At 68.9% G+C, this 420,263-nt stretch carries 403 protein-coding genes, 4 tRNA genes, 2 pseudogenes and 2 riboswitches; of the genes and pseudogenes, 173 read left to right on the top strand and 236 right to left on the bottom strand.

Features of this window, described 5'->3' with window-relative positions; translation table 11 throughout:
• The first annotated feature begins 483 nt into the window (after positions 1 to 483).
• Entirely contained in the window at positions 484 to 1,872 is a 1,389-nt protein-coding gene (locus tag AB4070_RS13505; RefSeq protein ID WP_441980571.1) for a CoA transferase, read from the top strand.
• Here AB4070_RS13505 and AB4070_RS13510 read toward each other — a convergent pair.
• The 3 genes from AB4070_RS13510 to AB4070_RS13520 are packed head-to-tail and all read right to left on the bottom strand — an operon-like array spanning position 1,857 to position 4,957.
• Positions 1,857 to 2,651: a DUF4184 family protein gene (locus AB4070_RS13510; protein ID WP_441980572.1), complete on the bottom strand. Its 795-nt coding sequence runs from the start codon at positions 2,649 to 2,651 to the stop codon at positions 1,857 to 1,859. The genes AB4070_RS13505 and AB4070_RS13510 overlap by 16 nt on opposite strands.
• A 10-nt stretch (positions 2,652 to 2,661) precedes the next feature.
• The gene (tyrS, locus tag AB4070_RS13515; RefSeq protein ID WP_441980573.1) at positions 2,662 to 3,963 is read right to left on the bottom strand and encodes a tyrosine--tRNA ligase; all 1,302 of its coding nucleotides are present in this window, start codon (positions 3,961 to 3,963) and stop codon (positions 2,662 to 2,664) included.
• Positions 3,964 to 4,003: 40 nt separating this feature from the next.
• Positions 4,004 to 4,957 carry an aldo/keto reductase gene (locus tag AB4070_RS13520; RefSeq protein WP_441980574.1) on the bottom strand — a complete coding sequence of 318 codons (954 nt, stop codon included), beginning with the start codon at positions 4,955 to 4,957 and terminating at the stop codon, positions 4,004 to 4,006.
• Between the two features lie 53 nt (positions 4,958 to 5,010).
• Between AB4070_RS13520 and AB4070_RS13525 the strand changes: the two genes are divergently transcribed.
• The gene (locus AB4070_RS13525) at positions 5,011 to 5,367 is read left to right on the top strand and encodes a MerR family transcriptional regulator (RefSeq protein ID WP_441980575.1); all 357 of its coding nucleotides are present in this window, start codon (positions 5,011 to 5,013) and stop codon (positions 5,365 to 5,367) included.
• A gap of 6 nt (positions 5,368 to 5,373) precedes the next feature.
• Here the strand turns inward: AB4070_RS13525 and AB4070_RS13530 are convergent, their stop codons facing one another.
• Together AB4070_RS13530 and AB4070_RS13535 are read right to left on the bottom strand one after the other, a co-directional pair.
• On the bottom strand, positions 5,374 to 6,216 hold the full coding sequence (locus AB4070_RS13530) for a hypothetical protein (protein WP_441980576.1): 843 nt from the start codon (positions 6,214 to 6,216) through the stop codon (positions 5,374 to 5,376).
• Entirely contained in the window at positions 6,213 to 6,857 is a 645-nt protein-coding gene (locus tag AB4070_RS13535) for a SatD family protein (protein ID WP_441980577.1), read from the bottom strand. The genes AB4070_RS13530 and AB4070_RS13535 overlap by 4 nt, the downstream gene beginning before the upstream one ends.
• A 60-nt stretch (positions 6,858 to 6,917) precedes the next feature.
• Between AB4070_RS13535 and AB4070_RS13540 the strand changes: the two genes are divergently transcribed.
• A complete protein-coding gene (locus AB4070_RS13540; protein WP_441980578.1) occupies positions 6,918 to 7,514 on the top strand; it encodes a DUF1349 domain-containing protein in 597 nt (198 codons plus the stop codon).
• Between the two features lie 61 nt (positions 7,515 to 7,575).
• On the opposite strand, the gene argH is transcribed toward AB4070_RS13540, so the two are convergent.
• The 20 genes from argH to AB4070_RS13640 form a co-directional block, all read right to left on the bottom strand.
• Positions 7,576 to 9,006 carry an argininosuccinate lyase gene (gene argH / locus AB4070_RS13545; protein WP_441980579.1) on the bottom strand — a complete coding sequence of 477 codons (1,431 nt, stop codon included), beginning with the start codon at positions 9,004 to 9,006 and terminating at the stop codon, positions 7,576 to 7,578.
• On the bottom strand, positions 9,006 to 9,935 hold the full coding sequence (gene argF, locus AB4070_RS13550) for an ornithine carbamoyltransferase (RefSeq protein WP_058632223.1): 930 nt from the start codon (positions 9,933 to 9,935) through the stop codon (positions 9,006 to 9,008). The genes argH and argF overlap by 1 nt, the downstream gene beginning before the upstream one ends.
• Positions 9,932 to 11,137: an acetylornithine transaminase gene (locus AB4070_RS13555; protein ID WP_441980580.1), complete on the bottom strand. Its 1,206-nt coding sequence runs from the start codon at positions 11,135 to 11,137 to the stop codon at positions 9,932 to 9,934. Before AB4070_RS13555 ends, argF begins: the two co-directional genes overlap by 4 nt.
• Positions 11,134 to 12,051: an acetylglutamate kinase gene (argB, locus tag AB4070_RS13560; RefSeq protein WP_441980581.1), complete on the bottom strand. Its 918-nt coding sequence runs from the start codon at positions 12,049 to 12,051 to the stop codon at positions 11,134 to 11,136. The genes AB4070_RS13555 and argB overlap by 4 nt, the downstream gene beginning before the upstream one ends.
• Entirely contained in the window at positions 12,048 to 13,205 is a 1,158-nt protein-coding gene (gene argJ, locus AB4070_RS13565; protein ID WP_441980582.1) for a bifunctional glutamate N-acetyltransferase/amino-acid acetyltransferase ArgJ, read from the bottom strand. Before argJ ends, argB begins: the two co-directional genes overlap by 4 nt.
• Entirely contained in the window at positions 13,202 to 14,254 is a 1,053-nt protein-coding gene (argC, locus tag AB4070_RS13570; protein WP_441980583.1) for an N-acetyl-gamma-glutamyl-phosphate reductase, read from the bottom strand. Before argC ends, argJ begins: the two co-directional genes overlap by 4 nt.
• Positions 14,255 to 14,493: 239 nt before the next feature.
• Positions 14,494 to 16,644 (bottom strand): bifunctional hydroxymethylpyrimidine kinase/phosphomethylpyrimidine kinase, encoded by a 2,151-nt coding sequence (locus AB4070_RS13575; protein WP_441980584.1) that lies wholly within the window; start codon positions 16,642 to 16,644, stop codon positions 14,494 to 14,496.
• Positions 16,641 to 17,489, bottom strand: coding sequence for a hydroxyethylthiazole kinase (gene thiM / locus AB4070_RS13580; protein WP_441980585.1), 849 nt, complete (start codon positions 17,487 to 17,489; stop codon positions 16,641 to 16,643). The genes AB4070_RS13575 and thiM overlap by 4 nt, the downstream gene beginning before the upstream one ends.
• A riboswitch (TPP riboswitch) is annotated at positions 17,480 to 17,574 on the bottom strand. (Overlaps the previous gene by 10 nt.)
• A gap of 6 nt (positions 17,575 to 17,580) precedes the next feature.
• Entirely contained in the window at positions 17,581 to 18,543 is a 963-nt protein-coding gene (locus AB4070_RS13585; RefSeq protein WP_441980586.1) for an NAD-dependent epimerase/dehydratase family protein, read from the bottom strand.
• Complete coding sequence (locus AB4070_RS13590) at positions 18,540 to 19,262, bottom strand: DUF402 domain-containing protein (RefSeq protein WP_441980587.1); 723 nt, start codon at positions 19,260 to 19,262, stop codon at positions 18,540 to 18,542. The genes AB4070_RS13585 and AB4070_RS13590 overlap by 4 nt, the downstream gene beginning before the upstream one ends.
• A gap of 75 nt (positions 19,263 to 19,337) precedes the next feature.
• On the bottom strand, positions 19,338 to 21,857 hold the full coding sequence (pheT, locus tag AB4070_RS13595; protein WP_441980588.1) for a phenylalanine--tRNA ligase subunit beta: 2,520 nt from the start codon (positions 21,855 to 21,857) through the stop codon (positions 19,338 to 19,340).
• Entirely contained in the window at positions 21,857 to 22,897 is a 1,041-nt protein-coding gene (pheS, locus tag AB4070_RS13600) for a phenylalanine--tRNA ligase subunit alpha (protein ID WP_441980589.1), read from the bottom strand. Before pheS ends, pheT begins: the two co-directional genes overlap by 1 nt.
• 42 nt (positions 22,898 to 22,939) lie before the next feature.
• Positions 22,940 to 23,842, bottom strand: coding sequence for an amino acid ABC transporter permease (locus AB4070_RS13605; protein WP_441980590.1), 903 nt, complete (start codon positions 23,840 to 23,842; stop codon positions 22,940 to 22,942).
• Complete coding sequence (locus AB4070_RS13610; protein ID WP_282847856.1) at positions 23,839 to 24,486, bottom strand: amino acid ABC transporter permease; 648 nt, start codon at positions 24,484 to 24,486, stop codon at positions 23,839 to 23,841. The genes AB4070_RS13605 and AB4070_RS13610 overlap by 4 nt, the downstream gene beginning before the upstream one ends.
• Before the next feature lie 79 nt (positions 24,487 to 24,565).
• Positions 24,566 to 25,483, bottom strand: a complete 918-nt coding sequence (locus tag AB4070_RS13615) for a glutamate ABC transporter substrate-binding protein (RefSeq protein WP_441980591.1) — start codon at positions 25,481 to 25,483, stop codon at positions 24,566 to 24,568.
• A gap of 59 nt (positions 25,484 to 25,542) precedes the next feature.
• Positions 25,543 to 26,289, bottom strand: a complete 747-nt coding sequence (locus AB4070_RS13620; RefSeq protein ID WP_045263329.1) for an amino acid ABC transporter ATP-binding protein — start codon at positions 26,287 to 26,289, stop codon at positions 25,543 to 25,545.
• 254 nt (positions 26,290 to 26,543) lie between these two features.
• Positions 26,544 to 27,506, bottom strand: a complete 963-nt coding sequence (locus tag AB4070_RS13625; protein ID WP_441980592.1) for a TAXI family TRAP transporter solute-binding subunit — start codon at positions 27,504 to 27,506, stop codon at positions 26,544 to 26,546.
• Positions 27,503 to 28,879 carry an ATP-binding protein gene (locus AB4070_RS13630; RefSeq protein ID WP_441980593.1) on the bottom strand — a complete coding sequence of 459 codons (1,377 nt, stop codon included), beginning with the start codon at positions 28,877 to 28,879 and terminating at the stop codon, positions 27,503 to 27,505. Before AB4070_RS13630 ends, AB4070_RS13625 begins: the two co-directional genes overlap by 4 nt.
• Positions 28,880 to 28,882: 3 nt before the next feature.
• Positions 28,883 to 29,554, bottom strand: a complete 672-nt coding sequence (locus AB4070_RS13635) for a response regulator transcription factor (RefSeq protein ID WP_441980594.1) — start codon at positions 29,552 to 29,554, stop codon at positions 28,883 to 28,885.
• A gap of 36 nt (positions 29,555 to 29,590) precedes the next feature.
• A complete protein-coding gene (locus AB4070_RS13640; RefSeq protein WP_441980595.1) occupies positions 29,591 to 30,403 on the bottom strand; it encodes a TrmH family RNA methyltransferase in 813 nt (270 codons plus the stop codon).
• 57 nt (positions 30,404 to 30,460) lie between these two features.
• Here AB4070_RS13640 and AB4070_RS13645 point away from each other — a divergent pair, with 57 nt between their 5' ends.
• Entirely contained in the window at positions 30,461 to 30,913 is a 453-nt protein-coding gene (locus tag AB4070_RS13645) for a DUF2809 domain-containing protein (protein ID WP_441980596.1), read from the top strand.
• 8 nt (positions 30,914 to 30,921) lie between these two features.
• Here AB4070_RS13645 and rplT read toward each other — a convergent pair whose 3' ends face one another.
• The 3 genes from rplT to infC form a co-directional block, all read right to left on the bottom strand.
• A complete protein-coding gene (rplT, locus tag AB4070_RS13650; RefSeq protein WP_017202428.1) occupies positions 30,922 to 31,308 on the bottom strand; it encodes a 50S ribosomal protein L20 in 387 nt (128 codons plus the stop codon).
• Positions 31,309 to 31,342: 34 nt separating this feature from the next.
• Positions 31,343 to 31,537 carry a 50S ribosomal protein L35 gene (gene rpmI, locus AB4070_RS13655; RefSeq protein ID WP_017828564.1) on the bottom strand — a complete coding sequence of 65 codons (195 nt, stop codon included), beginning with the start codon at positions 31,535 to 31,537 and terminating at the stop codon, positions 31,343 to 31,345.
• Positions 31,538 to 31,609: 72 nt separating this feature from the next.
• Positions 31,610 to 32,251: a translation initiation factor IF-3 gene (gene infC, locus AB4070_RS13660; protein ID WP_082108707.1), complete on the bottom strand. Its 642-nt coding sequence runs from the start codon at positions 32,249 to 32,251 to the stop codon at positions 31,610 to 31,612.
• Between the two features lie 231 nt (positions 32,252 to 32,482).
• On the opposite strand from infC, the gene AB4070_RS13665 reads away from it, so the two are divergent.
• The gene (locus tag AB4070_RS13665; protein WP_441980597.1) at positions 32,483 to 32,881 is read left to right on the top strand and encodes a DUF1844 domain-containing protein; all 399 of its coding nucleotides are present in this window, start codon (positions 32,483 to 32,485) and stop codon (positions 32,879 to 32,881) included.
• Here AB4070_RS13665 and AB4070_RS13670 read toward each other — a convergent pair.
• The 7 genes from AB4070_RS13670 to AB4070_RS13700 all read right to left on the bottom strand — a co-directional run bounded on the left by AB4070_RS13670 (position 32,878) and on the right by AB4070_RS13700 (position 37,738).
• Complete coding sequence (locus AB4070_RS13670) at positions 32,878 to 33,303, bottom strand: hypothetical protein (RefSeq protein WP_441980598.1); 426 nt, start codon at positions 33,301 to 33,303, stop codon at positions 32,878 to 32,880. The two genes, AB4070_RS13665 and AB4070_RS13670, sit on opposite strands and share 4 nt — an antisense overlap.
• Positions 33,304 to 33,326: 23 nt before the next feature.
• A complete protein-coding gene (locus tag AB4070_RS13675; protein WP_441980599.1) occupies positions 33,327 to 34,124 on the bottom strand; it encodes an SseB family protein in 798 nt (265 codons plus the stop codon).
• Positions 34,108 to 34,854, bottom strand: coding sequence for a bifunctional 1-(5-phosphoribosyl)-5-((5-phosphoribosylamino)methylideneamino)imidazole-4-carboxamide isomerase/phosphoribosylanthranilate isomerase PriA (gene priA / locus AB4070_RS13680; RefSeq protein WP_441980600.1), 747 nt, complete (start codon positions 34,852 to 34,854; stop codon positions 34,108 to 34,110). Before priA ends, AB4070_RS13675 begins: the two co-directional genes overlap by 17 nt.
• A gap of 103 nt (positions 34,855 to 34,957) precedes the next feature.
• Positions 34,958 to 35,593: an imidazole glycerol phosphate synthase subunit HisH gene (hisH, locus tag AB4070_RS13685; protein WP_441980601.1), complete on the bottom strand. Its 636-nt coding sequence runs from the start codon at positions 35,591 to 35,593 to the stop codon at positions 34,958 to 34,960.
• Positions 35,590 to 36,207, bottom strand: a complete 618-nt coding sequence (hisB, locus tag AB4070_RS13690) for an imidazoleglycerol-phosphate dehydratase HisB (RefSeq protein WP_441980602.1) — start codon at positions 36,205 to 36,207, stop codon at positions 35,590 to 35,592. Before hisB ends, hisH begins: the two co-directional genes overlap by 4 nt.
• Entirely contained in the window at positions 36,204 to 37,289 is a 1,086-nt protein-coding gene (locus AB4070_RS13695; RefSeq protein WP_441980603.1) for a histidinol-phosphate transaminase, read from the bottom strand. Before AB4070_RS13695 ends, hisB begins: the two co-directional genes overlap by 4 nt.
• A gap of 80 nt (positions 37,290 to 37,369) precedes the next feature.
• Positions 37,370 to 37,738, bottom strand: coding sequence for a LysM peptidoglycan-binding domain-containing protein (locus AB4070_RS13700; protein WP_282847867.1), 369 nt, complete (start codon positions 37,736 to 37,738; stop codon positions 37,370 to 37,372).
• Positions 37,739 to 38,028: 290 nt separating this feature from the next.
• Between AB4070_RS13700 and lexA the strand changes: the two genes are divergently transcribed.
• Positions 38,029 to 38,715, top strand: a complete 687-nt coding sequence (gene lexA / locus AB4070_RS13705; protein WP_046749010.1) for a transcriptional repressor LexA — start codon at positions 38,029 to 38,031, stop codon at positions 38,713 to 38,715.
• Between the two features lie 99 nt (positions 38,716 to 38,814).
• Here the strand turns inward: lexA and AB4070_RS13710 are convergent, their stop codons facing one another.
• The 3 genes from AB4070_RS13710 to AB4070_RS13720 form a co-directional block, all read right to left on the bottom strand.
• Entirely contained in the window at positions 38,815 to 40,272 is a 1,458-nt protein-coding gene (locus AB4070_RS13710) for a benzaldehyde dehydrogenase (protein ID WP_441980604.1), read from the bottom strand.
• A 50-nt stretch (positions 40,273 to 40,322) separates the two neighbouring features.
• Positions 40,323 to 41,900, bottom strand: coding sequence for a benzoylformate decarboxylase (gene mdlC, locus AB4070_RS13715; protein ID WP_441980605.1), 1,578 nt, complete (start codon positions 41,898 to 41,900; stop codon positions 40,323 to 40,325).
• A gap of 93 nt (positions 41,901 to 41,993) precedes the next feature.
• Positions 41,994 to 43,244: an MFS transporter gene (locus AB4070_RS13720; protein ID WP_441980606.1), complete on the bottom strand. Its 1,251-nt coding sequence runs from the start codon at positions 43,242 to 43,244 to the stop codon at positions 41,994 to 41,996.
• A gap of 287 nt (positions 43,245 to 43,531) precedes the next feature.
• Here AB4070_RS13720 and AB4070_RS13725 point away from each other — a divergent pair, with 287 nt between their 5' ends.
• A complete protein-coding gene (locus tag AB4070_RS13725; protein WP_441980607.1) occupies positions 43,532 to 45,412 on the top strand; it encodes a S9 family peptidase in 1,881 nt (626 codons plus the stop codon).
• A 21-nt stretch (positions 45,413 to 45,433) separates the two neighbouring features.
• Here the strand turns inward: AB4070_RS13725 and smpB are convergent, their stop codons facing one another.
• From smpB to ftsE, 3 genes are all read right to left on the bottom strand, one after another.
• On the bottom strand, positions 45,434 to 45,910 hold the full coding sequence (smpB, locus tag AB4070_RS13730) for an SsrA-binding protein SmpB (protein ID WP_105726263.1): 477 nt from the start codon (positions 45,908 to 45,910) through the stop codon (positions 45,434 to 45,436).
• A 63-nt stretch (positions 45,911 to 45,973) separates the two neighbouring features.
• Positions 45,974 to 46,888, bottom strand: coding sequence for a permease-like cell division protein FtsX (ftsX, locus tag AB4070_RS13735; RefSeq protein WP_046749007.1), 915 nt, complete (start codon positions 46,886 to 46,888; stop codon positions 45,974 to 45,976).
• The gene (ftsE, locus tag AB4070_RS13740) at positions 46,885 to 48,033 is read right to left on the bottom strand and encodes a cell division ATP-binding protein FtsE (RefSeq protein WP_441980608.1); all 1,149 of its coding nucleotides are present in this window, start codon (positions 48,031 to 48,033) and stop codon (positions 46,885 to 46,887) included. The genes ftsX and ftsE overlap by 4 nt, the downstream gene beginning before the upstream one ends.
• 184 nt (positions 48,034 to 48,217) lie before the next feature.
• On the opposite strand from ftsE, the gene AB4070_RS13745 reads away from it, so the two are divergent.
• A complete protein-coding gene (locus tag AB4070_RS13745; protein WP_441980609.1) occupies positions 48,218 to 49,249 on the top strand; it encodes a DUF2510 domain-containing protein in 1,032 nt (343 codons plus the stop codon).
• A 198-nt stretch (positions 49,250 to 49,447) separates the two neighbouring features.
• Positions 49,448 to 50,506 (top strand): DUF2510 domain-containing protein, encoded by a 1,059-nt coding sequence (locus tag AB4070_RS13750; RefSeq protein WP_441980610.1) that lies wholly within the window; start codon positions 49,448 to 49,450, stop codon positions 50,504 to 50,506.
• A gap of 52 nt (positions 50,507 to 50,558) precedes the next feature.
• Here the strand turns inward: AB4070_RS13750 and prfB are convergent, their stop codons facing one another.
• Entirely contained in the window at positions 50,559 to 51,668 is a 1,110-nt protein-coding gene (gene prfB / locus AB4070_RS13755) for a peptide chain release factor 2 (RefSeq protein ID WP_046749003.1), read from the bottom strand.
• Positions 51,669 to 51,789: 121 nt separating this feature from the next.
• On the opposite strand from prfB, the gene AB4070_RS13760 reads away from it, so the two are divergent.
• Positions 51,790 to 53,049, top strand: coding sequence for an MFS transporter (locus tag AB4070_RS13760; RefSeq protein ID WP_441980885.1), 1,260 nt, complete (start codon positions 51,790 to 51,792; stop codon positions 53,047 to 53,049).
• Positions 53,046 to 53,606 carry an NUDIX hydrolase gene (locus tag AB4070_RS13765; RefSeq protein WP_441980611.1) on the top strand — a complete coding sequence of 187 codons (561 nt, stop codon included), beginning with the start codon at positions 53,046 to 53,048 and terminating at the stop codon, positions 53,604 to 53,606. Before AB4070_RS13760 ends, AB4070_RS13765 begins: the two co-directional genes overlap by 4 nt.
• A gap of 9 nt (positions 53,607 to 53,615) precedes the next feature.
• Here the strand turns inward: AB4070_RS13765 and AB4070_RS13770 are convergent, their stop codons facing one another.
• Genes AB4070_RS13770 through AB4070_RS13800 form a run of 7 tightly spaced genes read right to left on the bottom strand, consistent with a single transcriptional unit; the run spans position 53,616 to position 58,094 of the window.
• Positions 53,616 to 54,053: a pilus assembly protein TadG-related protein gene (locus AB4070_RS13770; RefSeq protein ID WP_441980612.1), complete on the bottom strand. Its 438-nt coding sequence runs from the start codon at positions 54,051 to 54,053 to the stop codon at positions 53,616 to 53,618.
• Positions 54,050 to 54,508 carry a TadE family protein gene (locus AB4070_RS13775; RefSeq protein WP_441980613.1) on the bottom strand — a complete coding sequence of 153 codons (459 nt, stop codon included), beginning with the start codon at positions 54,506 to 54,508 and terminating at the stop codon, positions 54,050 to 54,052. The genes AB4070_RS13770 and AB4070_RS13775 overlap by 4 nt, the downstream gene beginning before the upstream one ends.
• Positions 54,477 to 54,878: a TadE/TadG family type IV pilus assembly protein gene (locus AB4070_RS13780; protein ID WP_441980614.1), complete on the bottom strand. Its 402-nt coding sequence runs from the start codon at positions 54,876 to 54,878 to the stop codon at positions 54,477 to 54,479. Before AB4070_RS13780 ends, AB4070_RS13775 begins: the two co-directional genes overlap by 32 nt.
• A 1-nt stretch (position 54,879) precedes the next feature.
• Entirely contained in the window at positions 54,880 to 55,092 is a 213-nt protein-coding gene (locus tag AB4070_RS13785; RefSeq protein ID WP_441980615.1) for a hypothetical protein, read from the bottom strand.
• 22 nt (positions 55,093 to 55,114) lie between these two features.
• Positions 55,115 to 56,053, bottom strand: a complete 939-nt coding sequence (locus AB4070_RS13790; RefSeq protein ID WP_441980616.1) for a type II secretion system F family protein — start codon at positions 56,051 to 56,053, stop codon at positions 55,115 to 55,117.
• Positions 56,050 to 56,907, bottom strand: a complete 858-nt coding sequence (locus tag AB4070_RS13795; RefSeq protein WP_441980617.1) for a type II secretion system F family protein — start codon at positions 56,905 to 56,907, stop codon at positions 56,050 to 56,052. Before AB4070_RS13795 ends, AB4070_RS13790 begins: the two co-directional genes overlap by 4 nt.
• Positions 56,904 to 58,094, bottom strand: a complete 1,191-nt coding sequence (locus AB4070_RS13800; RefSeq protein WP_441980618.1) for a CpaF family protein — start codon at positions 58,092 to 58,094, stop codon at positions 56,904 to 56,906. The genes AB4070_RS13795 and AB4070_RS13800 overlap by 4 nt, the downstream gene beginning before the upstream one ends.
• Positions 58,095 to 58,251: 157 nt before the next feature.
• On the opposite strand from AB4070_RS13800, the gene AB4070_RS13805 reads away from it, so the two are divergent.
• Positions 58,252 to 58,333, top strand: a tRNA-Leu gene (locus tag AB4070_RS13805).
• 96 nt (positions 58,334 to 58,429) lie between these two features.
• Complete coding sequence (locus tag AB4070_RS13810) at positions 58,430 to 59,209, top strand: DedA family protein (RefSeq protein WP_282847911.1); 780 nt, start codon at positions 58,430 to 58,432, stop codon at positions 59,207 to 59,209.
• Positions 59,210 to 59,219: 10 nt separating this feature from the next.
• Here AB4070_RS13810 and ku read toward each other — a convergent pair whose 3' ends face one another.
• Positions 59,220 to 60,029 (bottom strand): non-homologous end joining protein Ku, encoded by an 810-nt coding sequence (ku, locus tag AB4070_RS13815; RefSeq protein ID WP_441980619.1) that lies wholly within the window; start codon positions 60,027 to 60,029, stop codon positions 59,220 to 59,222.
• A gap of 57 nt (positions 60,030 to 60,086) precedes the next feature.
• Here ku and ligD (AB4070_RS13820) point away from each other — a divergent pair, with 57 nt between their 5' ends.
• Positions 60,087 to 62,078 (top strand): non-homologous end-joining DNA ligase, encoded by a 1,992-nt coding sequence (ligD, locus tag AB4070_RS13820; protein ID WP_441980620.1) that lies wholly within the window; start codon positions 60,087 to 60,089, stop codon positions 62,076 to 62,078.
• Between the two features lie 20 nt (positions 62,079 to 62,098).
• Here ligD (AB4070_RS13820) and AB4070_RS13825 read toward each other — a convergent pair whose 3' ends face one another.
• The 4 genes from AB4070_RS13825 to murI form a co-directional block, all read right to left on the bottom strand.
• Positions 62,099 to 63,019, bottom strand: a complete 921-nt coding sequence (locus AB4070_RS13825; protein ID WP_441980621.1) for a cation diffusion facilitator family transporter — start codon at positions 63,017 to 63,019, stop codon at positions 62,099 to 62,101.
• A gap of 102 nt (positions 63,020 to 63,121) precedes the next feature.
• The gene (gene rdgB / locus AB4070_RS13830; RefSeq protein ID WP_441980886.1) at positions 63,122 to 63,715 is read right to left on the bottom strand and encodes an RdgB/HAM1 family non-canonical purine NTP pyrophosphatase; all 594 of its coding nucleotides are present in this window, start codon (positions 63,713 to 63,715) and stop codon (positions 63,122 to 63,124) included.
• 2 nt (positions 63,716 to 63,717) lie between these two features.
• On the bottom strand, positions 63,718 to 64,455 hold the full coding sequence (gene rph / locus AB4070_RS13835) for a ribonuclease PH (RefSeq protein WP_441980622.1): 738 nt from the start codon (positions 64,453 to 64,455) through the stop codon (positions 63,718 to 63,720).
• A gap of 52 nt (positions 64,456 to 64,507) precedes the next feature.
• Entirely contained in the window at positions 64,508 to 65,338 is an 831-nt protein-coding gene (gene murI, locus AB4070_RS13840) for a glutamate racemase (RefSeq protein ID WP_441980623.1), read from the bottom strand.
• Positions 65,339 to 65,401: 63 nt separating this feature from the next.
• Between murI and AB4070_RS13845 the strand changes: the two genes are divergently transcribed.
• The gene (locus AB4070_RS13845) at positions 65,402 to 66,727 is read left to right on the top strand and encodes a nicotinate phosphoribosyltransferase (protein WP_441980624.1); all 1,326 of its coding nucleotides are present in this window, start codon (positions 65,402 to 65,404) and stop codon (positions 66,725 to 66,727) included.
• Positions 66,728 to 66,729: 2 nt separating this feature from the next.
• Here the strand turns inward: AB4070_RS13845 and AB4070_RS13850 are convergent, their stop codons facing one another.
• From AB4070_RS13850 to AB4070_RS13860, 3 genes are read right to left on the bottom strand one after another with little or no spacing between them, the layout of a single operon-like run.
• Complete coding sequence (locus tag AB4070_RS13850) at positions 66,730 to 66,996, bottom strand: DUF3039 domain-containing protein (RefSeq protein ID WP_026049764.1); 267 nt, start codon at positions 66,994 to 66,996, stop codon at positions 66,730 to 66,732.
• A gap of 40 nt (positions 66,997 to 67,036) precedes the next feature.
• Positions 67,037 to 68,602 carry a hypothetical protein gene (locus AB4070_RS13855; protein ID WP_441980625.1) on the bottom strand — a complete coding sequence of 522 codons (1,566 nt, stop codon included), beginning with the start codon at positions 68,600 to 68,602 and terminating at the stop codon, positions 67,037 to 67,039.
• Complete coding sequence (locus tag AB4070_RS13860) at positions 68,578 to 69,702, bottom strand: ABC transporter ATP-binding protein (protein WP_441980626.1); 1,125 nt, start codon at positions 69,700 to 69,702, stop codon at positions 68,578 to 68,580. Before AB4070_RS13860 ends, AB4070_RS13855 begins: the two co-directional genes overlap by 25 nt.
• Here AB4070_RS13860 and AB4070_RS13865 point away from each other — a divergent pair.
• From AB4070_RS13865 to AB4070_RS13885, 5 genes are all read left to right on the top strand, one after another.
• Positions 69,692 to 70,693, top strand: coding sequence for a hypothetical protein (locus tag AB4070_RS13865; protein ID WP_441980627.1), 1,002 nt, complete (start codon positions 69,692 to 69,694; stop codon positions 70,691 to 70,693). The two genes, AB4070_RS13860 and AB4070_RS13865, sit on opposite strands and share 11 nt — an antisense overlap.
• Before the next feature lie 92 nt (positions 70,694 to 70,785).
• Positions 70,786 to 71,478 (top strand): NTP transferase domain-containing protein, encoded by a 693-nt coding sequence (locus tag AB4070_RS13870; RefSeq protein ID WP_441980628.1) that lies wholly within the window; start codon positions 70,786 to 70,788, stop codon positions 71,476 to 71,478.
• An 80-nt stretch (positions 71,479 to 71,558) separates the two neighbouring features.
• A complete protein-coding gene (locus tag AB4070_RS13875) occupies positions 71,559 to 72,542 on the top strand; it encodes a hypothetical protein (protein ID WP_441980629.1) in 984 nt (327 codons plus the stop codon).
• Between the two features lie 81 nt (positions 72,543 to 72,623).
• Positions 72,624 to 74,213 carry an acyl-CoA carboxylase subunit beta gene (locus AB4070_RS13880; RefSeq protein ID WP_374168968.1) on the top strand — a complete coding sequence of 530 codons (1,590 nt, stop codon included), beginning with the start codon at positions 72,624 to 72,626 and terminating at the stop codon, positions 74,211 to 74,213.
• Positions 74,210 to 74,449, top strand: a complete 240-nt coding sequence (locus tag AB4070_RS13885; protein WP_441980630.1) for an acyl-CoA carboxylase subunit epsilon — start codon at positions 74,210 to 74,212, stop codon at positions 74,447 to 74,449. Before AB4070_RS13880 ends, AB4070_RS13885 begins: the two co-directional genes overlap by 4 nt.
• 317 nt (positions 74,450 to 74,766) lie before the next feature.
• Here AB4070_RS13885 and AB4070_RS13890 read toward each other — a convergent pair whose 3' ends face one another.
• The 5 genes from AB4070_RS13890 to AB4070_RS13910 all read right to left on the bottom strand — a co-directional run bounded on the left by AB4070_RS13890 (position 74,767) and on the right by AB4070_RS13910 (position 80,448).
• Complete coding sequence (locus AB4070_RS13890) at positions 74,767 to 75,966, bottom strand: ROK family transcriptional regulator (RefSeq protein ID WP_441980887.1); 1,200 nt, start codon at positions 75,964 to 75,966, stop codon at positions 74,767 to 74,769.
• 319 nt (positions 75,967 to 76,285) lie between these two features.
• Positions 76,286 to 77,278 (bottom strand): hypothetical protein, encoded by a 993-nt coding sequence (locus AB4070_RS13895; protein WP_441980631.1) that lies wholly within the window; start codon positions 77,276 to 77,278, stop codon positions 76,286 to 76,288.
• The gene (locus tag AB4070_RS13900; RefSeq protein WP_441980632.1) at positions 77,275 to 78,510 is read right to left on the bottom strand and encodes an ATP-binding protein; all 1,236 of its coding nucleotides are present in this window, start codon (positions 78,508 to 78,510) and stop codon (positions 77,275 to 77,277) included. The genes AB4070_RS13895 and AB4070_RS13900 overlap by 4 nt, the downstream gene beginning before the upstream one ends.
• A complete protein-coding gene (locus tag AB4070_RS13905) occupies positions 78,500 to 79,159 on the bottom strand; it encodes a response regulator transcription factor (protein WP_282847893.1) in 660 nt (219 codons plus the stop codon). The genes AB4070_RS13900 and AB4070_RS13905 overlap by 11 nt, the downstream gene beginning before the upstream one ends.
• 41 nt (positions 79,160 to 79,200) lie before the next feature.
• The gene (locus AB4070_RS13910) at positions 79,201 to 80,448 is read right to left on the bottom strand and encodes a class I SAM-dependent RNA methyltransferase (protein WP_441980633.1); all 1,248 of its coding nucleotides are present in this window, start codon (positions 80,446 to 80,448) and stop codon (positions 79,201 to 79,203) included.
• Positions 80,449 to 80,471: 23 nt separating this feature from the next.
• Between AB4070_RS13910 and AB4070_RS13915 the strand changes: the two genes are divergently transcribed.
• Together AB4070_RS13915 and AB4070_RS13920 are read left to right on the top strand one after the other, a co-directional pair.
• The gene (locus tag AB4070_RS13915) at positions 80,472 to 81,110 is read left to right on the top strand and encodes a Maf family protein (RefSeq protein WP_441980888.1); all 639 of its coding nucleotides are present in this window, start codon (positions 80,472 to 80,474) and stop codon (positions 81,108 to 81,110) included.
• A 78-nt stretch (positions 81,111 to 81,188) separates the two neighbouring features.
• Positions 81,189 to 82,955, top strand: coding sequence for an acetyl/propionyl/methylcrotonyl-CoA carboxylase subunit alpha (locus tag AB4070_RS13920; protein WP_441980634.1), 1,767 nt, complete (start codon positions 81,189 to 81,191; stop codon positions 82,953 to 82,955).
• 64 nt (positions 82,956 to 83,019) lie between these two features.
• On the opposite strand, the gene AB4070_RS13925 is transcribed toward AB4070_RS13920, so the two are convergent.
• On the bottom strand, positions 83,020 to 84,468 hold the full coding sequence (locus AB4070_RS13925; protein WP_441980635.1) for an NAD(P)H-quinone dehydrogenase: 1,449 nt from the start codon (positions 84,466 to 84,468) through the stop codon (positions 83,020 to 83,022).
• A gap of 48 nt (positions 84,469 to 84,516) precedes the next feature.
• Here AB4070_RS13925 and AB4070_RS13930 point away from each other — a divergent pair, with 48 nt between their 5' ends.
• From AB4070_RS13930 to AB4070_RS13940, 3 genes are read left to right on the top strand one after another with little or no spacing between them, the layout of a single operon-like run.
• On the top strand, positions 84,517 to 85,350 hold the full coding sequence (locus AB4070_RS13930) for a purine-nucleoside phosphorylase (protein ID WP_441980636.1): 834 nt from the start codon (positions 84,517 to 84,519) through the stop codon (positions 85,348 to 85,350).
• Positions 85,347 to 87,032: a phospho-sugar mutase gene (locus tag AB4070_RS13935; RefSeq protein ID WP_441980637.1), complete on the top strand. Its 1,686-nt coding sequence runs from the start codon at positions 85,347 to 85,349 to the stop codon at positions 87,030 to 87,032. The genes AB4070_RS13930 and AB4070_RS13935 overlap by 4 nt, the downstream gene beginning before the upstream one ends.
• A gap of 2 nt (positions 87,033 to 87,034) precedes the next feature.
• On the top strand, positions 87,035 to 87,298 hold the full coding sequence (locus AB4070_RS13940; protein ID WP_378875997.1) for an HPr family phosphocarrier protein: 264 nt from the start codon (positions 87,035 to 87,037) through the stop codon (positions 87,296 to 87,298).
• 10 nt (positions 87,299 to 87,308) lie between these two features.
• Here AB4070_RS13940 and AB4070_RS13945 read toward each other — a convergent pair whose 3' ends face one another.
• Positions 87,309 to 89,231 carry a BglG family transcription antiterminator gene (locus AB4070_RS13945; RefSeq protein ID WP_441980638.1) on the bottom strand — a complete coding sequence of 641 codons (1,923 nt, stop codon included), beginning with the start codon at positions 89,229 to 89,231 and terminating at the stop codon, positions 87,309 to 87,311.
• A 168-nt stretch (positions 89,232 to 89,399) separates the two neighbouring features.
• Here AB4070_RS13945 and AB4070_RS13950 point away from each other — a divergent pair, with 168 nt between their 5' ends.
• From AB4070_RS13950 to AB4070_RS13985, 8 genes are all read left to right on the top strand, one after another.
• On the top strand, positions 89,400 to 89,714 hold the full coding sequence (locus tag AB4070_RS13950) for a PTS sugar transporter subunit IIB (RefSeq protein ID WP_113681213.1): 315 nt from the start codon (positions 89,400 to 89,402) through the stop codon (positions 89,712 to 89,714).
• Positions 89,711 to 89,992: an HPr family phosphocarrier protein gene (locus AB4070_RS13955; protein WP_046748954.1), complete on the top strand. Its 282-nt coding sequence runs from the start codon at positions 89,711 to 89,713 to the stop codon at positions 89,990 to 89,992. Before AB4070_RS13950 ends, AB4070_RS13955 begins: the two co-directional genes overlap by 4 nt.
• Positions 89,989 to 91,674, top strand: a complete 1,686-nt coding sequence (gene ptsP / locus AB4070_RS13960) for a phosphoenolpyruvate--protein phosphotransferase (protein ID WP_441980639.1) — start codon at positions 89,989 to 89,991, stop codon at positions 91,672 to 91,674. The genes AB4070_RS13955 and ptsP (AB4070_RS13960) overlap by 4 nt, the downstream gene beginning before the upstream one ends.
• Complete coding sequence (locus AB4070_RS13965; protein ID WP_441980640.1) at positions 91,671 to 93,302, top strand: PTS mannitol transporter subunit IICB; 1,632 nt, start codon at positions 91,671 to 91,673, stop codon at positions 93,300 to 93,302. The genes ptsP (AB4070_RS13960) and AB4070_RS13965 overlap by 4 nt, the downstream gene beginning before the upstream one ends.
• Positions 93,299 to 93,733: a PTS sugar transporter subunit IIA gene (locus tag AB4070_RS13970; protein WP_046748951.1), complete on the top strand. Its 435-nt coding sequence runs from the start codon at positions 93,299 to 93,301 to the stop codon at positions 93,731 to 93,733. The genes AB4070_RS13965 and AB4070_RS13970 overlap by 4 nt, the downstream gene beginning before the upstream one ends.
• On the top strand, positions 93,730 to 94,887 hold the full coding sequence (locus AB4070_RS13975) for a mannitol-1-phosphate 5-dehydrogenase (protein WP_441980641.1): 1,158 nt from the start codon (positions 93,730 to 93,732) through the stop codon (positions 94,885 to 94,887). Before AB4070_RS13970 ends, AB4070_RS13975 begins: the two co-directional genes overlap by 4 nt.
• Positions 94,888 to 94,987: 100 nt before the next feature.
• Positions 94,988 to 96,280: a flavin-containing monooxygenase gene (locus AB4070_RS13980; RefSeq protein ID WP_441980642.1), complete on the top strand. Its 1,293-nt coding sequence runs from the start codon at positions 94,988 to 94,990 to the stop codon at positions 96,278 to 96,280.
• 95 nt (positions 96,281 to 96,375) lie between these two features.
• Positions 96,376 to 97,119, top strand: coding sequence for an alpha/beta hydrolase (locus tag AB4070_RS13985; protein ID WP_441980643.1), 744 nt, complete (start codon positions 96,376 to 96,378; stop codon positions 97,117 to 97,119).
• Positions 97,120 to 97,122: 3 nt separating this feature from the next.
• On the opposite strand, the gene AB4070_RS13990 is transcribed toward AB4070_RS13985, so the two are convergent.
• From AB4070_RS13990 to AB4070_RS14035, 10 genes are all read right to left on the bottom strand, one after another.
• Entirely contained in the window at positions 97,123 to 98,028 is a 906-nt protein-coding gene (locus AB4070_RS13990; protein WP_441980644.1) for a carbohydrate kinase family protein, read from the bottom strand.
• A 27-nt stretch (positions 98,029 to 98,055) separates the two neighbouring features.
• Positions 98,056 to 99,165 carry a polysaccharide deacetylase family protein gene (locus AB4070_RS13995; protein ID WP_441980645.1) on the bottom strand — a complete coding sequence of 370 codons (1,110 nt, stop codon included), beginning with the start codon at positions 99,163 to 99,165 and terminating at the stop codon, positions 98,056 to 98,058.
• 2 nt (positions 99,166 to 99,167) lie between these two features.
• Complete coding sequence (locus tag AB4070_RS14000; protein ID WP_441980646.1) at positions 99,168 to 100,283, bottom strand: adenosine deaminase; 1,116 nt, start codon at positions 100,281 to 100,283, stop codon at positions 99,168 to 99,170.
• Between the two features lie 50 nt (positions 100,284 to 100,333).
• On the bottom strand, positions 100,334 to 101,647 hold the full coding sequence (locus AB4070_RS14005; protein ID WP_441980647.1) for a thymidine phosphorylase: 1,314 nt from the start codon (positions 101,645 to 101,647) through the stop codon (positions 100,334 to 100,336).
• The gene (locus AB4070_RS14010) at positions 101,644 to 102,042 is read right to left on the bottom strand and encodes a cytidine deaminase (protein WP_017828470.1); all 399 of its coding nucleotides are present in this window, start codon (positions 102,040 to 102,042) and stop codon (positions 101,644 to 101,646) included. Before AB4070_RS14010 ends, AB4070_RS14005 begins: the two co-directional genes overlap by 4 nt.
• 27 nt (positions 102,043 to 102,069) lie before the next feature.
• Entirely contained in the window at positions 102,070 to 103,353 is a 1,284-nt protein-coding gene (locus tag AB4070_RS14015; RefSeq protein WP_371861866.1) for an ABC transporter permease, read from the bottom strand.
• Positions 103,353 to 104,672 (bottom strand): ABC transporter permease, encoded by a 1,320-nt coding sequence (locus AB4070_RS14020; RefSeq protein WP_441980648.1) that lies wholly within the window; start codon positions 104,670 to 104,672, stop codon positions 103,353 to 103,355. The genes AB4070_RS14015 and AB4070_RS14020 overlap by 1 nt, the downstream gene beginning before the upstream one ends.
• Positions 104,669 to 106,183, bottom strand: coding sequence for an ABC transporter ATP-binding protein (locus AB4070_RS14025; protein ID WP_441980649.1), 1,515 nt, complete (start codon positions 106,181 to 106,183; stop codon positions 104,669 to 104,671). Before AB4070_RS14025 ends, AB4070_RS14020 begins: the two co-directional genes overlap by 4 nt.
• A gap of 144 nt (positions 106,184 to 106,327) precedes the next feature.
• Positions 106,328 to 107,449, bottom strand: coding sequence for a BMP family lipoprotein (locus tag AB4070_RS14030; RefSeq protein ID WP_058631796.1), 1,122 nt, complete (start codon positions 107,447 to 107,449; stop codon positions 106,328 to 106,330).
• A 160-nt stretch (positions 107,450 to 107,609) separates the two neighbouring features.
• Positions 107,610 to 108,725 (bottom strand): mannose-1-phosphate guanylyltransferase, encoded by a 1,116-nt coding sequence (locus AB4070_RS14035; RefSeq protein WP_441980650.1) that lies wholly within the window; start codon positions 108,723 to 108,725, stop codon positions 107,610 to 107,612.
• Positions 108,726 to 108,876: 151 nt separating this feature from the next.
• On the opposite strand from AB4070_RS14035, the gene sdhC reads away from it, so the two are divergent.
• From sdhC to AB4070_RS14065, 6 genes are all read left to right on the top strand, one after another.
• Positions 108,877 to 109,311, top strand: coding sequence for a succinate dehydrogenase, cytochrome b556 subunit (sdhC, locus tag AB4070_RS14040; protein WP_072591539.1), 435 nt, complete (start codon positions 108,877 to 108,879; stop codon positions 109,309 to 109,311).
• Entirely contained in the window at positions 109,311 to 109,760 is a 450-nt protein-coding gene (locus AB4070_RS14045; protein WP_046748938.1) for a succinate dehydrogenase hydrophobic membrane anchor subunit, read from the top strand. The genes sdhC and AB4070_RS14045 overlap by 1 nt, the downstream gene beginning before the upstream one ends.
• A 17-nt stretch (positions 109,761 to 109,777) precedes the next feature.
• Positions 109,778 to 111,604, top strand: coding sequence for a succinate dehydrogenase flavoprotein subunit (gene sdhA, locus AB4070_RS14050; RefSeq protein ID WP_282848787.1), 1,827 nt, complete (start codon positions 109,778 to 109,780; stop codon positions 111,602 to 111,604).
• Positions 111,605 to 111,606: 2 nt separating this feature from the next.
• On the top strand, positions 111,607 to 112,374 hold the full coding sequence (locus AB4070_RS14055; protein ID WP_441980651.1) for a succinate dehydrogenase iron-sulfur subunit: 768 nt from the start codon (positions 111,607 to 111,609) through the stop codon (positions 112,372 to 112,374).
• A 152-nt stretch (positions 112,375 to 112,526) separates the two neighbouring features.
• Positions 112,527 to 113,735: a YihY/virulence factor BrkB family protein gene (locus AB4070_RS14060; protein ID WP_441980652.1), complete on the top strand. Its 1,209-nt coding sequence runs from the start codon at positions 112,527 to 112,529 to the stop codon at positions 113,733 to 113,735.
• A gap of 10 nt (positions 113,736 to 113,745) precedes the next feature.
• On the top strand, positions 113,746 to 114,585 hold the full coding sequence (locus AB4070_RS14065; RefSeq protein ID WP_441980653.1) for an exodeoxyribonuclease III: 840 nt from the start codon (positions 113,746 to 113,748) through the stop codon (positions 114,583 to 114,585).
• Here the strand turns inward: AB4070_RS14065 and AB4070_RS14070 are convergent.
• From AB4070_RS14070 to AB4070_RS14080, 3 genes are read right to left on the bottom strand one after another with little or no spacing between them, the layout of a single operon-like run.
• Positions 114,579 to 115,262 carry a DUF4166 domain-containing protein gene (locus AB4070_RS14070; protein ID WP_441980654.1) on the bottom strand — a complete coding sequence of 228 codons (684 nt, stop codon included), beginning with the start codon at positions 115,260 to 115,262 and terminating at the stop codon, positions 114,579 to 114,581. The genes AB4070_RS14065 and AB4070_RS14070 overlap by 7 nt on opposite strands.
• Entirely contained in the window at positions 115,259 to 115,942 is a 684-nt protein-coding gene (locus tag AB4070_RS14075) for a DUF4166 domain-containing protein (RefSeq protein WP_441980655.1), read from the bottom strand. Before AB4070_RS14075 ends, AB4070_RS14070 begins: the two co-directional genes overlap by 4 nt.
• Positions 115,939 to 116,583 carry an SRPBCC family protein gene (locus AB4070_RS14080; protein WP_441980656.1) on the bottom strand — a complete coding sequence of 215 codons (645 nt, stop codon included), beginning with the start codon at positions 116,581 to 116,583 and terminating at the stop codon, positions 115,939 to 115,941. Before AB4070_RS14080 ends, AB4070_RS14075 begins: the two co-directional genes overlap by 4 nt.
• 45 nt (positions 116,584 to 116,628) lie before the next feature.
• Here AB4070_RS14080 and trpS point away from each other — a divergent pair, with 45 nt between their 5' ends.
• Together trpS and AB4070_RS14090 are read left to right on the top strand one after the other, a co-directional pair.
• Positions 116,629 to 117,633 carry a tryptophan--tRNA ligase gene (gene trpS / locus AB4070_RS14085; protein ID WP_441980657.1) on the top strand — a complete coding sequence of 335 codons (1,005 nt, stop codon included), beginning with the start codon at positions 116,629 to 116,631 and terminating at the stop codon, positions 117,631 to 117,633.
• A gap of 13 nt (positions 117,634 to 117,646) precedes the next feature.
• On the top strand, positions 117,647 to 118,354 hold the full coding sequence (locus tag AB4070_RS14090; protein WP_441980658.1) for a hypothetical protein: 708 nt from the start codon (positions 117,647 to 117,649) through the stop codon (positions 118,352 to 118,354).
• 27 nt (positions 118,355 to 118,381) lie between these two features.
• On the opposite strand, the gene pth is transcribed toward AB4070_RS14090, so the two are convergent.
• On the bottom strand, positions 118,382 to 118,963 hold the full coding sequence (pth, locus tag AB4070_RS14095; protein WP_441980659.1) for an aminoacyl-tRNA hydrolase: 582 nt from the start codon (positions 118,961 to 118,963) through the stop codon (positions 118,382 to 118,384).
• Positions 118,964 to 119,064: 101 nt separating this feature from the next.
• Positions 119,065 to 119,679 carry a 50S ribosomal protein L25/general stress protein Ctc gene (locus tag AB4070_RS14100; RefSeq protein ID WP_046748929.1) on the bottom strand — a complete coding sequence of 205 codons (615 nt, stop codon included), beginning with the start codon at positions 119,677 to 119,679 and terminating at the stop codon, positions 119,065 to 119,067.
• A gap of 222 nt (positions 119,680 to 119,901) precedes the next feature.
• Between AB4070_RS14100 and AB4070_RS14105 the strand changes: the two genes are divergently transcribed.
• Entirely contained in the window at positions 119,902 to 120,027 is a 126-nt protein-coding gene (locus AB4070_RS14105) for a hypothetical protein (protein WP_017828452.1), read from the top strand.
• A gap of 15 nt (positions 120,028 to 120,042) precedes the next feature.
• Here the strand turns inward: AB4070_RS14105 and AB4070_RS14110 are convergent, their stop codons facing one another.
• The 7 genes from AB4070_RS14110 to AB4070_RS14140 all read right to left on the bottom strand — a co-directional run bounded on the left by AB4070_RS14110 (position 120,043) and on the right by AB4070_RS14140 (position 126,563).
• Entirely contained in the window at positions 120,043 to 120,534 is a 492-nt protein-coding gene (locus tag AB4070_RS14110) for a gluconokinase (protein WP_441980660.1), read from the bottom strand.
• Positions 120,531 to 121,568 carry an alcohol dehydrogenase catalytic domain-containing protein gene (locus AB4070_RS14115; protein ID WP_441980661.1) on the bottom strand — a complete coding sequence of 346 codons (1,038 nt, stop codon included), beginning with the start codon at positions 121,566 to 121,568 and terminating at the stop codon, positions 120,531 to 120,533. The genes AB4070_RS14110 and AB4070_RS14115 overlap by 4 nt, the downstream gene beginning before the upstream one ends.
• Positions 121,569 to 121,584: 16 nt before the next feature.
• The gene (locus tag AB4070_RS14120; RefSeq protein ID WP_441980662.1) at positions 121,585 to 122,316 is read right to left on the bottom strand and encodes a fumarylacetoacetate hydrolase family protein; all 732 of its coding nucleotides are present in this window, start codon (positions 122,314 to 122,316) and stop codon (positions 121,585 to 121,587) included.
• Entirely contained in the window at positions 122,316 to 123,101 is a 786-nt protein-coding gene (locus AB4070_RS14125; RefSeq protein WP_441980663.1) for an SDR family oxidoreductase, read from the bottom strand. The genes AB4070_RS14120 and AB4070_RS14125 overlap by 1 nt, the downstream gene beginning before the upstream one ends.
• Positions 123,098 to 124,516 carry an MFS transporter gene (locus tag AB4070_RS14130; RefSeq protein WP_046748924.1) on the bottom strand — a complete coding sequence of 473 codons (1,419 nt, stop codon included), beginning with the start codon at positions 124,514 to 124,516 and terminating at the stop codon, positions 123,098 to 123,100. Before AB4070_RS14130 ends, AB4070_RS14125 begins: the two co-directional genes overlap by 4 nt.
• 146 nt (positions 124,517 to 124,662) lie before the next feature.
• The gene (locus AB4070_RS14135) at positions 124,663 to 125,451 is read right to left on the bottom strand and encodes an IclR family transcriptional regulator (protein ID WP_441980664.1); all 789 of its coding nucleotides are present in this window, start codon (positions 125,449 to 125,451) and stop codon (positions 124,663 to 124,665) included.
• A gap of 53 nt (positions 125,452 to 125,504) precedes the next feature.
• Positions 125,505 to 126,563: a D-2-hydroxyacid dehydrogenase gene (locus AB4070_RS14140; RefSeq protein ID WP_441980665.1), complete on the bottom strand. Its 1,059-nt coding sequence runs from the start codon at positions 126,561 to 126,563 to the stop codon at positions 125,505 to 125,507.
• Positions 126,564 to 126,661: 98 nt separating this feature from the next.
• On the opposite strand from AB4070_RS14140, the gene AB4070_RS14145 reads away from it, so the two are divergent.
• Together AB4070_RS14145 and gndA are read left to right on the top strand one after the other, a co-directional pair.
• Positions 126,662 to 127,597 (top strand): NAD(P)-dependent oxidoreductase, encoded by a 936-nt coding sequence (locus tag AB4070_RS14145; protein ID WP_441980666.1) that lies wholly within the window; start codon positions 126,662 to 126,664, stop codon positions 127,595 to 127,597.
• A gap of 58 nt (positions 127,598 to 127,655) precedes the next feature.
• Positions 127,656 to 129,110 (top strand): NADP-dependent phosphogluconate dehydrogenase, encoded by a 1,455-nt coding sequence (gene gndA / locus AB4070_RS14150; RefSeq protein WP_441980667.1) that lies wholly within the window; start codon positions 127,656 to 127,658, stop codon positions 129,108 to 129,110.
• 84 nt (positions 129,111 to 129,194) lie between these two features.
• On the opposite strand, the gene AB4070_RS14155 is transcribed toward gndA, so the two are convergent.
• The 4 genes from AB4070_RS14155 to AB4070_RS14170 form a co-directional block, all read right to left on the bottom strand.
• Complete coding sequence (locus AB4070_RS14155; protein ID WP_441980668.1) at positions 129,195 to 129,941, bottom strand: ABC transporter ATP-binding protein; 747 nt, start codon at positions 129,939 to 129,941, stop codon at positions 129,195 to 129,197.
• Between the two features lie 94 nt (positions 129,942 to 130,035).
• Positions 130,036 to 131,493 (bottom strand): ABC transporter permease, encoded by a 1,458-nt coding sequence (locus tag AB4070_RS14160; protein WP_441980669.1) that lies wholly within the window; start codon positions 131,491 to 131,493, stop codon positions 130,036 to 130,038.
• A gap of 101 nt (positions 131,494 to 131,594) precedes the next feature.
• Positions 131,595 to 132,239, bottom strand: a complete 645-nt coding sequence (locus tag AB4070_RS14165) for a bifunctional 4-hydroxy-2-oxoglutarate aldolase/2-dehydro-3-deoxy-phosphogluconate aldolase (RefSeq protein WP_441980670.1) — start codon at positions 132,237 to 132,239, stop codon at positions 131,595 to 131,597.
• Entirely contained in the window at positions 132,236 to 133,144 is a 909-nt protein-coding gene (locus AB4070_RS14170) for an SMP-30/gluconolactonase/LRE family protein (RefSeq protein ID WP_441980671.1), read from the bottom strand. The genes AB4070_RS14165 and AB4070_RS14170 overlap by 4 nt, the downstream gene beginning before the upstream one ends.
• A 137-nt stretch (positions 133,145 to 133,281) precedes the next feature.
• Here AB4070_RS14170 and AB4070_RS14175 point away from each other — a divergent pair, with 137 nt between their 5' ends.
• A complete protein-coding gene (locus tag AB4070_RS14175; protein ID WP_441980672.1) occupies positions 133,282 to 134,175 on the top strand; it encodes a dihydrodipicolinate synthase family protein in 894 nt (297 codons plus the stop codon).
• A complete protein-coding gene (locus tag AB4070_RS14180) occupies positions 134,172 to 134,891 on the top strand; it encodes an SDR family NAD(P)-dependent oxidoreductase (RefSeq protein ID WP_441980673.1) in 720 nt (239 codons plus the stop codon). Before AB4070_RS14175 ends, AB4070_RS14180 begins: the two co-directional genes overlap by 4 nt.
• Positions 134,892 to 135,022: 131 nt before the next feature.
• Here the strand turns inward: AB4070_RS14180 and AB4070_RS14185 are convergent, their stop codons facing one another.
• From AB4070_RS14185 to AB4070_RS14195, 3 genes are read right to left on the bottom strand one after another with little or no spacing between them, the layout of a single operon-like run.
• Positions 135,023 to 136,336 (bottom strand): ABC transporter substrate-binding protein, encoded by a 1,314-nt coding sequence (locus tag AB4070_RS14185; protein ID WP_441980674.1) that lies wholly within the window; start codon positions 136,334 to 136,336, stop codon positions 135,023 to 135,025.
• A gap of 50 nt (positions 136,337 to 136,386) precedes the next feature.
• Positions 136,387 to 137,244, bottom strand: coding sequence for a carbohydrate ABC transporter permease (locus AB4070_RS14190; protein WP_052674532.1), 858 nt, complete (start codon positions 137,242 to 137,244; stop codon positions 136,387 to 136,389).
• Positions 137,244 to 138,182: a carbohydrate ABC transporter permease gene (locus AB4070_RS14195; protein ID WP_045262209.1), complete on the bottom strand. Its 939-nt coding sequence runs from the start codon at positions 138,180 to 138,182 to the stop codon at positions 137,244 to 137,246. Before AB4070_RS14195 ends, AB4070_RS14190 begins: the two co-directional genes overlap by 1 nt.
• A gap of 228 nt (positions 138,183 to 138,410) precedes the next feature.
• Here AB4070_RS14195 and AB4070_RS14200 point away from each other — a divergent pair, with 228 nt between their 5' ends.
• Both AB4070_RS14200 and AB4070_RS14205 read left to right on the top strand, forming a co-directional pair.
• Complete coding sequence (locus AB4070_RS14200; RefSeq protein WP_045262208.1) at positions 138,411 to 139,214, top strand: IclR family transcriptional regulator; 804 nt, start codon at positions 138,411 to 138,413, stop codon at positions 139,212 to 139,214.
• Positions 139,215 to 139,294: 80 nt separating this feature from the next.
• Entirely contained in the window at positions 139,295 to 140,455 is a 1,161-nt protein-coding gene (locus AB4070_RS14205; RefSeq protein WP_441980675.1) for a mandelate racemase/muconate lactonizing enzyme family protein, read from the top strand.
• A gap of 81 nt (positions 140,456 to 140,536) precedes the next feature.
• Here AB4070_RS14205 and AB4070_RS14210 read toward each other — a convergent pair whose 3' ends face one another.
• Positions 140,537 to 144,547, bottom strand: a complete 4,011-nt coding sequence (locus AB4070_RS14210; protein ID WP_441980676.1) for a golvesin C-terminal-like domain-containing protein — start codon at positions 144,545 to 144,547, stop codon at positions 140,537 to 140,539.
• A 124-nt stretch (positions 144,548 to 144,671) separates the two neighbouring features.
• Here AB4070_RS14210 and AB4070_RS14215 point away from each other — a divergent pair, with 124 nt between their 5' ends.
• The 3 genes from AB4070_RS14215 (at position 144,672) to AB4070_RS14225 (ending at position 147,986) form a co-directional block, all read left to right on the top strand.
• Positions 144,672 to 145,649, top strand: coding sequence for an acetylxylan esterase (locus AB4070_RS14215; RefSeq protein WP_441980677.1), 978 nt, complete (start codon positions 144,672 to 144,674; stop codon positions 145,647 to 145,649).
• Positions 145,650 to 145,728: 79 nt separating this feature from the next.
• Positions 145,729 to 146,457, top strand: a complete 729-nt coding sequence (locus tag AB4070_RS14220) for a response regulator transcription factor (RefSeq protein WP_282846276.1) — start codon at positions 145,729 to 145,731, stop codon at positions 146,455 to 146,457.
• Positions 146,458 to 146,483: 26 nt separating this feature from the next.
• Entirely contained in the window at positions 146,484 to 147,986 is a 1,503-nt protein-coding gene (locus tag AB4070_RS14225; RefSeq protein WP_441980678.1) for a sensor histidine kinase, read from the top strand.
• A gap of 101 nt (positions 147,987 to 148,087) precedes the next feature.
• On the opposite strand, the gene AB4070_RS14230 is transcribed toward AB4070_RS14225, so the two are convergent.
• From AB4070_RS14230 to AB4070_RS14255, 6 genes are all read right to left on the bottom strand, one after another.
• Positions 148,088 to 149,662: a flavodoxin reductase gene (locus AB4070_RS14230; RefSeq protein ID WP_441980679.1), complete on the bottom strand. Its 1,575-nt coding sequence runs from the start codon at positions 149,660 to 149,662 to the stop codon at positions 148,088 to 148,090.
• Positions 149,659 to 150,537, bottom strand: coding sequence for an FAD:protein FMN transferase (locus AB4070_RS14235; RefSeq protein WP_441980680.1), 879 nt, complete (start codon positions 150,535 to 150,537; stop codon positions 149,659 to 149,661). The genes AB4070_RS14230 and AB4070_RS14235 overlap by 4 nt, the downstream gene beginning before the upstream one ends.
• Positions 150,538 to 150,552: 15 nt before the next feature.
• Positions 150,553 to 151,026 (bottom strand): FMN-binding protein, encoded by a 474-nt coding sequence (locus AB4070_RS14240; RefSeq protein ID WP_441980681.1) that lies wholly within the window; start codon positions 151,024 to 151,026, stop codon positions 150,553 to 150,555.
• Positions 151,027 to 151,114: 88 nt separating this feature from the next.
• Positions 151,115 to 152,149: a ribose-phosphate diphosphokinase gene (locus AB4070_RS14245; RefSeq protein ID WP_046748908.1), complete on the bottom strand. Its 1,035-nt coding sequence runs from the start codon at positions 152,147 to 152,149 to the stop codon at positions 151,115 to 151,117.
• A gap of 6 nt (positions 152,150 to 152,155) precedes the next feature.
• Complete coding sequence (glmU, locus tag AB4070_RS14250) at positions 152,156 to 153,586, bottom strand: bifunctional UDP-N-acetylglucosamine diphosphorylase/glucosamine-1-phosphate N-acetyltransferase GlmU (protein WP_441980682.1); 1,431 nt, start codon at positions 153,584 to 153,586, stop codon at positions 152,156 to 152,158.
• Between the two features lies 1 nt (position 153,587).
• Positions 153,588 to 153,659, bottom strand: a tRNA-Gln gene (locus tag AB4070_RS14255).
• A 112-nt stretch (positions 153,660 to 153,771) separates the two neighbouring features.
• On the opposite strand from AB4070_RS14255, the gene AB4070_RS14260 reads away from it, so the two are divergent.
• Genes AB4070_RS14260 through AB4070_RS14270 form a run of 3 tightly spaced genes read left to right on the top strand, consistent with a single transcriptional unit; the run spans position 153,772 to position 155,737 of the window.
• Positions 153,772 to 154,245 carry a GNAT family N-acetyltransferase gene (locus AB4070_RS14260; protein ID WP_441980683.1) on the top strand — a complete coding sequence of 158 codons (474 nt, stop codon included), beginning with the start codon at positions 153,772 to 153,774 and terminating at the stop codon, positions 154,243 to 154,245.
• Positions 154,246 to 154,275: 30 nt separating this feature from the next.
• A complete protein-coding gene (locus AB4070_RS14265; protein ID WP_029260528.1) occupies positions 154,276 to 154,770 on the top strand; it encodes a MarR family winged helix-turn-helix transcriptional regulator in 495 nt (164 codons plus the stop codon).
• 19 nt (positions 154,771 to 154,789) lie between these two features.
• Positions 154,790 to 155,737 (top strand): pseudouridine synthase, encoded by a 948-nt coding sequence (locus AB4070_RS14270; RefSeq protein ID WP_441980684.1) that lies wholly within the window; start codon positions 154,790 to 154,792, stop codon positions 155,735 to 155,737.
• On the opposite strand, the gene AB4070_RS14275 is transcribed toward AB4070_RS14270, so the two are convergent.
• The 6 genes from AB4070_RS14275 to AB4070_RS14300 form a co-directional block, all read right to left on the bottom strand.
• Complete coding sequence (locus tag AB4070_RS14275) at positions 155,724 to 156,383, bottom strand: methionine ABC transporter permease (protein WP_441980685.1); 660 nt, start codon at positions 156,381 to 156,383, stop codon at positions 155,724 to 155,726. The two genes, AB4070_RS14270 and AB4070_RS14275, sit on opposite strands and share 14 nt — an antisense overlap.
• Positions 156,383 to 157,426 (bottom strand): methionine ABC transporter ATP-binding protein, encoded by a 1,044-nt coding sequence (locus tag AB4070_RS14280; protein WP_441980686.1) that lies wholly within the window; start codon positions 157,424 to 157,426, stop codon positions 156,383 to 156,385. The genes AB4070_RS14275 and AB4070_RS14280 overlap by 1 nt, the downstream gene beginning before the upstream one ends.
• Positions 157,427 to 157,521: 95 nt before the next feature.
• Entirely contained in the window at positions 157,522 to 158,433 is a 912-nt protein-coding gene (locus tag AB4070_RS14285; RefSeq protein ID WP_441980687.1) for a MetQ/NlpA family ABC transporter substrate-binding protein, read from the bottom strand.
• A gap of 96 nt (positions 158,434 to 158,529) precedes the next feature.
• A complete protein-coding gene (locus AB4070_RS14290; RefSeq protein ID WP_441980688.1) occupies positions 158,530 to 159,495 on the bottom strand; it encodes a quinone oxidoreductase family protein in 966 nt (321 codons plus the stop codon).
• Between the two features lie 57 nt (positions 159,496 to 159,552).
• Positions 159,553 to 161,319 carry a Na+/H+ antiporter gene (locus AB4070_RS14295; RefSeq protein ID WP_441980689.1) on the bottom strand — a complete coding sequence of 589 codons (1,767 nt, stop codon included), beginning with the start codon at positions 161,317 to 161,319 and terminating at the stop codon, positions 159,553 to 159,555.
• Between the two features lie 40 nt (positions 161,320 to 161,359).
• Positions 161,360 to 163,183: an ABC-F family ATP-binding cassette domain-containing protein gene (locus tag AB4070_RS14300; RefSeq protein ID WP_441980690.1), complete on the bottom strand. Its 1,824-nt coding sequence runs from the start codon at positions 163,181 to 163,183 to the stop codon at positions 161,360 to 161,362.
• 117 nt (positions 163,184 to 163,300) lie between these two features.
• On the opposite strand from AB4070_RS14300, the gene AB4070_RS14305 reads away from it, so the two are divergent.
• Positions 163,301 to 164,287: a spermidine synthase gene (locus AB4070_RS14305; protein ID WP_441980691.1), complete on the top strand. Its 987-nt coding sequence runs from the start codon at positions 163,301 to 163,303 to the stop codon at positions 164,285 to 164,287.
• Here AB4070_RS14305 and AB4070_RS14310 read toward each other — a convergent pair.
• Positions 164,284 to 165,405: a DUF998 domain-containing protein gene (locus AB4070_RS14310; protein ID WP_441980692.1), complete on the bottom strand. Its 1,122-nt coding sequence runs from the start codon at positions 165,403 to 165,405 to the stop codon at positions 164,284 to 164,286. The two genes, AB4070_RS14305 and AB4070_RS14310, sit on opposite strands and share 4 nt — an antisense overlap.
• A gap of 116 nt (positions 165,406 to 165,521) precedes the next feature.
• Here AB4070_RS14310 and AB4070_RS14315 point away from each other — a divergent pair, with 116 nt between their 5' ends.
• The 8 genes from AB4070_RS14315 to AB4070_RS14350 all read left to right on the top strand — a co-directional run bounded on the left by AB4070_RS14315 (position 165,522) and on the right by AB4070_RS14350 (position 173,282).
• Positions 165,522 to 166,478 carry a helix-turn-helix domain-containing protein gene (locus tag AB4070_RS14315; RefSeq protein WP_046748897.1) on the top strand — a complete coding sequence of 319 codons (957 nt, stop codon included), beginning with the start codon at positions 165,522 to 165,524 and terminating at the stop codon, positions 166,476 to 166,478.
• Between the two features lie 220 nt (positions 166,479 to 166,698).
• Positions 166,699 to 167,487 carry a MoaF C-terminal domain-containing protein gene (locus AB4070_RS14320; RefSeq protein WP_441980693.1) on the top strand — a complete coding sequence of 263 codons (789 nt, stop codon included), beginning with the start codon at positions 166,699 to 166,701 and terminating at the stop codon, positions 167,485 to 167,487.
• 25 nt (positions 167,488 to 167,512) lie between these two features.
• On the top strand, positions 167,513 to 167,902 hold the full coding sequence (locus AB4070_RS14325) for a nuclear transport factor 2 family protein (protein ID WP_058632455.1): 390 nt from the start codon (positions 167,513 to 167,515) through the stop codon (positions 167,900 to 167,902).
• Between the two features lie 108 nt (positions 167,903 to 168,010).
• Positions 168,011 to 169,183, top strand: a complete 1,173-nt coding sequence (locus AB4070_RS14330) for an ABC transporter substrate-binding protein (protein ID WP_046748894.1) — start codon at positions 168,011 to 168,013, stop codon at positions 169,181 to 169,183.
• Between the two features lie 78 nt (positions 169,184 to 169,261).
• Complete coding sequence (locus AB4070_RS14335) at positions 169,262 to 170,122, top strand: branched-chain amino acid ABC transporter permease (RefSeq protein ID WP_282846244.1); 861 nt, start codon at positions 169,262 to 169,264, stop codon at positions 170,120 to 170,122.
• A complete protein-coding gene (locus AB4070_RS14340; RefSeq protein WP_441980694.1) occupies positions 170,109 to 171,881 on the top strand; it encodes a branched-chain amino acid ABC transporter ATP-binding protein/permease in 1,773 nt (590 codons plus the stop codon). Before AB4070_RS14335 ends, AB4070_RS14340 begins: the two co-directional genes overlap by 14 nt.
• Positions 171,878 to 172,570, top strand: a complete 693-nt coding sequence (locus AB4070_RS14345) for an ABC transporter ATP-binding protein (RefSeq protein ID WP_441980695.1) — start codon at positions 171,878 to 171,880, stop codon at positions 172,568 to 172,570. Before AB4070_RS14340 ends, AB4070_RS14345 begins: the two co-directional genes overlap by 4 nt.
• 61 nt (positions 172,571 to 172,631) lie before the next feature.
• Complete coding sequence (locus AB4070_RS14350) at positions 172,632 to 173,282, top strand: HAD-IA family hydrolase (protein WP_441980696.1); 651 nt, start codon at positions 172,632 to 172,634, stop codon at positions 173,280 to 173,282.
• A gap of 27 nt (positions 173,283 to 173,309) precedes the next feature.
• Here AB4070_RS14350 and AB4070_RS14355 read toward each other — a convergent pair whose 3' ends face one another.
• The gene (locus tag AB4070_RS14355) at positions 173,310 to 174,344 is read right to left on the bottom strand and encodes an aldo/keto reductase (RefSeq protein WP_441980697.1); all 1,035 of its coding nucleotides are present in this window, start codon (positions 174,342 to 174,344) and stop codon (positions 173,310 to 173,312) included.
• A 119-nt stretch (positions 174,345 to 174,463) separates the two neighbouring features.
• On the opposite strand from AB4070_RS14355, the gene AB4070_RS14360 reads away from it, so the two are divergent.
• Positions 174,464 to 175,021, top strand: coding sequence for a TetR/AcrR family transcriptional regulator (locus AB4070_RS14360; protein WP_441980698.1), 558 nt, complete (start codon positions 174,464 to 174,466; stop codon positions 175,019 to 175,021).
• Positions 175,022 to 175,036: 15 nt separating this feature from the next.
• On the opposite strand, the gene AB4070_RS14365 is transcribed toward AB4070_RS14360, so the two are convergent.
• Both AB4070_RS14365 and AB4070_RS14370 read right to left on the bottom strand, forming a co-directional pair.
• Entirely contained in the window at positions 175,037 to 175,852 is an 816-nt protein-coding gene (locus AB4070_RS14365; protein WP_441980699.1) for an SDR family NAD(P)-dependent oxidoreductase, read from the bottom strand.
• Positions 175,853 to 175,941: 89 nt separating this feature from the next.
• Positions 175,942 to 176,709, bottom strand: coding sequence for an SDR family NAD(P)-dependent oxidoreductase (locus tag AB4070_RS14370; protein ID WP_441980700.1), 768 nt, complete (start codon positions 176,707 to 176,709; stop codon positions 175,942 to 175,944).
• Positions 176,710 to 176,952: 243 nt separating this feature from the next.
• Between AB4070_RS14370 and AB4070_RS14375 the strand changes: the two genes are divergently transcribed.
• From AB4070_RS14375 to AB4070_RS14395, 5 genes are read left to right on the top strand one after another with little or no spacing between them, the layout of a single operon-like run.
• A complete protein-coding gene (locus AB4070_RS14375; protein WP_441980701.1) occupies positions 176,953 to 178,407 on the top strand; it encodes an APC family permease in 1,455 nt (484 codons plus the stop codon).
• A 33-nt stretch (positions 178,408 to 178,440) separates the two neighbouring features.
• On the top strand, positions 178,441 to 179,280 hold the full coding sequence (locus tag AB4070_RS14380; protein ID WP_441980702.1) for a molybdenum cofactor biosynthesis F family protein: 840 nt from the start codon (positions 178,441 to 178,443) through the stop codon (positions 179,278 to 179,280).
• 1 nt (position 179,281) lies between these two features.
• Positions 179,282 to 180,925, top strand: a complete 1,644-nt coding sequence (locus tag AB4070_RS14385) for an amidohydrolase (protein WP_441980703.1) — start codon at positions 179,282 to 179,284, stop codon at positions 180,923 to 180,925.
• A gap of 37 nt (positions 180,926 to 180,962) precedes the next feature.
• Positions 180,963 to 181,319, top strand: a complete 357-nt coding sequence (locus AB4070_RS14390; RefSeq protein ID WP_441980704.1) for a YidH family protein — start codon at positions 180,963 to 180,965, stop codon at positions 181,317 to 181,319.
• A gap of 13 nt (positions 181,320 to 181,332) precedes the next feature.
• Positions 181,333 to 181,704, top strand: a complete 372-nt coding sequence (locus AB4070_RS14395; protein WP_441980705.1) for a DUF202 domain-containing protein — start codon at positions 181,333 to 181,335, stop codon at positions 181,702 to 181,704.
• A gap of 142 nt (positions 181,705 to 181,846) precedes the next feature.
• Here AB4070_RS14395 and AB4070_RS14400 read toward each other — a convergent pair whose 3' ends face one another.
• Genes AB4070_RS14400 through AB4070_RS14420 form a run of 5 tightly spaced genes read right to left on the bottom strand, consistent with a single transcriptional unit; the run spans position 181,847 to position 187,573 of the window.
• Positions 181,847 to 184,162, bottom strand: coding sequence for an arylsulfatase (locus AB4070_RS14400; RefSeq protein WP_441980706.1), 2,316 nt, complete (start codon positions 184,160 to 184,162; stop codon positions 181,847 to 181,849).
• Positions 184,163 to 184,954, bottom strand: a complete 792-nt coding sequence (locus tag AB4070_RS14405) for an ABC transporter ATP-binding protein (RefSeq protein WP_441980707.1) — start codon at positions 184,952 to 184,954, stop codon at positions 184,163 to 184,165.
• The gene (locus tag AB4070_RS14410) at positions 184,951 to 185,787 is read right to left on the bottom strand and encodes an ABC transporter permease (RefSeq protein WP_441980708.1); all 837 of its coding nucleotides are present in this window, start codon (positions 185,785 to 185,787) and stop codon (positions 184,951 to 184,953) included. Before AB4070_RS14410 ends, AB4070_RS14405 begins: the two co-directional genes overlap by 4 nt.
• Positions 185,787 to 186,566, bottom strand: coding sequence for an ABC transporter permease (locus AB4070_RS14415; protein WP_441980709.1), 780 nt, complete (start codon positions 186,564 to 186,566; stop codon positions 185,787 to 185,789). The genes AB4070_RS14410 and AB4070_RS14415 overlap by 1 nt, the downstream gene beginning before the upstream one ends.
• A 5-nt stretch (positions 186,567 to 186,571) precedes the next feature.
• Positions 186,572 to 187,573: an ABC transporter substrate-binding protein gene (locus tag AB4070_RS14420; RefSeq protein ID WP_441980710.1), complete on the bottom strand. Its 1,002-nt coding sequence runs from the start codon at positions 187,571 to 187,573 to the stop codon at positions 186,572 to 186,574.
• Positions 187,574 to 187,738: 165 nt separating this feature from the next.
• Here AB4070_RS14420 and AB4070_RS14425 point away from each other — a divergent pair, with 165 nt between their 5' ends.
• Positions 187,739 to 188,350, top strand: a complete 612-nt coding sequence (locus AB4070_RS14425) for a TetR/AcrR family transcriptional regulator (protein WP_441980711.1) — start codon at positions 187,739 to 187,741, stop codon at positions 188,348 to 188,350.
• Between the two features lie 20 nt (positions 188,351 to 188,370).
• On the opposite strand, the gene AB4070_RS14430 is transcribed toward AB4070_RS14425, so the two are convergent.
• The 4 genes from AB4070_RS14430 to AB4070_RS14445 all read right to left on the bottom strand — a co-directional run bounded on the left by AB4070_RS14430 (position 188,371) and on the right by AB4070_RS14445 (position 193,658).
• Positions 188,371 to 189,837 carry a GMC family oxidoreductase gene (locus AB4070_RS14430; protein WP_441980889.1) on the bottom strand — a complete coding sequence of 489 codons (1,467 nt, stop codon included), beginning with the start codon at positions 189,835 to 189,837 and terminating at the stop codon, positions 188,371 to 188,373.
• A gap of 26 nt (positions 189,838 to 189,863) precedes the next feature.
• Complete coding sequence (locus AB4070_RS14435) at positions 189,864 to 191,303, bottom strand: aldehyde dehydrogenase family protein (RefSeq protein ID WP_441980712.1); 1,440 nt, start codon at positions 191,301 to 191,303, stop codon at positions 189,864 to 189,866.
• 59 nt (positions 191,304 to 191,362) lie between these two features.
• Positions 191,363 to 193,039 (bottom strand): DUF222 domain-containing protein, encoded by a 1,677-nt coding sequence (locus tag AB4070_RS14440; RefSeq protein ID WP_441980713.1) that lies wholly within the window; start codon positions 193,037 to 193,039, stop codon positions 191,363 to 191,365.
• A gap of 181 nt (positions 193,040 to 193,220) precedes the next feature.
• Positions 193,221 to 193,658, bottom strand: a complete 438-nt coding sequence (locus AB4070_RS14445) for an Lrp/AsnC family transcriptional regulator (protein WP_441980714.1) — start codon at positions 193,656 to 193,658, stop codon at positions 193,221 to 193,223.
• A 151-nt stretch (positions 193,659 to 193,809) separates the two neighbouring features.
• On the opposite strand from AB4070_RS14445, the gene AB4070_RS14450 reads away from it, so the two are divergent.
• The 3 genes from AB4070_RS14450 to AB4070_RS14460 are packed head-to-tail and all read left to right on the top strand — an operon-like array spanning position 193,810 to position 197,392.
• Entirely contained in the window at positions 193,810 to 194,928 is a 1,119-nt protein-coding gene (locus tag AB4070_RS14450; protein ID WP_441980715.1) for a thiamine pyrophosphate-dependent enzyme, read from the top strand.
• On the top strand, positions 194,925 to 195,953 hold the full coding sequence (locus tag AB4070_RS14455) for an alpha-ketoacid dehydrogenase subunit beta (RefSeq protein ID WP_441980716.1): 1,029 nt from the start codon (positions 194,925 to 194,927) through the stop codon (positions 195,951 to 195,953). The genes AB4070_RS14450 and AB4070_RS14455 overlap by 4 nt, the downstream gene beginning before the upstream one ends.
• Positions 195,950 to 197,392 carry a dihydrolipoamide acetyltransferase family protein gene (locus AB4070_RS14460; protein ID WP_441980717.1) on the top strand — a complete coding sequence of 481 codons (1,443 nt, stop codon included), beginning with the start codon at positions 195,950 to 195,952 and terminating at the stop codon, positions 197,390 to 197,392. The genes AB4070_RS14455 and AB4070_RS14460 overlap by 4 nt, the downstream gene beginning before the upstream one ends.
• Positions 197,393 to 197,425: 33 nt before the next feature.
• On the opposite strand, the gene AB4070_RS14465 is transcribed toward AB4070_RS14460, so the two are convergent.
• A complete protein-coding gene (locus AB4070_RS14465; protein ID WP_441980718.1) occupies positions 197,426 to 198,700 on the bottom strand; it encodes a sensor domain-containing protein in 1,275 nt (424 codons plus the stop codon).
• A 254-nt stretch (positions 198,701 to 198,954) separates the two neighbouring features.
• Between AB4070_RS14465 and AB4070_RS14470 the strand changes: the two genes are divergently transcribed.
• The 5 genes from AB4070_RS14470 to paaZ all read left to right on the top strand — a co-directional run bounded on the left by AB4070_RS14470 (position 198,955) and on the right by paaZ (position 205,326).
• Positions 198,955 to 200,274 carry an MFS transporter gene (locus AB4070_RS14470; protein ID WP_441980719.1) on the top strand — a complete coding sequence of 440 codons (1,320 nt, stop codon included), beginning with the start codon at positions 198,955 to 198,957 and terminating at the stop codon, positions 200,272 to 200,274.
• Positions 200,275 to 200,391: 117 nt separating this feature from the next.
• The gene (locus AB4070_RS14475) at positions 200,392 to 201,582 is read left to right on the top strand and encodes a thiolase family protein (protein WP_441980720.1); all 1,191 of its coding nucleotides are present in this window, start codon (positions 200,392 to 200,394) and stop codon (positions 201,580 to 201,582) included.
• Complete coding sequence (locus AB4070_RS14480) at positions 201,582 to 202,352, top strand: enoyl-CoA hydratase/isomerase family protein (RefSeq protein WP_441980721.1); 771 nt, start codon at positions 201,582 to 201,584, stop codon at positions 202,350 to 202,352. The genes AB4070_RS14475 and AB4070_RS14480 overlap by 1 nt, the downstream gene beginning before the upstream one ends.
• Positions 202,349 to 203,233, top strand: coding sequence for a 3-hydroxyacyl-CoA dehydrogenase family protein (locus AB4070_RS14485; RefSeq protein ID WP_441980722.1), 885 nt, complete (start codon positions 202,349 to 202,351; stop codon positions 203,231 to 203,233). The genes AB4070_RS14480 and AB4070_RS14485 overlap by 4 nt, the downstream gene beginning before the upstream one ends.
• 11 nt (positions 203,234 to 203,244) lie before the next feature.
• Entirely contained in the window at positions 203,245 to 205,326 is a 2,082-nt protein-coding gene (gene paaZ, locus AB4070_RS14490) for a phenylacetic acid degradation bifunctional protein PaaZ (RefSeq protein WP_441980723.1), read from the top strand.
• A 21-nt stretch (positions 205,327 to 205,347) separates the two neighbouring features.
• On the opposite strand, the gene AB4070_RS14495 is transcribed toward paaZ, so the two are convergent.
• The 8 genes and pseudogenes from AB4070_RS14495 to dhaK form a co-directional block, all read right to left on the bottom strand.
• Complete coding sequence (locus AB4070_RS14495; protein WP_441980724.1) at positions 205,348 to 205,986, bottom strand: TetR/AcrR family transcriptional regulator; 639 nt, start codon at positions 205,984 to 205,986, stop codon at positions 205,348 to 205,350.
• Positions 205,987 to 206,086: 100 nt separating this feature from the next.
• Positions 206,087 to 207,406 (bottom strand): phenylacetate--CoA ligase PaaK, encoded by a 1,320-nt coding sequence (paaK, locus tag AB4070_RS14500; protein WP_441980725.1) that lies wholly within the window; start codon positions 207,404 to 207,406, stop codon positions 206,087 to 206,089.
• A gap of 23 nt (positions 207,407 to 207,429) precedes the next feature.
• Positions 207,430 to 207,858: a hydroxyphenylacetyl-CoA thioesterase PaaI gene (gene paaI, locus AB4070_RS14505; protein ID WP_441980726.1), complete on the bottom strand. Its 429-nt coding sequence runs from the start codon at positions 207,856 to 207,858 to the stop codon at positions 207,430 to 207,432.
• Between the two features lie 136 nt (positions 207,859 to 207,994).
• Entirely contained in the window at positions 207,995 to 209,206 is a 1,212-nt protein-coding gene (locus AB4070_RS14510; RefSeq protein WP_441980727.1) for a hypothetical protein, read from the bottom strand.
• Positions 209,207 to 209,437: 231 nt separating this feature from the next.
• On the bottom strand, positions 209,438 to 211,084 hold the full coding sequence (gene ptsP, locus AB4070_RS14515; protein WP_441980890.1) for a phosphoenolpyruvate--protein phosphotransferase: 1,647 nt from the start codon (positions 211,082 to 211,084) through the stop codon (positions 209,438 to 209,440).
• Positions 211,085 to 211,258: 174 nt separating this feature from the next.
• Positions 211,259 to 211,957, bottom strand: a pseudogene (locus AB4070_RS14520) (HPr family phosphocarrier protein); the annotation flags it as partial.
• Complete coding sequence (gene dhaL / locus AB4070_RS14525) at positions 211,957 to 212,598, bottom strand: dihydroxyacetone kinase subunit DhaL (protein ID WP_441980728.1); 642 nt, start codon at positions 212,596 to 212,598, stop codon at positions 211,957 to 211,959. The pseudogene AB4070_RS14520 and the gene dhaL, both read right to left, overlap by 1 nt.
• On the bottom strand, positions 212,598 to 213,590 hold the full coding sequence (gene dhaK, locus AB4070_RS14530; RefSeq protein ID WP_441980729.1) for a dihydroxyacetone kinase subunit DhaK: 993 nt from the start codon (positions 213,588 to 213,590) through the stop codon (positions 212,598 to 212,600). The genes dhaL and dhaK overlap by 1 nt, the downstream gene beginning before the upstream one ends.
• 88 nt (positions 213,591 to 213,678) lie before the next feature.
• On the opposite strand from dhaK, the gene AB4070_RS14535 reads away from it, so the two are divergent.
• Positions 213,679 to 214,518: an IclR family transcriptional regulator gene (locus AB4070_RS14535; RefSeq protein WP_441980730.1), complete on the top strand. Its 840-nt coding sequence runs from the start codon at positions 213,679 to 213,681 to the stop codon at positions 214,516 to 214,518.
• 110 nt (positions 214,519 to 214,628) lie between these two features.
• Here the strand turns inward: AB4070_RS14535 and AB4070_RS14540 are convergent, their stop codons facing one another.
• A complete protein-coding gene (locus AB4070_RS14540; RefSeq protein WP_441980731.1) occupies positions 214,629 to 216,782 on the bottom strand; it encodes a RecQ family ATP-dependent DNA helicase in 2,154 nt (717 codons plus the stop codon).
• Positions 216,783 to 216,910: 128 nt separating this feature from the next.
• On the opposite strand from AB4070_RS14540, the gene AB4070_RS14545 reads away from it, so the two are divergent.
• From AB4070_RS14545 to AB4070_RS14580, 8 genes are all read left to right on the top strand, one after another.
• Complete coding sequence (locus AB4070_RS14545; protein ID WP_441980732.1) at positions 216,911 to 217,330, top strand: pilus assembly protein CpaE; 420 nt, start codon at positions 216,911 to 216,913, stop codon at positions 217,328 to 217,330.
• Between the two features lie 101 nt (positions 217,331 to 217,431).
• The gene (paaA, locus tag AB4070_RS14550) at positions 217,432 to 218,406 is read left to right on the top strand and encodes a 1,2-phenylacetyl-CoA epoxidase subunit PaaA (RefSeq protein WP_441980733.1); all 975 of its coding nucleotides are present in this window, start codon (positions 217,432 to 217,434) and stop codon (positions 218,404 to 218,406) included.
• Complete coding sequence (gene paaB, locus AB4070_RS14555) at positions 218,406 to 218,711, top strand: 1,2-phenylacetyl-CoA epoxidase subunit PaaB (RefSeq protein WP_017828375.1); 306 nt, start codon at positions 218,406 to 218,408, stop codon at positions 218,709 to 218,711. Before paaA ends, paaB begins: the two co-directional genes overlap by 1 nt.
• A 35-nt stretch (positions 218,712 to 218,746) precedes the next feature.
• Positions 218,747 to 219,574 (top strand): 1,2-phenylacetyl-CoA epoxidase subunit PaaC, encoded by an 828-nt coding sequence (paaC, locus tag AB4070_RS14560; RefSeq protein ID WP_441980891.1) that lies wholly within the window; start codon positions 218,747 to 218,749, stop codon positions 219,572 to 219,574.
• The gene (paaD, locus tag AB4070_RS14565) at positions 219,568 to 220,062 is read left to right on the top strand and encodes a 1,2-phenylacetyl-CoA epoxidase subunit PaaD (protein ID WP_282846174.1); all 495 of its coding nucleotides are present in this window, start codon (positions 219,568 to 219,570) and stop codon (positions 220,060 to 220,062) included. Before paaC ends, paaD begins: the two co-directional genes overlap by 7 nt.
• 1 nt (position 220,063) lies before the next feature.
• A complete protein-coding gene (paaE, locus tag AB4070_RS14570; RefSeq protein WP_441980734.1) occupies positions 220,064 to 221,227 on the top strand; it encodes a 1,2-phenylacetyl-CoA epoxidase subunit PaaE in 1,164 nt (387 codons plus the stop codon).
• Positions 221,228 to 221,239: 12 nt separating this feature from the next.
• Complete coding sequence (locus AB4070_RS14575; protein WP_441980735.1) at positions 221,240 to 222,010, top strand: enoyl-CoA hydratase/isomerase family protein; 771 nt, start codon at positions 221,240 to 221,242, stop codon at positions 222,008 to 222,010.
• A 183-nt stretch (positions 222,011 to 222,193) separates the two neighbouring features.
• Positions 222,194 to 223,717 carry an ATP-dependent DNA ligase gene (locus AB4070_RS14580; RefSeq protein WP_441980736.1) on the top strand — a complete coding sequence of 508 codons (1,524 nt, stop codon included), beginning with the start codon at positions 222,194 to 222,196 and terminating at the stop codon, positions 223,715 to 223,717.
• Positions 223,718 to 223,775: 58 nt separating this feature from the next.
• On the opposite strand, the gene AB4070_RS14585 is transcribed toward AB4070_RS14580, so the two are convergent.
• Positions 223,776 to 224,285, bottom strand: a complete 510-nt coding sequence (locus AB4070_RS14585; RefSeq protein ID WP_046748858.1) for a phosphoribosyltransferase — start codon at positions 224,283 to 224,285, stop codon at positions 223,776 to 223,778.
• Positions 224,286 to 224,448: 163 nt separating this feature from the next.
• Here AB4070_RS14585 and AB4070_RS14590 point away from each other — a divergent pair, with 163 nt between their 5' ends.
• Positions 224,449 to 226,098 carry a thiamine pyrophosphate-binding protein gene (locus AB4070_RS14590; protein ID WP_441980737.1) on the top strand — a complete coding sequence of 550 codons (1,650 nt, stop codon included), beginning with the start codon at positions 224,449 to 224,451 and terminating at the stop codon, positions 226,096 to 226,098.
• A gap of 41 nt (positions 226,099 to 226,139) precedes the next feature.
• On the opposite strand, the gene AB4070_RS14595 is transcribed toward AB4070_RS14590, so the two are convergent.
• Positions 226,140 to 228,119: an endonuclease/exonuclease/phosphatase family protein gene (locus AB4070_RS14595; protein WP_441980738.1), complete on the bottom strand. Its 1,980-nt coding sequence runs from the start codon at positions 228,117 to 228,119 to the stop codon at positions 226,140 to 226,142.
• A 93-nt stretch (positions 228,120 to 228,212) separates the two neighbouring features.
• Here AB4070_RS14595 and AB4070_RS14600 point away from each other — a divergent pair, with 93 nt between their 5' ends.
• On the top strand, positions 228,213 to 228,605 hold the full coding sequence (locus AB4070_RS14600; RefSeq protein WP_441980739.1) for a VOC family protein: 393 nt from the start codon (positions 228,213 to 228,215) through the stop codon (positions 228,603 to 228,605).
• 24 nt (positions 228,606 to 228,629) lie between these two features.
• Here AB4070_RS14600 and AB4070_RS14605 read toward each other — a convergent pair whose 3' ends face one another.
• The 6 genes from AB4070_RS14605 to AB4070_RS14630 form a co-directional block, all read right to left on the bottom strand.
• On the bottom strand, positions 228,630 to 229,004 hold the full coding sequence (locus AB4070_RS14605; protein WP_441980740.1) for a VOC family protein: 375 nt from the start codon (positions 229,002 to 229,004) through the stop codon (positions 228,630 to 228,632).
• Between the two features lie 111 nt (positions 229,005 to 229,115).
• A complete protein-coding gene (locus AB4070_RS14610) occupies positions 229,116 to 229,745 on the bottom strand; it encodes a response regulator (protein ID WP_441980741.1) in 630 nt (209 codons plus the stop codon).
• Complete coding sequence (locus tag AB4070_RS14615) at positions 229,739 to 230,860, bottom strand: sensor histidine kinase (protein WP_441980742.1); 1,122 nt, start codon at positions 230,858 to 230,860, stop codon at positions 229,739 to 229,741. The genes AB4070_RS14610 and AB4070_RS14615 overlap by 7 nt, the downstream gene beginning before the upstream one ends.
• Positions 230,861 to 230,888: 28 nt before the next feature.
• Positions 230,889 to 231,644, bottom strand: coding sequence for an ABC transporter permease (locus AB4070_RS14620; protein WP_441980743.1), 756 nt, complete (start codon positions 231,642 to 231,644; stop codon positions 230,889 to 230,891).
• A 1-nt stretch (position 231,645) separates the two neighbouring features.
• A complete protein-coding gene (locus AB4070_RS14625; protein WP_441980744.1) occupies positions 231,646 to 232,620 on the bottom strand; it encodes an ABC transporter ATP-binding protein in 975 nt (324 codons plus the stop codon).
• Positions 232,621 to 232,707: 87 nt separating this feature from the next.
• Complete coding sequence (locus AB4070_RS14630; protein WP_441980892.1) at positions 232,708 to 234,579, bottom strand: FAD-dependent monooxygenase; 1,872 nt, start codon at positions 234,577 to 234,579, stop codon at positions 232,708 to 232,710.
• A gap of 190 nt (positions 234,580 to 234,769) precedes the next feature.
• Here AB4070_RS14630 and AB4070_RS14635 point away from each other — a divergent pair, with 190 nt between their 5' ends.
• On the top strand, positions 234,770 to 235,477 hold the full coding sequence (locus AB4070_RS14635) for an IclR family transcriptional regulator (protein WP_282846156.1): 708 nt from the start codon (positions 234,770 to 234,772) through the stop codon (positions 235,475 to 235,477).
• Positions 235,478 to 235,592: 115 nt separating this feature from the next.
• Here the strand turns inward: AB4070_RS14635 and AB4070_RS14640 are convergent, their stop codons facing one another.
• A complete protein-coding gene (locus tag AB4070_RS14640; protein ID WP_441980745.1) occupies positions 235,593 to 236,972 on the bottom strand; it encodes an MFS transporter in 1,380 nt (459 codons plus the stop codon).
• A gap of 150 nt (positions 236,973 to 237,122) precedes the next feature.
• Here AB4070_RS14640 and AB4070_RS14645 point away from each other — a divergent pair, with 150 nt between their 5' ends.
• The 9 genes from AB4070_RS14645 (at position 237,123) to AB4070_RS14685 (ending at position 246,312) form a co-directional block, all read left to right on the top strand.
• Positions 237,123 to 238,592: a fumarylacetoacetate hydrolase family protein gene (locus tag AB4070_RS14645; RefSeq protein ID WP_441980746.1), complete on the top strand. Its 1,470-nt coding sequence runs from the start codon at positions 237,123 to 237,125 to the stop codon at positions 238,590 to 238,592.
• Positions 238,589 to 239,287, top strand: a complete 699-nt coding sequence (locus tag AB4070_RS14650; RefSeq protein WP_441980747.1) for a GntR family transcriptional regulator — start codon at positions 238,589 to 238,591, stop codon at positions 239,285 to 239,287. Before AB4070_RS14645 ends, AB4070_RS14650 begins: the two co-directional genes overlap by 4 nt.
• Positions 239,284 to 240,783, top strand: a complete 1,500-nt coding sequence (gene hpaE / locus AB4070_RS14655) for a 5-carboxymethyl-2-hydroxymuconate semialdehyde dehydrogenase (RefSeq protein WP_441980748.1) — start codon at positions 239,284 to 239,286, stop codon at positions 240,781 to 240,783. The genes AB4070_RS14650 and hpaE overlap by 4 nt, the downstream gene beginning before the upstream one ends.
• A 92-nt stretch (positions 240,784 to 240,875) precedes the next feature.
• The gene (hpaD, locus tag AB4070_RS14660; protein WP_441980749.1) at positions 240,876 to 242,039 is read left to right on the top strand and encodes a 3,4-dihydroxyphenylacetate 2,3-dioxygenase; all 1,164 of its coding nucleotides are present in this window, start codon (positions 240,876 to 240,878) and stop codon (positions 242,037 to 242,039) included.
• Between the two features lie 9 nt (positions 242,040 to 242,048).
• Positions 242,049 to 242,834 carry a fumarylacetoacetate hydrolase family protein gene (locus AB4070_RS14665; protein WP_441980750.1) on the top strand — a complete coding sequence of 262 codons (786 nt, stop codon included), beginning with the start codon at positions 242,049 to 242,051 and terminating at the stop codon, positions 242,832 to 242,834.
• Positions 242,819 to 243,619, top strand: a complete 801-nt coding sequence (locus tag AB4070_RS14670; RefSeq protein ID WP_441980751.1) for an HpcH/HpaI aldolase family protein — start codon at positions 242,819 to 242,821, stop codon at positions 243,617 to 243,619. The genes AB4070_RS14665 and AB4070_RS14670 overlap by 16 nt, the downstream gene beginning before the upstream one ends.
• A gap of 113 nt (positions 243,620 to 243,732) precedes the next feature.
• A complete protein-coding gene (locus tag AB4070_RS14675; RefSeq protein WP_441980752.1) occupies positions 243,733 to 244,962 on the top strand; it encodes an MFS transporter in 1,230 nt (409 codons plus the stop codon).
• Positions 244,959 to 245,723, top strand: a complete 765-nt coding sequence (locus tag AB4070_RS14680; RefSeq protein ID WP_441980753.1) for a DUF6882 domain-containing protein — start codon at positions 244,959 to 244,961, stop codon at positions 245,721 to 245,723. Before AB4070_RS14675 ends, AB4070_RS14680 begins: the two co-directional genes overlap by 4 nt.
• Positions 245,724 to 245,754: 31 nt before the next feature.
• Positions 245,755 to 246,312 (top strand): hypothetical protein, encoded by a 558-nt coding sequence (locus tag AB4070_RS14685; RefSeq protein WP_441980754.1) that lies wholly within the window; start codon positions 245,755 to 245,757, stop codon positions 246,310 to 246,312.
• Between the two features lie 79 nt (positions 246,313 to 246,391).
• On the opposite strand, the gene AB4070_RS14690 is transcribed toward AB4070_RS14685, so the two are convergent.
• Together AB4070_RS14690 and glyA are read right to left on the bottom strand one after the other, a co-directional pair.
• Entirely contained in the window at positions 246,392 to 247,270 is an 879-nt protein-coding gene (locus tag AB4070_RS14690; RefSeq protein ID WP_441980755.1) for a bifunctional methylenetetrahydrofolate dehydrogenase/methenyltetrahydrofolate cyclohydrolase, read from the bottom strand.
• 165 nt (positions 247,271 to 247,435) lie between these two features.
• Positions 247,436 to 248,710, bottom strand: coding sequence for a serine hydroxymethyltransferase (gene glyA, locus AB4070_RS14695; protein WP_441980756.1), 1,275 nt, complete (start codon positions 248,708 to 248,710; stop codon positions 247,436 to 247,438).
• Between the two features lie 38 nt (positions 248,711 to 248,748).
• Positions 248,749 to 248,833, bottom strand: a riboswitch (ZMP/ZTP riboswitch).
• Between the two features lie 108 nt (positions 248,834 to 248,941).
• Between glyA and AB4070_RS14700 the strand changes: the two genes are divergently transcribed.
• The 6 genes from AB4070_RS14700 to AB4070_RS14725 all read left to right on the top strand — a co-directional run bounded on the left by AB4070_RS14700 (position 248,942) and on the right by AB4070_RS14725 (position 256,624).
• Positions 248,942 to 250,453, top strand: coding sequence for a family 20 glycosylhydrolase (locus AB4070_RS14700; protein WP_441980757.1), 1,512 nt, complete (start codon positions 248,942 to 248,944; stop codon positions 250,451 to 250,453).
• Positions 250,450 to 251,622, top strand: coding sequence for an N-acetylglucosamine-6-phosphate deacetylase (gene nagA / locus AB4070_RS14705; protein WP_441980758.1), 1,173 nt, complete (start codon positions 250,450 to 250,452; stop codon positions 251,620 to 251,622). The genes AB4070_RS14700 and nagA overlap by 4 nt, the downstream gene beginning before the upstream one ends.
• Before the next feature lie 734 nt (positions 251,623 to 252,356).
• Complete coding sequence (locus AB4070_RS14710; RefSeq protein ID WP_441980759.1) at positions 252,357 to 254,468, top strand: sigma-70 family RNA polymerase sigma factor; 2,112 nt, start codon at positions 252,357 to 252,359, stop codon at positions 254,466 to 254,468.
• A 9-nt stretch (positions 254,469 to 254,477) separates the two neighbouring features.
• Positions 254,478 to 254,849: a YrdB family protein gene (locus AB4070_RS14715; protein WP_441980760.1), complete on the top strand. Its 372-nt coding sequence runs from the start codon at positions 254,478 to 254,480 to the stop codon at positions 254,847 to 254,849.
• 10 nt (positions 254,850 to 254,859) lie between these two features.
• Positions 254,860 to 256,224 carry an FAD-binding oxidoreductase gene (locus AB4070_RS14720; RefSeq protein WP_441980761.1) on the top strand — a complete coding sequence of 455 codons (1,365 nt, stop codon included), beginning with the start codon at positions 254,860 to 254,862 and terminating at the stop codon, positions 256,222 to 256,224.
• Complete coding sequence (locus AB4070_RS14725; protein WP_441980762.1) at positions 256,217 to 256,624, top strand: NUDIX hydrolase; 408 nt, start codon at positions 256,217 to 256,219, stop codon at positions 256,622 to 256,624. The genes AB4070_RS14720 and AB4070_RS14725 overlap by 8 nt, the downstream gene beginning before the upstream one ends.
• 28 nt (positions 256,625 to 256,652) lie before the next feature.
• Here the strand turns inward: AB4070_RS14725 and nagB are convergent, their stop codons facing one another.
• From nagB to AB4070_RS14750, 5 genes are all read right to left on the bottom strand, one after another.
• On the bottom strand, positions 256,653 to 257,432 hold the full coding sequence (gene nagB / locus AB4070_RS14730) for a glucosamine-6-phosphate deaminase (RefSeq protein ID WP_441980763.1): 780 nt from the start codon (positions 257,430 to 257,432) through the stop codon (positions 256,653 to 256,655).
• Positions 257,425 to 258,390, bottom strand: a complete 966-nt coding sequence (locus tag AB4070_RS14735) for an ROK family protein (RefSeq protein WP_282846126.1) — start codon at positions 258,388 to 258,390, stop codon at positions 257,425 to 257,427. Before AB4070_RS14735 ends, nagB begins: the two co-directional genes overlap by 8 nt.
• A gap of 43 nt (positions 258,391 to 258,433) precedes the next feature.
• Positions 258,434 to 259,621, bottom strand: a complete 1,188-nt coding sequence (locus AB4070_RS14740) for an ROK family transcriptional regulator (RefSeq protein ID WP_441980764.1) — start codon at positions 259,619 to 259,621, stop codon at positions 258,434 to 258,436.
• 79 nt (positions 259,622 to 259,700) lie between these two features.
• A complete protein-coding gene (locus AB4070_RS14745) occupies positions 259,701 to 262,973 on the bottom strand; it encodes a family 20 glycosylhydrolase (protein WP_441980765.1) in 3,273 nt (1,090 codons plus the stop codon).
• Positions 262,964 to 264,181: an amino acid deaminase gene (locus AB4070_RS14750; RefSeq protein ID WP_441980766.1), complete on the bottom strand. Its 1,218-nt coding sequence runs from the start codon at positions 264,179 to 264,181 to the stop codon at positions 262,964 to 262,966. The genes AB4070_RS14745 and AB4070_RS14750 overlap by 10 nt, the downstream gene beginning before the upstream one ends.
• A gap of 25 nt (positions 264,182 to 264,206) precedes the next feature.
• On the opposite strand from AB4070_RS14750, the gene AB4070_RS14755 reads away from it, so the two are divergent.
• Together AB4070_RS14755 and AB4070_RS14760 are read left to right on the top strand one after the other, a co-directional pair.
• Positions 264,207 to 264,611, top strand: coding sequence for a RidA family protein (locus AB4070_RS14755; RefSeq protein WP_045263788.1), 405 nt, complete (start codon positions 264,207 to 264,209; stop codon positions 264,609 to 264,611).
• Between the two features lie 108 nt (positions 264,612 to 264,719).
• Positions 264,720 to 266,210 carry a L,D-transpeptidase family protein gene (locus AB4070_RS14760; protein ID WP_441980767.1) on the top strand — a complete coding sequence of 497 codons (1,491 nt, stop codon included), beginning with the start codon at positions 264,720 to 264,722 and terminating at the stop codon, positions 266,208 to 266,210.
• Positions 266,211 to 266,294: 84 nt separating this feature from the next.
• Here AB4070_RS14760 and AB4070_RS14765 read toward each other — a convergent pair whose 3' ends face one another.
• On the bottom strand, positions 266,295 to 268,514 hold the full coding sequence (locus tag AB4070_RS14765; RefSeq protein WP_441980768.1) for an NADP-dependent isocitrate dehydrogenase: 2,220 nt from the start codon (positions 268,512 to 268,514) through the stop codon (positions 266,295 to 266,297).
• A gap of 175 nt (positions 268,515 to 268,689) precedes the next feature.
• Between AB4070_RS14765 and AB4070_RS14770 the strand changes: the two genes are divergently transcribed.
• The 7 genes from AB4070_RS14770 (at position 268,690) to AB4070_RS14800 (ending at position 277,384) form a co-directional block, all read left to right on the top strand.
• Complete coding sequence (locus AB4070_RS14770) at positions 268,690 to 269,148, top strand: GNAT family N-acetyltransferase (protein ID WP_046748828.1); 459 nt, start codon at positions 268,690 to 268,692, stop codon at positions 269,146 to 269,148.
• Positions 269,149 to 269,359: 211 nt separating this feature from the next.
• Positions 269,360 to 270,373: a LacI family DNA-binding transcriptional regulator gene (locus tag AB4070_RS14775; RefSeq protein ID WP_441980769.1), complete on the top strand. Its 1,014-nt coding sequence runs from the start codon at positions 269,360 to 269,362 to the stop codon at positions 270,371 to 270,373.
• 125 nt (positions 270,374 to 270,498) lie between these two features.
• The gene (locus tag AB4070_RS14780) at positions 270,499 to 271,806 is read left to right on the top strand and encodes an ABC transporter substrate-binding protein (protein WP_441980770.1); all 1,308 of its coding nucleotides are present in this window, start codon (positions 270,499 to 270,501) and stop codon (positions 271,804 to 271,806) included.
• 55 nt (positions 271,807 to 271,861) lie between these two features.
• Complete coding sequence (locus AB4070_RS14785) at positions 271,862 to 272,827, top strand: carbohydrate ABC transporter permease (protein WP_017204084.1); 966 nt, start codon at positions 271,862 to 271,864, stop codon at positions 272,825 to 272,827.
• Entirely contained in the window at positions 272,827 to 273,714 is an 888-nt protein-coding gene (locus AB4070_RS14790; RefSeq protein ID WP_288872691.1) for a carbohydrate ABC transporter permease, read from the top strand. Before AB4070_RS14785 ends, AB4070_RS14790 begins: the two co-directional genes overlap by 1 nt.
• On the top strand, positions 273,714 to 275,948 hold the full coding sequence (gene yicI / locus AB4070_RS14795) for an alpha-xylosidase (RefSeq protein ID WP_441980771.1): 2,235 nt from the start codon (positions 273,714 to 273,716) through the stop codon (positions 275,946 to 275,948). Before AB4070_RS14790 ends, yicI begins: the two co-directional genes overlap by 1 nt.
• Positions 275,945 to 277,384: a GH1 family beta-glucosidase gene (locus tag AB4070_RS14800; protein ID WP_441980772.1), complete on the top strand. Its 1,440-nt coding sequence runs from the start codon at positions 275,945 to 275,947 to the stop codon at positions 277,382 to 277,384. The genes yicI and AB4070_RS14800 overlap by 4 nt, the downstream gene beginning before the upstream one ends.
• Before the next feature lie 21 nt (positions 277,385 to 277,405).
• Here AB4070_RS14800 and AB4070_RS14805 read toward each other — a convergent pair whose 3' ends face one another.
• The 9 genes from AB4070_RS14805 to AB4070_RS14845 form a co-directional block, all read right to left on the bottom strand.
• Positions 277,406 to 278,218, bottom strand: a complete 813-nt coding sequence (locus tag AB4070_RS14805; protein WP_441980773.1) for a hypothetical protein — start codon at positions 278,216 to 278,218, stop codon at positions 277,406 to 277,408.
• Between the two features lie 100 nt (positions 278,219 to 278,318).
• Complete coding sequence (locus AB4070_RS14810) at positions 278,319 to 280,133, bottom strand: ABC transporter ATP-binding protein (RefSeq protein ID WP_046748826.1); 1,815 nt, start codon at positions 280,131 to 280,133, stop codon at positions 278,319 to 278,321.
• On the bottom strand, positions 280,130 to 282,061 hold the full coding sequence (locus tag AB4070_RS14815; RefSeq protein ID WP_441980774.1) for an ABC transporter ATP-binding protein: 1,932 nt from the start codon (positions 282,059 to 282,061) through the stop codon (positions 280,130 to 280,132). The genes AB4070_RS14810 and AB4070_RS14815 overlap by 4 nt, the downstream gene beginning before the upstream one ends.
• Before the next feature lie 354 nt (positions 282,062 to 282,415).
• A complete protein-coding gene (locus AB4070_RS14820; protein ID WP_441980775.1) occupies positions 282,416 to 283,459 on the bottom strand; it encodes a dipeptidase in 1,044 nt (347 codons plus the stop codon).
• Between the two features lie 79 nt (positions 283,460 to 283,538).
• The gene (locus AB4070_RS14825; protein ID WP_441980776.1) at positions 283,539 to 284,036 is read right to left on the bottom strand and encodes a methylated-DNA--[protein]-cysteine S-methyltransferase; all 498 of its coding nucleotides are present in this window, start codon (positions 284,034 to 284,036) and stop codon (positions 283,539 to 283,541) included.
• Complete coding sequence (locus AB4070_RS14830; RefSeq protein ID WP_441980777.1) at positions 284,033 to 285,544, bottom strand: DNA-3-methyladenine glycosylase 2 family protein; 1,512 nt, start codon at positions 285,542 to 285,544, stop codon at positions 284,033 to 284,035. Before AB4070_RS14830 ends, AB4070_RS14825 begins: the two co-directional genes overlap by 4 nt.
• Positions 285,545 to 285,712: 168 nt before the next feature.
• Positions 285,713 to 287,320 carry a bifunctional phosphoribosylaminoimidazolecarboxamide formyltransferase/IMP cyclohydrolase gene (gene purH, locus AB4070_RS14835; RefSeq protein WP_046748822.1) on the bottom strand — a complete coding sequence of 536 codons (1,608 nt, stop codon included), beginning with the start codon at positions 287,318 to 287,320 and terminating at the stop codon, positions 285,713 to 285,715.
• A 37-nt stretch (positions 287,321 to 287,357) separates the two neighbouring features.
• Positions 287,358 to 287,945 carry a phosphoribosylglycinamide formyltransferase gene (purN, locus tag AB4070_RS14840; RefSeq protein WP_058632670.1) on the bottom strand — a complete coding sequence of 196 codons (588 nt, stop codon included), beginning with the start codon at positions 287,943 to 287,945 and terminating at the stop codon, positions 287,358 to 287,360.
• Positions 287,946 to 288,007: 62 nt separating this feature from the next.
• A complete protein-coding gene (locus AB4070_RS14845) occupies positions 288,008 to 289,384 on the bottom strand; it encodes a cell division protein PerM (protein WP_441980778.1) in 1,377 nt (458 codons plus the stop codon).
• Between the two features lie 90 nt (positions 289,385 to 289,474).
• Here AB4070_RS14845 and AB4070_RS14850 point away from each other — a divergent pair, with 90 nt between their 5' ends.
• A complete protein-coding gene (locus AB4070_RS14850; protein WP_441980779.1) occupies positions 289,475 to 290,950 on the top strand; it encodes an NCS2 family permease in 1,476 nt (491 codons plus the stop codon).
• Positions 290,951 to 291,099: 149 nt separating this feature from the next.
• On the opposite strand, the gene AB4070_RS14855 is transcribed toward AB4070_RS14850, so the two are convergent.
• Positions 291,100 to 291,501: a VOC family protein gene (locus AB4070_RS14855; RefSeq protein WP_441980780.1), complete on the bottom strand. Its 402-nt coding sequence runs from the start codon at positions 291,499 to 291,501 to the stop codon at positions 291,100 to 291,102.
• Between the two features lie 77 nt (positions 291,502 to 291,578).
• Here AB4070_RS14855 and AB4070_RS14860 point away from each other — a divergent pair, with 77 nt between their 5' ends.
• Both AB4070_RS14860 and AB4070_RS14865 read left to right on the top strand, forming a co-directional pair.
• A complete protein-coding gene (locus AB4070_RS14860) occupies positions 291,579 to 292,157 on the top strand; it encodes a TetR/AcrR family transcriptional regulator (protein ID WP_441980781.1) in 579 nt (192 codons plus the stop codon).
• Positions 292,158 to 292,221: 64 nt separating this feature from the next.
• Complete coding sequence (locus tag AB4070_RS14865) at positions 292,222 to 292,719, top strand: mycothiol transferase (protein ID WP_441980782.1); 498 nt, start codon at positions 292,222 to 292,224, stop codon at positions 292,717 to 292,719.
• A 51-nt stretch (positions 292,720 to 292,770) separates the two neighbouring features.
• On the opposite strand, the gene sucD is transcribed toward AB4070_RS14865, so the two are convergent.
• The 3 genes from sucD to AB4070_RS14880 form a co-directional block, all read right to left on the bottom strand.
• The gene (gene sucD, locus AB4070_RS14870; protein ID WP_017204065.1) at positions 292,771 to 293,673 is read right to left on the bottom strand and encodes a succinate--CoA ligase subunit alpha; all 903 of its coding nucleotides are present in this window, start codon (positions 293,671 to 293,673) and stop codon (positions 292,771 to 292,773) included.
• A gap of 27 nt (positions 293,674 to 293,700) precedes the next feature.
• Positions 293,701 to 294,867 (bottom strand): ADP-forming succinate--CoA ligase subunit beta, encoded by a 1,167-nt coding sequence (gene sucC / locus AB4070_RS14875; RefSeq protein ID WP_045263776.1) that lies wholly within the window; start codon positions 294,865 to 294,867, stop codon positions 293,701 to 293,703.
• Positions 294,868 to 294,982: 115 nt separating this feature from the next.
• The gene (locus AB4070_RS14880) at positions 294,983 to 295,336 is read right to left on the bottom strand and encodes a DUF2510 domain-containing protein (protein ID WP_441980783.1); all 354 of its coding nucleotides are present in this window, start codon (positions 295,334 to 295,336) and stop codon (positions 294,983 to 294,985) included.
• 60 nt (positions 295,337 to 295,396) lie between these two features.
• Between AB4070_RS14880 and AB4070_RS14885 the strand changes: the two genes are divergently transcribed.
• Both AB4070_RS14885 and AB4070_RS14890 read left to right on the top strand, forming a co-directional pair.
• Positions 295,397 to 296,059, top strand: a complete 663-nt coding sequence (locus tag AB4070_RS14885; protein WP_046748814.1) for a TetR/AcrR family transcriptional regulator — start codon at positions 295,397 to 295,399, stop codon at positions 296,057 to 296,059.
• A gap of 61 nt (positions 296,060 to 296,120) precedes the next feature.
• Positions 296,121 to 297,356, top strand: a complete 1,236-nt coding sequence (locus AB4070_RS14890) for an acyl-CoA dehydrogenase family protein (RefSeq protein ID WP_441980784.1) — start codon at positions 296,121 to 296,123, stop codon at positions 297,354 to 297,356.
• A gap of 22 nt (positions 297,357 to 297,378) precedes the next feature.
• Here the strand turns inward: AB4070_RS14890 and AB4070_RS14895 are convergent, their stop codons facing one another.
• On the bottom strand, positions 297,379 to 298,668 hold the full coding sequence (locus tag AB4070_RS14895) for a CynX/NimT family MFS transporter (protein ID WP_441980785.1): 1,290 nt from the start codon (positions 298,666 to 298,668) through the stop codon (positions 297,379 to 297,381).
• 54 nt (positions 298,669 to 298,722) lie between these two features.
• Between AB4070_RS14895 and AB4070_RS14900 the strand changes: the two genes are divergently transcribed.
• Positions 298,723 to 299,523 carry a helix-turn-helix domain-containing protein gene (locus tag AB4070_RS14900; protein ID WP_441980786.1) on the top strand — a complete coding sequence of 267 codons (801 nt, stop codon included), beginning with the start codon at positions 298,723 to 298,725 and terminating at the stop codon, positions 299,521 to 299,523.
• On the opposite strand, the gene AB4070_RS14905 is transcribed toward AB4070_RS14900, so the two are convergent.
• Together AB4070_RS14905 and AB4070_RS14910 are read right to left on the bottom strand one after the other, a co-directional pair.
• Entirely contained in the window at positions 299,508 to 300,032 is a 525-nt protein-coding gene (locus AB4070_RS14905) for a GNAT family N-acetyltransferase (protein WP_441980787.1), read from the bottom strand. The two genes, AB4070_RS14900 and AB4070_RS14905, sit on opposite strands and share 16 nt — an antisense overlap.
• An 11-nt stretch (positions 300,033 to 300,043) precedes the next feature.
• Positions 300,044 to 300,532: a hypothetical protein gene (locus tag AB4070_RS14910; protein ID WP_441980788.1), complete on the bottom strand. Its 489-nt coding sequence runs from the start codon at positions 300,530 to 300,532 to the stop codon at positions 300,044 to 300,046.
• A 72-nt stretch (positions 300,533 to 300,604) separates the two neighbouring features.
• On the opposite strand from AB4070_RS14910, the gene AB4070_RS14915 reads away from it, so the two are divergent.
• On the top strand, positions 300,605 to 302,056 hold the full coding sequence (locus AB4070_RS14915) for a phytoene desaturase family protein (RefSeq protein WP_441980789.1): 1,452 nt from the start codon (positions 300,605 to 300,607) through the stop codon (positions 302,054 to 302,056).
• 44 nt (positions 302,057 to 302,100) lie between these two features.
• Complete coding sequence (locus tag AB4070_RS14920; RefSeq protein ID WP_441980790.1) at positions 302,101 to 303,144, top strand: ATP-dependent DNA ligase; 1,044 nt, start codon at positions 302,101 to 302,103, stop codon at positions 303,142 to 303,144.
• Positions 303,145 to 303,195: 51 nt separating this feature from the next.
• Here the strand turns inward: AB4070_RS14920 and ligD (AB4070_RS14925) are convergent, their stop codons facing one another.
• From ligD (AB4070_RS14925) to AB4070_RS14955, 7 genes are all read right to left on the bottom strand, one after another.
• Positions 303,196 to 304,269: a non-homologous end-joining DNA ligase gene (gene ligD, locus AB4070_RS14925; protein WP_441980791.1), complete on the bottom strand. Its 1,074-nt coding sequence runs from the start codon at positions 304,267 to 304,269 to the stop codon at positions 303,196 to 303,198.
• Positions 304,270 to 304,355: 86 nt separating this feature from the next.
• A complete protein-coding gene (locus AB4070_RS14930; protein ID WP_441980792.1) occupies positions 304,356 to 305,549 on the bottom strand; it encodes an SseB family protein in 1,194 nt (397 codons plus the stop codon).
• A gap of 76 nt (positions 305,550 to 305,625) precedes the next feature.
• Positions 305,626 to 308,097 (bottom strand): ATP-dependent helicase, encoded by a 2,472-nt coding sequence (locus AB4070_RS14935; protein WP_441980793.1) that lies wholly within the window; start codon positions 308,095 to 308,097, stop codon positions 305,626 to 305,628.
• 89 nt (positions 308,098 to 308,186) lie between these two features.
• The gene (locus AB4070_RS14940; protein WP_441980794.1) at positions 308,187 to 308,798 is read right to left on the bottom strand and encodes a LysE family translocator; all 612 of its coding nucleotides are present in this window, start codon (positions 308,796 to 308,798) and stop codon (positions 308,187 to 308,189) included.
• 128 nt (positions 308,799 to 308,926) lie between these two features.
• Positions 308,927 to 312,043 (bottom strand): lamin tail domain-containing protein, encoded by a 3,117-nt coding sequence (locus AB4070_RS14945; protein ID WP_441980795.1) that lies wholly within the window; start codon positions 312,041 to 312,043, stop codon positions 308,927 to 308,929.
• 154 nt (positions 312,044 to 312,197) lie between these two features.
• Positions 312,198 to 313,217: an ABC transporter permease gene (locus AB4070_RS14950; protein ID WP_441980796.1), complete on the bottom strand. Its 1,020-nt coding sequence runs from the start codon at positions 313,215 to 313,217 to the stop codon at positions 312,198 to 312,200.
• The gene (locus AB4070_RS14955) at positions 313,214 to 314,173 is read right to left on the bottom strand and encodes an ABC transporter ATP-binding protein (RefSeq protein WP_441980797.1); all 960 of its coding nucleotides are present in this window, start codon (positions 314,171 to 314,173) and stop codon (positions 313,214 to 313,216) included. Before AB4070_RS14955 ends, AB4070_RS14950 begins: the two co-directional genes overlap by 4 nt.
• 89 nt (positions 314,174 to 314,262) lie before the next feature.
• On the opposite strand from AB4070_RS14955, the gene AB4070_RS14960 reads away from it, so the two are divergent.
• Positions 314,263 to 314,661, top strand: coding sequence for a YccF domain-containing protein (locus tag AB4070_RS14960; protein WP_017828304.1), 399 nt, complete (start codon positions 314,263 to 314,265; stop codon positions 314,659 to 314,661).
• Between the two features lie 70 nt (positions 314,662 to 314,731).
• Positions 314,732 to 315,193, top strand: a complete 462-nt coding sequence (locus AB4070_RS14965; protein ID WP_282846066.1) for a hemerythrin domain-containing protein — start codon at positions 314,732 to 314,734, stop codon at positions 315,191 to 315,193.
• Between the two features lie 16 nt (positions 315,194 to 315,209).
• On the opposite strand, the gene AB4070_RS14970 is transcribed toward AB4070_RS14965, so the two are convergent.
• Positions 315,210 to 316,196: a glycerophosphodiester phosphodiesterase family protein gene (locus AB4070_RS14970; protein ID WP_441980798.1), complete on the bottom strand. Its 987-nt coding sequence runs from the start codon at positions 316,194 to 316,196 to the stop codon at positions 315,210 to 315,212.
• A 90-nt stretch (positions 316,197 to 316,286) separates the two neighbouring features.
• On the opposite strand from AB4070_RS14970, the gene AB4070_RS14975 reads away from it, so the two are divergent.
• Together AB4070_RS14975 and AB4070_RS14980 are read left to right on the top strand one after the other, a co-directional pair.
• Entirely contained in the window at positions 316,287 to 317,207 is a 921-nt protein-coding gene (locus tag AB4070_RS14975; protein WP_441980799.1) for a Bax inhibitor-1/YccA family protein, read from the top strand.
• Positions 317,208 to 317,375: 168 nt separating this feature from the next.
• Complete coding sequence (locus AB4070_RS14980) at positions 317,376 to 317,648, top strand: GlsB/YeaQ/YmgE family stress response membrane protein (protein ID WP_282846064.1); 273 nt, start codon at positions 317,376 to 317,378, stop codon at positions 317,646 to 317,648.
• 61 nt (positions 317,649 to 317,709) lie between these two features.
• Here the strand turns inward: AB4070_RS14980 and AB4070_RS14985 are convergent, their stop codons facing one another.
• The 5 genes from AB4070_RS14985 to AB4070_RS15005 form a co-directional block, all read right to left on the bottom strand.
• Positions 317,710 to 319,005, bottom strand: a complete 1,296-nt coding sequence (locus AB4070_RS14985; RefSeq protein ID WP_441980800.1) for an RNA polymerase sigma factor — start codon at positions 319,003 to 319,005, stop codon at positions 317,710 to 317,712.
• A gap of 46 nt (positions 319,006 to 319,051) precedes the next feature.
• Positions 319,052 to 319,477 (bottom strand): YciI family protein, encoded by a 426-nt coding sequence (locus AB4070_RS14990; protein ID WP_441980801.1) that lies wholly within the window; start codon positions 319,475 to 319,477, stop codon positions 319,052 to 319,054.
• A 141-nt stretch (positions 319,478 to 319,618) separates the two neighbouring features.
• Complete coding sequence (locus AB4070_RS14995; protein WP_441980802.1) at positions 319,619 to 321,007, bottom strand: glycosyltransferase; 1,389 nt, start codon at positions 321,005 to 321,007, stop codon at positions 319,619 to 319,621.
• 8 nt (positions 321,008 to 321,015) lie between these two features.
• Positions 321,016 to 322,602 (bottom strand): glutamine-hydrolyzing GMP synthase, encoded by a 1,587-nt coding sequence (guaA, locus tag AB4070_RS15000; RefSeq protein ID WP_441980803.1) that lies wholly within the window; start codon positions 322,600 to 322,602, stop codon positions 321,016 to 321,018.
• Entirely contained in the window at positions 322,599 to 323,111 is a 513-nt protein-coding gene (locus AB4070_RS15005) for a DUF3817 domain-containing protein (protein WP_021198891.1), read from the bottom strand. Before AB4070_RS15005 ends, guaA begins: the two co-directional genes overlap by 4 nt.
• 118 nt (positions 323,112 to 323,229) lie before the next feature.
• On the opposite strand from AB4070_RS15005, the gene AB4070_RS15010 reads away from it, so the two are divergent.
• A complete protein-coding gene (locus tag AB4070_RS15010; RefSeq protein WP_441980804.1) occupies positions 323,230 to 323,853 on the top strand; it encodes a glyoxalase in 624 nt (207 codons plus the stop codon).
• Between the two features lie 87 nt (positions 323,854 to 323,940).
• Here AB4070_RS15010 and AB4070_RS15015 read toward each other — a convergent pair whose 3' ends face one another.
• The 3 genes from AB4070_RS15015 to AB4070_RS15025 form a co-directional block, all read right to left on the bottom strand.
• Complete coding sequence (locus AB4070_RS15015) at positions 323,941 to 328,560, bottom strand: ExeM/NucH family extracellular endonuclease (protein ID WP_441980805.1); 4,620 nt, start codon at positions 328,558 to 328,560, stop codon at positions 323,941 to 323,943.
• A 236-nt stretch (positions 328,561 to 328,796) separates the two neighbouring features.
• A complete protein-coding gene (locus tag AB4070_RS15020) occupies positions 328,797 to 329,558 on the bottom strand; it encodes an SURF1 family protein (protein WP_441980893.1) in 762 nt (253 codons plus the stop codon).
• A 59-nt stretch (positions 329,559 to 329,617) separates the two neighbouring features.
• Positions 329,618 to 330,733: a GuaB3 family IMP dehydrogenase-related protein gene (locus AB4070_RS15025; RefSeq protein ID WP_282846282.1), complete on the bottom strand. Its 1,116-nt coding sequence runs from the start codon at positions 330,731 to 330,733 to the stop codon at positions 329,618 to 329,620.
• Between the two features lie 73 nt (positions 330,734 to 330,806).
• Here AB4070_RS15025 and AB4070_RS15030 point away from each other — a divergent pair, with 73 nt between their 5' ends.
• Entirely contained in the window at positions 330,807 to 331,892 is a 1,086-nt protein-coding gene (locus tag AB4070_RS15030) for an FAD-dependent oxidoreductase (RefSeq protein ID WP_441980806.1), read from the top strand.
• 38 nt (positions 331,893 to 331,930) lie between these two features.
• Here AB4070_RS15030 and AB4070_RS15035 read toward each other — a convergent pair whose 3' ends face one another.
• The 12 genes from AB4070_RS15035 to AB4070_RS15090 all read right to left on the bottom strand — a co-directional run bounded on the left by AB4070_RS15035 (position 331,931) and on the right by AB4070_RS15090 (position 342,018).
• On the bottom strand, positions 331,931 to 333,619 hold the full coding sequence (locus AB4070_RS15035) for an ABC-F family ATP-binding cassette domain-containing protein (RefSeq protein ID WP_441980807.1): 1,689 nt from the start codon (positions 333,617 to 333,619) through the stop codon (positions 331,931 to 331,933).
• Positions 333,620 to 333,739: 120 nt separating this feature from the next.
• Positions 333,740 to 334,291 (bottom strand): OsmC family protein, encoded by a 552-nt coding sequence (locus AB4070_RS15040; RefSeq protein ID WP_441980808.1) that lies wholly within the window; start codon positions 334,289 to 334,291, stop codon positions 333,740 to 333,742.
• 106 nt (positions 334,292 to 334,397) lie between these two features.
• Complete coding sequence (locus tag AB4070_RS15045) at positions 334,398 to 334,760, bottom strand: type II toxin-antitoxin system VapC family toxin (RefSeq protein WP_441980894.1); 363 nt, start codon at positions 334,758 to 334,760, stop codon at positions 334,398 to 334,400.
• Positions 334,760 to 335,008: an AbrB/MazE/SpoVT family DNA-binding domain-containing protein gene (locus AB4070_RS15050; RefSeq protein ID WP_441980809.1), complete on the bottom strand. Its 249-nt coding sequence runs from the start codon at positions 335,006 to 335,008 to the stop codon at positions 334,760 to 334,762. Before AB4070_RS15050 ends, AB4070_RS15045 begins: the two co-directional genes overlap by 1 nt.
• Before the next feature lie 36 nt (positions 335,009 to 335,044).
• Positions 335,045 to 336,850: an ATP-binding protein gene (locus AB4070_RS15055; RefSeq protein ID WP_441980810.1), complete on the bottom strand. Its 1,806-nt coding sequence runs from the start codon at positions 336,848 to 336,850 to the stop codon at positions 335,045 to 335,047.
• Positions 336,847 to 337,194: a response regulator transcription factor gene (locus AB4070_RS15060; RefSeq protein ID WP_441980811.1), complete on the bottom strand. Its 348-nt coding sequence runs from the start codon at positions 337,192 to 337,194 to the stop codon at positions 336,847 to 336,849. Before AB4070_RS15060 ends, AB4070_RS15055 begins: the two co-directional genes overlap by 4 nt.
• Positions 337,191 to 337,334, bottom strand: a complete 144-nt coding sequence (locus AB4070_RS15065) for a hypothetical protein (RefSeq protein ID WP_378875823.1) — start codon at positions 337,332 to 337,334, stop codon at positions 337,191 to 337,193. The genes AB4070_RS15060 and AB4070_RS15065 overlap by 4 nt, the downstream gene beginning before the upstream one ends.
• Complete coding sequence (locus AB4070_RS15070; RefSeq protein ID WP_441980812.1) at positions 337,331 to 338,818, bottom strand: glycosyltransferase family 2 protein; 1,488 nt, start codon at positions 338,816 to 338,818, stop codon at positions 337,331 to 337,333. The genes AB4070_RS15065 and AB4070_RS15070 overlap by 4 nt, the downstream gene beginning before the upstream one ends.
• Entirely contained in the window at positions 338,818 to 339,531 is a 714-nt protein-coding gene (locus AB4070_RS15075) for a PHP domain-containing protein (RefSeq protein ID WP_441980813.1), read from the bottom strand. The genes AB4070_RS15070 and AB4070_RS15075 overlap by 1 nt, the downstream gene beginning before the upstream one ends.
• Entirely contained in the window at positions 339,528 to 340,517 is a 990-nt protein-coding gene (locus AB4070_RS15080) for an ATP-grasp domain-containing protein (protein ID WP_441980814.1), read from the bottom strand. The genes AB4070_RS15075 and AB4070_RS15080 overlap by 4 nt, the downstream gene beginning before the upstream one ends.
• Positions 340,517 to 341,560: a response regulator gene (locus tag AB4070_RS15085; RefSeq protein WP_441980815.1), complete on the bottom strand. Its 1,044-nt coding sequence runs from the start codon at positions 341,558 to 341,560 to the stop codon at positions 340,517 to 340,519. Before AB4070_RS15085 ends, AB4070_RS15080 begins: the two co-directional genes overlap by 1 nt.
• A gap of 143 nt (positions 341,561 to 341,703) precedes the next feature.
• Complete coding sequence (locus AB4070_RS15090; protein WP_441980816.1) at positions 341,704 to 342,018, bottom strand: DUF2277 domain-containing protein; 315 nt, start codon at positions 342,016 to 342,018, stop codon at positions 341,704 to 341,706.
• 164 nt (positions 342,019 to 342,182) lie between these two features.
• Here AB4070_RS15090 and AB4070_RS15095 point away from each other — a divergent pair, with 164 nt between their 5' ends.
• Entirely contained in the window at positions 342,183 to 342,635 is a 453-nt protein-coding gene (locus AB4070_RS15095; RefSeq protein WP_441980817.1) for a DUF4190 domain-containing protein, read from the top strand.
• A 67-nt stretch (positions 342,636 to 342,702) separates the two neighbouring features.
• On the opposite strand, the gene guaB is transcribed toward AB4070_RS15095, so the two are convergent.
• Positions 342,703 to 344,205 carry an IMP dehydrogenase gene (gene guaB, locus AB4070_RS15100; RefSeq protein ID WP_441980818.1) on the bottom strand — a complete coding sequence of 501 codons (1,503 nt, stop codon included), beginning with the start codon at positions 344,203 to 344,205 and terminating at the stop codon, positions 342,703 to 342,705.
• A 252-nt stretch (positions 344,206 to 344,457) separates the two neighbouring features.
• Between guaB and AB4070_RS15105 the strand changes: the two genes are divergently transcribed.
• The 4 genes from AB4070_RS15105 (at position 344,458) to AB4070_RS15120 (ending at position 348,608) form a co-directional block, all read left to right on the top strand.
• Positions 344,458 to 345,807: an ABC transporter permease subunit gene (locus AB4070_RS15105; protein ID WP_441980819.1), complete on the top strand. Its 1,350-nt coding sequence runs from the start codon at positions 344,458 to 344,460 to the stop codon at positions 345,805 to 345,807.
• A gap of 5 nt (positions 345,808 to 345,812) precedes the next feature.
• Complete coding sequence (locus tag AB4070_RS15110; protein WP_441980820.1) at positions 345,813 to 346,790, top strand: branched-chain amino acid ABC transporter permease; 978 nt, start codon at positions 345,813 to 345,815, stop codon at positions 346,788 to 346,790.
• 67 nt (positions 346,791 to 346,857) lie between these two features.
• Positions 346,858 to 347,838 carry an ABC transporter ATP-binding protein gene (locus AB4070_RS15115; RefSeq protein ID WP_441980895.1) on the top strand — a complete coding sequence of 327 codons (981 nt, stop codon included), beginning with the start codon at positions 346,858 to 346,860 and terminating at the stop codon, positions 347,836 to 347,838.
• The gene (locus tag AB4070_RS15120; RefSeq protein WP_441980821.1) at positions 347,835 to 348,608 is read left to right on the top strand and encodes an ABC transporter ATP-binding protein; all 774 of its coding nucleotides are present in this window, start codon (positions 347,835 to 347,837) and stop codon (positions 348,606 to 348,608) included. Before AB4070_RS15115 ends, AB4070_RS15120 begins: the two co-directional genes overlap by 4 nt.
• A 93-nt stretch (positions 348,609 to 348,701) precedes the next feature.
• Here AB4070_RS15120 and AB4070_RS15125 read toward each other — a convergent pair whose 3' ends face one another.
• The 3 genes from AB4070_RS15125 to groES form a co-directional block, all read right to left on the bottom strand.
• Positions 348,702 to 349,958: an ABC transporter substrate-binding protein gene (locus AB4070_RS15125; protein ID WP_441980822.1), complete on the bottom strand. Its 1,257-nt coding sequence runs from the start codon at positions 349,956 to 349,958 to the stop codon at positions 348,702 to 348,704.
• 144 nt (positions 349,959 to 350,102) lie between these two features.
• Positions 350,103 to 351,032 carry an EamA family transporter RarD gene (gene rarD, locus AB4070_RS15130; RefSeq protein ID WP_441980823.1) on the bottom strand — a complete coding sequence of 310 codons (930 nt, stop codon included), beginning with the start codon at positions 351,030 to 351,032 and terminating at the stop codon, positions 350,103 to 350,105.
• A gap of 182 nt (positions 351,033 to 351,214) precedes the next feature.
• The gene (gene groES, locus AB4070_RS15135) at positions 351,215 to 351,511 is read right to left on the bottom strand and encodes a co-chaperone GroES (RefSeq protein WP_017203655.1); all 297 of its coding nucleotides are present in this window, start codon (positions 351,509 to 351,511) and stop codon (positions 351,215 to 351,217) included.
• Between the two features lie 158 nt (positions 351,512 to 351,669).
• On the opposite strand from groES, the gene AB4070_RS15140 reads away from it, so the two are divergent.
• The gene (locus AB4070_RS15140; RefSeq protein ID WP_441980824.1) at positions 351,670 to 352,875 is read left to right on the top strand and encodes a THUMP-like domain-containing protein; all 1,206 of its coding nucleotides are present in this window, start codon (positions 351,670 to 351,672) and stop codon (positions 352,873 to 352,875) included.
• 7 nt (positions 352,876 to 352,882) lie between these two features.
• Here the strand turns inward: AB4070_RS15140 and AB4070_RS15145 are convergent, their stop codons facing one another.
• Genes AB4070_RS15145 through flgN form a run of 10 tightly spaced genes read right to left on the bottom strand, consistent with a single transcriptional unit; the run spans position 352,883 to position 361,096 of the window.
• Positions 352,883 to 354,100 carry a hypothetical protein gene (locus AB4070_RS15145; protein WP_441980825.1) on the bottom strand — a complete coding sequence of 406 codons (1,218 nt, stop codon included), beginning with the start codon at positions 354,098 to 354,100 and terminating at the stop codon, positions 352,883 to 352,885.
• Positions 354,084 to 355,187 carry a hypothetical protein gene (locus tag AB4070_RS15150; protein ID WP_441980826.1) on the bottom strand — a complete coding sequence of 368 codons (1,104 nt, stop codon included), beginning with the start codon at positions 355,185 to 355,187 and terminating at the stop codon, positions 354,084 to 354,086. The genes AB4070_RS15145 and AB4070_RS15150 overlap by 17 nt, the downstream gene beginning before the upstream one ends.
• A 4-nt stretch (positions 355,188 to 355,191) precedes the next feature.
• Positions 355,192 to 355,683, bottom strand: coding sequence for a hypothetical protein (locus tag AB4070_RS15155; RefSeq protein WP_441980827.1), 492 nt, complete (start codon positions 355,681 to 355,683; stop codon positions 355,192 to 355,194).
• Complete coding sequence (gene tsaD, locus AB4070_RS15160; protein WP_378875808.1) at positions 355,680 to 356,747, bottom strand: tRNA (adenosine(37)-N6)-threonylcarbamoyltransferase complex transferase subunit TsaD; 1,068 nt, start codon at positions 356,745 to 356,747, stop codon at positions 355,680 to 355,682. The genes AB4070_RS15155 and tsaD overlap by 4 nt, the downstream gene beginning before the upstream one ends.
• Complete coding sequence (rimI, locus tag AB4070_RS15165; RefSeq protein WP_441980828.1) at positions 356,744 to 357,232, bottom strand: ribosomal protein S18-alanine N-acetyltransferase; 489 nt, start codon at positions 357,230 to 357,232, stop codon at positions 356,744 to 356,746. Before rimI ends, tsaD begins: the two co-directional genes overlap by 4 nt.
• On the bottom strand, positions 357,229 to 357,867 hold the full coding sequence (tsaB, locus tag AB4070_RS15170; RefSeq protein ID WP_441980829.1) for a tRNA (adenosine(37)-N6)-threonylcarbamoyltransferase complex dimerization subunit type 1 TsaB: 639 nt from the start codon (positions 357,865 to 357,867) through the stop codon (positions 357,229 to 357,231). Before tsaB ends, rimI begins: the two co-directional genes overlap by 4 nt.
• A gap of 60 nt (positions 357,868 to 357,927) precedes the next feature.
• Positions 357,928 to 358,299, bottom strand: a complete 372-nt coding sequence (locus AB4070_RS15175) for a flagellar assembly protein FliW (RefSeq protein WP_282847291.1) — start codon at positions 358,297 to 358,299, stop codon at positions 357,928 to 357,930.
• A complete protein-coding gene (flgL, locus tag AB4070_RS15180; RefSeq protein WP_058632719.1) occupies positions 358,296 to 359,177 on the bottom strand; it encodes a flagellar hook-associated protein FlgL in 882 nt (293 codons plus the stop codon). Before flgL ends, AB4070_RS15175 begins: the two co-directional genes overlap by 4 nt.
• Positions 359,178 to 359,190: 13 nt before the next feature.
• Positions 359,191 to 360,600, bottom strand: coding sequence for a flagellar hook-associated protein FlgK (flgK, locus tag AB4070_RS15185; RefSeq protein ID WP_046747405.1), 1,410 nt, complete (start codon positions 360,598 to 360,600; stop codon positions 359,191 to 359,193).
• A gap of 13 nt (positions 360,601 to 360,613) precedes the next feature.
• Positions 360,614 to 361,096, bottom strand: coding sequence for a flagellar export chaperone FlgN (gene flgN / locus AB4070_RS15190; protein WP_045263725.1), 483 nt, complete (start codon positions 361,094 to 361,096; stop codon positions 360,614 to 360,616).
• A gap of 196 nt (positions 361,097 to 361,292) precedes the next feature.
• On the opposite strand from flgN, the gene AB4070_RS15195 reads away from it, so the two are divergent.
• The 16 genes from AB4070_RS15195 (at position 361,293) to AB4070_RS15270 (ending at position 374,397) form a co-directional block, all read left to right on the top strand.
• On the top strand, positions 361,293 to 362,093 hold the full coding sequence (locus AB4070_RS15195) for a sigma-70 family RNA polymerase sigma factor (protein WP_441980830.1): 801 nt from the start codon (positions 361,293 to 361,295) through the stop codon (positions 362,091 to 362,093).
• A 109-nt stretch (positions 362,094 to 362,202) separates the two neighbouring features.
• Positions 362,203 to 363,033, top strand: coding sequence for a flagellin N-terminal helical domain-containing protein (locus tag AB4070_RS15200; protein ID WP_441980831.1), 831 nt, complete (start codon positions 362,203 to 362,205; stop codon positions 363,031 to 363,033).
• 69 nt (positions 363,034 to 363,102) lie between these two features.
• Positions 363,103 to 364,491 carry a flagellar filament capping protein FliD gene (gene fliD / locus AB4070_RS15205; protein WP_441980832.1) on the top strand — a complete coding sequence of 463 codons (1,389 nt, stop codon included), beginning with the start codon at positions 363,103 to 363,105 and terminating at the stop codon, positions 364,489 to 364,491.
• A 2-nt stretch (positions 364,492 to 364,493) separates the two neighbouring features.
• The gene (gene fliS / locus AB4070_RS15210; RefSeq protein WP_441980833.1) at positions 364,494 to 364,880 is read left to right on the top strand and encodes a flagellar export chaperone FliS; all 387 of its coding nucleotides are present in this window, start codon (positions 364,494 to 364,496) and stop codon (positions 364,878 to 364,880) included.
• Complete coding sequence (locus tag AB4070_RS15215; protein ID WP_061015743.1) at positions 364,877 to 365,173, top strand: hypothetical protein; 297 nt, start codon at positions 364,877 to 364,879, stop codon at positions 365,171 to 365,173. The genes fliS and AB4070_RS15215 overlap by 4 nt, the downstream gene beginning before the upstream one ends.
• A 113-nt stretch (positions 365,174 to 365,286) precedes the next feature.
• A complete protein-coding gene (locus tag AB4070_RS15220; protein WP_441980834.1) occupies positions 365,287 to 365,628 on the top strand; it encodes a flagellar basal body rod protein FlgB in 342 nt (113 codons plus the stop codon).
• Positions 365,625 to 366,017, top strand: coding sequence for a flagellar basal body rod protein FlgC (locus AB4070_RS15225; protein WP_021198933.1), 393 nt, complete (start codon positions 365,625 to 365,627; stop codon positions 366,015 to 366,017). Before AB4070_RS15220 ends, AB4070_RS15225 begins: the two co-directional genes overlap by 4 nt.
• Positions 366,017 to 366,322 carry a flagellar hook-basal body complex protein FliE gene (fliE, locus tag AB4070_RS15230; RefSeq protein ID WP_046747397.1) on the top strand — a complete coding sequence of 102 codons (306 nt, stop codon included), beginning with the start codon at positions 366,017 to 366,019 and terminating at the stop codon, positions 366,320 to 366,322. The genes AB4070_RS15225 and fliE overlap by 1 nt, the downstream gene beginning before the upstream one ends.
• On the top strand, positions 366,322 to 367,944 hold the full coding sequence (gene fliF, locus AB4070_RS15235) for a flagellar basal-body MS-ring/collar protein FliF (RefSeq protein ID WP_441980835.1): 1,623 nt from the start codon (positions 366,322 to 366,324) through the stop codon (positions 367,942 to 367,944). Before fliE ends, fliF begins: the two co-directional genes overlap by 1 nt.
• A complete protein-coding gene (gene fliG / locus AB4070_RS15240) occupies positions 367,941 to 368,945 on the top strand; it encodes a flagellar motor switch protein FliG (protein WP_441980836.1) in 1,005 nt (334 codons plus the stop codon). The genes fliF and fliG overlap by 4 nt, the downstream gene beginning before the upstream one ends.
• Entirely contained in the window at positions 368,935 to 369,540 is a 606-nt protein-coding gene (locus AB4070_RS15245; protein ID WP_441980837.1) for a FliH/SctL family protein, read from the top strand. Before fliG ends, AB4070_RS15245 begins: the two co-directional genes overlap by 11 nt.
• Positions 369,537 to 370,832, top strand: coding sequence for a FliI/YscN family ATPase (locus AB4070_RS15250; RefSeq protein ID WP_441980838.1), 1,296 nt, complete (start codon positions 369,537 to 369,539; stop codon positions 370,830 to 370,832). The genes AB4070_RS15245 and AB4070_RS15250 overlap by 4 nt, the downstream gene beginning before the upstream one ends.
• On the top strand, positions 370,829 to 371,266 hold the full coding sequence (locus AB4070_RS15255) for a hypothetical protein (protein WP_441980839.1): 438 nt from the start codon (positions 370,829 to 370,831) through the stop codon (positions 371,264 to 371,266). The genes AB4070_RS15250 and AB4070_RS15255 overlap by 4 nt, the downstream gene beginning before the upstream one ends.
• Entirely contained in the window at positions 371,263 to 372,753 is a 1,491-nt protein-coding gene (locus tag AB4070_RS15260; protein WP_441980840.1) for a flagellar hook-length control protein FliK, read from the top strand. The genes AB4070_RS15255 and AB4070_RS15260 overlap by 4 nt, the downstream gene beginning before the upstream one ends.
• 20 nt (positions 372,754 to 372,773) lie before the next feature.
• Positions 372,774 to 373,211, top strand: a complete 438-nt coding sequence (locus tag AB4070_RS15265; RefSeq protein WP_046747390.1) for a flagellar hook assembly protein FlgD — start codon at positions 372,774 to 372,776, stop codon at positions 373,209 to 373,211.
• A 25-nt stretch (positions 373,212 to 373,236) separates the two neighbouring features.
• Positions 373,237 to 374,397: a flagellar hook protein FlgE gene (locus tag AB4070_RS15270; protein ID WP_441980841.1), complete on the top strand. Its 1,161-nt coding sequence runs from the start codon at positions 373,237 to 373,239 to the stop codon at positions 374,395 to 374,397.
• A 62-nt stretch (positions 374,398 to 374,459) separates the two neighbouring features.
• Here the strand turns inward: AB4070_RS15270 and AB4070_RS15275 are convergent, their stop codons facing one another.
• Complete coding sequence (locus tag AB4070_RS15275; RefSeq protein ID WP_441980842.1) at positions 374,460 to 374,828, bottom strand: cupin domain-containing protein; 369 nt, start codon at positions 374,826 to 374,828, stop codon at positions 374,460 to 374,462.
• A 125-nt stretch (positions 374,829 to 374,953) separates the two neighbouring features.
• Between AB4070_RS15275 and AB4070_RS15280 the strand changes: the two genes are divergently transcribed.
• From AB4070_RS15280 to csrA, 15 genes are all read left to right on the top strand, one after another.
• Positions 374,954 to 375,157, top strand: coding sequence for a hypothetical protein (locus AB4070_RS15280; RefSeq protein WP_045263701.1), 204 nt, complete (start codon positions 374,954 to 374,956; stop codon positions 375,155 to 375,157).
• Positions 375,158 to 375,212: 55 nt separating this feature from the next.
• Complete coding sequence (locus tag AB4070_RS15285) at positions 375,213 to 375,611, top strand: hypothetical protein (RefSeq protein WP_282847271.1); 399 nt, start codon at positions 375,213 to 375,215, stop codon at positions 375,609 to 375,611.
• 43 nt (positions 375,612 to 375,654) lie between these two features.
• On the top strand, positions 375,655 to 377,355 hold the full coding sequence (locus AB4070_RS15290; RefSeq protein WP_441980843.1) for a long-chain-fatty-acid--CoA ligase: 1,701 nt from the start codon (positions 375,655 to 375,657) through the stop codon (positions 377,353 to 377,355).
• Positions 377,356 to 377,501: 146 nt separating this feature from the next.
• Positions 377,502 to 377,750 carry a flagellar FlbD family protein gene (locus AB4070_RS15295; protein ID WP_441980844.1) on the top strand — a complete coding sequence of 83 codons (249 nt, stop codon included), beginning with the start codon at positions 377,502 to 377,504 and terminating at the stop codon, positions 377,748 to 377,750.
• A complete protein-coding gene (locus tag AB4070_RS15300) occupies positions 377,750 to 378,559 on the top strand; it encodes a motility protein A (RefSeq protein WP_441980845.1) in 810 nt (269 codons plus the stop codon). Before AB4070_RS15295 ends, AB4070_RS15300 begins: the two co-directional genes overlap by 1 nt.
• Positions 378,556 to 379,365 (top strand): flagellar motor protein MotB, encoded by an 810-nt coding sequence (locus AB4070_RS15305; RefSeq protein WP_441980846.1) that lies wholly within the window; start codon positions 378,556 to 378,558, stop codon positions 379,363 to 379,365. Before AB4070_RS15300 ends, AB4070_RS15305 begins: the two co-directional genes overlap by 4 nt.
• Before the next feature lie 49 nt (positions 379,366 to 379,414).
• Positions 379,415 to 380,347: a flagellar motor switch protein FliM gene (locus tag AB4070_RS15310; protein WP_441980847.1), complete on the top strand. Its 933-nt coding sequence runs from the start codon at positions 379,415 to 379,417 to the stop codon at positions 380,345 to 380,347.
• The gene (gene fliN, locus AB4070_RS15315) at positions 380,344 to 381,003 is read left to right on the top strand and encodes a flagellar motor switch protein FliN (protein WP_441980848.1); all 660 of its coding nucleotides are present in this window, start codon (positions 380,344 to 380,346) and stop codon (positions 381,001 to 381,003) included. The genes AB4070_RS15310 and fliN overlap by 4 nt, the downstream gene beginning before the upstream one ends.
• A gap of 32 nt (positions 381,004 to 381,035) precedes the next feature.
• Positions 381,036 to 381,500, top strand: a complete 465-nt coding sequence (locus AB4070_RS15320; RefSeq protein ID WP_441980849.1) for a FliO/MopB family protein — start codon at positions 381,036 to 381,038, stop codon at positions 381,498 to 381,500.
• Positions 381,497 to 382,312, top strand: coding sequence for a flagellar type III secretion system pore protein FliP (fliP, locus tag AB4070_RS15325; RefSeq protein ID WP_441980850.1), 816 nt, complete (start codon positions 381,497 to 381,499; stop codon positions 382,310 to 382,312). The genes AB4070_RS15320 and fliP overlap by 4 nt, the downstream gene beginning before the upstream one ends.
• Positions 382,309 to 382,581, top strand: a complete 273-nt coding sequence (fliQ, locus tag AB4070_RS15330) for a flagellar biosynthesis protein FliQ (RefSeq protein ID WP_017828226.1) — start codon at positions 382,309 to 382,311, stop codon at positions 382,579 to 382,581. Before fliP ends, fliQ begins: the two co-directional genes overlap by 4 nt.
• A gap of 4 nt (positions 382,582 to 382,585) precedes the next feature.
• Entirely contained in the window at positions 382,586 to 383,347 is a 762-nt protein-coding gene (locus tag AB4070_RS15335; RefSeq protein ID WP_441980851.1) for a flagellar biosynthetic protein FliR, read from the top strand.
• Positions 383,344 to 384,435, top strand: coding sequence for an EscU/YscU/HrcU family type III secretion system export apparatus switch protein (locus AB4070_RS15340; protein WP_441980852.1), 1,092 nt, complete (start codon positions 383,344 to 383,346; stop codon positions 384,433 to 384,435). The genes AB4070_RS15335 and AB4070_RS15340 overlap by 4 nt, the downstream gene beginning before the upstream one ends.
• Complete coding sequence (locus tag AB4070_RS15345; RefSeq protein ID WP_441980853.1) at positions 384,432 to 386,492, top strand: flagellar biosynthesis protein FlhA; 2,061 nt, start codon at positions 384,432 to 384,434, stop codon at positions 386,490 to 386,492. The genes AB4070_RS15340 and AB4070_RS15345 overlap by 4 nt, the downstream gene beginning before the upstream one ends.
• Positions 386,493 to 386,496: 4 nt before the next feature.
• Positions 386,497 to 386,748 carry a carbon storage regulator CsrA gene (gene csrA, locus AB4070_RS15350; RefSeq protein WP_441980854.1) on the top strand — a complete coding sequence of 84 codons (252 nt, stop codon included), beginning with the start codon at positions 386,497 to 386,499 and terminating at the stop codon, positions 386,746 to 386,748.
• Here csrA and AB4070_RS15355 read toward each other — a convergent pair whose 3' ends face one another.
• From AB4070_RS15355 to coaA, 8 genes are all read right to left on the bottom strand, one after another.
• A complete protein-coding gene (locus tag AB4070_RS15355; RefSeq protein ID WP_441980855.1) occupies positions 386,749 to 387,903 on the bottom strand; it encodes a hypothetical protein in 1,155 nt (384 codons plus the stop codon).
• Positions 387,900 to 389,498 carry a sensor histidine kinase gene (locus AB4070_RS15360; protein WP_441980856.1) on the bottom strand — a complete coding sequence of 533 codons (1,599 nt, stop codon included), beginning with the start codon at positions 389,496 to 389,498 and terminating at the stop codon, positions 387,900 to 387,902. The genes AB4070_RS15355 and AB4070_RS15360 overlap by 4 nt, the downstream gene beginning before the upstream one ends.
• Before the next feature lie 208 nt (positions 389,499 to 389,706).
• Positions 389,707 to 390,510, bottom strand: coding sequence for a response regulator transcription factor (locus AB4070_RS15365; protein ID WP_441980857.1), 804 nt, complete (start codon positions 390,508 to 390,510; stop codon positions 389,707 to 389,709).
• Positions 390,507 to 390,989 carry a tRNA (adenosine(37)-N6)-threonylcarbamoyltransferase complex ATPase subunit type 1 TsaE gene (gene tsaE / locus AB4070_RS15370; RefSeq protein ID WP_441980858.1) on the bottom strand — a complete coding sequence of 161 codons (483 nt, stop codon included), beginning with the start codon at positions 390,987 to 390,989 and terminating at the stop codon, positions 390,507 to 390,509. Before tsaE ends, AB4070_RS15365 begins: the two co-directional genes overlap by 4 nt.
• The gene (alr, locus tag AB4070_RS15375; RefSeq protein WP_441980859.1) at positions 390,986 to 392,092 is read right to left on the bottom strand and encodes an alanine racemase; all 1,107 of its coding nucleotides are present in this window, start codon (positions 392,090 to 392,092) and stop codon (positions 390,986 to 390,988) included. The genes tsaE and alr overlap by 4 nt, the downstream gene beginning before the upstream one ends.
• Positions 392,089 to 392,448 (bottom strand): holo-ACP synthase, encoded by a 360-nt coding sequence (locus AB4070_RS15380; RefSeq protein ID WP_441980860.1) that lies wholly within the window; start codon positions 392,446 to 392,448, stop codon positions 392,089 to 392,091. Before AB4070_RS15380 ends, alr begins: the two co-directional genes overlap by 4 nt.
• Positions 392,449 to 392,544: 96 nt before the next feature.
• On the bottom strand, positions 392,545 to 394,392 hold the full coding sequence (gene glmS, locus AB4070_RS15385; RefSeq protein ID WP_441980861.1) for a glutamine--fructose-6-phosphate transaminase (isomerizing): 1,848 nt from the start codon (positions 394,390 to 394,392) through the stop codon (positions 392,545 to 392,547).
• Between the two features lie 62 nt (positions 394,393 to 394,454).
• The gene (coaA, locus tag AB4070_RS15390; protein ID WP_046747367.1) at positions 394,455 to 395,408 is read right to left on the bottom strand and encodes a type I pantothenate kinase; all 954 of its coding nucleotides are present in this window, start codon (positions 395,406 to 395,408) and stop codon (positions 394,455 to 394,457) included.
• Positions 395,409 to 395,458: 50 nt separating this feature from the next.
• Between coaA and AB4070_RS15395 the strand changes: the two genes are divergently transcribed.
• A complete protein-coding gene (locus AB4070_RS15395) occupies positions 395,459 to 396,403 on the top strand; it encodes a Ppx/GppA phosphatase family protein (protein ID WP_441980862.1) in 945 nt (314 codons plus the stop codon).
• 174 nt (positions 396,404 to 396,577) lie between these two features.
• Positions 396,578 to 397,510: a helix-turn-helix domain-containing protein gene (locus AB4070_RS15400; protein ID WP_441980863.1), complete on the top strand. Its 933-nt coding sequence runs from the start codon at positions 396,578 to 396,580 to the stop codon at positions 397,508 to 397,510.
• Positions 397,511 to 397,540: 30 nt separating this feature from the next.
• Here the strand turns inward: AB4070_RS15400 and glmM are convergent, their stop codons facing one another.
• The 8 genes from glmM to AB4070_RS15440 all read right to left on the bottom strand — a co-directional run bounded on the left by glmM (position 397,541) and on the right by AB4070_RS15440 (position 404,218).
• Positions 397,541 to 398,899 carry a phosphoglucosamine mutase gene (gene glmM / locus AB4070_RS15405; protein ID WP_441980864.1) on the bottom strand — a complete coding sequence of 453 codons (1,359 nt, stop codon included), beginning with the start codon at positions 398,897 to 398,899 and terminating at the stop codon, positions 397,541 to 397,543.
• A 14-nt stretch (positions 398,900 to 398,913) separates the two neighbouring features.
• Positions 398,914 to 399,399 carry a 30S ribosomal protein S9 gene (gene rpsI, locus AB4070_RS15410; protein ID WP_045263679.1) on the bottom strand — a complete coding sequence of 162 codons (486 nt, stop codon included), beginning with the start codon at positions 399,397 to 399,399 and terminating at the stop codon, positions 398,914 to 398,916.
• Positions 399,400 to 399,425: 26 nt separating this feature from the next.
• Positions 399,426 to 399,872, bottom strand: coding sequence for a 50S ribosomal protein L13 (gene rplM / locus AB4070_RS15415; protein ID WP_017828209.1), 447 nt, complete (start codon positions 399,870 to 399,872; stop codon positions 399,426 to 399,428).
• Between the two features lie 182 nt (positions 399,873 to 400,054).
• Positions 400,055 to 400,723: an endonuclease/exonuclease/phosphatase family protein gene (locus tag AB4070_RS15420; RefSeq protein ID WP_441980865.1), complete on the bottom strand. Its 669-nt coding sequence runs from the start codon at positions 400,721 to 400,723 to the stop codon at positions 400,055 to 400,057.
• Between the two features lie 131 nt (positions 400,724 to 400,854).
• Positions 400,855 to 401,697, bottom strand: a complete 843-nt coding sequence (truA, locus tag AB4070_RS15425; RefSeq protein ID WP_441980866.1) for a tRNA pseudouridine(38-40) synthase TruA — start codon at positions 401,695 to 401,697, stop codon at positions 400,855 to 400,857.
• 44 nt (positions 401,698 to 401,741) lie between these two features.
• Entirely contained in the window at positions 401,742 to 402,209 is a 468-nt protein-coding gene (gene rraA, locus AB4070_RS15430) for a ribonuclease E activity regulator RraA (RefSeq protein ID WP_441980867.1), read from the bottom strand.
• A gap of 2 nt (positions 402,210 to 402,211) precedes the next feature.
• The gene (locus AB4070_RS15435; RefSeq protein ID WP_441980868.1) at positions 402,212 to 403,753 is read right to left on the bottom strand and encodes an APC family permease; all 1,542 of its coding nucleotides are present in this window, start codon (positions 403,751 to 403,753) and stop codon (positions 402,212 to 402,214) included.
• A gap of 99 nt (positions 403,754 to 403,852) precedes the next feature.
• Positions 403,853 to 404,218 carry a winged helix-turn-helix transcriptional regulator gene (locus AB4070_RS15440; protein WP_045263673.1) on the bottom strand — a complete coding sequence of 122 codons (366 nt, stop codon included), beginning with the start codon at positions 404,216 to 404,218 and terminating at the stop codon, positions 403,853 to 403,855.
• Between the two features lie 93 nt (positions 404,219 to 404,311).
• On the opposite strand from AB4070_RS15440, the gene AB4070_RS15445 reads away from it, so the two are divergent.
• A complete protein-coding gene (locus AB4070_RS15445) occupies positions 404,312 to 405,160 on the top strand; it encodes an SDR family oxidoreductase (RefSeq protein WP_441980869.1) in 849 nt (282 codons plus the stop codon).
• Positions 405,161 to 405,223: 63 nt separating this feature from the next.
• Here AB4070_RS15445 and AB4070_RS15450 read toward each other — a convergent pair whose 3' ends face one another.
• The 5 genes from AB4070_RS15450 to AB4070_RS15470 all read right to left on the bottom strand — a co-directional run bounded on the left by AB4070_RS15450 (position 405,224) and on the right by AB4070_RS15470 (position 407,570).
• Complete coding sequence (locus tag AB4070_RS15450) at positions 405,224 to 405,607, bottom strand: hypothetical protein (protein ID WP_441980870.1); 384 nt, start codon at positions 405,605 to 405,607, stop codon at positions 405,224 to 405,226.
• Positions 405,604 to 406,209 carry a hypothetical protein gene (locus tag AB4070_RS15455; protein ID WP_441980871.1) on the bottom strand — a complete coding sequence of 202 codons (606 nt, stop codon included), beginning with the start codon at positions 406,207 to 406,209 and terminating at the stop codon, positions 405,604 to 405,606. The genes AB4070_RS15450 and AB4070_RS15455 overlap by 4 nt, the downstream gene beginning before the upstream one ends.
• Positions 406,206 to 406,772 carry an RNA polymerase sigma factor gene (locus AB4070_RS15460; protein ID WP_441980872.1) on the bottom strand — a complete coding sequence of 189 codons (567 nt, stop codon included), beginning with the start codon at positions 406,770 to 406,772 and terminating at the stop codon, positions 406,206 to 406,208. Before AB4070_RS15460 ends, AB4070_RS15455 begins: the two co-directional genes overlap by 4 nt.
• A 123-nt stretch (positions 406,773 to 406,895) precedes the next feature.
• Positions 406,896 to 407,069, bottom strand: coding sequence for a CsbD family protein (locus AB4070_RS15465; RefSeq protein WP_282847238.1), 174 nt, complete (start codon positions 407,067 to 407,069; stop codon positions 406,896 to 406,898).
• 57 nt (positions 407,070 to 407,126) lie between these two features.
• Positions 407,127 to 407,570 carry an Asp23/Gls24 family envelope stress response protein gene (locus AB4070_RS15470; RefSeq protein WP_441980873.1) on the bottom strand — a complete coding sequence of 148 codons (444 nt, stop codon included), beginning with the start codon at positions 407,568 to 407,570 and terminating at the stop codon, positions 407,127 to 407,129.
• Between the two features lie 174 nt (positions 407,571 to 407,744).
• On the opposite strand from AB4070_RS15470, the gene AB4070_RS15475 reads away from it, so the two are divergent.
• The 4 genes from AB4070_RS15475 to AB4070_RS15490 all read left to right on the top strand — a co-directional run bounded on the left by AB4070_RS15475 (position 407,745) and on the right by AB4070_RS15490 (position 411,389).
• A complete protein-coding gene (locus tag AB4070_RS15475) occupies positions 407,745 to 408,356 on the top strand; it encodes a TetR/AcrR family transcriptional regulator (protein ID WP_441980874.1) in 612 nt (203 codons plus the stop codon).
• Positions 408,357 to 410,027: an MDR family MFS transporter gene (locus AB4070_RS15480; protein ID WP_441980875.1), complete on the top strand. Its 1,671-nt coding sequence runs from the start codon at positions 408,357 to 408,359 to the stop codon at positions 410,025 to 410,027.
• 123 nt (positions 410,028 to 410,150) lie between these two features.
• Positions 410,151 to 410,459 carry a hypothetical protein gene (locus tag AB4070_RS15485; protein WP_282847234.1) on the top strand — a complete coding sequence of 103 codons (309 nt, stop codon included), beginning with the start codon at positions 410,151 to 410,153 and terminating at the stop codon, positions 410,457 to 410,459.
• A gap of 75 nt (positions 410,460 to 410,534) precedes the next feature.
• Complete coding sequence (locus AB4070_RS15490) at positions 410,535 to 411,389, top strand: CPBP family intramembrane glutamic endopeptidase (RefSeq protein WP_441980876.1); 855 nt, start codon at positions 410,535 to 410,537, stop codon at positions 411,387 to 411,389.
• Here AB4070_RS15490 and AB4070_RS15495 read toward each other — a convergent pair.
• A complete protein-coding gene (locus AB4070_RS15495; RefSeq protein ID WP_441980877.1) occupies positions 411,386 to 412,447 on the bottom strand; it encodes a zinc-binding alcohol dehydrogenase family protein in 1,062 nt (353 codons plus the stop codon). The two genes, AB4070_RS15490 and AB4070_RS15495, sit on opposite strands and share 4 nt — an antisense overlap.
• Positions 412,448 to 412,669: 222 nt before the next feature.
• Between AB4070_RS15495 and AB4070_RS15500 the strand changes: the two genes are divergently transcribed.
• Positions 412,670 to 413,386, top strand: coding sequence for an META domain-containing protein (locus AB4070_RS15500; protein ID WP_441980878.1), 717 nt, complete (start codon positions 412,670 to 412,672; stop codon positions 413,384 to 413,386).
• A 60-nt stretch (positions 413,387 to 413,446) separates the two neighbouring features.
• Here AB4070_RS15500 and AB4070_RS15505 read toward each other — a convergent pair.
• The 9 genes and pseudogenes from AB4070_RS15505 to AB4070_RS15545 form a co-directional block, all read right to left on the bottom strand.
• Positions 413,447 to 413,520, bottom strand: a tRNA-Met gene (locus AB4070_RS15505).
• Positions 413,521 to 413,555: 35 nt separating this feature from the next.
• Positions 413,556 to 413,627 (bottom strand) — tRNA-Thr (locus AB4070_RS15510).
• A gap of 68 nt (positions 413,628 to 413,695) precedes the next feature.
• Positions 413,696 to 414,715 carry a M23 family metallopeptidase gene (locus AB4070_RS15515; protein ID WP_441980879.1) on the bottom strand — a complete coding sequence of 340 codons (1,020 nt, stop codon included), beginning with the start codon at positions 414,713 to 414,715 and terminating at the stop codon, positions 413,696 to 413,698.
• Positions 414,716 to 415,031: 316 nt separating this feature from the next.
• Complete coding sequence (locus AB4070_RS15520; protein WP_441980880.1) at positions 415,032 to 415,823, bottom strand: inositol monophosphatase family protein; 792 nt, start codon at positions 415,821 to 415,823, stop codon at positions 415,032 to 415,034.
• Complete coding sequence (locus AB4070_RS15525) at positions 415,823 to 416,917, bottom strand: hypothetical protein (protein ID WP_441980881.1); 1,095 nt, start codon at positions 416,915 to 416,917, stop codon at positions 415,823 to 415,825. Before AB4070_RS15525 ends, AB4070_RS15520 begins: the two co-directional genes overlap by 1 nt.
• Positions 416,918 to 417,032: 115 nt before the next feature.
• Entirely contained in the window at positions 417,033 to 417,833 is an 801-nt protein-coding gene (locus AB4070_RS15530) for an enoyl-CoA hydratase/isomerase family protein (RefSeq protein ID WP_441980882.1), read from the bottom strand.
• Between the two features lie 46 nt (positions 417,834 to 417,879).
• Positions 417,880 to 418,371 carry an FBP domain-containing protein gene (locus AB4070_RS15535; protein WP_441980883.1) on the bottom strand — a complete coding sequence of 164 codons (492 nt, stop codon included), beginning with the start codon at positions 418,369 to 418,371 and terminating at the stop codon, positions 417,880 to 417,882.
• A 93-nt stretch (positions 418,372 to 418,464) separates the two neighbouring features.
• On the bottom strand, positions 418,465 to 419,997 hold the full coding sequence (locus tag AB4070_RS15540; RefSeq protein ID WP_441980884.1) for an amino acid permease: 1,533 nt from the start codon (positions 419,995 to 419,997) through the stop codon (positions 418,465 to 418,467).
• An 11-nt stretch (positions 419,998 to 420,008) separates the two neighbouring features.
• Positions 420,009 to 420,263, bottom strand: a pseudogene (locus AB4070_RS15545) (glutamate decarboxylase); the annotation flags it as partial.

Raw genomic sequence — 420,263 nt, forward strand, 5'->3', positions numbered from 1 at the left:
CTTTGATCCAAAGGAATTCTCACCCAGCCGAAGCTAGACGAGGATAATTTGGCATTTGACAAGTGCACGCTGTTGAGTTCTCAAGGATCGGATGCTCCCACGACCCAGCCATCACAGCCAGGCCCGCAGGGCAACTTCTCTATCTTACCCACCTTGTCCCGCTTGTCAAATCGGCGCGCTGTGCGAATCAGAGATCCGCAGCGCAGCTGATGACAGCCGCAGAAGAGGTGGAGTCCCTATCCTAGACGCAAGCGCCTGTTCTCTCAAGTGAGAGTGGATCGGGAGTGGTTCTCCGCTTGAGGGGGGTGAAGCTCTTGGCTCCTCCGCTTCCCTGTGGGGCGAACAAGTAATAAGTTACGCGGGTCCCGGGGATCTGGCAAATCGGGCCACCCCACCCGGGCGTGTCGCCTTGACTCCTCGAGTGGTTTCCTGCGGGTCAGGGGCGGTTTCGGCGTCGAAGCGCACCCGGAGTACGATCGCGCCATGCCGGATTCCGCGGATCGTCCCCCTGTCGCAGACGTGTTCGAGGGAGCTGCCGGCGGCCGGGCGCATGAGGGGCGGGCGGCAGCTCAGCTCCTCGCGCGCATCAGGCGAGAGCTCGGCCTCGGTGGCGACGACGACGCGGTCCGGCCGCTCCATGCTGTACCGCTCCCCTCCCGACTGGCCACCGCTGACCTCGCCTGGGCGAGCGCGAGCGCAGCCATGCTCGCGGCCGGCAGGCCCCCGGCTTCGCTCGATCCGGATCGGATCGCGGTGGCCTACCGCAGTGACCGTGTGCTGACGATCGACGGCGTCGCTCCCCCGGTCTGGTCCGAGTACTCAGGGTTCTGGCGGACTGCAGACGGGTGGATCCGCACCCACGGGAACTATCCCCATCACGCGGCGGCGCTGCGTGCGGCACTCGGTCTGCGAGAGGGAGCGAGTGGCGATATCGTCCGGGGTTCGCTCGCCGAACGGGAGTCTCTCGATGCCGTCCGCGAGATCACGGCTGCCGGCGGGCTCGCTGTCGTCGTCGCCGCGGAGGATCCCACCGTCGATCGTGCCGCCAGAGAGCGTCCGCTCCTGGAGATCAGCCGACCGGACGGGATGTCCGATGCGCTCGACCGCCCTGCCGGAGGACGTTCCGTGCGTGTGGGCCATCGCCCTCTTCAGGGCATGCGCGTCCTCGACCTGACAAGAGTCATCGCCGGCCCAGTGTGCACGAGGACACTCGCCCTGCTCGGTGCCGATGTGCTGCGCATCGATCCGCCGATGCTCCCAGAGCCGGAGTGGCAGCACCTCGATACGGGCCATGGCAAGCGTTCTGCTGTGCTGGACGCGCGGAGCGCTCGCTTCCATGATCTGCTCGCGCGCGCTGATGCCGTCGTGCTCGGATACCGTCCGGCATCACTCGACCGGCTGGGGCTGGACCCCGACCTGCTCGTGCGCCGATACCCGGGTCTGGTGGTCGCGCAACTGAGCGCCTGGGGCACGGAGCATCCGGAGCGTGCGGGTTTCGACAGCCTCGTGCAGGCGGAATCCGGCATCTCGCTCATCGAATCGGTCGACGGTGACCGTCCCGGTGCTCTTCCCGCGCAAGCTCTCGACCACAGCGCGGGCTATCTGCTCGCTGCCGCTGTGACCTCTCTGCTCGGGCGGTACGCGAGAGACGAGCGTTCGTTCGTGGTCCGCACATCGCTTCGTCGCGTCGCGGCGGAACTGCTCGGGATGCCGCGTCGGCGGGTCGCCGAAGCCGAGGTCGGGTTCGACGTGTGGCCGCATGTCGCTCGGTTCGATGTCGACGGGAGCGCCGTCGTGACGGCTCGACCCGCGCTGGCGGGACTCGAGTTCGCTGCCCCGCACGCCTGGGGATCCGATCAGCCCGTCTGGTGACGGCGTCCTCGCATCGACAGCGCGATGCAGACCGCCAAGGTGAGCGCCCCCCAGAGAGCACACGCCGGAGGGAGCACCCGATACGCGAGGTGCTGAACGGTGAAGTCCGCGTCGAGGGGGCCGAAGACGACGAGTCCCCCGACCCACGCGATGACGAGGAAGACGGGAAGCGAGATCCACCATGCCACGCGCACCCACGGCGGCGAAGACTGCGTGACGCCCTGACGCGGTGTCTGCCGACGGAGCCAGAGCAACGCCCAGATGCCGATGACCCCGAGGCCGATCACGCTCGAACCGTGTTGAAGCCACTTGAACCCGGGCAGCGGTCCCCACATGTCGTCGAGACCGGGGAGCAGGTGCACACCCCACCGTCCCTCATGTGTGAAGAGGTCCCACACGATGTGCGAGAGCACCCCGATCACGAACGACGCCGCGAGCAGGAACGGATACGCGCGCGGGCGCCCCACGCCGACTGCAGCTCCTGCCGCCGCGAGACCTCTGTCGTTCCATTCCTCGGGCAGCCTCCGAGCCAGCCGGAGCGGAGCGAGTTCGGGAACAGCCGGACGGAGCACGACCCGCCAGATCACGAACAGCACGAACGCGAGAAGCCCTGTCCACACGACGTTGCCGAACGTGTGCGTGAACGAATAGTTCAGCCCGACGCCACGCACGAACAACGGCAGGTCCGGCGTCATCGCACCGATCGCGATCGCAGCCGGCACCAGCGGCGTGCGGATGAACGGCAACGCCACCAGGGCGTGGCTGGGTGTGAACGGCATCGAGCTCGGCTCAGTCGACGAAGAGGCCGGCGAGAGTCTTCTTGCCACGGCGGAGCACGGAGACCCCGCCGGGGAGCGTGCCATGGACCGTCGCCGTCTCGTCGTCGACGCGTTCGCCGTCGAGCGTGACACCGCCCTGCGTGATCGCGCGCCTCGCCTCGGAGAGGCTCGACACGAGCCCCGTCGACACCAGTGCCTCGACCACCGGGGTGCCGACGCCGACGGTCGCGTTTGGCAGCTCTTCCAGAGCAGTGCGGAGCGTCTCGGCGTCGAGCGTGGTCAGGTCTCCCTGGCCGAAGAGAGCCTCGGAAGCCGCGATCACCGCAGCAGTCGCCTCGACACCGTGCACGGTCGCCACCACTTCGAGCGCCAGCCTCTTCTGGGCGGCTCGGCGGAACGGCTCCACTGCCACGAGCTCGGCGTACTCCTCGATCTCCGACCTGGTGAGGAACGTGAAGACCTTCAGGCGTTCGATCACGTCGGAGTCCGCGGTGCTCAGCCAGAACTGGTACATCCGGTACGGGCTGCACATGTCGGCGTCGAGCCAGATGGCGTTGCCCTCGCTCTTGCCGAACTTGGTGCCGTCGCTGTTCGTGATGAGCGGTGTGCCGATCGCGTGCACCGACGCCCCCTCGGCACGACGGATGAGCTCGGTGCCGCTGGTGAGGTTGCCCCACTGATCCGAGCCGCCGGTCTGCAGCACGCAGTCGTACTGCCGGTACAGCTCGAGGAAGTCCATACCCTGCAGGATCTGGTAGCTGAACTCGGTGTAGCTGATGCCCTCATCGGAGTTGAGTCGCGCCGCGACCGCGTCCTTCTTGAGCATCGTGCCCACACGGAAGTACTTGCCGATCTCGCGCAGGAAGTCGATCGCGCTCAGCGGCGCCGTCCAGTCGAGGTTGTTCACGATGCGGGCGGCGTTCTCACCCTCGAAGCTGAGGTAGCGCTCGACCTGGGCACGCAGGCGTCCGACCCAGTCCTCGACCGTCTCCCGGGTGTTCAGCGTGCGCTCGGCCGTAGGGCGAGGGTCGCCGATCAGACCGGTCGAGCCGCCGACGAGGCCGAGCGGCTTGTGCCCGGCGAGCTGGATGCGACGCAGCGTGAGCAGCTGCACGAGGTTGCCGAGATGCAGACTCGCCGCCGTCGGATCGAACCCGCAGTAGTACGTGATCGGGTCTCCCGCGAGCAGGGCGCGCAGCGCCTCCTGGTCGGTGGACACATGGACCAGGCCACGCCACACGAGTTCGTCCCACACGTTCTCGAACGCGGGATCGATCGCCTGGGGTGCGGTCGTCAGATCGGGAGTTGACACGCGCTCCAGGCTATCAGCGCGGTACAGCCTCGAATTCCGCTCAGACAGGCGTGTCAAGACGGTCGAACTCCTGCGTCGTCAGCGAGATCGATGCCGCATCCATCGCGACGTCCAGCTGCTCCACTCTGCTTCCTCCGACGATGGGACGGATCCCCCGTGTGAGCTGCCAGGCCAGCACGATCTGTCCTCTGCCGACTCCGCGAGCGGCGGCGATCTCCTCCAGCACCGCGAGCCGCCGCGTGGTCCCCGGGTGGTCGTACACCTCGGGAACCGGTTTGGTCGGGTTGTCGTACGCCCCCGAGAGCACCGGCGTATATGCCCACACCTCGATGCCGTTGTCTCGGGCGAAGTCCCGCTGCTCGTCGCTGAGCACGCCGAAGGGGTGCGCCACACCGGGTGGGAGGGTGCCCGGTCGGGTGCGCAGGTAGGTGCTGTTCAGCTGGAAGGCGTCGATGGGGACGCTGCCGATCGACCTCGCGTGAGCGCGAGCGCGTTCGATGCGCCAGGCAGGATGGTTGGAGGCGCCGACACGGGTCACCGTGCCTGCGGCCGTGAGCGCGGCCAGTGCGTCGACGGTGTCCTCGATCGCTACTGCGCGGTCCTCCTGGTGCAACCAGAGCAGGTCGATCCTGTCGATGCCGAGGCGGTCGAGGCTCCCCTCGACCGCCGCACCGATCGCGCGCGGCGAGAGCCCGGTCCGGTGCTCGGGCCATGAGCCGGGCCACAGCGGCTCCGCTCCCACCTTGGTGGAGATGCGCACCTGCTGCCGGGCACCTGGTCGTGCCGCGAGCCAGCGTCCGATGACTTCCTCCGACGCTCCCCCGTGTCCGCTGTCGCTCGCCCAGAAGCTGTAGCAGTCTGCGGTGTCGATCCAGGTGCCGCCCCGCTCGACGAAACGGTCGAGCAGAGCGAAGGAGGTGTCCTCATCGACGATCGTGCCGAAGGACATCGCGCCGAGGACGAGCGGGGATGCGGGTGTGTTCCGAGTGGTCATGACCTCACTGTGCAACCTGGAGCGCACTCCAGGTCAAGACCTATGCTCAGGAGATGACGACGTACACCCCGGCGGAGACCGCAGCGCGTTCCGGCTTCAGCATCGACACGCTCAGGTACTACGAACGGGAGGGCATCCTGCCCACGGTCACCCGCACCGCCGGTGGGCATCGCGCCTACACCGATGCCGACCTCGGACTGCTCGACTTCCTCAAGTGCCTTCGCGAGACGGGCATGCCGGTCGAACGCCTGCGCCGCTACGGGCAGCTCTGTCAGAGCGAGGAGACCATCCCCGAGCGGATCGCACTCCTCGAGGAGCATGCGGCGACGGTCGAACAGCAGCTCGCCGAGGTCCTCGCGCAGCAGCGACGCCTCGCAGAGAAGCTGGACTGGTACCGATCGCTGAGTTGAGGTCGCTCAGCTGTGCGCCGCCCACCACACCAGGAAAGCCGCACCCAGCGCGATCACCCAGCTCACGAGGCTGCCGACGAGGAAGTACTCGGCGCGGGCGCCGGTCTCGCCGTCGCGGGAGATCTCGGGGAAGCGAACGATGCCCTTCGCGGCGAGCATCGCGGCGAGGATCGGATACGCCGCGGCGAGGGTGAGGATCAGGACGAGGATGCGCTCCAGCGGTCCGATCAGTCGACCGCCCTTGAAACCACTGCGCGGATCGCGGGGTGCGGGTGCCGTCTCGGCGGTGTCCTCCTCGGCGGTGTCCTCCTCGGCGGTGTCCGCCTGGGCGGTGCCTGCTCCGGCGGTTCCTGCTTCGGTGGTTCCGGCCACGACGGGCGCCGCCTCCGCGGTCGGCATCGCCGGGTCACGGGGAAGCCACGTGTGCTCGCCGTCGAGTGCCGCACGCACCACGAGGTTCGACGACTCGAGGAGGAAGACCCCGGCGCCGAGCGCGAGCATGGCGAGATCGAACGGAACCTCCCCGAACGGCGACCGGAGATGCCAGATCGCACCGATGAGACCGGAGTCGGAACGGGCCCCGAGCCAGACGACGGCTCCGACGCTCAGGACCGCGAGCAGCACGGCCGGCCAGAACCCCAGGGGTGCCGGACGCTCCGTCGGCATGCACCACACCCAGAGCGCGCCGACGACGAGGGCGAGCACCATGGGGAGAAGCGCGTCGCCGACGCTGCCGAGCAGGAGCAGGATGACGGCGATCACGAGATAGCCGATCCACCGGCGGGGCGCGAACTGACGCACCAGGTCGGCGGCGCCGACCGCGAGGAGGAGGAACCCCGCGACGATCATGCGTGCGCCCCTCGAAGCGCGGCGACACCCTCGATGAGCGCAGCCGTTCCCGCACTGCGCAGCGACTTGGAGACACTGGGCTGGGTGATGCCCTCCTCCGCGGCGAGTTCCTGCTGGGATCGACCGAGCAGACGACCGTAGGCGAGCCGTCGTTCCCGCTCGCTCATCGCCCCCACCAGCTCATCACGGACGAGGAGATAGGCGTTCGATGCCGCGATCGTGCTCTCCATGACCTCATCCTGCCCGGAGGATCCGACAATCCACGACCGCGTGCGCGGCACGGCGCGACTCTCTCGCGCGTGCACGGTCTCGATCGCCGCTCGGGCCGCGTACCAGCCCGGTCCGTCGGCGAGCTCACCGTGCACGGACTCGACGGGCCGCACCTCGCCCACCCCGATGCCGAAGCGGAAGGCGACGCCGTCCGGCAGCCGCAGCTGGATCATCAGGAGCGACACCATCGCGTCGGCCAGATCGAGGTAGACGCCCTGCTGCTCGTCGCCCACGGTGGGCGTGAGCGGCTGCGCGGCCAACGGGAGGTCTGCTTCGACTTCGGCTATGGTGTCGTCGAGCACGCGTTGGGCGGCCGTGCGATCGTCGAGACGACGAGAACCCACGATGTCTGCGAGTACCGCGATGACCATGGCATAACCATATCACGAATAATCCTCGACTTATGCGTCAATTGGTTATATCTTGAGATCATGCCTGAATCGCACATGATCCCCTGGTCCGACGGAACCTGGACCAACGCCCCGGCCTCCCCCGACGCCCTGCCAGACGGCACAGCTCCCCTCGATGTCACCGCGGTGGAGAGCAGCGATGCCTGGCGGCACACCGCCTACGGCTTCGTGCACGACACCGAGCACGCTCTGCTCGCCCCGCTCGAGGTCGGCGAGGCGGTGGAGGTCTCCTTCCGCGCGCCGTGGGACGGCCAGTTCGACCAGGCAGGCGTCTTCGTGCGCATCGACGACGAGCACTGGGTGAAGACGGGCCTGGAATACGCCGACGGCCATCTGGGACTGGGCGCCGTGGTCACCGCCGGTGGCTCCGACTGGTCGGTCGGCCACGTCGACGAGTGGCTCGAGAGCGAGATCACCGTGCGCGTCAGCCGCTGGGCGGATTCCCTGATCGTTCGCGCCCGCGCCGACGACGGCCCCTGGCGACTCGTCAGGGTCGCCCCATTCGACGGACAGGCAGCCGCGGCAGCCGGTCCGTTCCTCGCGGCACCGAGCCGCGCCGGCCTCACCGTGCGTTTCACGCGCTGGGAACGGTCGGAGGCAGACGCCGACCTGCACTGAGCAGGCGGCCACGGCGACCGCCTGCACCTCCGGCCAGATACCTCAGGTCAGATACCTCCGCTCAGATGCCGAGGGCGTGGGCGGCCGCCTGCGCGCGGGCGACGAGTTCCGCGCGCTGCTCGGCGACCCGTTCCGGTGCGGTGCCGCCGATCCCGGTCCGCGACCCGACGGAGCCCTCGATCGTGAGCACCTCGCGCACCTCGGGTACGAGATGCGGCGACACCGAGAGCAGCAGCTCGTCGGAGGCATCCTCCAGCCCGATCCCCCGCTCCTCGCACGCCCGCACGAGCGCACCCGAGATCTCGTGCGCATCCCGGAACGGCACGCGGCGCTTCACGAGCCACTCGGCGACATCGGTCGCGAGAGAGAACCCCTGCGGCGCGAGCGCCGCCATCCGTTCGGTGTCGAAACGCAGCGTCGCGATCATCCCGGCGAACGCGGGAAGCACCACCTCGAGGGTCTGCACCGAGTCGAAGACCGGCTCCTTGTCCTCCTGCAGGTCGCGGTTGTACGCGAGCGGGAGGCCCTTGAGGGTGGCGAGCAGGCCGGACAGGTTTCCGATCAGACGCCCTGACTTGCCCCGAGCGAGCTCGGCGATGTCGGGGTTCTTCTTCTGCGGCATGATGCTCGAGCCGGTCGAGTAGCCGTCGTCGAGGGTGACGAAGCCGAACTCCCGGGTGTTCCAGAGGATGATCTCCTCGGACAGGCGCGAGATGTCGACGCCGGTCATCGCTGTGATGAAGGCGAACTCCGCCACGACATCGCGAGCCGCCGTGCCGTCGAGCGAGTTCTCCGCGGGCCGGTCGAGGCCCAGCTCGGTCGCCACGAGTGCGGGATCGAGCCCGAGGGTGGAACCTGCCAGCGCTCCGCCGCCGTACGGCGAGACACCGGCGCGACGACGCCAGTCCACGAGACGTTCGAGTTCACGCACCAGCGGCCACCCGTGCGCCTGCAGGTGGTGGGCGAGCAGCACCGGCTGTGCGTGCTGCAGATGCGTGCGGCCGGGAAGGATCGCCGCGGGATGAGCCTCGGCCTGGGCTACCAGGGCATCGATCACCCGGAGGATGTCACGGGCGATCACTCGCGCATGGTCGATCAGATACATGCGCACGAGCGTGGCGATCTGGTCGTTGCGGCTGCGACCGGCACGCAGCCGCCCGCCGAGCTCCGGCCCGAGCTCGACGATCAGCGCCTGCTCCAGCGCGCCGTGCACGTCCTCATCGGTCGGCACCGGGCGCAGAGTGCCGTCGGCGACCTTGCGCGCGACCGCGTCCAGCCCCTCGTGCATCCGTCGCGCCTCGTCCGGCTCCAGGTACCCCGCCGCTTCGAGCGCGGTGGCGTGCGCGTGGGAGCCCGCGATGTCGTACGGCGCGAGAATCCAGTCGAAGTGGGTGGAACGGCTCAGCTCCACCAGCTCGGGCGAGGGCCCCGTGGCGAAGCGGGCGCCCCAGAGCGCGCCCTCGTTGGTGCCTTCGTGCGTCGCGTCGCTCATCACGCGTCCTTCTTGCCGAGGAGCCAGACCAGCAGCGCCTTCTGCGCGTGCAGGCGGTTCTCGGCCTCGTCCCAGACCACGCTCTGCGGGCCGTCGATCACGCTGGAATCGACCTCGTAGCCGCGGTCGGCCGGGAGGCAGTGGATGAAGATCGCCTCAGGATCGGCCAGGGTCATCGTCTCCGGAGTGACCTTGTAGCCGCCGAGGTCGCGGATGCGTGCGAGCTTCTCCTCCTCCTTGCCCATCGACACCCAGGTGTCGGTCACGACGACGTCGGCACCGGCAGAGGCCTCGACCGGGTCGGTGAAGAGGGTGATCGACCCGCCGGTCTCGGCGGCGCGGCGATCGGCGGCCTCGATGACATCCGCACGAGGAGCGTAGTCCTCGGGCGACGCAATGCGCACGTGCATGCCCGCGGTCACACCCGCGAGCGCGTAGGAGTGCGCCATGTTGCTCTGCCCGTCTCCGAAGAACGTCAGCGTGAGCCCCTTCAGGTCGCCCTTGTGCTCGCGGATCGTGAGCAGGTCGGCGAGCAGCTGACACGGGTGGAAGTCATCCGACAGCGCATTGATGACCGGCACACGCGTACCTTCCGCCATCTCCTCGAGACCCGACTGCGCGTAGGTGCGCCACACGATGGCGGCGACCTGGCGCTCCAGGACGCGAGCGGTGTCGGACGGGGTCTCCTTGCCGCCGAGCTGGCTGCTCGCTGTCGAGATGATCAGCGGCGAACCGCCGAGGTCGGCGATCCCCACCGCGAACGAGACACGGGTGCGCGTGGAGGACTTGTCGAAGATGACCGCGACGGTCTGGGGGCCGGCCAGGCTCTTGTCGGCCCACCGGTCCTTCTTCAGCTCGATCGCGAGATCGAGGATCTCGGCCTGCTCGGCGGGGGTCAGATCGTCGTCACGCAGCAGGTGGCGGGTCATGCGGATACCTTTCCGGCAACAGAGGCCTGGACGTCGGCGAGCGAAGCCGTGAACAGCTCGCGGAACTCGGCGAGTTCGGCGTCGCCGATCGTGAGAGCCGGTGCGATGCGAACCGTCTCGGGGTTGGCGGCGTTGACGATGAGACCGCGCTCCTGGGCGGCCGCGACGACCGCACCGGCGACGGGTGCGGTCAGCGCCACGCCGACGAGCAGACCACGTCCGCGCACACCGTCGATCAGCGGCGAGTCGATGCCGAGCAGGATCTCGCGCAGCTCGGCACCACGACGGGCGGCGTTCTCGACCAGGCCGGCACTCTCGATCTCGGCCAGGACCGCATCGGCGACCGCGGTCGCGAGCGGGTTGCCGCCGAAGGTGGAACCGTGGGATCCCGGGGTGAAGAGCGCGCTGGCGGCACCGAAGGTGACCAGCGCGCCGATCGGGAAGCCGCCGCCGATGCCCTTGGCGAGGGTGATCGCATCGGGGGTGATGCCCTCGTGACTGAACCCGAACCACTCACCGGTACGACCGGCACCGGTCTGGATCTCATCCACGATCAGCAGGGCGCCGTGAGCGAGGGTCAGCGAGCGCGCTGCGGCGAGGTAGCCCTCCGGCAGCTCGACCACACCGGCCTCGCCCTGGATGGGCTCGACGATGATCGCGGCGACGCGGTCATCCATCGCGGCTTCGAGAGCCTCGATCGTGGCCGGGATGTGCTCGACGCCGGCGGGCATCGGCTCGAACGGCGCGCGCATCGACGCCTTGGCGGTGAGCGCGAGCGAGCCCATCGTGCGACCGTGGAAGCCGTTCTCGAGCGCGAGGATGCGCGGCCGCTCGGAGCCGCCGTGCAGGCGCGCCAGCTTGAACGCGGCCTCATTGGCCTCGGCGCCCGAGTTCGAGAAGAACACGCGACCGTCGATGCCGGCGCCCGCGAGACGCTTGAGCCGTGCGGCGAGCGCGAGCTGGGGTGGAGTGGCGAAGTAGTTCGACACGTGCGCGAGGGTGGCGGCCTGCGTCGAGACCGCCTCGACGAAAGCCGGGTGCGCGTGCCCGAGCGACGTGACCGCGATGCCCGCGAGGAAGTCGAGGTGGCGTCGGCCGTCGGCATCCCACAGGTACGAGCCCTCACCACGGACCAGCAGCGCGAGCCGCTCCCCCGCGTTGAGCACGAGATCGCGTGCCGCATCGTCCTGCCAGACGGTCATGCCGTCACCTCCGACTTTCCCAGGACCACTTCGGTCCCGATTCCCTTGCTGGTGAAAAGCTCGACGAGCACCGAGTGCGGCACCCGTCCATCGATGATCGCCGCCGCGTCGACGCCGCCCTCGACCGCATCGAGACATGCGCGCATCTTCGGGATCATCCCCGACTCGAGCGTCGGCAGCATCTCGATGAGCGCGTCCGATGTCAGATGGGAGACGAGCGAGTCGCGATTGGGCCAGTCGGCATACAAGCCCGGCACGTCGGTCAGGATGACGAGCTTGCGCGCGCGCAACGAGACCGCGAGAGCGGCTGCTGCGGCATCCGCATTGACGTTCAGCGACTGACCGGGGTGATCGAGATCGGGCGCGATGCTCGACACCACCGGGATGCGCCCTGCGGCGAGGTGGTCGAGCACGGGCGTCGGATCGACTTCGACGACGTCGCCGACCCGACCGAGGTCGACCTCTTCGCCGTCGATCACGACACCACGACGGCGCCCTCCGAAGAGTCCGGCATCCTCGCCGCTGAGACCTGTCGCGATCGGACCGTGCGAGTTGATCTTCGACACGAGCTGTGGATTGACCTGACCGGTGAGCACCATGCGCACGACGCTGATCGCCTCGGTGTTGGTGACGCGGTAGCCGCCCTTGAACTCGCTCGGGATCTCGAGCCGCTGCAGCATGTTGGAGATCTGCGGCCCTCCGCCATGCACCACGACCGGAAGCACCCCGACGTAGCGGAGGTACGCGATGTCCTGGGCGAAGGCGTCCTGCAGCTCCTCCGACACCATGGCGTTACCGCCGTACTTGATGACCACGATCTGGTCGCGGAACTTCTTCAGCCACGGCAGCGACTCGATGAGCGTCGTGGCCTTCTGCGCGGCGACGTCCGGTGTGGTGTCCTGAATGTCGGTCATGAGGCGTAGGCGCTGTTCTCGTGCACGTAGTCGTGGGTCAGGTCGTTCGTGAGCACCGTGGCCGTCGACTCCCCGACCTTGAGGTCGATCACGAGGTGCGTGGCGCGCGGGGTGAGGTCGACCTCTTCGCGGGGGCGGTCGGGGCCACCCTGACTGCAGACGCGCACGCCGTTCATCCAGACGTCGACGTCGTAGGGGTCGAACTGCGCACTCGTCGTACCGATCGCCGCGAGCACCCGCCCCCAGTTCGGATCGTTGCCGAAGATCGCCGCCTTGAAGAGGTTGTTGCGCGCGACGGACCGGCCGACCTCGACGGCGTCCTGCTCGGTCACGGCGTGCTGCACCTCGATCGTGATGTCATGGCTCGCGCCCTCGGCATCGCCCTGCAGCTTGACCGCGAGCTCCTGGGACAGCTCGATGAGCGCGGCGGTGAAGTCGTCGAGGTCCGGCACGACCTCGGATGCCCCGTTGGCGAGGAGCGTGACCTGGTCGTTCGTCGACATGCAGCCATCCGAATCGAGACGGTCGAACGTCTGCCCTGTCGCATGGCGCAGCGCCTCATCGGCCTGAAGCGGCTCGAGGACAGCATCCGTCGTGATCACCACGAGCATGGTGGCGAGGCCGGGGGCGAGCATGCCCGCACCCTTCGCCATACCGCCGATGGTCCAGCCGTCGCGGCTGATCACGGCGGTCTTCGCGACCGTGTCGGTGGTCATGATGGCCTGTGCCGCGTTCTCTCCGCCGTCGGCGCTGAGCTCGGCGATCGCCTGCTCGGTGCCGGCCAGCACGCGCGAGCGGAACGACTCGTCCCCGGTGCCGATGAGGCCGGTGGAGCAGATCAGCACATCCCCGGCGCTGACGCCGAGTAGTTCGGCCGCCTTCTCCGCTGTCTGGTGAGTGGTCTGGAACCCGAACGCCCCGGTGAAGCAGTTCGCTCCGCCGGAGTTGAGCACGACGGCCTCGACGACCCGGTCGGCGACCGCCTGCTGCGACCAGATGATCGGGTTCGCCTTGGCGCGGTTGCTGGTGAAGACCGCGGCGCCGACCTTGCGAGGTCCCCGGTTGACGACGACGGCGACATCGGGCTTCCCTGTCGACTTCAGCCCGGCGGCGACCCCGGCCGCTTCGAATCCTGCGGGTGCGGTGACGCTCACGGCGCTACTCCGTTCACTGAGAGGGCGCGGGCTTCGGGAAGGCCCAGCGCGATGTTCATGGATTGGACTGCAGCGCCGGCGGTGCCCTTGACGAGGTTGTCGACCGCGGTGACCACCGTGACCCGGTTCGCGGCCCGATCGATCGCGAGGCCGACCAGCGCGGTGTTGGCGCCGAGCACGTCGGCCGTGCGCGGGAAGCGTCCCTCCGGCAGCAGCTGCACGAAGGTCTCGTCCCCGTAGACGCTCTGCCAGGCGTCACGGATCTGCGCATCCGTCGCGCCGTCGACGATCGGTGCGGTGGATGTGGCGAGGATCCCGCGCGACATGGGCACCAGCACCGGTGTGAACGAGATCCTGATGCCGTCGGCCTCGACGCCTGACGCCGCGGCGAGCGCCTGGCGGATCTCCGGGATGTGTCGGTGGGTGCCGCCGACCGCATAGGGGTTGGCGGTGCCGAGGATCTCGCTGCCGAGCAGGTTCGTCTTGAGGCTCTTCCCTGCACCGGACGGACCGACGGCGAGCACGGAGACGATGTCGGACGGATCGATCACCCCGGCGGCCACACCGGGCGCGAGGCTGAGGCTCACGGTCGAGGCGTTGCATCCCGGCGCCGCGATGCGCGTGGCTCCACGGAGGTGCTCACGCTGCTTGACCCCGTCGATGAGGAGCTCGGGCACGCCGTAGGTCCACGGCTCGTGGAAGTCGCCGCCGTAGAACGCGTCCCACGCCGAGGCCGACGTGAGTCGGTGGTCCGCGCCGGCATCGATCACGAGCGGGACATCGCCCAGCGCATCGGTGTACTGCCCTGACTGCCCGTGCGGCAGGGCGAGGAAGACGATGTCGTGGCCGGCGAGGATCTCCGGCGTCGTGTCCTGCAGCGTGAGGTGGGCGAGCGAGCGCAGGTGCGGCTGGTGGTCGACGAGAGGCTGTCCGGCGTTCGAATGCGCCGTGACGGTGCGGATCTCCATGTCGGGATGGGCGGCCAGGAGGCGCAGGATCTCGCCGCCTGCGTAGCCGGATGCGCCGGAGACGGCGACGGAATACGTCATGCTTCTACCTTAACGGTCAGGCCCTCGACGAAATCGGGACCGTGGACGGGGCCGGAGGCGGCGACACCGGCACTCGACCCCCGTGCGCGCACGGGCAGAAGGGCGGGGTCGCCTACAGTCGGCGGCCGCGGCGTCGGCGCACAGCGATGACGCTCGGAGCGAGCGTCGGAGAAGCGGTGGCGGCCGAAGGCATGTCGCGACAGTAGCGCGGCCTCGGCGGCCACCGCAAATCCGGCTCGTCATCTGCGGGGTGAGGACTCCAGCGGCGCGGAGAAGAAGGCGAGCTCATGCGCGCTCGAGACCTCGAAGACGTGGCGCATCTTCGCACGGGTCGCGGCATCGGCCCGTGCCGCCGCTCCGGATGCGTAGGCGATCGCCGTCTCCGTCGCCTCTTCGAAGGCGGGGTCCGCGTAGGTCGCCAGCCACGAGGCGTAGGGGTGCTGGGGATCCCGCGCGTACTGACCGAAGGCTCCGGCTTGCAGGCGTCGGCCGAGGTCGGTGTAGAGCCAGAAGCACGGGAGGACGGCGGCGAGGATCTCGGCATAGTCCCCGCCGAACGCGACCGACCGCAGATGATCGAGGTAGGCGGTGGTCGCCGGACCCGGCTCGGCCGAGAACGTGTCCGCGCTCACCCCCTGCGCCGGAGTCAGCCACGATGCGTGCAGTTCGAGCTCGCCCACGATCGAACCGCGTGCGGACTCCGCCCAGAACGCCTGCTCATCGGACGTCGGCGCGAGTCGGGACGCCTCCGCGAGCACACGGGCGTAGTCGCGCAGGTACAGCGCGTCCTGCGCGAGATAGGACAGGAACGGTCCGCGCTCCAGCGTCCCATCGGCGAGCGCCCGGATGAAGGGCAGCTCGTCGATGCCCGCGCGGATCCCCATGATGCCGTGCCACCAGTCCGCCGCGATGTCGTCCGCCGCCGGCCGGGCCTCGGCTCCTGCCCGTTCCCGGAGTCCGGCGAAGTGGTCGATCGGCCCGTGTCCGCGACCGACGCGCAAAGCGTCCCCCGCGCGCAGGGCTTCGCGAAGCCAGACGCGCGCGGCGCCGACGGCCGCCTCTGCGTCGTGCCCCCGCGCGAGCAGGGTCGCGAGCGCGGACGACAGCGAGCAGCCGGTGCCATGGGTGTTTCCGGTCGTGATCCGTGGTCCTGGAAAGTCTCTGCGCAGACCGCACGCCGCGTCGACCAGCGCATCGGGGGCCTCATCGCCGACGAGATGGCCGCCCTTGACCAGGACGGCCGCATCGATCCGGGCGGACAGCTCGTGCGCCGCGGAGATGGCCTCCTCCCAGTCGGCGATCTCCCGACCGGCGAGCACCGCGAGTTCGGCGAGGTTCGGCGTGACCAGAGTCGCCCGCGCGAGGAGGCCGAGCAGTTCTCGCTCCACTTCCCCATCCAGCAACCGGTCACCGGAGGTCGCGACCATGACAGGATCGAGCACCACGATCGGAGGGCGCACGCGGTCCAGCCATGCCCCCACCGTGTGGATGACGGCGGCGTCGGCGAGCATCCCGATCTTCACGGCGTCGATCACGATGTCGTCCGACACGGCGTCGAGCTGCGCGCGCAGGAAGTCGACCGGCGGCACGTGCACAGCACGCACGCCCTGCGTGTTCTGCGCGGTCAGCGCCGTGAGCACAGCCATTCCGTACCCGCCGTTCGCGGCGATGGACTTGAGGTCGGCCTGGATACCCGCACCTCCGGACGGGTCGCTCCCGGCGATGCTGAGCACTCGCGGTACACCCCCGGACCGCCAGCGCCGCAGGAAGCGCGTCGCTGCAGCGGCCGGATCGTCGGCGGCACACAGCGCCGAGACCACGGCCACCCCCGCCGCACCGGCATCGCGAAGAGCCTCGGTGTCGTCGATGTGGACACCGCCGATCGCCACGCACGGGAGTGGGCTGCGCCTGGCGAAGTCGCGAAATCCCTCCACGCCCAGCGGGGTGGGGTGATCCGGCTTCGTGAGGGTGGGACGGATGACGCCGACCCCGAGGTAGTCGACCGTCCCGGCCGGGAGGGCCCGCACCGCGTCGAGGTGCGCGGCGGTGTTGGCGGTGAGGCCGATCAAGGCGTCGGGTCCGAGTGCCTCACGGGCGCGCAGCACCGAGGCGTCCCCCTGGCCGAGGTGCACGCCATCGACTCGGGCGCCACCCTCACGAGCCGCCAGGACCGCATCCAGCCGATCGTTGACCACGAGCAGAGCCCGGCCGTCGATCGCCTGCGACAGTGCCACCAGTTGCTCGACGGTCTCCTCGTCGGTCGCCTCCTTGTCGCGCAGCTGCACGATGCGCACTCCGCCGTCCACCGCGCGCCGGACGGTCTCGACGACACCCCGGTCTCCGCACAGCGCCGCATCCGTCACGAGGTAGAGCGAGAGGTCGGCGTTCACAGCGCACCGCCTTCGACGCGGGCGCGGACCCTGATGTCGGTGGAGTCCACGGCGGCGAGCGCATCCAGCAGCGCGACGGCGAAGCTCCCCGGTCCCGTGGACCGCTCTGCCGCCTGCTCCGCCGCGATCGTGTACACGAGGCTCGCCGACGCGACCGCCGTGAGCGCATCGTGCCCGGTCCCCCGTGCAACGCCGAGGAAGGCCGCCATCACGGCGCCGAGAGCGCACCCGCCGCCCGTGACCCTGGTCAGCAGCTCGTGCCCGTTGGACAGCCGCAGCACCCTCTCCCCGTCGGTGAGGAGATCGATCGGACCGGACACGGCGACCACGCCGTGCGTCGTGCGTGCCAGCGCCGATGCAGCCTCGGCCGCGGACTCGGTGCTGTCCGTGGAGTCCACACCCCGCCCGCCGGCGCTGAGCCCCGCGAGAGCCAGCACCTCGGAGGCGTTGCCGCGGATCGCGGTCGGCCGCTGCTCGACGAGCTGACGGGCGAGCGCGGTCCGCACAGGGAGCGCGCCGACCGCGACGGGGTCGAGCACCCAGGGAGTGCCTGCCGCCGCCGCGCCGGTCACGGCTTCCCGACTCGCCGCGCGCTGCTCGGGCGTCGGCGTGCCGAGGTTGATCAGCATGCCGGAGGCGACGCCGGCGAACATGCCCGTCTCCCCGACGATGTCGACCATGGCGGGAGCAGCTCCGAGCGCCAGCAGCACGTTGGCGGTGAAGCCGGTGACCACGGTGTTGGTGATGCAGTGCGTCAGCGGGGGCGCCTCGCGCACCACCCCCAGCAGAGCCGCAGCCGTCTCGGCGAGATCGTGGGTGGAATCAGGACGCAGAAGATCGCTCATCGCGACATCCCTTCGCTAGTACGAACTAGATCAGGTTCGACGGGTCTGTTCTCAGCCGCGGATCGCGGCACCCCGTGTCACTGGTCGCAGTCTAGCGATCGGCCAGCAGCGCCCGCTCCTGCGCGCGCGTGAGTCCGGCACGACGCTCGCGGTCGAGTCCGCGCTCCCGTTCGTCGGCGAGCACGCGATCGATCGTGTCGACGAGCGGACGGAGCGACCCACCGGTCTCCCGGAACGCCTCGTTCGAGCGGGTCATGAACCCCGTCATCTCGGACGGAAGCCACAGCGGCAGGGAACGCGGACCGGCCCAGTACTCGATGTCGTGCGCGACGAGCCAGTCCTCCTCTGCGACGACCGTATCGCCGGTGTGCCCTGCCTGCGCCCGAACCGCGTCAAGGAGGTCGGCGAGGAGATGCTGGTCGCCGACGGCGTTCACCGTTCCGCTGCCGGCCGTCGTGACGATGAAGGCCGCGAGATCGTCCACGTCGATGACCTGCGTCCTTCTCCCCTCGAGCGGCGGCAGCAGCACGGGCTCGGAACCGGCGCGAGCGAACGCCGCACCCCAGTACCCGAAGCGATCGCTGGGGTCGCCGTCGCCCACGATGAGGCCGGGTCGCACGACGAGGGCCCGCTCCCGGAGGTGCAGGACGGCGTCCTCCGCAGCCGCCTTCTGCGCACCGTACTCGTACTCGTCGCCGGAAACTGCTGGTGGATGACGCGGAGCAGACTCGTCGGCGCCGACCGTCGCATCGTCGGAGTAGACCGACACGGAGGACACATACGTCCAACGCGCGGTCCGATCGCCGAGCGCTTCCACCGCATGCTCGACGTGCGCCGCGTGAGACGAGATGTCGACGACATGATCCCAGTCCCGCACGGCCAGATCGGTGTACGCATCGGGAGCGTCGCGGTCAGCGACGACGAGCGCGGCACCCTCCGGCACCGGGCGCGTCCCGCGGGCGAGGCAGGTGACCGCAGCACCTTCATCGAGCCACCGCCGGGCGATGCGACCGGAAAGCCATCCTGTGCCACCCAGGATCAGAACATCCGTCATGGTGTGCCGTCACCCAAGCGGTCCAGGCCGGCCAGCACCGGAACCGTCCAGGCGGGGTCGGGCCGCCAGCGGGTCCACGCGGAGTCGAACGGCCAGTCGTCGGCCTCGAACGATGCGATGGCCGCGTCCGCGTGCCGCTCGATCTGCGCGGCCTGCTCGGAGCTGAGCCGTCCCTGGGCGATCGCGGCGACGAGCTCATCCTCGTCCTTGAGGTGGATGCCGCCCTCCGGATCGATCTCGACGTCGAGGATGTGGTCGGACGAGAAGGTGTCTCGGTCTGTCCGCAGATGCGCGTTCTCGAGATTCACGTACCACCCGGAGAACACCCAGTCCGGCCCGGTGGTGTCGCTCCAGAACAGCCAGATCGACCACGGCATCCCTGCAGGGGCGATGCACAGCACCCCGTTGCCGCGCCAACGCTCGACGATGCGCGTCCGCGGTTCGAGCCACCGCCGGTCGAGCGGCACCTCCCGCACGCGCTGACCGTCGCTGGATCCTGGCGCCTCCTGGAGCGTCCCCGGAGCGAGCCAGGCCACGAGACCGTGCTCATCATCACGGATCACGCGCATCGGCGAGATCCTGGACGGTTCTCCCGGCTGCCACCCCGGCTTCCGATAGTGCCAGTCGATCTGCGCGCCGGGCTCGAGGAACGGTCCCTCACCGAGCGGCCTCGCGTCGTCGGGGACGGCGGCCGGAGTGCCCTGGGGGAGGATTCTCATCCCGCCACGGTACTCCGGCGCCGGCCCGGATCGTCCGAGCGACGACACGGTCCGCCTCACACCGCGGATCGATCCTCAGTCGCGCAGCGTGGCTCCGAAGCGCTGCGCAGCGACCTCGACTCCGGCGAGCTTGGCCTCCGTGGCCTCCGCCGCGGTGAGGGTGCGGTCATCCGCCCGGAACCTCAGCGCGAAGGTCAGGCTCTTGGAACCCTCCGGAACGCCCTCTCCGCGGTAGTCGTCGACGAGGCGTACCGACTCCAGCAGCGTGCCCGCGCCTTCGGCGAGGGCGGCCTGCACGTCCGCGGCGGGGAGCCCGGCCGGAACCAGGAGCGACACGTCCTGCGTAGCGGCGGGGAACGTCGACAGCGATGCGGCGACGACCCGTCCTCCGGCAAGCGACAGGATGCGGTCGAGGTCGAGCTCGAACACGGTCGCGCGCCCTGGGAGGTCGGCGCCCTCGGCGACAGCGGGGTGCAGCTCGCCGACGTATCCGACCTCTTCGCCTGCCACCAGGAGCGACCCGGTGCGCCCCGGGTGGAGGGCAGCGCGTTCGGCCTGGAGCACGTCGATGTCGACCCCGGCGGCTGCCGCGACCACACGGACCGCGTCCAGAGCCTCCACGAGGCCGGCGGCCTCGGCGGGGCGACCGGGCTGGCGCGGTGCGACATGGCCGGTGAGCAGTCCGGAGACGAACCGGTGCTGCGGCGGGATCGAGGCGTTCAGCTCCGCGAGCGTCTCGTCAGACGGACGCTCCCCCAGCGGCGGCACCTCATCGGTGCCGTACTCCACACCCGGCTCAGGGAGGAAGACCACACCGGTCTCGAAGATCGCGAGGTCGGTGAGCCCGCGCGAGATGTTGCGGTGCGCGGTCTGCAGCAGACCGGGGATCAGCGACCGGCGCAGGTACGGTGCCTGCCCGTCGAGCGGATTCGCCAGACGGATGCTCGGCAGGTGCTCACCCGACGCAGAGCCGTGCAGATCGTTCTGCGCCTCCGTGGTGAACGGGAACGACGGCGTCTCGACCAGCCCCGCAGCGGCCAGCGCATCGGCCACGCGGCGACGGCCCTGCTGGTGCGCGGTGAGGCCGCGCCCGGAGGGGGGCGTCGGCAGCACCGAGGGGATGCGGTCGAGCCCGTGGATGCGGGCGACCTCCTCGGCGAGCGTCCACTTGTCGGTGAGGTCGGGGCGCCAGGTCGGCGGGATGACCGTCCACCCGCCGTGGGTCCCTGAGCCTGTCGAAGGGCTGACCTCCGCGCCGATGGTCGTCAGCGCGCCGGTGATCTCGTCGTCGGTGTAGTCGACGCCGATGAGTCCCTGCACGAAGCCGGCAGGCAGCTCGATCTCACCGACGAAGACCTCGGCGAACAGCGCGCCGCCCTCCTCCGTGAGCGTGCCTCCGGCGAACTCGACCATGAGGTCGGCCGCGCGCCGGGCCGCGACGAAGGGGATCAGCGGGTCGACGCCGCGCTCGAAACGCTTGGACGCCTCGCTGGGCAGCTTGTGACGACGAGCCGAACGGGCGATGGTGGTCGGGTCGAAGGTCGCTGCCTCAATGAGGACGTTCCGCGTCTCTTCGCTCATCTCCGTCGTGCCGCCGCCCATGACGCCGGCGAGGCCGATCGGGCCCGACTCGTCTGTGATGAGCAGGTCTTCGATGTGCAGCGTGCGCTCGACCCCGTCGAGCGTGGTCATCTTCTCGCCCTGGTGTGCGCGGCGAACCGTGATCCCACCGGTGAGCTTGTCGAGGTCGTAGCCATGCAGCGGCTGTCCGAGCTCGAGCATCACGTAGTTGGTGATGTCGATCAGCACACCCAGCGAACGCATGCCGGCGAGACTGAGCCGCGCCACCATCCACGGAGGCGTCGGACGCGAGGGGTCGACGCCGCGGACGACACGGGTCACGAACTCGCTCGCTCCGACGTTCCCGCGCACGGGAGCGACGTCGTCGACGATGGTCGTGTGGCCGGTGCCCGGCTGGAGTTCGGCGAAATCGCGCTCCGCCGGGTCGCGGAAGGCCGCTCCGGTCGCGTGCGCGTACTCACGGGCCACCCCGCGCAGGGAGAAGGCGTAACCGCGGTCGGGCGTGACGTTGATCTCCACAGCGACGTCGTCGAGACCGAGCAGGGCGATCGCGTCGGTGCCGACGGGCGCATCGATGCCGAGGTCGGACAGCACGACGATGCCGTTGTGCTCGTCACCGAGTCCCAGCTCACGCGCCGAGGCGATCATGCCGTCCGACACATGACCGTAGGTCTTGCGGGCCGCGATCGGGAACGGGCCGGGCAGCACCGCGCCGGGCAGGGTCACGACGACCTTGTCCCCGACGATGAAGTTGTGCGCACCGCAGACGATGCCACGGATGCCGCCGTTCGCCTCGCCGACGTCGACCTGGCACCAGTTGATGGTCTTGCCGTTGGACTGCGGCTCCGGCTCGAGCGAGACGACCTGGCCGACCACCACGGGACCCGTGATGTCGAAGCGGTGCACGTCCTCCTCTTCGAAGCCGACCGTCACCAGTGCCGCGAGCACGTCCTCGGGGGACGCATCCGCTGCCACATCGACGTACTCACGCAACCACGAAAGCGGGACGCGCATCACACCACCATCCCGTACTGCTCGCTGAAACGGACATCGCCTTCGGCCATGTCGCGCATGTCCTGGACGTCGCTGCGGAACATCAGGCCCCGCTCGATGCCCATGCCGAACGCGAAGCCGCTGTATTCCTCAGGGTCGATCCCGGCCGCGCGCAGCACGTTGGGGTTGACCATGCCGCAGCCGCCCCACTCGATCCAGCGCGCGCCGCCCTTGAAGGTGGGGTGCCACAGATCGAGCTCGGCGGAGGGCTCGGTGAAGGGGAAGTAGTTCGTGCGGAAGCGCATCTTGGCCTCGGGGCCGAACAGCTGCTTCGCGAAGTGGTCGAGCGTTCCCTTGAGATGTGCCATCGTGATGCCCTTGTCGATCACGAGGCCCTCGAACTGGGTGAAGACCGGCAGGTGCGTGGCGTCGAACTCGTCGGTGCGATACACCCGGCCGGGGCACAGCACGTAGATGGGCACCTCGCGGTCGAGCATCGAGCGCACCTGCACCGGGCTCGTGTGGGTGCGCATCACGAGGTGACGCGAGGGCGGGTCGACGTAGAACGTGTCCTGCTCCTGGCGTGCGGGGTGGTCCACGTCGAAGTTGAGCGCGTCGAAGTTGAACCACTCGTGTTCGAGCTCCGGTCCCTCCGCGATCTCCCATCCCATGCCGACGAAGATGTCGCACACCTGGTCCTGCAGGAGGGTGAGCGGGTGTCGGGCGCCGACACGCGTGCGCGAGGGCACGGCGGTGATGTCGACCCGCTCCGACTCGAGACGCGCGGCGACCTCGGCCTCGGCGAGCTCGGCCTCCTTCGCGGCGAGCGCCTGGGTCACCTGCCCTCTCCCCTGGCCCACGAGCTTGCCGAATGCGGCCTTGTTCTCGGGGGCGACCTGGCGCATCGAGGCGTTCAGGACCGCGAGCGGCGATCCGTCGGCGACGTGTGCGGCGCGGGCCGCTTTCAGCTCGGCGGTGTCGGTGGCTGCGGCGATCGCCGCGAGGGCGTCGGCAACAGCGGCTTCGACCGCTTCCGGGGTGATTTCAGGAGACTCTGACACGAGAATCGAGTCTACCGGGGGCGTGCGGGTCGCTTTCGCGGATCAGCGCGCCTTCTCGGATCCGTCTCCCTGCAGCACGATGAGCGAGGTGTTGGTCTCGCCTCCGTGCTGGCGGGGATCCGGCACCGCAGGCCCTGCCTTCGGTGAGCGCTTGGCACGCTTCTGCAGGCGGTAGGCGATGTAGGAGAGCAGGAGGCAGACGGCCACGTACATCGATCCGCCGACGATCGCCGCGGGGATCAGCGGGGAGCCGTAAGGCGCCTGGTTGCCGATCTGGTTGATGACGTAGAGGAGCTCCTGGTACGTGATGATGAACCCGAGAGCGGTGTCCTTGAGCGCCACGACGAGCTGCGCGATGATCACCGGCATCATGGCCCGCACGGCCTGCGGGATCAGGATGAAGTACATCACCCCGGTCTTGCGCAGTCCGATCGCATAGCCGGCTTCCTTCTGCCCGCGGGGCAGCGACTCGATGCCGGCTCGGAGCACCTCGGCGAGCACGGAGCCGTTGTAGACGATGAGGGCGATCACGACGGCCCAGTACGGCGGCATCTTCACGCCGATCACGGGAAGGCCGTAGTACAGCAGCATCATCAGGATGAGCACGGGCACCGCTCGGAGCACCTCGATGATCCACCGGACCGGTTCACGCACCCAGGCGTGCTCCGACAGGCGGCCGATGCCGAGCAGGAAACCGAGTGCGAGGGATCCGACCCCGGCGACGGCGAACGCGGCCAGCGTGGCCAGGAGTCCTTCACCGAAGCGGACCCAGACGGCGGAGAACGTGAAGATGTTCCACTTCTCGGCGGAGAACTGTCCGGTGGCGAACAATCTCCACACGACCCAGCCGAGCACGGCGAGGACCACGAGCACCGTGGCGACTCCGATGAGCCGGTTGCGGGCGACGGCACGGGGGCCGGGGACGTCGAAAAGGACGGAACTCATCGCGCGATCCTCCACTTGTTCTCGAGAACGCGCTGCACCCAGGCGAGCAGCAGCACCAGCACCACGAACAGGACCATGACCCACAGGAGCACGACGAGCGCGTTCTCACCGCGTTCGCTGAGCGCCGCGCGGATGGTGCCGAGGTTGACGACCGAGAAACCCGCGGCCACCGTGGTGTTCTTCATGAGGGCGATGAGCACGCTCATCATGGGCGGGACGACGGAGCGCGTCGCCTGCGGCAGCACCACGTAACGCATGACCTGGCCGAAGTTCAGACCGATCGCCCGTGCGGCCTCCGCCTGGCCGACCGGCACGGTGTTGATGCCGGCGCGCAGCGCCTCCGCCACATAGGTCGCGGTGTAGATGCCGAGCGCGATCACGGCCAGCAGCAGGGAGTTCACCCGCTCCCCCAACAGGATGGGAAGGCAGAAGGCGAAGAAGAACATGACCAGGGTCAGCGGTGTGTTGCGGATCCAGTTCACGTACACGCCGCCGACGGCGCGGGCGATCGGAACCGGCGAGACGCGCGCGGCCCCGACGATGAGTCCGAGGACCAGCGCGATGATGCCGCCGCCGAGGAACAGCACGATGGTTCCCCACAGTGCCTGTCCCCAGAGGTCGAGGTGGTCGGAGATGACGCCCACTGCTGCTCCTGTCGATTCGGGTTATCGATGGTGTCCTGCCGAAGCGGGGCGGTCGACCATGCCGACCGCCCCGCGGAGATCAACCGACCGGGTCGACCTCGGGCTGCGTAGCCTTCACGCCGGAGGCGCCGAGGTTGTTGTCGAAGATCTGCTGCCAGATCTCGCCACCGTCGGTCAGCTGCGTGTTGAAGTACTCCACGAGCGCGTCGTCGCCCTTGGCGACGCCGATGCCGTAGCGCTCCTCGCTGAAGGGCTCACCGACGACCTTGAGGTTGTCCGGGTCCTGAGCCGCGTACCCGATGAGGATCGCCTCGTCGGTGGTGACGGCGTCGACCTGGCCGTTCTTGAGGTCCTCGACACACTTCGAGTAGGTGTCGTATTCCTTCGTGGGCACGTCGGGGTAGTTCGTCTTGATGTTCTGGATCGGCGTCGAGCCAGTCGCGGAACAGACGGTCGTCTCGGCACTCAGGTCGTCGACGCTCTTGATGTCGCTGTCGGCTGCCACCAGAAGGCCCTGACCGGTGACGAAGTACGGACCGGCGAACGCGATCTGCTCCTTGCGCTTGTCGGTGATCGAGTAGGTGCCGACGTAGTAGTCGATGTCGCCGTTCACGATGGCCTGCTCGCGGTTCGCGGAGGCGATCGCCTGGAACTCGATCTTCTCCGGGTCGACGCCGAGCGATGCTGCCATCCAGCGCGCGATGTCCACGTCGAATCCGGTGCGGTCCCCCGTCACGGGGTCGAGGTAGCCGAGACCGGGCTGGTCCTCCTTGACACCGACCTTGATCTTTCCGGACGACTCGATCCGGTCGAACGTCGGGCTGCCGTCGATGCTGACGTCGGTCAGGACGGTCCACGGCGTGCTGCTGGAGGAGTCGCCCTCGTCGCCGCCCTCCGGGGCTCCCGTGCTGGACGGCGTTCCGCTGTTGCAGGCGGTGAGCGTCAGCAGCGCGGCTGCCGCGATCCCGATGCCTGCCAGTGTCCGTGTGCGTCGCATGTGCGTCTCCTTCGTGTGCTGTGTGTGCAGGGTCTGTGTGCGTGGGGGCTGCGGGTGCGTCAGTGCGTGAGGAGCTTCGAGAGGAAGTCCTTGGCGCGATCGCTCTTCGGGTTCGTGAAGAACTCCTCCGGCGTGGCCTCTTCGACGATGCGGCCATCCGCCATGAACACGACGCGGTCGGCGGCCTTGCGCGCGAAGCCCATCTCGTGCGTGACGACGATCATCGTCATGCCGTCCTGGGCGAGTTCGACCATGACGTCGAGCACCTCGTTGATCATCTCGGGGTCGAGGGCGCTGGTGGGCTCATCGAACAGCATCACCTTGGGCTGCATCGCGAGAGCGCGGGCGATGGCCACGCGCTGCTGCTGACCACCGGAGAGCTGGGCCGGGAGCTTCGATGCCTGCTGGGCCACGCCCACGCGCTCGAGCAGCATCATCGCCTCCTTCTCGGCGTCGGCCTTCTTGATGCCGCGAACCTTGATCGGTCCGAGAGTCACGTTCTCGAGGATCGTGAGGTGGGCGAAGAGGTTGAACGATTGGAAGACCATGCCCACGTCCGCACGCAGATGTGCCAGGCCCTTGCCCTCAGCCGGGAGCTCCTTGCCGTCGATGCGGATGCTCCCGCTGGTGATCGTCTCCAGGCGGTTGATCGTGCGGCACAGTGTCGACTTCCCGGAGCCGGACGGGCCGATCACGACGACGACCTCCCCCGAGTTCACGGTCAGATCGATGTCGGTGAGCGCCTGGAAGTCGCCGTAATGCTTCTGGACGTTCTCGACCACGACGAGCGGGGTATCAGAGGTCATCATTTCTCCAAACTAGCCACGTCGGGCGCGGGTCTCCAGGCACCTCGGTGAGATTTACACGTTCGTAATCACCTGATCGCGGCACCAATGCTGCTGTGCATGGGTACCCCGCGGCCCGCCCCCACGGGCCGCGGAATCGTCCTGCTGCGATGCCCCAACGACAGTTGTGCAGCAGGCGACGATCGTGCGCGATCGACCTCACAATGGCAGAGCGCCGGTCTCGCTGTCAGACTTCTTGAGGATTTCTTGAGCAGTCAACCGCGCAGGTCGCGGTAGTAGTCGATCGCACCGTCGTGCAGAGGGACCGGACCGGTGAAGATCGCCGAACGCCGATCCAGCTGCGCCGCGGTCGGCACCTCCCCCGCGATGCGCAGTCGTGCATCGAAGAGTCCGGCCAGAACATCGTGCACGACGGCATCCGGCGTGGATGCGGCGGTGACGAGGTAGTTGGGAACGGCCATCGTCGGTGCGGAGTCCGGTAGGCCGTATGTCCCCGCCGGGACATCAGCCTGCCGATAGGCATGCGAATACCGCTCGTTCACGGCGTTGACCCACTCCGGCTCGATCGGGAGCAGGCGGACCGGAGCGCGCGAGGACAGTTCGGCCACGCCGGGCGTAGGCAGGCCTCCCACCCAGAAGAAGCCGTCGATCTCGCCGCGCTCCATCGCACCGATCGACGCGCTGAGGTCGAGCTGGGGGTCGCGGACGGAATCGAGCGCGACGCCTGCTGCGTCGAGCACTCGGCCCGCGATCACGTTGACGCCGGAGTTCTCGGCACCGAGCGAGATGGTGCGGCCGGCGAGATCGCCGATGTCGTCGATGTCCGAATCCCCTCGCACCACGACCTGCACGTACTCGTCGTACAGGCGGGCGAGAGCCTCCACCTCCAACGGCCGCTCGAAGGCGCCGGTACCCGACACCGCGTCGGCGGCGGCATCGCCCTGCGCGAATCCGAGCAGGGCCTCGCCCGAACTCACCCGCAGCAGGTTGTCGACCGATCCCGCGGTCTCCTGCGCGACCACCCGGAGGTCCAGCCGGTCCGACAGCTCTCCCGCCAGGTGGCTTCCGTAGTCGTAGTACACACCGGTCGAGCCCCCGCTGGCGATCGCGTACTCGGTGTCGCTCCACTCGTCGGAGCGAGGGGCGCACGCGGTCAATGCGGTCAGCAGCACGAATGCGAGTCCTCCCGCGAGGAGTCTCCTGGCGGCCGACCTCATGGCGTGGTCCCGTCGTGCAGGACGAGCGCGACCTCGAGTCCGCCACCCTGTGCCGAAGCGACCGCCAGCTCTCCCCCGATCGTCTCCAGCAGATCGCTCGCGATCGCCAGCCCGAGTCCTGACCCCGGCGTGTCCCCGGTGTCGGCGTTGCGCCAGAACCGGTCGGTCGCCGCGGCCGCCTGCTCGTCGGTGAGGCCGGGACCATGGTCGCGGACCGTGATCCGACAGACCCTTCCTTCCCGTCTCGCCCCGATCTCGATGTGCGCCCCCTCGGGCGAGAACTTCACGGCGTTGTCGATCACGGCATCCAGAGCGCTCTCGACGATCGTGCGGTCGGTCACGCTCATCACCGATGACGCGCCGGTGGAGCGCAGCCCGACTCCGCGCTGAGCCGCGACATCGCGCCATGCTTCCCGACGACGAGCAGCCAGAGTCGCCAGATCCACGGCGGAGATGGTCGAGTCGCCACGGCCGCCGCGCGCGAGGCCGAGCAGAGTCTCGAGGATGCGGGTCATCCGCCGCCCCTCCTCCCTCGTCTCCTCGACGTCGCCCTGCCACTCGTCGCCGAGTCCCGTCGCCAGATGCTCCACTCTCAGGAGCAGAGCGTTGAGGGGGTTGCGCAGCTCGTGCGAGGCGTTGAGCGCGAACTCCTGCTGTCTCGTCATCACCCGTTCGATCTCGTCGGCCATGCCGTTGAACACCTGCGCCATGCGGCGGAGCTCCGGCGGACCGTCGTCCGCAGCAACGCGCGCGTCCATCTCGCCGCGCTCGATCGCGACCATGGCCTCGTCGAGTCGGCGCACCGGCGAGAGCACCCAACGCGCGAGTCGGAACACCAGGAGCACGCCGAGCGCGATGAGCACCCCCGCGATCGCGGAGATGAGCAGGAGCTGGTGCAGGATCGCGGCGCGCGGAGCCTCCACGTCTCCGGCGACGAGCACGGCTCCTATCACGTCACCGTCATCGAACACCGGCTCGGCCAGTGCGGAGTCCGAGACACTCCAGGGGAACACCACCGTCGGCTGCTCGGCTCGTCGACCGGAGAGCGCCAGCTTGACGCGCTCGGTATCGTCTTCCCGCAGCACCGCCGGGTCCTGATCCGCTGCGGCCCACACGGCGCCCCCGAGATCGAACACGGTCACCTCGATCCCGTAGACCTCGCGGAACCGCTCCACCTCCGCCTCGATCACGGCGGCGCTGCCGGAACGCAGAGCCTGGCGGGCACTCGTGACGAAGTAGCCGAGGTCGCCGATCTGCTGCGCATAGAAGGCCTGCTGCACGCTCTGGGCGGCACTCCACCCCGCGGCACCGCCGAGCCCGGCCAGGATCGCGACGAGCGGTATCAGGAACACGATGATCAGGCGGCGACGCACGGCTCAGGACCCTGCCAGCCGATAGCCGACCCCGCGGACCGTCTCGATGATCCCGCGGACCCCGGTCTTCTTCCTGATGGCCCCGACGTGCACCTCCAGAGAATGGCCGAATCCTCGCCAATCGGTGTTCCATACCTCGCGGATCAGCCGGTCCTTCGGCATCGCCACTCCCGGGTAGCGGGCGAGGACGGCGATGATGTCGAACTCCTTGCGCGTGAGGTCGATGGCCGCGCCGTCGACCAGCACCTGGCGAGCGATCAGGTCGACCTGCACGCCGCCCCCGTGGAGCAGCACGCGCGCATCCGCCTCGGGTCTCATCGGCCTGGATCTCCGTGTGACCGCTTCGATCCGCGCCAGGAGCTCGTGCACGTCGTAGGGCTTCACCACGAAATCATCGGCTCCGGCGCGGAGTCCTTTGATGCGCTCCGCGACCTGGCTGCGCGCCGTCACGATCACGATCGGGACCTCGGAGCGGCCCCTGATCCGACGACACAGGTCGACCCCGTCGATGTCCGGCAGACCGAGGTCGAGCAGCACCACCTCGGTGTCCGCTCCGACAAGAGCCAGTGCAGACGCCCCATCCGCTGCGCGGACGGTCGCATACCCGGACCGGGCGAGAAACGCCTCCAGTGCGCCTGCGACCCGGTCGTCGTCTTCGACGATCAGAATCCTCATCGACTCCGCTTCCCGCTTCCCCCGGCGTCCGTCACCTCAGTCGACGGACGTCGCCCGCTGAGCGAATGCGCTCTCATACAGGCAGACACTGGCGGCCGTCGCCAGATTGAGCGACTCGGCTCGCCCGAAGATCGGAAGCTTGAGCACACGATCAGCGAGACCCAGCGCCTCGTCTTCGAGTCCGCGCGCCTCGTTGCCGAAGAGCCATCCCGTCGGCTCGGCCAGCACGCCCTCTGCGCGCGCTTCCAGCAGGTCATCACCCTTCACGTCCGCCGCGAGGATGCGCAGCCCTGCGGCATGAGCACGCTTCACGACGTCGGCGAGGTCTCCCCCGACCGAGACGGGAAGGTGGAACAGGGACCCTGTGGTCGCGCGCACCACCTTCGGATTGTACGGATCGACCGTGCGACCGGTCAGCACGACGGCATCCGCACCCGCGGCATCTGCCGCCCGGATGATCGTGCCGAGGTTCCCTGGATCCCGCACCTCCTCGCAGATCGCCACCAGTCGCGGCGAGGCCTCGAAGATGTCGCGCACCGACGTCGGCGTCTGCTGCACGACGGCGACGAGACCTTGGGGTGTGACGGTGTCGGCCATCGCGTTGAGCACGTACTCGGTGACGTACTCGACCTCGATGTCCGCCTCTGCGGCCTTCGTGCGGATGTCGGGGTGCCGCTCCCAGCCGTTCGGCGTCGCGAAGAGCTCCACGATCGCCTCAGGACGGTAGGTGAGCGCCTCGCGCACGGACTGCGGGCCCTCCAGAAGGAACAGGCCTGTCTCGGTCCGCGCGCTGCGCTTGGTCAGCTTCGCGACAGCCCGGACTCGGGGCGAACGGGGGTTCTCCAGCACGATCACAGTCTAGGGAACGCACGGCCCGTTCCCGCACCATCGGGTTAGGGTGCCTGCATGACGATCGATACCGCGGTGACGAGCGCCCGTCGGCGGATCATCCTCGCAGTGCTCGCCGTCGCGACGGTCGTGATCGGACTCGTCATCCATCGCAGTACCGGTGGGGTCGTGGGCGACGTCATCGGCGATGCGCTGTACGCCGTGCTCATCTATCTGCTCGTCGCCCTGATCGCCGCGCGACGGCGACCCCTTGTACCCGCACTCGTCGCCTTCGTGTTCTGCGCTGGTGTCGAACTGTTCCAACTCACCGGTATCCCTCGTGAGTGGGCATCGGTGCTCCCCCCGATCCGTCTCGTCCTCGGCTCCGGATTCGATGGTCGGGACATCGCCGTGTACGCGGTTGCCATCGCCATGGCCGCCTTCGTCGACCTTGCGGTCAGCCGCGCGGCCGCCGGCGGCACGTCGGGAAACGCCACAGGGCGCCCTCCCGAAGGAGAGCGCCCTGTGTGAAGAGGTGCTTACGCAGCCGACTTCGGCGCGTTGACGTCGGAGGGCAGAGCCTTCTTCGCCGTCTCGACCAGCGTCGTGAACGTGGCAGCGTCGTTGACCGCGAGGTCGGCAAGCATGCGACGGTCGACCGTGACACCCGCGAGGCCGAGGCCCTGGATGAAGCGGTTGTACGTCATGCCGTTCTGGCGGGCCGCAGCGTTGATGCGCTGGATCCACAGACGACGGAAGTCGCCCTTGCGCTTGCGACGGTCACGGTACGAGTAGACCAGCGAGTGGATGACCTGCTCTTTGGCCTTGCGGTAGAGGCGCGAACGCTGTCCGCGGTAACCGGAGGCGCGCTCGAGGATGACCCGGCGCTTCTTGTGGGCGTTTACTGCCCGCTTGACTCTTGCCATTTTCCTGTGTTCCTATTCGTGCGTTCGGCGCGCGTCAGCGACCGAGAAGCTTCTTCGCGACCTTGGTGTCAGCCTTCGACAGGACCTGGTCCTGGTTCAGACGACGCGTGCGACGGCTCGACTTGTGCTCGAGGTTGTGGCGCATCCCGGCCTGCTGCTTCTTCAGCTTTCCGCTTCCGGTGATCTTGAAGCGCTTCTTAGCACCCGAGTGGGTCTTCTGCTTCGGCATCTTCTCTTCCTTCGTATGGCGCCTTCTCAGGCGACGGTGTCAACCCGCGGTGCGGGAGTTCTGGGGCGGGTGCTACTCCGCAGTGGTGGCGGCGGCCTCGTTCTTCGCCTCGCGCGCAGCCTGCTTCTTGTCCGCTCGCTGAGCATCGCGCACGGCGTTCTGCTCCTGCTTCGCCTCGGACTTGCTCTTGAGCGGAGCCACGACCATCACCATGTTGCGACCGTCGATGGTCGGGTTCGACTCGACGGTGCCGAACTCGGCGACGTCCTCGGCGAACTTGCGCAGCAGACGCACGCCCTGCTCGGGACGCGACTGCTCGCGACCGCGGAACAGGATCATGGCCTTGACCTTGTCGCCGGCCTTGAGGAAGCCCTCGGCACGCTTGAGCTTGGTCGTGTAGTCGTGAGCCTCGATCTTCAGACGGAAGCGCACTTCCTTGAGGATCGTGTTCGCCTGGTTGCGGCGAGCTTCCTTTTCCTTCTGGGCGGCCTCGTACTTGAACTTGCCGTAGTCCATGATCTTGACGACGGGCGGCTTCGAGTTGGGGGCGACCTCGACGAGGTCGAGATCGGCTTCCTGCGCGAGGCGCAGTGCTGCCTCGATGCGGACGACGCCGATCTGCTCACCCGCGGGGCCGACGAGGCGGACCTCGGGGACGCGGATGCGCTCATTGGTACGGGGATCGCTGATGCGGAACTCCTTAGACGATGTGATTCGGCCACCGCGACGCTGTCTGCATCACGGGCGAAATCGGAATCGTCCCCGCCCACCGGCATTCAGACGCCGGCTCCGCACCCTGTCTACCGGCTCCTTCTTTCGAACGGAGCCGGTGGAGTGCAAGACCCGGTAGCCTTGAACGGCAAGCGCGGGTGGGAAGTGAATCCTCTTTCGTTCCGGAGCATGACGCTCCGGAGCCCGCCAAAGTCTAACAGAAAGCAAGGCGAAGTGACGAACCAGGCACCGGACGAGGCTGCACACGAGCGCGAAGAGCGCTGGGCACGTCAGGAGGAGGCCGCATCGTCGGCCACCCGCGACATCGCCGACGTACCCGCAGTCGAGGTGATCACCACCGCCGCCGTGCACCTCATGAGTGCGGCAGCCGTCAAGCTCGGGCTCGCCGACGAGCCGGACGCCGCAGCGCAGATCGACCTCGACGAGGCGCGCAAGCTCATCAACGCGCTCGCCGGACTCATCACCGCCGGCGCTCCGGAGATCAGCGACATGCACGCACGCTCCCTGCGCGACGGACTCCGCTCCCTGCAGCTCGCCTTCCGCGAGGCATCCACGATCCCTGACCCGATCGGCAAGGGGCCGGGCGAGAAGTGGACAGGTCCGGTCAACTAGCTGCTGCGAGCCTCGACGACCAGGGGGTCGGCCGAGGCCGGGCCGGGGCACGACCCTTCGGTGCGGGTCCAGGAGATCTCCTCTTCCGACTCATGGATGAGGGCACCCTGCGCATCGAACAACCGGATGTCGACCAGGTCCGGCGTGGACATGTCGAAAGACATGCTCCACGTGCCGTCACCCGAGGGGGACGCCGAGAACAGGTTCGCGGACGAGCTCTCGTCCTCTCCCGGCGCCGGTGAGCACTGCCCGTCCGCGCAGAACTGGAGGTCGGTCGCCGCGGGGAAGGCGCTCACGTCGACGACGACCGTGCTGATGTAGGCGATCGCCGGGCACGCGTTGATCACGCAGCCGGAAGTGCCGGCGACGGCGCCTCCGAGCAGTACGACGGCGGCGAGGGCTCGCACCAGAGTCCGGGGCATGTTCCCGAGCGTAGCGAAGCGGTTCAGACGCTGCGGCGGAGCTTCACGGTGAGGGAGTCGACGAGCACGGCGATCCGGTCGTCCGATGCCCAGCGTTGCGCAAGACGCGAGAGCACGGCGTCGAGCACCTCACGTTCGAGTCCGTCGACCAGCTCCAGGACCACGATGAGCTCGGGGCCGCGCAGACGGGCGTCGGGGTCTCCGGGAGCCACCGCCACATCGATCACGGCCAGTTCGTGGGCCATGCTCTCCTGCAGCGCCGTGAACACCTCGGTCGAAAGGAAACTCGGCTCCCAGCGCTGCTCCTGAGCGATCGCCCACACGGCAGGACGCCGGATGACGAACTCGGTGTCGGACGTCGGGTCGAGCACGATCAGGTCGGTGTCCTCCGACGAGGCGGCCAACGCCGCGCGGATCGCCTCGACGGGGATGGGTCGCGCCGTCGGGTCCCACGCCTGCATCGCCTGGACCGACGAGAACACCGGCTGCACGCGCCGACCATCCGGAGCCGCGACCGTGACGATGGAGAGCTCCTGCGTCTTGTCAACGGTGAGACCGTTGGGGGCGATCCCCTCCTCCCCCTTCTCCGCGATGAGGGGCACCAGCACACGGGCGGCACGGAAGGCGTCGACGACTTCGGACTGGCTGCCCTCGCCGGCGCGGAAGCGCAACAGCGCCGCCAGCAGCGCGGGGTCGGCGGACCCGTCGTCCGCGGCGTGCGGGTTCGACTCGAAGCTGCGCCCCTCCCACGGGACACCTGCTGAATCGCCGTGGTTGTGCGGCTCGGGGCCGCACGCGTGCGCGTCAGTCTCCTGCGACATCCAGTGCCTCAGCCAGCGTGAACGCACCGGCGTAGAGTGCCTTGCCGACGATGGCGCCCTCGACGCCCAGCGGCACGAGGTCGCGGAGCGCGGCGATGTCGTCGAGGCTCGAGATGCCACCGGACGCGACCACCGGCTTCGGGGTGCGGGAGGTGACCTCGCGGAGAAGGTCGAGGTTCGGACCGCGGAGGGTTCCGTCCTTCGTGACGTCGGTGACCACGTAGCGGCTGCAGCCGGCGTCTTCGAGGCGGTCGAGAACCTCCCAGAGGTCCCCGCCCTCCTTGGTCCATCCGCGGGCGGCGAGCGTCGTTCCGCGCACATCGAGACCGACGGCGATCGCCTCGCCGTATCGGCCGATCACGTCGGCAGCCCACTCCGGATTCTCCAGTGCCGCCGTGCCGAGGTTGATCCGGGTCGCGCCGCTCTCCAGAGCGGCCTCCAGCGTCGCGTCGTCGCGGATACCGCCCGAGAGCTCGATGTTCACGCCCTTGAACTGCTTGATGACCTTGCGCAGGATCGGGGCGTTGCTGCCCCGGCCGAAGGCCGCGTCGAGGTCGACCAGGTGGATCCAGGAGGCGCCCTGCGCCACCCACTCCCCTGCAGCGTCCAACGGGTCGCCATAGCTGGTCTCGGTTCCGGCCTCGCCCTGAGTCAGTCGGACGGCCTTGCCCCCGGCGACATCGACCGCGGGAAGGAGCGTGAGCGAGGGGGACTGCGCGAAGTCGTTCATGGGGTCCTTGGATCGGGAAGCTCTTCGGCCCGGTGCGGGCACGAGAACCGAGGGTAGTCCGCCGGGCGGCGGGGAACAAAACGGGTGACGCCGGCGGGCGTCGTCAGAGACTCGTGACCCAGTTGCGCAGCAGCTGGATACCTGCTTCGCCGGACTTCTCCGGGTGGAACTGCGTCGCCGACAGCGGGCCGTTCTCGACGGCGGCGAGGAAGGGATCGCGGTAGGTCGTCCAGGTCAGGACGGGTTCGGGGAACGGCGGAATCACATCGAGCTGCCAGGACTGGGCAGCGTAGGAGTGCACGAAGTAGAAGCGCTCCTGCTCGATGCCGCGGAAGAGCACGCTGTCGGAACCGGGCGCGACGGTGTTCCAGCCCATGTGCGGAAGAACCGGCGCATTGAGCTCGGTGACGGCTCCCGGCCACTCTCCGAGACCCGCGGTATCACGTCCGCGTTCGACGCCGTGCTCGAACAGCACCTGCATCCCGACGCAGATGCCGAGGACCGGACGGCCACCGGCCAGACGGCGGTCGATGATCTCGTCTCCTCCGTGCGCGCGCAGGGCATCGCGAACCGCCTGGAACGCACCGACGCCGGGAACCACCAGGCCGTCTGCCTCGAGGGCGGTGGTGCGATCGCGCGTCAGCACGGCGTCGGCACCGGCAGCCACGAGAGCCTTGACAGCGGAGTGGACGTTGCCCGACTCGTAGTCGAACACCGCGACGCGAGGAGCCGACGTCACAGCGCGCCCTTGGTGGACGGAATACCGTCGACGAGCGGATCCAGCGCCTTGGCCTGACGGAACGCGCGGGCGAACGCCTTGTACTCCGCTTCCGCGATGTGATGCGGGTCACGGCCGCCGAGCACACGCACGTGCACCGTGAGAGCAGCGTTGAACGTGATGGCTTCGAAGGAGTGGCGGACGAGTGACCCGGTGAAGTGCCCGCCGATCAGGTGGTGCTCGAAGCCTGCGGGCTCCCCCGTGTGCACGAGGTACGGGCGGCCCGAGATGTCGACCACGGCCTGCGCGAGCGCCTCGTCGAGGGGGACGAGTGCGTCTCCGTACCGGGAGATGCCCGACTTGTCGCCCAGGGCTTCGAGGATCGCCTGTCCGAGCACGATCGAGACGTCTTCCACGGTGTGGTGTGCGTCGATGTGGGTGTCACCGGAAGCGCGCACGGTGAGGTCGGTCAACGAGTGCTTCGCGAACGCCGTGAGCATGTGGTCGAAGAACGGCACCGACGTGTCGATGTGGCTCACACCGGTACCGTCGAGGTTCAGCTCGAGCTCGACGGTGGACTCCGACGTGCGGCGCACACGGCTCGCAGTGCGCTGGGTCGGTGCGGAAGTGCTCATGAAGCCGATCCTATCGAGGCCAGCGCGTCGAGGAATGCGGTGGTCTCGGCCTCGGTGCCCGCGCTCACCCGCAGGTGCCCTGGAATGCCGACATCGCGCACCAGCACTCCCCGGTCATACAGCTGCTGCCAGGTGGCCTTCGGGTCGGAGACACCGCCGAACAGCACGAAGTTCGACCAGGACTCGTGCGGCTGGTACCCCAGCGCCTCGAGAGTCGCCGTGATGCGGTCGCGCTGCTCGACGATCTCCTCGACCATGCCGAGCATGACGTCGGCATTGCGCAGCGCGGCGATGGCCGCCGCCTGCGTGAGCGCACTGAGGTGGTACGGCAGACGCACCAGCCGCAGCGCGTCGATGAACGCGGGGTCGGCCGCGAGATACCCGACACGGGCCCCGGCGAACGCGAAGGCCTTGCTCATCGTGCGGGAGACGGCGAGACGCGGTCGCCCCTCGAGCAGTGTCAGTGCCGAGACCGCATCATGCGGGGCGAACTCCTGGTACGCCTCGTCGACGATCACGATGCCCCTGGCCGCGTCGTACACCGCTTCGATGACGTCGAGTCCGAGCGGCGTGCCGGTGGGGTTGTTGGGAGAGCAGAGGATGACCACGTCCGGGTCGGCAGCCCGCACCTGCTCGGCCGCCTCCTCGGGAGTGATGGTGTAGTCGGGCTGACGTGTTCCGGCGATCCACCGCGCACCGGTGCCCTGCGCGATGAGCGGGTACATCGAATAGGTCGGTGCGAACCCGAAAGCCGTGCGCCCCGGACCACCGAAGGCTTGCAGGATGTGCTGGAGCACCTCATTGGACCCGTTGCCCGCCCAGATCTGCTCGGGGACGAGACCGTGGCCCAGGTACTCTGCGAAAGACTCGCGAAGCGTGGTGAACTCACGATCCGGGTAGCGGTTGACATCACGGATCGCGACGGCGATGTCATCGAGGATGTCGCTCGCCACCGCATCGGGAATCGGATGCGTGTTCTCATTCACGTTGAGCGCGATGGGAAGCGGCGCCTGCGGAGCACCATATGGCTTCAATCCGCGGAGATCGTCACGTAGCGGGAGATCGTTGAGGGAGAGGGTCACCCTTCCCATGCTAGGCGGCGCCTGAGGTCGATGACGCAAAGTCGCCGCCCGCGCGCTCCTCGTCTGAGTCCTTCGCCGGATCAGTGCGCGTACTGAGCCGGGATCGCCAGAGTCTGCCCGATCTGCAGCTCGCCGCCGCGCAGCAGGTTCATGCGGCTGATGTCGCCGATCACATCGCGCGGGTCGGCGTCGGGCGCGACGCCGGTGGCGATGGACCAGAGCGTGTCACCGGGCATGACGGTCACGGTCTCGACGCCGACGGCTGCCGTGTCGGCACCCGATGCGACCGCACTGCCGCCGCTGAGCGCCGCGAACGCGATACCGGCGGCGAGGGGCACCGATGCCAGGGCGAGCAGCACAGCGCGACCACGCGTCGTCAGCCGAAGCCTCGTCGAAGGACGGGGCGACGCCGGGATGACTGCTGCGGTGCTGAAGCCGATGCTGCTCATGTGGTGCTCCTTAGCCTGTCCCGGAGCGGTGAGGCTGCCGGGGAAGTTGGCGTAGCGTTCGCATTCACGACTCGGCCGGGAGCCGGGAATGCGAAGCTACGTACCGAAGATATCTTCGAGTTCGAACATCTGTCAAGTATTCTTCGAAACCACACCGGGGAAAGAGGCCGACACGCTCGAACAGATCTTCCAGATCGGCCCGATTCTCGGATACGGTTTCGATAAGGACACCCCACCACGGGCCTCCGACATTCGAAGAGGGACGTCGGATCACGCACTGAAGGAGCACCATGAGCGAGAACTCTGCCGCCGAGTCGGAGGCACCGCGCACGCGCCGCCGGAAGAGCCTCAGCCCGAAGCAGATGGCGATCCTCGAGGTCATCCAGAACTCGATCGCGAACCACGGCTATCCGCCGAGCATGCGCGAGATCGGAGACGCCGTCGGTCTCAAGTCCCTCTCCAGCGTCACCCATCAGCTCGGACAGCTCGAGCTGAGCGGCTACCTCCGTCGCGACCCGGGGAAGACGAGGGCGATGGAGGTGCTCATCGACCTGCCGGGCGCCAGCACCGAGAACCCGGCCGACGTCGCGACCCCCGTGGGCGACGCCGCGCTCGTCCCTCTCGTGGGACGGATCGCCGCCGGCGTGCCGATCACCGCGGATCAGCAGGTCGAGGAGATCTTCCCGCTCCCGCGCCAGTTGGTGGGCAAGGGCGACCTGTTCATGCTCAAGGTCTCCGGCGAGTCGATGATCGACGCCGCCATCTGCGACGGCGACTGGGTCGTGGTCCGCTCCCAGAACAGCGCGGAGAACGGCGAGATCGTCGCGGCGATGCTCGATGGCGAGGCGACGGTCAAGGTGCTGCGCCGCCGCGACGGCCACACCTGGCTCCTCCCCCGCAACTCCGCCTTCGAACCCATCCTCGGCGACGAGTCCGTCGTCCTCGGCAAGGTCGTGGCGGTGCTCCGCGCCGTCTGACCCTCGATACGGTCACGCCGCACGATCAGGCGAGACGACGGCGCGACACGAAGGACCCCTCTTCTCGGAGGGGTCCTTCGTGTCGACAGGGTCGTCGTCTCAGAACGGATAGTCCGCGATCCGCGATCGCAGCGTGAGCCACTGCGTCTCGGTGAAGGCCTCGATGTTGACCGTGGCACCACCGATGCGGGTGCCGTTGCCGGAGCTCTTGGTGCCGCCGAAAGCTGCCATGGATTCGTCTGAGACCGTCTGCTCGTTGATGTGGATCTTCCCCGCATCCAGGCGGTCCGCGAGCTCCATCGCCACGGACACCTCACCGAGGATCCCGATCGAGAGTCCGAACTCGGAGTCGTTCGCCAGGTCGACGGCTTCATCGAGCGTCGTGAATCTCGCGACCGGTGCGACGGGGCCGAAGATCTCGTTCTTCCAGGCGGTGTTGTCGCGATCGAGACCCGTGATCACCGTGGGACGGAAGAAGCGCCCCTCATTGGTCCCGCCCGCCGCGATGCTCGCGCCCTCCGCGACAGCCGCGCTCACGATGTCGACGCAGTGCGCGGTCTGCCGGTCGTCGATGAGGGGACCCAGAGCGACGTCCTCGGTGTTCGGATCCCCGACTGTGAGCGCTTCGGCCTTCCTCACGAGGGCGGCGACGTAGTCGTCGTAGACGGATTCGTGCACGATGTGCCGGCCCGTCGTCATGCAGATCTGTCCCGAGTTCATCCACGAGCCGAACGCGGCAGCGGAGGCGGCCTTCTCGACGTCGACCCCTGGCAGCACGATGAGCGCGTTGTTGCCGCCCAGCTCCAGGTGCGCGCGCTTGAGCAGGCGGCCGCAGGTCTGCCCGATGGCCCGTCCAGCGCCGGTCGATCCCGTGAACGCGACGACGTCGACCTCTGGCGCGTCGACGACGGCGGCTCCCACCTCGGCGCCGCCGGGTAGCAGCTGCAGGACGCCGGCGGGCAGTCCCGCCTCCTCGAACACCCGCATGAGCGCGACGCCGCCGCACACCGCCGTGCGGGGATCCGGTTTGAGCAGAACGGCGTTGCCCAGCGCGAGAGCCGGGGCCACGGCACGGATCGAGAGGATCAGCGGAAAGTTGAAAGGTGCGATGACCGAGACGACTCCGGCCGGTGTGCGGCGAGCGACCGACCAGCGGCTCTCGTTCGATGCCAGCACCTCGCCCTGAGGCAGATGCGGGAGCGCGGCGGCGTCGAAGCACTCGTTCGCCGCGATGTGGGTCTCCAGCGCGGCCTTGGGCGGCGTCGAGCCGTCTTCGCGGATGATCCAGCGCTGGATCTCCTCCGCGTGCGTCTCGAAGAGGGTGCCGGCCCTGCGCAGGACGGCTGCTCGGTCCTCGGGGCGAGTCGCCGCCCACGCCTTCTGCACCCCGTCGGCACGGATCGCGGCGGCGTAGACGTCGTCCGCTGTGGCGACCCCCACCCGCCCGAGGACGGCATCGGTGGCCGGCTCGCGCACATCCTGTGTGCCACCCGAACCGACGACCCACGTGCCGGTGTTGATCTTGCCCTCCCACAGGGCCGGGTCCATTAGCGTCATGTCAGCTCCTTCGTTGACGGATGGATGTCTCGCGGGGTTCAGAACGATGCTCAGAGCACCACGTGCGCGTCGATGAGAACGGGGCCCTCCGCGCCGAGCGCCGCGCGGTAGGCCGATCGGAAGTCCTCCGGCGTCGACACCGACGACGCGGGCACGCCGTAGCCGGTGGCGAGGGCGACGAAGTCGATGCCCGGTACGTCCAGCCCCGGTGCGTCGAGGGCATCCAGGACGGTGGCGAAGCCGCGCAGCGCTCCGTACGTGCCGTTGTTGACGATCACGAACACCGTCCGCGTCTGCTGCTGTGCTGCCGTCCAGAGCGCGGACAAACCGTAATTGGCGCTGCCGTCCCCGACGGTCGCGACCACGACGTCATCGGGGCGCGCCAGCGCGACCCCGACGGCGGCTGGCAGGCCGAATCCCAGTCCGCCTGACGCGGGAAAGTGGTACATGTCGGGACGATCCATGTGGACGCGCTCGAGGAAGATGCCGTCGAGGGTCGTGGTCTCGTTCACGTAGGTCGTGCGATCGGTGACGTTCTCGTTGAGCACCTCGAGGATCTCCTCCCCCGTCAGAGCGCCGGGGACGCGCCGGACTGCCGGCGTCGGCATCGCGTCCAGGCGCCTGCCCCGATCCGTGACGGCCTGCGCCAGCGCAGCGAGAACAGGTCCCACCGGAGCGACGAGGCTGTCTCCGACCGGTGCGCGGCTGGCTTCGTGCGGATCCTGGGTCACGTGCAGCACCTGGGCGTCGTCCGGAAGATAGCGCCCCTCCTCGTACCGGTGGTAGCGGAACACGGGCGCACCGATCACGATGATGAGGTCGTGCCCCTCCAGCCTGCGGCGGAGCGCCTCCTTGCCCGTCGGCAGAAGCCCCCGGTAATGGGCATGCGTGGTCGGGAACGGGCATCGCGGAGCGGACGGCGCGACCCATACGGGTGCACCGAGCCGCTCGGCGAGCGCGACCGCATCCGTTTGCGCCCTCGCGATGTCCACATCCTGCCCAAGAACCAGCACAGGATCGGCAGCGGCGTCGAGCCGAGCAGCGAGCTCCTCGATGTCGCCCGCCGTCGGGCCGCCTCCGACGCGGATTCTTCGCGACGGCAGCGAGGCATCGTCTTCGCTGGCGGGGTGCGCCCAGTCATCGTAGGGAACGGAGAGGTACACCGGGCCCTGCGGGTGCGTCGTGGCCTCGAGGATGGCCTGGGTCACCGCGCGCGGAACATCCCTGGCGGACAACGGCTCATGGGAATGCTTGACGAGCGGCCGCGGAAGCGCTGCGGCGTCCACGTTGGAGAGCATGACCTCCTGGCCCACCGTGTCGCGGACCTGCTGGCCCGCGAGGACGACCAACGGCGAATGACCGTAGTGCGCATTGGTGAGGGCTCCCATCGCGTTCCCCGTCCCCGACGCCGCGTGCAGGTTGACGAAGGCGGGACCCCCGACGGCCTGCGCGTAGCCGTCGGCCATCCCCACCACCGCCCCCTCGTGCAGGCCCAGAATGTAGCGGAAGTCCTTCGGCATCCCCGCCAGGAACGGCAGTTCGTTCGAGCCGGGATTGCCGAACATCACCGTCATGCCGTGCGATCGCAGGATCTCGTAGGTGGTCGTCAAGACGGTCGGTGCACTCATGCAGTCATCATCGCTCGGGCTCTGAGACGTAAGCCAATACATTCCGTCTCTCATCTCTATAGACGCTGTCGATGGAGCTCGCCCCGGCACCGGTCATTCCACGGGGGCAGGGGCGGTTTCGCTCTCGCGTTCCCGCTCGGCCAAGGCGGCAGCAGTCGTCGCCTTCGGCTTGGGGATCGAGGCGACGGCGAGGAAGCCGATCACCGCGACGAGGGCGAACATGTAGAAGCCGAAGGGATAGGCCAGACCAGCCGCGACCAGTGATCCCGTCACCCACGGCCCGACGATGGCACCGAGTCGCCCCACACCCGACGTGAAACCCATCCCCGTCGCGACCATCGCCTTCGGGTACAGATACCCGACGAAGCCGTACACCAGCACCTGAGCACAGAAGACGAAGGCGCCCGTGACCAGGATCACCGTGTTCAGCACGAACACATCGGTCATCCTGATGCTCAGCAGCGCGAGCAGCACCGCCGCCGCTCCGAACCACACGAGCGTCGTGCCTTTGATCCCCCGGGCGTCGCCGAGGCGTCCACCGATCAGCAGACCGGCGATCGCGCCGACGTTCAGGACCAGGAGCATCACGAGCGAACTCGAGACGCTGTATCCGGCGCCCGCCATGATCTTCGGCATCCAGGTGTTCAGCCCGTAGACCAGCAGCAGCCCCATGAAAGCGGCGATCCACAGGCCGACGGTGATGCGGGCGCGTCCGTCGGTGAAGATGTCGCGGATGCCGTACCGCGGGCCCGAGACGATATGCCGTGGGAGGGCCGTGTGGGTCTCGGGGAGCTTGGCGATCACGAACGGAAGAGCGAGAAGCCCCAGCGCACCTCCGAGGTAGAAAAGCCAGGCCCAGTGCTCCTGAGCCCAGAGGGCCGCCAGAGACGCCAGCACCGCCCCGGCGTGATAGCCGGTCATCGTGATCGTCGAGGCGTGGGCCCGTCGGCCGCCGGGTGCCGATTCCTGCATGATCGTGACGACCACCGGCATGCACCCGCCCAGTCCCAGGCCTGCCAGGAATCGGACCAGACCCATCGTGGCGACGTCCGGCATGAGAGGGAACAGGATCGTGAAGATCGAGAAGCCCGCGATGCAGACGATCAGCGGGATCCTCCGGCCGAAGCGGTCTGCGAGCGGTCCGATCACCGAGGCCCCGACGCCGATGCCGACGAGAGAGATGGTGGAGACGAAGGTGAGGTCGGCGACCGTGACCCCGAGATGACCGTTCTCCGGGTCGGTGAGTATGGGGATCGTCGCGCCGAGGGCGACGATGTCGAAGCCCTCGAACATGACGGTCAACCAGCAGAGGGCGACGATCCAGGCACGGGATGCGGTCTTCATTTTCAGGGTCTCCAAAGGGGTCGGGCGCGCGACGGCGCGAGCCGCAGGCCAGCGGAGATCGCACGGCTTCGTGTGTTCTCCGACGTCGGAATCCCGATAGCTTTCGCGCTACCGGGTCATCGAGGAGGGCGTACCTCCTTGCCGTCCTGTGACGGCGCTCCGAACATAAGTCGCCGCGCGACACCCCGTCCAATAGAAGCACTCACTGCCGGGCATAGAGCCCTTCGATGTCGACCGATCGCGCCTCGTCGCCAGACACCGGGTTCAACGCCGCATAGGCTCGAGACATGTCGTCGTCCCCCTACGGTTCCTGGTCATCTCCCTTCTCCGCCGCCTCGGTCGCCGCGTCCTCACCGCGCATCGACGGTGCCCGTTTCGTCGGCTCGGAGATCTGGTGGGGCGAGTCGGTTCCGGCCGAGAAGGGCCGTGTGACGGTGCGGAGCTCCTCCGGAGCCGAGATCCTCCCCTCGCCCTGGAGCGCACGCTCACGTGTGCACGAGTACGGCGGGGGTGCGTGGACGGCGGACGAGCACGGCACGCTCTATTTCGTCGACGCGAAGGACCAGCGGGTTCATCGGCTGAGCGCGGGAGGCGAGCCCGTCGCTCTCACCCCTCCCGGTCCCTCCCACGGCGGCCTGCGCGTGCAGTCCGGTCGGCTGCTGGCCGTGCGCGAAGACCTCTCCCGCACGCCGCATCTCCGCGCGATCGTCGAGATCCCGCTCGACGGCTCCGCAGCCGAGGATGCGTCCGCGATCACGGTGATCGTGCAGGGCGATGGCTTCTTCGCCCACCCCGCGCTCTCCCCCGACGGCACCCGCGCCGCGTGGGTCGCCTGGGACAGCGGCCGCATGCCGTGGGAGGACGCGCACGTGCAGATCGCCGAGGTCGGTGAGGGCACTCCGCGCACGATCCCCTCGCGGGCGGCGCTGCAGCCTGAGTGGCTGAGCGACTCCGAGTTGCTCTTCGCCGATGATCCCGATGGGCGCTGGGGGCTGCAGCGCATCTCCCTGGACGGTGTGGTGCCGGTCGGCACCGCGCGGCAGCTCTCATCCTCGGACGCCGACACGGGCTATGGACTCTGGGTTCTCGGCAACCGCTGGTACCAGCTGCTCGACGACGGCCGCGTCGTCGCCGTCCGGACGAACGGGCGCGACGAGGTCGTGGTGTTCGGTACCGATGATGCTGCCGACGAACGCGTCGACGTGATCTCGTTCCCCGGAGACGGCCATGTGAGCGTCGACGATGTCGACGGCACCCGTGTGCTCCTCTCCGGCAACGGGTCACGGGCGAACGCCGGGCTGTGGTGCGTCGACGTCGAATCGGGTGACACCGTGGCAGTGCGCGGCGGCGACCCGGTCGATCCGCAGTGGATGCCCGCCGCGATGCCGATCGAGATCCAGGGTCCGCACGGAGAGGTGCACGCGTTCGCGTACCCGCCGGCGAATCCGCACACGACGGCTCCCGAGCACGACCTCCCGCCCTATGTCGTCCTCGTGCACGGGGGGCCGACGGCGCACGTCACCGGGGCGGCGTCCGAGGCGATCGCGTTCTACACGAGCCGCGGCATCGGCGTGCTCGACGTGAACTACGGAGGTTCCACCGGATACGGCCGCTCGTACCGTGAACGTCTCGACGGCCAGTGGGGCATCGTCGATGTCGACGACGTGATCGCTGCGGCCCGCGGTCTGGCGCACGCAGGCCTGGCCGACCCCGACCGGATCGCGATCCGCGGCGGATCGGCCGGCGGCTGGACCGTGCTGTCGGCGCTGGTGCGGGGCGGAGCCTTCGCTGCCGGGATCAGCCGCTACGGAGTCGCCGATCTGCGCATGCTCGTCGCGGAGACCCACGATTTCGAGGCGTCGTACATCGACGGTCTGGTCGGTCCCCTCCCCGAGCACGAGCACCTGTACGTGGAGCGTTCGCCGCTCACGCACGCCGACCGGATCGACGCGCCGGTGCTGCTGCTCCAGGGGGGCGAGGATCGCGTGGTCCCGCCCTCGCAGTCCGAGGCGATCCGAGACGCGCTCGCGGCACGCGGAGTCGACCACGAGTATGTGCTGTACCCCACCGAGGGGCACGGCTTCCGCAGCGCGGATACGATCGTCGACGCCCTCGAGCGCGAGCTGACGTTCCTCGGTCGCGTGTTCGGCTTCGAGCCGCGTCTGTAAGGGCGGCTTCCCCCGGGAGGGTTACTCCCCCACGCGGTTGCGTAGACGCATGGCACGGTCGGCTTCGCGGGTGTCCTGCCGCTCGCGCAGGGTCTGTCGCTTGTCGTACTCGCGCTTACCTTTGGCGAGGGCGATCTCGATCTTGGCGCGACCGTCGGAGAAGTAGAGCTTCAGCGGGATCAGGGTGTATCCCCCTGCCGAGACGGCGTGAGCGATCTTTGCGATCTCCTCACGGTGCAGCAGCAGCTTGCGGATGCGCTTGGCCGAATGGTTCGTCCAATGCCCCTGCGAGTACTCCGGGATGTGCACCGAGTCGAGGAAGACCTCGTTCCCCTTGACGAACGCGTAGCCGTCGCTGAGGTTGGCTCGTCCCTGACGCAGCGACTTGACCTCGGTGCCGGTGAGCACCATCCCCGCCTCGTACGACTTCTCGATGGTGTAGTCGTGACGTGCGCGACGATTGGTCGCGACGACCTTCTCTCCGCGTTCCCTGGGCATGATGCTCTCCTGTTGCCGTGATGAGCCCGATCGATCGATCCGACCGAGCAGCCTTTCAGGCTATCAGGTGCGCAGCCAGCGTCGGATCGCGAAGCCCGCGGACAGGGCGGCGAGGATCACTCCGATGCCGATCAGCACGGGGACCACCAGTGCCGCGTCCTGCATCGTGACCCACGTCGTGATGAACGGCACCCTTCCTCGCAGATAGCCGTTGACGCCGAAGTGCACACCGGCGACGACCGCGGCGCTGGCCAGTGCCGACCCCAGGAAGGCCGCGAACACGCCCTCCAGCACGAACGGGGTCTGGATGAAGCGGTTGGACGCTCCGACGAGGCGCATGATGCCGATCTCCTTGCGCCTCGCATACGCGGACAGGCGGATCGTCGTGCCGATCAGCAGAGTCGCGGCGATGAGCATGAGCACGGCGATCCCGACCGCGATGTAGGTCGCGACGGTCAACGCGGAGAACAGCGGCTCCAGATACTGCAGCTGGTCCTTCACCTGCTCGACCCCTGCCTGTCCGCTGAAGGCTTCGGCGAGCACCTGGGACTGGCCGGGATCCTTCATGGTCACGAAGAACACTTCGAAGGCCTGGTCGGGAGTGAGCACGCTCGCCTGGTCCGCGCCGAGCTGGTCGACGAGTTTGGCGTAGGTCTCTTCCTTGGTGTCGAAAGTCATCGAGCTGATGAGCGGTTTGAGCGCGTCACCCTCGAGCTGCGCACGCACGGCTGCGACCTGCTCCTCGCTCGCCGCACCGTCGAGACACGTCTCGGACTCCGACACGGCCGAGCACATGTACACAGCCACCTGAGCGCGCTCGGCCCAGTAGCCGCGCATGACGCCGATCTGCCCCTGCATGAGGATCGCCGCGCCCACGAAGGTCAGGGACACGAAGGTGACGAGCACGACGGAGATCACCATCGAGATGTTCCGCCGGAGTCCGACGAGGGCTTCGGTCAGGATGAGTCCGATTCTCATGAGGTCGGGCCCACTTCCTCGTCGTCTTCGTCGGAGAGACCGAGGCGATCCGCGACACCGAGCTCGGCGACGTCGACCGTCGGCAGGACGATCGGATGGGTTCGCGGGCGTGCGGCCGGAGCGGGTTCGACGGCCGAAGGCGGCTCGACCACCGCGGGAGGTTCGACGGCAGCGGGCGGCTCGACCACGGCGGGGGGCTCGACGACGTTCGCGGCCGCGCCCTCCTGTACCGCGCGCTGCGGCTCCGGCGCTTCGACCGTGCGCGGGGCGGGGGGAACCACCGTCTCGCCGTCGCGATCGACTGCTGCCGCAGCCTGACGCTGACTGGCGAGCTCCTCCGCGAGCGCGGCACGCACCACCGAGAGATCGGCGGTCTGCCGCTGCACCTCTTGGACGGCTGTCAGCGCGGCAGCGGCTGCCGCACCACGAACTTCCTCTGGCACGAGGCGCGGGATGTTGGACGTGTCGCCGTATCCGCCGTGCACCTCATCGCGGACCATCTCGCCGTCGCGCAGCTCGATCACGCGGCGCTGCATCTGATCGACGAAGCCGGCCTCGTGGGTGGCCATCAGCACCGTGGTGCCACCCGCGTTGATGCGGGCGAGCAGCTGCATGATGTCGACCGAGGTGGCGGGGTCGAGGTTTCCGGTCGGCTCATCGGCGAGCAGCACCTGGGGCCGATTGACGAGGGCGCGCGCGATGGCGACGCGCTGCTGCTCACCGCCCGACAGCTCGTGGGGCATGCGCTTCTGCTTGCCGTCGAGACCCACCAGAGCGAGAGCCTCAGGAACCGCCTGCTGGATGAAGCCGCGGGAGGCACCGGTCACCTGGAGCGTGAACGCGACGTTCTGATGGACGGTCTTCGATGGGAGCAGCCGGAAGTCCTGGAACACCGACCCGATATGGCGGCGGAAGTACGGCACCTTGCGGTTCGCGAGAGCGCGCAGGTCCCTCCCGAGCACCGCGACCCGTCCCGACGTGGGGACGTCCTCGCGCAGGATGAGGCGCAGGCAGGACGACTTGCCGGAACCCGAGGCCCCGACGAGGAAGACGAACTCCCCGCGTTGCACTTCGAAGTCGACACCGGAGAGGGCGGGCTTCGACGTCCCGCGGTAGCGTTTCGTGACGTTCTCGAACCGAATCATGGCGCTACGAGCCTAAGCGCGGGCTCTTCCCTGACGGCGAGCGACACCCCGCACTGGCACGTCCGTCCTCCGCCTGGATGGGGATTGCTCCCCATGCATACTCCCCTGCCGCGTCACCTGCCACTGCTATACATGAAGATGCCGACCGCACGCAGCGGTCGCCGAATTCTTTCGAGGGGGAGCCATGACAACACCTGCAGGTTGGTACGACGACGGATCCGGACGGCAGCGCTGGTGGGACGGCCAGCAGTGGACGGAGCACTTCGCCCCTGAGGCGACGGATGCCGGGTCGGCCTCTGAGGAGCAGATCGCCTCCGACACCACACCGATCGACGACACGCCGATCGACGACACGGTGATCCGTCCGTCCGAAGAGACGGTGATCATTCCCGAGGAGCACGACTCGTCTGCCCCCGCGGATCAGAGCGCTGTCGATGCGGCAGGCGCGACCGCCGCGACGACCCCGCTCGGCGACGACCTCGGCGCCTACTCCGCGCCGGCGGCCCCTCCCGCATACCCGGCAGCCGCCCCCGGACAGTCCACGGACGCCTACCCCGGCGTCGCACCCGCGTACCCCGGCACCACGACGGGCTATCCCGCCGCCGCCCCCTACGGGCAGCCAGTCTCCGAGGAGCCGAAGAAGCTCTCGGTCCTGGGGCTCGTGGGTCTCGGTGTCGCCGCGCTCGGCACGATCCTGGTCTTCATCCCGGTCGTCGGGTTCATCGGCTTCGTGCTGCTCGCGGCCGCCTTCGTCGTCTCGCTGATCTCGCTCTTCCTGAAGGGAAAGAAGTGGCCGGGCATCGCGGGCCTCGTTCTCGCGGTCGTCGGCACGATCATCGGCATCATCATGTCGTTCGTCTACCTCTTCGCCTTCGCGCAGGGCGTGAGCGAGGAGATCGACAAGCTGCCCACCTCCTCCCCCTCGATCGAGGCGACGGCACCGACCGAGACCGAAGTGCCCGATGCCGGCGTGCGTCCGACCTCCCCGGAAGTGGCACAGGGGCTGACAGCCATCCTCGCCTCGTCGGGCGCCGAGGGGTACACGGAGCCCCAGGTGACCTGCCTCGCCGATCTGCTCGTGGCCTCGGATCTCGACAACGCGACGTTGCGCACGATCGCGGACAGCGACGGCAATCTCACCGACACGGACGCTCTGCTCGGTGTCGCCGAGGTGCTCAGCGACACCGAGGCGATCACGCCCTGCCTCGTTCCCTGAGCGACGTCAGCTCGATTCAAGAAGGCCTCGAGGGCGGTGCTCTCGAGGCCTTCTTCGTGTGATCGAACCGGTATTCGACACAGGGGCGTTCCCGACGCTACCGTCATGTTTGACGGCCGCCCCTCACAGAACGGCCGGCGTCGCGAGGATGACCTCACCACGCAATCGCCGACCGAGAAAGACGCACGGGAACGCCTGATGACAACACCTGCCGGCTGGTACGACGACGGCTCCGGGAACCGACGGTGGTGGGATGGGCTGCGCTGGACGGAGCATGTCGTCACGGGCCACCCCGCTGCCGTCACGGAACCGGAGGTCACGACATCGACCGCCGAGGAGGCGCAGGTCGCTACCGACTCACCGGCGCCCGCGGCGGCGACGGACCTCGAACCGGCCCCCTTCGCCCCGCCGTACACGCTCGCGCACCAGATGCCTGCCACCCCTGCCTACCCCGCCGCCACTGCGGGGACGGCGTCCTCGAACGGTGCGATCTCCGCTCCATACGGCGGATATCCGGCAGCCTCGTGGCCGACGACTCCCACCCCGCAAGCCCGCCCCGGCGTCCCTGTCGTGGGCATCATCGGCCTCGCAGCCGCGGTCATCGGCGTCGTCTGCGCGTGCATCCCCGTGATCGCGATCGTCGGGTGGGCGCTCCTCGCCGTCGGGTTCGTGATGTCGCTCGTCTCCCTGTTCCTGCGCGGCCGCAAGTGGCCGGGCATCACCGGTCTCGCCGTCGCCGTGATCGGTGCCGTGCTCGCAGCCGCCGTGTCATTGCTGCTGCTCGCCGCGACATCGTCGGACGGCGCTCCGTCCGCGATCCCGAGCGAACGGCCGACGGATGGAGGCACGTCCACGGAGCATCCGGACCCGTCCTCGATCGAGGGCGCCGAGATGACGACCTTCGCCGATCTCGAAATCGGTGACTGTCTGCCCCTGGTCGTCTACGACGAAGACGAGCTCGTCTTCGAGCTGCCCGTCGTGCCCTGCGAGCAGCCGCACACCGACGAGGTCTTCTTCATCTACGACGTCGAAGACGGTGAGTTCCCGGGCGACGATGCCCTCACGGAGAGCTCGTGGAACGGCTGCTACGAGGCTTTCCAGGCGTACGTCGGCACCTCGTACGAGGCTTCCGAGCTCGACTTCTACAACTACCAGCCGACGAAGGGCACGTGGATCCGGGAGGGGGACCGCACCGTGCAGTGCATCCTCTTCAGCTATGAGGATGTGACCGGCACCCTGCGGGGTTCCGGCCGCTGACCACACCGACACGAAGAAGGCCCCAGATCGCTCCGGGGCCTTCTTCGTCGACTCAGTCCTCGGTCTTGCGCTTGCGCCAGCGGATACCCGCCGAGATGAAATCGTCGAGGTCGCCGTCGAAGACCGCAGCCGGGTTGCCGGATTCCTGGCCGGTGCGGAGGTCCTTGACCAGCTGCTGGCCGTAGAGGAAGTACGAGCGCATCTGATCGCCCCAGCTCGCGGTGATGTTGCCCGCGAGTTCCTTCTTCTTCGCAGCCTCCTGCTCCTTCTGCAGCAGCAGGAGTCGCGTCTGCAGCACGCGCATGGCGGCGGCGCGGTTCTGGATCTGCGACTTCTCGTTCTGCATCGACACGACGATGCCGGTCGGGAGGTGCGTGAGGCGCACGGCTGAGTCGGTCGTGTTGACCGACTGCCCTCCGGGGCCGGAGGAGCGGAACACGTCGACGCGGATGTCGCTCTCCGGGATGTCGACCTCCGTCGCCTCTTCCATCAGCGGGATGACCTCGACGGCGGCGAACGACGTCTGCCGCTTGTCGGCGGAGCCGAACGGACTGATCCGGGCGAGACGATGCGTTCCGGCCTCGACCGAGATGGTGCCGAAGGCGTAGGGGGCATCGATCTCGAAGGTCGCCGACTTGATGCCGGCGCCTTCCGCATAAGACGTGTCCATGACCTTGACGGGGTACTTGTGCCGCTCGGCCCAGCGCAGGTACATGCGCATCAGCATCTCGGCGAAGTCCGTGGCGTCGTCGCCGCCGGCCCCGGAGCGGATCGTGATGATCGCGGAGCGCTCGTCGTACTCGCCGTCGAGGAGCGTCTGCACCTCGAGCTGGTTGATCAGATCGGTGAGCGCGGCGAGCTCCGTGCGGGCCTCCTGCGCGGAGTCCTCGTCGCCCATCTCGTTCGCGAGACCGACCAACACTTCCAAGTCGTCGAGACGCTGGGCGATGCCGGTGATGCGGGCGAGCTCCGACTGGCGGTGGCTGAGGGCGCTGGTCACCTTCTGCGCGTTCTCGGTGTCGTCCCAGAGGTCGGGAGCGCCGGCCTCCTCGCTGAGACGCGCGATGTCGTCGCGGAGACGGGAGACATCGACGACCTCGCTGATGTCGCCGAAGGTGTGCCTGAGCGCCTGGATTTCGGCGGAGAGATCTAGTTCGAGCATGACACCTCAGCCTAACGTGCCGCCTGCCCGCGCGGGGACCCCGTCGTCCGGGAGCTCCGGACAACGGGAGTAGCGTGAAGTCGTGAGCAGCGCATCGACGGTCCTTCGACAGTTCGGACCGATGGTGTATCTGCCGACCATCCTCTTCTCGCTCGGCGAGGGTGCGGTGATCCCGCTGATCCCGGTGCTCGCGGCCTCCATGGGAGCGGATGTGGCGTTCGCCGCCCTCGTCGCCTCCTGCCTCGTCATCGGCCAGCTGTGCGGGAATCTCCCCGCCGGATGGGCGGTCGGCAGGATCGGCGAGCGCTACACCATGGTGATCGCCGGGGCGATCTCGATCGTCGCCGGCGTAGGAATGGTGTTCGCGCCGTCGCTCGGTGTGCTGGCGGCTTCGGTGTTCCTGCTCGGCATCTGCGCGGCGGCCTTCGGCCTCGCCCGGCACGCGTTCATGACCACGCGGGTTCCTGTCGCCTTCCGCGCGCGGTCGCTCTCGCTGCTGGGCGGCAGCTTCCGCCTCGGCATCTTCGTCGGCCCGTTCATCGCCGCCGGACTGCTGCAGCTCTTCGGCAGCGAGAGCGCAGCGATCTGGTTCTTCCTCGGCTGTCTCGTGGTGATGGTCGCGCTGGTCCTCTTCGGACCCGATCCGGAGAAGATGGTCCCGCCGGTCGCGACGACCACGCGCGAGCGCTATCCGGAGGATTCCGGCGAGGCCGTGAGCGGTTCGATCCCCACGGTCGAGCGCCTCGGCATCTTCCAGACGATGTGGCGCCAGCGTGCGGTGCTCGGACGCCTCGGCCTCGCCGCCGCTTCGCTCTCCGCCGTCCGTTCGGCCCGCCAGGTCGTGCTCCCCCTGTGGGGGCTGTCCCTGGGGTTGGACGCCTCGACCATCTCCCTCGTCGTCGGCGTCTCCGGGGCCATCGACTTCGCGCTCTTCTATGCGAGCGGCCAGGTGATGGACCGCTTCGGCCGGCTGTGGGCGGCGATGCCGGCGATGGTGCTCATGGGAGCGGGTTTCCTGGCGCTGTCGTTCACGCACGACGGGGATGCGGCTGTGCTGTGGTTCGGCATGTTCGCTGCGGTCCTGGGCGTCGGCAACGGACTGTCCAGCGGCATCCTGCTGACTCTGGGTGCGGATGTCGCGCCGAAGCGGGATCCCGCGGCCTTCCTAGGTTCGTGGCGCACGCTCACCGACGCAGGCGGGGCGATCGCCCCGCTGCTCGTCTCGGCGATCACAGCGGCGGCGTCGCTCCCGTTCGCCGCGGCCGCCATGGGCGTCATCGGCCTGGTGGGTGCTCTCGGCTTCCTGCGCTGGATCCCGCAGTTCGTCCCGCGGGCACGACCCGAGTCCCGCGAGGAGTCACCGGAAGGAGACCCGGAATGATCCCGAACCTCGAGATGGATGCTCATCGCCTCGTCTCGGCCTTCGTCCCCCGATCCGCACGAGACCGCGCAGCGCAGGCGGACTTCGCCTCGTTCTTCACCGCCGACGGTGGGCCTGTATACCGCCAGGCGGGCCCTGACCACCTCACGGCATCGTGCGTGGTGTTCGATGCCACGTTCCGGCACACGCTGCTGGTCTTCCACCGCAAGGGGCAGTTCTGGGTGCAGCCGGGAGGCCACGTCGAGGACGGCGACGCGTCGGTCGTGGCCGGCGCCCTGCGGGAGCTGCGTGAGGAGACCGGCATCGTGGTGGCCCCGGCTGACGCACCGCTCGCCTATGACCTCGACCACCACCGCCTGTCGTCGCGCTTCGGCGCGTGCGCCTCGCACCTCGACATCGGGATCGCCGTCGTGGTCGACCGAGAGTCCGCGCTCACCGTGAGTGAGGAGTCGGAGGACGTGCGGTGGTGGCCCGTCGATGCGCTGCCCGCGGAAGTGCCGCCCCAGCTCGTACCCCGTCTCTCCGGACTGCTCGCGCAGCTGCAGAGCCCGCGCTGAGCGGGGCTCTCACCGCAGCGCCGTGCGGCTGCTGGCCGTCGACTCGAGCGGGACTCCGTCCGCCACGAACAGGGATACCAACGGCGGATGCCATTCCGCGGCGACGGTGACGCGCGCCGTGACGCCGTCAGGCGTTCCGGCTGCCGTGAGCGAAGCCTCGCCCGGCAGCGACACCACGAGAGAAGCGGCCTGCTCTTCGACACCGGCGTCGGTCAACTCTGCTCGCGCGCCGCCGTCGCGAACCACCAGCGTGAACCCGTCAGCCCCGGCGAGCGCGGCGGAATCGGCGAGTGCATCCAACCGCTTCTGGGCGATGTAGAGGTCGGTGGCACAGACACACACGAAGATCACGGCCAGTGCGAGCAACACATACCCGAGCGTGAGGAGCAGCACACTCCCCTCGTCGTGCTCGATCCCGGCGCCGAGGGTGCGACGACCCGGAGTCATCCTTCCGTCCCCCACTGCCTGGACATCTTCTGCACGGCCTCGGCCTGAACGGCGACGGCGGTGGACCTGTCGAGACCGATCACCTCCGGCATCAGAGGCAGCCGTACCCGCGTGGAGACGGAGACGACGATCGTCGCGCCAGCCGCCGGGCACTCGAGAGACTGCGGCGTGCATGAGAGCGTCAGATCGAGCGTGTTCTCGTCCAGACCGTACTCCTCGACGATGCCGGCGAGCACAGCGTCGCTCCGTTGCGCGGCCGTCGTCGCGTCCGGAGCACGGGCGATCACACGGGCGATGTGCCGCGCCGCCGCCTCCGCTCCGAAGGTCTGCTCCTGGATGGTGCCGAGCGCGACCACGAGGTAGATGAGCGGGACTAGCAGGATCACCCCGGCTGCGATGAACTCGAGGGCAGCCGATCCCTCGTCATTCCTCCCCGAACGTCTCGGCAGGTGCATGCGCCTCCACCTCCATCGCGAGGGGAATGCCGATCAACCCCAGCAGGGGGAACGTCGTACGGACTCGGACGTCGACCGTCTGGTGCGGGGCGATACCGGAGACTCCGATGCGGACGTCATCGGCGTACTCCGACCCGACCGCACGCGAGATGACGTTCCGGGCGACGTCCATGCCCTCATCCGGGGTCGTGTCGGCGAGAGCAGCGTGATAGGCCCCCTCGACGGCGGCATCGTGGACCACGTTGCGCACGTACACCGCGAATGCGAGCTGCAGCACCGCGAGCGTGAGCGCGGTCAGGAGGGTTCCCACGAGCACGAACTCCACCGGAGCCGATCCGCGATCATCCGCGCACGCACGCCGGTCGTTCATCTCAGAGTCCCGACACTCTCTGGATGGCCTGCTCGAACAGCGACGTGAGCGCGGGGCCCGCGACGGCCCAGATGAGCACCACCAACCCGGCGGTCATCAGCGTGACGAGTACCCAGCCGGGCACGTCTCCGGTCTCATCGGAGAAGAATGCGCGGAGCCGAGCAGCGGTTCCAGTCCACGGGAGTCGCCCGCGGTCACGGGTGGGTGTCGTCATGGTGGGTCCTTTCGTTGAGGGGTCAGCCGATGCCGAGACGGAGGATGAAGAGCCCCGGATAGACGGCGAAGAGCACGGAGAGCGGAAGTATCAGGAAGACGAGCGGGAGGAGCATCAGGATCTCCTTGCGCCCCGCCTGCTCGATCAGCACGCGCTTCGCGTCTTCCCGTGCATCCGATGCCTGGGCATGCAGCACTGCGGCGAGCGGTGCACCGTGCTCGAGTGCGGCGATCACCTGATCGACGACACGTGACAGCCCGGGAAGCTGCAGACGTCGCGCCATCTCGTTCAGCGCGTCGGCCAGCGGCGACCCGGTGCCCACGGCGAGCACCACGTGACGCAGTTCGGCGGTCAGTTCCCCGGAGCCCACTTCGGAGACCCGGCGCAGCGAATCGAGGAAGCCCTCTCCCGCGGAAAGACAGAGGGCCAGGAACTCGAGTGTCGTCGGCAGCTCGTCTGTGAGCCGCACCCGCCGCGCCTTGGCCCGCGCGGAGAGCTGCAGATCGTAGGCGGCGGCCGCTGCAGCGCCGCACAGCAGAGGCATGACGCCCGTCGGCACGGAGAGGCGGCCCGTGAGCGCGAGCGCGGTCACCCCCACCGCCCCCACGCCTATCCCGGCGAGGCCCCACCCGAGCTGCCTGCCGCGGAACGCCGCAGGGTCGGTCCGCACGCCGGCTTGTGCCAGACGCCGTCGGAGGGGCTCTCCCCCGCCGAGCAGACTCTCGAACGCGTTTCGAGCGCGGTCCCACAACGTCCGCGAACTCGTGGGCAGCGCACCCGCGGCCGGGAGGACACCTCGTGGCAGACGATCATCGGCGACGACGTCGCGCACGTACGGGCCGATCCGTACGGCCAGCGATGCCGCCCTCCAGCGGGGAAGCGTGGAAAGCACGCTCAGCACCCCGGCGGCGAAGCCGCACCCGATCAGGACGGCGCTCGCGAGCACCGACATCCCGCTCATCCGAACCACCGCCGAGGCTCGGGGAGCCGACCGATGCGGACCATGATGTGGAAGGCGACCACAGAGACGGCCGCTCCCAGACAGATCACGAGCACGCCTTCGGGAGTGCCGTACGCCGTTGCCCCCTCCGGCCGGAGCACGAGCAGACCGAGGATCACCCACGGGGCGACGGCGCCGAGGACGGCGGCACCGCGGATCCAGGATTGCCGTGCCTCGACCTCCCCGCGGAGAGCCGCGTCCGCCCGCACCGAGCTGGAGAGCGCGCGCAGCACGCTGATGAGCTCGGTGCCGCCCACCTGACGGGCCATCCGCAGCGTCTCGGCGATGCGATCGCCGACGGGGTCGGACAGCGTTGTCTTGAGTCGATCAAGGCTGGTCTCGAACCGGCCGCTCGCCCGCAGGTCCCGCGCGAACACGATGAACGCCGGCCTCAGCATCTTCGGCGCGGACTCCGCCAGACCGGCCACCGCGTCGGGAAGCGACAAGCCCACGCGGATCGACGCGATCAGCAGATCGCACACGTCCGGCCAGAGCTGGCGGCGCAACCGTCGCAGGCGCATCCGTCGCCCTCGCAGGAACACGATCGGAGCAGCTGCGCCCGCGAGGCCCGCGAGCACGGAGAGCACGGCGATCCCCGTCAGCAGCCACACGCCCGACGCCGTCATCAACCCGGTCGCGACGACGATGGCGAGGAACCCACGTTGCGACACCCCGTCCATGCCCGCTTCCTCGATCAGACGGACGAGTCGCCCCTGCCTCGTCGTCGTCACGGCACCGTCGGAAGGCGGCCACATCCACGGGGAGACGCACAGCAGCACGCCCGCCGCGAGGAGGGCGCCGACGAAGACCGTCACGATGACGCTCCGACAGAGCGATTGGCGGTGCCTTCCACGACGGCATCCCCGCGGTCTTCCACCCGGTACACGTGCTCGGTCCGCACCCTGCCTTCGTCGACGTCACCGGTCGGCGCGATGACCTCTTGGACGTATCGCCGACCTGCCCGGTCTCGAACGCAGTGCACGACCAGGTCGATCGACGCGGCGAGCGCAGGCGCGATGAACGCGCGGTCGATGTTGCGCCCGGCCAGGAGCGGGAGGATCGTCAGCTTCTCGATCGCCTCCGCCGCGGAGTTCGCATGCACGGTGCAGGCGCCGGGAACCCCCGTGTTGAGGGCGAGCACGAGGTCCAGGGCTTCCGCATCCCGGACCTCGCCGACGACGAGACGGTCCGGTCGCATACGCAGCGCCTCCTTCACCAGCCGCCGCAACGTGATCTCCCCCGTGCCCTCCAGACTCGCCTGGCGTCCCTGGAGTGAGACGAGATCCGGTCCGTGAACGGCCAGCTCGAACGTCTCCTCGACCGTCACGATGCGCTGGGTGTCTGCGCAGGAAGCCAGCAGCGCGCCGAGCATCGTCGTCTTGCCTGCGTGCGTCGCTCCGGAGACGATCACGCTGCGGCCGTCATCCATCGCCACGCGCAGCCGCTCAGCGACACCGGGAGGCATCATGCCCTGATCCGTCAGCGCTGGGAGGGAACGGTACTTCGGGAGGAACTTGCGGATGTTCACAGCCCACGAGCCACGCACCACATCGGCGATCGCCACGTGCAGACGGGACCCGTCCGGCAACGAGGCGTCGACGAACGGCTGGCTGATGTCGACGCGCCGCCCCGTGGACTGGAGCATCCTCTCGACGAGGTCGCGCACCGACACCTCATCGAGCACGACGTCGGTCCGCTCTGCCGTCCCCTCTCGGGCGACGTGCACGTGTCCTGCCCCGTTCAGCCAGATCTCCTCGACCTCCGGATCGTCGAGCAGCGGCTGTAGCGCGCCGAATCCGCTCAAGGTCGCCAGGACCTCGCGCACGCACGCAGCCTCATCGTCGATCAGCGCCTCACCGCGGGCGAGGGCGAGATCGTCGTGTCGGCGGACCTCGGCGTGGGCGATGCGCCACGCACCGTCCGGATCGATCGACGGGTCGATGCCCTCGGCGCGCAGACGCGAACGCACACGCTCGGCGACGAGGGCGGACGGACGAATCACTCAGGCATCCTCGCAACATTCCACCCGCGGCCTCCGAAGTTATCCACAAGCCGACCTGGAGCCCGTCCCGCGATGCAGGATCCGGGCGCAGCTGCCACGGACTGCGGGCGGATCCCCAGACACGTGGTTTCGGCGATCAGTAGACTTGTCCCACCGCGCGGGAGTGGTGGAATTGGCAGACACGCAGGATTTAGGTTCCTGTGCCCCAGGGCGTGTGGGTTCAAGTCCCACCTTCCGCACGAGAGACGACGGCAGCCTTCTCAGGTCGCCACGACATCGCTCTGCTACACCGCCGACCATTCACGACCGACGGGACTCCCCCAGTGCTGGAAACCATGCTGCACGCACCGACCGCTCTCATCCCCTGGCTGGACCCCGCCACGATCATCGGGACCGCCGGGCCGTGGGCGCTGCTCGTGGTGTGCTTCATCATCTTCGCGGAGACCGGTCTGCTCGTGGGATTCCTGCTCCCCGGTGACACGCTGCTCGTGATCGCGGGCCTTCTCTCGCACCCGATCGCGGGGTCTGAGCACGGTGTCTTCGGCATCAACGTCTGGTGGGTCGCCCTGCTCATCGGCCTCGCGGCCTTCGTCGGCGGCGAGGTCGGCTACGTCATCGGGCACAAGGGCGGACCTGCCGTGTTCGAGCGCAAGGAGTCGGGACTCTTCAGCAAGAAGAACGTCGAGCGCACGAACGCGTTCTTCGAGCGCTTCGGCGGCATCACGGTGATCCTCGCGCGCTTCGTGCCGATCGTGCGCACCTTCGCCCCGGTCGCCGCCGGCGTCGGTCACATGCCGTGGCGGAAGTACACGCTCTACAACCTGATCGGTGCGGTCCTCTGGGGCTTCGGGCTCACCATGTTCGGCTACCTCATCGGGTTCATCCCCCCGGTCGCGGCGTTCGTGGAGAGCTACATCGACCTCATCCTGCTCGCGGCCGTCGGCGGCACGGCGCTGGTGACGCTGTGGCACTACCTGTCGGAGCGCCACAAGGCGAAGAAGGCCGCCGCCGCCGGGGAAGACGTCGTCACCGACGCCGAGGAGGCGCAGGAGCTCGTGCTCGACGCCGACGTGTTCGACCGCGCCCCCGACCTGGACGGCGACGGCAAGCACTGACCGCGGTCGGTCAGCCCGCGTTCTTGGCGCGCTCCTCCTTCGAGCGGGCGACACTCGCACGCAGGGCCTCCATGAGGTCGATGACCTCTCCGCCCTCAGCCGCCTTCTCGGCCTCGCCGAAGGTCTCCGCGACGTCGAACGTCTCGCCCGCCTCGATCTTCGCGTCGATCAGCGTGCGGAGTTCCTTCTGGTACTCGTCGACGAACTCCTCGGGATCGAAGTCCGCCGAGTAGCTGTCCACGAGCGACGCCGAGAGCTCCAGCTCCTTCTTCGAGATCCGCACATCCTCGTCCAGCGCGGGGAACTCCGCTTCGCGCACCTCGTCAGCCCAGAGCAGCGTCTGCAGCACGAGCACCTTCCCCCGCACGCGCAGCGCGGCGAGCCTCGTCTTCTGCCGCAGGGTGAACCGCACGATCGCGGTGCGGTCGGTCTGCTCGAGCGTCTTGCGCAGGAGGACGTACGCCTTCGGTGACTTGGAATCGGGTTCGAGGTAGTACGGCTTGTCGAGCGTGAGCAGATCGACCTGGTCGGAAGGCACGAACTCCACGACGTCGATCTCTCTGCTCTTCTCCGCGGGGAGCGCGGCGAGGTCGTCCTTCGTCAGCACGACGGTCTGGCCCTCCTCGACGTACGCGCGGTCGATGTCGGCGTAGGCGACGGTCTCTCCGCAGACCTCGCAGGTGCGCTGGTAGCGGATGCGACCGCCGTCTTTGTCATGCACCTGATGCAGCGCCACGTCGTGGTCCTCGGTCGCGGAGTACACCTTGACCGGGACGTTCACGAGCCCGAACGTCAGTGCGCCCTTCCAGATCGTCCTCATCACACCAGTAGACACCAGCCACAGCCGTCACGACCAGCCCTTGACTACGCTGGCTCCATGGTGGGAGATGCGCAGATCGTCCAGGTCGACGGCCGCCGCCTGCGCGTGACGAACCTCGACAAGGTCGTCTACCCGGAGACCGGCACCACCAAGGGCGAGGTCATCGCGTACTACACGGCCATCGCACCGCTGCTGCTCCCCCTCCTCGCCGGCCGCCCCGTCACCCGCAAACGATGGGTGGAAGGTGTCGGAACAGCGCAGGCGCCGGCTGACGCGTTCTTCACGAAGCAGCTCGAACCGGGGGCACCGTCGTGGATCCCGCGGCAGGCGATCCAGCACTCGGACGGGCCCAAGGAGTATCCGCTCGTCGAAGACGTCCCCACCCTCGTCTGGCTCGCGCAGGTCGCCGCGATCGAGCTGCACGTGCCGCAGTGGCGGTTCTCTCCCGAAGGCCTTCCCGGAAACCCCGACCGGCTCGTCCTCGACCTCGACCCCGGCGACGGAGTCGGGTTGCCGCAGTGCGCCGAGGTCGCTCGCATCGCCCGAGGAATCCTGTCGGACATGGGTCTCGATCCGTTGCCCGTCACCAGCGGCAGCAAGGGCATCCATCTCTATGCCTCGCTCCCCGGCGAGCAGACGAGCGACGAGGTCTCCGCCGTCGTGAAAGAGCTCGCCCGGATGATCGAGAACGATCACCCCGACCTTGCGACGAGTGTCATGGCGAAGGCGGTCAGGGGCGGCAAGGTCTTCCTCGACTGGAGCCAGAACAACGGCAAGAAGACCACCATCTCCCCCTACTCGCTCCGCGGCCGTGCGCAGCCGTGGGTCGCCGCTCCTCGCACCTGGGACGAGCTCGCCGATCCGCACCTCGCCCAGCTCGACCTCGACGAGGTGCTCGAGCGCGCCGCCGCAGGAATCGATCCACTCGCCACGCTCCGCCCGCCCGCGACGGCTCCGCTGCCGCAACCCGCGAAGACCCGGAGCTCCCATCGGTATCCTCGGAGCTCCGCCGCACCCTCCGCCCCGCCATCCGTGGCGGCCGTGGCATCGGTGGCGCCGATGCTCGCCGAGAACGGCACCCCCGGAACCGCTCGCGCACTGAGCGATCCCTCCTGGGTCGAGGTCAAATGGGACGGCATCCGCGCGGTGGGCACGTGGGCGGACGGACGGATGCTCCTGCACGCGCGTCGAGGCACTGACATCACCACCCGCTACCCCGAGCTCACCGCCGACGGCGCCCCCTTCCTCCCGGTGAAGGAGGCGGTGGTCGATGGGGAGATCGTGGCGTTCGATGCCAACGGCCGACCGAGCTTCTCGCTCCTCCAGAACCGGATGCACCTCACCCGCCCGCGCGAGATCGAACGCGAGGTGATCCGCACCCCCATCGTCTACATGCTGTTCGACCTGCTCCGCCTCGATGGGCACGACCTCACCGGCCTGCCGCTCCGGGAGAGACGGACACTTCTCGAGGACGTGATCGCCGGCCTCGACGCTCCTGTGCAGGTCCCTCCCGTGTTCGACGACGTCGATGCGGCACTCGTCGCGAGCCGGGAGTTCGGCCTCGAGGGCGTCGTCGTCAAGGACCCGCAATCGCGCTATCGCCCTGGGCAGCGCTCCCCCTCGTGGTTGAAGCTCAAGCACACCAGGATGCAGGAAGCCGTGATCGTGGGGATCCGACCGGGCAAGGGCGACAGGGAGAGCACGCTCGGATCGCTGCTTCTCGCCGTTCCGGAAACCTCGTCGGGACGGCGACGTCTCCGCTACGTCGGGCGTGTGGGTACCGGATTCACCGATCGGATCCTGCGTGATCTCCTCGCACGACTCACCCCGCTTCGCGTGGACGCTGCCCCCCTCGACGGCGTCCCCGCCCCTGATGCCTCCGACGCGCTCTGGGTCCGCCCCGAGATCGTCGGCGAGGTCGAGTTCGCGAACTGGACGCCCGACGGGGTGCTCCGCCATGCCCGTTGGCGAGGCCTCCGACCGGACAAGAGTCCTCTCGAGATCAGCGTCGAGACCTCCGTCGCGGTTCCTTCGCCTTCCGAAGCCTGAGCCGAGCTCGCGCCGAGGGATCAGGCGTGGTGCGGTTCGCAGTCCGACTGCTCTGCCGGCTCGATCTGGAAGGTCGAATGCTCGACATCGAAGTGATCGGCGAGACACGACTGCATCTCGGTCAGCAGCTGCGAGGAGCGTCCGTCGGCGAAGAGGGCAGGCTCCACGCTGACGTGGGCCGTGAACACGGGCGCTCCGCGAGTCAGCTGCCAGACGTGCACATCGTGCACACCGACGACGCCGTCGTATCCGAGCAGGTGCGTGCGGATCTCGCTCACCGCCGTGCCCTTCGGGGCCGACTCGGCGAGCACGGAGAACACCTCACGAAGCAGTGCGATGGCCCGGGGGATGATCATCGCCGCGATGAAGAGGGACGCGATCGCATCCGCGGGCATCCAGCCGGTGAGGAGGATGACGACCGCGGCCACGATCACGGCAGCCGACCCGATCAGATCGCCCATCACCTCGAGGTAGGCTCCGCGCACGTTGATGCTCGTGCGCTGCGCGCGGCTCAGCAGCCACATCGACACGGCGTTCGCCAGGAGACCCACGACCGCGACGACCAGCATGAGTCCACCGGCGACCTCGACCTCTCCCGGATTCATGAGACGCCCTATGCCCTCGATCGCGACCCAGGTCGCCAGGGCGATGAGGATGATCGCGTTGATCAGCGCACCGAAGACCTCGGCACGCTGGTACCCGAAGGTGCGCCGGTCGTCCGCCGGGCGCGCTGCCACGGTCGCGGCGATCAAGGCGATGACGAGGCCGGATGCATCCGTGAACATGTGCGCGGCATCTGCGAGGAGGGCGAGCGACCCTGACAACAGCGCCCCGACGACCTGCACGACCATCACCGTCGCCGTGAGGGACAGGGAGATCGCGAGCAGGCGTCTGCTGCTGGCCGAACGGATGCCGCCGGGCGCGGGTGCGTGATCGTGCATGCCACCAGGCTAGACCGGGAAACCGCCACGGAAGGCGGGTTGCGGCTAGTCGGGAAGGGTAACGATTCTCAGCTTCAGCAGCACTTTTCCGCGGCCGACGCGTCAGAGCGCTGCGAGGAGCGGAACGAGTTCGGCGAAGGCGCGTGCCCGGTGCGACTGCGCCTGCTTCTCCGCGGAGGAGAAATCGCCCACCGAGCGCTCCTCCCCTGCAGGCTGGCCGTCCGGCACGAAGATCGGGTCGTAGCCGAAGCCGCCCGTTCCCGACGCAGCGTGCGCCAGGCGTCCCGGCCAGCGCCCCTCCACGACCTCCTCGCGGCCATCCGGCAGCACGAGGGCGATGGTGGAGGTGAAGTGCGCGGTGCGGTGCGGGTCGGCGATGTCGCGCAGCTGGTCCAGGAGCAGCTCGAGGTTCGCGGCCGCATCCTTCTTCTGCCCGGCCCAGTAGGCGGAGAAGACCCCCGGAGAGCCGCCGAGGACGTCGACGCAGATGCCGGAGTCGTCGGCGAGGGCCGCGAGCCCCGTGTGCGCTGCGGCCGCCCGCGCCTTGATCAGCGCGTTCTCGGCGAATGTCACGCCGTCCTCGACAGGTTCGGGGCCGTCGTAGCCGATGATCTCGAGATCAGGACGCGTCTGAGCCACGATCTGCTGGAACTCCGCGACCTTGTGCGGATTGTGCGTGGCGAGCACGACCTGCATCGTCACTCCCCCGCCAGTGCGGCCAGCTGCGCGTCCTTCAGATCGGCGCATCCGGCCAGCCCCAGCTCGAGCAGCGCGTCGAGTTCGCGCTTGTCGAACGGCGCTCCCTCCGCGGTCCCCTGCACCTCGACGAACAGTCCACGGCCCGTGACCACGACGTTCATGTCGGTCTCCGCGCGCACATCCTCGACATATGCCAGATCGAGCATGGGCTCGCCGTCGATGATGCCCACGGACACCGCGGCGACCGAGTCGAGCAGCGGAGTGGAGTTCCTGCCGATGAACTTCTTCTCCCGCCCCCACTCGATCGCGTCCGCGAGCGCCACGTAGGCACCCGTGATGGCTGCCGTACGGGTGCCGCCATCCGCCTGGAGCACGTCGCAGTCGATGACGATGGTGTTCTCACCGAGAGCCTTCGTGTCGACAACCGCACGGAGCGCACGGCCGATCAGCCGGGAGATCTCATGCGTGCGTCCGCCGATGCGGCCCTTGACGCTCTCGCGGTCGTTCCTGCTGTTCGTGGCGCGCGGGAGCATGGAGTACTCGGCGGTGACCCACCCCTTGCCCTTCCCGGTCAGCCACCGCGGGACGCCGTTGGTGAAGGACGCGGTGCACAGCACCTTGGTGCCGCCGAAGCTGATCAATGCCGATCCCTCGGCGTGAGCACTCCAGCCGCGCTCGATGGTGATCTCTCGCAGCTGATCGGTGGAGCGGCCGTCGGCGCGGACGATTTCGGACATGTGCTTCTCTCAGGTCGGGATGGCAGATCGAATCGGAGCGATACGATCCGGATTACTCGAAAGCGGTGTCGGGCAGGGTGATGACGCCGGTCTGCACCAGCTGCACATCACGCACCTCGTGCCCCATCAGGCGGTTGGCCAGAGCGGTGAAGTCGTCGGTCGCGGCCCCCGTGGCCTCGTACACGTAACCGGCGGTCGCATCAGGCGGGGCGAGCAGGTCGCCGCGGACGAGCTGGCGATAGACGTCACCGGCGGTCTCGTCGTCGCTGGAGACGAGCGTGACGCCCTCACCCATGACGTAGCTGATGGCGCCGCGGAGGAACGGGTAGTGCGTGCAGCCGAGCACGAGCGTGTCGACGTCTGCCTCGCGAAGGGGGGCGAGGTACTCCTCGGCGACGGCGAGCACCTCGGGCGTGCCGGTGATCCCCGCCTCGACGAACTCGACGAAGCGCGGACATGCGGCGGTGAAGACCTGGAGTCGCTCGTTCACCTCGAGCATGTCCTGGTAGGCGCGAGAGCCGATCGTGCCGACGGTGCCGATCACGCCCACGCGACCGTTGCGCGTGGTGGAGACGGCACGGCGCACCGCGGGGCCGATCACCTCCACCACCGGGACGTCGTAGCGCTCCCGAGCGTCTCGCAGCATGGCGGCGGAGGCGGTGTTGCAGGCGATCACCAGCATCTTGACGCCCTGGTCCACGAGCGTGTCGAGCACTTCGAGCGAGTAGCGGCGCACGTCGGCAATGGGCTTCGGCCCGTACGGCGAGTGCGCGGTGTCGCCGATGTAGACGAACGACTCTCGGGGCAGCTGGGCGCGGATGGCCCGCGCCACCGTGAGCCCGCCGACACCGGAGTCGAAGATCCCGATCGGCGCGTCGTTCATGACTCCCCAGCCTACCTGCGCGTGGCCCGCCGCGCGCGTCGGGGCGCTCACTAAACTGAGCGCATGACCTCGTCGACGGCGCTGCTCACCGACCGCTATGAGCTGACGATGCTCGCTGCCTCTCTACGGGACGGCACTGCTTTGCGCCCCAGCGTGTTCGAGCTGTTCTCCCGGCGCCTCTCCGGTGGCCGCCGTTTCGGTGTGGTCGCCGGTACCGGCCGACTTCTCGGCCTCCTCCGCGACTTCCGCTTCGGCGAGGACGAGCTGCGCTTCCTGCGCGACGAGGCGGTCGTCGACCCGGCGTCACTGAAGCACCTCGAGGACTACCGGTTCACGGGCTCGATCCGGGGCTATCGCGAGGGCGAGCTGTACTTTCCCGGATCCCCGATACTCACCGTGGAGGGAACGTTCGCGGATGCGGTCGTGCTCGAGACGCTCGCGCTGAGCGTGCTGAACCACGACTCCGCCGTCGCCACCGCCGCGTCGCGCATGAGCATCGCCGCCGGCGAGCGTCCACTGGCCGAAATGGGCTCCCGTCGGGCCGCCGAGCGTTCCGCTGTCGCGGCAGCGCGCGCGGCCTACATCGCGGGTTTCGGCGCCACGAGCAATCTCGAAGCGGGACGAAGCTGGGGCATCCCCACCATGGGCACGGCCGCGCACTCCTGGACGCTGCTGCACGACACCGAGGAGGAGGCGTTCCGTTCCCAGGTCGAGAGTCTGGGCTCCGGCACGACCCTGCTCGTCGACACGTACGACATCCGCACCGGCGTCGAGACCGCCATCCGCGTCGCCGGAACGGAGCTCGGTGGTGTGCGGATCGACTCGGGCGACCTCCCGATCGTCGCCGCCGACGTCCGGGCGCAGCTGGACGAACTCGGTGCTACATCGACGCGCATCACGGTGACCAGCGATCTCGACGAGTATGCGATCGCCGCCCTCGCCGCTTCGCCGGTCGATGCCTACGGGGTGGGCACCTCGGTCGTGACCGGCTCCGGTTACCCGACAGCGAGCATGGTCTACAAGCTCGTGGCGCGACAGGATGCCGCCGGATCGTGGGTCGGCGTCGCCAAGGCATCGGCGGACAAGGCGTCACACGGCGGACGCAAGGCGGCGTTCCGCACCCTGGCGGATGGAGTCGCCACAGCGGAGACGGTCGTCGTCTCGGACGGATTCGAGCAGCTCGACACCGCGGCCGACCACCCCGACGGCCGACCGCTGCAGGTCACCTTCGTCGAGGCCGGCGACATCGATGCGTCGTACGAGGGGGTCGCGGGTACCGCGGCCGCGCGCGCTCATCACCTTCGGGTACGCGAAGAACTGCCGGTGCGGGCTCTCGCGCTGAGCAAATCCGACCCCGCGATCCCCACCGTGTACGTCGAAGCCGACTGAGATCAGCCGATCATCGACTCGTAGATCTCCTTGCACGTGGGGCAGATCGGGAACTTCTCCGGGTCGCGCCCCGGTGTCCATTTCTTGCCGCACAGCGCGCGCACCGGCTTGCCGGTGATCGCGGATTCGAGGATCTTGTCCTTCTTCACATAATGCGAGAAGCGCTCGTGGTCGCCCGGTTCGAGGTTCTCCTCGCGGAGGAGCTCTTCCAGTTCGCGATCAAGCGTTGCCACGCCGCCCTGATCGGGGCTGTCCAGCGGAGTACTCATCCCGAGAGTCTAGCCGCGTCGAAAGCGTCGCGGGTGGTCGTCATGCCGTCTCGACGAACTCCATGAGACGCTCTCCGCTGCGCTCGAAGATTCGGCCGCCGATGACGGCGCCCAGCACCAGCACCCCGAGGCCGACGAGGAGCCCGACCCAGAAGGTGGCCGGTGCATACGCCGACCCCTCGAGGATCGTGGCAGCGAACAGCCAGATGGTGGGCGCGCTCAGCACGATCGCCCCGAGGAACGTCGCGGCCGGTCCGTAGATTCCGCGGGATGTCGGCCGTTGCGGCTGCTGGAACGGGCTGTCTCCGGGCCGGGAGACCGCGTAGGGCGCCACGACCGAGACGATGCTCGAGATGCCGAGCGCACTGAAGAGCAGGCTGGCGGCCATACCGCCCATGGGCAGCAGGAGACTCCAGTTCCCCACCAGGAGCAGGCTCAACGGCACAGCGATCGCGAGCACCGGAATCGCGACGAGCAGCACGGGCACCAGGCGACCGAGACGATCGGGAAGCCCCCGGACTCCACTCGCCACATGCGTCCACAGCGCCGTCGAGTCATAGGCGACGTCGTTGTGCGGCAACCATCCGAAGAACAGTGCCATCACCGGAACCGGGACCAGCGCGGCGATCTCCACCGGGACACCGGCGACGATCAGCGGCAGCACGGTGAGCACACCGGCGACCGGGACCACGATGATGTTCATGATGTAGCGACGGTCGCGGAGCCAGTACACGAGGCTCCGGGAGGCGATCGCCCCGAAGGCGTTCGACGGCAGCAGCCCGAACCAGCCGAGCCCCGTGCGCTCCCGCGAGGCGACCGGGCGCTCCGTCGTCGTGAGGAGCCGCCGGACGAGCCATGCCCACGAGATCCAGAGGAGCACGACGGTGAGGACCGCGATGATCCCGGTGACCCAGGCCGAAGCGGTCGCCCCTGCCGCGGAGTCGAAGAGGAATGCCGGCGCTGCCGCGAACGGACTGAAGCCGAAGACGCTGGAAAGGGTCGCCAGAGAGGGGGGCACGAGGCCGTCCCAGCGAAGGGATCCGAAGAACACCGCGACCGGGAAAGCGATCACGATCAGGGCGAGCGCGAACAGCGCGGTGAGCTCCCGTGATCGGCGCTCGGGCAGGAGCAGGGCGTTGAGCGCCATTCCGATCCGCGAGACCAGCATCGTCGTGACGACGCCGATGACCGTCATCAGGATCGCGAGAGGCCATGGCGTCCCGGCACCGATCGCGACGATGCAGACGCTGATGTAGACGGCGAGGAGCGCGAGGCTGGGCACGCTCACGAACGCGGCCAGCGTGAGCACCCACGGCATCTGCCGCTCATCGACGCCGAAGACCGCGAAGCGGCGAGGATCGAGCTGATCGGCCGCCCCGACGAGGAGCGGTCCGACGAGGAAACCGACGAGGAGGGCGGCGCCGCCGAGCACGGTGACCGCACGGGCGACCGGCACCGGAGCGGACGAAAGACTGAAGACCGCGATGCACACCACGGACGTGATCGCGACGACGGCGACGAACGAGATGATCGAACGGACCCGACGGTCGCCGCGCAGAGTTCCGATCAGAAGCGCGAGCCTCAGTCGGAGAACGTGTGCAGCCACTCGAGCCCCTCCACCTCTCCGCTGGAGCCGGCGAGCTCGACGAAGCGCGCCTCGAGCGTCTGCCCTGCGCGCACGTCGTCGACGGTCCCCTCGGCCAGCACTTCCCCTCCGACGATGATGGCCACGCGGGAGCAGACGCGCTCCACCAGATCCATGCCGTGGCTGGAGAGGATCACCGTGCCACCGTGCGACACATACGCACGGAGGATGTCGAGGATCACCGCCGAGGAGACGGGATCGACCGACTCGAACGGCTCGTCGAGCACGAGCACGCGCGGGGAATGGATCATCGCCCCTGCCAGCATGATCTTCTTCGTCATGCCCGCCGAGTAGTCCGAGACGACGCGGCTGAGCGCATCGCCGAGATCGAACGCCCGAGCGAGATCTGCCGCGCGCTTCTCGATCACATCCGCGGCGAGGCCGCGCAGCAGTCCGTAGTAGTACAGCAGCTGACGACCGGTGAGGCGGTCGAACGTGCGCAACCTGTCCGGCAGCACGCCCATCAGTCTCTTCGCCGCCAGCGGCTGCTTCGCCTGATCGATGCCACAGATCACGACGCTGCCCTCGTCTGCGCGCAGGAGCCCGGCGACGATCGAGAGGGTCGTGGTCTTTCCCGCCCCGTTGGGGCCGACCACGCCATAGAAGGATCCAGCAGGCACGGTCAGGTCTATGCCGTCGACGGCGCGGTTGTCTCCGAACTGCTTGACGAGGCCGCGGATGGTGATCGCTTCGCCCCCGGAGAGCCCGTCCACGGGGTCCACGACCTCCGAAGCCGCATCGTCCGAGCCTCCTGCAGCTTCGACGACCTCAACCGAAGTGGACGTGCCCGACACGATCGGCGCCTCGACGATCGGCTCGGCCTCGACCGGTTCGGCGACCTCCGCCGCGAGGGCGGGAGCCGCGACGGGCTCGGCAATCGACGCGGGCTCGGGCTCACCAACCGGCTCGGGCTCGGGCTCGGGCTCGGGCTCGGGCTCGGGCTCGGGCTCGACGATCAGATCATGCTCCGTGGCGGGTTCGACCATGGGCTCCGGCGTCGAGGTGGCATCGACCGAACCCATCGACTCTGCGACTGCATCGGTGGCACGCGTGGAATCCACGGGAGCCGCTTCGGTGCTCGGAGACTCGGGGGCGTTCTTCGCCGCATCCGCCGCCGCCTTCTCCTCCTCGGCCGCCTTCTTCGCCGCCGCGTTCTTCGCTGCCGCTGCTTTCGCCGCCGCTGTCTTCGCTGCTGTGGACTTGGCGGCGGCCGCGCGAGCAGTGGACTTCGTGGCTGCAGCCTTGGACGCGGCCGCTTTCGCCGCGACAGTCTTCGCCGTAGAGGCCTTTGCCGCCGTGGACTTCGCCGCAGTGGACTTCGCCGCCGTCGCCTTCGCGGCGGTGGCCTTCGTGGCAGTCGCCTTCGCGGCAGCTGTCTTCGCTGCCGTCGTCTTCGCTGCCGTCGTCTTGGCCGGCGTCTTCATCGTCGCCTTCGCTGCCGTGTTCTTCGCTGCCGTGTTCTTCGCTGCCGTGTTCTTCGCGGCGGCGGTGCGAGTCGCTGCCGAGCTGCGCGCGGTAGCGGTGGACGTTCCGTTCTGGTCCGGCAACGCCTTGACCAAAGGCTCCACGACGATGTCGGCGGTCGGTGCGGCCTTCTCCGCCGCAGCCTTCGCTGTCGATGCCTTCGCCGCCGGCGTGGTCGCGGAGGACTTCGCTGCCGCCGTCTTCCCGGCAGTCGTGGCTCTACTCGTGGTCGGACGCTTCGCGGCGGGCCTCGTCGCCGCGGGCTTCTTCACGGCCGGCTTCTTCGCGGCAGGTCGCTTCGCCGTCGTTTCGGCCGTCGATGCCTCGTCGGGACTCGATTTCTTCACCGGCGGGCGCTTCGCCGACGCCTTCTCTTGCGCGGTCTCGGTTTGGTCCACCTGGGCGGTGCGGTCGTCAGGGGAGGCAGTCACCGTCCTACGGTATCAACGGGCGGCTGTGCGCCAAGGCCGCCGCGCAATAAACTGCCCTCGGATGCTGCGACTTCACAGCGATTGCAGGATGGTCGCAACCCTGTGCATCACGTGTGTAGTCGATCACGAAATGACAACGGGGCCCTCCTGGCCCTGAGGTTCCCAGGCGGAATCGATACCATGAACGCGGCACGACGAAGTGTCTGGTCGGTTAATCGACCGTGAACACAACTTCCTTTAGGAGCACTCGTGACTCTTCAGACCGTCATCCTCGCCGCCGGAATGGGCTCGCGCCTCGGCCGCGCGCTGCCGAAGCCGCTCACCGAACTGAGCGACGGCCGCACGATCATGGGCCAGCAGCACGACAACATCCGCGCCGCATTCGGCTCCGACGCCCGAATCACGACCGTGGTCGGCTACCGCGCCGAGACCATCATCGACGCCTTCCCGCACGTGAACTACGTCCACAACGAGCGTTACGACGAGACCAACACGTCCAAGAGCCTGCTGCGCGCCCTCGGTGCCACCGGTCGCGGCGGTGTGCTGTGGATGAACGGCGATGTCGTCTTCGACCCGATGATCCTCGGCCGCGCTCTCGAGTACATCGAGCGCGACCAGTCCTTCGTCACGGTGAACACCTCCAAGGTCAGCGATGAAGAGGTGAAGTACACGGTCACCGCCGAGGGCTTCATCAACGAACTGTCCAAGACCGTCAAGGGCGGCCTCGGCGAGGCTGTGGGCATCAACTACATCTCCTCCACGCAGAAGAAGGCCTTCATGCGCCAGCTGCAGCGGGTGGAGGACCAGGACTACTTCGAGCGCGGCCTCGAACTCGCGATCGCCGAGGACGGCCTGCTGCTCGAGCCGATGGACGTCTCCGACCTGTACGCGGTCGAGGTCGACTTCGCAGAAGACCTGGAGCGCGCGAACCTCTTCGTCTGATCGAACGACACGAAAGCCCGGTCCCCCTCGCGGGGCCGGGCTTTCGGCGTTTTCGCGGGCTGTCTCCATAGGATCTCTGCATGGCCCCCAAGGTGCACAAGATCCATTCGCTCCCGGACGACGCTCCGTGGGACAAGGGCGTGCCCCCCGCCGGCTCGGCGGAGCATCCGATGATGGTGCGTGGTCTCGATCGCGTCCTGGCGATCCAGCGCCCACTCGTCCTCGCGCACATCCGCAGCATCCGGCTGCGCAATCCCCAGGCATCACCCACGGAGATCATCCGCATCCTCGAGCGGCGCTACCTCGCGGCCGTGACGACCGGAGGGGCGGCGGTGGGAGCGACCGCCGTCGTTCCGGGCATCGGCACCGGAGTCACCCTCGCCCTCTCCGGGGTCGAGACCGTGGGTTTCGTGGAGTCCACCGCGCTGTTCGCGCAGTCGGTGGCCGAGGTGCACGGGATCGCCGTAGCGAACCCGGATCGCGCCCGCGCCCTGGTGATGACGCTGATGCTCGGCAAAGAGGGCGTCGACCTCGTCGGACAGCTCGCCGGCCAGGTCGCGGGGCGCGGCGGCAGCAGATCCTCGTACTGGGGTGAGCTCGTCACGAAATCCCTCCCCCGCGCCGCAGTCGGCCCCCTCGTCGACCAGCTCAAGAGCATGTTCGTGAAGCAGTTCGCAGCGAAGGGCGGAGCATCGGTCATCGGCAAGGCCCTCCCGTTCGGCATCGGCGCCGCGATCGGAGGGGCCGGGAACAACATCCTCGGCCGCCGCGTGCTGACCACTTCGCACAAGGCCTTCGGCGCTGCGCCGATCGACCTGCCCCTCGAGCTGGAGCCCGTCGCCGGGGCCGAGAAGCTCGAGCTGCGGATGCTCCGGGGGGCCCGCTACGCCGGGAACGCGGTGGTGGGTGCCGCCGGCACCGTAGCCCGAGGCGCAGAGTGGGTCGGGCACCGTGTCGGCGGACGCGCCGGCCGCCGACGAGAGAGCACGCCCGAAGAGCTCGAGGTCGGCACCGGCGACCACTCCCTGCCCTCGAACCCCGGCGAAGAGCGCGAAGAGCGCTGAGCGCACGTCGCCAAAGGATCGGCTGAGCCGTTGTGGCGAGCATCCAACAGCCGGGGCCGAGCCGACGATAGGGTGGAATCCGTGACGGACAAGCCCGACCTCTTTACCACCGCCGGCAAGATCGCGGACCTGCGCGCTCGCTACACGGAAGCCGTCGTCGACGCGGAAGCGAAGGCGAAGGAGAAGCAGCACGCGAAGGGCAAGATGACCGCCCGCGAGCGCGTCGAGCTGCTCGTGGATCCGGGAAGCTTCGTCGAGTTCGACGAGTATGTGCGCCACCGCACCACCGCCTTCGGAATGGATCGCTCCCGCCCCTACGGCGACTCCGTCGTCACCGGCGTCGGCACCATCAACGGGCGCACCGTCGCGGTGTACTCGCAGGACTTCTCCACCTTCGGCGGTTCGCTCGGAGAGGTCGCCGGCGAGAAGATCGTCAAGATCATGGAGTTCGCCCTGGCCGGCGGCATGCCGTGCATCGGGATCCTCGACTCCGGAGGCGCGCGCATCCAGGAGGGTGTCGTCGCTCTCGGCAAGTACGGTGAGATCTTCCGACTGAACACCCGCGCTTCCGGTGTCATCCCGCAGATCTCCATCATCATGGGCCCGGCCGCGGGCGGTGCGGTGTACTCCCCCGCGCTGACCGACTTCGTCATCATGGTCGACAAGACCAGCCAGATGTTCGTCACGGGTCCCGACGTGATCAAGACCGTCACGGGCGAAGACGTGGGGATGGAGGAGTTGGGCGGCGCCTACACGCACAACACCCGATCCGGTGTCGCGCACTACCTCGCGGAAGACGAGGACGACGCCATCGATTACGCGCGCACGCTCCTGAGCTTCCTCCCGGACAACAACATGGCGGAACTCCCGTCGTACGAGAGCGCGTTCGAGTTCGAGACGACCGACGCCGATCGCGTGCTCAACACGATCGTCCCCGACTCGACCAACCAGCCCTACGACATCCACACGGTCATCGAGCACGTCGTCGACGAGGGCGATTTCCTCGAAGTTCAGCCGCTGTTCGCGCCCAACATCGTGATCGGCTTCGGTCGGGTCGAGGGTCGCTCGGTCGGCATCATCGCCAACCAGCCGTCGCAGATGGCCGGCACCCTGAACATCGAGGCCGGTGAGAAGGCCAGCCGCTTCGTGCGATTCTGCGACGCCTTCTCGATCCCGATCGTCACGCTCGTCGACGTGCCCGGCTACCTTCCCGGCACGGACCAGGAGTGGACAGGCGTCATCCGCCGCGGTGCGAAGCTGCTCTACGCCTACGCGGAGGCCACCGTGCCCCTCGTCACCGTCATCCTGCGCAAGGCCTATGGGGGTGCGTACATCGTGATGGGCTCGAAGCAGCTCGGCGCGGATGTGAACCTCGCGTGGCCGACCGCCGAGATCGCCGTGATGGGTGGCCAGGGAGCCGTCAACATCCTCTACCGCGGTGAGATCAAGAAGGCGGAGGAGGCCGGCGAGGACGTCGCCGCCGTGCGCACGCGCCTCGCGAACGAGTACACCTACAACGTGGCCTCGCCGTTCCTGGCTGCCGAGCGCGGGGAGCTCGACGGCATCATCGAGCCGGCCAACACCCGCGTCTCGATCGCGAAGGCTCTGCGTGCCCTGCGCGGGAAGCGCGCGGAGCTGCCCCCGAAGAAGCACGGGAACATCCCCCTGTGATCGAGCAGAACCCGCAGGGCGGCCCCTCCTCGGATGCGCCGCTGCTCGACATCACCCGGGGCGCGGCCACCGAGGAGGAGCTCGCCGCTCTCATCGCGGTGATCAGCGAGGCGTACGCGACCGAGGAGGCTGCGGCCGTGGCCGACGAGCCCGCCGTCTCCGCCTGGGCCAGGACGCAGCGTCCGCTTCGTCGCCCGCTCCGTCGCGACATACCGTGGGGCCGCTTCTCCGGCTGACGCCGCCCCGAACGCGGATCAACGCCGTCGGCGTGGTCCGCGAACCCTCCGCCTCGCGAACCACGTCGACGATCGTGGCAGGACCCCCAGCGCCCTGCGCGGCCGCGTCCCCGTCGCAGCCTCGCCCGTCCCTGTTCAAGAGCCGGACGGATCCCCCCTCGTGAAGATCCGCGTGTTCCGCGACGTGCGACGGTGCCGTGCGCACAGCAGAAGGCGGACTCCGCTGATCTGTTCGAAGGACGAAACCCAAATACTATATCGATTCGACTTATGCTCGCAAAAAGGTGAACCCTCGAACATTCAGCTGTCGAACACTCTCAACTGTCGAGCAGGAGGTCGGAAGCACGAGGGCTCAGGACCGAGTCGAGGACGACGCACGCTGCGCCCACCGCACCGACGTCGTCGCCCACCACCGTGCCGTCGACGGGGAGGGTGCGTATCGCACGGGTGGCACTGGCCCGATCGAGCCTGTCGGGGATCTCCGCCAGGTACACATCAGCGAGCCGAGACCAGAACGGCCCGCCGAAGACGACCCGGTCGACGTCGAGCATGTTCGTGAGCACCGCCGTCAGCGCCGTGATGTGCACGGCGGAGCCCCGAAGCACCTCCGCCGCGGCTTCGTCCCCGGCAGCCGCTCGCTCGCACAGCTGCCCGAATCGCTGGTCTACGGCCGCGGCATCGCTCGTCTGATGCTCATCGTCGAACACCCCTGCCCTCTCCGCCTGCTCGATGATCGCCTGCGGGGTGCACACCACCTCGACGCATCCGCGGGCCCCGCACGCGCAGGACGGCCCGTCGGGGTCGACGATGATGTGGCCGATCTCGCCGATGTTGCGTGTGCTCCCGCGGACGGCCTCTCCATCGCGTGCGACGGCCGCGCCGATGCCGATCCCCAGATAGATGAAGACGAACGAGTCGTCAGCCGACTCCCGCCTCGTCCAGAGCTCGCCCACCGCGGCCGAGGTCGTGTCCTTCTCCACGACCACAGGCAGACCCGTCGCCTCCGCGAGCACGGCCCGCAACGGCACACGGTGCCAGCCTGCGAGCTTCGGCGGGTCGATCACCCTCCCCAGCTCCGCGTCGAGCGGGCCGGGGGCCGCGACCCCCACCCCGGCGATCCGCGAGCGGTCGACGCCCGAACCGGCGATCAACGTTTCGATCGTCGACGCCATGGCCTCGACGATGCGGTGGGGATCCTCGGCGGGTGTGCGCACGCTTAGACGACGGACCACCGCGCCGGCCAGATCCAACAGCACGAAAGTCATCAGCGCGGGATCCAGATGGACCCCCACAGCGAAGCGGCTGTCCGCGACGAGCCGCAGGGTGACCCGCGGCTTGCCTGGTCCGTTGATCGTTCGACCCGCTTCCCTGATGAAGCCGTCATCGAGGAGTCTGCGGGTGATGTTCGTGACCGTCTGCGCTGACAGGCGCGTCGCCGTCGACAGCTCGATCCTGCTGAGCCCCTCGCCGGACTGCCGGATCGCCTCCAGTATCACGGACTGATTGAAGTCGCCCATGCGCGGAAGGTTGGTGCCACGACGCGTTGCCATCGTCCAATGATGGCCTATCGGGGGTGAAATCGTGTCCCCCAAAATACCTACAGACAATGTTCGCGCGAACCATCAGACTGAGGGGGACGCTTCGCGTTCGGCTGGTCTCTCTGTCCCAGGGTAGACAGACGCTGATCGGCCACCAGCGGACGGTTTTCGGGTAACTGTCCGCACGGAGAGGGGCAGGCGGATTCGCCGCCCCTCTCCCACTCTCACCATCCTCGACTCCGGTCATCTCCCCAGGCCGGAGCCGAGGACGCACGCGTTCGTCCCCCGCGCCCGCCTGTCAGCGCGGAATCTCGTGCCAGAGGTCGACGGCATCATCGTCGCCGGACGCCCGGGAGCCGGCGCGGCCGACCACCGTGACGGCGACACGGGGATCGCGCGCCGAGCGGATGATCAGACGAGCGGTCTGTGCGCGACCGAGCACGACGGCCAGCTCGTCTCTGATCAGTTCCCGCCGCGTCTCATCGATCCCGTCGAAACCGCCCTCATCGAAGACCGTGACCACCACGCCCCGGCGTCGTGCCGCCTCGATCGCGTTGCGCACGGCGTCGTTGAGCAGATCGGCTCCGCGCAACTCATCCCGCAGCCTGCCCTCAGCGAGGCGGGCGTCCATCCGCTCCTGCTCGTCCAGCGCGCCCCGCGCGGCCACCACCCTGCTGAGGACGGGACCGGCGACGGCCAGCGCGAACTGCGTGCGCAGGCGCCGCTCCCGCTGACGCACCCGCTGCGTCGCATGCCACGCGGACACAGCCTGCTGGATCTCGGCGAGGCGCTCCGTGTCACGCACGGCGCGGTCCCAGAACATCACCAGGAGCCCAGCGACCACCACCCACATGATGGAGCCGACGAGTCCGAGGTTGAGGGCGACGACGAATCCCAGATAGGCCGACGCGGTGACGACGAGCACCGCGAGAACGAGCACGCCGATCAGAGCGCGCCTCCGGACGACGCAGACGACGCCGAGCAGTCCGAGCGCGCCGATGTACCACGTGGCGAAGGGAGCCGTCCGATCCGCCGGGTCGAGCGACGAGGTGACGAGGACGGGGATCAGCGCACTCGCCACCAGCGCCAGGATCGCCGACCACATCGGCATCCTGACGACAGCGCCGTGTCCGAGGATCGCGACGTTCACGACCACGAGGTACAACCCGATCGCGAGGACCATCACCAGCGGAGCGGTCGGCTGCTCGATCCACCAGATCCCCCTGGCGACGAAGTACAGCGCGAAGCCGACGGCGAGGGAGGTCGCGACACTGCGCACGGTGCGGTTCACGAGCGCTCCCATCCCAGGACGACAGTGGTCCCGTGCCCGTCGGAGAGGATGTCGGCGGTGCCGGCCACCCCTGCCATGCGCGCGAAGATCGACGCGCGGATCCCGAGTCGGTCGGCGCCGATCGACTCGACGTCGAATCCGGGTCCGGTGTCGGAGATGGTCACGCCGATGCCCTCGTCCCCGTGCCCTTCGACGATGATGTGGAGTCCGCGCCCGCCGGCGTGGGAGACCGCGTTGCCGATCGCCTGTCGTGCCGCGAGCACGAGCGCGCGGGCAGCACGTCCGGGAATGAGTCCGATGCCTCCGCGCTCCTCCACGATCGCGTCGGCGCCGAGCTCGGACAGCGCCCGACGCAGCTCGACCACGATCTGCACCGTTCCGACCGGCTCGTCGCTCCCCTCCTGCGCGACGGCGGCCTCGGTGTTCGCGAGGCGCGTGAGAGCCTCTCGCGCCATCGCCACGGCCAGTTCCCTGGCGCGATCGCCCTCGGCACGCTCCGCGGCGATCAGAGCGGCCAGCACGCTGTCGTGCATCAGGGCGGACATCGCAGCCCTCTCCTCCTCGGCCGCCGCCGCTGCCGCAGCAGTGGAGTACGACGCGACCGCCTGTCCCCTGGCCTCATCCACGCCGGCAGCGACCGAACGGAACATCCAGCCGAGCGAGACGATCACCACGCCGAGGATGAGGGTGAACGAGACGTCGAAGGCGGTCGTCACCCAGAAGTCACGCGAGAACTCCCCCTGGACGAGCCGGACATAGCCGTAGACGAACGGCACCCCCGCCGCCCAGACGAACTGCAGCGCCAGGGGGAAGGCGAGCATGGCCGCGACGACACCGACGTTGACGAGGAAGAAGATCCACGGCTGCTCTCCGGCCCCCTTGTCGGAGGGGTCGACGATCGTCGGCCACGCGGCGAGCACCAGCACGTACACCACGGCGAAGATGCCGGAGAAGGTGCGTACCCCTCGTCCGATCAGGCACGCCACCAGCATCGCGAGCAGGGGCACGAACACCACACATAGTGCGACGACATGCACGGGGTCCGCATTCGACAAGGATGCCATCGCGGAGACCAGCGCCTGTGCGCCGAGCACAGCCGAGCCGATCGCGACCACGATGGCGAGGATCCGCTCCATGCGCTTGCCGGTGAAACGCTCGTATGCTGTCTCCGTGCTGCCCGGAGACGGAATCTTGCTCCAGGCGTCGCGGATGCTCAGCGGCTCAGCGGCCACCGAGTGCCTCGTCGGCTGTGACGATCCCGTCTTCCATCGCTCGCCGGAGCAGGTCGACCTTCGTGGGCGCCGGGCGCCCGACCTCGACGTACTTCACGCGGATGCGTGTGATGTTCTCCTTGGCGGTCGAGTACGCGACGCCCAGCTTCTCGGCCACGGCCTTCAACGGCAGACCGGTCGCGTACAGGCGGAGGACCTCCCGTTCGCGGGTGGCGAGCTGCGCGTCGGCGAACGCGCGGTCTCCGTCGACAGCACTCGCCCACTCCACGTTGTTGAGGGCCTCGCCCTGTGCGACCGTGCGGATCGCGTCCAGCACGTCGTCGAGTGCTGACGACTTGCTCACCACTCCCGCCGCACCGGCGGAGAGCGCTTCCCGCACGGCTGCAGGACGATCCGCCACGCTGTGGATCACGACGCTGGCGCCGTCGTTCACGAGGGCGGTCACGTTCTCGGTAACAGTCGTGCCGTCGCCCAGCGTGAGGTCGAGCACGACGACATCGGCCGGTGCGGCCCCCGTCGCCTTCCGCCAGTCGATGTACGACACCACAGTGCTTCCCGAGAAGACCACGGTCTGCGAATCCCGCGCGCACGCGGCCTCGAGACCGAGGCGAACGGACTCGTGATCGTCGATGAGTGCGACCGTGCTCATCCCCTCAGCCTACTGAGTCCCCTCGAAAGGCCGTGGATCACTCATCGCGTGAGCAGTGCCACGACCTCGAAGTGGTGCGAGTGCGGGAACAGATCGAAGCCGCGAAGACGGTCGACGTTCCACCCGAGCGTGCGGAACGTGCCGAGATCGCGTGCGAGCGCCACCGGGTCGCAGGCGACGTAGGCGATGGCGTCGGGGGCGAGCCCGTGGATCGCCTCGACCACCTGACGACCCGCTCCGGCGCGCGGCGGATCGAGCACGACGGCCCCGGCCCGACCGCCACCCTTGCGCGTGGCGAGGAAGCGATCGACTCGGGCAGTCACCGCATCCACCTCGAGAGGGGCGAGGTTCGCCGCCGCATGCTGAGTGGCACGTGCGCTCGACTCGACCGTCACGATGTCCGTGCCCCCGAGGTCGGCCAGGGTCGCCGCGAACAGCCCGACCCCGCCGTACAGGTCGAAGTGGGTCTTCTGATCGTCGACGTGACCGTCGAGGATGCCGTAGACCGCGGCGTCGAGCACCGAGGCTGCGCGCGGATGCACCTGCCAGAAGCCCGTGGAATCGACGTCGAAGCGGCGGTCGTTGACCATCTCCTGGATCACCTCGGGCGCCGGGCGCTTGCGGAAGCCTCTCTGCACGCGCGGAGCCCGCTCGGTCTCCTCACGACGGATCACGCGCACGGTGCCGTCGGCGGGCTCCACGAGTTCGATGCGACCGGGAGCCTCCCCCTGCAGCGCGAGCGCCGCCTCGGCGATCGCCGGCCGCGCCAGCGGGTACGACGTCACCGGCACGACGCGGTGACTGCGTGAGGCATACGGCCCGACCACTCCCGCGTCGTCGACGTGCAGCGTCACCCGTGTGCGCCATCCTCGACCGTCTCCGGACTCCACGGCCTCGATCTCGGGCGCGACGAGACCCTTCCCTGCGAAGCGGTCGAGGGCCTCGGTCAGCACGCGCCGCTTGAGCTCACGCTGGTGATCGAGATCGATGTGCCCGAGATCAGCTCCTCCTGGACGATCCGCGGGATCGCGCGACACGTCGGCCTCCGCCCAGATGTGGGGACGGCGGTGCTCCGACGCTTCCAACACCTCGATCGTCTCGGCCCGCCAGAAACTGCGGGTGTCGGCGTCGGCCCCTTCCTGCGGAGCGATCAGTCGGGCACGGACGCGCTCACCGGGGATCGCGTCGGACACGAACACCACGCGTCCCTCGTGCCGCGCGATGAACGTGCCCCCGTGAGCGATGCCGGTGATGTCGAGTTCGAGCACGTCGGCTGGGGAGGAAGTCATCCTTCGAGGATACGGTGGTGGACATGCGCGTCTGCCTCGCCTCGACCTCTCCCGCCCGACTCATGCTGCTGCGCCAGGCGGGCATCGAGCCGCTCACGGTGTCGCCGGACGTCGACGAGGACGCCGTCGCCGCCGTTGCGGAGGCGGAACGGGGTGAGCCGCTCGCCCCCGAGGAGCTGGTGCTGCTGCTCGCCCGCGCGAAGGCTTCCGCCGTGGCACGAAGCCTCGTCGAGGACGGCGGGTTCGACGGCCTGGTCATCGGCGGCGACTCGATGTTCGCGCTCGACGGGCGCGTCTACGGCAAGCCGTACACTCCGGAGGAGGCGACCAGGCGCTGGCGGGAGATGCGCGGAGCCACAGGCATCCTGCACTCCGGCCACTCCGTCTTCCGGGTCGCCCCCGGCGCCGAGCCCACGGAAGCCACCGCCGTCGCCGAAGCCGCTGTGACGTTCGCCGCCGACGTGAGCGACGCCGAGATCGCCGCGTACGTCGCCTCCGGGGAACCGCTGCTCGTGGCGGGAGCCTTCACCGTCGACAGCCTGGGAGGAGCCTTCATCACCCGCGTGGAGGGCGACCCTTCCACGGTCGTCGGCATGTCCCTGTCCACCGTCCGCCGCCTCGCCGCCGAGCTCGGCGTTCGCTGGACCGACCTCTGGTCGTAGACTCCCATCCACGTTTTCCCGACTTTCTTGTGGGGAGTCGTCAAAGGGATCGCGGTCGTTCTCGCTAGGCTGGCAAGCATGCCTGCTATCGCCAAGGTGCTCATCGCCAACCGCGGCGAGATCGCCGTCCGCATCATCCGCGCCGCCCGAGACTCCGGGATCGCCTCCGTCGCCGTGTACGCCGACCAGGATCGTGATGCCCTGCACAGCCGCCTCGCCGACGAGGCCTACGCGCTCGGCGGCTCGACGAGCGCCGAGACCTACCTCCAGATCGAGAAGATCCTCTCGATCGCCCGCCGTGCCGGCGCCGACGCCGTGCACCCCGGCTATGGCTTCCTCGCCGAGAACGCCGAGTTCGCCCGCGCCATCATCGAAGCCGGCATGACCTGGATCGGCCCCTCCCCCGAAGCCATCGAAGCCCTCGGCGACAAGGTGACCGCGCGTCACGTGGCCGAGAAGGTCGGCGCACCCCTCGCCCCCGGCACGCCGGGACCCGTCGAAGGCGCAGACGAGGTCATCGCCTTCGCGAAGGAGTTCGGCCTGCCGATCGCCATCAAGGCGGCATACGGCGGAGGCGGACGCGGCCTCAAGGTCGCGCGTGAGCTGGACGAGGTGGCCGAGCTCTTCGAGTCCGCCACGCGCGAGGCCGTCGCCGCCTTCGGCCGCGGCGAGTGCTTCGTCGAGAAGTACCTCGACAAGCCGCGTCACGTCGAGACCCAGTGCCTGGCCGATGCCGAAGGCAACGTCGTCGTGATCTCGACACGCGACTGCTCGCTGCAGCGCCGCCATCAGAAGCTCGTCGAGGAGGCGCCGGCTCCGTTCCTCACGCAGAAGCAGAACGACCTCCTCTACGCCGCGTCCAAGGCCATCCTCAAGGAGGTCGGCTACGTCGGCGCCGGCACCTGCGAGTTCCTCATCGGAGCCGACGGGACGGTCTCCTTCCTCGAGGTGAACACGCGTCTGCAGGTCGAGCACCCGGTCTCCGAAGAGGTCACCGGCATCGACCTGGTGCGAGAGCAGTTCCGTATCGCGGCCGGCGGCACCATCGACTACGACGACCCGAAGCCGCAGGGCCACTCGATCGAGTTCCGCATCAACGGCGAGGACCCCGGTCGCGGATTCCTGCCCCAGCCGGGCCCGATCCACGTCTTCAAGACCTTCGGAGGCCCCGGCATCCGTCTGGATTCCGGTGTCACTGCGGGCGACTCGGTCTCCGGCGCCTTCGACTCGCTGCTGGCCAAGATCATCGTGACCGGCAAGGACAGGGCAGAGGCCCTCGAGCGCTCGCGCCGCGCCCTCGACGAGTTCGAGGTGGCCGGCCTTCCCACCGTCATCCCGTTCCACCGCAAGGTCGTGCGCGATCCTGCGTTCACGGCGGAGAACGGCGATTTCGGCATCTTCACCCGCTGGATCGAGACCGAGTTCGTCAACGACATCCCGGCATGGGACGGAGAGCTCGAGGCGCCGACTGCTTCCGAGGCCCGGCACACGGTCGTCGTCGAGGTCTCCGGCAAGCGCCTCGAGGTGAGCCTGCCGGACCGCGTCGCCGTCGCCGCAGGCACCGCCGGGCGCCCCGCCGCGGTTCCGCCGTCGCGCCGCAGTCACGCCACCACGGCCAACGCCGGGGCCTCGGGGGATGCCGTCAAGTCCCCCATGCAGGCCACGGTCGTCAAGATCGCGGTCGCCGACGGACAGCAGGTCGTCAAGGGCGATCTGGTCGTCGTGCTCGAGGCCATGAAGATGGAGCAGCCGCTGCAGGCGCACAAGGACGGCGTCGTCGGCAACATCAACGCCGATGCCGGCGCTACGGTCTCCGCGGGACACCAGCTGCTCACCATCAGCTGACCCTCCCGCTGATACGCGAAAGGCGCCCCACCGAGGTGGGGCGCCTTTGCTGTGCCTGCAGGGGTCAGGAGATGTTCACGAGATGCATCGCCCTGCTCGCGTCGGTGATGCTGCTCGACAGCGAGGGGTACGCGGCGAAGACCCGCGAGACCTGATCGACCGTGAGGCGACGCTCGACGGCGACCGCGATCGGGTAGATCAGCTCCGAGGCCTTCGGAGCGACGATCACACCGCCGATCACCGTGCCAGAGCCCTTCCGCGCGATGAGCTTCACGAAGCCGTCCTTGATACCCATCATCTTCGCGCGCGGGTTCGCCGCGAGAGGCAGCTTGTAGACCATGCCGTCCGCGACGCCGTCCTCGACGTCCTTGACGCCGTAGCCGACCGTGGCGATCTCGGGCGCGGTGAAGATGTTGGAGGTGATCTTGATGAGCTCCAACGGGATCACGATGTCGCCGAGGGCGTGGAACACCGCGGTGCGCCCCTGCATCGACGCGACGGAGGCCAACGGGAAGAAGTTCGTGCAGTCGCCGACGGCGTAGACGTTGGGGACCGAGGTACGCGCCACCTTGTTCACCCGGACATGCCCGGACTCGTCGAGCTCGACGCCGGCCTCCTCCAGACCGATGCCTGCGGTGTTCGGGATGGAGCCGACGGCCATGAGGCAGTGGCTGCCCTCGACCGTGCGCCCATCGGACAGCGTGACGGTGACACCGTCGTCCGTGACCTCCACCTTGTCGGCGCGCGACTTGGAGAGCACCTGCATTCCCCCGCGCTTGAAGACCTTCTCCAGCACGGCGGCCGCGTCCTTGTCCTCACCGGGGAGCACCTGCTCGCGGCTGGAGATCAGGGTCACCTTGGCGCCCAGGTTCATGTACGCGGAGGCGAACTCCGCTCCGGTGACACCGGATCCGACCACGATGAGGTGCTCGGGGAGCGCCTTCATGTCGTACAGCTGCGTCCACGTCAGGATGCGCTTGCCGTCGGGCTTGGCGGAGTCCAGCTCGCGCGGCGAGGCGCCGACGGCCACGACGATGGTGTCGGCCTCGACCCGGTCGAAGTCGGTGCCGCCCTGGCCCGTCGAGACGACGATCGCCGTGGGCCCCTCGAGGCGTCCGTGGCCGGACAGGATGCGCACGCCGGCCTCGAGGAGCGTCGCGCGCATGTCCTCGGACTGCTGTCCCGCGAGCGCGAGGAGGCGCTTGTTCACGGCGGCGAGGTTGATCGCGATCTCGGGCTTGAGGGGGCGGGAGTGGTCGCCCTTGGCATAGAAGTTCACTCCGAGGTCGCTGGCCTCGGAGATGGCGACGGCCGCATCGGCGGTGGCGATCAGGCTCTTCGAAGGCACGACGTCGGTGAGCACGGCTGATCCGCCGACTCCCACCCGTTCGACCAGAGTGACCTCGGCACCCAACTGGGCTGCCGCGAGGGCCGCCTCATAGCCGCCGGGACCGCCGCCGAGCACGGCGACGCGCTGAGTGCGCTCGAAAGTGGTGGAAGACATGGAATCCATTCTCGCGCAATCCTGGCACCCGAGCCTGCACCTTCCTAGAGTGGATCCATGCCCGAAACGCACAGCAACCCCCTCGACGACCCGACCGCGAACCCGTTCGAGGTGGCCGCGCAGGCCGCAGCCGACATCGCCCGTCTGACCGGCGTCGAGAACCACGACATCGCCCTCACCCTCGGCAGCGGCTGGGGCAAGGCAGCCGACATCATCGGCGAGACCGTCGCCACGATTCCCGCGACCGAGGTCACCGGCTTCTCGAAGCCCGCGCTCGAAGGGCACGTCGGCACGCTGCGCAGCATCCGCACCCCCGGCGGCAAGAACGTCCTCGTCATCGGCGCGCGCACCCACTACTACGAGGCCCACGGCGTGCGCCGCGTCGTACACAGCGTCCGCACCGCTGCCGCGACGGGCGCCAAGATCATGGTGCTGACCAACGGGGCCGGCGGCATCCGCGAGACCTGGACCCCTGGTCAGCCCGTGCTGATCAGCGATCACATCAACCTCACGGCCGACTCGCCGCTCGAGGGCGCCACGTTCGTCGACCTCACCGACCTCTACTCGAAGCGTCTTCGGGACATCGCCCGCTCGATCGACCCCGCACTCGACGAGGGCGTCTACACGCAGTTCCGCGGCCCTCACTACGAGACCCCGGCAGAGGTGCAGATGGCAAAGCACATCGGCGGCCACATCGTCGGGATGTCGACCGCGCTCGAGGCGATCGCCGCGCGCGAGGCCGGCATGGAGATCCTCGGATTCTCGCTGATCACCAACCTCGCCGCGGGAATCCAGCAGACCCCGCTCAGCCACGCCGAGGTGATCGAAGCAGGACGAGAGGCGGAGCCCGTGATCTCCGCGCTCCTGGCCAGGGTGGTCGAGGCCCTGTGAACGAGGAGCGCCTCGCGCAGGCCCGCGCCTGGTTGCGCCAGGACCCCGACCACGAGACCCGCGACGAGCTGGCGGGCGTGATCACCCGAGCTGCCGCCGCGGACGCGGACGCTATCGCCGACCTCGACGACCGTTTCCACACGCGTCTCGCCTTCGGCACGGCCGGCCTGCGCGGGGAGCTCGGCGCCGGGAGCAACCGGATGAACCGGGTGCTGGTTGCACAGGCTGCAGCGGGATTCGCCGCCTACCTGCGCGAGAAGTCGAACGGCCAGACGTCGAACGGCCAGACGCCGACGGTCGTGATCGGCTACGACGGACGTCGCAACTCCCGCGTGTTCGCGACCGACTCCGCCGAGCTGTTCGCCGGAGCCGGACTGCGCGCGGTCCTGCTCCCCCGTCTGCTCCCGACGCCCGTCCTCGCGTTCGCCGTGCGCCACCTGGGAGCCGACGCCGGCGTGATGGTGACCGCGAGCCACAACCCGCCGAACGACAACGGGTACAAGGTGTACCTCGGCGGCGCGGATCAGGGGTCGCAGATCGTCGCTCCGGCCGACGCGGAGATCGCCGCGCACATCCAGCGCATGGCGGACGCCGGACCTGTGACGGCACTGCCGCGCTCCACGGAGTACGAGGTCGCAGGAGAGGACGTCGTCGAGGCCTACATCGCAGCGACCGCCGCCGTCGCCCCCGCCCCCGCCGGCACCACCGGGATGCGCTGGGTGTACACGGCGATGCACGGCGTGGGCTGGGAGACGCTGTCCCGCATCGTGAAGGACGCCGGATACCCGCAGCCGTTCGTCGTCGACGAGCAGCTCACGCCCGACGCCACCTTCCGCACCGTGTCCTTCCCGAACCCGGAGGAGCCCGGTGCCATGGATCTCGCCTTCGCGAGGGCCCGGCGCGTCAAGGCGGACTTCATCCTCGCCAACGACCCGGATGCGGACCGCCTGGCCGTCGCGATCCCCGACGACTCGGCAGCGGACGGGTGGCGTCGCCTCACCGGCAACGAGGTCGGACTCCTGCTCGGCGCGAGGGCGGCACGTGCTGCGGCGGGCACGCCAGGGGCATCACTCGCCTGCTCGCTCGTCTCCTCCCCCGGTCTCGGCGCCGTCGCGACCCACCACGGACTCGACTTCCACGAGACGCTCACGGGCTTCAAATGGATCTCACGCGCCCCAGGCATCGTCTTCGGTTTCGAGGAGGCTCTCGGTTACCTCGTGAACCCGGAGACCGTGCGCGACAAGGACGGCGTATCGGCCGCCGTCGCGGTCCTCGGCCTCGCGGCCGAGGCGCGCGATCGTGGAGCGACGCTCAGCGACCTGCTGGACGAACTCGGCGAGACCTACGGGCACTTCGCCAGCGGTCAGGTGTCGGTGCGCGTCGAAGACCTCTCGATCATCGGTACCGTGATGCTCGCCCTGCGCACGCTTCCCCCGACGCACATCGCCGGTCGGTCGATCGCCTCGGCCGAGGATCTGCTGCAGGCGGACCAGGGGCAGCCGTCTGGTGACGTGCTCCGCTACCGGCTGACGGACGGATCCCGCGTGATCGTGCGTCCCAGCGGCACCGAGCCGAAGCTGAAGGTCTACATCGACGCGAAGGCGGACTCCGCCGAGCGCGCTCGAGAGGCCGTCGCCGAACTCGAAGCCGGGGTGCGCACCCTGCTCGACGAACGCTCCTGAGCATGCCGATCCGACGTCTCATCGTCAGCGCGCACAACGGCGTGCACGCGCGTCCGGTGGCCGAGCTCGTGCGACTCGCACAGTCGCACGGATCACCGGTCACCCTCCGCACGGCCGACGGCACGACCGTCGACCTGAGCAGCGTGCTGGCCGTGATGGATCTCGGGATCGCGACAGGAGATCCGGTCGAGATCGAGACCGCCCCGTCTCCGACGTCCGAGGCCGTCCTCGATCAGCTCGCGGAGGTTCTCGCGCCCCGCGGCTGACCGCGGTCCTTCACCCGTCGATCACGGCGACGAGCTCGTCGAGGAACGCCTCGAAAGTCGTCCCCTTCCGGACGATCCGCTGCACGCTCTCGCGCTCGCTGAACACTTCGACCAGCTGCTCGAACACGGTCTGGAAGGCCGCACGGTCACTCTCGCTGAACGCCGCGAGGGCGACGACCTGCACGCGCCCTCCACCCCAAGCTGCTGAGCCGTCGGCGACGCCGATGGCGATGGCCGTGCGCGTGGCGGTCATCTGGAGCGCGTGCGGTACGGCGAGCGCATCCGTGAAGGCGGTCGACGACATCCGCTCGCGCACGATGGTGTTCTCGATGTAGTCCTCGCCGATCAGGCCCGCCTGCACCAGGAGACCACCCAGCTGCCGGATGATCGCCTCCTCCCCCTCATCCGGCAGGGGGAACACGTAGGCGTCCGCGAGGAAGTAGCGGGCGAGCTCACCGCGGAGACGGGTGAGACGCCGCCCCCGCCGCACCCGCGCCGCCGCCTGCTGGATGCGGTCGACGTCGGCATCGGTCAGGAACGGCTGGATGCGTACGAAGCGGTCGCCGGAGGATCCTGGTTCGATGGTGCTGAGCACCAGATCGGTATCGAACGACGACCAGTCCGGATCGACGTTGGTGACCACGGTGGTGACCTCGATGGCCGTGCCGAGGGAACGGTCGACGCTGGAACGGAGCAGTTCGTGCAGCTCGTGATACCCGGGGCAGACGATCGTGGCGGTGAGGATGGATTCCGCCTTGCGGCTGCGTTCGAGACGGCCGCCCACGTGCATGGCGATGTAGGCGATCTCGTCGTCGTGGATCGGCGTTCCCACGCGGTCGTGCAGGCCGCTCGCGATCGACACGGCCACCTCGAAGATCATCGGGTACGTCGCTTTCAACGACCGGGTGAGCGGGTTCCGCGTGAGGGCGCTCTCCTCCGCCCGCCGCAGCAGATTCTGCACGTGCAGGGCGAGACGCAGGACGAAGGTCTCGTCGACGAGGTCGACCTGGAAGTCCTCGGCCGCACGCGCGATCTCCGCACGGACGGCGGCCTCGACCGTCGCGTCGACACCGCTGCGGGCGACTTCGCGTGTCGTCGCCTCCCCCGGCGCGACGATGCGCGTCAGCACGAGGGAGGCGAGGTGGCCGCTGTCACCGTCGCCGAGGACCACCGAGAAGTGCTCGAAGGCCAGGCGGGCGATGACCGTCCCCACGCGCGGGATCTCCTCGCGAGTGCCCGCCGGCGCAGACTCGAGGGTGTGTCCGGCGGCGACCCGCTCCGCCGCGATCGCGATGTGCAGCAGCACGTCGGAGATCGCGAGCTCGTTCACGTAGTAGCCGAGCTCACCCAGCTCGCGCACCAGGGCCGATTTGAAGGGTCCGACCGCGCCGGCGTCCACCGCCGATCCGGAGAGCGCGCGTCTGAACGTCTCGGGGTGGAACGAGGCATCGTCCATCTCGTCGTGGGCGAGCCTGCTGAGCAGACGGCGTTGCGCTGTCTCGTTGCCCCGCAGACGCACGTTCTCGCGCTCGCGCTCGAGCGTCAGGTCGGTACCGTCGAGCAGGCCGCGCACGCGCACCAGATCCGCTTCGAGCGTCGCCTCGCTGACGTGCAGCTCCTCCGCGGTGTCGAAGACATCGATGCCCGCCGGCTCATCGAGCAGGAGTCGCACCAGGGTGTGCAGGCGATCGCGAGGGGCTGATTCCCCGCCCTGACGCATGCGCATCGCACCCCGCGCACCGGATCCGGCGCGATAGCCTGCGGGACCCGACTCGATCACAGCGGCTCCGGGCGTGCGGGCGTTCAGCGCCGCGACGTAGGAACGGATGCTGCGCGGGGTGACACCCATGAGGTCGGCGAGGCTCGCGGCCGTCGCCCAGCCCTCCTGACGCAGCAGCGTCGCGAGAAGCTGGTCCTGACGCTGGCGCGACATGATCCTCCCCTCCCGCGTGCTGACTGCACCGTCTCGACGTGCTCTCCATGATGTCAGGTGGCCGGCGCCTCGGGGCGGAAGGCGCCGTTCCGCGGGGGCGGAAAGGATCGTGTTGGCGCGCACCCCTCCCTCGTTCCCAGACTGTTCTCAGGAAGTAGGTGGGCATCGATGAGGATCCTCGTGGTGTGCGGTGCGGGAGCATCGAGCACGTTCGTCGCGCAGCGGCTCCGCCGTGCCGCGGAGACGGCCGGTCTGGCCTGGGACGCGTCCGCCGGGACGGAGGGCGCCGCGTCTGATTCCGACCACGACCTGATCCTGGTCGGCCCGCATCTGGCCGACCGCCTCGACGCCATCCGCGAGAGCTCGAATGCGCCGGTCGCCATCCTCCCGGACGACGTCTTCTCCGATCTCGACGGCTCGCGCACGCTCGTCCTCGCCCGTTCGCTCCTCGCCGCCGGCGAAACCCCGAAAGGAACATCATGACCGCCACCCGCACCGTCCGGATCGGCTCCTCCCATGGACTCCACGCCCGTCCAGCCAAGCTGTTCGCGCAGGCGGCGAAGGACTCCGGCATCGCCGTGACGATCGCCAAGGATTCCGGAAAGCCCGTCAACGCGGCGAGCATCCTCGGGGTCATCGCCCTCGCGATCGAGCACGGCGACTACGTGACGCTCACGGCGGACGGCGACGGCGCCGAGAACGTGCTCGACACCCTCACCGAGCTCCTCACCACCGACCATGACCAGGACGCCGCCGGATGAGCGAGCTGCGCGGGGTAGGGATCGGTCTCGGGGTCGCCCAGGGGCCGATCGTCCGCATGGCCGAGGCGATGCCCGCCCCGGAGAACACGCCGAGCACCGCGGGCGCTGACGCCGAACGAGCCAGGGTCCGCGACGCGGTCTCGGTCGTCGCGAAGGAGCTGAACGAGCGCGGCGAGGCAGCCGGGGGGTCCGCACAGGAGGTCCTCGAGGCGCAGGCCATGATCGCCGAGGACCCGACGCTCCAGGACGAGGTCGACACGCGGATCGATGCGGGAGCGACGGCCGAGTGGGCCGTGCACGACGCCTTCGCCGGGTTCCGCGCCACGCTCGAGGCGGTCGGCGGCTACCTCGGCGAGCGCGCTGCAGACCTCGACGACATCGCGCAGCGGGTGCTCGCGCGTCTTCGCGGCGTCGACGCCCCCGGTGTCCCGAACCCGGGGCATCCCTTCGTGCTGGTCGCCCGCGACCTCGCGCCGGCGGACACCGCACTCCTCGACCTCGACCAGGTCCTGGCGCTGATCACCACCGACGGCGGCCCGACCTCCCACACGGCGATCCTCGCCAGGGAGAAGGGCATCGTCGCGATCGTGGGAGTCGCCGACGGCGAGATGCTCACCACCGGCGAGACCGTGATCGTCGATGCCGCCAGCGGCGTCGTCACGCGCGAGCCGACCGACGACGAGAGAGCCAGGGCCACCGAACGTGCCGCTGCTCGCCAATCGGCCGACTCCGCCCCACCGACTCCCGGCGCTCTCGCCGACGGCACGCCTGTCGCGCTGCTCGCGAATCTGGGGAAGCCTGCAGATGCGGCCGATGCGGTCGTTCGGGGGGCCGAGGGCGTCGGGCTGTTCCGCACCGAGTTCCTGTTCCTCTCCTCGGCCCAGGCGCCGACGATCGCGCAGCAGCGCGAATCGTATCGCGAGCTGCTGGCGGCGTTCCCCGGCAAGAAGGTCGTGGTCCGGATGCTCGATGCCGGCGCCGACAAGCCGCTGGCCTTCCTCAACGATGCGCACGAGGAGAACCCGGCGCTCGGCCTCAGGGGCCTGAGGGCGCTGCGCGCCAGCGAGGACATCCTGCGGGAGCAGCTCACCGCACTCGCCGAGGCCGCCGCCGTGACCGAAGCCGACCTCTGGGTGATGGCTCCCATGGTCGCAACGGTCGAGGAGACCATCTACTTCACGGGACTCGCACGCGAGTACGGACTGAAGACCGCGGGGGTGATGGTGGAGATCCCGGCGAGTGCTCTGCTCGCCGATCGCGTGCTCGCGCACGCCGACTTCGCCTCGATCGGCACCAACGACCTCACGCAGTACACCATGGCCGCCGACCGGATGCTCGGCTCGGTCGCCGGGTTCCAGGACCCCTGGCACCCTGCCGTCCTCCGCCTCGTCCGCGAGGTCGGCGATGCGGGTGCCCGACTCGGCAAACCCGTCGGGATCTGCGGCGAGGCCGCCGCCGATCCGCTGCTCGCCGTGGTGCTGGTCGGTCTCGGCGCGACGAGCCTGTCGATGGCGCCTTCCGCCCTGGCCGATGTCCGTCATGCGCTGTCCGAGCGCACCCCGTCCGAGGCGCGGAGCCTCGCCCAGGCCGCCCTGGCCGCCGACGATGCCTCCTCCGCCCGAAACGCCGTGGCAGCCCTCGCCGCGGAACTCCCCCTCCACAAGAAAGAGACGACATCATGACGACGACGTCACCTGCCGCCACCAGACCCGGCGGCCTGCGCGTAGGAGTGCAGCGCTTCGGCACATTCCTCTCGGGCATGATCATGCCCAACATCGCCGCCTTCATCGCCTGGGGCTTCATCACGATGCTGTTCATCCCGAAGGGGTTCTTCGGCGCGGAGAGCCCGTTCGGCTGGCACTGGGCAGGCGTGTCCGAGATCCTCGGCGGTGGCGGCGACTCCGTCATCATCGGCTGGCAGGGCGCGATGACCGCCGTGGCCGAAGGCGCGGACGGCAACATCCTCGCCTACGTCGGACTGGTCGGCCCGATGGTGACGTACCTGCTCCCGCTGCTGATCGCGAACACCGCCGGCCGCATGGTCTACGGCGAGCGCGGAGGCGTCGTCGCCTCGATCGCCACCGTCGGTGTGATCGTCGGCACGAACATCCCGATGTTCCTCGGTGCCATGATCATGGGCCCCCTCGCCGCCTGGGTGATGAAGCAGGCAGACCGGCTGTGGGACGGCAAGATCAAGCCCGGCTTCGAGATGCTGGTCAACAACTTCTCCGCCGGTATCCTCGGCATGCTGCTCGCGATCTTCGGCTTCTTCGCCTTCGGACCGGTCATGCTCGGCATCAGCGCCGCGCTCGGTACTGCTGTCGACTGGCTGGTCTCGCTGCAGCTGCTCCCGCTCGTTTCGATCATCGTCGAGCCCGCGAAGGTGCTGTTCCTGAACAACGCCATCAACCACGGCGTGTTCACCCCGCTCGGCATCGAGCAGGCGACCGAGACCGGCAAGTCGATCCTGTTCCTCATCGAGGCGAACCCCGGGCCCGGCCTCGGTCTGCTCCTCGCCTTCACCTTCTTCGGGGTCGGTGCGGCGAAGGCATCCGCTCCCGGCGCGGCGATCATCCAGTTCTTCGGTGGCATCCACGAGATCTACTTCCCCTACGCCCTGAGCAAGCCGACCACGATCCTCGCCCTCATCGCCGGCGGTGCGGCCGGGGTCACCACGAACATGGTCCTCGGCGGAGGCCTCGCCTTCCCCGCAGCACCGGGAAGCATCATCGCCGTGACGGCTGCGGCCATCGGCCCGGGAGTCGGCAACCTCCTGGTCGTCTACCTCTCGGTCATCGTCGCAGCGACCGTGACCTTCCTCATCACCGGCGTGATCCTGCGAGCCTCCCGCAAGCGCGACCTCGAGGCCGAGGGTGACACCTTCGGCGCCGCGATCGCCCAGACCGAGGCCAACAAGGGCAAGTCGTCCGCCGCGATGGACGCGCTGCGCACGTCGACGGCATCCGCGGCTCCGGAGGCCACGGCCGCCACGAGCGCTACCGTGATCTCCGCACCGATCGAGCGGATCGTGTTCGCCTGCGATGCCGGGATGGGTTCGTCCGCCATGGGCGCGAGCGTGCTGCGCAACAAGCTCAAGAAGGCCGGCATCGAGGACATCACGGTCACCAACCAGGCGATCGCGAACCTCGACGGAACGGCCGACGTCGTCATCACTCAGCAGCAGCTCACCGAGCGCGCCGAGGCGAAGTCGCCGAACTCCGTCCACGTCTCCGTGGACAACTTCATGAACTCGCCCCGCTACGAAGAAGTCGTCGAGATGGTGCGCGAGCAGCGAAAGGAAACAGAATGAGCGTCCTCACCCAGGATCAGGTCCGCATCCACCCCGGTGGTGCGACACGAGACGAGGCTCTGCAGGAGGCGACGGACATCCTCGTCGCCGCCGGTGCGGTCACCCCGGCCTACGTCGACGCGATGCGGCAGCGTGAGGAGACGGTGTCGACGTTCATGGGCAACGGCCTGGCCATCCCGCACGGCACGAACGAGGCGAAGGACACGATCCTCGCCTCCGCGCTGTCGGTCGTCCGCTACGACGGAGGTGTCGACTGGTCCGGCGAGCCCGCGACCTTCGTGATCGGCATCGCCGGCGTCGGGGACGAGCACCTGGAGATCCTCTCCCGCATCGCGATCCTGTTCTCCGAGGAGGACGATGTCGCCAGACTGTCGGCGGCACAGACCGCCGAGGAGCTCTACGCCCTCCTCTCGGAGGTGAACGAAGGATGAAGGCGGTCCACTTCGGGGCGGGCAACATCGGGCGCGGGTTCGTCGGTCTGCTGCTGAGCGACGGCGGGTACGAGGTGGTCTTCTCGGACGTCGCCGATGCGCTCGTCGACGCGATCAACGAGGTCGACTCGTACACGGTGCACGAGGCCGGCCCCGGAGGGACCGATCACGTCGTGACCGGGTTCCGCGCGGTCAACAGCAGGACGCATCCGGCCGTGGTGGCCGAGGAGGTCGCCACCGCGGATGTCGTCACGACCGCCGTGGGCCCGACGGTGCTGCGGTTCGTGGCGCCGTCGATCGTCGCCGGACTCGCCCTGCGCAGTCCGGACTCCGCGCCACTGCAGGTGATGGCGTGCGAGAACGCGATCGGGGCCACGGATCTGCTGCGGCGGGAGATCGTCGCCGCGGCCGGCGCGGATGCCGAGGCCCTGCTCGCGCGCGCGGTCTTCGCCAACACGGCCGTGGACCGCATCGTCCCGGCGCAGCCGGAGGGATCGGGTGTCGACGTGACGGTCGAGCCCTACTTCGAGTGGGCCATCGAATCAAGCCCCTTCGATGGCGCGCTGCCGAGCATCCCCGGCGCGCACTTCGTCGACGACCTGGCGCCGTACATCGAGCGCAAGCTGTTCACGGTGAACACCGGCCATGCGGCGACCGCGTACTTCGGGGCGCGTGCGGGTATCGAGCGCATCTCGGACGCCCTCGCCGACTCGGACATCGCCGCGAGCGTCTCGGCGGCGCTCGAGGAGACATCGGCCGTCCTGGTCGCCGAGCACGGACTCGACCCGGCAGACCTCGCCGACTACCGTGCGACGATCCTCGAACGCTTCCGCAACCCCGCGCTCGTCGACACCGTGCAGCGGGTCGGACGTCAGCCGCTGCGGAAGATCTCACGGCATGAGCGCTTCGTGGGCCCCGCGGCCATGGCCGCGGAACGGGGTCTCCCCGCCGAGGCCCTCGTCGCCGCCGTGTCGGCAGCACTCGAGTTCGACGACCCCGCCGACGAGCAGTCCGTCGAGCTGCAGCAGCTGCTCCGCACAGAGGACCCCGCCGCGTTCACCACCAGCACGACAGGTCTCGACCCGGAGCACCCGCTGTTCCCGCTGATCCGGGACGCCGTCGCCGCCCGGCAACAGCGTCTGGGAGCTGTCTGACGCCTCGCTCAGAGACGCCCCCGTCTGCCGATACCATCGGTGGGCGGGGGCGTTTCTCGACACGACGGCGTGCGGGAGGACAGCGAGGTGCGGGAGCCACATGAACGGATATGCCGTGATCGGAGCGGGCCCATCGGGCCTCGCCGCCGCACGAGCGCTGCAGAAGCGCGGGATCGGCGTGGACGGCTATGAGGCCTCGCACGGCGTCGGCGGCCTGTGGGACATCGACAATCCCCGCAGCACGATGTACGAGTCGGCGCACCTCATCTCCTCGCGGACCACGACGGAGTTCACCGAGTTCCCGATGCGCTCCTCGGCCGACTACCCGGGCCACCGCGTTCTCAAGGAGTACTTCGAGGACTACGCCGCCCATTTCGACCTCACCTCCCTGTTCCGGTTCGACACGCGCGTGACCCGGCTCGAACCGCGCGATGGCGGATGGGATCTCACGAGCGCCGGCCCCGATGGCGTCGAGACCCGGTGGTACGCGGGTGTCGTGCTCGCGAACGGAACGCTCGTCCGGCCGAATGTCCCCACCTTCTCCGGCGAGTTCACGGGCGAGCTGCTGCACACGAGCGCCTACAAGTCGCCGGAGCAACTGAAGTCCAGACGGGTGCTGCTGATCGGCGCGGGCAACTCCGGTTGCGACATCGCGGTGGACGCCGTGCATCATGCGGTGTCCGTCGACATGAGCGTGCGGCGCGGCTACTACTTCGTGCCGCGCTACCTGTTCGGAAGGCCCAGCGACACCCTTAACCAGGGCCGTCCGCTGCCCGCCAGGATCAAGCAGGCGCTCGACAGCCGCGTGCTGCGCGCCTTCACGGGCGACCCCGCGCGCTTCGGGTTCCCGAAGCCCGACTACCGCATCTACGAATCGCACCCGATCGTGAACACCCTGGTCCTGAACCACCTCGGGCAGGGCGATCTGCGGATCCGCGCCGACGTCGACCGGTTCGACGGGCCGACCGTGCACTTCCGCGACGGCGGCGCCGACGACTACGACCTCGTGCTGCTGGCCACCGGGTACACCCTCGACTATCCGTTCGTCGACAGGGAGCACCTGCACTGGCGAGGCGCTTCGCCGCGACTGTTCCTGAACGTGTTCCCGTCGTCGTTCAACGGTCTCTACGTGATGGGCATGATCGAAGCCTCCGGCATCGGCTGGCAGGGCCGCTACGAGCAGGCGGAGCTGCTGGCCGCCTATCTGAGCGCCGCCGAGGAGGACCCGACGCGCGCCGCGCGCTTCCGCCGACGCGTGACCGAGACGCCGTGGCCGGACGTGACCGGCGGTTACCACTACCTGGGTCTCGACCGGATGGCCTACTACGTCAACAAGGACGCCTACCGCGCGGCCGTGCGACGGGAGAAGGACGCACTCGAGGCGCCGGCCTGAGCGCAGCCGCCGCCACCGCGCCGCCTCGCGAGACCGACATCGCGAGACCGCCGACGTGGGATCACCAGGGTCACCGCGCGGAGTAGCGTTGTCCCGTGAAGAAGAAGTCCCGCCGGATCCTGAAGCGCGTGCTGTGGAGCATCGCCATCGTGCTCGTGCTCGCCGTCGCCGGTGTGCTCGCCTGGAGTCAGATCGGCGTCATGGCCGCGGAGCCGGAGCCCCTCGCGGCCGTGCGCGAGAACCCGGCGATCACGGTGACCGACGCCGACCAGGGCATCGTGCTCGCTCCCGCGGACGGAGGCTCGGACCTCGGCCTCGTGTTCATCCCCGGAGCCAAGGTGGACCCGTGGGCATACGCGGCCATCCTGCAAGGACTGGCTGAGGACGGGATCACCGTCGTGATCACGCGCCCGTGGCTCAATCTGGCGTTCTTCGACCCGCGCGGTCTCGACGCGTTCACCTCCGCGGCACCCGGAGTCGACGTGTGGAGCGTCGGTGGCCACTCGCTGGGCGGCGTGCGTGCCTGTCAGCTCGCGTCCGATGCCGACGCGCTGGTGCTGTTCGCGTCCTACTGCGCGAACGACCTCTCCGGGAGCGACCTGCCAGTGCTGAGTCTCTCCGGAAGCGAGGACGGGCTGTCCACGCCTCAGAAGATCGCCGATGCACGGCACGAGCTGCCCGGCGATGCCGACCTGGTCGAGATCGAGGGCGCGTCTCACGCCTCCTTCGGCGACTACGGCCCTCAGGACGGCGACGGCACCCCGACCATCTCCACCGACGACATGCAGGCCGAGGTCACACGCCTCGCCGGAGACTTCCTCGCCCCGCTCGCGCCCTGAACCTCACTCCCCCACACGGTCGCGTCCAGGCCCGGGCACGGGGTCGAGCACGGGGTCGAGCAACGGGTGCAGGTGCCGCGTTCGCAGCGCCGATGCCGCTGACCGCGCTCCCGCCCGGAGGGCGGTGGGGACGTCGGCTCCGTCGAGCCGTGCATCGAGCACTCCCGCCAGGAAGGCATCTCCCGCCCCGTTCGTGTCGACGACATCGACGGATTCCGCAGGAACCCGGTGGAGCGTGCCGTCTTCGTCGACCGCCACGGCACCGTCCGCCCCCAGGGTGCAGACGGCCAGCCGCGTTCCCTCCGCGATGCGTGATCGGAGGAACCCGATCGGATCGTCGAGTCTGTCGGCGTTGCAGAACACCGCGTCGGCGGCGTCCAGGAAAGGCCGATGGTAGTCCGCCGACCCGTCGTAGTCGTGCACGTCGACCCAGATCGGCGTTCCGGTCGATCGGGCCAGGGGCAGCAGACGCAGGGGTTCGGCCGCGAGGTCGAGCACGACGGCGTCGGCCGCCGCCATCTCCCCGTGCACGCGCTGGTCGTGTTCACCCGTCGTCCTTCCCGGCGTGGCCAGGTAGAGCGAGACCCGCTCGCCCGCGCGCGTCATCAGATTGAGATGCCGCTCGGTGACGCCATCGTGCCAGTCCACCTGCACTCCGGCAGCACGCAGGGCCTCACGGACGCGTGCTCCCTCCCCGTCCACCCCGGCGGTGGCATGGAGCCGGACGGACCTGCCCAGCGCGGTCAGACTGAGCGCCTTGCCCGCGCTGGTGCCTCCGACCGTCTCCCAGGCACTCTCGGCGACCTGCATGTGCGGCACCGGCTCCGGCAGCCGGTCGAGCACGACGATCGTGTTCCATGACGCCGGCCCGACGATGACGACGGAGGCGGACTCTGACGAGGAGGGCATGGCACCATCCTGCCGCGTGCTCCGCCCTCAGCCGATGCGGGAGACGAGCGCGTCGAGCCCCATGCCGTAGTCGATGCGCACGACGGGGAGAGCGAGCTTGTCGGTGCCGATCGTCACGTATCCGGGTTCGATGGTGCGCCCCATCTCGAACCCGGCCTGGGCGACTCCCTGCTTGGTCGTGTCGTTGTAGTGCCCGAACGGATACGCGACGACCTGCCCCACACCGAGCACGCCGGCCGACGTGGTGAGGTCGGCCGCGATCTGATCGGCCGTCCAGTTGACCATCCGGCCTTTGCCATTGTCTCCGGCCTGGTGCATGTCGTGCGTGTGCGAGCGACGCTGCACGTAGATCGAGGGCGCCGGATCCTGCCGGTAGGCCGTGATCATGAACGACGTGCTGAGCAGCTTGTACCTGTCGACGACCGGCACCGCCAGATCGAACCACGACTGGTCGGCGTCGTCATCGGTGATGATAACGCTCTTGGCGGGAAGCGAGAGCCGACCGTCGATGAAGGCACTGAGCTCGTCCCACGTCGGCAGGTAGAACCCCGTGGTCGCGATGTGGTTCATCTGCGCGTCGAAGTCGCCGATGTAGGCGTAGTTGCCCCGCAGCCAGCCCTTCTCCCCCTCCGGGTTCGCCGTGAACTGGTGGTACATCAGGATGGGCACCCGCACGTTCTCGGCCGCGTTCTCCTCCGGCGTCCTCCAGGCAGCGAAGAGCTCGACCTGTTGATCGGCGCACACCACGGGGTCTGCGCCGTTCACCCGCGCGGCGACGGTGAGCGCGCCGGCGTCCGCTGCGCTCGAGTACCAGCCGGCGAACACCTTGCCGTCGAGCTGCGGGATCGGCAGCCCCTGGTAGAGGCCGTCCTGGAGCTGCAGCATCGGATCGCTGGGCGCACCCTCTCCCGAGAAGGTGACAGCGCAGGCGCGCGGGTCGTCCGCATCGGCGACGATCTGCTCCGCGGGAGTCAGCGGATGCTCGATCGTCGTGGACTGCGCCTTCGGGACCGTGTTCTCCGACGTACGGTTCAGCCAGGCGAAGGCGGCGACGCCTCCTCCGACCACGACAGCCGCCGCGATGGTGCCGACGATGATGGCGGTTCGTGCGGCCCGTTTCTTCCCCCCGGAAGCCATGATCAGGCGTCGAAGCCTTCGGCGATCATCTCCACGAGCTCCTCGCGCTCCTCGACGGGCAGGAACGCCGCAGCGGCGGCATTGAACTGGAACGTCTCGAGGTCGTCGAGGTCATACTCGAACGTCTCGACCAGCCGCGCGAGTTCCCGTGTGAGGGATGTGGCGCTCATGGTGCGGTTGTCGACATTCACGGTCACCGCGAACCCGAGCTGGTAGAGCAGATCGAACGGGTGATCCACCATCGTGTCGCCCCACGCGGCGATCGCCCCGGTCTGCAGGTTCGACGACGGCGAGAGCTCGAGCGGGATCTCACGGTCGCGCACCCAGCGAGCGAGGTCGCCGAACTGCACCTGCACCTCGTCGCCCTCCTGCGTGATGACCTGGAGGTCCTCCGCGATGCGCACGCCGTGGCCGAGGCGCAGGGCGCGCCCGTCCAGCAGCGCCGAGCGGATCGAGGCCAGGCCGGCCGCCTCGCCCGCATGCACGGTGACGGGGAAGAAGTTCTCGGCCAGGTAGTCGAACGCCTTGCGGTGGTTCGACGGCGGGAATCCGTCCTCCGGTCCCGCGATGTCGAAGCCCACCGCACCGCGACCGCGGAAGTCGACCGCGAGCTCGGCGATCTCGAGGGCGCGGTCGGTGTGGCGCATCGCGGTGATGAGCTGACCGACCCGGATGCTGCGTCCGGAGCGGTCGGCGAGGTCTTCTCCCTCTTCGATTCCCTGCTGCACGGCTTCCACGGTCTGCTCGAGCGTGAGTCCGCGAGCCAGATGCTGCTCGGGCGCCCAGCGCACCTCGCCGTAGATCACACCGTCGGCGGCGAGGTCCTGCACGAACTCGCGCGCGACGCGGGTGAGCCCCTCCTGGGTCTGCATCACGGCGGTGGTGAGGTCGAACGTCTTGAGGTACTCGACCAGAGAACCCGAGTCGCTCTGCTTCGCGAACCACGAACCCAGAGCAGCAGGCTTCGACTCGGGAACGTCCAGTCCGATCGCATCCGCGAGCTCGATGATCGTGGCTGGCCGCAGCGCACCGTCGAGGTGGTCGTGCAGCGACACCTTGGGCAGGCTCCGCAGGGAGATGCCCTGAAGCGTGACGTCGCCGTTCGCATCGATCGACATGGTGATCCTCTCGGTCGCGGATGTGCTCAGATCAGGCTAGCGGTCCGAGGTCACGCGGTGATGCGCTCGCGGACGATGGGACCGGTGACCGGCGCCTCGTCCCCGATCTCCCACGAGCCCTCGAGCGCGTCGAGCGCCCGGCCGAAACGGGCGTCGTCCGCGGCGGAGAGGGTGAACAGCGGCTGACCCGCGACCACGCGGTCGCCGGGCTTCGCGTGCAGATCGATTCCGGCTTCGAAGATCACGGGATCCTGTGCCCTGGCGCGACCTGCACCGAGACGCCAGGCGGCGACGCCGAACGGAAGGGCGTCCATGCGTGTGACGACGCCGTCGGCCGGTGCCAGCACCTGGTGGGTCTCGCGCGCGGTCGGCAACTCGGCGTCCGGGTCGCCGTCCTGTGCGCGGATCATCGCCTTCCAGGTGTCCATGGCGCGTCCGTCGTCGAGCGCCGCCTCCACGTCGGCATCCGGCTGTCCGGCGAGCGCGAGCATCTCGCGCGCCAGAGCGATGGTCAGCTCGCGCACGTCGGAGGGTCCGCCACCGGCGAGGACCTCCACCGACTCCCGCACCTCGTTCGCGTTGCCGATCGCGAGACCGAGCGGGACGTTCATGTCGGTCAGCAGGGCGGTCGTCGCGACGCCCGAGTCGGTGCCGAGGGCGACCATCGTGCGCGCCAGCTCTCGAGCACGGTCGATGTCCTGCATGAACGCACCGGATCCGAACTTCACGTCGAGCACGAGGGCGTCCGTACCCTCGGCGATCTTCTTCGACATGATGCTGGAGGCGATCAGCGGGATCGCCTCAACGGTGCCGGTGACGTCGCGGAGCGCGTACAGCTTCTTGTCGGCGGGAGCGAGCCCGGAGCCGGCGGCGCAGATGACCGCGCCCACATCGCCCTGCATCTGCGCGAACATCTCCTCGTTGCTGAGGGCAGCTCGCCAGCCGGGGATCGACTCGAGCTTGTCGAGCGTGCCGCCGGTGTGTCCGAGACCGCGACCGCTCAGCTGCGGCACCGCGACGCCGAAGGATGCCACCAGAGGTGCGAGCGGCAGCGTGATCTTGTCACCGACACCACCCGTGGAGTGCTTGTCGACGGTGCGCTTGCCGAGCGAGGCGAAGCTCATCCGCTCGCCCGACGCGATCATCGCATCCGTCAGCACCCGGATCTCGTCGCGCTCCATGCCACGCTGGAAGATCGCCATCGCGAACGATGCCATCTGCGCGTCCGATACGTAGCCCCGCGTGTAGGCGTCGACCATCCAGCGCAGCGCGGGCTCGGGCACCGCACCGCCGTCGCGCTTGGCGCGGATCACATCGATCGCATCGAACGGTTCGATGGCTCCCTGAGCCTGTCCAGCGGTCATCGTGCTTCCTCCAGGTCGCGCGGCCCGAACGCATCGGGCAGCACCTCGTCGATCGTGCGGATGCCGGAGACGGTCTCCAGCAGCATCCCGGGCATCGCGTGCTCGAACAGCAGCTGGCGACAGCGCCCGCACGGCATGATCGTCTGCCCCTCGTTGTTCACGCACACGAAGGCGACGAGCTGGCCGCCGCCCGACATGTGCAGGTCGCCGACCAGAGCGCACTCCGCGCACAGCGTCACGCCGTAGGAGGCGTTCTCGACGTTGCAGCCGGCCACGATCCGACCGTCGCCGACGAGGGCCGCAGCCCCCACGCGATAGCGCGAGTACGGCGCGTACGCCTTCGTCATGGCGTCGGTCGCGACCTGGCGCAGTTCATCCCAGTCGATGTCCGTCATTGCGATGCTTCTCTCTTCCCGGCAGGGCTACGACTTGATGTAGGGCTTGCCGTCGGCAGCAGGTGCCTTGATCTGGCCGGCGAAGCCGGCGACCGCGAGCAGCGTCACGACGTACGGCAGCATCAGCATGAATTCGCCGGGGATCGGCGTCTTCAGGATCGACAGCAGGTTCTGCAGGTTGGTGGCGAAGCCGAACAGCAGGGCGGCGAGGGTCGCACGGATCGGATCCCAGCGACCGAAGATCACCGCGGCGAGGGCGATGAAGCCGAGTCCCGCCGTCATGTCCTTGCCGAACTGCGGCACCGAGACGAGCGTGAAGTACGCGCCGCCCATGCCCGCGATCGCGCCGGCCAGCAGCACGTTCCAGAATCGCGTCGGGTTGACCTTGATGCCCACCGTGTCGGCCGCCTGCGGGTGCTCGCCGACGGCACGCAGCCGCAGACCCCAGCGCGTGCGATACAGGCCCCACGCCACCACCGCGACGGTGATGAACATCAGGTATCCGATGAACGTCTGGTTGAAGAGCACGGGGCCGATGATGGGGATGTCGCTGAGCAGCGGGATCTCGAACCGCGGGAACCGCACCGGGGCGTTCAGCGTCGCCTCGTTCGGGGCCAGCAGCGCGCCGTAGAGGAACCCGGTGAGGCCGGTGACGAGCACATTGAGCACGACACCGACGATGACCTGCTCGACGAGGTACTTGATCGCGAACGCGGCGAGGACGCTCGCCACGAGGACGCCGCCGATCATCGCGCCGACCAGTCCGACGAACGGGTTGCCGGTGATGCTGGAGAGCAGCGCGGCGGAGAAGGCACCCAGCAGCAGCTGGCCCTCGATCGCGACGTTGACCACACCGGCACGCTCGCCGATGACACCGCCCAGCGCGCCGAACACCAGCGGTACCGAGAGCGACACCGCGCCGAACAACAGGCTGGTGACGGGGACGAGTCCGCCTGCCGCAGCCCACACCAGGAAGGCGAACACGGCGAGCACACCGTAGGCCACCACGAGCCACAGCGACGGCTTGCGATAGGTCCAGGCACGGAGGAACGCTCCGACGGTCAGGACGACCAGGATGCCGAAGACGACCCAGAAGGTCGAGGCGGTCGGCAGGGCGACGTCGGGCAGGGCGAGTGCCGACGACTGATCGGAGAGCCGGAACGTGCTGATGCCGTCTCTCGGCACGAGCAGGAACAACAGGGCCAGGAGCACGGTGGCTCCGGCGAGCACGATCGGCGCCTTGAGGTGCCGTTCCTTGACGGTCGCGAGCTGCACTGTGCCGTCCGCGGCCTGGGTCTGCACGAGGGACATCATGCCGCCACCGCCTTCTTCGCGGCCTTGGCTCTGAGCCTCGCCGCCTTCTCGATGTCGGTCTTCGGGAGGAAGAACACCGTGCGCAGCAGCGGCGGTGCGGCGATGAAGAGCACCACGAGCGACTGCACGACGAGCACGATGTCGACCGGGATGTTCTGCGCCTGCATCGAGAACGAACCCGCCTTGAGCGCGCCGAACAGGATGCCCGCCGCGAACGTGCCCCAGGCGCGGCTGCGTCCGAGGAGCGCGACCGTGATCGCGTCGAAGCCGATGCCGGCGTCGATGGTCTCCGTCACACCTGTGGTGACGGCGCCCTGGATCTGGTTCATGCCGGCGAGGCCGGCCAGGCCGCCGGCGAAGAGCATCGCATAGACGTAGATGCGCTGCACGCTGATGCCGGCGGCGCGAGCCGCATGCGGGTTCTCCCCCACCGCACGCATGCGCATTCCGAGCGACGAGCGCTCGATGAGCCACCACACGAACAGGGTGGCGACGATCACGATCACGAAACCGAGGTCGAGCAGCGGGAACTGCGGACCGAGCAGGGTCGGGAACTGCGCGCTCTCCGGAGTCGCGGAGCCCAGGGCCTGGTTGGTCCCCGGCTTCTGGAGGAGTCCGGGGGTGCGGATCATCCACAGCAACAGGTAGTACGCGATGTAGTTGAGCATGATCGTGAGGATCACCTCGTGCGCACCGGTGCGCGCCTTGATGAGCCCCGCGATCGCACCCCAGAGCGCGCCGCCCGCGATTCCCGCGATGAGCGTGACCGGGATGTGCAGCCAGATCGGCAGGTCGAGCGAGAAGGTCAGCAGGGCCGCCACGGCGACACCGATGAGCATCTGACCGCGGGCACCGATGTTGAACAGACCGACGCGGAACGCGAGTGCGACGCCGAGACCGGCCGCGATGAGCGGTGCCGCGAAGCCGAGCGTGTTCGTCAGAGGACGGATCTGCGCCGCGAAGTCGGCTCCGCGGGCGTTGAAGATCGCCCCGCGGAACAGGGCCTCGTACCCGTTGTAGACCGCGTTCCAGGCGGCGACGAACGTGTCACCGGGCTGCGCGAAGAAGTAGACGGAGGCCGCCTGCACGTCTTCGTTCGTCAGGGCGATGAGGATGCCGCCGACGATGAGGGCCAGGACGATCGCGAGGATCGTCGTGACGGCACTCCCCCGGAGTATCTCCTTGAGGATCACGTTGCCGCGCGGGGGCGGGGGGATATCGGAGGGGTCGCGCGGAACCGTGCCGGTGCTCGTGGCGAGCTCCTGCGGCGGGATCCCCTTGGTCACGTCTCCTGCGCCGGGTGTCGCTCCGCTCACGCGGCCACCTCCCCTTCGGCCGCTCCGGCCATCATGAGTCCGAGCGTCTCCCGAGGCGTGTCGCCGGGGACGATGCCGACGATCGTGCCGCGGTACATGACCGCGATCCGGTCGGCGAGAGCTGCGACCTCGTCGAGCTCCGTGGAGACGACGATCACCGGCACACCGGCGTCGCGCGTCTCGATGATGCGCTTGTGGATGAACTCGATCGAGCCGACGTCGACACCACGGGTGGGCTGTGCCGCGACGAGAAGACGAAGCTCTCGGCTCATCTCCCTGGCGATCACGACCTTCTGCTGGTTTCCGCCGGACAGCGTGCCTGCCGGAGTCTCAGGGCCCTGGGTGCGGATGTCGTACTCCTTGATGCGCGCGCGGGCGAACTCGTCGAGCACCCCGCGGCGCAGCGTTCCGGCCCGGCTGAAGGCAGGGTCGTCCGAGCGGTCGAGGATCAGGTTCTCCGCGACCGAGAACCCGGCGACCAGGCCGTCCTCGGTGCGGTCCTCCGGCACGAAGCCGACGCCGGCGTCGAGGATCGCGCGCACACTCTTGCCGACCAGCTCGTTGCCATCCAGTCGGATGCTGCCCTCGACGCGGGCGGCGAGACCGACGATCGCCTCGACGAGCTCGGTCTGTCCGTTGCCCTGGACGCCGGCGATCGCGAGCACCTCGCCCGGCCGGACGGCGAAGTCGACGCCGTCGACGACGATCGCGCCTGCGGGGGTCAGCACGCGGAGGTGCTCGACCTCGAAACCACCCTCGCCCAGGCGGGGCGGCTCCTTGTGCACGGTGAGCTCGACGGCGCGTCCCACCATGAGGGAGGCGAGCTCGGCGTTCGTCGCGGTCGGCGATGCCTCGCCGACGACGCGGCCGAGGCGGACGATGGTGATCTTGTCGGCCACCTCGCGGACCTCACGCAGCTTGTGGGTGATGAAGACGATCGCCGTGCCCTCGTCGCGCAGCTGACGCATGATTCCCATCAGCTCGTCGGTCTCCTGCGGGGTGAGCACGGCCGTCGGCTCGTCGAACACCAGGACCTTGGCATCGCGGGAGAGCGCCTTGATGATCTCGACACGCTGCTGCACACCCACGGGGAGGTCACCGACGAGGGCGTCCGGGTCGATGTCGAAGCCGAAACGGGCGGCGACCGAGCGCACGTGCTCTCGCGCCTTCGCGATGTCGAGCCTGCCGAGGGCCTTGGTCTGCTCGTGCCCGAGCATCACGTTCTCCGCCACCGTGAACACGGGGACGAGCATGAAGTGCTGGTGGACCATCCCGATCCCCGCAGCCATCGCGTCTCCGGGACCGCGGAAGCGCTGCACCTCATCGTCGAGGAGGATCTCGCCCTCGTCGGCCTGGTACAGGCCGTAGAGCACATTCATGAGGGTGGACTTGCCTGCGCCGTTCTCACCGAGCAGCGCATGGATCTCCCCCGGTTCGACAACGAGATCGATGTGATCGTTGGCGACGAGGGTGCCGAAGCGCTTGGTGATGCCGCGAAGTTCGAGCTTCATATCTGCACCTTATCCAGAAGAGTATCCAGAAGATTATCCAGAAGATTTACCCAGAGGAGTCGTGGACCGATTCGTCGTCCGCCCACGGCACGGGGCGAGTGGCGTACTGCTCACCACTCGCCCCGTGCGGGAACTGCGACGGATCTACTTGGCCGTCGGGGAGTTCGGGGACTCCACCTTGATGTCACCCGAGACGATCTGCTCCTGCAGAGTCTTGAGCTCGTCCATCAGGCCGTCGGGAAGCTGCGACTCGAAGTCGCCGAAGCCGGAGAGCTTCACGCCCTCGTTCTCGAGCGTGCCCACGTACGGAGCCGGGTCGAACTCGCCCTTCGCAGCGGCGAGGGTCGCGTCCTTCACAGCCACATCGATCGCCTTCATGATCGAGACGAGCGTGATGTCGGCGACCTGCGGGTCGGCGACGGCGAGGTCGCTGTCGACACCGAGCATCAGGGTGTCCTTGCCGCTGTCCGCGATCGCGGCCGCGGCGCTCTGGTACACGGGACCGCCGACCGGGAGGATGACGTCGACGCCCTGGTCGAGCACGCCCTGCGCGGTCTGCTTGGCGGTGTCGTTCGCGTCGAAGCCACCGGTGAAGGAGCCCTTCTGCGTGGCCTCGTCCCAACCGAAGACCTCGACCGCGGCCGACTTGTCCTCGTTGTACTTCTCGACACCGAGCTGGTAGCCGTCCATGAACACGGCGACCGACGGGATCTGCATTCCGCCGAAGGTGCCGACCTTGTTCACACCGCTCTGCGCGGACCAGGCCGCGGCGGCGTAGCCACCGAGGTAGGCGGCCTGAGCCGTGTCGAACACCAGCGGCTTGATGTTCGGAGCGTCGACGTTGCCGTCGAAGTCGTTGTCGGCCCAGTCGTCGATGATCGCGTAGTCGATCTCGGGGTTCGCGAGCGCGGACTCGACCGTGGCGGCCGACAGCTTAAAGCCGACGGAGACGATCAGCGAGCAGCCCTCGGAGACGGCGGTCTCCAGGTTCGGCGCGTAGTCGTTGTCATTCGCCGACTCGAACTCGAGCGGCTTGATGTCCAGCTCCTCGGCGGCGCTGTCCATGCCCTCCTTGGCGGACTGGTTGAACGACTTGTCGTTCCAGCCGCCGGCGTCGGAGACGAGGCAGGGCAGGAAGTCGGAGGCAACCGGCTCGCCGGAACCGGCGGGCTTGTCGGTCGGTGCCTGGCCGCAACCGGCGAGTGCGAAGACGACGCCAGCGGCGACGGTGACGCCGAGCAGCTTCTTGGTGGTGGAGATGGTCAACTGATGCCTCCCTCAACGAAACCGCGGCCATCGCGGATCGATCAAAGTTACCTAGTGTTTCGGTTTTTGTGCACACCGGCGCCGCACGTGCTGGCCAATGGTTACCAAGCTGAAATCAAGACAGCCGATGAGCGTGAGCGCCTGCTCATCGGAGCACGTCTCAGAGCACGTCGCCGCGTCCGGTGAGCTTGAGCGACTCGACGACGCCCTTGACCCGCTGCGCGTGCTGCACCGTGGTGACGAGCAGGGCGTCGGGGGTGTCGACCACGACGATGTCCTGCACCCCGACCAGGCTGATGACGCGCGTGGTCTGACTGACGAGGATCCCGCTCGCACCGTCGGTGAGCACGCGCGCCTTGGGTCCGAGCACCGCGAGGTCGTTCTTGCGGCCGTTGGTGATGAGCTTGGTGAGCGAGGCGAAATCGCCCACATCGTCCCAGTCGAAATGCCCGGGGACGACGGCGAGGCGTCCACGTCGCGCGGCGGGCTCGGCGACCGCGTAGTCGATGGCGATCTTCTTCAGGCGCGGCCAGATCCGATCGACAGCCGGCCCTCGACGTTCGCGATCGTCCCACGCCTCGGCGAGCTCGAGCAGACCGGCGTGCAGCTCCGGTTCGTTCGCGGCGAGCTCGTCCAGCAGCACGCTGGCCTTGGCGATGAACATGCCGGCGTTCCAGAGGTAGCCGCGATCGGCGATGTACGCTTTCGCCGTCTCGAGGTCGGGCTTCTCGACGAAGCTCGCCACCAGAGCGGCCTCCCGCGCACCGTCCACCACGAGCTCCGGGCCCATCTTGATGTACCCGAACCCGATCGCCGGCTCCGTCGGGGTGATGCCGATCGTGCAGATGTACCCCTCCCGTGCGACCTCGACGGCGTCGCGGACCGCGAACTCGAACACGCGCGTTCCCCGGATCACATGGTCCGCACTGAACGAGCCGATCACCACGTCGGGATTCCGGCGGTGCAGGATCGCCGCTGCGAGTCCGATCGCAGCCGCGGACTCTCGCGGCTCCGACTCCAGGAAGACGTTCAGATCGGGGATGCCGGGCAACTCCGCCTCGACGGCGGCACGGTGCGCGCGCCCGGTGACCACCGCGATCCGGTCCTCCCCCGCGAGCGGGATGAGCCGATCCCAGGTGTCGCGCAGCAGCGAGTGTCCCGAGCCGGTCAGGTCGTGCAGGAACTTCGGAGCGTCGGCCCGGGACAACGGCCAGAGCCTGCTGCCGATGCCGCCGGCGGGAATCACTGCGTAGAAATCCTTGATTGGTGCGCTCACCCTGCCCAGGGTAGCCGCACGGAACATCTCGACATCGAGACACTTAGGCTCCCCTTCGTCGCTCCCAGTGATCTGACAGGAATAGGATGGACACCGATCGGGCGTGCCTGAGCGCACGCGACCGGTTCACATCGATCCAGGGAGGACGACCGTGTCCACAAGCGCCCGCTTGACACCGTCGATTTCGGAAACCACGTCAAAGACCCCCCGCGGCACCCTCTATCGGGGTCGCGAAGGCATGTGGTCGTGGGTGCTTCACCGCATCACCGGAGTCGCCATCTTCTTCTTCCTGTTGGTGCACGTGCTCGACACGGCGCTGATCAGGGTGTCGCCGGAGGCGTACAACGCCGTCATCGGCACGTACAAGAACCCCATCATGGCCCTCGGCGAGGTCGTGCTCGTGGCCGGCATCGTGTTCCACGCGATGAACGGTCTGCGCATCATCGCCGTCGACTTCTGGTCGAAGGGCGCCAAGTACCAGCGTCAGCTGTTCTGGGGCGTCCTGCTGGTGTGGGGCATCATCATGGCCGGCTTCGTGCCCCGCCACCTGATGCTCGCGTTCGCCGGATTCGGAGGGGGACACTGATGTCCGCACAGACCGTCGCCGCCGCTCCGGCCCGCCGCCGCCGCGGGGTCAACCTCGAGAAGTGGGGCTGGATCTTCATGCGCGTCTCGGGCGTCGTGCTCGTCGTGCTGATCTTCGGCCACCTGTTCGTCAACCTCATGGTCGGCGAAGGCATCCATGCACTCGACTTCGCGTTCATCGCCGGCAAGTTCGCCACGCCGTTCTGGCAGTGGTGGGACGTGCTCATGCTGTGGCTCGCCCTCATCCACGGCGCCAACGGCATGCGCACGATCGTCAACGACTACGTGACGAACAGCACGGCGCGCAAATCGCTGGTCTGGGCGCTCGGGCTGGCCGCCGGCCTGCTCATCATCCTCGGCACGCTCGTGGTCTTCACGTTCGACCCGTGCCTGGGTGTGACCGAGGACAGCGTCCTCTGGTCCGAATGCGCCGCGATCGTCGGGAACTAGAAGAAGGCATACGAGAAGTGACTACCGAGACGCAGGATTCCGTCGTCCGAGACGGCGTGCACTACCACCAGTTCGACATCGTGATCGTGGGGGCGGGTGGAGCGGGCATGCGTGCCGCCATCGAAGCAGGCCCCGGCGCGAAGACGGCCGTGATCTCCAAGCTGTACCCCACGCGCTCGCACACCGGTGCGGCGCAGGGCGGCATGGCGGCGGCCCTCGCGAACGTCGAGGAGGACTCCTGGGAGTGGCACACCTTCGACACCGTCAAGGGTGGCGACTACCTCGTCGACCAGGACGCGGCGGAGATCCTCGCGAAGGAGGCCATCGACGCGGTCATCGACCTCGAGAACATGGGCCTCCCCTTCAACCGCACCCCCGAGGGCAAGATCGACCAGCGTCGCTTCGGCGGCCACACGGCCGAGCACGGCAAGACCCCGGTCCGTCGCGCGTGCTACGCCGCCGACCGCACCGGCCACATGATCCTGCAGACGCTGTTCCAGAACTGCGTCAAGCTCGGCATCAACTTCTTCAACGAGTTCTACGTGCTCGACCTCCTCACGGTGAAGGACGCCGACGGCAAGACGCAGGTCTCCGGTGTCGTCGCCTACGACCTCGCCACGGGCGAGTTGCACGTCTTCCAGGCCAAGGCCGTGATCTTCGCGACCGGCGGCTTCGGCAAGATCTTCAAGACCACCTCGAACGCGCACACCCTCACGGGCGACGGCGTCGGCATCGTGTGGCGCAAGGGCCTCCCCCTCGAGGACCTGGAGTTCTTCCAGTTCCATCCGACCGGCCTGGCCGGACTCGGCATCCTCCTCACCGAGGGTGCGCGAGGCGAAGGCGCCATCCTCCGCAACGCCTCGGGCGAGCGCTTCATGGAGCGCTATGCCCCGACGATCAAGGACCTCGCCCCGCGTGACATCGTCGCGCGCTGCATGGTCCAGGAGGTCGCGGAGGGTCGCGGCGCCGGCCCCCACAAGGACTACGTGCTGCTGGACTGCACGCACCTCGGTGCCGAGGTGCTCGAGACCAAGCTGCCGGACATCACCGAGTTCGCCCGCACCTACCTGGGCGTCGACCCGGTCGTCGAGCCGGTCCCCGTGATGCCGACCGCGCACTACGCGATGGGCGGCATCCCGACGAACAACAACGGCGAGGTTCTCGCGGACAACGACACCGTCGTCCCCGGCCTCTACGCCGCCGGCGAGTGCGCCTGCGTCTCGGTGCACGGTGCCAACCGCCTCGGCACCAACTCGCTGCTCGACATCAACGTGTTCGGCAAGAGGAGCGGCCGCAACGCCGTCGAGTACGTCAAGACGGCCGAGTTCGTGCCGCTGCCCGAGAACCCGGCGGCGTTCGTCTCCGACATGCTCGAGGGCCTGCGCAACAACCAGGGCACCGAGCGCATCGCGGTCCTGCGCAAGACGCTGCAGGACGAGATGGACAAGGGCGCGCAGGTGTTCCGCACTCACGAGTCCCTGGAGCACGTGCTGGGAGTCATCGCCGAGCTGCGCGAGCGCTACAAGAACGTGCACGTCGACGACAAGGGGCAGCGGTTCAACACCGACCTGCTCGAGGCCGTTGAGCTGGGCTTCCTGCTCGACATCGCCGAGGTCGTCGTCTACGCAGCGCAGAACCGTGAGGAGAGCCGCGGCGGCCACATGCGCGACGACTTCCCGAAGCGCGACGACGAGAACTACATGAAGCACACCATGGCCTACCTGACCGGCGACCCGCACTCGTCCACGCCGAGCGATCACATCAAGCTCGACTGGAAGCCCGTCGTCTTCACGAAGAACGAGCAGGGCGAGTTCAACTACCCGCCGATGGAGAGGAAGTACTGAGCATGTCGACCGCCATCGCAGAGGCACCTGCCGAAACGACCGAAGAGACGGGCATCCAGTCCTTCATCGTCACGTTCAACATCCGCCGGTTCAACCCCGAGGTCGACTCCGAGCCGCACTGGGTGGACTACGACGTGGAGCTCTACTCCACCGACCGCGTGCTGGACGCCCTCCACAAGATCAAGTGGGAGGTCGACGGCTCGCTGACCTTCCGCCGCTCCTGCGCCCACGGCATCTGCGGCTCGGACGCCATGCGCATCAACGGCCGCAACCGCCTCGCCTGCAAGACGCTGATCAAGGACCTCGACATCTCGAAGCCGATCTACGTCGAGGCCATCAAGGGTCTGCCGCTCGAGAAGGACCTCGTCGTCGACATGGAGCCGTTCTTCGCCTCGTACCGCGAGGTGCAGCCGTTCCTCGTCGCGAACTCCGTTCCGGAGAAGGGCAAGGAGCGCACGCAGTCCATCGCCGACCGCGAGATCTTCGACGACACCACCAAGTGCATCCTGTGCGCCGCGTGCACCTCGTCGTGCCCCGTGTTCTGGACCGACGGGCAGTACTTCGGCCCGGCGGCGATCGTCAACGCGCACCGCTTCATCTTCGACTCGCGCGACGACAACGCCGCCGTGCGTCTCGACATCCTCAACGACAAGGAAGGCGTCTGGCGCTGCCGCACGACCTTCAACTGCTCCGAGGCATGCCCCCGCGGCATCGAGGTCACCAAGGCCATCGCCGAGGTCAAGCAGGCTGTCCTGCGCGGCCGCCCCTGACCGCGCTTCGCCCGGCACGCGCCGCATCAGGCGATCACGTGAGAACAGGCGGTTCCGCTCCGGAGCCGCCTGTTCTCGCGTTTCCGCCTGAAGCGGCGCGTGACGAGATGACGGAGACGGGGATGAACACGACGCTTGGATAAGGTGGGTCCGTGGCTGATCCCGATGGCTCCACGACCCAGTCCGGTCGTCTCGATGCCGCTGTCGAACGCGCCTCAGCGCTCACCCAACGCACTCTCGGGCTGTTCCCCGTCCGCGTGTGGCGGCATTTCCTCCAGCACAACGGGTTCCTCCTCGCCGCAGGCGTGAGCTACCAGGCGCTGTTCGCGATCTTCGCGGCCATCTACCTCGCGTTCGCGATCGCCGGCCTCTGGCTCGGCGGCAGTGAAGACGCGGTGAACGGTCTGATCGCGATGATCAACAGCTACATCCCGAACCTCATCCAGCCCGAGGGCGGGGTGATCACACCGGAGCAGGTGCAGGAGATCGCCTCGAGCACGACCGGTGTGCTGAGCATCACCGGTCTGATCGCCCTGGGCACGGTGATCTGGACGGCGATCGGCTGGGTGACCTTCTCGCGACGCGCGACCAGAGACATCTTCGGCCTGCCTCCCGATCGCCGCAGCTACGTGATCCTGAAAGCGCGCGACCTCCTGGCCGCGGTGATCTTCGGAGCATCGCTGGTGGCCGGGTCGATCCTCAGCTCCGCGAGCGCCGCCGTCCTGAGCTGGCTCCTCGGCCTCCTGGGCTGGGACTCCGGTTCCAACGGCGTGATCCTGATCCGCATCGGTGCGGTCATCGTGTCGTTCGCGTTGATGTCGGGCGCGCTGGCGGCGATGGTCCGCTTCCTCACCGGCACCTCACTGCACTGGGGGACGATCTGGCCCGGCGCTCTCCTCGGCGGTGGAGCGATGACGATCCTGCAGTTCGGTGCTGGCTTCCTGCTCAGCTACACGCCCTCCAACCCGCTGCTCGCCACGTTCGCCATCTTCATCGGGCTCCTGCTCTGGTTCCGCATCAACGGCGTGGTCATGCTGGTCGCCTCGTCCTGGATCGCGGTCGCCGCACAGGACCGCGATCAGCCGCTCCTGGAGCAGACCGAGGCGGAACGCCGCGTGGCCGAGTACCAGGCCCTCCTGACCGCCGCCCGCATCCGAGTGCGTGACGCCCGTGCCGCTCGACTCGACGCGCCCTGGTATCGGGCGTGGGCCGCGGGACGGGCATTGCGCGACGCAGAGGATGAGCTTCACGACCTCGAGGCCTCCCCTCCCCCGCCGGCGGACATGAGCACACCGCTCGCGCGACGCCTGCTGGCCGAGTTGAACCACCGCTCCGGACGGGATGTCGGCGACCCTCGTTAGGCTGGGGACCATGCCTCATCTGCGTATCGCCACGGTAAATGTCAACGGAATTCGAGCGGCGGCTCGCAACGGGATGAGCTCCTGGTTGGACGAGGCGGGTGTCGACATCCTCACGCTCCAGGAGGTCCGCGGGCAGGACGAGCATCTGGAGGCCGCGCTTCCCGGGTGGTCGTTCGTGCACGACGAGGCCACCGCGAAGGGTCGGGCAGGCGTCGCGATCGCCAGTCGCACGCCCGCTCTCGCCTCGCGTACCGACTTCGGCCCCGACGACTTCGACTCCAAGGGCCGCTGGATCGAAGCCGACTACCTGATCGGCGACCGCCCGCTCACCGTCGTGAGCGCGTACGTGCACTCCGGAGAAGCCGACACACCCAAGCAGGATGAGAAGTGGAAGTTCCTCGACGCCTTCGGCACCCGTCTCGGCGAGCTCAACACCGACGGTGCGCTGGCGCTCGTCACCGGCGACCTCAACGTCGGACACCGTGAGCTCGACATCAAGAACTGGCGTGGCAATCGCAAGAAGGCGGGCTTCCTGCCCCGCGAACGCGCCTACTTCGACCGGTTCCTCGGCGAGGCCGGTACAGAGGTCTCGGGCGTCGACGGTACCGTCGGCACGGGCCTCGGCTGGGTCGACGTCGGCCGGGCATTCCACGGGGAGATCGACGGTCCCTACACCTGGTGGTCGATGCGCGGGCAGGCGTTCGACAACGATTCCGGGTGGCGCATCGACTACCACTTGGCCACGCCCGCTCTCGCGGAGCGCGTGGAGACCTATCATGTCGCGCGCGCCGCGGCCTACGACCAGCGCTGGAGCGACCACGCGCCGGTGGTCGTCGACTACCGCTACTGATCGGAGCCGGCTGCGCCGTCTCCGTCCGTGACGGCCGCGGTGGTGCCGGGCGCGTAGCGGTACCAGCCGCGATACTCGAGCACGGTTCCCGCCAGGGGGCTCGTCGCCCGCATGTCGATCGTGCGACGACGGTGCACCTCGTCCCAGCCGTCGATGAGATCGACGTCGACGCGAAGAGGTCCACGCAGCGGGATGCGCAACCGTCCGAACCGCAGGCGGACGGCACGAGTGCGCATCCGCAGCGCGCCGTCCTGCGTCACCGAACAGTGCTCGAGCATCTCGACCCGGCCTCGATCGCCCAGTGCGTTCTGGACCAGCCCAGGATGCCCCGTGGCGAAGAGCCGATCCCTGACATACTGCGTCGCACCAGGGAAGCGGAACTCGCGGACCGTGGCGAGCACCGCCCGGCCCGACGATATGCGGGTCGATGCGGCCTCGATCCGGAACGGCACATCCCGCGCGAGCCGGGTGACGAGCAGACCGGAGCCGACGAGGGGGCGGGCGAGAACGGAGAGACGGCCGAACCTGCTCCCTGCGACGGTGAACACGCCGTCGGCGCTGTCGAGGTCCGGTCGCCCCGGATCCGCCTGAACACGCATCTGCGCGAGGATCTCGGGGTGGAGCCGCTCGGCTTCCTCGCCCAGCGCTTCCAGGAAGGCCGCTCCGCGAGCGGTCACTCCCTCACCTCCTCGCGGTAGGGCTTCACGGTCGCCGGCGCCGGCCCCTCGACGAACTCGCACGTGAAGGCGCCTCGGTAGCCGAACAGGAACCCGAAGACGTCGTTGTGGATCTCCAGGTCGATGAGGTACCGCTCCTGCTCATCGTCGTAGCGCTCGAGGAGTCTGGCGCGACCGCTGAACAGCATCGGGAACCGGAAGGCGAACCGCCCCTCGTAGAAGCGTTGCGCGCCCGAGGTGAGCAGGAGTGCGCCTTCGTCGGTCACCTCCAGGTCGAGGTCGACGGCGAGGTGCTGATGGGTGCCCAGGTAGTCGACGACCCGCTGACGGGCGTCACTGTAGATCATGGTCGCGTCGAAACGGCGGCGTCGCCCCGGCCGCACATCCATGGTCCGCACGAAGGTCACGGTCTCGCGCCCGAAGTCGTCGATGTACGCGTGGTTGTCGATACGGAAGGGCACGTCGCTCCCGCGCTCGGGGAACAGGATGTTGCGGAAGGTGCCGACCAGCAGGAACGGCAACGTCCACCACGGTCCGCGACGCACCTCTGTCATCACGCCGCGTCCGACGCAGCCGTATCCCGCATCCACCCCGACCCCGAAGCGTCGCTGCAGCTGTGGGTGGAGCCGGGTGAAATCGTCTCCCAGCGCACGCTCGAAAATCCCTCGCTCCGCGCTCATGCGATGGCCTCGAGCGACTCGGGCGCGTCCTGCATGACGGTGCGTCCGCCACGTCGGGGCGGGCGCGAGAGGCAATTGCGGGCACGGGGACGTCGGCCTCGGCGCAACGACCTCCATCCACTCGTCTCCTCGGGTGGAATCCCCTCCTCGGCCCACAGCCGGAGACGGTCGAAGCTCCTCGCGGTCAGCCACCACACGAAGCGTCGCGTGATGAGCGGATCGAGCGCTCGCCCGATCCACCCCCACCCCGGGGCGTAGTCGTATCCCGTGAGGAACCGCACGCCGTCCTCGGTCGGCACATATCGCCAGTATCCGCGTCCTGTGCCCAGGGGCGAGAACGCGTCCTCGGTATCGAACAGCAGCGCGGAGGTGCGCTCCCCCGCACCGCTCTCCCTGGTCGCCAGCGAGATGCCGGTCCCGCGGATGGTGTGCAGCCGGAGGTCGAGCTCGTATCGGAACTCCTGCGCTCCGTCCGCTCTGGTGCGCTGCGGCGCGATGTCCGTGAAACGCGCATCCCATCGCACGTGCGAGGCCGGGTCCTGGGTGAGCCGCCACACCTCGTCCAGGGGAGCCCGGATCAGCACCTCGACGTAGAGGGCCCGATCCTTCCGCGACCGTTGACGGGGAGATGCGGAGGCCATGCGCCCATCGTAGGGGCACCGCACGAACCGCATAGGATTGATCCCGTGACGAGACCTCGCCTTTACTCCGGAATGCAGCCCTCCGCCGACTCCCTCCAGATCGGCAACTACATCGGCGCGCTGCTCCAGTGGCGGGACCTGCAGACCTCCTACGACGCCTACTTCTCGGTCGTCGACCTGCACGCGATCACGGTGGCCCAGGACCCGGCCGAGCTCCGCGAGAAGACGCGCCGCACCGCTGCGCAGTACATCGCCGCGGGCATCGAGCCCTCGCTGTCGACGCTGTACGTGCAGTCGCATGTGCGCGCGCACGCCGAGCTGGCGTGGATCCTGAGCACCATCACCGGCTTCGGAGAGGCCGGACGGATGACGCAGTTCAAGGACAAGTCGTCGCGCTACGGAGCCGACTCGACGAGCGTGGGACTGTTCACGTATCCGGTGCTCATGGCCGCCGACATCCTGCTGTACCAGACCGACGTGGTGCCGGTGGGCGATGACCAGAAGCAGCATGTGGAGCTCACGCGCGATCTCGCCGAGCGCTTCAATTCGCGGTTCGGAGAGACCTTCACCGTGCCGATGCCGGTCATCCAGAAGGAGACCGCGCGCATCTACGACCTGCAGAACCCGACCTCCAAGATGTCGAAGTCGGCCGAGAGCGACGCCGGCGTGCTGTGGATGCTCGACGACCCGGCGAAGTCGGCGAAGAAGGTCATGCGCGCCGTGACCGACAACGAGGGCTCGGTGCGCTTCGACCGCGAGAACAAGCCCGGTGTCTCGAACCTGCTGACCATCTACGCGGCGCTGACCGGACGCCAGATCCCGGCGATCGAGGATGAGTATGCCGGTCGTGGCTACGGCGATTTCAAGAAGGGTCTCGCCGAGGTCGTCGTGAACGAGTTCGAGCCGGTGCGCGCCCGCGCGCTGGAGCTGCTCGACGACCCCGCAGAGCTCGACCGCATCCTCGCCGAGAACGCCGCACGCGCCGACGCCGTCGCCGACGAGACGCTCTCGAACGTGTACGACCGGGTGGGTCTGCTCCGGCGCATCTGACGCTCGCCTTAGGATGGGGGTCGTGACCGATCCGCAGTTGCCTCCCCCGTCCGGCGCCATGCCCTCCGATCCGCCTGTGCCGCCCACGGCGTCAGCGCCTCCGGCACCGGACTTCCCGTCCGGCGCGTTCCCGCCGCCGGCCGCACCCGCGTACCCTCCGGCGGCTCCGACGTATCCTCCCGCAGCTCCCGCGTATCCCCCGGCAGCACCGGCCGGCCACCCCGCGGCGCCGGCTCCGGCTCCGGGCTACCCTGCGGCCCCTCCCGGCGCCTACCAGGTGCCCGTCGGCGGCTACCCGGCCCCTTCCGGCGCCTATCAGGTGCCCGCCGCACCGACTCCCTCCTCCTCGCGGCTCCTCGGAACGCTCGCCCTGGTCCTCGCTCTCGTCGCGGCGGTCGTGCCGGCGATCGTCGTCAGCGTCAGCGCGTTCGAGATCGGTCGATACCTGCCGAACGGCGCATCGGTCACGGCCGATGACCTCCGGGTGCTGACGCCGGTCCGGGATCAGGTGCTCTGGGCGGAGCTCTCCTTCTGGCTCGGGACCCTCGTCGGCGTCGCCGCGATCGTCCTCGGCATCATCGCGATCGCCAAGAAGCGTGGCCGGGGTGCAGGAATCGCCGCTCTCGTGGTGGCGGTCCTGGCATCGGTGATCTTCTTCATCGCCCTGGTGGTGGCTCTCACGAGCGGCGCCGCTGCGGGGTTGTCGAACTTCTCGGCCTGAGCGCACCGCCGGTCGGCAGCTCCCGCCTCAGCGCGGCGCGTGGTGTTTCTGCTGCGCCGCCAGGAGCCCTTCGCCGACCAGCAGCTCGACCGCATCGGCGGCATCCGAGACGAGGATCGGCAGGTTCGGCCGCTCCTCCTTGCCGAAGGGTGCCAGCACCCAGTCCGCAGGGTCCTGACGCCCGACCGGACGACCGATGCCCACTCGCACGCGCGGGAAATCCGCCGTGCCCAGCGCTCTGGCGACATCGCGCACGCCGTTGTGCCCTCCGTGTCCGCCGCCCGTCTTGAGCTTGACGGTGTCGAACGGGATGTCGAGCTCGTCGTGCACCACGACCACCTGCTCCGCGGGGACCGAGTAGAACCGCGCCAGAGCCGCCACCGGCGTGCCCGAGACGTTCATGAACGTGTTCGGCTTCGCGAGCACCAGCTTGTCCGCGCCGGGGCGCAGCCAGGTCTCGACGACGCGCGCTCCCCCCTTGTGCTCGCGGAACGCCTCGGAACGCCGCGAGGCGAGCTCATCGACGACCATCTGTCCGATGTTGTGCCGAGTGCTCTCATACCGCGGGCCGGGGTTGCCGAGCCCCACCACGAGCCAGGTCGATGGCATGTCCTCGTCCTCTCCCTGTCCGGGGCTGCAGCATCCCGGTCAGGATACGACAGAGGGGACGCGATCGGATCGCGTCCCCTCTGTGATGAATCAGTCGGAGATCACTCCGCGGCAGCCTCTTCGGTCGCCTCATCGGCGGACTCGCCTTCGGTCTCCGCCTCGTCCTCTTCCGCGGGTGCGGCGGGCACGGAGATCGCGACGACGAGCACCTCGGGGTCGGAGAGCAGCGTGGAGCCCTTGGGGAGCTGCACGTCGGCGGCGGTGATGTGCGCGCCCTCTTCCAGGCCCTCGACCGAGACCTCGATGTTCTGCGGGATGTGCGTGGCCTCGGCCTCGATCGACACGGTGGTGGCGTCGAGGTTCGCGATCGTGCCGGGAGCGGACTCGCCCGTGACGATGATCGGGACGTCGATGGCGACCTTCTCGCCCTTCTTCACGACGAGCAGGTCGATGTGCTCGATGATCTGGTGCACCGGGTCCTTCTGCACGTCCTTGACCAGAGCCAGCTGGGACTTGCCCTCGATGTCGAGCTCGAGCAGCGCGTTGGCGCGGCGAAGGATGAGCGAGACCTGGTGGCCGGGGAGTGCGACGTGCACCGGCTCCGTGCCGTGACCGTAGATGACGGCGGGGATCTTGCCGGCGGCGCGGAGGCGGCGGGCGAAGCCCTTGCCGAAGCTCTCGCGAAGCTCGGCCTGGACCTTGGTGTCTTCAGACATGGGTTCTCCTTCGGGGCACGCAGCGAAGGCGCCGCGCGGTGGTCTTGGAATTTTCGAACTCGCTGACGCAGGAGGAAAGCCACCGGGCTTGCTTCGCCGCGTCGATAACGGATGTTCGCGCACGCGCAGAAGCATCCCTCGCCGAGGTACAGCCTCAATGGTACCGGATGACCCGATAGGCTGAGGACACCGGTCCTTTTCTGCAGAACACGGAGAACCCCCATGCTCGACGGCGCCTTCCTCTCGCACGCACTCCTCTGGCTGATCGGCGCCATGACCGTGTGCGCGGCCGTCACCTCGTTCATCGCGCTGTTCGCGATGGGCCGCTCGGGTTACCGCAAGGACTGACGGGCGGCAGCGGCGCTAGCGCTGCCCCACCGCCGCGGCGATGAGCGCGGATGCGGTCCGCACGTCCGCCGCCGCGTCGACCCGGATGCCCTCTTCGTCTGCGTCGAGCGACTCGAGAGTCTGCAGCTGGGAATCCAGCAGCGCAGCCGGCATGAAGTGATCCATGCGCAGGCGCATCCGCTCCTCGAGGACCTCCCGTCCGATCGACAGTTCGGCGAAGAAGGTCTCCGGTGCCTCTTCTCTGATGAGGTCGCGGTAGACGCGTCGAAGTGCTGAGCAGGCGACGACGATCCGCTGCTCCGCCTGGAGGGTTTCGCCGACGAGGCGGAGCCAGGGCTGTCGATCCGCATCGTCCAGCGGGACTCCAGCGGCCATCTTGCTGACGTTCTCCGGCGGATGCAGGTCATCGCCGTCGATGAACCGCGCTCCGAGAGAGCCGGCCAGGAACGCACCCACCGTCGACTTGCCGGAGCCGCTCGGCCCCATCACGACGATGCGCACGCTCATGCGCCTCTTCCGAAATCGATGAGCACCTTGCAGGAGCTCGCAGGGTCGGCGGCCCGTGCGAACGCCTCGAGCGCATCGTCGACCGGCAGCACGTGGCTGATGATACCGCGCACGTCGAGGCTGCCGTCGGCGAGAGCGGCGATGACCTCGTCGAACTCCGCCCCGAAGCGGAACGATCCGCGCAGGGTGAGTTCGCGAGTGATCGCGGTGGCCATCGGCGCCGGCACGTCTCCTCCGCGCTGCAGCCCCAGCATCACCACCACGCCCCCGCGGACGGCAGCGGAGACGGCGGCCGCGAGACCAGGGACGGTGCCGCTGGATTCGACCACGACATCGGCGTGCAGCTCGGAGATCTCGCTCTCCGCCCTGGCGTCGATCGACCGGATGCCCCGCGCTTCGGCGATCTCCCGCGGCAGCTGCTGCAGATCGGTGACCGTCACGGAGGCGGCCCCCTCGCGCTGGGCGACGGCCGCGACGAGTTGGCCGATCGGTCCGGCGCCGATCACCACGACGCTGCGACCTCGGACGTCGCCGGCTCGCCGCACACCGTGCCAGGCGACCGCGGCTGGTTCAGCCAACGCCGCCGTGCGCAGATCGAGGCCGGCGGGGAGAGGGTGCAGCATCCGTGCGGGGAGCGCCACGCGACGGGCGAAGGCCCCCGGGGTATGGGGCAGGTGCATCGCGGACCCGAGATACGTCGAAGCCGGTGCGAGGTTGGGATGCTCGGCCGGCCAGGGTGTGCGCCCGTCCCCGTGCGCGGTGAGCGGATGGACGGCCACAGGCGTGCCGACTGCGGGCCCCGAGCCGTCGGCAGCGGCGACCGTCACGATGCCGGACACCTCGTGCCCGAGGATCATCGGCTCCCGCAGCACCGAGGCCCCGGCGGCTCCGTGTCGCCAGTAGTGGAGGTCGGACCCGCAGACGCCCCCGAAGGCCACATCGACCACGGCCTCGTCCGGTCGTGCCATCGGCGCACCGATGTCTTCGATCCGCAGATCGTCGGCGGCGTGCGCCACCACAGCGAGGTTCTCCACCGCGCTCCTTCCCCGGTCACACGAAGGGCGTGACCAATCGGATGCCCGCCACGTCGACGGTCACGGTCTGTCCTGGCGCCACGACCGCCTGGGAGTGCGGCGCGCCGGTCATGATGACGTCCCCGGGACCCAGCGGCGACCACGCGGCCACATACGCAAGGCATTCCCGGATCGACATCGGCAGCTGAGTGCTCCCGGTGGCGGCGACGCGGCGACCGTCGACCTCCACCTCGAGGATCACATCGTCGATGCCGGCGTCGGTGTCGATCCAGGGGCCGAGCGGGGTATAGCCCTCCCCCGACTTCGACTCGAAGTTGCGCGGGTCGACCTCGGCGCGCTCGGGACTGGACAGGTCGTTCACGGCGGTGATGCCGAGGACGTACTCCTGCGCGTTCTGCACCGTCAGCCCCGCGGTCGGGCGTCCGATCACGACGGCGATCTCGCCCTCTGCCACCTGTGCACCGGCGTCGCGGCGCAGCGTCACCGCCACCCCGCTGCCGACCACGGTCCGCGGGCTCTTGAGCCACGCCTGCACGGGTGCGGCATGGTCAGGGCCGTTCTGGGCGATGCCGACGACGACGACCGGATCCACCGGCGCGATGACGGCCCCCTCGACGGTCCCGCCAATGTCGCTCGGCTCGCTCCCGTCGGCGAAGGCCGCGAAGGGGTCGGTGATCGGCACCGGACCGTGGGCACCCTCCCGCACCCACACCGGTCCACCGGGCGCGGAGACGCGACCGATGCGCATCAGACGACCGCCGTCATGCCACCGTCGACGAACAGCGTCTGCCCGTTGACGAAGTCGCTCGCGGAGCTCGCCAGGAACAGCAGGGCGCCGACGAGGTCCGCGGTGTCTCCCCACCGACCGGCAGGGGTCCGTCCGCGCACCCATTCCGAGAACTGCTCATCGGCGACGAGCGCCTTCGTGAGCTCGGTGGCGAAGTACCCGGGGGCGATCGCGTTGGCCTGGATGCCGTGCGGCGCGAGGTCGGCGCACAGACCCTTCGTGAACATCACGATCGCGCCCTTGGTCGCCGCATACGCCGCGATCGAGGGACGGGCGAGCTGCGATTGGACACTGCCGATCTGGATGATCTTGCCCGAGCCCCGCTCGATCATCCCGGCCGAGACCCGACGCGACAGGTGGAAGACGCTGGACAGGTTGGTCTGCACGAGGGCATCCCAGTCCTCGTCCGCGAACTCGGCGATGGGCGCGCGTCGTTGGACACCGGCGTTGTTGACGAGGATGTCAGGGGCGCCGATCAACTGTTCGACCGCGTTCATGCCGTCATCCACCGCTGCAGCATCCGTCACGTCGAAGACGATGCTGTGCACGACGGCCCCGGTCGCGCGGGCGATCTCCGTCGCCGACGCGTCCGCCTTCGCCGCGTCGCGCCCATGCACGACGACGGTCGCTCCGGCGCCGGCCAGCCCCTCGGCGAGGGTCTTCCCGATGCCCTGGCTCGACCCTGTGACCAGCGCCGTCCGCCCCGTGAGATCGAAGGCGGCCAGTCCCGCCGGCAGTGCCGTCATCGTCCAACGGCCTTGATCGAGACGGTGGTGGCGAACACATCGTCGCCGGCCTCGGCGCGCGAGACCTTGATCGCGTCGTCGACGCGGGTGAGGTCGCGGCGGAGGGTCTCGGGAGCGAGGAACGTCGATGCGGTGGTGATGAGAGCGAGCACCGCCATGTAGATGGCCAGCAGCACCCAGTTGCCGTCGCTGACCGCGATCAGGTACGCGCCGAGGACACCGGCGAGGCCGCCGGCGAGCACGGCAGAGATCTCGCGGGCCATCGCCACGCCGAGGTACCGGTGACGGTTGCCGAAGAGTTCGGGGAGCATGGCGCACTGCGGTCCGAGCATGCTGTTCACCGCCACGCCGATGCCGATGGCGATCACGCCGATCGCGATGGCGTAGTTCCCGAGCGACAGGAGCCACCACGCGGGGAACGTGTAGACGAGCATGAAGACCGCACCGAACCGGTACACCGTGCGGCGGCCGAAGCGGTCGGAGAGGTGCCCTGTGAACGGCACGGAGAAGACGCCGATCAGCGAGCCGAGGGTGACGCCCCAGGTGAGCAGGCTCTTGTCGGCGGTGTCGCCGACAACAGTCACGAAGAACGCGAGGCCGAGGGTCTGGAACATGTACGAGCCGCCGTTCTCCGCCATGCGCAGCCCGACGCCCACGATCACGCCCGGGAGGCCATGCGTGAAGATCTCCCGGATCGGACGATCGGCGATCTGCTCGTGCTTCTCGAGCTCGACGAACGTCGGCGTCTCACGCAGCCGCATCCGGATGAACAGCGCCAGCAGGATCAGTGCGAAGGAGGCGAGGAACGGCACGCGCCATCCCCAGCTCAGCAGCTGGTCCTCGGGGAGCAGGGTGATCAGTCCGAAGACGACGGCAGCGAGCAGCGTCCCCGCCTGGATGCCGACGAACGGAAGAGCCGAGAAGAAGCCGCGGCGCTTCACCGGCGCGTACTCGGCCATCAGCACGGTCGCCCCCGCCTGCTCTGCACCGGCGCCGAAGCCCTGCAGCAGTCGCATCAGCACCAGCAGGATCGGCGCCCACACGCCGATCGCGGCGTACGTGGGAAGCAGCCCGATCGCCGTGGAGGCTCCACCCATCAGCACGATGGTCGCGACCAGCACCCACTTGCGTCCGAGCTTGTCGCCCAGGACGCCGAAGAACAGTCCGCCGAACGGACGCGCCAGGAATCCGACGCCGAAGGTCGCGAACGCGGCGACCGTCGCCATGGCCGGATCGTCTTGAGGGAAGAACAGGACGTTGAAGATCAGGGCGGTCGAGAGGCCGTAGAGCGCGAAGTCGAAGTACTCCAGCGCGCTGCCGATACTCGACGCGAGCGTCGCGCGGCGCAGATTCGCCGCGTATTCCGGGTCGTCCGACGCTGCTCGGGCTGAGGTGCGGGGGTCTGTCACGGCCATCTCCTTCGATCGGCTTCGCCTGCGGCGTGATGACGACTGTACCAGCCCGTTGAATTCCGTTCAACCCTTTGGACCGGTTGCAGAAGGCGCTCGCACGCGTGAAGAACCGCCGCCCCTCAGCAGGGCGGCGGCGGGGCCAGGGGAGGTCAGCGTCGGACGGCAGCGCTGAACGGATTCGTCAGCGCAGCGGCGGCCTCGCGCAGCGCCTCGCCTACACGCTCGATCCGCTCGTAGTCGGCCTCGGCCGCACGGATCGCGACACCGAGCGCGAGCGGCGGATCGGTCGGCGCCCACCCCTCCAGAGGCACGGCCACGCCGACGATGCCACGGAAGGATTCCTCCGCGTCCAGCGCCCAGCCTCTGCGGCGGGCCGTGGCGAGCACCTCGAGAAGCCCCGACATGGTGGTCGCGCTGCGCTCGGTGAGCTGCGGGAAGACGGCGTCAGCACCGAGGAGCTCGGTCACCTCTTCGTCGCTCATCGCGGCGAGGAGCGCACGTCCGGTCGCCGACAGCGGGGCCGGGAGCCGGGAGCCGAGAGGGGTCCCGAGACGGAGCGACCGCGAGCCCTCGTGACGGGCGAGGTACAGCGCGTCCGTGCCGTCGAGCATGGCGACCTGCACCAGTTCGGAGGCGAGCTGCGGCGAGGCCTCGCACACGCTGTAGAACTCCCGCACCTGGTTGAACTGCGCGGCGAACGCGCCACCCAGTTCCGCGGTGCGCACGCCGAGGCGATAGCCCTGCGGCGTGCGGTCGACCATGCCGCCGGCCTCGAGCGCGAGGCAGAGGTTCGCGGTCGACGACTTCGCCAGCCCGAGGTCCCCGGCGAGCTCGGTGAGCGTGCGCGGACCGCCTGCCTCGGCGAGGATTCCGAGCAGGCGGATGCTGCGGGTCACGGCGGGTGCGGGGTCTCGCCCCTCGCGGGTGTCGTCATCCATGGCCGCGCCTTTCGCGCTCGGTATCTCTCGGGCCGTGAGGACCCGCAGGTCGATCAGTAGAACTCGACCGTATCGACCACGGCGGCCAGCGGCTCGCCATCGAGCAGGCGCGCCGCGTTCTCCGCGAAGCGTCGGGCGATCCGCTCCTCCTCCTTGGAGCTGAGGGCTGCGGTGTGAGGGCTCACCAGCACGTTCGGGTGCCCCCACAGCGGCGAGGCGGCATCGAGCGGCTCCTGCTCGAACACGTCGAGGGCGGCGAAGGCCACGCGGCCATCGTCGAGCGCAGCAAGCAGCGCGACCTCGTCGATCACGGTACCGCGGCCCACGTTGGCGATGATCGCACCGGGCTTGACGGCCTCGAGCACGTCGGCGCCGATCAGATGGTGCGTCTGCGCCGTCCCGGGAAGGGTGACGACGATCGCGTCGACACCGGCCACGGCCTCGGTCAGCTCGTCCAGCGGCACCAGACGATCCACTCCCGCCACCGGCTCGCCCGAGCGCGTCGTGCCCCACACCCGCGCGCCGAGCGCATGGAAGCGTCGCGCGCATTCCGAGCCGATGCCGCCGAGACCGACGACCAGGACCGTCATCTCGTCGAGCTGACGCATCTCCCAGCGATCCGGCCACGTGCGCGTTCCCTGGTCGGCGAGGAGGCGCGGGAGGTTCTTCGCACCCGCCATGACCCCGAACACCGCGAACTCCGCGAGCGGGCCGCCGTGCACGCCGGCGCTCGTCGTGAAGACCACACGGTCGAGGTGCGAACGGTCGAGGCCCGCGGCCTTGACCGAGGCTCCACCCCCGGCAGCGGTCGTCATGACCCATCGCAGCCGCGGGTTCGCGGCAACCGTGCGAGCCAGGGCCCCCGCGTCGACATCGGGGATCCCGAAGAGCACGTCTGCGGAATCGACCAGCGCATCGAAGGCCTGCTGCTGCTCCGGCGTGCGCGTGTACTGAGGATCACCCGACCAGTCGGCAGGACCCCGCATCGGCGGCATCAGGTCGTGGTCGCGGAGCACCTCGAGGCGCGGCTCGAGCTCCTCGATCAATCGGCACAGCTCTTCCCGCAGCGGCACCGCCACGACGGCACGTAGCTTCTTCTCGGTCCCCGTCATCTTGGTCCCCTCCTCGGGAAGTCTGAATCCCTCACCTTAGCCCAGTTCCACCCTGTTGGACACTGTTCTATCTGTTGGATTCTTGCTACGGTGTGCGCATGAGCAACACACCTGCCACCGTCGGCATGGTCGGCCTCGGCGCGATGGGTCGCCCGATGGCGGACCATCTGCTCGCCGCGCACGGTCGGCTCCTCATCCATGCCCGCCGCCCTCAGCCGGAACTGCTGGCTGCCGGAGCCTCCTGGGCGGAGACACCACGCGAACTCGCCTCCAGAGTAGACGTCCTGCTCATGATGCTGCCCGACCTCCCCCCTTTCGAAGCCATGCTCGACGGGCCGGACGGGTTGCTGGCCGACGCCGGCGACCTCCTCATCCTCATCGGGTCCACATCGTCGGCACCGGCCGTGCGCGCGCTCGCGGAGCGGGTGGGCGCACAGACGCAGGGACGGGTGCGGGTCGTCGACTGCCCGGTCTCCGGCGGTGAGGACGGCGCGATCGCCGCAACCCTCTCGATCATGCTCGGAGGGGACGAGGAGGACGCGGCGATCGCCGCCGAGGTGCTCGCTCCCTGCGGCAACCCCGTGCTGCTCGGCCCGCTGGGTGCGGGCGAGGTCGCCAAGGCCTGCAACCAGCTCGTGGTCTCCGCCACGATCATGGCGCTCGGCGAAGCCACCGTGCTCGCCGAGCGCTCGGGCCTCGACCTCGACGCGCTCTGGTCGCTGCTCTCGGGTGGATACGCCGGATCGCGCCTGCTCGACAGCCGCCGCGAGAAGCTCGTCACGGGCGACGACTCCCCCAGCGGCATCGCGCAGTACATGGTGAAGGATCTGGGCTTCGCCGCCGACATCGCCGAAGCCACCGGCACCGCGCCCGTGCTGCTCCCCACCCTGCGTGCGGCTTTCGACGAACTCGTCGCCGCCGGGCTCGGAGACCGCGACATCGCGGTGTCGCGACGCTTCATCGCCTCCCGCGACATCGCCTCTCCCGACATCGACTCTCACGACATCACCTCTCACGACACAGGTCGCCACTGACCTCCCGGACAGCGATACTCTGAAACCACCCCTTCTTCACGATCTCGAGGAGCCTTCTGTGCCCGAAGCATCAGCGAACATCGGAGTCGTCGGACTCGCCGTCATGGGCTCGAACCTCGCCCGCAACCTCGCCAGCCGCGAGGGCAACACGGTGGCGATCTTCAACCGCAGCTACGAGAAGACCCAGACGCTCCTCGACGAGCACCCCGAGGCCGGTTTCGTCCCGGCCCGCACCTACCAGGAGTTCGCCGACTCGCTGCAGAAGCCGCGCACCGCGATCATCATGGTCAAGGCCGGCGGTCCGACCGATGCGGTGATCGACTCGCTGGTCGAGGTGTTCGAGCCGGGCGACATCATCGTCGACGGCGGCAACGCCTACTTCCCCGACACGATCCGTCGCGAGAAGGCCGTCCGCGAGACCGGCATCAACTTCGTCGGCGCCGGCATCTCCGGCGGCGAGGAGGGTGCCCTCACCGGGCCCTCGATCATGCCGGGCGGCTCGGACGAATCGTGGGTCACCCTCGGTCCGATCCTCAAGTCCATCGCCGCGATCGCCGAGGGCGAGCCGTGCGTCACCCACGTCGGCCACGACGGCGCCGGTCACTTCGTCAAGATGGTGCACAACGGCATCGAGTACGCCGACATGCAGCTCATCGCCGAGGCCTACGACCTCATCCGGCGCGGCACCGGCAAGTCGCCCGCCGAGATCGCCGAGATCTTCGCCGAGTGGAACAGGGGCGAACTCGAGTCGTACCTGATCGAGATCACGGCCGAGGTGCTCCGCCAGGTGGACGCCGAGACCGGCAAGCCGCTCGTCGACGTGATCCTCGACCAGGCGGGAGCCAAGGGCACCGGCGCCTGGACCGTGCAGACCGCGCTGTCGCTCGGCGTGCCGGTGTCGGGCATCGCCGAGGCCACGTTCGCCCGCTCGCTGTCTTCGCACCCCGAGCAGCGTGCCGTCGCCGGCGGCCTTCCCGGCCCCGACGAGGAGTTCACGGTGTCGTCCGAAGACACCGAGCAGTTCATCGAGGATGTGCGCCTGGCACTGTATGCGTCGAAGATCGTCGCCTACTCGCAGGGCTTCGACGAGATCCGCGCCGGCGCGGCCGAGTACGGCTGGAACATCGACCTCGGCGCGATCTCCAAGATCTGGCGCGGCGGCTGCATCATCCGTGCGCAGTTCCTCAACCGCATCGCCGATGCCTACGCGGCAACCCCCGACCTCCCCGTGCTGATGACCGCACCCTACTTCGCCGAGGCGTTCACCCGGGCGCAGTCGTCGTGGCGTCGCGTCGTGGTGACCGCAGCGCAGGCGGGCATCCCGGCTCCGGCCTTCTCGTCGTCGCTGTCTTACTACGACGGCATCCGTGCCGACCGCCTCCCTGCCGCGCTCGTGCAGGGACAGCGCGACTTCTTCGGCGCGCACACCTACAAGCGCATCGACAAGCCGGGAACCTTCCACACGCTGTGGTCGGGTGACCGCACCGAGATCGAGGCGGAAGACACGCACTGACGTCCCGTCGACGAAGGGCCGGGTACCGCGAGGTACCCGGCCCTTCGTGCGTCATGACCTCCGCGGGTCACGACGGCCTGCAGGTCACGGCACCGCAGCGACCCCCTCCGTCGTGATGTCCCGCACCGTGCCCTTCGAGAGACGGAGACGCCGGGTCGCTCGCCGCGCCACCGCCGAATCGTGTGTCACCACGATGACCGTGATCCCCTCGGCGCACAGCGACTCGAGCAGGGCCAGGATCTCGTCCCGCATGCTCTCATCGAGGTTGCCCGTCGGCTCGTCGGCGAGCAGCACTCGCGGCTTCTTGACGAGGGCCCGCGCGATGGCGACCCGCTGCTGCTGCCCTCCGGAGAGCTCCGCCGGCAGATGGTCGCCTCTGTCGTCGAGACCGACGTGGGCAAGAGCCTCCGCGACCCTGGCGCGACGCTCGGGCCTGTCGACCCCCAGCGGCTCGAGCGCCATGTCGACGTTCTCGGTGGCGGTGAGAGTGGGGATCAGGTTGAATCCCTGGAACACGAAGCCGATCTCCTCCGCCCTGATCCGGGTGAGCTCGGCGCTCGAAGCGGACGCGAACTCGCTGCCGTCCAGCAGAAGCGATCCCGTGGAGGGTGTGTCGAGGGCGCCGAGCAGTTGCAGCAGGGTCGACTTGCCCCCTCCTGTCGGGCCCTGGATCGTGACGAACTCGCCGGACATGATGTCGAGGTCGACGCCCGTCAGCACTTTCACGATGCGCCCCTTCTGCGTGTACGTCCGGGTGACGCCCGCGACACGGTAGAGCGGCCGCTCCCTCCCGTCTGTCGGCGCCGTCGGTGTGAGGTCTGCAATGGTCATGGTCTTCTCCTTCTCTGGGGTATCCGTCTGTTCTCCGGGGTATCCGTCTGGCGTGATGTCGGGGTCGGCCGCTCGTCGTTCGCCCGAGACCTGGTCATGCGACCGAGCGCAGTGCCTCGGCGGGGCTGAGCCGGGCGGCCCTCCAGCCACCGAACGCGCCGGCGACGACGCCGCCGAGCACGGCGAGTCCGACAGCGGCCAGCAGCACCCCCGGCGTGAACGGTGCCTGGAGCACGATGTCCGCCGTCTGCTGCCCCTGGAACACCGCACCGCCTCCGGTCGGGCCACCGCCCATGCCGCCAGGGCCTGCTTGACTTCCCCCGCTCGCGGCGACGGTCGGACGCAGGACGTTGATGAGCACGATGCCGATGACACCAAGGACGAGGCCAGCGGCTCCCCCGATGAGTCCCTGCACCATCGACTCACCCGCGACCTGGCGGACGACCCGCCCGTTGGACCAGCCGATCGCCTTGAGGGTTCCGAACTCCCTAGTGCGTCGCCCCACGCCCGAGAGGGTGAGCAGCACCGAGAGCAGCAGAGCGACGGCGAGGACGATGACGGAGAGCCAGGTGCCGAGGTTCGTGATCAGCGCCGTGGCGCTGGAGAGGGAACCCGACACCGTCGAGGCGAGCTCGGACTGCGACGTGACGGTGGCATCCGGGAGCTCTTCGGCGAGCGCGGACTGGACCGCATCGATCGAGGCGGCCGAATCGGCCTGGACGTACACGGTGGAGATCACGTCGTCGACTCCGGCGAGGGTCTGCGCTGTGCGCAGCGGCAGATACACGTTCGCTGCCGTGTCCGCACTGTCCGACGTGGATCCGAGGATCCCGACGACCTCCACGTCGGAGCCGGCCACGTCGATGGTGTCTCCGACCGCGATCTCGTTCGTGGAGGCGTACGTGCTGTCGACCAGGGCGACCAGTGCCTCGGCGTCATCGGCGTCGAGACCGCGACCGTCCGTCACCGTGGCCGAGGCCATCGGCCCCACGGCAGTGGCAGATGGATCGATGCCGAGCACGGAGAAGGAGTCCACCCCGAAAGAGCCCCCGCCGCCCGCTGCGCCATCCGGTGGCGTCTGCCCTTCCTCCGGCGCGGCGGGCTGCTCGCCGTCCTGCGGCGCGAATCCACCGCTGGGCACCTCGCCGGAGAACGTGGAGTTCGTGAGGCTCAGCGCCCCGGATGCCGCCGAGACACCCTCGGTCGCGGCGACGGTGTCGAGCACGGACGAGTCGAGGGTGCCGCGCAGGAAGTCGGTTCGCAGCGTGGACTGCGCGAGCGTGGTGGTCTCACCGTCGCTCTCACCGGCATCCGCGTCGAAGTCGAAGCGCGGCCCGTCGCCCTGGCCCGGCTCGGCGGCAGCGCCCGTGACCGTGAGGTCGGTGCCGACTCCGTAGACGGACGCGAGAGCCTGCGCCTGAGCGTCCCGCACCCCCGCAGTGAGGGCGTTGACCACGATCACCAGCGCGATCGCGATCGCCAGCCCGATCGCGACGATCAGGGTCTGCTTCTTACGGCCGGCGAGCTCGCGCCGCAGATATGTTCCGTACATCTCTCTCCTTCCGCCGCGGCCATCGCGGGGCGAGATCGACGTTAGGAATCGCGCATATGCGGGATCGAGGGTCCGGTGATGAGAACGCTATGGAGCGCGGCTCACACCGCGCGCACGGCCTCGACGAATGCCCTGGCGCGGACAGCGAGAGCGTCGAGATCGCCGCCTCTGGTCGCCGCATCGCCGACCAGAGGTCCGCCGACCCCGACGCCGAAGGCACCGGCCGCGAGATAGTCGCCGACGGTGTCGACGCTCACACCTCCCACGGGGATGATCCGCGCGTGCGGGAACGGGTCGCGCACGGCGCGGATGAAGCCGGGGCCGAGCGCCGACGCGGGGAACAGCTTCACGGCCGCGCTGCCGAGGTCGTGACCGCGCTGGACCTCCGTCGGCGTGTAGACACCGGGCAAGACGCCGACGCCGCAGCTGACGGCGTAGCGCACGGATGCGCTGAGCGTCGGCGTGACCATGAACTGCGCGCCGGCGGATACGGCTCGGTCGACATCCGCCTCGTCGAGCACGGTGCCGGCGCCGATCAGCGCTTCGCCCGGAGCGTCGTGCACCACCTGCGCGATCGCCTCCTCCGCGTCGTGGAGGGTGAGGGCGATCTCGAGCGTGCGCACGCCGGCGTCCAGGAGTGTCCGTGCGGCGGCGACCGTCGCATCGACGTCGGTTCCGCGGAGGATCGCGACGAGCCGCGTGCGGCGCAGCCGTTCGCGCAGCTGATCGTTGTCGACGGCGCTCACAGCGCGCCCTCCCCTGCCCTGCGGGCCGTCGGCACCACGCCACGCCATGGGTATGCCGGGACGCCGCCGACATCCACCCGCACGCCGAGAAGCGCACCGTCGGCATCAGCGGGTTCCGCCAGGCCGATGCTCGCGGTGGTGATCACGAGCAGGCGGTCCACGAGAGCCACGGCGGTCGGACGCTTCGCCGGGAGGACGATGGTCTCCACGAGCTCACCAACGGGAGAGTAGCGGCGCACCTCGGAGGCGTCCCAGACCGCGACCCAGAGCATGCCCTCGAGGTCGATCGCCATGCCGTCGGGGTTGCCGCCCTCGACCCGGCACACCCTGCGGCGATTCGACAGCTCCCCGTCCGGCGTCACGTCGAAGGCCTCGATGCTGCGGTCCGGCAGAGTGTCGATGTAGAACAGCGTGGCTCCCGTGCTGTCGAAGGCGAGACCGTTGGACACCGTGACCCCTTCCAGGCGAGCAGTCGGCTCACCATCGGGGCCGATGCTCCACAGCGTGCAGTGCGGGTCGCGGGGCATCGACTGGCTGCCCACCCAGAAGCGACCGACCGGATCACCGCCGCCGTCGTTCATGTAGTCGCCCGGTGCGGCGATGTCATCCGTGAGTGGGGAGACGGATCCGTCGTCGCTCACGTGCACGACGCGACGATCGACTCCGACCAGCCAGCCCTGCCCCGGCTGCGCGAGCGGGATCGGGGCACCGATCTGCGCGCCGACGACGACAGCCGCCTCTGGCACGATCCGTCCCTCGACGAGCCGCCCGCGGTGCAGCGAACCCGTCGCCATGTCGATCCAGGCGAGGCCGCCGTCGCGACCGTCCCACCGCGGAGACTCGGCCTGGACGTATCGGGCGTCGGAGAGGATCTCGACGGTTCGGGAGGGCGGGGTGTGCGACATCCGGGGGCGTCCTTCGCTGGTAGCTCGTAACCGTTATGTGGCAGACTATCTCACAATATGCATAACACTTGCGAGAAATGTGGACAGACGATGATGAAGGCGGGAAACAGCTGATGGCTCCGACACTCCATGGCTTGATGCCCATTCTGGCAACGCCCTTCGACGAATCGGGCGCCCTCGACCGTGCCGGCCTGCGTCGGCTGGTCGAGTTCCAGCTCGCCTCCGGGGTCGACGGTGTCGCCGTCTTCGGCATGGCGAGCGAGGGCTTCGCACTGACGACGGAGGAACGACGGACGATCCTGGACGATGTCGTCCAGGTGGTCGACGGCCGGATCCCGGTGATCGCCGGCGTCAACGGCACGTCCACCGCGACCTCGATCGAGCAGGCCCTCCTCGCGGAGGAAGGCGGCGCCGACGCTCTCATGGTGCTCCCGCCGTTCATGGTGAAGCCGCCGGCGGCGACGCTCGTCGACTTCTACGGCGACGTGGCCGCGGCCACCTCGCTCTCCGTCATGGTGCAGGACGCTCCCGGCGTCACCGGCGTGGTGATGGCTCCGGCCCTGATCGCCGAGATCGCCCGGCTCGACGGCGTCGACTCCGTCAAGGTGGAAGCTCCGCCGACGGCGCCCAAGGTCGGGGCCGTGGTCTCGGCGATCGATGACCCCGACTTCGCCGTGCTCGGCGGACAGAACGCGCAGTTCTGCCTGGAGGAGTACGCCAGGGGCGCCGTCGGAACGATGCCCGCCTGCGAGTTCCCCGACCTGCTCGGCCCTGTGCTCGACAGGTTCCTGGAGGGGCGCGTCGACGAGGCCAGAGCCGAGTTCCGTCGTATGCTCCCTCTCGTGCTCATCGGTCTGCAGGGCGGCATCGCGTGGGCGGTGCACAAGGAGGTCCTCGTCGCGCGCGGCATCATCGACCACGCGACGGTCCGCTACCCCGCGTCGCGCCTCGACGCCGGCAGTCGTGCGTCCGTGAAGCTCGTGATCGACGAGCTCGCCCTTCCTCCCATCCCCACCACGGTGCGCGTGTGACCGGCCGCGGCGTTCTGCTGATCGGCGGCAGCTCCGACATCGGTCTCGCCATCGCCCGCGCCTTCGCCGACGGCGGGGACACCGTCGTCGGCGTGGGGATCGATGACAGCGACGACGCCGTCTTCGCTCGGTATCTCGTCGCCGACTGCAGCCGTCCGGAGCACGCAGACGCCGTGGTCGCGGATGCGGAGCAGGCACTCGGCCGACTCGATGTCGTCGTGCTCGCCGCCGGACGCATGCCGATCGCCCGCGCCGAGGCCACGAGCGACGAAGACTGGCGCGGCGCCCTGGGGGCCACGCTCGACTCGGCGTTCTTCGTGGCGCGCGCGGCTCTTCCCCGTCTCTCCACCGGGTCGTCGATCGTGGCGGTGACCTCCGTGAACTCGTCGCTCGCCGCCCCGGCCTTGGCGGCCTACGCAGCCGCCAAGGCCGGAGTGGACGGCCTGGTACGGCAGCTGGCACTGGACTACGGCCCCCGAGGCATCCGCGTGAACGCCGTGCAGCCGGGCAGCATCTCCGCGCAGGACACCGGTGAGAGCGAGGGCTATCCGCTCGGGCGCATCGGGCGCCCGGAGGAGGTCGCGTCCGTCGTGGCGTTCCTCGCCTCCGATGCCGCGTCGTTCGTCACCGGCACGTCGATCGCGGTCGACGGCGGGCTGTCGATCTCCTCCCCCGCAGCCTGGCTCAAGCCGGTGCTGCGCGAACGCTGGCTCTGACCCGCTCACCTATACGAAGAAGGCCGCATCCCTTTCCGGGACGCGGCCTTCTTCGTATCTCCGGCCGCTCTCGAATCGCGCGAATGGGTGCATCCCGAGAAGAATGCACCCATTCGCGCGATACGAAACGATCAGGAGTTGGCGTCGAGCAGCCCCTGGACTTCCTTCTTCAGCGCGTTGAGGCCGGCCTGCACCTCGACCTGCCCGGCGAGGATCGTCGCGACTCCCGCGCCGATCGCGGCGTCGATCTGCGCGGTGACCGCGACACGGTCCCACGCGGCACCGCGTGCATGCTCGGAGACCTCGGTGCGGAAGGCTCCCTGGAACTTGTCCGCTGCGAGGGCGGGGATCTTGTCCGCGACGCTCTTGGCGGCCGGGGCCACAGCGGAGTTCTCGTAGAGCGCGGTCGCCGCCTCGACGTTCGTCGCGGCGTAGAGGATGAAGTCACGGCTCGTGAGCTCTCCCTCACCCGCCGTCGCGAAGACACCGCTGCCCCATGCACGGTTGAAGGAGTCCTTGCCACCGGCGGTCGGACGCGCGATCGCGCCGATGTTGTCGATGATGTTCTGCGCGGCACCGTTCGTCTTGACGAAGGTCGACGCGAGCGGGGCGTCGTCGTACAGGGCAGCCCGACCGCTCGCGAACAGGATGCGGGCATCGCTGCGCGCCACGTTGGTCTGCGTCAGACCGGCGTCCTGCAGGGACTTGTACCAGGTGACGGCCTTGACGCTCTCGGCGTCCCCGAGGGTGCAGGTCAGGTCATCGGTGACGACATCGCTGCCGAAGCCCCACATCCACGGTACGGCGTCCTTCAGATCGGGGTTCTTCGTGACGGCGGCGTACGGGATCAGCGAGGAGTCCTGCTTCTTGATCTTCTCGAGCGCCGTGGCGAACTGCTCCACGGTCATGCCCGACTTGATGCCGACGCTCTTCGCGATCTCGCCGTTCGTGATGATGCCGATGCCGGCAGCCGTGAGCGGCAGCACGAGCAGCTTGCCGTCCATCGTGTAGGAGTCGAGCACACCCTGCGGGATGCCCAGACCCTTCGCGAGGTCGGTGAGGTCGGCGAGCACGTTCATCGGAGTGAGCACCTGCCAGCCGCCCGACTGTCCGACGCCCATGAGGTTGCCGGAGCGCCCGGTCAGGGCGAGCTGCGTGGCGGCCTGATCGTACGGGTAGATGACCGGCGCGACCTTGACGCCCTCCTGCTTCGCGAAGCCGTCGAGGATGCCCTGCCACGCCGACTTCAGGGCCTCTTCGCCGAGCGAGTTGCCGTAGAAGTTGATGGTCTTGGCTTCGGTGGCTCCTGCAGCCGTGGCTCCGGCTCCGGTGCCGGGGGCGGCGGGGGTCGCACAGCCGGCGAGCGCGAGTGCGCCGAATGCCGCCAGGACGGTTCCGCCTCCGAGGAAGGCTCGGCGGCTCAGCTGCGAGTTCGAGATGTTCATGAGACTGCTCCTTCGGGATGAGGGGTGACGAGCGGTGCTGCGGTGCGGCGCTATCCCTTGACCGCCCCGGCGGCGAGGCCGGAGACGAAGTAGCGCTGCAGGAGGATGAAGATGAGGACGAGCGGGAGGGAGGTGATCAGGGACGCCGCCATGAGCGCGGGCCAGTCCGCCGTGCCCTCGCGGATGAACGCCTGGGTGAGACCCGCCGGCAGCGTCTGCTTGTCGGGTCCTGCGAGCGTGAGAGCGAAGAGGAGATCGCTCCAGCCCCGCATGAAGGCGAACATCCCGGCGGTGATGAGTCCGGGGACCACGAGCGGGAACACGATGCGGAACATCGTCCCCGTGCGCGAGAGTCCGTCGACCTTGGCGGCCTCGATGATGTCGTCCGGCAGCGCGTCGATGATGCCCTTCAGCAGGAACACCGCGAGCGGCAGCGTGAACGTCGTGAACGAGATGATCAGTGCCGTATAGGTGTACAGCAGCCCTGCCGAGCTCAGCATCAGGTAGAGCGAGATGAGCAGCAGCGCACCGGGGATCAGCTGGCCGATGAGGAACATGAACATGACGGCGTTGCGACCGCGGTAGCGGAACTTCGACAGGGAGTACGCCATCAGTCCGCCGACCAGGACGGCGAGCAGCGCGGTACCGGTGGAGACGATGATGCTGTTGAGGAGGTTCTTCAGCAGCAGATCGTTCTGGAAGAAGCCGATGAAGTTCTCGAAGGTCGGATCCACCGGGAAGAACGGACGGTCGAGCGAGAAGACGTCCTCCTTCTTCGTGAACGCGGTGGCCGTGAGCCAGTACACCGGGAGCAGGCCGAACAGCGCCAGCAGCAGGAGCAGCACACGTCCGGGGATGGACAGGTGGGGGCGGATGATCGACTCCCCCACATCGCGACTACGGCGCATCACTTCTCCAGCCGTCGGTTGAGGAACAGGTATCCGGTGGTGATGATGGCCAACAGGACCAGCCAGAGCGTGCCCATGGCGGAGGCCTTGCCGAGCTCGTAGCTGCCGAACGCGAGGTCGTAGAGGCTGACCGCGAGCGTCGTGGTCGAGTTGCCCGGCCCCCCACCGGTCATGACGAAGATCGTGTCGAAGTTGCCGAAGTTGTAGATGAACTCCAGGACGGCGACGAGGGTCACGGGGCCGGCGATGTGCGGCAGCGAGATGTGGCGGAACCGCTGCGCGCGGGTCGCACCGTCGATGGTGGCGGCCTCGATCTGCTCGCTCGGAAGCGTCTGCAGCACCGCGAGGGCCACGACCATGATCCACGGGAACGAATGCCACGTCTTGGCGATGACCACCGCCGCCATGGCGCCGGTCGGGGTGCCGAGCATGCTGACCTCGGGAAGGCCGAACACCGAGAGCACGTGGTTGACGACACCGTAGCTGTCGTTGAAGATCCACGCCCAGAGGAAGGAGACGACCACACCGGGGAGCAGCCAGGGGAGCATGAGAGCCCCGCGCAGGATGTTCCGTCCGCGCATGCGGGCGTTCAGCAGCAGCGCCAGGGCCACGCCGAGCACGAGCGGGAAGATCGTGGAGAGCGACGCGAAGACGAGGGTCGTGCCGAGCCGGGCGAAGAACTCGTCCCAGACGGCCGCGTAGTTGTCGAGACCGACGAACGTGCGCTCCGGACGCAGGAGGGATTGATCGAACAGGCTCGTGAAGATGCTCGACACGAGTGGGAAGATCGCGATCACGAGGAACAGGAGGACCGCGGGAAGTGCGATCATGAAACCGAAGGTGCGATCCTTCGCGCCCAGCGTGGAGCGTCGCCCGGAGCGTGGCTCGACGGCCTTCTGCTCGCTCTCTGCGGGCCGCTCGAGTATGGCTTGTTGCATTGCAGTCACTTTCCAGTAGAGACGACCCCCGCGGGGCCCTGCGCGTCGTCGTCACAGTCGTCAACGTCGACGTGCGGCCAGTTAACCACAATGCGGATGCGAAATCCACAAAATGCATACGACACCCACATTTGTGTTGCTCGAAGCCATTTCTCTGAATAGGATGACTGGCAGCGGTGACCAGCCGCGACGTCGCCTACGCGGCGGCAGTACTGAGGAGGAGTGACCATGGCATCGGAATCGGTGGGCGGCACCCAGACCGTCGAACGGGCGATGTCGTTGCTCGCCTGCTTCACCGAGGAGTCGGGCGAGCTGCGGGTCTCGGAGCTCTGCACCCTCACCGGGCTCGGCCAGTCCACGGTCTCGCGGATGATGTCGGCACTGGACCGCATGAAGTTCGTGGTCCAGGACCCGCGCACCGGCCTCTACCGCCTGGGTCCGGCCGCCGTCTCGCTCGGCACGATCGCCCTCAACGGCTCCCCCATCTTCCGCGCGGCGCGGCAGATCGCGCAGAACCTCGCCCGCCGGATCGAGATCGGTGTGAACGTCGCCGAGCTCAGCGGCTTCACCTTCATGTACCTCTGCAACTTCGAGGGGGCGCTCGCACCGAAGTCGTTCGACATGGCGGGCCGCACGGGCCCCCTGCACGCCACCGGCATCGGCAAGGCGCTGCTCTCCGGCATGACCGACGCGCAGGTGGACGAGTACTTCGCACAGGCGCCGCAGCGCTTCACCCCGCACACGATCGTCGACCGTGACGCCATGCAGCTGGCGCTCGACGAGACGCGCAGCCGCGGGTACTCGACCGAGATCGAGGAACTCGCCTTCGGACGCGCCTGCATCGCCGCCCCGATCCGCAACCGGGCAGGCGAGATCGTGGCCGGCATCTCGGCCAGCGGCCCGCTGTCCGTGTTGGATCTGCACGCCCCGCATCAGGAGCTCGCGCTGCAGCTGATCGAAGCCGCCGACGAGATCTCCGTCGCCCTCGGATACAGCCCTTCCCGCACCGCATCCGCGTTCGCCGCGCTCTGACGCCCGGCCGCGACGCCCCCTACCCCTGACCGCGGCACCAGCCGCCGGCCGCTCGCCCATCGATGTCTTTGGAGACCCCTGTGAGAATCACGCGCGTCCAGACCTTTCCGCTCTACCTCTCGAAGGAGGAGGCGAACAACTCCTACGCGGGCGACACCGCGGTCGACCACCGCGGCTATGTGATCCGTCCCCCGTGGCGAAGCCTGTACTCCCCCGGCTACGAGACCCTGCTGGTGAAGATCGAGACCGACGAGGGGCTGATCGGATGGGGCGAGGCGCTCGCTCCGGTCGCGCCGGTCGTGGTCGCGGCGATCGTGGACAACCTGCTGGCCCCGCTCATCCTCGGCGAGGACCCGCGTTCGGTACGCACGCTCTGGCACCGGATGACCGAGTCGATGCGCGAGCGCGGGCACCTCACCGGGCATCAGGCCGACGCGATGGCAGCCGTCGACATCGCCCTGTGGGACCTCTGGGGTCACGCGACCGGGCTCTCGGTCTCCGAGCTCGCCGGCGGACGCTTCCACGAGGTGCTGCCCACGTACGTCTCCGGTATCCGCGGCGTGGACGACGTCGAGCGCGCGGAGAAGACGGCCGAGCTCGTCGAAGGGGGCGTGCGGCGCATCAAGCTCCACCTCGGCGTCGACATCCGCACCGACCTCGCCACCTACGACGCGGTCCGCGGCGTGCACCCCGACCTCGACGTCGCACTCGACGCGCACTGGACCTACCGCCTCGGCGAGGCTCGTGCTCTCGGTCGGGAACTCGACGACCGCAGGGCCTGGTTCTTCGAGGCGCCGCTCGCCCCGGAAGACGTGGAGGGCCACCGTGACCTGGCTTCCGCGCTCGCGACACCGATCGCGGTCGGCGAGGCGATGCGCAGCCGCTTCGAGTTCACCGACTGGCTCACGCGCCGCGCGGTCGGGCTCACGCAACCCGACATCGGCCGTACCGGCATCACCGAGGGCCTCGCGATCTCTGCTGTCGCCGACGCCTTCCACGTGCAGGTCGCCCCTCACCACTCCGCCGCCTTCGGGATCGCGATGGCGGCCGGCGTGCACGTCGCGGCGAGCGCCGCCTCGCTCCTCGCGTTCGAGTACCAGCCGTTCACGCTCCCCGTCGCCAACCGTCTGCTCACGATGCCCCTCGAGGTGCGCGCTGACGGCGGCTTCGTCGTCCCGACCGGGCCGGGCCTCGGCGTCGCGGTCGACGAGGACGCGATCAAGGAGTACGTGCGCCACTGACGCCGCAGCTCTCCTGAGAATCGCGCAGATGGTCGCATCCGCCAGGCGGATGCGACCATTCGCGCGATTCGAACCGGGGAGTCAGTCTCCGATGCGGACGAACTGCGCGGCGCTGACCCGGTGGATGCTGGTGTTGCGCACCTCGAGTCGCACGGTGCCTGTGGCACCGGCCGCATAGCGGAACGAGCCCAGCGAGCGCCATGCGGCTGCACCCTGGGTCTGGTCCACGATCACCTCGGAGCTGCCGTTCTGATGCTCCACGACGTAGGCCGCCGACGTCGTGGTCGTGGGGTTCGTCGGATACCAGACCGAGACGCGGTAGAGCCCTGCCTGCGGAAGGTCGACGTTCCACGTCACGGTGCTGCCCACCGAGTCGGAATCGCTGTACCGGGTGCGGGTGCCGTTCCATCCGGAGAGCCCGCTGGGGTACCAGTTCCCCGCCTCGAGGTAGCCCGGCCACGGCGACTGCGTGTGGGCGATCACGCCCTCGTCGGCGACGCGCACGAGCACTCCTCGACGGAGGCTCTGATCCAGGCGTGCCTCGAAGCGCGTCGACGAGCCCGGTGCGACACCCGAGCCGGCCGTCACCGTCCAGGTATGGGTCAGGTCGGATCTGGGTGGCACGGTGATCGTCGTGCTCTGCTGCCCGACGCTCCACCCCGTGACGCCGTAGAGGGCGAGCGTGCCCTGCAGGGGGGTCACCCCGGTGTTGATGACGAGTGCGGTCAGCTTCGCGACGGCACCCGGCCCGCTCACGATCTCGACATCGGAGGTGAGCGACACCAGTCGGCGCCGGTCGATCACCTCGATCGCGGCCGGTCTGAGCGTGACGGGATCCTCGCCCGTGACCGTGAGCTTCGCCTTCACCTCGACCTCACCGAGTGGTGCGGCGGCGGCGATCACCGCGGCCGATTCCACTCGGGCAGACCCCTGAGCCGGGACGGAGACGGCCGGGACCGCGCCGTCGAGCTGCCACCCGGACGGGAGTGTGATCGCGACCGTGCCGGTGATCGGGTCGTCCGTCGCGTTGCGCACTTCGATCGTCAGCGGCACACGGTCACCGGCGGTGCCCGTCGCCTGCGCGATGACATCTCCTCCGAGCCCCGGGTTCGCGCCGCTGATCCGTGCGGGCAGCTTCAGCGTGACCTCGGGAGTGGTCACGCCGCCGGAGGTGATGGTGTACCGGAAGGTGTCGGTCAGGTCGTCGACCGGGATCGTCCATTCGAACGGATACGCCTTCTGCGGCGCCTGCTGCACCGCGTTCCCGCCGATCCGGTACGACAGTGTCGCCTGCTGCTCCGTGTCGATCTGCACGTACGCGTCGTACCCCTGACCGCCGGGGCGCACCAGGAGGATCCCGCGCGCGACGCCGTACTCGGTCGCCGGGTCGGAGTCGACCTCGTGGAAGCTGTCCGGCCCGTGATCGACGATGTCGTCGAACGGCAGCTCGGGACGCTGCACGTCGACGTCGCGCACCACGAGGGCCACCAGCCCGCGCGCGGGGACCGTCACGGAGACCCGTCCGCTGCTCGCCGCTCCGGTCGAGCGGGTGCCGTTCGCCGTCACCAGCTCCACGGGCGTCGAGGAGTTGCGAGGCACCCCGGTGAGGTCGCTGGAGAGGTCGACGACCACCTGCTGCGCGGTCCCTGCGGAGTTGGTCAGGCTGATGTACAGGGCACCGTTGCCGACACCGCCGATCCAGTTGACCACCGGGTTGTCGACCGCGATGAGGCCCGCGGGGAAGTACGGCCAGACCCCGTCTTCACCGAAGAACGTCCCCGGTGCATGTCCGTAGGCGAAGAACTTGAAGTACGCGAAATCGGCCTCGAACACGTGCGGGAACTCGATCGCCCCCGCGCTCCGATAGAAGCTCTCGCTGATCAGGTAGTCCATCGCGAGTCCGAGCTGGGCCGGAGCGTGGTGGAAGTAGTACCCCGTGATGCCCACCGGGCCGCTTGTCGCGAAGTCGGGTTTCATGTGCGCGACCTGGAACTGCCGCCCGTAGTACCCGGGGTACGTGGTGAAACGACCGATCACCATGTTGTGCGCGATGTCGGCGAGCAGTTCGTCTCCGGTGTGGTGGGCCAGGCGCAGGAGTGCGCCGGCCCAGCACGGGTTGAACACGTAGCCGCCACCGGGGTTCGCCAGCGTGCTGACACCGAGCTTGAACGACGACAATGCCTCGAACGTCAGCCCCGACGGGGACACGTACCAGGCCGGCACCGTCTCGGTCGGCACGGTGGTGGTGGGATACGACGGGAGGGACGAGCGCGACTCCCAGTCGTACTGCTGCGTGATGACGGAACCGACCGGCACCGTGACCGTCGTGTCCGGCACCGGGCGCACGGCCGTCTGCGTGATGAAGCGCTGCACCTCGCGGTAGGCGCCGTCGAGGAACTCGGACTCCCCCGTGGCCTCGAACATCTCCAGCAGGTCGACCCAGTACTTCGAGAAGCTGTAGGCGAAGCCACCGGGCGGCTGACCGTTGCTGCGATAGGGCGTCAGGATCTGCTCCTGCGAGTACCGCCGCGCGATCAAGGTGGCTTCCGCGAGATAGGCCGGATCCCCCGTGACCCGGTACGTCGCCAGCGCGTTCGAGAACGGGGCTCTGCTCTGCCCGACCACACCCGCTTTGGTCGCCTGCACCGCGAGCCGCTGGATGCCGGCGTTGCGCCCATGGGTGAGCTGGTACAGCGACGCGAGGTTCACGGCATCGGTGGGGATCCGACCGATCCGGTACTGCGTCTTGTCGTTGTAGACGGGACTGCCGATCATCGGCGTATGCCCGATGCCCTTGCGGGAGAGCTGGTACTCGACGAGCGGCCGGGCACGGCGGTCGTAGAGGGTGCTGTCCGCGGTTCCCGTCAGGTAGTGCGCGGAGAGCACGACGCCGCTGGCCGCGGTGCGGACGGCATCCTCGTTCTCGACGTCGACGAATCCCTTGGCACGGTTCCACCACCCCGAGTAGGACGGCACGTACTCGATGGAGTCGTCGCCGCTCGGCTCGACGGCGATCAGCTCCGCCATGGCGTGCACGGCGTCGGTGAGCGACCGGTCATAGACGTTGTGCCGGTACGCCGTGAGGCCGTACTCGTTGCGGCAGAGCTGCGTGTAGGTGCCGTACAGCGTGTCGGCGCGGGCGGCGAGGCCGAAGGCGAACCCGCGCTGCTGGCCGACCGTCATCGCCGTCCGCAGGCCCGGCTGGGGTGCGTACATCGACGGCACGATGTCGAGGCTGTCGTTGCGCAGACTCATGCCGTACGGCTGTCGGTCCGACATCAGCTGCCGCTCGTGCACGAACTCGGCGACCTCCGACGGCAGATAGACACCCGAGGTGACGGCAACATCGCCGACCGCGTACTGGGTCAGCGCCATCGGTGCGAAGAGCTCCCATGCCCCCAGCGGTGCCGAGCCGTCGAGAACCGAGAGCGCATGCTGGTAGGACCCGCAGAGCACCTCGTCGAGGTCGTCGATGGACCGGGTGTCCTGGCTCTGGTAGCCGACGATGTAGTCGCCTGCGGTCTTGGCCGTGAGCACGTAGTGCGCCTCGGGATGCGCGCCCTCCAGCCGCCAGCGGACCACCAGGTCGACGTCATCGGTGCTGGTGGTCAGCTCGATCGCCTGCGGACCGAGCACCTGGAACGACGTGAAGCCCAGCCAGCTCGGCGAGAGCGGGCCGTACAGCTCCGGAGCGCTCCCGGCCGGCAGCGTGCCCTCCAGCACGAGCCACTGCTCGTCGAAGCGGTGGGCGGGGTCGGTGATCTGCAGCCATCCGCCGTTGTGCTTGACCTCGAGGTCGCGCACGATCGTCGCGCCGCCGTCCCACGTCGCCTGCAGGAAGGTCATGCGATGGTTCTGTCCCACCAGCTGAGCGACCTGCGCGAAGGCGAGATTCGGTTTGTCCAGTCGCCGCAGAGCATCGGCATACACGCCGCCGGCGGTGGTGAGTTCGGTGGCCGCCGCAGGGGCCATGCCGCCGGGAGAGCCGAGTACCGGGGGGAGCACGCCGGCGATCACGAGCATTCGCAGCACGGAGCGTCGGCTCCACATCAAGGGGTTGTGTTCGGCACCGTCGCCAGGAGTTGCATCCATGATGCACATACTGCAATCCCTATGCGATGATGTCAATGGATGCGCCGCACCGATCACCCGAGCCCGCATGTCTCGTCGACACCGGTAGCGTCGACGAGGCAGCCCACCCGAAAGGATGCACGCGGTGACGCACACCCCGCCCGAGACTCCGCCAGAGGAGATGACGGAGTACTCGCTGAGCACGCTCCTGACCCCGCTCGATCCTCCCGTGGAACCGTCGGATTTCGACGACTTCTGGATGGCCTCCTTCGAGGAGTTCGGTACGGGCAGCGTGGCATGGGAGGTCATCCAGGAGCACCCGGAGACCCCGACGCATCGCGTCGCCGAGATCCGCTTCCATTCCTCCGCCGACGAGACCGCCGTCGCGTTCGTCATGCTTCCGCACACCGCCGAGGCCACCCGCCGAGGCCTCGTCGTCGGGCACGGCTACGGCGGTCGCACCGGCCCCGATATCGAACGCGTCGCTTCCGACACCGCCGCGATCTTCCCGGTCGCCCCCGGGACTCATGTCGGCACGACCAGCCGGTTCCCCGCATCGCCCGACGAGCACGTGCTGGCCGGGATCGAGCACCGCGACACCTATTCGCACCGCTTCAGCGCCGCCGACATCTGGCGAGCGGCGACCGTCCTCCTCGAGATGGCCCCATCCACAGCGGGAGCGCTCGATTTCAGCGGCGGCAGCTTCGGTGGCGGCATCGGCGCGCTCGCCCTGCCGTGGGACGCGCGGTTCCGTCGCGCCGCGCTCGATGTCCCGAGCTTCGGCAACCACGACGTGCGCCTGTCACGAAGATGCACCGGGAGCGGTGAGGCCGTGCGCCTTCATCTCCGCGCGCACCCGGAGATCCGGCCGGTGCTCGACTACTTCGACGCGGCGATCGCGGCGCGGCGGCTGCGGCTGCCCGTGCACGTGAGCGCAGCTGTGCTCGACCCCGCCGTCGATCCGCGCGGGCAGTTCGCGGTCTATCACGCCGCATCCGGCCCGAAGCGCCTCGGCTTGCGGGCAGCGGGCCACCTCCCCGGAACGGTCGGCGAACTGTCGGACCGACTCGCACTGCAGGACGGCATCGACTTCCTTGCACTGCCCGACGACCGTCTGATCTGAACTCCCCTACTGATCGCTTCTCAGAAGATGCATAGCATTCTCCATAGAAATCGCATAGGAGATTCCGCAGAATAGGGACATGACCAGCGACCTGCCCGAACTGCGCCGCCCCGACGGCTCCCCCCTGCGCATCCTCGCCGTCGACGACGAGCAGATGCTGACCGATCTGCTCGCGATGGCCCTGCGCATGGAGGGCTGGGAGGTGCGCACCGCCTCCTCCGGCATGGAGGCCATCCAGGTCGCGCGCGAGTTCGAACCCGATGCCCTCGTGCTCGACATCATGATGCCCGACCTCGACGGCATGTCGGTGCTCAAGCGGCTCCGGGATGCCGGCAATCTCGTCCCCGTGCTCTTCCTCACCGCCAAGGACGCCGTGGGCGACCGCGTCGCAGGACTCACCGCGGGCGGCGACGACTACGTCACCAAGCCCTTCAGCCTGGAAGAGGTGATCGCGCGCCTGCGGGCGATCATCCGCCGCACCGGCCACGCCACCGCTGACGACGGCCAGTCGATCCTGCGCGTCGCCGACCTCACCCTCAACGAGGACAGCCACGAGGTCGTGCGCGACGGCACCGAGATCGAGCTCACCGCGACCGAGTTCGAGCTGTTGCGCTACCTGATGCGCAACGAGCGCCGGGTGCTCTCGAAGGCGCAGATCCTCGACCGGGTGTGGAGCTACGACTTCGGCGGCAAGTCATCGGTCGTCGAGCTGTACATCTCGTACCTGCGCAAGAAGATCGACGCCGGACGCACGCCGCTGCTGCACACCGTCCGCGGCGTCGGCTACATGATCAAGGCCCCTCAGTGAGCTCGGCGACGACGATGAGACGGCCGATGAGCCTGCAGACACGGCTGATGACCGCCGTGATCGGGTTCGTCTCGCTGATCCTCATCATCGTCGCCATCATCACCAGCGCGACGCTGGGCAAGACCATGGAGGATCAGCTCGACCAGAAGCTCTCCAACAACGCGCACCAGCTCGTCCGGGTGACCGAGGCATTCCCCCCGTCGTCCGCCACCGCGCAGAACGTGCTCGCGAACAGCTCCGCACCGCCGGTGGGTGTGCTCTTCGTGGTCTCGAGCCCCGTGACCGGCTTCAGCGGGGTCGTCGCGAAGACCACGGACGGCGATCCCCTCGCCGGGTCGCTGCAGACGCTCAGCGGGGCCCAGTTGGCGGAGATCGCCGGCGCGCTGAAGGACTCCTCGGTCGCCTCCGTCTCCATCAGCGACGTGGGCTCGTACCGGGTGATGGCGCTGCCGACGAACAACGGGGTCATCGTGGTGACCGGTCTCCCCCGCGACGACATCCAGAACCAGCTCACGCAGCTCCTCACGGTGATCGCGCTCGCCACGATCGGCGGCCTGATCCTGCTGGCCCTCACCACGGCGATCACGATCCGCGTGAGCCTGCGCCCGCTGCGCGCCGTCGCGACCACCGCGACCAGGGTCGCCAACCAGCAGCTCGATCGCGGCGAGGTGACCATCACGGAGCGCGTACCCGCCTCCGAAGCCGACCCGCGCACCGAGACCGGGCTGGTCGGGGCGTCGCTGAACAAGCTCCTCGATCACGTGAACACCTCGCTCGCGTCCCGGCAGAAGAACGAGGAGCGGATGCGGCGGTTCGTCGCCGATGCCAGCCATGAGCTGCGCACACCGCTCGCCTCGATCCGCGGCTACTCCGAGCTCTCGCTGCGAGCTCTCCGCCAGACGAAGGAACCGTCCGAGCGACCGGAGGTCATCGAGAGCACGACCTCGTCGCTCGAGCGCATCCAGGCGCAGTCGCTGCGGATGACCAGGCTCGTCGAGGACCTGTTGCTGCTCGCCCGCCTCGACGAAGGCCGGGAGCTCGTCTACGGCACGGTCGACCTCGCCCAGCTGGCACTGGAGGGGCTGTCGGATGCACGCCCCACGGCCGTAGACCACCACTGGAAGATCGACGTGCCCGACGAGCCCGTCACGATCCTGGGAGATGCGGGACGCATGCACCAGGTCGTGGCCAACCTGCTCGCGAACGCCCGCACGCACACGCCGGCCGGCACGACGGTGACACTGAGCGTCGCGCAAGAAGGCGATGAGGCGGTGCTGCGCGTGCACGACGACGGTCCGGGGATCGATCCGGCCATCCGAGACGAGCTGTTCGCCCGCTTCGCCCGCGGCGACAGCTCCCGTGCCCGCCAGACCGGCGGGACGGGGCTCGGCCTCGCGATCGTGAAGGCCATCGTCGAGGGCCACCACGGCTCCATCACGGTGGACAGCGAGCCAGGAAACACCACCTTCAGCGTCCGCATCCCGACGAATCCGACGGCCTCATCCGACACCGCCGCCGCGGACGCCTGACCGCACAGCACAGCGCCGACCACGAGCACAGCGCCGACCACGATGTACAGCGCCGACCACGATGCTGCGCCGCGCGAGAGGGGATTCCTGCGCCGGAGGGATCAGTAGCCGGCGAAGGCGTCCGTGGTGAGGCTGCGGGCCTTCTGCAGTGCGGGCGCGAGGTCGGCGATCAGACGGGGCGGTCCCGAGATGAACGCGTGGCGCGCGGCCAGGTCGGGAACGACGCTCTCGAGCGTATCGGCGTCCAGACGCGCCCCCTGAGCCCAGGACCAGTGCGAGGGCAGGGCAGCCGGCTCGTCGCGCGTGAAAACCACGGTGCGCACGCCTGTCCCGGCCAGCTCGTCGCGGAACGCGAGCTCCGAGGCGTCTGCGGCGACGTAGATCAACACCACGTCGCGCTGTCGACCCGTCGCCTGCAACTGCCGCAGCTGGGACACGAACGGCGTGACGCCGATGCCCGCCGCGACCATGAGCACCGGCTGATCGCCGCGAGGGAGGATGAAGTCGCCCCAGGTGCCGGTCACGGCGAAGGTCGCGCCCGGCTCAGCGGCCGCGAGAGCGCGCTTGTAGCTGGAGGGGTGCTTCTGGTCGCCGTTCTTGTAGGCGATGCGCAGCGTGGGCAGGTCGGCCGGCGCCGACACGATGCTGAACTCCCGACGGGTGCCGCGCGCGTCGGGGCGGTGGTGCGGCACGTCGAGCTCGAGATACTGGCCAGGGAGGAAACGCACCCTGCCCTTGGCGCGGAAGGTCAGCTCCTGCGCGGTCGGGGTGACGAACTCACGTCGTTCGAGCACGAGACGCACCGATCCGCGCAGTGCGAAGGCGAACGCGACCAGGTTGCCGATGAGCAGCGCGCGCTCCTGTCCGAGGGTGAACAGACCGGCCACGGAGAGGGGCCACCCCGCGAGCAGACCGACGACGACGGCCACCACGAGCTGCTGCCGACGCCGAGGCGGAAGGGTGAGCGGCTCCGAGAGCATGAAGGCCCCGAGGAAGAGGAAAGGCGACTGCAGCACGGCGAACTGCAGGGCTGTCGTGACGTCGAAGGCGACATCGAACTCCACGGCCTGGACTGCCTGCCGCACCACGGAGGTGGCGACCGCGACGAGCAGGAACACCAGCACGACGCGGATCTTCTCGGTGCGCCACAGCACGAGGAGACCGAGCACTGCGACCGGGATCGTGAGCACGGGCGTGCCCACCCACCACGCCGACGAGGTGCCCAACCATTCGAAGGCCCCGAACGCCCCGAGGATCGAGACGACGGCCGCGCCGAAAGCGGCCGGGTTGAAGATGTGACGGCCCCGCCAGGCGATCAGATACTTCGACACGCTCGCGACGGCACCGGCGAGCGCGAGGCCGACAAGTGCGCTCGGTTCGACGCCTGGGCGGAGCACGAACAGCAGGATGAGGGCGGTCACGACGGAGGATTCGATGCGCCAGGGCAGCCGCAGGATGCGCTGCGCGACGGCGTCGACGACCGAGATGACGAGGGCGAGCACGAGGAAGGAAGCCACGAGCTCGATCGGGGTCGGCGAGACGATCACGCCGAACAGCGAGAGCACGAGGGCGATGACGGCGAGGGCGATCAGCGCGAACAGGACGAGACGGTACATCGACAGCGAGCCCAGCACGGCGAGGACCCGCTGACGTGCAGCGGTGAATGAGGTGATCACGATTCCACTCTTCCCTGGTTCTGGACGGCGAGGAACAGTTCGGCCGGAAATCCGGACGAACGCTGCACCCGTCCGTCGGTGCTCATCCGCACCCACTCGACTCCCCAGGCCGCAGCGAGCTCAGGGCCGCCGTCGAAGAACATGGCGGTCGCGGCAGCGTCGGCCCTCATCGCGCGCGGGGCCACGGCCCAGGTCGCCGCCCAGGTGCGCACCGGGGTGCCGGTGCGAGCATCCAGGACGTGGTGGAGCCCGCTCCCCCACGCCCGACGGTTGATCGCCGAGGCGCACAGGGCCTGGTCCTTCACCTCGATGACGCCGATCGCCTTCGTCGCGTCATAGGGATGCTCGAGGGCGATACGCACACCGGCCCCGCGCACCCGGATGTCGCCCCCGGCATCGATCACGAGATCCCCGGGCACACGCTCCAGAACCGTGGCCACGAGATCGACGAGGCGACCTTTTCCGAGGGCGCCGACGTCGAGCAGAGCCGGAGCCGAAGCCCTGACCTCGCCACCGTCCCACGAGAGATGTCGATCCCACTCTTCCGGTGCCGCGAGCGGCTGCCCGGCGATCAGCGTGTACGCCGCGTCGTAGCCGAGCGCATCCAGGCTCGCAGCGACGAGGGGGTTGACCGCGCCGGCGGTCGCAACGGAGAGCTCGCGATACGCGTCGAGCATGGGGGCGGCGTCGGCGGAGGTGAGAACGCCACCGAGCCTCCCGAGGCGCACGACCTCGGAGTCTGCACGGAACCGGGACCAGTCGCGGTCGAAGCGCTCGATCTCCGCCGTGACCGCCGCCTTCTCGGCAGCCGGGAGCGGGTCGGTCGTCTCGATCTCCCAGCGTGTTCCGATGGCCTCGAAGCTCCAGGTGGCCATACGGCTTTCAGGCGCCTACGCGGCAGCCTGCTCCTTGATCGACTCGACAGCGTCGTTGAACCCGCCGCTGGTGAGCGACGATCCCGCAACGCGGGTGACGTTCAGCTCGTCGATCTGCTTGCCGTCGACCTCGGCGGCGATGCCGTCGATGAACTCACCCTGGTAGCGCTTGCTCTCGGGCGCCTGCGGATCACCCGTGACCTCGACATCGGTGACGACGCCGTCGGCGAGCGTCAGCGTGACGGAGATCTTCTCCACCGTCTCGGGGGTCTGGTACGAGCCCTCGGCGGTGTAGGTGCCGTCGGTGTAGGTCGCCGTGGAGTCGCCTCCCGAGGACGATGCGGACGCACCTGTATCGGGGGTGCTGTCGGACCCGGAAGAGCCCTCGGCGTCGGCAGCGCCGGAGCATCCGGCGAGGACGAAGAGACCTGCGATCCCGAGGAGTGCGGATCCCTTGCGGACAGAGGTCGGTACGGTCGTGCGGATCATGGTGGTCCTCCCGGCTCGGTGTCGGTCGACGTGGTCGTCGACTCCCTCACGGTAGGCATCGCGCCTATGAACGGGCTGACGTAACGTGTTACGCGTCTCCGCCGAACATGCTGGTGACGGAGCCGTCCTCGAACACCTCATGGATCGCGCGGGCCAGGAGCGGGGCGATCGGGAGGATGGTGAGCTTGTCCCACTGACGCGACTCGGTGAGCGGGATCGTGTCGGTGATGACGACCTCGTCGATGGACGAGTCCTGCAGCCGATCCGACGCCGGGTCGCTGAAGATCGCGTGCGTCGCGGCGACGATCACGCGGTGCGCGCCGTTCGCCTTGAGAGCCTGCGCAGCCTTGACGATCGTGCCACCGGTGTCGATCATGTCGTCGACGAGGAGGCAGGTGCGACCCTCGACGGCGCCGACGATCTCGTGCACCGAGACCTGGTTGGCGACCTTCGGGTCGCGACGCTTGTGGATGATCGCGAGCGGAGCGCCGAGGCTGTCCGACCAGGTGTCGGCCACGCGCACACGGCCCATGTCAGGCGATACCACGGTGAGGATCTCGCGGTCTTCCGGCGAGAGGGTGCGCTCGAAGTAGTCGAGCAGCACGGGCTTGGCGAACAGGTGGTCGACGGGACCGTCGAAGAAGCCCTGGATCTGTGCCGCGTGCAGGTCGACGCTCATCACACGGTCGGCGCCGGCGGTCTTCAGCAGGTCGGCCACGAGACGGGCGCTGATCGGCTCGCGCCCCCGGCCCTTCTTGTCCTGACGCGAATACGGGTAGTACGGCGCGACGACCGTGATGCGCTTCGCCGACGCACGCTTGGCCGCATCGATCATGATGAGCGTCTCCATGAGCCACTCGTTGACCGGCTCGCCGAAGGTCTGGATGAGGAAGAGATCGACGCCGCGGATCGACACCTCGAAGCGCGCGTAGATCTCACCCGACGCGAACGTGCGGTGCTCGACCGGGGCGATCTCGGTGCCCAGCGCCTCGGCGACCGCCGCAGTGAGGGCAGGATGCGACCGACCGCCGGCGACGACGAGCCGCTTCTTGGTCTTGGCGATGATCCCTGGGGCTACGCCGTTGTCGCGATCCAGATCGACCGTCTTCTTCTTGCGCGCCATGTCCGCCTATTCCGCCGAATTCTCCCGGGAAGCGGCATCCGCCGCACCCGTGCCTGCTCTGTTCTTCTCGACCCAGCCCTCGATGTTGCGCTGGGGGGCGACGCTCATGGCCAGAGCGCCGGCGGGGACGTCCTTGCGGACGACGGCGCCTGCACCGGTCTTCGCACCGGCTCCCAGCCTAACGGGCGCGACGAGCACCGTGTGCGACCCGGTGTGCACCTCGTCGCCGATCTCGGTGCGGTGCTTGTTCACGTCGTCGTAGTTGGCGGTGATCGTGCTCGCACCCAGGTTCACCCCGCGGCCGATCGTCGCGTCGCCCACGTACGACAGGTGCGGCACCTTGCTGCCCTCGCCGATCTCGGTGTTCTTGGTCTCGACGTACGCGCCGATCTTGCCCTTGGCACCCAGAACAGTGCCGGGGCGGAGGAAGGAGAACGGACCGACGGTCGCCTCGGCGCCGATGACCGCCAGCGTGGCATCCGTACGGCGGACGACCGCGTCCTCACCCACCTCGCAGTCGACCAGCGTCGTGTCCGGGCCGATGACGGCACCGGAGGCGATGGCCGTGGCCCGCAGGATCTGCGTGTTCGGGAGGATCGTGACGTCGGGCGAGAGTGTCGCGTCGTCGTCGATCCACGTGGTGGCAGGGTCGATCACGGTGACGCCCTCGAGCTGCCACCGGCGCACGATCCGCTGGTTGAGCAGGCGCCCGACCAGTGCGAGCTGCGTGCGGTCGTTCACGCCGTAGGTGACCGTGACATCCGACACGACAGACGCCGCAACCCGGTCGCCATCGCGGCGGAGCAGCCCAGGCACGTCGGTCAGGTACATCTCGCGCTGGGCGTTGTCGAGGCTCAGCTGTGGCAGGTAGGTCCGCAGCGTCGCGGCGCGGAACACGTACATGCCGGCGTTGATCTCGCGGACGGCCGCCTCCTCCGCGTTCGCGTCCTTCTGCTCCACGATGCGGTCGACCCCGCCGTCGGCGTCGCGCAGCACGCGGCCGTAGCCGGTGGGATCGTCCACCAGCGCGGTCATGAGCGTGGCAGGCGCGCCGGACGCCCGGTGCTCGGCCACGAAGGCCGAGAGGGTGTCGACGTCGGCGAGGGGGCAGTCGCCGGAGAGCACGAGCACGTCGCCCTCGAAGTCGGCGGGCAGCGCATCGACGGCCACCTGCACCGCACGACCCGTTCCGGGGATGTCGTCCTGGTCGACGAAGACCGCGTCGGGATAGTCGGCGGCGAGAGCGGCCACCACCTGGTCCCGCTCATGCCGCACGACGACCTCGACGTGCGTCGCCTGCAGCCGCTGTGCGGTGGTGAGCACGTGCCCCACGAGTGGACGTCCGCTGATCGGGTGCAGCACCTTCGGCAGACGGGACTTCATGCGAGTGCCCTGCCCTGCGGCGAGGACGATGATGGCGAGATTGTTCCCAGTCATGCTCCGCCGCCAGGACTCGAACCTAGACCTCACAGCTCCAAAGGCTGTCGTGCTGCCATTACACCACGGCGGACCGCGCCGCCCATGAAGGCACCGCGGGGACAAGTCTGCCATGCCCCGGCCCCTGTTCCGCTGACACCGCGGCCCGTCATCCGCGTGAAATACCGATCTGCAATGCTGACGACATGAGCATCGTGATCGAACGGGTGCAGGCCGCGAGCCCCGCCCTGGCCGACTTCCTGGTCGCCCACCACGCGGAGTTGGAGCACACGGCCCCTGCGGAGAGCCGTCACGCCCTGGTCTTCGAGCGGCTGCTGGCTCCGGGGGTGCGGCTCTTCGCCGCGAACCTCGACGGTGCACCGGTCGCCACCGGTGCCCTGGCGACGGTCGAGGAGGGGCACGAGGAGATCAAGTCGATGCGTACGGACCCCGCCCTGCGCGGACAGGGCCTCGGCCGCACCATGCTCGCCTTCCTGCTGGCGGACGCCGAGGCCAGGGGCATCGGCCGCCTCTCCCTCGAGACCGGGAGCGCGGACTTCTTCGTCCCGGCGCGTGCGCTGTACGCCGCGGCGGGATTCCGTGAGTGCGGCCCGTTCGGCGGCTACGTGCTCGATCCGTACAGCACGTTCATGACGGTCACCCTCCCGACCGCGTCCTGATCTCGTCGCCGCGCGCGCGATAATGGGCGGATGAGCGAGGTGGATGAGGTCGACCGGATCGTCGGCGCGTGGAACACCCAGCGTCCCGACCTCGACTTCTCCCCCCTCGAGGTCCTGTCGCGGATGGACCGGCTGTCGCGGCACCTCGATCGCGCCCGCCGCGATGTGTTCCGACGGAGCGATCTGGAGCACTGGGAGTGGGACGTGCTCTCGGCACTGCGGAGAGCGGGGGCGCCGTTCCAGCTCTCCCCCAAGCAGCTGCTCCAGCAGACGCTGGTGTCGAGCGGCACGATGACCAACCGGATCGATCGCCTGGTCGGTCGTCGGTTCGTGCGGCGCGAGGCTGACCCCGGCGACGGTCGCAGCGTGCTGGTGACACTCACCGATGACGGACGCATCCGCGTGGACGCCGCCATCACGCGTCTCGTGGATGTGGAGGCCGATCTGCTGCAGGCGCTCTCCCGCTCCGACCGCGACCGACTCGCGGGGCTGCTGCGCAAGCTGAGCCTGAGCTTCGACTCGTGACCGGCCGCAACTGATGGGCATGCCCTCTCCCCTGCCCGTGCGCGACGGCGTGGGAGCCACCCGGCTGCACGTGCCGCTCACCGGGTCGTGGCCCACGGTCGCGGCATACATGATCGAGCGCTTCTTCCACCTCGACCCCGAGCGGCTGCTCGAACGGTTCGATCGCGGCGACATCGTTCGCGCCGACGGCTCTGCGGTCCCCCGCGATGCCGCGCTCGGGAGCGTCGAGTTCGTCTGGTACTACCGGGAGCCCGCCGTCGAGACGCGGATCCCGTTCGAGATCGAGATCCTGCACCAGGACGAGCATCTCGTCGTCGTGGACAAGCCGCATTTCCTGCCCACGACTCCCGGCGGCAAGTTCCTGCAGAACTCGGCACTGGTGCGGCTGCGCAACCTCCTCGACAACCCGGACCTGGCGCCCATCCACCGTCTGGATCGCGCGACCGCCGGACTGCTGATGTTCTCGACGCGGCCCGCCACCCGCGGTGCCTACCAGCTGATGTTCGAGAACCGGCAGGTGCAGAAGGTCTACGAGGCGGTGTCCGCGCTACCCGCGCACGACGCGCTGCCCGTGTTCCCCCTCGTCTATCGCAACCACATCGAGAAGCCGCGTGCCCAGGTGCGCGTGCAGGTCGACGACACCAGGGAGCCGAACGCCGAGACGTTGATCGAGCTGATCGGCAGGGACGACCACGTGGTGCACACCCTGCTCCGCCCGCACAGCGGAAAGATGCATCAGCTGCGCGTGCATCTCGCCGCACTCGGCATGGGCATCCTCAACGACCGTTTCTACCCCGAGCTGCTCGAGGACCTGCCGGACGACTTCGACCGTCCACTGCAGCTGCTCGCGCGCGAACTGCGCTTCATCGATCCGCTGAGCGGCGTCGAGCGGGTCTTCACCACGAGGCGCGCACTGCAGCACGCGCCTCGTGGCGAGGGTCCACCGGGTCCCGTCAGCGGCGCATGACCTTACGCGCCAAGCGCGTGCCGAGCATCTGCACGAGGTGCACGAACACGACGATCAGGACGATCGCGGTCCACATCACGACCGGCTCGAACTGCCGGAATCCGTAGATCTGAGCGAATGCTCCGAGACCACCGCCGCCGATCAGTCCCGCCATGGCGGTCATGTCGATGAGCGCGACGACGATGAACGTGTAGCCGAGGATGAGCGGGCCCAGCGACTCCGGGATAGCCACGGTGAACAGGATGCGCCACGGACCGGCACCCATCGCGCGCGCTGCCTCGATGACTCCGGGCGAGACCGAGACGAGGTGCTGCTCGACGATGCGGCCGATCGCGAAGGCTGCGGCGAGCGCGATCATGAACGCGCCCGCTGTGGTGCCGATGCCCGTCCCCACCACGGCGCGGGCGAACGGCTGCGCGACGGCGACGAAGAGCACGAACGGGATCGGGCGGAAGAAGTTCACCCCGAGGTTCGCGATGAACGCGACCGGCCGGTTCTGCACGAGGCCGCCGGGGCGGGTGACATAGAGGACCACGCCGATCGCCAGCCCCAGGATGCCGCCCAGGACGAGCGCGAACGTCGTCATGTAGAGGGTCTCGAGCGCGGCCTTCCACAGCTCGGGCCACAGTTCGTTCAGGCGATCCATCAGCGGGCCTCCTCGTCGGCGATCTCGGTGACGTCGACCCGTTGCGCGATGTCGGCGAGCGTCCGATCGACCACGGGATCGTCTCCTCTGATCGCGAGCGTGAGATGGCCGAACGCGCGTCCGCGGATGTCGTTGATCCCGCCGTAGACGAGCTCGAAGTCGAGGCCGGCGCCTGCGAGGTCGAGGAAGACCTGTGCCTGCGAGGAGTCGCCGTCGCGGAACGAGAACGTGACGAGGCGGCCCTGATGCCGGTCGCGCAGCACGGAGCGCTCGGACGGCGACGGCACGCCCTTGACCACGGTGCCCACGAATCTCTGCGATGCCGGATTCTGCGGGGCCGAGAACACATCGAACACGTCGCCCTGCTCGATCACCCGGCCGCTCTCCATCACCGCGACCTTGGTGGCGATCGTCTGGATCACGTCCATCTCGTGCGTGATGACCACGATCGTCACGCCCTGCTCCCTGTTGACGCGTTGGAGCAGGTCGAGCACCTCGTGCGTGGTCTGCGGGTCGAGGGCGCTGGTGGCCTCGTCGGCGAGCAGGATCGCGGGATCGGTGGCGAGGGCGCGGGCGATGCCGACGCGCTGCTTCTGGCCGCCGGAGAGCTGCTCGGGGTAGGCCTTCGCCTTGTCCGCGAGCCCCACGAAGGTCAGCAGCTCGGCGACGCGCTTCTCGATGTCGACCTTGGACCAGCCGGCGAGCTTCAGCGGGTAGGCGATGTTGGCCTTGACCGTGCGGGAGGAGAACAGATTGAACTGCTGGAAGATCATGCCGATCCCGCTGCGGACCTTGCGCAGCTCGCTCTCCTTGAGCGCGGTGATGTCGACGCCGTCCACCGTTATCGTGCCGGCGGTGGCCGGCTCCAGCGCATTGATGAGACGCACGAGGGTCGACTTGCCCGCCCCGGAGTAGCCGATGATGCCGAAGACGTCACCCTTCTCGATCGAGAGGGAGACGTCGTCGACGGCCACGACCTCGGCGCCTTCACGGTTTCGGGAGGGATAGGTCTTGGAGACGTTCGTCAGGGTGACGATCGGCATGTGGTGCTCCGGTCTGCTTCGGGAACGAAGAATCGGGTGACGCGTTTTCGCGCCACCCGATTCTCCCTCATCGGACGGGGTGGATCTCCCGCGCCCTACTTCTTCGCGTCGGCGTCCTTCTGGACCTTCGCGAGCGAGGCGACCAGATCGTCCACCGGCGTCTGCAGCGCAACGGCCGTTCCACCCGACGACTCGAGCAGGCCCTTCTGGACGGCCTCGTTGGTCTGGAAGATCTCGACGAGCTTGAGGTACGTCTCGTTGTCGGCGTCCTCCGCACGGGCGGCGAAGATGTTCACGTACGGCAGAGCGCTGGCATCCTCGGGGTCATCCTGGGCGATCGCGTCGTCGAACGTGAGGCCGGCGTCCTGCACGAAGTCGTTGTTGATGATCGCGGCGGCGACGTCGGGCAGCGACGTCGGGATGAGCGCAGCCTCGAGCGCCGTGACCTTGACCTTGGACTTGTCGGCGTCCACGTCGGCGAGGTCGGAGTACGGCGTGCCGCCGCTCTTGAGCTCGACGAGCCCGGCCTGCTGCAGCACGTTCAGCGCACGCGCCTGGTTGGAGGCGTCGTCCGGGACGGCGACGGTCTCGCCCTTCGGGATGCTGTCGACGTCGTCGTACTTCTGCGAGTACAGACCGAGCGGGTAGATGGCGGTCGAGCCGATAGGGGTGAGGTCGGAGCCCGAGGCGTTGTTGTACTCGGCGAGGTAGACGATGTGCTGGAACTGGTTGAGGTCGATCTCGCCCTCGGTGAGCGCGGGGTTCGGCTGCTCATAGGAGCCGAAGTCGACCAGCTCGACCGTGATCCCCTCTTCTGCCGCGGCATCGACGAAGGCCGGCCACTGCTCGTCGCCCTTGCCGACGACGCCGATCTTGACGACCTCGTCCTCGGAGGACCCCTCGCCGCCGGATCCGGCATCGGACGACCCCGTGGCGCACCCGGTGAGCGCGACGAAGAGCGGGACCGCGGCGAGCGCGGCCAGGATGGAAGTGGTGCGGCGTGACATGTGAAGGAGTTCCTCTCTTGGGGGACTCGAATACGTTAGGCAGGCCACGCGGCGCACGCGGAATCGAGTGTCACACGGCGTCACAGCGAGGCGTGGTCAGGGGCGCGGCACCCGCAGCGCCAGCTTGCCCACGTAGTGCTCTGCCAGCGCCCGGTGCGCCGTCACGATGTCACCGGCGTCGAAGACGCGGGACACGTGCGGTGCGATGAGACTCGACTCGATGACCTCGTTCAGACGCTGCAGTGCTGCGCGGCTGCGATCGCCGTCGTAGAAGGACACCCGATCGACGAGCTGCGCGGACGGCGGCGGGTTCACGCCATGCGCCCACGCGATGCGGCCGGCGGGTGCGACCGCGCGCAACGCCTCCTCGGCCGCCGCGCCTCCCGCCGTGACCAGTGCCCCGTCGAGCCCGCCCGGTGCGAAGCGCGCGATAGCTGCAGGCACGTCGTCGCTCCGACCGTCGACGACCGCGTCGGCTCCGAGCTCGCGCGCGAGCGCGACTCCGTCCTGTCCCGAGGCCACGGCGAGGACGCGGAGCCCACGATGCGTGGCGAGCTGCACCGCGAGATGACCGATCCCTCCGCTCGCGCCGAAGATCATCACAGCGTCACCGGGGCCGGCGTCGATGGTGTCGAGTCCGCTCGTGGCCGTGAGCGCGTCCCAGGCCAGTACTCCTGCCTGCTCGTCGGTCAGGCGGGCGGGAACCGGAGCGACGTGTTCCTGGTCGACCACGGCGTATTCCGCGTAGAACCCGCCTCTCGGAACGGGTGTGGAGGCGGCATACACCCGGTCGCCCGGGGCGAAGCGCGTCACCTCGGCCCCGACCGCCTCGACAGTTCCCGCCCCTTCCCATCCGAGGATGTAGGGGAAGGCCGACGGCGCGCCGAACGCGCCGTCGTAGTGCCCCTCGCGCTCCTCCCGATCCCACGATCCGAGTCCGGCGACATCGATGCGGATCAGCACATCCCCGTCTCCGACCGTGGGAACCGGGACCGATCGTTCATGCAGTTCCGTCTCGTCACCGAATCGATCGAGGATGATGGCTTTCATCGTCGTTGGCATGGGACTCCTCGTTCTCGTCGGTGGGTCCGACTCTCAGATGAGCGTCCGCGCGGACGCTCAGTCGTAGTCTTCGATCCCCTGCAGGCGCACCTGTTCGAGGTCGAGGCGGGCGGAGATGCGGCGCACCACGATGTCATCGACGGTGCCGGCACCGCGCAGTCCGAGCAGGACCTCGCGCTTGCGGTCGAGCAGGGCGAGCTTCAGGCGCGTGTGCTCCTCGTGTCGGACCAGGGGCGAACGCTGTGCCAGATCGACGTCGGCGGAGGTCGCGATGATCTGCAGCACCGTGCCGTCAGGGGTCTCCCCCTCCGCGACCTGCGAGACGCCGCCTCCGGGCGTCGGGTCGCCACCGACGTCGGCGGTTCCCGCGCTGAGCGGGTCCGGCTCGCCGAGCATCTCGTCCAGCACATCGGCCTCCGCGTCGACGAGCGCCTGCTCGCGGGCCAGCGACCGGGCGTTGGCGAACTCGAGCATCTGATAGCCCTCGGATCGCACGCGATCCAGGACCTCCTGGCCGACGCCGTGCTCGGCGGCCAGGTCGTCGAGGGCGGCGAGGGCGGCCCCGGAGATCGCCCGCTCTGCGAGCTCGTACTCCTCGTCCTCGACGTGGTCGACGGGGAACCGCGCCCACCGCACGATGGCGGGCAGCAGCGGCCCCTGCACGAGCAGACTCAACAGGATGACACCCGCCGTCACGAACACGATCTCGTCCCGACCGTTGATCGCGCCGCCCTGGGTGATGCTCGTCGGGACGGAGAGCGCGATGGCGAGGGAGACGGCACCGCGCATGCCGGCGAGGGTCGAGACGGCTCTGGCCCGTGCTCGCGCGCCGGGCGCCGGACGCGGACCGCTCTGCCGCTGGAACACCACGTTCAGCAGCTGGAACACATAGCGCACCACGAGCAGCGTCGCCCAGACGGCGAGGGTGATGAGCACCAGCCGTCCGATAGCGGCGGCGGAGATCTCATGCGCGACGTACTGCACCTCGAGACCGATCAGCACGAACAGGGCGCCGTTGAGCAGGAAGACACCGAACGGCCACGCCGCATCCGCCTGGCGTCGCGACGAGGCGGTGGTCACCCGCGGAGAGACGTACGCGACGATGAGTCCCGCCACCACGACCGCCAGCACTCCGGAGGCGTGCACCATCTCGGCGGCGAGGAATGCGGTGAACGGGATCAGCAGCAGCGTGACGTTGATCACGATCGTCGACGAGGTGCGCCGCAGCAGCAGGTAGCCGAGGGCCGCGATGACCACGCCGGCGGCGATTCCGCCGACGTACGAGATCAGCACGTCGAGCGTCACCGACAGCGGGGTGATCTGGCCGCCGAGCGCGAGCGACACCGCGATCGCGTACAGCACCAGGGCCGTGCCGTCATTGGTCAGGCTCTCGGCCTTCAACTTCATGAACATGCGGCGGGGCAGCAGACGGCCGAGGGCGGCGACCGCCGTGGCATCCGGTGGGGCGACCGCAGCGCCCAGGATGAGGGCGATCTCCCACGGCATCCCGAACAGCACGCCGATGCCCGCGACAGCGAACGCCGAGGCCACCACCAGCACCGTGCTCATGGGCAGGATGTAGCGGAAGTCGCGGCGGATCGACCGCAGGGACGTGGTGAGGCTCTCCCAGAAGAGCATCACAGGGAGGAACAGCAGCAGCACCGTCTCCGGAGGGAGCTGCACTTCGCGCAGCTGCGGCACGAAGCCGAGCAGCAGCCCGAAGATGACGAGGACGAGGGGCAGCGCGAGACGCACGCGCGGGGCGATCAGGGTTCCGACGAGAATCGTGAGTCCGAGCAGGACTGTTACTTCGAGGCCTTCCATCCCTACCTCCCAACAGCGGTGAGAGAAGGATATTCCTCCGTCAGCCGATCTCTTCGGTCAGTTCGAACCAGCGCAGCTCCAGCTCCTCGATCTCGGCCTGCTGCTCACTGATCTTCTTCATGCGATCGCCCAGCCCCGCGTAGTCGGACTGGTCATGATCGGCCAGCGCGGTCTTGGCGGCGTTCACCTGCTGGGTGAGCTTCTGGATGCGGCGCTCGAGCGCGGATATCTCCTTCTGCGCCGCGCGCAGCGCCGCCCCGTCGAGGCCCTTCGTCGTCGCCGCTGTGGTCGCCGTCGCCGCGGCGGTGGCCGTCTGCTTCGGTCCGGCGGAGGCCTGCAGCTGACGCAGGCGCAGGTACTCGTCGACCCCGCCGGGGAGGTGTCGCAGGTGGCCGTCGAGGATCGCGTACTGCTGATCGGTGACGCGCTCCAGGAAGTACCGGTCATGGCTGACGACGAGGAGCGTGCCGGACCACGAGTCGAGGAGGTCCTCCATCGCGGCGAGCATGTCGGTGTCCAGGTCGTTGGTCGGCTCGTCGAGGATCAGCACGTTCGGCTGGTCGAGGAGCACGAGCAGCAGTTGCAGACGGCGCTGCTGCCCACCGGAGAGGTCCTTGACCGGGGTGGAGAGCTGAGCGGAGTCGAACCCGAGCCGCTCGAGCAGCTGCCCCGGCGTGAGGTCCTGCGCCTTCGAGCCCGCACCCATCGTGTACGAGGTGCGCAGCCCGGAGATGATCACGCGCACCGGGTCGTTCCAATGCTGGGTGAGCTCGTCGAGCCGCTGCGTGAGGGTCTGCACCTTGACGGTCGTGCCGCGCTTGACCCGGCCGACGGTGGGCTCGACGGTGCCGGAGATGAGGCCGAGCAGGGTCGACTTGCCCGCGCCGTTCACGCCGAGGATGCCGGTGCGCTCGCCCGGCGCGATGCGCCATTCGATGTCGCGCAGCACGACCTTCTCGCCGCCGTCGGCCGTCGGGTAGGTCACGCCCACGTCGAGCAGATCGACCACGTCCTTGCCGAGGCGTGAGACCGCGAGCGACTGCAGCGACACCTTGTCGCGGATCTCCGGGACGTCGGCGATGAGCTCGTTCGCGGCATCGATCCGGAACTTCGGCTTCGCGGTGCGGGCCGGGGCACCGCGACGGAGCCAGGCGAGCTCCTTCTTGGCGAGATTCTGGCGCTTGGCCTCGGTGGCGGCCGCCATGCGGTCGCGTTCGACGCGCTGCAGGATGTAGGCCGCATAGCCTCCCTCGAAGGGCTCGACGATGCGGTCGTGCACCTCCCAGGTCTCGGTGCAGACCTCGTCGAGGAACCACCGGTCGTGCGTCACGACCATGAGTGCGCCCGAGTTCGACGACCAGCGCCTCTTAAGGTGCCCGGCGAGCCACGTGATCGCCTCGACGTCGAGGTGGTTGGTCGGCTCGTCCAGCGCGATGACATCCCAGTCACCGGTCAGGAGCCTGGCGAGCGATACCCGGCGACGCTGTCCACCGCTGAGGGACCCGATCTCGGCGTCCCACGGCAGATCGGTGAGCAGCCCCTCGATGACATCGCGCACCCGCGCGTCGCCCGCCCACTCGTACTCCGGGGTGTCGCCGACGACCGCGGCGCTGATCGTGAGGTCGTCCGGAAGATTGTCGGCCTGATCGAGCACCCCGATGCGCGTTCCGCCACGCACCGTGACGCGTCCGGAGTTCGGCTCCTTGATGCCGGCCAGCATGCCGAGGAGGCTCGACTTCCCGTCTCCGTTGCGGCCGACGATGCCGATGCGATCGCCCTCCTCGATGCCGAGGGTCACGGAGTCGAAGACGACCCTTGTCGGATATTCGAGGTGGAGGGCTTCAGCCCCGAGAAGATGTGCCATGTTCCTTCCAGGGTAGCCGCGCCGGGCGACGCCAGGACGACCGCTGTCGTCGGGCGGCGGCGGGTGGCGGCGGGTGGCGGGATCGTCGTCCGCCTCCGGCCGATCTAAAATCGACGGGTGCCAAGGAATCGCCGGGTGTTCTCGCTCATGCTCGACAACCGCAGGGCGAAGCTGATGGAGTCGAGAAGGCAGCCAGGTCACTACGAGCTCAGCGTCGACGGGATCGCGCAGTCCGTCGTCTCGATGAGCGACCCGACCACACTCGAATACGCCTACACGCAGCACATCGCCAGAGCGATCGATGCCGCGGCTGAGCCCGGTGCCCCGCTGTTCACCGTGCACCTGGGAGCCGGAGCACTCACCCTGGCCCGCTACGTCGAGGCCACGCGCCCCGGATCCCCGCAGCTCGTGGTCGAGTTCGAACCCGCGCTCTACGCCGCGGTGATCGCCGCACTGCCCCTCCCGCCCGGCGCCGATCTGCGCGTCATCTTCGGGGATGCGCGGGCCGTCGCGGACGCGGATCTCCCTGACGCGGAACGCCCCGACGCGGATCACCCTGACACGGATCACCCTGACACGGATCGCCCTGACGCGGAACAACCCGCGGTGCCGGCATCCCCTTCCCCGGGGGGCGGCGCCCCGACGACGAGTGGCAGCGCCGTCGACACCGATTGGGTGGATGCACGCTTCACCGTCGTCGACCTGTGGGACGCGGCGGTCATCCGCCACCGTGTGGCCAGCCAGGAGTTCTACCGGCGCGTCGCCGCCCGCTCCGCCGTAGGCGCGGTCGTGGCGGTCAACCTCCTCGACGGGCACCCGTTCGAGTATTCACGGCGACAGGCGGCCACGCTGCGGTCGGTGTTCGAGAATGTCGCCGTCGTCCTCGACGCCGAGCCGGAAGATGATGAGGGGCCCCTGGGCAACGTCGTCGTCTTCGCGAGCGATGACCCGCTGAGCGTCGTGACGAACCCCGACCTCCTCGGCTCACCGCGACCGCACATGCTGCACGACGCATCCCTGACCGCGTGGATCGACGGAGCCCGCATCATGACCGACGCTGACGGCACGGACTCCCCCGACCCCGACGACCCGATCTGGGACTAGGGGCCGACCGGGGACCGGTCGGCCCGCGCATCGGGAGTGGGCGCTGAGACCGATCCGGCCGTGCGCAGGAAGACGATGATCCAGCTGAAGATCAGCACCGCGGCGATCAGCTCGACCGCGGTGAGGTTGTAATAGCCGACCGCGAAGAAGGCGGCGAGCAGGATGATCACCAGGACGTAGATCCACCCGAACACCACGAACACGCGCGGGATGGTCGGCAGGAACCACGGCAGCCCGACGACGATGATCCCGAAGACGACCGTCATGCCCGTCGCGACCGTGTTGTGCAGGAGGAAGAACTCGTCGACGGGGAAGAGCCCGACGCACGCGAGGAAGATCCCCATCAGGATGAGCCCGCCGCGCACCATGAACCGGCCGCGACGCTCCTCAGGACTCTCGGCCGGCAGTCCGGCGGTCGCGTATCGGGAGATGGTCGTGACCATGATCCCGGCGATGACCAGCGTCACGTTGAAGGCGACGGACGCGCTGTTGGTGCTCATCCCGAGCGCGGAGAGGTTGTCGCGCCACCAGTGCACATCGCTCGAGGCGAGCATGCTGGCGAACGCTCCGACCACGAGGAAGACGGCGAGCACCAGCGAGAGCACCATGGGGGTGAGGGCGACCGCGCTGAGGAAGCAGACGTATCCGGTCAGGGCGAAGGCCACAGCCACCAGGATCGCTCCCGGGAACGGGAACACCGGGGCGTCCGTGAAGCTCCGCTCGAGGAGTTCGGCGATGCCGAGCCAGCCGAGGCAGGCGATCGCCGCGTGGGCGAACGCGATGGCGGTGAGGTCGTACCAGCGCAGCCGATCACCCGGCACGCTGAACCCGTCGCGGACCGACTGCGGGTCCGGCCGTTCCGGTCGCACCGCGAGGCGGCCGAGCGTGAACGCGATCACCGCGGTGATCGCTCCGCCGTACGCGGCGAAGACGCCGATCGAACCGCTGCCGCTGATCGCCAGGTCGTGGCCCCAGAACACCGGCAGGCCGATCGCGAACCCCGCGACGAAGAAGCCGGCACCGACGATGAGCGCCGTCGCCTCGAAGACCGCGGCGGACGTCTCCGGGCCCCGTACCTGTCTCAGCACCTGCACGACTCTGCTCGCCAGCGCGTTCATCCTCGTCCTTCCCGGTCCACATCATAGAAGGAGCGCAGTTCCGGCGCGGCCGGTGGTAGCATCACGGAACGTGATCGTATACAACGTCGTCGTTCCACCACCCGAGGTGATCAGTCATGAACGGTGCACCCGCTGCCCCCGCCGAGTCGGTATCGACTCTCGTCGCGCGCAACATCAGTGATTTCAGAGCCGCCGTCTCCGAGTCGTTCGTCCCGCTGCAGGTCTCCACGGCAGGACCCGACCATTTCCGCGGCGTCATCCGTGGTGCGTCCGTCGACGAGGTCCACGTGACCGAGGTGCGGGCCACATCGCACATCGTCGAACGAACTCCGGAGCTGATCGCCAGGAGCGACCGTTCCTACTTCAAGCTCAGCCTGATGCTCGCCGGCACCGGCCTGCTGATCCAGGACGATCGGGAGGCCGTGCTCCAGGCAGGGGATCTCGCGGTGTACGACACCGATCGGCCGTACTCGCTCGTCTTCGACGAGGGGTTCCGCACGATGGTCGTGATGTTCCCGAAGCACCTCCTGAGCCTTCCTCCCGACGTGGTCGGCCAGCTCACCGCCGTGCGCATCTCCGGGCAGGAGGGTCTGGGCGGCATGGTCGTGCCGTACCTCACCCAGCTCGCCGGGAACCTCGACCAGCTCGCCGGCGCCACCGGGGCACGCCTCGCGCACAGCGCCCTCGATCTCGTCTCCACGGTCTTCACCCGCGAGCTCGGCCTCGACGGCGTCTCGGCCGACCCGCACCGCGCGCTCGTGCAGCGCATCCGCTCCCACATCGACCGGAACCTCGCGTCGACCGACCTCGGTCCCGCATCGATCGCCTCGGCACACTTCATCTCGACCCGTCACCTGCACGGCCTGTTCCAGGAGCAGGGTGTGACCGTGTCGACGTGGATCCGCACGCGCCGTCTCGAACAGTGCCGCCGCGATCTGCTCGACCCGATGCTCGCAGACCGACCCGTCGCCGCGATCGCCGCCCGCTGGGGCTTCGTGGACGCGGCGCACTTCAGTCGCGCGTTCAAGTCGGCATTCGGCATCTCCCCCAGCGAGTACCGCGCCGCCCACTGAGCGCGACGCGAAGACTCGTCGCGCGGGACCGGCGACCGACGTGCGCGGAATCGCCGTCATGCCCGCTTGCCCTGGACGGCACGCCGGTTGACTCTCGGCGCGCGATGGGCCCCGCGACCTTGAGCGCCTGAGGGCGTGGGACCGAGCATGAGGCAAGCGCATCGCGACGACGCGGTGCCCGGGGCGAAGAGGCCCTGCCACGTGCGACGTCTGGACCCGCATGACCGACATCACGACCGACCCGGCACTGGATGAATGGCGAACCTACGATGAGTTCGCCGCCGGGATCGACACCTTCCGTCTGCCGAGCACACTGCTCGCCGGAACCTCCCTGACGTTGACCCTCGACGACGGAGGCACGCTCTCGCTGCGCTTCGACGAGGAGGCCGTCGCCTGGGAGGGCTTCGGCGTCGGCGGCACAGACCCGTACGACGCTGTCCGTGTGCGCGACGACGTCGTGTTCATCAACATCCCGTTCGAGAGCCGCGAGCGCGAGGCCCTGACGATCGTGGTCTCCTCCACCACGCATCGGGCGACCGTCATCCGCTCCCGCATCGCCGCCGAGGCCGTCGATGGCACTCCGCAGGTCGGCCAGGACTTCTGGGCGGCCACGACGGATGCGGGACCGGCCACCGGCGAGGTCCCCGGCCCCAGCCGCGACCTGATCGGAAAGCGCAACATCTACCGTTACAGCCCGCACCACCTGTACGAGCACGTGTACGTGTCGAGCCAGCGATACGCGTGGCAGTGCCTCGAGGGCGTGCAGCGCGGTCACGGCGACATGGACCTGTCGACCGTCTGGAAGTTCGCCGACGGCCTGTACCTGTTCTGCTTCCGCGAGTTCCGCATCGCCGTCGCGAGCGTCTGGCTGCACGACCTCGGCTACCAGCTGATGACGACCGGGATCTTCCTCGGCCTGAACGGCGATGGCGACTCCGAGCATTCCAGGGCCGGCGGGCACATCTACCCGCTCGGCTCGGTCGCCTATCCCGACGCGCAACCCGTCTGATCGACAGCGAGAAACAGGAGACACCATGGGCAATGCCGACATCATCCGCGAGCACTACGCGGCGAGCGACCGCGGCGACCTCGACGGGATGCTCGCGCCGTTCGCACCCGATGTGCAGTGGACCGAGGCCGCCGGCTTCCCCTACGCGGGAACCTACATCGGCCCCGATGCGGTGGCCGCCAACGTGTTCCAGCGCATCCAGGAGGACTGGGACGACTACACCGTGGCCATCGATGAGGTCCTCGACGCGGGCGACGCGGTCGTGGGCATCGGCACGTACTCCGGCACCTATCGGCGCACCGGCCGCTTCTTCGCCGCACGGGTGGCCCATGTGTGGCGTCTGGCGGACGGCAAGGTCGTGGCTTTCGAGCAGTTCACCGACACCGAGCTCGTGTCCCGCGCACTGCGCGACTGAGTCCGGACACGCCACACGGCACGACGCTCCACCACTGCACGACACGAACGGCACGCACGGCACGCACAGCACGCACAGCACGATCCGAACACGAGAGGCAGGAACCACATGAACAAGCGCGCATCAGGCGCCGCGGCACTCATCGCCGTGGCAGCCCTCGCCCTGGCCGGCTGCGCCGGAGGAGACGGCGGATCCGGTGGAGGCGACGGTGCCCCGATCGTGGTCGGGTCCATCAACACCATCAGCGGGCCGGCCACCTTCCCCGAAGCCTCCCAGGCGGCGGCCGCGGTCTTCGACGCCTTCAACGACGCCGGAGGACTGGACGGACGCAAGATCGACTACAAGACCCTCGACGACAAGGGCGACCCCGCCACGGCGACCGCCTCGGCCCGGGAGCTGGTGGGCAGCGACGGCGCCGTCGCGCTGGTCGGCTCCGCGAGCCTGATCGAGTGCGAGATCAACGCCAAGTACTACGAGCAGGAGAGCATCCTGTCGATGCCGGGAATCGGCGTCGACACCGGCTGCTTCGACAGCGAGAACATCTCGCCGGCGAACGTCGGTCCCTTCAACGACATGACCCTCACGCTGCAGTACGGATCCGAGGTGCTCGGGCTCGACGACATCTGCATCCTGCTCGAGATCGCCGGCTCCACCCGGCCGACCTACCAGGCCGCGATCGACAAGTGGTCGGAGATCACCGGCAAGGAGCCGAAGTATGTCGACGACACCGTCCCGTACGGCGCATCCGACTACACCCCCTACATCGTCAAGGCGCGCGAGGCCGGCTGCAAGGCCCTCGCGATCAACCCCGTCGAGCCGGACGCGATCGGTCAGGTCAAGGCCGCGAACGCCCAGGGCTGGGACGACGTCACCTGGCTGTACCTGACGAGCGTCTACAGCGAGAACTTCGCCGAGGCCGTGGACGATGCGGGAGCCGGCATCTACGTTCCCGCCGAGTTCTATCCGTTCACGGACGACAGCGAGATCAACGCCGACTGGCGCACCCTGATGGAGGACAACGACATCCCGCTCACGTCGTTCAGCCAGGGCGGCTACCTCGCGGCGACCTACTTCATCGAGGTGCTCAAGGGCATCGACGGCGACATCACCCGTGAGAGCGTCTCCGAGGCGCTGAAGAACATGGAGCCGATCGAGAACCCGATGGTCGGCACGCCCTATGCGTTCGGCACGCAGAACACCGCGGGCTGGCCGATCATCCTCAAGTCCGGCACCCACGCCTGGGAGCAGGTCGCCGACGACTGGCTCCGCATCGGCGAGTAGTCCATCAGACCGCCTGCCGCCGGGCGCATTACCGGCGGCAGGCCCTTCCCCCTCCCCCTCGGAACAGAAAGGACGCCCATGCTGCAAGGTGCCATCGCCGGGCTCGCCGCCGGCGGCCTCTACGCGGTCCTCGGCGTATGCCTGACGCTCATGTCCCGGCTCGTACGAGTCGTGAACTTCGCCCAGGCCGCCACCGGCATGTTCGGCGGCTTCACGGCGGTCTGGCTCGTGCGCGAGCTCGGGCTGCCGATCTGGGTCGGCTCCGTGCTCGGTGTGCTCGTGGCAGGTCTGCTGGCCGCGGCGATCGGCTTCATCGCTGCGACGTGGCTGTCCGAGGCGTCGACCACGACCCGATCGGCGATGACCGTCGGCCCGCTGCTGCTGCTGATCTCGATGTCGTTCATCCTGTTCGGCAACAAGCCGCAGCCGTTCGCGCCGATCATCGCCGGGCCCGCTTTCACGATCGGCGGCGTCGTCGTCAGCCAGGTGACGGTCGCGACCGTCGCGATGGCGATCGTGACCGCCGTCGCCGTGCGCATCGTCCTGCGTCGCACCAGAGTCGGAACGCAGCTGCGCGCCCTCTCCGAGCGCCCCACGACGGCCGAGCTGCTCGGCATCCGCTCGCGGCCGCTCTCCATCGCGGTGTGGTTCGTCACCGGTGTGATCAGCGCGATCGCGATCATCATCGTGGCGCCGTCGCAGTCCAACGACGCCACGAGCCTGTCGATGCTCATCGTGCCAGCCGCCGCAGCCGCGCTCCTGGGTGGTTTCCGCCGGCTCGACCTCGCCGTCGCCGGCGGACTCATCCTCGGCGTGCTCGGCGGACTCGTCGCCCAGATCGACGAGGTCGCCCTGGTGCGCAACTTCCTTCCGTTCCTGTTCATCGTCGTCCTGCTGCTCTGGACGCAGCGCAAGGAGGTGTGGGATGCCGCTCGCTGACCGCCCCTGGTTCCGCGTCACCTGGCCGTTCGCCGTCGCCCTCGTCGGCATCGGGGTCGGTGCGATCCTCAGCTCGGCCCTGCCCGGGTACTTCGTCTTCCTCGCCATCAGTGCGGTCACCGCAGCCATCGCCATCCTCGGCCTCGGCATCGTGACCGGCTCCGCAGGGATGATCGCCCTGTGCCAGCTCACGTTCGCAGCCGTCGGCGCCTGGATCGTCTCGCTGCTCAACGTCCTGCAGGCACCGGGCGGATTCCTCCTGTGGCTGATCCTCGGTGGTGTCGCCGCAGGGTTCGTCGGCATCCTGGTCGGCCTTCCCGCCCTGCGACTGCGGGGGGTGAACCTGGCAGTCGTGACCCTCGGCTTCGCCGCAGCGGCCGACGTCACGCTGGTGCAGATCCAGTTCCCCGGGTCGGCGGACGGCACGGCCATCGAACGTCCGGAGATGTTCTCGAACGACCGCCAGTTCTTCTTCCTCTCCATCGTCGTGCTCGCGGTCTGCGCCCTCGGGGTGTTCTTCCTGCAGCGCGGCCGCTGGGGGTCGAGCTGGAAGGCCGTGGCGTTCTCCGAACGGGGAACCGCCGCCGCGGGACAGAGCGTGCAGGCAGCCAAGCTGACCGCCTTCGCCGTCTCCGCGGCCCTCGGCGGTATCTCGGGTGGGCTGCTGGCCGGGCAGGTGCAGCTGCCGTTCGCGTCGAGCTTCACGCCGCTGCAGTCCCTCGCGCTCTACGTGCTGGCGATCATGTCCGGCGCCCACCTGATCGACATGGCGATCTTCGGCGGACTGCTCTGGGTGCTCGTGCCCGAGCTCCTCAAGCGCTGGGGCGTGCCGCAGGACTGGGCTTTCGTCGTCTTCGGCGTGCTGGGCGTGCAGGCTCTCACGAGCGGGACCAACCTCGGCCAGGGCATCCGCAACCTGCTCTACCGCCGCGCGGACCGGCGAACCGCGAACGCGCAGCTCACCGCCCTGCCTGCCGATGCTGGAGCCGATGCCTCGGCCGTCACGACGACGACGACGGCCACGGTCGACGATGCCGACCTGCGTGGGGCGCCCGTGCTCACCGTGGAGGGTCTCACCGTGCAGTTCGGCGCGCTCAAGGCACTGGACGATGTGTCGTTCCGGGTGCCGGCCGCATCGATCATGGGGCTGATCGGGCCCAACGGCGCAGGGAAGTCGACCTTCGTCGACGCGATCAGCGGCTTCCTGCCGAAGCACGGAGGACGTGTGCTGCTCGGCGACCGCGACCTGGCAGGCCTCTCCCCCACCCGTCGTGCGCGATTGGGGCTGCGGCGCACGTTCCAACAGGATCGGGTTCCGCCCGCGCTCACGGTCGGCGCCTACGTGCGGTTCGTGGCCAGACGCCGGCTCGCGAAGGCCGACATCGACGAGGTGCTGGAGTTCTTCGGCTGCCCGCCCTCCCGCGCGCGCCTGTCGAGCGTCGACGTCGGCACCCGACGGCTGGTGGAGGTCGCCGCGAACGTCGCCGCCCGACCCCGTCTGCTCATCCTCGACGAGCCGGCTGCCGGCCTGTCGCATGAGGAGCACCTGGCGCTCGCGGCACGTCTGCGAGACCTGCCGGCACGCTACGGCGTCGCCCTGATCATCATCGAGCACGACCTCGACCTCGTGCGCTCCGTGTGCCCCACTCTGACCGTGCTCGACTTCGGTCGGGTGCTGGCGAGCGGACCGCAGGCCGCGGTGCTCGCGAACCCCGATGTGGTGAAGGCCTACATGGGAGAGACGGAGCTGCTGACATGAGCGAACTCGTGCTGGACGCGGTGACGGTGAGTCGCGGAGCCGGGCCCGTCATCTCGGACGTCTCGCTGCGGGTCGCCGGCGGCGAGGTGCTGGCCCTGGTCGGCCCCAACGGCGCAGGCAAGACGAGCCTGATCGAATCCGTCTCCGGCGTGACCCCTCACTCCGCGGGGACGATCACTCTGGACGGCGAACCCATCGACCGGCTCTCCCGCGTCACCAGGGCGCGCCGCGGCATCGTGCACATCGAGCAGGGCCGAGCCGTCTTCCCGTCGCTGACCGTGCGGGAGAACCTCTCGCTCACGGCGCGCACCCCTTCGGAGTTCGACGCCGTCCTGGCGCAGTTCCCCGAACTCGAGAAGCGCATCGACGCCCCCACCGCCCTGCTGTCGGGCGGGGAGCAGCAGATGGTCGTGCTGGCCAGGGCGTTCGCCGCGAAACCCCGCATCCTGCTGATCGACGAGATGTCGCTTGGCCTCGCCCCCGTCGTCTTCCTGCGGCTGATGCCGATCGTGCAGTCCATCGCCGAGTCCGGGGTCGGGGTGCTGCTGGTCGAACAGTTCACCCAGCTCGCTCTCGGGCTGGCCGAGGATGCGGTGGTCGTCGCCGGCGGGCGCGTCTCGTTCCAGGGCACGGCGCAGGCGCTGCAGGCCGACCCCGCATTGCTGCACCGGGCCTACCTCGGCGGCTGAGCACGTGTCAGGGGCGAGCGACCGGCGGCGATGGACGGGACGTGGGGATTAGCCTGAGAGGATGACCCAGACCATCCACGCCCGCGCCGCCCTCCTCGACATGGACGGCACCCTCGTCGACTCGACCGCTGTGGTGGAGCGGCTGTGGCTGGCCTGGGCGGAGCCGCACGGGATCGCCCCCGAGACGGTGCTGAGTGTGGTGCACGGACGTCAGGGTCACCAGAGCATGGCGATCATGCTGCCCGAGCGCGATCACGCGATCAACCTCCGCGAGAACGAGGTCATGCTCGCGAACGAGGCGTCCGACGTGGAAGGCGTCATCATGATCCCCGGCGCCGACGGTCTGCTCGATGCTCTGGAGCCCTTCGCCCACGCGATCGTGACCTCTGCCAACGTCGCCTTGATGACCGCACGGATGCGGCAGGCCGGGCTGACCGTGCCCGCCCTCGCCGTGACGGCCGAGAACGTGTCCGCGTCGAAGCCCGACCCTGAGGGCTTCCTCCTCGCTGCACGCACACTGGGCGTCGACCCCGTGGACTGCCTCGTGTTCGAGGACTCCGGCGCCGGGATCCAGGCCGCCCACGCCGCGGGCATGCGAGTGATCGGAGTCGGCCCGCACGCCGCCGCCCACGCCCCGACCGCGCACGTGGACGACCTCACGCAGGTGTCGATCGCCGCCGTCGACGACGGCTTCGAGCTCCGGATCGGCTGAGCCGTCCGGAGCTCGCCGCCCGATCGCCTAAGCGGCGGAGCGGTGCGCCACCGGTCGCCGTCGCAGCGCGGCCTCGAGCACGGCTGGCGGGTTGTACTGCTGGTCGAGGCGTCCGATGTCGGTGCCGGGCGGGACGATCGCGTCGATCCGGTCGAGCACCTCATCCGTGAGCGCGACGTCCACTCCCGCGAGCAGGTCGTCCAGCTGCTCCATCGATCGCGGGCCGATCAGCGCGCTCGTGACCCCGGGATGCGCGATCGCGAACGCCATCGCGAGGTGGGTCATCCGGATGCCGGTCTCCTCGGAGAGAGCGACGATCTGCTCCACGGCGTCGATCCGCCGCTCGTCCTGGTTGTGCCGGAACATGGTCGCGCGCGCGAGATCGGTCTGCTGTCCCCTCCGGAACCGTCCGGTCAGCATGCCACCGGCGAGCGGGCTCCAGACGAGGGCGCCCATGCCGTAGCGCTGCGCGACGGGCAGGACTTCCCGTTCGATGCCACGGTTCAGGATCGAGTAGGTCGGCTGCTCGGTGCGGAAGCGCTCGAGGCCCCGACGCTCGGAGGTCCACTGCGCCTCGACCTGCATCGAGGCGGGGAAGTCCGAGCTGCCGATCGCCCGCACCTTGCCGCTGCGGACCAGATCGGTCAGCGCGGAGAGCGTCTCCTCGAGGTCGACGGTGTCGTCAGGACGGTGCGCCTGGTACAGGTCGATGTAGTCGGTCCCCAGTCGACGGAGCGAGTCCTCGACGGCGCGCATGATCCATCGACGGGAGTTGCCGCGCCTGTTCGGATCAGCGCCCATCGGTCCGTTGAACTTCGTGGCCACGACCACGTCGTCGCGCCGCCCGGCGAGCGCCTTGCCGATGAGCTCTTCGGAGCCGCCCTGCGAGTACCGGTCGGCCGTGTCGATGATGTTGATGCCCGCATCGATGGCTCGATGCACGATGCGGATGGAGTCCCGTTCGTCGCCGTTCCCGATGCTGCCGTCCGTCCCGAGCATCATGGCCCCGAGGGCGAACGGGCTCACCTGGATGCCGGTCCTGCCGAGGGTGCGGTAGTGCATGTCGTGTTCCTTCCATCGATGGCGCTCTGCTGTCCGGTGCCCTATCGTTGACCGAAGTGGAACGCCTTTCCGGAAGCATACGGAACGGCGTTCCGTTTACGCAACCCCCCGGAGGATCCATGCGCGCCGACGCCCGCCGCAATGCCGACGCTCTGACCGACGCCGCGCGCGAGGTCTTCGCGACGGAGGGGGTCGATGCGCCCGCGCGGCTGATCGCCGAGCGCGCAGGCGTCGGAGTGGGCACCCTGTATCGCCGCTTCCCGCAGCGGTCGGACCTCGTGGTCGCCGTCTTCCGGCACGCCGTCGATGCCACCGCCGCGGCTGCGGACGAGCTCGCCGCCGCGCACGCCCCGGACGAGGCGCTCGCCCTGTGGCTGCAGCGCTTCACGCAGTTCGTCGCCACGAAGCGCGGACTCGCTGCCGCGCTGCACTCCGGAGATCCCGCCTTCGAGGCACTGCCGTCCTACTTCACCGCCGAACTCGGCGGAGCACTCGAACGCCTTCTCGATGCCGCAGTCGACGCGGGGACGATCCGCCGCGACGTCGACGCGACGCAACTCCTGTACGCCGCAGCGAACCTCTGCCACTCCGCGGGATCGGAGGAGCAGAGTGAGGTCCTGGTCGGGCTGCTCGTGGATGGTCTCCGCTACCGCGCAACGGCCGGAACCCGCCCCTGACGCACCCCCGGTCGATCACATCCCGGCGTGGTCGAAGGCGATGGTCGGCACGTCGACGACGTGCGAACCGCCGTCCGCGACGATCACCGCACCGGTGATGTAGGACGACTCCCCCGACCCGAGGAAGCGCACCACCGAGGCGATCTCGGACGGGCGCGCCGGACGCCGCAGAGGCACGTCGGCCGTGACCGTTGCATACGCCTCCTCACGGGAACCGAGCCCGGCGTGCGAGGCGAACTCGTCCATCTCCTCGTCGGCCATGGGCGTCTGCACCCACCCGGGGCAGATCGCGTTCACCCGCACGCCGTGCCGGCCGTAGTCACGCGCCAGCGTGCGGGTCAGTCCGATCAGCGCGTGCTTGCCCACCGTGTACCCGGCCACCGACGGGCCGGCGAACAGACCGGCGAGCGAAGAGACGATCACGATCTGCCCCTTCGCCTCGATCAGCGCAGGAAGGGCCTCGCGCGCCATCGTGAACGCGGTCGTGAGGTTCGCCCGGATCGCCGCCTCCCAGCTCGCATCGTCGGTGTCGCCGACCGGGGAGAACCCGTGGCCGCCGGCGTTCGCGACGAGCACATCGATGCGACCGAAGCGCGCCAGCACCTCGGCGACAGCGGCCTGGGCCGACGCGGTGTCCGCGGCATCCGCGATGACGGGCACCGCGCCCACCGCCCGCTCCACCTCGTGCAGCGGCTCCGCTCGCCGACCCACCACCACGACGTGGGCCCCCTCTGCCGCATAGCGCTCGGCGATGGCCGCGCCGATGCCCGTGCCGCCTCCGGTGATGACGATGACGCGCCCCGAGACGCTCGATCCGACCGTGATTCCCATGTCTTCTCCTGTGTGGTGTTCTCGTGATGCGCGTGCGCGCTGTTCGCGTGATGCGCGTGCGCGCGGTGGTCTGGTCCGATGCGTCCGCATCAGGCGGGGAATCCCGAGCGGGCGGTGTAGCCGAAGTCGCTGATTAGCGTGGTGCCGTTCACCGCTGCGGCGTGAGGCGACAGCAGGTAGGCCACGTGGGCGGCCACCTCGTCCGCGGTCTGCACGGGGAACCCGGGATCGTCGAGAGCGGCCTCACCCAGATCGCCGCGACTCATCGGTGTGTCGACGATCGACGGGGCGATCGAGTTCACGCGGATCCCCGTGCCGAGGAGATCGACGGACAGCGCGCGGCCGAACTGGACGACCGCGGCCTTCGACGCGCAGTAGGGCACCATCCCTGGTGAGGCGACGAGGGCCGAGTCGCTCGCGAGGAGGACGATGGACCCCCGATCCGCGGTCCGCAGCGCGGGGAGCGCGTGCTTGAGCACCAGGAAGGGCCCTGTCACGTTGACGGCGAGCACGGCATTCCACGCGGCCAGGTCGATGTCCTCGATCGACGATCCGACCGGGCCGGAGATGCCTGCGCAGCACACCACGTGATCCACCCCGCCGAGACCGTCGACCGCCGCGCGCACGCCGGCGCGTACCTGCACTTCATCCGTCACGTCGACGAGGACGACAACCGCCTCCGGCGCTTCCGGAACCGAATCCCGCACGAGCGCAGCGGTGGCCTCTAGGGCGGCGCTGTCGCGGTCGAGCAGCGCCACCCGCATCCCCTCCTGGGCGAGCGCGCGGGCCGTGGCGCGCCCGATGCCGCTCCCGGCGCCCGTGATCAGGGCCGTCCTGTCGTGCAGCTGCAGATCCATCTGTCCCTCGCAGGCCGTCCCTGCACCGGTGGTGCGGGAGAGGACGGCGGTGTCATCACGGTCATCCTGCTCCCCTGCTCCCGGCGGTTCGAAGGTTCGGGATGAGGCTGTGCACGCTGGCACCATCGTCTTTCCCTCAGGGTCAAGCGCACCGTCGACAGCACGAGCAGACTCGCTCTATCGACGATTCCCCTCGTCGTCGATGCCGTGTCCGCACGGCCGTCACCCAGCAAAGGAGCCGACGTGGCAGACCCGACATCCGCGTCCACGACGCACACGCACACCTCTCTCCGACCCGGCGCCCTCGGTGTCGCCGGGATCGTCTTCCTCGTCCTCGCCGCCGTCGCCCCGCTCACGGGCGTCGTGGTCGTGGCCTCGCTCGCCATCGCGCTGGGCAACGGCGGCGGCACGCCCATGTCGTTCTTCCTGGTCGCAGCGATCCTGCTGCTGTTCGCGATCGGCTACGCCCAGATGTCGAAGCAGCTCGTGAACGCCGGAGGCTTCTACGCGTTCGTGGTGAAGGGCCTCGGTCGCACCGGTGGCCTCATCGCGGGTCTGATCGCCACCCTCGGCTACAACTTCTTCGTCGTCGGAACGATCGGCACCAGCGGCTTCTTCATGCAGACGATCATCCGCGACCTCACCGGCCTCGACGTGCACTGGCTCGTCTGGGGCCTGCTGTCCATCGTCGTCTGCTTCGTGCTGGCCAGGGTCGGCGTCGACTTCAGCTCGAAGATCCTGGGAGTCTGTCTCGTGCTCGAGGTGCTGATGCTCGTGGTGTTCGACATCTCCGTACTCGTGCAGACCGGCTACGACGTGGCGGCATTCAGCCCCGAGGCCGTGTTCTCCGGGTCGCTGCCCATCGGCCTGCTGCTCGCGGCGACCGGCTTCCTCGGCTTCGAGGCGACGGCGCTGTTCAGCGAGGAGGCCAAGCAGCCCCTGCGCACGATCCCCCGGGCCACCTACACCTCGATCATCGCGATCGGCGTCATCCTGGGTGTCACCACCTGGGCCGTCGTGAGTGCGACCGGTGTGGCGCAGGCACAGGCCACCGCGCTCGAGCATCTGCCCACCGGCGACCTCATCTTCTCGCTCTCGCAGCAGTACCTGGGCGGCCCCCTCACGACCGTGATGATGATCCTGCTCCTGGTGAGCCTGTTCGCCGCCATGCTCGCCTTCCACAACTCGGCGACGCGCTACCTGTACTCGCTGGGGCGGGCCAGGATTCTCCCACAGGCCCTCGCCCGCACGCGTGCCAACGGCGCGCCGCAGCTGGCCGGGATCGTGCAGGCCGGCTTCGCCGCGGTCGTCGCGGTGATCTTCGCCATCGCGGGAGCGGACCCGATCGTCACGCTCGTCCCCGCCATGCTCGGATTCGGCACCCTGAGCGTGCTGATCCTGCAGGGACTCGCCGCGATCTCGATCGTGGTCTACTTCCGCCGCCGCCAGGACCCGCGCTGGTGGAGCACGTTCATCGCCCCCGGCATCGGCTTCCTCGGCATCGCAGCCATCTCCGTCCTCGCCGTCGTGAACTTCAACATCGTCGCCGGGTCGGAGGAGCTCGCCATCCGGCTGATGCCGCTGCTGCTGGTCGTCGCCCTGATCGGCGGCATCGGGTACGGGGCCTACCTGAAGCGCGCCAGACCAGCCGTCTACGAAGGCCTCGCCACCGACCTGGAACAGTTCAGCGACCGCTGACCCTTCCCCAGACCACCCATCGAAGGAGATCGCATGACCACTCTGAATCCCGCCGACACCTCGACCTGGCTGCCCCTGGAGGGACTGGCACCCGGCTTCGATGCGAACAAGGCCCCGCACTCCACCGCGCTGAGCGGCACCGAGGTCACCGTCGTCGACGGCCGCGGCACCCGCATCGTGCATCGCTTCGCCGACTCGACCGTCGCGTGGGAGTACCAGCCGGGGGCGGAGGACGGCACCGAGGCAGCGGCCGACACCGACGACTACGAGGCCTTCGAGGTCGACGAGCAGCTCTACTTCGTGCAGTTCCACCACCGCTACCTGCCGCACGAAGCCGTCTCGCTCATCCTCGACCTGCGACAGGGCCGCACTCTGGCCGTGATCTCCGAGATCCTCCCGGCACCGGAGCAGGGCCGCACCCGCGTGCAGCACCACTTCGCCCCCGGCGTGATCGAGGGCAGAGAGCAGAGCGGCGAGGAGGCCGCTCCCACGACGACCCTCATCGGTCGCAGGGTCGAGTGGGTGTACAGCGAAGAGCACGCCTACGAGCACGTCTACCTGTCGTCGCGCTGGTACTCGTGGCAGTGCCTCGCGGGACCGGAACGCGGCCTCGCCGACACGGATGAGAACAGCGTGTGGCAGATCCGCCCCGGCATCTACGTGTTCGCCTGGCGCGAGAAGGTCATCCCGTGCGCATCCGTGACGATCGCCGACCACCGCGACGTGAACGCGATCCGCTCGCACGGCGTGCTGTTCGGCCTCGACGAGAGCGGAGAGGTGCCGACGCACTTCACGTTCGGCGCCCACGGACGACTGCTCTCCACGACGCTGCACGCGCCAGAGCTCGAGCCCGCGACCTTCGGAGCCGTCTGACATGACCGACGTCGCCGACCTCATCGTCACCGGTTCCGTGATCCGCACGGCCGACCGCGCGAACCCGGTGGCTGAGGCCTTCGCCGTGCGCGACGGCAGGATCCTCGCGGTCGGAGCGCGCGCGGACATCGAAGCGCTCCGGGGCCGCAGGACCCGTCTGCTCGAGGTCGGCGACGCGGCCGTGTACCCCGGTTTCGTCGATGTGCACAACCACCACGCGCTCGCCGGGCGCACGGACCTGTTCGAGTTGTCGCTCGCACCGTCGCTGACTCTCGATGAGGTGCTCGACCGCGTGCGGGAGAAGGCCGTAGAGCTGCCGCAGGACGCCTGGATCGTCGGCGGCGCGGTGGCGACCACCCTGCTGCCCTCCCTCGCGAACACCGCGAGCCGACGCCGTCTGGACGAGGCGAGCGGCGGGCGCCCGGTGATGCTCATGGAGGATTCCCGCCACAACCGCTGGGTGAGCAGTCGGGCGCTGGAGCTCGCGGGCATCACGGCGGAGCACGTCCCCGAGTCGGGGGTGACCCTGCTCGACCCGGACGACGGCACACCCTCCGGCGTCCTGCTCGAAGCCGCGGGGATCCCGGTGCAGGAGGCCTACGACCGCACGGGCGGGCTCACACCGGAGCAGCACGCCGCGGCCTCCCGACGGGGTATCGAGATCCTCAACTCCTACGGCGTGACCGCGTTCCAGGATGCGGGAGTCTCGGTGGACATCCTCCGCGCGCTCTCCGACCTCGACCGCGCGGACGACCTGCGCGCCTGGGTCGTGTCATCGCTGCTGATCAACGACGAGATCTTCGGGTTCGACCCGATCGGCGCTCCCCTGCTCGACCGGGGCGAGGAGTTCCGCACCCCGCACCACCGGCCCGATTTCGTCAAGATCTTCCTCGACGGCGTTCCGCCCGCCCGCACCGCCGCCTTCCTCGACCCGTACCCCGCCGACCCGGTGCACGGCGCACACTTCCACGGCGAGACGACCATGACCCTCGACGAGCTCACGGGGTGGCTGCGCGCCGTGGCGGAGCGTGGCCTCGGCGCCAAGGTGCACTGCACGGGGGACGGCTCCGCCCGACTGGTCCTCGACGCGACGGAGCAGCTGCGCGCAGCAGGCTTCACCACGCCGGTGCAGATCGCGCACGGGCAGTTCCTCGCCGAATCCGACATCCCTCGTCTGGCCGAGCTGAATGTCTCGGCCGACATCTCCCCGTTCATCTGGTACCCCGGAGTGATCCCGCAGGCGCTGGCCGACGTGCTCGGCGATCGGGCGGAGCACTCGCAGCCCAACCGCTCTCTCCTCGACGCCGGGGCGCTCGTGGCGGGCGGATCCGACTGGCCCGTGAGCGATTCCCCGAACACGCTGGAGGGGCTGCAGGGTCTGGTGACCAGAGCTGATCCGCTCGGTCGTGCGCCGGGACGTCTCTGGCCCGAACAGGCGATCACGGCGCAGGAGGCTCTGGAGGTCTTCACGATCAACGCGGCGACCGCGATGGGCCTCGCAGGCGAGACCGGCTCCCTCTCCCCCGGCAAGTCGGCCGACTTCGTGGTGCTGGCGCGTGACGCGATCGCCGGGCCCGCCGACGAGATCGTGCACACCCCGATCATGTCGACGTGGTTCGCCGGTCGCCGCGTGCACGGGGACTGACCCGCGGATGCGGCGGTCGCGTCGATACGATGAGGCGATGCGACGCTTCCCCTCCTCCGTGTACGGCGTCGGAGACGAGCCCGACCCGCGGTTCTCCCTCGCCAACGAGCGCACGTTCCTGGCGTGGACCAGGACCGCCCTCGCGCTGATCGCCGGCGGCGTCGCTCTCGAGGTGCTCGGCCTGGATCTGCATCCGGGATTCCGCCTCGCGGCCTCGCTGCTGCTGATGGTGACCGGCACCGTGGTCGCCCCTCTCGCGTGGTGGGAGTGGATGCGGGCGGAACGCGCGATGCGGCAGTCGCGGCCGCTGCCCGGTGCACTGTCCGCCGTGCTGCTGGCGGCGGTGGTCGTGGCGGTCGGGCTGCTGGTGCTCGCCGGCGTCCTGTGGCGTTGATCGGTCAGCGCGGATGATGCGACGTGCCATCGAACCGCAACGACGGTACGACCCCGGACTGCAACCGGAGCGCACCGAGCTCGCCTGGCGACGCACCGCCCTCGCGATCGCGATCGGCTCACTGCTGTCGCTGCGGGTCTTCCCGCTCGTCCTGCCGCCCGAGTTCGGGGCCTGGGGCATCGCACCCGGCGTGATCGGCGTCGGCACCGCGTGTGTGCTCTGGATCGCCGCACGACGACGACAGCGCCGCACGACCGCCGTGCTCACGGAGACGGCGGCGGGGCCCCTTCCCGGCGGTTCGCTCCTGCTCGCGCTCACCGTGTTCGGGACCGGCTTCGGGGTGATCGCGGTGGTTCTCGTCGTCGTCGCACAGCTCGCGATGTGACCGGCCGGCACCGACGCCCCCTCAGACGTCGGTGCCAGCCGGATTCGGGGCCAGCCGGATTCGGGCCAGCCGGATTCGGGGCCAGCCGGATTCGGGGCCAGCCGGATTCGGGGCCAGCCCGCCCAGGCGGGGTGCCGAGCTCTCAGTCGGCGACCGCCAGCACGGTGCGTCCCACCGCGCGCAGCACGGTCGCGTCGTGCACGGAGCGGGTGCCCGGCACGTAGCGCACGCGTTGCAGCGAACCGCCGCGGAACGGATACGACCGGTGCTCTTCGTGCAGCTCCCAGTCGACGGGGCCGCCGAAGTCGTAGCCGACGCTGATGCCGGTGAAGGGCGACATCCCGATCAGCATGGGCACATCGTCGATCCGGACGTCATCGCGCCCGTCGACCTCGACGCTCGCGCTCCAGCGCAGACCCGGCTGCTCGTCCACGCGCACCAGGAGGCGATGCGGACCGGCACCGAGCAGGGAACCCCGCGCGCGGTGCATGCGACCGTAGGCGTTGTACACGAGCAGCGGGGCACCGCGGTCGAGCGCGAGCAGGTATCCGCCGCCCTGGTCGCCGTGCGCCACGATCACTCCTGCGGCGTCCTGGCCGACCTCGAGATCCACCTCGATGCGGAACGAGCGCAGCACCGTCAGCTTCGCCGCACGGAATCTCTCCAGCGGAGGGCGGAACGGGATCAGGTCGACCGGTGCCGACAACGGCTCCTCGGTGTCGGGTCGCACCCGGAACAGTGCACCATCGTCGTCGAGCGGGAACACCGTGTTCCGCCAGGCCTCGGCATGCCAGCGACCTGCGAGTGCGGCGACGACCTCCGGGTGGGCATGCGCGACGTCGACGGTCTCCGTGGGGTCGAGCTCCAGGTCGTACAGTTCCCAGCTCCCCCCGGCGGGTCCTTCGTCCGGCGTGGGGGCCACGTCGGAGAGTGCCTTCCAGCGGCCGTCCACGATCGCTCGCCGCCCCACGCACTCGAAGTACTGCGCCTCGCGCCCGTCCGCACGAGGGTCCGCGAGCACGTCCACGATGCTGCCGCCGTCCATGTCGAGCGCTGGCAGGCCGTTGCGTTCGGCCAGGGCAGGCACCCCGCAGAGTTCCAGCAGCGTAGGCGCGAGGTCGGACACGAACACGAACTGGTCGCGCAACCCGCCGCGCATCGGTGCAGCGGGCCAGGACACGAGCAGAGGCGCGTGCACTCCCCCCTCATAGGTGGTGGCCTTGAACGAGCGGAACGGGGTGTTGGACACCCGTGCCCACCCTGTGGGGTACTGCCCGAAGAGGCGTGGCCCGCCGATGTCGTCCACGTCGCGGGGCACGTCGGTGACCCAGCCCTCCGGCATGCCGCCGTGACTGCCGAACTGCGCGAAGTAGCTCCGCGTGCCGGTCGGACCGCCCTCCGCCGTTCCCCCGTTGTCACTGGCGATCACCACGATGGTGTTCTCGCGCTCCCCGCTTCGTTCGAGTCGATCGAGCAGGCGACCCACGCTCTGGTCGATCTCGTCCACGGCCGCCGCGTACACCTCCATGTGCCGCGCGAACAGCCGCCGGTCGTCATCGGTGAGGTCGTCCCAGGCGGGGATCTGCGCGCCGTCGGCTATCGCGTCCGTCGGCAGCGCGGCATGCGCCGGCACGATGCCCCGTTCCTGCTGCCGAGCGAATCGCTCCTCGCGCATCCGGTTCCACCCGGCCTCATACCGACCGCGGTACTTCGCGATGTCGATGTCCTTCGCCTGGATGGGGCCGTGCACCGAGGTGTGCGCGTAATAGAGGAAGAACGGCTTGTCGGGGTCGTTCACGCGCAGATCGTCGATCATGCCGATCGCCCTGTCCGTGAGCTCGTCCGTCAGGAAGAAGCCCTCGGGGTACTCGTGCAGATCGACCACCGCGTTGTCCTGCACGAGCCGGTGCGGGTGGTGCAGCGAGGTGAAACCGTCCATGCTGCCGAAGTACCTGTCGAAGCCGCGCTGCAACGGCCACGTGCGACGGTCGGCTCCGTCGTGCAGGCTCGACTCCAGCGTCAGGTGCCACTTGCCGACCATGAACGTCGCGTATCCCCCTGCCCGCAGCGACTCGGCGAGGGTCGGGGCATCGGCGGGCAGCTCGCAGCTGAACCCCGGGTAACCGGGATCGACGTGCGCCACGAAGCCGAAGCCCGCACGGTGGGGGTTTACGCCCGTGAGCAGGGCGGCGCGGGCCGGGGAGCACATCGGAGCGGTGCGGTAGTTCGTGAAGACCCAGCCGTCGGCGGCCAGCGCATCGATGCGCGGGGTGTCGATCTCGCTGCCGAAGGGCCCGAGGTCGCTGAAGCCCAGATCGTCGATCAGCATCACGATCACGTTCGGAGCCCCCGCCCTCGCGCGGCGAGGCTCCGGCCACCAGGGCTCGGAGGACGAGGTGAACTCCTCGGCGCGGCCCTGGAACCGTTCGTATCCACGGGCTTCGTACGGCGCGGACATTCAGCCCGCCTTCCGGATGAGCTCGAAGATGCGGGTGCGCAGCTCGGCGAACACCGGGAGGGCGCGTGTCGTGAGCTGATCACGAGGAGCGCCGAAGTCGATCTCGATGATCTCGGTGACCTTCGCGGGGCGTTCGCCGAGCACCACCACACGGTCGGAGAGGTACACCGCCTCATCGATGTCATGGGTGACGACGACGATCGTCATCCCGAACTGCTCCCGGATGCGCAGGCACAGGTCCTCCAGCTCGAAACGCGTCTGCGCGTCGACCGAGGCGAAGGGCTCGTCCATCACGAGCACCTCCGGCCGGTAGGCGATCGCCCGCGCGATCGCGACGCGCTGCTGCATCCCGCCGGACAGCTGCCAGGGGAACTTCGACTCCGCACCGGACAGTCCGACCGCGGCGAGGGCCGCGTCGATGCGCTTCTCGCGCTCCTCGGCAGGCAGACGCAGATGCTTCAACGGCAGTCGCACGTTCTTCTCGACCGTGAGCCAGGGCATCAGCGACCGGGTGTACTCCTGGAAGACGAGCGCCATCTCCTCGGGAGGGCCGTCGATGGGGGTCCCGTCGATGGCCGCGCTTCCGGCCGTGATGCTCTGCAGCCCGGTGAGACACTTCAGCAGGGTGGTCTTGCCGATACCGGAGGGCCCGACGATGCAGCACACCTCCCCGGCGTGCACGTCGAAGGTGAGGTCGGCGATCACGGGCACAGGACCCGCCTTCGTCTCGTACGACTTCGCGAGGCCTTGCACGCTGAGGCGCGCCGGCGCGGGGACGGTGGTGGTGGTCATGCGTTCTTCTCCTGTTGCTGGGAGGCGATGTACCAGCGCAGCACGCGGCGCCGGAAGAGGGTGAACACGGCGGTCGCGGTGTATCCGATGACGCCGAGGACGAGGATCCCGGCCCACATATCCGGGATGGCGAAGGACTGCTGCGCGAGCAACGTCGCCGCTCCGAGTCCCGTCGAGGAGCCGAGCATCTCGCTCGCGATCATGACGACGAACGCCGTGATCAGACTGACCTGCATCCCGGACAGGATGCGCGGGCTCGCCGCGGGGAGCATCACGGAGAACAGCCGCTCGCCGGCACTCAGCCGGTACACGCGGCTCACCATCTCGAGTGTGGGCTCGCCGGCGCGGACACCGTCGATCGTCGAGATCAGGATGGGGAACACCGCGGCCAGGGTGATGGAGAGGATGCGCGTCTCGGTGCCGAACCCGATGAGCGAGACGAAGATCGGCACCAGCGCGACCGGCGGGATCGCACGGAAGAAGTGGATGGTCGGCTCGGCGAACCAACTCAGCGGACGGATGAGGCCCAGCAGCAGCCCCAGGAGCACACCGATCACGGTCGCCAGCAGGAAGGACACGACCAGGTTGCCGACGGACGAAGCGACGTCGAGCAGGAACGCGGGCGTCTGCGCGAGCTGCCAGAGCCGTTGCAGGATCGTCTGCAGCGGCGGGAAGAACGCGTTGGTCGACCCGGCCGAGGCGAACCACCACAGAGCCAGCAGCGCGATGGGCACCGCGATCTCGGCACCGAGCAGAACGCCGCGCGGGAGTCCGTCCTGGCCGCGCCGCCGAGCGAGCCTGGTACGGGTCTGGATCGACGAGGTGAGGGTCATCACACCACCTGCTTCCGGTATTGCGGGTGCCAGTGCAGGAGCCTGCGCTCGCCCCACTGGCTGAGTCCCTGAATGAGCAGGCCGAGCACACCGAGGATCAGCACGTAGGCGAAGAGCTGCGCCTGGTTGCCGGTGATCTGCGACAGCAGCAGGCTCTGGCCGAGACCTGGCCCTCCCCCGAGGAGTCCAGCCACCACGGCGACCACGAGCGAGGTCGGTGCGGCGACCCGCACAGCCGTGCCGATGTAGGGCAGTGCGCTCGGGAGCACGATCCGGCCGAGGATCTCGGCTCTTCCCATGCCGTAGGAGCGTCCGGTGGCCCTGGCGACCGGATCGGTGTCGAAGACGCCGGCCGAGGCCTGCACGGCGATCGCGATGAAGCATCCGAAGAACACCAGGAAGATGCCCATGCTCGCCGTCGGCCCCATGACCAGCACGACGACGGGCAGGATCACGATCGGCGGGATGGGTTTCAGGAACTCCAGCGGCACCCGCGTCGCGTGCATCGCGAGCGGCGACGTGCCGATCGCGACGCCGAGGGCGACACCGATGACGATCGCCAGGACGAGTCCGACGAGGGCCATCGTGAGCGTGTCGCCGAGGGCTGTCCACGTCGCAGGGGTTCCGAGCAGACGGAACGCCTCGCCGATCGCGGCAGTGGCTGCGGGCAGCGGTGACCCGGCGAGCGGCCCGGCGGTCGCCGACCATTCCCAGAGCGCCAGCGCCGAGACGACGCCGGCTGCTCCGATGAGCGGTGGGAGGAGAGAAGAGCGGTTCATGAGCATCATCCGGCGGCGAGGACGACGCCTTCGAGGTTGACCGGAGCCGAGAGGAAGCCGAGGGCGACGAGCTTGTCGTTCACGCGTTCGAGATCCACGGGTGCGACCTCCGCCGGCCAGAACGGCAGCTTGACGTCGTCGACCGTCAGTGTCGAGCCGGTGGCGTCGATCCCGGCCTGGATCGCGTCCTCCGGGTGCTCGTTCGCGTAGGCGTTGCTCTTGGCGACCGCGCGCTGGAAGGCGGCGATGGCATCGGCCTTCGCCGCGATCGTGCTCTCCCCCGCGGTCCACAGCCCCACGGCGCCCTCCTCGAAGAAGCCGACGGACGGCGAGTCGAGCTGCACCGCACCGGCCGCATCCGCCTCGGCGGTGAAAGGACTGACGAGACCCGCCGCATCGACCGTGCCGCTCTGCAGCGCGGCGACCGCCGAGGTGAAGTCGAGGACGACCCACTCCACCGAGCCGGGGTCGACGCCGGCGCGGTCGAGGGCGTCGGAGATGACGACTTCGAGCTGCGCCTTGCGCGCGGGGATCGCGATGGTCGCCCCCTTCAGGTCGGCGACCGAGGAGATGCCGCTGGCGGCGGAAGCGAACAGGCCGGTGTCGTCGACGGTCGCGGGGTCTTCGGCGTCAGCCGCTCCGGCGACGAATCCGTCCGCCGGCGCGACCACCTTCAGCGGGACGCCGCTGCTGAGTGCGTTCAGCAGCGGGATGCTGGGGGCATACGCGACGTCGACCTGTCCGCCCTGCGCGGCCGCGAGTCCGGCCGGCGGGTTGGCGACCACCGAGGTCTCCAACTTCAGCCCCTCCTCCTCGAAGAAGCCCTGCTCCTGTCCCAGCATCAGCGCCCCATCGGAGACGAGGCCGATGGTCGCGACCTTGAGCGTCGTCAGCTCGCCGTCGCCGCCGGAGGAGGAAGCGGGTGCGGAGGTGCAGGCTGCGAGCGCGAGCATCCCGGCCACCACGAGGGCGGCGGATGTGCGACGTGCGAGTCTTGTGACGTTCATGAGAACTCCTCTTCGAGTTAGTCACCGGTTGGTGATTTTAAAGATCGTAGTCGTGCCAAGTTCTTTGTTGATTACGATCGGGTTACGTTAGTCACCGTTTGGTGACTAAAAACAGCAAATGGAGAATCGTGGATGTGAGAGTGCAGGACCGGAGAGGGGGGCGCGATGCCCAAGATCGTCGACCATGAGGAACGCAGGACCCACATCGCCGATGCGGCGACGCAGGTGATCATCCGGGTCGGATTCGACAACCTCACGATGCGCGAGATCGCCACGGAGGCCGGTTACGCCCATGGCGCGATCGCCCGCTACTTCCCCGACAAGAGGAGCGTCCTCACGGCCGCGTTCCTCCGGCTGTACTCGCTCGCCAACGACCGTATCCACGCCCGCATCGAGGGCGTCAGGGGACTCGAGGCTCTGGAGCTGATGTGCAGGGAGATCCTCCCCTACAGCCCGAACGGACCGCTGTACGCCAAGGTGGTCATCGCGTTCTGGGACCACGCATCGCAGGACGACGAGGTCACCAGGATCCACCGCGTGAACAACCTGCACTGGCGCGACCTGTTCCGCCGGTGTCTGATCGAGGCCAGGGAAGACGGCGAACTCGCCGACGGCATCGACATCGAGACCGCGGTGAACGAGATCGCGTCGCGCAATGCGGGGTGGCAGATGATCTCGGTGCTGATGCCGGACTCGGCCGGCGACGGGCGGCTGAACGACGGTCTCGACGCCCTGCTGTCGATGCTCCGTCGCCCCGCCGCTCCGCCCGCCCGCTGATCGCATCCGTCGTCCTGCCTTCAGCCCGCGAGAATGAACCGCGCGCCGCGTTCGGCGATCATGGCCGCTGGCGCGTTGGTGTTGCCGGTGGTCACCGTCGGCATCACCGAGGCGTCGACCACACGGAGCCCCTCGATCCCGCGTACCCGGAGCTGCGGATCGACCACGGACTCCGGGTCGCTGCCCATGCGGCAGGTGCCGACCTGGTGGTGGTAGGTGATGGCTGTGCGGCGCACCCAGTCCTGCACATCGTCGTCCGTCACGTCCGGCCCGGGGTAGACCTCCACGGCTCCCCACTCCTCGGCGAGCGCAGGCTGTGCGCCGATGCGGCGGCACTGGCGCACGGAGGCGGCGAGGGCGTCGGCATCGCGCTGGTCTTCCAGTGCCGCCAGGTCGATGTGCGGCAGGTCGTCGAGGCCGGGACCGGTGAGGCGCAGCTCGCCGCGGCTGTACGGCGTCACCAGGCCCGCCATGAGCGTGAACCCGTCGGCGCCCCGCGGTTCGAGGTCGCCCCACATGGGCACGGAGAAGTGGATGGGCTGCGTGTCCGGCTGCGCGAGGCCGTCCCGGCTGCGCCAGAACAGGTGGCTCTGCGTGACGGACACCCCCGACTGCGGCGGGCCCACGGGCTTCTGCTCGGTCGCGAAGATCACCGGCGAGAGAAGGTGGTCGTGCAGGTTCTTGCCCACAGCGGGTGCGTCGTGCACGACGGGGATGCCGAGCGCTCTCAGCTCGTCGGCGGGACCGATGCCCGAGCGCAGCAGGATGACGGGCGTGCCGAGCGCTCCCGCCGACAGGACGACCTCGTCCGCGAACACCTCCTCGGTCTCGTCGCCCTCCCCCAGCCGGATGCCGACCGCGCGCCCGTCGCGCACGATCACGGAGTGGACGGCGCGGCCGGTGAGGATCGTCATCCGCTCGGCGACGGGCTGCGCATAGGCGGTCCAGGTGTTGACGCGGCGGCCGTCCCTGATCGTGACCTGCTCCTGCGACACCCCGTCGAGCGTGCCGCCGTTGTAGTTCGGGTTGCGCGGCAGCCCCTCCTCCACTGCGGCATCGATGATCGAGGCCTGGATGGGCGAGAGCGCGTAGTCGTCGGTCACGGGCAGCAGGTCGTTCTCGATCGCGTCGTAGATCGGCTCGACCTCGGCCCACCCCCATCCGGTCGCCCCAGCCTCTTCCCACGCGTCGTAGTCGGAGGCGGCGCCGCGCACCCAGATCATGGCGTTCAGCGCGTGCGAGCCGCCGGTGACCTTCCCTCGAGGGAGATGCAGACGTCGACCGGCCGCGTGCGGCTGCGGCACCGTGAAGAAGTCCCAGTCCTCGGCGGAGTGCCAGAGCTCCCCCGCCCGCGACGGATCGTGGATGGCCGGGTTCGTGTCGTAGCCGCCGGCCTCGACGAGCGTCACCGCGACACCGGCGTCGGTGAGACGCCGGGCGACGATGGCGCCCGAGGTGCCGGCCCCGACGACGATGGCGGAGCGCACCCCGCCGCTGTTCGCCGCGGCCACGCTCAGGCCTTCCGGCCGGGGCCGGAGACGACCTGGGTGACGGCGACGGACTTCAGTCCCTCGACGCCGAACTCCAGCCCGTAGCCCGAGCTCTTCACCCCGCCGAACGGCACCATCGGGTGCAGCCCACCGTGCGAGTTGATCCACACCGTGCCGGACTGCATGCGCGCGGCGACGGCGCGGGCCTCCTCCGGGTCGCTGGCCCACACCGAGGCGCCGAGACCCACGTCGAGGGCGTTCGCGAGCGCGAAGGCCTCGTCGACGTCGCTGTAGCGGATGACGGGGAGCGCAGGACCGAACTGCTCCTCCTGCACCAGCGCCGCATCGTTGTCGATGTCGGCGACGATCGTGGGACGGTAGAACAGCTCGCCGAGGTCGGATGCCGGCTCGCCGCCGGTGACGATCCGGGCGCCGCGGCTCTTCGCATCGTCGACCAGGCGGCTGACGATGTCGAACTGCGGGTGGTTCTGCAGGGGTCCGAGCACGTTGCCCTCGTCGAGGCCGTTGCCCATCGGCACCTGCTCGGCGATCGCGGCGAGCGCGTCAACGACCTCGTCGTACACGGAGTCGTGCACGTAGAGGCGCTTCATGGCCGCGCAGGTCTGTCCGGTGTTGATGAACGCACCCCAGAAGAGGTCTTCGGCGATGGCCGCGGCGTCCGTGCCGGGAAGCACGATGCCGGCGTCGTTGCCGCCCAGTTCGAGTGTGAGGCGGGCGAGGTTGCCCGCGGAGCTCTCGATGATGCGGCGACCGGTCGCTGTCGAGCCGGTGAACATGATCTTGGCGATGTCGGGGTGCGACGCGAGGCGAGCGCCCACTTCACGGTCTCCGGAGACGCCGATCAGCACATCCTCCGGCAGCACCTCGTTCATCACCGCGATCATCGCGAGCACGCTCAGCGGGGTGTACTCGCTGGGCTTCGCGACGACCGTGTTGCCCATCCGCAGCGACGGCCCGATCTGCCAGATCGTGATCATGAGCGGCCAGTTCCACGGCCCGATGGCTCCGACGACACCGGCCGCCTTGTAGACGAGCTCGGCGTGCAGCGTCTCGTCGTCGACGAGCACCTGCGACTCGAGCACGGTGCTGGCATTGGTGCGCAGCCACGCCGAGCAGGCGCCGAGCTCGAACCGCGCGTTCGGGCCGTTCAGCGGCTTCCCCTGCTCCCGCGACAGGAGATACGCCAGACCCTCGGCGTTCGCATCGATCGCGTCGGCCGCGGCCAGGAGCAGTTCGCTCCGCTTCTCGTGTCCGAGCGCCTCCCACGCGGGCTGCGCGGCCTTCGCACGGGCGATCGCGTCGTCGAGGTCGTCCACGGCGGCGACGGGCGCACGGCCGATGACCTCGCGGGTCGCAGCATCGGGGATCTCACGGCCTTCGCCTTCCGGCGCCTGGATGCGGTCGAGCAGCGCGGCGGCTGCGGAAGCTGCGGAATCGGACATCGGTGTCTCTCCTTCGAGCGTGGCGCTGACCGATGGCGGAGTGGCCGTCGGTCTTCCTCTCATTCTCGGATGACCCTTCCCGCCGCACTTGTCGCGGAGCGCGCCGAAGATGTCCTCGCGCGAACGATGCGCCCGCGGGCAGGTGCGGCAGGTGCGCGGCGACCAGGTCTGCCGCGATCGGATCGAGTCCCTGTCGCCGGTCGCGGGGTGCGCCATCGGCGCGCGGGGTCCCACCAGGCCGGCCCTCGCACCTGCGGCACTCCCCCACGCATGCGGATCTGCCAGCCCGAGGTGTCCAACGTGCGGTGATGGTGCCAGCACAGCGTGACCCCGTTGTCGGTGTGGGTGGGCCCCCCACGCGCGTACTCCGTGACGTGGTGGATCTCGCACCAGGCGGTCGGGACGTGACACCCGGGGATGAGACACTCGCGATCTCGCACGCCGATCGCGCGGCGCTGCGCGGGAGTGAAGATCCGGTCGCTAGACCCGAGCCCGACGACCCTTCCTCCAGCCCCGTATACGACCCGCTGGACCGTCCCTCCGCATGCCGTGTGTGCGGCTACCCGAGTCGACACCGGCGCTTCGACGCCCTCGACCCGCGCCCGGCCCCGCCGCGTGGCGTAATCCTCGGCACCGACCGTGACCACGAGTGTCGGGGCAGCACCGCCCAGCCGCGGCATCTCGTCGTGTCGGGCCGCGATGCCCAGGGCCGCCGCGAGAGCGTCATGCTGCTTCTGTGCCCGCGTGCGCCCGTCGATCATCCCGCCGGGGTCCCCGGACGGGAGCACATCCTCATCCGGGGACACCGGGGCAGACGGACTCCCCGTGTCGTCGAGTTCCGCGGACGGCACGAAGTGGACGCCGGGAAGCGGCGGACCGTCGACCTTCGGGTTCAGATACGCGTCCCAGATCCGCTGCAGCTGCTCCGCGACCTCCGGCAGCAGCGCGCCGCGGACCGGGATGACGCCGTCCTTGGCGCGTCCCAGCACCACGCCGCGAGCCCGCAACGCGATGTCTTCCGCCGGCTCCGCGCCGTCGGGATCGAGGTACTGCACGATCATCTGAGCCCGCACCCGCAGATCCTCGGGTGTCGGTGCCGGACCGATCCCGTACCCGTCGCGCGTTGCGAGCGTGTCGTCGCCGTTCTCGTCGCCGTTCTCGTCGTCGCTATTCTCGTCGCCGTCGCTGTTCCGGTCGTCGTCGCTGCTCTCGCCGTCACAACTCTCTTGGCCACAAGCCACCTGCGCCAGACGCGCGTCAGCCTCCCACCGGTCAGCGCCGCGCACGCGCGGACCTGCCTGCTCGATCGGCCCGGTCGCGGCCAGCAGCCCCGTCACCCCGATCGCCCCGTCGAGGAGGGCCTCGCGCAGCGCCGGCCACCGTGCCGGCAGCCACTCCCCGGAGGAGAGGTCGACCTCCCGGCGGACGAGCCGCGCCGCCTTCACCACGCGTGCGGCCCCCGCCGCGTCCGTGCGGAGGACGCGCTGCAGCACCTCGTTCATCGAGCGGCAACCGAATCGCCCGGAGAAGTTCGGCTCCGCCGATCCCGCTGGACGCGGATCGACGCTCGCCACCGCCTCCACGACCACGGCTTCCACGCGTCGCTGGATCTCCCCGGCGAGCCGCAGCAGGTCCATCGTCTCTCCCGCCTCGAGAGCGCCCACCGCGCCGGATCGCAGCACGGTATCGAGAGCGACGACCGTGTCGTCGAGAACCGCTGCCGGGGTGCTTTTCATAGGACGATTCAACAGAAGGCCACCGACATTCACACGCCGGATAATCCCCGTTCAGAGCAATATTCCAGTACGCTCCAGCGACTCCTCCTGCATGCGCAGAGACCCGCGATCAATACTCCACAACACCGCAGCATCTGTATGCCACGACCGCGCCTCCCCCGTCGCGTCCGGGAGAGAACCCTCACACGAGGTCGGAGTCCTCGAAGATCAGGATCGTGCGCGTGGAGCGGATTGACGGGATCGCCTGGATGTCCTCCAGCACGATGCGGCGGAGGTCGCGGGCGTCGTTGGCGCGCACGAGCAGCAGCACGTCGAAATCGCCTCCGACCAGAGCCATGTGCTCGATCTCGGGGATCGCCCTGAGCCGCGCGCTCACGTCCTGCCACGTGGCCTGCTCGATCGCGAGCGTCACATAGGCGCTCGCGTGGTGTCCGAGCAGCACGGGGTCGGTGCGCACCGTGTACCCCGTGATCACCCCGGCGTCGGTGAGGCGCTTGATTCGCGCGTGCGCTCCCGCGCGCGAGATGTGCACCACCTCGGCGATCGCGGTCATCGACGCGCGCGCATCCCGCCGCAGCTCCGCGAGGATCGCGCGATCCGTGTCGTCGAGCGCCGCCATGGCACCCCTCTCTCATTCGGGGAAATGCTGACACTTCGGAAGCCATTGTGGCACGCCGGGCACAATCGTCCACGATTGCGCGGTCGATCTTGGATGACTGTCGCACACGCGGCATGCTGTCCTCATCGAGTTCGGCAAGGAAGGCGGACGGATGCACCCCCATGACATGCTCCCGCGAGACACCGCGGTACGACTGATCGACGAGGACGGGACCACCCTCCCCGACGAGGCCTACGCGCTCCCCGCCGCCGACGTCCTGCTCGCCGCCTACCGCGGGCTCGTCGAAGGCCGACGCATCAACGACCAGGCCGGCGCGCTCGTCCGCCAGGGCCGTCTCGCGGTCTACCCGTCGTCGCACGGCCAGGAGGCCTGTCAGGTGGCCGCGGCGATGGTGCTCGGCGACACCGACTGGCTCTTCCCCACGTACCGCGACTCGGTCGCCGTCATCGCCCGCGGCATCGCTCCCGCTGAGGCGATGGTGCTCCTCAAGGGCGACTGGCACTCGGGCTACGACGTGCGCTCGCACCGCGTCGCCCCGCAGGCCACCCCGCTCGCGACACAGCTCCTGCACGCGGTCGGCTTCGCTCAGGCGGCGAAGCACCGCGGCGAGGACACCGTGGTGCTCGCGCTCTGCGGCGACGGCGCCACGAGCGAGGGCGACTTCCACGAGGCGATGAACTTCGCCGCGGTGTTCCACGTCCCGGTCGTGTTCTTCGTGCAGAACAACGAGTTCGCCATCTCGGTGCCCCTCTCCCGACAGACCGCCGCGCCCTCCCTGGCCCACAAGGCGGTCGGCTACGGCATGCCGGGGCAGCGCGTCGACGGCAACGACGTGGCTGCGGTCCTCGCGGTGCTCACCGAGGCCGTGGACCGCGCACGTGCGGGCGGCGGCCCCTCCCTGGTGGAAGCGCACACCTATCGCATGCAGGCGCACACCAACGCCGACGACGACACCCGCTACCGCGAGCGCGAAGAGGTGCAGGCCTGGCTCGCCCGCGACCCGCTCCTCCGCCTGCGCGCGCATCTCACTGCGACCGGGGCGCTGGACACCGCCACGGAAGAGCGCTTCGCCTCGGGCGCCGAGGAGATCGCGACCGCGATGAGGGCAGCGCTGAACACCGACGCAGACCTCGATCCCGAAGACCTGTTCCGCTTCGTGACCGCGACCCGCTCCCCGCAGCTCGACGAGCAGTGGCACCTGCTGCGCGACGAGATCGAACGCTCGCGTCTCACCGACGTCGAGCACGCCACGACCGGAGGCCACCGATGACGATCGCACAGGACGACACGCGCATCGAGAGCGAAGCCGCCACGACGAGCACGATGACCATGGCCGCCGCCTTGAACAGGGCGCTGGCCGACGCCATCGAGTCGGATCCGGACGTGGTGGTCTTCGGCGAGGACGTGGGAGCCCTCGGCGGCGTCTTCCGCATCACGGATGGACTCACCGCACGCTTCGGCGAGGACCGATGCTTCGACACCCCGCTCGCGGAGTCCGGGATCGTCGGCACCGCGGTGGGGATGGCCATGAACGGACTGCGCCCCGTGATCGAGATGCAGTTCGACGCCTTCGCCCTCCCCGCGTTCGAGCAGGTCGTGAGCCATGTCGCCAAGCTCGGCAATCGCACGCGCGGCGGCATGCGCATGCCGCTGGTGATCCGCATCCCGTTCGGCGGCGGCATCGGCGGCGTCGAACACCACTGCGACTCGTCCGAGGCCTACTACGCCCACACCCCGGGCCTCACGGTCGTCAGCCCCGCCACCCCACAGGACGCGTACTCCCTGCTGCGCGCGGCCATCGCCTCGCCCGACCCGGTGATCTTCCTCGAGCCCAAGAAGCTGTACTGGAGCAAGGGCGAGGTCGACACCTCGGTCACCGCGGAGCTCGGCTCGGCCCGCATCGCCCGTGACGGCACGGATGTGACGCTCCTCGCGTACGGCTCGTCCGTGCCGCTCGCGTTGGAGGCCGCCGAGGTGGCCGCTGCGGAAGGGCGGAGCGTGCAGGTCGTCGACGTGCGCTCCCTCTCGCCGTTCGACGACGCCACTGTCACGGCCGCCGTGAAGTCGACAGGCCGCGCCGTGGTCATCGCGGAGGCGCCGGGCTATGTGAGCGTCGCCTCCGAGATTCAGGCACGCGTATTCGAGCGCTGCTTCGAATACCTGGCGGCGCCCGTGCGACGGGTGACCGGATTCGACACCCCCTACGCACCTCCGAAGCTCGAGCACTGGTACCTGCCGGACGTCGACCGCGTGCTCGATGCGATCGACACCCTGCACTGGGAGGACGAAGCATGAGCACTCCGGTGCAGCCCCAGACCGGCACACGGGTGTTCCGACTGCCCGACCTCGGCGAGGGCCTGACCGAGGCCGGACTCGTGCAGTGGCTCGTCGCGGTCGGCGACACCATCACGACGGACCAGCCGATCGCCGAGGTCGAGACCGCGAAGAGCATCGTGGAGCTGCCGTCGCCGTTCGCCGGCGTCATCACGGCACTGCACGGCACCGCCGGGGACACGATCGACGTCGGTGCACCCGTGCTCGAGGTGGCGGATTCCCCGCCCTCCCCCTCGTCCGCGGTGGCTCCCCCTGCACCGGCGACTCCCGCGTCACCGGCTCAGCCCGAGCACGAGGTGTACCGCGAGGAAGAGCGCGCGGGCTCCGGGAACGTCCTCATCGGCTACGGCACCACCGCGCGTCCGAGCAAGGGCCGTCGGCGACCTCCCGTCGCATCGACGACGATCCACTCCGCATCGGGTACGCCTGTGGACACTCCCCCTTATGGATCGTCCGAGCGGCGCCCGGTCGCCGTCCGCTCACCGCTCGTGCGTCGTCTCGCGCGGGACCTCGGCCTCGACGTCCACTCGATCGCCGCGACCGGCGCCGATGGCGCCATCACCCGCGCCGACGTGCTGCGTGCCGCGGTGGACGGCGCGGTGGACCAGGCGGTCGGCGCTTCCGCCGGCCGCAGCGGCCGGACGACGACAGGAACAGGCGCAGGAACGGGCGAGGGAACCGGAACGGGCGAGACGGTCGACGGCCTCCAGGTGCGCGCACGCGAGCGGATGTCGCCGCTGCGCAAGGCTGTCAGCGCGAAGCTCTCCCGCAGCCGGTCCGAGATCCCCGAGGCCACGGTCTGGGTGGATGTCGACGCCACCGAGCTGTGGGATCTGCGTGCGCGTATGGCTCCGGAGGGCGGCAAGGCACCGTCGGTGACCGCGCTGCTCGCCCGCTTCGTCCTGCTCGCGCTGGAGGACTACCCCGTGCTGGCGTCGCGCCTCAGCGAGAACGGGGACGAGATCCTCGCCTTCGACGGCGTCAACCTCGGCATCGCCGCCGACACCGACCGAGGACTCCTCGTCCCGGTCGTGCCCCGCGCCCATGCCCTCTCTGTGACCCAGCTCGACACGGCACTGCGCGAACTCACCACCACGGCTCGCTCCGGCACGATGCCACCGGAGCGGCTGCGGGGATCGACCTTCACGCTCAACAACTACGGGGGTCTGGGCGTGGACGGTTCGGCCGCGATCATCAACCATCCCGACGTGGCCATCCTCGGCATCGGCCGGATCATCGAGCGCCCGTGGGTCGTGGACGGAGCGATCGTCGCCCGCCGCGTCGTGCAGATCTCGCTGGTGTTCGACCACCGGGTATGCGACGGAGGCTACGCCGCAGGCTTCCTGCGCCGGGTGACCGAACTCATCGAGCATCCGTTGCGTGCGTTCGGGAGGGTGTAGGCGCTGCGCGCTCGGTTGAGCCGTACCTCCGGGTCAGCCGAACACGAGCGGACGCTTCGTGGCGTCCTCCACCGTGAGGCCGATGATCGTGGCCCCCGGCTCCTCGACGTCGCGATCGGCATGGAACCGCAGCAAGCGACCATCGCGCGACGCCATGTCGTACCAATGCTCCTCTGAGGAGACGACGGAGACCGTCGTGCCCTGCGGGAACGCCGCGACCGCGTCCGCGACCGGAGCCCCCACCCGAAGTCCGTCGACCGCCGGGAGGTCCGCGCCGACCTGAGTCGTCCCGGCGACGGAGCGGGCGTCGCCGACGGTGATGGATGCGACGGCCGCGCCGTCTTCGGTCGCCTGGACGAGCATCGAGCTCGTGCCCGCCTCGTTCACGAGCTTCGAGGGGTCGCCCGGGAAGGGCGGGGGGATCACCTGCGCCGCTCGCGCCGCAGAGATCGCCTCGTCGACCGGGTCTCCGAGGTGGATCGGCCCGACACCGCCGGTCGTGATCATCCAGTCGCCCCAGGGTGCCGAGGCATTCTCAGCAGGTTCCGGTTGCTCGGTCGGAGGGTTCTCGGTGAGCTTCTCCATCAACGCGGCGCGCGCTTGTTCCGCTCGCTCCTGGAGCTTCTCCGCGACGGCTTCGGCATCCGGCCGGGCCTCTCCGTCGAGCGACTGCGACACCTGCACGAGAACATTCCCGACCGCGGCGTAGGCACTGAACGTCGACCATCCCCCCTCGATCTCCGGCAGCGTCAACGTGCCGGCCAGGGCGCGCACGTTGTCCGAGGCCTCGGGGGTGACGGATTCGAACGAGGCAGGGCCGTTGTAGTCGAAGCTCGCGCACTGTGCCGCCGCGTCGACGAGCTGGTCCAGTCGCGCCTGTGCATGCGCTTCATCGGCGAACTGGAGAGCAAGCATCCGCCCGAAGCGATAGTCCGAGTCGGCCGTCGTCGTCCACGACACGTTGCGCGACCCGACGCTCCACAACGATTGCTCGGCGAACAGCGCGCCGCAGACCTCCGGGACGATCGCCGGGCCGCCGCCATCGGAGATCTGCTCGAGCACGGAGGACGGCTCACCGATGTCGGTCGAGCCGGGGAGGAGCGAGCCGATCTCGTCGGCGGTGAACAGGAATCCTTCCAGCTCCTCACCGACGAAGATCGCGGGTCCCGCATAGGGCTCCGGTGGCGACGTCGTCTCCGGAGCAGCGGTCGGCTCGGGATCGGCCCCCGGCGCGCAGCCGGAGAGCACGAGAAGTGCGGCGACCGCTATTCCTCCGACGTGGATGCGAGCGATTCCAGAACGCGCCATGCGAACCCTCCGTTGTGTCATACAGCGCCGATCCGGCGCCCCCTGCGTTGATCGTAGAGTTCCCGGACTCGACGGCGCGAGAGGAGCGACCGTGTCGAGATCAGACCGAGACCGATCGCATGCCCTTGAACGCATACGTTCCACGTGACCCCGATGCGGTACGCTCGGCAATTACTGACCGATCATTCGGTTATGAAAGTCACGAGCGCCGCACAGCGCTCTCTCCCCCGGAATCGCAGAACAATGGAGTTCGCATGACGTCAGCAGTCTCCGACCGCACCCCATCCACTCGGATGCCCGCCGAAGAACGGCGCGTGCTCGCCGGCACCCTCGTCGGCACATCGATCGAGTGGTACGACTTCTTCATCTACGCGCAAGCAGCAGGGCTGGTGCTCGCGCCCCTCTTCCTGGCTCCGATCGCAGAGGAGAACCCCGGCTTCGCCCAGGTGCTCTCGTTCGCGACGATCGGCATCTCCTTCCTCTTCCGCCCGCTCGGGGCGATCGTCGCCGGCCACCTCGGCGACAAGCTCGGTCGCAAGAAGATGCTCGTGCTCACGCTCATCATGATGGGCCTGTCCACCTCGTTGATCGGCCTCCTTCCGACGTATGCCGCGATCGGCGTAGCCGCGCCCATCCTGCTGATCCTGCTCCGCATCGTGCAGGGATTCTCCGCTGGCGGTGAATGGGGCGGAGCCGCCCTGATGGCCGTCGAGCACGCGCCGAACAGCCGCAGAGGACTCTTCGGGGCGTTCCCGCAGATCGGCGTCCCCGTCGGCATGATCCTCGCCACCTCCACCCTGTGGGTGCTCACCAGTTCGATGTCGCCTGAGGCCTTCCTCGAATGGGGCTGGCGAATCCCCTTTCTGCTCTCGATCGTGCTCATCGCGGTCGGCTACGTGATCCGACGCGCGGTCGATGAGAGCCCGGTGTTCGAGGATCTGCGGCGCCGTCGCAAGGAGGCATCCGCCCCCCTGAGCCGGCTCTTCCGCCAGAACACCAAGCAGGTCGTCCTCACCGCGATCATCTTCATCGCGAACAACGCGGCGGGGTACCTGCTCATCGCGTTCTTCGCGACCTACGCCGTCACCACCCTCGGCATGGACCGTCCCCCGGTGCTGCTGGCGACCACCCTCGCCTCGTTCGGGTGGCTCATCTTCACCCTGTGGGGTGGACACCTGTCGGACCGGCTCGGCCGCATCCGCACGTTCCAGATCGGCTACGTGGCGCTCGCGCTCTGGGCGGTGCCGATGTGGTTCCTCATCGACACCGCGAACATCCTCTGGTACTTCGTGGCGCTCTTCGTCATGACGTTCGCACTCGGGCTCTCGTACGGCCCGCAGGCCGCCCTGTACGCGGAGATGTTCCCCGCGAACGTGCGCTACTCGGGTGTCTCCATCGGCTACGCCCTCGGTGCGATCCTCGGCGGAGCGTTCGCGCCGATGATCGCCGAGGCGCTGATGAACCAGTTCCACGCGGCCTGGACGATCGGCGTGTACATTGCAGTGGCATCCGTGATCTCGCTGATCGGCGTCTCGCTCGTCAAGGAGACGAAGGGCGTGGACCTGCTCAGCTGACGCCGCCGCCCGATCGCGGCACCAGCCGCACCTGTGACATAATTACCGGACGATCGGTCAGTAATTCGAGACCGATCGTCCGGACCACGGCCGAGACAACGCAGTCAGGAGTTCCGCATGCCCGAGGCCTACCTCGTCGGAGGTGTACGCACCCCGGTCGGTCGCTACGGTGGAGCCCTCGCCTCCGTCCGTCCCGACGACCTCGCATCGATCGTCGTCCGCGAGGCCGCGCGACGCGCAGGAGTCGACCCCCTCCAGGCGGAGATCGACGAGGTTATCCTCGGCGCCGCGAACCAGGCGGGAGAGGACAACCGCAACGTCGCCAGGATGGCGGTCCTGCTCGCCGGCCTTCCCGACAGCGTCCCCGGCATCACGGTCAATCGGCTGTGCGCCTCCGGCATGTCCGCCGTCACGATGGCGGCTCAGGCGATCCGTGCCGGCGACGCAGACCTCGTCATCGCCGGCGGCGTCGAATCGATGACGCGCGCGCCCTGGGTGCAGGCCAAGCCGGAGAAGGCATGGGCGAAGCCCGGCGCCGCGTTCGACACCTCGATCGGCTGGCGGTTCCCGAACCCGCGACTCCTGGCCCGTGAGAAGACGACGTACACGATGCCGGAGACGGCGGAGGAGGTCGCGCGTGTCGACGGCATCGGACGCGAAGAGGCGGACGCGTTCGCACTGCGCTCGCAGCGGCGGGCCGCCGCGGCGATCGCAGACGGACGGTTCGAGGCGGAGATCGTCGGAGTCCCCGTCGGCTCGGGTGAGGTGCTCGTCGACGAGGGCCCCCGTCCGGAGACGACGCTCGAAGCCCTCGCCCGGCTGCGGCCCGTCGTCGCGGGCGGTCAGGTCGTCACCGCCGGCAACTCCAGCGCGCTCAACGACGGTGCCTCCGCGATCATGGTCGCGAGCGCCGACGCGGTCGAGCGTCACGGGCTGACGCCGCGGGCGCGGATCGTCGTCGGCACCAGCGCAGGACTCGCGCCCGAGATCATGGGCCTCGGACCGGTGCCCGCCACGCAGAAGGCGCTGCGACGCGCCGGCCTCTCCATCGACGACATCGGCTCGATCGAGCTCAACGAAGCGTTCGCCACCCAGTCCATCGCCTGCATCCGACGCCTCGGGCTGGACGAATCCCTGGTGAACACCGACGGCGGAGCGATCGCGCTCGGTCACCCGCTCGGCTCGTCCGGCTCCCGCCTTCTGGTCACGCTTCTCGGACGCATGGAGCGCGAAGGCTCCCGCTACGGACTCGCCACCATGTGCGTCGGCGTCGGCCAGGGCGCTGCTCTGATCGTGGAGAAGGTGTGATGCTGCGGTCTCCCCTCGGCGATGCTCCGGCGCACGATGAGCCCCTTGTCGTCGAAAGGCGCCACGACCGCGTGGTCGCCACCCTCAACCGACCGCACAAGCGCAACGCGATCGACCAGGCCACGATCGACGCGCTGCACGCACTGTGCGCCGATCTGGAGGCCGTGCCGCTCCCGCTGATCCTCACCGGCGCAGGCGGGGTGTTCGCGGCGGGCGCCGACATCGCCGAACTGCGCGAACGGCGTGCCGCCGACGCGCTGCGCGGGATCAACGCTCACGCGTTCGTCCGGCTCGCAGAGCTGCCGATGCCCGTCATCGCGGCGATCGACGGCTACGCGCTCGGCGGTGGAGCCGAGCTCGCCTACGCGGCGGACATCCGCATCGGGACGCCGACGCTCGCGATCGGCAACCCGGAGACCGGGCTGGGCATCCTCGCAGCGGCCGGCGCGAGCTGGCGTCTCAAGGAGATCGTCGGCGACTCCAGGGCGATCGAGCTGCTGCTCACGGGTCGCACGGTGAAGGCAGAGGAGGCGCTGCGCATCGGGCTGGTCTCGGCGATCCACGAGACGACGGACCTGCTGCCGGCCGCCCACGCCATCGTCGACCGCATCGCCCGCAACGACCCCGCAGCGACCATCGCGACCAAGCGGGTGTTCCGGGCGCCCCGCGACCACCACCCCGCCGCCGACCTGGAAGCCCAGGCCGAGCTCTTCGAGAGCCCGGAGAAGTTCCGACGGATGACCGACTTCCTCGAACGGAGAGACCGATGACCGAGAGCACGTTCATCGCGCCCGAACAGGTGGGGGTGCTCGGCGGCGGACGCATGGGCGCGGGCATCGCGCACGCCTTCCTGCTCGCCGGCTCCCAGGTCGGCATCGTCGAACGAGATGCCGACGCGGCGGAGGCCGCCACAGCACGCGTGCTCGAGTCCATCCAAGCCTCGGTCGCACGCGGCACGGCCCTCGAATCCCCGGAGGCCTATCGGGCGCGCCTGACCACGGGCACGGATGCCGCCCTGTTCGCACAGTGCGCGCTCGTCGTCGAAGCCGTACCGGAGGACCTCGCCCTCAAAGTCGACGCGCTCCGCCGGGTCGAGGCGCAGATCGCGCCGGACGCCACCATCGCCTCGAACACCTCGTCCATCTCGATCGATGAGCTGGCCGCGGTGCTCGATCACCCCTCGCGGCTGCTGGGCATGCACTTCTTCAATCCGGTGCCGGCCTCCACCCTCGTCGAGATCGTCCATGGTGCGAGCACCGCTCCCGCGCTCGTCGATGCCGCCCGCGGCTGGGTGGCCGCCATCGGCAAGACACCGATCGTCGTGGCCGATGCTCCCGGATTCGCGTCGTCCCGCCTCGGCGTCGCGATCGGGCTCGAAGCGATCCGCATGCTGGAAGAAGGTGTGGCCTCCGCCGAGGACATCGACGCCGCGATGACGCTCGGATACAAGCACCCCGTCGGTCCGCTGCGACTCACCGACATGGTGGGCCTCGACGTGCGCCTGGGCATCGCCGAATACCTCTCCGCGCAGCTGGGTGAGCGCTTCGAACCTCCGGCCCTGCTGCGACGCCTGGTCGCCGAAGGCCACCTCGGCCGCAAGAGCGGACGCGGCTTCTACGAATGGGACGCCTCAGGAAGGGAACACTCGTGAAAGGAACACCGATGACCGGGATCCTCCCCAGCTACGTCGAGGGAGCATGGTGGACACCGTCGTCCGACGCCGAGGCCACGGATGTCCGTGACGCCTCAACGGGCGAGGTCGTGGCCCGTGTCTCGACCGACGGACTCGACCTGGGTGCGGTGCTCGACCACGCGCGCACCGCGGGGCAGGCATCGCTGGGAGAGCTCACGTTCCATCAGCGCGCCGTACTGCTCAAGCAGCTCGCCCTCACCCTCACCGAGCGCAAGGCCGAGCTGTACGAGCTGTCCAGCCGCACCGGTGCCACCGCGCAGGACTCCTGGGTGGACATCGACGGCGGGATCGGCGTGCTGTTCGCGTACTCGAGCAAGGGCCGGCGCGAGCTGCCCAACGCGAAGGTGTACGTCGACGGGGGCGTCGAGAACCTCTCCAAGGACGGCTCGTTCCTCGGCCGCCACATCTACACGCGACTCCGCGGCGTCGCCGTGCAGATCAACGCCTTCAACTTCCCGGTCTGGGGGTCTCTCGAGAAGTTCGCACCCGCGTTCCTCGCCGGCGTCCCCACCGTCGTGAAGCCGGCCACCCCCACCGGATACCTCGCCGAGGCCATGGTGCGCGTGATGGTGGAATCCGGACTCCTCCCCGACGGGTCGCTGCAGCTCGTCTCCGGCAGCGTGCCCGGTCTCTTCGATGAACTGCGGCTGGGCGATCTGGTGGCCTTCACCGGCTCCGCGTCGACCGCCGAGAGCCTGCGCGCCCACGATGCCGTGCAGACGGGAGGGGTGCGCTTCACGAGCGAGACCGATTCGATCAACGCGTCGGTCCTCGGAACGGATGCCGTCTCCGGCACGCCGGAATTCGACGCGTACGTCAAGCAGCTGGTCGCCGAGATGACCACGAAGGCCGGGCAGAAGTGCACAGCGATCCGCCGGGCGATCGTGCCGGAGGAAGCCGTCGACGACGTGATCGCCGCGGTCCGCGAGCGGCTGTCGTCGCGCGTGATCCTCGGCGACCCGCGCGCCGAAGGGGTGACCATGGGTCCGCTCGCCTCCACCGCGCAGCGTGAGGAGGTGCTGCGTCAGGTCGACCGCCTGCAGGCCGGCGGCGGCGAACTCGTGATCGGCACGACCGATGCGCCGGTCGTCCGCCGTGCCGACGGCACCGAAGGAGCAGCCCCCGACGGCGCCTTCGTGGCGCCGATGCTGCTGCGCTTCCCCGATCCGACGAGCCCCGCCGTCAACGAGATCGAGGCGTTCGGACCCGTGTCGAGCATCGTCGGCTACCGCACGCTCGACGAGGCGAGCAGCCTCGTGGCTCGCGGCGGCGGCTCACTCGTGACGAGTGTCGCGACGCATGACCCCGAGGTGGCCGTCACCCTCGCCACCGGCATGGCCGCCTACAACGGGCGCGTCCTCTTCCTCGACCGGGACGACGCCCGCAGCTCGACGGGGCACGGCTCCCCACTCCCGAACCTCGTGCACGGTGGTCCGGGCCGCGCGGGCGGAGGCGAGGAGCTCGGCGGCATCCGGGCGGTGCTGCACCACATGCAGCGCACCGCGGTGCAGGGTTCCCCGGAGATGTTGACCGCGCTCACGAGAGTCTGGCACCAGGGTGCGAGCTCGCGCCCGTACGAACAGGACGACGGCGTGCATCCGTTCCGCAAGTCGCTGGCCGAGCTGCACGTCGGCGATCAGGTGGCCAGCGGCTCGCGCACGGTCACCCTCGACGACATCGAGACGTTCGCGGCGTTCACCGGCGACACGTTCTACGCGCACATGGACGAGGACGCTGCCTCCGCGAATCCGTTCTTCCCCGGACGCGTGGCGCACGGATACCTGCTGGTGTCGTGGGCGGCGGGGCTGTTCGTCGACCCGGCGCCGGGTCCCGTACTGGCGAACTCCGGGCTCGAGAACCTGCGATTCGTCACGCCCGTCTCCCCCGGTGACGACATCAGGGTCGAGCTGACCGCGAAGCAGATCACGCCAAGGGAGACCGACGAGTACGGGGAGGTGCGGTGGGATGCGGTGCTGAAGAACCAGCACGACGACATCGTGGCCACGTACGACGTGCTCACCCTGGTGGCGAAGGAGCGTGCGGCGGTCTGACGCTGAGCGCCGGAGCCTCGGTCAGACGACCGCGGCTCCGGCTTCGTCGTCTGTGCGCAAGCCGTCCAGGGCGATGGCCACCACGTCGTCGGCGAGACGGTCGGCGCCCTCGCGCCCACCGGGCCGATACCACTCGACGATCGAGTTGATCATCCCGAACACCAGACGCGCGACCACACTCGCGTCGATGTCGGCTCGCAGCTCCCCTTCCCGCTGCGCCTCCGACACGAGAGCAGTGATCCGACGGTCGAACGCGCGGCGACGGATGAGAGCCCTGCGCTCCACCTCGGTGTTGCCCCGCACCCGCAGCAGCAGTGTGACGGCCGGCAGCTGCTTCACGAGCACCCGGACGGCGCCGCGCAGCACATGCTCGAGCCTGTCGACCGCGCTCGATGGCCGCTGGTCGGCAGTTTCGGGGATCGGACCGTCCACGACGGCTTCCAGGCCGCTCAGCGCCGCATCCAGAGCGAGGTCGAGGATCTCGTCCTTCGAGGCGAAGTGATGGTAGATCGCCGACTTCGACAGACCGAGGCGCTCGGCGAGCATCCCGATCGACGTGGCGTCGTACCCGTACTCGTTGAAAGCGGCGACGGCGACGGCGAGGATCCCCTGCTGGTCGTATCCCGGTCGGCCTCGTCGCGTGCTCTGCATCTCGGACATCACCCCACAGTCTCCCACCCGAAGCGGCGCGCGGGCAGGAGCGGCGACCGCGAGGCGGACGCGACGGCTCCCCGCGTCACACCCCGCATCGATGTCCGCATCAGCGCAGGTCGTACACCCGCTTGTACTTCCCCTCGCTCCGGGGCAGCGCTCCCGGCTCCTCGAGTTGGACGGCCACCGTCGACCCCACGAAGATCTTGATCCGCTGCGCGAGCACCTCTGCGGCGCTGCGGCAGGTGTCGACGGACAGGTCGGGGTGACGCTCGATGCGGACTTTCAGCGTGTCCATGCGCCCCTCCTTCGACAGCTCGAGGATGAAGTGCGGGGTCAGCTGCTCGATCCCCAGCACCAGCTCCTCGATCTGTGTGGGGAACAGGTTCACGCCGCGCAGGATGATCATGTCGTCGTTGCGGCCGGTGATCTTCTCCATCCGCCGCATCCCGGGCCGCGCCGTCCCCGGAAGCAGGCGGGTGAGGTCGCGGGTGCGATAGCGGATGACCGGGAACGCTTCCTTGGTCAGGGAGGTGAACACGAGTTCCCCGAGTTCGCCGTCAGGCAGCACGGCGCCGCTCTCTCCATCGATGATCTCCGGCAGGAAGTGGTCCTCCCACACATGCGGACCATCCTTGGTCTCGAGGCACTCGTTGCCCACACCGGGCCCCATCACCTCGCTGAGACCGTAGATGTCGAGCGCGTCGATACCGAGGCGCTGCTCGAGCTCGTGACGCATCTCGTTCGACCACGGCTCCGCTCCGAGAACCGCGACCTTCAACGAGGTGGTGCGGGGGTCGACCCCCTGCGCGACCATCGCATCGGCGATCGTCAGCAGATAGCTGGGTGTGCACAGGATCGCATCCGGCTCGAAGTCGAGGATCAGCTGCACCTGACGTGCGGTCTGGCCGCCCGACATCGGGATGACCGTCGCGCCGAGTGCTTCGATGCCCGCGTGCGCGCCGAGCCCACCGGTGAACAGTCCGTAGCCGTAGGCGTTGTGCACCTTCATGCCGGGGCGGATGCCGCTGGCCCGCAGCGACCGCGCCACCAGCGAGCCCCAACGTTCGAGGTCGCCCTTGGTGTAGCCGACGACCGTGGGGCGGCCCGTGGTGCCGCTGGAGGCGTGGATGCGAGCGACGTCGGACATCGGCACAGCGAACATCCCGAACGGATAGGTCTCGCGCAGATCCGCCTTTGTCGTGAAGGGAAGCAGCCGCACGTCGTCGAGTGTGCGGATGTCGTCCGGGTGCACGCCGGCCTCATCGAACTTGCGCGTGTAGAGAGGCACGTTCGCATAGGCATGTCGCACGGTCTGCTGGAGCCGATCGAGTTGGAGCGCGGCGATCTCGTCGCGGGTCATCCGCTCTTCCGCGTCGAGCTCGACGGATGCGGGCGGGTGGACATGGGAGGGTGTTGCGGTCGTCATCGACACGAGGTTCTCCGGTGCATTCAGAAGGTCTGGCTGGTGGTGCGGGAGCGCCCGCGGAACTCGGCGACGGGATCGCCCCGTTCGTCGACCACGGTCACGTCGTAGATGCCGGAGCGGCCGCTGAGCGACCGTCGGACAGCGGTGGCGGTGAGGGTCTGTCCCGAGACGGTCGGCTTCAGGAACGAGATGTCCGCGCCGGCGGCCACGGTGACCCTGTCGTCTTCGTTGCAGGCGATCGCGAAGGCGGTGTCCGCCAGGGCGAAGACGAAGCCGCCGTGGGTGATGTGGAAGCCGTTGGTCATGTCGTCCCGCACGCGCATCGAGACGACCGCGTGGCCGGGGTCATCACGTTCGACGACGAGGCCCAGCGAGGCAGAGGCGCGGTCGCGCTCCATCATCGCGCGGTTCGGGCGCACATCATCCGTCGTCAGCGCCGTCGCTTCCGTCATCGTCGACCTCCTCGTCGAGCGGGTTGGGGCGCTGCACCTGCGGCACCCGATCCGCTCATACTAACCGACCGATCGTTCAGTTAGTCAAGCAGGTCAGCCTCGTCCGCTCCGGGATCCCGGCCTGTGGACGAACCCCTCAGCCGAAGTCCGGAAGCCGGCGCAGAGTCGCATCCTCCATCAGGATGCCGGTGATCACGGCACTCGGGTCGCCGGCGTCGCGATCGACGCGGAACCGGATCGCCGCCCCCTCGCGCGTCGCCCACTGATAGAAGTACTCGCCGGAGGACACGATGCGGATCGCCGTGCCCCCGGGGAACGCATCCTCGGCCTCGCCGACGGTGTCGCCGATCCGCACCTCGCCTGCCGTCGGCAACGCGGCAGGATCCTCCTGGGGCTCGTTCCCGACGTTCGCGAAGCCGACGGAGGCGGCATCGACGACGGAGTCGCCCGCGTCGGTCCAGAGCAGCACAGAGGCGGAAGCGTCCGGACTGACGATCCGCGTCTGTCCTCCGTCCCACTCCGGCCTGATCACGGTCGCTCCCGGGACCGCCGCGATGACCTCGTCGAGGTCGGAGCCGAGGACGATCGGCCCGATCCCTGTGGCGCTCACCTGCCAGGTGCTCCACGCCGCAGCGGGGTCGACGGCGGGCGGCGTCGCTGCGGGCGCCGGCGGGTTCGTGGTCAACTCCTCGATCAGCCGCGACCGACCGTCGGACGCCTGGTCGCGCAGGAACGCGGCGGCTCGCTCGGCGTCGAAGGCGGCATCGCCGGTGAACGGCTGCCAGAAGTTCACGAGGACGTTGCCGACTGACGCATACCCCTGGTAGAGCCGATGCCCGCCGCCGAAACCGTCGTCGATCACCAATGCTCCGGCGACGGCGCGGATCCCGTCACCGGAGTCGAGCGTGGCCGAGTCGAACGTCGACGCACCGCTGCCGTACGTGAAGTCCGCACACTGTTTCGCCACCTCGACGTAGCGGTCCATCAATCCCTGCGCCATCGCCTCATCCGCGAACTGGAGCACGTGCATCCAGCCGTCCCTTCCATCGGGGAGGGAGCTGGTCCAGGTGACCGAACGCGCACCGATCGACGTCAGAGAAGGCTCATAGAGGAAGAAGTTGCAGATCGCCGGCGAGAGCTCGGGACCGCCGCCGTCAGAGATCTGGATCAGCGACGGTGACGGCGACCCCACGTCGCCGACGTCGGGGAGGAGACCGGCGATCTCGTCGGCGCTCGGCAGGAACCAGTCGAGCTGGTCTCCGACGAACACCGTCGGACCGTCGTACGGCGCCGGGGCCGGGCTCTCGGTCACCGGAGTGGGCTTCGGTGTGGCTTGCGGTGCGGGCACGCATCCCGAAAGGGCGATGATCGCCCCCGCCGTGAGCACTCCCAGGACAGTTCGTGACGACCACCGTGCGGACATGGACCCTCCGATTGCTCGCGACGCCGCGATCGACGCCCCCTCGCTGATGAGCCTAGGGCCGGCGCCAGCGCGCTCACGCGTCCGGATCATGTCGATATCAGAATGGAACGAAACGCATGCCGAGGTGCGCATACGACGAGGGAGGACTCGTCTCGCTCAGCCCCCGTCGAGAGCCGAGGAGGCGGCTGCTCGCGCGGCGCCTGCGGAGATCGCGCTGATCGCCGCTTCTGCGGCCCGTCGACAGTCGGCGACGGACAACTCCTGCAGCCGCGCGGCCACGCGACCGATCGAGCGCGAGGCCATGGACAGCGACGTCACCCCGAGACCGATCAGGACCGGAGCGAGCGCGGGGTCGCCTCCTGCTTCGCCGCAGACGCCCACCGGCTTCCCGGCAGCCCGACCTGCAGCACCGACGGCTGCGATGAGTCGCAGCACTGCGGGCTGCCACGGATCGTTGAGGTCGCCCAGATCGCTGAGCAGCCGATCCGCCGCCATCGTGTACTGGGCGAGGTCGTTGGTGCCGAGGCTCACGAAATCGACGACCTCGAACAGCTCCGCGGCGAGCAGCGCCGCCGACGGGGTCTCGATCATGATGCCGACCCTGTCGAGCCCCGCGGACCGACAGCGTTCGGCGAAGTCCCCGGCCTCGTCGACCGTCGCGACCATCGGAGCCATCACCTCGACCTCCGCCGCTTCCGCCGCGGCCGCCCGCGCGAGGGCGACCAGCTGATCATCGAGCAGCTGCGGGCGGCGTCGGGCGATCCGCAGCCCGCGTACGCCGAGCGCGGGGTTGTCCTCGCTGTCGGAGTTGGCGAAGGGAAGGGGCTTGTCGCTCCCCGCGTCGAGGGTGCGCACGACGACCTTGCGCCCCGGGAAGGCGGACAGCACCCCGCGATAGGCGGTGACCTGTTCGTCGACGCTCGGCGCCTCGGCGCGGTCGAGGAAGCAGAACTCGGTGCGGAAGAGTCCGACGCCCTCCGCATGCGCCGAGGCCGCCGCCTTCGCGTCCGCCGCCCCTCCGACGTTGGCGAGCAGCGGTATGCGGTGCCCGTCCGAGAGCGCTCCGACGCCATCGAAGCCGACGGTGTTCGCCGAGGCACGCGCTTCTGCGATGCGGGATTCCGCAGGGGCGACCTCCACTGTGCCGCGGTCGCCGTCCACGAGGACCATCGTCCCCACCGGGATCGCCTGGGCGTCGGCGACACCGACGACAGCGGGCAGCCCCAGGGAGCGCGCGATGATCGCCGTGTGCGAGGTCGGTCCGCCCTGGACCGTGACGAGGGCGACGCATCGACCCCCGGCGAGCAGAGCGGTGTCAGCGGGAGCGAGGTCGGCGGCCACCAGCACGAAGGGATCGTCGCGCTCGGGGACACCCGGCATGTCGACTTCGAGGATCTCGGCGATGATCCGGTCGCGCACATCGCGGATGTCGGCGATGCGCTCGGCCATCCGACCCCCCAGCGCGGCGAGGGCCTTCTCGTGGACGACCGCGGTCTCCCAGACCGCACGCGCGGCGGTGCGCCCCTTCGACCGCACCAGAGCCGTCGCCTCGGACACCAGCTCGGGGTCGGAGGCCAGCAGGCGCGAGGCATCGAGGATGGCCTTGGTCTCCCCCGTCGCCTGCGCGGTGCGAGAGCGGAGCTGATCGGCGACCGCGACGGCGGCCCACTCGATCGCCGACACCTCGGAGTCGCGGTCGGCGGGAGGGACCAGCGTGTCCGGATCGGGTTCGGGAAGCGGCGGTGCCAGATGGACGACGGGGGCGGCGACCCGGCCGGAGCTCACCCCGCGCCCGCGGAGCACGGTGCCCGGTGCGACGGTTCGCGTCGGCTCCTCCTGCTCACCCGGCGTCGGTTCATCGGCGCGCGTCCGCGGACCGGGTGCGGGTGCAGGTGCAGGCGCGATCGCCGTAGAAGTCGCGTCGCCGTCGGGTCCGGTCTCCTCGGTCCCCTCCCCGAAGCCGTCGTCGAACAGCGCGACCAGGCGATCTAGCGCCTCCTCGCCCCCTTCGCCCCGTGCGGTCAGCTCGATCTCGTCCCCCTGCCGCGCACCGAGCACGAGCAACCGCGTCAGGCTCGCGGCCGACGCGTCGGGGCCGTCGGGGAGCCGACGCAGGCGCACGTCCGCGCCGGACGACGCCTTCGCGATCAACGCCGCGGGACGCGCATGGATCCCTTGCGGGTTGCGGACCCGCACTCGTCGCACCTGCGCGCCATCGCCCTTCGGAGCATCGGAGGTCTCCGCCTCGTGCGCCTCCTCGACGCCGAGCGCACCGGTCTTCGCCGCCAGAGCCGTCGAGGCCTCAGCCGCCACGGTGTCGAGCGATCCGCCTGCCGCAGCGGACACGACGGCGGCGAGAAGCCCCTCGACGAAGGGCGCGGGAGCGAGCCGGACAGGCACGTCGCTCGCACGCAGCTCCACCGCGAGTTCGGCGCTGAGCACGGCTGAGCCCAGGTCCATGAGCACGAGCACCCCGTCGCACTCCGTCGCGAGCTCATCGATGGCGGCGGACACCGCGACGGCGTCCGTCCCGAGGATCGGCACGCCCTCGGCGTCGACCCCCGCTCCGGCGGCGACCCGCACCCGCACCTCGCCGTCGTGGACCATCTGGAGGGCGAGCTCCAGCGCCGCCTCCCCGAGCCGTGCGCTGTGGGAGACGGCGACGATGCCGATCATCAGGCGCTGTCCTCGATCGTGTCGGCGAGCGTCTCGAAGAGGATGGCCGTCGAGGCCGCCCCGGGGTCGAGATGTCCGGCGCTGCGCTCGCCCAGGTAGCTCGCCCTGCCCTTGCGGGCGACGAGAGGCAGGGTGGCGTCACGCCCCGCCGTCGCGGCATCCGCAGCGGCTCTGGCGGCGTCGGAGACGGAGGCGCCCGCGGCGAGCGCGGCATCCATCGCTTCGACCGCCGGTGACATCGCGTCGAACATGGTCTTGTCCCCCGCTTCGGCCTTGCCGCGGGCGACGATACCATCGAGCCCCGCTCTCAGGGCGGCCGCGAGAGCCGCACCGTCGAGGTCGGACACGGCACCTGCGGTCATGCCCATGCGGAGGAAGAACGTGCCGTACAGAGGCCCGCTGGCTCCGCCGACCGAGCTCACCAGCGTCATCCCGACCGTCTTCAGGAGCTCGTCCACCGTTGCCGGTGTCCCCGCGGACAGCTTCTCGCCGACAGCGCCCATTCCCCGAGCCATGTTGGCCCCGTGATCGGCGTCTCCGATGGCCGAGTCGAGTTCGGTGAGCCAGTCGCGCTTCTCCGTCACGGCGGCGCCGAAGCGGGCGATCCAGTCGGCGAGCAGCGTGGTGTCGACCGCAGCCATCAGACGCCCCATCGCAGACCGGGGGTGTTCACCGGGGCATCCCACAGCCGCAGCAGCTCATCGTCGGCTTTGAGCAGGGTCACAGAGCACCCGGCCATGTCAAGCGAGGTGATGTAGTTTCCGACGAGGTTCCTGGCGACCTGCACTCCGGCCTTCTCGAGCAGCGCAGCGACCTCGCCGTACATGAGGTACAGCTCGATCAGCGGGGTCGCGCCCATGCCGTTGAGCATCACGATCGCAGGGCCGGCGGCGTCGATGTCGGCCAGGATCGGCTCGACGAGCTGCCGGGCGATCTCGGAGGCCGGGGCGAGGGGTTCGCGATGCCGACCCGGCTCCCCGTGGATCCCGATGCCGATCTCCATCTGATCGTCCGGAAGGTCGAAGGTGGGCTTGCCCGCTGCGGGCACCGTGCAGCTGGTGAGGGCCATCCCCATCGAGCGGCCCTGTCCGTTCACCCTCTTCGCCAGCTCGACCACGGCCGGGAGGTCGCGCCCCTCCTCCGCTGCCGCGCCGAGGATCTTCTCGAGCAGCACGGTGAGGCCCACCCCGCGGCGTCCTGCGGTGTACAGGGAGTCCTGCACGGCGACGTCGTCGTCCACCGTGATGCTGCCCACCTCGATGCCGTCCATGGCGGCGAGCTCGGCCGCCATCTCGAAGTTCAGCACGTCACCGGTGTAGTTCTTCACGATGTGGAGCACGCCCGCTCCGCGATCGACGGCCTTGGTCGCGACCTGCACGCGGTCGGGAGTCGGAGAGGTGAAGATCTCACCGGCGACAGCGGCGTCCAGCATCCCGGTGCCGACGAAACCGCCGTGCAGCGGTTCATGGCCGGAGCCTCCGCCGGAGACGATCGCGACCTTGCCCTGCGCCTTGGGCGTGGCGCGCGTGATGACGTGGTTCTCCAGGTCGACGGAGAGCTCGGGGTGAGCGAGCGCGACGCCTCTCAGCGATTCGACGAGAACGTCTTCCGGGGCGTTGATGAGCTTCTTCATCGTTCGATCTCCTTTGATCCTTCGCGGACTCTTTCGCAAAAATCCGAAAGCAATTCGTTAATGTCGAATATGCTCGGAGCCTGCCGGGTTGTCAAGATCAATCGTGAAGCCCGGCTCCATCGACACCGGCTCGACGACGCACCGGAAGGAGACCCTCCCCGTGATCCAGGCGATCGACCGCGCGGCGAAGATCCTCGAACTGCTCCAGGGAGCACGCCACCTCGGCATCACCGACCTCTCTGCAGCCCTCGGCCTACCGCCGTCGACCGTGCACGGAATCGTGAAGTCGCTGCGCGCGCACGGTCTGGTCGCGAAAGAGCGGGGTGGCCAGCGCTACATGCTCGGACCCACGCTGCTGCGCCTGAGCAACGTCTATCTCGACACCCTCGACGTGCGCGCCAGAGCCATGCGGTGGACGCAGGAGCTGGCACGCCGCACCGACCTGTCCGTGCGCCTGGGCGCTCCGCACTTCACCGATGTGCTCGTCATCCACCACAACCTGCGCCCCGACGACAGCCAGCAGATGCTCGAGACCGGTGTCGCCATCCCCGCCCACGCCTCGGCGATGGGCAAAGTGCTCCTCGCCTACGACCCCGGGTTCCAACAGAGCGTCTTCGCGCAGCCGCTGCGCAGCCTCACCGGCGACACCGTCACCGACGTCGCACGCCTGACGTTGGAGCTGCCGTCGATCGCCGAACGCGGCATGGCCGGGGAGTTCGACGAGGCCGTCCTCGGCGAGTCCTCGATCGCCGCCCCCGTTGCGGACGCGTCGAACGACATCGTCGCCGCGGTCGCCGTCGTACTGCCCACGTCGCAAGCGCCGGCATCGGATGCGATCCTCAACGCGTTGCGCGAGACGGCACGCAACATCTCACGCGAGCTCGGCGCCACCGCCTGGCCCCCGCGCATCGCGCCCGCCGACGACTGAAACCCGGCCGACGACGGAAGCCCGGCCAACGACGGAAACCCGGCCAACGACGGAAACCCGGCCGACGACGAAACCACCGTCTCGCTCAGCGTCAGCCCGACGGTCGACTGTCAGCCGCGCACCGCCAGTGCGAAGGGCAGCACGCCCGTCGCCCCGGCACGACGGAGCTCACGCGCCGCGACGGTCATCGTCCACCGACTGTCGACGAGGTCGTCGACGAGCAGCACGGGTCCGGTCGGCACATCCAGATGCCGAGCATTGAAGCGCTCCCAGAGCCCCGCGAGGCGGAAAACGCTGTTCCCGCCCGGCCCGCCGGAAGGCCCTCCTCCCGCGAGTTCGAGCGCGCCGAGATACGGCAGGCGCCCGACATCGGCGAGTCCGCGCGCGAGCGAGTCGACCAGCAGCGGGTGCGAACGCGACGGCATCGCGACCACTGCCACGGGGCGCTCCTCCCATCCCCACCCCGCGAGCACGCGGACGCACGCCTGCAGCACCTGCGGTGTCACCGCGGCATCCGGTGCACCGGCCGCGAACAGCTCGCGCAGCGCCCCGCCCCAGCCCAGATCGGTGAGACGCGCGAGTGCGCGCCCCTCGCTCGCCTGCTCTTCTGCCGGGATGCGCCCCTTGACCGGCACATCCAGCCGGTCGGCGCCGGTCGGCCAGGCACGACGAGGCTCGATCGGCACTCCGACGCGGTCGAGCGATTCCACGGCCTGCGAGCTCGCGGAGGCGCCGATCTCCCGCGGGAACCACTCTCCCGCGCAGTTGTCGCACCTCCCGCACGGCGCCGCCGTGTCGTCGTCGAGCGCGCGCTGCAGGAACTCCATGCGGCAGCCGTCGGTCTGCTCGTACTCGACCATGTGATGCTGCTCGGCGACACGCTCGGCGGCGATGCGCTCATACCGCTCGGCATCGTAGGTCCACGGCGCACCGGTCGCGACCCACCCGCCCTGCACGCGCCGGACTGCGCCGTCGACGTCGAGCACCTTCAACAGCAGCTCGAGCGGCGTGCGGCGGATGTCGACCATCGCCTCGAGCGCCGGCGTCGAGATCGGAGCGTCGCCGAGCGCCCCGATCACCCGCTCGGCTCGTTCACGATCGGGCATCGAAGCGGTAGCGAAGTAGTGCCAGATGTCACGGTCCTCGACACCGGGGAGCAGCAGCACGTCCGCGCTTTCGCTGGCACGTCCGGCACGACCCACCTGCTGGTAGTACGCCACGGGAGAAGACGGCGCTCCGAGGTGCAGCACGAAACCCAGATCGGGCTTGTCGAACCCCATGCCCAGTGCGCTCGTGGCGACGAGAGCCTTGACCTCGTTGCGCTTGAGCATCCCCTCGGACTCGGCGCGCTCGTCGGGGTCGGTCTGCCCGGTGTAGGCACGCACGTCGTGGCCGTGCTCACGCAGCAGGCGTGCGGTGTCGACGGCGGCCGCGACCGTCAACGTGTAGATGATGCCGGAACCCGGCAGGTCGTCGAGGTGGCTCAGCAGCCAGGCGAGGCGACTCGCCGAATCGCGCAGGCGCAGCACTCCCAGTCGCAGCGACGTCCGGGCGAGCGGCCCGCGGATCGTGAGCACCGGAACGGCATCGGCGTCGCCGGCCACCGCGTCGTCCGCTCGGAGGCTGCCGAGCTGCTCGGCCACGTCGGACACGACACGACTGTTGGCGGTCGCCGTGGTCGCGAGCACCGGAACGTCGGGGGGCATCTGTGCGATCAGGTCGCGCAGGCGGCGGTAGTCGGGACGGAAGTCGTGACCCCAGTCGCTGATGCAGTGCGCCTCGTCGACCACCAGCATCCCGATGCGCCGGACGAGCGCCGGCAGCTGCTGCTCCCGGAAGGCGGGATTGTTGAGCCTCTCGGGAGAGACCAGCAGCACATCGACCTCATCGCGATCGAGCTGCGCGAGCACGTCGGACCACTCGTGCGCATTGGTGGAGTTGATCGCGACGGCCCGCACCCCCGCACGTTCGGCGGCGGCGATCTGATCGCGCATGAGGGCGAGCAGCGGAGACACCAGCACGGTCGGGCCCGCCCCCTGCCGACGCAGGAGGAGCGTGGCGACGAAGTAGACAGCGGACTTGCCCCACCCGGTGCGCTGCACCACGAGCGCGCGGCGGCGCCCTTGGACGAGCGCCTCGATCGCCTCATACTGCCCGTCGTGGAAGTCGGCGTCCGGACGTCCGACGAGTTCGCGCAGCGCCGCACGGGCGGACTCGCGGAGGTCGGTGACCTCGGGGGATGCAGCAGCGTCGTCGTCGGTCATCCCTCCACTCTGCCCCACACCCCCGACACCTCCCACACCTCCGACACCTCCGACACCTCCGACACCTCCGGGACGCGTTCCACAGGTTCGCCGGGCCCCGGGCGAGTCCCGTCGTCTAGCGTGAGGGAATGATCACACGCGAGCTCGCCGTCACCCTGCGGGATACCGGACTGATCTGGCATCCCGCCGAGGGCGACCGCTTCCAGCTCGACCTCCCCGACGACGTGGAACTCGAAGCGGAGGCCGACGTCTTCACCGTGAGTGAGATGACGATCGAGGCCCGTCAGACGCCGAGCGGCACCGACCTGGCGTTCAACGGCACGACGGAGTGGGCGCTCGACGCGGTGACACTCGCGGACGCCGTATGGCTGCCGCGGGAGGACCAGCTTCGCGACCTGCTCCGCGGCACGTTCCGCTCGCTGGTGCGCCTCGAGGACTCCTTCCGCGTCGAGATCGAGATCGGGGGCGAGCTGCTCGCTTTCGAGCACCCCGAGCCCTCGGAGGCGTACGGCCGCGCCCTCCTCGAGCTCGTCTCCCGCTCGCGCTGACCCGATCGCACTGAGGCCGCCGCCTTGAAACCGGCAGTCCACTGTGTCAGAATTACCAAACGATCGGTCAGTAAAGATGGCCCGATGCCGAGGAGTCGATGATGACCAGTCCCGCAGACCTGTCCCTGGTGGGCGAGATCTCCGATGAGGAGCGCCTGTTCGACGAGCTCATCGCCAACGAGCAGCGCATCGAACCCCGCGACTGGATGCCCGACGCCTATCGCAAGACACTGGTGCGGCAGATCTCGCAGCACGCGCACTCCGAGATCATCGGCATGCAGCCGGAGGGCAACTGGATCACGCGCGCGCCGAGCCTCAAGCGGAAGGCGATCCTGATGGCGAAGGTGCAGGACGAGGCCGGTCACGGCCTCTACCTCTACTCCGCCGCGCAGACCCTCGGCACCACGCGCGACGAGATGATGGACCAGCTCATCAGCGGCAAGGCCAAGTACTCGTCGATCTTCAACTACCCCACCCCGACCTGGGCGGACATGGGCGCGATCGGCTGGCTCGTCGACGGCGCCGCGATCTGCAACCAGGTGCCGCTGTGCCGGGCGTCCTACGGCCCCTACGGCCGCGCCATGGTGCGCGTCTGCAAGGAGGAGTCTTTCCACCAGCGTCAGGGCTTCGAGATCCTGCTCACCCTGATGCAGGGCACCGAGGAGCAGCGCGTGATGGCTCAGGACGCGGTGAACCGCTGGTACTGGCCGAGCCTCGCCATGTTCGGGCCGCCCGATGACCAGTCCCCCAACTCGGCGCAGTCGATGAAGTGGAAGATCAAGCGGTTCTCCAACGATGAGCTGCGCCAGCGCTTCGTCGGCATGCTCGTGCCCCAGGCCGAGATCCTCGGCGTCACGCTGCCCGACCCGGACCTGCGCTTCGACGAGGAGAGCGGACAGTACGTGATCGGCGAGATCGACTGGGACGAGTTCTTCGAGGTGGTGCGCGGCAACGGGCCCTGCAACGCCGAACGCCTCGAACGCCGCCGGACGGCTCATGAAGAGGGTGCCTGGGTACGCGAGGCCGCGGCCGAGTACGCGCGCAAGCAGTCGCTGAAGACGAAGGCGGTGGCGTGATGGCGACGCCCGGCGCCGACGAGCGCGAGCCCTGGCCGCTGTGGGAGGTCTTCGTCCGTGCGAACCGCGGGCTGAGCCACGTGCACGTCGGTTCGCTGCACGCGCCGGACGCCGAGATGGCGATCCGCAATGCGCGCGACCTGTACACGCGCCGCGGAGAGGGCGTCTCGATCTGGGTCGCCCCCGCAGACGCGATCACCACGAGCGACCCCGACGCCAAGGGCGCCTACTTCGAGAGTCCCGCCGGCAAGAACTACCGCCACGCCGTGTACTACACCGCCTCAGAGGGAGTGCCGCACCTGTGAGCACGGCACACGAAGACACGGCAGGCGAAGACATCATGCACGAGGACATCGACGTGCACGGGAACGTCTCTGTCGACCAGCTCGATCTCGTGCAGGAGCTGTCAGGCACCGGCGCGGTCGCCGCATCGGCCGACGTGGCGGAGTACGCGCTTCGTCTCGGCGACGACGCGCTGATCCTCTCCCAACAGCTCGGTGCATGGATATCCCGCGCTCCCGAGCTCGAGGAGGACGTGGCTCTGGGCAACATCGCGCTCGACCTGCTCGGCCATGCGCGCTCCTTCCTCCACTACGCCGGATCCTTCGACGGGCGCAGCGAAGACGATCTGGCCTTCTTCCGCGACGAACCCGATTTCCGCTGTGCATGGATCGTGCAGCAGCCCAACGGCGACTTCGCCCAGACCATCGCCCGCCAGTTCGTGGTGGCCACCTACATGTTCGAGCTGTACTCGGCCCTGCGCGGCAGCAGCGACGAGACGTTCGCCGCGATCGCCGAGAAATCGCTCAAGGAGGTCGACTACCACCGCGACCACGCCGTGCAGTGGATCCTGCGTCTCGCCGGAGGCACGGAGGAGTCGCGCGCCAGGATCATCCGCGCGCTCGGCGACGTGTGGCCGTACGTCGATGAGCTGTTCCGCGACGACGATCTGATCGCGCGGCTCGGCGACGCGGCCGTGGTGCCGTCGACGCTGCGGCCTGCTTTCGACGGCGTGGTCGAGACGGTGTTCGCGGAAGCGGAGCTCTCGGTACCCGCCGTGATGTCGTCGTCGGCGGGTGGGCGCACCGGTGCGCATGCGACGCCGCTCGGCCACATCCTCGCCGAGATGCAGGTGCTCGCCCGCAGGCATCCGGGGGCGACATGGTGACACTCACACCGACGCAGGCAGCGTGGCGGATCGCTGCCTCCGTGCCCGACCCCGAGGTTCCCGTCCTCACGATCGAGGACCTCGGTGTGCTGCGCGCGGTGGAGGTCGACGGCACCACGGTGCATGTCGACATCACCCCCACCTACAGCGGCTGCCCCGCGATGGACACGATCCGCGACGATGTGGTCCTGGCTCTCACCGCTGCCGGCTTCGACGAGGTGTTCGTGCGCCTGGTCCTCTCCCCTGCGTGGACGACCGACTGGATGACGCAGGCGGGCAAGACCAAGCTCGCCGAGTACGGCATCGCGCCGCCCTCGGGCCGCGCCGCCGTGTCGACCGGCCCCATCCGCCTGGCGTTGAGCGTGCGCTGCCCCCGCTGCGGGTCGCTCGACACGCGCGAGGTCTCCCACTTCGGCTCCACGTCATGCAAAGCGCTGTTCGAGTGCCGCGCCTGCCTCGAACCCTTCGACCACTTCAAGGTGCACTGACATGTCGCTCTTCACCTCCGCACCCGCGCCCACCCCGCGGGCGACGACGCCCCGCGAGACCGCACCCCGCAAACGCGCCCGGTTCCACACCCTCACGGTCGAAGACGTGCGCCCGCTCACCGAGGACGCTGTCGAGGTGACCTTCACGGTTCCCGCCGCGCTCGCCGACGAGTACGACCACCTGCCCGGTCAGTACGTCGCGCTGCGCACGACACTCGACGGCGTCGAGGTCCGACGTTCCTATTCGCTGTGCCGCGCGCCTGAACACCGCGACGACGGACAGGACACGCGCTTGAGCGTCGCCGTGAAGCGGGACGAGGGAGGACTCTTCTCCACGTGGGCGCAGACCGGCCTCCACGCCGGCTTCGAGATCGACGTGATGAGCCCGCAGGGCACCTTCACCTCCGCCCTGCCCGACCTCGACGACCGGCACGTGGTGGGAATCGCGGCCGGCTCCGGCATCACGCCGCTGATGGCCCTCGCACACACCGTGCTCACCCGGTCGGACACGTCGCGATTCACCCTGCTGTACACGAACCGCGCCACGCTCGACGTGATGTTCCTGGAAGACCTCGCCGACCTCAAGGACCGCTACCCCACCCGACTCGTGCTGCATCACGTACTGTCCCGTGAACAGCGGGCAGCTCCCGTCCTCTCCGGGCGCATCGACGAGGAGAAGCTCCGGACGATCCTCGCGACCCTCATCCCCCCGTCGACTGTCGACGAATGGTTCCTGTGCGGCCCGCTCGCTCTCGTCGACCTGTGTCGAGAAGTGCTGGCCGACCACGGTGTCGACCGCTCCCACATCCGCTTCGAGCTGTTCACGACGGGTGATGAACCCGTGCGCGGGGCTCGGCCGGTGCAGGTGCGCGCCGGAGAGAAGACGGTGCGTATCGAGGTCACTCTCGACGGCGTCTCGTCGACCGTGGAGAGCCCCGTCGACGCCAGGGAGTCGGTGCTCAATGCGGCACTGCGCGTACGGCCCGATGCTCCGTTCGCCTGCGCCGGCGGGGTCTGCGGCACCTGCCGCGCACGCGTGATCGAGGGCAGCGTGACGATGACCGAGAACTACGCCCTGGAGCCCGACGAGCTCGAGCGCGGCTTCGTGCTCACCTGTCAGTCCCACCCCACCAGCGACCGCGTGGTCGTCGACTACGACGTCTGATCGAGGAGCCCCATGATCGACCTCACCATCGCCGACGACGTGGCCACGATCGTGCTGGACGCGCCATCGAAGCTGAACGCTCTCGACGAGAGGGCACTCGCCGAACTGGACGCCGCCTATGTCGACGCGGAGGGAGCGGGTGTGCGCGCGCTCGTGCTCCGTGGCGAGGGTCGAGCGTTCTGCGCGGGGCGCGACATCTCCGGCGTCGACCCCCGGGACGACGATGTGCTCGGCTATCTCGGAGGTCTCGTGACCCCGCTGCTGCAGCGCATGTCGCGGTTCCCCGCGCCGACGTTCGCGGTCGCCCACGGCGCCTGCCTCGGCGTGGGGCTCGGACTCCTGATCGCGACCGATGTCGTCTACGTGGCGGAATCCGCGAAGATCGGCTCCCCGTTCGCCGCCCTCGGCGCGACGCTCGACTCCGGCGGGCACGCACTGTTCCTCGACCGGCTCGGCGCGCACAAGACGCTCGACCTCATCTACACGGGACGCCTGATGAGCGGCACCGAGGCCGTGGCCTCCGGCCTGTTCTCCCGCGTGTTCCCCGACGATGAGGTGGCGCGGGCCGCGACCGACGCGGCCGCTGCCGCGGCTCGTGGTGCGACGGCGGCGTTCCTCGCGAGCAAAGAGCTCGTCGCCCGCATCCGAGACGAGCGACTCGCCCTGTGGGATGCGGTGGGGATCGAGAACGCCGCACAGGCCGCGCTCTGCGACACCGACGACTACCGCGAGGGCTTCGCGGCATTCCAGGAGAAGCGCAGGCCCCAGTTCCGCGGGCGCTGACGCCCCTCGTTCACAGTTCCGCGGAACTCGCGCTCGCTCGGCATCAGGCATACGCGCCGCATCAGGCAGTTCGAGGGGCTTTCGGTCTGAACCGGCGTTTCGGCCTGAACCGGCGCACGTCACCGACGCCTCGGCCGGCGCTCGTTCCTCTGCAGCGTCGGAGGCCGATGCGACAATACGGAGATGATGCTCTCCGAGGTCGTCTCCACGGCAGAAGAGGTCTCCGCCACGGCTTCCCGCCTCACGAAGATCGATGCCCTCGCGCGACTGCTGGCGCGCTCCGCACCGGACGCGCTCCCTGCCGTCATGGGGCTCCTGCTGGCCGCTCCTCGCCAGGGTCGGCTCGGCGTCGGATGGCGGGGACTCGCCGCCATCGAGATCACGCACGCCGGGGAACCCACCCTCACGGTGAGCGATGTCGACGCCGCACTCACCGCACTCGCCGCCACCTCGGGATCAGGCTCCGCTGCAGCCCGCACCGGGATACTCGGCGAGCTCGGCTCGCGAGCGACGGCCGCCGAGTGGGACTTCCTCGTCCGCGCCATGCTCGGCGAGCTTCGCACCGGCGCATTGTCGGGCGTGCTTCTCGACGCGGTCGCGAAAGCGTCCGACCGTCCACTCACCCTCGTGCGTCGCGCCGCGATGCTCTCCGGCGATCTCCGGGAGACCGCGCGTGCCGCCCTCGCCGACGACGCCGACGCCCTCGCGGCGATCGGCCTCGAGGTCGGCCGCCCTGTCCTTCCCATGCTCGCCTCCACCGCGGCGACGCCATCGGCTGCACTCGAGATCACCGGCACGGCGTCGGTGGAGTACAAGCTCGACGGCGCCCGCATCCAGGTGCACCGCCACGGCGACGACGTCGGCGTCTACACGCGGGGCCTGGCCGACATCACCCACCGCGTACCGGAGCTCGTCGAGATCGTGCGCGCCCTTCCCGTCGACGATGTCATCCTCGACGGAGAGACGCTGTCGCTCGACGAGGACGGCGGGCCTCGACCCTTCCAGGAGACGATGTCGCGGTTCGGCGCCGATGCCTCCCGCGAGCTGGTGCTGCGGCCGTGGTTCTTCGACGTGCTGCACGTGGACGGGCGCGACCTGATCGACGAGCCGCTCTCGGTCCGCCTCGCCGAGCTCGAGCGCGTGGCCGGCGACTGGCGGATGCCCGGCATCGTGACCGGCGACCCCGATGCCGCGGAGCAGCTGTCGCGCGAAGCCCTCGCCGCGGGCCACGAGGGTGTCGTGGTCAAGGGTCTCGACGCTCCCTACGCCGCCGGCCGCCGGGGGAAGTCATGGGTCAAGGTCAAGCCCGTGCTGACCTTCGACCTCGTCGTGCTCGGTGCGGAATGGGGTTCGGGCCGCCGCCGGGGGTGGCTGTCGAATCTGCACCTGGGTGCGCGCGACCCCGACGGCGAATTCGGCGACCCCGGGGGATTCGTCATGGTGGGCAAGACCTTCAAGGGCCTCACCGACGAGCTGCTGCGCTGGCAGACCGAGGAGTTCCCCGAGCATGAGACCCACCGCACGGCGTCGACAGTGTTCCTGCGCCCCGATGTCGTGGTCGAGATCGCCATCGACGGGGTGCAGCGCTCTCCGCGGTATCCGGGAGGTATCGCACTGCGTTTCGCCCGGGTGAAGGGCTACCGGCCCGACAAATCGCCGGCCGAAGCCGACACGATCCAGACGCTGCGCTCCCTGCTGCGCGGCTGACGAGCCACGCGAGTCAGGCGGACGGCGTTCAGGCGGACGGCGTTCAGGCGGACGGCGTTCAGGCCGACGGGGCGAGTCCCAGGTCCTCTTCGCGCACGGTGCCGCGGAACGACCACGGGAAGTTGATCCAGAGGTCGGTGTCCTTCCACGCGAAGTCGGGCTGGATGATCGTGGAGGGCTTGGTGTAGATCGTGACCGACCGCACATCGGCGCCCTTGTCCTTCAGCAGCTGCACGGCCAGCGCGAGCGTCCGTCCTGAGTCGGCCACGTCGTCGACCAGCAGCACTCGGCGCCCATCGAGGTACGCCATGTCGAGCTCGGGAGGCAGCACCTCGGGCGCGTCGAGCACCGTGCCGATGCCGGTGTAGAACTCGACATTGATGGCGCCGCAGTTCTTGGCGCCCAGCCCGTAGGCGATCGCCCCTGCCGGGAGCAGGCCGCCCCGGGCGATGGCGACGACGACCTCCGGCATGAAGCCGCTGTCCAGGATGCTTCGTGCCAGATCGCGCGTCGCCTCCCCGAAGCCGTCCCAGGTGAGTGTCTCGCGCTCGATCTCGGCATCAGTCATTCCTGCATTCTCCCGCATCTCGCCGGCCTCGCTCGCCGATAGACTGAGCTGGTCCGGCCAGGCCGGTGCCTGAAAAAGAGGCACGAAGCACTTCGCGAAGACGCGGAGGCGAGACACATACGGATCCCGCAGTACCTCCGTCCCTGTCTCGAAAGGCTCTCCCATGCCCTCCGTGTCCGCCCATGTCGCCCTCACCCTCGCCCAGCACATCGATGCCGTCTTCGGGGTGATGGGCAACGGCAACGCCTACTTCCTCGACGCGATCGAGACGCAGACGGATGCCGTGTTCACCGCGGTCCGTCACGAGCAGGGTGCCGTGGTGGCAGCCGACGCCCACTTCCGCACCTCGGGTCGCATCGCCGCAGGCACCTCGACGTACGGAGCCGGCTTCACGAACACGCTGACCGCCCTCGCCGAGGCCGTGCAGGCACGGGTGCCTCTGGTGCTGGTCGTCGGCGATGAGCCCACGTCCGGCCCCCGCCCGTGGGACGTCGACCAGATCGCCCTCGCCTCGGCGGTCGGCGCCCGCACCTATACGGTCGGACGTGCCGATGCCGCCGCCACCACGGTCATCGCGATCGAGCACGCCCTCACCTACCGGGTGCCCGTCGTCCTCGCGATCCCCTATGACGTCGCAGCGCTCGAAGCAGGTGAGGTGCCGGACGCTCCCGCACCCCGGATCCCGGCCCCGCTCGCCCCTCGCGGCGAGTTCGCCGATGCGATGCTCGACGAGATCGCCGCCGCCCTGGCCGGGGCGGAGCGCCCGTTCCTGCTCGCCGGTCGTGGTGCGTGGCTGTCCGGTGCGAGCACGGTGCTGGGAGAGCTGGCCGCGGCCACCGGCGCTCTCACCGCCTCCTCCGCCCTGGGCCGCGGGGTGTTCCCCGACACCAGGTACGACCTCGGCGTGACAGGTGGCTTCGGCGCGGACGGAGCGATGGAGCTCGTGCGATCTGCGGACGTCGCCGTCGTCTTCGGAGCAGGCTTGAACCAGTTCACGATGCGCTTCGGCGACCTGTTCGCGCCAGGGACCAGGGTCTTCCAGATCGACATCGTTGCGGCGGCGACGCACGCCCACGTCGGAGGCTTCGTCCGTGCGGACGCCCGTCTCGCCGCGGAAGAGCTCGTGGCGCGGATCGGAGACGCCGGCTCGGCGCACTCCTGGCGTGAGAGCGTGGACGTGGCAGCTGCGCGCACCTACGACCGCGGCGACGACCTGGCCCCCGATGGGCGTCTCGACCCGCGCTCCGCCGCTCGTCGCATCGCCGAGCTGCTGCCGGAAGACCGCGTCGTGGTGTCGGACGGCGGACACTTCATCGGGTGGGCGAACATGTACTGGCCGGTCGCGGCCCCCGACCGCATGATGATGGTCGGCACCGCGTTCCAGTCGATCGGGCTCGGTTGGCCGAGCGTCGTCGGGGCCGCTCTCGCGCGTCGCGAGTCCACCGTGGTGCTCACCTCCGGCGACGGCGGCGGTCTGATGGCGATCGCGGATCTGGAGTCGGCCGTCCGGGCGGCTGGAGGACGCGGCATGGCGGTGGTCTGGAACGACGCGGCCTATGGAGCCGAGGTCAACCTCTACGGTCTCAAGGGGCTGGCGGAAGGACCGATGCGCATCCCCGAGGTCGACTTCGCCGCCTTCGGTGCGGCCGTCGGCGCAGAGGGCGTGGTGGTGCGCACGCTCTCCGATCTCGACCGTCTCGCAAGCTGGGTCGAGGAGGATCCGTCGTCGCGGCCCTTCCTGCTTCTCGATCTGCGCGTCTCGGGCGATGTGATCGCGCCGTACCAGCAGGAGATCATCCGCGTGAACTCCTGACGCCGCGGGATCAGCGGCATCGCGGAGTGTCGGCACGACGATCACGTCGGGCCGGCACTCCGTCGCACCCCTGCGTCGTTCAGCCCGGAATCACCCGAGCGCCGGCGTCTGCGCGCGACGACCAGGCCCGCTCCGAGTGCCAGCAGCAGCACCCCGGCGAGGAGGAACGGGACGCTGTCGGCTCCTGTCGCGGCGAGGTCGCCGTTCCTCGTCATGCCGGAACCGGCAGCCGCGCTCCCCAGCCCATCGGCGGGAGCAGCACCCGGAGCGGCTCCCCCGGGAGTGCCTCCGCCCGGGGCGGTTCCGCCGGGTGCGGCCGTGACGGCGACCTCAGCCGTCGTCTCCACGCCGTCCGGATCGATGAGCACGATGCGGTGAGCGCCCGGCTCCGTGTCGGCGGGAACGGTCACGGTCACGCGGAATACGCCGGTCACGTCCGTCGTCACGGCACCGAGCAGAACCGGCGTCGAACGCAGCTCGATGCGCAGCGCTGTGGTGGCAGGGAAGCCGGCACCGAAGATCGTGATCGCATCGCCGGCGGCGACCGATGCCGACTCCAGCGTCACGGTCGCCTGCTCGGGCTCGGGCGTCGCGCACCCGCCGTCGCAGACGGTGAAGTTCGCCAGCACCGCCTTGTGGTCGGAGGGCCAGACGGCATCCGGTGTCAGGATCTCATCGGCGCTGTCATCGACGACACGCTGGTTGCGCACGATCGTCGACTGCGGCCCCACGACGCTCGCTCCGTCGATCGACAGTCGCTCATCCGGCGTGGCGAAGACGTAGTCGATGCGGTCGCGTTCGTCGGCGTCGGGAGCCCAGGTCAGAGATGACGTGGGGAACAGAGGATTGTCAGACGGCCACGTGAAGCCCGGATTCGCCGCGGGATCGGGATGCACGGTGCGGAAGGCATCGACCAGGCCCCCGTCGAGCAGCTTCTGCGTCGTCTGCCAGGGAACGACGACGCCGTTGTGGTCGAAGAGGTCGGCGGTCGCTGCGGTCCAGTCCTGCGACGGCGGCTCGTTGAAGTCGCCGCCCACGATGGCGATACGTCCGGCCGTGCGCTCTGAGGCGATGTCGGCGAGCAGCTCTGCGGCGGCAGCAGGTCTGCCGGACTGCGCGTTCGCCTCCAGGATGGCCTCGACGTCCGTCACCGGAGCGTCGAGCTTGTCCCAGGTGTTCCATCCGGACGGCCAGTCGCCGTGGATCTCCCCTCCGTAACCGCGCGGGAGGTACGTGGTGTACCAGCGGTACTCCAGGTGGCCGCCGTACACGACGACCTCCGATCCGTTCACGTCGAGGACCGCCTTCGACCACCAGCGGCCGATCGTGTCGGTGGAGACGATCGGATAGCGCGAGACGATCCCGGTGTCGGTCGCCGTGAGGTGCTGGTAGCCGAGCAGCGCGGCGACCTGAGCAGGCGCCTGCCCCACTTCGGGGAGGAAGGTCACGTCGGCGTCGGTCTGCGCGATGACGTCGGCGATCTGACGCGCACCGTCGGCGACCTGGGTGCCACCGTGCCAGACGTTGAAGGTGAGCACGTTCAGGCCGCTCTTCCCTCCGACCTCGGGCTTCGGTTCAGCCGGCGCGACAGGCTGCTCCGGCTCCTCGTCCGTGACGGTGAGGTCGATCGGCCCGGCCAGCACGGTGTAGCCGTCGTCTTCGAGGAGGTAGACGTCGTACTCGCCCGCCCCCATCGTCGCCGAGTTGCGGGTCCAACCGTCCCGACGCGAAGGGTTCCACGCGACCTGGCCGGTCTGGTCGGGGACGTATCGCCAGTCGAGGGACGCCGGACCGCCGGGCACCGCGCCGTCACGGTAGATCCCGATCCAGTTGCGGTCGTGCACAGCTGAGCCGGCGTCGAACGAGAACGTGACCGTCTCGTCGATCCCGATGCGGGGAGTGTCCAGCGTGAGCATCCCGTCCGCCGCCTGAGCGGCGGGAACGACCAGAAGACCGGCGAGAACGATGCCGGTGCCGAGCAGGGCGAGGAGCCCCCGCTTCGGCCGAGAGGCGGAGGTCATGACGAGAAGGTCCTTTCGACGACGTGGCGCATCGAAAGCTACGGGCGCCGGATGACCGGACCGTGACCGTGAGGTGAATGGCAGAATCGGACGATGCCTGGTCTCCATCACGTCGAGCTGTGGATCGCCGACCTCGATGAGGTGCGCGCGCAGTGGCGCTGGATCCTCGAGCGTGTGGGGTTCTCCCTGGCGAGCGAATGGAGCGGCGGCGAGTCCTGGGCCGCAGGAGGCAGCTATCTCACGCTCACGATGTCTCCGAATCTGTCGAGCCCCGCACACGACCGTCGACGCGCCGGCCTCAACCATCTGGCTTTCCAGGGCGGTGATCGCACCGCAGTGGACACGCTGATGGCCGAGGCCGAGCGCCACGGCTGGCGACCCCTGTATGCGGAGCGCTACCCGCACGCCGGCGGCGACCAGCACTACGCGGGCTGGCTCGAGAACACTTCCGGCTTCAAGATCGAAGTGGTCGCGGACCCGTCGTAGCCGAGCCGGCGTGCTGTCAGGCCCCTAGGCGCCGTAGTCGGGCAGCTCCTGCAACGTCCAGGTGTTCCCGTCGGGATCGTCGAACGACACGAACCGTCCCCAATCGAGATCCTGGACGCCCCGTGCCTCGACGCCGAGCCCCTGCAGGTGCGCGAGCGCCTCGTCGGCATCGGGGACGACGACCTGGATCGTGTTCTGCTGTCCCGGCTCGAGCTCGATGCCCAACCCGGTGCCGAACGCGATCGAGCAGGCGGACCCCGGCGGTGTCATCTGCACGAAGCGCAGCCCCTCGACGGGCGTCTGGTCATGATCGGGGGTGAATCCGATCCTCTCGTAGAACTCCTTGGACCGGTCCACATCGGTGACCGGCACGAAGATGAGTTCGATCTTCCAGTCCATCACGCACTCCTCCTGTCGGGCTCCGTCGCCCGTCAGCCCCCACGGTACGCGGGGCCACCGACACTGCCTAGACTCCGAGACGACACCGCCGAGACGCCGCGATCCTCGGCGTCAGATCCACCCCTTGTCGAGCGCGATACGCACCGCCTGCGCACGATTGCTCGCTCCGGTCTTGCCGATGGCGGCGGACAGATGGTTGCGCACGGTGCCGGCCGACAGGAACACCTCGGCGGCGATCGCAGCCGCCGAGCGTCCGTCGGCGGCGAGTCGCAGCACCTGGCGTTCCCGGTCGCTCAGCGGGTTCGCTCCGTCGAACAGGCCGTCGGCGGCGAGCTGCGGATCCAGCACCCGCAATCCCGAGTGGACGCGACGGACGGCGTCGGCGAGCGTCTCCGCGGGAGTGTCCTTCACGATGAACCCGCTCGCCCCGGAGTCCAACGCGGAGCGCAGATAGCCGGGGCGCGCGAAGGTGGTTACCACGAGGACGCGCGTCCCCCCGCTCACCTGTCTGATCCGTCGCGTCGCCTCCACACCGTCCATGCCCGGCATCTGGATGTCCATCAGGCACACGTCGGGATGGAGCTCCTCCGCGAGCCGCACCGCCTCCGCGCCGTCCGCGGCCATGCCGACCACGGTCAGGTCGGGCTCGAGGTCGAGCAGCGCACCGAGCGCGCCTCGCACGAGCGCCTGATCGTCGGCGATCAGCAATCGGATGGACCCATCGCCGGGTGCCGTCACCATGTCACCTCCACGCGGGTTCCGTCGTTCTCGGTCGAGCCGAGGGCGAACGCCGCCCCCGCAGCCGCCGCGCGCTCCCGCATGCCGCGGATGCCGTTGCCCTCTGCGGTGGCGATACCCGCGCCGATACCCACTCCGTCGTCCTCCACGGCGAGCCGCCCCGGCCACAGGATGACCCGCACGGTGCGGGCTCGCGAATGCCGCAGGACGTTGGTGGTCGCCTCGCGGAGGATCCAGCTCGCCGTGATGGCCTGCACCGGCGACAGTGCCTCCGGCTCCCCATCGACTCGCATCTCGATGTCCGCCGCGCGGAGCGAATCCCGCGAAGAAGCGAGCTGCTCGATCAGGGTGGTCGCCCGCGCTCCTGCGACCGTCGAGCGCACTCCGGCGATCGCCTCTGCCGTCAGCCGCTCGATGTCTGCGAGCTCGGCCCTGGCGCGTTCGGGGTCGGAGTCCATGAGTCTCCGCACCAGCTGCGCTTTGAGACCCACCACCGTCAGCGAATGCCCGATCAGATCGTGCACGTCACGGGCCACGGCTTCGCGCCCCTCGCTGGTCGCGAGTTCGAGGCCGAGCCGCTCCGCCTCGGCCGAACGCAGGATGAGCCACGTCGACACCGTGTTGACCACCCCGAGCAGGGCGACGATCGCGAGCACCGACAGGTAGCTCAGTCCGCCAGGGATCAGGAACACGCAGAGTGCGGTCAGAGTGATCGCCGCGATGGTCGTGATCCAGTGCCATGCGCGTGTCAGGCCGTAGGACGCGAACGACATGATGAAAGGCAGGAAGCTGAGCGCCGATCCGCCTTCGGCGGGCACGGAGACCATGGCGCAGACGATGAGTGCGGCGAATGTGGCCCACTGCCGCTTCGACGGAGTGCGCCCCAGCCCGCCACCCCCGCGCATGCCGTGCATGAACCCGGTGACGTAGAGCACGACGAAAGCCACCAGAGCGACCCATCCCCCGACCACCCAGGCGAGGGGCGCCTCGGAACCGAGCAGGGCGATCACGGGGTAGACGAGGAACACCAGCCACACCACGGCCATCAGCCAGCCGAACCGCGCCCAGGGGTCCTTTCCCGTGGCGCGGCTCGTCGTGCGCTTCTCGTGCGGCGTCATCCGTCCAACCTACTGTCGCCGCGTGCCACTACTGCCGCGCCCGCGAGCGCTTCATTCCCATCGCGACGAGGAGCGCGAAGAGGGTGAGCCAGACGGCCACGTTGAGGAACAGCATCCACAGCGGATCGGTCTGCCCCGTCGTGAGCACCCCATCGGTGAGGGGCCAGCGGCTCAGCGCCACGAAGCCGTACAGCGGGGTGAACCGGGCGATGTCGAGCATCACGCCGTCGAGGGGCATGAACACGTTGCCGAAGAACGCGAAGAACGTCATCGAGATGGATGCGAGCGCCGCGGCCGAGTCCGAGCTGAAGAACAGTCCGACACCGAGTCCGAACAGCCCGTACATGAGACCGATCCCGAGGATGATGCCCGCCGTCGCGACCCACCGCCAGGCGTCCTCGGCCTGAGCACCGGTCATCATCCCGGCCGCGAACACCGCGATCAGGGCGAGCGCGGCGAAGGACACGGCAGTGAGCAGCTTGGTCAGCGCATACCCCGCAGTGGTGAGCGGGGTCATCGCGAGCTGCCGACCCCACCCCTGCTTCGCCTCGGTCGCCGCGAGCGAGGTGAGGGAGCTCATCGCCACAGCCGTGCCGTACGCCGCCATCGAGGTCATGACGTAGAACGAGACGTTCCCGTGGCCGGCTGAGAGCGAGCCGTATCCCATCCCGGCACCGAACAGCAGGTACATCGCGACGGGCATCGCCAGGGTGAACGCGAGCGTGTAGGGGTTGCGCAGTTGGCGGACGCCTTCGATGCGCAGCATGGTGGGTGAGACGAGCATGTCAGTTCTCCGTCAGAGCCGTGAAGGCGGTTTCGAGGGTGGGGGCGGCGATCTCGAGGTCATGCGCGCCGCCGGCGAGGAGGATCCGGGCTGCCGCATCGGAGTCCGTCGCGCGCAGACTGAGACGATCCCCGTCCACACGCACGGTTGCGATCCCCTCCGTCGCCGTCAGCGTCGCGACGAGCGCGGTCGGGTCGTCGTCGACCGTCGCGGACACCGTCCGCTCCCCGAGGCTGGCGCGCAGCAGCGCGGTGGGGGCGTCAGCGACGACCGTTCCGCGATGCATCACGACGGTCCGCCGGGCGAACTGCTCCGCCTCTTCGAGGTAGTGGGTGGCGAAGACGATCGTGCGTCCCGCGTCGGCATCCGCACGCATCACGTCCCAGAAGTGGCGGCGGGCGGTGACATCCATCCCCGCCGTCGGCTCGTCGAGCACCAGGATGTCGGGGTCGGAGATCATGGCGAGCGCGAACTTCACGCGCTGCTGCTCACCACCCGAGCACTTCGACACCCGTCGGCGGGCGAGAGCCGTGAGGTCGGCGCGCGCCATGACCTCATCGACCCTGCCCCGCGCCTCGTCTCCGTAGAGGGAGGCGATGAGGTGCACGGTCTCCCCGACGGTGAGGTCGCCCAGCAATCCGCCCGTCTGCAGCACGGCGCCGATCGCACCGCTGGAGGTCGCACGCTCCGGAGCCACCCCGAGCACGCGGACGGTGCCGCTGCTCGGTTCGGTGAGTCCCAGCAGCATGTCGAGCGTGGTCGTCTTGCCGGCCCCGTTCGGTCCCAGCAGCGCCACGACCTCGCCCCGCCGGATGGACAGGTCGACTCCGTCCACGGCCTGCACACGGCGCTCCCCGGCACCGAAGTGTCGTCTCACGGCGCTGAGCTCCAGCACCACAGGGTCATCGGTCTGGGCCGCGGAAACCGGTCGCGCGATGACCCGCGTCGCCGATCCGTCCCTTGAGGTGTTGTCCATGCCTCCAGCCTCGCCCGATGCCGACGAGGAGTCCGGAGGGCGGTGTCATCGCCTCGACGTGACACGTGTCATGTCGAGAGCCTCGGCTCATCGTGCCGGGAGCAGCGCCCCCTCGAGGAACTCGGAGAGCTCGGCCGTGTCGCCCAAGGGCAGGATCGCCGCCACATACTGGTCGGGGCGCACCACGACCACCACGCCGTCGCGCGACAGCTCGCGCGCTGCGAAGATGTCGGTCTCCGTCCATTTGCTGGGACCCGCCGCGTAGACCTTCTCCCAGTCGGTGAGCCCGAGGGGCCCGGTCTTCGGCTGGAACAGCTCGGGTGCCGAGGTGACCTCGACCTCCTCGAAGGGCTGCTGGTAGACGGCCTTGACGTCGAAGATCGCATCGACGTCGGCGTCCGCCGGAGTGAAGCGCGCGAACAGCGGACCGGCCTGCTCCGCCCACGCGGCGAGCGCATCGCCGGTGCGGTCGCCGAACGCGTACACGCGCCAGCGCCCGTCGGCCTTCGCATGGTGTCCGAGGTGCACCACGTTGCCGTCGCCGACACGCACGACCTCGGCCGACTTGAACCGCTTGCCCAGGGGATAGCCGGGCGCCAGCGCCTGGTGCGCGGCGCTCCCCGTGATCATGGAGGGCGTGTACTGCGTCATGAACCCGGACGGGAACTCGGCCGTTGCGAGGTAGTACGTGGCCAGTTCGTTGGGGTCGGAGATCTCCTCGGGCTTGCGGGCCATCAGGCTCGACCATTCGCGGTCGAAGTCGATCAGCTGCTGGGCGACGGGGCGCCGCTCGGCGCCGTACGTGGCCAGGAGCGCCTCGGGAGCCCGGCCCGTGAGCACCGACCCGAGCTTCCATCCGAGGTTGAAGCCGTCCTGCATGGACACGTTCATGCCCTGGCCGGCCTTGGCGCTGTGCGTGTGGCAGGCGTCGCCGGTGAGGAACACGCGGGGTGTGCGTCCGGAGCCGTCGATGACGTCGTCGAAGCCGTCGGTCACGCGGTGGCCGACCTCGTACACGCTGTGCCAGGCGACTTCGCGCACGTCGAGCGTGTACGGGTGCAGGATGGCGTTGGCGCGACGGATGATCTCCTCGATGGGAGTCTGGCGCACCCGGTGGTCATCGTCCTCCGCGACTTCACCGAGGTCGATGTACATGCGCGAGAGGTATCCGCCCTCGCGCGGGATATGCAGGATGTTGCCCGCCTCCGAGTTGATCGCGCACTTGGTGCGCCAGTCCGGGAAGTCGGTGTTGACGAGCACGTCCATCACACCCCAGGCATGCGCGGCGGAGGCGCCGACATGCGTGCGTCCGATGGCCTGTCGCACGCCGCTGCGCGCACCGTCGCAGCCGGCGACGAACTTCGCGTGGATCGTGCGCTCTTCCCCCGCGCGCTCACCTGCGACGTAGCGGATTCCCACTTCGACCGGGTACTCCCCCTCGTCGTGGACCGTGAGCCCGGTGAACTCGATCCCGTAGTCGGGCAGGATCCGCCCTGGGCCGTTCGCCGCGGCCTCGGCGAAGTAGTCGAGCACGCGCGCCTGGTTGACGATGAGGTGCGGGAACTCGCAGATGTCGTAGGCGTAGTCGGCCGTACGGGAGGTGCGGACGATCTCGTCGCGCTTGTCGGGGTTCGGGCCCCAGAAGTTCATCCAGCCGATGTTGTAGGCCTCGGCGATGATCCGCTCGGCGAACCCGAACGCCTGGAACGTCTCGACGCTGCGCGGCTGGATGCCGTCGGCCTGTCCGAGTGGGAGGCGGCCGTCGCGCTTCTCGATGATGCGGGTGGAGATCTCGGGGTACTGCGCCATCTGGGCGGCCAGCAGCATTCCGGCAGGCCCCGATCCGACGATGAGCACGTCGATCTCGTCAGGAAGGTCGGCGGGGCGGGCTGCGCCGATGCCGGCCGCGTCCTGCACGCGCGGGTCAGCGGACACATAGCCGTGGTGGTGGAACTGCATCGTCGTCGATTCCTTCCGGACGTCTTCGTCGGGTGTTGGGTGTCGGGTCATGCGCGTCGGGCGTTGCGCGTCGTGTCGTATGTGAGGAACTCTTGCGGTGAAAAACACCTGTGTTCTATATTCGAACAGAGAGTTCTACTATTGAACACAGCCTAAACCGCGCCGTCCGTCATCGCAAGGGAGCACCCCCATGCCCGGCAGCACCACCTCTCCCGCTTCGCAGACTCTGAGCCGCGGCATCCGGATCCTCGAGGTGCTGGCCGATGCCCGCACGCCCCTCACGATCGACGAGCTCGCGTCCCGACTCGGCGTGCACCGCTCGATCGCCTATCGACTGCTGCGCACGCTGGAGGACCACGGTCTCGTCACGCGCGATGCCGCAGGGGCCGTGAGCCTCGGCGCCCGGATGGCCGCACTCGCAGCCGGCGTCGCGCACGACCTCCAGGCCGAGGCACTGCCCGAGCTCACGGCCATCGCCAACGAACTCGGCATGACCTGCTTCCTCGGCGTGCTGGACGGCGAGGAGTGCATCACCCTCGCGAGCGTCGAGCCCCGGCATGCCGTCGCGAGCGTCGCCCAGCGCCCTGGCGCCCGTCACCCGGTCACTGTCGGCGCACCCGGCAAGGCCATCCTGTCGCTGCTCCCCGAGGATGAGTGGCCGGCGGTCGTGCCGCCGACCCTCGCCGGCGATGTGGAGTCGACCCGCATCCGCGGCTATGCGACGAGCCACGACGAGGTCATCCCCACGGTGCAGGCCGTCGCCGTCCCCCTCGCCCTGCGCGGGCAGCGCCCCGCCGCGATCGCCGTGGTGCACGTGTCCACAGACCTCGACGATGCCGAGATCGCCGCACGGCTCCAGCGTGCGGCGTCGGACATCCGCGACGCTCTCGACGGCTGACGCCCGGCTCCGCGAAGACCCTGCACAGACGAACGCTCCCGCCGCACTTCCTGTCGGTCGCCGTACGGCAGACGACAGGGAGTGCGACGGGAGCAGGTCGAAGAGCGTGTGCTGCTCAGGCCTTCGCGAGTCCGTAGATCGGGCTGACGGACTGCTCCTCCTCGTGATCCGGTCCGAGCGGGATGCCCGAGCGGTCGCGCAGCAGCAGGGTCGCGACGAGACCCAGCACGGTCATGCCGGCCAGGTACCAGGTGACGGCCCCCGTCGAGCCGGTCGCCTTCACGATGGCCGTCGCGATCGTCGGCGCGAAGGCCCCACCGGCGATGGCACCGATGGCGTACGAGATCGAGACGCCCGAGAACCGGATGCTCGCAGGGAACAGCTCAGCGTACAGCGCCGCCTGCGGGCCGTAGGTGAATCCGAGTCCGATGGTGAGGATCGCGAGTCCGGCGAACAGCAGGCCGACCTCGCCGGTGTTGACCAGCGGGAACAGCGTGAACACACCCACCAGCTGCAGCACCCAGCCGACGATGTACGTCGTGCGGCGGCCGATGCGGTCGGAGAGCCACCCCGCGAGGAGTGTCGTGAGCAGCCAGGTGACCGCGGATCCGGCGACAGCCCAGAGCACGGGGCCGCGCTCGAGGCCGATGGAGCCCGCGGGGTCCGTGGCATACCCCTGGATGTAGCCACCGGTGGTCATGTAGCCGACCGCGTTGTTGCCGGCGAACACGAACGCGGCGACGATCACGAGCAGCAGGTGCTTGCGGAACAGCTGCGCGATCGGCATCCTGGCCTTCTCCTTGCGAGCCGCGAGCTCGGTGAACACCGGGCTCTCCTCGACCTTGCGGCGCACGTAGTAGCCGACGAGGATCAGCACGACGCTCAGCAGGAACGGCACGCGCCAACCCCACGCGAGGAACTGGTCGCCCGGGGCGATCACCGTCATGAGCGCCATCACACCGGAGGCGAGCAGGAGGCCGAGAGGCACGCCGATCTGCGGGGACGCTCCGAAGATGCCACGCTTCTTGCGGGGAGCGTGCTCGACGGCCATCAGCACCGCGCCGCCCCACTCGCCGCCCGCCGAGATGCCCTGCACGATGCGCAGCAGCACCAGCAGGATCGGCGCCATCAGCCCGATGGTCTCGTAGGTGGGGAGGATGCCGATGAGGGCCGTGGCCGCACCCATCAGGATCAGCGTCCACATCAGCACGGTCTTGCGCCCGAGCTTGTCACCGTAGTGGCCGGCGAGGAAGGCGCCGAGGGGACGGAACAGGAAGCTGACACCGACTGTCGCGAAGCCGATCAGGGCGCTGTTCTCGCCGAGCGGGGCGAAGAAGAGCTGGCCGAAGACGAGCCCGACGGCCGTGGCGTAGATGAAGAAGTCGTACCACTCGACGGTGGTGCCGACGACGGTGGCGAACACGACACGACGTCTGTCTGCCGCTGTCGCGATGGTTCCGGTGGGCGTGAACCCAGCCTGTGACTGCCCGCTCATGGGGTGTCTCCTTTGGTTGTGACCGCATTGTCACGGCGCGCGACGGACGTGAATCCGGAGTGCTTGCCGAGGGGTGAACCGATAATATATGATTTCGAATACGACGCACAAGGCGTCGCGCAGGACACCGACAGCGCGAGGAGGCGCCCCGTGACGGAACCCATCGACCGCCCCGGCAAGATCATCGCGATCCACCTGAGCTACGCCTCCCGTGCGGATCAGCGCGGCCGGCGCCCCGCCGCCCCCTCCTACTTCTTCAAGCCGGCCAGCTCCGTCGGCGTCTCCGGCGGCACCGTCGAGCGGCCCGCCGGTACCGAGCTGCTCGCGTTCGAGGGAGAGATCGCGCTCGTCATCGGCTCCGCCGCGCGCCGCGTCTCCCTCGACGACGCCTGGTCCCACGTGGGTTGGGTGACCGCCTCGAACGACCTCGGCCTGTACGACCTGCGCGCGAACGACAAGGGCTCGAACGTGCGCTCCAAAGGCGGCGACGGGTACACCCCGCTCGGGCCCGAGCTGATCGATGCCCGCACCGTCGACCCCGCTGCGCTGCGCGTACGCACCTGGGTCAACGGCGAGCTCCGCCAGGACGACACCACGGCAGGGCTGATCTTCCCGCTCGCCCAACTCGTCGCCGACCTGTCCCAGCACTTCACGCTCGAGCCCGGCGATGTGATCCTCACCGGCACACCCGCCGGCTCATCCGTCATCGTCCCCGGCGACGTCGTCGAGGTCGAGGTGGACGCACCGGATGCACCGGGAGCCCCGAGCTCGGGGCGCCTCGTCACCACCGTGACGCAGGGTGAGTCTCCGTTCGACGGAGAAATCGGCTCGCTCCCCGCCGTGGACGACCTGCAGCGCACCGAGGCATGGGGCTCGCGGGCAGAAGCAGGACTGCCTCCCGTCGAGAAGGCTCCCGGTCTCACACCCGAACTGCGCGCACAGCTGCGGGAGGCGCCGACGGCCGGACTCTCGGCGCAGCTCCGCAAGCGCGGACACCACTCCTGCTTCATCGACGGGGTCTCGGTCAACATCCCGGGACAGAAGATCGTCGGCACCGCGAAGACGCTGCGCTTCGTCCCGTTCCGCGAAGACCTCTTCGCCTCGCACGGCGGCGGCTACAACGCCCAGAAGCGGGCGTTCGACGCCGTGGAGGACGGCGAGGTCATCGTGATCGAAGCTCGCGGCGATGCCACGACGGGCACGCTCGGCGACATCCTGGCCCTGCGCGCCAAGGTGCGCGGTGCAGCGGGAGTCGTCACCGACGGCGGCGTCCGCGACTACGACGCGGTGGCCGAGATCGGCCTTCCCGTGTTCTCGCAGGGCGCGCACCCGTCGGTGCTCGGTCGCAAGCACGTGCCGTGGGACGTGGACGTCACGATCTCCTGCGGCGGAGCGACCGTGCAGCCCGGCGACATCATCGTCGGCGACAGCGACGGCGTGATCGTGATCCCACCGGCCCTGGCCGCCGAGGTCGCGGCGAGCGCCGTCGCGCAGGAGATCGAGGACGCCTGGATCGCCGAGCAGGTCGCCGCAGGACACCCGGTCGACGGCCTCTTCCCCTTGAACGCCGAGTGGCGGGCACGCTACGAGAAGGCCGTATCCGACGGGAGCGCGCGATGACCACGACGGCCGCGAGCAAGTCCGAGGTCGCGTACGAGTGGCTGCGCTCGCGCATCACGGGACACATGTTCAGCCCCGGATACCGGCTGGTGCTGGGATCCATCGCCGACGATCTCCAGATGAGCGTCGTCCCCGTGCGAGAGGCGATCCGCCGTCTCGAGGCCGAAGGACTCGTGACGTTCGAGCGCAACGTCGGCGCGCGGGTGACCCTCGTCGATGAGAGCGAGTACGCGCACACGATGCAGACGCTCGGCCTCGTCGAGGGCTGCGCCACCGCCCTGTCCGCTCCCCTGCTCGACGACCAGGCCCTCGACGAGGCTGCCAGGATCAACGACCGGATGGCGCAGATGCTCGACCACCTCGACGCGCACGCCTTCACCGAGCTCAACCGCCAGTTCCATTCGGTGCTGTTCGAGCCGTGCCCCAACCCGCACCTGCTCGATCTCGTGCACCGCGGCTGGTCGCGGCTCTCCGGCATCCGCGAGACGACCTTCGCCTCGATTCCTGGGCGCGCCCAGCATTCGGTCGAAGAGCACACCGAGATCCTCGACCTCATCCGTGCGGGTGCCGACCCGCTCGAGATCGAGCTCGCCGCCCGCAACCACCGCTGGCGCACCATGGACGCGTTCCTCGACGCCCTGCACACCCGTTCCGCACAGACGACTTCAGCACAGACGACCGGAGAAAACTCATGACCGATTCGCGCATCCCCGCGGACCTCCCCGACCACATCCAGCACTACATCGACGGCGCCTTCGTGGATTCCGTCGACGGCGACACGTTCGACGTGCTCGACCCGGTGACGAACAAGACCTACACCACGGCCGCCGCCGGCAAGAAGGCCGACATCGAGCTCGCGGTGGCCGCCGCCAAGCGCGCCTTCGACGAAGGTCCCTGGCCGCGCATGCTGCCGCGCGAGCGCTCGCGCGTGCTGCACAAGATCGCCGACATCGTGGAGTCCCGCGACGCCCGGCTCGCCGAGCTGGAGTCGTACGACTCCGGCCTGCCGATCACGCAGGCGTTGGGTCAGGCCCGCCGCGCCGCCGAGAACTTCCGCTTCTTCGCCGATCTGATCGTCGCGCAGGCCGACGACGCCTTCAAGGTGCCGGGCAAGCAGATGAACTACGTCAACCGCAAGCCCATCGGCGTGGCGGGACTCATCACCCCCTGGAACACACCGTTCATGCTCGAGTCCTGGAAGCTCGGCCCCGCCCTCGCCACCGGCAACACGGTCGTGCTGAAGCCGGCCGAGTTCACGCCCCTGTCGGCGTCCCTGTGGGCGGGCATCTTCGAGGAAGCCGGCCTTCCCCAGGGCGTGTTCAACCTCGTGAACGGTCTCGGCGAAGATGCGGGCGACGCCCTGGTGAAGCACCCCGACGTGCCGCTCATCTCGTTCACCGGCGAGAGCTCGACCGGGCAGTTGATCTTCGGCAACGCGGCGCCCTTCCTCAAGGGGCTCTCGATGGAGCTCGGTGGCAAGTCGCCCGCCGTGGTCTTCGCCGATGCCGACCTGGAGGCAGCCGTCGACGCGACCATCTTCGGAGTCTTCTCCCTGAACGGCGAGCGCTGCACGGCAGGTTCGCGCATCCTCGTAGAGCGGTCGATCTACGAGGAGTTCGTGGAGCGCTACGCGGCGCAGGCGAAGCGCGTGAAGGTCGGCTACCCGCACGACCCCGCCACGGAGGTCGGAGCGCTCGTTCACCCCGAGCACTACGACAAGGTGATGAGCTACGTCGAGATCGGCAAGGGCGAGGGCCGTCTGGTCGCCGGCGGCGGCCGTCCGGAAGGCTTCGAGGAAGGGAACTTCGTCGCACCGACCGTGTTCGCCGATGTCTCCCCCGACGCCCGTATCTTCCAGGAGGAGATCTTCGGCCCGGTCGTCGCGATCACCCCCTTCGACTCGGACGCGGAGGCGCTGTCGCTCGCGAACAACACCAAGTACGGTCTGGCCGCCTACATCTGGACCAACGACCTCAAGCGCGCGCACAACTTCGCGCAGTCGGTCGAAGCCGGCATGGTGTGGCTGAACAGCAACAACGTGCGGGACCTCCGTACCCCGTTCGGCGGTGTGAAGGCATCGGGCCTCGGCCACGAGGGCGGCTACCGCTCCATCGACTTCTACACCGACCAGCAGAGTGTGCACATCACGCTCGCGGAGCACTCGCACAACCCGACCTTCGGCAAGAACTGACCACAACCCCTCCGCTCCGGTCGCGATATGACAGGCTTCTCGCCCGATTCCCCTGGAATATCGCGACCGGAACCGTAAGCAAGGACGCTGACATGACACACCGCGACGACATGACCCTGACCTCCTCGGGCTTCTACGTCTCCCAGGAGGCGCCGATCCGCTCGGACAACCCCATCGCGACGCCGCAGAGCTCGCCGCCGGACATCCTCCGCTGCGCCTACATGGAGCTCGTGGTCACCGACCTCGCCGCGTCGCGCCAGTTCTACGTCGACATCCTGGGTCTGTACGTGACCGCGGAGGACGACGAGGCGATCTACCTGCGCTCGACCGAGGAGTTCATCCACCACAACCTCGTGCTGCGCAAGGGACCGATCGCCGCCGTCGCCGCCTTCTCGTACCGCGTCCGCACGCCGGAGGACCTCGACCGCGCCGTCGAGTTCTACACCGAGCTGGGCTGCGACGTGCGCCGCAGGGAGGACGGCTTCGTGAAGGGCATCGGCGACTCGGTGCGTGTGGTCGACCCCCTCGGCTTCCCGTACGAGTTCTTCTACGCCACCGAGCACGTCGAGCGGATGTCGTGGCGGTACGACCTGCACATCCCCGGCGAGCTGGTGCGGCTCGACCACTTCAACCAGGTCACCCCCGATGTGCCGCGCGCCGTCGGCTTCATGCAGGACCTCGGCTTCCGCGTCACGGAGGACATCCAGGACGAGGAGGGCACGGTCTACGCCGCCTGGATGCGCCGCAAGCCCACCGTGCACGACACGGCCATGACCGGCGGCGACGGACCCCGTATGCACCACGTGTGCTTCGCGACGCACGAGAAGCACAACATCCTCGCGATCTGCGACAAGCTCGGAGCTCTGCGCCGGTCCGACTCGATCGAGCGCGGTCCCGGCCGTCACGGTGTGAGCAACGCGTTCTACCTCTACCTGCGCGACCCCGACGGGCACCGCGTCGAGGTGTACACGCAGGACTACTACACGGGCGACCCCGACAACCCGGTCATCACCTGGGACGTGCACGACAACCAGCGCCGCGACTGGTGGGGCAACCCCGTCGTCCCGTCCTGGTACACGGATGCGTCTCTGGTGCTCGACCTCGACGGCAACCCGCAACCTGTGGTCGCCCGCACCGACTCCAGCGAGATGGCCGTGACCATCGGCGCCGACGGCTTCTCCTACACGCGAGCTGACGACGATAAGGACATGCCCGAATACAAGCAGGGCGAGTACAAGCTCGGCCACCAGCTCTAGGAGGATCCGATGCTGTCAGAGGAGACGATCGCCGCGATCGCCGCAGAACTCGCCCATGCCGACCGCGCGCACAGCGTGATCCCGCGCATCACGGCGCGGTACCCCGAAGCCACGGTCGAGGATTCGTACGCGATCCAGGGTGTCTGGAGGGACTCGCAGATCGCTGCGGGACGTCGACTCGTGGGGCGCAAGATCGGCCTGACCTCCAAGGCCATGCAGCAGGCGACGGGGATCACCGAACCGGACTACGGCGTCATGTTCGACGACACCGTGCACGAGTCCGGCGCCGAGATCCCCGTCGATCACTTCTCGAACGTGCGCATCGAGGTCGAGCTGGCCTTCGTGCTGAAGACGCCGCTCGAGGGGCCGGACTGCACCCTCGAGGATGCTCTCGCCGCGATCGACTACGCGGTGCCGGCGCTCGAGGTGCTGAACTCGCACATCGAGCTCGAGGGCCGGACGATCGTCGACACCATCAGCGACAACGCCGCCTACGGGGCGATGGTGCTCGGCACGGTGCACAAGCACCCGGACGAGATCGACCTGCGGTGGGTGCCCGGCGTGCTCTCCCGCAACGGCGAGATCGAGGAGACCGGTGTCGCCGCCGGGGTGCTCGGGCACCCGGCCACCGGAGTGGCATGGCTCGCGAACAAGTTCCACCAGCACGGCGCGCGTCTCGAAGCGGGCGAGATCATCCTGGCAGGATCGTTCACACGCCCGATGTGGGTGTCGCGCGGCGACGAGGTGCTGTGCGACTACGGACCGATGGGAACAATCGCATGCCGCTTCGTCTAGCTCCCTCCTTCCGCGAGCAGTTGGCCGACTCCGACCGATCGCTCGTGGGGATGTGGGTCTGCTCCGGCAGCCCGCTGCTCGCCGAGGTCGCCGCGGGGTCGGGACTCGACTGGCTGCTGATCGACATGGAGCACTCGGCGAACACGCTGGAGTCCGTGCTGGTGCAGCTTCAGGCGGTCGCCGCCTACCCGATCGCTCCCCTCGTGCGGGTGCCGTCGAATGACACCGTCGCGATCAAGCAGGTCCTCGACCTCGGGGCGCAGAACCTCATCGTCCCGATGGTGTCGTCCGCCGAAGAGGCGCGCACCGCCGTCGCCGCGACCCGGTACCCGCCGGAGGGCGTGCGCGGAGTGGGCAGCGCTCTGGCACGCAGCGCCCGCTGGAATCGCGTCGACCGGTATCTGCAGGAATCCGCGCAGCACGTCTCCCTCACCGTGCAGATCGAGACGGCTGCGGGCGTCGAAGCCGCCTCCGACATCGCGGCGGTCGACGGCGTGGATGCGGTGTTCGTCGGTCCCTCCGACCTCTCCGCGTCGATGGGACTGCTCGGCCAGCAGACGCACCCCGAGGTCACGGCCGCCGTCGAGAAGGTCTTCGCCGCCGTGAAGGCTGCGGGCAAGGCCGTGGGTGTGAACGCCTTCGACCCCACGGCCGCCGATGCCTATCTCGCGGCGGGCGCCGACTTCGTGGCGGTCGGGGCCGATGTGGCGCTGCTCGCCCGCGCCTCCGAGGCTCTCGCCACCCGCTTCATCGCCGTGGAGACCGCCGACCGCGCCAGCTACTGATCGTTCGAATCGCGCACGTGATCGTATCCAGGTCCCGGATGCACCCATTTGCGCGATTCGAAGGGCCGCGGGCCGTGGCAGGATAGCCGGGTGCACAGAGGCGAGGTCGTGAGGTGATCCGCGGGCTCGCCGCGATGCAGGACCGCAACTTCCGCTGGTTCTTCCTGGCTCGCGCCATCACGATGATCGCCGGCTCGATGTCGTCGATCGCGCTCGCGTTCGCCGTCCTCGAGATCGACAACGACGCCAGGTCGCTGTCGCTCGTGCTCGCTGCGTTCACGATCAGCAACATCGTGTTCGTGCTGTTCGGCGGAGTGATCGCCGATCGTCTCCCCCGCGCGCTGATCATCCAGGCCTGCTACGTGGTCGACATCCTCTCGATCGGCACGATCGCGGCACTGCTGTTCACCGGCACCGCCACGATCCCTCTGCTCATCGTGCTGTCGATCGTGAACGGCGCCTCCACGGCGTTCGTGCTGCCCGCGATGCAGGGCATCATCCCGCAGCTGACAACGCCGGAGCACCTGCAGCAGGCGAACGCGATGCTGTCCTTCGTGCGGTCCGCCGTGACCATCGGCGGCCCGATCATCGCCGGCGTCCTGGTGGCGACGGCGGGGCCGGCGTGGGCGATGGTGGTGCAGGCCGCCGGCTGGGTGATCGCGATCCCGGTGCTGGCGCTCGTGAAGCTCCCGCCGCCATCGCACGCCGGCGGCACCACGATGTTCCACGACCTCCGCATCGGCTGGCGGGAGTTCTGGAGCCGGTCATGGCTGTGGACGATCGTGCTCGCCTTCATGATCATGAACGCCATCCATGTGGGTGCGTGGGGTGTCGTGGGTCCGTACATCGCCAAGAATAACGACCTGCTGGGCATCACCGGCTGGGGATGGGTGGTCAGCGCCGAAGGCGTCGGGGTGCTGCTGATGACCCTGCTGCTGATGTGGTTCCCGCTGCGACGACCGCTGCGCTACGGGATGATCGGCATGGCCGCGTTCGCGATCCCCGTCACGATGCTGGGCGTCCACCCCGCCGTGGTGCTGCTCGCCATGGCCGCCTTCATCGCGGGTGCCGGCGCCGAGGTGTTCAGCACCGGCTGGAACCTCGCGATGATGGAGAACATCCCCGGCGAGAAGCTCTCCCGGGTGTCGAGCTACGACATGCTCGGGAGCTTCGTCGTGATGCCGATCGGAACCCTCGTCTACGGCTGGCTGATCACGCACGCGGATCCGGCGACCGTTCTGATCACGTCAGGGGCCGTCTACGCGGGTGTCGCGCTCCTCACGCTCGCGGTGCCGAGCGTGTGGCGGATGGGCAGGCCGGAAACCGCGACGCTCCCCGCATGAGCGAGCGGATTCATAGCATCGACCGCGAGACTGTGGGCATGACCTTCGCCGCGCTCCAGCCCCTCGCCGATCGTGCCGCCCTCTTCGTCGCACTCCGTCAGGACGCCCTCTCCGCCGCTGCCGACGCCCTCGGCGAGCACCGCTGGGACGCCGACCTGGCCGCCGGCACGATCACCTTCACCTCGGACGCGGATCCGTCTCGCCAGCTGGTCGCCCGCGCCCACCTGATCGCGACGATCGCGCCGGGCCCCCGTTCCCTCCTCTGGGCCTGGGCGCACCCGAGCGGCGACCCGCAGGGCGTCGCGGGACAGCTGCACGCCTACGGCAGTGAGCACGGCATCGCGGAACTGACGACGGCGGAGGTGCCGTTCCCCGACGGCGCGTCCGGCGACGACGCGTGGATCGCTCAGGCTGCGCACACGATCGGCGGCGTCGCCGTCGAGCTCACCGGCCGCTCCCCGTACTACTCCGCCCCGGTCGGCAACGGAACCCGCGCCGTGTTCCTCCTCGATGCCCCGCTCGCACCGCTCACGGTCGCGGACGCGGTCATCGCACTGCCCCGTGTCCTCTCCGCCACGGCGCTCCCCGACGCGCGCACGGCGGTCTGGGACCTCGCGCGTCTCGCGGGTTGGACCCTCACCTGGACGGACGAGGCCTTCTCCGGGGCGACGGTATCGGATGCCACGGGAACCGCGAGCTTCCGCTTCGATGAGCAGGCCCGCATCAGCGGGATCGAGAGCACCCTGCAGCCCCAGGGGTGATCGCCTCCCGGAGGTGTGGGATTCTGGTCGCATGAAGAACGGAATCGTCCGGTTCGCCGCGCTCTACGTGTTCAACGTCGCGGTCCTCCTGCTGATCGGTCTGCTGCTGCCCGGCGTCTCCGTCGGCCTCAACGCCCTGTGGGCATCGGTCGTCCTGACTCTCGCCGCCCTGTTCGTGAAGCCCCTGCTCGCCGGGGCCTTCCGCAGGTCGGCGGCGAAATCGGCGTCCGAGCGCACGAAGACCGGCGAGAAGGTCGTGCAGTACGTGCTGGTGTACCTCGTCGAGCTCATCGTCTGGGTGCTCACGGTATGGCTGAGCGGCGTGCGCGCCTCCGGTTTCTGGGCGTTCGTGCTGCCGCCCCTGGCGCTGCTGTTCGGGTGGATGATCTACGACCAGATCGACGATCGCCTGCGGGCGAAGGCCGGCGAGATCTACGACTCGGTGCAGACGAGGATGAAGGGCGGGACGAAGCCGGCGCCCGCCGCCGCTGCGCCCGTCCCGGAGTCTCCCGAGACCCGAGCCGCACGTGACGAGCTCGCAGACGGTCTGACGCCCGAGCAGCGACGGATGCTCGACGAGTTGGGCTGATCCGACCCCGCTCCGCGAAGACGAGAAAGGCGCCCATCCTCCGGGATGGGCGCCTTTCTCGTCTCGAGGTCGGTCGACGTCAGAGCGACCGCTCCGCGGCCTCCACGACGTTCGTCATGAGAAGAGCGACCGTCATGGGCCCGACGCCACCCGGGTTCGGGGAGATGTATCCCGCGACCTCGGCCACATCCGGTGCGACGTCGCCGAACACGATGCTCTTGCCGGTGTCGGAGTCGGTCTCGCGCGTCACTCCCACGTCGAGCACGGCAGCTCCGGGCTTCACGTCTTCCGCGCGGATCAGGTGCTTCACCCCGGCGGCGGCGACGATCACGTCGGCTTCGCGCAGGTACTTCGGCATGTCGACGGTTCCGGTGTGGGTGAGCGTGACGGTGGCGTTGAGGTCGCGACGGGTCAGCAGCAGTCCGATGGAGCGGCCGATGGTCACCCCGCGTCCGACCACGACGACGTGCTTGCCCTTGAGGTCGTAGTCGTTGCGCAGCAGCAGCTCGATCACACCGCGCGGCGTGCACGGCAGCGGGGTGTGGATCGGGCTGTTCACGTTCAGCACCAGCCGACCGAGGTTGGTCGGGTGCAGGCCGTCCGCGTCCTTCGCCGGGTCGATCCGCTCGAGGATCGCGTCGGTGTCGATGTGCTTCGGCAGGGGCAGCTGCACGATGTAGCCGTGGCAGTCGGGGTCGGCGTTGAGCTCGTCGATCAGGGCCTCGACGTCGGCCTGGGTCGCATCGGCGGGCAGTTCGCGCTGGATCGAGTTCATGCCGATCGCCTCGGACTGCCGGTGCTTCATGCCCACGTACAGCTGCGACGCCGGATCAGCACCCACGAGCACCGTCGCGATTCCCGGCGTGATCCCCTTGCTCTTCAGCTCGGCGACGCGCTCGGTGAGCTCGGCACGGATCGCGGCAGCGGCCGCCTTCCCGTCGAGGATCTTCGCGGTCATGTCTTCTTCCTTCTTTCCCTGTCGTGTCCTGCTCCTGCTCCCTCACCCCACGCGCCCCGTCGAGTGCACCGGTACTCGGCGAGTGCACGGCCGGTTCGCGTGAACGAGCCGTGCACTCGGCGATATCGCGTGCACTCGCCGAGCGAGGAGCGGGAGCGGGAGGTGCTACTGCTGCAGATCGGGGTAGAGCGGGAACGCGGCGGCGAGGGTGTCCACGCGCGCGCGGAGGGCCTCGACGTCGGCACCGGGGAGCAGTGCGAGGGCGATGATGTCGGCCACCTCGGTGAACTCGGCGTCGCCGAAGCCGCGCGTCGCCAGGGCGGGCGTGCCGATCCGCAGGCCCGACGTCACCATCGGCGGACGGGGGTCGTTCGGGACGGCGTTGCGGTTCACGGTGATGTGGATGTCGTGCAGGAGGTCTTCGGCCTGCTTGCCGTCGATCTCGGCGTCGCGGAGGTCGACGAGCACGAGGTGCACGTCGGTCCCGCCCGAGCGCACGGCGATGCCGGCGTCCTTCACGTCCTGCTGCGACAGACGCTCGGCGATGAGCTTCGCACCGCGGAGCACGCGCTCCTGGCGCTCCTTGAACTCCGGCGTGCCTGCGAGCTTGAAGGCGGTCGCCTTTGCGGCGATCACGTGCATGAGCGGCCCGCCCTGCTGGCCCGGGAACACCGCGGTGTTGATCTTCTTGGCGAGTTCGGCGTCGTTGGTGAGGATGAAGCCGGAGCGCGGGCCGCCGATGGTCTTGTGCACGGTCGAGGAGACCACGTGTGCGTGAGGAACCGGGTTCGGGTGCAGCCCGGCGGCGACCAGACCCGCGAAGTGCGCCATGTCGACCCAGAGCAGTGCCCCGACCTCGTCGGCGATCTCACGGAACGCCGCGAAGTCCATCGTGCGGGGGTAGGCCGACCAGCCGGCGATGATCACCTTGGGCTTGTGCTCAATGGCGAGACGACGCACCTCGTCCATGTCGATCGTCGAGGTCTCGGGGTCCACCCCGTAGGCGACGATGTCGTAGAGCCGGCCGGAGAAGTTGATCTTCATGCCGTGCGTGAGGTGGCCGCCCTGGTCGAGCGAGAGGCCGAGCAGGGTGTCGCCGGGGCGGGCGATCGCGTGCAGCACAGCGGCGTTCGCGGACGCACCCGAGTGCGGCTGGACGTTCGCGAACTCCGCGCCGAACAGGCTCTTGGCGCGGGAGATCGCGAGCTCTTCCGCGACGTCGACCTCTTCGCAGCCGCCGTAGTAGCGCCGCCCAGGGTAGCCCTCGGCGTACTTGTTGGTGAGCACGGAGCCCTGCGACTGCAGCACCGAGACGGGCACGAAGTTCTCCGAGGCGATCATCTCGAGGAAGGTCTGCTGGCGCTTCAGCTCGCGGTCGAGCACCTGGGCGATCTCGGGATCGACCTCGGAGAGCGGGGCGTTGAAGTAACGGTCGGTCATGACGTGCTCCTTTTGACGACGGATTCGAAAGGGGTGTTCCTATCGGCCCAGGCGCGCGGTCGAATTCCGTGGTCAGTCGCTCCCCGGTGGTAGTCCACCCAGACGCCAGTCGCGACGGTTACGAGCATAGCCGATCACAGCCGGCGCGCACGTTGCTGATCCGGCCATGGTCGCAGAATCGATTCGATCTCGACCATTCCCCTCGACGATGCCGACGGGTAGGTTTTGTTCATGGTCCTTCCTCATCCTCTTCCTCTGGTCCCCGCCCCCGTTTCGGCCGTCCCGCGTGAAGGACGGATGCCGATCACCGCGACGACGCGTGTTCTCGGCTCCTCCCCTGCTGCCGACCAGCTGATCGAGGCGGTCGAGCGTCGCAGCGGCATCCGCCTGTCACTCGCGGACGAGGCTCCCGCCGACATCGAGCTGCTGATCGATGCGACCTCTTCCGCACCCGAGGGGTACACGCTCGAGGTCGGCCAGCGGGCCGTCGTCGTCGGCGCCGACGAGGCGGGACTGTTCTACGGCGTGCAGACGCTGCTGCAGCTGCTGCGCCAGGACGACTCCGGCTGGGGCCTCCTGGGTGCGGACGTCGCGGATTCCCCCCGCTTCCCGCGGCGCGGAGTCATGCTCGACGTGGCGCGTCATTTCTTCGGCGTCGACGACGTCAAGCGGTTCATCGACAGCACCAGCGCCCTCAAGTTCAACCATCTGCACCTGCACCTCAGCGACGACCAGGGGTGGCGCGTGCACATCGACTCCTGGCCTCTGCTGACCGAGCGGGCCTCCCTCACCTCGGCGGATGGCGACCCCGGCGGCTTCTACACGAAGGACGACTACCGCGAGATCGTGAGATACGCCGCCTCGCGTCACATGATCGTCATCCCCGAGATCGACCTTCCCGGCCACACCCACGCGATCGGCGTCGCCTACCCCGAGCTCGTCGAGGCACCCGTGCTGAACGACAACCTGATCGCGGAGTCGGAGCGACTCGGTCAGACCCTTCCCGTCGCCGGTGAGACCTACCTGGGGTGGGGGGTCGGCCACTCCAGCGTCCGCATCCACGATGAGCGCACCTACGACTTCGTGCGCGACGTGGTGCGTGAGCTCGCCGAGATGACCCCGGGCCCGTACATCCACATCGGCGGCGACGAGTCCCTCGGAACACCCCAGGCCGACTTCGATCTGTTCGCGGAGCGCGCGACCGCGATCGTCGTGGAAGCCGGCAAGATCCCGGTGGCATGGCACGAGATGGGCGCGGCGGCGAACATCGCCGAGGGCACGGTCGGACAGTACTGGGGCAAGACCGCCCCTGAGGGAACTCACGCCGAGGAGGCCGCCCACTTCGTCGAGCGCGGCGGTGCCCTGATCATGTCGGCGGCGAACGTCACGTATCTCGACATGAAGTACACCGCGGACTTCCCGCTCGGCCTGACCTGGGCAGCGATCATCGATGTGCGCTCCGCCTACGAGTGGGAACCCACCGATGTCCTCGACGTGCCGGACAGTGCGATCCTCGGCGTCGAGGCTCCGCTGTGGTCGGAGACCACCCGCACGCTCGACGAGGTCGAACAGCTGGTGTTCCCTCGCGCGGCAGCCCAGGCTGAGGTCGCCTGGTCGCCGAGAGAAGCACCGGAACGCGGGTGGGAGTCGTTCCGCGTGCGCGTCGGGTCGCTCGCCCCGTTGTGGAAGGCTGAGGGGGTCGACTTCCACCCCGCAGACGAGATCCCCTGGAGCGCACGTTGAGCACCCACTCCTCCGCGACCGGTTCACTGGTCATCCACTCCGCACGGATCGTCGACCACGGCGACATCGTCGAGGACGGCTGGGTCCGTATCGACGACGGCATGGTGACCGAGCGTGGAACGGGTTCGGGGTGGACGTCCGCGGATGAGGTCGTCGACGCGACGGCCGTCGCCGGTGCCGGTGCTCTGCTCACCCCCGGATTCGTCGACATCCACGGCCATGGCGGCGCCGGCGCGGCGTTCGACGACGGGGTGGAGGCCATCCGCATCGGCCGTGACCTGCACCGGGAGCACGGTACGACCCGCGCCGTCGTGTCGCTGGTCACGGCGACTCTGGATTCGCTCGCCCGCAGCGTCGGGCTGATCGCCGATCTGACCGAGACGGATGCCGACATCCTGGGCTCGCATCTCGAGGGTCCGTTCCTCGACCCCGGTCACCACGGTGCGCACGAGCCGTCATTGCTGCGTCATCCGACGACCGCCGACGTCGCCCGTCTCCTGGACGCCGGACGCGGCACCATCCGCCAGGTCACGATCGCTCCCGAGCTCCCAGGCGGGCTCGACGCGATCAGGCAGATCGTCGCAGCCGGCTCGGCAGCCGCGGTCGGGCACACGGATGCGGACGCGAACATGGCGGTCGCGGCGTTCGAGGCTGGGGCTTCCATCCTCACGCACGCGTTCAACGCGATGCCAGGCATCCATCACCGTGCCCCCGGACCTGTGCTCGCCGCGGCCGCAGACCACCGCGTGGTCCTCGAGGCGATCGCCGACAACGTCCACCTCGACCCGCACGTCATCAAGCTGGTGTTCGACTCCGCGCCCGGGCGGGTGGCGCTGATCACGGACGCGATGGCAGCCGCAGGGAGCGCCGACGGCCACTACGACCTCGGGGCGGTGAGCGTGACGGTCGAGAACGGAGTGGCGCGAGCCGATGACACCGGGTCGATCGCCGGCTCCACGCTGACGCAGGATGTGGCTCTGCAGCGCGCCGTGCAGGCAGGGGCGAGCCTGGCGGAAGCCGTCAGAGCCCTCACCGAGACCCCGGCGCGTGCGATCGGGCGCGACGCCTCCCTGGGAAACCTCAGGCCCGGGATGCTCAGCGACGCCGTACTGCTGGATGCGGAACTGCGCGTCGCGCGCGTGTGGTCAGGACCACGGCTGCTCGTCTGAGACGGCGCCGCGCGCGACGCGCAGCTCTGCGCTCTCCGGTCATGCATAGGTGGGGTGGGAGGCCGCCGTTCCCCAGATCGGCGGCCTCGTTCCCCCTCGTGAGACGGGAGGCCGGGTTCTCCTCCCCCGAGGATCCCGACCCGCCCGACCGGCGCGAATACCCCCCGCACCAGTGCCTGGATCCCGCCCCCCGGTGGGATCGCTACGGCTGTCTACATGGGATGAGACGTGGCACATCCCGATTCATTACGCGACTTCCCGAAAAAACTTCGAGAACTCGCTCTCGATCATCTGATCAACGTGTGGGAGGCCGCCGTTCCCCAGATCGGCGGCCTCGTTCCCCCTCGTGAGACGGGCGGCCGGGTTCTCCTCCCCCGAGGATCCCGACCCGCCCGACCGGCGCGAATACCCCCCCGCACCAGTGCCTGGATCCCGCCCCCCGGTGGGATCGCTACGGCTGTCTACATGGGATGAGACGTGGCACATCCCGATTCATTACGCGACTTCCCGAAAAAACTTCGACATCCCGAAAAGACGTCGTCGATCTCCGGACCAGCGCTACGCACGCCCCTGGGCGGTGACGGTGCTCGAAGCCGGGCATCCGCTTGGAGTTCCGACGGAGGGTGGCTTCCCTGGGAGATTCGCGAGAGAATGGTGAAGTCGCGTGATGAGAGGCGCCTTCCTGCGTCTCTTCCGGTGGAGGCGCAGCTGCGCCCCGCGACAGATGGATGATTGTGCACGAAGAGAACACGACTCACGACGAATCTATCGGCGACGCCGACCTGATCCTCCGCACCCGCTCGGGAGACACGGGGGCGTTCGGTGAACTCTGGCGCCGACACTATCCGTCCGGCCTCTCCGTCGCGCGCTCCGTGACCTCGTCGATCGACCCGGACGATCTGGTGCAGGAGTCGTACACGCGCATCTATCAGGCGATCCTCAAAGGCGGCGGCCCCAACGGCTCGTTCCGCGCCTACCTGTTCACGAGCATCCGCAACACGGCCGCAGGGTGGGGGCGCGCGCGCCGCGAGACCGCGATAGACGAACTCGACACCGTCGCCGACCCCGACAGCACCGACCAGGCTGCAAGCGAGGCACTCGACCGCAGCCTCACCGCTCAGGCGTTCCGCAGCCTCCCCTCCCGTTGGCAGGAGGTGCTCTGGTACACCGAGATCGAGCAGATGAAGCCGCAGGAAGTCGGGCCCCTGCTCGGTATGAAGGCCGGCGCCGTGTCCCAGTTGGCCTTCCGCGCCCGCGAAGGCCTGCGTGAGGCGTGGATCCAGGCCCATCTGCGCAGCGCCGAAGACGGCTCAGAGTGCCAGTGGACCATCGAGCACCTGGGCGCCTACTCGCGCGGCAACCTCAGCACTCGAGATCACAAGCGCCTCGAACTGCACCTCGACGAGTGCGCGCGATGCATGATCGTCGCCGCCGAGGCCAAGGACGTCTCGAAGCGTCTGGCCCTCGTGCTGCTGCCACTCGTCCTCGGCGTCACCGGCGCCGCGGGGTACCTGGCCACGCTCCAGGGCGCCGGCACGCCGATCGTCGCCCTGGCGGCCATGCCCTCCAGCATCCCCGGCGCCGTCTTCGCCGGCGACCCTGGCGCCACGCATGCCACAACCGGTCTCGCCGCGGCCGGCGGTTCCGGTTCTGGTTCCGGTGCCGGCGGCTCAGCGGGGGGAACGGCCGGCGCTTCGTCAGGAGCCGGATCCGCAGGTGGCATGTTCACCGGTATCGGTGCACTGGTGGGAGTGGGATCCGCCGCTCTGGTCGTGGCCGGTGTCGTGGCCGCCGCCGCGATCGTCCCCGGGCTCGCCGGGGCCGATCCCGCTACTTCGCTTCCGAACGCCGGGGATGAGGACCCGTCCTCGATCTCGGCAGATGTCGGACCCGACGAGACGATGAACCTCGACGAGCCCGTCGTCATCGAGCCCCCGGTCACCGTTCCCGACGAGACCCCCGCTCCGCCGGCAGCGGAACCTCAGCCCGGCGCAGATCGGGTGGGCGTGCCCGTCCCCGTACCGCCCGCCACCGTCCCGCCCGTCACGGTCCCGCCGGTCATCGTTCCGCCGGTCGATCCTGTCGATCCTGTGGATCCTGTGGACCCCGTGGACCCTGTCGACCCCGTGGACCCTGTCGACCCCGTGGACCCTGTCGACCCCGTGGACCCTGTCGACCCCGTGGACCCTGTCGACCCCGTGGACCCTGTCGACCCCGTGGGCCCGGTCACCCCCACGGAGGCGCCTACGTGGCAGACCGCCACCATCTGGTTCAACGGACTCCAGGTCCACTACAGCATTCCGGTCTCGGGTGTGGCCGGCCAGAGAGTCGAGGCACTCCTGGACGACAGCACCGGCGGCGGCGACAGCATCCTGCTCGACGAGTCCGGCTTCGGTGTCATCGATCTCCGTCCCACCTTCTGGCAGTTCATCGACGCCGACCTCACGACCGTCACGTTCCGTTACGTCCTCGCATCCGGTACGGGGCCTTCCGCGGTCACCACCCTCCTCGATCTCGAGCCCAACCGCCCCGAGACCCCGGGTGAGGTGGTTCCGGTCGAATCGGCCACAGCAGAGCCCACCACGACGAGCGACGTGTCCGCGTCGTCGGTGCCGTCCGAGTCTGCTCCGATCGCTACCGAGCCGGATGCGCCCGCACCGGCGCCCGCCCCGGCCCCGGTCGAAGCATCAACGGCACCTGTCGAAGCATCACCGGCCCCGATCGACGCCGCACCCGCTCCGGTGGAGACGGCCCCCGTCCAGACTCCACCGGTCGAGACCACGCCCGCAGCAGCGCCCACGGAGGCGCCGGTTGCACCGGCCGAGGAAGCCCCCACCGGCGAATAGACTGGATCCATGTCCTCGGATCCCGCTCCTGTTCCCGGCGTCGACCGTCCGGTGGTCACCGCACTCGATATCGTGCGCGCTGTCGTCCTCATCGTCGCCATCGCCTCTCTGGCATTGTGGGGCTTCGCGAGCTGGGATCTTCCGTGGAACATCGTCATCGGCATCGGTGCGCCCGTACTGGTGATCCTGGTGTGGGCGCTCTTCCTCTCGCCGCGACCGGTGCTGCGCGTGCACCCGTTCCTTCGCGCCGCGGTCGAGCTGTTGATCTACGTCGGCGTCACGATCGCCTGGTGGTCGATGGGGCAGGCCCTGATCGGCACCGCCTTCGCCCTCGTCGCCGTGGTCGCCGGTGTGCTCAGCGGCCGGCGCGCATTGTCGTGAGATCTCCCTCATGAGTGTGCTGGCGCTCCTGAAGGATTCCCTCGGTGCGCTCGTCGACACCGATGAGGCATCGCTCGAGGAAGCCAGAGCCGACCGCTCCGGGCACGCGGCCGCTGGTCGGCCGCTGGCCGTGATCCATGCGGAGCGGGTCGAGCACGTGCAGCAGACCATGCGCATCGCGACCGCCACCCGCACACCGGTCGTGGTGCGTGGAGCCGGCACGGGTCTCGCCGGTGCCGCCAACGCCGGTACGGGCGAGATCGTCCTCTCCCTGCGCAGGATGACCGCGATCAGCGAGATCCGTGCCGACGATCTGCTCGCAGTCGTCGAACCCGGCATCCTCAACGCCGACCTCAACGCCGTGCTCGCAGCTCACGGGCTGTGGTGGCCGCCTGACCCCGCCAGCCGCGACATCTCCACGGTGGGCGGGAACATCGCGACAGGCGCCGGGGGGCTGCTCTGCGCCAAGTACGGGGTGGTGCGCGACGCCGTGCTGGGGGTGGACCTGGTGCTCGCCGACGGGCGCCTGCTGCACCTCGGCCACCGCAGCGTCAAGGGAGTGACCGGACTCGATCTCACCGCGTTGGTGGTCGGCTCGGAAGGCACGTTGGGTGTCGTCGTAGGAGCGACCCTCAAGCTCCGCAGGCTCATCCCCGGGGAGACCTGCACGGTCGCCGCGACATTCCCGGGGGTGCGCCACGCTGCCGCCGCCTCGGCCGCCGTGACAGCCGCCGGCGTGCAGCCGGCCATCATGGAGCTGATGGACGCCGCGAGCCTCACCGCCGTGCACGCGCTTCTCGCCCTTCCCACCCCGAATCCGGGAACAGCCCAGCTGACCATCCAGACCGATGGCCCGGCCGCCGCTGCCGAAGCGGACGCGATCGCCGCGATCCTGCGTGCCCACGACGGCATCACGGTCGTCTCGCACGACCGTGAGGAGGGCGAGCGCCTCCTGGCGGTGCGCCGTTCGATGCATGCAGCGATGGCCTCCCTGGGTACGACGCTGATCGAAGACGTCTCGGTGCCGCGGAGCGCCATGCCGGCGATGTTCGACGAGATCGCGCGCATCGAACGCGAGTACGACATCGTCATCCCGACGGTGGCGCATGCGGGCGACGGCAACCTGCACCCGAACTTCATCTTCGAAGGGACGCAGACGCCTCCTCATATGTGGGCGGCCGCCGACGAACTGTTCCGCGCCGCCATCCGCCTCGGAGGAACCCTCACCGGGGAGCACGGCATCGGAGTGCTGAAACGCCGCTGGCTCGCCGACGAGCTGGGCGACGACCAGTGGCAGCTTCAGCGCCAGATCGCCGCGGTCTTCGATCCTCTCGGCATCCTCAACCCCGGAAAGGTCTTCAGCCCCGATGCCTGACATCCATGTGAGCGCGGCCGTGATCGTCGATGAAGCGGGTCGGGTGCTCGTCGTCCGCAAGCAGGGAACGACGATGTTCATGCAGCCCGGCGGCAAGCCGGAATCCGGCGAGTCCGCGGCCCAGACGTTGATCCGCGAGATCGAGGAGGAACTCGGGGTGGTGCTCGATGAAGCGGCGCTCCGCCCTCTCGGCACGTTCGTCTCCGCCGCAGCGAACGAACCGGGACATCGCGTCGTCGCCGAGGCCTTCGCGACCTCCATCGACCCCGCGAGCGTCTCCGTCCAGGCCGAGCTCGCCGAGCTGCGCTGGATCACCCCCGCAGACGTCGGAACGCTCCCGCTGGCGCCGCTGAGCGTGGAGCACCTGCTCCCGATCGCCTGGCCCGCACCGGCGAACTGAGTTCACCAGGGCAGGCATCAGGCACGTCTCAGATGCCCTGCCAGGCCGGCTTGTTGGCGAACGTGTACCGGTAGTAGTCGGCGAGTGCGAGACGCGACGCAGCTGCTTCGTCGACGACGATCGTGGCGTGCGGGTGCAGCTGGATCGCCGATCCGGGCAGGATCGCCGAGAGCGGGCCCTCGACCGCGCCCGCCACGGCCTCTGCCTTGCCCTCGCCGAAGGCGAGCAGCACGAGGTGGCGCGCTTCCAGGATGGTGCCGAGGCCCTGCGTGATGCAGTGCATCGGGACGTCGTCGATCGATTCGAAGAAGCGGGCGTTGTCCTCGCGCGTCTGCTCGGTCAGGGTCTTCACACGCGTGCGCGATGCGAAGGACGAACCGGGCTCGTTGAACCCGATGTGCCCATCGGTGCCGATCCCGAGGATCTGCAGGTCGACTCCACCGGCAGCCGCGATGGCCGCGTCGTAGTCCTCACCCGCATGCTGGATGGTCGCCTCCGCGCCGTTCGGCACGTGGATGCGCTCGGGATCGAGGCCGAGCGGCTCGACGACCTCGCGGGTGATGACAGAGCGGTAGCTCTCCGGATGCGCCGGGTCGATGCCGACGTACTCGTCAAGGGCGAAACCGCGCACCTGCGAGACGTCGCGACCGGCGAGCTGAGTGCGCAGCGCCTGGTAGACCGGCAACGGGGTCGAACCCGTGGCGAGGCCGAGGACCGCGTCGGGACGACGCGCGATCAGCTCCACGATCTCGGCGGCGACCAAAGCGCCTGCGGCCTCGGCATTCTCGACGATGACGACCTCAGCCATGCGGGACGATCTCCTTCTCGGTGGTGGAGGCGCCGACGAGTGCGGCGCCGAATGCGGCAGCGGGGGAACCCGCGGGAAGCAGTTCGATTCTCTCATCCAGGCGGAGCGACCGCATGAACGGCGAGGCCTCGGCGCCGGCGTGCAGGGCCGCGCGGAGTCCGTTCTCGAGCCGGTCGCCGAGAGCGGTGAGCCCTCCCCCGATGACCACCCTCTCGACATCGGCCGAGAGCACCAGCACACGCACTGCGGCGGCGGCCCCGTGATAGAGGTCGTCACGGAGGGAGACAGCGTGCGGATCTCCGGCGTCCGCCGCATCGAAGATGTCCCTGATGGGCAGAGTGCCGGGACGCCCCCAGGCCTTGGCCAACGCCCCTCCGCCGCAGAACGTCTCGACGCACCCGTACTGCCCGCAGCCGCACAGGCGCCCTCGCGGATCGACGGAGAGATGACCGACCTCCCCCGCGGTTCCGCGTGCGCCGCGCCAGATCCGTCCGTCGATCACGATCCCGGCCGCGACGCCGGTCCCGAGATTCAGGTAGGCCATGGAACCGGCGACTCCGCTCAGCACCGCAGCGCCGAGAGCCGCGGCCTTCACGTCGTTCTCCACCCGGAACGGGACTCCGAGAGCGAGTTCCGCCCTGACGGCGAGGTCCAGGGACTCCACGCCGAGGTTGACCGCGTGGTCGACACGACCGGTCTCGGCGTCGACGAGCCCGGGAATGCCGATTCCGACGGAACCGACGTCCGCGAGGGGGAATCCGTTCTCCTCCGCGAGCGCCGTAACGGCCGTCACGATGCTCTCGACGACCGCGTCGTCACCCCAACCCGTCGGTCGGCGCAGTCGTCCGCGGATGGCCCCGGAGGGGTCGACGGCGACGGCGTCGATCTTCGTGCCGCCGACGTCCAGGCCCACTCGAATCTGCCGACCAGCGGGGTCGGCAGCGCTCGCACCCGTCATCGGATGCTGCTCCCGGCCGTGCCGTTCACGGTGCAGATGACGTTCACGACACTCCCAGCTGTCCCGAGAGCACCATGACCGCGGCTCCGCGAAGGACGATGTCCTCCTGGTGCGTCAGCCGCACGACGACGTCTTCGAACACGCCCTCGAGGGTGCGCGCGCGCAGCGTCGCGATGGCGGCCTCGATCAAGATGCCGTCGAGCAGCTCCGCCGGACCGGAGATCACCACCTCGGAGAGGTCGAGGGCAGCGACGATCGGAGCGGTGGCGATCGCCATCCTCGTCCCGGCATCGCGGAGGATCTCGTCGCGCGCCTCGGGATCAGCGGCGATCGCCGCCTCGAGCCGACTCACGCTGAGCCACGCCTCGAGACAGCCGTCCTTCCCACAGGCGCAGCGAGGGCCGCCGTCGGTGCCGACGACGACGTGACCGATCTCGCCCGCGGCGAAGCGGCTGCCCAGCAGAGGCTGGCTGCCGGTGATGAGGCCGGCACCGACGCCCTTGCCGATCTTGATCAGCATGAAGTCGGCCTTCGCCTCGCCGAACGTGTACTCGGCGAGCACCGCCGCGTTGGCGTCGTTGCGGGCGAGGACCGGAAGGTCCAGATCGACGCCGAGCTTCGCCTCCAGCGGGAAGTTCGTCCAGCCGAGGTTGGGAGAGCTCAGGACGAGCCCGTCGGGACGCACGACACCAGGCGTGCCGATGCCGACACCCAGCAGTGGCTGAGTCGACGCCTCGACCAGGGTCTGCGCGAGTTCCTTCAGTGCCGCGTACGCCGCCTCCCCGTCGGGGGATTTCGGACGCGGCACCTCGCGCCGCTCCAGCACGTCCCCGTCGAGGCTCAGCACCGCCCCGGTGAAGGCGTCGGGGCCGGAGAGGTCGAGGCCGACGATCTGATGGCCGAAGCGATCGATGTCGATGAGGATGGGAGGCTTGCCCGGCCCCACCGCTTCACGGACGCCCATCTCGATGACGATGCCGTCGGCGATGAACTCGGCGACCAGGTCGGAGATGGTGACACGGGTGAGGCCCGTCTCCCGGGAGAGGTCGGCGCGACTCATCGCCCCCGCGTGATACAGCGTCTGCAGCACCAGCGCGCGGTTGTGACCGCGCGCATGCTCTGGCAGCACCTTTGATCGCGAGCGCAGGTGGCGCCCCGGGCCGAAGGCGTGCGCGTTCGCACCGGCGTACTCTGACGGCGATGCGGAACGCTGTTCATCCGAAACGGACATGTTTGTTAGTAGACCTTACGAACAAAATTTGCGCAACCTCTGCCCGCGGACGCGCTGGCAGGGTTACCGAAACGTTACATTACTTTCGATCGTCGACGACGACCGTGCGTGAGCGCCCGATGAGGCGCTCGACCAGGCCGGCGACGATCTGCTCCCGCGCCTCGATCGTGAGCGGCTTGCCCGGCACGCCGGGACGGCGCTGCTCGGGCGCAGGCCCGTCAAGGGGACGATACCGCACCCCCGCTGCGGCGAGCCGGCGGAGGTGCATCGGCAGACGCCGCTCGAAGTCGGCGAAGGGTCCCGGCTCCCCGCCGTCCCACAGCCGCTCGGCGATCGCGGAGAGACGAGGGAACATCGCGAAGTCGACGCGGTCCCTGGTGGGCAGGTGCTCGCTCCACACGTTCGCCTGTCCGCCCACCGCGCCGTCTTCGACACGCAGCGAGTACGCGCGTTCGATCGTGAGCGGCGGACCCACTCTGATCGGCTCCTCCTCCGACTCCGACTGCGGGTAGTCGAGGTAGACCTCGAGGTCGGGGCACGCGACGACCTCGATGCCGAGCCGCAGCGCCTCGCGCATCGCGGCGGGACCCCGCCACGCGAGGATCCGCACGCCCTCGGGCACGTCGCCTTCGAGGACCTCGTCCCAGGCGAGTGCCGTGCGGCCACGTCCACGGACATGCGCCACGAAGTGCTCCGTGAACCACGGCTGCACGTCGTGCGGAGACTCGAGTCCGAGGTGTCGCATGCGCTCGGCCGCCGCGGCGCTCTGCTCCCACTCGGTCACCGGCACCTCGTCGCCGCCGATGCCTATCCACTCCGAGTCGAACGCGTCGCAGAGAGCATCGATCGCGGCGAACCCGAAGGCCAGGGCCTCGTCCGTCGGTGCGAGGGTGCGCGGATTGACCCCGAAGCGCTCCCATGCAGACAGCACAGGCTCTCCGACGTCGACGTTGCCGAGCTCCGGATACGCGGCGAGACCCGCTTGGATGTGTCCGGGCAGCTCGACCTCCGGCACGAGGGTCACGAAACGTTCTCGCGCATAGGCGACGAGCTCTCGCAGCTCCGCTGTCGTGTAGAAGCCTTCGTGCACTCCCGGCTCCACGGTGGACGACGGGCCGTGTCCGAGCTGGGTGGCTTCCCGTCGCGCGCCCACTTCCGTGAGCCGAGGGAAGCCGGGCACCTCGAAGCGCCACCCCTGATCGTCGGTGAGATGAAGGTGCAGCACGTTCAGGTGGTGATCGGCGAGGAGATCGACCAGACGACGCACCTCGTCGACGCTCCGGAAGTGTCTGGCGACGTCGAGCATCGTCCCTCGCCAGCTGTACGCGGGCGCTCCCTCCCACACCCCGGCAGGGATGTGGGCCGATGCGGCGTCCGGATCCCGCAGCTGCCGCAGAGTGGTGGCACCGCGGAACACGCCGGCGGGGCTCGCTCCTCTGATCTCGACGCCGGCTGCGCTCACGCTCACCCGGAAGGCCTCGTCGCCGACACGTCCTCGCGCCGCGGCCTCAGCACCGAGGGTCTCGTCGACCATCAGTCGGATCGGCGGGAGTTCGGCGTCGCCCGCGCCGGCGAGGCCACCCAGCCGGGCGACAGCGGCGACGAGGTCCGGGGCGGAGAGGATCGGCGTGCGCTCCGTCCATGCGAATCCGGAGGCGGCCGGATCGATGCGGGCACCGATGTGCGGCACGGTGGCGCGATGGGGCGGCGGCGGCATCCGCAGCGCGCGCCCGGGGCTCCGCCCCGTCGCCTCGCCTTCCGCCACCACCGGCACTCCCCCGACGAGCACCTCGATGATCCCCCGCGGCGGGGCGAAGGGGGAGTCGAACGTGGCCCCCGCCTCGACCGTCTCCGGGTCGAAGAGCACGAGGTCGGCGGTCGCTCCCCTCCGGACGACGCCCCGAGGTGCGTCACCCCGGTCGAGTCCCAGCCGATGCGCGGGGGTTCCGGACAGGTGTCGGACGGCCTCCTCCCAGGTGAGGATGCCGAGCTCGCGCACGTAGTGTCCGAGGTACCGCGGGAACGTGCCCCGCCCGCGCGGGTGAGGCCGCGCCCCGATCAGGATTCCATCGCTGCCTCCCGTGTGCTGCGGGTGACGCATGATCGTCCGGACGTTCTCCTCGTCTCCGATGTGCATGAGGATTCCGGTGGCAGCGGCATCCTCCACGATCGTGTCGAGCACCACGTCGACGGCACGGCGACCGGTGGTGGTCGCGATCTCGGCGATCGTGCGGCCGATCAGACCCGAGAGGGCGGGGTTCACGGTGCCGGAGATCTGGATCTGCGTCCAGTCGGCCTTCTCGCCGTGGAATCCGTCGCAGCCGACGTCTTCCAACTCCACGCGGACGGCCTCCCTGCCCGCATCGTCGAGCGCAGAGACGGCAGCGAGCAGGTCACCGGATTCCGCCAGTCTGCTCGGCAGCAGAGCGGACAGCGTGGTGGCGCCCGGCAGATACGGGTACGTGTCGAGCGTCACGTCGACGCCGTCCTCGATCGCCTCGTCGATCAGGGCCAGCAGCTCATCGGCGCGCCCTCGGTTCGGGGCGAAGTTCATCGTCGCGTGTGTGAGATGCACGGGGCACCCGGTGCGTCGACCGATGTCGAGCGCCTCCCGGTAGGCCTCCAGCGCCGCTCCCCCGTAGCTCCGGGTGTGCGGCGCCCAGTAGCCTCCTCGCTCGGCGACGATGCGACACAGCGCTTCGAGCTCCGCCGTGTCCGCGTACATCCCTGGCGTGTAGGTGAGGCCGCTCGACATCCCGAACGCTCCCGCGTCCAGCGCGCGCCCCAGGGTCTCCCCCATCGCGGTGAGCTCCGCAGGGGTCGCCCGGCGGTTCTCGTGGCCGACGACCATCATCCGCAGATTCCCCTGGGGGACGAGGACGGCGGCGTTCGCGACCGCTGCGGCGTCGATCGCCGCGAGCAGATCGTCCATCGTCCGCCACGGCACGTCGGCCGGCGTCCCGTTCCACCCGGCGATCTGCGCGGGGATGATCGCCGCAGCCGCATCGTCGAGGGGCGCGTAGCCGAGGCCGTCCTGACCGAGCACCTCGGTCGTCACACCCTGGCGGATCTTGGCGTCGTGCGCCGCACCGCTCAGCACTGCGAGCTCGCTGTGCGCGTGCATGTCGATGAATCCGGGCGCGAGGACGAGCCCCTCTGCCGCGACCTCCACGGCGCCCTCGGGGAGTTCGAGTTCAGGATTCACCGCATCGGCCGGGAGGATGGCGACGACCCTCGCGCCCTCCACCGCGACGTCGGCCACGTACCGGGACGCCCCCGTCCCGTCGATGACGGTGGCTCCGCGATACACCCGCACATGTCCGGCGGCGGCTTTCTCGGCGCTCAGAAGCATGTCGCCACCGCTCCGATCACGCGCGGATCGGCAGCGTCGGGGTCGTCGATCACGGCGACGACCCTCCACTTGTCGAAAGCCGTGCACGGGTGCGAGAGTCCGAGACGGACGACATCGCCCACAGCGACCGTGTCCTCGCCCGCGAGGCTCAGGAACGCATGCTGATCGTTCAGCGCCGTGATCTCCCCCCGCACTCCCTGCGGGATCGGCAGATCCAGGTCGAAGGGCACATCGCGTCGTCCGGCGTCGAGGAGCGCCAGGCCGTCCTCGGGCTGCGACACCACCCGCGACCAGGCGTGCATCCCCGAGCGCAGAGGCGCGGTGCCGACGAGCGGCCCGAACGGAGACATCCGCGAGTAGAAGCCGTCGTCGTGGATCTGGAACGCCCCCGAGCGCAGGACGACGTCCGCTTCGTCGCCGGCGGAGGCGAGGACCGCCGCCGCCCGATCCGGGAAGGCGCTGCCACCTGCGCTGAGAACCGGACGCAGGCTTTCCGGGTACTCCAGTCGTGCGTGCAGATCCACGAGCGTCCGCAGGTACGCGTCGACGGCGGCGACGGAGGCATCGGAGCGATCGGGACCGAACGGCCCCTCGTATCCCGCGACGCCGGCGAGGCGCAGGCCGGACGCGTCCGAGACAGCCTGTCCGATCCGCTCACCCTCCCCCACGGTCCGCGCGCCCGTGCGACCGTGCGCGCCGCCGAGTTCGACCATGACATCGAGCGGACGCGCAGCGTCGCGCATCCCCCGGGCGAGGATAGCCACTCCCTCGAGAGAGTCCGCCCAGCACAGCACGCGCAGGTCCGGGTCGGCTGCGAGCAGTGCCCCCAGGCGACGCACCGCAGCGAGATCGGTGACCGCGTTCGCGATCAGCACGGTCGAGACGCCCGCGTCGACGGCCACTTCGGCCTGCCAGGGCGTCGCCACGGAGATGCCCCATGCTCCCGCGTCGAGCAGTCGCTGCCAGAGGGCCGGAGCCATCGTGGTCTTGCCGTGTGGCGCGAGCAGAACGCGGCGCTCTCTCGCCCAGGCGAAGACGGTCTCCTCGTTGTGCGCGAGGGCGCCCTCGTGCACGGTCAGCACCGGCGTCACCAGGTCGGAGAGATGCAGATCCGCATCCCCCACCTGCGAGAGGCGGAGTCCCGCTGCGTGCGCAGGAAAGCCCTTCGTCCAGGTGCCGAGAACGGGATCCGGAATTTGTAGAGGCATCTAACAATGCTACTAGGCTGGCGGCATGACCGCGAAGATCCGAGTTTCCACCGACGCAGCCCCCGCCCCCGCCCACACCTTCTCGCAGGGTATCCGCAAGGGCCCGTTCGTCCAGGTCTCCGGCCAGGGACCCGTCGACCCGAAGACCAACGAGTACCTGTACCCCGGGGACGTCGCCGCCCAGACCACCCGCACGCTCGAGAACGTGAAGGCGATCGTCGAGGCGTCCGGCGCGACGTTCGACGACGTCGTGATGCTGCGCGTCTACCTGACCAAGCGCGAGGACTTCCCCATCATGAACGACGCATACGGCGCCTTCGTGACCGCGCACACGACCAACGGCGTCCTGCCGTCGCGCACCACGGTCTTCACGGGCCTTCCGCGCGAGGAGATGCTCGTCGAGATCGACGGCATCGCCATCATCGACTGACGTCTGAGTTGCGGGGAGGCACGTTATCACGGACCGTTGCCTCCTCGTTACCTCCCATCCCGTACCATTGGACGTCAGGACACGTTTGAGAGCCGGGGGGTGAAGTTCGTGACCGATCTGATTTCTGCGCCGGGCGCCGCAGCCGAGGCGCGTGGAGACGACTCCGCGCCCACTGCAGTGCTCGCACCGACGGATGCTCCCACGGAGACCGTCCCGCCGACCACCGGTGACCAGCCGCTCGCCTGGGCTCCGATCGAACCGTCTCCCAAGAAACGTCGACTCGGCCTCTGGATCGGCCTCGGGCTGGGAGTCGTCGCCCTCGGCGCCGGAGCCGCGTCGATGATCCTCATCGCACCGGGAACCACGGTCGCCGGGATCCCGGTCGGCTGGATGACTCCCGGTGCCGCCGCCGACGCCATCGACGCCCGCCTCGCTCAGACCGAGGTCACGCTCACCGGCGCGGGAGACGGCACCGTCCTCACCGGCGCCGACCTCGGCGCGGACGTCGACGCCACCGCTCTCGCCGACAAGGCTTTCGCGGAGCACCCGCTGTGGAACCTCGGCGCCTGGATGGGTGACCCCGTCCCCGCCGAGATCGCCTTCGACACCGCGAAGGCGGACGCGGCGTTGCGTGGTGCCGTCCCGACCAGCTTCGACGACCCGGTGGATGCCGGTGTCGTCTTCGATGCCGCCAGCGGCACCTTCGTGATCACACCGGCAGAGGCCGGAACCGGGATCGACCTCGCCGACCTCAACGCCGCCTTCACGGCAGCGGTCGGAGAGGGCCGCAGCGCGCTCGAGTACTCGGGAGACGCCGCAGAAGCCGCGCCGGCCGTGTCCGATGACGACGCCACCGCCACCGCCACCGCCCTCAACACGATGCTTCCCACCGTCGGCTTCTACGTCGGTGAAGAGCGCACCGTGCCGGTCGATCCCGCCGTCGCCGCCTCCTGGCTCACGGTCGTCGACGACGATGGACAGCTGAGCATCAAGGCGGATCCGCAGGCGATCCAGGCCACCGTGGACAGTCTCCCCTCCGTCGTCGACCGCGCGCCGGTCAACGCGACCAACATCGTCGACTCCGCCGGCACCGTGCTCCGTGCGGAGCAGGAGGGTGCGACCGGTCGAGCGCTGGGAGACACGTCAGGCATCGCGGACCAGTTCGCCGAGCAGCTGGCAGCCGGCAACGGAGCCTTCGCGCTCTCGGTCACCGAGACGCCCTTCGAGACGGTGAACCTGTTCCGCCGCATCGACATCAACCTCAGTTCGCAGCGGGCCGTCCTGTACGAGAACGGCGCTGTCGTGAACTCGTGGGCCGTGTCCACCGGGCTGCCAGGGACGCTGACGCCCACCGGCAACTTCAAGGTGTTCGCGCACACGCGTATCCAGGACATGGGCTGCTACGAGGGCGCGCCGTACTGCACGAAGGACGTGCCCTGGATCACCTGGTTCGCTCCGAACATCGGTTTCCACGGCACGTACTGGCACAACAACTTCGGCCAGCGCATGAGCCACGGTTGCGTCAACCTGCCGATCGACCTCGCGAAGTACGTCTACGACTGGTCCCCCAAGGGGCTCGAGGTCTCCGTCCACTACTGACGAGGCGTTCCACGCTCGCTCGGGCAGACGTGGCGAACACGAAGAAGGGGGCGGATGCCGAAGCATCCGCCCCCTTCCTTCGTCTCAGCGCAGGGCGTCGACGATCGTGTTCAGCGTCGTGGACGGGCGCATGACGGCCTCGACCAGCTTCTCGTCCGGACGGTAGTAGCCGCCGATCTCCGCGGGCTGTCCCTGCACGGCGTTGAGCTCGGAGACGATGGCCTCCTCGTTCGCGGCGAGCTTCTCGGCGATCGGCGCGAAGGCCGCGGCGAGCTCGGCATCCTTCGTCTGCGCGGCCAGCTCCTTCGCCCAGTACAGACCGAGGTAGAAGTGGCTGCCGCGGTTGTCGATCGTGCCGAGCGCACGACCGGGCGAGCGGTCCTCCTCGAGGAAGGTTCCGGTCGCTGCGTCCAGCGTCTCCGCGAGCACACGAGCCTTCTCGTTGCCCGTACGGTCGGCGAAGTGCTCGAGCGAAGCCGCCAGCGCGAAGAACTCGCCCAGGGAGTCCCAGCGCAGGTAGTTCTGCTCGACCAGCTGCTGCACGTGCTTGGGCGCGGAACCACCGGCACCCGTCTCGAACAGTCCACCGCCGGCGAGCAGCGGCACGATCGAGAGCATCTTGGCGCTCGTGCCGACCTCGAGGATCGGGAACAGATCGGTCAGGTAGTCACGCAGCACGTTGCCGGTCACCGAGATGGTGTCGAGGCCGTGACGCATACGGGCGAGCGTGTACCGCGTCGCCTCCTCCGGCGCGAGGATCGTGATCGTCAGGCCCTTGGTGTCGAGCGTGGCGAGACCCTGGTGCACCTTCGCGATGATCTGGGCGTCGTGCGAGCGGTTCGCGTCCAGCCAGAACACGGCGGGGTCGCCGGTCGCGCGTGCGCGCGTCACGGCGAGCTTGACCCAGTCCATGACGGGGATGTGCTTGGTCTGCGTCGCGCGCCAGATGTCGCCCTTGCCGACCTCGTGCTCGATGAGCACGGTGCCCTCACTGTCGAGCACCTGGACGATGCCGTCCGCCGCGATCTCGAAGGTCTTGTCGTGGCTGCCGTATTCCTCGGCCGCCTGCGCCATGAGTCCGACGTTCGGAACGGTGCCGATCGTGGCGGGGTCGAGCGGACCGTTCGCGATCACATCGTCGATCACGGCCTGGTAGACGCTCGCGTAGGAGGAGTCGGGGATGACCGCGATCGTGTCGGCCTCCTCGCCGTCCTTGCCCCAGAGCTTCCCGCCGTTGCGGACGAGGGCGGGCATGGACGCGTCGACGATCACATCGCTCGGCACGTGGAGGTTGGTGATCCCCTTGTCGGAGTTCACGTACGACAGGCGCGGCCCCTCGGCGATGGCCTTGTCGAACGCCGCAGCGATCTCTGCGCCACCGGCGACATCCGCCAGGCCCGCGAGGATCGAGCCGAGGCCGTCGTTCGCGCTGAGTCCTGCTTCGGCGAGCTGCGTGCCGTACTGGTCGAAGACGTCCTTGAAGAACGCCTTGACCACGTGACCGAAGATGATCGGGTCGCTGACCTTCATCATCGTGGCCTTGAGGTGCACGGAATAGAGCACGTCGTCGGCCTTGGCCGCCTCGAGCGTCTCCGCGAGGAACGCGTCCAGCTCCTTCGCGGAGAGGAACGTGGCGTCGATGATCTCGCGCGGGAGGACCTTGAGGCCCTCCTTGAGGATCGTGACGGTGCCGTCCTCCGCCGTGTGGCGGAACGAGAGGACGTCGTCGTGGGCCGCGACCCACGAACGCTCGTTGTGCTTGAAGTCGTCATGGCCCAAGGTCGCGACGCGGGTCTTCGAACCGTCCGCGAACGGCTTGTTGCGGTGCGGGTGCTTCTTGGCGTAGTTCTTCACCGCGAGCGGTGCGCGACGGTCGCTGTTGCCCTCGCGCAGCACGGGGTTCACTGCGGAGCCCTTGATGCGGTCGTAACGCGCGCGGACGTCCTTCTCCTCCAGCGAGGTCGGCTCGTCCGGGAAGTCGGGGATGTCGAAGCCCTGCTTCTGCAGCTCGGCGATCGCACCCTTCAGCTGAGGGATGGACGCCGAGATGTTCGGCAGCTTGATGATGTTGGCCTCGGGGAGGGTGGCGAGGCCACCGAGCTCGGCGAGAGCGTCGCCCACCTGCTGCTCGGGAGCGAGCTTCTGCGGGAAGGCGGCGAGGATGCGTCCGGCCAGCGAGATGTCGCGCGTCTCGACCTCGATACCGGCCTGGCCGGTGTATGCCTGGATGATCGGGAGGAACGAGGCGGTGGCGAGCGCCGGTGCCTCGTCTGTGTGCGTGTAGATGATGGCGTCGTCGGTCACCGGGAGGTACTCCGTTCGCGGGGAAATTTGTCTCGATACCAAGATACCTGAGCCGGTCTGGCCCTGTGGTCCGCGCCTGCGACCGCCGACCAGCCCATGTCGACGAACGGCCACAGAGGGGCGAAATCTTCGCCGGAAACGTGTCCCGCCTCGCCGGAGGGGTTAGCCTGGGTCCATGTCCGAACTGCGCATGGTCGAACTCTCCGCTGCGACGATCGTCGCCGTGAACAACCTGTCGCTCAAGCCCGGACAGGAGCAGTTCCTCGCTCCGGTCTCGTACGGGATCGCCGCGACCGTCATCAACCCGCAGACCTCCTGGCAGCGGGTGATCCTGGACCGCAACGAGGTCGTGGGCTTCGTCAGTGCCAACTTCGACGACGAGGCGCCGGAGGAGCACTTCCGCTCCGTGCTGTGGCGCATCAACGTCGACGCGGACGACCAGGGTCGCGGCGTCGGTCGCTTCGCCGTCGAGGCGCTCATCGACGAGGCGCGTGAACGCGGAGTCGACCACGTCAACGTGATCTACGAAGCCGGCGAGGACGGCCCAGAGGCCTTCTTCCGTCGCGTCGGGTTCACCCCTGTCGGGGAGACGGCCTACGGCGAGGTCATCGCCGAGATCCGGGTCACGTCCTAGACCGGGCGGCGGGGTCTCGAATCCCCTCCCCCATCGAGACCTCGTCGCCCTTCACTCCCCCTCGGGGGAGCGCTCTCACGACATTCTCGCTATTTGTTGGCGAAAACCACAAAAGCCTTGCGCTCGCCTGTGCGGTCTGTCTACTATCGCTTCAGCAGCGCAAGCGAAGCGCTTCGACGATCACTTCCCGCAGGATGACGATGGAGTCCCGATGACGACGATCCATGAGGTGGCCCGCGCCGCCGGCGTGTCGATCAGCACGGTCTCGTACGCCCTCAGCGGCAAGCGCCCGGTCTCGGAGAAGACCCGGCAGCGCATCGAGGGCGCGGTCCGCGAACTCGGCTACGAGCCCGACGCCGGCGCACGGATGCTGGCCGGACGGCGCACGCACATCTTCGCCCTCACCGAGCCGCTGCGCGCGGACACCCACGCCCCCACGCACATGGCGTTCGTGCTGGCCGCCTCCGTGGCGGCGCGGCGTCAGGGCTACGACATCCTGCTCCTCACCGACGAGCAGGCATCCGAGGGCATGAACCGGGTCGCCGCGAGCAACCTCGTGGACGCGATCCTCGTGCTCGACGTGGCCCCCGACGATGAGCGCGCCATGATCGCCCGCGCCGTCGGCACTCCGACCGTCTTCATCGGCGTCCCCGACGACCATCAGGGCCTCACCTGCGTCGACCTCGACTTCGAGGCCGCCGGTCGGCTCGCCGTCGACCGCCTCGCGGATGCCGGGCATCGCCGCATCACGCTGCTCGGTCAGACCGAGGCCGCCTACCGCCGGTCGAACTTCCCGCGCCGGCTGCTGCGCGGAGCGCAGGACGCCGCCGCCGAGCGCGAGGTCGTCCTCGACCGGGCGGCGTCCGGCGCCACCGTCACGGAACCGTCCACCGTGCGGACGGCCATCGCCTCGGCTCTGGACCGCGGCGATCGCGCGTTCGTCGTGCACGCGGCCGACGACGTGCACGAACTGCTGCTCGGGACCCTCGAGGAGCATGGTCTGGTGGTCGGCGAAGACGTCTCCGTCGTCTCTGCCGCCGCCTCGTTCGACACGTCATCGCTGCGGGTGCCTCTGGACACCATCCCCCTGGTGCCGCAGCAGTCCTGCGACCTCGCCGTCGAACTGGCGGTCCGTCGCCTCGACGAGGGAGCCGCGACGCCCGAGATCCACCTCATCCCTCCCGAATACCGCTCTGCCGGCTCCGTCGCTCCCGCCCGGGGCTGACGGCACGCGGCGGAGCCGCTCCCGTACGAGCGAGGTCGAAACGCTTCGATGATTGCTCCCCACAACTGAATATCCGACCCGACGAAGTGTCCGGCCCTTGGGCCACCGAGAAAGGAGTGCCGACGATGGCACGCAGCAATCGCAGGATGAAGGCGCTGGCCCTGATGGCCGCGATCACGGCGACGGGCATCGCCCTGAGCGGCTGTACAGCCGGCTCCGGCGACGACGGCGGCGACGGTCAGACGCTCAAGCTCTGGCACTACGAGAGCTCCGACAGTGCGATGGGCAAGGCCTGGGACGAAGCCATCCGGGTCTTCGAGAAGGAGACCGGAGCGACTGTCGAGTTCGAGGAGAAGTCCTTCGAGCAGATCCAGAAGACCGCGAGCCAGGTGCTCGACACGGACGCGGCCCCCGACCTGATGGAGTTCAACAAGGGAAACGCCACTGCAGGATTCCTCGCGTCGACCGGTCTGATCTCCGACATCTCCGACGCCGTCGAGGAGTACGGCTGGGACGACAAGCTCGCCCCGTCTCTGCAGACCACGGCGAAGTACTCCGAGGACGGCGTCATGGGCGGTGACACCTGGTTCGGCGTGCCGAACTACGGGGAGTTCGTCGGCGTCTACTACAACGAAGACGCGTTCGCCGCAGCCGGACTCGAGATCCCGACCACCTACGAGGAGTTCGTCGACGTGCTCGACGCCTTCGTCGCGAAGGGCATCACACCGCTGGCCGAAGCCGGCGCCGAGTACCCCCTCGGTCAGCTCTGGTACCAGCTCGCGCTCCTGGAGGGCGATCGCAGCTTCGTCGACGCGTACCAGCTCTACGACGGAGAGGTCGACTGGCAGGGCCCCGAGGTCACGTCCGCCACGGAGACGCTGAAGGATTACGTCGACAAGGGCTACATCGCCTCCGACGTCTCCTCGGTGAAGGCAGAGGACGCGGGCGTCTCGTTCATCAACGGCACCTCGCCGATCTTCGTGTCCGGCTCCTGGTGGTTCGGCCGTTTCGTGGCGGAGGCGACCGGGTTCGACTGGAGCATGACCGCCTTCCCCGGCGCCGACCTCTCGCTCGGCTCCTCGGGCAACCTGTGGGTCGTGCCGGAGAACGCCGCGAACAAGGAGCTGGCCTACGAGTTCATCGACATCACGATGCGCCCGGAGATCCAGGCGATCATCGGCAACAACGGCGGCCTGCCCGTCGCCGCCGACACCGAGGACATCACCGATGAGAAGAGCGCCGCGCTCATCGACACGTTCAACGGGGTGCTCGACGCCGACGGCCTGTCGTTCTACCCGGACTGGCCCGCGCCCGGCTTCTACGACGTGATCGTGCAGGAACTGCAGGGCCTGGTCACCGGTGTGCAGGACGTGGAGACCACCAACGCGAACCTCGGCGAGCAGTACGACGAGGGCACCGCGGAATTCCGTTGATCGATCCGTGGGGGTGCACCGCGTCGGTGCGCCCCCACACCCCCTGGAGATGAACATGTCACTCGCCACCCGCCGCGAGGGCCGCACGAAGCTGCCGCCCGAACAGCCGTCGATCCCGCAGCGCCGCGGAGGGACCGGCGCGTACTGGATGTACCTGCTCCCCGGCTTCGTCCTGCTGCTCGTCATCGTGATCGTCCCGCTCATCTGGAACGTGTACCTCACATTCACCAAATGGCGCGGCGTGCGCAGCCCCGAGTTCATCGGCCTCGAGAACTGGCAGAAGATCCTCACCGACAGCGACTTCTGGACGTCGTTCACGAACTCGGTGTGGATGATCATCGCGATGGTCGTCGTGCCCACGATCGTCGGTCTCATCGTCGCCGCCCTCCTCTTCGACGTCGTCGGACGCAAGTTCGGCGGCAAGGTCGGCAGCTTCCTCCGCGCCACCTACTACCTCCCGCAGATCCTCCCGATCGCCGTCGCCGGCATCGTCATCGGCTGGATCGTGCGCCCTGGCGGGGACGGGGCACTCAACCAGATCCTCGGATGGTTCGGCCTGCCCGCCTACGACTGGCTCGGCCAGATGCCCTCCGCTCTCATCGTGCTGATGGTCGTCATGGTCTGGGTGCAGCTCGGCTACCCGGTCGTGGTGTTCATGGCGGCGCTGCAGCGCGTCGACCCCGAGCTCTACGAGGCGGCGGAGCTCGACGGGGCGAACTGGCTCCAGCGCTTCACGGCGATCACCATGAGCATCATCCGGCCGGAGATCTTCGTCGTCACCCTGACCTGCACGATCGCCGCCCTCAAGGTGTTCGGGCCGGTCTACATCATCACGCGCGGCGGTCCCGCCGGCGCCACCCTGGTGCCCGCGTACTACGCGTACCAGGAGTTCTTCACGAAGCGGAACGTCGGCTACGGCGCCACGATCGCCACCGTCCTCACCATCGTCGTGGTGATCGTGTCGATCGTGTTCATCCGCGTCCAGAACTCACTCGAGCGCAAGGAAAGGGCGGGTCTGTGATGCACGCCACCACCGCCATCGTCACCGGAAAGCCCGCGAAGACGCGTCCGCGCGGCGGCATGACGAAGAAGCGTCCGATCGACTGGCTGCTGCTCGCTCTCGTCATCATCGGCGCGCTGCTCGTGATCGCGCCCTTCTACCTCGTGCTCGTGAACTCGTTCAAATCGCCCGTGGACTACGCGACCTCCGGACCGCTCGCCCTCCCCGAGACGCTCGACTTCGGAGGGATCGTGAAGTTCTGGGAGCGGGTGAACTTCCCGGAGAAGGTCTGGAACTCGATCTTCATCTCGGGCATCGTCGCCGTGCTGGCCGTGGTGATCTCGATGTTGAACGCGTTCGCCATCGGCATCGGACGAGTGCGCGGCCGCTCCTGGATCGTCCTGCTGTTCCTGCTGGCGAACCTGCTCCCGCAGGAGGCGCTGCTCTACCCGCTGTACTACATGTTCAAGTCGGTCGGGCTGTACGACAGCGTGTGGTCGGTCATCATCGTGTTCACGGTGATCCAGGCGGCCTTCGGCACCTACCTGCTGTCCTCGGTGTACGGCACGTTCCCCAAGGAGGTGCTGGAGGCGGCGTCCCTCGACGGGGCGAGCCGCTGGCAGATCCTGTGGCGGGTGGTCTTCCCGATCAGCCGACCGACGCTCTCGGTCCTGCTCATCTTCTTCTTCATCTGGACCTGGAACGAGTTCCTCATCCCCCTGACGTTCCTCGCCTCGAACGCCAACCAGACCGTTCCCGTGGCGATCAGCGTGCTGCAGGGCGACCGGCTGATGGATGTCACCACCACGAGCGCCTCGGCCCTGCTGGGCATCATCCCGACGCTCATCTTCTTCCTCATCTTCCAGCGCACCCTCACCCGGGGCATCACGGCAGGAGCAGTCAAGTAATGAAGTTCACCGACGGGTTCTGGCAGCTGCGCCCCGGCGTCACCGCGCTGTACGCGCAGGAGGCGTACGACATCGCCGAGACCGACGCGACACCGGACGGCCCAGGGCTGGTCATCACCGCCCCCACGATGGTCATCGCCAAACGCGGCGACACCCTCAACCGTCCCGTGCTGACGACCACCCTCTCCTCCCCCGCCGAGGGCGTGATCCGCGTACGCGTCGCCCATCACACCGGCGGCCGCCGGCACGGTGGCTTCACCCTTCCCGGGGCCGGTCGCGGTACGTCATCGGTCTCACTGTCGGAGACCGGCGGTGTCCTCGACGCCGGCTCCCTCGTGGCGACGATCGCACCGGGATCGCCGTGGGATCTCTCCTTCGCAGTCGACGGGCGGCGGGTGACCGGCAGCGGACACAAGGCGCAGGGGTACATCCGCCTCGCCGCCGATGCGCAGGTCGATCCCGGCATCGTGAGCAACGCGCGCCAGGGCGGCGGCACCCCCGCCGCTGAGGCGTTCGTCCACGAGCAGCTCGACCTCGGCGTGGGCGAGCACATCTACGGACTCGGCGAGCGCTTCGGCCCCCTCGTCAAGAACGGTCAGACCGTCGAGGTGTGGAACGCCGACGGCGGGACCTCCAGCGAGCAGGCGTACAAGAACGTGCCGTTCCATCTCTCCAGCCGCGGCTACGGTGTGCTGGTGAACGACCCGGGGCACGTGTCGTACGAGATCGGCTCCGAGGCCGTCGAGCGGGTGCAGTTCTCTGTGTCCGGCGAGGTGCTGGAGTACTTCGTGATCGCCGGGCCGACGCCGAAGGACGTCCTCGGCCGTTACACCGCGCTCACCGGACGCCCGCCGGTCGTGCCCGCGTGGTCGTACGGGCTGTGGCTCTCGACGAGCTTCACCACCGACTACGACGAGGAGACGGTGAACTCGTTCCTCGACGAGATGGCGACGCGGGAGCTCCCCGTCTCGGTCTTCCACTTCGACTGCTTCTGGATGCGCGAGTTCCAGTGGTGCGACTTCGAATGGGATCCGCGGGTCTTCCCCGACCCGGAGGGGATGCTGGGCCGCCTGCATGACAAGGATCTGCGGGTCTGCGTATGGATCAATCCGTACATCGCCCAGCGTTCCCCTCTGTTCCGGGAGGCGGCGGATCAGGGCTTCCTCGTGCGACGCGCCGACGGCTCGGTGTGGCAGTGGGATCTGTGGCAGGCCGGCATGGGACTGGTCGACTTCACGAACCCCGACGCGACGGCCTGGTATCAGTCCCACCTGCGTCGGCTCATCGCACAGGGGGTCGACTGCTTCAAGACCGACTTCGGCGAGCGCATCCCCACCGACGTGGTGTGGGCGGACGGCGCCGACCCGGAGCGCATGCACAACCTCTACGCCGACCTTTACAACCGCGCGGTGCACGAGGTGCTGACCGAGACGCGCGGGGAGGGCGATGCGGTGGTGTTCGCCCGATCCGCGACCGCCGGCGGACAGAGCATGCCCGTGCACTGGGGAGGCGACTCCACCTCGACCTACACCTCCATGGCCGAGACGTTGCGCGGCGGCCTCTCGCTCGCGCTCTCCGGCTTCGCCTTCTGGAGCCACGACATCGGCGGCTTCGAGGGCACGCCCGATGCCGGGGTCTTCAAGCGCTGGACCGCTTTCGGACTGCTCGGGTCGCACTCGCGCTTCCATGGCTCGAGCTCGTACCGGGTGCCGTGGGCGTTCGACGAGGAGGCGGTGGAGGTGACGAGGCAGTTCACGCACCTCAAGATGCGCCTGATGCCGTACCTGTTCCAGCAGGGGCTGGATGCGGCGGCGACCGGCGTTCCGCTGTTGCGGCCGATGATGCTGGAGTTCCCGGACGACCCCGCGGTCGCGTACCTGGACCGGCAGTACATGCTCGGGTCGTCGCTGCTGGTGGCCCCGGTGTTCACGGAGGAGGGCGAGGTCGAGTTCTACCTCCCGCCCGGGGCCTGGACGTCGCTCCTCACCGGAGAGACGGTCAGCGGGGGCGGATGGCGGCGTGAGCGTCACGGGTTCGACTCGCTGCCGCTGTACGTGCGCCCCGGCACCGCCCTGCCCTGGGGAGCGCGCGTCGACCGCCCGGACTACGACTACCATGAGGGACTCCGATTCCGTGTCTTCCCCGGTGGCTCCGGCAGCACCGTCGTGACCGTGACGAACCCGGACGGGTGCGCAGAGCAGCACACCATCGACCTCGAGGAGATCACGGCATGACCACCCTCTTCCCGCCACGCGACGACTACCGCGGCTCCGGCCTGGCCTTCCCTGAGGACTTCACGTTCGGGTCCGCAACGGCCGCGTACCAGATCGAGGGTGCCGCGGCCGAGGACGGACGCACCCCGTCGATCTGGGACACGTTCAGCAGGACGCCGGGGCGGGTGTGGAACGGCGACACCGGCGACGTCGCGTGCGATCACTATCACCGCGTCGACGAGGACCTCGACCTGATGGCCGCGCTCGGGCTGCAGGCCTACCGGTTCTCGATCGCGTGGCCGCGTATCGTCCCCACCGCCACCGGAGAGGTGAACCAGGCGGGGGTGGACTTCTACTCCCGGCTCGTCGACGGCCTCCTCGAGCGCGGCATCCGTCCGGTCGCGACGCTGTACCACTGGGACCTGCCGCAATACCTGGAGGACGCCGGCGGCTGGACCTCCCGAGCCACGACGGATGCGTTCGAGCGATACGCCGAGGTCATGGGCGCGGCGCTCGGTGACCGCGTGCACACCTGGACAACGCTCAACGAGCCCTGGTGCTCCGCGTACCTCGGGTACGGTCAAGGCGGTCACGCGCCAGGCCGCCACGAGCCCGCCTCCGCGCTGTCGGCGGTGCACCACCTCAATCTCGCGCACGGTCGGGCTGTGCAGGCGCTCCGCGCCACCTCGACCGGGGATCCCGACTACTCCGTCACGTTGAACTTCCACGTGCTGCGCGGGCAGGGCGACGGGGCGGCCGAGGCCATGCGCCGCATCGACGCCCTCGCCAACCGCGCCTTCACCGGTCCGATGCTGCGCGGGGAGTACCCCGCCGACCTCCTCGAGGACACCGCGTCGGTGTCGGACTGGAGCTTCGTGCAGGACGGAGACCTCGCCACGATCGCGCAGCCGATCGACGTGCTCGGGGTGAACTACTACTCGACGGCGACCGTGCGCCTGTGGGACGGCGTCTCTCCGAAGCAGGAGAACGACGGCCATAAGGGTGCCACCGGCGGAACCGCCTGGCCGGGCAGCGACCGGCTGGTCGAGTTCGTCGAGCAGCCGGGACCCTACACCGCCATGGGATGGAACATCGCTCCGGAGGGACTCGAGGAGCTGCTCGTCTCGCTCTCGGAGCAGTTCCCGGAGCAGCCGCTCATGGTGACCGAGAACGGCGCGGCCTTCGACGACGAGGTCGCGCCGGACGGCGCCGTGCACGACCGCGAGCGGACCGACTATCTGCGCAGGCACTTCACCGCCGCCCATCGGGCCCTGGAGCGCGGCGTCGACCTGCGCGGGTATTTCGTGTGGTCGCTGCTCGACAACTTCGAATGGGGATACGGCTACGCCAAGCGCTTCGGCATCGTCCGCGTGGACTTCGACTCGCTCGAGCGCACGGTCAAGGACTCGGGCCACTGGTACCGGGAGCTCATCCGCACCCGCAGCATCGAGGCGTGAGCGCGCAGGCCGCGGCGGAGATCAGGGTCGGTCGTCGGGGTCGCGCGGCTTCCGGCGGTTCGTCCACGACGAGAGTGCCGCGGCCGCCGCTCCCGCCGCGCGGTCGATGGCCTCGGCCGACCGGCTGAGCATCTCCTGCGCGGTGTCCTGCCATGCGGGGGTCGTCGGCACCTCGCCCGCGTGCACCTTCGCCTCGTGCTCTGCGGCTTCGAAGGCGCGCTCCAGCTCGGTCACGGCATCGCGATACGCGGCGAAGTCGGCAGGGGTGATGCGTCCCGTCGCCGCGCGGCGCATGTCCGCAGCATGCCCGGCCGCACGGAAGTACGCCGCCGTCGCCGGCCGCTTCACATCCGTCATGGCGGGGTAGGCGATCTGCAACGAGGGGTCGGTCTCGTAGCGCATCCAGCGTGCGGTCACGGCGTCGTGCGCGGCCTGGAGCCGCTCGACCGGCGAGGGCTCCGAGGCGGACGGGATCGCGGCCCGCGCGGCGTTCAGCCGGACCTGACGCGCTCGCACGTCCGCCGACATCGCCTTGGCGTCGCGCTCCCGCTCCCGCAGGATCCGCCGGGCGGCGGCGACCTGCTCGGCCGTCGCGCGCTGGGCCGCCCGCTCCGCGGTGACGCGAGCCAGGTCGGCGCGGGCGATCTTCAACGCGATCCGACGCTCGGCCAGGGCCCGCTGCGCGTTCCGGAGGTCGTGACGGGCCGCATCGACCTCGAGGCGCCGGCCGCTCACGGTGCTCCGCCTCCGGAGCCCGATCGCACCCGCCGTTCCCGCAGCCGCTGCGGTGGGCGCGATCCACCACCACTCCGCGACGAGCAGCAAGGGATCCATGTTCCGATGCTACCCACGCCGGAGACGACTTCCGGTCGCGATATGTCAGCCATTCTGAGCCAGATGGCTGACATATCGCGACCGGAGGAAGCTGGCGTCATCAGACCAGTGTCTCCTGCCAGGCCGCATGCAGCTGGGCGAACTTGCCGGTACCGCCGATGAGAGCGGCAGGGGTGTCGTCCTCGATGATGCGGCCGTGCTCCATCACCAGCACCCTGTCGGCGATCGCGACCGTCGACAGGCGGTGCGCGATGATGATCGCGGTGCGGTCCTTGAGCAGGGTCTGCAGCGCATCCTGGATCAAGCGCTCGGACGGGATGTCCAGCGAGGCCGTGGCCTCGTCGAGGATCAGCACCGCGGGGTCGGCGAGGAAGGCCCTGGCGAACGAGATGAGCTGCCGCTGACCGGCCGACACCCGTCCGCCGCGCTTGTTCACATCGGTGCCGTAGCCGTCGGGAAGCGACGAGATGAACCCGTCGGCGCCCACAGCCCGTGCCGCGGCCTTGATCTCGTCGAGCGTCGCATCCGGCTTGCCGAGCGCGATGTTGTCGGCGACGGTGCCGCTGAACAGGTAGGCCTCCTGCGTGACCATGACGATCGCGCGGCGGAGGTCCTTCGGGTGCAGCGAGCGCAGGTCGACGCCGTCGAGCGTCACCCGCCCCTGGGAGGGGTCGTAGAAGCGCGAGATGAGCTTGGCGAGCGTCGACTTCCCGGCGCCGGTCGTTCCGACCAGGGCGATCGTCTGCCCCGCCGGGATGTCGAGGGAGAAGTTCGGGAGGATCGTCTTCTCCCCGTTGTATCCGAAGGTCACCTCGTCGAACTCGACATGCCCACGGGACTCCCACAGGTCGACGGGGTTCTCGGGGTCCGGAACCGTCGGCACCTCCTCGAGCACGCCGGACACCTTCTCCAGCGCGGCCGTCGCCGACTGGTAGGAGTTCAGGAACATCGCGATCTCCTGCATCGGCGCGAAGAAGTTGCGCACGTACAGCACGGCCGACAGCAGCACGCCGACGGTCAGCGCACCCTCGGAGACGCGGATACCGCCCCACAGCACGACGATGCCGAGCACGAGGGCCGCGACGCCCATCAGACCGGGCTCGAACGTGCCGAACAGCAGCATCGAGCGACGGTTGACGTCGCGGTAGTCGCCCGCGATCTCCTGGAACGCCTTGTCGTTGCGCGGTTCCTTGCGGAACGCCTTGACGGCGCGGATACCGGTCATCGTCTCGACGAACTGCACGATCACCTTCGCGCTGATCACGCGCGACTCGCGGTAGACGAGCTGCGAGCGCGAGTAGAACCAGCGCATCAGGTAGAACAGCGGCACGCCACCGATCGCGAGGATCAGTCCGGACTGCCAGTCCCAGAAGCAGAGCGCGATGAAGGTGAACAGCCCGAAGAGCACGCCGGAGACGAGTTCGTTCAGGCCACCGTCGAGCAGCTCCTTGATCGAGTCGAGGTCGCTGGTCTGACGGGAGATGATGCGCCCCGACGTGTAGGACTCGTGGAACTCCAGGCTCAGGCGCTGGGTGTGCAGGAAGATGCGCTTGCGCAGGTCCAGCAGCACCGCCTGCGTGAGCTTGGCCGCGATGATCACGTACCAGGCGATCAGCACAGCGGCGAGGGCACCGGCCAGCAGGTAGATGCCTCCGATCATGAACGTCGGCATCCAGTCGGCACGCTCGATCACCGCAGGCAGCGCTCGGTCGAGGCCCAGGCTGATGAGGATGGGGCCGGCGACCTGGAGTGCAGTCGACACGACCAGCACCGCGGCGGCGAGCACGATCCTCGGCTTCAAGGGGCTGACCAGGGATCCGAGCAGTCGGAGGGATCGACGACGGATCTCCCTGCTCTCCTCGCGGGTGTACTCGGAACGATCCTCGTTCCGGGTTCCGGTGATGGCGGAGCTCATCGCTGCACCTCCTTCTCGGTGATGGGGTCTTCGTCGGCGGCCTGCATCCCGAGGCCCGCACGGACCTCTTCGTCGATCTCGGACTGCTCATCGCGGATCACCGGGATCGCCCCGGTGCGCGCCGCCTCCTCCGCCTCGAGGCTGGAGATGACATGACGGTAGTGCCGACTCGTCTTCAGCAGCTCGGAGTGGGTGCCCACCGCCGTCACGCGACCGGCCTCGAGCAGGGCGACGCGATCGGCGAGCGCGACGGTAGAAGGGCGGTGCGCCACGATCAGGGCGGTGGTGTCGGCGAGCACGTGCCGGAGCGCTTCCTCCACGAGGGCCTCGGTGTCGACGTCGAGCGCCGACAGCGGGTCGTCGAGCACGAGCACCTTCGGGTTCGCCGCCACCGCACGGGCGAGGGCGAGTCGCTGGCGCTGACCGCCGGAGAGGCTGAGCCCCTCCTCGCCGATCACCGTCTCGACGCCGTCTGGCAGGGAATCCACGAACGAGGCCTGAGCGACGTCGAGGGCTTCGCGCAGCACACGCTCGCCCTCTTCGCCGTGCACATCGAGCTCGGCACGACCGAGCAGCACGTTCTCCCGGACCGTCGCCGAGAACAGGGTCGCGTCTTCGAACGCCATGGCGATGTGCTGACGGAGCTCTGCCAGCGGCAGGTCGCGCACGTCGACGCCGTCGAGGGTGACCCTGCCTCCCGTCACGTCGTACAGACGCGTGGGCAGCGTGGTGAGCGTGGTCTTGCCGCTGCCGGTGAGACCGACCAGCGCCATGGTCTCTCCCGGTCGCAGCACCAGGTCGATGCCGTCGAGCAGGTCGCGCTCGTGTGCTCCGGCGTCCTGATAGCGGAAGTGCGCGTTCTCGAACGTGAGCTCTCCGCGCGGGTTCTCGATGTGCACCGGGTGCTCGGGGTCGGTGATGGTGTTGGTCTCCGAGAAGATGTCGAACACGCGGTCGGTCGCCGTGCGTGCATCGAGCATGAACGAGAACAGGAAGCCGATCGACTCGATGGGCCAGCGCAGCACGACGGCCATCGCGAAGAAGGCGAACAGCTGCGCCTCGTCGATCTGCCCGACGGAGATCAGCCAGATGCCGGACATCAGGCTGAGGCCGAACGCGATCTGCGGCATGAGGTCGAGCCAGAACCAGATCGACGCGATCGCGCCGGCCTTGCTCATCTCGGTCTCGCGCAGCGTCTCGGCCTGCCTGCTGAAGCGGCTCAGGGCGTGCTTGCCACGGCCGAACGCCTTCAGCACGCGGATTCCGTGCACGCTCTCCTCGACGCTGGTCGCGAGGTCGCCGGCCTGATCCTGGCTGCGGCGGGTGAGGGCGCCGTAGCGCTTCTCGAACAGGTAGCCACGGATCCACAGCGGGATCGCCGTGACCAGGAAGATCGTGCCCAGCAGCCAGTGCCACCGGAACAGCAGCACGGAGCCGATGATGATCGTGAGGATGTTGACGACCAGCAGTACGAGGCCGAACGCGAGCCAGCGGCGGATGAGGCCGATGTCCTGCATCATGCGGCTGAGCAGCTGTCCGGAGCCCCACCGGTCGTGGAAGGACACCGGGAGGGTCTGCAGGCGGGAGTAGAGCTCGGTGCGCATCTTGTACTCGACCTGCGTGGCCGGGTTGAGCACGAACTGGCGTCGCAGCCACACCATGAGGGCCTCGCCCAGGGCGAGCGCGAACACGGCGACAGCACCCCAGATGATGGCGCTGATCTCACCCGAACGGACGGGTCCGCTGATGATCTGCTCGAGGACGATCGGGATCATCAGGGCGATGACGGCGGCGATCAGCGCGCTGGCCGCACCGCCGGCGAGCCGCCAGATGACGGGCTTCACGAAGGGCTTCAGGCGCCACAGTGCGGCCGGAGTGGAAAGGGTCGATGAAGGCGAGGGATTCTGCGCGGAAGGCGAGGAAGACATGTCTCTCAGACGAGTTTCGTATGGACAGCGGTTGCGGAAGGGGACGGATGCGAGAGCGGACCCACAGGGTCCGGCATCCGACGGAGAAGGGGCGGGGTGGCTCTAGGAGAGCGGACGCGCCGGAGCCGAGCCGAGAGCTGCGATCCGCGCGGTGGCGATCGTGAACATGGTGTCCTCCTCAGGGGCTCGGCGATGTCGTCCGGTCGGCGCGACAGCCCACCAGCCTATTGCTGTGAACCAGCTGAAAGCAAGAGTCATTCCCGATTCGCCCCTGCTCTTTCCCGGCGACCGCGGCGAGGCGACCGCGGCGAGGCGGCCGCGGCGAGGCGGCCGCGGCGAGGCGGCTCGGGTGACTCACCCCTGGACAGCGAGCCCGGTTCGGAGAAAGCGCTGCAGGTTGCCGCCCAGCACGGCCAGGACATCGGCTTCGCGCCAGCCGCGTCGCAGCAGAGCCTCTGTGACGAGCGGAAGCCCTTCCGGACCCTCGAGCCCGGGAAGGTATCGATCGGCGGGGACGCCCTCGATCGTCGTCTGCACGCAGCACGGGGCCGTGGTGTCCGCGAGCACCTCGCGGACGAAGTCGGGTCCCATCCCGACGTGATCCACCCCGGCGACGGACACCACCCGCTCGAAGTGGTCGATCAGGGTGTCGATCGTGTAGTCGCTCGCGTGCAGATACGGGGCGAAGAAGTTGACGCACACGACTCCCCCCGTCTCCGCGACCCCGGCGATCTGCGCATCGGTGAGATTGCGGTGGTGATCGAACAGGGCACGGGCGGACGAATGCGTTGCCATGACGGGTCGCGTGGCGAGCTCGAGCACGTGGTCGACGCCCCCTGCTCCGAGGTGGCTGACATCGAAGATCATGCCGATGCGCTCCATCTCGGCGAGCGCCTGGACACCCGTGCGCGTCAGCCGGCTGCCCGCGGCGTCTTCCCCGCTTCCGTCGGCGAACGCGCTGCGGCCGAAGTGGGCGACCGATCCGATCCGCACCCCGAGGCGGTGCATGGTCTCGAGGAGCTCGACGTCGTCGGCGATGCCGGGCATCCCCTCGAGTGCCAGCACCAACGCGATGCGCCCCTCACCGATCACCCGATCGATGTCGTCGCCGTCGAGGCAGAGCCCGACTGCGTCGGCGTTGCCCTCGGCAACCCGGTGCGCGGCTTCGATCATGCGGAAGGTGCGGCGCAGCGCGCCCTCGGGCCGGTAGACGTCATCGACGAACACGGGCAGGACCTGCAGGTCGACACCGCCCGTGCGCAACTGCGGCAGCCACTGGGCCCGGAAGTAGTCCGACCACTCCTCCGCGGGACGGCTCGTCACGGAACAGAGCAGATCATTGTGGGCATCGGCGACGACGGCGCGGCGGTGGAGATCGAGGGCATCGATGGCGGTCACGGCTCGAGCCTATGGCCGCGTCGGAGCGGAAGGTTCGTCGAAGCGCACCATCACGCGTACCGGATCTGGTGCTCCTCGCTCACGCCGCGGCGCTCTCGCGGGCCAGCAGACTCTCCTTGACCTCGACGCCCCACGCGAAACCTCCGAGACTCCCGTCGGTGCGCAGTACTCGGTGGCAGGGCACGAAGAGCGCCGGGGCGTTGCGGGCGCAGATGGACGCCGCAGCCCGAACGGCCCGGGGATTGTCCAGGCGTGAGGCGAAACCGGTGTAGGTCAGCGGCCCGCCGGGCTCGATCTCCCGGAGCGCCGACCAGCCTGCGAGCTGGAGTGCGGTGCCGGTCTGCTTCACGGCGACGTCGTCGATGGCCGAGAGATCGCCCGCGTAGTAGGCGACCACCGCGTCCGCGGCGTCCGTCTCCCCATCGCGCAGCGCCTCGGGGCGGTTCGCCGCCGACAACCGCCCGAGGATCGCCTCGACGTCGGACGTCCATCCCGAGGCCAGCACGCGCTGATGGTCGTCGGCGAGGATCGTGAAGGCACCGTCCGGCGTCTCGATGGTCTGGATGAGAGCGGTCATGAGTTCTCCTTCGTCGTGATGTCGGTGGGACGGTGCGTTGCCGGGGCCCGCCGCGGACCGGCGGGTCGCACCGGAGCGGCACGCCACAGATGCGCGCTCAGGTAGCTGCGCCATGGTGCCGCACGCACGGCCCAGGCGGTGAGCGCCCGTGGTTCGCCCGGCAGGCCGGACGCCGCCGCACCGGCGCGCAGCGCGACATCTCCCGGGAGCAGCACATCCGGATCGCCGAGCACACGCATGCGCACGTAGTCGGCTGTCCAGGGTCCGATGCCGGGCATCGCGAGCAGAGCAGCGCGCTGGTCGACGCCGTCGTCTCCGACCGTGAGCGTCACGGATCCCTCGGCGAGGGCGGACGCAGCGCCGGTGATGGCGCGGATGCGGGCGGCCGGCCCTCGCAGCACCTCGGCTCCGTGGGCGGCGATCGCGGTCATCGTCGGGAAGAGCAGCCCGTTCTCGGTGCGCTCCCCCAACGCCTCGGTGAGTGCCGTGAGCGCGGTCCGGGCGGCGACCACGGTGATCTGCTGCCCCACCATGGCGCGGATGAGCATCTCATGCGGATCAGCCGACCCCGGGACGCGGATGCCGGGGGTGCGCGCGACGAGCGGCGCGATCTCGTCGTGCGCCGCGAGCGCCTCGTCGATCGCCAGAGGGTCGGCGTCGAGGTCGAAGATGCGTCGCACGGTCGAGACCAGCGGTGCCAGATCGCCCAGCCGCGCGACTCGTGCCCGCAGGTGCAGGCGCTCGCCCTCGTCCTGACGCACCTCGAACCAGGCGGGGCCTCCGGCCATGCGGAGGTGACGCGAGAAGGAGCTCGCCGTGGTCTCTTCGACGCCGGGGATCGCACGCGCCGCCATCCAGGCGAAGATGCCGCTCGCGTCGAGCGGGCCGCGGTAGGGCAGCACGAGGTCGATCGAGCCGGGAGCCGCGGACGCCGGAAGCCTTCGCCGGGCCCTGAGCTCCCCCGGCGTGAGTCCGAAGACCTCGCGGATCGTGTCGTTGCACTGTCGGATGCTGGCGAACCCGGCGGAGAACGCGACATCGGAGACGGGCATGTCGGTGCCGACGAGGAGCATGCGCGCGGTGTGCGCCCTGTGTGCTCGCGCCAGTGCGAGTGGCCCGGCGCCGAGTTCGGTGGTCAGCAGCCTCGTGAGGTGCCGACCGGAAAAGCCCAGTCGCGCGGCCAGGCCCGGCACGCCCTCGCGTTCCACGACCCCGTCGGAGATCAGTCGCATCGCTCGCGCAGCGGTGTCGCCACGCAGGTCCCACGCCGGCGAGCCGGGAGCGGCCTCGGGGAGGCAGCGCTTGCAGGCGCGATACCCGGCCTCGTGCGCTGCGGCGCTGGTCGGATAGAACGTCACGTTCTGGGGTTTGGGCGTGCGCGCAGGGCAGCTCGGACGGCAGTAGATCCCGGTCGAGCGGACGGCCGTCACGAACTGCCCGTCGAAGCGGGTGTCGCGCGCGCTGATCGCACGGTAACGCTCGTCGAAGTCCGTCGCGGGGAAGCTCATGCCTCCACTGTGCCATGCTCCACCGACAACGACTGGCGGAAATCGGACACGACTGTCGACGCACGAACGCCGAGACCCACCCGCCTCGCCGGCACCCATCGCAGCCGCAGTGGGCGCGTGTGGGTCTCGGCGTGGAGAGTGGGTCTCGAGGAGTGCGCTGGCGTGCGCTCAGTGGAAGAAGTGACGCTCCCCGGTGAAGAACATCGTGACGCCGGCCTTGCGTGCCGCGTCCACGACCTCCTCGTCGCGGACGGAACCGCCGGGCTGCACGATCGCCGTGACTCCGGCGTCGATCAGCACCTGGGCGCCATCGGCGAAGGGGAAGAACGCATCGGAGGACGCGACCGATCCGGCTGCACGGTCCCCGGCACGCTCCACCGCGAGGCGGCAGGAGTCGACGCGGTTGACCTGGCCCATGCCGACGCCCACCGTGGCGTTGTCCTTCGCGAGCACGATCGCGTTCGACTTGACCGCTCGGCACGCCTTCCACGCGAAGATGAGGTTCTCCATCTCCTCGTCGGTCGGACGCTCACCCGAGACCAGCTCCCAGTTCTTCGCGACGGAGACGATGTCGTCGGGGAACCGGTCGGCATCCTGCAGCAGCAGACCGCCGGACACGAGACGCACGTCCATGCGCTCCTGCTGCCAGTCCTCGGGCAGCTGCAGCAGACGCAGGTTCTTCTTCGCCTTGAAGACCTCGAGCGCCGCGGGCTCGAACGACGGCGCGACGATGACCTCGGTGAAGATGTCCTTGAGGTTCTCGGCCATCTTCAGCGTGACCGTGCCGTTGGCCGCGATCACGCCACCGTATGCCGAGACGGGGTCGCATTCGTGCGCACGCAGGTGGGCGCTGGCGATCGGGTCGAGCGCGTTCGGCGCCGTGGTCGCGATACCGCACGGGTTGGCGTGCTTGATGATGGCGACAGCCGGCTTGACCATGTCGTATGCCGCGCGCAGGGCGGCATCGGCGTCGACGTAGTTGTTGTACGACATCTCCTTGCCCTGCAGCTGCGTGGCCTGGGCGATGCCGTGTCCACCGGCGCGCGTGTAGATGGCGCCGCGCTGGTGCGAGTTCTCGCCGTAGCGGAGCGTCGCGAGCCGCTCCGCCTGGATCGTGAGGTGGGTCGGCAGGTCGCCGTCGTCCTGCAGCGTCCCCTCGGCGAACCACGAGGCGACCGCGGTGTCGTACGCCGCTGTGTGCGCGAAGGCTCGGGCGGCGAGCTCACGACGCTGCGTCAACGAGGTGCCACCCTCGCCGATCGCCGCGATGATGCCGGGGTACGACTGCGGCGAGACGACGATCGCCACGTTCGCGTGGTTCTTGGCCGCGGCGCGCACCATCGCGGGGCCGCCGATGTCGATCTGCTCGACCACGTCGTCGCCGACCGCGCCGGAGGCGACGGTCTCGATGAACGGGTAGAGGTTCACGACCACGAGCTCGAAGGGGGTGATGTCGAGGTCGGCGAGCTGGCGCTCGTGGTCCTCGAGTCGCAGGTCGGCGAGCAGGCCGCCGTGGATCTTCGGGTGCAGCGTCTTGACGCGACCGTCGAGCATCTCGGCGACGCCGGTCACGGCGGCGACGTCGGTGACCTCGAATCCCGCCTCGCGGATAGTCGACGCCGTCGACCCCGTCGAGACGATCTCGATACCAGCCTCAGCCAGAGCCGCAGCCAGCAGGAGCAGGTCGGTCTTGTCGCTCACCGAGACGAGCGCGCGCCTGATCGGCACGGTGTCGCGATCGCGGTAGAGCGTGGGGTCGTGGCGGGGGCCGGCCATGATGGGCTCCTTCGTGCGGGGCGTCGGGTGGGGGGGGTCAGGAGGAAGAGCTGAGGACGAGGTCGCCGGTGGCGATCCCGCGCACCACGTCGATGAGCAGTCGGCGCTCGACGGGCTTGATGCGCTCGTGCAGGCTGTGCTCGGTGTCGCCGTCGAGGATGGGGACGCGCTCCTGGGCCAGGATCGGACCGGTGTCGACGCCGTCGTCGACGACGATCACGCTGGCCCCGGTCTCGGCGACGCCGGCCGCGAGCGCGTCGCGGACGCCGTGGGCGCCGGGGAACTCGGGCAGGAACGCCGGGTGCGTGTTGATGAGGCGCGGCGAGTACTGTGCGACGAGCGACGGAGGAAGCAGTCGCATGAGCCCGCTGAGCACGACGAGGTCCGGTTTCCAGACGGCGAGCTGGCCGGCGAGTTCCGCACCCCACGCCTCGCGACTCTCGTGCTCATGCCACGGCACCGTGAAGCTGGGGACGCCGAATTCTTCGGCATGGGCGAGCCCCTCGGCTTCGCGGTCGGCGCCGACCACGATCACCCTGGCGGGAAAATCGGGATGACGAGCGGCCTCGAGGAGGGCGCGAAGATTCGAGCCGGTGCCCGAGATGAGAACGGCGACCGTGAGCACGCGCCCAGTCTACCGGGGCGCCGATGCTCGTTCCGCCTGCATCGCACGTACACCGCGGGCCGTCAGTCGCGGTCGCTCCTGGGTGGCGTGAAACCGCGGACATCATCCAGCGGAGCCGTGTCATCGAACGCCTGCGGATGGGGGAACGGGATACCCGGCACCGGGACCACGGATGCTGCGCTCGGATCGAGCTCGGACATCTCGGCGATCCACCGATCGGTCCGCTCCTCCGCCAGTTCATCGCGGTGGCGTGGGGACAGGAGCAGGATCGCGGCGCCGACGAGCACCTCGAGCCCCAGGGCGAGCATGAAGGGCAGCGCCGCTGGTCCCACATCCGACAGCCGTCCCGGGCCCATCGACCCGCTCGCCAGCACGGCCGCGATCCCGCCGATACCGGCGGTGACGATCGCGATCCCGACCGCGATCACGGCACGCTGCGCCGTTCCCAGCGGAGTGCCCTCCCAGACGAGACGGGAGCGTACCGCCCACCCCGCGAACGCTCCGGCGGCGATCGGCACGAGCACCACGATCAGCATCCACATCGAGCTGTTCTCGGGCAGCAGCCCGAACACGGGGATGCCGGGTACGACCCCCAGCTGGGTGCCCGCAGGCGACACCGCGGTGCCGACACCGACGGCGAACCCGGGGCCGGCGAGCCAGGACGCGACCCAGACGATGAGGGTCGGCAGATACAGCAGCTGCGCCAGGGTCATCACCGTCGCACCGAGCGCATCGACGCGGGAGGCCTGGAACAGCGCGACGACTTCACCTCCGCGGAACAGCGTCACCACCGCGAGGGCCAGAGCAGCCGCGCCGACCACGCCCATCAGCGTGAAGGCCGCGCCTCGAACGACGGCGGCGGGGACCGGGGCCCAGTCGTCGCGGACATCGATGCGATCATGCAGACGGTCGAGGATGCCGCCGTCGCCCTCTTCCCAGGCGATCCGGACGGCGCCGCACAGCGCGCCGACGAAGTAGACAGCCGCAGGGAGGGCGATCGCGAGCAGGAGGGGCGTCTGCGCCGCATCCAACCGCGCCGTCAGCGCGACACCGGTGGAGATCGCGGCGAACACCACGGTGCCGGACAGCACGCCGAGCAACCAGGTTCCCGCCGTGGCGGCTCTGGCTCCGGAGCGCGCGGCGAACAGCAGCGTGAAGAGCAGGAATGCCAGCGGGGTGATCGACACCGCGAACGAGGCGGCCTGGGCGGGGATCGCGAGGGCGACGAGAAGCTCGTCCGGAATCGTCACCGCCAGCGGCACCCCGTGTCCGAACTCCCAGAGCGTGCCGGTGAGCGGCCAGAGCGCACCCCAGTCGGCGGTGATCCCGAAGGCGAGAGTCCACAGAAGCGTCAACGGCGCGAGCAGCACGACGAGACCGACCGCCGCGGCGATGGCGGCGTCGAAGGCGGCGAGGAGCGCGACGAGGAGGCGTTGCATAGCGCTTCGAGACTACGACGAGTTCCCGACGAAGCCCCGGGGGCGCGCGTGGGGTCGGCGACACGATAGCGTTTCTCCGGAGGTTTCCCGATGACAACTGCCCCGCCCGCCCCGGCACCCACCGAGCCCAAGAACTCCCTGGACCGCTTCTTCGAGATCAGCAAGCGCGGATCCACGATCGGCACCGAGATCCGAGGAGGTCTGGTGACGTTCGTCACGATGGCCTACATCGTGATCCTCAACCCGATCATCCTCTCCGGCAAGCCCGATGTCGCCGGAGACATGCTCAGCTTCAACGCCGTGGGCGCCGCCACCGCGTTGACCGCCGGCGTGATGACGATCCTGTTCGGCCTCGTGACGCGCCTGCCCTTCGGTTTCGCCGCAGGACTCGGCATCAACGCCTTCGTCGCGTTCTCGGTGGTCGGGCAGGTGACCTGGCCCGAGGCTATGGCGCTCGTGATGATCAACGGTGTCGTGATCGTGCTCCTCGCGGCCACCGGTCTGCGGAAGGCGATCTTCGACGCGGTACCGTTCCAGCTGAAGATCGCGATCACGGTCGGCATCGGCCTGTTCATCGCCTTCATCGGCTTCGTCAACTCCGGCTTCGTCACCGCGACCGGCGCCTCATCCCCTCCGGTCGGGCTCGGCGTCAACGGCTCGGTCGCGACCGTGCCGACCCTGCTGTTCGTGATCACCCTGCTCCTCACCGGCATCCTCGTCGCCCTCAAGGTCAAGGGCGGCATGCTCATCGGACTCATCGGAGGCACCGTGCTCGCGGTCATCGTCGAGGCGATCTGGCACATCGGCGCCCGCGGCTTCGACGATGAGGGCAATGTGGTCAACCCCGGTGGCTGGGGCCTCACGGTCCCGGCGCTGAACGGCTCCCCCATCGGCGTCCCCGACCTCAGCCTGATCGGCGCCGTCGACTTCAGCTTCGACCTGAGCAAGGTCAGCCTGGTCGCGATCGTGATGATCGTCTTCACGCTGCTGTTCACGAACTTCTTCGACGCCATGGGCACCATGACGGGCCTGGCGAAGGAGGCGAACCTCGCCGACGACAACGGGGACTTCCCCCGCATCAAGTCGGCGCTGGTCGTCGAGGGTGTCGGAGCGATCGCCGGTGGTGCGACCTCCTCGTCCTCGAGCACGGTCTTCATCGAGTCCGGTGCCGGCATCGGCGAGGGCGCGCGCACGGGGCTGGCGAACGTCGTCACGGGTGTCGTGTTCCTGATCGCGATGTTCCTGACCCCGCTGACCTCCATCGTCCCGACAGAGATCGCGGCCGCGGCCCTGATCATCGTGGGTGCGATGATGATGGCGCAGATCCGCTACATCGACTTCAGCGACTTCCGCGTGCTGCTGCCGGTGTTCCTCACCGTCTCGGTCATGCCACTGACCTACTCGATCGCGAACGGCATCGGGGCGGGCTTCGTCAGCTGGGTGCTCATCCACGCGTTCTCGGGCAAGGCCAAGACCATCAGCCCGCTGCTGTGGGTCGTCGGCGCCGGCTTCCTGATCTTCTTCGCGAGAGGCCCCATCGAGGCCCTGTTCGGCGTCGGGATCTGACGCCGGAATCACGAGGGGCGGACGCTGCGGCATCCGCCCCTCTTTTCTGTTCGTCACCGTCACCCGGATGCATGAGCATCGCACGGATGCACGACCCCATGAGGCCCTCGGTCATGCACGTGTCGGCCGATCATGCATCCGACAGGGCCTCAGGAATAGGCCTCGGCGAACTCCGCTGACGGCTCGATGGGCTCGATCACGTCGATCAGCACACCCCCGGGCGCCTCGACGATGAAATGACGCTGCCCGAAGGTCTCATCCCGAAGAGCGAGGCGCTCGGTCAACCCGCGCTCACCCACGAGCCGACGGTGCGCTGCCGTCGCGTCGACGACCTCGACGTTCAGCAGCAGTCCTCGGACGGGCTCACGGAAGCCCACGGGGATCGTCTCGTGCCCCCGGTCGAGGAGCGCGAGCTCTCCTCCTTCGACGCGCAGGCTCACGTACCAGTCCGCCTCGAAGGTCGTCTCGAAGCCCAGTTCCTCACGATAGAACTGCGCGGCAGCGGCGACGTCGTCGACCATCAGCACCGGATAGAAGCTCGTGATCTCCATGAACCCTCCTTTTACATACAGTGTGTTTGTAATAGCGGTGGCTAGAATACATACAACCCGCACGTAAAGGAAGTCTCATGCCGCGAGCATCCGCTGCCGACGCCGCCGAGACGGCGCGTCGCATCCTCGAGACCGCCACCGCGCACTTCGCCGAACACGGCTACGCGTCCTGTTCCGTCGATGACCTCGCACGCGCCGCCGGAGTGACCCGCGGGGCCGTGTACCACCACTACGCATCGAAGCCGGGACTGTTCGCCGCTGTCGCCACCCGCCAACAGCAGTGCGTCGCCGAGGCGATCGTGGCCGCGACGAGGGACAGCACTCCGGAGACCGCACTCCGCGAGGGGAGCCATGCCTACCTCGACGGCATCACGGGCAGGACAGCCGCGCGCGTACTCCTCATCGACGGACCCTCCGTGCTCGGCTGGGAGGAGTGGCGCCGCCTCGACGCGGAGGGACCGGAGCGCGAGCTGCGGAGTGGACTGCGTGAAGCCGGAGCTCCGCCCGCGCTCCTCGACGCCCTGACCGCGGCCCTGTCCGGCGCCATGAACGAACTCGCCCTCTGGCTCGCCGTCCGCCCGGACGACGCGGAGGCACGCCGACAGGCCCACTGGGCGCTCGACGCTCTTGTGGACGCAGCAGTCAGCCGAAGGTGAGGGATGCTTGCGCGGCGGCCGCCGACCGCGCAAGGGTGGAAGCTCGACGACCGGGAGGAGCTGCGTGCACGTGTCACACGACCATCACGCCCCGTTCGACCTGAGGGAAGACCTCGATCGGCGCCTCGCGCAGTACCGAGAGCTGATCCTCGGGAGTCTCGAAGGCGTCTCCGAGGACGAAGCTCGCTCGTCACCGGTGGCCGGCACCCCGTCGCTCCTCGGAGTGGTCCGCCACACCGCCTACGTCGAAGGCGTCTGGTTCGACGAGCGGATCACCGGGCGTCCGCGCACCGAGATCGGCCTCCCTGCCGCCACCGCGAACTCCTGGAAGGTACGTCGAACCGACTCTCTCGCCTCGGTCGTCGCAGAGTGCCGCCGCGTCCAGGAGATCGCTGATCGGAACCTCGCGGAGCGCCCTCTCGAGGCAGCTGTCGGCACCGGCGGCCGAACGCTGCTCGCGGTGTACGTGCATGTGCTGAGCGAGCTCGGCTGGAACACCGGCCAGCTCGACGTCCTCCGCGCCGCGATCCTGGGCATCCGGACGGAGCGACCCCCGGCATGAAAGAAGGCCCCGGGGTGGAGCCCGGGGCCTTCAGATCAAGCGTAGCTCAGATCAGAGCGACTCGATGATCGCGCGCATCAGGTCTGCCGTCTCGGACGGCGTCTTGCCGACCTTGACACCGGCGGCCTCGAGGGCCTCCTTCTTCGCCTGAGCGGTACCGGCCGAACCGGAGACGATCGCACCGGCGTGACCCATGGTCTTGCCCTCGGGAGCCGTGAAGCCCGCGACGTAGCCGACGACGGGCTTGGTGACGTTCGCCTTGATGTACTCGGCCGCACGCTCCTCGGCGTCGCCGCCGATCTCGCCGATCATCACGATCGCCTTTGTCTCGGGGTCGGCCTCGAACGCGGCGAGCGCGTCGATGTGCGTGGTGCCGATGACCGGGTCGCCGCCGATGCCGATGGCGGTCGAGAAGCCGAGGTCGCGCAGCTCGAACATCATCTGGTAGGTCAGGGTGCCCGACTTCGACACGAGGCCGATCGGTCCCTTGCCGGTGATGTTCGCGGGCGTGATGCCGACGAGCGCCTCACCGGGGGTGATGATGCCGGGGCAGTTCGGCCCGATGATGCGGGTCTTGTTGCCCTTGCTCTGCGCGTAGGCCCAGGCCTCGGCCGAGTCGCCGACGGGGACGCCCTCGGTGATGACCACGAGCAGCGGGATCTCGGCGTCGATGGCCTCGATCATCGCGTCCTTCGTGAAGGCGCCGGGCACGAAGGCGATCGACACGTCGGCGCCGGTCTCCTTCATGGCCTCGGCGACCGAGCCGAAGACGGGGAGCTCGACGGCGTTGCCGTCCTTGTCCGTGTGCGAGACCGTGGTGCCGGCCTTGCGGGCGTTGACGCCACCGACGACCTGGGTGCCGGCCTTGAGCATCAGCGCGGTGTGCTTGGTGCCCTCGCCGCCGGTGATGCCCTGGACGATGACCTTGGAGTCCTTGTTGAGGTAGATAGACATAGCTCTGGTTCCTTGTGTCTCAGGCGATCAGGCGTTGGCGAGCTCGGCGGCCTTGTCGGCGCCCTCGTCCATGGTTGCGGCCAGGGTGACAAGCGGGTGCGCGTACTCGGCGAGGATCGCGCGGCCCTCGTCGACGCGGTTGCCGTCCAGACGCACGACGAGCGGCTTGGAGGCCGTGGCGCCCAGCGTCTCGAGCGCGCCCTTGATGCCGTTGGCGACGGCGTCGCACGCCGTGATGCCACCGAACACGTTGACGAACACGCTCTTGACCTGCGGGTCGCCGAGGATGACGTCGAGACCGGCGGCCATGACCTCAGCCGAGGCTCCACCACCGATGTCGAGGAAGTTGGCGGGCTTCACACCGTTGTGGTTCTCACCGGCGTAGGCGACCACATCGAGCGTCGACATGACGAGTCCTGCACCGTTGCCGATGATGCCGACCTCGCCGTCGAGCTTCACGTAGTTGAGCCCCGACTCCTTGGCCTTGGCCTCGAGCGGGTCGGCGGCGTCCTTGTCCTCGAGCGCCTCGTGCTCGGGGTGGCGGATCTCGGAGGCGTTGTCGTCGAGCGTGACCTTGCCGTCGAGCGCGATGATGTCGCCCTCCTCGGTGCGCACCAGCGGGTTGACCTCGACCAGCGTCGCGTCCTCGCCCTTGTACACGTCGAACAGCTTCACGAAGACGTCGGACACCTTGTCGACGAGGTCTTCGGGGAAGTTGGCTGCACGAGCGATCTCGACGGCCTTCTCCTTGTCGATGCCCGTCAGCGGGTTGACCTCGACGCGCGCGAGCGCCTCGGGACGCTCGACCGCGAGCTCTTCGATCTCCATGCCGCCCTCGACCGAGCACAGGCTCAGGTAGGAGCGGTTCGCACGGTCGAGCAGCACGGAGAAGTAGAACTCCTCGGCGATGCGCGCACCCTGCGCGACCATGACGCGCTTGACGACGTGGCCCTTGATGTCGAGGCCGAGGATGGCCTTCGCTGCCTCGTACGCCTCATCGGGCGTCTTGGCGACCTTGACGCCGCCCGCCTTTCCACGGCCGCCGGTCTTCACCTGAGCCTTGACGACGACCACTCCACCGATCTTCTCGGCGGCCGCCCTCACCTCTTCAGGGGTGTCCGCGACGATGCCGGCGAGGACCGGCACTCCGTACTTTTCGAAAACGTCTCGTGCCTGGTACTCGTACAGATCCACTGTGGTTCCTTCACTGGGCTGCTGTCTGGTAATTCTCTCGATGTCGAGACATCGACCAGTCCCCCAGCCTACTACCTCGGCCTGGACGCTCCTGCGGCCGCAGAGCCGCCCTCCCTCAACGCAGCGGGGGAACGCCTGCTCGTCGCACCGGCACGCCGGCCAAGCGGAGCTGACGCCTGATCGCGAACGGAGTGAACACGAGCGCGGCGCCGACCCCGACGATCACCGGACGTACGACGACCACAGGCAGACCGCCCAGGAAGGCGAACAGGATCGCGACCACGAGGACGACAGCCAGCACGACCTCGACCGTCAGGAGTTGGCGGCGCACCGAGGCTCCGTCGCCCGTCAGGGTGGTCTCCCTGCCCCGCACCCGGATCTGCTCGGTCCACCGCGCCCCGTCCCACCACCGCCGGGTGCCACGTCGCCGCGTGTCGAACCAGCCGGCCGGGATCCCGTCGTCTCTCACGCTCCTCAGTATGACGGCGACGCCTGGGCGTCTCCGCGCGCTCCGGTCTAGGCTTTCGCCATGCACGAATCCGCAGAACTGCGCACCGGCGTCGTCGCCGCCGCGCTCGAACTCTTCAACGCCCAGGGGTTCGACCAGACCTCGGTGGAGCAGATCGCGAAGGCCGCCGGGGTCTCCCGCTCGACGTTCTTCCGTCAATTCGGCGGCAAGGAGGACGTCGTCTTCGCGGATCACGAGGTGCTCCTGGAGCAGCTCAGGGAGTTCCTCGACGAGGGTCATGACGACCCATGGGGTGCCGTGTGCGCCGCCTCCGAATCCGTCTTCGCGCACTTCGCCCGCGACCCGGAGCTCGCCAGACGCCGTTACCAGATCGTGCGTCAGGTCCCCGTGTTGCGCGAGCGCGAGATCATCACCGTCTTCCGCTACGAACGACTGTTCGACGACTACCTGCGCAGCGCGCTTCCCGGCGTCGACCCGCTCGACGCCGTCGGCTTCGCCGCTCTGGTCACGGCGGTGCACAACCACGTGCTGCGCCAGCTGCTGCGCGGCCGCAAGAAGGTACCGCTGTCGACGCTCCAGACCGCGCTGGTCGATGTGCGCCGGCGCTACGGTGTCGCCGCCGACGAGGCCGCGTCTGCTCCGGACGACATGGTGGTCGCCGTCTTCCCCCGCTCCATGCCGATCGCCGAGGTGAGCCGCAGGCTGCAGTCCCAGCTGGACTGACGCATCCGGTCGTGGAACCCAGTATCGAGGAGTACGATACTTGGTGCCACGAAGGAGCCCCATGAGCACTGCAGCCTCCCCCTTCCCCGGCGAGCGCGTCTCGTCGTATGACATCACTGGACGTCAGGACAGCGACTACTACGCGGTCTTCGCCGACATCCCCTCCGCCGACCGGGAGGCGTGGGACCGCGCTAAGGCCTACGTCGACGAGGTCGCCCCGCAGATGGCGGATGCCTGGGACCGTGCCGAGTACCCGCTCGATGCCGCGCGCCGGATGGGCGAGATGGACCTCGTCGTCGACGGGGTCCAGCACCCGTCGCTCACGAACCTGTCGCCCCTCGCCGCAGGCCTGGTGAACATGGAGATCTCCCGCGGTGACGGCTCGCTGGGCACGATCCTCGCGGTGCAGGGCGGACTCGCGTTGCGCACCCTCGCGCTGTTCGGCTCCCCCGCGCAGCAGGAGCGGTGGCTGACCGCGCTCGCCGACGGTTCGGTACTCGGTTCGTTCGCTCTGACCGAGCCTGATCACGGCTCCGACTCGGTGTCGCTGGAGACCGTCGCCCGCCGCGACGGCGAGAGCTGGGTCATCCGCGGCACGAAGAAGTGGATCGGCAACGGCGCCTCCGGCGGTATCTCGTTCGTCTGGGCGCGCGTCGACGACGAGGGCGCCGACGAGCACGGCGCCGTTCGGTGCTTCCTCGTCGAGCAGGACACCCCCGGCTACACCGGCACCGTGATCCGCGGCAAGGCCTCGCTGCGCGCGATCCACCAGGCCCACATCGAGCTCGACGACGTGCGGGTGCCGCTCGATGCCGTGCTGCCGGGGACGAGGAGCTTCAAGGACGCCTCGACCGTGCTCTACGCCACCCGCTCCGGTGTCGCCTGGTCTGCACTGGGGCACGCGACCGCCTGCTACGAAGCGGCGCTGGCCTATGCGACCCAGCGCGTGCAGTTCGGAAAGCCCCTGGCGAAGTTCCAGATGGTCCAGGAGCGCCTCACCCACATGCTCGAAGACCTCACCGCCATGCAGCTGTACTGCCGGCGCATGGCCGACCTCGAGACGGCGGGCGAGCTGCGTCCGACCCAGGCCTCGCTCGCGAAGTTCCACAACACGCGCGCCGCGCGCCGCATCGCCTCGACCGCCCGCGACCTTCTCGGTGGCAACGGCATCCTGCTCGAGAACGGCGTGATGCAGCACCTGGCCGACATCGAGGCGATCCACACCTACGAGGGCACCGAGAGCGTGCAGGCCCTGCTGCTCGGACGCGACATCACAGGGATGAGCGCCTTCGCCTGAGTCTCCGTCCGCGAGGGCCGGTTCATCGGCGCCGTGCGCGCACGTGGCGCTCACGACTCGCTGCTGCCCCGGCCACGGCCTGCACGCCGAGCAGCAGAACCAGCGCCACGACGGGCACGCCCCACCCTCCGACGGCGGCGTGCAGCACGCCAAGACCGATCGGGCCGAGCCCTGCCAGCAGGTAGCCGATCCCCTGGGCCATGGTCGACAGGTGCGCGGTGTGCTGTGCGTCTGGTGCACGCAGCACGATGTAGGTCAGCGACAGCGCGATGGCCGCGCCCTGACCGAGCCCGAGGAGAGTCATCCACACCCAGGGCGCCGCTCCGCCCGGCGCGACGAGGAGGCCGATCAGACCCGCCGCGCACAGGAGCGCGGAGAGCAGGACGGGAAGCCAGCTCGGCCGCAGGTGACGCAGCATGGTCGGCACGAGCAGCGCAGCGGCGATCCCCGGGAGACTCGAGTACGACAGCAGCAGTCCGGCCTCGGACACCGGCACTCCGGCGTCCTGCAGCACCGTCGGGATCCAGGTCAGCGCTGCGTAGTAGCTCAGACTCTGCAACCCCATGAATCCGGTGACCGCCCAGGCGACGGGATCACGCAGCAGGGCCGACATCCGCGGCTCGTCCCGAGGCTCGATGATCGCATCCGCGGGAGCGCCTGTCGCGGGTGAGCGGACCGGCACCCCCGAGACCCTGCGCAACGCCCACGGCAGCCACACCACGAGCGCGAGCACGGCGGGAATCGCCCAGACCGCGAGGGCGCCACGCCAGGAACCGTCCAAAGCGGTCATGAAGGGCACGGTGAGAGCCGCAGCCGCCGCAGCGCCGAGGAAGAGCGCGGTCGAGTACAGCCCCATCATGAGGCCGATGCGGTGCGCGAAGTCCTGCTTGATGACAGCGGGCATGCACACGTTCGCCACCGCGATGCCCGCGCCGACCAGCACAGTGCCGCCGAACAACGCCACCGGCGAGGGAAGCAGGCGGACGCCGATGCCGATCGCCACGACGACCATGGTCAGGGCGAGCAGCCGATGCAAGCCCACCCAGCGTGTCAGCGCCGGCGTCAGGAAGGCGAAGGCGCCGAACGCGAACACCGGGATCGTGGTCAGCAGTCCTGCCGCGGCTGCCGGGAGGCCGAGGCTCCGCTCCATCGCGGGGAGCACGGGCCCGACCGAGGCGACGCCCATGCGGAGGTTCAGCGCGATCAGGAGCAAGCCGACGCCGACGTAGATCCCGGTGAGGATGCCACCACGACGCACGGACGGCGTCAGCGGGGTCGGGGCGGTGTCGGACGGTTCCTGCATGGTGGTCATGCTTCGAGTCCAGCACCCGCACCGTGCGTCAGGAAACACGTACACTGCATTCCGATGTCGAATACCCGCCAATCATCTCGAACGGTCGACCTGCACCTGGTCGACTTCGACGCGCTGACCGCTCTCCCCCTGGAGGGCGCCTACCGGTTCGCGCACGCGGAGACATCTCCGCGTCATGCTCATCCGCTCGGACATCTGGTGCACGCCGCCTCCGGTGTGCTTTCCCTGCTCACCGACGACGGCGCCTGGATCGCCCCCTCCACGCGCATGGCCTGGGTGCCCGCCGGCGCCGAGCATCGCCATCGTGCGCACGGTCGCACCGACATGCGCATCGTGCACCTGGACGACGAACTCGCAGCAGCCCTGCCCTCCTCTCCTGCCGTTCTCGTCGCCACCCCTCTTGCGCGGGAGGCGCTGCTGGCGATGACGTCCGACCGCCCCCGCAGCTCGCGCGCACTGGATCATCTGCGTCATGTCGTCGTCGACGAGGCGGTGACAGCGCCGGAGCAGCCGCTGCATCTGCCGGAGCCCCGCGATCCGCGACTGCGCAGGGCGGCGCGCATCGTCGAGCACGATCTCGCCCGTCCCGTGCCGCTCGGCGAGCTCGGCATGCGCACCGGCACGCCCGAACGGACGCTGAGCCGGCTGTTCCAGCAGGAGACCGGCATGGGCTATCGGCAATGGCGTCTCCAGCTGCGGGTGCACCGCGCACTCGTCCTGCTCGCTGACGGAGCTTCGGTGACCGGGACGGCTGCCGCGTGCGGCTGGGCGACGACGAGCCAGTTCATCGAGCAGTTCACGCCGCTCGTCGGGATGACCCCCGGCCGATACCGACAGTCTCAGCCCGCGGTATGAGACAGCTCCATGCACACGAGGCGCTCACGCTCGTCCCACGACGGGACGCGCTCGAAGCCTCGTGATTCGTACAGGCGCACCGGCCCGGCGCGCCAGTCCCAGACCGACAGGCGCACCCGTGCGGCGCCGAGGTCGCGCGCGTCGTGGAGCACGGCGTCGAGCAGCGCCGACCCGATGCCTCGGCCACGCACCTCCGGCACCGCCCACAAGCGCTTGATCTCGGCCACGTCGTCGCTCACGGAGAGCACAACGACCCCGACGACGCGATCGCCGAGCTGGGCCACACGCACGTGGTGACCCGCGTAGGCCGCTGCGGGGTCGTCGATCTCGCGGCGGTAGCGCTCGGGAAGCGCTTGGGAAGGATCGGGCGCGCTGCCGCCTTCCTGCCTGCTCTTCTCGCGCTCGGTCTGCAGCAAATATGCCCGCACCGCCGCGCCGACCTCGTGCGCATCGGTTCCGGACAGGTCGGCCAGCCGGATCACCGGTCGATCCGCCTCGGGTCCGAGCACGACGCTCACGCTCAGTCGCAGCCGCAGCCGCCGGACGGCGTCTTCACCATGAAGCACACGTCGCAGACGCCGTAGTCGCGCTCCTCGACGGGCTTGGGCGCCTTCTCCGCACGGGGGGCGGAGACGCGAGGAGTCGTCGCACGCTTCGCCGCACGCTGCGGCGTCAACGGGATGAACTCGCTCGGGTGACTGACGTAGAAGTACGGCGGGCGTCCCTCGCTGGGCTGCAGTCGCAGGGGAGCGGAACCGACGACGAGTCGCTCGTCCTCCGTGAAGCCGTTCGTGTAGGTGCGGCCGATGTGGAGAGACGCTCCCTCGCCACGACGGATCGCTTCGATGTATCGACCGCGGTCGATGAACGAGCTGACCCCGACGGCCTCGACGATCGCCGTGATGAACGCGTGGTTCGACGGGTCGATGCGGTGCGCGCGCAGCGCTTCCGGGAGCGAACGGTATGGACGGGAGGTGCCTGCGGGGGTCGGGCCCTGTACTTCTTTCATCCCTTCCAGGATCCCACGCTCCGAGGGGTGCGGCCGACCGTTTTCTGCTCGTATACGTGCCAAACTGACGTCATGGCTCAGGCGACGATCATCGGATCCGGCCCGAACGGCCTCGCGGCGGCGGTGTCGCTCGCTCGTGCCGGCTACGCGGTGCGCGTCCTCGAGGGCGCTGACACGATCGGCGGCGGGGTCCGTACCCGCGAATCCACGCTCCCCGGCTTCCAGCACGACGTGTGCTCCGCCGTGCATCCCGCTGCTCTCTCCTCCCCGTTCTTCCAGGCCTTCGGTCTCGATCGGCGGATCGAGTGGATCCGGCCGGAGGCGTCCTACGCCCATCCCCTCGACGACAGACGTGCGGCGGTGGCTTGGCGCGACATCGATCGCACTGCGGCAGAGCTCGGCATCGACGGCGGGGCCTGGCTGTCCCGCCTGCGACCTCTGAGCCGGCACATCGAGGGGGTCGTCGACTTCACGGGCAATCAGCTGCTCCGCATCCCGCGCGACCCGGTGACCGCCGTGCGCTACGCCCTGCGGATGCTGGATCAGGGCACGCCCCTGGCCGCCGCGGCGTTCCGCACGGAGGAGGCCGCCGCACTGATGTCAGGGGTGGTGGCACACGCGAACTCCCCGCAGCCGTCGCTCGCGGGCGCTGCCGCAGGGCTGCTGCTCGCCGCACTCGGTCACGCGGGCGGCTGGCCCTATCCGCGCGGTGGAGCGCAGCGCATCGCCGACGTCATGGTCGCCGACCTCGAACAGCATGGCGGCTCCATCGAGGCGGGCACCCCCGTCTCCGATCTCGCGACGCTCGACTGGGGCGACCCGCAGCGCGGCGACCTGCTGCTGCTGAACACTTCGCCTCGACTCGCGCTCACGCACCCCGACGTCCCCGCCGGCTATGCACGGGCCATCCGCTCCTATCGCTACGGGCCGGGCGCCGCGAAGGTCGACTTCGCGCTCGACGGACCGGTTCCGTGGACGAACGCCGACGTCGCCGGCGCACCCACCGTGCACCTCGGAGGCACCCGCGCCGAGGTCTGGGCGAGTGAGAACGCCGTCGCCGCCGGGCGCGTGAGCGAGCGCCCCTACGTGCTCGCCGTGCAGCCCTCGGTCCTCGACGACTCCCGTGCCCCCGCCGGGAAGGCCGTGTTCTGGGCCTACATCCACGTCCCCCCTGGCTCCGACCTCGACCCCACAGAACTCATCACCGCCCAGGTGGAGCGCTATGCGCCGGGGTTCCGCGACCTGATCCTGGCTCACCACGCGGTGCCGGCGTCGTCGCGGGAGGCGATCAACCCGACCGAGATCGGCGGCGACATCTCCGGCGGAGTGTTCGACATCCGCCAGGCGCTGCGTCGCCCGGTGCTCTCCCCCGCCCCGTGGCGCACCCCGATGCACGGCGTGTATCTGGCCTCCGCCTCGACGCCCCCCGGCCCGTCCGTGAACGGGATGGCCGGCTGGCACGCCGCTCGCAGCGCGCTGCGGGATGCGGGAGAACCGGCGGCGCTCTCCGACCTGTTCGGCTGACCGCCCCTCTTCCGTCGCCGATCACGCGCAGCCAGGATGGGAGCATGCGCTACGACATCCCCGCGCCGATGCTCGCCAAAGCGGTGCCCGCTGTCCCCGACCCCGCGAAGATCCCGGGTGGGCTGCTGTACGAACCGAAATGGGACGGCTTCCGCGGACTCATCGCGTGGGACGGCGAGACGGTGGAGATCGGCTCGCGGGGCGCCAAGCCGCTGACGCGCTACTTCCCCGAGCTCGTCGACGCGATCCCCCAGCTGCTGCCGGAACCATGCCTGCTCGACGGGGAGATCGTCGTGGCCACCGGTCCGCACGGATCGCAGCGACTGGACTGGGAGGCGCTGAGCCAGCGCATCCACCCCGCCGCCTCGCGCGTCGCGAAGCTCGCCGTCGAGACACCCGCGATGTTCATCGCCTTCGACCTGCTCGCCGCCGGTGAGGACGATCTCCTCGATCAGTCGTTCGAGACCAGAAGAGCACGCCTCGAGACGCTCATGGAGACCGTCGAGCACCCGCTCCACCTCACCCGCACGACCCGCGATCGCGATGCCGCGGTGCGCTGGCTGGCCGAGTTCGAGGGTGCAGGGCTCGACGGCGTCGTGGCGAAACCGCTCGACCAGCCCTACGCACCCGGCAAGCGCACGCTCTTCAAGATCAAACACGCCCGCACAGCCGACGTGGTCGCGCTCGGCTATCGCGTCCACAAGTCCGGCTCGGGTGTCGGTTCCCTCCTGGTCGGCCTGTACGACGACGACGGGACTCTTCGCCAGGTCGGCGGTGTGGCGGCCTGGAGCGATGCCCGTCGGCAGGAACTCGTCGAGGAGCTCGCCCCGCTGGTCGAGCGCGACGAGTCGGGCGAAGCCGTGACCGCGGAGGGCGAGCGATCGCGGTTCAGCGGATCGAAGGATGTCTCGTTCGTGCGGTTGCGTCCTGAGCGCGTGCTCGAGGTGCGATACGACCAGCTCGAAGGCGCTCGCTTCCGTCACACCGTGCAGTTCGAGCGCTGGCGGCCCGATCGCGATGCCCGCTCGTGCACCTACGAGCAGCTGGACACCGTCGCCGGCTACGACCTCGCAGACGTGCTGAGCTGAACCGTCCTGAGCTGAACCGTCCTGAGCTGATCCCCCGCTCGACGGCGGGCGTCAGTCCTTCTCGGCCGGCGTGCCGTCGTCTTCCCAGTTCGCCGCGACCTTCTTGCTCGGCTGCACGCGCGGGGGCTCGCCGGGCATCTTCGGGAACTCCGGCGGGAAGGGCAGCTCGCCGAGCCCGTTCTCCTTGTCGCGCTCCCACCACTCCAGCAGCGTGTCGATCCGTCCTGGGGTCTCCTGCAGCGATGCCCACGGATCGCCGATGTCGTCCAGACGCTTCGGGATGCTCCTGACGGTGAACACCGTCGGATCGAGGCCGTCGAGCTCCTCCCACGCCACCGGTGTCGAGACCGTCGCTCCCGGCAGGGCACGCGGGCTGTAGGCGCCCGCCATCGTCCGGTCGCGGTTGGCCTGGTTGAAGTCGACGAAGATGCGCTCGCCCCGCTCCTCCTTCCACCAGTTCGTCGTGACCTGCTCGGGCATCCGCCGCTCGAGCTCGCGTCCGGCGGCGATCACGGCGTGACGCACATCCAGGAACTCGTGGGTCGGTTCGATCGGCGCGAACACGTGCAGCCCACGGTTGCCGCTCGTCTTGGCGAAGGCCTCGAGTCCGGCCTCGCGCAGCACCTCGCGCAGAGTGTGGGCGGCTGCCACGGCGTCTGCGAAGTCGGTGCCCGGCTGCGGGTCGAGGTCGATGCGCAGTTCGACGGGATCGTCGGGATCGGTGGCGAGCGATGCCCACGGGTGGAACACGATCGTGTTCATCTGGACCGCCCAGACGATCGCGCTGGCGCGATTCAGCACGATCTGCGGGTGTCGACGTCCGCTGTTGTAGGTCACCGTCACGGCATCGACGAAATCCGGCGTCCCCTTGGGCGGGTTCTTCGAGAAGAAGCCCTCCGCCCTGGCTCCGTCGGAGGGGCCGATGCCGTCACGGAACCGTTCCAGCGATACCGGGCGGTTGCCGTTGGCCGCGAGGAAAGGGCCGGCGACCAGTTGCACGTACTCGGCCAGTTCCGCCTTGGTGATGCCGAGGTCGGGCCACACCACGCGATTCGGGCTGGAGAGCGCGACCTCGCGCTCTCCGTCGAGGTCGGCGACGGTCAGGGTCACGCGTTCTGAGGCCATGTTCCGACCCTAGAGCGCAGCCAGGACGGACGGAACCCCGCTCGCTCCACAGCGCGCGGGGTCCGGGTCAGGTCAGCAGATCCGGGTCAGTCGCCGATGTCGACGGCGAGGACCAGGACCGCCGTGAGCGCATCCCGTTCGACGACGATGGAGGGACCGGCCGAGTCGACGATCACACCGGCGATGTCGGCGTGGCTGGTGAGCACCTTCGCGAGCTGCTCGGGTGCGAACGGGAGCGGGCGGTCGCCGCGGCCGAGGGCGATGACCTCGAGCGGGTGCGAGAAGAGCTGCAGGAATCGGCGTCCGTCCGGTGTCTGGGCTTCGGCGATGCCGACGGGGCCTCCGCCGGAACCGTCGTTGACGGCGACCCACATCCGCGTGGTCGCGAGGGCCTCCCCGACCTTGACGGCCGAGTCCTGCTCGCGGGGGGCGGCGAGGATGCTCTTCACCGTCATGTCGATGTCGGCCTGCTCGAGCGTCTTCTGCAGGAGCTCGGTCGGGAAGACCACGCGGTGCGGAGCCGAGGCGTTGTCGACGATGAGGCCGGCGAAGTCGCCGGACACGACCTGCTGCAACACCGAGGTGACCGGCTGAGCGACCGCCGAGGTCGACGAGGGGTCGGCCTCGAGCTGCACGGAATCGCGCACGGCGCCCGCCGAGCTGAACGCCAGCATGTACTGACGGTCCTCGCTGTCTCGGACGACCGCGACCGAGAGGGCCTTGCCCTCGCTGATCTGTGCACGCGCGTCGCCGTTCACGCGGATGTACAGATGCCCCTGGAGCGCCTGACGCATGACCCCGAGCAGCTGATCGTTGGTCGCGCCGGCTTCGATCTCGGTGAGCGCTTCACGCAGCAGGACGTTGTCCTTCATGCCGGGGACCGTCTCGGTCTGCTCCGGCGGCAGCGCGGACGCGAGGGGCAGGCGCCGCTCCTGGGGCGCCTCGGGCTGGGCGGCAGGACGCGGCGGGTTCTGCGGCGCAGCCGGAGCCGCGGGCTGTGTCTGCGCGCTCGACGCCGCGTCGGAGGACGGCAGCTCGACCTCAGGACCGGCTTCCGCACCGACGCCTCGGAACGCCTGCACCGAGATCCCGATCGACGGCGCCGCAGCGGACTGCTCGTCGGCTGCACTCTCCGACGTCACACGCTCTGACGCCGTGCCTTCGGGGAGCGCACTCTCGGCGGGACGGTCCTCCGCCTGCGCTGTGCGGGGCTCGACGGCCTCGGCGGTGGGGGCGACGACATCGTCACCGGACTTCTTGCGGCGGGAGAAGAGGGCCATATGAGCCAGCCTAACCGCCAATCCTCACGGCGCTCCCCTCCCGGTACTCCGCCGACGCGCGCGTACCGCGGCGGGGTCAGATCTTCTCGATCGGCGCGACCTTGATGAGGAGCTTCTTCTGTCCCGCCGAGTCGAACCGCACATGAGCGATGCGCTTCGCGCCCTCGCCCGTCACCGCGTCCACTCGTCCTTCACCGAAGTCGACGTGACGGATGCGGTCGCCGGCGGCGAGTTCGAGATCGCCGTTGTCGCGCATCTTGGCCGTGACCCTGTTGGGGAACTTGTCCATGGCGGTCGACAGCGGCTTCAGGGAGTCTCGCCCCGGCAGCGACTTCACCGCGAAGCGATCGCCGGAGCCCGATCCGCCGAAACCGCCCTGACGACGGGCATTCAGCGCACGCGACTGCATCCCGCCGCGCGAGTTGACGTCGCCCGGGGACTGTCGCCAGTCGATCAGGTTCGCAGGGATCTCCTGCAGGAAGCGGCTGGGCATCGCGACCGTGACCTCGCCGAACTGTGCGCGCGTCATCGCCAAGGACAGGTGCAGGCGCTTGCGGGCGCGGGTGATCCCCACGTAGAACAGTCGACGCTCCTCCTGCGGACCGCCGGGCTCTCCCGCCGAGATGCGGTGCGGGATGAGATCTTCCTCCACGCCGGTGACGAACACCGCGTCGTACTCCAGGCCCTTGGCGGTGTGCATCGTCATGAGCGATACGGAGCCGGATTCGTCGTCGAGATCGTCGGCGTCAGACACCAGGGCGACCTCGGTGAGGAAGTCGGTGATGGTGCCCTCGGGGTTGTTCCGGGCGAAGTCGCGCGTGACGGCGACGAATTCGTCGAGGTTCTCCACGCGGGCCTCGTCCTGCGGGTCGCGGCTGGCTCGCAGCGCGTCGAGGTAGCCGCTCTTCGACAGCAGCAGGCTGAGCCCGTCGGCCACCGAGGTGGGAGGCGGCACTTCGCCGGTCGCCGGCAGCATGATCGCCGTCGCCTCGGCGAGCACCGCGTCGAGCTGCGCGATCGCGGCCTGGATCTTCGGACCGACGCCGAGCTGGCCCGGAAGCGACAGCGCGTCGCGGAACGAGATCCCGTGCTCCTCCGCGAAGCGCGCGATCGCCGTCTCCGTGACGTCGCCGATGCCGCGCCGAGGCTTGTTGAGGATGCGGCGGACGGACATCTCGTCGGCGGGGTTGGCGACAGCGACGAGATACGCGAGTGCGTCCTTGATCTCGGCGCGCTCGTAGAACTTCGTGCCGCCCATGATCTTGTACGGCACAGCGGAGCGGATGAAGATCTCCTCCAGCGCGCGGGACTGCGAGTTCGTGCGATAGAAGACGGCCATCTCCGAGTACGGCATCCCCTTGCGGTGGAGCGCCTCGACCTCGTCGGCGACGAACTGCGCCTCGTCGTGCTGGGAGTACCCGGTGAAGCCGATGATGGCGTCGCCGTCGCCCTTGTCGCTCCAGAGCTTCTTGTCCTTGCGGTCGAAGTTGTTGCCGATCACGGCGTTCGCGGCGGACAGGATGTTCTGGGTGGAACGGTAGTTCTGCTCGAGCAGCACCACCTTCGCCCCGGGGAAGTCGCGCTCGAACTCGCTGATGTTGCGGATGTCGGCGCCACGGAAGGCGTAGATCGACTGATCCGAATCGCCGACGACCGTGAGCGACGCTCCGGCTTCACCGGCACCCGGTGCCGGCTCGGGGTCGGGCTGGAAGATCATCATGCCGTTCGAGGCATACGGCTCCGATGCCGCGCCCGCGCCCGACACCGGCCGCGTGAGCTCATGGATGAGCGCGTACTGGGCGTGGTTGGTGTCCTGGTACTCGTCGACCAGGATGTGCCGGAACCGACGGCGATAGGTGTCCGCCACCTGGGGGAAGGCGCGGAACAGGTAGACGGTCTGGCCGATCAGATCATCGAAGTCGAAGGCGTTGGCCTTCTGCAGCTGCCGCTGGTAATCGGCGAACACCTCGACGAACACGCGCTCCGCGGGATCCGACATGTTGGCCTGACGCGCATAACCCTCGGCATCGGACAACTCGTTCTTCAGCTTGGAGATGCGACCCTGCACGGCAGCGGGGGTGAGCCCGTAAGCGTCAGCCTCGTGCTCCTTCACGAGTCGCTTGATGAGCGCGCGCGAGTCACCGGAGTCGTAGATGGTGAAGTTCTTCGTGAATCCGAACTGCTGGGCCTCACGGCGCAGGATGCGCACGCACGCGGAGTGGAAGGTCGAGATCCACATGCCGCGGGCGGCGTCGCCGATCAGCCCTTCGACGCGCTCGCGCATCTCACCGGCGGCCTTGTTCGTGAAGGTGATCGCGAGGATCTGGCTCGGCCACGCCTCCCGGCTGCGCAGCAGCGAGGCGATGCGGCGGGTGAGCACGCTGGTCTTGCCCGATCCGGCCCCCGCGACGATCAGCAGTGCCGGGCCGCGATAGGTGACGGCCTCGAGCTGCTGAGGGTTGAGGCCGGCGAGGAGATCGTCCTGCTCCGGGGCTCCCGACGAGCGAGGACCAGCTGTGGAGGGGACGATGAGAGGAGCTTCGGTCATGGCCTTACGAGTCTAGGCGTCGGCACCGACACCACGGCACGGTACCTCGCCTCCCCCGATGCGTGCAGCGGCTGCGCGTGCAGGTGACGCTACCGGGTCTCCAGCGCGAGGCGTCCGGCCAGGAGCACGTAGGTCGCGGCGAAGGAGCGGCGTAACCAGGCCACGACTCTCGGACGCCCCAGCACCTGGGTGCGCATGGTGGCGGCGAAGATGCCGTACAGCGCGAAGACCACGAAGGTGAGAGCCATGAACACGAGGCTGAGTCCTGCCATCTGCCAGGCGGCGTCCGGCGCCTGCGACGGCACGAACTGAGGGAGGAAGGCGAAGAAGAAGATCGTGAGCTTCGGGTTGAGCACGTTGATGAGCACCGCCGTGCGGATCACGCGCCAGGAAGAGCGCGGAGCCGGGTCCTCGTCCGCCTGGATCAGCGATTTGTCCCGCAGCGTCTGCCAGGCGAGGAAGAGCAGATAGGCGATGCCGATCCACTTGATCGTCTCGAATGCCACCGCGGAGGCGTTCAGGATCGCCGCCAACCCGGTGATCGCCGCGATCATGTGCGGGATGACCCCGAGCGTGCAGCCGAATGCGGCGATGATGCCCGCCCTGCGCCCACGGGAGATGCCCTCGGCGATGGAGTAGACGGCACCGGTGCCCGGCGTCGCGACGATCACCAGCGTGGTCAGTAGGAATGCGATGCTCATCGACGTCCTCTCATGCGGTCCCCCGCGCTCACACCCTGTCTAGTCGGTCGGGCGTCATGCGCGCACCCCCTGGAGGAAGATGACGCGGGCGAGCGGGGGAACGACCAGTTCGCACCCCCGCTCACTGCTCAGGCCCCGCGCCGCCGACCTCCCACGGTCGCCGCACCGGCGGTGAGCAGCACCAGCGCCAGGATTGCAGCCGCGAGGGGAAGCTCGGCGCCGGTGGCCGCGAGCCCACCTGTGCTGCCCCCTGTGCCGGCCCCTGCTCCCGCTTCCGCGTCCGCGGAGATGCGGATGTCCGCCCAGCCGAGGAGAGCGCCGCTCCCATCGAATACCGCGATGCGATGTGCCCCGAGCGGCGCATCCGCCGGGATCCTCGCCGTGATGGTGCCGCCCTCCGTGAGCGCGCCCGTCGCGATACGCGTCGGATCGGAGTACATCCATACCGCGACGTCCGTGCCGGCGCCCTTCGCGTCGACCGTGATCGTGACCGTCTGACCTCGCGTCGCGACCGCGGGATCGACGGTCAGACCACCGCGATTGCCGTCGACGAGCTCCGTGCCCGGAAGCGGCGGCGTCTCTCCTCCAGGGGCGCCGCCACCAGCGGGGAGCGTCCCGGTGCGCAGCGCCTCCGAGGCGAAACCGTCGGCGAACCACCAGACCGGCCGCTGCCCGTCGACCGAGAGCGAGGCCGGCGCCGTGGCGAAGCCCTCGTTGTTGATGTCCGGCATACTCGCCGGGCGGGCGTAGTGCGCGATGCCCGGCTGTGCGGTTCCGTTCAGCGTGATCTCGGCCGAGCGCCCCTGACACCCGTCGTCGCATACAGCCCAGAGGCTGTTGCGCACGCTGTCGTAGTCGAGCGCCATCACTCCGGCCAGGCCGGGAGCGATCTCCGAGACCAGCGTCGCCGAGCCGTCGGAACCGAGGGCGAAGGCGTACACATGACCGTTGTCCTCGACCGCGACGAAGAACAGCCCGCCGCCGTGTCCCGCATAGGCCTTCGGGTCATATGCTGCGCCCTTCCGGTCGTCGAAGAGCTTTCCGGCGAGCGCGGAGTCCGGAACCCACTGCACCGCCTCCATGCCCAGGTTCGCTCCGACCGCAGGCAGCAGCGAGGTCAGGTCCCACTCCTGCTGTGCGACGAGGTCGCCGGTCGAGGCGTCGGGGTCGACCTTCAGCACCACGTTCTGGTTCACGCCCTTGGCGCTGTTGTCGCGCTCGGACGCGACGTAGACGAAGCCGTCTCCGTCGACCGTGATGCCCTCGGTGTCTGGCCCTGCGGCTCCCGGGTTGGCTGCGTCCTTCTGGAAGCGCACCCGCTTGCCCGCATCCCAGCCGTCGACCTTCTCGATGGAGCCGTCGGCGTGCGCTTCGAGCTTCCAGATGCGCCCCTCGCCGTTGTCGACCGCCCAGAGGAACGCGCCGTCGGCGGTCTCCTGCACGTCGAGTCCCGAGCTGTCCTCGAGGAACGTCGGGATGCTGTCCACCACGCGCACCTCGGCGGAGCCGGGCCACGTCGCCACGGCGACCTCGCCGGCGCAGACGTTCGCGATGCCCTTCGTGGATGCAGCGGTGACGGCGAAGGAGCCGGTGGTGTCGGCGCAGCGGCCCCAGGTCGTCGCGGCGTGGCCATCGCCCCACGAGGTCGAATCCACGAGCAGGTCGCCGTCGAACACCCGCACCGCATCGCCCGCGCCGAGTCCGAAGCCAAGCTGAGCCCGCTCGATCACGAAGTACGCCCCCGCTTCGATGGTGGTGCCGTCCGGAATCGCGTAGGCGTGCGCGTCATCGTCATCCTTCACCACGATGCCCGACACATCGAGCGCGGTGTCCGTCGGGTTCACGAGCTCCACCCAGTCGTCGGGCGACCCGCCGTCGGACTCGACCTCGTTGATGCGCACCGGGTTGCCGCACGCGTTGCGCAGCCCCTTGGTCGAGACCGCGATGTCGACGAAGTCCCCGACGCCGTCGGCACAGCGGGCGAGAACGCCGGCCGCGTGCGCGGTGTAGACGTGCTCATCGACCGTGTTGCCGTTTGCGTCGCGGATCGTCACGGTGTCGCCGTTGCCGAGACCGAAGACGAAGTTCGACGGCTGGTCGAAGACGAAGTAGCCGCCCGGCTGCAGGATCGTCCCGGACGGGAGCGGCGTGGTCTCGGCGGCGTGCCCCGTCGGGTCGCTGTCCATCACGGTCCAGCCGGAGAGGTCGACCGCCGTGCCCCCGGTGTTGACGATCTCGACCCAGTCCGTGGTGTCGCCGTTGGACTCGATCTCGTTGATCACGACGTCGGGCATGACGCACGAGTTCGTCGCACCGGGAGTGGGGTGGGCGAGGACGAACGCCCCGATGCCGTCGGGGCAGCGAGCCAGGGTGGCTGCCCCGAAGTCGCCGTCGATCGCCGCGTGGCCCTGCCAGGGCAGAGTGTCGTCGATCATCGTCCCCGTGGCGTCGAAGAGGCGGATGCGGTCGGCGCTGCCGATGCCGATCGGCTCGCGGAACGCGGCCTCGACGCCTCCGGAGAGTCCGATGGTCCCCTCGTCGACGACGAGGAATCCGCCAGCGGAGATCGTCGCGCCTGGGCGGAACTGCCAGCGGTGATCGTCGGAGTTGTCGCGGATCTCATACCCCGAGATGTCGAGCGCCGCGGTGCCGGGGTTGTGGAACTCCACCCAGTCGGCGGGCTGCGAGTCCACCTCATTGATGACGATGGAGCCGTCGACGGGCGCGACCGCGCAGTCGTTCGCGGCTCCGGGCGTCGCCTTCGTGGCAGGCGCCCAGGCCCCGGTGCCATCAGGGCACCGCGCCCACACCGACAGCGGAGCGGTGTTCTCGTACGCGTACGAGTCCGCTTCGGCGCCGCTCGGATCGAACAGCACGACCTCATCGCCCTTGCCCAGCCCGAAGGCGAAGTCGACGTCCTTCACGAGCACCAGGAACTCCCCCGGTTCGAGCGACGTGCCATCCGGCGCTTTTCCGAAGCTGTCGCGCTTCTCATCCGCGATGGTCCAGCCGGTGAGGTCGATCGTCTCGGTGCCGGCGTTGTAGATCTCGACCTGATCGGCGAGGCCGGTCACCGCGTCGTCGTAGACGATCTCGTTCAGCACGAGGCTCGGAGCGGCCGAGATCGCTTCGGCGGGGCGAATGCCGGGATCGGCGCCGACCGCGGCGACGGGGGTGGCGAGCAGGGCGGCAGCGCTCAACGCGCACACCGCCGTGACCGCCGCAGCACGATGCATGCGGGGCATGGAGGACTCCTGGGTGGCTGGGCCGGCAGCCTTCGCGGGATGCGAGGCCGGTCCGGACGGGACTCAGTCGGGTACCAGCCCAGACCACCGACTTCGCATGACCGCCGAGGATCCCCCGGGTGCACACCAGGTGAACAGGAGGTGGCGGTTCCCCTCAGGCGATACGCGTGCCAGGGGGAAGGCGTCTGGCGGGAGTGCGGGTGCGCACCCATGCCCCCGCGAACAGCGAGCCGGCGATCACGACTTGCACTCCGAGCCCGACGAACCAGCTCGGCACCGTCGATTCGATGACCTCTTGCGGTGTGCGGTATCCACCATCGGGATCGCAGGCGTCCCAGCGCTGTTCGAGCGGCGACTGCTGGGCGCTGCGCAGGCCGTACTTGATCTGGCCGAACAGGTCGACGGGGTAGCCACCGGTCGCATACTCGGTCGGGGTGGCATCGGCGAGCACGACGAAGGGGTTCGCCGCCAGGGTCCACCAGACCAGATCGAACCGCGGCACCTCCTGCATGCTGTTGACGTCCCAGCGATCGCATTCGGGGTTGCCGTTCGCGTCGTACGGGCGGGAGTACACGGTGGCTTCGCCGCGCACCGCCATGCCGCCGAGCCCGAACGCGATCAGCGTTCCGAACACGAGCGCCGCGACCACGAGGTACGTCGTCGCCACCGAGAACAGCGGACGCGCGATGAGACCGCTCAGGCCCACGCCGATCGCCGCGACGATGATGATCTCGGCGGCGAGCACGAGCAGGGAGACGAGCAGCACGACGGGGTTGGTGCCCCCACCGAGCAGGGACAGCCCGAGGAACGGAACCGCCACGACCAGGAAGGCACCGCCGGTGGCGACCGCTGCGGCGAGCTTGCCCAGCATGATGTCGCCGGTCGATGCGGCGGTCACCTGCACGGCGGCGAGGGTGGCGGCATCCCGATCGCCGTTGATCGCGTTGCCGCTGAGCGTCGGCGATACGAGTACGACCAGCAGCAGGACGACGTTGACGACGATCGAGTACACGCCGGCGCCGATCGCGTCGCCCCACGAGTACACGGCGAAGGACAGCGCAGTGACGCCGAGCAGCACCAGAGCGAAGACGCCGAGCAGCACGTACCAGCCGACGCTGCGCAGCCGCTGCGTCAGTTCCAGTCGCGCGATGATGCCGATGTTCGCGAGGCTCATGCGCCCGCCTCCGTTCCGATGGGTGCTGGTGGCTGTGACGCCTGTCGCAGGTTCAGGAAGGTGTGCTCGAGCTGGCTCTGTGCGGGCGCGAACTCGACGACCGGGAGTCCCGCCTCGACGAGGTGCCGCAGTGCCTGCGCCGCATATTCCTCCCCTTCCAGGCGGACGAGCACGGCACCGCGATCTTGTCCGAGCGATTCAGGCGCGATACCGAGGGTCGATGCCACCTGCCACGCGTCGGCCTTCGTCCGCTCCTCCGTCGCGCCGGCGAGGCGCACCCGCCAGGCTCGCATCACGCGCTGTGCCGGTGCGGCGTCGACGACGGAGCCTGCGACGAGGAACACCGCGTCGTCGACGACCTCGTCGAGCTCGGAGAGGATATGGCTGGAGATCAGCACGGTGCGTCCCTCCGCGGCGAGGCCGCGCAGCAGCACGCGCAACTGCACCCGCGCTTCGGGGTCGAGACCGGAGGCGGGCTCGTCGAGGAGAAGGACCTGCGGGTCGTGCACGAGGGCCCGCGCGAGTCCGAGCTTCTGCTTCTGGCCGCGGGAGAGCACCTTGGCCGGGGAGTCAGCGAGGTCGGCGAGACCGACGAGGGCGAGCAGCTGCTGGGCGCGGACCTCGGCATCGGGCTTCTCGATCCCGTACAGACGGGAGGTCGTGACGATGGTCTCGCGAGCTGTGAGCGAAGGCCAGGCGCCGAGCGCGTCCGGCATCCAGCCGAGCAGACGTCGCGCGGCGAGCGGATCGACCGACGGGTCGACACCGCCGATGCTGATCGTCCCCGCGTCGGGAGCGAGCAGGGAGGCGAGCATGAGGAGCAGCGTCGTCTTGCCCGCACCGTTCGGCCCCACGAGGCCGGTCACGCGCCCCGGCTCCGCACGAAGAGTGGCCCCCTTCACCGCCTGCACCGTCCCGAATGCTCTGCTGACGTCTTGCACAACGATTCCGGTCATGCGGTCAGTCTGGCATCCGCACACCGTTGCGGCCGGGACCTCCGAGGGGATGCTCAGTCCCGGCGGGGCGGTGATGACACAATCGGCTCATGCGCACGATCCTCAACATCATCTGGGTCATCCTGGCCGGATGGGCCCTGTTCCTCGGGTACGTCCTGGCCGGCGTCCTGCTGTGCATCCCGATCATCACGATCCCGTGGGCGATCGCCTCGTTCCGCATCGCCGCCTACGCGATCTGGCCTTTCGGACGAGAGGTCATCAGCAAGCCGACCGCCGGGGTCGGCTCGTTCCTCGGCAACGTGCTCTGGGTGATCCTCGCCGGCTGGTGGCTCGCGATCGGCCACATCGTCTCGGGCATCCTGCTGTGCATCACGATCATCGGCATCCCGATGGGTATCGCCGACTTCAAGATGGTCCCGGTCTCCCTCATGCCGCTGGGCAAGGAGATCGTCTCCACGCGGCGCGGCGCCTTCGACCGGACACTCTGAACGGGATACCCCCGGCCCTGGGCCGATCTCCACTGGGCCGATCTCCACTGGGCCGATCTACACTGGGCCGATGGATGCCGCCCGCCTGATCGCATGGGATCAGGAGCTCCGGTCGGCGCATTCCCGCCTGCGTGCCGCCCTCGCGGCCACGCGCGACGCGCTCGGCCGGGGTGCGGACGTGCCGGATGCGACGTCAGAGCTCGTGCTCTACTGCATCGGCTTCTGCGCCGCCCTCGACGGTCACCACGGCGCCGAGGACCGGCAGCTCTTCCCTTCCCTGCGCGCCGAGCATCCTGAGCTCGGCGGAGTCATCGACAAGCTCATGCAGGATCATTCGATGCTCGCCCATCTGCTCGCCTCGTTGCGCAGTGCCGCCGAGCGCGGGGACGACGCGGCGACGATCGGCGGGCACCTCGACGGGATCGCGGCGATCATGGAATCGCATTTCCGGTTCGAGGAACGGGAGATCCTCGAACCTCTGCGCGCGCTGACTCTCGACGACGACGTGAAGAGCGTGCTCGGCCCGCTCTGACGCGGTCAGGGACGATTCAACCGCGGAAGAAGGCGACGCCCAGATCCGGATGGTCGACGAACACCCCGTCGATGCCCTGACGGGCCAGGACACCCCACTCCGCCTCGTAGTCTCCGAACTCCCCGCGGCCGCCCGGTCCTCGGAACTCCGACGCGAGGAAGGCATTCTCCGGCCGACACGTCCAGGTGAAGACCTGCAGACCACGTTCGTGCGCATCCGCGACGATCGTGTTGCCACGGTCGAGCAGCATCTTCTTGCTCACGCTGATGCCGTCCACCCGACCGACGAGAGCGTCGAGCCCCTTCGGCGCGACCGTCTCCTTGTAGGTGAGAGCACGCTTGCCCTCCGCCACCAGGAGGTCGTAAGGACGCCCCGATGCCTCGATCAGGTAGATGTACGAGGCCGAGATCCCGTGCTCGCGCAGCTGCCCGAGCACGGTCGATTCGAAGCACTCGATCACCAGGGGCAGCTCGCCCTCGGCCCATCCGGCGTCGCGCAGCTCGAGGTCGATGAGCGGGGCGAGCTCGAGGCCGATGCTCGCGAAGTACGTGGCGTGCTTGACCTCGAGCACCACGCCGATCTCGCGCCCGTGCTCCTCCGAACCCTCACGCACGATGTCGAGCACGTCGCGCAGTCGCAGGATCTGCTGGGCGCCGTCGAAACTCGCACTCGAGGCCCGCACCTCCGGCAGGCGCTCCCGGATACGCAGGGTCGACAGCTCCGCCCAGGTGAAGTCCTCGGTGAACCAGCCGGTCTGCGCGTTTCCATCGACGCGCTTGGTCGTCTTGCGGTCGGCGAACTCCGGATGGTCCGCCACATCGGTCGTGCCCGAGATCTCGTTCTCGTGACGCACGATGAGCACACCGTCCTTCGTCGCCACGATGTCGGGCTCGACCGCGTCCACCCCCATGGCGAGGGCGAGCTCGTAGGAGGAGCGGCTGTGCTCCGGACGGTAGCCGGGCGCACCGCGGTGCCCGATGACGAGGGGGGAATTCCTGGGCACGCTCTCAGCGTAGAACACCCCGGGGGCGTCCCCTGCCGAGTATCGTGGAGGGAAGAGACCTACTACCCCCCTTTGGAGTGAGGCCCACCAATGAGCAACTTCGCTTTCAACAACCCTGCTTTCCAGCAGCAGGACCCGCGCAACGTCGCGACGTACCCGGGCGGACCTCAGGCTGCCCAGGGCGCGCAGAGCGCCTCGCTCCAGCACGGGGCGATGGACGCTGCGGCCAACGCACAGCTCGAGGGCATGTACGCGGCACCGCCCGCCGGCGCCATCGAGACCGACCGCATGTCGGTCGAGGACACGGTCTGGAAGACCGCCGGCCTGTTCGGCATCCTGCTCGTCACCGCCGCGATCGGCTGGGTGCTGACGCTCGGCGGACTCGACGTCCCCCGCTACAACCCCTACAACCCCGCCGCCGTCAACGTGCTGCCGTGGGCCATCGGAGCACTCGGCGGCTTCGTGCTCGCCATGGTCATCACCTTCACGTCGCGCAAGAAGGTGCGCCCCGCGCTGATCTTCGCCTACGCGGCCTTCGAGGGTCTCTTCATCGGTGGCATCTCGGCGTTCTTCGAGGTGCAGTGGCCCGGCATCGTCTTCCAGGCGACGCTCGCGACCGTCTCGGTCGTCGGTGTGACCCTCGCGCTCTTCGCAAGCGGCAAGATCCGCGCGTCGAAGAAGGCGACCAAGATCTTCATGATCGCGATGATCGGATACCTGGTCTTCTCGCTGCTGAACCTCGTCCTCATGTGGACCGGTGTGAACACCAACGCGTTCGGTCTGTTCAGCGCCGAGATCTTCGGCATCCCGCTCGGTCTCATCATCGGAGTGCTCGTCGTGATCATGGCCGCGTACTCGCTGGTGCTCGACTTCGACCAGATCCAGCAGGGCGTCCGCAACGGCGCTCCCCGCAAGTACGGCTGGCTCGGTGCCTTCGGCATCATGGTCACGGTCGTCTGGCTCTACGTCGAGATCCTGCGCATCATCGCGATCGCCCGCGGAAACAACTGACGCGACCGCGTCGCCACAGTCGCAGAGGCCCGTCTCCCGCAAGGGAGGCGGGCCTCCTGGCATATCCGGGGGTGCGCGCGCAAGGGGTTGGCACTCCGATCGTGGATTCGGCAGGCTTGAGGACAAGAAGCCCCGGCACCCCGGGGCTCCCGATCACAGGAGCTGACCATGAGTTTTCTCGGCTTTCTTCTTCTCGGCCTCATCGCCGGTGCCATCGCCAAGCTGATCCTTCCCGGCAAGCAGGGCGGCGGCTGGTTCATCACGCTGCTTCTCGGCGTCGTCGGCGCGCTGCTCGGCGGCTGGCTCGGCAGCCTGATCCTCAACCGTCCGCTGACCGAGTTCTGGGACCTGGGCACGTGGCTCCTCGCCATCGGCGGCTCGATCATCGTCCTGCTGATCTACGGCCTGATCGTGGGCCGTGGCCAGAAGGTCAACGACTGACGATCCCCCGGATCCAGACGCCCGCCCCCTTCGGCAGCATCACGCTACCGAAGGGGGCGGGTCATTTCTGTGCGCCCTGCGCCTTGCGCTCGAGCAGTACGCGCTCCCGATCGTTGCCGGCGAGCGCCGCCGCGGTGGCGAACTCACCGCGGGCCTCGTCCTCGCGACCGAGTCGACGCAGCAGCTCTCCCCGAGTGGCCGGCAGCAGATGGTAGCCGCGCAGCACCCCGGAGCATGCCAGCTCGTCGATGATGCGCAGCGCGGACGCAGGGCCCGTTGCCATCGCGACGGCCGCCGCTCGATTGAGCTCCACCACCGGTGACGGGGAGATGCGGCCCAGCGCCTCGTACAGCAGGACGATCCGATCCCAGTCCGTCTCATCGACCGACGCTGCCACGGCATGGCACTCCGCGATCGCCGCCTGCAGGCAATACGTCCCCCGGCCACGGCCGAGCGCATCGGCAGTGACGAGAGAAGCCCGACCCCGCGCGATACGACCCCGGTCCCAGCGCCCGCGATCCTGATCGGCCAGCAGCACGGGGTTCCCGTCACGATCTACCCGGGCGGCGAACCGGGCCGAGGTGAGCTCCATCAGGGCCAGCAGACCGTGCACCTCGGGCTCCTGCGGCATGAGAGCGGCGAGCACCCGGCCGAGGCGGATGGCCTCATCGCTCAGCTCAGGGCGCATCCATTCCGGCCCACTGCTCGCGGCGTGCGCCTCGTTGAAGATCAGATACAGCACTCCGAGGATCGCACCGATGCGCTGAGCGCGCTCCTCTCGGGGCGGCACTTCGAACGGAGCGTTCGCGGCGGCGAGCGTCTTCTTCGCGCGGACGATGCGCTGCTGCACGGTCGCCGTCGGCACCAGGAACGCACGGGCGATCTCCTCACTCGACAGCCCGCCGACGACACGCAGCGTCAGAGCGACCTGAGCCTCCTTGGCGAGGACCGGGTGGCAGGAGATGAAGATCAGTCGCAGTACGTCGTCATCCACAGCATCCGGGTCCCACAGCAGGTCGCCGCCCTCCGCCTGTTCCCGCTCCAGGTCATGCGCGAGCAGGGCCACCCTGTCGTCGAGTCGTTCCTGGCGACGCCACCGGTCGATGGCCTTGCGCTTCGCGACCGCCGTCAGCCACGCACCGGCATTGCGCGGAACCCCCTCGACCGGCCACTGCTGCAACGCATCGACCAGCGCTTCCTGGGCCAGGTCCTCCGCGAGTCCGAAGTCACCCACCGTCCGGGTGAGCGAGCCGACGATACGCGCCGACTCGATGCGCCACACGGCGGCGACGGCGCGCTCCGCCGACCCGGGATCGGGTGCAGAGCGCGCCGTCTCGCTGTGCGCGGGAGGCGTCATCGCTGCTCGTCCGTCACTGCTGCTCGTCGTCACTGCTGCTCGTCCGTCACTGCTGTGCGCGCTGCTCTGCTTCCTCGCGCCAGCCCGCTTCCTTCTGGATCCACTCGTTGTCTGCGGGGAAGTCCTCGACGCCGGTCACACGACGCACCTCGAGGTACGACCCCCGTCCGAGGGGAGCCCGGCTCGCCCACTCCGCCGCCTCCTCGCGCGTGGGGACCTCGATGATCCAGAAGCCGTTGAAGAGCTCCTTGGTCTCGCCGTAGGGGCCGTCCGTGATGAGCGGCTTCTCGGTGCTGAAGTCGACGACGAAGCCCTCGGCCGCGTCGGTCAGACCCTCACCGGCCACGAGCACGCCGGCCTTGATCATGGATTCGTTGTACGTGCCCATGGCCTCGATGACCTGGTCGAAGGGCATCTCCTTGTACGCCTCCACGGCCTCGTCGGTCGCGCGCATGATGAGCATGAACTTCATGATGTTCTCCTTGTTCGAGGGGCCGTCTCTCGACCCTCTCATCTAGGACGTCGAACGGGAACGCCGCAGATCGACATCGTTCCGGAATTCTTTCCGAGAAGTTCTGTCCGAGCGACGGGAGAGGGTCTGGTGTCGGGGAAGTCAGGCGCGACGGGACGGGCGCGAGGCGGCTTCGGCGATGACTGCCGTGAGGGCGTCGAGCGAGCGCTGCGGGCTCCACGCGGCCGCGACCGACGGAGCTTCGGCACTCAGTGCCGCGAGTCGATCGGGGTCTGTGAGCAGTGCGCGGATCGCCTCTCCCAGCGCCTCGACGTCACCGCTCGGGACCAGGACGCCACCGCCCTGTTCCAGGACATCGCGGATACCGTACCGGGCGTCGTAGGACACCACGGGGGCGCCGTGCAGGAGCGCCTCGACGATCGACAGCGGCTGCCCCTCGAAAGCGGTCGCGGTGACGATCATCGATGCGCGATCGAGCACGGTTCCCGGTGAATCCGTGTAGCCGGCGAGGAGCACGCGATCTCCCGCATCGAGCTCCGCGATCAACGCGCGCAGCCGCTCCTCCTCCGGACCGCCGCCCCAGATCTCCATGCGGGTGCCAGGCACGTCGGCGGCGAGGAAGGCGCGGATCGCCTGATCGACGCGTTTTCCGGGAGCGAGGCGCCCCAGCACGACCACAAGGCCTTCTTCGCGCAGGTCGTCGCGACGGTCGACCGGGGCGATGGGATTCGGCACAAGGACGTGCGTAGCCGACGCACCGAAGCGCGACACGACGTCATCGCGCTGCGTGGCGGTCGGCCAGATCACGGCGTCGAACCGGTCGGCGAGCCGGAACCAACGCGTCCAGAGCGTGTTCATCGGGGCATCAGGCGTGTACGGCGCCTCCACGTGCATGGTGTGGATCGTGTGCAGGATGCGCACGCGCGGGTCGGGCCAGTCCGCGATGAGCTCGCCGAGCTGCCTGGATTCGCAGATCACGATGATCCGACGGTCGCCGAACGCCGCGGTCACGTGGTCGAGCCAGGCACGGTAGAGGCCGCGGAAACCGTGCAGCGCTCCCGTCACCTGGCCCGCGGCGTCGTAGACGAGCACGGGCTCCTCACTCAGGTGCCAGTCCGGGTTGCCCGGGATCACCGGCAGCGCCGCGAACGGACGCCCCTCGGCATCCGTGAGCACGCGGTACTCCACATCGGGATCGGCGCTCACCGCGGGGTCGGCGGCCGCTCGCAGCCAACCGACCGCTCCCCCGCCGGAAGCCGTGGCCTCGTCGAACAGGTTGCGCATCCGCGAGGAGTCGACGAGCGCACCCTGTTCCACGAACGTCTGCCGGTGCGTGGCATGGTCGGCCGCGGTTCCCGGGTCGAACGTGAGCAGCTGCGGGCCCGATCCGTCGGCGACACCGGCGCTCGCGAGCTGGCGGGCACGGGCCAGCGTCGCGATCGTGTACCCGCCGTCCATGCCGGGGATCAGCCGGCTGGACAGCACCAGGTACTCGGCGTCGGGAAGTGCCGGCGCCGCGTCGGGGAGCATCGCGCTCCCTACTCCCACTCGATCGTCCCCGGCGGCTTCGACGTGACGTCGAGCACGACGCGGTTGACGTCGCGGACGCCGTTCGTGATGCGGTTCGAGATCTTCGACAGCACGTCGTACGGCAGGCGCGTCCAGTCGGCGGTCATGGCGTCTTCGCTCGACACCGGACGCAGCACGATCGGGTGGCCGTAGGTGCGGCCGTCACCCTGCACGCCCACGGAGCGCACGTCGGCGAGCAGCACGACCGGGCACTGCCAGATCTCCTGGTCGAGGCCGGCCTTGGTCAGCTCTTCGCGGGCGATGGCGTCGGCCTCACGCAGAATCTCGAGACGGTCAGCGGTGACCTCACCGATGATCCTGATACCGAGGCCGGGCCCCGGAAACGGCTGGCGTCCGACGATCGCCTCGGGGATGCCGAGCTCGCGGCCGATCGCACGGACCTCGTCCTTGAACAGGGCGCGCAGCGGCTCGATGAGCTCGAAGTCGAGGTCGTCCGGGAGACCGCCCACGTTGTGGTGCGACTTGATGTTCGCGGTGCCCGCACCGCCGCCCGACTCGACGACGTCGGGGTAGAGCGTGCCCTGCACGAGGAACTTCACCGGAGCGCCGCCCGAGGCCTTGGCCTCGGCCACGAGGTCGAGCTGCACCTTCTCGAACGCGCGGATGAACTCGCGGCCGATGATCTTGCGCTTCTCCTCGGGGTCGGTCACACCCTGAAGGTGACCGAGGAAGGTGTCGGCTGCGTCGACCGTGATGAGGCGCACGCCGGTGGACTCCACGTAGTCCTTCTCGACCTGCTCGCGCTCGCCCTTGCGGAGGAGCCCGTGGTCGACGAAGACGGCCGTGAGCTGGTCGCCGATGGCCTTGTGCACGAGAGCGGTTGAGACCGCGGAATCGACGCCACCGGAGAGCGCGGAGATGACGCGGGCGTCACCCACCTGCTCGCGGATGCGCTCGATCTGCTCGGCGATCACGTTGCCGCTGTTCCAGTCCGAGGCGAGTCCGGCCCCCTTGTGGAGGAAGTTCTCCAGGACCTGCTGACCGTGGTCGGAGTGCTTGACCTCGGGGTGCCACTGCACCCCGTAGAAGCCGCGCTCGGGGTTCGCGAACGCGGCGACCTTGGTCGCTTCCGTCGTCGCGAGCACCTCGAAGCCGTCGGGGGCCTTGGCCACCTGGTCGCCGTGGCTCATCCAGACGTTCTGCTGCGTGGGCTGGCCACCCAGCAGCGTTCCGCCGTCACCGCTGATGACGGCATCCGTCGCGCCGTACTCGCGCAGCCCGGTGTTCGCGACCTCGCCACCCAGCGTCTGGGCCATGTACTGGAAGCCGTAACAGATGCCGAGAGTCGGGACACCGAGGTCGAAGACCGCGGGGTCGAGCTTGGGGGCACCCTCCTCGTACACCGACGACGGTCCGCCGGAGAGGATGATCGCGACCGGGTTCTTGGCGGCGATCTCCTCTGCCGTGGCGGTGTGCGGCACGATCTCGCTGTACACGCCCGCCTCACGGACGCGACGGGCGATCAGCTGCGCGTACTGCGCGCCGAAGTCGACGACGAGCGCAGGACGCTGCTGGGTCTCGGACTGTTCGGTCAACGGACACCTTCCGGGGCGGGTGCGGAGGCCTCGGCGGCCTCCCTGGTGGCGAGATAGGTCTTGACTTCACGGGCGACGACCGCCTCCATGAAGAACGACAGCAGCGGTACGACGCCGCCGAGGGCGAGCAGGATGAAACGCGGGAAGCGCCAGCGCATCAGGCTCCACATGCGGAAGCACGCGAAGAGGTACACGACATAGAACCAGCCGTGTGCGACGAGGATGAACAGCGACAGGTTGAAGCCGTCACCCAGCGAGGTCATCTCGCAGGAGTTCGTCATGGGGGCGAACAGCGACCACCACTGGCAGTCGGGCCCGGCGAGCACCCCGGCGAACCAGAGCGGACCTCCGGAGCCGCCCATGAAGAGCTCGAGGTGGATCGGCGTGTACTTCAGCACCATCTCGGTCAGCAGCAGGAGCAGCATGACTCCTGTGATGATCGACGCGATCTGGTAGAACTTCAGCGCACCGCGGATCGCCGGAAAGCTGGCGACTTTCGGTTCGGGCATGCGTCCAGTCTAGCCGCCGGGAAATCGTGTCGAATCCGGGCAGCGGCGTCCGGGCGAGGGGGACGATCGGTCAGGAATCGAGAAGCGGCCGGAAGGTCCCGGTCGTAGCGTCGTCGACATGAACACCACCATCGATTCCCTCACCCTCGACGTCCCGGATGTGGACGCCGCCCGCTCCTTCTACACGGAGGCGTTCGACCTTGGCGATCGCCTGCGGTTCCGCACCGCGGATGCCGCCTCCTCCGGCTTCCGCGGCTACACCCTGTCGCTCGTCGTCTCGCAGCCGGCGAACGTGCACGCGCTCGTCGACGCGGCCATCGCCGCGGGGGCCACCGTGATCAAGCCCGTATCGAAGTCGCTCTGGGGCGTCGGCGGCACGATTCAGGCACCCGACGGTGCGATCTGGAAGGTCGCCACCTCGGCGAAGAAGGACACCGCTCCTCCGAGTCGCACGGTCGACGAGATCGTGCTCCTGCTCGGAGCGGCAGACGTCGTCGCATCGAAGACTTTCTACGCTGATCGCGGCATCCCGGTCGGCAAGAGCTTCGGGCGCAGTTACGTGCAGTTCGACACCGGCGCGAGCCCCATCGGTCTCGGCCTGTACCGGCATGCCTCGCTCGCCAAGGATGCGGGGCTTCCGGCGGAAGGCTCAGGCTCGCATCGGATCACGGTCAACGGCGTGCTCGGTGCGGCCGTCGATCCCGACGGGTTCGTCTGGGCTCCGGTCGCGGTGACTGCCTGAGACGTGGCGCTCTGAGCGTCCGATGTGGAGGTGAGACGACGAAGGCCGCCGGGATCTCTCCCGACGGCCTTCGTCTGTGTCATCCGGTCAGAACCACCGGGTCAGCAGCTCCCAGAGCCAGTCGAGGATCGCGCCGATGATCCCGCCGGCCCGATTCACGGTGACCGTGGCGGTCGCCGCGTCCCCGTCCGCCTGCGATGCGGCGACGGTGTACTTGCCGGACGGAGCACTCTTCGGCACAGTGACCGACGTGCTGAAGGTGCCATCTGCGGCGACCTGGACGGTGCCGACCTGGACCGGCTTGCCCTTCTTCGGACGCAGTTCGATGCTCACGGTCTCGCCGGGCACGTAGCCGGCGCCGGTGACCTTGAGATTCTTGCCAGCGGTCACCTTGGACGAACCGAGCACGATCGTCCCGGCGAACTCCTCCTCGCCGGTGATCGTGAACGGCACCTGCACGGTGGTTCCGGTACCGGCGACGTTCACGGTGAGCACCTGCTCGCCGAAGACGCCGGACGGAACCGTGAAGGTCAGGCTGGCGCGCCCGCCCTCGTCCGTGGTGTCGACGACCGCCGGGTCGACGGCACCGGCCGCGAGCTGCGTGTCGCCGAGCGACAGCGTCACCTCGCCCGGAGCCGGCTCACCGGCGCTGAACGCCAGCGAGGAGAGCGACACGGTCACCTGGTCGCCCGCGCTGTAGCCGTCGGCATCCGCCGCGCTGACAGAGACTCCGACGGCGCGCTGGGCGTAGTCGGGGCTCGCGGTCTTGTTCGCGTCGAACCAGTCGACCATGGACTGCAGGTCGATCTTGCCGGTGTCGCGCTTGCCCGTTCCCTCCTTGAAGGTGGAGAAGTTGTCTCCACCCGCCGCGAGGAACGAGTTCGCTGCCACCGTGTAGTTCTTCGCCGGATCGAGCGGGGCACCGTCGAGCGTGATCGACGTGACCCTCGAACCCTGCGCCGCGGCGGGGTCGTAGGTGTAGACCAGACCCTTCGAGACGCCGAGCTTGAGGAACGGACGAGCCGAACCAGTCGGCTGCCACTGCTCCTCGAGCACACCCTTCAGCTGCGCGCCCGTGAGGGTCAGCGTCACCAGGGTGTTGGCGAACGGCTGCACCGTGGCCGCCTCGCGGTAGGTGACGTTGCCGTCGGGGTCGGATGCTCCGGTCGAGGCGTACGACAGGTTCGCACGGATACCACCCGGGTTCATGATCGCCACATCGGCGCCCGTGGACCACTTCTGCACGTCCGCGACGAAGTTGCCGATCGTGGACTCGCCACCGCGGTTCTCCGAACCGTTGGTCTGACGCGCACGGTTGAAATCGGCGGTGATGTCTCCGACCTTCACCGCGCCCAGCACGTCGGCCTCGGCCTTCGCCTGGTCGACGATCGCCTGCACCTCCGGCACGGCCGGGTACAGCGGCTTGCCCGCGGCGGTGAGGGGCTTGATCTCGTTGGTGATCGAGATCAGGTCTTTCGTCTTCGGGTCCACCTTGATGTTCATCAGGCCCAGGTTCTCGCCGTACTGCCCCGCGGAGACCACCGGGCGGCCGTCGATCACGTGGTTGTACGCGAGGTGGGTGTGCGCCGAGACGATCGCGTCCACATCGTCGTCGACCCCGTAGACGATCTCCCCGAGAGGCGAGTCCGGGGTGATGCTGGAGACGGCGGTGCTGGATGCGCCCTCGTGCACGAGCAGGATGACGACATCCGCCTCGCCGTTGGACTCATCGCCGTCGCGCAGGTCGTCGGCCACCGCGTTCACGGAATCGACGATGCTGCGGACCTCGAGATCCTTGATGCCCTCGGGCGAGACCAGCGAGTCGAGGTCTTCGGTGACGGCACCGACGAATCCGACGCGCACGCCGTCGAGCTCCTTCACCCAGGCCGGGGCGAGCGCGGGCTCACCGGTCTCGGTGACGAACACGTTCGAGGAGATGTACTCCCAGTCCGCGCGGTCCTGAACACGGTCGCGGAGGTCCGCCCAGCCCTGATCGAACTCGTGGTTGCCCGCCGCGCTGACGTCGAGACCAGCTGCGTCGAGAGCGTCGATCGTGGGGTTGTCATCGTTGATGAACGAGGTGAACGTGGATGCCCCGATCAGGTCGCCGGCACCGGCGAAGATCGTGTTCGGGTTCGCCTCGCGGAACTGCTTGACCGCACCGGCCAGCACCGCTGCACCCGCAGCAGCGCCGTCGGCCTCGATGCGACCGTGGAAGTCGTTCACCGTGACGACGTCGATGCTCACCGGCGGGATCTCCGAGGAGACGCCGACGATGATCGGGTCGTGGTCGCTGGAACGGTAGGGCGTGCCCTGCTCGGTCGCGCCGAAGGCGTAGCCACGGTCGCTCCACTCGGGCGAGTTGATGCCCCACACACCGGCGCCGGTGATCGACGAGGCGAGCGACGGAGATGCGATCACGTGGTCGAGCGATCCGAGTTCGCCGTCGAACGAGTACGTGTACTGGCCCGATGCCTTGTCGGCGACGAGGTCGCTCCACCCGTTGGACGTGAACACGTCGATCGGGTCTTCCTTGCCGTAGGCGTTGAAGTCGCCGATCAGCAGCATGTCGCCGCTGCCGGTCGTCTCTTCCAGCTGAGCGGTGAAGGCGAGGATCGCGTTCGCCTGCTTCACACGGTCGGCGTTGAAGAAGCCCTGGCCGTCGGCCGGTTCGGCACCTGCCCCCTCGGGCGGCGACTTCGACTTCAGGTGGTTCGCCACCACCGTGACCACGCGTCCGTCGATGTCGAACGCCTGAGCGATCGGCTCGCGGGCGTTGCCCCACACGGACTCGTCGGTGACGGTCACGCTGTCGCCGACCCGCTTGACGGCGTCCTTCTTGTAGATGATCGCGTTGGTGATGAAGTCGGTCGTCGCCGCGTTGTTCAGGACAGCAGGGGTGGGAACATAGCCCCACACGTCACTCCCGGCGTCGGCGTTGAGCCCGGCGACCAGGTCCTTGAGCGCCGTATCGATCGGCTTGCCCAGCTTCACCGAGTTCTCGATCTCCATGAGCGAGACGATGTCGGCGTCGAGCCCGTTGATCGCCGCGACGATCTTGGACTTCTGGATCGCGAACTGCGCCGCGTTCGCCGCACCTCGTGCACTCGAGTTCTCGCTCTTCAGAGTCGTGAAGTAGTTGTAGACGTTGAACGACGCGACCTGGACGTCGCCGCCGACCTCCGGAGCCTGCGCCGGGCGCGGGTTGGTCGCCGTGAATCCGACCTTGAGGTCGGCGGACGAGGAGTCGTCGATGGGGACGACCGGCTGCAGACGCCAGTCGTTGAAGCCCCACTGCAGTACGTAGCCGTTGTCGCCGAAGTCGACGGTGTCGCCGTTGCGGACCACCGTGTCCTTCGTGAAGTAGGGCTGCTCACCCGGGTGGCCGTTGTTGGTGACCTGGATCGACCAGCCGTCATCGAGCAGGATGCGGTTGGCGCGGTTCGCCGCAGCGATCGCGGCGGCCTGGTCACCGGGGCGTGTGGTCTCGGTGCTCTTCACCGCGAGCGCGTCGCCGGCGTTCAGCCAGAGCGTTCCGAAGTTGAACAGCTGGTGGCTCGAGGCGAGACGGTAGGTCCCTTCCGGCGCCACGTACATGTTCTCGTACTGCTCGCGGTCAGCGCCCTGCACCGTGGCGGGCAGCGGTGTGACGGCGGGAACTCCGACGCCGGCGGTGACGACCGAGACGTCAGCGGCAGCCGCCGGGTTGATCTGCGTCTGACCGAAGTACTCGCTCACGGAACCCGTCACCGAGACGAGGTCGCCGATCGCGAGGGTCGGGGTCAGCGCGTTCAGGAAGACGAACACGCCGTCGGATGCGCCGGGAGTCGCATCCGTCGCGCCGCCGGAACCCTGGGTCTGGATGACGATGCCCTTGTAGCCGCCGGTGCGGTAGTCGGCGGTGACGACACCCTCGACCTGCACGGTCTGGCCGTTCAGCGGCGAGATGTCGGTCGTGCCCTGAACCTCGGCGATGGTCGCCTTCTTCGGATCGGTGCCGGGGCCGGGGCCCGGGTCGACGCCGCCCGAGTTCTGCGGGGTGATGGCGGCGGAGAGCGTGAAGTCGGCGCTGTTGACGTCGGTGTCGACACCGCCGGTGCGGTTGAGCGACTTGACGTCGGTGTTGCCGGCGGGGGCGGTGGCCGCCGCGCCCTCGAACGTGTTGGACGTGCCGTAACCGAGCAGGTCGACGACACCGTCGACGCCCACGACCGAACCGGGCGTGAGACTCACCGCCGCCGTGCCCTCGACGAGCGCGAGCGTACCGTTCGTGCCGCTCGGAGTCAGAGCGCTGACGGCATCGGGGGCCGGAAGCTCCGCACCGTTCGCGCCGTTGCTGTTGCCCTGCACCAGGTAGTAGCCGCCGGCGGGGATCACACCGGTGAGCGGAGCGACGCCGTTGAAGGCGGCCGACCCTGTGGCGGACCGGTACTGCAGCGACATCCCGTCGAGCGTGATCGGAGCCGAGGTGGGGTTGTACAGCTCGACGAACTTGTTCTTGAAGGCCGCACCGGCGCTGCCACCGGAGAGGTAGGCCTCGTTGATCACCACCCCCGTTCCCGTCGTGTCGGCTGTGGCGGGAACCGCGGCCAGCGAGCCGAGGCTCAACGCGGCGACGCAGGTCACGGCGAGAGCGCCGATGCGCCCCCGACTTCTACGGTGCGAGACGGGAGCCACGCGGTTCTCGTCATCTGGAGCGGACATCATCGGTGCTGTCTCCTCGGTCGGGTTCGACACTTCTCAGGGCTGTCACGGCACACAGGGGAAACTCCCAGCGTGCTCACATGGTGCGAGCATACGGAGCGGTCCGGACATCCTCAACGGAGTTTTCCGATTCGTCATCGAGCGCTCACCGGATGGCCGGAAGGACCCCTGACGAAGGTCACTACCGACACACGCGAGCACACAATTGCGCATGCCGGGGCGCGCGGATGCGCGGCCGATCAGACGTCGGCGCCTTCTCCGGAACCGTCTTCGAACTCCTCGACCTCGCGCTCCCAGGCATCCTTCGCCAGTCGGTACCAGAGGTAGAACGCGAAACCGGCGAAGATGGCCCACTCGACGGCATAGAACACGTTGAGCCAGTTGACGGGAGACAGCTCATCGGGCGCGGGGGACGAGATGTCGACCAGCCCGGCCGTCGCAGTCGTCGAGGCGAGGTACGGACGGTAGACGTCGAGCTCCTCGATGTCGTGCCAGCGGCTGAGGAGCGCGGCGGGCGACATGCGGTCCAGTCGCTGAGGGTCGGCGTGCGGAGGCACCCTGGGGCCCTCGTCCGAGATGATGCGCCCGGTGATCTCGACCTCGGAGCCGTCCGCCGCGGCCTCGAGCTCTTCGACAGCCGCGTCGGCGGACTCCAGATCCGGCGCCCAGCCGACCGCGACGGCGATGGACGCCCGGTCGGCCACCCGCAGCTGGCCGGTGACCCAGTACCCCTCGACGTCGTCGTTGAAACGGCTCGCCACGACGATGAAGTCCCCGGGAACCCAGGTGCCCGCGGTCTCGACGCGCTGACCCACGAGCGGTTCCGGCAGATACTCCCCCGGCTGGAGCACATCCTCGAGCTGCTGCACCTGCTCGGTGGCGCCCGGCGCCGGCGGATCGGTCTCGATCGCACGTTCCAGCTGCCACTGACCGAGCCAGGCGAAGACCCCGGCCACCAGGAGGCAGAGCAGGAGCATGCCGATCCAGCGTCCCCTGAGCATGACCTCGCGGAGAGTCGGGGGGAAGAGTGCAGGAGTGGTCACGGTGACGCGCAGGACCCTCAGGCCTCGTAGGGCGCGAGCACGACCTCGACCCGCTGGAACTCCTTGAGGTCGGAGTACCCGGTGGTCGCCATCGACTTGCGCAGCGCGCCGATGAGGTTGGCGGTGCCGTCGGCGACGGGCGCCGGTCCGTACAGGATCTCCTCGAGCGTGCCGATGCCACCCACCTCGACGCGGTGCCCGCGCGGGAGCTTCGGGTGATGCGCTTCGGGCCCCCAGTGGAACCCGCGTCCTGGAGCATCGGTCGCACGCGCGAGCGCGACGCCGAGCATGACGGCGTCTGCGCCCATCGCGAGAGCCTTGACGATGTCGCCGGACGTGCCGACGCCGCCGTCGGCGATCACGTGCACGTAGCGCCCACCGGACTCGTCGAGGTAGTCGCGGCGCGCAGCGGCGACGTCGGAGACCGCTGTCGCCATCGGGGCGTGGATGCCGAGGGTGGCACGCGTCGTCGATGCCGCTCCTCCGCCGAAGCCGACGAGCACGCCCGCTGCACCCGTGCGCATCAGGTGGAGGGCAGCGGTGTAGGTCGCAGCTCCTCCCACGATGACCGGCACATCGAGGTCGTAGATGAACTTCTTGAGGTTCAGCGGCTCGGCGACGCTCGACACGTGCTCGGCCGAGACCGTGGTCCCCCGGATCACGAACAGGTCGACACCTGCGGCGGCGACGGTGTCGTAGAACTCCTGTGTGCGCTGCGGCGTGAGGGAGCCGGCCACGGTGACGCCGGCCTCGCGGACCTCGGCAAGGCGACGGGTGATGAGCTCGGGCTTGATCGGCTCCGAGTAGAGCTCCTGCATGCGGACGGTCGCCTTGGTCTCGTCGAGACCCGCGATCTCCGCCAGCAGCGGCTCGGGGTTCTCGTAGCGCGTCCAGAGCCCCTCGAGGTCGAGCACCCCGAGGCCGCCGAGCTGACCGAGCATGATCGCCGTCTGAGGGCTCACGACCGAGTCCATCGGCGCACCCAGCACCGGGATCTCGAACCCGAAGGCGTCGATCGTCCAGGCGGTCGACACGTCCTCCGGGTTGCGCGTGCGCCGCGAGGGCACCACCGCGATGTCATCGAACGTGTACGCGCGACGTGCACGCTTTCCTCGGCCGAGCTCGATCTCCATGGTCACCCCTCCAGCCTACCCGGCAGCCGGAGCCGCCCGTGCTGGGAGACTGGAGCCGAGACCGGGAGGCAGCATGAGGATCGAGCATGTCGACGTGGTCGTGGTGGGCGGCGGGGTCATGGGGTTGGCAACGGCCTGGGCCCTCGTGCGTCGAGGACTCAGACCGGTCGTGCTGGAGAGATTCGCCCGCGGTCACCGCGAGGGCGCATCGCACGGCGCGACCCGCAACTTCAACAACGCCTATGACGAGGAGCACTACCTCGACCTGCTCGTGCGCGCCCGTCAGGGGTGGGACGCCCTGGGGTCGGTCGACGGCGAGTCTCTCCTTCGTCTGCACGGCCTCGTGACCCATGGCGACCTCGACATCGCCGCCGTGCGGTCGGGCCTGGAGACCCGCGGCATCCCGAGTGCCGTTTTCTCGCCCGCCGAGGCGGGTGCCCGGTGGCCGGAGATGCGCTTCGACGGCGACGTGCTCTGGTCGTCCGACGCCGGGGTGGTGCGCGCCGCCGAGACGCTGCGGGAGTTGGAGCGTCGGATCGTCGTCGGCGGTGGAGAGGTGCGCTGGAACACCCCGGTCGAGCGCGTCGAGGAGGACTCGGACGGCGTGACGGTCAGCGTCGCCGATGACGTCCGCCTGCGTGCCGAGACCGTCGTGGTGACGGCGGGAGCCTGGACGCGGACTCTTCTTCCGCACCTCGGCCTGCCGCGCCTCACCGTGACCGAGGAGACACCGGCACACTTCCACCCGCTCACGGACGCATCGTGGCCCTCGTTCAACCACTACGTGCAGCCGGGGACCCACCCCGCGACCGTGTACGGCATGCCGACGCCAGGAGAGGGCGTGAAAGTCGGATTCCACCGTGTCGGCGACGAGGTCGATCCCGATGCCCGCCCGCACCTGCCGACGCATCAGCGCGCGCTCTCGGACTACGTGCGGGAGTGGCTGCCCGGCCTCGACCCGGCGTCGGCGGAACCGATCAGCTGCACGTACACCTCGACCGACGACAGCGCCTTCGTGCTCGATCGCCTCGGCCGGATCGTGGTGGGTGCCGGGTTCTCCGGTCACGGCTTCAAGTTCGCGCCCGGCGTCGGCGGGGTCCTCGCCGACCTCGCGATCGACCCCGCCGCGCGCGCCGCCGCACCCTTCCGGCTGCCCTGAGCGGCACAGGAGCGCAGCCCGCTGCACGGGACCGGACGTCAGCGCGAGCGCGCGACCCGCTTCTCGTCCCACACGGGCTCGTCGGACTCGTAGACCTCGCCGTCCGACCCGAACACCAGGAACCGATCGAACGAGCGCGCGAACCAACGGTCGTGCGTGACCGCGAGCACCGTCCCCTCGAAGCGCGCGAGGGCCTGCTCCAGCGCCTCGGCCGATTCCAGGTCGAGGTTGTCGGTCGGCTCGTCGAGCAGCAGCAGCGTCGCCCCGGAGAGCTCCAGAAGGAGCACCTGGAACCGCGCCTGCTGTCCTCCCGACAGCGAGTCGAAGCTCTGCTGCGCCTGACGCACGAGACCGTAGCGGTCGAGTGCCGAACTCGCGGCGTCGCGTGGCATGCCCGCGCGGCGATCGTCGCCCCGGTGCAGGATCTCGAGCAGCGTGCGGCCGACGAACTCGGGGTGCGCGTGCGTCTGCGCGAACAGTCCTGGCACCACCCTCGCTCCGAGCACGGCCGATCCGGTGTGTTCGACAGCACTGAGCTGCTCACCCGTCGACGTCACGTGACCGAGCGTGGCGTCGGGGTCGGATCCACCGCGAGCGAGCAGACGCAGGAAGTGCGACTTGCCCGACCCGTTCGACCCGAGCACGGCCACCCGGTCGCCGTACCAGACCTCCGCGTCGAAGGGCCGCATGAGGCCGGTCAGCTCCAGGCGCTGCGCGACCACCGCCCGCTTGCCCGTGCGCGCGCCGCGCAGGCGCATGTCGAAGTCCTGGGCCGGCGGACGCTCCTCCGGCGGACCCGCCTCCTCGAACTTGCGCAGGCGTGTCTGCGCCGCCTGGTAGCGCGAGGCGAAGCCGTCGTTCGCCGAGGCCTTGACCTTGAGGGTGGCCACCAGGGTCCGCAGCTTCTCGTGCTGCTCGTCCCACCGTCTGCGCAGCTCGTCGAGCCGGTCCATCCGGTCGGTGCGAGCCTGATGGTAGGTGCCGAAGCCACCGCCGTGCACCCAGGCCGTGGCCCCGGCACCGCCAGGCTCGAGCGTGATGAGCCGGTCAGCCGCTCGAGCGAGCAGCTCGCGGTCGTGCGACACCAGCAGCACGGTCTTGGACGTCTGCCGCAGCTGATCCTCGAGCCAGCGCTTCGTCGGCACGTCGAGGTAGTTGTCCGGCTCGTCGAGCAGCAGCACCTCGTCGGGTCCGCGCAACAGGGCCTCGAGCGCGAGGCGCTTCTGCTCGCCGCCGGAGAGCGTGGTGAGCTCACGGTATCTGGCGCGCTCGAACGGGACGCCGAGCGCGGCGACCGTGCACTGATCCCAGATCGTCTCGTGCTCGTAACCGCCGGCATCCGCGTACTCGGCGATCGCCGATGCGTAGGCCATCTGCGTATCGTGCTCGTCGCGCTCGATCAGCGCGTTCTCCGCGGACTCGAGCGCCTCCGCAGCGACGCGGATACGGCGGGGAGCGACACGGACCAGCAGTTGGTGCACGGTCTCGCCCGCTTCGCCATGGCCGACGAACTGGTCCATGACGCCGAGTCCGCCGTCGATCGTCACGACGCCGTCATCAGCCGTCTGATCGCCGCGGATGATGCGCAGCATCGTCGTCTTGCCGGCGCCGTTCGGGCCGATCAGAGCGCTCGTCGAGCCGGCGCCGACCCGGAAGCTCGCCTCGTCGAGAAGCGGTCTGCCGTCTGGAAGCGTCAGGGAGACGCTGGATACATCGATGAAGCCCACGGTGCGTGGCCGTCCTTCCGCCCCGCACATGCCGAGCCGACCAGGATATCAGCAGGAGCGGCCCCCGTCGGCACCGGCCCAGCTCACAGAGGACACCGGGCCAGGAACGCCGGGAAACGCTCAGACGAGAGCGCTCGACGTCGGCACGGGAGCGGCGAAGAGGTCGAGCACGGGGCAGTGCGCGTCGACGACGGCGCGCAGGTTCTCATACTCCTCCACGCTGTTCGGACCGGCGATGTCGACAGCCACGCGCACATCGTGGAATCCGGCGCGCCCCGACTCGTCGATGCCGAAGAGCTTGCGCACGTCGAGGTCACCCTCCGCCGTGATCTCGATCGCGTCGATCGTGAGGCCGAGGGCCTGGGCGTAGAGCCGGTACACGACCACCTGGCACGAGACGAGCGCACCCAGTGCGTACTCGACCGGACTGGCCGCCACGTCGTCCCCGGCGAGCGCACCCGGCTCGTCGACGAGGAAGCGGTGCGCGCCCGCACGGATCTCGGTCGCTACCGAGCCGATTCCGCGCCCGCTGACGCGGTACGTCAATCGCGCGTTCGCTTCATCCGCGGCGATCCGCTCGTTCCACGCGGATCCTGCGTCGGTGAGTCGCTGCGCGCGCTCAGCCGGAGTGACGTCCGCGACACCGGCGAGCTGGTCCTGGAGAAGAGTCATGGCCCGACGGTAGCGATCATGCGGTTCCCACCGCCCTCCGTCCGTCATCGGGCTTCACACCGCGAAACGCGGCGTCACGGCGCCGGGATCTCGCCGGCATGTCGAGTCAGCGCCGCAGCTGCTCGATGCGCTCGGACTCTCCCCACGCCCGGTCCGCCGTGAGAACAGGAAGATCGAGCCGTCGCGCAAGTGCGAGACACAGGCGGTCGCCGAGCGACAGCCCGCTTCCGCGCTTCCACGATCCCGCGGCGGCTTCAGCGTCCCGCAGGGACACCGGTTCCACCTTCAACCGGTAACTGAGCAACAGGCCGGAGGCGATACCCCAGTCCGCGCCGGACGCGCGCACCTTCTGCGCGACCTCCGACCAGTTCGCGGCTCCGATCACGGAGTCATCGAGGATCTCCTCGACCCGATCCGCGCCAGGCTCGCCCTGCAGGAAAGCGAGGAGAGCTGACGCGTCGACCACCATCACGCCGCTGCGTCCTCGGAGTCCGCGGACCTCCGCCGCTCTGCGAGCAGCGACTCGAGAGCGCGCTTTCCCTCCAGTTGCGACCTGACGAGCGCCTTGGCCTGCTCCCTGGTGACGAGGATCACGCCTCCTGATGTCTCGATCATGAGCAGCGGCACGCCCTGGGCCCAATGCTGACGGGCGCGGAGTTCGGCAGGGACCACGAGACGACCGCGATCGCCCATCGGTGCAACGAATGTGGTATCCATCTTTCGACGATACCACCGCCCGTCGCGGCGAGGGCTTCATTCCGCGCGGCTCAGGCTCGTCAGCACCTCGGTACGCGGAGCGGCAGGCAGGAAGAAGCGGAACTCCGTGCCGACACCCTCCTTGCTCGTCACGTCCATCGTCCCCCCGTGCGCGAGGACGATGGCACGGGTGATCGTGAGACCGAGGCCCACGCCGGGCACCGCGTTGCGCGTCGCGGTCGACGCGCGGAAGAAGCGGGTGAAGAGCATTCCCTGTTCGTCCTCCGGGATCCCGACCCCGGTGTCGGCGATCGAGAACTCCACGCCGCCGTCTACCGCGCGCACCCGCGCGGTGACCTTCCCGCCGCGAGAGGTGAACTTGATGGCGTTGGAGAGCAGGTTGTCGATGGCCTGCCCCACTCTTCCGGCATCGACGACGACGGGCAGCGCGGCAGGACCGACCTCCGCGACGAGTTCGATCCCTTCGCGCTGCGCGTGCGGACCGGCCGAGGCCACCGCGGATCGCACCAGCGCGGCCGCATCGGCCTCATCGCGCTCGAGGGGGAATCGCCCGGACTCGACCTGGGCGGTGAACAGCAGGTCGCCGACGAGATTGAGCAGACGCTGCGCGTTGCGCTCGATGATGCCGACGAACTCCTGCTGATCCTCCGTGAGCGGCTGCCCTGGATCGTTCTGCAGCAGGTCCAGGAAGCCGATGATGGCGCTGAGGGGTGTCCGCAGCTCATGGGAGATCATCCCGACGAACTCGTCCTTCATCCTCGCGACCTCGACGGCCCTGGTCTCGTCTGTGAGCACGAAGAGATATCCCTGCTGCGCGCCGGCACCGTCCTTGTGGGGACTGACCGTCACACGTGCGGGAACCGTCGTCCCGCCTGCGGTCACGACCTCGATGTCCCCATCGACGGGGATGCCCGCGTCCGCCTGTCCGAACAGAGCCTTGATCCCCGGGTCCAGTTCGGCGTACCCGTCGGGCATGTCGCCGGACGGCGCAGGGTGCTCCGTCGTGTCGGCCGCCAGCATCGAGAGCACGGCGGTCGAAAAGAACCGATCGATGCGCACGTCGTCGAGAGCCTCGTCGACGGGAAGTCCGAGGAGGCGCACCGCTCCCGGGTTCCAGGCCGTCACGGTACCGCTGCAGTCCGTGGCCACCACGGCCTGCGCCGTTATCGACGACCACAGGCTCTCGAACGAGTCCAGCAGCTCGCGGTACTGGTGCTCCTTCTCGCGCAGCTGCACGATCATGGCCACGTTCTCGGACAGTGCTCTCGTGCGTTCGGCGACGAGCTCCTCCGCCTGTTCCACGCGCATCCGCTGCTGCCGTGCGAGCTGGTTGATCACGGCTGCGACCGCCGAGAACACGAGCGGGCCCACCACACCGCGCAGCCACTCGACCGAGGTCGCGGGCGGCGCGGTGACGTACGGCATCAGCAACGCGATCGACGTGAGTCCGCCGACCACGAACACCCAGCGGATGCCCGGGGCTGCGGCCAGCCAGACCACCGGGAGGAGCACGAGGGACGAGAACAGCGATGTCGCTCCCCCTGTGCCCGTGCGGAAGAGTCCGAGGCCGATGATGTCGACGATGGGGATGAGCAGGAGCGCCCACCCCTCGTGCACTCCGCGGGCCGTCAGCACGGCGGCGAAGGCGGTGGCCAGGAGCACCAGGACGATCCCCGCCATGGCCGGCGCGACGTGCGTCATGGGAAGGTCGGGAACCCACCAGGTCAGGATCGCCGCGATCACCGTCGCGATGACCGTCGGCGCCTGCTTGAGCAGCGGGCTCGGGTTGTCGAAGACCTGATACCAGCGGTTCTCCGCGCGGTCGAGCGGTGTGGCCCTCATCGTCGCATGCTCTCGACGATCGCGTGCAGATCGGAACCCGTGATCGGCTTGGGGAGCGCGGCGTCTGCCGGTGGATAGTCGGTGGCATCGAGCACCGAGCTGATCACCAGGAAGCAGTCGGGGAAACGATCCTGGACCAGCCGCGCGCATTCCTGTCCCGAGATACCCGGCAGCAGCAGGTCGAGCACGGCCAACACGGGATCGATCGCGGAGAAGGCAGCGATCGCCGACTCGGCGTCACGGGCCACGAACACGTCGAAGCCCTCGCGGTCGAGATAGCGGCGCAGCAGCGCAGCCTGATCGGGCGCATCCTCGACGACGAGGGCCAACGGCCTCCCGCTCATCGGAGCAGCAGCTCTCGCACCACGACGATGACGACCACCACGGCGAGGGCGAGCAGAGCCTGAGGGACCAGACGTCGCTCACGTCGGGCGTCCGCGGCGATCTCCTCCACCTCGGCATCGTGCGACGGGGTTGCGGTCATGAGTCGACACGTCCGATCTTCTCGGTCTTGATCCAGGAGGCATCGGCGCGACGCCACTCCTTGATGTAGGAATCCACGGTGATGGCGCACAGCAGTGAGCCGTAGCCGCAGATGTAGAGCAGCAGCCCCGCGAAGAAGCGTCCGCCAGGGAGCGGCTCCACCACCCGGGCGAGCCAGATCCCCAGCATCGAGATCGGTCCCCACAGGTAGAAGATCACCGCCCACATGATGCGGGCCTCGTGCGTCACGGGCAGTCCGAGCGCGAGCAACGCGGACTCGAACAGCTGAGGGAAGATCGCGATGGCCATCAGGATCAGGGCACCGAGCCCGGGGAACATGATCGCCTCGCGCCAGGACTGTCTGCCGATGCGGGGATCCAACTGCACCGCGTAGAGCATCGAGTAGATGTAGATGCAGGCCGCCGCGATCCACATGAGGCGGAACACGAACTCCGCGATGTCGCTGTGCAGCAGGAGGAGTGCGAGCAGGCCGGCCGCCGCGAGCAGCATGAATGCCGGGAGCAGCAGGATCGTGAACCAGGCGAGGCCGAAGCCGAAGCTGCCCAGGTTGTGGTCCCGGCTCGGGCGGAACCACAGCTTGCGGTAGATCGAGGTGAGCTGCACGTTGCCGCGCGCCCAGCGCAGACGCTGCTTCCACAGGCTGTCGATCGTCCGCGGTTCCTCGGCCAGTACCACGGCATGCGGCTCGAACACCATCCGGCGTCCCTTGAGCTGGCCCTCGAACGTCGTCATGGTGTCCTCGGCAAGGGTCCCCGTGGGGATGCGTCCGCCGATGGCTTCGAGGTTCGCGCGCGAGTGCAGCTGGGCGCCGCCCGCGAGACAGGCGATGGCTCCGCCGACGTTCTGCACCCGACGTGCGGAGAGCTGACCGATCACATACTCGATCGCGATGAACCGGGTGAGGTAGTTGCGGTCGCGGCTGCCCTCGGCGATGTAGGCCGTCACGGCGCCGACCTTCTCGTCGGCCAAGTGGCGGGTGAGCTTGCGCAGCGAATCACGGGCGAAGATCACATCCGCATCCATGATGAGCACGGCCTCGGCCCACGTGTCGGCGAGGATCACGTCGAGACCGTGATTGAGCGTGTGCGCCTTGCCCTCTCCCCCCTTCTCGCGCCGCAGGTGCACGACGCGGCCGGGGTGGGCCGCTGACGTGGCGGCGACGACCTCGGGGGTGTCGTCGGTCGATGCGTCGTCGACGACGAAGACCCGCAGGCGCTCAGCCGGATACTCCAGCTGCAGCAGCCGTTCGATCGCGGGGCCGATCACCGCACCCTCGTTCCAGGCGGGGATGACGACGGCGACGTTCGGGTGGTACGGGGCCGCCTTGCCGTAGTGGTTGCGGAACGCATGCAGCGGAAGGATGAGGAACTGCAGGCCGGTGTTGACCACCGGCAGCGTGCCGACCAGGATGCAGAGCAGCAGGAGGATGACCAGCACCGTCTCCAGCCAGGTGAGATCAGCCATCAGGAGACCACCGCCGCGTCGAGCAGCGGGAGGATCCGCGAGTACCGGCCCACCTCGGCGGCGTCGTGGCTGTCGGTCGAGGCGACCACCGTGCCGCCGGCGCGGCGCAGCGCGACCAGGGCATCGGTCCCAGGGCAGCCCCACTTCTCGTTCACTTCGACGAGAGTGTCGGTATCGGCGGCGGCGCGCGCCCAGGCATCCGTGCGCTGCGCACCCAGGTCGGCCTCGGACAGACCGATCTTCGGCAGGATCGAGAAGCAGTGCGCGAGCTGATTCCCCGGGTACCGCCGCATCGTGGCGATAAGCGCCTCGACGAACTGATCGAGTACGTCGTCAGCAGCCCAGCCCGCCCCCATCCGTTCCCGCACCGCGGTGGGTCCGAGCGGACCATTCGCGCCGGGGAACTGGTGGTCGGCGATGAGGATCCGATCGATGCCGTCGGGGAGGGCAGGGATGTCGAGCATTCCGCCGACGTCGAGGATCTTCGCTTCGACACCGGTGAGCACCGTGAGCCCGTCCGGCACCCGGAGCGCCCGGACCGCGGCGAGGTACTCCGGCACCCAGGTCGTGCTCTGACGCACATGGTCGACGAGGCGCAGCGTGGTCAGCCCCGCCGCGACCGCAGCCTCGACGTTCTGTGCGAGCGTCGAGACCGCATCATCCGAGAACGTGGAGTGGACGTGGTGGTCGCCGCGGAGCAGCACGTGGCTCACAGTTCCTCCTGATGCCCCGCATGGTCGGAGACCAGCACATCGTCGATCTCCACGATCACATCCTCGAGGAAGCGCACGGAGGCGACTTCGCGGAACGGGATCCGCACGGGAAGCTCACGACCGAGGAAGAGGTCTGCCACGAGCGACGGGATGTCGACGCCGGCCGCGATCGTCAGCGGCAGCGCTCCGGGGAAGCGCGGGTTGACCTCGAGCAGCACCGCACGACCCGCGCGATCGCGCCGCAGCTGCACGTTCGCGACGCCGACCAGTCCGATCGCGCGGGCGATCGACGCTGCCGTCTCCTCGAGCTCCGCATCGCGGACCGTGCGTCCGGCGATGGCGACGCCGGAGTCGACCCTGGCTCGCGTGCGGGGTACCGCGGCAACGACAGCGCCGGTGGCATCCGCGATGACGTCGACGGAGTACTCCTCCCCCGGAAGGAAGTCCTGGACGATGAGTCCCTCGTCCGTCGGCAGGGCCTCGAGAGCGGCGCGGTCGGGCACGAGCCGCACGCCGCGGCTGCCCGCGCCCTGACGCGGCTTGGCGAAGACCGGGAACTCCCAATCGACGGCCTCGGCATCACGCCCGGCGAGGACGGTGCGCGGGATGCGACCGGTCGGCGCGCAGCGTTCCGCGAGCGCGAGCTTGTCGAGCGCGGTGTTCAGCGTGTCCTCGGACGGCGCAGCCAGCACGGCGGGTGCCAGCTCCTCGCGCCGTCCCGCGAGGGCGATGAGCTCGACGTCGACGGTCGAGATCACCAGATCGAGCCCGTCGTCCGCCACCATGCGCGCGATCGCCGGCACGAAGTCGTCGTCCCGTCCCGGTGGCACGAGGCGCCGCTGCTCCGGGGGCACCAGGTAGATGCCGCTCGCCCAGCCGTCCATGTCCGCGGCGAACACGGTCAGGTCCGAGCGGCGGAGCAGCGACCGGATCACGGCCACTCCCGCCGGACCGCCGGCACCGGTCACCAGCACGCGCTTCGTCATCAGCTCTCCCGTCGTGTGAGCTCGTGAGCGCCGATGAACTCGGCGGTCTCCCGCACGACCTCGAGCGGTTCGACGGCAGTTCCACCACCGAATCTCGACCAGTACCGTGCCGTCGCCGTGACGAACTCGGGCGCGAGGTAGTCGCGGCTCGCCGTCTGCGAGCCGAAGCGCTCGAGGAGCCGCAGCTTCTCGTCGAGGTACTGGTCGATGCGCACGAACCTCGTGGGCCGGAAGTCGATCGTCGCCGACGGGCTCTGATAGCACGCGACGGTACCGACCCGACGCGTGGCCACGACGGTCGCCTCGCTCACGGCACGGTGATCCTGGTGCCGGTCGTGCGGCGAGTGCGTGTAGACGATGGTCGGCTGGATCTCCTGCACGACCTCCTCGATGATCCGGACCGTGGAGCCGCCTCCGGAGATCTCGGTGTCGATGAGGTCCTTCAGGAAGAGACGGGCACCCAGCATCTCCGCCGCTGCGAGGGATTCGTCCTGCCTGCTGTCGGCGTCCCCGCCCCTGGCACCACGGGAGAGCGTGAGGATCGTGATCTCGTCCTGAGCCCTGGCGTGCGCGGCGAGCAGTCCGCCGACGCCGATCTCGACGTCGTCCGGATGCGCGCCGATCGCGAGCACCCGCTCCGGTGTGCGCGCTTCCGCTCGGCGGCGGCGCCCCTCCTCGACCAGACGGGTGACGGCCTCCACGAGCTTGCCGTTGTCGAGCGGTTTGGTCAGGAACTCGTCCGCCTGTGCCCGCAGGGCCGAGACCGCGTACTCCACGGAGACGTGGGCGGTCATCACGACGACAGGCACCGACGGAACGATGCGTCGCAGCTCGGCGAGCAGCTCGAGCCCGCTCAGTCCCGGCATCTCGATGTCGGTCACCACGACGTCCGGCCGCACGTCCGCGACCCGCGCGATCGCGATCTGTCCGTCCTCCGCGACATCGACGATGCACCCGGCACGGCGCTCGAGCACGGTCTTGACGAGCAGGGCGACGTCCGGATCGTCATCGACGACGAGAACGCGAGGAGAGTCCTCAGGCATGTGTACGGCTCTCCTTGGGGAGGTTCCCTGACCGATGGGGATCGGCGGCGCGATCTCGGCGCCTTCAACACCGGGACCGCAGGGAAAGTCGAGCGGGGTATGACGATTCTGGCATACGCCGTCGCCATCGCGACGGTACGCGCCTACGCTCCTGCGCGGGCGGCGCGCTTCTCCTCCTGGAAGACCCTGATCGCCTCGTACCGCTCGGCCGAGCGCGCCCGTCGCTTCGCCGCCTCGTCCTCACGATTCTTCGGAGGTGCGGTGGTGACGAGCTCACCCAGGAGACGGTCGACGACAGCCGCGATCTCGTCGACCGCGCTCTCGAAGACGGCCTGGTTCGCCCGCGACGGCGCCGTGGTCCCGGCGATCTTGCGAACGAACTGCAACGCCGCATCGTGGCATTCCTGCGCGGTCGCAGCGGGCTCGAGGTTGTTCAGCGGGACGATGTTGCGGCACATACCCGCACGCTACGCCGCACGGCGGGTCGAAGGAAGAGTTGCGGCGTCTCCCGCCCACCGGGGCCGGACCGACGACAGGGGATGGTGCCGCCGAGGGGCGCTCGCTACGCTCGGGGCTATCCGGGCCGCCAGCGCGATCCACACCCCCGTCGACAGGACAGACCATGACGAACCCGCCGTTCCCCGAACCGCCCGCTCCCGACTCCTCGAACCCGACGACACCGCCCGCTGCCCCACCCGCTCCGCCGACCGCAGCCCCGGCCTGGGAATCCGCGCCGACAGCAGCCCCGTCCTATCCGGCGCCCACGGCACCGGCGTACCCGCAGCCGGAGCCCACGCCTCCCGGTCGCGTCCTGTCGATCGTCGGTCTGGTCCTCGCTTTCCTGGCCGCGCCGATCGGACTCATCCTGAGCATCGTCGCCGCGGTGAAGCTCGGCAAGACCGGGCAGCCGAAGGGGCTGGCCATCGCGGGCATCATCGTCGGCGCGATCCTGACGATCATCGGCATCATCGGGATCATCCTGTTCGTCACCGTTTTCGCGGCGATCTTCGGCACGTGCGCCGAGCTGGGCACCGGCGTCTGGGAAGTCAACGGCGTCACCTACACCTGCGGGTGACCGCAGCGGGCGCTGAGACGAAGAGGGGCCGGATGCGATGCGCATCCGGCCCCTCTTCGTCTCACGACTACTTCTTGTAGTTCGGCGCCTCGACCACGATCTGCACGTCGTGCGGGTGCGATTCCTTGAGTCCCGCCGAGGTGATGCGCACGAACTTGCCGCGCGTCTTGAGCTCCTCGATCGTGCGCGCTCCGACGTAGAACATCGACTGGCGCAGCCCGCCGACCAGCTGGTACGCGACGGCCGAGAGCGGACCGCGGTACGGGACCTGCCCCTCGATGCCCTCGGGGATCAGCTTGTCGTCGCTGGGGACGTCGGCCTGGAAGTAACGGTCTTTGGAGTATGAGGTCTGCTTGCCGCGGGTCTGCATCGCGCCCAGCGACCCCATGCCGCGGTACTGCTTGAACTGCTTGCCCGACTGGAAGACGATCTCGCCCGGCGACTCGTCGGTTCCGGCCAGGAGCGAGCCGAGCATCACGGCGTCGGCACCGGCGACGAGCGCCTTGGCGATGTCGCCCGAGTACTGCAGACCACCGTCTGCGATGACCGGAACGCCTGCGGGACGCGCGGCGAGCGAAGCCTCGTAGACCGCGGTCACCTGCGGCACGCCCACGCCGGCGACGACGCGGGTGGTGCAGATGGACCCGGGGCCGACACCGACCTTGACCGCGTCGACGCCGGCATCGATGAGAGCCTGAGCGCCTTCACGGGTGGCGACGTTGCCGCCGATGACGTCGATGTGCGCGAAGGACTCGTCGGCCTTGAGTCGGCGGACGAGATCGATCACACCCTGCGACTGCCCGTTGGCCGTGTCGACCACGAGGACGTCCACACCGGCGTCGCGCAGTGCCTCGGCACGCTCCCACGCGTCACCGAAGAAGCCGATGGCCGCGCCCACGCGCAGACGGCCCTGGTCGTCCTTGGTGGCGAGCGGGTACTTCTCGCTCTTGTCGAAGTCCTTGATGGTGATGAGCCCCGCGAGCTTGCCGTCGTCGTCGATGAGCGGCAGCTTCTCGACACGGTGCTTCGCGAACAGGGCGATGACCTCGCCTGCGGCCACGCCCACCGGAGCGGTGACGAGGTTCTCCCGCGTCATGACGTCCTTCACGAAGGTGGTCTGCCGCTCGAAGCCGGAGACGAAGCGCATGTCGCGGTTGGTGATGATGCCGACCAGCCTGCCCTCGTCGTCGACGACGGGAAGGCCCGAGATGCGGTACTTGGCGCAGAGGTTGTCGACCTCTTCGACCGTCGCATCCTGCGTCGTGGTGATGGGGTCGGTGATCATGCCGGACTCGCTGCGCTTGACGCGATCGACGTGCGCGGCCTGGTCGGCGATGGAGAGGTTGCGGTGCAGGATGCCGATGCCGCCTTCACGCGCCATGGCGATCGCCATCCGGGACTCGGTGACCGTGTCCATGGCGCTCGAGAGAAGCGGGGTCGCGACCGAGATGCGCCGGGTGATGCGCGACGAGGTGTCGGCCTCGCTGGGGATGACGTCGGTGTGCCCGGGGAGCAGCAGCACGTCATCGTACGTCAGTCCGACGAAGCCGAAGGGATCGTGCTGTTCCATGGATTCTCCTTCTGCGCGAGTCGCGCATGTCCGAGTGCGAGGGGGTGGTCGACGTCGGCCGGTGCGGGGCCGCGGCCCGTATGAAGATTCTAAGCGAGACACGCCCGAGAACATTCCCAGAGCCGCGTCGTTACCGGACCGTTGGCACCGACCGTAGGTGAATCGGCGATGGCGCATTACGCTCAAGTGCGTCGTCCATCTCTGCGGACAAACCCGAGATCGCAGAGACACAGCACTCAAAGTGGAGGTTGCGTGGGACCCACAACACTCGCCGTGCAGCGAAAGCGCCCCTGGGTGGTCGCCTTCCTCAGTATCCTCATGGCGCTCACAGCGTTCCTGTTCCTGCCCCCGTCAGCGGCCTCGGCCGAGACGACGGACGACGGGCAGGAGGTCACCGACTTCTACTTCGCCGGCGTCGTGACCTTCGACGACCAGCCGGTCGAAGGCGTGGTCATGTCCATCGAGGGCAAGGGCTTCGACGGCGAGACCGAGACCGATGCCGACGGCAAGTGGCGCCTGTACGTGCCAGAGAAGGAGAAGTACACCCTCACGGTCGATGAGTCGACGCTGCCGGACGGCGTGATCGTCGATGCGACCCAGCTCCCGGAGGGCACCCAGCCGATCGCCGGGACCACGGCCTCCTTCGAAGTCGAGTTCGGCCTCACCGGGACCAAGATCATGAACCTCTTCCTCGGCGAGGGGCAGCGGGTCACCGTCTCCTTCGTCGACCAGCTGCTCTCACGTCTCGTCGGCGGGCTGAACTTCGGGCTCCTGCTGGCTCTCGCCTCGATGGGCGCGGCCCTCATCTACGGAACCACGCGTCTCTCCAACTTCGCGCACGCCGAGATGGTCACGTGGGGCGGCCTCGTCGCCCTCGTCACGACCACGTTCTGGCACCTTCCGCTCTGGCTCGGCATCCTCGCAGCCGTCATCGGCGGCGGACTGTTCGGCTGGGCCCTGGATGCCGGGATCTGGCGTCCGCTCCGCCGACGCGGTCTCGGTGTCGTCCAACTGATGATCGTCAGCATCGGGCTCTCGCTCGCGCTGCGATACGCGTTCCAGTTCATCATCGGCGGAGGGACGTATCAGCTCCCCGGTGCCAGCCCCACCCCGATCCAGTTCGGGCCGATCTCACTGTCCTACATCGACATGATCGCGATGGGTGTGAGCATCGTCGTGATCCTCGCCGTGGCCTTCTTCCTGACGCGCACCCGCATCGGCAAGGCCACCCGCGCGATCTCCGACAACCCGCAGCTCGCTGCCGCGTCCGGGATCGACGTCGACCGCGTGATCCGCTACGTCTGGATCCTCGCGGGAACGCTCGCCGCCATCTCCGGCATCCTGTGGGCGTACTTCCGCCCTGGCGTGAAGTGGGACATGGGAATGCAGATGCTGCTGCTGATCTTCGCGGCGATCACGCTCGGCGGCCTCGGCACGGCGTTCGGCGCCCTTGTCGGGTCGCTCATCGTCGGCATGGCGGTCGAGGTGTCGACGCTGTGGATCCCGTCCGACCTCAAGTATGCGAGTGCTCTCGTGATCCTCATCCTCATCCTCCTCGTGAGACCTCAAGGGCTGCTCGGACGCAGGGAAAGGTTGGGCTGATCGCCATGGACTTCGGAAGCATCTTCTCGAACACAGCCGTCTACCTGTTCAGCCCCGTCACCATCGCCTACGCGCTCGCGGCGACCGGCCTCGCCGTCCACTTCGGATACGCCGGACTGCTCAACTTCGGCATGGCGGCGTTCATGGCGATCGGCGGCTACGGCTACGCGATCTCGGTGCTCAGCTTCGGGCTGCCGTGGTGGATCGGCATGCTGATCGGCCTGCTCGGCGGCGCGCTCTTCGCCGTGCTCCTGGGCATACCGACGCTGCGCCTTCGCGCCGACTACCTCGCGATCGCCACGATCGCCGCCGGTGAGATCGTCCGTCTGCTCTTCACCACCCAGGTGTTCGACGAATGGACCAACAGCGCCGACGGCCTCGCCCAGTACAACGGCGGATTCCGCGACGCGAACCCCATCCCGCCGGGGACCTACGGGTTCGGACCCTGGACGTACAGCGCGAACGACCTCTGGAACCGCGTGTTCGGCGTGATCGTCCTGGCCGTGGCCATCCTGCTGGTGTGGGCACTCATGCGCAGTCCGTGGGGCCGCGTGCTCAAGGGCATCCGTGAAGACGAGGACGCCGTGCGCTCGCTCGGCAAGAACGTCTTCGCCTACAAGATGCAGGCGCTCGTCGTGGGTGGTGTGATCGGCGCCGCGGGTGGGATCGTCTTCGTGCTCCCCTCCGCGGTCGTCCCCGGCAGCTACTCGACGTCGCTGACGTTCTTCCTGTGGACCATCCTCCTCCTGGGAGGCGCGGCCACGGTGTTCGGACCCACGCTCGGTGCGGTGCTCTTCTGGGTGGTGTTCGCCTTCATGGCCAACCTGCTCCCGTCGATGGCGAAAGCCGGGCTGCTGCCGATGACCGACAGCCAGGCGTCGACCCTCGTCTTCGTCTTCGTCGGCATCGCCCTGATGCTGCTCGTGATCTTCCGCCCGCAGGGCATCCTCGGAGACAAGAGGGAGATGACCTTTGTCAAATGAACTGACCCCCGACCAGGTCCCCGGCTCGGCCGAGGCCGCCACGACCGCCGCCCCCTCCACGGGAAGCATCCGCCGACCGAAGACGACGGGCCTGACCAAGGGCGAGGTCAAGCCCGGAGTCGCCAAGGTCGATCCGATCCTCGTCGTCGATGCCGTCCAGCGTCGCTTCGGAGGTCTGACCGCCGTCGACGTCGATCACCTCGAAGTGCCACGAGGAGCCATCACCGCGCTGATCGGCCCGAACGGTGCGGGCAAGACGACCCTCTTCAACCTGCTCTGCGGATTCGACAAGCCCAACAGCGGGACCTGGTCGTTCGACGGCACGAGCCTCTCCGGGGTGCCGTCGTTCAAGGTGGCCAGGATGGGCCAGGTCCGCACGTTCCAACTCACCAAGTCGCTGTCGCTGCTCACGGTGCTCGAGAACATGAAGCTCGGCGCTCCGCACCAGCGCGGGGAGGGATTCTGGTCCAGCCTGTTCCCCTTCCTGTGGAGGGCGCAGGACACCGAGATCGAGGCCAAGGCGCGCGAGCTGTTGACGCGCTTCAAGCTCGACGCCAAGGAGAAGGACTTCGCCGCGGCGCTCTCGGGCGGCCAGCGCAAGCTCCTCGAGATGGCCAGGGCGCTGATGAGCGACCCGACGCTGGTGATGCTCGACGAGCCCATGGCCGGCGTCAACCCCGCGCTCACGCAGTCGCTCCTCGACCACATCCTCGACCTGAAGGAGGAGGGCATGACCGTGCTCTTCGTCGAGCACGACATGCACATGGTGCGTCACATCGCCGACTGGGTGATCGTGATGGCCGAGGGGCGGGTCGTCGCGGAGGGCCCTCCCGACGAGGTCATGGAGAACCCGGCCGTCGTGGACGCGTACCTCGGTGCGCACCAGGACGTGGACCTCGGCGCCGTCACCGGACGTATCCCGGTGCTCCCCGATGCCGCCGCCAGCAGGCTCCGCGAGGAGATCGAAGCGGAGGCGGAGGCCGAGCTCGAGGCGACCGACCCGGTTCCCGGCACCGATACCGATACCGAGGGAAGGGGCACCGCATGAGCGGGGAAACGCCGACCGATGCAGCGACGAGCGCGGCTCAGGACGATGTCGTCGTGAAGCTGACCGACGTCCACGCCGGCTATCTTCCCGGTGTGAACATCCTCAACGGCGCCAACCTCGTGGCGCGACAGGGAGAGCTGATCGGGATCATCGGTCCGAACGGGGCGGGGAAGTCCACGCTTCTCAAGGCGATCTTCGGTCTCGTGAATGTGCGAAGCGGCGACATCACGCTGAACGGAGAGAGCATCGTGGGCCTGAAAGCCGACAAGCTCGTCCGGCGCGGAGTCGCCTTCGTGCCGCAGACGAACAACGTCTTCCCCTCGCTGTCGATCGAGGAGAACCTGCAGATGGGGCTGTATCAGAACCCCAAGATCTACGACGAGCGACTCGAGTTCGTCACCGGCATCTTCGCCGAGCTGGGCAAGCGCCTCAAGCAACGAGCGGGCTCCCTCTCCGGAGGTGAGCGGCAGATGGTCGCCATGTCGCGCGCGCTCATGATGGACCCGTCGGTGCTGCTGCTCGACGAGCCCTCGGCCGGCCTCTCCCCCGTGCGACAGGACGACGCGTTCATCCGGGTCTCCGACATCAACAAGGCCGGTGTCACCACGATCATGGTGGAACAGAACGCCCGACGCTGCCTGCAGATCTGCGACCGAGGGTACGTCCTCGACCAGGGCAAGGACGCGCACGAGGGAAGCGGCAGGGACCTGCTGAACGACCCCAAGGTCATCGGTCTCTATCTCGGCACGCTCGGCACCGACGCCGCCTGAGCCGCGGGCGAGAAGCCGCGAGCGAGAGAAGCCGCCGACACCACGACGAAGGCCCCGGATCGGATCCGGGGCCTTCGTCGTGTGATCGTCTGATCAGTTGGTGCGGGTGATCATGTTGTCGGCACCGTACTTGTAGATGCCGATCGATGCGCCCTGCGGGTCGCCGGCCTCATCGAACGTGACGTCACCGGAGTAGCCGTCGTAGTCGGCAGTGCCGCCGTCGTTGATGATCTTGGCGCAGTCGGCGAAGCTGGTGCACTTCTCACCGTCACCGGTGCCGCCGGACACCTCCTGCATCTTGGCCGCGATGTCCGCGCCGTCCGTCGAGCCCGCGGCCAGGGACGCCAGCGCCACGAGGATGACGGCGTCGTACGCCTCAGCCGCGTAGGTGAAGTCCTTGACCTCGGCGTTGCCCTCGCCCGTCCAGAAGTCCTGCAGACGCGAGGTGAAGTCGTCGGCGAGTGCGGGTCCGGCCTTGGTTCCCTGCGCGCCCTCGAGCGAGACCGGGATCTCCGAGCCGTAGTCGGACAGGTTGCCGTCGACCATGTAGAACTTGTCGGCCGAGATGCCGGCGTTCACCAGCAGCGGCGCGATGGTCTTGAACTGGTCGAACGACACGATCGCGACGGCGTCGGGGTTCTGCGCCTTGATCGTCTCGACCTGGGCGTCGAACTGCGCGTCGCCGACGTTGAACGACGCCTCGGCGACGACCTCGCCACCGGTGCCCTCGAAGGTCTCCTTGATCGCCGCGTCGAGACCCGTGCCGTACGCGTCGTTCTGGTAGATGATGCCGAGCGTCTTCGCGCCGTCCTCGGCGATGAGGTTGCCGAGCACCTCGCCCTGCAGCAGGTCGCTGGGGGCGGTGCGGAAGTACAGGCCGTCGTCATCCCACGTGGTGAAGTCGGGCGAGGTGTTCGACGCGGAGATCTGGAGGATCCCGGCGCTGACGTTGCCGTCGAGGATGAGCTTGGAGACACCGGATGCGGCGGCTCCGACGATGGCGGAGACGCCGGCGCCCTGCAGCTTGGTGATCGAGGTCTCGTAGGCCTTGGTGTCGGTGTCGCCCTCGTCTTCGGCCGTCAGGTCGATCGTGATGCCGGCGGCCGCGTCGTTGACCTCCTGGACGGCCAGCCCGACACCCGACTCCATGGGCGGGCCGAGGAACGCCAGCGAGCCGGTCTGCGGAAGCAGCGAGCCGAGCTTGAGCGTCAGATCGGCTGCGGACTTGTCGCTGCCGCCGCTCTCCCCGCTCGGCGTGCTGCTGCAACCAGCGATGACGATGGCGGATGCACTGACCAGTGCGATCCCGGCGAAGACCTTCGCTGTGCGCGAGCCCTTCAATGCGTTCATGATGCTCCCTTGCGTAACTGAACGTGGATTGTGACCACAATCGGGTGCTCTAACACTAGGGCGTGAGTATCGCGCACAGGGGGTGCAAGTATCTCGGTGCGTTAACGATCCGGGACCGGGTTCCCCGACCGGTGGTCCTCGGGATCAGGCGGCTTCGACCCGCGGGATCCTGCGCCCTCGTCGCGCGGCGAGCAGGAGATCGACGACGAAGACGCCGATCGCGATCCACACGATGATGAAGCCGGCCCAGCGCTCGGCCGGCATCGGCTCGTGCAGCACCAGGACCCCGATGAGGAACTGCATGACGGGGGTGATGAACTGGATCATGCCGATCACCGTGAGGTTGATGCGTCGGGTTCCCGCGGCGAAGAGCAGCAGCGGAACGGCCGTGGCGACACCGGCGAAGGCCAGCAGCAGCGCGTGCGCCCACCCGTTCGCGCCCATCGTGATGCCCGAGGTGAGCGCGACGACGATCAGCTGCGCCACCGCGATGGGGATCAGCCAGAACGACTCCAGAGTGAGGCCGCTGACGGCATCGACCGCAGGGCCGATCTTCTTCTTGATGAGCCCGTACACGCCGAAGGACGCGGTCAGCGACAGCGCGATCCACGGGAACTGCCGGTAGGCGACGACGATCACGATGACGGCGATCGCCGCGATGGCGATGGCTGCCCATTGCAATCGGCGGATGCGCTCCTTCAGCACGAAGACACCCAGCAGCACCGTCGTGATCGGGTTGATGAAGTACCCCAGGCTGGTCTCGACGACGTTGCCGCTGAGCGTTCCGATCAGGAACACCTGCCAGTTCACATAGATCAGCAGACCCGCCAGCGCGGTCAGCCCCAGCAGCTTCGGCTGGCGGATGATGACGCCGAAGGCCACCCAGCCGCGCGTGACGGTGAGCAGCAGGACGCAGAAGACGAAGGAGAGCAGCACCCGCCAGGCCACGACCTCCCACGGACCCGTCGGAACGAGGAGGAGGAAGTAGAGGGGAAGCACGCCCCAGAGGAGGTACGCCCCGCCGGCGTAGGCGACTCCGGCGGTCTGCGTGGCGCGGGTCGTCTCTGGGGTCACCGCACAACCCTATGCCCGCGGCGCGGGTGCGGACGGCGCCGGCGGAGCCCGGTGGCGGAGTTTGGCAGGAAAGGGATGCCCGCTGGCGGACGCAGAAGGGGGCCCGGATGCGAGACGCATCCGGGCCCCCTTCGAGGACCTCACCCTGCCCCTCATGAGAGGCGGGGAACAGGTTCAGCAGATCAGCGGACGACGACCGCCAGGACGTCGCGAGCCGACAGGACGAGGAACTCGTCTGCGCCGAACTTCACCTCGGTGCCGCCGTACTTGCTGTAGAGCACGCGGTCGCCGACGGCGACGTCGAGCGGAACACGGTTGCCGTTGTCGTCGATGCGGCCGGGGCCGACCGCCACGACCTCGCCCTCCTGGGGCTTCTCCTTGGCGGTGTCGGGGATGACCAGGCCACTCGCGGTGGTCTGCTCGGCCTCGACCTGCTTGATGACGATGCGGTCCTCGAGCGGCTTGATGGAAACCGACACGGTCTACCTCTTCTTTCTTGACGCTGACACGAAAGACTTGTTCGCACTCTCAACCCGAGAGTGCTAATCCAGTCTAGGCGCTCGGCTGGCACTCACGCAATGCGAGTGCCAGTGAGCGACGCGGTCCGACTCGAGGAGCGGCCGATTAGGCTGAGCCCGTGGAGATGTCCGAGCTGCGCGCCCTGCTCACCCCCGAAGGTCTCGAGCTTCTCGACACGACCGGTCCCATCGAGTCGACCGCCGAGGTCGCGCGAGCGGTGTCGCGGCTGCGTGCGGCCGGCCACTCCCCCGACCTCGTGTCCGCCGTCGTCGGACAGGCGCACCTGCGGTCGAGGGCAGCGACGAAGTTCGGCCCCTTCGCCGCCCGCATGCTCTTCACCAGAGCCGGCCTGGAGCAGGCGACGCGGCTCGGCGTCGCGGCACGGCACGCCCAGCGCATCCGTCAGTCCGGCTTCACCCGTGTAGCCGACCTCGGCTGCGGTATCGGCGGCGATGCGCTCGCCTTCGCCGGAGCCGGACTCGACGTGCACGCCGTCGACGCCGACGAGGTCACCTCCGCCATCGCGGCCTACAACCTGGCACCGTTCGGCGGCAACGCCGCGGTGCGGCACGAGACGGCGGAGGAAGCACTCTCCACGCTGGCGGACGGGGACGCGGTCTGGATGGACCCGGCCAGACGCACCTCAGGGCACAGCGAGACCAGACGCGTCTCCGCCGACGACTACTCCCCCTCCCTGGACTGGGCGTTCGATGTGGCCGCACGTCGCCCGACCGGCATCAAGCTGGGACCGGCCCATGACCGCGACGCACTGCCCGCCGATGCCGAGGCGCAGTGGGTGAGTGCCGACGGCAGCGTGGTCGAACTCGTCGTGTGGAGCGGATCCCTCGCCCGAGAGGGAGTGCGCCGCGCGGCACTGGTGATCCGCGGCGAGCGCTCGCACGAGCTCACAGCTGCGGCCGACACCGCCGACGAGTCCGTGCGCGAGCTCGGCGCCTTCCTGCACGAGCCGGACGGGGCGGTGATCCGCGCGCGGCTGATCGGAGAGGTCGCCCGCAGTCTCGACGCCGGCATGCTCGACGAGCACATCGCCTATCTGACATCTGACGCGGCCCTGACCAGTCCGTTCGTGCAGTCGTTCCGCGTCAGGGAGACGCTTCCGGCGAGCCCCAAGGCGATCAACGCCGCACTCAAGGCGAACGATGTCGGACGCCTGGAGATCAAGAAGCGCGGAGTGGATGTCGATCCCGCCGCCTTCCGGAAGAAGCTCACGCTGCGCGGAGACCAGGAGGCGACGCTGATCCTCGTCCGTATCGGCGACCAGCGCCGCGCGATCCTCGCCGACCGGGTGCCGGCGGCGAGCTGACGTCTGCTCAGCCGTCCGGATCGCGGCCCGGAGGTTCGACCACGATGGGATCACCGGGTGGGGCCTCGACCCGGACGATCTCGCCCGGGCCTCCCCTGCCAGGCGATGCCTCGGTGATGACGAGGTAGGGCGTCTGCCACCTCGTGAACCTGGCCTCGAGAGTCGAGGTGCCGATGAGCGCACCGTTCGCATCGTCGACGCGGTCGACGCGCGTCTCGAGTCCGGACTCGACCGCTGCGGTGGAGGGGGCGCAGGTCATCGCATCGACGGCATCGACGATGAGGCACTTCTCGACGGTGTCCAGATCCGACACGCGGTCCCCGGTCCACACCGGCAAGGTGCGGAAGGAACCGACGATCTCGAGGGAGGAGACGAACCCCTCGTCGGCCAGCTCCTCCGCGCGCGACCGCTCCGCACCCGCGAACTGCGCGGGCGACGAAGACGTCATCGGCCAGCGCTGCAGGGTGACGATCGGCTCCCCCGTCGTCGAGAGGAGCATCGAGGCGCTCACGGCCTCCATTCCGCGAGGGGTGTCGCTGTTCTCCTCCACGGGGACCGGGATCGTCGCGTTCAGGCCGCGCCCGATGCTGTCGACCGGGAGGCAGGTCGACTGCGACTGCGCGCCGACGTCGAGGATCAGGCACCGGATGCCGGCCTCCTCACGGGTCGCGTACCAGGCCAGCGCATCCCCCTCTCGCGCGAGGGGCACGACCGAACCGGGATCGAAGTCGGCTGCGGCGAGCGCCTCGCGGCGTTCCTGCTGCACCGGCGCCAGCGCGACCTCCTGGGATGGCGGCGCGAACACCGCCCAGCCGATGCCCACTCCTGCCGCCAGCAGCAGGATCGAGACGACGGGCGCCAGCACGGGGAACCGACGCAGCGTCCGGGCGAGGACCTCCCACCGGCGCGGCACGTCGGTGTCGAGGAGCGGTTCGGTCCCTGCACCGGCGGCCGACGCTGCCGCTGCGGTGACGTCCTCCGCGGGTTCGGGCAGCGCGGGCCGGAAGTCCTCCTCCGGTGCGGGAGCCGAGGGGGTGGGAGTCGAGGGGGCGGGTCTCGAGGGCACGGGCGACGAGGGCACGGGCGACGAGGATGTCTCCGACGCCCGCCGTGCATCCTCGAGCTCACGCAACCGACGCAGCTCCGGCTCGGTCGCGACGCCCTCGCGGCCGTACGCGCGGCGCTGGAGCTGTCGCAGCTCGTCGGCCTCAGTCTCCGGCAGCACCGTCAGCACCTCCTTCGCGAGTGATCATCAGAGAGGAGTGCCCGTTGCTGGCGGTCGGAAGCTCCAGGCGGACGACCTCACCGCTGGTGTCGTCCACCACGTTCAGCACGAGGGTTGCGCTCTGCTCCTGCATCGTGAGCGCATCGGCGCACACCCGGGGGAACGCCACGTCCGAGCCGTCGTAGATCAAGCAGGTCTGGAAGCCGTCGAGCTCCATGCCGGTCCACACCGGCACATCGCCGTCATAGCCGACGACCCACAGCGAGTTGATCTGAAACCCCTGATCCGCGATGCGCGTGGCCTTCTCCGCCTCGTCGGCATTCGCCCAGGTCATCCCGTTGGTGGTGCCCGGTCCGAACTCCGCCACGTTCGCGGCGACAGCGGGCACACCGGAGGCGGTGAACACCATCTGCACGTTGAGCTCGCGGCGGGTCTCCGCCTTCGACTCGAGCGTGACCGCGCCGAAAAGTCCCGTCTTGCCGACCGTCTCGGTGCGCTCGCAGCTGGGCAGTGCAGACGGCGAGGTCGCCACGAGCAGGCAGGTGATCGCGGCGGCATCCCTGGTCGCCACCCAGATGACCGCACCTTCCTCGACGGCGAGCGCGCGCAGCGAGCCCCGGTCGTAGTTCCCGCTGGCGAGCAGGGCGCTCTGCCATTCCTGCTGCTCCGAACTCAGGGCCACCGTGGCGGGCGCGGACCCACCGGACAGCGCCCATCCGAGCCCGACACCGACCAGCACCAGCGTCGCGACGGCAGCTGCGAGCGGAAGCCAGCGCGTGCGCAGCCGTGACCTGGCCGGTGGCCGTCCGGAGCCGCCGGGGTCTCCCGGGTCCATGCCGCTCGTCGTCGCCTCGCCGTCGACCGAACCCGGCAGGTCCTCCGTCCGAGGTTCCTGGTTCCCTGTCCCCGGCGTCGGGGTTTCGACAGGAGCTCCGATGGGCGGAGCCGCGACCACGGGCGTCGGCTCGGCACCCCGCCGCTCCAGGTCGCGCAGTCGCAGCGCTTCGGCCGCGGTGAGCGACGCATCACGACCGTACGCCCGCGCCTGCAGGGAGCGCAGCTCGGCGAGCTCGGCCGCATCCGGCATCGGGTCAGCCGAGCCGCTCGAACTGCATGCCGGCCCAGACCAGCCAGCCCAGGCTGTAGACGGTCGCGCAGAGCCCGAGCACGAGCGCCCAGCGCGCGATCGCTCGGTTCTCCACCGGGCGACGCAATGACATGATCGCCGCGATGACCGCCACCACTGCGACCGGAATCCCCCACCCCACGAAGAACGACGCTCCGAGCGCCACGATCGCGGCCACCAGCGCCCACGGCGCCAGTCGGGTGTCGTCGATCGACACGGACCCCGTGGACGGCTCCCACTCCGTCTCCTCGGGGGCGTCGATGTCCGGTCCCGTCACGACGACCGGTTCGATGCCCACCGGGCCCGTGGGCAGGCGGGTGTAGCCGTCGCGCCGAGCGCCGGGAAGGCGGGCGGTTCCCGCGGGGTGCTCCACCTCGTCGCTGGGGCGCTCGATGCGAGCGGCCGGCCTCGGGGGCGGGGCCGACTCCGCGTCGGGAGCGTCGGGGGCGGCGCTCATGCCGGCACCGCCTCCGCGACCTGGATCTCCGTCACGGGAAGCGTCGAATCCGCCCCGAAGGCGAGCGTCGACGGCGGACGTCCGGAAGAGATGAGCTCGGCGGCGAGTGCCGCGATCATCGCCCCGTTGTCGGTGCAGAGCGAGAGCGGGGGGATGCGCACGGTGACGCCCGCGGCTTCGGCGCGCTCGAGCGCGACATCGCGAAGCCGTCGGTTCGCGATGACTCCACCACCGAGCAGCAGTCGCGGGACGCCGAGATCGGAGCACGCGGCGAGGGCCTTCGTGACCAGCACGTCGACGACGGCCTCGCGGAAGCTCGCGGCGACGTCGGCGACGGGCACGTCGATCCCCTCGGCCTCGCAGCGCTCGATCCAGCGGGCGACCGCCGTCTTGAGCCCAGAGAACGAGAAGTCGTACCTGTGCTTCGCCAGGTCGGAGGCCCGCGACAGTCCGCGGGGGAACCGGATCGCATGCGGGTCGCCCGTCGCCGCCGCCCGATCGATCTCCGGGCCTCCGGGGTACGGGAGCGACAACAGCCGGGCGACCTTGTCGAAGGCCTCGCCTGCGGCGTCGTCCATCGTCTCCCCCAGCAGCTCGACGTCGGTGGTGAGGTCTCGCACGTGCAGCAGTGAGGTGTGCCCGCCCGAGACGAGCAGGGCGATCGTCGGGTACTCGAGCGGCGCGGAGTCGGCCGTGAGGATGTCGGCCGCGATGTGCCCCACCAGGTGGTTCACCGCGTACAGAGGCTTGTCGATCGAGACGGCGAGTCCCTTCGCGGCGCCGACACCGACCATCAGCGCACCGGCGAGCCCTGGCCCGCTCGTGACCGCGACGGCGTCGAGGTCGGCGAGGCCCACCCCTGCTTCGGCGAGCGCGGCGTCGATGGAGGGCTGCAGCGCCTCGAGGTGCGCCCGCGCGGCGACCTCGGGGACGACGCCGCCGTAGCGGGCGTGCTCATCCATGCTCGAGGCGATGGTGTTCGACAGCAGGGTGCGCCCTCGCACGATGCCGATGCCCGTCTCGTCGCAGCTCGTCTCGATGCCCAGAACCAGCGGCTCGCTCATGCCTTCGCCTCCCCGGCCGTCGTGGAAGGCGCCGCATGGCGCCGCAGGTGCAGTCGCATCACGATCGCGTCGACGCCGTCCGGCTGATAGTAGTGCGGGCGGCGGGCGATCTCCTCGAAGCCCTCGGCACGGTACAGCCCCTCCGCGGAGGGGTTGTCGGCCCTGACCTCCAGGAAGACCTCTCGCGCACCACGCTCCGCCGCCGCGGCGAGCAGAGCGCGCAACAGGGCGCGTCCTCGACCGTGTCCCCGGTGTTCGGCGAGCAGCGCGATGGTCTGGATGTCGGCGTCGGCGCTGCCGAGCAGTGCCCGTACCCCGCCATAGCCGATCACCGCACCGTCGTGCTCGTCGACCAGATACCGGCCGTGCGGGCTGACGAGCTCGGCGGCCATGGTCTCCGAACTCCAGGCATCGGTCGGGAAGGACCTGTTCTCGATCGCCATGATCGCGTCGAGGTCATCTGCTGTGGCGTCTCGAAGGGTCATGTGCCCACCTTCTTCGGCGCACCGGGGAGCGTCACATCGGGGTGCCGCATGTACAGGGGCTCCTCCCCGGCGAGCGTGCGACCGGCCGCGAGAGCCCGCGCCCCGACCCGTGCGAGGTCCGTCGCGGACAGCGTCGACACATCGATGCGCCGGATGCCGTCGAGGTGGGCATCGGCGTCGGCCGCTCGGACGAGCACGGTGTCGGCGACCACAGCGGGGATGCCGTCGTCGTCGAGACCGTCGAACACGGTGATGGCGACCTCGCGTCGACGCGCGTCGGTCACGATCGCGAAGGGCGCGGTCTCGGTGTCCAGGGCGGTGAGGGCTGCGGCGAGGTGGCTCGGGACGGGGATGACGGGGAGGTCGCGACCGAGGGCGAAGGCGCGCGCGGCGGCGATTCCGATGCGCAAGCCGGTGAACGGGCCTGGTCCCATGCCGGTGATCACGTGCGTGATCTCTGTGTCGCCCGCCTCGCCGGAAGCCCCGCCTGCCTCGCTGAGAACGCGCACGAGCAGGTCTCCGATGACCTCGGCATGGCCGAGCGGGTCGACGGCAGCCGCTTCGGCACGTCGTTCCCCGTCGGCATCGATGAGGGCGACAGCAGTGCCCAGGGAGGTATCGACGGCAAGGATCACGACTCCAGATTAGCCGCCGTCCTCTGCGGAGGGCTGCCGACCCGACCCGCGCACCCCGGGTCAGCCGAGCGGCGCGCGCAGGGGGTAGTCCTGATCTTCCAGGATCACCTGCGCGGCGGCCCCGGTGGTCTGGTTCACGACCACGGGGGCGAGGAGGTTCACGCTCACACCCTCGGACGAGGGATGGGCGACCACCAGCACCAGCGCGTCGTCGGGAGAGCCGAGAGCGAGGCCGTCCGCCTGCTCATCGCTGAGCGTCGGCGCATAGTCGCTCAGCACCGTGCGGGGATCGACCAGGAACAGGCGCAGTTCCGCATCGTCGACCGCCCGCAGCGAGAACAACCCGTCGGACCCGTCGACGGGGGCGAGTGCGAAGTCCACATGGGGAGCGAGTCCGGGAGGCGGGGCGATGAACGTCAGTACGGCGGTCATCGCAGGAAGTCCATGAGCGACGGCTGCAGCACTCGCGCGTTGACGGCGAGCGCCGAACGGTACACGAGCTCCTGCGCCTGCAGACGCACGAGCACCTCGATCGAGTCGACGTCCTCCACCGCCGTCCTGCGGGACTCGAGGGACACGGAATTCTGCACTGCCGCCTCCTTGGCGCGTTCGATCTGGGACTGCCTGGTTCCCACCGAGCCCTGCACTCCGAGCATGGCGGTGCGTCGACTGTCGATCTCGCCGAGCCGGGGCCCGACGTTCGTGCCGGAGCGGAGGTCGGCCACGATCTTGTCCACGAGCGCGAAGACGGAGTCGTCTCCGGTGCCGAAGACCGCAGCGCCGTCGGTGTCGACGCGCACCGAGGCGGCGTCGGAGACCCGACGGGTGACTTCCGCTCCCGGCACCCCGCTGTGACTGTAGTCAGCGGCGAAGGCGGCCGTGTCGGACGTCCCCGCGAACACGGAACGGCCGAGCAGTCGCGTGTTCGCCTGGGACAGCATCTCCTTGCGGATGCCTTCGAGCTCGACCGCCAGCGCCTCCTTGGCCGTCGCGTCCAGCGCTCCGTCGTTCGCACCCTGGGCCGTCAGATCACGCACGCGCGCGAGCAGGGCGGTGCTCGCCGTGATGGCCGTGTCGGCAGCGGTGACCCAGGCGAGGCCGTCGTCGATGTTGCGCGCATACTGCTCGGTGCGACGCTGCTCGGCGTGAAGCGCCAGTGCCGTGGCCGCGGCCGCCGGGTCGTCGGACGGTGCGGCGAAGGCGCGCTGGGATGTCGCCTGCTCCTGCAGACGCGCCAGCTCGGAGAGGTTGGACTGCAGCTGGCGCATCGCCGTCTGCGTCATGGCGGATGACGTCACTCGAGAGATCACGGTGCTCCTTCGCTCAGCGTCCGACGAGGCCGGTGCGGTTGATCAGGACGTCGAGCGCCTCATCCACCGCTGTCATCACGCGGGCGGCGGCCTGATAGGCGGTCTGGTAGGTGAGCAGGCTGATGGTCTCCTCGTCGCCGTCGACCGCGGCGACCGACTGCTGAGCTCCGACAGCGGCGACCGCTGCGGAGTCGGAGAGCTTCGCGCGCTGCACGTCGGCAGCGGTCGCGACCCCGAACCGGGTGACCTGATCGGACCAGACGGCGTCAGGAGAGCCTGCGCTCCGACCGATCTGGGAGATCAGGTCGGCATTGGTCGCGTCCAGGGCACCGGCACCGGGCGCCGCGAGGGCGAGTTCGGAGGCCGAGCCGACGGCGACGGTCAGGCCCAGTGCGGCGGAGCCCGTCGTCGGCACGGTGAAGAAGTCTCCCCCGGCCTGACCGGTGGAGGTCACCCCCGCCCTGTGCTGAGCGTTCATGGCGTCGGCCAGCGTCGTGGCGACCTTGTCGTACGTCGCCGCGAGCCCGGCGAGCATGCCACCTTCGGAGGCCGGAGCCAGCACCGAAAGCGAGGCGCCGAGCTCGCCGCCGTCGATCGACACGGGCAGGTCGGGCGCGGACGCCCACGAGAGGCTGAACCGCTGCCCCGAGTCGATCGAGGCGGGCCCGGTCAGCACCAGATGGCGTGAGTCGGAGCCGGACACCAGCGCGTTGCCGCCCAGCCGCACGGTCATCGTGCCGTCACTCTCGATGGTCGCCGCCGCGCCGGACATCCTGGCCACGTTCTGCGCCAGGACGCTGCGCTGGTCCATGAGCTCGTTCGCCGAGCGGCCGGAGGCGAGTGCATCGCGGATCTCTCCGTTGAGGACCGCGATCTGGTCGGCGGTGGCATTCACCTGGGAGACCGTGCGGTCGGCGGAGTCGCGCGCGTTGCTCCACTGGGTCGCGACGTTCCGGTACCCGCCGGCGATGTGCGAGGCGAGCTCCTTCGCCGACTCCAGGATGCTGGAAGCCGCCGCGCCGGAGTCCGGCGTGTTCGCGAGGTCCTGCCAGCCGGACCAGAACTTGGACAGCCGGGCGGCGAGTCCGTTCGCCGTGGGCTCGGCCAGCGATGCCTCGACCGTGGTCGCGGCCACCGCCCTGGTCGACCAGTACCCCGAAGCGCCGAGGGCGTCGCGCACCCTGGCGTCGAGCAGGGCGTCGCCCAGGCGTGCGACGCCGTCGATAGAGACGCCGTGGCCCGGGAGGGCGCCGACGCTGAACCGTCCGGTCTGCGCGATGGCCGCGACGGCCGAGGTGGTCACGCGCTGCCGCGTGTACCCCTCCGTCTTCTGATTGGCGATGTTCTGCCCGACCACGTCCATGCCGCGTCGGGCAGCCGCCAGTCCGCTGGCCGCCGTGTTCAATCCGCTGAAGGTCGACATGATCCCCTCTCGGTCACATCTCGGTGTCGATGATCCGCGCGGCATCGTCGCGCGCGCGGTCACCCTTGGTCGTGTACTCGCCCGTGTCGTGCCCGAGCGCGGCGATCGTCTCCTGCGTCGCGCGGAGCACTCCGCTGAGCTGCTCGGCGTTGGCGTCGCGCAGCTGCTCGACCTCGGCCGCGAGCTTCGAAAGGGCTCGCAGATGGTCGGCGAACACCTCCTGCCACGCCCCTTCCGGCGCGTGCTCGATCAGCTCGCGGATCGTCGACGCCTCGGGAGCCCCCCACTCCTCGGCGACGGTGGCGACCTCGACGGTGCGGGCGAGGCTCGCGCCGCGCAGTCGATCGAGCACCTGATCGATCTCCCGTGCGGCAAACTGGATCCACTGGGACCGCCCGGCGGCGAGAAGCAGCTGCTGCTCATCGAGCTTGAACAGCAGCATCTCGAGCAGCTCGCGCTCTCGCCACAGCTGTATCGATAGTTCGTTGGCTCCCATGATCCCCTTTTCCCCAGTGATCGCCCCGCCTGACAACGCGGCCAAAGGTCACTATCGGCCAGCGTCTGCCTAACGTTACTATGTGGAACGGCGATGGATAGTTCTCCCCATGTACAAATCACAAGACGTGTGATATGTGCATCTGTTCATCTCCTCGGATCTTTCGGAGTGCATCCAGAGAGGTGGATCATCCCCCATGTCGTCGCGCGCTGAGCGCAATCTGCTCATCGAGAGCAACCTCCCCCTGGTCGGATACCTCGCCGCCGAGACCCATGCCCGCGCCACCCACATCCCCCGCGACGAGCTCGCGGCCGTCGGAGCGCTCGCGCTCGTGACAGCTGCCGAAGCGTTCGATCCGGAACTCGGCGTTCCCTTCGGGGCCTATGCCCGCCGACGCATCCTCGGCGCTTTCGCCGATGAGATGCGCTCGATGGACTGGGCCTCCCGCGGCATCCGCAAACGCATCAAGGAGACCGTCGCCGTCCGCGAGGCGCTGACCGCCGGGCTCGGCCGCACCGCGACGGTCGCCGAGGTCGCCACCGCGATGGGTGTCGCGAAGGACATGGTGATCGAAGCACTCGGCGACGCCGCCAGGATGCTGACCACTCTCGACGACCCCGCCGCCCGTGACGTCACCGCAGACATCCCCCTCCCCGAGGAATCGGCGCTGGTGGGAGAACGGCGCGAGGTGCTCGAGCAGGCGGTCATCGCTCTGCCTGAGCGCATGCGGCGGATCGTGCAGGCGGTCTACTTCGACGAACGCCCCGTCAAGGAGATCGCCGAGGAGCTGGGGGTGACGCACTCCGCGGTGTCGCAGCAGCGCTCGGAAGCGATCCGGCTTCTGCGTGACGCCCTGGACCGCTACTACGCAGAGGGGTCGACACCGGCAGCGACCACGCGGGTCTCCCCCGCGGCCCGCGATGCCTACTTCGCCAGGATCGCGGACGCCGCAGGTTCCCGGATCGCCGGGGTTTTCCGCGAATCGGCGACCGCCTGAGCGGATTCCCCGCCGGCCCGGCTAACGCGCCGGGAACCTCCGCCGATAGGTGTGACCGGGAGACCACGGATGGTCTCCCGCACAACACCATTCACGGAGGAGAACCCTTATGGGTATGCAGATCAGCACGAACGTGTCGGCACTCAACGCCTACCGCAACCTGTCCAACACCCAGAACGACCTGTCGAAGTCGCTCGAGAAGCTGTCCAGCGGCTTCCGCATCAACCGCGCGGCCGACGACGCTGCAGGCCTCGCGATCTCCGAGGGCCTGCGTTCGCAGGTCAACGGCCTGAACGTCGCGGCACGCAACGCCCAGGACGGCATCTCGGTCATCCAGACCGCTGAAGGCGCCCTGACCGAGGTCCACTCGATCCTGCAGCGCGTTCGCGACCTGACCGCTCAGGGTGCGAACGACTCGAACAACGCGAAGTCGCGCGACGCGATCCAGAAGGAGATCAACACCCTCGGTGATGAGCTCACCCGGATCGCCGGCAGCACGAACTTCAACGGCATCAAGCTGCTCTCGGGCGGCGACACGCTGACGTTCCAGGTCGGTGCGGGCTCCGTCGCCGCCGAGGACCAGATCTCGGTCGCCCTGACCGACTTCGCCACCCTCGGTGCCGACATCAAGACGCTCGCGGGGACCATGACGGACGCCGCGACGTACGGTGCCGCGCTGGCGGGTATCGACACGCAGATCCAGGCGGTCTCGACCGCACGCGCCGGCTACGGTGCGCTGCAGAACCGCTTCGAGTCGACCATCAACAGCCTCAACGTGTCGGCAGAGAACCTCTCCGCCGCCGAGAGCCGGATCCGCGACACCGACATGGCGTCCGAGATGGTCAAGTTCACGTCGAAGAACATCCTGTCCCAGGCAGGTACGGCGATGCTGGCACAGGCCAACCAGGCCAACCAGGGCGTGCTCCAGCTCCTGCGCTGAACCACGTCATAGGGTCCGGACGCCCACCGGCGTCCGGACCCTGTCCGCTCCTCAACAGGAAAGGCGACCATGTCCCTCTCGCTCGACGGCCTCGTCTCCGGCCTGAAGACCACCGAGGTCATCAAGGCGCTGATGGATGTCGCCTCCATCCCCCGTTCGCTGCTCAAGGCGAAGATGGATGACAAGAACGGCGTCGTCACCCAGCTGCGCACCCTGAACACGGCGGTGCAGAACCTCGCCACGGCGGCCGAGAAGGCCGCGACCCGCGACGGACTCGCCCGCTTCACCACCTCGTCCTCCTCTCCGACGGTCACCGTCGCCACCCGCGAGGGCGCCGCGCCCCTCTCCGCCGACATCGTCGTCGACAAGGTCGCCAAGAACCACACGATCGTCTCCGCTGCCACCGCCGGGTGGCCCGTCGACCCGCCGGTGATCACCCTCGAGAACGCCAAGGGCGAGCGCGTGCAGGTCACCGCAGACTCCACGTCGATGCAGGATGTCGCCCGTGCGGTGAACGAAGCGGGCTTCGGCATCGTCGCCGCGGCCGTCCCCGCCGGACGCGACGCCGACGGCAACCCGATGCACCGTCTGCAGCTGCGGGCCGCCGACTCGGGAGAAGCCGGCCAGTTCCGCGCCTACCGCGGAGACACCGCCGCGGTCGCGGCCGGCACCGCCTCCGACATCTCCACCGAAGCAGGAGCGGCCGTCATCGACGTCGGTGCCGATGCCCAGGTGCGCCTATGGGCCGGCACGAGCGCTGAGCAGGTGCTGACCTCGTCGAGCAACACCTTCACCGATCTGTTCGACGGGGTGGACGTGACCGTCTCCGCGGCCTCTGCTGCACCCGTCACCATCGGCGTCGCCGTCGACACCGCTGCGCGCACCAAGGCCTCCGCCGAGTTCATCGCCGCCGTCAAGGACATCCTGACGCGCATCGACAACGGCTCGAAAGCGACCATCGCCGCCAAGCAGGGCGACAAGACCACCTTGGGCGTCTTCACCGGCGACAGCGCGGTCCGGGGACTGCGCACGGCCCTCGCCGATGCGGTGCAGCACCCCGTGAACGGTGTCTCCCCTTCGTCGATCGGCATCTCGAGCGACATGTACGGCGTGATGAGCTTCGATGAGGAGAAGTTCGCCGAGGCCCTCGCGAAGGACCCGGACGCCGTCGCAGGACTGTTCTCCGATATCGCCTCGCGGGTGCAGGACACCGCGAAGGTGTACTCGGACAAGTACGAGGGACTGCTCACCACGCGGATCACGGGCCAGGAGAGCGAGGTCAAGGGACTCGGCGAGCAGATGGAACGCTGGGACGTCCGCCTCGCGCAGCGCAAGACCACCCTCGAGCGCACCTACGCGCGCCTCGAGGTGATGCTCTCGCAGCTGCAGTCGCAGTCGTCGTACCTGACCTCGCAGATCGCCGCCCTCCCGGGCTCGAGCTCCAACTCGGGGAAGTGAGCATGAACGCCGCGCTCCGCGCCCAGCAGCGCTACCGTGATGACGCCGTGCTGTCGGCGCCGCCCGAGCGTCTGGTGACCATGCTCTACGACCGCCTGCTCCTCGACATCGAGCGCGGGGAGATGGCCCAGCGCGCACAGGATTGGACCGAGGCGAACGCCCAGCTGCAGCACGCCCAGGCGATCGTCTCCGAGCTGTCGTCCTCGCTGACCGACGACTGGAACGGCAGCGCCGGACTGCGGTCGCTGTACGTCTTCCTGTCGCAGACGCTCATCGGCGCCAACATCGGCCGCGACCCGGAACGCACGCACGCGTGCCACGAGATCGTCGCGCCGCTGCGTGACGCCTGGCACGAGGCCGCTCGCACGGTCGCCGAGGCGCGGGCGTGAGCGGGGAAGAGTGGACCGCACTGCTCGACCGACTCGAGCAGGAGGCCGAGCAGATCCTCGACGCCGCGCCCGGTGCCGCTGCCGACGCCGACCTCGCCCCGTGGACGCCGCCGAGCACGCCGCTTCCCGCCGAGCTCGCTGACCGCGCCCGGCGGGTGATCGACCTCCAGCGGTCGGCGATGGACCGTGCCCGCTCCGACCTCGACGGCATGCGTCGGCATCTCGGCGCCGTGAGCCGCATCCCCAGCACCCGTCGACCGGAGGAGCCTGCATACCTCGACGTCGATGGGTGAGATCACTCCCTAACGTCGTGGAGAACCCTGCCGATAGAGCAGGGAGAGCACGGATGGCTCGCAATTCTCGGCCATGGATCGGCCATACCAGCCACACACGGGGAGCCGGTTTCGTGTTCGATTCTGTGACCATGAACGCGCTGACGAGCGCGCTCGACGGCCTCGCGCAGCGCCAGCGCGCGATCTCCGACAACATCGCCAACATCAACACCCCGAACTATCACGCAAAGCGCGTGCAGTTCGAACAGGCGCTCGCCCGCTCGATCGATGCGGGTGATGGACGGGTCGGGGCGATGGTCGGCACCTCGCTCGAGCCCACGCGCTTGAACGGCAACAACGTCAACCTCGATACCGAGACCCTCTCCAGCATCGACACGATGCTGCGCTACCAGTTCGCCACGCAGGCCGTGAACGGCTCGTTCACATCGATGCGCACCGCGATGAGGACCTCATGACCTTCGACGCGATCGGCATCGCCGGCACCGGCCTGACCGTGCACCGCAAGTGGCTCGACGCCATCAGCGACAACATCGCCAACATCAACACCGCCGCTCCCAGCAACGGTGCTGCATTCCGCGCACGGTACATCCTCGCCCAGACGAGCGACCAGTCCCCCGGCGTGTACGTCGCCGGCACCGCCCAGGGCAGTGCCCAGGGACGTCTGGTGCACCAGCCCGACCACCCGCTCGCGGACGCAGACGGCTATGTGCGCTACCCCGACATCGACCTCGGCGACCAGATGAGCCAGCTGATCCTCGCGCAGCGCGGCTACCAGGCGAGCGCCGCCATCGTCGACCGCGCCCGCAACTCCTACGAATCCGCCCTGCAGATCGGACGCAGCTGATGGCCGCACTCCCCGGCATCGAAGCCATCTCCTCGAGTTTCACGCTCGCCCCTCCCGCCGTCGCCCCCGCGAAGGCCACCGACGACACGGCGTTCGCGAACAGTGTCACCGGCGCCATCGACGAGCTGCGCACGTTGCAGTCGGAGTCGGACAAGCTCAAGGTCGCCGCGGTGACCGGAGACCTCGATGACATCCACTCGGCGATGATCGCGTCGTCGAGGGCCGCCGTCACCCTCGAGCTCGTCGCCGCCGTGCGCAACAAGGGCGTCGACGCGTTCAACGAGATCATGCGGATGCAAGCCTGATGCCCCAGGCCGTCACCAACGTGTTCCAGCGGATCGGGCGCGTGATCGCAGGCTTCTCGCTCGCGCAGCGCACGATCGCGATCATCGGCGTCGCCGTGCTCGCCCTCGGCATCGTCGCGCTCTCCAGCTGGCTCACCCGCCCGACCTACACCCCGCTGTTCTCCGGCATGAGCGCCTCCGACGCGAACGCCGTGGTCGAGCAGTTGCGCTCGTCGTCGGTGCCGTACGAACTGGCGGACGGCGGAGCGACGGTGCTCGTGCCCGAGAAGGATGTCTACGACCAGCGTCTCGCGGCCGCCTCGGCCGGACTTCCCGGTGCGAGCTCCGGCGGGTACTCGCTGCTGGACAAGATGGGCGTCACCACGAGCGAGTTCCAGCAGTCGGTGACCTTCAAGCGCGCGATCGAAGGCGAGCTCGCCGCCACCATCTCCTCGATCAAGGGCGTGACGGCCGCGTCGGTGCAGCTCGCCATCCCCGAGGAGAGCGTGTTCGTCTCCGAGACCGTCGACCCCACGGCTTCCGTGTTCGTGGAGACCTCCGGCAACTCGACCCTCTCCCCGAAGCAGGTCGAGGCGATCGTGCATCTGACCTCCGCTGCGGTCAGCGGCATGAAGCCGGAGAACGTGGCCGTGGTGGATCAGAGCGGTCAGACCCTCTCGGCCGCCGGCGTCGGCACCACCGGCGGCATCGACCAGCAGGCCAGCGACTACGAAGCACGTGTGACCGCGAACGTGCAGCAGATGCTCGACACGGTCGTCGGCCCCGGCAACGCCAAGGTGACCGTGGTCGCCGAGATCGACCACTCCGTCAACGAGCGCGTCGAGGAGACCTACACCCCCGCCGAGGGCGCACCGCCGTTGACCGAGCAGACCAGGACGGACACGCAGAACGGCTCGAGCTCGAACGCCGGCGTGCTGGGACCCGACAACATCGCGGTCCCCTCGGCCGGCGGCGACGGCACCTCCGAGTCGACGGAGACCTCGAAGACGAACGCGGTCAACAAGAGCACGCAGAGCACCTCGACACCCGCAGGCTCGCTGCTGCGCCAGTCGGTCTCCGTGGCCGTCGATGCCGGTGCGGGCGGCGACCTGAGCACCGCGCAGCTGAGCGACCTCGTCGAGACCGCCGCAGGGATCGACACCGACCGTGGCGACTCGATCGCCGTCGAGCTCGTCGCCTTCAACCAGACCAGCTCCGAGGCGGCGCAGGCGGCGCTCCAGGCGGCGAAGGATGCGGAGGGCGCCGAGCGCCAGGCCTCGCTGCTGAACACCGTCATCATCGCGGCCGCCATCGCCATCCCGCTGCTCGCCGGTCTCGCCGCCCTCATCATGCGTGCTCGCCGACGCCGCGGGGCCGACACCGAGTTCGAGGAGCTCTTCGGCGCGCGTCCGCCCGCACTCTCCGCTCTCGACGCGGGCGCGACCGCCGCGATCGATCAGGCGCCGACCACGCCGCTGGCGTTCCTCGAGACGACGCCGGACCCCGAGCCGGAGCCCGACCCCGAGCCCGCGCAGGTGAGCCTCGAACGCCGGCGCGCGGAGATCGACTCCCTCACGCGGCAGGACCCGAAGCGCACAGCTGACCTGCTGCGGACCCTCATCGACGACAGGCAGCAGGCATGACCGGACTGACCGATCGGCAGACAGCGGCCGTCGTCCTGATGAACCTCGATCGCGCCCAGGCGATCGAGGTGATGAAGCATCTGTCCGAAGCGGAGGCCGAGGCCGTCGCAGCCGAGATCATCGACCTGCAGAACCTGGACGCGGCGACCACCGCTCAGGCGCTCGGCCAGTTCCACCGCATCGCGTCGGGCCACCTGCCACCCGCTCGCGGAGGGCGGGACATCGCAGCGGGACTCCTGGAGGCGACGTTCGGCGCCGAACGCGCGGCCGCCGTGCTGGGCAGAGTCGGATCGTCGTCGATGAACTCGTCCTTCGAGTTCCTCGGATCCGCAGACCCGGCTCAGCTCGCGACGCTGCTCGACGGCGAACTGCCCCAGACCGTCGCCCTGGTGCTCGCCCATCTGCCCACGGACCGCGCTGCCGCCGTGCTCGCCACGCTCCCCGACCCCACACGCACCGACGTCGCCCACGCGATCGCGACGATGGGTACCGCATCTCAGGAGGCGATCGCGATCGTGGCGGATGCCCTCAAGGCGCGGACCGGCACGTTCGCGGCGCGCGACACCCCTGAGGTGCTCGGCGGCGTCGAGCCCCTCGTCGAGATCATCGCCCGTTCCGGCGCCACGGTGGAGAAGGCGCTGCTGGCGAGCATCGAAGACAGGGACAGCGCGCTGGCCGAGGACATCCGCTCGCGCATGTTCACCTTCGCCGACATCGTCAAGCTGGACGACCGCGACACCCAGCGCGTGCTGCGGGGCATGGACATCCGCTCGCTCGCCCTGGCGCTCAAGGGCGCACACCAGCCGATCGCCGACCTCATCCGTCGCAACGTCTCCGAGCGCAACAGGGAGAACCTCGACGAGGAGGCCCGCACGCTCGGTCCCGTTCGCGTCTCGCAGGTGGAGGAGGCCAGGGCGGAGATCGTGCGCACGATCCGCGCGCTCGAGGCCGCCGGCGACATCACGGTGCAGCGCGCCGACGAGGACGAATATGTCTACTGAGGCCTTCGCACCTGTGCTGTTCCCGCGTCTCGACGGACGCGAGAACGGGGAGCAGTACGTGACCGCCCGCACGCGCGGCTACGCCGATGGTCATGCGGAAGGGTTCCGCGCCGGCCGCGCGGAGGCCGAGGCGGAGCAGCGCGCGGCGGACGAGGCGCGCGCAGTGAGCGACGCGGTCCAGGCCCAGCGGATCGAGACCGCGGTCGCCGCGCTCCACGCCGCTGCGCGATCCCTGGGAGACCGGGAACGGGAGCTCACCGCCGCCGGTGAGGACCAGGTGCTGCGCTGCGCGATCGAGCTCGCGGAACTGATCCTGGTCGCGGAGCTCTCCGAGCCAGGGGCGTCTGCGGCCGCCGCCCTCCGACGCGCGATGACCGGCGCGGGCCCCGAAGCGATCCGCGAGGTGCGCCTGAACCCGGATGACCTCGCGACCCTGCAGACGTCCGCCGCGGAGCCCGCCGGCATCGCCCTCGTCGCCGACGACACGCTCCACCGGGGAGATGCCGTCGCCACCCTGGCTCACGGCCACATCGACGCCCGGATCGGAAGCGCGCTCGAGCGCGCCCGTCGCGCCCTCACGGAGCACGCCCCGTGAGCGTCTGGGGCGCGGTGCGCGAGGCGGTTCGACCCGAGCGCATCGGCGAGGTCTCGCAGGTGCGCGGCCTCAGCGTGCAGGTGCGTGGCCTCGACGGGGCCGTCGGCGACGTCGTGACGCTGGACGGTGTCGATGCCGAGGTCGTCGCGATCAGCGAGGGCGGACTGCGCTGCATGCCACTCGCCCCCGTCGCCGGCCTCACGGTGGGAGCCCCTGTGCGCGCTCGCGGAGGAGCCCTGCGTGTGCCGACAGGAGCGGCGCTTCTCGGACGCGTCCTCGACGGTCTGGGCCGCCCGATCGACGGGAAGGGTCCGCTGACCGGTGCTGTGCCGGTGAGCCTCGACCATGCTCCGCCCTCCATCATGGGCCGCGACCGGATCGACTCGCCCCTTCCGCTCGGTGTACGGGCGCTTGACACGCTCGTCAGCGTCGGACGCGGTCAGCGCGTCGGGCTCTTCGCGGGTTCCGGTGTGGGCAAGTCGTCGCTGCTGTCGATGGTCGCGCGCGGCACCGAAGCAGAGGTCACGGTGATCGCGCTGGTCGGCGAGCGCGGTCGCGAGGTGCGCGAGTTCATCGAAGACGACCTCGGGCCTGAGGGACTGGCCCGCTCCGTCGTGGTGGTCTCGACCTCGGACCAGCCGGCGATGGCGCGCATCCGCGCCGCGTACACCGCCACCAGGATCGCCGAGGCCTTCCGCGACGACGGCGCACACGCCATCCTCATGATGGACTCGCTCACGCGCGTGGCCATGGCGCAGCGCGAGATCGGGCTCTCGGCCGGGGAGCCTCCGGCTACCCGCGGATACCCGCCCTCCACGTTCTCCCTCCTCGCCGGTCTGCTCGAGCGGGCAGGCACGGACACGCGCGGTTCCATCACCGGCATCTACACGGTGCTCGTCGACGGCGACGACCACAACGAGCCGATCGCCGACACGGTGCGGTCGATCCTCGACGGCCATGTCGTGCTCGACCGGGCGCTCGCGCTGTCAGGACACCACCCCGCGATCGACGTGCTCGGATCGGTGTCGCGGGTCGCCGGCAAGGTCACGGCCCCCGAGCGCAGGGCGCACGCGGCGACGCTCCGCGCCGTGCTGGCCGCCCGCCGGCGTGCGAACGACCTCATCGACATCGGCGCGTACCAACCCGGCGCGGATGCCCGCATCGACGCCGCGATCGCCCATGAGAAGGAGATCAGCGCCTTCCTCACGCAGCCCCTCGACGAGACCTGTGAGATCGAGGAATCCTGGCGTCGCCTGGACGACCTCGTGGCATCGTTCGGAGGAGTGTCATGACGCGGTCGTTCTCGCTCGCCGGTCTGCTGCGGGTCAGGGAGATCCAGGAACGCGCAGCGGCCCAGCGCCTCTCGCGCGCCGTGATCGACGCGCAGCACACGGAGGCGCGCGATCGATCCCTCCGCGCACATCTGTCCGGAGTCGGAAGCGAAGCAGTCGACGTCCGCTCCCTCGCCGCGCTCGCGGCCGCTCGCGTCGCCGGTCGGACCCTGCTGGTCGACCTGACGACGCTGTCCGAGCTGCAGAGGCAGACGGTGGACGAGGCGAGGACCGAGCACGCCCAAGCGCGGAGGGCGATGCGCGGACTCGACCGGCTCGCCGAAGCGCACGCCCTGCGGATGCGGACCGCGGAGCTGCACGCCGAGCAGACGGAGCTCGACGAGATCGGTTCGCGCACGAGCGCGAGCAACACGACCACGGAGGACCACGCATGACGTCTCTCGGCATCGTCGACATGCTCACCCCGCGGGTGCACCGTGCTGCGGGATCGCCCGCCGATGCCCGGCAGTCCACCCCCGGAGCCGCGGCCTTCGCCGATGTGATCCTCGATGCCTCGCGCACCACCGACGATCGGGCGGCTGACACTGCGGCGGGCGCACCCGCCGACGATTCGTCTCCCGACCTCGCGACAGCTCACCCCGCGCCATCCGACCCTGCGGCTCCACCCCTGCCCTCCGGTCCGGTTCCGCCCAGCATCGCCCTGCCCGCCCCCGTCCCGACCGGCTCCCCGCTGACCGACCCCAGCCCGGCCCTGCCCGCAGCGGAGTCGGGGACTCCCACTCCCACCGAGGAGACCGTGCTCGGCGTCGGAGATCCGACGGGGACACCACCGACGGCTCACACCCCGGGAGGCACCGCTTCGACGGGTGCGTTCGGCGGCGCTGCCGTGGGTGAAGGGGCAGAGGGCGTGATCGCGATCGGCTCACCACCGTCCCTCGCGGGAACGGTCGCCGCCGCTCCAGGTCTCGAGACCGGCAGGGCATTGCCGTCGCCGCCGCTCGGCGGACCGGCGGCCATGAGGATGTCGGCCGACGCGACGGCGGTGGCATCGTCGGAGACGGATCGTCTCACCACGACCTCAACCTCGGCTTCGGCGTCGGGGACCACCGGTGCTGCCGCGTCAGCGATCTCGACCGCCTCGGCCCTCCACGGCGCCGGAAGCCAGGGAGCGGACGCCCGCGGAGCCACCGGCACGGAGGATCAGACGATCGTCCCATCGGATCCGGCGTCGGAGCCCACGGCCCCGGTCGCGCCGCCCGGCCCGTCGGCGACCCCAGCGCATTCGGTCCCACTGGACACCGGTGAGTCGTCCACCGCGACCCCGGCGATCGGGGGCGCGACCCCCACGGCGCCCGTGTCCGCTGCGGCGGCTCCGAGCGTCGTCGCCACAGCCCGTCCCGCGCTGTTCACCCAGATCGCGACCCCCGTCGTCGCGCTCGCGCAGGCGCCGGACGGCGACCACAGCCTCACATTGACCGTGTCGCCCGAGAACCTCGGTCCCGTGACGGTGCGCGCCCACATCTCCGGGGGCGCGATCCACATCGAGCTGCACGCGCCGAACGACCTCGGCAGGGAGGCGCTGCGCGCGATCCTCGTCGACCTCCGTCGCGACCTCGCCGCCGCGGCGCCGCATGCGTCCCTCCTGCTGTCGACCTCGGACGACGGACCCGCCGCCTCGAACCCGCAGAGCCCCGGCGGCGGTGCAGCCGGTGGCGGGGCAGCCGGTGGCGGGGCAGCCGGTGGCGCTTCGCACACCGCGGGGGCGGACCAGGGTCGGCCGGGACCGGGAACACCGAACGGCCGTGATGGGACGACCGGAACCGCAGTGCCGGGAGACGCATCTTCCGCGGATCACCCTTTATCCGTCGACCCGACATCCCCGCTGACTTCGCCGCACGGCGGCATCGACATCTTCGCCTGATCCGAGAGGAACCCACGACCATGGTCGAACCGATCTCCGGCACCATCCCACCCTCGGGAGTGCAGACCGGCAGCACCACACCTGCGTCCGAGCGCAAGAAGACGCTCGACTCCGAGGTCTTCCTGAAGCTCCTGGTGACGCAGCTGACCAACCAGGATCCCAGCTCGCCCATGAACACCAACGAGATGATCTCGCAGACCACGCAGTTGGCTTCCATGGAGCAGCTGACCGCCCTCACGGCGACCTCGACCGAGAGCTTCGCCCTCAGCATGCGTCAGACCGCCGCAGCACTGATCGGTCACGAGGCGCAGTACGTCGATGAGAAGGGCGTCACCCAGAAGGGCATCGTCACGTCGGTGTCCTATGCCGGTGCCGTGCCGCTGGTCACCATCGGCGAGGCCTCCATCCCCCTCGACGCCGTCTCCGGCGTCTCCGTCGCTCCCCGTCCGCAGTCCTGACCAGTCCATCCAGAAAGGCATCACCATGCTCCGCTCTCTGTTCGCCGGAATCTCGGGTCTGCGTTCCCACCAGACCATGCTCGACGTCACGGGCAACAACATCGCCAACGTCAACACGACCGGCTTCAAAGCCTCGGCCGTGCAGTTCCAGGACTCGCTCTCCCAGCTCGTGCGCAACTCGATGATGCCGCAGCAGGCCGCCGGCGGTCAGAACCCCGCGCAGGTCGGCCTCGGCGTGCAGGTCGCTGGTATCAGCACCAACTTCGCCTCCGGGGCACCGCAGCCCACGGGCGTGCCGACCAACCTCATGATCGCGGGCGACGGATTCTTCGTCGTCCGCTCCGGCGGCGAGACGCTGTACACCCGCAACGGCGGGTTCTCGTTCGACGCGAGCGGCAAGCTGGTCTCGGCCGACGGCGCGCTGGTCCAGGGCTGGACGGCACAGAACGGCGTCATCGTCCCCGGTCAGGGCATCGGCGACATCCGGCTCCCGGTCGGCGCACTCAGCCCCGCCGCGGCGACCACCACGGCCCGTGTCACCGGAAACCTGCCCTCGGGTGCCGCCGTCGGCGAGCAGCTGGTGCGCGACATCAAGACCTACGACGCCGAGGGTACGGCCACCTCGCTGCGCCTCACCTTCACCCGCACGGCCACCGGCTGGAACGTCACCGAACCCGGCGGCACGAACACCGCTCTCACGTTCACGGACGGCAAGCAGCCCGGCGCGTCGTCGATCGTCTCCGGCGGCGTCACCGTCGATCTGTCAGCGGTGACCGGGTTCGCGGATGTCAGCGATGTCGCGATCAAGGAGCAGAACGGCAAGCCGGCCGGCACCCTGAGCTCGTACGCGCTGATGAACGACGGCAGCCTCGTCGGCACGTTCAGCAATGGCGACACCGAGGTGCTCGCCCGCGTCGCGCTGGCCGGATTCGTCAACCCCGGTGGACTCGAGAAGGCGGGCTCGTCGCAGTACCGCCCGAGCGGGAACTCCGGTGAGCCGACGCTCGGACAGGCGGGCTCCGACGGTCTCGGCGGCATCATCAGCGGCGCGCTCGAGATGTCCAACGTCGACCTGTCGCAGGAGTTCACCAACCTGATCGTCGCGCAGCGCGGCTTCCAGGCGAACGCCCGCATCATCACCACGAGCGACGAGGTGCTGCAGGAGCTGACGAACCTCAAGCGCTGAGTCATCGGAGCTCTGCGCGGTCTCGTGCGGTGGGCGGCGGTCGACGCCACCCACCGCACGCGTCAGAGTTCGCGGAGCTCCGAGGTCATCTCCCCGCCGGCGTCCCCCGTATTGACGGTCCCCTTCGGCTCGAAGAGGATGGCGTGCACCTCTTCGTCGGCTCGCGGGCAGTGCTCCACGCCCTTCGGCACGACGAACACGTCATTCGGTCCGAGCACGACATCGCGGTCGCGCAGCTGGATCGTCAGCTCCCCCTGCACGACCATGAAGAGCTCGTCCGTATCGGGGTGCGTGTGCCAGACGAACTCTCCGAGCAGCTTGACGACCTTGACGTCGTAGTCGTTGATGCTCGTCAGCCGGTGCGGCTGCCAATGCTCGGTGATGGTCGCCAGCGCGGCATGCACATTGCGGGCGTCGGGATTCTCGTTCACGTCGTCAGCCTAGGGGCGCGAACGGCGTGAACGAGACGAGCCTGAGTCGCCGAGGCACCCTTCCACAGAGATCACGGACGCACAACCCCCTGGAGCTCGCCGCCGGACGGGTCGATCCTCGGGGCATGGCACATCCAGACGACATCAAGCAACCGCTCGATCACCTCCCCCCTCTCGAGGAGCGCGACAAGGCCATCGAGATCGAAGAGCCGAGCTATCCGACCTCCGAGGCGCCGACGAGCTCCGCCCACGCCTCTCCGGAGACCGCGGCCGAACCCGGCAAGCCGAATCGTCACGGCGTGGACAAGCTTCCGCCCGGTCCCAGCTGATCCGAGCACCCCGCGCTCCCCCGGTACTGTCGTATCCGGGAGAACGGAGCCGGTGATGAACGCCCTCGACGCATTCGGCACCATCGCCGAGGTCTTGTCCTGGATCGGGCTCGGCATCGGCCTGCCCCTGCTCGTCATCGTGCTCCTGGTGAAGATGCATGACGGCTCCTGGCTGCCTCAGGAGGTCGTCATCGTCGAGGAGCAGGACGGCCGGGCACGCGCCCGCTGGTTCGCGGCCGGTGATTTCCGGGAACGACCGCTCCGCTCCGACGAGTCCATCCATTGGCGCGGACGCGAGGAGGTCGACGCGTTCATCAGCGCGCGTCACCCTGGCCTGATGCGATTCGAGCCCCGACGACCGCTGCTCCATGCCTTCCAGGTGCTCGGGATCACTCTGGCCGCGGTCGGAGGCTGTGCTGTCGTCCTGTCCGTCGTCCTGCTGTTCGTCGGCTGAGGTACGGAGTCCGCACACAGTGTTCGCGGGCAGGATGGAAGACATGTCCGCATCACCGCTCGCTGCACGTCCCTGGCTCGATTCCTATGCGGAAGGCGTCCCCGCCGAGATCGAGGAACCATCGCAGACGCTGCCCGAGATGCTCGCGGCGAGTGTCAAGGCGTTCGCCCGACGACCGGCGCTGGACTTCTTCGGTGCCGTCACGACGTACCGCGACCTTGGCGAGCAGGTCGAACGGGCCGCCGAAGGATTGCGGCGGCTCGGGGTCGGCGCCGGTGACAGGGTGGCTCTGGTACTGCCCAACTCCCCGCAGCACGTCGTGGCGTTCTACGCGATCCTCCGGCTCGGGGCGATCGTGGTCGAGCACAACCCGCTGTACACCGCACGCGAGCTTCGCCACCAGTTCGAAGATCACGGCGCGCGGGTCGCCGTCGTGTGGGACAAGTCCGCCGACACGATCGCGGGTTTCCCCTCCGACGTCAGGGTCGAGCACATCGTGAGCGTCGACATCACCGAGGCGATGCCGCTGTCGAAGCGCCTCGCCCTCCGTCTGCCTCTGCCCAAGGCCCGCGAGGCCCGCGCGAAGCTCACCGGCACCCCGAAAGCGCGGCACCTGATCGCGTGGAAGCAGCTCGCCACGCACCGACGCATCTCGCGCCGAGTGCCGGGGCCGACCCTGGACGACACCGCGCTCCTGCAGTACACCAGCGGCACGACGGGCGTCCCCAAGGGAGCGATCCTCACCCACTCCAACCTCCGAGCCAATGCGATGCAGGGGCGGGCGTGGGTGCCCGGACTCGTCGACGGCGAGGAGACCTTCTACGGTGTGCTGCCGCTGTTCCACGCGTACGGCATGACCCTGTGCCTGACCTTCGCGATGAGCATCGGAGCGCGGCTGGTCCTGTTCCCCGCGTTCGATCTGGGCCTGGTCACGGCTGCGGCACGGACGACGCCACCCACGTTCCTTCCGGCCGTGCCGCCGATCTACGACGCTCTCGCCCGCGCGGCCGCCCGAGGGACCATCGACCTCTCGACCGTGCGCTTCGCCATCTCCGGAGCGATGAGCCTCCCGGTCGCGACGGTGAAGCGCTGGGAGGAGGCGACCGGCGGCCTGCTCGTCGAGGGCTACGGAATGACCGAGAGCTCGCCGGTCGCGCTCGGCAACCCGATGGGTCCCACCCGACGCCCCGGAACGGTCGGCGTGCCCTTCCCGAGCACGGAGATCCGAGTCGTCGACCCGGCGGACTCCGATGTCGATGTGCCGGCCGGCGAACCCGGTGAACTGCTGATCCGCGGCCCGCAGGTGTTCCAGGGATACTGGCGGCGTCCGGGAGAGTCGGCAGATGCCTTGCTGGCAGACGGCTGGCTGCGGTCGGGCGACATCGCCCAGGTCTCGCCCGACGGCTTCGTGACCATCGTCGACCGCCTCAAGGAGCTCATCATCACCGGCGGGTTCAACGTGTCACCGAGCGAGGTCGAAGACGTGCTCGTCGCCCACCCCGATGTCATCGCCGCTGCGGTCGTGGGCCTTCCGCGTCCCCATGGCGGAGAAGAGGTCGCCGCCGCCGTGGTGCTCCGCGACGGCGCGACTCTCGATGTCGATGCCCTGCGTGACTTCTGCCGCACCCGGCTCACCCCGTACAAGGTGCCGCGCCGCATCACCGCCGTCGACGACCTCCCCCGCTCCCTCATCGGCAAGGTGCTGCGTCGTCAGGTGCGCGACGCACTGCTCGCCGACCGCTGAGTCCGCCTCATCCTGGCGTCGATCACCGACGGCGAGCCCGCCTAACGCGCAACGCCGTCCGGCCGACAGTCACCTCCGACAGCCCAGGACGGGCCGTCGGGTCCGTGCTCCCCGGAACGCGGACGGATCTTTCCAGGATGGAGCCCATGATCGTCCTCACGCGCCTGAACCGTTCGCGGTTCGCGGTGAACCCCGACCTGATCGAACGTGTCCAGGCGACGCCGGACACGACGCTCATCATGGTCGACGGTGCGACCTTCGTCGTCACCGAGACGATGGATGACGTGATCGCGCAGATCACCCGGTTCCGTGCCGGCGTGCTGGCCACCGCCGCCGCCCTGATCACCGCAGCGGGAACCGATTCCGCGACTTCCGCTTCTGAGGTCGGTCTCTGATGGATCCGTCTCTCGTCCTCGGACTGGTCCTCGCGTTCGGCGCCCTGATCGCCATGATCAACCTCGAGGGCGCAACCATCGGATCGCTGCTGATCCCCGCCCCGATGGTGCTGGTCTTCGGAGCCACGATCGCCGTCGGCATCGCGAGCGGCACTGTGCGCGATGCGCTGCATGCGGTCAAATCGCTCCCCCGCGCCTTCCGCGGTGAGCGCCGCACCGCGTCGAGCATGATCGACACGGTGGTCGGCTACGCCGAGAAGGCGCGCGCCGAAGGGCTCCTCGCCCTCGAGCAGGGACTCGAGGACGAGAAGGACCCGTTCCTGCGCCAGGCGCTGCAGAGCATCGCCGACGGCACGGATGCGGAAGACCTGCGCACGCTGCTGGAGGACGAGCTCACCTCGACCGCCGCCCGCAACCGCACCGCCTCACGCTTCTACATGACGCTCGGCGGCTTCGCGCCAACGGTCGGCATCATCGGCACCGTCGTCTCCCTCACGCACGTGCTCGAGAAGCTCGACAAGCCGGACACCCTCGGTCCGATGATCGCGACAGCATTCGTGGCGACGCTGTGGGGTCTGCTCTCGGCCAACTTCATCTGGCTGCCCATCGGCGGTCGCCTGCAGCGGCTCGGCGAGCTCGAAGTCGAGCGCATGACCGTCCTCATGGAGGGCATGCTCGCGGTCCAGGCCGGCGCTCCGCCCCAGTTCGTGAACGAGCGTCTGCGAGCGCTCGTGGCCGAGCGTCCCTCTGCCCGATCCGGCCGGAAGGCCCGCACCTCAGCAGCCGAGGAGACGGAGCAGGCGTCATGAGCGTCCGTGCCCGTCGCCGCGTGCCGCAGGAGGAGCACAGCGGTCCGGACGAGCGGTGGATGGCGTCCTACATGGACATGGTGACCGTGCTGATGTGCATGTTCATCGTGCTGTTCGCGATGTCGACCGTCGACCAGGAGAAGTTCGAGGCTCTCAGCGCCTCTCTCGCGACCGGATTCGGGCAGGAGCCGTCGGACGAGATCGACGCCACGACGGGCGTGGTCGTGCCCCCGGAGCTGGTCGACGAGAAGGGCGAGGACTTCGCCGACGTCGCTCTCGCCGCCGCCCAGACCGAGTTCAACGAGCTCTCCGCGCTTCGCGAGCGTCTGCGCCAGGTGCTCGCCGACAACGGTCTCGAGGCCGATGTCACCTTCACGATCGACGAGCGCGGCCTCACGATCGGCCTGGTGAGCGCGGAGACGTTCTTCGACACGAACAGCACGACGCTCAGCGACAAGGCGCTCCTGGTCCTCGATGCGCTCGGCTCCGTACTGGTCACCACGACCAACGAGATCTCGGTCGAGGGCCACGCCGACGTGCGCGGTTCGGTCGCCCCGTACCCGACGAACTGGGAGCTCTCCGCCGGCCGCTCGACCCAGGTGCTGCGGCACCTCGTGGAGGCCTCGGGTCTTCCCCCCGCCCATCTCAAGTCGGTCGGCTTCGGTGACACGCGCCCTGTCGCCGCCGGAGATGCACCGGAGGCACTGGCCCAGAACCGCAGAGTCGACATCGTGATCCTGTCCGATGCGAACGAGGAGGTGCGAGCCCTCATCCCCCAGGCCCAGGCGGGGAAGCCGGCCTCCTGACCACCCTCTCTTCCTAACGCACGCCGATCACCGCCCGATAGTCCGGTTCGTGGTGATCGATAACAGCGTGCGCTCCGAAGTGCGCGCGGGGACGACGGCGAAGGCCCCCGAAGTCGAGGTGTACGACTTCGGCCGTTCCGCGACCCTCTCCCGCGAGCACACCCGCGCCCTGGAACTCGCCTTCGAGACGTTCTCACGGCAGTGGTCGGCGCAGCTGTCGGCGAAGATCCACGTGCGGGCCACGATCGCGGTCGAGCACGTCGGGATGATGACCTACGGCGAATACGCCCAGTCCCTCCCCACCACGACCACCATGATCGTGTGCGCGCTCCCCGACTCCGAGGAGCGCCTCATCGTGCAGCTGCCCACCTCGGCCGCGACCGCGTGGATCGTGCAGATGGTCGGCGGCCGGGCGTCGAGCGCCTCGGAGGACCGTACCTTCACCCCGATCGAGCAGGCACTGATCCGCTCGCTGATCGTCGACGCGATCGATCACCTCACCGGGGCGCTCGACGGTCTGCTCCCCGTCGGCGTCTCGTTCAGCGGCATCCAGTACAGCTCGCAGTTCGCACAGGTCGCGGCTGCCGGCGAACCCGTCATCGTCGCGCGGTTCTCGATGCGCCTGGCGGGTCGCACGGTGCCGACGAGCGTGATGCTCCCCGCCTCCGTGCTCGCCGGGTTCACCGTGCGCCCCTCCGACCTCGAGCGCACCGCCGCACCCGACCGGATCCGCCGCCAGGTCGAGGTCGCACCTGTCGAGGTGGCGCTGCGGCTCGCACCCCGAACCGTGCTGCCGCGCGAGGTGCTCGATCTCACTGTGGGCGACGTCATCGCCTTCCCGCACTCCGCCGACCGGCCGATGGTCCTCACCGTCGGCGATCAGACCGTCGCGACCGCTGCCGTGGGCAGCGCGGGCGCGCGGCTGGCCTGTGTCGTCACCACCACCGTCCCCGATCCCGCATCCGCCGAGGAGTCCGCGTGAGCAGCACCACCACCTACGAGTCCGCCGTCGCCGCCGCCTTCGCCGCATCGCTCCCGACGCCCTCCCCGCTCGTCGCACGCGCCTCCCAGGTCTCGGGCGATACCGGAGACGCCGTGATCGTGCAGTTCGTCGGCGAGGCCAGCGCCCAGCTCGCCGTGCAGCTCTTCGAGCCGGAGATCCTGGTCGACGGACTCGGCGGCACACCGCTCACCGATCGGTTGCGCGATGCCCTCGAGACCGCGACCAGTGCACTGGGTTCCGGCGCTCTCGGCGATGCCTCCGTCGGCGATGCCTCCGCCCTCTTCGCGGACCCGGCTGTGCAGTTGTTCGACCTGCAGGACGACGCCGACCACACGGTCGGACGCCTGGCCGTCGTCGTCACGCGCGCGCCGGCAGGAGCCACGAACCCCTCCCGCCGGCTGCACCGCATCGCCGGCGTCGAGATGGAGCTCACCGTCGAGATCGGCCGCACCAGGATGGCGGTTCGCGACGTGCTGGACCTGGAACCCGGACGCATCGTCGAGCTCGACCGCTCCGCCGGCGCCCCCGCCGACATCAAGCTCAACGGCCGCGTCATCGCGCACGGCGAAGTCGTCGTGGTCGACCAGGACTACGCGGTGCGCATCACCCGCATCCTCGAGAACGTCGAGGCCTGACCCTGGACGACCTCCTGCTCGGCCTGCGGGTCGTGCTCTCGCTCGCCGCAGTACTCGGAGTGCTGTGGTTCCTGCAGCGCCGTGTCGCGCGCACCCAGGCCCGCCGACGTGACGGCGAGGCCATCACGGTGCTCGGACGCCAGGGGGTCGGCCCGAAGGCGCAGATCGTCGTGATCCAGACCGAGGACGCCCGATACGTGCTCGGCGTCACGGAGCACGGCGTGAACGTCGTCGATCGGCTGCCGGTCAAGCGGACCGAAACGTCGGAGGAGACGCCCCGCTCGGCATGGTCGCCGGCGACCGCGGAAGCGGCGTCCGACGCCGCGGAGTTCGACCGGATCCTGGCCGCGGCGGCTCTGACGGAATCGTCGGACATCTCGCCGGTGTCCTCGGCGCCGCAGCGCCGTGTGCGGCACCGCAACGATCCGCTGCGCGGCTCCATCCTCTCCCCCGAGACGTGGCGGCAGACCGCCGAGGCCATCCGGCGCACCCGATGAGCGTCACCCGTGGGGTCGTCGACCGGCGCGCGCTACGACGAATCGCGCTGATCCTCGCCGCGGCGCTCGCACTCGTCGTGGTCCTGACCCTCCTCACGGGCACGGCCGCCCACGCACAGGTGACCCCGGACGATCAGGGCGAGGGCGTCACGATCGACATCAACGGCGTCGACGGCGGTCCGTCGGGGTCGATCCTGACCCTGCTGGGCATCACGCTGCTCTCGGTCGCCCCCGCGCTGCTGCTGATGATGTCATCGTTCACGAAGATCTTCGTCGTGCTGGCGATGACCAGGAACGCCCTGTCGCTGCCGACCATCCCCCCGAACCAGGTGCTGGCGGGGCTCTCCCTCTTCCTGTCGCTGTTCATCATGTGGCCGGTGCTCACCGAGATCAACACGGTCGCGGTGCAGCCCTACATCGACGGCTCGCTCTCGTTCACACAGGCCATCGATGTGGGCCAGCTGCCCCTGCAGGAGTGGATGCTCCGCTTCACCCGCGAAGAAGACCTCGCGCTCATGACGCGGATGGCCGGCCAGCCCAACCCGGAGGACCCCTCGAGCGTCCCGATGTACACGCTCATCCCCGCGTTCATGATCTCCGAGCTGCGGGCCGCGTTCATCATCGGCTTCGTCATCTTCATCCCGTTCCTCGTCATCGACCTGGTGGTCGCCGCCGCCCTCATGTCCATGGGCATGATGATGCTCCCGCCCGTCATGATCTCGCTGCCGTTCAAGATCCTGCTGTTCATCCTCGTCGACGGCTGGGGGCTCATCATCAGAGCCCTCCTGGAGAGTTACGGAGGAGTCGGATGAGCCCTGAGGCGGTCATCGACATCGGGACGCAGGGACTGATCATCGCGGCGAAGCTCGCCGCCCCCGTCCTGGTCACGGCGCTCGTCGTCGGCTTCGCGATCTCGCTGCTGCAGTCCATCACCCAGGTGCAGGAGGTGACGCTGTCGTTCGTCCCGAAGATCGTCGCCGTCGGCATCGCACTGCTGATCGCCGGCAACTGGATGATCGCCGAGATGATCGCCTTCACGAACGAGATGTTCGCCCGCATCCCCTCACTGTTGAGTGGATGACGGCGTGTACATCCCCATCGATTTCGCGTGGCTGGAGGCCACGATGCTCACCGCGGTGCGCATCACGGCCTTCATCATGATCGCCCCGCCTTTCTCCTACGGGGCGATCCCGGTACGGGTCAAGGCGATGCTCGCGATCGGGCTCTCCCTCGCCGTCGGCACAGCCGTCGCCCCTGGCTACGAGAACCTCGACACCGGCCCGTTCTTCGGCGCGCTCGTCCTGCAGCTCGTCACGGGCGCCCTGCTGGGGTTCCTGGTCCTGCTGTGTTTCTCGGCGCTCCAGGCCGCGGGCAGCCTGATCGACGTCTTCGGCGGATTCCAGCTCGCGCAGGCGTTCGATCCCCACTCGATGGTTAACGGCGCGCAGTTCACCCGCCTGTTCCACATCACCGCCCTCACGCTGCTCTTCGCCTCGGGCGGGTACCAATTGATCCTGGCCGGGCTCGCCCGCAGCTTCGAGGCCGTGCCCGTCAACGGCATCTTCCAGGTCGCAGGGCCGGCTGAGCTGCTCGTCGACGGAGTGACCCAGCTCGTGCTGGCAGCCGTGCAGATCGCCGGACCGCTCGTGCTCGTGCTGTTCCTCGCCGATGTCGGACTCGGTCTCATCACCCGTGTCGCCCCTGCCCTGAACGCGTTCGCGATGGGCTTTCCGGTGAAGATCCTGTTGACTCTGCTGCTCGCCGGAGCCGTGTACGCCGTGCTCCCCGGCATCGTCGATGCCCTTGCCGCCAACGCCCTGCGAATGATGCAGGGGGTGCACCGATGAGCGGGACCGACAGCGGCGAACGCAGCGAGAAGGCGACGGACAAGCACCTCAGCGAAGCGCGGAAGAAAGGACGCCTGTCGCGCAGCCAGGACCTCACGGCCTGGCTCGGCATCGGCGCGGCGGCCGTCACGATGCCCGCCGCGATCGCGCTCGGCGCGTCGGCGGGGACGGAGCAGTTGCTCACGCTCGACTCGCTGGTCGAGGCACCGACGCCGGAGGCCGCGCTCGCGGCGCTCGGCCGTGGCCTGGCGTCCGTGCTCCCGACGCTCACCGTGATGCTGACGGCCGTCGCGATCGTCACCCTGATCGGCGCGGTCATCCAGGGCGGGGTGCACCTGCGCCCTCTGACGGGCCGCTTCGAGCAGTTCAACCTCGTCAACGGTGTGCGTCGCGTGTTCGGCATGCAGGCTCTCTGGGAGGGCGCCAAGGCCCTCATGAAGACCGCGGCCATCGGCATCGCCCTCTGGTTCGTGATCGCGAGCCTGATGCCCGTGCTGACCGCGAGCGGGGCGCACTCCGTCACCCGACTGCTCGGCACCGCGAGCGAAGGCACGACCGCTCTGCTGCAGACCGCGATCGGCGTGGGGCTCGCCCTCGCCGCGATCGACATGTTCGTGGTGATGCGGCGCAACCGCAAGCACACGCGCATGACCAAGCGCGAGATCCGCGACGAGAGCAAGAACTCCGAGGGCGATCCGCTCATCCGCCAGCAGCGACGTTCACGGCAGCTCGCGGTGAGCCGCAACCGCATGATCGCGGCCGTCGCCGGCTCCGATGTGGTGGTGGTCAATCCGACCCACATCGCGGTGGCACTGCGGTACGAACCCGGCAGGGCCGCCCCCAAGGTGGTCGCGAAGGGCAGCGGTGTGATCGCGGAGCGCATCCGCGACGAGGCCGTGCGCGCCGGCGTGCCACTGGTGCGAGAGATCACCCTCGCCCGGGCTCTGCACGCCGCCTGCGAGCTCGGGCACGAGATCCCCGAAGACCTGTACAACGCCGTGGCACGCGTGCTCGTGTTCGTCGACTCGCTGCGACGCCGCGGAGCCGCCCGCGGCATCCACTCCCTTCCCTACCGGAGGACCGCATGAGACAGCTGCTTCCCAAGCTCGGAGTGCCGATCGGCGTCGTGGGCATCATCATGCTCCTCGTCGTGCCGGTGCCGCCGTTCCTGCTCGACATCCTCATCATCCTGAACATCATGTTCGCGCTCGTGATCCTGCTCACGTCGATGTTCGTGAAGAAGCCGCTCGACTTCTCGGTGTTCCCTTCGCTGCTGCTCGTGGCGACGCTGTTCCGCCTGGGACTCAACGTGGCCTCCACCCGTCTGGTGCTCGGTGAGGCGTATGCGGGGCAGGTGATCGAGGCCTTCGGCGCCATCGCGGTCGGCGGCTCGCTCATCATCGGCGCGGTCGTCTTCCTCATCCTCGTCGTCATCCAGTTCGTCGTCGTCACCAAGGGCGCGGAGCGCGTGGCCGAGGTCGGCGCACGATTCACGCTCGACGCGATGCCCGGCAAGCAGATGGCCATCGACGCCGACCTGAACGCCGGGCTCATCACCGATGCGGAGGCCCGCGAGCGCCGCGCCGAGGTGGCGGCAGAGGCCGACTTCTACGGAGCCATGGACGGTGCGTCCAAGTTCGTGAAGGGCGATGCGATCGCTGGACTCGTCATCATCATCATCAATCTGGTCGGCGGCATCGCGATCGGCATCGTGCAGCACGGGATGACGATCGACGAATCCGTGAGCACGTACAGCCTGCTGACGATCGGCGACGGTCTGGTCACGCAGATCCCCGCCCTGCTGATGGCCGTCTCCACCGGCATGATCGTGACCCGCTCCACGGCGGAGGCGGAGATGGGGACGGCGGCGTCCGCCCAGCTCGGCCAGTCCCGCAACGCTCTGATCATCGCCGGGTGCGCGGCGATCATCATGTCGCTCATCCCGCACATGCCGATGCTCCCGTTCGTCGCGATCGGCGCGACGCTGCTGCTGATCGCGCAGCGGATCAAGGCCACGCAGAAACGTGAAGAGGCAGCAGCGACGCAGAGCCCGTCCATCGTTCCGACCGATCAGCCGGAGGAGCTCATCGAGAAGATGCGTGTGCATCCGCTCGAGATCCTGCTCGCCCCCGACATCGTCGACCTGGTCACCGGGGGTCCAGACGACCTCCTCGCGCGCGTGAAAGCCCTCCGACGCCGCATCGCCCTCGATCTGGGGCTGGTCGCGCCACCGGTGCGCACCCGCGACAGCATCGAGCTGCCGCAGGCCACCTACGTCATCCGGATCGCCGGGGTCGAGACCGGTCGCGGGACGGCACCCGTCGGGTCGGTGCTCGCGCTCGGACAGGGGCTGGACAGCCTTCCCGGCACGGCGACGCTCGACCCGGTCTTCGGCCTCGAGGGCAAGTGGATCCCCATGGAGATGCGCCACAGCGCGGAGTTCGCCGGGGCCACCGTGATCGACCGCGCGAGCGTGATCATCACGCATCTGTCCAGCGTCATCCACGCCCACGCCGCTCGGCTGCTCAGCCGCGAAGACGTGCGCCAGCTCACCGACGCGCTCAAGCAGGTTTCTCCCGCGGCGGTCGAGGAGCTCACACCCGCTCTGCTCTCGCTGGCAGAGGTGCAGCGCGTGCTGCAGGGCCTCCTGGCGGAGCGGGTCCCCATCAACGACCTCAGCCGCATCTACGAGGCCCTCGCGTTGCGGGCCAGGGCGTCCACCGAGCCGGAGGGCCTGATCGAGGCCGCCCGCGCCGCCCTCGGTCCCGCGATCGCCGCCCGCTTCGCCGATGCCGGAACCCTGCGCGTGGTCATGATCAACCCGCTGCTCGAGCAGGCCATGCTCGAGAGCCTGCGCTCGAGCGACGAGGGCAGTCAGATCGTGTTCGACCCGCAGCGCATGGAGACCGTGATCGAGTCCGTGAAACACGCCGTCTCCTCGGTGCGGGAGGGCGGCGAGCCGGTTCTCGTGTGTGCGCCCTCGCTGCGACCGGCCGTGCGGCGGCTCGTCTCCGCGCAGACCGACGGGCTCCCCGTGCTGTCGTACAACGAGGCGACTGCCGCAGCTCTCACGATCGAGACGGTGGGCGTCGTGCACGACATCCCCGCACCGGCGGTCGGCGTCGTCCCCGCAGCACTAGGCTGAACGAATGCTGGTGTTGACGAGGCGGATCGGTGAGAGCGTGCGCATCGACGGCGACATCGAGGTCACGCTGCTCGAGATCAAGGGCGACAGCGTACGCATCGGCGTGAAGGCGCCGCGCGAGACGCGCATCCAGAGGACCGAGATCATCGAGGCCGTCGTCGCAGAGAACGTGTCGGCCGCCGCCGGGACGGACGACGACGCCGAAGGGGCGATCGTCGCTGCCCTCGCGAGAGGACGAGAGACCCGCACACGGTAGTCAGCCCGCCGGCCGCACGCCGCTCAGGTCGTCCGCGTTGGCGCGCTTCCACTGGTCGCCGCCCGCCGCTCTGGCTCTGGCCGCTGCCCGGTCCGCCGCTGCCCGCAGCAGGTCGTAGTCGTAGCCGACGACGGACACGGGCGCCCAGCCGATGCTGGCGGAGGAGCGGATACCGCTCGCGGAGGCGTCCTTCTCGAGCATGGCGATGCGGGTGAGCATGCCGCGCAGGTGATAGCGCACCGCTTCGTCGCTGCCACGGATGATCACGACGGCCCGCCCGTCCTCGATCCGATCGGCGTCCGCCGATGCCGGCAGAGCGTCTTCGATGTCGTCGTGGAAACGATCGACGATGCGGGCGAACGCGGCTCCGGTCGATGCCTCGCGGAGGTCGACCGGATCGTCGAGTCGGATGTCGAGGACCGACCACGGCTGGTCGTTCTGCGCTTCGGCTTTGCGCAGACGTCTGCGGGCGCGATCCGCCCCGTCGGTGCTGCGACCGGCAGCGGCCTTCTCCCCCACGCGCACCAGCAGGACGAGGGTGAAGGCCGCACAGGTGCTCACCACGAGGGTTCCCACGGCGTTCATGCCGCGGAGCGCGCTCAGCTGCTCCTGGGTTCCCGCACCGCCCACGACGAGGGCGGAGGCGGCGCTCACGACCGCCACGACCACGAATCCGCACGAGGCGAGAGCCAGCGGCAGCACGATGTCCCTGGCCACGGGCCGTCCGCGCAGGAGCTCGTACGCGACCATGCCGGCGAATACCCCGCTGACGAGGAAGACGACGTGGAACGTGGGCAGATACCAGGGTGTCCCCGCCGTCGCCACGAGAAGAACGGGGGCGGCCACCAGGAAGGGGATCACCGCCCACCAGGATGCGCGGCGACCGAAGTGCAGCCGCAGGCCGATCCACACCAGCGGCTCGAAGCACAGCATCATCGCGGAGGACGCCGCGCGCAGCATCTGCTCATCTGTCTGCTGCCCGGCGAGCCACAGGTAGGCCCCGAGCATGCCGAGCCCGAACGCTCCGGCCCAGATCACCGTCGCGTGGCTCGGGCGGGCGAGCGTTCCGAGCCCGACGACCAGCGCTGTCAGCACGGTGACGACGGCCACCATGCTGGTGGTGATGTCGACGCTCACCGGAACGAGCGGACTCATGCGTGCTTCTCCTTCACTCGACGATGCGGGAACCGCAGCGTGACCCTGGTTCCGGTCCCGGCCTCGCTGACCACATCGATGGTGCCCTCGTGGGCGGCGACGATCTCCCTGGCTATGCCCATCCCGAGCCCCGTTCCGCCGATGCCGGCGCGCATCGCGCTCTCCGAACGGAAGTAGGGCTCGAACACCCGCGAGAGGTCTTCGGGGGACATCCCGGTTCCGTTGTCGGAGACAGCGAGTTCCGCGTAGCCATCCGGCCCTGTCGAGAGGTCCACGGTGATGATCCCTCCGGCTGGCGTGTATTTGACGGCGTTGCTGAGCAGGTTGTCCAGCACCTGGCGCAGGCGGAAGGCATCACCGGAGACGACGAGGCCGCGCTCCCCCTCCACGGTGAGGGTCTGTCTGCTGCCGGCGATGAGCGGTGAGTACGAAGCGGCGGACGCCTCGACGAGTTCGCGCAGGTCGACAGGGGCGAACGGCTCCGGGGCCGTGTGGCTCGACTGCTCCAGGATGCTCCCGACGAGCTCCTGCATGCGATCGCCCGCGTGCGCGATGATCTCGAGCTGAGCGGGCACCCTGCCAGGGAGATCCTCGCGTTCGCGCAGCAGCTCCACGTGGCCGATGATCGCGGTGAGCGGGTTGCGCAGCTCGTGCGAGACGACCGCCGTGAACGCTCTGCGCTCCTCCTCGGCCTCGAGCTTCGCGGTCACATCATCGATCACGACGAGAGTGATGTCCTCCCCCTCTCCTGCCGTGGCCATCGGCTGTGTGCTCACCTCGAGCGCCTTCCACTGTCCGCCCCCGTCGAACAGCCAGACCCGCTCGGACTGCAGCGCCTCTCCGCGTGCGGCCCTTGCCAGCGTCGTGTGCGTCTGCGGCACGGCGTTGCCACGACGCGCGTCGTACTCGACCGACGCGGAGGGCAGCGCGGCGCCGAAGCGGTCACGCCCGTATAGAGACCTGTACGCGTCGTTCATCTGCAGGATGCGACCGGACGATGTGACGACGACGAGCGCGGCGCCCAGCGCGTCGACGATCTGCGTGACCCGACGCTGGTTGGCCTCGGCACGCTCGGCCGCGCGGTTGACCTGCTCCGACCGTCGTTGGAGAAGTCGCCGCGCCGCACGAGAGCGCTGAGCGCCGATGCGCACCGTGACGCCGAGGAACCCGAGTGTGATGACGAGCGTCAACAGCCGCAGCAGGATGTCCGCCGGGGTGCCGTTCTGATCCGCGAAGACCACCAGGGTGCCGCTGATGAAGGCGATGCCTCCGAGCACCCATGGCAGGGAGAAGTAGGTCGCCAGCCAGACGACGGGGAAGACCCAGAGGAAGCCGAGGCGGATGTCGGGCGCATTCGTGGTGAAGCCGACGGCGAGCGCGTCCAGGAGCGGGATGGCAGCCACCGCGCTGTGCGGGAGCCGATGCCAGGGCACGGCCAGCGTCACCAGAGTGGTCACGACGACGAGGGCGATCCCGGTGACGATGAGAGGGTTGGCGAAGGTCTGGGGCTTGAAGGCGGTGATCATCACCACGATGGCGACGATGCTGCCCATGAACACCAGCTGCCATCGCCAGATCGAGACGGTGCGGATCATGCTTTTCGCCCGCCCTCCGGTCGATCCTCAGCTTTCCCGCAAGATTACTCAAAGATCGGTGCAGCCCGCTCTTCGGGCGGCCTCGCACCCCTAGCATTCTGAGTGGGGCCGAAACTGCGACTGGGGAACAACGCAGACGCCGGGGCCAGGCGAGTGGGGATTCGCAGGCATCCGGGGCCGCGGCTGGGGAGCCGCGGCTCCGCCCCGGTCAGTTCGGTTCGATCGTTGCGGGGGTCAGGCGGTAGCCGACCCCACGCACGGTCTCGACGTAGCGAGGGGCGCTCGTGCTGTCTCCGAGCTTCCGCCGCAGGTTGGCGATGTGCGTCTCGATCGCGCGCTTGTCCGGCTCGCTCACGTGGTCGCTCGATCCGGGGGGAAGACCGCGCAACCCCCGGGCGAGCTCGGCCTTGCTGCATACGCGCTGCTTCGCCTCGAGCAGTGCGGCGAGCAGATCGAACTCGGTCGGGGTGAGGTCTATCCGCCGTTGCCCGATCAGGACCATCCGCGTGTCGAGGTCGAGGCTGAGGTCCCGGTGCACACGCCCACGCCAGGTGAGCACGGTCGCGCCGTCGGCCACGGGATCAGGTTCGACCGGAGCCCGCGGGCTCGATGCGCCGCGGACGTCCGGCTGGCGAGGGCGACGCAGGAGCGCCTCGATGCGGGCACGCAGCTCGCGAGGCCGGAACGGTTTCACCAGATACTCGTCGGCGCCGGAGGTGAGCCCCAGAACCACGTCGGACTCGTCGGAGAGCGCCGAGAGCATGATGATGAAGGTGTCGCTGACCCGACGGATGCGCCGCGCCACCTCGAAGCCGTCGATGCCGGGGAGGTTGATGTCGAGCGTCGTGATCACCGGCTGATGCCGCTCGACGGCCTGGAGGCCATCCATGCCCGATCCGGTGAGGATCGTCTCGAAGCCCGCTGCGAGGAAGACCTCGTCGAGCAGGGAGCGCACACCGGGATCGTCCTCGATGATCACGGCGACCAGAGCGCGGACGTCCCCCGAGCTCACGAGGCGCTCTCGCGCGTGATCGTGACGAAGCGCGGCGCGTCGGCATCCAGCTCAGACGGATCGAGGTCCGCCGCTCCGACGGGCCGTTCCACCTCGATGTCCCACCACGAGTCCGCCAGCTCCTCGGCCATGCCACGCCCCCACTCGACCACCACGACCGACCGCTCGAGGTCGAGATCGAGGTCGTCGAGCTCAGCAGCCGAGCCGAGTCGGTAGGCGTCGACGTGCACCAGTGGTGCTCGGCCGACCAGCGAGGGATGCGTGCGGGCGATCACGAAGGTCGGGCTCTGCACCGGTCCGCGCACCCCCAGCCCCTCGGCGAGACCGCGAGTGAAGGTGGTCTTCCCCGCGCCGAGAGGACCGGTCAGCACCAGCAGATCGCCCGCCTCGAGCTGCTCGCCGATGCGCAGACCCAGCTGCTCCATCTCGTCGGCGGTGGCGATCTCCCGGCGGCCGAGGAAGGCGGGATCCACGCTCACGACGTCCTCCGGGGCACCCGGGGACCGATCCGGGTGACGATCTCGTAGTTGATGGTGTCGGCGGCTTCGGCCCAGTCGGCGGCCGATGGCACCCCGAGGGTGGGGTCACCGAACAGGACCACCTCGTCCCCGATCGAGACGGGGGTGTCCCCGACGTCGACGATGAACTGATCCATCGCGATCCGTCCGACGTTCAGGAACCGGCGCCCGCCGATCGAGACCGGAAGCTTCCCCGAGGCGTTGCGGGGCACCCCGTCGGCGTAGCCGAGAGGAACGAGCACCAACGTGGTGTCGCGGTCGGTGCGATGGTCGTAGCCATAGGAGACCCCGGTCCCGGCGGGCACGCGACGGACGGCGGCGATCGCGCCCCGGAGGGTCATGGCCGGCCGCAGCCCGAGCTCCGCGGAGCTGCGGTCGTCGAAGGGCGAGAGGCCGTAGAGTCCCACGCCGATGCGGACGGCATCGAGGCGCATCTCGGGCAGATCTATGGCTGCTGCCGTGGCGGCGATGTGACGGATCTCGGGGTGGATGCCGAACGACGCAGCGGTGGCGACCCCCTCCTCGAACTTCGCGAGCGCCGCTCTGTCGTCGTCCACGGAGGTGTTGGAGAGATGGCTGAACAGTCCCACGATGCGCAGGCGCCCGATGCGCTCCAGCCGCGCCGCCTCCGCCAGCACACGTCCCCAGTCCGCCGGGGCGATGCCGTTGCGCGACAGCCCGGTCTCGAGCTTCAGGTGCACGCCCACCGGTCGGTCGACGGCGGCTGCAGCGCCGGCTGCCTCGAGCTGATCGAACGACGAGATCCCGACTTCGATGTCCTGTGCCGCGGCGTGCTCGAATCTCTCCCCCGGCGCGTGCAGCCACGCCATGATCGGCGCGTGCACGCCCTGTCTGCGCAGCTCGAGTGCCTCGGGGATCTCGGCGACGCCGATCCGCGTGGCACCGGCCGAGAGCGCGGCCACCGCTGCCGAAGCCGCACCATGACCGTAGGCGTTGGCTTTCACGATGGCGATCACCTCGACGCCGGTGAGGCGCCGGAAGTGCCGCACGTTGTCGGCGATGGCATCGAGATCGATGGTCGCTTCTCGGAACGGGACGGTCACAGCGGTGCTCCTTCGGCGACGACGAACGCCGCGGCGAGGCCGGCGTCATGGGTGAGAGTCAGATGCAGCGTGAGGATGCCCCGTTCCTCCACGACGGCAGCCGTCGATCCGGAGAGCACGAAATGCGGGCGGCCGGAGGGTTCCGAGGCGATCTCGATCTCGGTCCAGTGCACACCGTCGGATCCGCCCAGTGCTTTGATCAACGCCTCTTTGGCGGCATAGCGCGCGGCGAGGGAAGCCAGGCGGAGCGTGCGCTCCGACGGAGCGAAGAGGCGCTCGCGCAGTCGCGGCGTCCGTTCCATCGTCCGTTCGAACCGCGGGATGTCCACGAGGTCGATGCCGGTTCCGATGATCACCCGTTCAGCCTACCGAGCCTGATTCCGGTCCGAATCGCCCAAATGGCTCCGTTTCCGCTGGAAACGAAGCCATTTCGCACGATGTGGAGGGCGGGTCTACTCGACCGTCACCGACTTCGCGAGGTTGCGCGGCTGGTCGACGTCGAGGCCCTTCGCCGTGGCCAGGGCCATCGCGAAGATCTGCAGCGGCACGACGGCGAGCAGGGGCTCGAACATCGGGCCGGCGAGCGGAATGCGGATGACCTCATCGGCGAACGGCAGGACTGCCGCGTCGCCCTCCTCGGCGATCACGATCACCCTGGCACCGCGGGCGCGGATCTCCTGGATGTTCGAGACGACCTTGGAGTGCACGAGCGCCGAGTGGCGCGGGGAGGGCACCAGGACGAACACCGGCTGCCCCGGCTCGATCAAGGCGATCGGACCGTGCTTGAGCTCGCCGGCGGCGAAGCCCTCCGCGTGGATGTAGGAGATCTCCTTGAGCTTGAGCGCACCCTCGAGGGCGATGGGGTACCCCACGTGACGGCCGAGGAAGAGCACCGAGCGCGTGTCCGCCATCCACCCGGCGAGCTGCGTCACGTGCTCGTGCTCGCTGTCGAGGACCTTGGCGATCTTCTCGGGGAGCGCGGCGAGTTCTGCCGCGTCGAGCGAAGCGTCGGCCACGGCACCGCGGACCCGGCCCATGTGCAGCCCCAGCAGCAGCAGCGCGGTGATCTGTGCCGAGAACGCCTTGGTCGAGGCCACGGCGACCTCGGGTCCGGCGTGCGTGTAGACCACCGCATCCGACTCGCGCGGGATGGTGGCGCCCTGCGTGTTGCAGATCGACAGCGTGCGGGCACCGCGTTCGCGGGCGTACTTCACAGCCATCAGGGTGTCCATCGTCTCCCCCGACTGGCTGATCGACACGACCAGGGTGTCGGCGCCGATCACGGGGTCGCGGTAGCGGAACTCGTGTGCGAGCTCGACGTCGACCGCCACGCGCGCCCACTGCTCGATCGCGTACTTGCCCACCAGCGCCGCGTAGGACGCCGTGCCGCAGGCGGTGATGATGACCCGGTTGATGCCGACGAAGAGCTCGTCGAGCCCGTCGAGCTCCGGGATCACGACCTGACCGTCCTGGATGCGGCCGCGGAGGGTGTTCGCCACCGCCTCGGGCTGCTCAGCGACCTCCTTGGCCATGAAACTCGACCATCCGCCCTTCTCGGCGGCGGCCGCGTCCCACGACACGTCGAAGGGCTCCGGCTCGACGGGCGTGCCGGCGAAGTCGGTGACCGTCACGGAGTCCGGGGTGATCGAGACGATCTGGTCCTGACCGATCGCGAGCGCCTTGCGGGTGTGCTCGACGAAGGCGGCCACGTCGGATCCGAGGTAGTTCTCGCCCTCGCCGAGCCCGATCACGAGTGGAGAGTTGCGACGGGCGCCGACGACGAGGCCCGGGTGGTCCTGGTGCATCGCCAGCAGGGTGAAGGCCCCTTCCAGGCGCTTCACGATGCTGCGGAAGGCCAGCTGCAGGTCGCCGCCGTTTCCGGCGTACTCCCGCCCGAGCAGGGCTGCGGCGACCTCGGTGTCGGTCTCGCTGCGGAACACCACGCCGTCGGCGAGGAGCTCGTCCCGCAAGGCCGAGAAGTTCTCGATGATGCCGTTGTGGATGACCGCGAGCTTGTCGTCATCGGCCAGGTGCGGGTGCGCGTTGCCATCGGTCGGACCACCGTGCGTCGCCCAACGGGTGTGCCCGATGCCGGTCGAGCCGTCGGGGAGCGGGGCATCCGCGAGCGAGTCGCGCAGCATGGCGAGCTTGCCTGCCTTCTTGCGCATCCCGAGCGCGCCGTCGCCATCGATGACCGCGACGCCCGCAGAGTCGTATCCGCGGTACTCCAGGCGTGCGAGGCCTGCGAGAAGGATGTCCTGGCTGGGGCGCGGGCCCACGTATCCGACGATTCCACACATGGGATCAAGAGTAAGGCGCGTTTTTTGCGAGTCGTCCGTACAATCGGGCGCGGTCGGCCGCCTCAGAGTTTGCGCAGGAGCACGCTCTCCACGTCGTGATCCGCGCCCTTGCGCAGCACGAGCCGCGCACGGTGCCGGGTGGGCATCACGTTCTCGACGAGGTTCGGCATGTTGATCTCGTTCCAATATCCCAGTGCAGTGGTGATCGCCTCCTCGTCGGTGAGGTGCGCGAACACGTTGAAGTACGACGAGGGGTTGCTGAACGCGGCCTGACGAAGCGCGAGGAAGCGATCGACGTACCACTTCTCGATGTGCGAGGTGTCGGCGTCGACGAAGATCGAGAAGTCGAACAGGTCGCTCACGGCCACGTCGTTCGGAGCGGGCGGCGGCTGCAGCACGTTCAGGCCCTCGACGATGACGACATCGGGGCGGCGCACCACCACGTTCGCATCCGGGACGATGTCGTAGCGCATGTGTGAGTAGAAGGGAGCGCGCACCTCGGCGGCACCGCTCTTGACCTCGGTCAGGAACTCGATCAGGGCGCGACGGTCATAGGACTCGGGGAAACCCTTGCGGTCCATGATGCCCCGGCGCTCGAGCTCCGCGTTCGGGTAGAGGAACCCGTCGGTCGTCACCAGCTCCACCCTCGGGGTCCCCGGCCAACGGCTCATGAGTTCGCGCAGCAATCGCGCGATGGTCGACTTGCCCACAGCGACAGAACCGGCGACACCCACGACGAACGGGGTGGTCGTGTCGTCCTCCTGGAGGAACGACGAGGTGGCGGCGCCCAGTCGCTTCGTCGACGTCGCATACAGGCTGAGCAGTCGGCTCAGCGGCAGATACACCTCGCGCACCTCGGTGAGCGAGAGGCGATCGCCGATGCCGCGCAGCTCGACGACCTCGGTCTCCGTGAGCGGCTGGTCGAGTCCGGCGGCGAGGCGCGCCCACTCCGCACGCCCGATCTCCCGATACGGAGACAGCGGCAGCGTGGGGTCGGCGGTGGTCACGGGGTCCATCGTATCGGCGCGCTCACGGGGCGATGTCCGCGGGAGAGTATTCTCATCCCGTGCGCCTGGGAGTCCTCGACATCGGATCCAACACCGTCCACATGCTCGCCGCCGACGTCCGCCCCGGTGGACGTCCGCTCGCGACGACGAGCGACCGGACGGTGCTGCGCCTCATGCGCTACCTCACCCCCGACGGGTCCATCGCGGAGGAGGGCGTCGTCGCGCTCGAGGCCGCGGTCACGCAGGCCCGAAGGGTCGCGGAGAGCGAGCGCGTGGATGCCCTGCTCGCCACCGCGACGAGTGCCGTGCGCGATGCCCGCAACGGCGCCGATGTCATCGCGCGCATCGAAGCAGCCCTTGGTCAGAGGCTCCAGGTGCTCGACGGCGAGACCGAGGCGGAGCTGACCTTCCTCGCGGTTCGACGGTGGTTCGGCTGGTCGGCGGGTCAGCTCCTGCTGCTCGACATCGGCGGCGGCTCGCTGGAGATCGCGGCAGGGGCCGAGGAGCTGCCGGACGCTGCGGTCTCGGTCCCCTTGGGCGCGGGGCGCATGACCGTGCAGTTCCTGCCGAACGATCCACCGGGCGAGGCGGACGTGGAACGACTGCGCGCACATGCCACGGCGACGCTCGCAGAGGTGCTGCCGAGGTTCGTCACCCTCCCCCGCCCCGATCACGTGGTGGGGTCGTCCAAGGCCATCCGCTCCTTGGCCCGACTGGTCGGATACCCGGCCCAGGGATGGTCGGGGAGCGAACGGATGCTGCTCCCCCGTGCCGCGCTCGGATCGTGGATCCCCCGGCTCGCACGCCTGCCCGCATCCGCCAGACAGGAGCTGCCCGGCATCACGCCGGATCGGACGTTCCAGATCGTGGCCGCGGCCGTATCTCTGCATGCGGCGATGACCGCCCTCGACGTCGAAGAGCTCGAAGTCTCGCCGTGGGCGCTGCGCGAAGGCGTGCTGCTGCGCTACATCGAGCAGTTGAGCTGGAGCGACTCCCCCCGCTGAACGGTGCATGACGTGGGATGAACATCCTCTGTTGCCTGCCCGGTCTGCGCCGGTATCCTCTGACCAAGCGAGCACCCGCCCGCCCGCAACGGTGGAGGACGGGAGGTGATCGCTCGGGCGTGGTGGCCAGCTGGTCGACGCCGTCGCGTGGTCATCGGCGTCGGGGGGTGCTGAGTGGGTTCTGGAGATGAGAGCACGATCGACTCGGCGGAGCTGAGCGCGCATGGCGTGCACGCGGTGGATGAACGCGTCCCCCTCCTGGCGACGAAGCGGACGCCGGGGCCGGTGACCCTCTTGTCCCTGCATGGCGGCACCACGGAGCTCGCCATCGACACCACCACGACTCACCCCGACCACGCGGTCTTCGCCTTCGTCGACGCCGCAGGGCTCTCGGCGAAGGAGCAGAACGGTCCCTGGACGCCCGTCGAGAGCGGACTCGTGGTGGCCCCTCCCGGAGTCGCGGAGCGCGTGCGGTGCGTCGGCACGTGGCACATCACCGCCGCCTATGTCCCCCGCACCGCACTCGGGACCTTCGTCGCGGCGCTCCCCTCCTCGACATGGGTCCTCGAGGAGCGACGCCCGCTCGATCGGGCGATGCAGGCGTTCATCGAGCAGGTGCTGGCCGTCGATGACGAGACGACCGCGATCGAACGATATGCCATGGAGCACCTGATCGTGGAGATGAGCGGTGCGGTGCTGCTCGACCGCGTCGACGCCGTATCCGGACCGCGCTCAGCTCACGCCGCCCTGCGCGACCGAGCGGTCGCCCTGATCGCCCAGCAGTGCGGCGACCCAGGACTGAACCCCGCGCGGGTCGCGCGCGAGGTGCAGACCTCTCTCCGCCAGCTCCAGCTCGTCTTCGCGGAGGTCGAGAACACGGTCGCCGGCGAGATCAGACACCGACGGACGCGCCTGGCGCGGACGCTGCTCACCGACAGCCGATACGACGACCTGAGCGTCGAGCAGATCTCGCAGCGCTCGGGTTTCGCCTCTCCGATCAGCCTTCGCCGCGCCATCGAAGAGGACTACGGTGCCACGCCTCGCGCATTGCGCACCCATCGCGACGCCGCTCGACACGGTGGGGAACGCGAAACGGTCGACCGCTGAGATCAGCGGTCGACCGTGTTCGGTCGCGAGTCAGAGCGACAGACGTTCCTGCACGACCTCGGCGAGGCGTCCGGCGTAGGCATGGACGGATTCCGCATCGGAGGCTTCCACCATCACGCGCACCAACGGCTCGGTCCCGGACTTGCGCAGCAGCACCCTTCCGGAATCGCCGAGCTCCGACTCGATGTCGCGCACAGCCTGCTGCACGACCTCGTCCTCGGAGACGCGGTCCTTGTCGACGTCGCGCACGTTGATGAGCACCTGCGGGTAGACCGTCATCACCGACGCGAGCTCGGCGATCGACTTCCCCTGCCGTGCCATCTCGGCGACCAGGTGCAGGCCGGTGAGGATCCCGTCGCCCGTGGTGGCGAACTCGCTCATGATCACGTGACCGGACTGCTCACCGCCGAGCGCGTAGCCGCCCTCGTTCATGTCTTCGAGCACGTAGCGGTCGCCGACGGCGGTCTGCCGTACCGTGATGCCGTGCTCGCGCATGGCGACGTGCAGACCGAGGTTGCTCATCACCGTCGCGACGAGGGTGTCGTCGGTGAGGTGCCCGCGCTCCTTCATGGACACCGCGAGGATGGCCATGATCTGGTCGCCGTCGATGTGATTACCCTCGGCGTCGACGGCGAGGCAGCGATCGGCGTCGCCGTCGTGGGCGATCCCGATGTCGGCTCCGAGTCGCACGACGGCCTCGGCGAGATTGTCGAGATGGGTCGAGCCGACGCCGTCGTTGATGTTCCAGCCGTCAGGGTCGGCCCCGATGACGGTGACCTCGGCGCCTGCATCGCGGAACGTCTCGGGAGAGACTCCTGAGGCGGCACCGTGGGCGCAGTCGAGCACCACGTGGATACCGTCCAGACGGTTCGGGAGCGACCCGAGAAGGTGCATGACGTAGCGGTCCTCCGCGTCGGAGAACCGATCGATGCGTCCCACACCGGCGCCTGTCGGGCGCAGCATCTCGCCGGACATGGCCTCTTCGATGCGCCGCTCGACCTCGTCGGGGAGCTTGCGGCCCCCGCGGGCGAAGATCTTGATCCCGTTGTCGGGGGCGGCGTTGTGCGATGCGGAGATCATCACACCGAAGTCGGCGTCACGGTCGGCGACGAGGAAGGCGAGCGCGGGTGTCGGGATGACCCCCGCCTCGAGCACGTCCACTCCTGAGGAGGCGAGACCGGCGGCGACGGACGCCGCGATGAAGTGCCCGGAGACCCTGGGGTCGCGGGCCACCACTGCGGTCAGCCGCTTGCCTTCGGCCTTGCGAGCCTCCGCAGTACGGCCCTGGCCCAGGACGACAGCAGTCGCCTGGGCCAGGGTGAGCGCCAGGTCGGCGGTGAGGATGCCATTGGCGAGTCCTCGCACACCGTCCGTGCCAAAGATCGGCATCGGAGCAGTTGACCTTAACGCTTCGAGTACTGAGGCGCCTTACGGGCCTTCTTGAGTCCAGCCTTCTTGCGCTCCTTGACGCGAGCGTCGCGCGAGAGGAAGCCGGCCTTCTTCAGGGTCGGGCGGTTGTTCTCCTCGTCAATGCCGTTCAGCGAGCGGGCGATGCCGAGGCGAAGCGCACCGGCCTGGCCCGAGGGGCCTCCGCCGGAGATGCGCGCGATGACGTCGTATGCACCGGCGAGGTTCAGCACGGTGAACGGGTCGTTGATCAGCTGCTGGTGCAGCTTGTTCGGGAAGTAGTCCTCGATCGTGCGGCCGTTGACCGTGATCGTGCCCGAGCCGGGGACGATGCGCACGCGGGCGATGGCCTGCTTGCGACGGCCGACAGCGGCACCCGGGACGCTGAGGACGGGGCGGGGAGCCGCCTCGACCGCGTCGGTCTCGGGAGTCGACGTCGAGAAGTTCTGGGGGGTTTCGGTGGTGTCCTGGATGTCAGCCACGAGTATGTCCTTAAGTCTTACGGCGCTTACTGGGCGACCTGGTCGAGGGTGTACGGCGTCGGCTGCTGCGCGGCGTGCGGGTGCTCGGCACCGACGTACACCTTGAGCTTGGACAGCTGCTGGCGGCCGATGCTGTTCTTGGGGAGCATGCCACGGATGGCCTTCTCGACAGCGCGGACCGGGTTCTTCTCGAGGAGCTCGGCGTAGGTGACCGACTTCAGGCCGCCCGGGTAACCCGAGTGGCGGTAGGCCATCTTCTTCTGGAGCTTCTGACCGGTGAGCGCGACCTTCTCCGCGTTCACGATGATGACGAAGTCACCCGAGTCGATGTGGTTGGCGAAGGTCGGCTTGTGCTTGCCACGCAGGAGCGTAGCGGCGTGCGAAGCCAGACGGCCGAGAACGACGTCGGTGGCGTCGATGACGACCCAATCGCGCTGGACTTCGCCAGCCTTGGGAGTGTAAGTGCGCGTCACGATAGTGCTGCTTTCTTGTGTCGAACGGAGAAGTTCGTGAATCCCACTCCGGGGTGGTTCTTCCCGACAGGGAGGAACACGCCAGTGGAGGGCTCACGTTCGGACGATGCGCTTTCTCCGCGGACGGGAAAGGCACCAAAGGGAAATCATACGGCACCGGTGCTGTATGCCCAAACCGCGGCTCAGTCGGGCTTGACCGTGACGAGGATCGGGCGGTGATCGCTCGCCCCCTGCGGCAGGGTCGTGATGCGCTCGATCTCGAAGCCCGTCGACGTGGCGAAGTCGTAGTGCCCCCGGAACACCCGGTAGCGCGTGTACGTGTGGTCGTCGCTGAGGGAGAGCGCGTAACCGTGGTCGCGCACGGCCTGACCGAGGTTCTCCTTGAAGATCGGATAGTTGTAGTCACCGACCATCAGCTGGGGCAGGCCCTCCCCGAGCGCGGCGAGCTCGGTGAGCGCGGCGCGGATCTGGTGACGGCGCAGCGAGTTCAACGCGGTCAGCGGAGCGGCGTGGAAAGAGGCGACGATGAAGTCCTGGCCGTCATCGATGTCGCGCAGTCGCGCACCCAGCACGCGTTCGTGTGCGGGCTTCGCGATCCGGTCGTGCAGGGATTTCTTGAGGCCGAGCATGCGGATCGCCTGCAGATGGAACGTGCTCGCGCGGTAGAAGAGGGCGAGTCCGAGACGGTTGCCCTGGGTGGCGTCGGCGAGCACGAGGTCGCCGATCTGCGTCGGCAGCGCGGGGACATCGCACTCCTGCAGGCAGAGGATGTCGGGATCGTGCTCGCGCACCAGAGTCACGAGCTCACCCGCGGCTCGATGCTTCTGGAGGTTGTACGAGATGACCTTCATGACCGTTCCACGCTACTCCGGCCCGCTGTGCATCGGCTCCGGGTTGCATGCCGTGACTCCTCTGCGGTAGTGGGCCGCATGCCCGCTGCTCGCGGCGCTCCATCGTCGCGGGCGGGCCACCGCGGTGCGCGTCAGTCCCGGTCTCGACGCGCGCGCGTCTGGACCGCTCGCGACGACAGCAGCTCGTCGGCGGGGTACCCGACCTCGGTGAGGATCAATCCCCGCGCGGCCAGCACCTTGAACTCGCTGGTGCGGGTGAGCGCATCGCGCAGCACCACGAGGTCGTCGACGCCGAGGCGCCCCTCCCCCACGGCGACGCAGGCCCCGACGAGTGCGCGCACCATGCTGTGGCAGAACGCGTCGGCCTTGACCTCCGCGACGAGCACGCCGTCGGCATCGCGCTCCCAGCGGTAGTCGAGCAGTGTGCGGATCGTCGTCGCCTCCTCACGAGGCTTGCAGTACGCCGCGAAGTCATGCAGTCCGATCAGCGTCCGCGCCGCGGCATCCATCGCGCGCTCGTCGAGGCGGCCGCGGACGAGGGTCGTGTCATGGCGCCGCAGCGGGTCGTACCCGGTCCCGCCGTCAGCGAGACGATAGCGATAGCGACGCCAGACGGCGGAGAAACGAGCGTCGAACCCCTCGGGGGCGATCGACGACCGCGTGACGGTCACATCCGAATACGCACCGAGCACACCCCGCATGCGGCCGGCGATGGTCTCGGCGGGCTCCGACGGCGCCCGCCCCTGCCTTGCTTCGATGCGCGACCACTGCTTCTCGTCGAGGTCGACGTGCGCGACCTGGCCGCTCGCGTGCACGCCCGCATCCGTGCGACCTGCCACCACGAACTGCACGTCCGAGCCCACGATGCGCGCGAGGGCGGCTTCCAGCGTGCCCTGCACCGTGCGCAGAGTCGGCTGCTTCGCCCACCCTCGGAAATGGGTGCCGTCGTAGGCGATGTCGAGCCGGATGCGCACGCAGCAAGCCTAGGACACCAAGACAGCCGGCCGTCGGACGCCCTTCACCGTTCGACCAGGATGCCGTCCTGATCGCTGTAGAGATGCGCCCCCGGCCGGAACACCACACCCTCGATCACCAGCGCGACATCGGTCTCACCGGCTCCGAGCTTCGCACTCTTGCGCGGATTCGTGCCCAGAGCCTTGACTCCCAGCTCGAGGGCATCGATGGCGACGCTGTCGCGGATGGCGCCGTTGATCACGACGCCGGCCCAGCCGTTCGCCACGGCGGACGCCGCGATCAGGTCGCCCATCAGCGCCGTCCCCAGCGATCCAGCTCCGTCGACGACCAGAACCGCACCTGCGCCGGGAGTCGCCAGCACCGCCTTCACCAGTGCGTTGTCCTCGAAGCAGCGCACGGTGCGGATCGGTCCGTCGAACGCCGACCGCCGACCGAAGGAACGCAGCTGCAGCGAGAGCGACTGGATCTCCTCCCCGAGCTCGTCGTAGAGGTCCGCCGTCGCGACCGTCATCCTCAGATGCCTCCGTCGATCGACCGGATGGTCACGGCAGGCTCGTCCGGGACCATCACCTCGGTGTCGCGGTTCAGGCTTTCGCCGCGGAAGAAGCGCTTCGAGCGGGGGAAGAGGTACCAGACGAACATCAGCACCAGACCGAACGCCAACGAGCCGACGCCGATCACGAACGTGCCGCCGATACCGAACAGGACCGTGTAGCCGTAGTCGACATCCCACATGTCGATGGCCGACTGGATGAACGCCCACGCGAGCATGAGCCCGCCCAGCAGCGGGAACAGTCCCTTGAAGAAGAAGTCGCGGGCCGACGAGGTGAGGTCCTTGCGGAAGTACCAGACGCATGCGAAGCCGGTGATGGCGTAGTAGAACGCGATCGCGAGCCCGAGGGACAGGATCGAGTCCTGCAGGATGTTGTCGCTTATCAGCGTCATCCCGACGTAGTAGACCGAGGCGACCACACCCATGACGATGGTCGAGAACGACGGAGTCTTGTAGGTCGGGTGCACCTCCTTGAACTTGGCGGGCAGGGCGCGGTAGACACCCATGGCCAGCGTTCCCCGGGCGGTCGGCAGGATCGTGGTCTGGGTCGACGAGATGGCCGAGATGATCACGGACACCACCAGCACCCAGCCGAACGGACCGAGCAACCCGTCCTTGATCGCGAGGAAGAAATCGTCGGCGTTCGCCTCGTTGCCCAGGCCCGTGCCGTCCTCGCCGAGTCCGGCGTACATCATGGCGGCGATGGTCACCGCGACGTAGGTGAACAGCAGGATCACCGTGGTCAGAAGCGCGGCGCGACCGGGAATGCGCTTCGGATCCTTCGTCTCCTCGTTGAGAGCGAGGCAGGTATCCCAGCCCCAGTAGATGAACAGCGCCAGGAGGATCGCCTCGGTGAATCCGGACCAGTCGGTGAACGCGAACGGGTTCATCCACTCCCAGTCGAAAGGCGTCGCGTTCGGAGCCGTGCCGTCGAAGAACTGCCACAGCGCGGCGACGATGAAGATCGCCAGCGCCAGGTACTGGATCGCGAGAAGGATGTTCTGGATGCGCTCGCCGATCTCGACGCCGCGCCAGCTGACCCAGGTCATCGCCGCGATGAAGAGCACGGCGACGACGACGACGCGCCAGTCGTTGTTCTCCAGGTCCTGACCGATCAGCGACCAGAAGTAGACCGAGGCGATCTGCGCGAGGTTGGCGAGCACGACCATTCCGGCGACGGCGACTCCCCACCCGCCCATCCAGCCCACCCAGGGACCGAACGCCTTGGTTCCCCAGGTGAAGGTCGTTCCGCAGTCGGGGACGGCGTTGTTGAGCTCGCGGTACGCGAAGGCGATCAGGAGCATCGGGACGAAGGCGATGATGAACGCGATCGGAGCCTGTGCCCCCACCGCGAGCACCACGAAGCCGAGCGTCGCCACGAGCGAGTAGACCGGTGCTGTCGAGGCGAGACCGATCACGGTCGATCCCCAGAGTCCCAGAGTGCCGGCGGCCAGACCCTTGCCGTCGGGTCGTTCCAGATGAATCGGCGTCGTTGCTGCCATGTCAGAACAGTAGAGCCACAACGGTTCTCGCGTCAACGGCTTTCTCAGACAGCATGAATCCGAAGCAAAGAAGTCCCGCTCACGACGGAATCCGCAGAATCAGCCTCTTTCGAGCATGCCGTCGGCGTGATCAGCCACCCACTCCATCAGCGGCAGCATGCGCTCCATCAGGTCACGCCCCAGCGGGGTCAGGCTGTACTCCACGTGCGGAGGGACGGTCGGGAGGGATTCCCGGTGCACCAGGCCGTCATCGGCGAGCGTCCGCAGCGTCGAGGCCAGCATCTTCTCACTGATGCCGTCGACCTCCCGACGGAGGGCGCCCCAGCGGTGGGTGCCGTCGGACAGGCAGGAGAGCACGAGCACTCCCCACTTGCTCATGATGTGATCCAGGACCACACGCGTGCCGCAATTCTGGTCGAACACGAACGGAGTCGATTCCTTTATCTGCGCGAAACTAACCGTCATGTGGGTAGCTTACCTTAAAGTGGGTACCATCAGATCGGAATGCCGAACGCCCGATCGCGGGTTGTCGTGGGTGTCACTTACGAAAGGACCCTCATGACCATTCTCGTCACCGGTGCGACCGGCAACCTCGGCCGCCTCATCATCGCCAGCCTGCTCGAGCGCGGCGCCGACCCCCAGTCGATCGTGGCAGGCGCCCGCGACACCGCCAAGGCGGCCAACCTCGGCGTGCGCGTCGCGCACCTCGACTACACCGACCCCGCATCGATCGCGTCCGCGCTCGATGGCGTCGACACGGTCATCCTGGTGTCCGGCTCCGAGGTGGGTCAGCGGGTTCCGCAGCACCGGGCCGTGATCGACGCCGCGAAGGCGGCGGGCGTCTCCAAGTTCGTCTACACGAGCGCTCCGAAGGCCACGACGAGCGACCTGATCCTGGCCCCCGAGCACAAGGCGACGGAAGAGCTCATCGCCGCGGCCGAGTTGCCCGCCGTGATCCTGCGCAACAACTGGTACACCGAGAACTATGTCGCGGACCTCGCCCGCGCCGCGGAGACGGGTGTGCTCGCCGCGGGCACAGGAGAAGGGCGGGTGGCTTCCGCGAGCCGCAAGGACTTCGCCGAGGCCGCAGCCGTCGTCGCGCTCGAGGACGGTCACGTCGGCGAGGTCTACGAGCTCGGCGGCGACGTCGCCTGGGACTACAACGATCTCGCAGCCGCAATCGCCGAGGTCACGGGACGCGAAGTCGCCTTCGTCGCGCTCGACCATGACGACCAGGTCGCCGCGCTCCGCGAGGCCGGCCTCGACGAGGGGACGGCCGGATTCGTCGCCGCCCTCGACGCCGGCATCAAGGACGGTGCTCTCGCCGATACGGACGGAACGCTCGCTCGCCTCATCGGGCGCCCCACGACGCCGCTCGTGGAAGGACTCCGCGCCGCCTCCGCCTGATCGGCCCCGCAAGACCGAGTGCCGTCGTCCCCCCGGACGGCGGCACTCGGTGGTTTCCGTGCCTCAGGAGGTCGCAGGCACCTGAGGGCGTTCGGCCGCCTGCACATGTGCGACCGTGAGGGTGATGCTCTCGCGCCGCACACCTCGAGCAGCGAGCAGCGCGGCGACGGCCCCGTGCCCGGCGTGGAGGATGTCGCCCGATCGCGCCGTTGACTCCACCCCGAGTGTCGCCTCGACCACCACTCCGCCATCGGCGACGATCACCGAGACCATGGGCTCATCGTCCTTGCGTGCACCGATGGCCTCAGCGCCCACTCGCAGCAGTTGGGAGATCAGAGACCCCGATCGGTAGATGCTGCGCACCCCCGGGGTCGATCGCAGGGTCGACTCGATCGCCGCAGCGAGCTCCTCGCGCTCCTCCACCCGCATCACGTCTCCCGCACTCACGACGACACCTCTCTGATGTCTCGGATCGCGATGTCGATCGCGACCACGTTCAATTCGGTGTGCGCGCGAAGGCGACGATCCACTTCGGCGCGAAGCTCGTCTGCCACCTTCGGGATCGACTGTCCATGCAGCGCACTCGCATCGATCCCGACGCGGATCGGAGCCCCGGGCCGGGTCACATCGCCCTCCAGCCTGCAACGGCCGATGAGGAGTCCGGGAACGGCGTCCTCCGAGGCGCGGACGAGACCGCGGACAGCCCCCTCGGTGATGGCGAGATCCGCCCGCGGATCCGGCGATTCGAAGGGGATGCGGCGCCCCGCCCGTGCGTCCATAGCGATGCCGCTCAGGATGCGGTCGACCCAGCTGTCATCGACCTCGGGTTCGGCTGCGGTTTCCGCGGCGAGGAGCTCCGCACCGAGCCCACGCAGACGCTCGAGCGCGTCCAAGGCAAGTTGGCATCCGGGCGACTCGTCGATGGAGCGGTCGGCCGGTCGCCTTCCGGCGTCGAGGTAGTCGGTGAGCTCGTCCAGCGTGTGCCCGTCGAGGTCGGTGGGTTCGAGTCCGAGTCTGCGGATTTCAGGCGCGTCTCTGTCGTCGGTCATCGCCACTCCTCCATCCGTACGATCATGTATTTTCTGGCGCGGGCCAGCAGGCCGCGCGCCGTGGAGATCGGGATGTCCAGCTGCTCCGAGATCTCCTCATAGGTGTAGCCGCCGATCTCGCGAAGCACCCAGCACTCGCGTTGGGCGTCGGGCAGTTCCCGCAGAGCGGCACCGAGGGCCGCGACACCGGCGCGAGCCTCGACGACCGCGGACGGTGCGGCATGGAGCGGTGCCGGACGATCGATCGAGTCGATGTCGACGGACGGCCGGATCGCACGTATGCGGTCGACTGCCTTCCGACTGACGATCCGCATCAACCAGCTCTTGACCTTCGCCGGATCCTCGAGCTCACCGAACCTCTGCCACGCGACGACGAAGGACTCCTGCACGATGTCGTCGACATCCGCGGAGGCGTTCAGCATCCGCTGCGTGTACGCACGCATCATCGGCGTGTACCTGCGCACCAGGACGGCGAACGCCTCCACGTCCCCATCCATCGCGCGTCCGGCGACGATGCCGTCATCTGCATCCTCGAGCGCTGTCCGAAAGCGTTCCTTCTCCATCTACCCCACCCCTCGATCCGATCCCCGGAGGAATTCGGAACAGATGCCCCATCGGATCGGATCATGTCTCACCCGCCTGTGAGGGATCGGGGAGAGGCAGCGCGGCCTCTCCCCCGGTCCCGCCTACTTCTTGAACGCGTCCTTCACGTCCTCCGCAGCATCGCGCACGTTGCCCTTGGCCTGCTCGGCCTTGCCCTCGGCGACGAGCTTGTCATCGTTGGTGACCTTGCCGACGGTCTCCTTGGCCTTTCCGGCGACCTTCTCGGCTGCGGCCTTGATCTTGTCTTCAGCGCTCATTGCTTCTCCCTTTCTCGTTACGGCCCCGGGCTCGGAGCCGAAGCCTCGGCGTGGTGACTACTCGCTCGCCGCCACAGCGGTCTCACCCTCGACGTCGTCCGAGGGGACGTGCACATCGTCGATCGTGACGTTGACCTCGACGAGGTTCGCCCCTGCCAGCTCGACGAGGTCACGATGGATTGCCGCCCTGACTTCGTCGGCGACCTTCTGCAGGGCGACCGGATACTCGGCGACGATCGTGATGTCGACGGTGATCTGCGCCTCGCCGACCGCGACGGAAACTCCCTGCGAGAGGTCGGTCGTGTTGAAGGCATCCCGGATGGCTCCCACCATGCGCGCGGCGCCCCCACCGAGCGCATGAACCCCGTCGACATCCCGCGCGGCGATGCCGGCGATCTTCGCGACCACCGCATCCTCGATCGTCGTCGTGCCCACTGCAGCCCCCTGCAGCGGTGCTTCGACGTGGATCTCGGGCTGCGTGCCCGGAGTCGTGTTCGCCATCATGAGCTCCTTCATCCGTGTGCTGCCCCCAGGGGCACCGGTCGCGGTCGGCGACGCTATGACTAGGACGGATGGTGAGGAGCAGATGTCACAAATCAGTCCGAAGAAGTCGCCGAGGACGGATTCGAGCCCTTCACAGTGCACTCCAAGCTTCGAAGTGCAATATTGCACTCTATGAGCGACAGTGCAGAATCCTTGCGGGAACAGCGCAAGCGAGAGACCTCGCGAGCCCTCACCGATGCCGCACGCCGGTTGACCGCGGCGAGGGGGTTCGCCGGATTCACGGTGGAGGAGCTGTGCGCCGAGGTCGGAGTCTCGCGGCGCACATTCTTCAACTACTTCGAAAGCAAGGAGAACGCGGTCTTCGGCTTCGCGACGATCGATTCCCGCCAGGAAGCCCTCGAGGAGGAGTTCGCCGCGCAGCGCGGAGATCTGCTCGACGACTTCATCCAGCTGACGATCCGCCGCTTCGAGCTCTTCAACCCGGTCGATGATGCGCCGGCGATGTTCGCCGTGATCGAGCAGGAGCCGCGGCTGCTGAAGGCGGCCTTCGAACAGCTCGCGAAGAACGAGCGCCGTGACCAGGCCCTGATCCTCCGTCGCACCGAGGGCGACGCCGATGCCGAGCTCCGCGCCGAGGTGGTCGTGCACACCGTCGGCGCACTCGTGCGGATGAGCATGGACCAGCTCCTGCACCACCAGTCCCCCGAGCCGTTCGTCGATCTCATCGTGCGACGCCTCGACCTCGCCCGCTCGCTCTACGCACCGTCACAGAAAGCTCGTTGAATGTCCGCCACCGCCACGAAGGATGCGCCGTTCCTGCTCACGAAGCGCCGCATCTGGATCATCTTCAGCGCTCTCATCGCGGGAATGCTGCTCTCCAGCCTCGACCAGACCATCGTGTCCACCGCCATGCCGACGATCGTCGGACAGCTCGGCGGCGTCGATCACCAGGTGTGGATCACCACCGCCTACCTGCTCGCCACCACGATCGTGATGCCCATCTACGGCAAGTTCGGCGACGTCCTGGGCCGGCGCAACCTGTTCCTCGTCGCGATCGCGCTGTTCACGCTGGCATCCGTCGGCTGCGCGTTCGCCACCGACTTCTGGATGTTCGTCGTGTTCCGCGCCCTGCAGGGTCTCGGCGGCGGCGGCCTGATGATCCTGTCCCAGGCGATCATCGCCGACATCGTGCCCGCCAACGAGCGCGGCAAGTACATGGGTCCCCTCGGTGCGGTCTTCGGCCTCTCGGCCGTGGCCGGCCCTCTCCTCGGCGGCTACTTCGTGGATCACCTGACCTGGCAGTGGGCGTTCTACATCAACATCCCGGTGGGGATCGCGGCCTTCATCATCGCCCTCGTCGCACTCAAGCTCCCGAGCAAGAAGGCCGAGAAGCCGATCGACATCTTCGGAGTCATCTTCCTCTCGATCGCCACGACGTGCCTCATCTTTTTCACCGACTTCGGCGGTGACAAGGAGTTCGGATGGGACTCGCTCGCGACCTGGGCGTGGGGCGCAGGGCTCGTCGTCGCGGCGACGGCGTTCGTGATCACCGAGTCACGGGTGCAGGACCCGATCATCCCGCTGAGCCTGTTCCGCAATCCGATCTTCGTGAACGCCACCGCGATCGGACTGGTCCTCGGAATCGGAATGTTCGCAGCGATCGGATTCGTGCCGACGTTCCTGCAGATGTCGTCCGGCACCTCTGCAGCGGAATCCGGTCTGCTGATGATCCCCATGATGGTCGGTCTCATGGGCACGTCGATCTTCTCCGGGATCGCGATCTCGAAGACCGGCAGATACAAGATCTATCCGATCCTCGGCACGATCATCACCGGTATCGCCATGGTCGCGATGACGACCCTTTCGGCGTCGACTCCCATCTGGCTGATCTGCGTGTTCCTGTTCGTGTTCGGAGCGGGGCTCGGCCTCATCATGCAGGTCGTGGTGCTGGTCGTGCAGAACGCGGTTCCGGCGGGTGAGATCGGCACCGCGACCAGCACGAACAACTACTTCCGCGAAGTCGGTGCGTCTCTCGGCACCGCGGTGTTCGGCACCATCTTCACCACTCGCCTGACGGAGAACCTGCTCGGGGTCTTCGCCGGCGCCGGCGCGTCGCCCGATGCCGCCTCAGAGGCCGCGTCGACGATCGATCCTTCCACGCTCAACTCCCTGCCGGACGAGGTGCGCGACGGCATCGTCACCGCGTATGCGGATGCCCTCGCCCCGGTCTTCTGGTACCTCGTACCGTTCATCGCCCTCGCGCTGCTGCTCTCGCTGTTCCTGAAGCAGATCCCCCTGTCGGACACCGCGGGGCTGGTGGCCAGAGGCGAGGCCATCAGCGGAGAGGAAGCGGAGCGTCTGGAGGCCGAGCAACGAGGCGTCGAATGGTCGGGAGCCACGGTCGCGTCTCCTGACGCACAGGAGGAATCGGACTCGACACCGCCACCTCGATGAACGCGCCATCTCGGTGAACGCGGCGGCCCCTGCACCTCTGGAGCAGGGGCCGCCGTCTGTCAAGGGGCTCCCGCCCTGGCTCGCCTGCGGGCATGCTTCATCGTGGGGACAGTCAGGAGAATGATGGATCGCGTACCAGACCCACGGTTCGCCCTCGAGCAGGTCAGCGCCACGGATTGGGCCATCGTCGATCTGCAATACCCGGAGGTCGACCACAGGCGGGTCGTGTGCCGCGTCTACGAGGATGCGCCGACAGAGGTCGAAGTGCTCTGGCTGCGTGATCTCCCCCTCGCCCTGCGCTACTCGTCCGTGGACGACGTGCTCACCGCTGTTCAGCGCTTCCACGACACCTCGCGCGCCACCCGCCCGATCCCGATCCCTCGTCTGCCTCCGCCGACGGGGAGAGCAGGGCGCGGGACACGCCCACGATGACCGGGCGGATGGACGCGGTGCGCACGGCTGCGCCACACTGATCGGGAGAACCGTTCCCCGAGCCCTGGAGCTCTCATGACCGCACCCGCCCCCACCGCCGCGACCGGCACCCCCTGGAAGAGATTCTGGGAGAAGGGCGGCTGGTGGCGCGCACTCCTACTGGCGGCCGTCTACTTCGTGCTCTACAACGGACTGTCGCTCGCGTTCACTCCGCTCGCGGCGCAGATCGACGACCCGACGGGCCCCACCGGGATCCTGGTCTTCTACGCGCTCCCCGTTCTCGTCGGCTGCCTGCTCCTGGTCGGCTTCGCCGCGTCGGTCGGCTGGCTCGGCGAGCTCTTCAGACGGCAGCCGATCACGGGCCGCGGGTGGATGTGGATCGCGATCGTGGTCGTGCTGCTGTTCAATGTCCTGCACCTGCTCAGCATCGACTACGGCGAGGCCGGATTCGCGGTGGTCGCGACCTGGCTGCTCGCCGGCGTCTTCATCGGTTTCGCCGAAGAGGTGCTCACTCGCGGCCTCGTCGTGAACATGCTGCGCAAGGCCGGGCACCGCGAGATCGTCGTCGCCGTCATCTCGGCCGCGGTGTTCGCCGGACTCCACGCGGGGAACCTGCTCAGCGGTCAGTCGCTGTTCGCCACCGCATTCCAGCTCGTCTACACCTTCGCGTTCGGAATCTGCATGTACCTCGCCATGCGGGTCACCGGCACCCTCATCGCGCCGATCCTGCTGCACGCCAGCACCGATCCGAGCATCTTCCTGCACACGGCCTATCCGGTCGAGGGTCCGATCTCGACGCTGGCGGGGCTCGGCAACCCCGCCGTGATCGTGGTCGGCCTCGTGCTGCTGTTCTTCATCCGCGGACGTGTCGGCGTCGCCGTCGCCGCAGCGGATGAGGTCGGCCCCGCCTTCGACGTGCCGCAGCGTTAGGGGCGGCGCGCCTCTGGCCAGTCGGTGACGACGACCTTGCCGATCGTCCGGGAGGCCTCCACGATCTCATGCGCCTGACGCATCGTCGTGGCGTCCAGCGGAGTGAGGTGCGTCGTCAGCGTGGTGCGGAGGGTGCCTGCGTCCACCAGCTTCGCGACACTCTCCAGAAGGTCGTGCTGGTAGTGGTCGGAGGGATCGGTGACGGGCCTCGTGAACATGAGCTCCCAGTGCCAGGTCACGCTCTTCGCCTTGAGCGCGTCGATGCTGCCCCCGGTCTCATCGATGGAGACGACCTGCCCGCGCGGACGGATCGCGTCGGCGATCGCCCTGACGTTGCCGGGAGTGAACGAGGTGAACACGTAGTCGACGCCGGCGGGGGCGAGCGTCGACACCTCGCCGGCGAAGTCGCGGCCGACGACATGGTCGGCCCCCATCTGACGCACCCACTCCGCCGTTTCCGGGCGCGATGCCACGGCGATGACCTCGAGGCGCGTGAGGGCCTTCGCGAGCTGGATGATCAGCGAGCCGACGCCCCCTGCCGCCCCGATCACCAGGAGCACACCCTCGCTCTCGCCGGTGAGCGCCAGGCGGTCGAAGAGGCTCTCCCACGCGGTAATGACGGTCAGCGGCAGTGCGGCCGCCTCTGCGACCGACAGCGAGCGAGGAGCGTGGCCGACGATGTTCTCGTTCACGAGGTGGAACCGCGCATTCGTGCCGGAGCGATCGATCTGCCCGGCGTAGAAGACACGGTCCCCCACGGCGAAGCGGGTCGATTCCTCGCCGACCGCGACGACGACCCCTGTCGCGTCGTAGCCCAGGATCGGTGGCGTGCCCGTGCGAGGAGCGCCGGCACGCACCTTCACGTCGACGGGATTCACCGAGACACCCTGCACCTCGACGAGGAGATCGCGGCCCGTAGGGGTCGGAACCGGAAGGGTGATGTCGCTGAGCGCATCGGCGTCCGACACGGGACGACCTCCCCGGGCGCCGATCGCGGGCATCCGATCGGGGATCGATGGAGAGGTGAAGACGGGATCGGGAGTGTGCGTGGTTGCCATGCCCGTCAAGCTATCCGGGGCCCTCTGGTTACCCGCAAGCGCTCCAGGTATCCGAAAGGTACCAGGAGCGTCAGATCCGTGGAACGCGTCGACGAATCGTCCGCGGCCGACCGACCAGGCATCGGCGGCCGGCCGGCCCGAACAGGAGACGTGCCATCACCGCGCCGACGACACGCGTCGCGCCTGCGGTCCGTCTCGGCGCTCCGCCATACCCTCAGGGACATGACCGTCGAGGATCCAGAACCGGCCGATCGGGACCGCGTACGCCGCTCAGCACTCGCCGTCACCCTCTGGTTGCTCGTTCCGTTGATCGTCGTCGCGGCGTACGTCGCGCAGATCCTCGAGTCGTTCAGCGCCGTCGGGTGCGAAGGCGATTGCGATCTGGAACTCGCTTTCGGTGCCCGCGCCGTCTTCCCGTGGGCGGTCGCTGCCTCGGTCATCGCGGCGATCGTGGCCGCGTTCGTGCTCCGGCATCGGAGAAAGCCCGCCTACTGGGCACCCCTGCTCGGCGTGGTCCTCGTGCTGGCGTCGGCCATCACCACCAGCGTCGTCTTCCAAGCCGGGCTTGCCCCCATGTACGCGCGCAACGACAGGATCGCGAACGGTGAGGTTCCCGCCGAGACGGCTCCGCCACTCCCCGACCCCGTCGGAGGTTGGGAGGCGAGCGTCGACGGCGCGACGTTCTTGTCATTCAATTCCGACGGGACCGTCACGGGCAGCGACGGGTGCAACGATCTGAGCGGCCGGTGGTCGCAGGATTCGGCGGGGAGGATCGAGCTGGAGGCGCTCCTCTCCCAGACGGCGAGCGCGTGCGACGGCATCGACGCATGGCTCGGCCGAGGGCGATCCGCGGACATCATCGATGGCTACATGTACGTCAACGGAGACGCGGGTTCGCCCATCGGTGGGCTCCAGCCGGCGCGCCGCTCCAGTGACTGAGGCTGCGACGCACTGCCCCGTGAACGACGAAACCCCCGGCGATCCGGGGGTTTTCATCTGTAGCAGGAGCGGGGCTTGAACCCGCGACCTCACGATTATGAGTCGTGCGCTCTAACCAGCTGAGCTACCCTGCCGCGAGGCATCCGTCCGCGTGAGAAGAATGCTTGCGAGCCCCGAGTCAGGATTGAACTGACGACCCCTTCCTTACCATGGAAGTGCTCTGCCACTGAGCTATCGGGGCGTGCTGCCCCTCGCGGGGCAACCGTACGAGAATACCATCACTGTGGCGTCCTCATGAAATCGAGCCGGTCACTCCTCCGCGGTCAGCGACGATCGACCGGCATTCGCCTTGAGCCACGGCATCGGGTCGATGGTCGTTCCGTTGACGATGAGCTCGAAGTGCAGGTGCGCGCCGTAGGAACGGCCCGTGTTGCCCGTCTTGCCCACGATCGTTCCGACCTTGACGGTGTCGCCGGCCTTGACGTTGAGGGAGCCGTACTGCATGTGCGAGTAGTGGCTCGTGATGACCTGGCCGTCGATGACGTGGTCGATGTAGACCGTGACCCCGAAGGCCCCGCCCTGCTCTGTGGCGATGCGGACGGTGCCGTCGGCGATGGCCTGGATCGGCGCACCGTTGCCCGGCACGAAGTCGATGCCCTCGTGGAGGCGGCCGCTGCGCATCCCATAGCCGTAGCTCATGCCGACACCGACGAGGAACGGCCACTGGATGGCGGCGTCGGGGTCGTTCGTGAAGATCTCACCCGAGTAGTTGATGCCCTGCTCGGCGGCGACCTCGGCAAGCGAGACCGTGCTGAAGTCATCGGAGCGGGAGAGCGGGACGCTCTCGACGCCGGACGGTGCGACGAAAGCCTGGATCTCGGCCTCGGCCTCGTCCTTCGAGTCGGCGGCAGCAGCAGAGACCAACGACATGGATGCGGCCGCGCCGCCCCGCACACCGGCGACCGCCTCCGCGGGGAGCGTCATGGACACCGCGAGAAGCCCTGCGAGGCTCATCACACCGACGGTCGCTCCGACCGTGACCACCTTGCGGAGGTTGCGGGGGCGGCGGGGGGCCACATGCGAGGGGACGACAGACTCAGCGTCCGAACTCTCTGCGGACGGCGAGCGCTCAGCCGTGGGAGCCGTCGGAACCGCACCCGTCGCGCGGAAGGCACGGGAAGCGCGCTCAAACGCGTCGGCTTCACCGGTTTCGCGGACCGGAGTCGCAGGAGCCTCGACCGGCTCCGCGGCGACAGGCACCGCGGGCACATCGGCGATCACCGGCTCCGAGTTCGTGGCGACGAAGGGCTCGATCAGCGCTTCCGTCACCGTCTCGTCGGGCGCCGGCCGCTGACGGGCGGCGCGTCGGGAAAGGGGGGCGACAGCAGCGAGGGCGACGGCAGTGGAATCAGCGGCAGAAATGGGTGCCGTCGGTCCCGCCGCGGGGGCCTCAGAGGCCGCAGTGCGGAGTCGGCTGGATCGGCGCGTGGGCGCAGAGGCAGCCTGGGAGTTCTCGAAGGGCAAAGCGTTTCTCTCGGTCGTGCGTCGTGCTCGGGGGGCGCAAACTTTGACTTTCACCTTCGGGTGATGAAAGTAACGATCGGGTAAACCCTACCGTGACCAGGCTGAGAATGCCATGAATCGTTCACGGATTCTCCGCGAGGATCGCGAGCAGTCGGGCGTGCACATCGGCTCCCCCCGCGACCAGCATCGGGCGTGGGGAGTCGATATCCATTCGGGACACCACGCCTCCGGCTTCCTCGACGAGGAGCGCACCGGCGGCGAAGTCCCAGGGGCGAAGGCCCCGCTCGAAGTAACCGTCCAGTCGCCCAGCGGCGACGAAGGCCAGGTCGAGTGCAGCCGCCCCCATACGTCGCACATCGCGGGCCATCGGCATGACCCGCGCCACGGTCGCGATGTCTCCTTCGTGGGTGGCAGGGTCGTAGCCGAAGCCGGTGGCGAGGAGAGCGCCGGCCGGGGTCGTGTCCGTCACCGCGAGACGAATGCCGTTCGACCAGGCGCCGTGACCTCGCGCCGCAGCGAAGGTCTCTCCCAGCGCCGGGGCGTTGACGGCGCCGGCGAGCGCCTCCCATGTCTCGGGGTCGGGTTCTCCGCGGACCGCGCCGATGCTCACGTTGTACGCCGGGATGCCGTACGCGTAGTTGACGGTGCCGTCGATGGGGTCGACGATCCATGTGATTCCGCTGCTCCCTGCTTCGGCACCCGTCTCCTCGCCGAGAAAACCGTCGTCCACCCGCGCCGCGCGGAGACGCGAGCGGATGAGTGCTTCGACCTCTCGGTCTGCTTCCGTGACGATGTCGGCCAACGACGACTTGGTCGCCGCCAGGCGCACCCCTTCCTGTCGTCGAAGTCGCGCGAGCTGCCCTGCCTCCTCGGCGATCTCGATCGCGAGGTCGCGGAGCTCGAGTTCCCGCATCACTGTTCGGGCTGCCGGGGCGCGGGCGGCGGCGGCGGGAAAGCCTGCGAAGCCTCCTGTGGGGAGGCCGTCGTCTGAGTGGCAGGGGCAGGGGGCACCGGGTGCTCGCCCGCACTCGCAGGCGCGGGCTCTGCGGGCTGCGAGAACTGCGGCGGCGCGAACTGCGGCGCAGCGGGCTGCGGCGGCGCGGACTGCGGCGGTGCGGACTGCGGCGCAGCGGGCTGCGGCGGCGCGGACTGCGGCGGTGCGGACTGCGGCGAGACGGGCTGCGGCACGACGGGGAACGCCGAGGCGGGCGCTTGCGGGAGCGCCTGCTGCGGCGGGGCGACGGTCGGGTAACCGGTGTAGTAGGCGTTCCAGTCGGGCGATGCATCGGGCAGCGCGGGAAGCGGCGTGATGCCGTCGGCGTAGGTCGGCCACGACGGCGCCGACGCCACGGCACGGTTGGCCGGGGTCTTCTTCTTCGGTGCGAAGAGCGCATTGAGCAGCGGGATCAGCGTGGTGCCCACGGCTACGAGGATCGTGAGTGCGACCACGATGCGCCAGTACAGCTCCCCATAGTGGAACGTGTTCGGGAAGGCGAGGAAGAACACGAGCATGCCGACGAGACCGACGAGGAAGGTCACCGTCACGATATAGATCACTCGGGTGAAGGTCGTGACGTATCGCTGCGCTGCCGGTGTGAACAGGCGCACGTGAAGCAGGGCCAGCTGGAGGATGCCGATCACGAGGAGCAGCTGGAAGAAGCGCTCGGCGCCGAAGTAGAACCCGTCTTCCGGAAGCCAGATCTTCACGGCACCGACGAGGAGAGCGACGATCCAGCTCACCATACTCGCCAGCTGCAGCCAGTCGGGGCGGTTGGGCGCCAACCCGGCTTCGAGGATCGCGATTCCCGCGAACGCCGCCAGCAGCAGGATCGTGAGGAAGGCGCGACCGATGAGACCGTCTTGGTCACCGATGAGCACCCAGATGACGCACACGAGAGCCGCGGCGATGAGGGCGCCGATGGCGATCCACAGGGAGCCCCTGATCAGCAGCGACATGTTCTTCTTCTCACCCTGCGGTCGATGCGTGGTGATGTCCGGCTGGGACATGGCGTTCCTCTCGTCGAGCGGTGATGCCTTCATCCTGCCATGCGCGCCGACGGTTGCCAGGGGTTCCACCCCGCCGCGGGAAGTCTGTTGCCCCTTCGGGTCTGGGGAGGAGAGGTCAGCCCGTCTTCTTGGCCGACGCGGCGGCGAACGCCGCGACCCTCGCCTGCGCGTCGGGTGTCTCGAGGGCGGCACCGATCGAGCGGGCCTCTTCGCTCAGCTGCTCGACGAACGAGCGTTCCGGCTGCGCGCGCACCAGCCTCTTCGCCTGACCGTAGGCGTCGGCGGCGCCCGCCAGCCAGAAGCGCGCGATCTCCTCACCGCGCGCTCGCACACGCTCCGCCTCCGCAGCGGCATCCTCTCCCTCGACGGCCTCGGCGACGAGCCCCCACTCGACGGCCTCGGCGGCGGTGAGCAGCCGATCCTGCAGGACGAGCTGCAGGGCGCGGCGCTGGCCGACGGCGCGGGCGAGCTGGGCGGAGACCGACAGATCGGGGGTCAGACCGATGTTCGCGTACAGGCTGCCGAGCCTCGACCGCGAACCCACGACGGCGTAGTCGCTGCACAGCAGGATGCCCAGGCCACCCCCCGCAGTCGTGCCGTGGGCCGCCGCGACGACGGGCACCGCTGATTCCGTCAGCGAGCGGATGCCGGAGTTGATGACCTCGGCGAGCGCCGTGATCTCCGCGCCGGACGCGCCCATGGTCGTCGCCATGTCGATCACGTCGCCTCCCGCGCAGAACGCAGGACCCGCGGCATCGATGAGGATCGCCTTCACGTCGGTGCGCGACGTCGCCTCGGCCGTCGCGTCCTTCCACGCGTGCGCCAGGTCGGCGTTGAACGCGTTGAGCCGAGCGGGCCGGTTCAACGTCAGCCGAGCCATCCCCTCTTCGACGGCGAACAGGATGGCGTCAGTCATGGCTTCTCCTTCGAGCACAGAACGTGTCGCACCAGCGTAACCGCGATCAGACCCGCTCCCAGACCTGCGAGACGAAGCTCTCCATGCGCCGGCGCGTGCCGTCGAGACGGAAGTCGACCTGACCGGGCGACCTGACCTCGTTCGGTGCGAGCGGGTGCGCGAGGCGCACGTTCTCGTGACAGGAGAGGTCGGCGCACATGTAGGTGCCGAACGAGTCTCCGCGTTTGCCCGCCTCACCGGCTCGACGGGCGGAGAGGAGGGCGACCTGGTTGCCCGGCTGCATCGTGTGGCAGATGTTGCACATGCCCGACCGCGCGCGACCAGGGTCCGTCGCACGCAGCACCACTCCGATCACCTCGTCGTCGTGCGGGATCAGCACATAGCCGCGACGGCTCGCACCCGGGTCCTGCCAGGCGAAGAAGTCGAGGTAGTCCCAATCGACGAGCAGGAAGTCGTGAGGCATCTCCATCAGACGCAGCTCGTCATCGTCCGCATTGACGAACGATGCCCGGACGTCGGCTTCGGTGAGCGGTCGCATCTCTCCAGTCTAGGAAACCGTTCGCGGGGTGGGGCCGCGGCATCGTGGGTCGCGGACGTCGACGCCGACAGCCGGGGGTGGCGATGCGGACTCTCAACCTTCTGGCGTGCGCGGTGCGTGTCCGGGTTCCATCGATTCGCTTTCTTCGTGGGTGCCGTGCAGCGCCTTCTCGGCCTGGTCGCGGCGGTCCCACCCGGGTCGCCGGAGGGCGTAGAAGATGAGAGGAGGAGCCCCGAGCACAGCGATCACCGCCCCGACGATCCAGGGGTACGCCGTGGGCGAGAACGCCGTGAAACCGTCAGGCGGGATGAAGGCGAGAACGAATGCCGCGAGACACCCGACGAAACCAACGCCGGCCACGAGACCCATTGCCGGCACCCGATAGGTGCGCTTCACGTTCGGTTCCTTGCGGCGCAGGACGATCGCCGCTGCGAACATGAGCATGTACATGATCAGATAGATGGCCGCTGCCATATCGACGAGCGCGACGAACGCGGCACTCACGTTCGGCACCACGATGAAGATCGCCGCGAGGATCGTCACGATCGTCCCCTGCAGCATCAGGATCCCGGACTGGACCCCTGCCGTGTTGCGCTTCTGCAGCGCGGGCGGGAGCAGACCTGTCTCCGCAGCGGCCAGCAGCCCCTTGGACGGACCCGCGATCCACGTTATGACGGAGGCGAGGGCGCCGGCGGCGATCAGGGCTGAGATGATCGCTGTCGCCCATCCCATTCCCCAGTGATCGAAGTACACACCGAAGGCGAGCATGATGCCGTTGGTGAGTCCCAGCTCCTTCGACGGGACGGCGACCGAGATCGCCAACGTCGGAAGGATGAACACGAGCAGGATCAGACCGGCGGCGAGGAACACCGAGCGCGGGAACCCCTTGCCCGGGTCCTTCATCTGGTTCACGTGGACCGCGTTGACCTCCATCCCGGCGTACGCCAGCACGTTCGACACGATCAGCACGATGGACGCCACCCCGGTGAAGGGAGGGATGATCGCCGATGCTTCGAGCGGCACCTGGCTCTTCTCACCGCTGAACACCCAGATCGCACCGAACACGATGAGCAGCGCGGCCGGCAGAAGCGTGCCGAGGATGCCGCCCCAGGAGCCGAGTTTGGCGAAGAGGTTGCCACCGCGAAGGGTGACGAACGTCGAACCCCAGTACAGCACGAGGATCACGATCGCGGTGAACAGCCCGGAGTCGGACAGCGACGGATCGACGAAGACGAACGCGATCGCCGCTGCGATGAATGCGAGCTGGGTGGGATACCAGACGACGTTCTGGATCCACTGGAGCCAGACGGCGGTGAAGCCCCAGCGATTGCCGAAGGCTTCGCGAACCCACACGTACACGCCGCCTTTCCACCCCGTCGCCAGTTCTGCGGCCACGAGGGCGGTCGGAATGAGGAAGAGGACGGCCGGGATGATGTAGAGGGTGACGCTCCCGAGGCCGTAGACCGCCATCGCGGGCAACGAGCGCAGGCTCGCCACCACCACGAGAGTGAGCAGTGCCAGCTGGCCGACCCCGAGGTAGTTGACGACAGCGCGGTGCGAGGTGAGCGGATGGTTGGATGCCGCCTGTGCAGCGGCGTCGGGCGCCTGTCGCGATGTACGAGACATGTCGCTTCGCCTCAGTGGTGGAACGCCGGGTGCGGGCCCTCGACGGGCATGGGCGATTCGAGTGCGTCGAGATACGCCGTCTCGACCGCGATCGCCTGCAGCAGCTTGGCAGCGAGGTCCATGCTCAGCCCGTTGCGCACGACGATGCGCTGCACCGTGATCTGCTCCAGGTCGGCAGGCATGGGGTACGCCGGCACGAGCCAGCCCTTCATGCGCAGCCGATCCTGCAGGTCGTAGAGCGTCCAGTTCTTCGTGTGCCCCTCTTT

Source organism: Microbacterium sp. 2RAF4 (assembly GCF_052115285.1).
GTDB classification, from domain to species: Bacteria; Actinomycetota; Actinomycetes; order Actinomycetales; family Microbacteriaceae; genus Microbacterium; species Microbacterium oxydans.

What these genes read in the sequence shown, in the direction of transcription:
- AB4070_RS14720 (WP_441980761.1), top strand. Translation starts at nt 254,860, where the DNA reads ATGAGTGTGCTGGCGCTCCTGAAGGATTCCCTCGGTGCGCTCGTCGAC.
- AB4070_RS15050 (WP_441980809.1), bottom strand. Translation starts at nt 335,008, where the DNA reads ATGGATACCACATTCGTTGCACCGATGGGCGATCGCGGTCGTCTCGTG.
- AB4070_RS13845 (WP_441980624.1), top strand. Translation starts at nt 65,402, where the DNA reads ATGACCTCGTCGACGGCGCTGCTCACCGACCGCTATGAGCTGACGATG.
- AB4070_RS15255 (WP_441980839.1), top strand. Translation starts at nt 370,829, where the DNA reads ATGACGCGGTCGTTCTCGCTCGCCGGTCTGCTGCGGGTCAGGGAGATC.
- AB4070_RS14355 (WP_441980697.1), bottom strand. Translation starts at nt 174,344, where the DNA reads ATGCACTACCGCACCCTCGGCAGGACCGGCATCCAGGTGAGCCCGTTC.
- AB4070_RS13530 (WP_441980576.1), bottom strand. Translation starts at nt 6,216, where the DNA reads ATGATCGTCGCGGGGTTCCTCCTCCTCGCGGTCGGCGCCGCCGACCTG.
- AB4070_RS14185 (WP_441980674.1), bottom strand. Translation starts at nt 136,336, where the DNA reads ATGAACATCTCGAACTCGCAGCTGAGCCGCCGAGCCTTCCTCGGAGGC.
- AB4070_RS14580 (WP_441980736.1), top strand. Translation starts at nt 222,194, where the DNA reads ATGATGCTCTCCGAGGTCGTCTCCACGGCAGAAGAGGTCTCCGCCACG.
- AB4070_RS13505 (WP_441980571.1), top strand. Translation starts at nt 484, where the DNA reads ATGCCGGATTCCGCGGATCGTCCCCCTGTCGCAGACGTGTTCGAGGGA.
- AB4070_RS13615 (WP_441980591.1), bottom strand. Translation starts at nt 25,483, where the DNA reads ATGCGACGCACACGGACACTGGCAGGCATCGGGATCGCGGCAGCCGCG.
- sucD (WP_017204065.1), bottom strand. Translation starts at nt 293,673, where the DNA reads ATGTCTATCTACCTCAACAAGGACTCCAAGGTCATCGTCCAGGGCATC.
- AB4070_RS14045 (WP_046748938.1), top strand. Translation starts at nt 109,311, where the DNA reads ATGTCCGCACAGACCGTCGCCGCCGCTCCGGCCCGCCGCCGCCGCGGG.
- ptsP (WP_441980639.1), top strand. Translation starts at nt 89,989, where the DNA reads ATGAGCGAGCTGCGCGGGGTAGGGATCGGTCTCGGGGTCGCCCAGGGG.
- glyA (WP_441980756.1), bottom strand. Translation starts at nt 248,710, where the DNA reads ATGACCGACCGTTACTTCAACGCCCCGCTCTCCGAGGTCGATCCCGAG.
- prfB (WP_046749003.1), bottom strand. Translation starts at nt 51,668, where the DNA reads ATGCTCGAACTAGATCTCTCCGCCGAAATCCAGGCGCTCAGGCACACC.
- fliP (WP_441980850.1), top strand. Translation starts at nt 381,497, where the DNA reads ATGAGCGTCACCCGTGGGGTCGTCGACCGGCGCGCGCTACGACGAATC.
- AB4070_RS14785 (WP_017204084.1), top strand. Translation starts at nt 271,862, where the DNA reads ATGTCACTCGCCACCCGCCGCGAGGGCCGCACGAAGCTGCCGCCCGAA.
- AB4070_RS14810 (WP_046748826.1), bottom strand. Translation starts at nt 280,133, where the DNA reads ATGAGCTCCGCCATCACCGGAACCCGGAACGAGGATCGTTCCGAGTAC.
- AB4070_RS14460 (WP_441980717.1), top strand. Translation starts at nt 195,950, where the DNA reads ATGAGCACTCCGGTGCAGCCCCAGACCGGCACACGGGTGTTCCGACTG.
- AB4070_RS13745 (WP_441980609.1), top strand. Translation starts at nt 48,218, where the DNA reads ATGACAACACCTGCAGGTTGGTACGACGACGGATCCGGACGGCAGCGC.
- AB4070_RS14690 (WP_441980755.1), bottom strand. Translation starts at nt 247,270, where the DNA reads ATGACCGCGAAGATCCTCGACGGGAAGGCGGCCGCTGCCGCGATCCGT.
- AB4070_RS13770 (WP_441980612.1), bottom strand. Translation starts at nt 54,053, where the DNA reads ATGACTCCGGGTCGTCGCACCCTCGGCGCCGGGATCGAGCACGACGAG.
- AB4070_RS13775 (WP_441980613.1), bottom strand. Translation starts at nt 54,508, where the DNA reads ATGCACCTGCCGAGACGTTCGGGGAGGAATGACGAGGGATCGGCTGCC.
- rimI (WP_441980828.1), bottom strand. Translation starts at nt 357,232, where the DNA reads ATGACCCTTCGAGACGCCACAGCAGATGACCTCGACGCGATCATGGCG.
- AB4070_RS14805 (WP_441980773.1), bottom strand. Translation starts at nt 278,218, where the DNA reads ATGGATCCCTTGCTGCTCGTCGCGGAGTGGTGGTGGATCGCGCCCACC.
- AB4070_RS14775 (WP_441980769.1), top strand. Translation starts at nt 269,360, where the DNA reads ATGACGACGATCCATGAGGTGGCCCGCGCCGCCGGCGTGTCGATCAGC.
- AB4070_RS14745 (WP_441980765.1), bottom strand. Translation starts at nt 262,973, where the DNA reads ATGCTTCTGAGCGCCGAGAAAGCCGCCGCCGGACATGTGCGGGTGTAT.
- AB4070_RS14300 (WP_441980690.1), bottom strand. Translation starts at nt 163,183, where the DNA reads ATGGCACATCTTCTCGGGGCTGAAGCCCTCCACCTCGAATATCCGACA.
- AB4070_RS14600 (WP_441980739.1), top strand. Translation starts at nt 228,213, where the DNA reads ATGCCTGGTCTCCATCACGTCGAGCTGTGGATCGCCGACCTCGATGAG.
- AB4070_RS14015 (WP_371861866.1), bottom strand. Translation starts at nt 103,353, where the DNA reads ATGTCCCTCGTGCAGACCCAGGCCGCGGACGGCACAGTGCAGCTCGCG.
- glmU (WP_441980682.1), bottom strand. Translation starts at nt 153,586, where the DNA reads ATGACTGGGAACAATCTCGCCATCATCGTCCTCGCCGCAGGGCAGGGC.
- AB4070_RS15485 (WP_282847234.1), top strand. Translation starts at nt 410,151, where the DNA reads ATGGATCGCGTACCAGACCCACGGTTCGCCCTCGAGCAGGTCAGCGCC.
- AB4070_RS14295 (WP_441980689.1), bottom strand. Translation starts at nt 161,319, where the DNA reads ATGGAAGGCCTCGAAGTAACAGTCCTGCTCGGACTCACGATTCTCGTC.
- AB4070_RS13620 (WP_045263329.1), bottom strand. Translation starts at nt 26,289, where the DNA reads ATGACCTCTGATACCCCGCTCGTCGTGGTCGAGAACGTCCAGAAGCAT.
- argH (WP_441980579.1), bottom strand. Translation starts at nt 9,006, where the DNA reads ATGAGCGACGCGACGCACGAAGGCACCAACGAGGGCGCGCTCTGGGGC.
- AB4070_RS15280 (WP_045263701.1), top strand. Translation starts at nt 374,954, where the DNA reads ATGGCACATCCAGACGACATCAAGCAACCGCTCGATCACCTCCCCCCT.
- AB4070_RS15455 (WP_441980871.1), bottom strand. Translation starts at nt 406,209, where the DNA reads ATGACCGACGACAGAGACGCGCCTGAAATCCGCAGACTCGGACTCGAA.
- AB4070_RS13945 (WP_441980638.1), bottom strand. Translation starts at nt 89,231, where the DNA reads ATGTCGCGCCAGCGTCAGGACCAGCTTCTCGCGACGCTGCTGCGTCAG.
- AB4070_RS14210 (WP_441980676.1), bottom strand. Translation starts at nt 144,547, where the DNA reads ATGGATGCAACTCCTGGCGACGGTGCCGAACACAACCCCTTGATGTGG.
- AB4070_RS13525 (WP_441980575.1), top strand. Translation starts at nt 5,011, where the DNA reads ATGACGACGTACACCCCGGCGGAGACCGCAGCGCGTTCCGGCTTCAGC.
- AB4070_RS14425 (WP_441980711.1), top strand. Translation starts at nt 187,739, where the DNA reads ATGCCCAAGATCGTCGACCATGAGGAACGCAGGACCCACATCGCCGAT.
- AB4070_RS14225 (WP_441980678.1), top strand. Translation starts at nt 146,484, where the DNA reads ATGAGCCTGCAGACACGGCTGATGACCGCCGTGATCGGGTTCGTCTCG.
- AB4070_RS14000 (WP_441980646.1), bottom strand. Translation starts at nt 100,283, where the DNA reads ATGTCGATCGATGCGAACGGCGACGTCACGCTTCAGGGCATCTCCCTG.
- AB4070_RS14685 (WP_441980754.1), top strand. Translation starts at nt 245,755, where the DNA reads ATGAAGAACGGAATCGTCCGGTTCGCCGCGCTCTACGTGTTCAACGTC.
- AB4070_RS14270 (WP_441980684.1), top strand. Translation starts at nt 154,790, where the DNA reads ATGCCCTCTCCCCTGCCCGTGCGCGACGGCGTGGGAGCCACCCGGCTG.
- fliF (WP_441980835.1), top strand. Translation starts at nt 366,322, where the DNA reads ATGCCCCAGGCCGTCACCAACGTGTTCCAGCGGATCGGGCGCGTGATC.
- priA (WP_441980600.1), bottom strand. Translation starts at nt 34,854, where the DNA reads ATGAACGACTTCGCGCAGTCCCCCTCGCTCACGCTCCTTCCCGCGGTC.
- AB4070_RS14945 (WP_441980795.1), bottom strand. Translation starts at nt 312,043, where the DNA reads ATGCCCCGCATGCATCGTGCTGCGGCGGTCACGGCGGTGTGCGCGTTG.
- AB4070_RS14025 (WP_441980649.1), bottom strand. Translation starts at nt 106,183, where the DNA reads ATGAAGCTCGAACTTCGCGGCATCACCAAGCGCTTCGGCACCCTCGTC.
- AB4070_RS14575 (WP_441980735.1), top strand. Translation starts at nt 221,240, where the DNA reads ATGATCGACCTCACCATCGCCGACGACGTGGCCACGATCGTGCTGGAC.
- AB4070_RS14395 (WP_441980705.1), top strand. Translation starts at nt 181,333, where the DNA reads ATGATGCGACGTGCCATCGAACCGCAACGACGGTACGACCCCGGACTG.
- AB4070_RS14930 (WP_441980792.1), bottom strand. Translation starts at nt 305,549, where the DNA reads ATGGCCCTCTTCTCCCGCCGCAAGAAGTCCGGTGACGATGTCGTCGCC.
- AB4070_RS14345 (WP_441980695.1), top strand. Translation starts at nt 171,878, where the DNA reads ATGAGCGAACTCGTGCTGGACGCGGTGACGGTGAGTCGCGGAGCCGGG.
- AB4070_RS14285 (WP_441980687.1), bottom strand. Translation starts at nt 158,433, where the DNA reads ATGTCACGCCGCACCACTTCCATCCTGGCCGCGCTCGCCGCGGTCCCG.
- AB4070_RS13710 (WP_441980604.1), bottom strand. Translation starts at nt 40,272, where the DNA reads ATGACGCTAATGGACCCGGCCCTGTGGGAGGGCAAGATCAACACCGGC.
- pth (WP_441980659.1), bottom strand. Translation starts at nt 118,963, where the DNA reads ATGCCATCGACCTGGCTCGTGGTGGGGCTCGGCAACCCCGGCCCGCGG.
- AB4070_RS13785 (WP_441980615.1), bottom strand. Translation starts at nt 55,092, where the DNA reads ATGACGACACCCACCCGTGACCGCGGGCGACTCCCGTGGACTGGAACC.
- AB4070_RS13750 (WP_441980610.1), top strand. Translation starts at nt 49,448, where the DNA reads ATGACAACACCTGCCGGCTGGTACGACGACGGCTCCGGGAACCGACGG.
- AB4070_RS15200 (WP_441980831.1), top strand. Translation starts at nt 362,203, where the DNA reads ATGGGTATGCAGATCAGCACGAACGTGTCGGCACTCAACGCCTACCGC.
- flgN (WP_045263725.1), bottom strand. Translation starts at nt 361,096, where the DNA reads ATGGGAGCCAACGAACTATCGATACAGCTGTGGCGAGAGCGCGAGCTG.
- AB4070_RS15005 (WP_021198891.1), bottom strand. Translation starts at nt 323,111, where the DNA reads ATGCCCGAACCGAAAGTCGCCAGCTTTCCGGCGATCCGCGGTGCGCTG.
- AB4070_RS14100 (WP_046748929.1), bottom strand. Translation starts at nt 119,679, where the DNA reads ATGTCTGAAGACACCAAGGTCCAGGCCGAGCTTCGCGAGAGCTTCGGC.
- AB4070_RS14145 (WP_441980666.1), top strand. Translation starts at nt 126,662, where the DNA reads ATGAGCAACACACCTGCCACCGTCGGCATGGTCGGCCTCGGCGCGATG.
- AB4070_RS14680 (WP_441980753.1), top strand. Translation starts at nt 244,959, where the DNA reads ATGAGCGAGCGGATTCATAGCATCGACCGCGAGACTGTGGGCATGACC.
- AB4070_RS14435 (WP_441980712.1), bottom strand. Translation starts at nt 191,303, where the DNA reads ATGTCCGATTCCGCAGCTTCCGCAGCCGCCGCGCTGCTCGACCGCATC.
- AB4070_RS13590 (WP_441980587.1), bottom strand. Translation starts at nt 19,262, where the DNA reads ATGAGAATCCTCCCCCAGGGCACTCCGGCCGCCGTCCCCGACGACGCG.
- AB4070_RS14360 (WP_441980698.1), top strand. Translation starts at nt 174,464, where the DNA reads ATGCGCGCCGACGCCCGCCGCAATGCCGACGCTCTGACCGACGCCGCG.
- AB4070_RS13700 (WP_282847867.1), bottom strand. Translation starts at nt 37,738, where the DNA reads ATGAGCAGCATCGGCTTCAGCACCGCAGCAGTCATCCCGGCGTCGCCC.
- AB4070_RS15025 (WP_282846282.1), bottom strand. Translation starts at nt 330,733, where the DNA reads ATGGAGATCGAGCTCGGCCGAGGAAAGCGTGCACGTCGCGCGTACACG.
- flgK (WP_046747405.1), bottom strand. Translation starts at nt 360,600, where the DNA reads ATGTCGACCTTCAGCGGATTGAACACGGCGGCCAGCGGACTGGCGGCT.
- rraA (WP_441980867.1), bottom strand. Translation starts at nt 402,209, where the DNA reads ATGACGGTCGCGACGGCGGACCTCTACGACGAGCTCGGGGAGGAGATC.
- AB4070_RS14385 (WP_441980703.1), top strand. Translation starts at nt 179,282, where the DNA reads ATGACCGACGTCGCCGACCTCATCGTCACCGGTTCCGTGATCCGCACG.
- AB4070_RS14995 (WP_441980802.1), bottom strand. Translation starts at nt 321,007, where the DNA reads ATGCTCCCCGACGCGGCGCCGGCACTTCCCGACGCCGAGTACCTGGTG.
- AB4070_RS15300 (WP_441980845.1), top strand. Translation starts at nt 377,750, where the DNA reads ATGGATCCGTCTCTCGTCCTCGGACTGGTCCTCGCGTTCGGCGCCCTG.
- AB4070_RS14540 (WP_441980731.1), bottom strand. Translation starts at nt 216,782, where the DNA reads ATGACCGACGACGACGCTGCTGCATCCCCCGAGGTCACCGACCTCCGC.
- AB4070_RS15445 (WP_441980869.1), top strand. Translation starts at nt 404,312, where the DNA reads ATGACCATTCTCGTCACCGGTGCGACCGGCAACCTCGGCCGCCTCATC.
- AB4070_RS14235 (WP_441980680.1), bottom strand. Translation starts at nt 150,537, where the DNA reads ATGGCCACCTGGAGCTTCGAGGCCATCGGAACACGCTGGGAGATCGAG.
- AB4070_RS14800 (WP_441980772.1), top strand. Translation starts at nt 275,945, where the DNA reads ATGACCACCCTCTTCCCGCCACGCGACGACTACCGCGGCTCCGGCCTG.
- AB4070_RS14140 (WP_441980665.1), bottom strand. Translation starts at nt 126,563, where the DNA reads ATGACGGGGACCGAGAAGAAGCTACGTGCCGTCGTGGCGGTGCCGCTG.
- AB4070_RS14465 (WP_441980718.1), bottom strand. Translation starts at nt 198,700, where the DNA reads ATGGCGCGTTCTGGAATCGCTCGCATCCACGTCGGAGGAATAGCGGTC.
- AB4070_RS14610 (WP_441980741.1), bottom strand. Translation starts at nt 229,745, where the DNA reads ATGGTGACGGCACCCGGCGATGGGTCCATCCGATTGCTGATCGCCGAC.
- AB4070_RS15340 (WP_441980852.1), top strand. Translation starts at nt 383,344, where the DNA reads ATGAGCGGGACCGACAGCGGCGAACGCAGCGAGAAGGCGACGGACAAG.
- AB4070_RS15150 (WP_441980826.1), bottom strand. Translation starts at nt 355,187, where the DNA reads ATGCCGGATGCGGCCGAGCTCGCCGAGCTGCGCTCCCTGCAGGCGCGG.
- argF (WP_058632223.1), bottom strand. Translation starts at nt 9,935, where the DNA reads ATGACCCGCCACCTGCTGCGTGACGACGATCTGACCCCCGCCGAGCAG.
- AB4070_RS14325 (WP_058632455.1), top strand. Translation starts at nt 167,513, where the DNA reads ATGGGCAATGCCGACATCATCCGCGAGCACTACGCGGCGAGCGACCGC.
- AB4070_RS14440 (WP_441980713.1), bottom strand. Translation starts at nt 193,039, where the DNA reads ATGAAAAGCACCCCGGCAGCGGTTCTCGACGACACGGTCGTCGCTCTC.
- AB4070_RS15245 (WP_441980837.1), top strand. Translation starts at nt 368,935, where the DNA reads ATGTCTACTGAGGCCTTCGCACCTGTGCTGTTCCCGCGTCTCGACGGA.
- AB4070_RS15020 (WP_441980893.1), bottom strand. Translation starts at nt 329,558, where the DNA reads ATGCTCAGGGGACGCTGGATCGGCATGCTCCTGCTCTGCCTCCTGGTG.
- AB4070_RS15360 (WP_441980856.1), bottom strand. Translation starts at nt 389,498, where the DNA reads ATGATCCGCACCGTCTCGATCTGGCGATGGCAGCTGGTGTTCATGGGC.
- AB4070_RS15080 (WP_441980814.1), bottom strand. Translation starts at nt 340,517, where the DNA reads ATGACGAAGCGCGTGCTGGTGACCGGTGCCGGCGGTCCGGCGGGAGTG.
- AB4070_RS14365 (WP_441980699.1), bottom strand. Translation starts at nt 175,852, where the DNA reads ATGGGAATCACGGTCGGATCGAGCGTCTCGGGGCGCGTCATCGTCATC.
- AB4070_RS15440 (WP_045263673.1), bottom strand. Translation starts at nt 404,218, where the DNA reads ATGACGGTTAGTTTCGCGCAGATAAAGGAATCGACTCCGTTCGTGTTC.
- AB4070_RS13790 (WP_441980616.1), bottom strand. Translation starts at nt 56,053, where the DNA reads ATGAGCGGGATGTCGGTGCTCGCGAGCGCCGTCCTGATCGGGTGCGGC.
- AB4070_RS14850 (WP_441980779.1), top strand. Translation starts at nt 289,475, where the DNA reads ATGACAACTGCCCCGCCCGCCCCGGCACCCACCGAGCCCAAGAACTCC.
- AB4070_RS15285 (WP_282847271.1), top strand. Translation starts at nt 375,213, where the DNA reads ATGAACGCCCTCGACGCATTCGGCACCATCGCCGAGGTCTTGTCCTGG.
- AB4070_RS14330 (WP_046748894.1), top strand. Translation starts at nt 168,011, where the DNA reads ATGAACAAGCGCGCATCAGGCGCCGCGGCACTCATCGCCGTGGCAGCC.
- AB4070_RS14770 (WP_046748828.1), top strand. Translation starts at nt 268,690, where the DNA reads ATGTCCGAACTGCGCATGGTCGAACTCTCCGCTGCGACGATCGTCGCC.
- AB4070_RS13535 (WP_441980577.1), bottom strand. Translation starts at nt 6,857, where the DNA reads ATGGTCATCGCGGTACTCGCAGACATCGTGGGTTCTCGTCGTCTCGAC.
- AB4070_RS14625 (WP_441980744.1), bottom strand. Translation starts at nt 232,620, where the DNA reads ATGGACAACACCTCAAGGGACGGATCGGCGACGCGGGTCATCGCGCGA.
- AB4070_RS14335 (WP_282846244.1), top strand. Translation starts at nt 169,262, where the DNA reads ATGCTGCAAGGTGCCATCGCCGGGCTCGCCGCCGGCGGCCTCTACGCG.
- AB4070_RS13890 (WP_441980887.1), bottom strand. Translation starts at nt 75,966, where the DNA reads ATGGGCGACTTCAATCAGTCCGTGATACTGGAGGCGATCCGGCAGTCC.
- AB4070_RS13940 (WP_378875997.1), top strand. Translation starts at nt 87,035, where the DNA reads ATGCCGATCCGACGTCTCATCGTCAGCGCGCACAACGGCGTGCACGCG.
- AB4070_RS13625 (WP_441980592.1), bottom strand. Translation starts at nt 27,506, where the DNA reads ATGAGGTCGGCCGCCAGGAGACTCCTCGCGGGAGGACTCGCATTCGTG.
- AB4070_RS14075 (WP_441980655.1), bottom strand. Translation starts at nt 115,942, where the DNA reads ATGAGCGCGGAGCGAGGGATTTTCGAGCGTGCGCTGGGAGACGATTTC.
- AB4070_RS14790 (WP_288872691.1), top strand. Translation starts at nt 272,827, where the DNA reads ATGCACGCCACCACCGCCATCGTCACCGGAAAGCCCGCGAAGACGCGT.
- AB4070_RS14265 (WP_029260528.1), top strand. Translation starts at nt 154,276, where the DNA reads ATGAGCGAGGTGGATGAGGTCGACCGGATCGTCGGCGCGTGGAACACC.
- AB4070_RS15520 (WP_441980880.1), bottom strand. Translation starts at nt 415,823, where the DNA reads ATGCGGGAACTCGAGCTCCGCGACCTCGCGATCGAGATCGCCGAGGAG.
- AB4070_RS14065 (WP_441980653.1), top strand. Translation starts at nt 113,746, where the DNA reads ATGCCTCATCTGCGTATCGCCACGGTAAATGTCAACGGAATTCGAGCG.
- AB4070_RS14960 (WP_017828304.1), top strand. Translation starts at nt 314,263, where the DNA reads ATGCGCACGATCCTCAACATCATCTGGGTCATCCTGGCCGGATGGGCC.
- AB4070_RS14700 (WP_441980757.1), top strand. Translation starts at nt 248,942, where the DNA reads ATGGTCCTTCCTCATCCTCTTCCTCTGGTCCCCGCCCCCGTTTCGGCC.
- AB4070_RS14420 (WP_441980710.1), bottom strand. Translation starts at nt 187,573, where the DNA reads ATGAACGTCACAAGACTCGCACGTCGCACATCCGCCGCCCTCGTGGTG.
- AB4070_RS14650 (WP_441980747.1), top strand. Translation starts at nt 238,589, where the DNA reads ATGACCACGACGGCCGCGAGCAAGTCCGAGGTCGCGTACGAGTGGCTG.
- AB4070_RS14630 (WP_441980892.1), bottom strand. Translation starts at nt 234,579, where the DNA reads ATGCAGTTCCACCACCACGGCTATGTGTCCGCTGACCCGCGCGTGCAG.
- paaA (WP_441980733.1), top strand. Translation starts at nt 217,432, where the DNA reads ATGACCAGTCCCGCAGACCTGTCCCTGGTGGGCGAGATCTCCGATGAG.
- AB4070_RS15525 (WP_441980881.1), bottom strand. Translation starts at nt 416,917, where the DNA reads ATGTCCCAGCCGGACATCACCACGCATCGACCGCAGGGTGAGAAGAAG.
- AB4070_RS15420 (WP_441980865.1), bottom strand. Translation starts at nt 400,723, where the DNA reads ATGAAGGTCATCTCGTACAACCTCCAGAAGCATCGAGCCGCGGGTGAG.
- AB4070_RS15090 (WP_441980816.1), bottom strand. Translation starts at nt 342,018, where the DNA reads ATGTGCCGCAACATCGTCCCGCTGAACAACCTCGAGCCCGCTGCGACC.
- AB4070_RS13850 (WP_026049764.1), bottom strand. Translation starts at nt 66,996, where the DNA reads ATGAGTACTCCGCTGGACAGCCCCGATCAGGGCGGCGTGGCAACGCTT.
- AB4070_RS14315 (WP_046748897.1), top strand. Translation starts at nt 165,522, where the DNA reads ATGAACGGTGCACCCGCTGCCCCCGCCGAGTCGGTATCGACTCTCGTC.
- AB4070_RS14855 (WP_441980780.1), bottom strand. Translation starts at nt 291,501, where the DNA reads ATGGAGATCACGAGCTTCTATCCGGTGCTGATGGTCGACGACGTCGCC.
- AB4070_RS14455 (WP_441980716.1), top strand. Translation starts at nt 194,925, where the DNA reads ATGACGATCGCACAGGACGACACGCGCATCGAGAGCGAAGCCGCCACG.
- AB4070_RS14900 (WP_441980786.1), top strand. Translation starts at nt 298,723, where the DNA reads ATGTCGAATACCCGCCAATCATCTCGAACGGTCGACCTGCACCTGGTC.
- AB4070_RS14005 (WP_441980647.1), bottom strand. Translation starts at nt 101,647, where the DNA reads ATGACCGCTGGACAGGCTCAGGGAGCCATCGAACCGTTCGATGCGATC.
- ligD (WP_441980791.1), bottom strand. Translation starts at nt 304,269, where the DNA reads ATGGCCTCAGAACGCGTGACCCTGACCGTCGCCGACCTCGACGGAGAG.
- AB4070_RS14220 (WP_282846276.1), top strand. Translation starts at nt 145,729, where the DNA reads ATGACCAGCGACCTGCCCGAACTGCGCCGCCCCGACGGCTCCCCCCTG.
- lexA (WP_046749010.1), top strand. Translation starts at nt 38,029, where the DNA reads ATGAGCGAGAACTCTGCCGCCGAGTCGGAGGCACCGCGCACGCGCCGC.
- AB4070_RS15475 (WP_441980874.1), top strand. Translation starts at nt 407,745, where the DNA reads ATGAGCGACAGTGCAGAATCCTTGCGGGAACAGCGCAAGCGAGAGACC.
- AB4070_RS14890 (WP_441980784.1), top strand. Translation starts at nt 296,121, where the DNA reads ATGAGCACTGCAGCCTCCCCCTTCCCCGGCGAGCGCGTCTCGTCGTAT.
- AB4070_RS15065 (WP_378875823.1), bottom strand. Translation starts at nt 337,334, where the DNA reads ATGACCGCAACCCCGTCGCACGATGCCGAGGTGGAGGAGATCGCCGCG.
- AB4070_RS15175 (WP_282847291.1), bottom strand. Translation starts at nt 358,299, where the DNA reads ATGACCGCCGTACTGACGTTCATCGCCCCGCCTCCCGGACTCGCTCCC.
- AB4070_RS14990 (WP_441980801.1), bottom strand. Translation starts at nt 319,477, where the DNA reads ATGAAGTTCATGCTCATCATGCGCGCGACCGACGAGGCCGTGGAGGCG.
- AB4070_RS14845 (WP_441980778.1), bottom strand. Translation starts at nt 289,384, where the DNA reads ATGCAACGCCTCCTCGTCGCGCTCCTCGCCGCCTTCGACGCCGCCATC.
- AB4070_RS14485 (WP_441980722.1), top strand. Translation starts at nt 202,349, where the DNA reads ATGACCGAGAGCACGTTCATCGCGCCCGAACAGGTGGGGGTGCTCGGC.
- AB4070_RS15155 (WP_441980827.1), bottom strand. Translation starts at nt 355,683, where the DNA reads ATGAGCGCCGCCCCCGACGCTCCCGACGCGGAGTCGGCCCCGCCCCCG.
- AB4070_RS15030 (WP_441980806.1), top strand. Translation starts at nt 330,807, where the DNA reads ATGAGGATCGAGCATGTCGACGTGGTCGTGGTGGGCGGCGGGGTCATG.
- thiM (WP_441980585.1), bottom strand. Translation starts at nt 17,489, where the DNA reads ATGAGCGATCTTCTGCGTCCTGATTCCACCCACGATCTCGCCGAGACG.
- AB4070_RS14585 (WP_046748858.1), bottom strand. Translation starts at nt 224,285, where the DNA reads ATGACTGATGCCGAGATCGAGCGCGAGACACTCACCTGGGACGGCTTC.
- AB4070_RS13825 (WP_441980621.1), bottom strand. Translation starts at nt 63,019, where the DNA reads ATGCACGATCACGCACCCGCGCCCGGCGGCATCCGTTCGGCCAGCAGC.
- glmS (WP_441980861.1), bottom strand. Translation starts at nt 394,392, where the DNA reads ATGTGTGGAATCGTCGGATACGTGGGCCCGCGCCCCAGCCAGGACATC.
- AB4070_RS14290 (WP_441980688.1), bottom strand. Translation starts at nt 159,495, where the DNA reads ATGCCAACGACGATGAAAGCCATCATCCTCGATCGATTCGGTGACGAG.
- AB4070_RS14620 (WP_441980743.1), bottom strand. Translation starts at nt 231,644, where the DNA reads ATGCTCGTCTCACCCACCATGCTGCGCATCGAAGGCGTCCGCCAACTG.
- AB4070_RS13990 (WP_441980644.1), bottom strand. Translation starts at nt 98,028, where the DNA reads ATGCCCTCCTCGTCAGAGTCCGCCTCCGTCGTCATCGTCGGGCCGGCG.
- AB4070_RS13930 (WP_441980636.1), top strand. Translation starts at nt 84,517, where the DNA reads ATGCCCGAAACGCACAGCAACCCCCTCGACGACCCGACCGCGAACCCG.
- AB4070_RS15435 (WP_441980868.1), bottom strand. Translation starts at nt 403,753, where the DNA reads ATGGCAGCAACGACGCCGATTCATCTGGAACGACCCGACGGCAAGGGT.
- rplT (WP_017202428.1), bottom strand. Translation starts at nt 31,308, where the DNA reads ATGGCAAGAGTCAAGCGGGCAGTAAACGCCCACAAGAAGCGCCGGGTC.
- paaK (WP_441980725.1), bottom strand. Translation starts at nt 207,406, where the DNA reads ATGACGACCGCAACACCCTCCCATGTCCACCCGCCCGCATCCGTCGAG.
- AB4070_RS14495 (WP_441980724.1), bottom strand. Translation starts at nt 205,986, where the DNA reads ATGTCCGAGATGCAGAGCACGCGACGAGGCCGACCGGGATACGACCAG.
- guaB (WP_441980818.1), bottom strand. Translation starts at nt 344,205, where the DNA reads ATGGAACAGCACGATCCCTTCGGCTTCGTCGGACTGACGTACGATGAC.
- AB4070_RS14275 (WP_441980685.1), bottom strand. Translation starts at nt 156,383, where the DNA reads ATGGATCGCCTGAACGAACTGTGGCCCGAGCTGTGGAAGGCCGCGCTC.
- AB4070_RS13915 (WP_441980888.1), top strand. Translation starts at nt 80,472, where the DNA reads ATGCGCGTCTGCCTCGCCTCGACCTCTCCCGCCCGACTCATGCTGCTG.
- fliD (WP_441980832.1), top strand. Translation starts at nt 363,103, where the DNA reads ATGTCCCTCTCGCTCGACGGCCTCGTCTCCGGCCTGAAGACCACCGAG.
- AB4070_RS14475 (WP_441980720.1), top strand. Translation starts at nt 200,392, where the DNA reads ATGCCCGAGGCCTACCTCGTCGGAGGTGTACGCACCCCGGTCGGTCGC.
- AB4070_RS15070 (WP_441980812.1), bottom strand. Translation starts at nt 338,818, where the DNA reads ATGGCTGATCTCACCTGGCTGGAGACGGTGCTGGTCATCCTCCTGCTG.
- AB4070_RS13955 (WP_046748954.1), top strand. Translation starts at nt 89,711, where the DNA reads ATGACCGCCACCCGCACCGTCCGGATCGGCTCCTCCCATGGACTCCAC.
- AB4070_RS14950 (WP_441980796.1), bottom strand. Translation starts at nt 313,217, where the DNA reads ATGAGCCTCGCGAACATCGGCATCATCGCGCGACTGGAACTGACGCAG.
- fliE (WP_046747397.1), top strand. Translation starts at nt 366,017, where the DNA reads ATGGCCGCACTCCCCGGCATCGAAGCCATCTCCTCGAGTTTCACGCTC.
- rpmI (WP_017828564.1), bottom strand. Translation starts at nt 31,537, where the DNA reads ATGCCGAAGCAGAAGACCCACTCGGGTGCTAAGAAGCGCTTCAAGATC.
- AB4070_RS14080 (WP_441980656.1), bottom strand. Translation starts at nt 116,583, where the DNA reads ATGGCCTCCGCATCTCCCCGTCAACGGTCGCGGAAGGATCGGGCCCTC.
- AB4070_RS14405 (WP_441980707.1), bottom strand. Translation starts at nt 184,954, where the DNA reads ATGACCACCACCACCGTCCCCGCGCCGGCGCGCCTCAGCGTGCAAGGC.
- AB4070_RS13910 (WP_441980633.1), bottom strand. Translation starts at nt 80,448, where the DNA reads ATGACTTCCTCCCCAGCCGACGTGCTCGAACTCGACATCACCGGCATC.
- argC (WP_441980583.1), bottom strand. Translation starts at nt 14,254, where the DNA reads ATGACGTATTCCGTCGCCGTCTCCGGCGCATCCGGCTACGCAGGCGGC.
- AB4070_RS13995 (WP_441980645.1), bottom strand. Translation starts at nt 99,165, where the DNA reads ATGGCTTCCGGGGGGAAGAAACGGGCCGCACGAACCGCCATCATCGTC.
- AB4070_RS14635 (WP_282846156.1), top strand. Translation starts at nt 234,770, where the DNA reads ATGCCCGGCAGCACCACCTCTCCCGCTTCGCAGACTCTGAGCCGCGGC.
- AB4070_RS14125 (WP_441980663.1), bottom strand. Translation starts at nt 123,101, where the DNA reads ATGACGGCACTGCCGGCGGGACTGGCCGCCTTCGATCTCACGGGGCGG.
- AB4070_RS14340 (WP_441980694.1), top strand. Translation starts at nt 170,109, where the DNA reads ATGCCGCTCGCTGACCGCCCCTGGTTCCGCGTCACCTGGCCGTTCGCC.
- AB4070_RS14740 (WP_441980764.1), bottom strand. Translation starts at nt 259,621, where the DNA reads ATGTCCGTTTCGGATGAACAGCGTTCCGCATCGCCGTCAGAGTACGCC.
- AB4070_RS13950 (WP_113681213.1), top strand. Translation starts at nt 89,400, where the DNA reads ATGAGGATCCTCGTGGTGTGCGGTGCGGGAGCATCGAGCACGTTCGTC.
- AB4070_RS14915 (WP_441980789.1), top strand. Translation starts at nt 300,605, where the DNA reads ATGGCTCAGGCGACGATCATCGGATCCGGCCCGAACGGCCTCGCGGCG.
- AB4070_RS14975 (WP_441980799.1), top strand. Translation starts at nt 316,287, where the DNA reads ATGAGCAACTTCGCTTTCAACAACCCTGCTTTCCAGCAGCAGGACCCG.
- AB4070_RS13720 (WP_441980606.1), bottom strand. Translation starts at nt 43,244, where the DNA reads ATGAAGACCGCATCCCGTGCCTGGATCGTCGCCCTCTGCTGGTTGACC.
- AB4070_RS15470 (WP_441980873.1), bottom strand. Translation starts at nt 407,570, where the DNA reads ATGGCGAACACGACTCCGGGCACGCAGCCCGAGATCCACGTCGAAGCA.
- murI (WP_441980623.1), bottom strand. Translation starts at nt 65,338, where the DNA reads ATGAACGACGCGCCGATCGGGATCTTCGACTCCGGTGTCGGCGGGCTC.
- AB4070_RS15465 (WP_282847238.1), bottom strand. Translation starts at nt 407,069, where the DNA reads ATGAGCGCTGAAGACAAGATCAAGGCCGCAGCCGAGAAGGTCGCCGGA.
- AB4070_RS14155 (WP_441980668.1), bottom strand. Translation starts at nt 129,941, where the DNA reads ATGACCATTGCAGACCTCACACCGACGGCGCCGACAGACGGGAGGGAG.
- AB4070_RS14940 (WP_441980794.1), bottom strand. Translation starts at nt 308,798, where the DNA reads ATGAGCATCGCATTCCTACTGACCACGCTGGTGATCGTCGCGACGCCG.
- paaB (WP_017828375.1), top strand. Translation starts at nt 218,406, where the DNA reads ATGGCGACGCCCGGCGCCGACGAGCGCGAGCCCTGGCCGCTGTGGGAG.
- AB4070_RS14830 (WP_441980777.1), bottom strand. Translation starts at nt 285,544, where the DNA reads ATGAGCTTCCCCGCGACGGACTTCGACGAGCGTTACCGTGCGATCAGC.
- AB4070_RS13925 (WP_441980635.1), bottom strand. Translation starts at nt 84,468, where the DNA reads ATGGATTCCATGTCTTCCACCACTTTCGAGCGCACTCAGCGCGTCGCC.
- AB4070_RS15125 (WP_441980822.1), bottom strand. Translation starts at nt 349,958, where the DNA reads ATGAACGCATTGAAGGGCTCGCGCACAGCGAAGGTCTTCGCCGGGATC.
- pheT (WP_441980588.1), bottom strand. Translation starts at nt 21,857, where the DNA reads ATGCGCGTCCCGCTTTCGTGGTTGCGTGAGTACGTCGATGTGGCAGCG.
- AB4070_RS13635 (WP_441980594.1), bottom strand. Translation starts at nt 29,554, where the DNA reads ATGAGGATTCTGATCGTCGAAGACGACGACCGGGTCGCAGGCGCACTG.
- AB4070_RS14665 (WP_441980750.1), top strand. Translation starts at nt 242,049, where the DNA reads ATGCTGTCAGAGGAGACGATCGCCGCGATCGCCGCAGAACTCGCCCAT.
- AB4070_RS13980 (WP_441980642.1), top strand. Translation starts at nt 94,988, where the DNA reads ATGAACGGATATGCCGTGATCGGAGCGGGCCCATCGGGCCTCGCCGCC.
- AB4070_RS14815 (WP_441980774.1), bottom strand. Translation starts at nt 282,061, where the DNA reads ATGTCTTCCTCGCCTTCCGCGCAGAATCCCTCGCCTTCATCGACCCTT.
- AB4070_RS15260 (WP_441980840.1), top strand. Translation starts at nt 371,263, where the DNA reads ATGACGTCTCTCGGCATCGTCGACATGCTCACCCCGCGGGTGCACCGT.
- smpB (WP_105726263.1), bottom strand. Translation starts at nt 45,910, where the DNA reads ATGCCCAGGGAACGCGGAGAGAAGGTCGTCGCGACCAATCGTCGCGCA.
- AB4070_RS14280 (WP_441980686.1), bottom strand. Translation starts at nt 157,426, where the DNA reads ATGCCGATCGTCACCCTGACGAACGTCTCCAAGACCTATCCCTCCCGA.
- AB4070_RS14175 (WP_441980672.1), top strand. Translation starts at nt 133,282, where the DNA reads ATGCCCATTCTGGCAACGCCCTTCGACGAATCGGGCGCCCTCGACCGT.
- AB4070_RS14195 (WP_045262209.1), bottom strand. Translation starts at nt 138,182, where the DNA reads ATGCAACAAGCCATACTCGAGCGGCCCGCAGAGAGCGAGCAGAAGGCC.
- tsaD (WP_378875808.1), bottom strand. Translation starts at nt 356,747, where the DNA reads ATGAGCGAGCCGCTGGTTCTGGGCATCGAGACGAGCTGCGACGAGACG.
- AB4070_RS14135 (WP_441980664.1), bottom strand. Translation starts at nt 125,451, where the DNA reads ATGGATGACGACACCCGCGAGGGGCGAGACCCCGCACCCGCCGTGACC.
- AB4070_RS14260 (WP_441980683.1), top strand. Translation starts at nt 153,772, where the DNA reads ATGAGCATCGTGATCGAACGGGTGCAGGCCGCGAGCCCCGCCCTGGCC.
- AB4070_RS13975 (WP_441980641.1), top strand. Translation starts at nt 93,730, where the DNA reads ATGAAGGCGGTCCACTTCGGGGCGGGCAACATCGGGCGCGGGTTCGTC.
- AB4070_RS15110 (WP_441980820.1), top strand. Translation starts at nt 345,813, where the DNA reads ATGGACTTCGGAAGCATCTTCTCGAACACAGCCGTCTACCTGTTCAGC.
- AB4070_RS15195 (WP_441980830.1), top strand. Translation starts at nt 361,293, where the DNA reads ATGTCGTCGCGCGCTGAGCGCAATCTGCTCATCGAGAGCAACCTCCCC.
- ftsX (WP_046749007.1), bottom strand. Translation starts at nt 46,888, where the DNA reads ATGAGAATCGGACTCATCCTGACCGAAGCCCTCGTCGGACTCCGGCGG.
- AB4070_RS14605 (WP_441980740.1), bottom strand. Translation starts at nt 229,004, where the DNA reads ATGGACTGGAAGATCGAACTCATCTTCGTGCCGGTCACCGATGTGGAC.
- AB4070_RS15540 (WP_441980884.1), bottom strand. Translation starts at nt 419,997, where the DNA reads ATGTCTCGTACATCGCGACAGGCGCCCGACGCCGCTGCACAGGCGGCA.
- AB4070_RS14390 (WP_441980704.1), top strand. Translation starts at nt 180,963, where the DNA reads ATGCGACGCTTCCCCTCCTCCGTGTACGGCGTCGGAGACGAGCCCGAC.
- AB4070_RS15015 (WP_441980805.1), bottom strand. Translation starts at nt 328,560, where the DNA reads ATGATGTCCGCTCCAGATGACGAGAACCGCGTGGCTCCCGTCTCGCAC.
- AB4070_RS15500 (WP_441980878.1), top strand. Translation starts at nt 412,670, where the DNA reads ATGACCGTCGAGGATCCAGAACCGGCCGATCGGGACCGCGTACGCCGC.
- AB4070_RS13905 (WP_282847893.1), bottom strand. Translation starts at nt 79,159, where the DNA reads ATGAGCACGGTCGCACTCATCGACGATCACGAGTCCGTTCGCCTCGGT.
- dhaK (WP_441980729.1), bottom strand. Translation starts at nt 213,590, where the DNA reads ATGAAGAAGCTCATCAACGCCCCGGAAGACGTTCTCGTCGAATCGCTG.
- AB4070_RS14320 (WP_441980693.1), top strand. Translation starts at nt 166,699, where the DNA reads ATGACCGACATCACGACCGACCCGGCACTGGATGAATGGCGAACCTAC.
- AB4070_RS15095 (WP_441980817.1), top strand. Translation starts at nt 342,183, where the DNA reads ATGACGAACCCGCCGTTCCCCGAACCGCCCGCTCCCGACTCCTCGAAC.
- paaD (WP_282846174.1), top strand. Translation starts at nt 219,568, where the DNA reads ATGGTGACACTCACACCGACGCAGGCAGCGTGGCGGATCGCTGCCTCC.
- argB (WP_441980581.1), bottom strand. Translation starts at nt 12,051, where the DNA reads ATGACCGACATTCAGGACACCACACCGGACGTCGCCGCGCAGAAGGCC.
- AB4070_RS15345 (WP_441980853.1), top strand. Translation starts at nt 384,432, where the DNA reads ATGAGACAGCTGCTTCCCAAGCTCGGAGTGCCGATCGGCGTCGTGGGC.
- rdgB (WP_441980886.1), bottom strand. Translation starts at nt 63,715, where the DNA reads ATGCAGGTCGTGCTCGCCACGCACAATCCGCACAAGGTCGCGGAGTTC.
- paaC (WP_441980891.1), top strand. Translation starts at nt 218,747, where the DNA reads ATGCACGAGGACATCGACGTGCACGGGAACGTCTCTGTCGACCAGCTC.
- AB4070_RS14955 (WP_441980797.1), bottom strand. Translation starts at nt 314,173, where the DNA reads ATGACCGGAATCGTTGTGCAAGACGTCAGCAGAGCATTCGGGACGGTG.
- AB4070_RS13585 (WP_441980586.1), bottom strand. Translation starts at nt 18,543, where the DNA reads ATGACGGATGTTCTGATCCTGGGTGGCACAGGATGGCTTTCCGGTCGC.
- ku (WP_441980619.1), bottom strand. Translation starts at nt 60,029, where the DNA reads ATGAGGACGATCTGGAAGGGCGCACTGACGTTCGGGCTCGTGAACGTC.
- AB4070_RS15530 (WP_441980882.1), bottom strand. Translation starts at nt 417,833, where the DNA reads ATGACTGACGCCATCCTGTTCGCCGTCGAAGAGGGGATGGCTCGGCTG.
- AB4070_RS13510 (WP_441980572.1), bottom strand. Translation starts at nt 2,651, where the DNA reads ATGCCGTTCACACCCAGCCACGCCCTGGTGGCGTTGCCGTTCATCCGC.
- AB4070_RS14010 (WP_017828470.1), bottom strand. Translation starts at nt 102,042, where the DNA reads ATGACGGACATCGACTGGGATGAACTGCGCCAGGTCGCGACCGACGCC.
- AB4070_RS15535 (WP_441980883.1), bottom strand. Translation starts at nt 418,371, where the DNA reads ATGCGACCGCTCACCGAAGCCGACGTCCGGGCATCGTTCGTCAATGCG.
- paaZ (WP_441980723.1), top strand. Translation starts at nt 203,245, where the DNA reads ATGACCGGGATCCTCCCCAGCTACGTCGAGGGAGCATGGTGGACACCG.
- AB4070_RS15290 (WP_441980843.1), top strand. Translation starts at nt 375,655, where the DNA reads ATGTCCGCATCACCGCTCGCTGCACGTCCCTGGCTCGATTCCTATGCG.
- AB4070_RS15270 (WP_441980841.1), top strand. Translation starts at nt 373,237, where the DNA reads ATGCTCCGCTCTCTGTTCGCCGGAATCTCGGGTCTGCGTTCCCACCAG.
- AB4070_RS14640 (WP_441980745.1), bottom strand. Translation starts at nt 236,972, where the DNA reads ATGAGCGGGCAGTCACAGGCTGGGTTCACGCCCACCGGAACCATCGCG.
- yicI (WP_441980771.1), top strand. Translation starts at nt 273,714, where the DNA reads ATGAAGTTCACCGACGGGTTCTGGCAGCTGCGCCCCGGCGTCACCGCG.
- AB4070_RS14910 (WP_441980788.1), bottom strand. Translation starts at nt 300,532, where the DNA reads ATGAAAGAAGTACAGGGCCCGACCCCCGCAGGCACCTCCCGTCCATAC.
- AB4070_RS14400 (WP_441980706.1), bottom strand. Translation starts at nt 184,162, where the DNA reads ATGTCCGCGCCGTACGAAGCCCGTGGATACGAACGGTTCCAGGGCCGC.
- fliG (WP_441980836.1), top strand. Translation starts at nt 367,941, where the DNA reads ATGACCGGACTGACCGATCGGCAGACAGCGGCCGTCGTCCTGATGAAC.
- AB4070_RS13675 (WP_441980599.1), bottom strand. Translation starts at nt 34,124, where the DNA reads ATGTCGCAGGAGACTGACGCGCACGCGTGCGGCCCCGAGCCGCACAAC.
- glmM (WP_441980864.1), bottom strand. Translation starts at nt 398,899, where the DNA reads ATGCCGATCTTTGGCACGGACGGTGTGCGAGGACTCGCCAATGGCATC.
- AB4070_RS14410 (WP_441980708.1), bottom strand. Translation starts at nt 185,787, where the DNA reads ATGACCCTCACCTCGTCGATCCAGACCCGTACCAGGCTCGCTCGGCGG.
- AB4070_RS13670 (WP_441980598.1), bottom strand. Translation starts at nt 33,303, where the DNA reads ATGCCCCGGACTCTGGTGCGAGCCCTCGCCGCCGTCGTACTGCTCGGA.
- AB4070_RS14985 (WP_441980800.1), bottom strand. Translation starts at nt 319,005, where the DNA reads ATGACGCCTCCCGCGCACAGCGAGACGGCGCGCTCTGCACCCGATCCC.
- ftsE (WP_441980608.1), bottom strand. Translation starts at nt 48,033, where the DNA reads ATGATTCGGTTCGAGAACGTCACGAAACGCTACCGCGGGACGTCGAAG.
- AB4070_RS15490 (WP_441980876.1), top strand. Translation starts at nt 410,535, where the DNA reads ATGACCGCACCCGCCCCCACCGCCGCGACCGGCACCCCCTGGAAGAGA.
- AB4070_RS15055 (WP_441980810.1), bottom strand. Translation starts at nt 336,850, where the DNA reads ATGAGGGCCACACCGCTCGACCGCGCGGAGAACCGCTGGTATCAGGTC.
- AB4070_RS15265 (WP_046747390.1), top strand. Translation starts at nt 372,774, where the DNA reads ATGGTCGAACCGATCTCCGGCACCATCCCACCCTCGGGAGTGCAGACC.
- AB4070_RS15045 (WP_441980894.1), bottom strand. Translation starts at nt 334,760, where the DNA reads ATGGTGGTCGACGCGTCAGCTCTCCTCGCTTTCCTGCAGGGCGAGCCT.
- paaI (WP_441980726.1), bottom strand. Translation starts at nt 207,858, where the DNA reads ATGACGGAAGCGACGGCGCTGACGACGGATGATGTGCGCCCGAACCGC.
- AB4070_RS14105 (WP_017828452.1), top strand. Translation starts at nt 119,902, where the DNA reads ATGCTCGACGGCGCCTTCCTCTCGCACGCACTCCTCTGGCTGATCGGC.
- mdlC (WP_441980605.1), bottom strand. Translation starts at nt 41,900, where the DNA reads ATGAGTGCACCGACCGTCTTGACGACCACCTACGAGATCCTGCGATCG.
- AB4070_RS14885 (WP_046748814.1), top strand. Translation starts at nt 295,397, where the DNA reads ATGCACGAATCCGCAGAACTGCGCACCGGCGTCGTCGCCGCCGCGCTC.
- AB4070_RS15085 (WP_441980815.1), bottom strand. Translation starts at nt 341,560, where the DNA reads ATGCCTGAGGACTCTCCTCGCGTTCTCGTCGTCGATGACGATCCGGAC.
- AB4070_RS14750 (WP_441980766.1), bottom strand. Translation starts at nt 264,181, where the DNA reads ATGCCTCTACAAATTCCGGATCCCGTTCTCGGCACCTGGACGAAGGGC.
- AB4070_RS14160 (WP_441980669.1), bottom strand. Translation starts at nt 131,493, where the DNA reads ATGTACGGAACATATCTGCGGCGCGAGCTCGCCGGCCGTAAGAAGCAG.
- AB4070_RS13810 (WP_282847911.1), top strand. Translation starts at nt 58,430, where the DNA reads ATGCTGCACGCACCGACCGCTCTCATCCCCTGGCTGGACCCCGCCACG.
- AB4070_RS14590 (WP_441980737.1), top strand. Translation starts at nt 224,449, where the DNA reads ATGCCCTCCGTGTCCGCCCATGTCGCCCTCACCCTCGCCCAGCACATC.
- nagB (WP_441980763.1), bottom strand. Translation starts at nt 257,432, where the DNA reads ATGGCTGAGGTCGTCATCGTCGAGAATGCCGAGGCCGCAGGCGCTTTG.
- paaE (WP_441980734.1), top strand. Translation starts at nt 220,064, where the DNA reads ATGTCGCTCTTCACCTCCGCACCCGCGCCCACCCCGCGGGCGACGACG.
- AB4070_RS14310 (WP_441980692.1), bottom strand. Translation starts at nt 165,405, where the DNA reads ATGAACGCGCTGGCGAGCAGAGTCGTGCAGGTGCTGAGACAGGTACGG.
- AB4070_RS13520 (WP_441980574.1), bottom strand. Translation starts at nt 4,957, where the DNA reads ATGACCACTCGGAACACACCCGCATCCCCGCTCGTCCTCGGCGCGATG.
- AB4070_RS14200 (WP_045262208.1), top strand. Translation starts at nt 138,411, where the DNA reads ATGGCATCGGAATCGGTGGGCGGCACCCAGACCGTCGAACGGGCGATG.
- fliQ (WP_017828226.1), top strand. Translation starts at nt 382,309, where the DNA reads ATGAGCCCTGAGGCGGTCATCGACATCGGGACGCAGGGACTGATCATC.
- AB4070_RS14615 (WP_441980742.1), bottom strand. Translation starts at nt 230,860, where the DNA reads ATGACGCCGCACGAGAAGCGCACGACGAGCCGCGCCACGGGAAAGGAC.
- AB4070_RS14920 (WP_441980790.1), top strand. Translation starts at nt 302,101, where the DNA reads ATGCGCTACGACATCCCCGCGCCGATGCTCGCCAAAGCGGTGCCCGCT.
- AB4070_RS15305 (WP_441980846.1), top strand. Translation starts at nt 378,556, where the DNA reads ATGAGCGTCCGTGCCCGTCGCCGCGTGCCGCAGGAGGAGCACAGCGGT.
- AB4070_RS13605 (WP_441980590.1), bottom strand. Translation starts at nt 23,842, where the DNA reads ATGAGTTCCGTCCTTTTCGACGTCCCCGGCCCCCGTGCCGTCGCCCGC.
- AB4070_RS14445 (WP_441980714.1), bottom strand. Translation starts at nt 193,658, where the DNA reads ATGGCGGCGCTCGACGACACGGATCGCGCGATCCTCGCGGAGCTGCGG.
- AB4070_RS15225 (WP_021198933.1), top strand. Translation starts at nt 365,625, where the DNA reads ATGACCTTCGACGCGATCGGCATCGCCGGCACCGGCCTGACCGTGCAC.
- AB4070_RS14670 (WP_441980751.1), top strand. Translation starts at nt 242,819, where the DNA reads ATGCCGCTTCGTCTAGCTCCCTCCTTCCGCGAGCAGTTGGCCGACTCC.
- AB4070_RS14725 (WP_441980762.1), top strand. Translation starts at nt 256,217, where the DNA reads ATGCCTGACATCCATGTGAGCGCGGCCGTGATCGTCGATGAAGCGGGT.
- AB4070_RS14415 (WP_441980709.1), bottom strand. Translation starts at nt 186,566, where the DNA reads ATGAACCGCTCTTCTCTCCTCCCACCGCTCATCGGAGCAGCCGGCGTC.
- AB4070_RS14715 (WP_441980760.1), top strand. Translation starts at nt 254,478, where the DNA reads ATGTCCTCGGATCCCGCTCCTGTTCCCGGCGTCGACCGTCCGGTGGTC.
- AB4070_RS14545 (WP_441980732.1), top strand. Translation starts at nt 216,911, where the DNA reads ATGATCACACGCGAGCTCGCCGTCACCCTGCGGGATACCGGACTGATC.
- AB4070_RS14780 (WP_441980770.1), top strand. Translation starts at nt 270,499, where the DNA reads ATGGCACGCAGCAATCGCAGGATGAAGGCGCTGGCCCTGATGGCCGCG.
- AB4070_RS14240 (WP_441980681.1), bottom strand. Translation starts at nt 151,026, where the DNA reads ATGATCCGCACGACCGTACCGACCTCTGTCCGCAAGGGATCCGCACTC.
- AB4070_RS13765 (WP_441980611.1), top strand. Translation starts at nt 53,046, where the DNA reads ATGATCCCGAACCTCGAGATGGATGCTCATCGCCTCGTCTCGGCCTTC.
- AB4070_RS15355 (WP_441980855.1), bottom strand. Translation starts at nt 387,903, where the DNA reads ATGAGTCCGCTCGTTCCGGTGAGCGTCGACATCACCACCAGCATGGTG.
- AB4070_RS14480 (WP_441980721.1), top strand. Translation starts at nt 201,582, where the DNA reads ATGCTGCGGTCTCCCCTCGGCGATGCTCCGGCGCACGATGAGCCCCTT.
- AB4070_RS15010 (WP_441980804.1), top strand. Translation starts at nt 323,230, where the DNA reads ATGAACACCACCATCGATTCCCTCACCCTCGACGTCCCGGATGTGGAC.
- AB4070_RS14190 (WP_052674532.1), bottom strand. Translation starts at nt 137,244, where the DNA reads ATGCGCCGTAGTCGCGATGTGGGGGAGTCGATCATCCGCCCCCACCTG.
- AB4070_RS14595 (WP_441980738.1), bottom strand. Translation starts at nt 228,119, where the DNA reads ATGACCTCCGCCTCTCGGCCGAAGCGGGGGCTCCTCGCCCTGCTCGGC.
- AB4070_RS14935 (WP_441980793.1), bottom strand. Translation starts at nt 308,097, where the DNA reads ATGACCGAAGCTCCTCTCATCGTCCCCTCCACAGCTGGTCCTCGCTCG.
- AB4070_RS13760 (WP_441980885.1), top strand. Translation starts at nt 51,790, where the DNA reads ATGGTGTATCTGCCGACCATCCTCTTCTCGCTCGGCGAGGGTGCGGTG.
- AB4070_RS15060 (WP_441980811.1), bottom strand. Translation starts at nt 337,194, where the DNA reads ATGAGCGGGAGGCCGTTGGCCCTCGTCGTCGAGGATGCGCCCGATCAG.
- AB4070_RS14470 (WP_441980719.1), top strand. Translation starts at nt 198,955, where the DNA reads ATGACGTCAGCAGTCTCCGACCGCACCCCATCCACTCGGATGCCCGCC.
- AB4070_RS14980 (WP_282846064.1), top strand. Translation starts at nt 317,376, where the DNA reads ATGAGTTTTCTCGGCTTTCTTCTTCTCGGCCTCATCGCCGGTGCCATC.
- fliS (WP_441980833.1), top strand. Translation starts at nt 364,494, where the DNA reads ATGAACGCCGCGCTCCGCGCCCAGCAGCGCTACCGTGATGACGCCGTG.
- AB4070_RS14090 (WP_441980658.1), top strand. Translation starts at nt 117,647, where the DNA reads ATGGGGGTCGTGACCGATCCGCAGTTGCCTCCCCCGTCCGGCGCCATG.
- rph (WP_441980622.1), bottom strand. Translation starts at nt 64,455, where the DNA reads ATGTCCGAAATCGTCCGCGCCGACGGCCGCTCCACCGATCAGCTGCGA.
- AB4070_RS14825 (WP_441980776.1), bottom strand. Translation starts at nt 284,036, where the DNA reads ATGACCGCTCTCATCCAGACCATCGAGACGCCGGACGGTGCCTTCACG.
- AB4070_RS14895 (WP_441980785.1), bottom strand. Translation starts at nt 298,668, where the DNA reads ATGACCACCATGCAGGAACCGTCCGACACCGCCCCGACCCCGCTGACG.
- AB4070_RS14130 (WP_046748924.1), bottom strand. Translation starts at nt 124,516, where the DNA reads ATGGCCGTGACAGACCCCCGCACCTCAGCCCGAGCAGCGTCGGACGAC.
- AB4070_RS14735 (WP_282846126.1), bottom strand. Translation starts at nt 258,390, where the DNA reads ATGACGGGTGCGAGCGCTGCCGACCCCGCTGGTCGGCAGATTCGAGTG.
- dhaL (WP_441980728.1), bottom strand. Translation starts at nt 212,598, where the DNA reads ATGGCTGCGGTCGACACCACGCTGCTCGCCGACTGGATCGCCCGCTTC.
- hpaD (WP_441980749.1), top strand. Translation starts at nt 240,876, where the DNA reads ATGACACACCGCGACGACATGACCCTGACCTCCTCGGGCTTCTACGTC.
- AB4070_RS15120 (WP_441980821.1), top strand. Translation starts at nt 347,835, where the DNA reads ATGAGCGGGGAAACGCCGACCGATGCAGCGACGAGCGCGGCTCAGGAC.
- AB4070_RS15460 (WP_441980872.1), bottom strand. Translation starts at nt 406,772, where the DNA reads ATGGAGAAGGAACGCTTTCGGACAGCGCTCGAGGATGCAGATGACGGC.
- csrA (WP_441980854.1), top strand. Translation starts at nt 386,497, where the DNA reads ATGCTGGTGTTGACGAGGCGGATCGGTGAGAGCGTGCGCATCGACGGC.
- ligD (WP_441980620.1), top strand. Translation starts at nt 60,087, where the DNA reads ATGGTGGGAGATGCGCAGATCGTCCAGGTCGACGGCCGCCGCCTGCGC.
- AB4070_RS13725 (WP_441980607.1), top strand. Translation starts at nt 43,532, where the DNA reads ATGTCGTCGTCCCCCTACGGTTCCTGGTCATCTCCCTTCTCCGCCGCC.
- purH (WP_046748822.1), bottom strand. Translation starts at nt 287,320, where the DNA reads ATGGCCGGCCCCCGCCACGACCCCACGCTCTACCGCGATCGCGACACC.
- AB4070_RS14450 (WP_441980715.1), top strand. Translation starts at nt 193,810, where the DNA reads ATGCACCCCCATGACATGCTCCCGCGAGACACCGCGGTACGACTGATC.
- AB4070_RS14055 (WP_441980651.1), top strand. Translation starts at nt 111,607, where the DNA reads ATGTCGACCGCCATCGCAGAGGCACCTGCCGAAACGACCGAAGAGACG.
- AB4070_RS13970 (WP_046748951.1), top strand. Translation starts at nt 93,299, where the DNA reads ATGAGCGTCCTCACCCAGGATCAGGTCCGCATCCACCCCGGTGGTGCG.
- coaA (WP_046747367.1), bottom strand. Translation starts at nt 395,408, where the DNA reads ATGGACCCCGTGACCACCGCCGACCCCACGCTGCCGCTGTCTCCGTAT.
- AB4070_RS14170 (WP_441980671.1), bottom strand. Translation starts at nt 133,144, where the DNA reads ATGTCGCACACCCCGCCCTCCCGAACCGTCGAGATCCTCTCCGACGCC.
- AB4070_RS13920 (WP_441980634.1), top strand. Translation starts at nt 81,189, where the DNA reads ATGCCTGCTATCGCCAAGGTGCTCATCGCCAACCGCGGCGAGATCGCC.
- AB4070_RS15295 (WP_441980844.1), top strand. Translation starts at nt 377,502, where the DNA reads ATGATCGTCCTCACGCGCCTGAACCGTTCGCGGTTCGCGGTGAACCCC.
- AB4070_RS15040 (WP_441980808.1), bottom strand. Translation starts at nt 334,291, where the DNA reads ATGACTCTTCTCCAGGACCAGCTCGCCGGTGTCGCGGACGTCACTCCG.
- AB4070_RS14860 (WP_441980781.1), top strand. Translation starts at nt 291,579, where the DNA reads ATGCCGCGAGCATCCGCTGCCGACGCCGCCGAGACGGCGCGTCGCATC.
- AB4070_RS13780 (WP_441980614.1), bottom strand. Translation starts at nt 54,878, where the DNA reads ATGAACGACCGGCGTGCGTGCGCGGATGATCGCGGATCGGCTCCGGTG.
- AB4070_RS13555 (WP_441980580.1), bottom strand. Translation starts at nt 11,137, where the DNA reads ATGACCGTCTGGCAGGACGATGCGGCACGCGATCTCGTGCTCAACGCG.
- AB4070_RS14755 (WP_045263788.1), top strand. Translation starts at nt 264,207, where the DNA reads ATGACCGCGAAGATCCGAGTTTCCACCGACGCAGCCCCCGCCCCCGCC.
- AB4070_RS14245 (WP_046748908.1), bottom strand. Translation starts at nt 152,149, where the DNA reads ATGGCGCGCAAGAAGAAGACGGTCGATCTGGATCGCGACAACGGCGTA.
- AB4070_RS14380 (WP_441980702.1), top strand. Translation starts at nt 178,441, where the DNA reads ATGACCACTCTGAATCCCGCCGACACCTCGACCTGGCTGCCCCTGGAG.
- hpaE (WP_441980748.1), top strand. Translation starts at nt 239,284, where the DNA reads ATGACCGATTCGCGCATCCCCGCGGACCTCCCCGACCACATCCAGCAC.
- AB4070_RS13965 (WP_441980640.1), top strand. Translation starts at nt 91,671, where the DNA reads ATGACGACGACGTCACCTGCCGCCACCAGACCCGGCGGCCTGCGCGTA.
- AB4070_RS14370 (WP_441980700.1), bottom strand. Translation starts at nt 176,709, where the DNA reads ATGGATCTGCAGCTGCACGACAGGACGGCCCTGATCACGGGCGCCGGG.
- AB4070_RS15495 (WP_441980877.1), bottom strand. Translation starts at nt 412,447, where the DNA reads ATGGCAACCACGCACACTCCCGATCCCGTCTTCACCTCTCCATCGATC.
- AB4070_RS13540 (WP_441980578.1), top strand. Translation starts at nt 6,918, where the DNA reads ATGCCTGAATCGCACATGATCCCCTGGTCCGACGGAACCTGGACCAAC.
- AB4070_RS15480 (WP_441980875.1), top strand. Translation starts at nt 408,357, where the DNA reads ATGTCCGCCACCGCCACGAAGGATGCGCCGTTCCTGCTCACGAAGCGC.
- hisB (WP_441980602.1), bottom strand. Translation starts at nt 36,207, where the DNA reads ATGAGCACTTCCGCACCGACCCAGCGCACTGCGAGCCGTGTGCGCCGC.
- AB4070_RS14110 (WP_441980660.1), bottom strand. Translation starts at nt 120,534, where the DNA reads ATGAGCGTGCGCATCGTCGTGATGGGGCCGAGCGGCTCCGGCAAGTCG.
- AB4070_RS14350 (WP_441980696.1), top strand. Translation starts at nt 172,632, where the DNA reads ATGACCCAGACCATCCACGCCCGCGCCGCCCTCCTCGACATGGACGGC.
- AB4070_RS14120 (WP_441980662.1), bottom strand. Translation starts at nt 122,316, where the DNA reads ATGCGCATCGGTCGCGTCTCCGCGCCCGGTGGACCGGTGTGGGTGCGG.
- AB4070_RS13875 (WP_441980629.1), top strand. Translation starts at nt 71,559, where the DNA reads ATGGCCCCCAAGGTGCACAAGATCCATTCGCTCCCGGACGACGCTCCG.
- AB4070_RS14965 (WP_282846066.1), top strand. Translation starts at nt 314,732, where the DNA reads ATGGATGCCGCCCGCCTGATCGCATGGGATCAGGAGCTCCGGTCGGCG.
- AB4070_RS13645 (WP_441980596.1), top strand. Translation starts at nt 30,461, where the DNA reads ATGACGATCGATACCGCGGTGACGAGCGCCCGTCGGCGGATCATCCTC.